This window comes from Bradyrhizobium sp. LM2.9, assembly GCF_054056555.1.
The window spans coordinates 399454-860826 of the sequence record NZ_JBSRYJ010000002.1 but is presented as its reverse complement, the minus strand read 5'-3'; the positions used below and the strand labels follow the sequence as shown (position 1 = coordinate 860826).

At 63.8% G+C, this 461373-nt stretch carries 363 protein-coding genes, 1 tRNA gene, 62 pseudogenes and 1 riboswitch; of the genes and pseudogenes, 207 read left to right on the top strand and 219 right to left on the bottom strand.

The features are described 5' to 3' along the window. Positions 1 to 252 precede the first annotated feature (252 nt). On the top strand, positions 253 to 918 hold the full coding sequence (locus ACVWW3_RS05505; protein WP_456650678.1) for a hypothetical protein: 666 nt from the start codon (positions 253 to 255) through the stop codon (positions 916 to 918). Between the two features lie 145 nt (positions 919 to 1063). Then, entirely contained in the window at positions 1064 to 1843 is a 780-nt protein-coding gene (locus ACVWW3_RS05500; protein ID WP_456650679.1) for an enoyl-CoA hydratase, read from the top strand. A 4-nt stretch (positions 1844 to 1847) separates the two neighbouring features. Here the strand turns inward: ACVWW3_RS05500 and ACVWW3_RS05495 are convergent. Next, positions 1848 to 3708, bottom strand: a pseudogene (locus ACVWW3_RS05495) (acetyl-CoA hydrolase/transferase C-terminal domain-containing protein). A 221-nt stretch (positions 3709 to 3929) separates the two neighbouring features. On the opposite strand from ACVWW3_RS05495, the gene ACVWW3_RS05490 reads away from it, so the two are divergent. The 3 genes from ACVWW3_RS05490 to ACVWW3_RS05480 are packed head-to-tail and all read left to right on the top strand — an operon-like array spanning position 3930 to position 6952. Beyond that, complete coding sequence (locus ACVWW3_RS05490) at positions 3930 to 5360, top strand: TolC family outer membrane protein (protein ID WP_247447794.1); 1431 nt, start codon at positions 3930 to 3932, stop codon at positions 5358 to 5360. 25 nt (positions 5361 to 5385) lie between these two features. Continuing rightward, a complete protein-coding gene (locus ACVWW3_RS05485) occupies positions 5386 to 5943 on the top strand; it encodes a hypothetical protein (protein WP_456650680.1) in 558 nt (185 codons plus the stop codon). 46 nt (positions 5944 to 5989) lie between these two features. Then, the gene (locus ACVWW3_RS05480; RefSeq protein ID WP_456650681.1) at positions 5990 to 6952 is read left to right on the top strand and encodes an amidohydrolase family protein; all 963 of its coding nucleotides are present in this window, start codon (positions 5990 to 5992) and stop codon (positions 6950 to 6952) included. A gap of 72 nt (positions 6953 to 7024) precedes the next feature. Here the strand turns inward: ACVWW3_RS05480 and ACVWW3_RS05475 are convergent, their stop codons facing one another. The 3 genes from ACVWW3_RS05475 to ACVWW3_RS05465 all read right to left on the bottom strand — a co-directional run bounded on the left by ACVWW3_RS05475 (position 7025) and on the right by ACVWW3_RS05465 (position 12984). Beyond that, a complete protein-coding gene (locus ACVWW3_RS05475; protein ID WP_456671896.1) occupies positions 7025 to 10141 on the bottom strand; it encodes an efflux RND transporter permease subunit in 3117 nt (1038 codons plus the stop codon). Positions 10142 to 10170: 29 nt separating this feature from the next. After that, positions 10171 to 11415, bottom strand: a complete 1245-nt coding sequence (locus tag ACVWW3_RS05470) for an efflux RND transporter periplasmic adaptor subunit (RefSeq protein WP_456650682.1) — start codon at positions 11413 to 11415, stop codon at positions 10171 to 10173. A 156-nt stretch (positions 11416 to 11571) separates the two neighbouring features. Then, positions 11572 to 12984, bottom strand: coding sequence for a CoA transferase (locus ACVWW3_RS05465; RefSeq protein ID WP_456650683.1), 1413 nt, complete (start codon positions 12982 to 12984; stop codon positions 11572 to 11574). 51 nt (positions 12985 to 13035) lie between these two features. Here ACVWW3_RS05465 and ACVWW3_RS05460 point away from each other — a divergent pair, with 51 nt between their 5' ends. Further along, on the top strand, positions 13036 to 13323 hold the full coding sequence (locus ACVWW3_RS05460) for a hypothetical protein (protein ID WP_456650684.1): 288 nt from the start codon (positions 13036 to 13038) through the stop codon (positions 13321 to 13323). Between the two features lie 176 nt (positions 13324 to 13499). Beyond that, positions 13500 to 14270, top strand: coding sequence for an SDR family NAD(P)-dependent oxidoreductase (locus tag ACVWW3_RS05455; protein ID WP_456650685.1), 771 nt, complete (start codon positions 13500 to 13502; stop codon positions 14268 to 14270). Positions 14271 to 14399: 129 nt separating this feature from the next. Here the strand turns inward: ACVWW3_RS05455 and ACVWW3_RS05450 are convergent, their stop codons facing one another. From ACVWW3_RS05450 to ACVWW3_RS05440, 3 genes and pseudogenes are all read right to left on the bottom strand, one after another. Continuing rightward, positions 14400 to 17771 carry an error-prone DNA polymerase gene (locus tag ACVWW3_RS05450; RefSeq protein ID WP_456650686.1) on the bottom strand — a complete coding sequence of 1124 codons (3372 nt, stop codon included), beginning with the start codon at positions 17769 to 17771 and terminating at the stop codon, positions 14400 to 14402. Then, positions 17768 to 19361: pseudogene (locus ACVWW3_RS05445) on the bottom strand (Y-family DNA polymerase). The gene ACVWW3_RS05450 and the pseudogene ACVWW3_RS05445 overlap by 4 nt, the downstream one beginning before the upstream one ends. After that, positions 19258 to 20085 (bottom strand): ImuA family protein, encoded by an 828-nt coding sequence (locus tag ACVWW3_RS05440; RefSeq protein ID WP_456650688.1) that lies wholly within the window; start codon positions 20083 to 20085, stop codon positions 19258 to 19260. Before ACVWW3_RS05440 ends, ACVWW3_RS05445 begins: the two are co-directional and overlap by 104 nt. A 232-nt stretch (positions 20086 to 20317) precedes the next feature. Here ACVWW3_RS05440 and ACVWW3_RS05435 point away from each other — a divergent pair. The 3 genes and pseudogenes from ACVWW3_RS05435 (at position 20318) to ACVWW3_RS05425 (ending at position 24721) form a co-directional block, all read left to right on the top strand. Continuing rightward, a pseudogene (locus ACVWW3_RS05435) lies at positions 20318 to 21554 on the top strand (putative DNA modification/repair radical SAM protein). Further along, positions 21554 to 22996 (top strand): UdgX family uracil-DNA binding protein, encoded by a 1443-nt coding sequence (locus ACVWW3_RS05430; RefSeq protein WP_456650689.1) that lies wholly within the window; start codon positions 21554 to 21556, stop codon positions 22994 to 22996. Before ACVWW3_RS05435 ends, ACVWW3_RS05430 begins: the two are co-directional and overlap by 1 nt. A gap of 96 nt (positions 22997 to 23092) precedes the next feature. Beyond that, positions 23093 to 24721 (top strand): inorganic phosphate transporter, encoded by a 1629-nt coding sequence (locus tag ACVWW3_RS05425; RefSeq protein WP_456671895.1) that lies wholly within the window; start codon positions 23093 to 23095, stop codon positions 24719 to 24721. 87 nt (positions 24722 to 24808) lie between these two features. Here ACVWW3_RS05425 and ACVWW3_RS05420 read toward each other — a convergent pair whose 3' ends face one another. Continuing rightward, positions 24809 to 25981, bottom strand: a complete 1173-nt coding sequence (locus tag ACVWW3_RS05420; RefSeq protein ID WP_456650690.1) for a M20 aminoacylase family protein — start codon at positions 25979 to 25981, stop codon at positions 24809 to 24811. Between the two features lie 174 nt (positions 25982 to 26155). On the opposite strand from ACVWW3_RS05420, the gene ACVWW3_RS05415 reads away from it, so the two are divergent. From ACVWW3_RS05415 to ACVWW3_RS05380, 8 genes and pseudogenes are all read left to right on the top strand, one after another. Beyond that, positions 26156 to 27775 (top strand): GMC family oxidoreductase, encoded by a 1620-nt coding sequence (locus tag ACVWW3_RS05415; protein ID WP_456650691.1) that lies wholly within the window; start codon positions 26156 to 26158, stop codon positions 27773 to 27775. A 9-nt stretch (positions 27776 to 27784) separates the two neighbouring features. Continuing rightward, positions 27785 to 28666 carry an alpha/beta fold hydrolase gene (locus ACVWW3_RS05410; protein WP_456650692.1) on the top strand — a complete coding sequence of 294 codons (882 nt, stop codon included), beginning with the start codon at positions 27785 to 27787 and terminating at the stop codon, positions 28664 to 28666. 113 nt (positions 28667 to 28779) lie between these two features. Then, positions 28780 to 29726: pseudogene (locus ACVWW3_RS05405) on the top strand (metallophosphoesterase family protein). A 23-nt stretch (positions 29727 to 29749) separates the two neighbouring features. Next, positions 29750 to 30085, top strand: a complete 336-nt coding sequence (locus ACVWW3_RS05400) for a cupredoxin domain-containing protein (protein WP_247349860.1) — start codon at positions 29750 to 29752, stop codon at positions 30083 to 30085. Between the two features lie 142 nt (positions 30086 to 30227). Next, positions 30228 to 30777: pseudogene (locus ACVWW3_RS05395) on the top strand (sigma-70 family RNA polymerase sigma factor). After that, complete coding sequence (locus tag ACVWW3_RS05390) at positions 30774 to 31541, top strand: anti-sigma factor family protein (protein ID WP_247447271.1); 768 nt, start codon at positions 30774 to 30776, stop codon at positions 31539 to 31541. The pseudogene ACVWW3_RS05395 and the gene ACVWW3_RS05390 overlap by 4 nt, the downstream one beginning before the upstream one ends. Before the next feature lie 67 nt (positions 31542 to 31608). Beyond that, positions 31609 to 31890, top strand: coding sequence for a type II toxin-antitoxin system RelE/ParE family toxin (locus ACVWW3_RS05385; protein ID WP_456650695.1), 282 nt, complete (start codon positions 31609 to 31611; stop codon positions 31888 to 31890). A gap of 12 nt (positions 31891 to 31902) precedes the next feature. After that, positions 31903 to 32208 carry a HigA family addiction module antitoxin gene (locus ACVWW3_RS05380; protein WP_247349855.1) on the top strand — a complete coding sequence of 102 codons (306 nt, stop codon included), beginning with the start codon at positions 31903 to 31905 and terminating at the stop codon, positions 32206 to 32208. Between the two features lie 9 nt (positions 32209 to 32217). Here ACVWW3_RS05380 and hpnO read toward each other — a convergent pair whose 3' ends face one another. Continuing rightward, positions 32218 to 33609: an aminobacteriohopanetriol synthase HpnO gene (gene hpnO / locus ACVWW3_RS05375; protein ID WP_354107204.1), complete on the bottom strand. Its 1392-nt coding sequence runs from the start codon at positions 33607 to 33609 to the stop codon at positions 32218 to 32220. A 141-nt stretch (positions 33610 to 33750) separates the two neighbouring features. On the opposite strand from hpnO, the pseudogene ACVWW3_RS05370 reads away from it, so the two are divergent. Continuing rightward, positions 33751 to 34384, top strand: a pseudogene (locus ACVWW3_RS05370) (DUF2147 domain-containing protein). Here the strand turns inward: ACVWW3_RS05370 and hpnN are convergent. Beyond that, positions 34352 to 36940: a hopanoid transporter HpnN gene (gene hpnN / locus ACVWW3_RS05365; RefSeq protein ID WP_456650697.1), complete on the bottom strand. Its 2589-nt coding sequence runs from the start codon at positions 36938 to 36940 to the stop codon at positions 34352 to 34354. The pseudogene ACVWW3_RS05370 and the gene hpnN overlap by 33 nt on opposite strands. A 544-nt stretch (positions 36941 to 37484) precedes the next feature. Between hpnN and ACVWW3_RS05360 the strand changes: the two are divergent. Both ACVWW3_RS05360 and hpnH read left to right on the top strand, forming a co-directional pair. Further along, positions 37485 to 37892, top strand: a pseudogene (locus ACVWW3_RS05360) (4-hydroxy-3-methylbut-2-enyl diphosphate reductase); the annotation flags it as partial. Positions 37893 to 37927: 35 nt separating this feature from the next. Next, entirely contained in the window at positions 37928 to 39088 is a 1161-nt protein-coding gene (gene hpnH / locus ACVWW3_RS05355) for an adenosyl-hopene transferase HpnH (RefSeq protein WP_247349851.1), read from the top strand. Positions 39089 to 39181: 93 nt separating this feature from the next. On the opposite strand, the gene ACVWW3_RS05350 is transcribed toward hpnH, so the two are convergent. From ACVWW3_RS05350 to ACVWW3_RS05325, 6 genes and pseudogenes are all read right to left on the bottom strand, one after another. After that, positions 39182 to 39931 (bottom strand): phosphorylase, encoded by a 750-nt coding sequence (locus ACVWW3_RS05350; protein ID WP_456650698.1) that lies wholly within the window; start codon positions 39929 to 39931, stop codon positions 39182 to 39184. Beyond that, on the bottom strand, positions 39928 to 41925 hold the full coding sequence (gene shc / locus ACVWW3_RS05345; RefSeq protein WP_456671894.1) for a squalene--hopene cyclase: 1998 nt from the start codon (positions 41923 to 41925) through the stop codon (positions 39928 to 39930). Before shc ends, ACVWW3_RS05350 begins: the two co-directional genes overlap by 4 nt. 75 nt (positions 41926 to 42000) lie before the next feature. After that, positions 42001 to 43258 (bottom strand): annotated as a pseudogene (hpnE, locus tag ACVWW3_RS05340) (hydroxysqualene dehydroxylase HpnE). Beyond that, complete coding sequence (hpnD, locus tag ACVWW3_RS05335; protein WP_456650700.1) at positions 43258 to 44097, bottom strand: presqualene diphosphate synthase HpnD; 840 nt, start codon at positions 44095 to 44097, stop codon at positions 43258 to 43260. The pseudogene hpnE and the gene hpnD overlap by 1 nt, the downstream one beginning before the upstream one ends. Next, positions 44087 to 44971 carry a squalene synthase HpnC gene (hpnC, locus tag ACVWW3_RS05330; RefSeq protein WP_247349846.1) on the bottom strand — a complete coding sequence of 295 codons (885 nt, stop codon included), beginning with the start codon at positions 44969 to 44971 and terminating at the stop codon, positions 44087 to 44089. The genes hpnD and hpnC overlap by 11 nt, the downstream gene beginning before the upstream one ends. A 191-nt stretch (positions 44972 to 45162) precedes the next feature. Beyond that, positions 45163 to 45396 (bottom strand): hypothetical protein, encoded by a 234-nt coding sequence (locus ACVWW3_RS05325; protein WP_247349845.1) that lies wholly within the window; start codon positions 45394 to 45396, stop codon positions 45163 to 45165. 461 nt (positions 45397 to 45857) lie between these two features. Here ACVWW3_RS05325 and ACVWW3_RS05320 point away from each other — a divergent pair, with 461 nt between their 5' ends. After that, entirely contained in the window at positions 45858 to 46355 is a 498-nt protein-coding gene (locus ACVWW3_RS05320) for a hypothetical protein (RefSeq protein ID WP_247447280.1), read from the top strand. Positions 46356 to 46456: 101 nt separating this feature from the next. Here ACVWW3_RS05320 and ACVWW3_RS05315 read toward each other — a convergent pair whose 3' ends face one another. The 4 genes from ACVWW3_RS05315 to ACVWW3_RS05300 all read right to left on the bottom strand — a co-directional run bounded on the left by ACVWW3_RS05315 (position 46457) and on the right by ACVWW3_RS05300 (position 52941). Continuing rightward, the gene (locus tag ACVWW3_RS05315; RefSeq protein ID WP_354107211.1) at positions 46457 to 48823 is read right to left on the bottom strand and encodes an efflux RND transporter permease subunit; all 2367 of its coding nucleotides are present in this window, start codon (positions 48821 to 48823) and stop codon (positions 46457 to 46459) included. 204 nt (positions 48824 to 49027) lie between these two features. Further along, a complete protein-coding gene (eutC, locus tag ACVWW3_RS05310) occupies positions 49028 to 49813 on the bottom strand; it encodes an ethanolamine ammonia-lyase subunit EutC (RefSeq protein WP_354107212.1) in 786 nt (261 codons plus the stop codon). Between the two features lie 6 nt (positions 49814 to 49819). Beyond that, positions 49820 to 51406, bottom strand: coding sequence for a B12-binding domain-containing radical SAM protein (locus tag ACVWW3_RS05305; RefSeq protein ID WP_456650701.1), 1587 nt, complete (start codon positions 51404 to 51406; stop codon positions 49820 to 49822). A gap of 152 nt (positions 51407 to 51558) precedes the next feature. Next, positions 51559 to 52941 (bottom strand): ethanolamine ammonia-lyase subunit EutB, encoded by a 1383-nt coding sequence (locus ACVWW3_RS05300; protein ID WP_247349838.1) that lies wholly within the window; start codon positions 52939 to 52941, stop codon positions 51559 to 51561. Positions 52942 to 53183: 242 nt separating this feature from the next. Here ACVWW3_RS05300 and ACVWW3_RS05295 point away from each other — a divergent pair, with 242 nt between their 5' ends. From ACVWW3_RS05295 to ACVWW3_RS05255, 9 genes and pseudogenes are all read left to right on the top strand, one after another. After that, entirely contained in the window at positions 53184 to 54923 is a 1740-nt protein-coding gene (locus ACVWW3_RS05295; protein WP_456650702.1) for a methyl-accepting chemotaxis protein, read from the top strand. Between the two features lie 344 nt (positions 54924 to 55267). Further along, positions 55268 to 55732, top strand: coding sequence for a hypothetical protein (locus ACVWW3_RS05290; RefSeq protein ID WP_456650703.1), 465 nt, complete (start codon positions 55268 to 55270; stop codon positions 55730 to 55732). Between the two features lie 186 nt (positions 55733 to 55918). After that, positions 55919 to 56380 carry a hypothetical protein gene (locus tag ACVWW3_RS05285; RefSeq protein WP_456671893.1) on the top strand — a complete coding sequence of 154 codons (462 nt, stop codon included), beginning with the start codon at positions 55919 to 55921 and terminating at the stop codon, positions 56378 to 56380. Positions 56381 to 56457: 77 nt separating this feature from the next. Next, positions 56458 to 57392, top strand: a pseudogene (locus tag ACVWW3_RS05280) (formylglycine-generating enzyme family protein). Between the two features lie 26 nt (positions 57393 to 57418). Further along, positions 57419 to 58000 (top strand): annotated as a pseudogene (locus ACVWW3_RS05275) (sulfatase-like hydrolase/transferase); the annotation flags it as partial. A 44-nt stretch (positions 58001 to 58044) separates the two neighbouring features. Then, on the top strand, positions 58045 to 59739 hold the full coding sequence (locus ACVWW3_RS05270) for a sulfatase-like hydrolase/transferase (protein ID WP_456650705.1): 1695 nt from the start codon (positions 58045 to 58047) through the stop codon (positions 59737 to 59739). Positions 59740 to 59779: 40 nt separating this feature from the next. After that, on the top strand, positions 59780 to 60025 hold the full coding sequence (locus ACVWW3_RS05265) for a DUF3302 domain-containing protein (protein ID WP_456650706.1): 246 nt from the start codon (positions 59780 to 59782) through the stop codon (positions 60023 to 60025). Continuing rightward, a complete protein-coding gene (locus tag ACVWW3_RS05260; RefSeq protein WP_456650707.1) occupies positions 60022 to 60963 on the top strand; it encodes an HlyD family secretion protein in 942 nt (313 codons plus the stop codon). Before ACVWW3_RS05265 ends, ACVWW3_RS05260 begins: the two co-directional genes overlap by 4 nt. Positions 60964 to 60979: 16 nt before the next feature. Then, positions 60980 to 61984, top strand: a complete 1005-nt coding sequence (locus ACVWW3_RS05255) for a SphA family protein (RefSeq protein WP_456650708.1) — start codon at positions 60980 to 60982, stop codon at positions 61982 to 61984. Here the strand turns inward: ACVWW3_RS05255 and ACVWW3_RS05250 are convergent. Continuing rightward, positions 61920 to 63197 carry an MFS transporter gene (locus ACVWW3_RS05250; RefSeq protein ID WP_456650709.1) on the bottom strand — a complete coding sequence of 426 codons (1278 nt, stop codon included), beginning with the start codon at positions 63195 to 63197 and terminating at the stop codon, positions 61920 to 61922. The genes ACVWW3_RS05255 and ACVWW3_RS05250 overlap by 65 nt on opposite strands. Positions 63198 to 63327: 130 nt before the next feature. Between ACVWW3_RS05250 and ACVWW3_RS05245 the strand changes: the two genes are divergently transcribed. Beyond that, a complete protein-coding gene (locus ACVWW3_RS05245; RefSeq protein ID WP_456671892.1) occupies positions 63328 to 64236 on the top strand; it encodes a LysR family transcriptional regulator in 909 nt (302 codons plus the stop codon). Here ACVWW3_RS05245 and ACVWW3_RS05240 read toward each other — a convergent pair. The 18 genes and pseudogenes from ACVWW3_RS05240 to hpaR all read right to left on the bottom strand — a co-directional run bounded on the left by ACVWW3_RS05240 (position 64201) and on the right by hpaR (position 88178). Further along, the gene (locus tag ACVWW3_RS05240) at positions 64201 to 64836 is read right to left on the bottom strand and encodes a septal ring lytic transglycosylase RlpA family protein (protein WP_456672399.1); all 636 of its coding nucleotides are present in this window, start codon (positions 64834 to 64836) and stop codon (positions 64201 to 64203) included. The genes ACVWW3_RS05245 and ACVWW3_RS05240 overlap by 36 nt on opposite strands. A gap of 294 nt (positions 64837 to 65130) precedes the next feature. Next, a complete protein-coding gene (locus ACVWW3_RS05235; RefSeq protein ID WP_456650710.1) occupies positions 65131 to 66351 on the bottom strand; it encodes an acyl-CoA dehydrogenase family protein in 1221 nt (406 codons plus the stop codon). A gap of 179 nt (positions 66352 to 66530) precedes the next feature. Then, positions 66531 to 67739: an ABC transporter substrate-binding protein gene (locus tag ACVWW3_RS05230; RefSeq protein WP_456650711.1), complete on the bottom strand. Its 1209-nt coding sequence runs from the start codon at positions 67737 to 67739 to the stop codon at positions 66531 to 66533. A gap of 195 nt (positions 67740 to 67934) precedes the next feature. Beyond that, positions 67935 to 69459 (bottom strand): annotated as a pseudogene (locus ACVWW3_RS05225) (FAD-dependent oxidoreductase). 27 nt (positions 69460 to 69486) lie between these two features. Next, positions 69487 to 70114 (bottom strand): annotated as a pseudogene (folE, locus tag ACVWW3_RS05220) (GTP cyclohydrolase I FolE). 136 nt (positions 70115 to 70250) lie between these two features. Further along, positions 70251 to 71141, bottom strand: a complete 891-nt coding sequence (locus tag ACVWW3_RS05215) for an alpha/beta fold hydrolase (RefSeq protein ID WP_456650713.1) — start codon at positions 71139 to 71141, stop codon at positions 70251 to 70253. A 47-nt stretch (positions 71142 to 71188) separates the two neighbouring features. Beyond that, positions 71189 to 72016 carry a metal-dependent phosphohydrolase gene (locus ACVWW3_RS05210; protein ID WP_247349826.1) on the bottom strand — a complete coding sequence of 276 codons (828 nt, stop codon included), beginning with the start codon at positions 72014 to 72016 and terminating at the stop codon, positions 71189 to 71191. A 218-nt stretch (positions 72017 to 72234) separates the two neighbouring features. Beyond that, positions 72235 to 73113, bottom strand: a complete 879-nt coding sequence (locus tag ACVWW3_RS05205; RefSeq protein WP_247349825.1) for a transglutaminase family protein — start codon at positions 73111 to 73113, stop codon at positions 72235 to 72237. Continuing rightward, positions 73110 to 75635, bottom strand: coding sequence for a circularly permuted type 2 ATP-grasp protein (locus ACVWW3_RS05200; RefSeq protein ID WP_456671891.1), 2526 nt, complete (start codon positions 75633 to 75635; stop codon positions 73110 to 73112). The genes ACVWW3_RS05205 and ACVWW3_RS05200 overlap by 4 nt, the downstream gene beginning before the upstream one ends. Before the next feature lie 27 nt (positions 75636 to 75662). Further along, positions 75663 to 78942 (bottom strand): annotated as a pseudogene (locus ACVWW3_RS05195) (transglutaminase family protein). A gap of 117 nt (positions 78943 to 79059) precedes the next feature. After that, the gene (locus ACVWW3_RS05190; protein WP_456650715.1) at positions 79060 to 80583 is read right to left on the bottom strand and encodes a UxaA family hydrolase; all 1524 of its coding nucleotides are present in this window, start codon (positions 80581 to 80583) and stop codon (positions 79060 to 79062) included. A gap of 161 nt (positions 80584 to 80744) precedes the next feature. Continuing rightward, the gene (locus ACVWW3_RS05185; RefSeq protein ID WP_247447297.1) at positions 80745 to 81521 is read right to left on the bottom strand and encodes an HpcH/HpaI aldolase family protein; all 777 of its coding nucleotides are present in this window, start codon (positions 81519 to 81521) and stop codon (positions 80745 to 80747) included. Between the two features lie 143 nt (positions 81522 to 81664). Then, positions 81665 to 82753 carry a malate/lactate/ureidoglycolate dehydrogenase gene (locus ACVWW3_RS05180; protein ID WP_456671890.1) on the bottom strand — a complete coding sequence of 363 codons (1089 nt, stop codon included), beginning with the start codon at positions 82751 to 82753 and terminating at the stop codon, positions 81665 to 81667. Positions 82754 to 82825: 72 nt separating this feature from the next. Continuing rightward, positions 82826 to 83554, bottom strand: a complete 729-nt coding sequence (locus ACVWW3_RS05175) for an ABC transporter ATP-binding protein (RefSeq protein WP_148774473.1) — start codon at positions 83552 to 83554, stop codon at positions 82826 to 82828. Continuing rightward, on the bottom strand, positions 83554 to 85332 hold the full coding sequence (locus ACVWW3_RS05170; RefSeq protein ID WP_456650717.1) for a branched-chain amino acid ABC transporter ATP-binding protein/permease: 1779 nt from the start codon (positions 85330 to 85332) through the stop codon (positions 83554 to 83556). Before ACVWW3_RS05170 ends, ACVWW3_RS05175 begins: the two co-directional genes overlap by 1 nt. Continuing rightward, positions 85329 to 86201, bottom strand: a complete 873-nt coding sequence (locus ACVWW3_RS05165; protein WP_247349815.1) for a branched-chain amino acid ABC transporter permease — start codon at positions 86199 to 86201, stop codon at positions 85329 to 85331. Before ACVWW3_RS05165 ends, ACVWW3_RS05170 begins: the two co-directional genes overlap by 4 nt. Positions 86202 to 86285: 84 nt before the next feature. After that, positions 86286 to 87429 (bottom strand): annotated as a pseudogene (locus tag ACVWW3_RS05160) (ABC transporter substrate-binding protein). 290 nt (positions 87430 to 87719) lie between these two features. After that, a complete protein-coding gene (gene hpaR / locus ACVWW3_RS05155; protein WP_456652062.1) occupies positions 87720 to 88178 on the bottom strand; it encodes a homoprotocatechuate degradation operon regulator HpaR in 459 nt (152 codons plus the stop codon). A 170-nt stretch (positions 88179 to 88348) separates the two neighbouring features. Between hpaR and hpaH the strand changes: the two are divergent. The 6 genes and pseudogenes from hpaH (at position 88349) to ACVWW3_RS05125 (ending at position 94690) form a co-directional block, all read left to right on the top strand. Continuing rightward, a pseudogene (gene hpaH, locus ACVWW3_RS05150) lies at positions 88349 to 89156 on the top strand (2-oxo-hept-4-ene-1,7-dioate hydratase). 30 nt (positions 89157 to 89186) lie between these two features. Then, positions 89187 to 89585: a 5-carboxymethyl-2-hydroxymuconate Delta-isomerase gene (locus ACVWW3_RS05145; protein WP_247349812.1), complete on the top strand. Its 399-nt coding sequence runs from the start codon at positions 89187 to 89189 to the stop codon at positions 89583 to 89585. Next, a complete protein-coding gene (gene hpaE, locus ACVWW3_RS05140) occupies positions 89578 to 91116 on the top strand; it encodes a 5-carboxymethyl-2-hydroxymuconate semialdehyde dehydrogenase (RefSeq protein WP_456650718.1) in 1539 nt (512 codons plus the stop codon). Before ACVWW3_RS05145 ends, hpaE begins: the two co-directional genes overlap by 8 nt. A 66-nt stretch (positions 91117 to 91182) precedes the next feature. Further along, a complete protein-coding gene (gene hpaD, locus ACVWW3_RS05135; RefSeq protein WP_247447302.1) occupies positions 91183 to 92166 on the top strand; it encodes a 3,4-dihydroxyphenylacetate 2,3-dioxygenase in 984 nt (327 codons plus the stop codon). 3 nt (positions 92167 to 92169) lie between these two features. Next, entirely contained in the window at positions 92170 to 93039 is an 870-nt protein-coding gene (locus ACVWW3_RS05130; RefSeq protein ID WP_456650719.1) for a fumarylacetoacetate hydrolase family protein, read from the top strand. 25 nt (positions 93040 to 93064) lie between these two features. Continuing rightward, positions 93065 to 94690, top strand: a complete 1626-nt coding sequence (locus tag ACVWW3_RS05125) for a thiamine pyrophosphate-dependent enzyme (RefSeq protein ID WP_456650720.1) — start codon at positions 93065 to 93067, stop codon at positions 94688 to 94690. 128 nt (positions 94691 to 94818) lie between these two features. Here ACVWW3_RS05125 and alkB read toward each other — a convergent pair. The 4 genes and pseudogenes from alkB to ACVWW3_RS05105 all read right to left on the bottom strand — a co-directional run bounded on the left by alkB (position 94819) and on the right by ACVWW3_RS05105 (position 98378). Then, positions 94819 to 95473, bottom strand: a pseudogene (gene alkB / locus ACVWW3_RS05120) (DNA oxidative demethylase AlkB). 9 nt (positions 95474 to 95482) lie between these two features. Then, the gene (locus ACVWW3_RS05115; RefSeq protein ID WP_456650722.1) at positions 95483 to 96229 is read right to left on the bottom strand and encodes a 2OG-Fe(II) oxygenase; all 747 of its coding nucleotides are present in this window, start codon (positions 96227 to 96229) and stop codon (positions 95483 to 95485) included. Positions 96230 to 96349: 120 nt separating this feature from the next. Continuing rightward, positions 96350 to 97036, bottom strand: a complete 687-nt coding sequence (locus ACVWW3_RS05110; RefSeq protein ID WP_456650723.1) for a DUF2848 domain-containing protein — start codon at positions 97034 to 97036, stop codon at positions 96350 to 96352. Next, positions 97029 to 98378: an amidase gene (locus tag ACVWW3_RS05105; RefSeq protein WP_456650724.1), complete on the bottom strand. Its 1350-nt coding sequence runs from the start codon at positions 98376 to 98378 to the stop codon at positions 97029 to 97031. The genes ACVWW3_RS05110 and ACVWW3_RS05105 overlap by 8 nt, the downstream gene beginning before the upstream one ends. A 193-nt stretch (positions 98379 to 98571) precedes the next feature. On the opposite strand from ACVWW3_RS05105, the gene ACVWW3_RS05100 reads away from it, so the two are divergent. The 4 genes from ACVWW3_RS05100 (at position 98572) to ACVWW3_RS05085 (ending at position 102338) form a co-directional block, all read left to right on the top strand. Further along, positions 98572 to 98985 carry a Zn-ribbon domain-containing OB-fold protein gene (locus ACVWW3_RS05100; protein WP_027568974.1) on the top strand — a complete coding sequence of 138 codons (414 nt, stop codon included), beginning with the start codon at positions 98572 to 98574 and terminating at the stop codon, positions 98983 to 98985. Between the two features lie 3 nt (positions 98986 to 98988). After that, a complete protein-coding gene (locus ACVWW3_RS05095) occupies positions 98989 to 100128 on the top strand; it encodes a thiolase C-terminal domain-containing protein (protein WP_456650725.1) in 1140 nt (379 codons plus the stop codon). Between the two features lie 5 nt (positions 100129 to 100133). Beyond that, positions 100134 to 101048: an SDR family NAD(P)-dependent oxidoreductase gene (locus tag ACVWW3_RS05090; RefSeq protein WP_456650726.1), complete on the top strand. Its 915-nt coding sequence runs from the start codon at positions 100134 to 100136 to the stop codon at positions 101046 to 101048. 114 nt (positions 101049 to 101162) lie between these two features. Next, positions 101163 to 102338 carry an SMP-30/gluconolactonase/LRE family protein gene (locus tag ACVWW3_RS05085; RefSeq protein ID WP_456652063.1) on the top strand — a complete coding sequence of 392 codons (1176 nt, stop codon included), beginning with the start codon at positions 101163 to 101165 and terminating at the stop codon, positions 102336 to 102338. A 63-nt stretch (positions 102339 to 102401) separates the two neighbouring features. On the opposite strand, the pseudogene ppc reads toward ACVWW3_RS05085, so the two are convergent. After that, positions 102402 to 105192, bottom strand: a pseudogene (gene ppc, locus ACVWW3_RS05080) (phosphoenolpyruvate carboxylase). Positions 105193 to 106120: 928 nt separating this feature from the next. Further along, positions 106121 to 107101, bottom strand: coding sequence for a tripartite tricarboxylate transporter substrate-binding protein (locus ACVWW3_RS05075; RefSeq protein ID WP_456650728.1), 981 nt, complete (start codon positions 107099 to 107101; stop codon positions 106121 to 106123). Positions 107102 to 107262: 161 nt separating this feature from the next. Between ACVWW3_RS05075 and ACVWW3_RS05070 the strand changes: the two genes are divergently transcribed. After that, on the top strand, positions 107263 to 108189 hold the full coding sequence (locus tag ACVWW3_RS05070) for a LysR family transcriptional regulator (protein ID WP_456650729.1): 927 nt from the start codon (positions 107263 to 107265) through the stop codon (positions 108187 to 108189). A 498-nt stretch (positions 108190 to 108687) separates the two neighbouring features. Here the strand turns inward: ACVWW3_RS05070 and ACVWW3_RS05065 are convergent, their stop codons facing one another. The 3 genes from ACVWW3_RS05065 to ACVWW3_RS05055 all read right to left on the bottom strand — a co-directional run bounded on the left by ACVWW3_RS05065 (position 108688) and on the right by ACVWW3_RS05055 (position 111661). After that, on the bottom strand, positions 108688 to 109092 hold the full coding sequence (locus ACVWW3_RS05065; RefSeq protein ID WP_456650730.1) for a YccF domain-containing protein: 405 nt from the start codon (positions 109090 to 109092) through the stop codon (positions 108688 to 108690). Between the two features lie 88 nt (positions 109093 to 109180). Beyond that, on the bottom strand, positions 109181 to 110725 hold the full coding sequence (locus ACVWW3_RS05060) for an acyl-CoA synthetase (RefSeq protein WP_456650731.1): 1545 nt from the start codon (positions 110723 to 110725) through the stop codon (positions 109181 to 109183). Between the two features lie 126 nt (positions 110726 to 110851). After that, positions 110852 to 111661 (bottom strand): crotonase/enoyl-CoA hydratase family protein, encoded by an 810-nt coding sequence (locus ACVWW3_RS05055; RefSeq protein ID WP_247349790.1) that lies wholly within the window; start codon positions 111659 to 111661, stop codon positions 110852 to 110854. A gap of 115 nt (positions 111662 to 111776) precedes the next feature. Here ACVWW3_RS05055 and ACVWW3_RS05050 point away from each other — a divergent pair, with 115 nt between their 5' ends. Both ACVWW3_RS05050 and ACVWW3_RS05045 read left to right on the top strand, forming a co-directional pair. Continuing rightward, complete coding sequence (locus ACVWW3_RS05050; RefSeq protein WP_456650732.1) at positions 111777 to 112649, top strand: SDR family oxidoreductase; 873 nt, start codon at positions 111777 to 111779, stop codon at positions 112647 to 112649. Between the two features lie 233 nt (positions 112650 to 112882). After that, positions 112883 to 114463: a fatty acid--CoA ligase gene (locus ACVWW3_RS05045; RefSeq protein WP_456650733.1), complete on the top strand. Its 1581-nt coding sequence runs from the start codon at positions 112883 to 112885 to the stop codon at positions 114461 to 114463. 60 nt (positions 114464 to 114523) lie between these two features. Here the strand turns inward: ACVWW3_RS05045 and ACVWW3_RS05040 are convergent, their stop codons facing one another. Then, a complete protein-coding gene (locus ACVWW3_RS05040) occupies positions 114524 to 115798 on the bottom strand; it encodes an acyl-CoA dehydrogenase family protein (protein ID WP_456650734.1) in 1275 nt (424 codons plus the stop codon). A gap of 209 nt (positions 115799 to 116007) precedes the next feature. On the opposite strand from ACVWW3_RS05040, the pseudogene ACVWW3_RS05035 reads away from it, so the two are divergent. Next, positions 116008 to 116788, top strand: a pseudogene (locus ACVWW3_RS05035) (enoyl-CoA hydratase-related protein). Positions 116789 to 116901: 113 nt separating this feature from the next. Here the strand turns inward: ACVWW3_RS05035 and ACVWW3_RS05030 are convergent. Genes ACVWW3_RS05030 through ACVWW3_RS05020 form a run of 3 tightly spaced genes read right to left on the bottom strand, consistent with a single transcriptional unit; the run spans position 116902 to position 119056 of the window. After that, positions 116902 to 117282, bottom strand: coding sequence for a DUF6285 domain-containing protein (locus tag ACVWW3_RS05030; RefSeq protein ID WP_456650736.1), 381 nt, complete (start codon positions 117280 to 117282; stop codon positions 116902 to 116904). Between the two features lie 2 nt (positions 117283 to 117284). Further along, the gene (locus tag ACVWW3_RS05025) at positions 117285 to 118271 is read right to left on the bottom strand and encodes a phosphotransferase family protein (RefSeq protein ID WP_247349780.1); all 987 of its coding nucleotides are present in this window, start codon (positions 118269 to 118271) and stop codon (positions 117285 to 117287) included. Beyond that, on the bottom strand, positions 118268 to 119056 hold the full coding sequence (locus ACVWW3_RS05020; protein ID WP_456650737.1) for an enoyl-CoA hydratase/isomerase: 789 nt from the start codon (positions 119054 to 119056) through the stop codon (positions 118268 to 118270). The genes ACVWW3_RS05025 and ACVWW3_RS05020 overlap by 4 nt, the downstream gene beginning before the upstream one ends. A gap of 163 nt (positions 119057 to 119219) precedes the next feature. Between ACVWW3_RS05020 and ACVWW3_RS05015 the strand changes: the two are divergent. Both ACVWW3_RS05015 and ACVWW3_RS05010 read left to right on the top strand, forming a co-directional pair. After that, positions 119220 to 120000, top strand: a pseudogene (locus ACVWW3_RS05015) (SDR family NAD(P)-dependent oxidoreductase). Positions 120001 to 120079: 79 nt separating this feature from the next. Next, positions 120080 to 120457: a VOC family protein gene (locus ACVWW3_RS05010; RefSeq protein WP_247349775.1), complete on the top strand. Its 378-nt coding sequence runs from the start codon at positions 120080 to 120082 to the stop codon at positions 120455 to 120457. An 81-nt stretch (positions 120458 to 120538) separates the two neighbouring features. Here ACVWW3_RS05010 and ACVWW3_RS05005 read toward each other — a convergent pair whose 3' ends face one another. After that, positions 120539 to 121774, bottom strand: a complete 1236-nt coding sequence (locus tag ACVWW3_RS05005) for an ATP-binding protein (protein ID WP_456650739.1) — start codon at positions 121772 to 121774, stop codon at positions 120539 to 120541. Between the two features lie 356 nt (positions 121775 to 122130). On the opposite strand from ACVWW3_RS05005, the gene ACVWW3_RS05000 reads away from it, so the two are divergent. Next, on the top strand, positions 122131 to 123408 hold the full coding sequence (locus ACVWW3_RS05000) for an acyl-CoA dehydrogenase family protein (protein WP_354053043.1): 1278 nt from the start codon (positions 122131 to 122133) through the stop codon (positions 123406 to 123408). A gap of 179 nt (positions 123409 to 123587) precedes the next feature. Here ACVWW3_RS05000 and yghU read toward each other — a convergent pair. Together yghU and ACVWW3_RS04990 are read right to left on the bottom strand one after the other, a co-directional pair. Beyond that, positions 123588 to 124470 (bottom strand): annotated as a pseudogene (yghU, locus tag ACVWW3_RS04995) (glutathione-dependent disulfide-bond oxidoreductase). 90 nt (positions 124471 to 124560) lie between these two features. Continuing rightward, a pseudogene (locus ACVWW3_RS04990) lies at positions 124561 to 126238 on the bottom strand (flavin-containing monooxygenase). A gap of 253 nt (positions 126239 to 126491) precedes the next feature. Between ACVWW3_RS04990 and ACVWW3_RS04985 the strand changes: the two are divergent. Together ACVWW3_RS04985 and ACVWW3_RS04980 are read left to right on the top strand one after the other, a co-directional pair. Continuing rightward, complete coding sequence (locus tag ACVWW3_RS04985; protein WP_456650741.1) at positions 126492 to 127625, top strand: nitronate monooxygenase; 1134 nt, start codon at positions 126492 to 126494, stop codon at positions 127623 to 127625. Between the two features lie 166 nt (positions 127626 to 127791). Then, positions 127792 to 129306, top strand: coding sequence for an acetyl-CoA acetyltransferase (locus tag ACVWW3_RS04980; protein ID WP_456650742.1), 1515 nt, complete (start codon positions 127792 to 127794; stop codon positions 129304 to 129306). A 68-nt stretch (positions 129307 to 129374) separates the two neighbouring features. Here the strand turns inward: ACVWW3_RS04980 and ACVWW3_RS04975 are convergent. From ACVWW3_RS04975 to ltnD, 6 genes and pseudogenes are all read right to left on the bottom strand, one after another. Further along, positions 129375 to 130578 (bottom strand): annotated as a pseudogene (locus ACVWW3_RS04975) (efflux RND transporter periplasmic adaptor subunit). After that, positions 130565 to 133744, bottom strand: a complete 3180-nt coding sequence (locus ACVWW3_RS04970; protein ID WP_456650744.1) for an efflux RND transporter permease subunit — start codon at positions 133742 to 133744, stop codon at positions 130565 to 130567. The pseudogene ACVWW3_RS04975 and the gene ACVWW3_RS04970 overlap by 14 nt, the downstream one beginning before the upstream one ends. A gap of 246 nt (positions 133745 to 133990) precedes the next feature. After that, a pseudogene (locus ACVWW3_RS04965) lies at positions 133991 to 135683 on the bottom strand (methyl-accepting chemotaxis protein). 170 nt (positions 135684 to 135853) lie between these two features. After that, the gene (gene otnK / locus ACVWW3_RS04960; protein WP_456650746.1) at positions 135854 to 137131 is read right to left on the bottom strand and encodes a 3-oxo-tetronate kinase; all 1278 of its coding nucleotides are present in this window, start codon (positions 137129 to 137131) and stop codon (positions 135854 to 135856) included. Continuing rightward, positions 137128 to 137910, bottom strand: a complete 783-nt coding sequence (otnI, locus tag ACVWW3_RS04955; RefSeq protein WP_247349763.1) for a 2-oxo-tetronate isomerase — start codon at positions 137908 to 137910, stop codon at positions 137128 to 137130. Before otnI ends, otnK begins: the two co-directional genes overlap by 4 nt. 14 nt (positions 137911 to 137924) lie before the next feature. Beyond that, on the bottom strand, positions 137925 to 138851 hold the full coding sequence (gene ltnD, locus ACVWW3_RS04950) for an L-threonate dehydrogenase (protein ID WP_456650747.1): 927 nt from the start codon (positions 138849 to 138851) through the stop codon (positions 137925 to 137927). 95 nt (positions 138852 to 138946) lie between these two features. Here ltnD and otnC point away from each other — a divergent pair, with 95 nt between their 5' ends. Next, positions 138947 to 139651, top strand: coding sequence for a 3-oxo-tetronate 4-phosphate decarboxylase (gene otnC / locus ACVWW3_RS04945; RefSeq protein WP_456671889.1), 705 nt, complete (start codon positions 138947 to 138949; stop codon positions 139649 to 139651). Between the two features lie 132 nt (positions 139652 to 139783). Here the strand turns inward: otnC and ACVWW3_RS04940 are convergent, their stop codons facing one another. The 6 genes and pseudogenes from ACVWW3_RS04940 to ACVWW3_RS04915 all read right to left on the bottom strand — a co-directional run bounded on the left by ACVWW3_RS04940 (position 139784) and on the right by ACVWW3_RS04915 (position 145394). Continuing rightward, on the bottom strand, positions 139784 to 140488 hold the full coding sequence (locus ACVWW3_RS04940) for an ABC transporter ATP-binding protein (protein ID WP_456650748.1): 705 nt from the start codon (positions 140486 to 140488) through the stop codon (positions 139784 to 139786). Next, positions 140472 to 141203 (bottom strand): ABC transporter ATP-binding protein, encoded by a 732-nt coding sequence (locus ACVWW3_RS04935; RefSeq protein WP_247349759.1) that lies wholly within the window; start codon positions 141201 to 141203, stop codon positions 140472 to 140474. Before ACVWW3_RS04935 ends, ACVWW3_RS04940 begins: the two co-directional genes overlap by 17 nt. After that, the gene (locus ACVWW3_RS04930) at positions 141200 to 142183 is read right to left on the bottom strand and encodes a branched-chain amino acid ABC transporter permease (protein ID WP_354053033.1); all 984 of its coding nucleotides are present in this window, start codon (positions 142181 to 142183) and stop codon (positions 141200 to 141202) included. The genes ACVWW3_RS04935 and ACVWW3_RS04930 overlap by 4 nt, the downstream gene beginning before the upstream one ends. Then, a pseudogene (locus tag ACVWW3_RS04925) lies at positions 142183 to 143018 on the bottom strand (branched-chain amino acid ABC transporter permease). Before ACVWW3_RS04925 ends, ACVWW3_RS04930 begins: the two are co-directional and overlap by 1 nt. Positions 143019 to 143244: 226 nt before the next feature. Continuing rightward, positions 143245 to 144489, bottom strand: coding sequence for an ABC transporter substrate-binding protein (locus ACVWW3_RS04920; RefSeq protein ID WP_247349757.1), 1245 nt, complete (start codon positions 144487 to 144489; stop codon positions 143245 to 143247). 89 nt (positions 144490 to 144578) lie between these two features. Beyond that, positions 144579 to 145394, bottom strand: coding sequence for a putative hydro-lyase (locus tag ACVWW3_RS04915; RefSeq protein WP_456650749.1), 816 nt, complete (start codon positions 145392 to 145394; stop codon positions 144579 to 144581). 120 nt (positions 145395 to 145514) lie between these two features. Between ACVWW3_RS04915 and ACVWW3_RS04910 the strand changes: the two genes are divergently transcribed. The 4 genes and pseudogenes from ACVWW3_RS04910 to ACVWW3_RS04895 all read left to right on the top strand — a co-directional run bounded on the left by ACVWW3_RS04910 (position 145515) and on the right by ACVWW3_RS04895 (position 149725). Further along, the gene (locus tag ACVWW3_RS04910; protein ID WP_247441466.1) at positions 145515 to 146432 is read left to right on the top strand and encodes a LysR family transcriptional regulator; all 918 of its coding nucleotides are present in this window, start codon (positions 145515 to 145517) and stop codon (positions 146430 to 146432) included. 32 nt (positions 146433 to 146464) lie between these two features. After that, the gene (locus ACVWW3_RS04905) at positions 146465 to 147715 is read left to right on the top strand and encodes an allantoate amidohydrolase (RefSeq protein WP_456650750.1); all 1251 of its coding nucleotides are present in this window, start codon (positions 146465 to 146467) and stop codon (positions 147713 to 147715) included. 12 nt (positions 147716 to 147727) lie between these two features. Further along, a pseudogene (locus ACVWW3_RS04900) lies at positions 147728 to 148640 on the top strand (NAD(P)-dependent oxidoreductase). An 11-nt stretch (positions 148641 to 148651) separates the two neighbouring features. Continuing rightward, complete coding sequence (locus tag ACVWW3_RS04895; protein ID WP_456650752.1) at positions 148652 to 149725, top strand: malate/lactate/ureidoglycolate dehydrogenase; 1074 nt, start codon at positions 148652 to 148654, stop codon at positions 149723 to 149725. A 55-nt stretch (positions 149726 to 149780) separates the two neighbouring features. On the opposite strand, the gene ACVWW3_RS04890 is transcribed toward ACVWW3_RS04895, so the two are convergent. Next, entirely contained in the window at positions 149781 to 150794 is a 1014-nt protein-coding gene (locus ACVWW3_RS04890; RefSeq protein ID WP_456671888.1) for a tartrate dehydrogenase, read from the bottom strand. 217 nt (positions 150795 to 151011) lie between these two features. Here ACVWW3_RS04890 and ACVWW3_RS04885 point away from each other — a divergent pair, with 217 nt between their 5' ends. Continuing rightward, positions 151012 to 151788 (top strand): SDR family oxidoreductase, encoded by a 777-nt coding sequence (locus ACVWW3_RS04885; protein ID WP_247441456.1) that lies wholly within the window; start codon positions 151012 to 151014, stop codon positions 151786 to 151788. A gap of 134 nt (positions 151789 to 151922) precedes the next feature. Further along, positions 151923 to 153341, top strand: coding sequence for an amidase (locus ACVWW3_RS04880; protein WP_247349748.1), 1419 nt, complete (start codon positions 151923 to 151925; stop codon positions 153339 to 153341). A gap of 63 nt (positions 153342 to 153404) precedes the next feature. Here ACVWW3_RS04880 and ACVWW3_RS04875 read toward each other — a convergent pair whose 3' ends face one another. Continuing rightward, positions 153405 to 154511: an amino acid ABC transporter permease gene (locus ACVWW3_RS04875; protein WP_247349747.1), complete on the bottom strand. Its 1107-nt coding sequence runs from the start codon at positions 154509 to 154511 to the stop codon at positions 153405 to 153407. Between the two features lie 2 nt (positions 154512 to 154513). Beyond that, complete coding sequence (locus tag ACVWW3_RS04870) at positions 154514 to 155701, bottom strand: amino acid ABC transporter permease (protein ID WP_456650754.1); 1188 nt, start codon at positions 155699 to 155701, stop codon at positions 154514 to 154516. Positions 155702 to 155788: 87 nt separating this feature from the next. Here ACVWW3_RS04870 and ACVWW3_RS04865 point away from each other — a divergent pair, with 87 nt between their 5' ends. The 4 genes from ACVWW3_RS04865 to ACVWW3_RS04850 all read left to right on the top strand — a co-directional run bounded on the left by ACVWW3_RS04865 (position 155789) and on the right by ACVWW3_RS04850 (position 159839). Then, positions 155789 to 156661 carry a MurR/RpiR family transcriptional regulator gene (locus ACVWW3_RS04865; RefSeq protein WP_456650755.1) on the top strand — a complete coding sequence of 291 codons (873 nt, stop codon included), beginning with the start codon at positions 155789 to 155791 and terminating at the stop codon, positions 156659 to 156661. Positions 156662 to 156664: 3 nt separating this feature from the next. Then, entirely contained in the window at positions 156665 to 158014 is a 1350-nt protein-coding gene (locus tag ACVWW3_RS04860) for an aspartate aminotransferase family protein (protein WP_456650756.1), read from the top strand. Positions 158015 to 158026: 12 nt separating this feature from the next. Next, on the top strand, positions 158027 to 159040 hold the full coding sequence (locus tag ACVWW3_RS04855) for an amino acid ABC transporter substrate-binding protein (protein ID WP_247349742.1): 1014 nt from the start codon (positions 158027 to 158029) through the stop codon (positions 159038 to 159040). Between the two features lie 148 nt (positions 159041 to 159188). Continuing rightward, positions 159189 to 159839: an aspartate/glutamate racemase family protein gene (locus tag ACVWW3_RS04850; protein WP_456650757.1), complete on the top strand. Its 651-nt coding sequence runs from the start codon at positions 159189 to 159191 to the stop codon at positions 159837 to 159839. Here the strand turns inward: ACVWW3_RS04850 and ACVWW3_RS04845 are convergent. Next, a pseudogene (locus ACVWW3_RS04845) lies at positions 159836 to 160484 on the bottom strand (TetR/AcrR family transcriptional regulator). The gene ACVWW3_RS04850 and the pseudogene ACVWW3_RS04845 overlap by 4 nt on opposite strands. Positions 160485 to 160636: 152 nt before the next feature. Between ACVWW3_RS04845 and ACVWW3_RS04840 the strand changes: the two are divergent. The 5 genes from ACVWW3_RS04840 to ACVWW3_RS04820 are packed head-to-tail and all read left to right on the top strand — an operon-like array spanning position 160637 to position 165400. Next, positions 160637 to 160846, top strand: a complete 210-nt coding sequence (locus ACVWW3_RS04840; RefSeq protein WP_247349739.1) for a ferredoxin — start codon at positions 160637 to 160639, stop codon at positions 160844 to 160846. A gap of 59 nt (positions 160847 to 160905) precedes the next feature. Further along, on the top strand, positions 160906 to 162129 hold the full coding sequence (locus tag ACVWW3_RS04835) for a cytochrome P450 (RefSeq protein WP_456650759.1): 1224 nt from the start codon (positions 160906 to 160908) through the stop codon (positions 162127 to 162129). Between the two features lie 33 nt (positions 162130 to 162162). Beyond that, positions 162163 to 163485 (top strand): MFS transporter, encoded by a 1323-nt coding sequence (locus tag ACVWW3_RS04830; protein ID WP_456650760.1) that lies wholly within the window; start codon positions 162163 to 162165, stop codon positions 163483 to 163485. 3 nt (positions 163486 to 163488) lie between these two features. Beyond that, positions 163489 to 164151 (top strand): sulfite oxidase-like oxidoreductase, encoded by a 663-nt coding sequence (locus ACVWW3_RS04825; RefSeq protein ID WP_456650761.1) that lies wholly within the window; start codon positions 163489 to 163491, stop codon positions 164149 to 164151. A 25-nt stretch (positions 164152 to 164176) separates the two neighbouring features. Next, entirely contained in the window at positions 164177 to 165400 is a 1224-nt protein-coding gene (locus ACVWW3_RS04820) for a bifunctional alpha/beta hydrolase/OsmC family protein (protein WP_456650762.1), read from the top strand. A 4-nt stretch (positions 165401 to 165404) separates the two neighbouring features. Here the strand turns inward: ACVWW3_RS04820 and pdxR are convergent, their stop codons facing one another. After that, positions 165405 to 166832, bottom strand: a complete 1428-nt coding sequence (gene pdxR / locus ACVWW3_RS04815; protein WP_456652064.1) for a MocR-like pyridoxine biosynthesis transcription factor PdxR — start codon at positions 166830 to 166832, stop codon at positions 165405 to 165407. Between the two features lie 102 nt (positions 166833 to 166934). Here pdxR and ACVWW3_RS04810 point away from each other — a divergent pair, with 102 nt between their 5' ends. Continuing rightward, positions 166935 to 167849 (top strand): DMT family transporter, encoded by a 915-nt coding sequence (locus ACVWW3_RS04810; protein WP_354051803.1) that lies wholly within the window; start codon positions 166935 to 166937, stop codon positions 167847 to 167849. Here the strand turns inward: ACVWW3_RS04810 and ACVWW3_RS04805 are convergent. From ACVWW3_RS04805 to ACVWW3_RS04730, 16 genes are all read right to left on the bottom strand, one after another. Further along, positions 167828 to 168886 (bottom strand): YeeE/YedE family protein, encoded by a 1059-nt coding sequence (locus ACVWW3_RS04805; RefSeq protein ID WP_456650763.1) that lies wholly within the window; start codon positions 168884 to 168886, stop codon positions 167828 to 167830. The genes ACVWW3_RS04810 and ACVWW3_RS04805 overlap by 22 nt on opposite strands. A gap of 2 nt (positions 168887 to 168888) precedes the next feature. Beyond that, positions 168889 to 169893 carry a quinone oxidoreductase family protein gene (locus ACVWW3_RS04800; protein ID WP_456650764.1) on the bottom strand — a complete coding sequence of 335 codons (1005 nt, stop codon included), beginning with the start codon at positions 169891 to 169893 and terminating at the stop codon, positions 168889 to 168891. Positions 169894 to 169946: 53 nt separating this feature from the next. Further along, positions 169947 to 171278, bottom strand: coding sequence for a phenylacetate--CoA ligase PaaK (gene paaK / locus ACVWW3_RS04795; RefSeq protein WP_456650765.1), 1332 nt, complete (start codon positions 171276 to 171278; stop codon positions 169947 to 169949). A gap of 35 nt (positions 171279 to 171313) precedes the next feature. Next, the gene (paaI, locus tag ACVWW3_RS04790) at positions 171314 to 171763 is read right to left on the bottom strand and encodes a hydroxyphenylacetyl-CoA thioesterase PaaI (protein WP_456650766.1); all 450 of its coding nucleotides are present in this window, start codon (positions 171761 to 171763) and stop codon (positions 171314 to 171316) included. A gap of 55 nt (positions 171764 to 171818) precedes the next feature. Next, positions 171819 to 172901 (bottom strand): 1,2-phenylacetyl-CoA epoxidase subunit PaaE, encoded by a 1083-nt coding sequence (paaE, locus tag ACVWW3_RS04785; protein ID WP_456650767.1) that lies wholly within the window; start codon positions 172899 to 172901, stop codon positions 171819 to 171821. Positions 172902 to 172903: 2 nt separating this feature from the next. After that, complete coding sequence (gene paaD / locus ACVWW3_RS04780) at positions 172904 to 173407, bottom strand: 1,2-phenylacetyl-CoA epoxidase subunit PaaD (RefSeq protein ID WP_247349727.1); 504 nt, start codon at positions 173405 to 173407, stop codon at positions 172904 to 172906. Further along, entirely contained in the window at positions 173401 to 174177 is a 777-nt protein-coding gene (paaC, locus tag ACVWW3_RS04775; RefSeq protein ID WP_456650768.1) for a 1,2-phenylacetyl-CoA epoxidase subunit PaaC, read from the bottom strand. The genes paaD and paaC overlap by 7 nt, the downstream gene beginning before the upstream one ends. Before the next feature lie 131 nt (positions 174178 to 174308). Next, positions 174309 to 174596, bottom strand: a complete 288-nt coding sequence (paaB, locus tag ACVWW3_RS04770; RefSeq protein WP_247349725.1) for a 1,2-phenylacetyl-CoA epoxidase subunit PaaB — start codon at positions 174594 to 174596, stop codon at positions 174309 to 174311. A gap of 10 nt (positions 174597 to 174606) precedes the next feature. Next, a complete protein-coding gene (gene paaA / locus ACVWW3_RS04765; protein ID WP_456650769.1) occupies positions 174607 to 175599 on the bottom strand; it encodes a 1,2-phenylacetyl-CoA epoxidase subunit PaaA in 993 nt (330 codons plus the stop codon). A gap of 76 nt (positions 175600 to 175675) precedes the next feature. Further along, positions 175676 to 176542: a phenylacetic acid degradation operon negative regulatory protein PaaX gene (gene paaX, locus ACVWW3_RS04760; RefSeq protein ID WP_247441420.1), complete on the bottom strand. Its 867-nt coding sequence runs from the start codon at positions 176540 to 176542 to the stop codon at positions 175676 to 175678. Between the two features lie 189 nt (positions 176543 to 176731). Beyond that, positions 176732 to 177502, bottom strand: a complete 771-nt coding sequence (locus ACVWW3_RS04755; RefSeq protein WP_456650770.1) for an esterase/lipase family protein — start codon at positions 177500 to 177502, stop codon at positions 176732 to 176734. 201 nt (positions 177503 to 177703) lie between these two features. Further along, a complete protein-coding gene (locus tag ACVWW3_RS04750) occupies positions 177704 to 178990 on the bottom strand; it encodes a DUF445 domain-containing protein (RefSeq protein WP_456650771.1) in 1287 nt (428 codons plus the stop codon). A 167-nt stretch (positions 178991 to 179157) separates the two neighbouring features. Next, positions 179158 to 179613, bottom strand: coding sequence for a phasin (locus ACVWW3_RS04745; RefSeq protein ID WP_247349717.1), 456 nt, complete (start codon positions 179611 to 179613; stop codon positions 179158 to 179160). A gap of 204 nt (positions 179614 to 179817) precedes the next feature. Beyond that, positions 179818 to 180411: an N-acetyltransferase family protein gene (locus tag ACVWW3_RS04740; protein WP_456650772.1), complete on the bottom strand. Its 594-nt coding sequence runs from the start codon at positions 180409 to 180411 to the stop codon at positions 179818 to 179820. Next, on the bottom strand, positions 180408 to 181490 hold the full coding sequence (locus ACVWW3_RS04735; protein ID WP_456650773.1) for a PHA/PHB synthase family protein: 1083 nt from the start codon (positions 181488 to 181490) through the stop codon (positions 180408 to 180410). The genes ACVWW3_RS04740 and ACVWW3_RS04735 overlap by 4 nt, the downstream gene beginning before the upstream one ends. After that, a complete protein-coding gene (locus ACVWW3_RS04730) occupies positions 181487 to 181870 on the bottom strand; it encodes a metal-sensitive transcriptional regulator (protein ID WP_354106691.1) in 384 nt (127 codons plus the stop codon). Before ACVWW3_RS04730 ends, ACVWW3_RS04735 begins: the two co-directional genes overlap by 4 nt. Before the next feature lie 171 nt (positions 181871 to 182041). On the opposite strand from ACVWW3_RS04730, the gene ACVWW3_RS04725 reads away from it, so the two are divergent. After that, positions 182042 to 182956: an alpha/beta fold hydrolase gene (locus tag ACVWW3_RS04725; protein WP_456650774.1), complete on the top strand. Its 915-nt coding sequence runs from the start codon at positions 182042 to 182044 to the stop codon at positions 182954 to 182956. Positions 182957 to 182984: 28 nt separating this feature from the next. After that, positions 182985 to 183224, top strand: a pseudogene (locus tag ACVWW3_RS04720) (nuclear transport factor 2 family protein); the annotation flags it as partial. Positions 183225 to 183253: 29 nt separating this feature from the next. On the opposite strand, the gene ACVWW3_RS04715 reads toward ACVWW3_RS04720, so the two are convergent. The 6 genes and pseudogenes from ACVWW3_RS04715 to ACVWW3_RS04690 form a co-directional block, all read right to left on the bottom strand. Then, positions 183254 to 183928 (bottom strand): spermidine synthase, encoded by a 675-nt coding sequence (locus ACVWW3_RS04715; protein ID WP_456650775.1) that lies wholly within the window; start codon positions 183926 to 183928, stop codon positions 183254 to 183256. A 30-nt stretch (positions 183929 to 183958) separates the two neighbouring features. Then, the gene (locus ACVWW3_RS04710) at positions 183959 to 187195 is read right to left on the bottom strand and encodes a bifunctional cytochrome P450/NADPH--P450 reductase (RefSeq protein ID WP_456671887.1); all 3237 of its coding nucleotides are present in this window, start codon (positions 187193 to 187195) and stop codon (positions 183959 to 183961) included. Positions 187196 to 187325: 130 nt separating this feature from the next. Then, positions 187326 to 188321, bottom strand: a complete 996-nt coding sequence (locus ACVWW3_RS04705; protein ID WP_456650776.1) for an alpha/beta fold hydrolase — start codon at positions 188319 to 188321, stop codon at positions 187326 to 187328. A gap of 10 nt (positions 188322 to 188331) precedes the next feature. Then, a complete protein-coding gene (locus tag ACVWW3_RS04700; RefSeq protein ID WP_247349710.1) occupies positions 188332 to 189882 on the bottom strand; it encodes a WS/DGAT/MGAT family O-acyltransferase in 1551 nt (516 codons plus the stop codon). A 45-nt stretch (positions 189883 to 189927) separates the two neighbouring features. Next, positions 189928 to 190730, bottom strand: a pseudogene (locus tag ACVWW3_RS04695) (esterase/lipase family protein). Continuing rightward, entirely contained in the window at positions 190730 to 190987 is a 258-nt protein-coding gene (locus tag ACVWW3_RS04690) for a DUF6489 family protein (protein ID WP_247441401.1), read from the bottom strand. The pseudogene ACVWW3_RS04695 and the gene ACVWW3_RS04690 overlap by 1 nt, the downstream one beginning before the upstream one ends. A gap of 294 nt (positions 190988 to 191281) precedes the next feature. Between ACVWW3_RS04690 and ACVWW3_RS04685 the strand changes: the two genes are divergently transcribed. The 12 genes and pseudogenes from ACVWW3_RS04685 (at position 191282) to ACVWW3_RS04630 (ending at position 205071) form a co-directional block, all read left to right on the top strand. Further along, positions 191282 to 192877: an ABC transporter substrate-binding protein gene (locus tag ACVWW3_RS04685; RefSeq protein WP_247349706.1), complete on the top strand. Its 1596-nt coding sequence runs from the start codon at positions 191282 to 191284 to the stop codon at positions 192875 to 192877. 104 nt (positions 192878 to 192981) lie between these two features. Next, the gene (locus tag ACVWW3_RS04680; RefSeq protein ID WP_247349705.1) at positions 192982 to 193962 is read left to right on the top strand and encodes an ABC transporter permease; all 981 of its coding nucleotides are present in this window, start codon (positions 192982 to 192984) and stop codon (positions 193960 to 193962) included. A gap of 10 nt (positions 193963 to 193972) precedes the next feature. Then, positions 193973 to 194945: pseudogene (locus tag ACVWW3_RS04675) on the top strand (ABC transporter permease). A 58-nt stretch (positions 194946 to 195003) separates the two neighbouring features. Further along, positions 195004 to 195990 carry an ABC transporter ATP-binding protein gene (locus tag ACVWW3_RS04670; protein WP_456650778.1) on the top strand — a complete coding sequence of 329 codons (987 nt, stop codon included), beginning with the start codon at positions 195004 to 195006 and terminating at the stop codon, positions 195988 to 195990. Next, a complete protein-coding gene (locus ACVWW3_RS04665; protein ID WP_247349702.1) occupies positions 195987 to 196976 on the top strand; it encodes an ABC transporter ATP-binding protein in 990 nt (329 codons plus the stop codon). The genes ACVWW3_RS04670 and ACVWW3_RS04665 overlap by 4 nt, the downstream gene beginning before the upstream one ends. 81 nt (positions 196977 to 197057) lie before the next feature. After that, a complete protein-coding gene (locus ACVWW3_RS04660; protein ID WP_456650779.1) occupies positions 197058 to 198863 on the top strand; it encodes a gamma-glutamyltransferase family protein in 1806 nt (601 codons plus the stop codon). A gap of 9 nt (positions 198864 to 198872) precedes the next feature. After that, entirely contained in the window at positions 198873 to 199583 is a 711-nt protein-coding gene (locus ACVWW3_RS04655; protein ID WP_456650780.1) for a DUF1028 domain-containing protein, read from the top strand. Further along, positions 199580 to 200569: an ABC transporter ATP-binding protein gene (locus ACVWW3_RS04650; protein WP_456650781.1), complete on the top strand. Its 990-nt coding sequence runs from the start codon at positions 199580 to 199582 to the stop codon at positions 200567 to 200569. Before ACVWW3_RS04655 ends, ACVWW3_RS04650 begins: the two co-directional genes overlap by 4 nt. Then, on the top strand, positions 200569 to 201669 hold the full coding sequence (locus ACVWW3_RS04645; protein WP_456650782.1) for an ABC transporter ATP-binding protein: 1101 nt from the start codon (positions 200569 to 200571) through the stop codon (positions 201667 to 201669). The genes ACVWW3_RS04650 and ACVWW3_RS04645 overlap by 1 nt, the downstream gene beginning before the upstream one ends. Positions 201670 to 201692: 23 nt before the next feature. Further along, positions 201693 to 203206, top strand: a pseudogene (locus ACVWW3_RS04640) (ABC transporter substrate-binding protein). Positions 203207 to 203237: 31 nt separating this feature from the next. Then, positions 203238 to 204180: pseudogene (locus tag ACVWW3_RS04635) on the top strand (ABC transporter permease). A 3-nt stretch (positions 204181 to 204183) separates the two neighbouring features. Further along, complete coding sequence (locus tag ACVWW3_RS04630) at positions 204184 to 205071, top strand: ABC transporter permease (RefSeq protein ID WP_456650784.1); 888 nt, start codon at positions 204184 to 204186, stop codon at positions 205069 to 205071. Here the strand turns inward: ACVWW3_RS04630 and cnbZ are convergent. The 9 genes and pseudogenes from cnbZ to ACVWW3_RS04585 form a co-directional block, all read right to left on the bottom strand. Next, a complete protein-coding gene (gene cnbZ, locus ACVWW3_RS04625) occupies positions 205068 to 205814 on the bottom strand; it encodes a 2-amino-5-chloromuconate deaminase CnbZ (protein WP_247441380.1) in 747 nt (248 codons plus the stop codon). The two genes, ACVWW3_RS04630 and cnbZ, sit on opposite strands and share 4 nt — an antisense overlap. A 9-nt stretch (positions 205815 to 205823) precedes the next feature. Then, positions 205824 to 207074: an adenylate/guanylate cyclase domain-containing protein gene (locus tag ACVWW3_RS04620; protein ID WP_456650785.1), complete on the bottom strand. Its 1251-nt coding sequence runs from the start codon at positions 207072 to 207074 to the stop codon at positions 205824 to 205826. Further along, on the bottom strand, positions 207071 to 207460 hold the full coding sequence (locus tag ACVWW3_RS04615) for a response regulator (RefSeq protein ID WP_247349687.1): 390 nt from the start codon (positions 207458 to 207460) through the stop codon (positions 207071 to 207073). The genes ACVWW3_RS04620 and ACVWW3_RS04615 overlap by 4 nt, the downstream gene beginning before the upstream one ends. Beyond that, positions 207457 to 210054: an ATP-binding protein gene (locus ACVWW3_RS04610; protein WP_456650786.1), complete on the bottom strand. Its 2598-nt coding sequence runs from the start codon at positions 210052 to 210054 to the stop codon at positions 207457 to 207459. The genes ACVWW3_RS04615 and ACVWW3_RS04610 overlap by 4 nt, the downstream gene beginning before the upstream one ends. Positions 210055 to 210194: 140 nt before the next feature. Then, a pseudogene (locus tag ACVWW3_RS04605) lies at positions 210195 to 213291 on the bottom strand (MexW/MexI family multidrug efflux RND transporter permease subunit). Between the two features lie 76 nt (positions 213292 to 213367). Further along, complete coding sequence (locus ACVWW3_RS04600; protein ID WP_456671886.1) at positions 213368 to 214561, bottom strand: efflux RND transporter periplasmic adaptor subunit; 1194 nt, start codon at positions 214559 to 214561, stop codon at positions 213368 to 213370. 1 nt (position 214562) lies between these two features. Next, positions 214563 to 215264 (bottom strand): TetR/AcrR family transcriptional regulator, encoded by a 702-nt coding sequence (locus tag ACVWW3_RS04595; RefSeq protein WP_354051897.1) that lies wholly within the window; start codon positions 215262 to 215264, stop codon positions 214563 to 214565. 135 nt (positions 215265 to 215399) lie between these two features. Continuing rightward, positions 215400 to 215990, bottom strand: coding sequence for a thiamine pyrophosphate-dependent enzyme (locus ACVWW3_RS04590; protein ID WP_354107765.1), 591 nt, complete (start codon positions 215988 to 215990; stop codon positions 215400 to 215402). Further along, complete coding sequence (locus tag ACVWW3_RS04585) at positions 215987 to 216541, bottom strand: phosphonopyruvate decarboxylase (protein ID WP_456650788.1); 555 nt, start codon at positions 216539 to 216541, stop codon at positions 215987 to 215989. The genes ACVWW3_RS04590 and ACVWW3_RS04585 overlap by 4 nt, the downstream gene beginning before the upstream one ends. A gap of 107 nt (positions 216542 to 216648) precedes the next feature. Between ACVWW3_RS04585 and ACVWW3_RS04580 the strand changes: the two genes are divergently transcribed. After that, positions 216649 to 217881 (top strand): cytochrome P450, encoded by a 1233-nt coding sequence (locus ACVWW3_RS04580; protein ID WP_456650789.1) that lies wholly within the window; start codon positions 216649 to 216651, stop codon positions 217879 to 217881. 137 nt (positions 217882 to 218018) lie between these two features. Here ACVWW3_RS04580 and ACVWW3_RS04575 read toward each other — a convergent pair whose 3' ends face one another. The 9 genes from ACVWW3_RS04575 to ACVWW3_RS04535 form a co-directional block, all read right to left on the bottom strand. Continuing rightward, the gene (locus ACVWW3_RS04575; protein ID WP_456650790.1) at positions 218019 to 218882 is read right to left on the bottom strand and encodes a sugar phosphate isomerase/epimerase family protein; all 864 of its coding nucleotides are present in this window, start codon (positions 218880 to 218882) and stop codon (positions 218019 to 218021) included. Continuing rightward, complete coding sequence (locus ACVWW3_RS04570) at positions 218882 to 220087, bottom strand: dihydrodipicolinate synthase family protein (protein ID WP_456650791.1); 1206 nt, start codon at positions 220085 to 220087, stop codon at positions 218882 to 218884. Before ACVWW3_RS04570 ends, ACVWW3_RS04575 begins: the two co-directional genes overlap by 1 nt. Positions 220088 to 220097: 10 nt before the next feature. Next, the gene (locus ACVWW3_RS04565; RefSeq protein ID WP_247288534.1) at positions 220098 to 221249 is read right to left on the bottom strand and encodes a Gfo/Idh/MocA family protein; all 1152 of its coding nucleotides are present in this window, start codon (positions 221247 to 221249) and stop codon (positions 220098 to 220100) included. Further along, positions 221246 to 222643 (bottom strand): hypothetical protein, encoded by a 1398-nt coding sequence (locus tag ACVWW3_RS04560; RefSeq protein WP_456650792.1) that lies wholly within the window; start codon positions 222641 to 222643, stop codon positions 221246 to 221248. Before ACVWW3_RS04560 ends, ACVWW3_RS04565 begins: the two co-directional genes overlap by 4 nt. A gap of 215 nt (positions 222644 to 222858) precedes the next feature. Beyond that, positions 222859 to 223689 carry an ABC transporter ATP-binding protein gene (locus ACVWW3_RS04555; protein ID WP_249804422.1) on the bottom strand — a complete coding sequence of 277 codons (831 nt, stop codon included), beginning with the start codon at positions 223687 to 223689 and terminating at the stop codon, positions 222859 to 222861. A 14-nt stretch (positions 223690 to 223703) separates the two neighbouring features. Continuing rightward, on the bottom strand, positions 223704 to 224696 hold the full coding sequence (locus ACVWW3_RS04550) for an ABC transporter substrate-binding protein (RefSeq protein WP_456650793.1): 993 nt from the start codon (positions 224694 to 224696) through the stop codon (positions 223704 to 223706). Between the two features lie 55 nt (positions 224697 to 224751). After that, positions 224752 to 225561 (bottom strand): ABC transporter permease, encoded by an 810-nt coding sequence (locus ACVWW3_RS04545; RefSeq protein ID WP_456650794.1) that lies wholly within the window; start codon positions 225559 to 225561, stop codon positions 224752 to 224754. A 218-nt stretch (positions 225562 to 225779) separates the two neighbouring features. Next, positions 225780 to 226487: a TetR/AcrR family transcriptional regulator gene (locus tag ACVWW3_RS04540; RefSeq protein ID WP_456650795.1), complete on the bottom strand. Its 708-nt coding sequence runs from the start codon at positions 226485 to 226487 to the stop codon at positions 225780 to 225782. 149 nt (positions 226488 to 226636) lie between these two features. Continuing rightward, entirely contained in the window at positions 226637 to 227485 is an 849-nt protein-coding gene (locus ACVWW3_RS04535; protein ID WP_354051879.1) for a VOC family protein, read from the bottom strand. 212 nt (positions 227486 to 227697) lie between these two features. Between ACVWW3_RS04535 and ACVWW3_RS04530 the strand changes: the two are divergent. Both ACVWW3_RS04530 and rbsK read left to right on the top strand, forming a co-directional pair. Continuing rightward, positions 227698 to 228593, top strand: a pseudogene (locus tag ACVWW3_RS04530) (sugar kinase). A gap of 17 nt (positions 228594 to 228610) precedes the next feature. Next, positions 228611 to 229528 (top strand): ribokinase, encoded by a 918-nt coding sequence (gene rbsK, locus ACVWW3_RS04525; protein ID WP_456650796.1) that lies wholly within the window; start codon positions 228611 to 228613, stop codon positions 229526 to 229528. On the opposite strand, the pseudogene ACVWW3_RS04520 reads toward rbsK, so the two are convergent. After that, positions 229529 to 230750: pseudogene (locus tag ACVWW3_RS04520) on the bottom strand (NAD(P)/FAD-dependent oxidoreductase). Positions 230751 to 230991: 241 nt separating this feature from the next. Here ACVWW3_RS04520 and ACVWW3_RS04515 point away from each other — a divergent pair. Beyond that, positions 230992 to 231786, top strand: a complete 795-nt coding sequence (locus ACVWW3_RS04515) for an enoyl-CoA hydratase/isomerase family protein (protein WP_354051882.1) — start codon at positions 230992 to 230994, stop codon at positions 231784 to 231786. 17 nt (positions 231787 to 231803) lie between these two features. Here ACVWW3_RS04515 and ACVWW3_RS04510 read toward each other — a convergent pair whose 3' ends face one another. The 4 genes from ACVWW3_RS04510 to ACVWW3_RS04495 all read right to left on the bottom strand — a co-directional run bounded on the left by ACVWW3_RS04510 (position 231804) and on the right by ACVWW3_RS04495 (position 236705). Further along, positions 231804 to 233144 carry a TRAP transporter large permease gene (locus ACVWW3_RS04510; RefSeq protein WP_354051885.1) on the bottom strand — a complete coding sequence of 447 codons (1341 nt, stop codon included), beginning with the start codon at positions 233142 to 233144 and terminating at the stop codon, positions 231804 to 231806. Continuing rightward, positions 233141 to 233719: a TRAP transporter small permease gene (locus tag ACVWW3_RS04505; protein WP_456650797.1), complete on the bottom strand. Its 579-nt coding sequence runs from the start codon at positions 233717 to 233719 to the stop codon at positions 233141 to 233143. Before ACVWW3_RS04505 ends, ACVWW3_RS04510 begins: the two co-directional genes overlap by 4 nt. Before the next feature lie 193 nt (positions 233720 to 233912). Next, on the bottom strand, positions 233913 to 234908 hold the full coding sequence (locus ACVWW3_RS04500; protein ID WP_456650798.1) for a TRAP transporter substrate-binding protein: 996 nt from the start codon (positions 234906 to 234908) through the stop codon (positions 233913 to 233915). Between the two features lie 72 nt (positions 234909 to 234980). Continuing rightward, a complete protein-coding gene (locus ACVWW3_RS04495) occupies positions 234981 to 236705 on the bottom strand; it encodes an IlvD/Edd family dehydratase (RefSeq protein ID WP_456650799.1) in 1725 nt (574 codons plus the stop codon). Between the two features lie 174 nt (positions 236706 to 236879). Here ACVWW3_RS04495 and ACVWW3_RS04490 point away from each other — a divergent pair, with 174 nt between their 5' ends. Both ACVWW3_RS04490 and ACVWW3_RS04485 read left to right on the top strand, forming a co-directional pair. Next, on the top strand, positions 236880 to 237581 hold the full coding sequence (locus ACVWW3_RS04490) for a GntR family transcriptional regulator (RefSeq protein WP_456650800.1): 702 nt from the start codon (positions 236880 to 236882) through the stop codon (positions 237579 to 237581). Positions 237582 to 238188: 607 nt separating this feature from the next. Continuing rightward, a complete protein-coding gene (locus ACVWW3_RS04485; protein WP_456650801.1) occupies positions 238189 to 239460 on the top strand; it encodes an MFS transporter in 1272 nt (423 codons plus the stop codon). Positions 239461 to 239498: 38 nt separating this feature from the next. On the opposite strand, the gene ACVWW3_RS04480 is transcribed toward ACVWW3_RS04485, so the two are convergent. Then, the gene (locus ACVWW3_RS04480) at positions 239499 to 240323 is read right to left on the bottom strand and encodes an NAD-dependent epimerase/dehydratase family protein (protein WP_456671885.1); all 825 of its coding nucleotides are present in this window, start codon (positions 240321 to 240323) and stop codon (positions 239499 to 239501) included. 90 nt (positions 240324 to 240413) lie between these two features. On the opposite strand from ACVWW3_RS04480, the gene ACVWW3_RS04475 reads away from it, so the two are divergent. Further along, positions 240414 to 241394 carry an SMP-30/gluconolactonase/LRE family protein gene (locus tag ACVWW3_RS04475; RefSeq protein WP_456650802.1) on the top strand — a complete coding sequence of 327 codons (981 nt, stop codon included), beginning with the start codon at positions 240414 to 240416 and terminating at the stop codon, positions 241392 to 241394. A 188-nt stretch (positions 241395 to 241582) separates the two neighbouring features. Here ACVWW3_RS04475 and ACVWW3_RS04470 read toward each other — a convergent pair. Both ACVWW3_RS04470 and ACVWW3_RS04465 read right to left on the bottom strand, forming a co-directional pair. Further along, positions 241583 to 243014, bottom strand: a pseudogene (locus ACVWW3_RS04470) (aldehyde dehydrogenase family protein). Positions 243015 to 243322: 308 nt separating this feature from the next. Then, positions 243323 to 245687, bottom strand: a pseudogene (locus tag ACVWW3_RS04465) (transketolase). A gap of 135 nt (positions 245688 to 245822) precedes the next feature. Here ACVWW3_RS04465 and ACVWW3_RS04460 point away from each other — a divergent pair. Beyond that, the gene (locus tag ACVWW3_RS04460) at positions 245823 to 246284 is read left to right on the top strand and encodes an Lrp/AsnC family transcriptional regulator (protein ID WP_247342718.1); all 462 of its coding nucleotides are present in this window, start codon (positions 245823 to 245825) and stop codon (positions 246282 to 246284) included. 4 nt (positions 246285 to 246288) lie between these two features. Here the strand turns inward: ACVWW3_RS04460 and ACVWW3_RS04455 are convergent, their stop codons facing one another. The 12 genes and pseudogenes from ACVWW3_RS04455 to ACVWW3_RS04400 all read right to left on the bottom strand — a co-directional run bounded on the left by ACVWW3_RS04455 (position 246289) and on the right by ACVWW3_RS04400 (position 259910). After that, the gene (locus ACVWW3_RS04455) at positions 246289 to 246837 is read right to left on the bottom strand and encodes a zinc-binding dehydrogenase (RefSeq protein WP_456671884.1); all 549 of its coding nucleotides are present in this window, start codon (positions 246835 to 246837) and stop codon (positions 246289 to 246291) included. Continuing rightward, positions 246834 to 247382 (bottom strand): alcohol dehydrogenase catalytic domain-containing protein, encoded by a 549-nt coding sequence (locus ACVWW3_RS04450; protein WP_456671883.1) that lies wholly within the window; start codon positions 247380 to 247382, stop codon positions 246834 to 246836. Before ACVWW3_RS04450 ends, ACVWW3_RS04455 begins: the two co-directional genes overlap by 4 nt. 59 nt (positions 247383 to 247441) lie before the next feature. Continuing rightward, positions 247442 to 248384: pseudogene (locus tag ACVWW3_RS04445) on the bottom strand (DMT family transporter). Positions 248385 to 248570: 186 nt separating this feature from the next. Continuing rightward, positions 248571 to 249411 (bottom strand): annotated as a pseudogene (locus ACVWW3_RS04440) (aldo/keto reductase). 45 nt (positions 249412 to 249456) lie between these two features. Continuing rightward, positions 249457 to 250359 carry an SMP-30/gluconolactonase/LRE family protein gene (locus tag ACVWW3_RS04435; RefSeq protein WP_456652066.1) on the bottom strand — a complete coding sequence of 301 codons (903 nt, stop codon included), beginning with the start codon at positions 250357 to 250359 and terminating at the stop codon, positions 249457 to 249459. Between the two features lie 270 nt (positions 250360 to 250629). Beyond that, a complete protein-coding gene (locus tag ACVWW3_RS04430) occupies positions 250630 to 253335 on the bottom strand; it encodes a nitrate reductase (RefSeq protein ID WP_456650806.1) in 2706 nt (901 codons plus the stop codon). 1 nt (position 253336) lies between these two features. Beyond that, positions 253337 to 254554: an NAD(P)/FAD-dependent oxidoreductase gene (locus ACVWW3_RS04425; protein WP_456650807.1), complete on the bottom strand. Its 1218-nt coding sequence runs from the start codon at positions 254552 to 254554 to the stop codon at positions 253337 to 253339. A gap of 10 nt (positions 254555 to 254564) precedes the next feature. Continuing rightward, positions 254565 to 254993, bottom strand: coding sequence for a globin family protein (locus ACVWW3_RS04420; RefSeq protein WP_456650808.1), 429 nt, complete (start codon positions 254991 to 254993; stop codon positions 254565 to 254567). A 119-nt stretch (positions 254994 to 255112) separates the two neighbouring features. After that, on the bottom strand, positions 255113 to 256492 hold the full coding sequence (locus ACVWW3_RS04415) for an MFS transporter (RefSeq protein ID WP_247342697.1): 1380 nt from the start codon (positions 256490 to 256492) through the stop codon (positions 255113 to 255115). Between the two features lie 338 nt (positions 256493 to 256830). Continuing rightward, positions 256831 to 257625 carry an ABC transporter ATP-binding protein gene (locus ACVWW3_RS04410; protein ID WP_456650809.1) on the bottom strand — a complete coding sequence of 265 codons (795 nt, stop codon included), beginning with the start codon at positions 257623 to 257625 and terminating at the stop codon, positions 256831 to 256833. A gap of 11 nt (positions 257626 to 257636) precedes the next feature. After that, entirely contained in the window at positions 257637 to 258533 is an 897-nt protein-coding gene (gene ntrB / locus ACVWW3_RS04405) for a nitrate ABC transporter permease (RefSeq protein ID WP_247441312.1), read from the bottom strand. A 56-nt stretch (positions 258534 to 258589) separates the two neighbouring features. After that, positions 258590 to 259910: pseudogene (locus ACVWW3_RS04400) on the bottom strand (CmpA/NrtA family ABC transporter substrate-binding protein). Between the two features lie 673 nt (positions 259911 to 260583). Here ACVWW3_RS04400 and ACVWW3_RS04395 point away from each other — a divergent pair. Both ACVWW3_RS04395 and ACVWW3_RS04390 read left to right on the top strand, forming a co-directional pair. Next, complete coding sequence (locus tag ACVWW3_RS04395; RefSeq protein ID WP_247342686.1) at positions 260584 to 261423, top strand: formate/nitrite transporter family protein; 840 nt, start codon at positions 260584 to 260586, stop codon at positions 261421 to 261423. Between the two features lie 60 nt (positions 261424 to 261483). Further along, positions 261484 to 263220 (top strand): protein kinase domain-containing protein, encoded by a 1737-nt coding sequence (locus ACVWW3_RS04390; protein ID WP_456650811.1) that lies wholly within the window; start codon positions 261484 to 261486, stop codon positions 263218 to 263220. A gap of 48 nt (positions 263221 to 263268) precedes the next feature. On the opposite strand, the gene ACVWW3_RS04385 is transcribed toward ACVWW3_RS04390, so the two are convergent. After that, positions 263269 to 264138: an SDR family oxidoreductase gene (locus ACVWW3_RS04385; RefSeq protein ID WP_456650812.1), complete on the bottom strand. Its 870-nt coding sequence runs from the start codon at positions 264136 to 264138 to the stop codon at positions 263269 to 263271. A 102-nt stretch (positions 264139 to 264240) separates the two neighbouring features. Between ACVWW3_RS04385 and ACVWW3_RS04380 the strand changes: the two genes are divergently transcribed. After that, the gene (locus tag ACVWW3_RS04380) at positions 264241 to 265134 is read left to right on the top strand and encodes a LysR family transcriptional regulator (RefSeq protein WP_456650813.1); all 894 of its coding nucleotides are present in this window, start codon (positions 264241 to 264243) and stop codon (positions 265132 to 265134) included. Between the two features lie 32 nt (positions 265135 to 265166). Here the strand turns inward: ACVWW3_RS04380 and ACVWW3_RS04375 are convergent, their stop codons facing one another. Continuing rightward, positions 265167 to 266084 (bottom strand): intradiol ring-cleavage dioxygenase, encoded by a 918-nt coding sequence (locus ACVWW3_RS04375; RefSeq protein ID WP_456650814.1) that lies wholly within the window; start codon positions 266082 to 266084, stop codon positions 265167 to 265169. A 173-nt stretch (positions 266085 to 266257) separates the two neighbouring features. Between ACVWW3_RS04375 and ACVWW3_RS04370 the strand changes: the two genes are divergently transcribed. Then, positions 266258 to 267532: a serine hydrolase domain-containing protein gene (locus tag ACVWW3_RS04370; RefSeq protein ID WP_456650815.1), complete on the top strand. Its 1275-nt coding sequence runs from the start codon at positions 266258 to 266260 to the stop codon at positions 267530 to 267532. 22 nt (positions 267533 to 267554) lie between these two features. Here the strand turns inward: ACVWW3_RS04370 and ACVWW3_RS04365 are convergent, their stop codons facing one another. The 4 genes and pseudogenes from ACVWW3_RS04365 to ACVWW3_RS04350 form a co-directional block, all read right to left on the bottom strand. Continuing rightward, a complete protein-coding gene (locus ACVWW3_RS04365) occupies positions 267555 to 268874 on the bottom strand; it encodes a TRAP transporter large permease (RefSeq protein ID WP_456650816.1) in 1320 nt (439 codons plus the stop codon). Beyond that, positions 268871 to 269387: pseudogene (locus ACVWW3_RS04360) on the bottom strand (TRAP transporter small permease). Before ACVWW3_RS04360 ends, ACVWW3_RS04365 begins: the two are co-directional and overlap by 4 nt. 83 nt (positions 269388 to 269470) lie before the next feature. Beyond that, entirely contained in the window at positions 269471 to 270469 is a 999-nt protein-coding gene (locus ACVWW3_RS04355; RefSeq protein WP_456650817.1) for a TRAP transporter substrate-binding protein, read from the bottom strand. Between the two features lie 310 nt (positions 270470 to 270779). Next, the gene (locus ACVWW3_RS04350) at positions 270780 to 271013 is read right to left on the bottom strand and encodes a hypothetical protein (RefSeq protein ID WP_247441295.1); all 234 of its coding nucleotides are present in this window, start codon (positions 271011 to 271013) and stop codon (positions 270780 to 270782) included. 140 nt (positions 271014 to 271153) lie between these two features. Between ACVWW3_RS04350 and ACVWW3_RS04345 the strand changes: the two genes are divergently transcribed. The 5 genes from ACVWW3_RS04345 (at position 271154) to ACVWW3_RS04325 (ending at position 277018) form a co-directional block, all read left to right on the top strand. After that, the gene (locus ACVWW3_RS04345) at positions 271154 to 271495 is read left to right on the top strand and encodes a DUF1236 domain-containing protein (RefSeq protein WP_354053143.1); all 342 of its coding nucleotides are present in this window, start codon (positions 271154 to 271156) and stop codon (positions 271493 to 271495) included. Between the two features lie 267 nt (positions 271496 to 271762). Further along, on the top strand, positions 271763 to 273220 hold the full coding sequence (locus ACVWW3_RS04340; protein WP_354105144.1) for a sensor histidine kinase: 1458 nt from the start codon (positions 271763 to 271765) through the stop codon (positions 273218 to 273220). Positions 273221 to 273236: 16 nt separating this feature from the next. Continuing rightward, positions 273237 to 274370 (top strand): mandelate racemase/muconate lactonizing enzyme family protein, encoded by a 1134-nt coding sequence (locus ACVWW3_RS04335; protein WP_354104995.1) that lies wholly within the window; start codon positions 273237 to 273239, stop codon positions 274368 to 274370. A 366-nt stretch (positions 274371 to 274736) separates the two neighbouring features. Continuing rightward, entirely contained in the window at positions 274737 to 275147 is a 411-nt protein-coding gene (locus ACVWW3_RS04330; RefSeq protein WP_354053145.1) for a hypothetical protein, read from the top strand. A gap of 209 nt (positions 275148 to 275356) precedes the next feature. After that, positions 275357 to 277018: a peptidoglycan-binding protein gene (locus ACVWW3_RS04325; protein ID WP_456671882.1), complete on the top strand. Its 1662-nt coding sequence runs from the start codon at positions 275357 to 275359 to the stop codon at positions 277016 to 277018. Between the two features lie 282 nt (positions 277019 to 277300). Here ACVWW3_RS04325 and ACVWW3_RS04320 read toward each other — a convergent pair. Together ACVWW3_RS04320 and ACVWW3_RS04315 are read right to left on the bottom strand one after the other, a co-directional pair. Continuing rightward, positions 277301 to 278034, bottom strand: a pseudogene (locus ACVWW3_RS04320) (cytochrome c biogenesis CcdA family protein). A 206-nt stretch (positions 278035 to 278240) separates the two neighbouring features. Beyond that, positions 278241 to 278507 (bottom strand): hypothetical protein, encoded by a 267-nt coding sequence (locus ACVWW3_RS04315; protein WP_456650819.1) that lies wholly within the window; start codon positions 278505 to 278507, stop codon positions 278241 to 278243. Between the two features lie 493 nt (positions 278508 to 279000). On the opposite strand from ACVWW3_RS04315, the gene ACVWW3_RS04310 reads away from it, so the two are divergent. After that, a complete protein-coding gene (locus ACVWW3_RS04310; RefSeq protein ID WP_247342640.1) occupies positions 279001 to 280047 on the top strand; it encodes a LysR family transcriptional regulator in 1047 nt (348 codons plus the stop codon). 29 nt (positions 280048 to 280076) lie between these two features. Further along, positions 280077 to 280448 (top strand): helix-turn-helix domain-containing protein, encoded by a 372-nt coding sequence (locus ACVWW3_RS04305; RefSeq protein ID WP_247317264.1) that lies wholly within the window; start codon positions 280077 to 280079, stop codon positions 280446 to 280448. Positions 280449 to 280743: 295 nt separating this feature from the next. On the opposite strand, the gene ACVWW3_RS04300 is transcribed toward ACVWW3_RS04305, so the two are convergent. Then, entirely contained in the window at positions 280744 to 281013 is a 270-nt protein-coding gene (locus ACVWW3_RS04300; protein ID WP_456650820.1) for a hypothetical protein, read from the bottom strand. A 117-nt stretch (positions 281014 to 281130) separates the two neighbouring features. On the opposite strand from ACVWW3_RS04300, the gene ACVWW3_RS04295 reads away from it, so the two are divergent. Continuing rightward, entirely contained in the window at positions 281131 to 281952 is an 822-nt protein-coding gene (locus ACVWW3_RS04295) for an enoyl-CoA hydratase (RefSeq protein WP_456650821.1), read from the top strand. 4 nt (positions 281953 to 281956) lie between these two features. On the opposite strand, the gene ACVWW3_RS04290 is transcribed toward ACVWW3_RS04295, so the two are convergent. Then, positions 281957 to 282856: a LysR substrate-binding domain-containing protein gene (locus ACVWW3_RS04290; protein ID WP_456650822.1), complete on the bottom strand. Its 900-nt coding sequence runs from the start codon at positions 282854 to 282856 to the stop codon at positions 281957 to 281959. A gap of 82 nt (positions 282857 to 282938) precedes the next feature. On the opposite strand from ACVWW3_RS04290, the gene ACVWW3_RS04285 reads away from it, so the two are divergent. Both ACVWW3_RS04285 and ACVWW3_RS04280 read left to right on the top strand, forming a co-directional pair. After that, complete coding sequence (locus ACVWW3_RS04285) at positions 282939 to 283271, top strand: DUF1330 domain-containing protein (RefSeq protein WP_456650823.1); 333 nt, start codon at positions 282939 to 282941, stop codon at positions 283269 to 283271. Positions 283272 to 283328: 57 nt separating this feature from the next. After that, positions 283329 to 283646 (top strand): antibiotic biosynthesis monooxygenase family protein, encoded by a 318-nt coding sequence (locus ACVWW3_RS04280; protein WP_456650824.1) that lies wholly within the window; start codon positions 283329 to 283331, stop codon positions 283644 to 283646. Between the two features lie 146 nt (positions 283647 to 283792). On the opposite strand, the gene ACVWW3_RS04275 is transcribed toward ACVWW3_RS04280, so the two are convergent. From ACVWW3_RS04275 to ACVWW3_RS04265, 3 genes and pseudogenes are all read right to left on the bottom strand, one after another. Next, the gene (locus ACVWW3_RS04275) at positions 283793 to 284872 is read right to left on the bottom strand and encodes an isocitrate/isopropylmalate dehydrogenase family protein (RefSeq protein WP_247348278.1); all 1080 of its coding nucleotides are present in this window, start codon (positions 284870 to 284872) and stop codon (positions 283793 to 283795) included. Between the two features lie 134 nt (positions 284873 to 285006). Next, positions 285007 to 286074, bottom strand: coding sequence for an alcohol dehydrogenase (locus tag ACVWW3_RS04270; RefSeq protein ID WP_456650825.1), 1068 nt, complete (start codon positions 286072 to 286074; stop codon positions 285007 to 285009). Positions 286075 to 286270: 196 nt separating this feature from the next. Beyond that, a pseudogene (locus ACVWW3_RS04265) lies at positions 286271 to 287468 on the bottom strand (CaiB/BaiF CoA transferase family protein). Between the two features lie 192 nt (positions 287469 to 287660). Here ACVWW3_RS04265 and glgA point away from each other — a divergent pair. Continuing rightward, a complete protein-coding gene (gene glgA, locus ACVWW3_RS04260) occupies positions 287661 to 289076 on the top strand; it encodes a glycogen synthase GlgA (RefSeq protein ID WP_256468284.1) in 1416 nt (471 codons plus the stop codon). 162 nt (positions 289077 to 289238) lie between these two features. Here glgA and ACVWW3_RS04255 read toward each other — a convergent pair. The 5 genes and pseudogenes from ACVWW3_RS04255 to ACVWW3_RS04235 form a co-directional block, all read right to left on the bottom strand. Beyond that, positions 289239 to 290183, bottom strand: a pseudogene (locus tag ACVWW3_RS04255) (oxygenase MpaB family protein). A 114-nt stretch (positions 290184 to 290297) separates the two neighbouring features. Continuing rightward, positions 290298 to 291611 (bottom strand): MFS transporter, encoded by a 1314-nt coding sequence (locus ACVWW3_RS04250; protein ID WP_456650827.1) that lies wholly within the window; start codon positions 291609 to 291611, stop codon positions 290298 to 290300. Between the two features lie 23 nt (positions 291612 to 291634). Further along, positions 291635 to 292156, bottom strand: coding sequence for a PRC-barrel domain-containing protein (locus ACVWW3_RS04245; protein ID WP_247348267.1), 522 nt, complete (start codon positions 292154 to 292156; stop codon positions 291635 to 291637). A gap of 21 nt (positions 292157 to 292177) precedes the next feature. Continuing rightward, positions 292178 to 294382: an amylo-alpha-1,6-glucosidase gene (locus ACVWW3_RS04240; RefSeq protein WP_247441268.1), complete on the bottom strand. Its 2205-nt coding sequence runs from the start codon at positions 294380 to 294382 to the stop codon at positions 292178 to 292180. A gap of 56 nt (positions 294383 to 294438) precedes the next feature. Next, positions 294439 to 296202, bottom strand: coding sequence for an ABC transporter ATP-binding protein (locus tag ACVWW3_RS04235; protein ID WP_456650828.1), 1764 nt, complete (start codon positions 296200 to 296202; stop codon positions 294439 to 294441). A 275-nt stretch (positions 296203 to 296477) separates the two neighbouring features. On the opposite strand from ACVWW3_RS04235, the gene ACVWW3_RS04230 reads away from it, so the two are divergent. Continuing rightward, positions 296478 to 297548, top strand: a complete 1071-nt coding sequence (locus ACVWW3_RS04230) for a glycosyltransferase family 4 protein (protein WP_456650829.1) — start codon at positions 296478 to 296480, stop codon at positions 297546 to 297548. A 76-nt stretch (positions 297549 to 297624) separates the two neighbouring features. On the opposite strand, the gene ACVWW3_RS04225 is transcribed toward ACVWW3_RS04230, so the two are convergent. The 5 genes and pseudogenes from ACVWW3_RS04225 to ACVWW3_RS04205 form a co-directional block, all read right to left on the bottom strand. Further along, positions 297625 to 299556 carry an alkyl/aryl-sulfatase gene (locus tag ACVWW3_RS04225; protein WP_456650830.1) on the bottom strand — a complete coding sequence of 644 codons (1932 nt, stop codon included), beginning with the start codon at positions 299554 to 299556 and terminating at the stop codon, positions 297625 to 297627. A 124-nt stretch (positions 299557 to 299680) separates the two neighbouring features. After that, positions 299681 to 300922, bottom strand: a complete 1242-nt coding sequence (locus tag ACVWW3_RS04220) for a TRAP transporter large permease (RefSeq protein WP_456652067.1) — start codon at positions 300920 to 300922, stop codon at positions 299681 to 299683. 306 nt (positions 300923 to 301228) lie between these two features. Next, positions 301229 to 301459, bottom strand: a pseudogene (locus tag ACVWW3_RS04215) (TRAP transporter small permease); the annotation flags it as partial. Between the two features lie 347 nt (positions 301460 to 301806). Further along, positions 301807 to 302820, bottom strand: a complete 1014-nt coding sequence (locus ACVWW3_RS04210) for a DctP family TRAP transporter solute-binding subunit (RefSeq protein ID WP_247441263.1) — start codon at positions 302818 to 302820, stop codon at positions 301807 to 301809. Positions 302821 to 303030: 210 nt separating this feature from the next. Further along, on the bottom strand, positions 303031 to 303801 hold the full coding sequence (locus ACVWW3_RS04205; RefSeq protein WP_354052323.1) for a methyltransferase domain-containing protein: 771 nt from the start codon (positions 303799 to 303801) through the stop codon (positions 303031 to 303033). Positions 303802 to 303956: 155 nt separating this feature from the next. Here ACVWW3_RS04205 and ACVWW3_RS04200 point away from each other — a divergent pair, with 155 nt between their 5' ends. The 4 genes from ACVWW3_RS04200 to ACVWW3_RS04185 all read left to right on the top strand — a co-directional run bounded on the left by ACVWW3_RS04200 (position 303957) and on the right by ACVWW3_RS04185 (position 306779). Further along, positions 303957 to 304700 (top strand): SDR family NAD(P)-dependent oxidoreductase, encoded by a 744-nt coding sequence (locus tag ACVWW3_RS04200; protein WP_456650831.1) that lies wholly within the window; start codon positions 303957 to 303959, stop codon positions 304698 to 304700. A gap of 522 nt (positions 304701 to 305222) precedes the next feature. Further along, entirely contained in the window at positions 305223 to 305906 is a 684-nt protein-coding gene (locus tag ACVWW3_RS04195) for a hypothetical protein (RefSeq protein ID WP_456671881.1), read from the top strand. 46 nt (positions 305907 to 305952) lie between these two features. Further along, positions 305953 to 306339, top strand: coding sequence for a hypothetical protein (locus ACVWW3_RS04190; RefSeq protein ID WP_456671880.1), 387 nt, complete (start codon positions 305953 to 305955; stop codon positions 306337 to 306339). Positions 306340 to 306422: 83 nt separating this feature from the next. Next, the gene (locus tag ACVWW3_RS04185; RefSeq protein WP_456650833.1) at positions 306423 to 306779 is read left to right on the top strand and encodes a hypothetical protein; all 357 of its coding nucleotides are present in this window, start codon (positions 306423 to 306425) and stop codon (positions 306777 to 306779) included. A gap of 28 nt (positions 306780 to 306807) precedes the next feature. Here the strand turns inward: ACVWW3_RS04185 and ACVWW3_RS04180 are convergent, their stop codons facing one another. Continuing rightward, positions 306808 to 307869, bottom strand: a complete 1062-nt coding sequence (locus ACVWW3_RS04180; RefSeq protein WP_456650834.1) for an isocitrate/isopropylmalate dehydrogenase family protein — start codon at positions 307867 to 307869, stop codon at positions 306808 to 306810. Positions 307870 to 308032: 163 nt separating this feature from the next. Here ACVWW3_RS04180 and ACVWW3_RS04175 point away from each other — a divergent pair, with 163 nt between their 5' ends. Next, complete coding sequence (locus tag ACVWW3_RS04175; RefSeq protein ID WP_456650835.1) at positions 308033 to 309421, top strand: MFS transporter; 1389 nt, start codon at positions 308033 to 308035, stop codon at positions 309419 to 309421. 4 nt (positions 309422 to 309425) lie between these two features. Here the strand turns inward: ACVWW3_RS04175 and ACVWW3_RS04170 are convergent, their stop codons facing one another. After that, entirely contained in the window at positions 309426 to 311045 is a 1620-nt protein-coding gene (locus ACVWW3_RS04170) for a B12-binding domain-containing radical SAM protein (RefSeq protein WP_247348248.1), read from the bottom strand. A 262-nt stretch (positions 311046 to 311307) separates the two neighbouring features. Between ACVWW3_RS04170 and ACVWW3_RS04165 the strand changes: the two genes are divergently transcribed. The 10 genes and pseudogenes from ACVWW3_RS04165 to ACVWW3_RS04120 all read left to right on the top strand — a co-directional run bounded on the left by ACVWW3_RS04165 (position 311308) and on the right by ACVWW3_RS04120 (position 320450). Further along, on the top strand, positions 311308 to 311757 hold the full coding sequence (locus ACVWW3_RS04165; protein ID WP_247348246.1) for a (2Fe-2S)-binding protein: 450 nt from the start codon (positions 311308 to 311310) through the stop codon (positions 311755 to 311757). A gap of 10 nt (positions 311758 to 311767) precedes the next feature. Then, positions 311768 to 313955: pseudogene (locus ACVWW3_RS04160) on the top strand (molybdopterin cofactor-binding domain-containing protein). A gap of 54 nt (positions 313956 to 314009) precedes the next feature. Further along, positions 314010 to 315281, top strand: a complete 1272-nt coding sequence (locus ACVWW3_RS04155; protein WP_456650837.1) for an FCSD flavin-binding domain-containing protein — start codon at positions 314010 to 314012, stop codon at positions 315279 to 315281. Then, positions 315274 to 315726: a sulfur oxidation c-type cytochrome SoxX gene (gene soxX, locus ACVWW3_RS04150; RefSeq protein WP_456650838.1), complete on the top strand. Its 453-nt coding sequence runs from the start codon at positions 315274 to 315276 to the stop codon at positions 315724 to 315726. Before ACVWW3_RS04155 ends, soxX begins: the two co-directional genes overlap by 8 nt. 4 nt (positions 315727 to 315730) lie before the next feature. Continuing rightward, a pseudogene (locus ACVWW3_RS04145) lies at positions 315731 to 316199 on the top strand (SoxY-related AACIE arm protein). After that, complete coding sequence (soxZ, locus tag ACVWW3_RS04140) at positions 316199 to 316516, top strand: thiosulfate oxidation carrier complex protein SoxZ (RefSeq protein ID WP_247441222.1); 318 nt, start codon at positions 316199 to 316201, stop codon at positions 316514 to 316516. The pseudogene ACVWW3_RS04145 and the gene soxZ overlap by 1 nt, the downstream one beginning before the upstream one ends. Next, the gene (gene soxA / locus ACVWW3_RS04135) at positions 316513 to 317292 is read left to right on the top strand and encodes a sulfur oxidation c-type cytochrome SoxA (protein ID WP_456650840.1); all 780 of its coding nucleotides are present in this window, start codon (positions 316513 to 316515) and stop codon (positions 317290 to 317292) included. Before soxZ ends, soxA begins: the two co-directional genes overlap by 4 nt. A gap of 79 nt (positions 317293 to 317371) precedes the next feature. Continuing rightward, positions 317372 to 318694 carry an ABC transporter substrate-binding protein gene (locus ACVWW3_RS04130; protein WP_247348232.1) on the top strand — a complete coding sequence of 441 codons (1323 nt, stop codon included), beginning with the start codon at positions 317372 to 317374 and terminating at the stop codon, positions 318692 to 318694. After that, on the top strand, positions 318691 to 319629 hold the full coding sequence (locus ACVWW3_RS04125) for a carbohydrate ABC transporter permease (RefSeq protein ID WP_456650841.1): 939 nt from the start codon (positions 318691 to 318693) through the stop codon (positions 319627 to 319629). Before ACVWW3_RS04130 ends, ACVWW3_RS04125 begins: the two co-directional genes overlap by 4 nt. After that, positions 319626 to 320450: a carbohydrate ABC transporter permease gene (locus ACVWW3_RS04120; protein WP_456650842.1), complete on the top strand. Its 825-nt coding sequence runs from the start codon at positions 319626 to 319628 to the stop codon at positions 320448 to 320450. The genes ACVWW3_RS04125 and ACVWW3_RS04120 overlap by 4 nt, the downstream gene beginning before the upstream one ends. Here ACVWW3_RS04120 and ACVWW3_RS04115 read toward each other — a convergent pair. The 3 genes and pseudogenes from ACVWW3_RS04115 to ACVWW3_RS04105 all read right to left on the bottom strand — a co-directional run. Next, positions 320451 to 320869, bottom strand: a pseudogene (locus tag ACVWW3_RS04115) (regulator); the annotation flags it as partial. Continuing rightward, a complete protein-coding gene (locus ACVWW3_RS04110; protein ID WP_456650843.1) occupies positions 320830 to 321549 on the bottom strand; it encodes a cysteine hydrolase family protein in 720 nt (239 codons plus the stop codon). The pseudogene ACVWW3_RS04115 and the gene ACVWW3_RS04110, both read right to left, overlap by 40 nt. A gap of 204 nt (positions 321550 to 321753) precedes the next feature. Beyond that, positions 321754 to 322200 (bottom strand): annotated as a pseudogene (locus ACVWW3_RS04105) (hypothetical protein); the annotation flags it as partial. 164 nt (positions 322201 to 322364) lie between these two features. Here ACVWW3_RS04105 and ACVWW3_RS04100 point away from each other — a divergent pair. Further along, positions 322365 to 325841 (top strand): indolepyruvate ferredoxin oxidoreductase family protein, encoded by a 3477-nt coding sequence (locus ACVWW3_RS04100; protein WP_456650844.1) that lies wholly within the window; start codon positions 322365 to 322367, stop codon positions 325839 to 325841. Positions 325842 to 326010: 169 nt separating this feature from the next. On the opposite strand, the gene ACVWW3_RS04095 is transcribed toward ACVWW3_RS04100, so the two are convergent. The 3 genes from ACVWW3_RS04095 to ACVWW3_RS04085 are packed head-to-tail and all read right to left on the bottom strand — an operon-like array spanning position 326011 to position 329145. After that, positions 326011 to 327030: a S1C family serine protease gene (locus ACVWW3_RS04095; protein ID WP_456650845.1), complete on the bottom strand. Its 1020-nt coding sequence runs from the start codon at positions 327028 to 327030 to the stop codon at positions 326011 to 326013. Between the two features lie 59 nt (positions 327031 to 327089). After that, on the bottom strand, positions 327090 to 327539 hold the full coding sequence (locus ACVWW3_RS04090) for a hypothetical protein (RefSeq protein WP_456650846.1): 450 nt from the start codon (positions 327537 to 327539) through the stop codon (positions 327090 to 327092). Between the two features lie 7 nt (positions 327540 to 327546). Beyond that, positions 327547 to 329145 (bottom strand): GMC family oxidoreductase, encoded by a 1599-nt coding sequence (locus ACVWW3_RS04085; RefSeq protein WP_456650847.1) that lies wholly within the window; start codon positions 329143 to 329145, stop codon positions 327547 to 327549. Positions 329146 to 329343: 198 nt separating this feature from the next. On the opposite strand from ACVWW3_RS04085, the gene ACVWW3_RS04080 reads away from it, so the two are divergent. Beyond that, positions 329344 to 330132, top strand: coding sequence for a thermonuclease family protein (locus ACVWW3_RS04080; protein ID WP_456671879.1), 789 nt, complete (start codon positions 329344 to 329346; stop codon positions 330130 to 330132). 219 nt (positions 330133 to 330351) lie between these two features. On the opposite strand, the gene cyoD is transcribed toward ACVWW3_RS04080, so the two are convergent. From cyoD to ACVWW3_RS04060, 4 genes and pseudogenes are all read right to left on the bottom strand, one after another. Beyond that, positions 330352 to 330741 carry a cytochrome o ubiquinol oxidase subunit IV gene (gene cyoD, locus ACVWW3_RS04075; RefSeq protein WP_247348214.1) on the bottom strand — a complete coding sequence of 130 codons (390 nt, stop codon included), beginning with the start codon at positions 330739 to 330741 and terminating at the stop codon, positions 330352 to 330354. Then, a complete protein-coding gene (locus tag ACVWW3_RS04070; protein WP_456650848.1) occupies positions 330738 to 331379 on the bottom strand; it encodes a cytochrome (ubi)quinol oxidase subunit III in 642 nt (213 codons plus the stop codon). The genes cyoD and ACVWW3_RS04070 overlap by 4 nt, the downstream gene beginning before the upstream one ends. After that, positions 331379 to 333381: pseudogene (gene cyoB / locus ACVWW3_RS04065) on the bottom strand (cytochrome o ubiquinol oxidase subunit I). The gene ACVWW3_RS04070 and the pseudogene cyoB overlap by 1 nt, the downstream one beginning before the upstream one ends. Beyond that, on the bottom strand, positions 333371 to 334204 hold the full coding sequence (locus tag ACVWW3_RS04060; RefSeq protein WP_456650850.1) for a cytochrome ubiquinol oxidase subunit II: 834 nt from the start codon (positions 334202 to 334204) through the stop codon (positions 333371 to 333373). The pseudogene cyoB and the gene ACVWW3_RS04060 overlap by 11 nt, the downstream one beginning before the upstream one ends. Before the next feature lie 234 nt (positions 334205 to 334438). Here ACVWW3_RS04060 and ACVWW3_RS04055 point away from each other — a divergent pair, with 234 nt between their 5' ends. Genes ACVWW3_RS04055 through ACVWW3_RS04045 form a run of 3 tightly spaced genes read left to right on the top strand, consistent with a single transcriptional unit; the run spans position 334439 to position 336622 of the window. Then, the gene (locus tag ACVWW3_RS04055) at positions 334439 to 335251 is read left to right on the top strand and encodes an SDR family NAD(P)-dependent oxidoreductase (RefSeq protein ID WP_456650851.1); all 813 of its coding nucleotides are present in this window, start codon (positions 334439 to 334441) and stop codon (positions 335249 to 335251) included. A 14-nt stretch (positions 335252 to 335265) separates the two neighbouring features. Next, a complete protein-coding gene (locus ACVWW3_RS04050; protein ID WP_456650852.1) occupies positions 335266 to 335820 on the top strand; it encodes a carboxymuconolactone decarboxylase family protein in 555 nt (184 codons plus the stop codon). 1 nt (position 335821) lies between these two features. Next, the gene (locus ACVWW3_RS04045) at positions 335822 to 336622 is read left to right on the top strand and encodes an SDR family NAD(P)-dependent oxidoreductase (RefSeq protein ID WP_456650853.1); all 801 of its coding nucleotides are present in this window, start codon (positions 335822 to 335824) and stop codon (positions 336620 to 336622) included. Positions 336623 to 336674: 52 nt separating this feature from the next. On the opposite strand, the pseudogene ACVWW3_RS04040 reads toward ACVWW3_RS04045, so the two are convergent. Next, positions 336675 to 338016 (bottom strand): annotated as a pseudogene (locus tag ACVWW3_RS04040) (PQQ-dependent sugar dehydrogenase). 235 nt (positions 338017 to 338251) lie between these two features. On the opposite strand from ACVWW3_RS04040, the gene ACVWW3_RS04035 reads away from it, so the two are divergent. Continuing rightward, on the top strand, positions 338252 to 339442 hold the full coding sequence (locus ACVWW3_RS04035; protein ID WP_456650854.1) for a urate hydroxylase PuuD: 1191 nt from the start codon (positions 338252 to 338254) through the stop codon (positions 339440 to 339442). 146 nt (positions 339443 to 339588) lie between these two features. Beyond that, the gene (locus ACVWW3_RS04030) at positions 339589 to 340446 is read left to right on the top strand and encodes a VOC family protein (RefSeq protein WP_456650855.1); all 858 of its coding nucleotides are present in this window, start codon (positions 339589 to 339591) and stop codon (positions 340444 to 340446) included. Between the two features lie 179 nt (positions 340447 to 340625). On the opposite strand, the gene ACVWW3_RS04025 is transcribed toward ACVWW3_RS04030, so the two are convergent. Next, positions 340626 to 341660 (bottom strand): L,D-transpeptidase family protein, encoded by a 1035-nt coding sequence (locus ACVWW3_RS04025; RefSeq protein ID WP_456650856.1) that lies wholly within the window; start codon positions 341658 to 341660, stop codon positions 340626 to 340628. Between the two features lie 198 nt (positions 341661 to 341858). Between ACVWW3_RS04025 and ACVWW3_RS04020 the strand changes: the two genes are divergently transcribed. The 5 genes and pseudogenes from ACVWW3_RS04020 to ACVWW3_RS04000 form a co-directional block, all read left to right on the top strand. Beyond that, a complete protein-coding gene (locus tag ACVWW3_RS04020; RefSeq protein WP_456650857.1) occupies positions 341859 to 342818 on the top strand; it encodes a lytic transglycosylase domain-containing protein in 960 nt (319 codons plus the stop codon). Between the two features lie 63 nt (positions 342819 to 342881). Continuing rightward, on the top strand, positions 342882 to 343343 hold the full coding sequence (locus ACVWW3_RS04015) for an NUDIX domain-containing protein (protein WP_354105031.1): 462 nt from the start codon (positions 342882 to 342884) through the stop codon (positions 343341 to 343343). A 477-nt stretch (positions 343344 to 343820) separates the two neighbouring features. Beyond that, positions 343821 to 344459, top strand: a complete 639-nt coding sequence (locus tag ACVWW3_RS04010) for a hypothetical protein (protein WP_456650858.1) — start codon at positions 343821 to 343823, stop codon at positions 344457 to 344459. Further along, the gene (locus ACVWW3_RS04005) at positions 344456 to 344737 is read left to right on the top strand and encodes an HGGxSTG domain-containing protein (RefSeq protein WP_456650859.1); all 282 of its coding nucleotides are present in this window, start codon (positions 344456 to 344458) and stop codon (positions 344735 to 344737) included. The genes ACVWW3_RS04010 and ACVWW3_RS04005 overlap by 4 nt, the downstream gene beginning before the upstream one ends. 114 nt (positions 344738 to 344851) lie before the next feature. Next, positions 344852 to 345211: pseudogene (locus ACVWW3_RS04000) on the top strand (HipA domain-containing protein); the annotation flags it as partial. A gap of 483 nt (positions 345212 to 345694) precedes the next feature. Here ACVWW3_RS04000 and ACVWW3_RS03995 read toward each other — a convergent pair. Beyond that, entirely contained in the window at positions 345695 to 346129 is a 435-nt protein-coding gene (locus ACVWW3_RS03995) for a MerR family transcriptional regulator (protein WP_456650860.1), read from the bottom strand. A 148-nt stretch (positions 346130 to 346277) separates the two neighbouring features. Here ACVWW3_RS03995 and ACVWW3_RS03990 point away from each other — a divergent pair, with 148 nt between their 5' ends. The 4 genes from ACVWW3_RS03990 to ACVWW3_RS03975 are packed head-to-tail and all read left to right on the top strand — an operon-like array spanning position 346278 to position 351466. Then, a complete protein-coding gene (locus ACVWW3_RS03990) occupies positions 346278 to 346889 on the top strand; it encodes a cation transporter (RefSeq protein ID WP_456650861.1) in 612 nt (203 codons plus the stop codon). Then, complete coding sequence (locus ACVWW3_RS03985) at positions 346886 to 347890, top strand: efflux RND transporter periplasmic adaptor subunit (protein WP_456650862.1); 1005 nt, start codon at positions 346886 to 346888, stop codon at positions 347888 to 347890. The genes ACVWW3_RS03990 and ACVWW3_RS03985 overlap by 4 nt, the downstream gene beginning before the upstream one ends. Next, complete coding sequence (locus ACVWW3_RS03980) at positions 347887 to 348141, top strand: hypothetical protein (protein WP_456671878.1); 255 nt, start codon at positions 347887 to 347889, stop codon at positions 348139 to 348141. The genes ACVWW3_RS03985 and ACVWW3_RS03980 overlap by 4 nt, the downstream gene beginning before the upstream one ends. 4 nt (positions 348142 to 348145) lie before the next feature. After that, positions 348146 to 351466, top strand: coding sequence for an efflux RND transporter permease subunit (locus ACVWW3_RS03975; RefSeq protein ID WP_456671877.1), 3321 nt, complete (start codon positions 348146 to 348148; stop codon positions 351464 to 351466). A gap of 17 nt (positions 351467 to 351483) precedes the next feature. On the opposite strand, the gene ACVWW3_RS03970 is transcribed toward ACVWW3_RS03975, so the two are convergent. Continuing rightward, positions 351484 to 352392: a LysR family transcriptional regulator gene (locus ACVWW3_RS03970; RefSeq protein WP_456671876.1), complete on the bottom strand. Its 909-nt coding sequence runs from the start codon at positions 352390 to 352392 to the stop codon at positions 351484 to 351486. A gap of 120 nt (positions 352393 to 352512) precedes the next feature. On the opposite strand from ACVWW3_RS03970, the gene ACVWW3_RS03965 reads away from it, so the two are divergent. The 6 genes and pseudogenes from ACVWW3_RS03965 (at position 352513) to ACVWW3_RS03940 (ending at position 356389) form a co-directional block, all read left to right on the top strand. Continuing rightward, positions 352513 to 353721 (top strand): arabinose transporter, encoded by a 1209-nt coding sequence (locus ACVWW3_RS03965; RefSeq protein ID WP_456650865.1) that lies wholly within the window; start codon positions 352513 to 352515, stop codon positions 353719 to 353721. Further along, positions 353718 to 354498: pseudogene (locus ACVWW3_RS03960) on the top strand (carboxymuconolactone decarboxylase family protein). The gene ACVWW3_RS03965 and the pseudogene ACVWW3_RS03960 overlap by 4 nt, the downstream one beginning before the upstream one ends. Before the next feature lie 116 nt (positions 354499 to 354614). Beyond that, a complete protein-coding gene (locus ACVWW3_RS03955; protein ID WP_456652068.1) occupies positions 354615 to 355010 on the top strand; it encodes a (R)-mandelonitrile lyase in 396 nt (131 codons plus the stop codon). A gap of 8 nt (positions 355011 to 355018) precedes the next feature. Further along, the gene (locus tag ACVWW3_RS03950) at positions 355019 to 355222 is read left to right on the top strand and encodes a DUF2255 family protein (protein ID WP_456650867.1); all 204 of its coding nucleotides are present in this window, start codon (positions 355019 to 355021) and stop codon (positions 355220 to 355222) included. Between the two features lie 32 nt (positions 355223 to 355254). Further along, on the top strand, positions 355255 to 355611 hold the full coding sequence (locus tag ACVWW3_RS03945; RefSeq protein WP_456671875.1) for a putative quinol monooxygenase: 357 nt from the start codon (positions 355255 to 355257) through the stop codon (positions 355609 to 355611). A gap of 10 nt (positions 355612 to 355621) precedes the next feature. Next, positions 355622 to 356389, top strand: a complete 768-nt coding sequence (locus ACVWW3_RS03940) for a glucose 1-dehydrogenase (protein ID WP_456650869.1) — start codon at positions 355622 to 355624, stop codon at positions 356387 to 356389. A gap of 103 nt (positions 356390 to 356492) precedes the next feature. Here ACVWW3_RS03940 and ACVWW3_RS03935 read toward each other — a convergent pair. Further along, positions 356493 to 357408: pseudogene (locus tag ACVWW3_RS03935) on the bottom strand (ABC transporter substrate-binding protein). Here ACVWW3_RS03935 and ACVWW3_RS03930 point away from each other — a divergent pair. After that, a complete protein-coding gene (locus ACVWW3_RS03930) occupies positions 357350 to 357493 on the top strand; it encodes a hypothetical protein (protein WP_456672454.1) in 144 nt (47 codons plus the stop codon). The pseudogene ACVWW3_RS03935 and the gene ACVWW3_RS03930 sit on opposite strands and share 59 nt — an antisense overlap. A gap of 46 nt (positions 357494 to 357539) precedes the next feature. On the opposite strand, the gene ACVWW3_RS03925 is transcribed toward ACVWW3_RS03930, so the two are convergent. The 3 genes and pseudogenes from ACVWW3_RS03925 to xylB all read right to left on the bottom strand — a co-directional run bounded on the left by ACVWW3_RS03925 (position 357540) and on the right by xylB (position 361775). Continuing rightward, positions 357540 to 358595 carry an ABC transporter permease subunit gene (locus ACVWW3_RS03925; RefSeq protein WP_247348171.1) on the bottom strand — a complete coding sequence of 352 codons (1056 nt, stop codon included), beginning with the start codon at positions 358593 to 358595 and terminating at the stop codon, positions 357540 to 357542. Continuing rightward, positions 358588 to 360112, bottom strand: a pseudogene (locus tag ACVWW3_RS03920) (sugar ABC transporter ATP-binding protein). Before ACVWW3_RS03920 ends, ACVWW3_RS03925 begins: the two are co-directional and overlap by 8 nt. 217 nt (positions 360113 to 360329) lie before the next feature. Beyond that, positions 360330 to 361775 carry a xylulokinase gene (gene xylB / locus ACVWW3_RS03915; RefSeq protein ID WP_456650871.1) on the bottom strand — a complete coding sequence of 482 codons (1446 nt, stop codon included), beginning with the start codon at positions 361773 to 361775 and terminating at the stop codon, positions 360330 to 360332. A gap of 173 nt (positions 361776 to 361948) precedes the next feature. Between xylB and ACVWW3_RS03910 the strand changes: the two genes are divergently transcribed. From ACVWW3_RS03910 to ACVWW3_RS03885, 6 genes are all read left to right on the top strand, one after another. Then, positions 361949 to 363193, top strand: a complete 1245-nt coding sequence (locus tag ACVWW3_RS03910; RefSeq protein ID WP_456650872.1) for an MFS transporter — start codon at positions 361949 to 361951, stop codon at positions 363191 to 363193. A gap of 90 nt (positions 363194 to 363283) precedes the next feature. Beyond that, a complete protein-coding gene (locus ACVWW3_RS03905; protein WP_456650873.1) occupies positions 363284 to 363889 on the top strand; it encodes a nucleotidyltransferase domain-containing protein in 606 nt (201 codons plus the stop codon). Then, the gene (locus tag ACVWW3_RS03900; protein WP_456650874.1) at positions 363886 to 364314 is read left to right on the top strand and encodes a hypothetical protein; all 429 of its coding nucleotides are present in this window, start codon (positions 363886 to 363888) and stop codon (positions 364312 to 364314) included. The genes ACVWW3_RS03905 and ACVWW3_RS03900 overlap by 4 nt, the downstream gene beginning before the upstream one ends. A 37-nt stretch (positions 364315 to 364351) precedes the next feature. Beyond that, on the top strand, positions 364352 to 365545 hold the full coding sequence (locus ACVWW3_RS03895; RefSeq protein ID WP_456650875.1) for a M20/M25/M40 family metallo-hydrolase: 1194 nt from the start codon (positions 364352 to 364354) through the stop codon (positions 365543 to 365545). A 74-nt stretch (positions 365546 to 365619) separates the two neighbouring features. Beyond that, positions 365620 to 366708 (top strand): mandelate racemase/muconate lactonizing enzyme family protein, encoded by a 1089-nt coding sequence (locus tag ACVWW3_RS03890; RefSeq protein WP_354105042.1) that lies wholly within the window; start codon positions 365620 to 365622, stop codon positions 366706 to 366708. Between the two features lie 272 nt (positions 366709 to 366980). Next, a complete protein-coding gene (locus ACVWW3_RS03885) occupies positions 366981 to 368150 on the top strand; it encodes an amidohydrolase (protein ID WP_456650876.1) in 1170 nt (389 codons plus the stop codon). 6 nt (positions 368151 to 368156) lie between these two features. Here ACVWW3_RS03885 and ACVWW3_RS03880 read toward each other — a convergent pair whose 3' ends face one another. Then, positions 368157 to 368372, bottom strand: coding sequence for a hypothetical protein (locus ACVWW3_RS03880; protein ID WP_354046086.1), 216 nt, complete (start codon positions 368370 to 368372; stop codon positions 368157 to 368159). A 128-nt stretch (positions 368373 to 368500) separates the two neighbouring features. Between ACVWW3_RS03880 and ACVWW3_RS03875 the strand changes: the two genes are divergently transcribed. Beyond that, positions 368501 to 369223 (top strand): DUF72 domain-containing protein, encoded by a 723-nt coding sequence (locus ACVWW3_RS03875; RefSeq protein ID WP_354046084.1) that lies wholly within the window; start codon positions 368501 to 368503, stop codon positions 369221 to 369223. A 29-nt stretch (positions 369224 to 369252) separates the two neighbouring features. Here the strand turns inward: ACVWW3_RS03875 and ACVWW3_RS03870 are convergent, their stop codons facing one another. Continuing rightward, entirely contained in the window at positions 369253 to 369432 is a 180-nt protein-coding gene (locus ACVWW3_RS03870) for a hypothetical protein (protein WP_247348152.1), read from the bottom strand. After that, entirely contained in the window at positions 369429 to 369653 is a 225-nt protein-coding gene (locus tag ACVWW3_RS03865; protein ID WP_456652069.1) for a hypothetical protein, read from the bottom strand. The genes ACVWW3_RS03870 and ACVWW3_RS03865 overlap by 4 nt, the downstream gene beginning before the upstream one ends. Positions 369654 to 370000: 347 nt before the next feature. Here ACVWW3_RS03865 and ACVWW3_RS03860 point away from each other — a divergent pair, with 347 nt between their 5' ends. After that, a complete protein-coding gene (locus ACVWW3_RS03860; RefSeq protein WP_247448305.1) occupies positions 370001 to 370456 on the top strand; it encodes an Hsp20 family protein in 456 nt (151 codons plus the stop codon). 110 nt (positions 370457 to 370566) lie between these two features. Then, on the top strand, positions 370567 to 370935 hold the full coding sequence (locus tag ACVWW3_RS03855; RefSeq protein WP_456650877.1) for a hypothetical protein: 369 nt from the start codon (positions 370567 to 370569) through the stop codon (positions 370933 to 370935). 120 nt (positions 370936 to 371055) lie between these two features. Here ACVWW3_RS03855 and ACVWW3_RS03850 read toward each other — a convergent pair whose 3' ends face one another. Beyond that, positions 371056 to 372243, bottom strand: coding sequence for a CaiB/BaiF CoA transferase family protein (locus tag ACVWW3_RS03850; RefSeq protein ID WP_456650878.1), 1188 nt, complete (start codon positions 372241 to 372243; stop codon positions 371056 to 371058). A gap of 241 nt (positions 372244 to 372484) precedes the next feature. Between ACVWW3_RS03850 and ACVWW3_RS03845 the strand changes: the two genes are divergently transcribed. Further along, positions 372485 to 373372: a hypothetical protein gene (locus tag ACVWW3_RS03845; RefSeq protein ID WP_456650879.1), complete on the top strand. Its 888-nt coding sequence runs from the start codon at positions 372485 to 372487 to the stop codon at positions 373370 to 373372. 123 nt (positions 373373 to 373495) lie between these two features. Here ACVWW3_RS03845 and ACVWW3_RS03840 read toward each other — a convergent pair whose 3' ends face one another. Continuing rightward, complete coding sequence (locus ACVWW3_RS03840; protein WP_456650880.1) at positions 373496 to 374470, bottom strand: helix-turn-helix transcriptional regulator; 975 nt, start codon at positions 374468 to 374470, stop codon at positions 373496 to 373498. Between the two features lie 160 nt (positions 374471 to 374630). Between ACVWW3_RS03840 and ACVWW3_RS03835 the strand changes: the two genes are divergently transcribed. The 7 genes and pseudogenes from ACVWW3_RS03835 (at position 374631) to ACVWW3_RS03805 (ending at position 381855) form a co-directional block, all read left to right on the top strand. Beyond that, positions 374631 to 374786 carry a hypothetical protein gene (locus ACVWW3_RS03835; RefSeq protein ID WP_456650881.1) on the top strand — a complete coding sequence of 52 codons (156 nt, stop codon included), beginning with the start codon at positions 374631 to 374633 and terminating at the stop codon, positions 374784 to 374786. Positions 374787 to 375096: 310 nt separating this feature from the next. After that, positions 375097 to 377373 carry a sensor histidine kinase gene (locus ACVWW3_RS03830; protein ID WP_456650882.1) on the top strand — a complete coding sequence of 759 codons (2277 nt, stop codon included), beginning with the start codon at positions 375097 to 375099 and terminating at the stop codon, positions 377371 to 377373. Further along, positions 377370 to 377981, top strand: a complete 612-nt coding sequence (locus ACVWW3_RS03825; protein WP_354105050.1) for a response regulator transcription factor — start codon at positions 377370 to 377372, stop codon at positions 377979 to 377981. The genes ACVWW3_RS03830 and ACVWW3_RS03825 overlap by 4 nt, the downstream gene beginning before the upstream one ends. A gap of 107 nt (positions 377982 to 378088) precedes the next feature. Next, the gene (locus ACVWW3_RS03820; protein WP_456671874.1) at positions 378089 to 378436 is read left to right on the top strand and encodes a response regulator; all 348 of its coding nucleotides are present in this window, start codon (positions 378089 to 378091) and stop codon (positions 378434 to 378436) included. A gap of 241 nt (positions 378437 to 378677) precedes the next feature. Next, a complete protein-coding gene (locus tag ACVWW3_RS03815) occupies positions 378678 to 379871 on the top strand; it encodes an FIST signal transduction protein (protein WP_247348135.1) in 1194 nt (397 codons plus the stop codon). Between the two features lie 698 nt (positions 379872 to 380569). Further along, positions 380570 to 381469: pseudogene (locus tag ACVWW3_RS03810) on the top strand (sensor histidine kinase); the annotation flags it as partial. Continuing rightward, a complete protein-coding gene (locus ACVWW3_RS03805; protein ID WP_456650884.1) occupies positions 381466 to 381855 on the top strand; it encodes a response regulator in 390 nt (129 codons plus the stop codon). The pseudogene ACVWW3_RS03810 and the gene ACVWW3_RS03805, both read left to right, overlap by 4 nt. Before the next feature lie 180 nt (positions 381856 to 382035). Here the strand turns inward: ACVWW3_RS03805 and ACVWW3_RS03800 are convergent, their stop codons facing one another. The 11 genes from ACVWW3_RS03800 to ACVWW3_RS03750 all read right to left on the bottom strand — a co-directional run bounded on the left by ACVWW3_RS03800 (position 382036) and on the right by ACVWW3_RS03750 (position 391480). Beyond that, positions 382036 to 383079: a 5-methyltetrahydropteroyltriglutamate--homocysteine methyltransferase gene (locus ACVWW3_RS03800; RefSeq protein ID WP_456650885.1), complete on the bottom strand. Its 1044-nt coding sequence runs from the start codon at positions 383077 to 383079 to the stop codon at positions 382036 to 382038. Positions 383080 to 383114: 35 nt separating this feature from the next. Then, a complete protein-coding gene (locus ACVWW3_RS03795; RefSeq protein WP_456650886.1) occupies positions 383115 to 383984 on the bottom strand; it encodes a fumarylacetoacetate hydrolase family protein in 870 nt (289 codons plus the stop codon). 3 nt (positions 383985 to 383987) lie between these two features. Continuing rightward, a complete protein-coding gene (locus tag ACVWW3_RS03790; protein WP_456650887.1) occupies positions 383988 to 384647 on the bottom strand; it encodes a polysaccharide deacetylase family protein in 660 nt (219 codons plus the stop codon). Between the two features lie 9 nt (positions 384648 to 384656). Further along, entirely contained in the window at positions 384657 to 385466 is an 810-nt protein-coding gene (locus tag ACVWW3_RS03785) for an ABC transporter permease (RefSeq protein ID WP_456650888.1), read from the bottom strand. A 7-nt stretch (positions 385467 to 385473) separates the two neighbouring features. Further along, on the bottom strand, positions 385474 to 386280 hold the full coding sequence (locus ACVWW3_RS03780; protein WP_456650889.1) for an ABC transporter ATP-binding protein: 807 nt from the start codon (positions 386278 to 386280) through the stop codon (positions 385474 to 385476). Further along, on the bottom strand, positions 386259 to 387014 hold the full coding sequence (locus tag ACVWW3_RS03775; protein WP_456650890.1) for an ABC transporter permease: 756 nt from the start codon (positions 387012 to 387014) through the stop codon (positions 386259 to 386261). The genes ACVWW3_RS03780 and ACVWW3_RS03775 overlap by 22 nt, the downstream gene beginning before the upstream one ends. A gap of 2 nt (positions 387015 to 387016) precedes the next feature. Continuing rightward, positions 387017 to 387982, bottom strand: a complete 966-nt coding sequence (locus ACVWW3_RS03770; RefSeq protein ID WP_456662242.1) for an ABC transporter substrate-binding protein — start codon at positions 387980 to 387982, stop codon at positions 387017 to 387019. Positions 387983 to 388034: 52 nt separating this feature from the next. After that, positions 388035 to 388742, bottom strand: a complete 708-nt coding sequence (locus ACVWW3_RS03765; RefSeq protein ID WP_247348117.1) for a GntR family transcriptional regulator — start codon at positions 388740 to 388742, stop codon at positions 388035 to 388037. An 85-nt stretch (positions 388743 to 388827) separates the two neighbouring features. After that, positions 388828 to 389667: an N-acyl homoserine lactonase family protein gene (locus ACVWW3_RS03760; protein ID WP_456650892.1), complete on the bottom strand. Its 840-nt coding sequence runs from the start codon at positions 389665 to 389667 to the stop codon at positions 388828 to 388830. A gap of 21 nt (positions 389668 to 389688) precedes the next feature. Continuing rightward, positions 389689 to 390075, bottom strand: a complete 387-nt coding sequence (locus tag ACVWW3_RS03755; protein WP_247348113.1) for a carboxymuconolactone decarboxylase family protein — start codon at positions 390073 to 390075, stop codon at positions 389689 to 389691. 28 nt (positions 390076 to 390103) lie between these two features. Continuing rightward, entirely contained in the window at positions 390104 to 391480 is a 1377-nt protein-coding gene (locus ACVWW3_RS03750) for an MmgE/PrpD family protein (RefSeq protein WP_456650893.1), read from the bottom strand. A gap of 226 nt (positions 391481 to 391706) precedes the next feature. Between ACVWW3_RS03750 and ACVWW3_RS03745 the strand changes: the two genes are divergently transcribed. The 12 genes and pseudogenes from ACVWW3_RS03745 (at position 391707) to ACVWW3_RS03690 (ending at position 403782) form a co-directional block, all read left to right on the top strand. Further along, positions 391707 to 392600: an NAD(P)-dependent oxidoreductase gene (locus tag ACVWW3_RS03745; RefSeq protein ID WP_247448288.1), complete on the top strand. Its 894-nt coding sequence runs from the start codon at positions 391707 to 391709 to the stop codon at positions 392598 to 392600. A gap of 31 nt (positions 392601 to 392631) precedes the next feature. Then, entirely contained in the window at positions 392632 to 394026 is a 1395-nt protein-coding gene (locus ACVWW3_RS03740; protein WP_456650894.1) for an MmgE/PrpD family protein, read from the top strand. Between the two features lie 112 nt (positions 394027 to 394138). Next, complete coding sequence (locus tag ACVWW3_RS03735) at positions 394139 to 395074, top strand: branched-chain amino acid ABC transporter permease (RefSeq protein ID WP_247348106.1); 936 nt, start codon at positions 394139 to 394141, stop codon at positions 395072 to 395074. A 2-nt stretch (positions 395075 to 395076) separates the two neighbouring features. Continuing rightward, positions 395077 to 396849: a branched-chain amino acid ABC transporter ATP-binding protein/permease gene (locus ACVWW3_RS03730; protein WP_456672398.1), complete on the top strand. Its 1773-nt coding sequence runs from the start codon at positions 395077 to 395079 to the stop codon at positions 396847 to 396849. Continuing rightward, the gene (locus ACVWW3_RS03725; protein ID WP_247348104.1) at positions 396836 to 397543 is read left to right on the top strand and encodes an ABC transporter ATP-binding protein; all 708 of its coding nucleotides are present in this window, start codon (positions 396836 to 396838) and stop codon (positions 397541 to 397543) included. Before ACVWW3_RS03730 ends, ACVWW3_RS03725 begins: the two co-directional genes overlap by 14 nt. Before the next feature lie 35 nt (positions 397544 to 397578). After that, positions 397579 to 398829, top strand: coding sequence for an ABC transporter substrate-binding protein (locus ACVWW3_RS03720; protein WP_247348102.1), 1251 nt, complete (start codon positions 397579 to 397581; stop codon positions 398827 to 398829). Positions 398830 to 398864: 35 nt separating this feature from the next. Beyond that, a pseudogene (locus ACVWW3_RS03715) lies at positions 398865 to 400101 on the top strand (ABC transporter substrate-binding protein). A gap of 14 nt (positions 400102 to 400115) precedes the next feature. Next, positions 400116 to 400496 (top strand): carboxymuconolactone decarboxylase family protein, encoded by a 381-nt coding sequence (locus ACVWW3_RS03710; protein WP_247348098.1) that lies wholly within the window; start codon positions 400116 to 400118, stop codon positions 400494 to 400496. A gap of 15 nt (positions 400497 to 400511) precedes the next feature. Further along, positions 400512 to 401282, top strand: a complete 771-nt coding sequence (locus ACVWW3_RS03705; protein ID WP_456652070.1) for an SDR family oxidoreductase — start codon at positions 400512 to 400514, stop codon at positions 401280 to 401282. A gap of 24 nt (positions 401283 to 401306) precedes the next feature. Next, positions 401307 to 402047 carry an SDR family oxidoreductase gene (locus tag ACVWW3_RS03700; protein WP_456650897.1) on the top strand — a complete coding sequence of 247 codons (741 nt, stop codon included), beginning with the start codon at positions 401307 to 401309 and terminating at the stop codon, positions 402045 to 402047. 21 nt (positions 402048 to 402068) lie between these two features. Then, on the top strand, positions 402069 to 402782 hold the full coding sequence (locus tag ACVWW3_RS03695) for a GntR family transcriptional regulator (RefSeq protein WP_354105059.1): 714 nt from the start codon (positions 402069 to 402071) through the stop codon (positions 402780 to 402782). A 118-nt stretch (positions 402783 to 402900) separates the two neighbouring features. After that, complete coding sequence (locus tag ACVWW3_RS03690) at positions 402901 to 403782, top strand: tripartite tricarboxylate transporter substrate-binding protein (protein WP_456671873.1); 882 nt, start codon at positions 402901 to 402903, stop codon at positions 403780 to 403782. A gap of 334 nt (positions 403783 to 404116) precedes the next feature. Here ACVWW3_RS03690 and ACVWW3_RS03685 read toward each other — a convergent pair whose 3' ends face one another. Beyond that, a complete protein-coding gene (locus tag ACVWW3_RS03685) occupies positions 404117 to 404713 on the bottom strand; it encodes a LysE family translocator (protein WP_456650898.1) in 597 nt (198 codons plus the stop codon). Positions 404714 to 404811: 98 nt separating this feature from the next. Here ACVWW3_RS03685 and ACVWW3_RS03680 point away from each other — a divergent pair, with 98 nt between their 5' ends. After that, positions 404812 to 405678: a LysR family transcriptional regulator gene (locus ACVWW3_RS03680; RefSeq protein WP_456650899.1), complete on the top strand. Its 867-nt coding sequence runs from the start codon at positions 404812 to 404814 to the stop codon at positions 405676 to 405678. A gap of 640 nt (positions 405679 to 406318) precedes the next feature. Here ACVWW3_RS03680 and ACVWW3_RS03675 read toward each other — a convergent pair. Then, positions 406319 to 406394, bottom strand: a tRNA-Gln gene (locus ACVWW3_RS03675). A 276-nt stretch (positions 406395 to 406670) separates the two neighbouring features. On the opposite strand from ACVWW3_RS03675, the gene ACVWW3_RS03670 reads away from it, so the two are divergent. Beyond that, the gene (locus ACVWW3_RS03670; protein WP_354046017.1) at positions 406671 to 408449 is read left to right on the top strand and encodes an acyl-CoA dehydrogenase; all 1779 of its coding nucleotides are present in this window, start codon (positions 406671 to 406673) and stop codon (positions 408447 to 408449) included. 15 nt (positions 408450 to 408464) lie between these two features. On the opposite strand, the pseudogene ACVWW3_RS03665 reads toward ACVWW3_RS03670, so the two are convergent. After that, positions 408465 to 409704 (bottom strand): annotated as a pseudogene (locus ACVWW3_RS03665) (MFS transporter). Between the two features lie 301 nt (positions 409705 to 410005). Here ACVWW3_RS03665 and ACVWW3_RS03660 point away from each other — a divergent pair. The 8 genes and pseudogenes from ACVWW3_RS03660 to ACVWW3_RS03625 all read left to right on the top strand — a co-directional run bounded on the left by ACVWW3_RS03660 (position 410006) and on the right by ACVWW3_RS03625 (position 418977). Further along, on the top strand, positions 410006 to 410764 hold the full coding sequence (locus tag ACVWW3_RS03660) for an enoyl-CoA hydratase-related protein (RefSeq protein WP_456650901.1): 759 nt from the start codon (positions 410006 to 410008) through the stop codon (positions 410762 to 410764). Positions 410765 to 410815: 51 nt separating this feature from the next. Further along, positions 410816 to 412474, top strand: coding sequence for a bifunctional metallophosphatase/5'-nucleotidase (locus tag ACVWW3_RS03655; RefSeq protein WP_456650902.1), 1659 nt, complete (start codon positions 410816 to 410818; stop codon positions 412472 to 412474). 136 nt (positions 412475 to 412610) lie between these two features. After that, entirely contained in the window at positions 412611 to 413540 is a 930-nt protein-coding gene (locus ACVWW3_RS03650; protein ID WP_247441835.1) for a histone deacetylase family protein, read from the top strand. Positions 413541 to 413613: 73 nt separating this feature from the next. Then, positions 413614 to 413866, top strand: a pseudogene (locus tag ACVWW3_RS03645) (exodeoxyribonuclease VII small subunit). 593 nt (positions 413867 to 414459) lie between these two features. Then, positions 414460 to 416389, top strand: a pseudogene (dxs, locus tag ACVWW3_RS03640) (1-deoxy-D-xylulose-5-phosphate synthase). A gap of 33 nt (positions 416390 to 416422) precedes the next feature. Further along, positions 416423 to 416977: a nucleoside 2-deoxyribosyltransferase gene (locus ACVWW3_RS03635; protein ID WP_456650903.1), complete on the top strand. Its 555-nt coding sequence runs from the start codon at positions 416423 to 416425 to the stop codon at positions 416975 to 416977. A 25-nt stretch (positions 416978 to 417002) separates the two neighbouring features. Beyond that, entirely contained in the window at positions 417003 to 417737 is a 735-nt protein-coding gene (locus ACVWW3_RS03630; RefSeq protein ID WP_456650904.1) for a TlyA family RNA methyltransferase, read from the top strand. Then, positions 417730 to 418977, top strand: coding sequence for a class I SAM-dependent RNA methyltransferase (locus ACVWW3_RS03625; protein WP_456650905.1), 1248 nt, complete (start codon positions 417730 to 417732; stop codon positions 418975 to 418977). The genes ACVWW3_RS03630 and ACVWW3_RS03625 overlap by 8 nt, the downstream gene beginning before the upstream one ends. Positions 418978 to 419036: 59 nt before the next feature. Here the strand turns inward: ACVWW3_RS03625 and ACVWW3_RS03620 are convergent, their stop codons facing one another. Beyond that, a complete protein-coding gene (locus tag ACVWW3_RS03620) occupies positions 419037 to 419639 on the bottom strand; it encodes a hypothetical protein (RefSeq protein ID WP_456650906.1) in 603 nt (200 codons plus the stop codon). A 98-nt stretch (positions 419640 to 419737) separates the two neighbouring features. Between ACVWW3_RS03620 and ACVWW3_RS03615 the strand changes: the two genes are divergently transcribed. Next, positions 419738 to 419962, top strand: a complete 225-nt coding sequence (locus ACVWW3_RS03615) for a hypothetical protein (protein WP_456671872.1) — start codon at positions 419738 to 419740, stop codon at positions 419960 to 419962. Positions 419963 to 420025: 63 nt separating this feature from the next. Here the strand turns inward: ACVWW3_RS03615 and ACVWW3_RS03610 are convergent, their stop codons facing one another. Next, on the bottom strand, positions 420026 to 420658 hold the full coding sequence (locus tag ACVWW3_RS03610) for a hypothetical protein (protein ID WP_456650907.1): 633 nt from the start codon (positions 420656 to 420658) through the stop codon (positions 420026 to 420028). Between the two features lie 133 nt (positions 420659 to 420791). Next, on the bottom strand, positions 420792 to 421709 hold the full coding sequence (locus ACVWW3_RS03605; RefSeq protein WP_456671871.1) for a DUF1194 domain-containing protein: 918 nt from the start codon (positions 421707 to 421709) through the stop codon (positions 420792 to 420794). A 274-nt stretch (positions 421710 to 421983) separates the two neighbouring features. After that, positions 421984 to 422061, top strand: a riboswitch (Fluoride riboswitch). 137 nt (positions 422062 to 422198) lie between these two features. Between ACVWW3_RS03605 and ACVWW3_RS03600 the strand changes: the two genes are divergently transcribed. Genes ACVWW3_RS03600 through clpS form a run of 5 tightly spaced genes read left to right on the top strand, consistent with a single transcriptional unit; the run spans position 422199 to position 424944 of the window. Continuing rightward, complete coding sequence (locus tag ACVWW3_RS03600; RefSeq protein ID WP_456650909.1) at positions 422199 to 423407, top strand: MFS transporter; 1209 nt, start codon at positions 422199 to 422201, stop codon at positions 423405 to 423407. 19 nt (positions 423408 to 423426) lie between these two features. Next, positions 423427 to 423816, top strand: a complete 390-nt coding sequence (gene crcB / locus ACVWW3_RS03595) for a fluoride efflux transporter CrcB (protein WP_456650910.1) — start codon at positions 423427 to 423429, stop codon at positions 423814 to 423816. A 6-nt stretch (positions 423817 to 423822) separates the two neighbouring features. Then, entirely contained in the window at positions 423823 to 424251 is a 429-nt protein-coding gene (gene crcB / locus ACVWW3_RS03590) for a fluoride efflux transporter CrcB (protein ID WP_456650911.1), read from the top strand. 2 nt (positions 424252 to 424253) lie between these two features. Next, positions 424254 to 424595, top strand: a complete 342-nt coding sequence (locus ACVWW3_RS03585; protein ID WP_247348056.1) for a DUF190 domain-containing protein — start codon at positions 424254 to 424256, stop codon at positions 424593 to 424595. 43 nt (positions 424596 to 424638) lie between these two features. Next, positions 424639 to 424944 (top strand): ATP-dependent Clp protease adapter ClpS, encoded by a 306-nt coding sequence (gene clpS / locus ACVWW3_RS03580; RefSeq protein WP_247441851.1) that lies wholly within the window; start codon positions 424639 to 424641, stop codon positions 424942 to 424944. 3 nt (positions 424945 to 424947) lie between these two features. On the opposite strand, the gene ACVWW3_RS03575 is transcribed toward clpS, so the two are convergent. The 4 genes from ACVWW3_RS03575 to fabI all read right to left on the bottom strand — a co-directional run bounded on the left by ACVWW3_RS03575 (position 424948) and on the right by fabI (position 428825). Continuing rightward, positions 424948 to 426138: an adenylate/guanylate cyclase domain-containing protein gene (locus tag ACVWW3_RS03575; protein WP_456650912.1), complete on the bottom strand. Its 1191-nt coding sequence runs from the start codon at positions 426136 to 426138 to the stop codon at positions 424948 to 424950. An 80-nt stretch (positions 426139 to 426218) separates the two neighbouring features. Next, the gene (gene aroC, locus ACVWW3_RS03570) at positions 426219 to 427307 is read right to left on the bottom strand and encodes a chorismate synthase (RefSeq protein WP_456650913.1); all 1089 of its coding nucleotides are present in this window, start codon (positions 427305 to 427307) and stop codon (positions 426219 to 426221) included. A gap of 90 nt (positions 427308 to 427397) precedes the next feature. Then, the gene (locus ACVWW3_RS03565; RefSeq protein ID WP_247348047.1) at positions 427398 to 427997 is read right to left on the bottom strand and encodes a histidine phosphatase family protein; all 600 of its coding nucleotides are present in this window, start codon (positions 427995 to 427997) and stop codon (positions 427398 to 427400) included. A 12-nt stretch (positions 427998 to 428009) separates the two neighbouring features. Next, positions 428010 to 428825, bottom strand: a complete 816-nt coding sequence (gene fabI / locus ACVWW3_RS03560) for an enoyl-ACP reductase FabI (protein WP_354105117.1) — start codon at positions 428823 to 428825, stop codon at positions 428010 to 428012. 172 nt (positions 428826 to 428997) lie between these two features. Between fabI and ACVWW3_RS03555 the strand changes: the two genes are divergently transcribed. Together ACVWW3_RS03555 and ACVWW3_RS03550 are read left to right on the top strand one after the other, a co-directional pair. Continuing rightward, positions 428998 to 429486, top strand: a complete 489-nt coding sequence (locus ACVWW3_RS03555) for a sigma-70 family RNA polymerase sigma factor (protein ID WP_456650914.1) — start codon at positions 428998 to 429000, stop codon at positions 429484 to 429486. Positions 429487 to 429592: 106 nt separating this feature from the next. Further along, a complete protein-coding gene (locus ACVWW3_RS03550; protein ID WP_456671870.1) occupies positions 429593 to 430363 on the top strand; it encodes an anti-sigma factor family protein in 771 nt (256 codons plus the stop codon). 326 nt (positions 430364 to 430689) lie between these two features. Here the strand turns inward: ACVWW3_RS03550 and ACVWW3_RS03545 are convergent, their stop codons facing one another. Both ACVWW3_RS03545 and ACVWW3_RS03540 read right to left on the bottom strand, forming a co-directional pair. Then, complete coding sequence (locus ACVWW3_RS03545; protein WP_247441863.1) at positions 430690 to 431658, bottom strand: DnaJ C-terminal domain-containing protein; 969 nt, start codon at positions 431656 to 431658, stop codon at positions 430690 to 430692. A gap of 108 nt (positions 431659 to 431766) precedes the next feature. Next, positions 431767 to 432174, bottom strand: coding sequence for an RT0821/Lpp0805 family surface protein (locus tag ACVWW3_RS03540; RefSeq protein WP_346730968.1), 408 nt, complete (start codon positions 432172 to 432174; stop codon positions 431767 to 431769). Positions 432175 to 432287: 113 nt separating this feature from the next. Between ACVWW3_RS03540 and pdxH the strand changes: the two genes are divergently transcribed. Next, entirely contained in the window at positions 432288 to 432929 is a 642-nt protein-coding gene (gene pdxH, locus ACVWW3_RS03535; RefSeq protein ID WP_456650915.1) for a pyridoxamine 5'-phosphate oxidase, read from the top strand. 76 nt (positions 432930 to 433005) lie between these two features. Beyond that, positions 433006 to 433758, top strand: a complete 753-nt coding sequence (locus ACVWW3_RS03530; RefSeq protein ID WP_247348040.1) for an SDR family NAD(P)-dependent oxidoreductase — start codon at positions 433006 to 433008, stop codon at positions 433756 to 433758. Positions 433759 to 433808: 50 nt separating this feature from the next. Here the strand turns inward: ACVWW3_RS03530 and ACVWW3_RS03525 are convergent, their stop codons facing one another. From ACVWW3_RS03525 to ACVWW3_RS03515, 3 genes are all read right to left on the bottom strand, one after another. Further along, entirely contained in the window at positions 433809 to 434396 is a 588-nt protein-coding gene (locus ACVWW3_RS03525) for a Uma2 family endonuclease (RefSeq protein ID WP_456650916.1), read from the bottom strand. Between the two features lie 235 nt (positions 434397 to 434631). Then, positions 434632 to 434850 (bottom strand): hypothetical protein, encoded by a 219-nt coding sequence (locus ACVWW3_RS03520; protein WP_247348039.1) that lies wholly within the window; start codon positions 434848 to 434850, stop codon positions 434632 to 434634. Positions 434851 to 435094: 244 nt separating this feature from the next. Then, positions 435095 to 436072, bottom strand: coding sequence for a magnesium transporter CorA family protein (locus ACVWW3_RS03515; RefSeq protein WP_247348038.1), 978 nt, complete (start codon positions 436070 to 436072; stop codon positions 435095 to 435097). A gap of 335 nt (positions 436073 to 436407) precedes the next feature. Here ACVWW3_RS03515 and ACVWW3_RS03510 point away from each other — a divergent pair, with 335 nt between their 5' ends. Continuing rightward, positions 436408 to 437094: a L,D-transpeptidase gene (locus ACVWW3_RS03510; RefSeq protein ID WP_247348037.1), complete on the top strand. Its 687-nt coding sequence runs from the start codon at positions 436408 to 436410 to the stop codon at positions 437092 to 437094. A 38-nt stretch (positions 437095 to 437132) separates the two neighbouring features. Here the strand turns inward: ACVWW3_RS03510 and ACVWW3_RS03505 are convergent, their stop codons facing one another. After that, a complete protein-coding gene (locus tag ACVWW3_RS03505) occupies positions 437133 to 438263 on the bottom strand; it encodes an extensin family protein (RefSeq protein WP_456650917.1) in 1131 nt (376 codons plus the stop codon). Positions 438264 to 438328: 65 nt separating this feature from the next. On the opposite strand from ACVWW3_RS03505, the gene ACVWW3_RS03500 reads away from it, so the two are divergent. Then, positions 438329 to 439957, top strand: a complete 1629-nt coding sequence (locus tag ACVWW3_RS03500; protein WP_456650918.1) for a fatty-acid--CoA ligase — start codon at positions 438329 to 438331, stop codon at positions 439955 to 439957. Between the two features lie 174 nt (positions 439958 to 440131). Further along, positions 440132 to 440986, top strand: coding sequence for a DUF1499 domain-containing protein (locus ACVWW3_RS03495; protein ID WP_456650919.1), 855 nt, complete (start codon positions 440132 to 440134; stop codon positions 440984 to 440986). Positions 440987 to 440993: 7 nt separating this feature from the next. On the opposite strand, the gene ACVWW3_RS03490 is transcribed toward ACVWW3_RS03495, so the two are convergent. The 4 genes and pseudogenes from ACVWW3_RS03490 to ACVWW3_RS03475 form a co-directional block, all read right to left on the bottom strand. Continuing rightward, positions 440994 to 441917 carry an MBL fold metallo-hydrolase gene (locus ACVWW3_RS03490; protein WP_456650920.1) on the bottom strand — a complete coding sequence of 308 codons (924 nt, stop codon included), beginning with the start codon at positions 441915 to 441917 and terminating at the stop codon, positions 440994 to 440996. Between the two features lie 158 nt (positions 441918 to 442075). Then, entirely contained in the window at positions 442076 to 443290 is a 1215-nt protein-coding gene (locus tag ACVWW3_RS03485; protein ID WP_247441882.1) for an acyl-CoA dehydrogenase, read from the bottom strand. A 136-nt stretch (positions 443291 to 443426) separates the two neighbouring features. Continuing rightward, positions 443427 to 444503: a 3,4-dihydroxy-2-butanone-4-phosphate synthase gene (gene ribB / locus ACVWW3_RS03480; RefSeq protein WP_456650921.1), complete on the bottom strand. Its 1077-nt coding sequence runs from the start codon at positions 444501 to 444503 to the stop codon at positions 443427 to 443429. Positions 444504 to 444679: 176 nt separating this feature from the next. Continuing rightward, positions 444680 to 446406 (bottom strand): annotated as a pseudogene (locus ACVWW3_RS03475) (cation:proton antiporter domain-containing protein). 67 nt (positions 446407 to 446473) lie between these two features. Between ACVWW3_RS03475 and ACVWW3_RS03470 the strand changes: the two are divergent. The 4 genes and pseudogenes from ACVWW3_RS03470 (at position 446474) to ACVWW3_RS03455 (ending at position 449286) form a co-directional block, all read left to right on the top strand. Then, positions 446474 to 447002: pseudogene (locus tag ACVWW3_RS03470) on the top strand (DUF3124 domain-containing protein). Between the two features lie 64 nt (positions 447003 to 447066). Next, positions 447067 to 448299: an aminotransferase-like domain-containing protein gene (locus ACVWW3_RS03465; protein WP_456650923.1), complete on the top strand. Its 1233-nt coding sequence runs from the start codon at positions 447067 to 447069 to the stop codon at positions 448297 to 448299. A gap of 168 nt (positions 448300 to 448467) precedes the next feature. Next, positions 448468 to 448920 (top strand): hypothetical protein, encoded by a 453-nt coding sequence (locus ACVWW3_RS03460; RefSeq protein ID WP_456650924.1) that lies wholly within the window; start codon positions 448468 to 448470, stop codon positions 448918 to 448920. Positions 448921 to 449061: 141 nt separating this feature from the next. Then, positions 449062 to 449286 carry a hypothetical protein gene (locus ACVWW3_RS03455; protein WP_456650925.1) on the top strand — a complete coding sequence of 75 codons (225 nt, stop codon included), beginning with the start codon at positions 449062 to 449064 and terminating at the stop codon, positions 449284 to 449286. A gap of 69 nt (positions 449287 to 449355) precedes the next feature. On the opposite strand, the gene ACVWW3_RS03450 is transcribed toward ACVWW3_RS03455, so the two are convergent. The 8 genes and pseudogenes from ACVWW3_RS03450 to ACVWW3_RS03415 all read right to left on the bottom strand — a co-directional run bounded on the left by ACVWW3_RS03450 (position 449356) and on the right by ACVWW3_RS03415 (position 456499). Then, complete coding sequence (locus tag ACVWW3_RS03450; RefSeq protein WP_456650926.1) at positions 449356 to 450174, bottom strand: aldo/keto reductase; 819 nt, start codon at positions 450172 to 450174, stop codon at positions 449356 to 449358. A gap of 268 nt (positions 450175 to 450442) precedes the next feature. Continuing rightward, a pseudogene (locus ACVWW3_RS03445) lies at positions 450443 to 451214 on the bottom strand (alkaline phosphatase D family protein); the annotation flags it as partial. Between the two features lie 120 nt (positions 451215 to 451334). Continuing rightward, positions 451335 to 451784, bottom strand: coding sequence for a hypothetical protein (locus tag ACVWW3_RS03440; RefSeq protein WP_456650927.1), 450 nt, complete (start codon positions 451782 to 451784; stop codon positions 451335 to 451337). Positions 451785 to 451894: 110 nt separating this feature from the next. Continuing rightward, positions 451895 to 452896 carry an NAD(P)H-dependent flavin oxidoreductase gene (locus ACVWW3_RS03435; protein ID WP_456671869.1) on the bottom strand — a complete coding sequence of 334 codons (1002 nt, stop codon included), beginning with the start codon at positions 452894 to 452896 and terminating at the stop codon, positions 451895 to 451897. A 93-nt stretch (positions 452897 to 452989) separates the two neighbouring features. Next, positions 452990 to 454609 carry a DHA2 family efflux MFS transporter permease subunit gene (locus ACVWW3_RS03430; protein ID WP_456650928.1) on the bottom strand — a complete coding sequence of 540 codons (1620 nt, stop codon included), beginning with the start codon at positions 454607 to 454609 and terminating at the stop codon, positions 452990 to 452992. Beyond that, positions 454606 to 455760 (bottom strand): HlyD family secretion protein, encoded by a 1155-nt coding sequence (locus tag ACVWW3_RS03425; RefSeq protein ID WP_456650929.1) that lies wholly within the window; start codon positions 455758 to 455760, stop codon positions 454606 to 454608. Before ACVWW3_RS03425 ends, ACVWW3_RS03430 begins: the two co-directional genes overlap by 4 nt. Positions 455761 to 455943: 183 nt before the next feature. Continuing rightward, positions 455944 to 456102, bottom strand: coding sequence for a hypothetical protein (locus tag ACVWW3_RS03420; RefSeq protein ID WP_247348003.1), 159 nt, complete (start codon positions 456100 to 456102; stop codon positions 455944 to 455946). Positions 456103 to 456124: 22 nt separating this feature from the next. After that, a complete protein-coding gene (locus ACVWW3_RS03415; protein ID WP_247348001.1) occupies positions 456125 to 456499 on the bottom strand; it encodes a PRC-barrel domain-containing protein in 375 nt (124 codons plus the stop codon). 155 nt (positions 456500 to 456654) lie between these two features. Here ACVWW3_RS03415 and ACVWW3_RS03410 point away from each other — a divergent pair, with 155 nt between their 5' ends. From ACVWW3_RS03410 to ACVWW3_RS03380, 7 genes are all read left to right on the top strand, one after another. Then, positions 456655 to 458442 (top strand): thiamine pyrophosphate-requiring protein, encoded by a 1788-nt coding sequence (locus tag ACVWW3_RS03410; RefSeq protein ID WP_456650930.1) that lies wholly within the window; start codon positions 456655 to 456657, stop codon positions 458440 to 458442. Positions 458443 to 458450: 8 nt separating this feature from the next. Beyond that, on the top strand, positions 458451 to 458678 hold the full coding sequence (locus ACVWW3_RS03405; protein WP_211397214.1) for a hypothetical protein: 228 nt from the start codon (positions 458451 to 458453) through the stop codon (positions 458676 to 458678). Positions 458679 to 458765: 87 nt separating this feature from the next. Beyond that, positions 458766 to 459317: a DUF4142 domain-containing protein gene (locus tag ACVWW3_RS03400; RefSeq protein WP_456650931.1), complete on the top strand. Its 552-nt coding sequence runs from the start codon at positions 458766 to 458768 to the stop codon at positions 459315 to 459317. A gap of 108 nt (positions 459318 to 459425) precedes the next feature. Continuing rightward, the gene (locus ACVWW3_RS03395; protein WP_456650932.1) at positions 459426 to 460010 is read left to right on the top strand and encodes a phosphatase PAP2 family protein; all 585 of its coding nucleotides are present in this window, start codon (positions 459426 to 459428) and stop codon (positions 460008 to 460010) included. Beyond that, positions 460007 to 460354, top strand: a complete 348-nt coding sequence (locus tag ACVWW3_RS03390) for a DUF3147 family protein (protein ID WP_456650933.1) — start codon at positions 460007 to 460009, stop codon at positions 460352 to 460354. Before ACVWW3_RS03395 ends, ACVWW3_RS03390 begins: the two co-directional genes overlap by 4 nt. Beyond that, positions 460354 to 460842 carry a DUF3147 family protein gene (locus ACVWW3_RS03385; protein ID WP_456650934.1) on the top strand — a complete coding sequence of 163 codons (489 nt, stop codon included), beginning with the start codon at positions 460354 to 460356 and terminating at the stop codon, positions 460840 to 460842. Before ACVWW3_RS03390 ends, ACVWW3_RS03385 begins: the two co-directional genes overlap by 1 nt. Before the next feature lie 164 nt (positions 460843 to 461006). Continuing rightward, complete coding sequence (locus ACVWW3_RS03380; RefSeq protein WP_247347989.1) at positions 461007 to 461255, top strand: hypothetical protein; 249 nt, start codon at positions 461007 to 461009, stop codon at positions 461253 to 461255. Positions 461256 to 461373 lie beyond the last annotated feature (118 nt).

Sequence of the window (461373 nt, the reverse complement as noted above, 5' to 3'; positions counted from 1 at the left end):
ATTTGTTACGGCGGCACCTTTGAGATCACGAACTCGTGATCTGTGCTGGGCCACGCGACCGATATGGCCGTAAAATCTGGGACGGCTCATAACACCGATCGGTGCTGTCCGCACCCGGCCGGTCGCGAGGGGCCTAGTTTGCCCCGCTTTTGCCCCGTGTAGCCCGAAGATTCCCATTTTTTGCCGCGCTGTCGTCACGCCCCGGGGTCTCTGTTCGCTTCCGGGACGGGCGAAATTGGGGAGATCGTCAACATGAAGAAAGCCAGCGGGCGCGCGGCCCTGATTCTCCTGGCCGGGCTTTTCTTGCTGTTCGGGGGCATTGCACAGGCGGCACCGAGTTCAGCCGCAAGCAGCAAACCGGACAGCGCAGGCAACCAGGCGGACGCAGTCAAGCCGAGCAAGCAGCGGCGCCAGACGTCGCGCCATCGCGACACCACCAAGACGGCGCAGAAATCCGGCGACAAGGCCGACAAGAAGGACGCCGCGGCAACGCCCGACGATGCGAAGGCCGACAATAGCAACGTTCCGGCCTCGCGGCAGATGTCGCCGGAAGTCGCCAACGCCAATGCGCAGCTCGCCGCCGCCGATACGCCGACCGCGGCTGCGGCCTCCGCAATGACGGGCCGCGCCAACGACAACGTCCAGGCAGCGGCCGATAATACCGCCGCCCCGAACGCCGAGAGCCAGGTCGTCGCACCCGATCAGCTCAACGACATCGACCGCGCCTTGCAACAGGACAACCCGCCGGCGCAAAAGGCGGTGATTGCCGCAACCGATGCGCAGCCCCGACCGGCGCCGGTGATGGCAAGCAGCCAGCAGAGCTCGGCCTGGGACCAGAGCTCCCTGATCGGCAAGATCTTCATCGGCGTCGGCACACTGCTGACGCTGGCTTCCGCCGCGCGCATGTTCATGGCTTGAATCCAGCCTGATTGCCGGCCCGCGGGACCTCGTCCGGAACGCGCATCTCGGCGTGTTCCGGACGACTTTTCCAACATCTTTGGCCCTTGAAGCCCACCGCGCCAGCGGGCACATTGCCCGCTCAATCAAAAAGCGTGGGTGGAGCATGAGCACGTTCGAACACATCATCGTCGAAAGAAAAGGCGCGGTCGGCATCGTCAAGCTGAACCGGCCGAAGCTGCTCAACGCGCTCTCCTTCGGCGTCTTCCGCGAGATTGCCGCGGCAGTCGACGACCTCGAAACCGATGACGCCATCGGCTGTATCGTCGTGACCGGCAGCGAGAAGGCGTTTGCCGCCGGCGCGGACATCAAAGAGATGCAGCCGAAAGGCTTCATCGACATGTTTTCCGAGGATTTTGCCGCGATCGGCGGCGACCGCCTCGCACGCTGCCGCAAGCCGACGATCGCCGCGGTCGCGGGCTATGCGCTCGGCGGCGGCTGCGAGCTCGCCATGATGTGCGACTTCATCATCGCCGCCGACACCGCGAAATTTGGCCAGCCCGAAATCACGCTCGGCACCATCCCCGGCATCGGCGGAACCCAGCGCCTGACCCGTGCGATCGGCAAGTCCAAGGCGATGGACCTTTGCCTCACCGGCCGCATGATGGATGCAGCCGAAGCCGAGCGCAGCGGCCTCGTCAGCCGCATCGTGCCGCCCGACAAGCTGATGGACGAGGTGATGGCTGCGGCCGAGAAGATCGCCGCGATGTCGCGGCCCGCGGTCGCGATGGCCAAGGAAGCGGTCAACCGCGCCTTCGAGACCACGCTCGCCGAGGGCATGAGCGTGGAGCGCAACCTGTTCCACTCGACCTTCGCGCTGGAGGACCGCTCCGAGGGCATGGCGGCGTTCATCGAGAAGCGCAAGCCGGTGAACAAGAACCGGTAGGCGGCTACGTCTCGCGGCTCTGTGCGAGGGCCGCGCTGACGAGCGCGCGATATCCACGCTCGGCCCAGGTCGCGGGACGATCAAGACCGAGGCGTGCGAGACACGCCTCATCGGCACCGTCGGGCGTTCGTATCAATCCCTGCCACAGCAAGCTCGCCAACGCCTGCGGCGAGCGTTGCGCGCCTTGCAGCATCTCCAACGCCGGGATGAGGCGCTGTTCCACCTCAGTGAAATCACAGCCGAACGGGAACGACGGCAGCAGGCCGGCATCGCGCGCGGGCTCGAGCGCGCTCGTGATCCGTTCTGGATGGTTTTCGCGGTGGGCCGCCGGTATCTCATAGCCGCGCGGCAATTTGCCGGCGTCCTTCGCGACCCGCACCAACTCGCCCTGGAAGCGCGAATCCGCGATCGCCAGCATCCCCGCGATGACGTCGGCATCCGACTTCCCCCTGAGATCGGCAACGCCGTATTCGGTGACGAAGATATCCCGCAGGTGCCGGGGAAATGGTCTCGTGCCCATAGCGCCAGAGAATGTTGGATTTGAGCGAACGGCCCGCCTGGCGCGTCGCCTCGAGCGTCAGGACCGATCGCGCCCCTTCGAGCGCAAAAGCCTGCGCCACAAAATTGTATTGCCCACCGACGCCGCTCACCACCTGCCCGTTGTCGAGGCCGTCGGAGACGGCCGCGCCCAAGAGCGTGGCCATCATCGTGTTGTTGATGAAGCGCGCATCGATCCGCGCCCGGCGCTTCCGTTCCTCCTCGCCGTAGAGTTCGTTGGTGAACGACACCGGCATCATCTGGATGCTCGCGATCTGGTCAGGCGACATCTCGCGCAACGCACGATAGAAAGATTTCGGTCCGAGGAAGAAGGCGCCGTGCAGCACCACCCCGTCAACGGCACGCTTGAGGATGCCGGCATCGATCAAGCCGATGAAGGCTTCGGTCAGCATTTCGCTGACGCCATAAAGCCCTACCTCGAAGGCTCCGGCTTCCTGCGCGACAGACAGTCGTGCGGGTGACAGCCGAGCCACGATTTTTTGAAAGGCTGCGCTGTCGCGATGGCGCAGGATCAGACCCTGCGCCAGTGCATCGCCGATCTGTCCGATGCCGATCTGAAGCGTGCCACCATCGCGTACCAGCGATGCCGCATTCAGTCCGATCGCGTATTTGACGTTGGAGATCGGCTCCGACGGCGGCGCAAAGAGCGGAAAGTCGGTCGCAGCGCTCTCCAGCACGGCGCTGAATTCATCGGCCGGAAGGTCGCCCGCGCCCGGCATGAACGGCAGTTCGGAATTCACCTGTGCGATCAGCTTGAACGATGCACGCCCGGCGCGGCGTTCACGCAGCACGTCGAGCGTCGTGTCAGTGTTGCAAGACAGGCTGTAGCGCGGCACCCCGTCGACGACGCGCTTGGCCACCAGTTGCGTCACCACATTGAGCCCGCGCGCCAGCAGATAGCTTGCCGCATGGGTATAGTTGGCCGAGATGTAATTCTGCTGCGCGGCCGGCACGTGCAGCCAGCGTCCCGCCAGAAAGAAGAATTCAACGACTTCGACGTTGGGCGGCAACCGGCTTTCGCGCAGCGCATCGGCATAGGCAAGATCGGGATAGCCGCCGAACAATCGGTCGATCACGGGCGCGATGAACCGGTGCTCGATCAAGCCCTTCGGTCTCGGCTTTTCCAACGTCAGCGCCGAGAGCAGTGTCAACTTGATGTCAGGATCGGCACAGGCACGCGCATAGAGAGCGTTGACCACATGATTGGCCTTGCCGAGGCCGAGCGGCAGTCCGACCACCAAATCGGTTCCGACAGCGCGAACGATCTCCTCCGCGAGAGCATCGGAATCGGAGAAGAGCTTCGGCATCATCCGAGGGGTCCGGACTACATGACAGGCACCTGACGGATTGGAAGCCGCCAAGCTCCCTATAACGCATCCTGGAGGGGATTGGTGTGTGACGCACCTGCAACAAGCACGGAATACATGGGGGTTTTCCCCGCGGCAGTTTGCCTGCGGGACGTCGGCTGGTTAAACAGTTAAGAGAGCCGCCGTCGGCGGGGGCGGACAGCCGGGATTTGCGGGATTACATGATTGGGCGTGCCGCCAGAGTTGGTCGCGTGATGACGCGGCATCGATCGGGCGTGGCTCCTGTGCTCGCGACATGGACCACGCTGGCGCTCTGTTGCGCCCTGCCCTCCGCCGCATGGGCGGAAGCCCTGCCGGAGGCGCTCGCCAAGGCCTATCAGACCAACCCGCAGCTCAATGCCGAGCGCGCGCGTCAGCGCGCCACCGACGAGAACGTGCCGCAGGCGCTCGCCGGCTATCGGCCGCAGATCGTGGCAAGCCTCAGCGCCGGCCTGCAATCGGTGCGCAATCTGCTGCCCGACAACACCATCCAAACCGCCAATCTGAAGCCGTGGATCATCGGCGTCACTGTGACGCAGACCCTGTTCAACGGTTTCCGCACCGCGAACAACGTGCGCGCCGCAGAACTTCAGGTGCAGTCGGGCCGCGAGGCACTGCGCAATGTCGGCCAGGGCGTGCTGCTCGACGCGGTCACCGCCTACACCAACGTGCTCGCCAACCAGTCGCTGGTCGAGGCGCAGCGCTCCAACGTCTCGTTCCTGCGCGAAACGCTCGCCGTCACCCAGCGCCGCCTCAACGCCGGCGATGTCACGCCGACCGACAGCGCCCAGGCCGAGGCGCGGCTCAACCGCGGGCTTTCCGATCTCAACGCCGCCGAAGTCGCGCTGGCGGTGAGCCAGGCGATCTACGCGCAGGTGATCGGCAATGCACCGTCGCAGCTTCGAGCCGCCGAAGTCGTCGACCGCTATCTGCCGAAGAGCCGCGAAGACTCGCTGATGATGGCGATCCGTCAGCACCCGGCGGTGATGGCGGCGGGCTTCGACGTCGATGTCGCCTCCACCAACATCCGCGTCGCAGAAGGCGCGCTGCTGCCGAGCGCGAGCATCCAGGGCAGCGCCAGCCGGAGCCGCAACAACGACCCGACGCTCGGCACCTTTGCCGAGGACCAGGCCTCGATCGTCGCCAACGTCACTGCGCCGATCTACGACGGCGGCCAGGCTGCCGCGCAGACCCGGCAGGCCAAGGAGATCACGGCGCAGAGCCGGCTCGTGCTCGATCAGGTGCGCAACCAGGCGCGCACCGCGGCGACCAGCGCCTGGGTTGCCAACGAAGGCGCCAAGATCGCGGTGTCCGCTTCCGAGTCCGAGGTGAAGGCGGCAACCGTCGCACTCCAGGGCGTGCAGCGCGAGGCCGCCGGCGGACAGCGCACGACGGTCGACGTGCTGAACTCGCAGGCCGATTTGATCCAGGCCAAGGCCCGCCTGATCGGCGCCAGCCGCGACCGCGTGATCGCCTCCTACACGCTGCTCAGCGCCGTCGGCCATCTCGACGTCAAGACCTTGAGCCTGAACACGCCGGACTATCTGCCCGAGGTGCACTACCAACAGGTCCGCGACGCCTGGCACGGCCTGCGCACGCCGTCTGGGCAATAATTCCAAATCGTCTGGGGTGGTGCCGATGAAGAGCCGCCGCATCCATCTGATGGGAGCTTCAGGCTCCGGCGTGACGACGATCGGCCGCGCGCTCGCCGGCCGGCTTGCGCTACCGCATCACGACAGCGATGATTATTTCTGGCTGCCGACCGCGCCGCCCTACCAGACCACGCGCCCCGCCGCCGAGCGTCTGCGCCTGATGCGCGAAATGTTTCTGCCGCGTCTCGATTGGGTGCTGAGCGGAACCGTCACCGGCTGGGGCGAGGAGCTTGTCCCGCTTTTCGATCTGGTCGTCTTCGTGAGCACGCCGCGCGAAATCCGGCTGACGCGATTGCGCGCCCGCGAAGCCGCCCATTTCGGCGCTGACGCTGTCGTGCCAGGCGGCTGGCGCCATGATGAGACTGAATCTTTTGTCGAATGGGCATCGCACTACGAAGCCGGAGATCGCGAAGGCCGCAGTCTTGCAAAGGATGAAGCGTGGCTCGCGGGCCTGCCCTCCCCGGTGGTGCGCGTTGACGGCTCACGCCCGCTTGCGAGCCTCGTCGAGCAGATATGCAGCGAAGCGGAGCAGCTTCCAGACTGATGTGATAGTGTCACTACCTCCAAATAGCAAAGCGGGGAGAGAAACCATGCTCAGCCGACGTAGCGTCCTGCTTGCCTCCCTTGCCGCCGGAGTTGCCATGTCCAACAAAGCCCACGCCCGTGCGGCACAGCCCGCGACACCGGTCAACTTCGACGTTCCGCTGCGTGCCTGCGACTGCCACACCCATATCCACGGCGATCCCGAAAAGTTTCCGTTCTTCGCTGGACGTGTCTACACGCCCGAACTGGCATCTCCGGAGGAGATGGCCGCGCTGCACAAGTCGCTGCATATAGAACGCGTGGTGATTGTCACCCCAAGTGTCTACGGAACCGACAATTCGTCGACCCTGTTCGGCATGAAAGCACGCGGCGCCAATGCTCGCGGCGTGGCCGTGATCGACGACAAGACGCCGGAGAGCGCGCTGGACGCGATGCATCAGGACGGCTTCCGCGGCGTCCGCCTCAATCTCGCGACCGGCGGCGTCAACGACCCCAATGTCGGCCGACCGCGCTTCACCGCCGCAGTCGAGCGCATGAAGGCGCGCGGCTGGCACGTGCAGCTTTACACCACGCTGCCGATGATCTCGGCGATCAAGGACCTCGTCGAGACGGCGCCGGTGCCTGTCGTGTTCGACCATTTCGGCGGCCTCGAAGCCTCGCGCGGCCTGGAGCAGCCGGGCTTCTCCGATCTCGTCGCGCTGGTGAAGTCGGGCAAGGCCTATGTCAAGATTTCGGGCGCCTATCGCTCGTCAACGCTCGCGCCCGATTACAAGGACATTGTGCCGTTCGCGCAGGCGCTGATCACCGCGAACGCGGACCGCATCGTCTGGGGCACCGACTGGCCGCATCCGGATTCGAGCCGCGTCGAGGGACGCAAGCCAACCGACGTCGCGCCGCTCTACCAGATCGACGACGGGCGTCTCCTCAATCAGCTTCCGGTGTGGGCACCGGACGCGGATGTGCGCAAGAAAATCCTGGTCGACAATCCGGCGCGGCTCTACGGATTTTGATTCGCCACACTGGTTGAGACTTCGCCGCGCGGACATGGCCGCGAAGCGGAACGCGATTCCAGCTCGAACAGGTTAGCGTGCGCGGCGGGAGAAGAAGGAGATCAGCACCGGCAACGTCACCAGGATCACGATCGGCGCCAGCATCATGCCAGTGACGACGACGACCGCGAGCGGCTTCTGCACCTGCGAGCCGATGCCTCCAGACAGCGCAGCCGGCAGCAGACCGACGCCCGCGACCACGCAGGTCATCAGCACGGGTCGGAGCTGCAATTCGCCGGTGCGGATCACCGCGCTCATGCGGTCCATGCCTTCGTCGATCAACTGGTTGAACTGCGACAGGATGATGATGCCGTCCATCACGGCGATGCCGAACAGCGCGATGAAGCCGATGGCCGCGGAGACACTGAAGGCGGTGCCGGTGATCAAGAGACCGAGCACGCCGCCGAAGATCGCCATCGGGATCACGCTCATGGCGAGTAGCGTGTCGGTCATCGAGCCGAAATTGAACCAGAGCAGGACGCCGATCAGCGCGAGCGAGATCGGCACCACGATCGACAATCGCCGGATCGCGTCCTGGAGATTGCCGAATTCGCCGACCCAGTCCATGTGCGCGCCGGGCGGCAGCTGCACCTGATCGGCGATCTTCTGCTGCGCCTCGCGGATCGCGCTGCCGAGGTCGCGCTCACGCACCGAGAACTTGATCGGCAGATAGCGTTCCTGCTGTTCGCGATAAATGTAGGCCGCGCCCGAGACGAGGCTGATGGTGGCGACCTCGCTCAGGGGTATCTGCGCGACGGTGCCGTTCGGCCCGGGGGCGCCGATCCGCAAATTCTGAATCGCTTCGGCGCTCCTGCGGAATTCCGGCGCAAGGCGAACGATGATCGGAAAGTGGCGGTCGCTTCCGGCCTCGTAGATGTCGCCGGCGGTGTCGCCGCCGATCGCGACCTTGATGGTGGCGTTGATGTCGCCCGGTGCAAGGCCATAGCGCGCAGCCTTGGCACGGTTGATGTCGATCTGGATGGTCGGCTGCCCGAGCGAGGTGAACACCGCAAGGTCGGTGATCCCCTGCACGGTGGCCAGCACCGACTTGATCTTGTTGGCGGTGTCGGTCAGCGCCTGGAGATCGCTGCCGAACAGCTTGATCGAGTTCTCGCCCTTCACGCCCGAGACGGCTTCGGAGACGTTGTCCTGGAGATATTGCGAGAAATTGAACTCGACGCCGGGGAAACGATCGTCGAGCTGCTTGAGCAGTTGCGCGGTCAACTCTTCCTTGTCGCGGGTGCCGGGCCATTGGCTGGCCGGCTTGAGCGGCGCGAAGAACTCGGCGTTGAAGAAGCCGGCGGCGTCGGTGCCGTCATCGGGGCGGCCGTGCTGCGACACCACGGATTCCACTTCAGGCCGCGCGCGGATCACCTTGCGCATCTCGTTGACGTAGGAGTTGCCTTCCTGGAGCGAGATGGTCGGCGGCAGCGTCGCACGGATCCAGAGATTGCCCTCCTCCAGCTTCGGAAGGAATTCGAGGCCGAGCAACCGGCTGAGCGCAACCGTCATCAGCACGAGGCCGAGCGCGCCACCGAGCATGATGCCGCGGTTGGCGACCGCCCAATTCAGCAATGGCATGTAGAGCCGGTGCAGGATCCGCATCACCCTGGTCTCGGTCTCCCTGACATGAGCCGGCAGGATGATCGCGGACAGCGCTGGCGTCACCGTGAACGTCGCAAGGAGGCCGCCGGCAAGCGCGTAGGCATAGGTGCGCGCCATCGGCCCGAAGATGTTGCCCTCGACGCCGGAGAGCGTGAACAGCGGCAGGAAGGCCGCGATGATGATCGCCGCCGCAAAGAAGATCGAACGCGAGACGTCGGCCGCCGCGCTGAGGATGGCGTGGCTTTTCATGCCGAACAGCGTCTCGGACGACATCTGCTCGGATTCCGACATCGGTGTCGTCTGCGTCAGGCGCCGGAAGATCGCCTCCACCATGATGACGGTGGCATCGACGATCAGGCCGAAATCGATCGCACCGACCGACAGCAGGTTCGCCGATTCCCCGCGCAGCACCAGGATGATCACGGCAAAGAACAACGCGAACGGAATCGTGGCGCCCACGATCAGCGCACTGCGGAGATCGCCGAGGAAGATCCACTGCAGCAGCACGATCAGCAGAATACCGACCACCATGTTGTGCAGCACGGTGTGGGTGGTGAGCTCAATCAGATCGCCGCGGTCGTAGATGCGCTCGATGCGCACGCCCGGCGGCAGAATGCTGGAGTCGTTGATGGTTTGAACGAGCTGGTGGACGCGCTTGATGGTTGGCGAGCTCTGCTCGCCGCGGCGCATCAGGACGATGCCTTGCACGATGTCGTCGGAATCGTCGAGGCCGGCAATGCCGAGACGAGGCTTCTGGCCGACGGTGACGGTGGCGACGTCCTTGACCAGCACCGGGTTGCCGTTGGTCTGTGCCACCATGGTGTTGGCGAGGTCGTCGATCGAGCGGATCAGGCCGACGCCGCGCACCACGGCCGATTGCTGACCGATATTGACGGTGTTGCCACCGACATTGACGTTGGAATTGCCGACCGCCTGAAGCAATTGCGGCAGCGTCAGGCCGTTGGCGACCAGCTTGTTGAAGTCGACCTGGAGCTCGTAAGTCTTGCTCTTGCCGCCCCAGCCGGTGACGTCAATCACACCAGGCACGGCACGGAAGCGGCGCTGGAGGATCCAGTCCTGGATGGTCTTGAGGTCGAGCACGCTGTAGTTCGGCGGACCGACGAGACGGTAGCGGAAGATTTCGCCAATTGGGCTGAGCGGCGAGATCTGCGGCTGCACGTTGCCGGGTAGTGGCGCGAGCTGCGCCAGGCGGTTCAAGACCTGCTGCAGCGCCTCGTCATAGGTGTAGGCGAAGGAAAATTGCAGTTTGACGTCGGAGAGGCCGTAGAGCGAGATGGTGCGAATGGTCGTCAGGTTCTTCAGACCGGCGACCTGGGTCTCGATCGGAATCGTGATGTAGCGCTCGATCTCCTCCGCCGACAGGCCCGGGCTCTGCGTCACGATGTCGACCATCGGCGGGGTCGGATCGGGGTAGGCCTCGATGTTGAGCTGGTTGAACGCAATGAGGCCACCGAAGAGCACGGCGACGAACATGCCGACCATCAGGAAGCGCCGATTGACGGCAAGGGCGACGAGGCGATCCATTCAGGTCTTCAATTTTCTTGGGTCGTCGATCAGCTGCCGGACGCCGCGCGGTCGATGAACAGGCTGCCTTTGGTGACGACCTGCTCGCCGGGCTTCAGATTGCTGGTGACCTCGACGAGGTTACCATTGATGAGGCCGATCTTGATCTCACGCAGCTCGACCGACTTGTCCTCGCGTGCAACCCAGAGGCGGACCTTGTCGGCTTCATAGATCAAGGCCTGCTTCGGTACCGCCGGCGCGGCGCGGTCGCCGGCCGAATAGATCGTGACGTTGGCGAACATCTCCGGCTTGAGCAGGCCGTCCTTGTTCTCGATGGTGGCGCGGACCAGCAGACGGCGGGTGTTGGCGTCGATCGCAGCGGCGACGTAGTTGATTTTCGCAGTCAGCGGACGACCCGGCAGCGCCATCACGTTGACGGTGATGTCCTGCCCGATGCACACGGCAGCCGCGTCACTCTCGCGCACGAAGGCGGTGAGCCAGACCGTGGAGAGGTCGCCGACGACGAACACCGGATCGCTGGCGCCGGAATTGACGTACTGGCCGGGACCGATCTTACGCTGCACGACCGTGCCCGCGATCGGCGAATAGATCGTGACTTCCGGATTGATGACGCCCTTGTCCTGGAACGCCTTGATGGTCTCGTCGGTGAAGCCGAGGATGCGCAGCTTGTTGCGCGCGGCCTCCAGCGCCGTCGCCGAGGAGCGCATGTCGTTCTGCGCCTGAACCTGGGTCGCTTCAGCCTGCTGATAGTCCTTCAGCGGGATGGCATGCCCCTCGTAGAGGTCCTTGGCGCGCTTGAACTGGATGTCGGCAAGATCGATCGCCGACTTCGCCTTGTTCTGCGAAGTCATCGCCGCGATGAAATCGTTCTGGGCCTGCACAGTGTCGGCGGCCTCGATTGTGAACAGCGGTTGACCTTGCTTCAGCATCTCGCCCGGTTTGGCGAGCAGCTTGGTCACCCGCCCCGCATAGGGCGAGAACACCGGCGTCGAACGGTCCTCGTCGACCGCGACCTTGCCCTCGGTGACATATTCGGCCCGGAAGGTCTTGGCCTTGACCGGCTCGATCGTCAGCGTCGCCCATTCCGACGGCGTCGGTGTGAAGTTCTGCGCATTCCTGCGCGACTGGCTGGAGATCTCGGAGTGGCTCTTGTCCTTGGCTCCCGCATAGAGGAAGCCGTAGGCCCCGGCACCGGCAAGAGCTAGTAAAACTACGGATGTGATCACCCGCTGTTTTGTAAGCACCTGCAATCGCTTGGTATTTCCAACTACCATGGGGCTCGGTCATGTCTGCGATGATACCGGCGGATGCCTGCCTCATCGGTCGCGCTAATAGTGCCGAATTGTGATTTCAAACAACCTAAAAAACGCGGCGCGCCTTTCGGTTTGCGTTAAAACTCTGCAACATGTCAGGTCCAAGTAAGCTCGGTGTCAGTTTCGTGCCGGCCATTGTGCGGGATGACTGCCAAGCGGCATCGCCGGACGGCTCCATTGCACGGGCGTCTTCGACAGCAGTGCTGAATGACGCACCGCCTTCAACGTGCCGAAACCAGATGGCATGCTCTCGATGAATGCAGCATGTACGGCCTCGCCCGTAATATCCGGGGTGTTCAGGCCACCTGCGAGCCGTCCGAGATTCCACAGCCAGCGTCCGGTCTGCGCCAGCGACACGCGCACGTGCCAGCTGCCGCCTTCGCGGGCCTGGCGCGCCCTAGCCATCATCGCGCCGAACGCCATCAGATAACCGGTGGCGTGGTCGAGCATCTGTGCCGGCAATTCCTTCGGCCCGTCGAGGCCGGCGGCCTGTCCCTCGGCATGGTTGAAGCCGGTCGTGGTCTGCACCAGCGAATCGAAGCCGCGCCGCTCCGCCCAGGGACCGGAATGGCCGTAGGCCGACAGCGTCACGGAGACGATGCCGGGATTGATTTTCGCTGCGTCCTCCGGCGTAAAGCCGAGAGCCGCAAGCGCGCGCGGGCGATAGCCTTGCGAGAAGATGTCTGCGTCCTTCAACAGCGCGCGCATCTGCGCCCTGCCCGTCTCGCTCTTCAACTCGATGAAGGTGGTGAGCTTGCCGCGGCCGGTGTCGATGGTGAGCCACGGGATGGCCGGCAGCTCGGGGCCTGATACGAGCAGAACATCCGCGCCGTGCGCGGCGAGCGTGCGGCCGGCCACGGGGCCCGCGATGACGCGGGAGAGATCGAGCACGCGCAGGCCTGCGAGCGGACGATCGCCGTTCGACAATCCTTGCGGCCACGGCTTTGGCGGAGCCTCGCCGATCTTCTCGATCGAGACCAGCGGCAATTCGGCGAGCGCGCGGGCCTGCGGCAGCGCCGACCATTCGTCGTAGGAGCGCATGAGGGCAACGACGCCGCCCGCAGCATAGGCCGCAGCCTCAAAATCCTCGCCCTTCCATTGCATCAACGCGGCCTGCACCTTCTCGCGCTCGGGTTCGCAAGCGAGCACCTTGCAGACGGCATCGCGATGATGCGGGAAATTGGTATGGCAGCGGACGAAGCGGTTGTCGCCGGTCCTGTAGACGCCGGCGATGGCGTCCCAGGCGGGTGGCGGCGGCTTGTCGTCGACGCGTAAATAGCGTTCGGAGCGGCATTCGGCGACAGCGTGGCGCATGTCGATGGAGACATCCTGCACCTCGCCGCTGCGCAATCTCCAGATTTCGGCGGCGGCGAGGCCGGCGGCGGCGATCGTGGTTTGTCCAGCGACGGCGACGCGAAATGAGGACGGGATTTGCGGCTCTTCGCCCGTCAGCCGCACGCGCGCGAGCGCGGCGGCGTCGCCGCCGGCGGAAGTCCAGATATCGCTGAGAATGCCGGCAGGGCTTTGCATGGCCGCTTCTCTCCCTTAGCTTTGCGACCTCCATTAACACAAAGGAACGCAATGGCCGCTATCGATCCCCTCACCGCAGGCGCCGTGTTCATCGCAACGGCGGCCACGGACGCTGTCTATGTCATGTTCACCTCGGCCGTGATCGCGCGCAAGCGCGTGCCGGCGGCGAACTGGAGCGCGGTCTGGTACCTGCTCTCCTCCTATGCGGTGATCAGCTACACGGAAAACGCTTTCTATGTGGCTTTCGCCGCAATCGGCTCCTGGGCCGGCGCCTACGTCTCGTTGACTTTCCTGCACCGCCCGTCCGGCGGCCCGCCGGTGGGGGCGGCACCGGAGTGAGGGCCCGCCTCTCTCCAATTCGTCATTGCGAGGAGCCCTTGCAACGAAGCAATCCAGACTGTTTCCGCGGATGCATCTCTGGATTGCTTCGCTGCGCTCGCAATGACGGATTGGAGAGTTCAGCATATCCTCCGAAACAGCTACAATACCCTGCATCAACAAGAAGGAGCCAAACAATGGATCTCGGTCTCAAAGGCAAGAACGCCGTCGTGCTCGGCGGCACGCGCGGCATCGGGCGGGCAATTGCGGCGACGCTGGCCGGCGAAGGCACCAATGTCGCGGTGTGTGCACGCAACGCCGATCAGGTTGCCGCCACCGTCACGGAGTTGAAGGCCAGCGGGATCCGCGCGACCGGCGGCCCCGTCGACGTCACCGACGGCACGGCACTGAAATCCTGGATCGAGAATGCTGCAAAGGAGCTTGGCGGCATCGACATGCTGTTCTCTAACGCGGGGGCGATGGCGCAAGGCCATGATGCCGCATCGTGGGAGCAGAATTTTCGGCTCGACCTGCTCGGCGCCGTCCATGCGTTCGACGCCGCGCGGCCGTTTCTCGAGGCCGGCGGTGAGAAGAGTGGCGACGCCGCCTTCGTCATCATCTCCTCGATCTCAGCGGCACAGGCCGATCTCGCCAGCTCCTACGGCCCGATCAAGGCGGCACTGATCCACATGGCCAAGGGGCTGGCGCGGCAATACGCAAAGAAGAAGATCCGCGTCAACGTGGTCTCGCCCGGCACCGTCTATTTCAAGGGCGGCGTCTGGAACATGATCGAACAGAACATGCCAAAACGCTACGAAGATGCGATGAGCCGCAATCCGACCGGCCGCATGGCGACCCCGCAGGAAATCGCGAGCGCGGCGGTGTTCTTGGCAAGCCCGGTGTCGGCGTTTACCACAGGCTCCAATCTGGTGGTGGACGGCGCGATTTCGAACCGGGTGAATTTTTAGCAGTTCCTCATCCTGAGGAGCCGCGCTTACGCGGCGTCTCGAAGGATGAAGGCCCCGCTGGTGGCCACGTGCTTCGAGACGGCCGCTGGGCGGCCTCCTCAGCATGAGGGAGATCGATTTTTCACAACCTCAGTGAAAATCCCGCGACGGCGGCAGGATGCGGACGTTACGGGGGTGGCGGATTTTTTGCGCGGGCGCATCCGCATGGGCGCGGGGATCGTCGTTGAGCGGCTCGATCAGGGCGGCGCCTGCCGGCACCGGGCGCTTGCGGCTCAGGGCGTCGTTGGCGAGGCCGACCAGATCGTGCGAACGGTCGATCATGCGCTGGGCGATAAGGTGCGTCACCTTTTCGGGGCTGCTCTGGATGTAGCCCTCGACCAGGATGAGGCGCGCACCCATCACCTCTTTGCGGTACTGCTCCATGATCTTGGGCCATACCACGACATTGGCGATGCCGGTTTCGTCCTCCAGCGTCATGAACACGACGCCGCTGGCGCTGCCCGGCCGCTGCCGTACCAGGACGACGCCGGCACAGCGCACGCGGCGCCGCTCGTTCTCATGATTGATGTCCTTGCAGGCGACGATGCGCTCGCGCGTAAACATCTCGCGCAAGAATTCCATCGGATGGCCTTTGAGCGAAAGGCGAATGGTCTGGTAGTCTGCGACCACCTGTTCGGCGCGCGGCATCACCGGCAACGGCTTGGCGTGCTCGTCCGGCTGCTCGCGTGCGGTGGCCGCTTCGAACAGCGGCAGCGGCACATCGTCGGGCAGGCGCCGCACCTGCCACAGCGCCTCGCGGCGGTCGAGCCCGAGCGAGCGGAACGCGTCGGCATCGGCGAGCAGGATCAGCGCGCGCTTGGGCAGTCCGGTGTCGCGGGCGAAGTCTTCCAGCGAGGTAAAGGGCCGGCGGTTGCGGGCGGCGACGATAAGGTCGGCCCAGTCTTGCTGGCTGACGTATTTCTTGCCCTGCCGCTCTGCCTGTTGTTTTTTGAGTGCGTCCTCATCCGGATCGAGCCAGTGAAAGCCGTCGATCTGGCGGAAACCGAGACGGACAGCACAATACTTGCCCTCTGTATTTTCCAGCGTGTTTTGTGCGGAACTATGAGACACGTCGATGTCGCGCACCTCGACGCCGTTCTTGCGGGCGTCGCTGACGATCTGCGCCGGGGCGTAAAAGCCCATCGGCTGCGAGTTCAGGAGACCGCAGCAGAACGCATCGGGATGATGAAGCTTCAGCCATGAAGAGACGTAGACAAGCTGCGCAAAGCTCGCCGCGTGACTTTCCGGGAAACCATAGGAGCCAAACCCCTTGATCTGCTCGAAGCAGTTTTTTGCAAATTGCGGATCGTAACCTCTGCGAATCATGTTGCCGATCATTTTCTCTTCGAAATTGCCGATGGTACCAACGTTGCGAAACGTCGCCATGGCACGACGCAATCCGTTCGCTTCTTCCGGGGTAAATTCTGCGGCCACGATCGCAATTCGCATGGCCTGCTCCTGGAAAAGAGGAACACCAAGCGTCTTGTACAGAACGTCTCGAAGCTCATCTTTATTGCCACCCTTAGGGTAGGGATATTCGATATCCTCGGGCCGCATTTTCCGCCGCCGCAGATACGGATGCACCATGTCGCCCTGGATCGGTCCCGGCCGCACGATCGCGACTTCGATGACGAGATCGTAGAAGGTCTGTGGCTTCAGGCGTGGCAGCATGTTCATCTGTGCGCGGCTTTCGACCTGGAACACGCCGAGCGATTCTCCGAGGCACAGCATGTCGTAGACTTTGCGGTCGTCCTGCGGGACACTCGCCAAGAGCCAGCGCTTGCCCTTGTGCTGGTCGATCAGATCAAAACACTTGCGGATGCAGGTCAGCATGCCCAGCGCGAGCACGTCGACCTTCATCATGCTGAGCGCGTCGACATCGTCCTTGTCCCATTCGATGAAGGTCCGATCGTCCATCGCGGCGTTGCCGATCGGCACATAGGTGTCGAGCCGGTCTTGCGTGAGCACATAGCCGCCAACATGCTGGGACAGATGACGCGGAAATTCGATCAGCTCGGTCGCGAGCTCGACCGCGAGGTTGATCATGGAGTTTTGCGGATCGAGGCCAGCCTGCCTGACCTGCATGTCGTTGAGGCCCTTGCCCCAGCTGCCCCAGACGGTGTCGGCGAGTGCGGCGGTGACGTCCTCGGTCAGGCCCAGCGCCTTGCCGACGTCGCGGATGGCGCTGCGGGGGCGATAGTGAATGACGGTGGCGATGATCGCGGCGCGGTGGCGGCCGTAACGGCGATAGACATATTGCATCACCTCCTCGCGCCGCGAATGCTCGAAATCGACGTCGATATCGGGCGGCTCCAGCCGCTCCTTGGAGATGAAGCGCTCGAACAGCAGATCGACCTTGGTCGGGTCGACCGAGGTGATGCCGAGCACGTAGCAGACCGCCGAATTCGCCGCCGATCCCCGCCCCTGGCACAAAATGTTCTGGCTGCGCGCGTAATGCACGATGTCGTGGACGGTGAGGAAGTAATGCGCGTATTTCAGCTCGGCGATCAGCGCGAGCTCTTTCTTCAGGGTGGCGCGCAGCTTGTCGTCGATCTCACCATCGAAATATTTGTCGACACCCGCCCAGGTCATATCTTCCAGATGCCCTTGCGCGGACTTCCCCGGCGGCACCGGCTCGTCCGGATACTGGTATTTGAGCTGGTCGAGCGAGAAGGTGATCTTGTCCGCAAAGCGCATGGTCTCCGCGATAGCCTCAGGGAAATCGCGGAACAGCCGCGCCATCTCCCTGGGTGTCTTCAGAAACCGCTCTGCATTGGCTTCCAGCCTCCGGCCGACCGCCTCGATCGTGGTTTTTTCCCGGATGCAGGTCAGCACGTCCTGGAGAGGACGGCGGCCGGCATCGTGATAGAGCACCTCGTTGGTCGCAAGCAGCGGCACTTTTGCTTTTGCGGCGAGATCATCGAGCTGCGCGAGGCGGCGCCGGTCGTCGCCGCGATAGATCAGGCTCGCCGCCAGCCACACGCCCTCGGCGCGGCTCGCCTTCAGCTTGGCGAGAATGTCCTGCGCTTGCGCCGCATCGAAGCGATGCGGCAGCGTCAGGATCAGGAGCTGACCTTCGGAAAATGCAAGCAGATCGGCGAAGGTGAGATGGCACTCGCCCTTCTCGATCCGCGTGATGTCGTCGCCGCGCTTGCCCCGGGTGAGAAGCTGGCACAGCCGGCCATAGGCGGCGCGGTCGCGCGGATAGACCAGAATATCGGGCGTACCGTCGATAAAGACGATGCGCGTGCCGATCAGCAGCTTTGGCTTGTGCAGCACCTTGTCATTGTCGAGCTCCTTGTAGGCGCGCACTACACCGGCCAGCGTGTTGTGATCCGCGATGCCGATCACGGGAATGCCGAGGATGCTGGCCTGGTGCACATAGGCACGCGGGTCCGAGCCGCCGCGCAGGAAGGAGAAATTCGTGGTGATGCCGATCTCGGCATAAGCTGGTGTATTCATGCGAAGAGACCGTGCACATACCAACCGGGAGGAGCGGGCTTGCCGTCGTCATCGAAGCACTCCCCTTCGTAAAGACCGTCGCGAAAGATCCAGAAGCGCAGGCCCTCGGCATCCTCGATACGGAAATAGTCCCGCGTCAGTTGCTTGCCGTCCTGCCGCCACCATTCCATGGCGATGCGTTCGGGCCCTTCGACCCGCACCACCGCATGCTGCGCGCGGCGCCAGGTGAATTGATGCGGCGGGCCGTCGGGCACGGTCGCGAACGGAACCGCGACCGGCTCGGGCTTGTCGAACAGCCGCAAGGGACGCAGCGGCGGCTCACTCTCGGTGCGCGCTGGCCATTCGGCCTGCATGGCCATGGCGAGATGATGCTGCGCGGGTGCGGCCAGCACCGCACATTCGGGGATATGGGTGTCCTGCGGCAGGTGCACGACGACGCGCTTTCCGCCGATGCGCGCGGCGATGCGGTCGATCAGCGCGGCGAGCTCGTCATTGTCGTGGACATGGGCGTCGAGATCGCGCTGCTCCTGCACCACGATCTCGGTGCGGCTCGCCGACAGCCGCACCATGTCAAAGCCGAAGCCGGGATCCAGCGGATCGGCGAGCGCATCGAGGCGCTCGCGGAACAACCGGTCGACGACGGCGCTTCGCGTCACGGGACGTCCGGTCTCGACCATGATCGCGCGCACCGCGCCGTCGGTGCGGAAGAAGGTTGCTTCCAGGCGGCGCGCGCCCTTGCCTTGCTTCTCCATCGCCGCGATCAGCGTGTCGGCGAGCCGCGACAGCGTCATCGCGATCATGGTGTCGGTGGCGATCGGCTCGGCAAAGCGTTTTTCCACGATGTAATCGGGCGGCGGCTTTCGCGGGCTGATCGGCGCATCGCCCTGCCCCAGCGCATGCGCGAGCAGCGTGGAGAACCGCGCACCGAACCGCGCCGTGATTTCATGTGGTTCGCGGGAAGCGACATCGCCGATCGTCTTCAGGCCGGCGCGGCGCAAGCCCGTGGTGATGGCCTCGCCCGCACCAAGCGCGGACACCGGAAACCGGCTGATCGCCGCCGCCTCCCCGGCCATCGGCGACGATGGTGCCCGTGACCTGGCGCGTCAGCGTGCGTGCGCAAACCGAGGTGCCGGCGATCGCCGCGCTGACGGCAAAGCCCTGGCGATCGAGGGCACGGACGAGGGTCTGCAACAACGCAGTCTCACCGCCGAACAGATGCGCACAGCCGGTGATGTCCAGAAACAGCCCGTGCGGCGGATCGAGCGCCACCAGCGGCGTGAAACGATCGCACCAGTCGGCGATGTCGCTGAGCGTCTTCGCATCGGTCACGACATCGGCGTCGAACACCTTTAAATCCGGACACATCGCCCGGGCATTGGCCAAGGGCTGGCCGATATACAGACCGAGGCGCTCGGCGGCCTCGTCCAGCGCATGGATCACCAGCGCGCTGTTGTCCTTGGCAACGACGATGCTGGGCTCGTTATTCTTATGCAGTCCGGCGTTGCCAAAGAACCGCTGGATCCGGTCGATGGGCAGGTGCGGCAGCCACAGGCTGAGGATACGCCGGCGGTTCAGAGAACTGGCACTCATCACATTTCCATTCCATGATCCACCGGCCGCACGGGCCATGACGATTGCGCAGGAGCTCGGCATCGAAGCGCGGCGCGCCCCAGGCACTCCACACCGACCCCGGCGGCGAATGCGCCGCGCGCAGCATCCATCGTGTCTCCGCGGTCGATGGCAAAGGTTGCGCGGCCATCCGCAGCAACAGGCCAGTTACGCCTGAAGATTGCGCGGCCAGCGTCAGCTTGCGGCTCGCCACGAGATCGAACTGCCTGGTTTCGCCCCAGAGCTCGAGCACGACCGCACCCAGCGCATCGCAGGCGAGCCCATCGGCCGAGGTGCGCAGCGCGCTCTCCACATCGGCGGCGCGCACCATCACCATGTGGCGCGGATCGAGACCGATCTCGGCGAGCCCGCTCATCGACAGCGCGCCGGTTTCAATGTCTGAAAAATCCTGCCGCACCCATAGCAGCGGTTTGCGCGCCGTCACGCGCCCCGCAAGTCCCGTGACAAAGCCCGTCGCGGCCGCGCCCTGACGTCCTTCGCAAAACACCTCGTGGATCGCCGCGCGCGCGAGCCCGCCCTTCAACGCGCCGTCGGCCGCGCCGTGACCAAGCGCGACGCGATCGCGCTGATGCACGACCTCCGCCGTCTCGATGCGCTCGATCTGGCCGCGCAAGGTCGCAAGCGCGCTTGTTCGTGCGGTGGCGCATGATCCGCCAAAGTGTGAGCGGTTTGGCGACAAGATCATGCGCCCTCTTAAAAAGAAGAGCGCGATCGGACGCAAAACCGGCGACCACTTTTGCTGATCGCGCTCTGCATGCTCGCCGCTCCTTCAGGGATGATTGCCGGTGCTCTCAAAAGAGAACCAACGGCTGGCTCAATTGTTCATGGTATGTTCTAATATAAAGCTAACGGCGCCCCAGGAGTCAATCGAAATGGGACTCTTCGGGATTCATGAGCAGAATCAAAGGGATTCACACATGGACGTGCAACGCAAACTGGAGATTCTGGCAGACGCCGCCAAGTACGACGCGTCCTGCGCCTCCAGCGGCACCGAAAGGCGGGATTCCAGCGACGGCAAGGGCATGGGCTCGACCGCGCCCGGCATGGGCATCTGCCATTCCTACGCCCCGGACGGCCGCTGCATCTCGCTGCTCAAGGTGCTGCTGACCAACGCTTGCAATTACGATTGCCTCTATTGCGTCAACCGCGCCTCCTCCAACGTGCCGCGCGCCCGCTTCACCGTCGACGAGGTGGTCAAGCTGACGCTCGACTTCTACCGGCGCAATTACATCGAGGGGCTGTTTCTCTCCTCCGGCATCATCCGCAGCCCCGACTACACCATGGAGCAAGTGGTGAGCGTCGCGCGAAAACTGCGCGAGCAGCATCACTTCCGCGGCTACATCCATCTCAAGACAATCCCGGAGGCCGACGATGCATTGATCTCCGAGGCCGGCAAATATGCCGATCGTCTTTCCATCAACATCGAGATGCCGGAAGAGAGCGAGCCTGCAGCAATTCGCGCCCGAGAAAGACGTGCGCGCGATCCGCCGCACCATGGGCCGGCTGCGGCTGAAGCTGGACGAGGCCGAGGAAAACCGTAGCGCGAAAACGAAAGCCAGGCCGCAGCGCTTCGCGCCGGCAGGCCAAAGCACGCAGATGATCGTCGGCGCCGACGCGGCCTCCGACCACACCATTCTCCACACCAGCGCCAATCTCTACGGCTCATACAGGCTGAGGCGCATCTACTATTCCGCGTTCAGCCCGATCCCCGACGCCAGCCGCGCGCTGCCTCTGCGCGCGCCGCCCTTGCTGCGCGAGCACCGACTCTACCAGGCCGACTGGCTGATGCGGTTCTACGGCTTCGATGTCGGCGAGATCGTCGACGACAGCGCGATGCTGCCGCTCGACATCGATCCAAAACTCGCCTGGGCGCTGCGCCACCGCGACCGCTTCCCGCTCGACGTCAACCGCGCCAGCCGCGAGGAATTGTTGCGCGTGCCGGGCTTCGGCACCAAGACGGTCGAGCGCATCATCGCGACGCGGCGCACGACCACCATCCGCGTCTCCGATCTCGCACGGCTGCATGTGCCCCGCAACAAGGCGCTGCCGTTCATCGTCCTCAGCGATCACCGGCCCACGCCGCATCGCCTCGACGAGGCACGGCTGATCGAACGGTTCAAGCCGAAGGCAACGCAACTGGGGTTTGGCTTCTGATGCAGTACATCACCCTCGACACCGAAACCGATTTCGACGGCTGGCGCAAAGCCGCGCGTGCGCTCGTGCTTCATCAGGTGAAGCCGGCCGATATCACCTGGGCCGTGCAGGGCGGCGAAGCGGAGCTGTTCGCGCCGCCCTCGCCGTCTCGGCTGCCGGAGGCCGGCAATGGCACCTTCAACGTGTCAGCAAAATTCGTAGAACTCGCCAAGGCCGCGATCCTCCATCGCGACGGCGAGCGTTTTTCGATCCTCTATCGCCTGCTGTTTCGGCTGAAGGGCAATCACGACCTCATCGAGGTCGCGACCGATGCAGATGTCGCGCAAGTCACGGCCATGGCAAAGGCGGTCTATCGCGACGAGCACAAGATGCACGCCTTCGTGCGCTTTCGTGAGATCGGCCGGGAACGCGAAGCACACTACGTCGCCTGGTTCGAGCCGGAGCATCATATCGTCGAGCTCGTCGCGCCGTTCTTCGCCAAACGTTTTGCCGACATGCCATGGTCGATCCTGACGCCGGATCTCTGCGCACATTGGGACGGCCACGCGCTCTCGTTCACGTCTGGCGTCAGCAAGAGCGAGGCGCTGGGCGAAGATCGGCTGGAGGAAACCTGGCGGCGTTACTACGCCAGCATCTTCAATCCGGCCCGCCTCAAGGTGAAGGCGATGCAGGCCGAGATGCCGAAGAAATACTGGAGGAACCTGCCCGAGGCTTCGATCATTAAGCCTCTGATCGAGGACGCCGAACGCATGACCGGCGCCATGATCGCCAATGCCGCAACCGATCCACACAAGCCTCAGAAGCGACCGGAGGCTCCGATGAAACGTAAGTCCGCCACCGACGATCTCGAAGCGCTCCGCGAGGAGGCTGCGCATTGCCGCGTCTGCCCGCTCTACAAGGACGCGACGCAGACCGTATTCGGCGAAGGCCCGAAGTCCGCCAATATCATGCTGGTCGGCGAGCAACCCGGCGACAAGGAAGATCTCGCCGGCCATCCCTTCGTTGGTCCGGCCGGCCAGATGCTGGACCGGGCACTGGCGGAAGCCGGCGTCGACCGCAAGAAGGTCTATGTCACCAACGCGGTGAAACACTTCAAATTCGTGCCGCGCGGCAAAATCCGCCTGCATCAGAAGCCGAATACGCCGGAGATAAAGGCCTGCCGGCAGTGGTATGAGCGGGAAGTCTCCGTAATCCAGCCCGATCTCATCGTTGCGATGGGCGCCACTGCCGCGCAGAGCGTGTTCGGCAAGATCACCCCGATCGGCAAGACCCGCGGCCGGCTGATCGACCTTCCCGACGGTCACAAGGCGCTGGTGACAGTGCACCCGTCCTATCTGCTGCGGTTGCCCGATCCGGAAGCCAAGGTGCTGGAATATCAGCGCTTTGTCGAAGATCTGAAAATCGCCGCCAGTCTGCAGAAGAAAGCGGCGCGCGCCGCCTAAATACAGGCGGGAAAACGGCTTTCAAGCCCTGGTTGTCATCCAGCCTTCAAATCCATCGGGGACAATAGCCCTTACAGAGCTAAGGGGCGTCCAGACATGACCGATGTTGCATTCGACCACGCGGTAGCCGATCCCGCGCCGATCCAGCCGGCCTCGCGGCCAAATCTCGACAAGGGCTTCAATCCGCTGACGATGATCCTGTTCTTCGGCATCTTGGCCGTGGGCCTGCTCTATGTGGCCTACAGCATCTATTCCGATGTCGATGCGACCGGTACCAGGGTCACGAGCTACCTGCCCTATATCCTGCTTATCGTTGCGCTCCTGATTGCGCTCGGCTTCGAATTCGTCAACGGTTTCCACGACACCGCCAACGCGGTTGCGACCGTGATCTACACCCACTCGCTACCCGCAGAATTCGCAGTAATGTGGTCCGGCCTGTTCAACTTCCTCGGCGTGCTGACGTCGACCGGAGCTGTGGCGTTCGGCATCGTCTCGCTGCTCCCGGTGGAGCTGATCCTGCAGGTCGGCTCGAGCGCCGGTTTCGCGATGGTGTTCGCGCTGCTGATCGCCGCGATCCTCTGGAACCTCGGCACCTGGTATTTCGGCCTGCCGGCCTCCTCCTCGCACACGCTGATCGGCTCGATCATTGGCGTCGGCGTTGCGAACGCACTGATGCGCGGCCGCGACGGCACCTCGGGCGTGGACTGGGGCAAGGCCACGGAGATCGGCTATGCGCTCTTGCTGTCGCCGCTGGTCGGCTTTGTCTGCGCCGCCGGCCTGCTGCTACTCCTCAAGGTGATCATCAAGAACCCGGCGCTCTATGCCGCCCCGGAGGGCAACAAAGCCCCGCCGATCTGGATTCGCGGCCTGCTGATCCTGACCTGCACCGGCGTCAGCTTCGCCCATGGTTCGAACGACGGACAGAAGGGCATGGGCCTGATCATGTTGATCCTGATCGGCACCGTGCCGACCGCCTATGCGCTCAATCGCGCATTGCCGGAGTCGCAGGTCGCCCAGTTCGCGAAGGTCTCGGATGCCGCCTCCAAGGTGGTTGCGGCCAAGGGCGCCGGTCATGCCATCATCGGCGACCCCCGTCCTGTGGTGACGCAGTACGTCACCTCGCATCACATCAGCGAAGGCACCTACCCTTCGCTGTCAGTGCTGGTGAAGGATGTCGGCGATCAGGTTGCGAAATATGGCTCGCTGAACAAGGTGCCGACGGAAGTCGTCGGCAACACCCGCAACGACATGTACCTGACTTCGGAAGCGATCCGCTTCCTGATGAAGGACAAGGAAAACGACCTCAACAAGGACGAGGTCGCGACCTTGAACGCCTACAAGGGCGGCCTCGACAGCGCGACCAAGTTCATCCCGACCTGGGTGAAGGTTGCAGTTGCGATCGCGCTCGGCCTCGGCACCATGATCGGCTGGCAGCGCATCGTCGTCACCGTCGGCGAGAAGATCGGCAAGACCCACCTGACCTACGCGCAGGGCGCCTCTGCCGAGCTGGTCGCCGCCGCCACGATCGGCGCCGCCGACATGTTCGGCCTGCCGGTCTCGACGACCCACGTGCTGTCGTCCGGCGTCGCCGGCAGCATGGCCGCGAACGGTTCGGGTCTCCAGGTCGCCACCATCAGGAACATGCTGATGGCCTGGGTGCTGACCCTGCCCGTCGCCATCCTGTTGTCGGGCACGCTGTACGTGATCTTCTCGCGGATCTTCTGAAGCCGGTCGCGTCACTCAAAGACAAAGGGCCCGTGCGATCCACGGGCCGTTTTCATTTGTGCTTTCGGCTTGACCTCACGCTCGACCTTACGATGCCGCGAGCGATTCCTCGACCAGTTTGACCCAGTACGACGTGCCGTAGACGATTGCCTCGTCGTCGAAATTGTAGGCGGGGTGATGCAGGCCGGCGCTGTCGCCGTTGCCGCAGAAGATGAAGGCGCCGGGGCGCGCTTCCAGCATATAGGCGAAATCCTCGCCGCCCATCAGCGGCGACATCTCGTGCACGTTGGCCTCGCCCGCGACCTGCCCGGCGATGCGACGCGCAATCTCGGTCTCCGCGGCGTGGTTGTTCACCACGGGATAATTGCGCTTGTAGCGCAGATCGATCTTGGCACCGGTGATCTGAGCGACGCCCGCGACCACCTCGTGCACGCGCTTCTCGACCAGCTTGCGCACCTCCGGCGACAGCGTGCGGATGGTGCCCCTCAATGTCGCGGTTTGCGGAATGACGTTGCGGGCGTTGCCGGCGTGAAACTCGCAGATCGAGATCACGGCCGATTCCAGCGGATCGACGCTGCGCGCGACGATCGACTGCAACGCGGTGATCACCTGCGCGCCGACCAGAACGGAATCGACGCATTTATGCGGCCGCGCGGCATGGCCGCCGAGGCCCTCGATCATGATATCGACCTCGTCGGTCGCCGCCATGATGGGACCCGGCCGGATCGCGAACGAGCCGATCGGAATGCCCGGGCCATTGTGCATGCCATAGACCTGCTCGATGCCGAAGCGCTCCATCATTCCGTCCTTGACCATGGCCAGGCCGCCGGCGCCGCCTTCCTCGGCCGGCTGGAAGATCACCACCGCATCACCGACAAAATTGCGGGTCTCGGCGAGATAGCGCGCAGCACCGAGCAGCATCGCGGTATGGCCGTCATGGCCGCAGGCATGCATCTTGCCGGGAGTCTTCGAAGCGTAAGGCAGGTTGGTCTGTTCCTCGACCGGCAGCGCGTCCATGTCGGCACGCAGGCCGATGGTCTTGAGGCCCTCGCCGGCCGGCTTGCTGCCCTTGATCACGCCGACCACGCCGGTCTGTCCGACGCCGGTCACGACCTCATCGCAGCCGAATTCGCGCAGGCGATCCGCGACGAATGCTGCGGTGCGGTGGACGTCATACAGCAGCTCAGGATGCTCGTGGATGTCCCGGCGCCAGGCCTGAATATCGGGTTGAAGGTCGGCGACGCGGTTCACGATGGGCATGGAGGATCTCAAGCTTTGTTGAAAATACAGGACTGTCTACCATGCAAGCACCAGTCCACCCAACTGCCGGGGATCGGGGTCTAGCCTGTCCGCTCGGCATGGCCGGGCTTGTCCCGATCCGCCGTCTCTGCGTATTAGGACGGCACGTTGCATGACCATCCCGGTGGAAGCAGAATGCCAAGGCGGCTCGAAGGTGAGTTTGACTATATTGTCGTTGGGGCCGGCACGGCGGGCTGCATCGTCGCCAACCGGCTGTCGGCCGTGCCAGGCAATCGCGTCCTCATCCTCGAAGCCGGCGGCGACGACAACTGGATCTGGTTCCACATTCCGGTCGGCTATCTCTTCGCGATCGGCAATCCACGCTCGGACTGGATGTTCAAGACCGAGGCCGAGCCCGGCCTGAACGGCCGCGCGCTGGCCTATCCCCGCGGCAAGGTGATCGGCGGCTCTTCGGCGATCAACGCCATGATCTCGATGCGCGGTCAGGCCGCCGATTACGATCACTGGCGCCAGCTCGGCATGACCGGCTGGGGTTATGACGACGTGCTGCCACTGTTCAGGCGGCTCGAGGATCATTTCCTCGGCGCGAGCGAGCACCACGGCGCCGGGGGCGGCTGGCGCATCGAGGCGCCGCGGCTGTCGTGGGACGTTCTCGACGCCGTCGGCGACGCCGCCGAGGAGATGGGCATCAAGCGCATTCCCGATTTCAACACCGGCGACAACGAAGGCACCAGCTATTTCCACGTCAACCAGAAGCGCGGCCGGCGCTGGTCGTCGGCACGCGGCTTCCTCAAGCCGGCGCTGAACCGCCCGAACTTGCGGCTCGAGAAGCACGTGCTGGTCGACCGTCTGATCATCGAGCAGGGCCGCGCCGTCGGCGTGCGCTTCGTCCAGAACGGCGAAATCATCGAGGCGCGTGCAAAACGCGAGGTGATCCTTTCGGCCGGCGCGATCGGCTCGGTGCAGGTGCTGCATCGCTCCGGCATCGGGCCCGCAGACTGGCTGTCCCCGCTCGGCATCGACATCGTGATGGACAAGCCCGGCATCGGTCGCAATCTCCAGGATCATCTCCAGCAGCGCGCGATCTACAAGGTTGAGGGCGTGCGCACGCTGAACGAGACCTACTACAATCTGGTCCGTCGCGGCCTGATGGGCCTCGACTACGCCTTCCGCCGCCGCGGCCCGCTGACCATGGCGCCGTCGCAGCTCGGCATCTTCACACGCTCCGATGCGACGCGCGCACGCGCCAACATCCAGTTCCATGTGCAGCCGCTGTCGCTCGACAAGTTCGGCGATCCGCTGCACCGCTTCCCCGCGATCACGGTGAGCGCCTGCAATCTCCAGCCGACCTCGCGCGGTACCGTACGTCTCCGCGCGGCGGCGCCGGACGAGAAGCCGATCATCGCGCCGAATTATCTTTCAACGGACGACGACCGCCGGGTCGGCGCCGATGCCATCCGCACCACCCGCCGCCTGATGCAGCAGAGGGCGCTGGCAAAATACCGCCCGAGCGAATATCTGCCCGGCCCCTCCGTCGGCGACGACGATGCCTCGCTTGCAAAGGCCGCCGGCGACATCGGCACCACCATCTTCCATCCCGTCGGCACGGCGAAGATGGGCGCGGTGAATGACCCGATGGCGGTGGTGGACGAGCGCCTGCGCTTTTACGGCCTCGAAGGCTTACGCATCGTCGACGCCTCGATCATGCCGACCATCACGTCGGGGAATACCAACACGCCGACCGCGATGATCGCCGAGAAGGGCGCGACGATGATCCTGGAAGATGGCAAGTAGCGCCCTACCATGATTCAAGCGCACCGCTTTTCGATCGGCCCCGCTGATGCGCAGATCGCCATGCTGCGATGGGGCGAGAGCGGAAGAACGCCTGCGCTTCTGCTTCACGGCACCGGCTTCGTCGCCGACGTCTGGGACGAGGTCGCACGCGATCTCGCCGCGACCTACACGGTCTATGCGCTCGACCGCCGTGGCCATGGCGCGAGCCACAAGCCCGGGGCCTATCATTTTCTGGACTATGCCGAAGATGTCTGCCGGGTGATCGATGCGCTCGGACTGCGCAACGTCTACGGGATCGGCCACAGCGCAGGTGCGACCGATGTTCTGCTCGCGGCGAAACTCTTGCCCGGACGTTTCACACGCCTGTTCGTGATGGAGCCAACCGTCATGGATCCGCGCGCGGCGCGCTCCGGAGAATTGAGCGAAGACTCCTTGTCCCGCGTGCAGGGAACACTGCGCCGACGTGCCGAGTTCGACAGTGCCGACGCCGTCTTCGAGCGCTACCGCGCCGCGCCGGCGTTTGCGGACTGGACCGAGACTTCGCTTCGGGCCTATGTGCGCCATGGCTTCGCGCCGCTGGCGAACGGCCGGGTGCAGCTCTGCTGCACGCCCGAGATCGAGTCGGCGATCCTGCGTCCGATCTACCAGGCGATGGAGCAGGTCTACGTCGGCGATGCGCGCGGCAATCCGTTTACTTCGCTCTCCGCGATCGACTGCCCGGTGCGGGTCACGACCGCCGCGAAGTCGGGACCGATCTACAAGGAGATGGCCTCGCGCGCCGTGTCGCTGATTCCGCGCGTCAGCACGCTGACGTTCGACGGTGCAGGGCATTGTGTGGCGCAGGAAGCGCCGGCAGTCGTGGTGAAGGCCGTGCGCGAATTCGCGACATAGCGTCGTGCCTCGATCGAAACCACCTCACGAAATCGTCATCTCATCCGGGAATAAACCCGCCCCTCCCCCCATCACCTCCCCGAAGCCCAATTCCGGGCGAGAGGAGACGCGCGATGAGCGGACACGATCACGGGGACGACGGCTTAAGCCGCCGCAAGGTGCTGGAATGCAAATGACCTGGGCCGGCACCGGGGTGCTCTGGACCATCACGGGCGGCGTGCCGCACTCGCTCGGCATCATTGATTCCGCGCAAGCCGCGACCGTGGCCGCGCCCGGCATGACCTTCCTCCAGATCAGCGACAGCCATGTCGGCTTCGACAAGCCGGCCAATCCCAACGCACTCGGCACGCTGGAGGAAGCCATCAACAAGATCAACGCGATGCCGGTCAAGCCGTCCTTCATGATCCATACCGGCGACATTACTCATTTGTCGAAGGCCGCCGAATTCGACAACGCCGATCGCATCATCTCGCAGAGCAAGCTGGACGTGCACTACGTGCCCGGCGAGCATGACTTCCTCGACGAGGAGGTAAAGTTCTATCGCGAGCGCTACGGCCGCGGCACCAAGGGCGCGGGCTGGTATTCGTTCGACGCCGGCGGCGTGCACTTCATCGGCCTCGTCAACGTCGTCGATCTCAAGGCCGGCGGCCTTGGCAATCTCGGCGCCGAGCAGCTCGCCTGGCTCGAGGACGACCTGCGCGGCAAGTCGAAATCGACACCGATCGTGCTGTTTGCCCACATCCCGCTCTGGACCGTCTATCCGGAATGGGGCTGGGGCACGGAGGACGGCGGCCGCGCGCTGGAATACGTCAAGGGTTTCGGCTCCGTCACCGTGCTGAACGGCCACATCCATCAAGTGATGCAGAAGGTCGAGGGCAACGTCACCTTCCACACCGCGCGCTCGACTGCGTTCCCGCAGCCGGCGCCGGGGGCAGCTCCGTCACCCGGACCGATGAAGGTCGAGAACGCAAAGCTGCGCGCGATGCTCGGCGTTGCCAGCGTCAACTTCAAGCAGAACGAGCAGCGGCTCGCGATCATCGACACGCCGCTCCAGGGTTGAGCAGAGCTGAACGGAAGCTGACAATGAAGACACTCAATCGCCGCGACTTCGCTGTCGACCTCGGTCTCGCTTTGGCCGCGGCTATCCTCTTGCCCGCAACAACCGCCCGTGCCGACGACATGGAAGTGCATATCGACAATTTCGTTTTCCAGCCGGCCGAGCTCAAGATCAAGGTCGGCACCACGGTGACCTGGTCCAACCGGGACGACATCCCCCACACCGTGGTGTCGGCCGGCAAGTTCAGGTCCAAGACCCTGGACACCGACGACAAGTTCTCCTTCACCTTCACCAATGCGGGCGACTACAAATATTTTTGTTCGTTGCACCCGCACATGACGGGGATGATCAAGGTTGAGTAACATCTCGAACCAAGGCATCAACGTCTTGCCCGGCCGGTGGTCCCACGCCGGCCGGGCTCGTGTGCCCTCGGTCACACACGCCGACCAAACGAATGTGGACGAAACGAAGCAACGCGCAGAACAAGAGGCAAAGCGAGGAGCGATGCCCGCCAACGACGATTTGCAGAAGGCGCAGCGCTTCCGCGAGGCAGCGCTGCCTCATCTCGACGACGTCTACACACTCGCACGCTATCTGCTGCGCGACGCCTCCGATGGCCGAGGACGCGGTGCAGGAGTGCTATCTGCGCGCGCTGAAGCATTTCGACAGCTATCGCGGGCCGGCGATGAAGCCCTGGCTGTTTGCGATCCTGCGTAACGTCTGCAACGCCGAATATGGACGGCGCGCGCACAGGCACAGCGCGATCGAGGATACGCCCGGCGCCGCCGAGCAGACGCCGATCTGGCAAGAGACCGAGGCGAGCCCGGAGACGGAAGTGCTGCGCAGACGCGACGCCGGCGCGATCCGCAAGCTGATCGACGCCCTCGCCGAACCGTTCAAGGAAACCTTCGTGCTGCGCGAGATCAGCAACCTGTCCTATCGTGAAATCGCCGAGGCCGTCGGCGCACCCGTCGGCACCGTGATGTCCCGCCTCGCACGGGCCCGCGCCATGCTGCGCGCGGCCTGGATGGCGGAAGAGGAGCACTCGAAATGAACTGCGACGAAGCAAAAATGCTGCTTCACGCGCTGCTCGACAACGAGCTCGATGCGGGCCATGCACGCGAGGTCGAAGCCCATATCGCAAGCTGCCCGGCCTGCGCCGCCGAGCTTGCCTCACAACGGGAAATGCAGCGCGTGCTCGCCGACACCAATTTGCGCTACACCGCGCCGACGAGTTTGCGCATCCGGATCGAGGCTTCGCTGCCGCAGCCGCAGCGCCAACAACCGAGCCGCCGCTCCGTGCTGCGCGGCTTTGCAATGGGTTCGGCGGTCTCCGCGCTCGCCGCCTCCGGTGTCGTCGCCGTGGTGCTGCGCCAGGACGACCAGCAGCGCATCCTGTCGGAGGTCGTCTCCGCGCATCTGCGCTCGCTCCAGGCCGGCCACCTCATCGACGTGGTCTCGACCGACCAGCACACCGTGAAGCCGTGGTTCAACGGCAAGCTCGACGTCGCCCCGCCCGTGATCGACCTCACCGCGCAGGGTTTTACGCTGGTCGGCGGCAGGCTCGATTATATCGACGCACGTGCCATCGGCGCGGTCGTCTACAAGCGCCGGCAGCACGTGGTCAATTTGTTCGTGGCGCAGACCTCAAGCACCGAACATCGTCCGCCGAAGACCCAGACCATGCAGGGTTTCAACTGCCGCCGCTGGGGCGAGCGGGGCCTGAATTTCTGGGCCGTCAGCGATATCGGCGCCGACGAGCTCGCCGAGTTCGTCGACAAGTTCGAGGCGGCGATGAAGGCGAATGTGGAGGGGTAACCCTGGAGTCGTATCAGAAATTGATACAAATCCCTTGCGCATGTATCAACCAATGATACATTGCCGAGTGATCAGGACGTTTCGGGACAAAACGACTGAGGCGGTCTTTAACGGCGAAAGCCCTAAACGCTTTCCGGCCGACCTGGTGAAGGTTGCTCGCCGGAAATTGCGCTATCTTCACGCTGCGGGCGAACTCAGCGACTTGAGGGCACCACCCGGAAACCGCCTTGAGATCCTCACGGGCGATCGCAAGGGACAGCACTCGATCAGGATCAACGACCAGTTCCGAGTGTGCTTCGTGTGGACATCACAAGGTCCCGTTCAGGTCGAGATCGTGGATTATCACTAGGAGAATGCGACGATGGCCAAGAAACTCAAGCCCATGCATCCTGGTGAGGTTCTGCGGGAAGAATTTCTGAGCCCGCTGGACATGTCGGCAGGCGCGCTCGCCAAGACATGCGGCCTGCCGCGTACGCGTATTGAGCGGATTGCGAGTGAGCAGACCGGAATCACCGCTGACACCGCGCTTCGGCTTGCCAAAGCGCTCGGCACGACCGCTGAGCTATGGCTCAATCTCCAGAACGATTACGATATTCAGATCGCCAAACGCGATCTCGGCAAGGCTCTCGACCGCATCGAGACTGTGAACAAGCCCAAGGCGGCCTGAGGGATCAGGTTACGCCGACCGCCTCACAGCGTTGTCCACCAGCGTCTTGCCGAGCGACCAGATCGCGCCGGGGACCTTGTGGCTACCGGCAATGACGTCGTCGAAGGCGCGCTCGATCCAGCCGCAATCTTCCTCGGTGATGGTGAGCGGCGGCAGCAGCTTGATAGTGTGGCTGCCGTGGCCGGCGACCTGGGTCAGGATCTTGTGATCTTTGAAGAGCGGCACGGTGATGAGCTGGCAGAACAGGCCCTTGTTGGCGGCCTCCAGCACGTTCCACGAGGCTCGCAGCCGCAGCGATTTCGGCGGACCGAACTCGATGCCGATCATCAAGCCCTTGCCGCGCACTTCCTTCAACAGCTCGTAGCCGGGCACCATGCGCGTGAGCGCAAGGCGCAGCTCGGCACCGCGCTTGGCGGCGGACTCGATCAGCTTCTCGGACTCCATGACGTCGAGCGTGGCGATGCCGGCTGCCATCGCCAGGTCGTTCTTGGAGAAGGTGGAGCCGTGCACCACCGCGCGGTCCATCTGGTTGAAGATCTTGTCGAAGATGCTCTTGCGCGTCAGCACCGCGCCGACCGGCACGTGGCCGCCGGACAGCGACTTCGACAGCAGCACCATGTCGGGCTCGACGTTCCAGTGCTCGACCGCGAGGAAGCGGCCGGTGCGGCCCATGCCGGTCTGGATCTCGTCGGCGACGAACAGCGTGCCGTATTTCTTGCAGAGCGCAGCCGCACCCGGCAGGAACTCGTCGGTGGGCATGTTGACGCCCTTGCCCTGGATCGGCTCGACGACGAAGGCCGCCACCTCCCGCGAGGCCAGCGCCTTTTCGAGCGCGGCGAGATCGTTGAACGGGATCGAGGTGCAACCCGGCAGCAGCGGCTCGAAGCCGGTGCGGAAGTTCGAATCACCCGTCAATGACAGCGCGCCATAGGTCAGGCCGTGATAGGCATGGGCGCAATAGACGATGCCGGGCCGGCCGGTGGCGCAGCGAGCGAACTTGATCGCGGCTTCGACGCATTCGGCGCCGGAATTGGCGAAGAACGCCTTGTCGAGATAGGGCACGTACTTCAAAAGCCGCTCGGCGAGCACGCCGGCGAGCACCGAGACGTCGAACTGGACGAGGTTGGGCAGGTCGGCATCGAGCACGCTCTTGAGCGCCTCGCGCATGACAGGATGATTGCGCCCGATCGCAAACACGCCAAAGCCGGACAAAAGGTCGAGATAGCGCGCGCCGTCTCGGTCGTAGAGGTACTGCCCCTGCCCCTTCTGGAAGCCGACGTCATAGCCGATGGTCTTGAGCACCCGAACGAACTGCTCGTTCATATGCCGATTATGCAGGGCGCTGCGCTGGGCCTGACGGTCCGCGAATAGCTGAGACATGTCTGGATTTGGGCTGTGCATCCGTTACATACTTCGGTTGAGGGCCGTCTCGTCAACTGAAAACGGACCGTTGCCGAAAACGGTCTGTGCGGCCTTTTGCCCTTTTTCGGACCATCTTCGCAAGCACAGCTTTAGACCATGTTGCACTGCCAAGGAACTATCATGCGTTTAGCCCTTTACACCGGACTAATACTGGCTGGCGGTTTCACCTGCCTGACCCCGGCGCTCGCCGCCGATCCGACCGGCGACTGGCGGGTTGCCGACGCCGTGGCCAACATTCGTGTCGCCCAATGCAATGGCAGCATGTGGGGCGCGGTTTCCTGGGAAAAAGAGCCCGGCGGCCGCGATGAATACAATCCGGACGCGTCGAAAAAGACCAGGCCCACGCTGGGCATGGCGACCCTGATCGACATGAAGAAAAAGCCCGGCGCCGATCAGTGGGAGGGTCAGGTCTACAACGCCAAAGACGGCCAGCTCTACAGCGCGACCATCACGCCGGTTGGCACCGACCAGCTCGAGATCAAGGGCTGCGTGATGGGCTTCCTCTGCGGTGGCGAAACCTGGACCCGCGTTGGCCCGCCTATTCCCTTGAGCACCGCCAATGCCATGGCCAAGGGCGCGCCGAAGTCCACCGGCGCGGTGCCGAAGGCCCCGGGAACGACGGGCGCTACAGCGGCGCAGCCTGCGCCGGCAGCCCCGAAGGCCGCCGGCACTGCCAAACCTGGTCAGAAGGGCGCCGCCGACCCGGTCGGGCGACATCTGCCTACTCCCTGAGATTGCGGGGTTTGCCCATTAGCGCCGGCTGAAACAGCAGCACGGCGGCGAGCGTCGTCACCAGCGACAGCGCGAGCAACTTGCCCATGCTGGACGTTCCCGGATGGCTCGACAGCCACAGGCTGCCGAATGCCGTCGCCGTCGTCATCGCGCTGAAAAAGATCGCACGCGTCAGGCTGGTCTGGAGCAGGTTTGTCCTGCCCGAGCGCCAGGCCACGACATAGTAGATCTTGAAGGCCACGCCGACGCCGAGCAGCAGCGGGAACGCGACGATATTGGCGAAGTTGAGCGGCAAGCCGATCAGCACGCAGATCTCGAGCGTTACCGCGCCGGCAACCAGGAGCGGCACCAAGGTCATCAGCACATCCACGAACCGGCGCAGCGTGATCCACAGCAACAGGCCGATCACCAGCAGTGCGTAAATGCCGGCATGGATAAACGCCTTCACCACGGTGTCGCCGGATTTCAGGATCGAGACCGGGCCGCCGATCGCGGTCGGCTCGGCAACGAGCACGGCCGCCGCAAATTTGCGCAGCGTGTCGTTGTCGTTGGGATCGCCTTTGGGCAGCGCCTCGACGCGGATGATGCCGTCCTTGCTCTTCCAGGCGTTGATGAGGTCGGGTGGCAATGACTTCAGGGTGACCGGCTCGGCCTGCATCGCGTTCCGGAGTTGGTCGAACACGATCTTCATCGGCGCGACGAACACGTCCTGCGCCTTGTTCCGCGTGGCCTCGTCGCCATTGGCGAGCTTTTCCAGCGCGTCCGCAAGCCGGCGCGAGGCGACCGCACCCGGGCCCTTCGCATCGCCTGCGGTCCGGCGCAGATTGTCGACCGAGGATTTCAGCGAATCGACGTTCTCCTTGTCCGTCGGCGCCGCGTCGATCTGGTCAGGATTGAGCGCAGGGTTCAGCACCTTGGCGCCCTGTGCAAGCAGCTTCAGCTTCGGCGGCTGGTCCTCAGGGACGAAGCTGTTGAGGGACATCACCCGCAGCACTTCGGGCACCTTCTCCAGCTTCGCCTCCACCTGCTTTGCCTGCTCCTCCGACGTGGTCATCACGTTGATGGCATTGGCGCCGGTGTTGGGATCCTTGCGCAAATCGAGGAAGGTCGCGATCGATTCGGCCTTCGGATTGCGCAGGTTCATCGGGTTGAAGTCGAACTTCATGAAGTAGAGCAGCGGCAGGCCGGCGACCGCGAGAAAGATCGTACCACCGACGACCAGCACGCGGTGCTTCTCAAGGAAGTGATCGAGCGGCGCCAGGAAGGCGTAGCCGACCGGCTCCTTCTCGCCGGGCGGATTCAACAGCTTCAGCATCGCCGGGAGTACGGTGATGCTGGTGAGGAACGCGACCAGCATGCCGACGCCGGCGATCTGGCCGAGCTCCGAGATGCCCTTGTAGTCGGTCGGCATGAAGCAGAGGAAGCCGGCCGCGGTTGCCATCGCCGCCAGCGACAGCGGTATCGCCGAGCGCTTCGCGGCCAATACCAGCGCACCCGAAAGGTCGTTATGCTTATAGCGCTCGGAGCGATAGCGGACGCTGTACTGAATGCCGAAATCGACGCCGAGCCCGACGAACAGCACGGCGAACGCGATCGACAGCAAATTGAGCGAGCCCACCATCATCAGACCGGCGGCGGTTGTCAGCGCAAGACCGACGAAGAGATTGACGAACACCGCGAAGATGATCTTCGCCGAATGCAGCGCCAGCCACAGAATGAGCAGCACGACCAGAACCGTGCCGATGCCGTTGACGACAGCGCCTTCCTGGACGGTTGCATATTCCTCGTTGGCGATCGGGACCGGACCGGTCAGCCGCACGCGCGCCTGGTATTTGGTTGCAAACTCCAGATCGGCTGCGGCCTTGCGGATCGCGTCGGTGGCGCCCTTGCCGGGCTCCAGCGCGTTGTAGTCGAGGATCGGCTTGAACTCGATGAAGGCGCGCTTGTCCGAATCCGTCAGCGGTTCGTCACTGACGAGCTCTCGCCAGGAGAAGCTCGCACTGCCCTTGTTGAGCACGGTCTCAACCGTTTGTGCGATCTGGTTGAAGGGCCGTTCGGTGTTGTCGAGCTTCACTTGCCCGCGCTTGACGCCGGCAAGACCCGTCTCAAGCGCGCCGGTCAGGCCGCGGATCGAGGGATCGCCCGCCATGATCTCGATCAGGGGCGCGGCGGATTCGAACTGGCCGGTGACCTTGGCGACCTCCTCGGTCGGCAGGAACAACAGGCCGTTCTTCTCGAAGAACTCGCCGGTGCCGAGCTGTTGCATCGACTGGAAGTCGGTTTTGTCGTCCTTCAGCTTGGCATAGAGCGCGTCCGACGCCGCAGTCGCCATCTCCGGCGTTTTGGCTTCGACCACCGCCGTGATCGTCGCATCGCGGTCGAAAGCGCGATCGAATTGCTGGTCGCGTTGGCGCCAGTCAAGATTTTGGGCAATCAGCGAATTGATGTCGGTGTTGATGGCGAAGTGATGGACCGTGTAGTAGCCCGCCCCCACCGCCAGCAGGAGCCCGAGAACGACGACGATGGGGGCAAACCGGGTGCAGGCCCTGACGATGGCAACGACTACGCTTTGCAGCACTTCTTTTCTTTCTGCGTTAACAGCTTCCCGGAAACGCCCGCTGTTTATCGGAGTTCCCGGGCGAAACCTATTGCTGTTTTGAGTGGCTCTTCCCGCCAGAGGGTTCGAGCTGAACGGCGGGAAGCCGTGGCAAAATCATGCGGGGCGGTCGGTATAGCCGAGGAGTTGAGGCGGGAAAGTGACCGAGGGCCGCGCACCAATGTCGCCGTTTTGCCGATCGGAACGTTCTCTACTATAGTACCGCAAATGGATCCTGCAGGGGAACCAAAGTTCATGGGCCCCTTTCCTTGCTGCCGATTTTTTGACACAAAGTATTGCGCCTTCCATGTGTACCCGCGTGGGCGACGGCTGCGTTGCCGAAACCGATGGTGCGGATATTGCAGCTCGTTGGTATCCGGGTGCTCCGGGGACTCAAGATGCGGATCGGTGCAACTTGCGTGATGGACGTCCAATGGAAGTTTATCTGGCGCAATCGCGCGGTTTTTGCGCGGGCGTAGTGGGTGCAATGGGGAGATTGAAGAACAAAGCCGAAACCACGGTGTCCAAGGACATTACCTGGGCACTTCAGGCCCGCTTTACAGATATTCAAGGCCCGGACATCCGGGATATCTGCTATGCGACACAGAACCGCCAATCTGCGGTAAGGAACTGGAGCAAGCTGGTCGATGTGATCTTGGTGGTGGGCGCTGCCAATAGCTCGAACCGGCTCCGCGAAATCGGCACTGAGGCCGGCGTCGCGAGTTATATGATTGCCGACGGCAGCGCGCTCGATCCGGAGTGGTTGAAAGATGCCAGGACCGTCGGCGCCACGGCCGGCGCTTCGGCGTCCGGGGTACTCGTGGATGACGTGATCGAAGCGATGCGGCGGATCGGACCGGGACAGGTCTCGGTGCTGCCGGGCCGCGAGGAGAACATCGAATTCCGGCTTCCGGCCCAACTGGCTGCGAGCTGACCCACCCGAATTTCAAGCCCAGAAAGAAACTCGTAATGGCTATCCCCTTCTTCAAGGAAATGCGTATCGGCGGCTATTTGATCAAGCAGAAGCTGCTTGGCCGCAAGCGCTATCCGCTCGTGCTGATGCTGGAGCCGCTGTTTCGCTGCAACCTCGCCTGCGTCGGCTGCGGCAAGATCGACTATCCGGACGCGATCCTCAACCGCCGCATGAGCGCGCAGGAGTGCTGGGACGCAGCCGACGAATGCGGCGCGCCGATGGTCGCCATTCCCGGCGGCGAGCCGCTGATCCACAAGGAGATCGGCGAGATCGTGCGCGGCCTCGTCGCGCGCAAGAAGTTCGTCTCGCTCTGCACCAACGCGCTGCTGCTCGAGAAGAAGCTCGATCTGTTCGAGCCCTCGCCCTATCTGTTCTTCTCGGTGCATCTCGACGGCCTGAAGGAGCACCACGACAAGGCGGTGTCGCAGAAGGGCGTGTTCGATCGCGCCGTCTCCGCGATCAAGGCGGCCAAGGCCCGCGGCTTCACCGTCAACGTCAACGCCACCATCTTCGACGGCCATCCGGCCGAGGAGATTGCAAAATTCCTCGACCTCACCGTCGAGCTCGGTGTCGGCGTCTCGATGTCGCCGGGCTATGCCTATGAGCGTGCGCCCGACCAGGAGCACTTCCTCAACCGCACCAAGACCAAGAAGCTGTTCCGCGACGTCTTTGCGATGGGCAAGGGCAAGAAGTGGAATTTCATGCATTCCGGCCTGTTCCTCGACTTCCTCGCCGGCAACCAGGAATACGAGTGCACGCCGTGGGGCATGCCCGCGCGCAACATCTTCGGCTGGCAGAAGCCCTGCTATTTGCTCGGTGAAGGCTACGCGAAGACCTTCAAGGAGCTGATGGACACCACCGATTGGGAGACCTACGGCACCGGCAAGTACGAGAAGTGCGCCGACTGTATGGCCCATTGCGGCTACGAGCCGACGGCGGCGACCGCAGCCATCAGCCACCCGCTGAAGGCGATGTGGGTGTCGCTGCGCGGTGTCAGGACCACGGGTCCGATGGCGCCCGAGATCGACATGACCAAGCAGCGCCCGGCGCAGTACATCTTCTCGGCGGAAGTGCAGAAGCGCCTGTCGGAGATTCGCAAGGACGAGGCCGCCGCTGCCCAGGAGAAGGCAGCGCGGAAGGCTTCCACTGCCGCGTAAGCACGCGAGTCGGCCTTGTAGCCCGATCAAAAAACAAAGGCCCGGTCGCCAATGGCGAACCGGGCCTTTTCTTTTGTCGGATCGGAAAAGCGCTCAGGCCGCCTCGGAGACCAGAGCCTCGCTCTCGACGAGCTCGGTGCCGATCAGGAAGTCGCGGCAGCCGCGCAAGCTGCGCAGCGCGCGGTTGAAATCGAGGCCGGTCGAGACCAGTCCATGCAGCGCGGTCGGGTTGCGCGCGATGCCACGCAGCACGGCCAGCACGTCGATCTGGCCATTCGGCTTGATGGCGGCACGGGCGAGCGCCGGCAGCGCGCGATGGGCGGGATCGCTGATGACGCGGACCGCGGCGAACGGCAAGCCGGCTTCGGCGGCGTAGGCGGCCGCGATGTGGCTTTCCATGTCGACGGCGGCCGCTCCCGTCTCCGAATGCAGCGCCGCCTTGCAGGACCGCCCCGTGACCACTTCCTCGGCACCGGCGAGGCTGCCGCGCACCACGCGGCGGCGTCCCGACGTCAGGCGGTCGATGAGGTCGTCGCCGAGCGACAGCCCGGCGGCCCAGCGGGTGTCGCCGGCGAGCACTTCGGTCGCCAGCACGACGTCGCCGGAGCGCAGCGTCGGGTCGAGGCCGCCGGCCACGCCAAAGGAGATCACGCCGCGAATCGTCTCAGGATCCAGCACCGTCAGCAGCGCCCGCAACTGGGTCGGGCTGCTCGACGAACAGATGACCGCCATTCCGGGCCCGGCCGCGATGCGGGCCTCCTGAACCAGTCCGGTCACGATCAATATCGGCCGCGGATCAATGGCATTGCCCGCGGTAAAGTAGTCCCCCGTCCCCAAAGTCACATTCCGACCCCTACCACCCTGCTGTTGGTGTCCCTCAAGTTCCGATACCGGGCCAGCGCCCACAGCGGGAAGAACTTCGGGTAACCATGGTACCGCAGATAGAACACGCGGGGGAAGCCTGTGGCGGTGTACCGCTGCTCGTCCCACAGTCCTTTTTTGTTCTGTGTTGTAATCAGGTACTCCACCCCGCGGGCGACGGCCGGGTGATCGACCTCGCCGGCAGCCATAAGGGCAAGCAAGGCCCATGCCGTTTGCGAGGCGGTCGAGCGGGCTGCCTCCCAGCCGGCGTAGTCCAGGCGGTAGCTGACGGCGTCCTCGCCCCAGCCCCCGTCCTGGTTCTGGATCGAGGCCAGCCAGGCGGCCGCCTTGCGCATCATCGGGTCGTCGTGACGGACGCCAGCCATGTTGAGGGCGCACAGCACCGACCAGGTTCCGTAGATGAAGTTCATGCCCCAGCGGCCATACCAGGACCCTTCCGGGTGCTGGGTCTTGCGGAGGTAGGCGATCCCGTCGGCGACGTGCTTGCTGGTCTTCGCGGTCTCGCCGAGCTGGGTCAGCATCGAGATGCAGCGCGCGGTGACGTCCTCGGTCGGCGGATCGAGCAACGCGCCATGGTCGGAAAACGGGATGTTGTTCAGATAATATTCGAGGTTGTTGACGTCGAAGGCAGCCCAGCCGCCGTCGTCGCTCTGCATGCCCTCAATCCACTCCCGGGCACGGTCGATCGCGGAATCATAACCGGCCGCATTGTGCTCACGGCGCATGCGGTCCATCGACATCACGACCACCGCGGTGTCGTCGAGATCGGGATAATGGGCATTGTTGTACTGAAAGGCCCAGCCGCCCGGACGCACATTGGGTCGCTTCACCGCCCAGTCGCCCTTCACCGCGAGCTCCTGCTTCGGGATCAGCCAGTCGAGGCCCCGCTTAGCGGCAGGCACCGCCTTGTCACCGCCGGCTTCCAGCAGCGCGTGCGCGGTCAGCGTCGTGTCCCACACCGGTGAGACGCAGGGCTGGCAATAAGCCTCGTCGTCCTTGATCACGAGCAGCTTGTCGATACCCCGGCGCGTGATCGCACGCGGCGGAAAATTCTCGTCCTTGCCGAGCGCGTCGTACATCATGACGATGTTGGCCATCGGCGGATAGATCGCGCCCATGCCGTCCTCGCCGTTGAGCCGATCCTCGGTGAAGGCGAGCGCCGCGTCGATGGCACGCTTGCGCAGGCTCTTGGGAAACATCGGCTCGACCACACGCAGGATGTGGTCGAGCGCGCGGAACAGCGCGAACCAGGCCAGGCTCTGGTGCGGCGCCTTGGCAGTCATGCCGATCGAGCGCGGATCCTGGAGGAATAGCTCGTCGATGCCGACAGCCTTCGGATTCCTCGCGCGCGGCTTGAGCGCTGCGAGCACCATCAACGGCACCATGGTGGTGCGGGCCCAGTAGGAGATCTTGTTGAGATGGAACGGCGACCAGAACGGCAGCAGCACGATTTCGATCGGCAGCACCGGCACGGCGCGCCAGGTCACGATGCCGTACATCGCAAGCAAGAAGCGCGTGAAGACATTGCTGTTGATCGCGCCGCCGCGGGCGTGGATTGCCTCGCGCGCACGCACCATGTGCGGGCTGTCAGTGGAATCGCCGATCATCTTCAGCGCAAAATAGGCCTTCACGCTGGCACTCATGTCGAACTCGCCGTCATGCACCAGCGGCCAGCCGCCATGAGCCCCCTGAACGCGGCGAAGATAATTGGCGATCTTGGCCTCGAGCACGGCATCGACCGGCTCGGCAAGATAATGACGAAGCAGGACGTATTCGGCCGGAATGGTGCAATCGGCCTCGAGCTCGAACACCCAATGGCCGTCGGATTGCTGGAAGCCGAGGACGCCTTCGATGGCCGACGCAATGCTCGAGTCCAGGTTCCTGGATTCCAGGTTCCTGGATTCCAGGTTCATAGATTCTCGGGCTTCGCGGTTGGTCGCGTTGACGGACTCCATCTCGCTCGATTGCTCCGTTAGTCGATTGAAATTGACCGAAATTGACCGGGCACAAATGCCCGTCAGGGCCGCCTGTCAGTATCCCTTGGCGGCCAGAACCAGATCGGCGGCGCGATCGCCGGATCGGACCGATCCCTCGATGGTTGCAGGCAATCCCGTAGCAGTCCAATCGCCTGCAAGAAACAGGTTTTTGAACGCAGTGACCGGCCCCGGGCGCAGGGCATTCTGCGCCGGCGTCGCCGCAAATGTGGCACGGCGCTCGCGCACGATCTGCCAGGGGGGCAGCTCGCCGGAAACACCACCGGCCTTGCAGACATCGTTCCAGATCACCTGCGCGAGTTCCTCGCGCGGCATGTCGACCAAGCGGTCGCCGTTGCTGATGGTGACCGAAAGCCGGTTCGGGAACGCAAAACAGCCACTCCACGACGCCGCCGATCACGCCGAGGATCGGAGCTGATCCCGCTGGCGGCTCAACGCGGAAATGCGCATTCACGATGGCGCGGAATTCGGTCGGCGTCTTCAAGCCGGGCAGCAGGTTGGAGGCGGCGCGCGGCGGCACCGCCATCACGACGACGTCGCCAGCGCCGATCTGGATCAGATCCTCGCCGCCGAAATTCAGCGCGCCGACCTTGCCGTCATTGGTCGCGAAGGAACGCAGTTCGTGGCCGAGTTGAACGGAGTGCCCGCGCTCGGTCAGGAATTTCACGGCGGGCTCGATCAGAACGTCACTGAGTCCGTCGCGCGCGATCAGGGGGCGGCAGGCCTGCCCGCCGGCGAGCAGCGTCTCGCGCACGATCGCGCCGGCAAGCCCCGCCGAGCCTTCGGGAGGATCGACGTTGAGCGCTGCGAGCAGCAGCGGCTGCACCAGGCGCTGATAGAGCACGCCCTCGCAGGGAATGGATTTGCCGACCAGCGTCTGTTCCGACGCCCAGATCAGCGGCGCCAGCTTCAGATAATCGGTGAGCCCGGTGTCGGGAACGCGGCGACTCTCGTCGAGCACCCAGGTCGGCAGCCGACCGTCGCCGAGATCGATCTGCCAGCGCTGCCCGGTCGCGATATCGACGAAGGGAAACTGCGCGCGCTCCGGTCCGACCAGGCCCGCCTCGGTGCCGATCGATCGCGCATAGGCGCGCGCATGGCTGTTGCCCGACAGCAGCAGATGATTGCCATTGTCGATGGTGAGATTGGTGGCGCCGTCGAAATACGAACGGCAGCGGCCGCCGGCGTGGTGCGTCGCCTCGTGCACGGCGACCTTGAAGCCGGCATTGGCGAGCCGCACGGCAGCGGAAAGGCCGGAAATTCCGGCGCCGATGATATGAGCTGTTTTTTGCATCAGATGAGAGCGTAACGGAGCAGGATCAAGATGCGCGTGACTTTCGACACACGCACCGGCTCTCGCGGCGCGTCGAAACCGCGCGCGATCAGGAGATCCAGAATGGCATGGTAGTATTTCGACATCATCCGCGGCGCGCGCACCGCGCGGCGGCGGTTGCGGTTCATGATCTCGTCCGACTTTTCGAAATACACCTTGGCGCGCTGCGCCAGCGGCAGGCAGACCTTCGGCAGCGCGCGCTCGAGGATCACGCGGTCCGGATCGTTGGAGGTGATGCCGGCATGCAGCAGCGCCTCGCGCGGCAGATAGAGCCGGCCGAGACCCGCGTCCTCGTCAATGTCGCGCAGGATATTGGTGAGCTGGAGCGCCCGGCCAAGATGATGGGCGAGCTCGACGCCGTCTTCTTCCGGCAGGCCGAACACCCGGACCGACAGCCGCCCCACGGCGCTCGCGACGCGATCGCAATAGAGATCCAGCGTCGCCATGTCGGGCGCGCGGATGTCCTGCGGCACGTCCATCTCCATGCCGTCGATGATGGCGAGGAAATCCTCGCGCTTGAGGCCGAAGGTCTTCACCGAGCCGACGTAGTCCTTCAGCCGCGGCGGCGGGTTGCCCTGGTAGAGCGCATCGATGTCGTTGCGCCACGCCTGAAGTGCGGCGAGCCGCTCGTCGCGCGGGCCATCGGAATCGGCGATGTCGTCGACCTGACGGCAGAAGCTGTAGATCTGGAACATCGCTTCGCGCTGGTCGTGCGGCAGGATGCGCATCGCGGCGTAAAACGAACTGCCGGATGCGGTCGAGCCATAATTGGCGCCGGGCGAGGTCGCCTCAAGCGTCATGTGCAGTCCCCGGTCTGGAAATGGCCTTGCGTCCGATCACGCGGCGGCCGACTTCGCCGATCATGCCGGCGAGGCTGAAGGTGAGGAGTTCGAACTTGTTCAGGTGCACGCGCTCGCGCAGGGGATCGCGCACCTTCAACAGGCGCACGATGCGGTCGGCATAGGCCTGGATCACCGAGACTTCGACGCCGAGGCGGAAGTCCCTGATCTCCGCGCTGAGCGACCTGCCCTCGTTGAGCAGCGCTTCGTTGCGCACGGCAAGCGCCTGAAGGCAGGCCAGCATCGCCGGCGGCGACTGCGTCAGCCCGAGCTGCTCGACCGAGGCGCCGCTTGCGGCCAGCGCATCGCGCGGCAGATAGACGCGATTGAGCTCGCGGAAATCCTTGCCGCAATCCTGAAGGTGGTTGTTGATCTGCAGCGCCGCGCAGAGCGCATCCGACGCGGCCCAGGTCGACGTGCTCTCGCCATGAACGTCGAGCATGAAGCGGCCGACCGGCATTGCCGAGTAGCGGCAATAGTGGATGACCTCGTCCCAGTTCTCGTAGCGTAGCTTGGTCACGTCCATACGGAACGCGATGAGCACGTCGAGTGCGTGGCGCGGCGCCATGCCGCGTTCGGCCAGTGCGCGCCGCAAGCTAACGGCCTCGGCCTGGGTGTCGCCCGTGCCGAGCAATTCCGCCTCGAGCAGGTCGAGATAAGCGAGCTTCTCATCGCCCGGCAGCGTGGCGTGGTCGGCAATGTCGTCGGCGGTGCGGACGAAATTGTAATACGCCAGGATCAAGGCGCGATGACGCGGATGAATGATCCAGGACGCGACGGGAAAATTCTCGTCGCGCTCACCCTTGCCGGATCGCAATTCGCTCGCAGAGGTCATCGAGGGCTGGTCTACAATCGTTTGGACAGGAAGGGCTTTTTCGCTCGCGCGGGCTCATGCCGGCGATGCCGCCGCGGCCCCCATATAGGGGAATACGGCCGCAAAACCAATCCTGTCTCTCGATGGCTGCCCTTCCGGGTCCGGCTCGAAAAGGCGACCCCGGGGCCGCCCTTGTGGGCCAGTGGCCGAGCTTACTGGTTGTGGTTCTTCAGGACCTGGTCGCAGGCCTGCGAAATCTTGGCCCGGTTTTCCTTGAGGCAGGCCAGAATGGTGAAATCGCCCTGATCGATGACCGGCCGGCAGAGCTTCTGCACATCGCGCGAGCAGGCCTTCTGCTCGGAGTCCGTGCCGCGCCCTTGCTGGGCGAACGCTGCGGTCGAGAGGGAGGCCGACAGCAAGGTGAGAGCGACGAGAAGCTTACGCATTGTATTCCTTCATTCTGACGGCAGAATCGCGCCGATCCCGGACCACACAGGGGGACGACCGGAAACGGATTGTTCTGATGGCAAGTTGCCGCGGAAAGTGCGGCCTCGGAGAAGGCACAAGCACTGGTAAATGCGGCCAAATTGGCGCCAGATCCACCAAATCAGGTCTTCCCTGCACCTTCTCTGGCAAATGTAAGAGATTGATACTACGTCATAATTCACGCACGCCGCGTTTTGCTGCGCACCTGTTGCAGAGCTGCATCTCTCGCCCCCGCCTTGGGCGCCAGAAACATGCCGAAACACCGTAAATCGCGAGGTCGGAGCATGGCGCGAGGCGTCATGAACCGCCATCTCTGGCAGTCAGGCATTGAACCTGACACTGGCTCGGAACACTAAACTTTCGATGTGGCGAGACGTTCTTGGTGATAAGCGGACGTCCTTCTAAAACGGGATATTTTGAGATGAAATTCTTTGGGCGATCTGGACAGGCAATCAAGGCGGCTGGCATCGGGGCTGCGCTGCTCTTCTCAGTTTCGGCAAGCCAGGCTCAGTCGTCCGGACCGTTTGCAGGCTTCGAAGGCGCGTGGACCGGCACCGGCACGGTGTCGCTGTCCGACGGCTCCACCGAGCGCATCCGCTGCAAGGCGGACTACAAGGTCGCCGGTACCGGTCTCAGCCTCAAGCAGGCGTTGCACTGTGCGTCCGACAGTTACAAGTTCGACCTCACCAGCGACGTGACGAGCCAGGGCGAGCGCATCTCCGGCAATTGGAGCGAGGCCAACCGCAACATCTTCGGCAATTTGCAGGGCACCGCCGGCGGCGGCCAGATCGAGGTGTTCGTCGAGGCCAACGGCTTCGCCGCCAATTTGTCGCTGCGCACCAATGGCACCAAGCAGACGGTGCAGATCTCCTCCAAGGGCGAGATCCGCGGCGTCAACATCACGATGACGAAGGGCTGATAGCCTTCACGCTTCCCAGACTTCAGATCAAAACAAACCCCTGGCTTTCGCCAGGGGTTTTTCTTTTATCAGAATATGGTCGACCGTTCGTCGCGATCGATTCAGATCGCGCGCTTGTCCGCGCCCTGAAGCTTGGCGTGCAGATTGATCAGCCACATCGCCGTCGGCCGCAGGATGAAGAGATCGGCGACGAGGGCCATGACCATCGAGAAGGCGCTGAGCCAGCCGAACAGCCGCAGCGACGGCAGGTCCGAGAACACGGTGACGACGAGGCCGCAGGCCAGCACCAGCGTCGTCAAGATCAGCGCCGGGCCGACCAGCACGGTCGCGCGCTCCACCGCGAGCGCCGAACCGACGCCCGGCTTGCTCTCGAGCCTGAGGCGGTTGAGGAAGTGGATGGTTGCGCTCAGCCCCAGGCCGAACGAGACGGTCAGCGCCACGACACTGGCGAATTGCAGGCCCTCGTCCATTGCCCACAGCACCGTTCCCGACATCACCACCGGGAAGATGCCCGGCAGGATGCAGGCGAACATCACGACCCAGGAGCGGAAGGCGAGGCCGATGAAGATCGCGACCAGCGCGAATTCGACGGTGAGCCCGCGATTCAGCTTCTCGATCATGCCGGCCGAGTTGCGCGCCGCGATCGCGGCAAGACCCGTCACCGCCACCTCGTAGCCGGGGTGCTTCTTGCGAACGGCGTCGAGCTCGGAATCCAGCTTGTCGACAATCGGCAGGAGCTGGCTGGAATCCTTGTCCGGCACGCGGCCGGCCACCAAGACCGCATCCTGTTGGGCATCGATGAAACGCCGCACCAGATGCTCAGGAATGACGCTGACATATTCCTTCAGCGTCGCGACGTCGGCGGTGCCGGCCTTGTCCGCAAGCCAGCGGCGCAGAGTCTCGACCGACCAGACGTTGCCGACACCAGCCGCCTTCTCCACGGTCGCGTGCACGTCCGCGATTGTTTGCAGCGTCTCCGGCGAATAGAGCGTTTCATCCTTGGGGAACTTGATCAGCACGTTGATCGGGTTGGCGCCGGTGAGCTTGGCATCGAGCCGGTCGCTGGCGGCGACGGCCTGGCGCTTGTCCGGCACCTGGTCGGCGAGCCGGTAGCGCGGCTCCAGATTGGCGTAGATGACGCCGAGGCCGGCGACGAACACCACCGCGATCAGACTGAACAGGCCGGGGCGGCCCACCATGCGCACCGCGATCCAGTAGCAGAAATTGCGCAGCGCCTGCACGCCCGCATCGGCACTCTGGAATTTGGTCGCGAACGTCTGCTCGTTGCGCACCAGCAGTACGCCGAACACCGGCACCAGTGACAGCACCGCGACCAGAGCGATCATGGTTGCGGCGAGACCCGCCTCGCCGAATTTGCGGATCAGGTCGGAGTCGGAGAACTGGAGCGCAATGAACGAAATACCGGCGGTGCCGTGCGTCAGCACGCAGGCCGGCCCCACCACCAGCACCGCGTTCTTGAACGCGGTATACTTGTCCTGACCTGCGATCAGCCGGTCGCGCGCGGCGAAGGTGAGCTGCATCGAATCGGAGAAGCTGATGACCATGATGAGCGGCGTCATCACGTTCAGGAACATGTTGAGATTGAAATTGGCCCAGCCGAGCGCGCCGAGCGCCAGCAGGATCGCGATCATCGGCGGGAACGCCGCCGCCACCATGAACGAAACCTTGCGGAAGAAGATGATGGCGATGACGCAGCCCGCGAGAATGCCCAGGATGTTGTAGGTGAGTCCGTCGCGCTCGACCGCGTTGCGGATCTCGAGCTGCATGACCGGCACGCCGGAGAGCTGCACGTTGAGCCCGGTATCGCTGAGGTCTTCCTTCATCAGTGCGCGGATGTCGGCGACGGTCTTGGTCAGCTTGTTGGAGGCGACCACCTCAGGATCGAGCGAAAGCACGATCAGCGCCAGCGTGCCGTCCTCCGACAACAGCTTGCCGCGAATGATCTCGTTGTTTTTGACGGTCTCGATGAACTTGTCATAGGCCTCGCCCTCGGGCAGGTCGGCCGGGAACAGCGCGGCCGGCAGCTTGCCCGGCGCCGGCGCCTGACGCGCGGAGAACAGCGAGACCAGGCCGCGCGTGCCCTCGACCAATTGCATGTCGGTGACGAAGTCGCGCAGCTTCTCGAGGTTTTTCCGCGCCAGCAGGGTCTTGCCCTCGACCACGACGAGGACGTCGAACTCCTCGGCCGGGAACTTCTTGGTCACCTCTTCATACTGGTGGAATTCGCGGGAATTGGAGCGGAAGAGCTGCGACAGCGAATCGTCGATCTTGATCCGGTGAATGCCGAACACGGCGCCGACGATAAGCACGAGCAGGACGATGCAGGAAACGATCGGTGCCCGGACGGCGATCAGCCCAATGCGCTCAAGCCCGAAGGCGATCGAGGACGCAGGTCCCTGCTCGACCTTCTCGACATGAACCTCATTCTCACGGTGCTTTTCGAGCATGCCTTGTCCAGTTCCTAAATCGGCTCGGTCTGTGAGCTTGTTGCGCCCCGCGAACGGCCTAAAAATGCCATACCAATGGGAGGCTTGCCTTTGAAAATGCGCGGAAAATCGCCGCGAGGGGTTTAGCAGGACAATCACCCCTCTCGCAAGCAGGCGAAGTGTGGCCAAATCGATCAAGATGTGGCGATTTTGCCGTAATGCCCGTCATAAGGGCAAAGCCATGCCAATTCGACGCGGCGCGCGGTCCGCGCTCTCGTCTTTCAGCGCCACGCCGGTGACCTCCCGGGCCAGCCCTTCGCGGACCAGCCAGGCGATCTTGAAAGCAGCCTCGTCATAGCTCAAACCGGCCTTGTGGATGTTCGACACGCAATTGCGCTCGGCATCGGTGCGGCCCGGCTTCGGTGCGAAAGTCAGATAGGCGCCGAGGCTGTCGGGCGCCGACAGGCCCGGCCTCTCGCCGATCAGCGTCAGGACCATGCGCGCACCGAGAATGGCACCGATCTCGTCGCCGAGCGCGACGCGCACGCCTGAGGCGACGACGACATGGCCGATCGCGACATCATCGTCGGCTGCGAGCAGCCGCATCAGACACGTCATCAGCGCGGCCGCATGGGCGTGGACCGCTGCCGCCGACAGGCCGTCGCCGATCACGACCGCGAGTGGGCACGGCCCCGAGGCACTTCGCGTCAGAGCCTCGACTGATCCGGCATCGAGCTGCCTGCCCAGATCGGGACGCCGCAAATAGTCCCTGCGGTCGACCGCCCGGCTCCGTGCCTCGGTGGCGACGAGGCCAAGCGCGCGGAGATCGGCGACCAGTCGCGGCGCGTCGAAAGCGGCATGCACGGCGTCGCGGGCACGGGCATGGTCCAGCGTGAAGTCGAGCAGCGCGCGCGTCGGCACGCTCGCGCCGCTGCGCCCGAGCGCGACGCGCGCAGGCGTGAGCGACCGCAGATCGAGGGTCGGGCGGCGCGGAACGGCCGGGTCAGACATGTTGCGTCATTCGGCGGGAACGGAAGCCTCGCGCAGCCGCAGCGAATAGTTCGACGCATTCGTCTCGCCGCTTGATGCTTCACGCGCAAAGGTGATGAGATGGTGCGCAATCAGGGTGCAGCCGATCAGGCCTTCGAGATCGCCGCGCTTGATGCGCCCCAGCGCGAACTTCCAGAACACGCGCTTGTAGTCGCCGAGCACGCCGACCTTCCAGAAAATATTTCGCAGCATGACGAGGCCGCGCCTGATGTTGGGCCAGGTCTTCATCTCGTCCGGCTTCGGCATCTTCAGGCGGTGCACGTAAACGTGGTCGCATTGATATTGGAAGCGCGCGTAGACCTTCTCGGGCTCGTAGGCGACGGCCATGGCGTGCTTCCAGGATGCGACGACGTCGTCATAGGGCAACAGGAAGTTGACATTGGAATCGCGGCCGTCGTCCTCGACCAGGCGTCCCTCGCGCTCCAGGCGGTCCCACAGCGGCGTCTTCGGCAGCGCCTGAAGCAGATTGATGGTGAGAAGCGGAATCCGGGACTCCTTGACGAAGTCGAGCAGCACCTCGGACGTGTTCGGCTTGTCAGTGTCGAGCCCCATGATGATGCCGGACACGACCTCCATGCCGTAGGAGTTGATGGTCTGCACGCCCTCGAGGATCGGGACCATCATGTTGTGGTCCTTGTGCATCGCCTTCAGCGCATCGGGGTCGGGCGTCTCGATGCCGCAGAAGATGGTGACGAAATAGGCCTCGCGCATCTTCTCGAGGATTTCGGGCCGCTTGGCGATATTGAGCGTCGCCTCGCAGGCGAGCCGCACCACGTAGCCGGTCCTCTTCTGCCATTCGATCAGGTGCGGCAAGAGGTCCAGCGCCGCCTTGCGGTTGCCGATGAAATTGTCGTCGACGAAATAGATCGTGTCGGTCATGCCGCATTCGCGCAGTCGGTCGAGCTCGGCGATGATCTGCTCGGGCGATTTGAGGCGCGGGTTGCGGCCGTAGAGTCCGGGGATGTCGCAGAATTCGCACTGATAGGGACAGCCGCTGGAATACTGGATGCTGCCGAGGAAGTATTTCTTCACGTCGGCGAGCTCGTAGGCCGGGATCGGAAACTCCGTCATCGGCACACGGTCCTTGGTGGTCAGCACCACCTGGGCCTCGGGACGCGAGATGTCGCGCGACAGGATCTCGAACAGCTGGTTGGTGGCGTCGCCGAGTTCGCCGACATGGAGATAGTCGAACGACGGATAATAGTCCGGACAGGCGCTGACCGAGGGACCGCCGAGCGCGACCGGCAGATCGAATTCATGGGCGCGCCGGCAGATATCGTTCATGTGCTGGCGCTGGATGTGCATGCCGCTGACGAAGACCGCCTCCGCCCATTCGAACTCCTCCTTCGTCGTGCGGCGAAGGTTCTCGTCGACGAATTTGACCTGCCATTCCCTGGGTAGATAGGCCGCGAGCAGCAAAAGCCCCTGCGGCGGCATGAAGGCGCGGACGCCATCGGTCAGGGGATAGGAATGCTCGAACGTTCCGAACGACGATGTGTATCGCGGAAACACGCAGAGAATCCGCCGGGAGGTACCGTTACTTTCAGCTCGCATCAAAGCTCCCCCGCCACGCTCGACATAGCTGCGGAAATTGCCAGCCCGACGTATAGCGTAATGCTGTCGCCGGAATTTCTCAATATTGTGGCATGAGCATAATTCCCGGAGGGACCAATGGTTTCCTCAAGCCGCCGGGTGCTTCCGCCGCGTCACGCGATCAGCCGGGAGGCAAAATCGGGCAGCAGGCCAGCATCGCCGGCAAGCCGGAAGTCAGCGCCCACAATGCCCGACTGCGCCAGCCAGTCGTCGAATTCCGGCGCACGACGCAGTCCGAAGACGTCGCGGACGTAGAGCGCGTCGTGAAAAGACGTGGACTGATAGTTCAGCATGACGTCATCGGCGCCGGGGACGCCCATGATGAAGGTGACGCCGGCGGCCGCGAGCAGCGTCAGCAGATTGTCCATGTCGTCCTGGTCCGCCTCGGCATGGTTAGTGTAGCAGATGTCGATCCCCAGCGGCAGGCCGAGCAGCTTGCCGCAAAAGTGATCCTCCAGCCCCGCCCGGATGATTTCCTTGCCGTCGTAGAGATATTCCGGGCCGATGAAGCCGACCACGCTGTTGACCAGGAGGGGCGCAAAGGCGCGGGCGACCGCATAGGCGCGGGCCTCGCAGGTCTGCTGGTCGACGCCGTGATGGGCATTGGCCGACAGCGCCGAGCCCTGCCCGGTCTCGAAATACATCACGTTCTGCCCGACCGTGCCGCGCTTCTGCGACAGCCCGGCGTCCTGCGCCTCCTTCAGCAGCGCGAGGTCGACACCAAAACTGCGGTTGGCAGCTTCGGTGCCGGCGACCGACTGGAAGACGAGGTCGACCGGCACACCCTGCCCGATCAGCGATAGCGTCGTGGTGACATGGGTCAGCACACAAGCCTGGGTCGGGATTTTCAGCCGCGCGATGATCTCGTCGAGCAGCCGCAGCAATTGGCCGATCACAGCCGGGTCGTCGCTCGCCGGGTTGATGCCGATGCAGGCATCGCCGGCGCCGAGCAGGATGCCGTCGAGGATCGAGGCGGTGATGCCCCTGGCGTCGTCAAAGGGATGGTTGGGCTGGAGCCGGGTGCTCATCCGGCCCCTCAGGCCGATGGTGTTGCGGAAAGCGGTGGTGACCTCGCATTTCCGCGCCGCCAGGATCAGATCCTGGTTGCGCATCAGCTTTGAGACCGCGGCCGCCATCTCCGGCGTGATACCGGGCGCCAGCTTGCGCAGGATTTCCGGCGTGGCGGCATCCGACAACAGCCAGTCGCGGAAGGCGCCGACGGTCAACGAGGCCACCGGCGCGAAGGCCCTGGCGTCGTGGCTGTCGATGACGAGGCGGGTGACCTCGTCGGCTTCATAGGGGATGACGGCTTCCTGCAAGAACTGCCCGAGCAGGACGTCGGCGAGCGCCATCCGCGCCGCGATCATCTGCTCGGCGCTGGCGGCGGCAATCCCGGCCAGCCGGTCGCCGGAGCGCGGCGGGGTCGCTTTGGCGAGCAGGTCGCGCAAATCCGGGAACGTGTAGGTCGTGGCGTCGATGGTGTGGCGGTAGACCAAGGGTCTCTCCGGGGGTTCGTCGGCCAGTGACCGAGTCCAGCACGATCCCAAGACTATCACGAACCCAAGACTATACCTTCAGATCAAGACGCTGAAATATCTTACCTTTCTTTCGACCAAGGGCGAAGGGGGGCAAACCCCGCGTTAACGCAGCGTCCATCTTCATTCTGCATAGTTTTGCATCAATTTTGCACGACCGCGCTCTCCCGGCCGCTCCCGGCCATTCAGGGCCCTTGAACATCATGACCATCAACCAATCTGGGAATGCCGCCGGCCTGGCAGGCCGCTTTACGCTTGCCAACAAGCTGTACGCAATCTTCGCGCTGTTCGCGCTGCTGACGGCGGCGATCGCGATGCTGTCCGACTACAACAGCCGCCGCGGCGCCGACCTGACCAGCGCGATCGAGACCGCGAACGCCGCCGCGCTCAACGTCGAGCGGGTCAACTCGCTGGTCTATGCGGTCGTGATGGAATCGCGCGGCGTTTACATGTCGACGGAGCCTGCCGTCGTCAAGAAATACGGCGAGGGCCTGCTCAAGTTCAACGCCCAGATCCTCGACGTCGTGAAACGCTGGCAAACCATCGTCCGGGCTGACGATGCAGAACAGTTCGCCACCTTCAAGAAGCGCATCGAGCAGTTCGTCGAATTCCGCAAGGAGCTGGTGCGGCGCGGCGTCGAGATCAATGCGGCCGCGGGCCGCGAATGGGGCGACAACGACGCCAACCGCGCCGTGCGCTCGGCGCTGAACAAGGATCTCGAGGCGCTGTCCAAGGTCTATGCCGAGCGCGGCAGGCAGATCGCGCATGAGATCGAGACCAATCGCATCCTCTCGCTCGTCCTGACCTGCCTCGGCGGCGTGGCGCTGGCGCTGGTCGTGATCGGCATCGTCATCATCGCCCGCTCGATCGCCCGTCCCCTCTCCGCCATCACCGCGACCATCAAGCAGGTCGCAGACGGCGCCGAGAACGTCGTGGTGCCGCACGCTGACCGCGCCGACGAGATCGGCGCGCTGGCACGCGCGATCCAGATCTTCCAGGACGCGATGGGGCGCAACCGCAACCTCGCCTCGCAGGTCTCGCAGGACTCCGCTGCGCGCGAGGAGCGCGCCCGCCATATCGAGCAATCCGTCGACATTTTTCGCGAGGCGATCGGCGCGATCATGCGCGGCCTCAGCGACAACGCCTCCGTCATGCGCGAGACGGCGCAGACCATCACCCGCGTCACCGCGGATGCGAGCAGCCGCGCCGGCACGGCGGCGAACGCCACCGAACAGGCCTCCCACAACGTCACGGCGGTCGCGGGTGCAGCGGAGGAGCTGTCGGCGTCGGTGGTGGAGATCGGCCGGCAGGTGCGGCAGTCGGCCAGCGCGGTCGAGCAGACCGGCCAGCGCACCGAGAAATCGATCGCCGAGATCGAGAGCCTGGCGGCCGCCACGCAACGCATCGACGGCGTGCTCAGCCTGATCCAGGCGATCGCCGAGCAGACCAATCTGCTCGCGCTCAACGCCACCATCGAAGCCGCTCGCGCGGGCGACGCCGGCCGCGGCTTTGCCGTTGTCGCACACGAAGTGAAGGCGCTTGCCGGCCAGACCGCGAAGGCGACCGCCGATATCAGCGAGAACGTCTCGATGATCCAGTCCTCCACCCGCAACGCGGTCGAGGCCGTGCGCGAGATCGGCGGCGCGGTCCGCGAGATCAACGACGTCACCTCGGCAATCGCCGGCGCCATCGGCCAGCAGGACGCCGCGACGCGCGAGATCTCGTCCAACGCGCAGTCGGCTGCCCAAGGCAACGAAACCCTCGTCGCCAACATCACCTCGCTCCGCGACGCCATCGGCGAGACCGATACGGCGGCATCCTCGGTGCTTACGGCGGCGAGCAGCCTGACCGCAACCGCGGACACACTGTCACGCGAGGTGGAAAAATTTTTCCAGAATTTGCGCTCGGGGTCGGCGGACAGCCGTATCGCAAAGGCGGGATGACGGCGCGTCCACCGCCGGATGAGCCGGCGGTGGGATCGCTTCACCAAAAAACGCGAAAACAACCCCATGCACAGTAGCCGGGGATAGCGATATCAATGGCTTGGCCACCGGCGAGATGCATTGCTGATTTTGCGAATCCATTTGCTCCGTCGGGCAAAACACTGGCATGATGTCATTATGGCGGCAATCCTCCCCGGCACCGCTAAATCCGGTCGGCCAGCGAGAGCATTCCTTACCCGCTCTGCTGTTGCGAGCGGACGTAGCCAGCTCGCCTGGCAAGTCGGCAAGGGTTAAAAGCGGAAATGCCGCGAGTTTCCAAAACCTGAAGGTCGCCGAGCCACTTTGTGGCCAAAGAGTTTCTTTCGGAGTTTCGGCCGGTTGAAGTGAACCTTGCCTCGGAGCAGACTTGTCTCTCGATCGCATCGCCCAGCTCTCGGCCGACCGCATCAATGCGTAATTTTCCGCTGTCCGCGCATACGCATCATTGCCGAGTACGGGCAAGCGAAACGACAACGAGTGGCTTGAAGCGTTCTCGATGGCTCATCTGGACGACGCCGTCGCTCGGCACCATGCCAATGAATAAGGGCAGGACGCTTATCGAGGGCGCGAAAGCTACAATTGACTTGAATTCGCGGCGAATGCCCACACGCGCCTTGGGCAAATACCGTTTGCCAACATCGCAGATCGCTTTTAACATCTGTTGCAACCAAGAGATGATCTACGTTCAAGAACTAGAACAAGCGTCCTTCCCGGCGGTCGAAGATCGCAGAAAAGAAGGTGATCATGCGGGCAACCACCTTACCTGTTGAAGTCGTTATCCGTCCGCGGTCCGGCTTTAGAATGCGCGAAATCAACGCACGGCCGCGTGGCCGACCATCTCTGCTGAGCTCATGGCACGCGGAAAGATACGTTCGCTCCTCTGCCGCATCCGTGCGGGGGAACGAGGGCGCTCGACCAAAAAACAATGCTCACCGCCGAGCAAAAGGGAGAAGGCCATGCGAAACGAAACTTCGAAGCCGCTGCGGCAAATCGTCCTGACCGCCGCTTTCGCGATCACCGCAATCTGCTGCGCGCCTTTGCATTCTGGCGCGGCACCGCTGGCGCCCGTTTCCATCGGTGTCGGCGATTCGGCCGATCAATCGTCGGGTGGTCCCATCCTGCAGGTGCGGGCGGTGGCCAGGCGCACCGCCGTCGGTCCCCGCGGCGGCGTCTATCACAGCAGGACTGTCGTTCGCGGTCCTGTCGCCCGGCCCGGCTATCGCGGCGGCGGCGTCCGCTGGGCGCGCCCACCGCACTACGGGTGGCCTCGAGGCGGCGCCATCGCCGCCGGCGCTGCGATCGGCATGGTGACCGCAGCGACCGCCGCGGCCTGGGCCGGCGCCGCCCCCGCGCCCGGCATGTGCTGGTACTACACCGATCCGTCGCGCACCCAAGGTTTCTGGGACTACTGTCGGTAGTCGCGGCGGCGACGCCGATGTCGGAAGTCAGAATCAAACAGCTCAAGCCGCTGCGGGATGATCTACCGTCTGGAGACATGGTGGTCATTCCCGGCGGCACGTTCCGGATGGGATCGAATGATCATTATCCGGAGGAGGCGCCGGTCCATCGCGTCACGGTCGGCGCCTTCCGGATCGACCGCACCCCCGTGACCAACCGCCAGTTCAAGGAGTTCGTCCGCGCCACCGGCCATGTGACGACGGCGCAGATCCCGCCGGACCCCGCCGACTATCCGGGCGCGCTGCCGCAAATGCTCTATGCGGGCTCCCTAGTGTTCACGCCCCCTCAGCGCGCCATCGATCTCCGCGACTGGAGCCAATGGTGGAGCTTCATGAAGGGCGCCGACTGGCGCCATCCTTATGGGCCGAAGAGCAACATCAACGTGCTCGACAACCACCCGGTCGTGCACGTCTCTCTTTTGCCGACGCGTTGGCTTATGCCAGATGGGCGGGCAAGGATCTGCCGACCGAGGCGGAATGGGAGTTTGCCGCGCGCGGCGGCCTCGACGGCAAAGAATTCGCTTGGGGAGACGAGTTCACGCCAAGCGGCCAGCACATGGCCAACACCTGGCAGGGCGAATTCCCCCGCCAAAATCTCAACGCGGACGGCTATGAGCGCACATCACCGGTGACGGCGTTCCCGCCGAACGGCTACGGCGTCCACGACATGATCGGCAACGTCTGGGAATGGACGTCGGACTGGTATTCACAGAAGCACGACGCCGATTCACCGAAGGCGTGCTGCATTCCCGAGAATCCGCGCGGTGGGCGCGAAGCCGAAAGTTACGATGCGAACCAGGCGAACATCCGGATCCCGCGCAAGGTGATCAAGGGCGGCTCGCACCTGTGCGCGCCCAATTACTGCCGCCGCTACCGGCCAGCGGCGCGCCACGCGGAGCAACTCGACACATCGACCAGCCATCTAGGGTTTCGCTGTGTCGTCCGCGAAAGCAGTCAGCCACGAAATCAATAAGAGCAACAAGAGCAAGGGAGATACCAATGCGACGCCGAGTGACTTCGATATTGGCAGCCAGTGCATTGGTTTCGTCCGCCCTATGGCTGGTGCCGGGGTTTGCCCAGACTGGACTGGATCGCAGCGTCCTACCCATTCGGGAACCGAAGCCGCCGGTCATTACCGAGCTTGACGCCCGCAAGGTCAAGCCGCCAGCCCGCTTCGAGGTGAACGCGCCCAAAGGGGCGCCCAACGTCCTGGTCATCCTGCTGGACGACTATGGCTACGGCGCGTCAAGTACATTCGGCGGACCGATCCCGATGCCGACGGCCGATAGACTGGCTACCCAAGGTTTGCGCTACACTCGGTTCCACACGACAGCCATGTGTGCGCCGACGCGCGCGGCGCTGCTGAGCGGACGCAACTCGCACTCCGTCAACATGGGCACGATCGCCGAGATGGCGACAGCCATGCCCGGCTATACCGCCGAGCGCCCGCAGGATATCGCGCCGCTGGCCGAGACGCTCAAGCAGAACGGCTACAACACCGCGCACTTCGGCAAGACGCATGAGGTCCCCACCTGGGATTACTCGGTCGTTGGCAGTTTCAAAAGCTGGCCGACGCAGTCGGGCATGGAGGTGTTTTACGGATTCTTCGGCGGCGAAGCCGACCAATGGCAACCCTCCAACCTCTACGATGGACAAACGAAGGTCGATCCGCCAACCAAGCCGGGCTGCGGCAGCAGAAGGCGATCGCGCCCGACAAGCCCTTCTTCGTCTACTTCGCTCCCGGCGCCACACACGCGCCGCACCAGGCGCCCAAGGAGTGGATCGCGAAGTTCAAGGGCAAGTTCGACATGGGCTGGGACAAGCTGCGCGAGCAGACCTTGGCACGCCAGATCGAACTTGGCATCGCGCCCGCCGGCACCAAGCTCGCAGCGAAACCCAAGGACATCCAGGACTGGGACACGCTCAGCGCCGATGAGAAGAAGCTGTTTGCCCGGCAGATGGAGGTCTATGCCGGCTATGCAAACTACGCGGATCATGAGATCGGCCGCCTCGTCGATGCGGTCGAAGAACTCGGAGTGCTCGACAATACGCTTGTCTACTACATTCTGGGCGACAACGGCGCCAGCGGCGAAGGTCGCATGCACGGCCTGTTCAACGAGATGGCGATCGCCAACGGCGTGGAAGAGCCGATCGAGATTCAATTGAAGAAGTTGGACGAATTGGGCGGGCCGACGGCGAACAACCACTACGCCGCCGGCTGGGCCGTCGCGACCGACACACCCTACAAGTGGGTCAAGCAGGTTGCGTCAGACTATGGCGGCACGCGCAATGGGCTGGTCGTCTCGTGGCCGAAAGGGATCAAGGCGCGCGGCGAATTGCGCCGCCAGTTCGCCCACGTGATCGACCTGGCGCCCACTGTGCTCGACGTCGCCGGTCTGCCGCAACCGAAGGAGGTGAACGGCTTCACGCAACGGCCGATCGAGGGCCTCAGCATGCGCTACTCTTTCGACGATGCGAATGCCAAAGAGCGGCACACCACGCAGTATTTCGAGATCAACTCCAATCGGGGCGTTTATCACGACGGCTGGTTCGCCGGGGCGACGCGCCTCATTCCGTGGATCCCGACGACGCCTACTACGCCTCTGGAGCAAGACACCTGGGAGCTCTATAACGAGACCGTCGACTTCTCGCTCGCCAACGACCTTGCCGCGTCCAATCCGGGCAAGCTCAAGGAGATGCAGGACGCCTTCATGACGGAAGGGGCGAAGTATCACGTGCTGCCGATTGATCCGCGGTATGTGGAGCGCTTCAACGCCGAGATTGCCGGCCGTCCCGAGTTGCTTGCCGGGCGGACGTCGATGACGCTCTACGAAAGCATGAGCCTTCCCGGTCCCGATGCGCTCATCAGCACCAAGAACAAGTCGTTCACCATCGTGTCCAATATCGAGGTGCCGAATGGCAGGCCGGCTGAGGGTGTGCTGCTCGCCAATGGCGGCCTCACCGGCGGCTGGGTGCTGTACGTCAAGTCCGGCAAGCCGGTATTCGAGTGGAACTACGTTGGGCAGGAGAACTATCCCGTCGCCTCGTCGACCGCACTCACGCCCGGCAAACATGTCGTGAAGTACGACTTCATCTACGAGGGTGGAAAGGAGTTCGGCAAGGGCGGCACCTCGCGGCTGTACATCGACGACGCTTTGGTGGGCGAAGCAAAGGTGCCAAAAACCCCGGCGTTTGCGTATTCGATCGACGGGATGGATGTCGGTCGCGATATAGCGTCGCGGGTGAGCGATGCGTATCCTGAAGGGGAGAGCAATCGATTCAACGGCAGGATCGCCAAGGTGTTTATCGAAACCAAGTGAACACTCCAACGGTGTTGTTACCGAACACAGGTGATGGCCGATGAGCGGTTACGACATCTTCGCCTGGGTCGTGCTGATCATCCTGGTCGGCAGCGCGATCGGCGTGTTCTGCATCGCCGGATGGCTGCCGGGGCACATCGCCAAGACCCGCGGCCATCCACAGGCCCAGGCGGTGACCGTCGCCGGCTGGGTCACCCTGATCTGCGGTTTCGCGCTTTGGCCCGTCGCGCTGATCTGGGCTTATGTCGACCTACCGGCCTCGTCTGCGAAGGAGCCACCGCCATGATGATCGCGATCATGGCCGTCTACCTGGTGCTGCTGTTCGCGTTGGTCCGGTTCGGCATCGTCTCCTTCAACCTGTTCTGGAAGACCTCGCCCTTCATCGTGCTGCTGCTGTTGAACCTGCTGCTGTTCATCCCGATGGGCTGGGGCGCGCCGCAGGGCGCGGCCCTGGTGGTCAGGAACGCCGTCTCGATCGTGCCAAGCGTCGCCGGCGAGGTAACTGAGGTGCCGGTGCAGGCGAACACGCCTCTGAAAGCTGGTGACGTCCTGTTCCGGATCGACCCGGTGCCGTACCAGGCGCAGGTCTCGGCGATCGAGGCACAACTGAAACTGTCCGACATGCGGCTGTCGCAGATGACGACGCTGTTCGAGCGAGATGCCGGCCGGGGCTTCGACGTCCAGCAGCGGCAGTCCGAGGTCGACCAACTGAAGGCGCAGTTGGAAAGCGCGAAATGGAATCTCGACAAGACGATCGTCCGCGCGCCGGCGGACGGCTACGCCACCAACGTCGCGCTGCGGAAAGGCGCCCGCGTCGCCAATCTCCCGCTGTCGCCAGTGATGGCATTTATCGACACGTCGGACACGATTGTTGGCGTCGAGATAACCCAGAATGACGCCCGTTACGTCAAGCCGGGACAGTCGGTCGAAGTCACCTTCAAGTTCGAGCCCGGCGTCGTCCGGACCGGCAGGGTCGAGACGGTCTTCCAAGCCATCTCGACCGGGCAGGCACAGGTTTCCGGCAGCGCGGTAGCGCCCAAGGAGATCCGGTCCGCACCCTTCGTGATCCGCGTGAAGCTCGACGATCAGGACCTCGCGAACCGGTTGCCCGCCGGCAGCACAGGGACCGCGGCGATCTTCACCGATGCGGTCAAGCCGACCCACGTCATCCGGCGGGTCCTGCTGCGGCAGATCGCCATCCTGAACTACGTCAATCCGTTCTGAGAGGAAGGGGACCGTCATGGGACGAGCTGGATATCGGAGCGCGGTCGCCGGCGGCTTATGCGCAACCATTCTCCTGACACCGGTCGCGGCCAAGGCCGACAACGGCGGCCTCAGCTTCTGGCTTCCCGGCACCTTCGGCAGTCTCGCCGCGGCCCCCACCGTTCCGGGGTGGGCCTATACGACGATCTATCTCCATCTCGATCAATCCACCGGCGGAGCCAAGAACTTCAGCCAAGGCGGCTCCGTAGTCCTCGGCCTCAACGCCAAAGCCGACGCCCTCGTCCAGGGCATCTCCTATACCTTCGCGACACCGGTGCTCGGTGGCCAGGCCACGGTCGCCGTCTTCGCCGCCCCCGGCAATGTCGATGTCGGCATCGACGCCAGACTGACAGGTCCGGCGGGGAATGCCATCTCCGGCGGGGTCAATGATAGCAGGGCCACCGTGTCCGACGTGCTCTATCAGGGGGCGCTGAAGTGGAACCAGGGCGTGCACAACGAGATGATCTACGTCACCGGCAACATCCCCAGCGGCACCTACGATCCGAACCGCCTGTCCAACCTCAGCTTCGGTTTCACCGCCGTCGACCTCGGCGCCGGCTACACCTACCTGGATCCGAAATCCGGACATGAGTTCTCGGTCGTCGGCGGCTTCACCTACAGCGGCATGAATAACGCGCTGCAGTACCAGAACGGCATCGACTTCCACCTCGACTGGGGTGCCTCGCAGTTCATCAGCAAAACCGTCCACGTCGGCCTGGCCGGCTATTACTTCCAGCAGGTCACCGGCGACACCGGAGCCGGCGCGACCCTCGGCGCCTTCAAGGGGCGGGTCGTCGGCATCGGCCCCCAGATCGGTTTCATCCTGCCGCTCTCGAAGGACTACCAGGGCTACCTGAACCTGAAGGCGTACAAGGATTTCGCGGCGCAGAACCGGCCCGAAGGCTACACGGCCTGGGTCACGTTCTCGCTTTCGAACGCCGCTCCGGAGCCGGCGGCTGCCAAGCCGCTATATCGGAAGTAGACGCCCGAAGGTGTTCGTATTTTACGAAACGGAATTCGGCTCGACGCAGGGCTCCGACCAAAATGACGGACGATGAGAGAGCAAGGACGACGGCGCTGAACAGAAAGGTGCTTTGATAGCCGCTGTAGTCGAAGAGAACGCCGCCGCCGGCCGCTCCGGTGGCGATGGCCAGTTGCACCACCGCGACCATCAGGCCGCCGCCTGCTTCGGCATCATTGGGCAAAGCCTTGCTGACCCACGTCCACCAAGCCACGGGCGCGGCCGTCCCGATGAAGCCCCACAGGAACATCAGGGCCGCAATTGCGGTCGGTGACGAGCCGAATGCCGTCACTGCGACGGCTATCAGAGCCATCGCGAACGGCATGATAATGAGAGACATGTAGAGATGTTCGCGGATGACGAACCCGATGATCGACGTCCCGATGAGACCCGCAACCCCCATGAGGAGCAGGAGCGCCGAGATCGTCGTGACATCGACGCGCGTCACCGTTTCGAGGAACGGCCGCAAATACGTGAAGAGTGCGAACTGTCCGAGGAAGAACAGCGCGGCTGCGAGCATGCCGTAAGACACTTGCGGGTGGCGCAAGACCTTGAACGCTGCCGCCACGCTGGCCCGCTCCCGGCTCGGCATCGCAGGCAGCGTGAGGAACTGCCAGACAAAAGTTAGCGCGGCGACGGGAACAACACAGAAGAACGCACCGCGCCAGCCGATGTATTGGCCGAGAAAGCTGCCGAGCGGCGCAGCAATCGTGGTCGCGAGCGCATTGCCGCCATTGAGAACCGCAAGAGCGCGCGGCACGTCGGTGGTCGGGACCAGGCGGATCATCGTCGCGGCCGACAGCGACCAGAAACCGCCGATCGTGATCCCGACAAGCGCCCGTCCGGCGACGAAGACTGGATAGTTGGGAGCGAAGGCTACGATGACCCCAGATACCAGCATCAAGCCGGTCAGCCACAGCAAGAGCGAGCGACGATCGAAGCCAGCCGTCGCCGCCGAGATGAACAGACTGGCCAGAACGGCGAACAGCCCGGAAACGGAAATGGCCTGTCCTGCCTGTCCTTCCGTCAGGTGAAGGCCGCTGGCGATCGGCGTAAGCAGGCTGACAGGCATGAACTCGGACGCGACCAGCGTCGAGGCGCAAAGCGACAGCGCGAAAACCGCACTCCATGCGGCCATTGGCTGCGTTGTCTTCTGATCGATTGTGACGTCCATCGGGCATCCATATGTCGAGGGGCGCCCAGCCAGGCGCTGTTCCTGACAACAGATAGAGGCCCGGCCGGCATTCGATTAGACGATATAATTTGCTTGCATTGATCGCTGCGGGCCATGAATAGTCGCAGCCATGGCAAGCCAGGATTTCAACGATCTGCTGGCTTTCGTAGCCGTCGCCCGCGAGCGCAGCTTTACGAAAGCCGCCGCGAAACTGGGCGTCGTGCAGTCGACGCTCAGCCATACGATCAAGCGCCTGGAATCGCAGATGGGCCTGCGGCTTCTCACGCGCACGACCCGCAGCGTCGGCCTGACCGAGGCGGGCGAGCGACTTCAGGCCTCGGTTGCGCCCCGCATCGAAGAGATCGAGCGCGATATCGCGGCGCGGATGTCCCTGCGCGACACGCCGTCGGGGACCGTCCGGATCACGCTCTCCGAACATGCGCTGGAAACGGTCGTCTGGCCAAAGCTGTCGCCGGCCCTGAAAAAATATCCCGACCTCAAAGTCGAGTTCAGTCTCGACACGGCCTTCCGCAACATCGTCGAAGACGGTTTCGATGCAGGCATACGCCTCGGTGAAGATGTCGAGAAAGACATGATCGCGGTGCGCATCGGCCCGGATTGGCGGCTCGTCGCAGTCGCCTCGCCCGGATATCTGAAAGAGCACCCGAAACCAAAGCATCCGCAAGATCTGTTAGATCACGTCTGCATCAAACGTCGCGAAGCGGCGGGCGGTCATTATGTATGGGAGTTCGCCAAGAACGGTTCTGACTTGCGGGTACGCATCGAGGGACAAGTGACCTTCAATGAGTCGCGCGCGATGATCGACGCCGCCGTGAAGGGCTTCGGCATCGCCTATGTCCCCGAAGACATGGTGGCGCAGCACATCCGGTCCGGCGAACTCGTCATCGTGCTCGACGACTGGTCGCCGAAATTCGATGGTTATTATGTCTATTATCCGACCTCGCGGCAGAACTCGGCTGCATTCAAGGTGATCGTCGACGCGCTACGCCATCACGACGCGCGAAGGAAGCGCGGTTAGTATGAAGCTTTTCCGCCATCCCGGAGGCTGTGCTGTGCCTCCTTCGGGTATAGCGTTCAGCCAACAGGCCCAGGAATCCAATCGTCGCCGGACAGTGGCATTGACTGTGACGTCGGGAATGACACCGAGCTCCATGCTCGGATCGAAATGGCGCATCGTCCGCTCATTGAGGTCAATGATGCGGCCGGGCCTGAGCGGCCCCACGTCATTGATCTTGACGATGACCTTCTTGCCGACGGCCTCGACGAGAGCATATTTCGGTCGCGCCCCGAATTGGACCCCACCAAATTTCCGACGCAAGCTCGTCTTGATGGCAGCCGTCCATACCGAGGGATCATAACGCTCGCCGGAGGCTGTGCTCGGGCCGCCTTCCTCCTTACCGGGCTTGAATGGATTATACGTGGATGCTGCGCCAACGATCGCATCCCCAGAGGCTGCATCGACGACAGCGCTTGGCTGAACCTCACTTGTTGCACTTCGAGCAACGGTAACGGAAACGGCAAGCGCAACCAGGGCGCCGCAAATTGCGGCGCTCGAGCGGAACAACATCAGATCTCCTTTGATTTTCCGGATCGTGCGGTTCCCGATGCCGCAGAACATGGTCAAGCGAACGCGGAGGCGTTTCGAACTTGCGCCAATTCTTTGCGGATTCGAGAACCCCGGCTGCGGAACCTTTGTGGGAACCAGATCGGTCCCGCACAGTGTTTTAGTTGTAGCCGTCTAAGACAGGAATTGCGTCAGCAGCATGACTCCGAGAGCCACGGATTTCGACTTCCGGAGTCTTACGTGTTCAGTGGTGGAAGCGGATTGCGGGACTTCCGTGAAAACCGCAACAGGCGAGACTGCAGGAGACGTTGCATATCGTCGCATATCGTCGTTCGGCAGCAGGAGACTCTAGCCTACGCCGATCACCCCGCCGCGCTTGATCAACTCCTTGCCGACCGCGGCCAGATGCACCTGATCCGGTCCGTCGCCGATACGGATGAAGCGGGCGTAGACGTAAGCACGTGCGAGGAACGTATCCTGCGAGACGCCGGCAGCGCCGTGGATCTGGATGGCGCGGTCGATGACGCGGGCGGCCATGCTGGGCACCACGATCTTGGCCGCGGCGATCAGGTCGCGCGCGGCCTTGTTGCCTGCGCGGTCCATCCTGTCGGCGGCTTGCAGCGTGAGCAAGCGCGCCTGCGCGATCTCGCAGAAGGAGTGTGCGATGTCCTCGCGCACCGAGCCCTGCTCCGCGAGCGGCTTGCCGAAGGCTGTGCGGGAGACTGCGCGCTGGCACATCAATTCCAGCGCGCGCTGGGCGCAACCGATCAGTCGCATGCAATGATGGATGCGGCCGGGGCCGAGCCTACCTTGCGCGATTTCGAAGCCGCGGCCTTCGCCGAGCAGGATGTTCTCGGCGGGCACACGGACGTTCTCGTAGACGATCTCGGGGTGGCCGACCGGCGCGTCGTCGTAGCCGTAAGTGAGCATGTCCCGGACGATGCGCACGCCAGGCGTCGCCTTCGGCACCAGGATCATGGATTGCTGGCGATGACGATCGGGATCGTCGGGCGCGGTCTTGCCCATCACGATCAGGATCTCGCAATCCTCGTTCATTGCGCCTGATGTGAACCACTTCCGGCCGTTGACGACGTAGTCGCCGCCGTCGCGCTTGATCTGGCACTGGATGTTGGTGGCGTCGCTGGAGGCGACCTGCGGCTCCGTCATCGAGAAGCCGGAGCGGATGCGTCCTTCCAGCAGCGGCTTCAGCCAGCGCTCCTGCTGCGCGGGCGTTCCGTAATTTGCCAGCACCTCCATGTTGCCGACATCGGGCGCCGAGCAATTGAAGATTTCGGGCGCCCAGAGGATGCGGCCCATGATCTCCTTCACCGGCGCATATTCGAGGTTCGTCAGCCCTGGTCCGTGCTCGCCGGAGAGGAACAGGTTCCAGAGCCCCTGCTCGCGCGCCAGCCGTTTCAGGTCCTGCAACACTTGCGGCGTCTTGTAGCGCGTCGCTTCCGGCTTCACCTGCTCGTAATAGAGCTCCTCGACCGGCTCGACATGCGTCCGCATGAACTGGCGGACGCGCTCCTGCAGTTCCAGCGAACGGTCGGAGTGGTGGAAATCCATTTTGCTCTCCTGTTCGCTGAAGGTGACGCCTCGCCCTTCGAGACGACCGCTCCGCGGTCTCCTCAGGGTCAGGCTAAGCGGCATTCGCGCCTGTTGAACCTCCGCCCTCATCCTGAGGAGCCCGCGAAAGCGGGCGTCTCGAAGGATGCGCCGCCATCAACCGCGATAGCCAGCCCGCCTCACGTGCCGCGCAACAGCTCGCTCGCCACGATCCAGTCGTTGCCGTCGAACTGGAGCATATAGCCGTCCTTGATCGGGCGGAAATCCTGCGGCGTGGTGTTGAGCGTGATGCCGGGCATCAGCAGCGACAGCGGCACGTTCTTCAGGTTCGCCGCCTGCGCCATGATGTTCTCGCGCGTTAGATTGTCCTTGCACTGCTTGAGCAGCACCACCAGCGCCTCGGCGACGGTGTAGCCGTAGAGGCCCGCGACGTTGTTGACGTCGGCATTGGGCAGGCGCTTCTTCATAAAGCCGATATAGGCCGTCATCGCCGGATCGTCCTTCGGCACCTCGACGAACGGCTTGAGCGAGCCGAGCGAGAGCACGCCCTTGCCGGCGTCGAGCCCGGCTGGCACCATCACGGTTGCCTTGTTGGCGCAGCCGGAGGCGAGGAAGCGCGTCGCCTGCCAGCCGACCTCATGCGCCTTGCGGATCGCCTGGGCGCAAGCGCGCGGCGTCACCGAATAGATCATGAAGACGTCGGCCTTGGTGTTGGCGAGCGTCAGCACCTGGGAGTCGATGGTGGGGTCGGCGACCTCGAAGCTCGACGCCATCGCGATCGCCTTGTCTGCATCGGCGCCAAGCGCTTCCTTGACGCCGCGCAGATATTCCTTGCCGGCGTCGTCGTTCTGATAGAGCACCGCGAAGCGCGCATTGGGGTTCTTGGCCCGGGCATAGGCGACGTCGATCGCGGCTTCGCTGGTGTAGTTGGGCGCCCAGGGCAGCGCCATCGACCAGGGCATGTTGGCGGGGTCGTTCCACTTCGAGGCCGAGCTGATCAGAAATAGCTGCGGCACCTTGTTGCTGTTGAGATATTTCGCGATCGCCGAGCTCGGCGCGGTGCCCATGGTCGCGAAGATGAAGGCGACGCCGTCGCCCTCGACCAGCCGCCGCGCCGCTTCCATGGTCTTCGGCGGCGAGAACGCGTCGTCGAGCGACAGCAGATTGAGCTTGCGGCCGTTGACGCCGCCCTTCTCGTTGACCTCGTCAAAATAGGCCGCGATCACCCTGCCGGTGATGCCGAGCGGCGACGCAGGCCCGCTATAGGGCATGGTGTTGCCGATCTTGATCTCGGTGTCGGTGACGCCGGGACCATAGGATTTTTGTGCGGAGACCGGCGCAGACAGGCAGGCAGCCAGCGCTGCGGCCAGGACAAAAGCGGTTTTCATGGTTTCTCCCCGGTGATGGTCATCCGCGCGAGGCAGGCGCGGCGTGCTGCTTCTGTCAGCGCGTCAGATCAGCGGAGTTCCGCGAGGCGGTCTTGCGGTCGAGTTGCTGGTTAGTGGCGCCGCCGGGACGACAGCCAGCACAGCAGCCCTCGCGGGGAGCATACATTGACGCAAACCAAGATCGGAAGCGGCGCCTCAGCCGCGCGTCCGCTCCATCTCCAGCTCGGCCTTGAGGTTGTCGAGATCGCGATAAATTGAAGCAACCGCAAGGACGCGGCCGCCCTTGCGGTACTTCAGCAGGCAGTCTTTGCCGGAAATGCTGCCGTCGATCGCGATGTCGTCGAAGCTCTCGGCGTGGCCGACATAGTTGATCGGCACATCATAGTGCTGCGACCAGAAGAACGGCACGGCGTCGAAGCGCTCGCGCTTTCCGAGCATGTTGCGCGCTGCGGTCTGGCCCTGCCGCTCCGCCACGACCCAGTGCTCGACGCGGATGGTTTGCCGCGAATGCGGATCGGGCCAGCGCGCGATGTCGCCGGCCGCGAAGATGCCGGATACGCTGGTCTCCAGATATTCGCTCACGCTGACGCCCCGGTCGACCGCAAGCCCCGCCTGCTCGGCGAGCGCGAGGCGCGGCCTGACGCCGATTCCGACCACGACCAGTTCGGCCTCGATCACGCCGCCGCTCTTCAACGTGGCGCGCGTGCCGTCCAGCTTTTCCACCGTGTCCTTGAGATGGAAGTTGACGCCATTCTCCTCATGCAGCGCGCGCACGAAGTCGCCCATCTCGGGACCGAGCACCTTCTGCATCGGCCGTTCGTCCGGCGCGACCACGTGCACCTCGATCTTGCGTGCCCGCAAGGAGGCGGCAACTTCGAGGCCGATGAAGCTGGCGCCGATCACCAGCGCACGCTTGGCGCTGCCAGCCGCCTTGATGATGGCGCGGCTGTCGGCGACGGAGCGCAAGGTGTAGACATGAGGCTGGTCCGCACCCGGAATCTGCAATCTGACCGGCTCGGCGCCGGTCGCGAGCAGCAACCGGTCGAACGGCAGCCTGTCGCCGTTGCCCAGCGTCACGCCGCGCGTCTTCGCCTCGATCGCGGAGACTTTCGTGCTGAGTCTGAGGTCGATGCCGGCGTCCTGATAGTAGTCTTCGCCCCGCAGCGGCAGCCAATCCTCCGGAGCGTTGCCCGCGAGGTAATCCTTGGAGAGATTGGGCCGGTCCACCGGCATCGCGCTGTCATTGCTGAGCATCGTGATGGCGCCGGCAAAGCCCTCGCGACGGAGCGTCTGCGCCGCCGCGAAAGCCGCCGCGCCGCCGCCGACGATGACGAATTTTTCCGGCGCTGGCGCTGTACGGTGAGGCACCGAAGCCTTCGGCATCTCGCGCTTGCGCTGAACGATGATCTTGTCCTGATCGCGCAAGACCTCCCACACCGCCAGCGCATTCAGCGCCGGCGGACGGGTCGCCTCGCCTGACCGCAAGGAGAAGCAGGCGTGATGCCAGGGGCAGCGGATGGTGTCGTCAACCACCAGCCCTTCGGCGAGCGGACCGTGATAGTGGCTGCAGGCCGGCTCGATCGCAAAGATCTCGCTGCTCGGCCTGCACCAGCAGGACATCTTCCTCGCCGACATGGCCGAGCAATTTGCCGTCCTTGAACTCGGCGAGCGACACGCCCCTGCACAGGTCGGGCCCGCTTGGCTTCTTGTCCTCGGTCATGGCGTCGCCTCCTTGAGCTGTCGCGGATCAATCGACCGAATTGGCCAGCCCCAGCAGCTCCTGGCGTGTCAACGCATTGTCGCGGAACACGCCGAGCATGCGGCTGGTGACGAGATCGGTCCCCGGCTTGTGCGCGCCGCGCGTGGTCATGCAGTGATGCGTTGCCTTGATGATGACCCCGACGCCTTCGGGCCTCAGCACATCGTTGATCGTGTTGGCGATCTGCGCGGTCATCTTCTCCTGGATCTGAAGCCGTTTGGCGTAGATGTCGACGAGACGCGCGAGCTTGGAGATGCCGACTACGCGCCGTTGCGGGATATATGCGACCCAGGCGCGGCCGACGATCGGTGCCATGTGGTGCTCGCAATGGCTTTCGAAGGCGAACGCCGCGCAGGACGATCATCTCGTCATAGCCTTCGATCTCCTCGAACGTCTTTTGCAGAATTTCGGTCGGATCCTGCGCATAACCGGAGAAATACTCCTCGAAGGCGCGCGTGACCCGGTCCGGCGTGTCGCGTAGACCGTCGCGCGCGGGATCGTCGCCGGCCCAGCGGATCATGGTGCGGATCGCCTGCTCGACCTCGGCCCTCTCAGGCCGTTCGCTCGGCGCCTGCGCGACCGCGACACGTTCCAGCCTGCGCGTTTGTGTCTTCATCGAAAACCTCCCCTGCAACGAACCGCATACAGAAAGCGGCCCCACAGCTTGGACGGCTGCGATTGGAAAAGGTTCCCGGAATCAGGAAAAATCGGAAGCTGGCAGGCGGCGAGACAGTGGGACGAGAGACCCGGCTCTATGACGCCGCTTGCCGCACATCAAGCACGGCCTGCGCCCATTCGGCCGGTCGCTCCTGCGGCAGGTTGTGACCGGCCCCAGTAAACACGCGCCGCTCGAAGAAGCCTTCGAACTTGCGCGCGTGATGCGCCGTGCCGAAATTGACGCCATCGCTGTCGCCGTCGACCGCGATGGTCGGGACACGGATCGGCGGCTGGCCTGCGAGCCTTGCCTCGATCGCGGCGTATGCGGGATCGCCCGCGACCAGCGCGTAACGATGTCGATAGGAATGGATCACGACATCGACGAAATCAGGGTTGTCGAACGAGATTGCGCTGTTCTCGAACGTCGTGTCGTCGAAAGTCCATTTCGGCGACCACATCGCCCAGAGCTGGCGCGCAAAGCCGCGCCGATTGCGCTCCAGCGCGCGGCGGCCGCGCTCGTTGTGGAACAGATATTGATACCAGAGTGCCGCCTCCTCCGGCGGTGAGGCCGGCTCCATGGCGCGGGCGATGTTCTGGATGTTGTAGGAATTTCCGGAGACCAGCCCGATCACGCGCTCGGGATACAGCACCGAGACCACACAGGCCGCGCGGCCGCCCCAGTCATAACCGCCGACCACCGCGCGCTTGATGCCGAGCGCATCCATGAAGGCCAGCAGATCGGCACCAAGCGCCACCTGCTCGCCGGAGCGTAGCGTCTCTGGAAAGCGGAACCGCGTCGGTCCGTAGCCGCGCAGCCAGGGCACCAGCACCCGCGCGCCCGCCTGCGCGATGATCGGCGCGGTCTCGGCATAGGCGTTCACGTCGTAGGGAAAGCCGTGGCCCATGATGCAAGGCCAGCCGTCCGGCGCGCCGTATTCGCGATAGGCGATGTCGAGAATATCCGTGCTGATTGTTTTTTGTTGCATGATTGGCTTGCGGACTCGCTCGAAGACCTAGCCCGACTACCCGGTCGTTACTTCTGCGGGCCGGACAGCGAGATGTCGCGCTCGGCCCGGAATACGTTGCTGTAGAGATTGGCGATCCACTGCCGGCCGATCTCGGTCTTGTTGAGATAGCCGATCTCGGTCTGGATGTGCGGTGCGACGCTGTTCCAGTAAAATTGCGGATAGCGGTTCACGACGTCGGCCGGCGAGTCATAACCGAGCTGACGATTGATGCCGACCTCCTCGAACTCGTAGTAAAGTGCGTTGGCCTTGCGCAGATAATTGGGGTCGCCGAGCTGGCCGATGAAGTCGGCAGCGCGCAGGATCGAGGCCTCGTCGTCATAGTCCTGGCCTTCCTGGGCCGGAAACCGCGTGCCCTCAATGGCGCGAGCAATGCGTTCCGGATCCAGCCCGGGAATATGCCGCAGCCGCCGCGTTACATAAAGCTTGGAACGATCGACGTGATACATCATCAAACTCGCGTCCGATGCACCGCGCGGCAACGAGATCTTGGTGTCGGCCGCATCGATCACGAAGCCGTCGGCGTCATCCTCCTCGAACAGGCCACGCACATAGCCGATGTCGTGGGCGAGGCAGGCGATCAGGACATGGACGTAGTCCGCGGCCGACAGATGCGTATGAAGACTTCGGCCGCTGAGAATGGAATGGCCGACCAGCGTCACCAGCATCGTATGCTCGATATTGTGATAGAGCGCATCGCTGTTGCCGATGCATTCCATCGCGGTGCGGGTCGCGCTCTCGACAATACTTGCGGACGTCTCGTCGTACCGGCGACGCATGAACGTACCGAGCAACTTCTCGAGGGACTCGGCCGCCAGTCTCGGCAACGTCATCATGGATGCAGCCCCGCTTGTCGGTGGTGTCCCACGCCTACTCCCGACGTCTCATTGTTGTCCTCGACGCAACCGTCAGCATAGCCCATCTTGGGCCGCGTGACCAAATGCCGTGACGAAAATACGGAAATATGTTGCGGTTGTGTCCCGCGATATCGCGGTTGCGGTGCCGGCTCGATAAACCCGGTCCTGGGGCGGCGCCGCGACGGCAGGACCCGCAATCATTCCACCAGCAGCACGTCGACGGCGACGTCGAGCTTCTGCTTCGGCGAGCCGACGATGATGCCGTCGACCGGCGAGACGTCGGAAAAGTCGCGGCCGACCGCGAGCACGATATGGTCGCCAGCGACCATAAGATCGTTGGTCGGATCGAAATCGACCCAACCAAGCTCCGCCCCGCACCACAGCGACACCCAGGCATGGGTGGCGTCGGCGCCCTGCAGGCGCGGCTGGCCCGCCGGCGGAATGGTACGCAAATATCCGCTGACATAGGCCGCGGGGAGGCCCAGCCCGCGCAAGCCCGCGATCATCACATGGGCAAAATCCTGACAGACGCCATGGCGCTTGGCGAAGACCTCGTCGAGCGGCGTCGAGATCACCGTCGCCTTGGGGTCGTAGCGAAACTCGGTGCGGATGCGATGCATGAGATCGACCGCTCCTGCGAGGATGCCCGCGCCGGGCGCAAAGCTGGTCGCCGCATAGGCGCTGACCGGCCCCAGCACCGGCACCAGCGGACTCGCAAAGACATAGCCGACCGGCGAGGACGGCCCGAGGCTCGTCGCCTCGAAGGCGATGTCGCGAACGCTCTCCCAGGCCGGGCTCGCAGCGGCGCGCGCCGGCGGCTGGCGCGACACCTTCACGCGCGAGCGCGAATCGATGCGCAGAGTGCGATGCGCGGCCTCGATCACGACGCTCTCGGTCAGGGTGCCGAAGAAATCACGGCGAACATGACGCTCAGCGGGGCGCGGACGGATCTCGACATTATGCGAGATCAGCTCCTGGTCGTTGCCGCCCCTCGGCTCCAGCCGCAGCGTGCAGCGGGCGAAGCTGACCGGATTCTCGTACTCGTAAGTGGTGACGTGACGGATGTCGTAGATCACGCCAGCCCCGTCAGCTTTTCCGGGCGGCTGGCATTGGGGCCGTGCGGGAAATAGTGCTGCCCGACCGCCTCGGCGAGGCTGAGCAGATCCTGCTCCAGCGCGAACAGCGTCTTGACCTCGAGCTTCTCGGCCTCCGCGGTCGCAAGCATTGCCTGCATCGCGACCGCAAGCCGTTGCGGCTTCTCGATCAAGCCGTGCTCCTTCAGGCTCGGCAGCGCGGCGATATGCTCGTTCAGCGCCGTCACCTGGAACGCCACCGAACGTGGATTGTAGTTGTCGAGCACGGCGAGGTCGCGCACCGGTGCCAGGATCGGCGCCAGCAGATAGCGCGAGCGGTAGGTTATCTGGCAATCCACCAGCGTCAGCAGGATATCGAGATCCTCGTCGCCGGCCTCGTCATAGGCGAACTGCCGGGCAAACCGCGTGGTGTTGATGGCGCGCTCGGTGCGGCGGCCGATATCGAGGAAGCGCCAGCCGGCGGCGCGGTTCATGTTCTCATGCGCAAGGCCGGCAAAGCTCGCGAGCTCCTGCAAGGTCAGCTCGGCCGCGCTCAGCACGCCGTCGTCGCCCTCGACCTCCAAGGCCAACCGCTCGGTCATCTCGGTGATGACTTGCCAGGCATCGGGCGATAGTCGCTCGCGCAGGGAGGTCGCCGTGCGCTGGGCCGCGCGGACCAGCGACAATGCCGAGCCGAAACGCTCCGGGCTCTGCAGCGCTTCGGCAACGATGCGGCTGGGCGCCGCGCGGGACGTCTGCGAGATCGCGCCCCAGGCCACAAGCAAGCGCTGAATACGCTCGGCAGATTGCAGCGAGGCCGCGGTGCCCTTGTTGGGCCCGCTCGGCGAGCCCAGCGCCCGCACCAGCCGCAGCGTCGCCTCGGCGCGTTCGAGATAGCGGCCGAGCCAGTACAGATTGTCGGCGGCGCGACTCGGCAGCACGCCGGCGATGCGGCGGATGCGCACCTTGTCGGTCGCAGGCAGCAGCGTCGCGGTCGGGACCTGCTTGTCCGAGACCACCCAGACGTCGGCGGAGCGCGCGCCGTCGCCCATCGACACCGCGCGCGCATCCGACTGCTCGGCGATCCGGCAGAAGCCGCCGGGCATGATGGCCCAACCGTCGGGCGTCGCAGCTGCGAACACGCGCAGCACGAAGGGACGGGGCGTGATCTGCCCCTGGTCCCACACCGGCATGGTCGAGAGCCGCACCACCTCCTGGCCGACATAGTCCATGCCGCGCGCAGCGATGGCGTCGGTCAGGCGCCGGCGTGCGCCGGCTTCGAGCTCGCTCGCGAGCACCGGACCGTTGTTGTCGAAACCGGGAACGCCGCGCCGGTAGGCGCCTCCGACCGCGACCTCGTCGAGCCGCGACAGCACCTCATCGCGCGCCGAGCGCTGGCCGCACCACCAGGTCGCGATGTGCGGCATCTTCAGTTCTTCGCCGAGCAGGCGGCGGCTGAGCGCCGGCAGGAAGCCGAGCATCGCGCGCGCCTCCAGCACACCGGAGCCCGGCATGTTGGCGACGACGACGCCGTCCTTGCGCAGCACGTCGATCAGGCCGGCGACCCCCAGCCGCGAGGAGGCATCGAGCTCGAGCGGATCGAGCGAGTTGGAATCGACCCGGCGCAGCAGCACGTCGAGCCGCTTGAGGCCCGCAACGGTGCGGATGTGGATATGGTCGTCGCTGACGGCGAGATCGTCGCCCTCGACCAGCAGGAAGCCGAGATAGCGCGCCAGCGTCGCGTGCTCGAAATAGGTCTCGCTGAAGCTGCCCGGCGTCAGCACGCCGATCCGCGGCTCGTCGCGATCGGCGCGCGCACGAAGACTATCTCGAAACGCCTCGAAGAACGGCGCGACGCGCGGGACGTTCATCGACTTGTAGAGATCGGAGAAGGCGCGCGAGAGCACCAGGCGGTTCTCCAGCGCATAGCCCGCGCCCGACGGCGCCTGCGTGCGGTCGCCGAGCACCCACCAGCGGCCGTCGGGTCCGCGGCCGACGTCGGCGGCATAGAGCGAGAGATAGCGCCCGCCGGGAGGCTCCACGCCGCAGACGGGACGAAGATATTCGGGACTGCCGGCGATCGCGGCGGCCGGCAACGCGCCTTCGGCGACGAGCCGGCCCTCGCCATAGATGTCGCGCAGCACGAGCTCGAGCAGCTCGGCGCGCTGGGTGATGCCGTCGGACAGCTGCTTCCAATCCGCCTCGTCGATCAGCAGCGGCAGATGGCTGATCGACCACGGCCGGTCGGCGCTCTCGCCGGGCGCTCGATAGGTGACGCCGGCCTCGCGCAGATGTCGGTCGGCCATGCCAAACCGCCGCTCGACCTCGTCGGGCGCGAGCGCGCCGAAGGCGTCGAAGAACCGGCTCCAGACCGCGCGCGGGGCGCCGTCGGGCCCCAGGAATTCGTCGGGGATGCCGGGCAGGCGGCGATAGTCGCGGACCCATTGCGCGAAGCGGCGCTGGCCTTGACGTTGGCCTTGCGCCCTACCCGCCTTGTCGTCCTCTTCCGCTGCGCCCTCGGCCATGCGCCTCTCCCTGCCCCGGCATCATACTCATTGCAGGAGCGGGGTCCGCAAGTCGAGGGTCAGCGGAAACTCACTTGTGCGTTCTTCGGGCGGCGGCTGCATCGGCCCCGGCGTGTGGCCATGGTCCTGGAAGCGCGCCAGCCGCCTCGCCTCGGCCTCATAGGTGTTGACGGGCTTGGTGTCGTAGCTGCGGCCGCCGGGATGGATGGGCGACGTGATAGACGCAGCCACCGAGCGAGCGGCCATTCCAGGTGTCGATGAGGTCGAAGGTCAGAGGCGCGTGCACCGGAATGGTCGGATGCAGGCCGGAGGCCGGCTGCCAGGCCTTGAAGCGGACACCGGCCACGGCTTCCCCGGAGCGACCGGTGGAGGTCATCGGCAGGCGGCGGCCATTGCAGGTCACGATATGGCGACCCTCGACAAAACCCTCGGCCTTCACCTGGAGCCGCTCGACCGATGAGTCGACATAGCGCACGGTGCCGCCGGCCGAGCCCTCCTCGCCGAGCACGTGCCAGGGCTCCAGCGCCTGCCGCAATTCCAGCGTCACGCCGCCATGATGGACGCGGCCGAAGGCGGGAAAGCGGAATTCGAGTTGGGCCAGATACCATTCCGGCTCGAACGGATAACCGAACTGCTTCAGCTCGCTGAGCACTTCGAGGAAATCTTCCCAGATGAAGTGCGGCAGCATGAAGCGATCGTGCAGCGCGGTGCCCCAGCGCACGAACTTGCCGGCCTGCGGCTCGCGCCAGAGTTTTGCGATCAGCGCGCGGATCAGCAGCTGCTGCGCCAGCGACATGCGCGGATCGGGCGGCATTTCGAGCGCGCGAAATTCGACGAGGCCGAGCCGGCCGGTCGGTCCATCCGGCGAATAGAGCTTGTCGATGCAGATCTCGGCGCGATGGGTGTTGCCGGTGATGTCGACGAGGAGATGCCGGAACAGGCGGTCCACCAGCCACAGCGGCGCCTGATAGCCCGGCGGCGGAACGTGGGAGAGCGCGACCTCGAGCTCGTAAATGCTATCGTGGCGGGCTTCGTCGATGCGCGGCGCCTGGCTGGTCGGGCCGATGAACAGGCCGGAAAAGAAATAGGACAGCGACGGATGACGCTGCCAGTACAGCACCAGGCTTTTCAGTAGATCCGGCCGGCGCAGGAACGGCGAGTCCTGCGGTGAGGAGCCGCCGAGCACGACATGATTGCCACCGCCGGTGCCGGTGTGGCGGCCGTCGACGAGGAAGCGATTGGCGCCGAGACGAATCTTGGCGGCATCCTCATAAAGCCCGACGGTGATGTCGACCGCCTCACGCCAGTTCTTTGCCGGTTGGACGTTGACTTCGATCACGCCGGGGTCAGGCGTCACCTTGATGACGTCGATGCGCGGATCGAACGGCGGCGGATAACCTTCGACATGGACCTGGAGCTGCATCTCCTCGGCGGTCGCTTCGAGGGCTGCGATCAGCTCGAGATAATCCTCGATGCGCTCGACCGGCGGCATGAAGGCGCAGAGCACGCCGTCGCGGACTTCGATCGACATCGCGGTGCGGACCGGCTCCGATTTGTCGAGACTTTCCGGCGCGAGTTGCGGCGCCGCAGATTGCGGGCGCGGCATGCGGCCGAACACCGGCAGCTCGGCCCGCGTCTCTATCGGGTCCTGTTCGACGATATAGGGATAGCGATCGGGCGGAACATATTCGAGCGCCTTGAGCGGCAACCGCAGTCCGAGCGGGGAATCGCCGGGCATCAGGAACAGATGGTTGCGACGCAGACTCCAGCGCTCGCTGCGCCAGCGCGGCGCTTCCGCGTTCCAGCGCTGTACCGGCAGCACGAAGCCCTTTGGCGTATCGAGCCCCTCGTCGAATACCCGCGCCATACGCGCGCGCTCTTCCGGATCGGACAGCTTGGAGTCGGAAGGATCGACGTTGACGGGAAGCTCCCCCTCCTTCTGCAACCAGTAGGCGGGATCTTCATAGGCCGGCATGATGTAGCCCGGATTTAGGCCGAGCCGTGCCGCCGTGCCCTCGATAAAGGCCTCGGCGTCCTTGACCTCGGCACGCCGCGGCGTCTCGACCGTGGCGATGAGGTCGGCATTCTTCCAGATCGGCACGCCGTCCTTGCGCCAGTAGAGACCAAAGGCCCAGCGCGGCAGGCTCTCTCCGGGATACCATTTCCCTTCGCCGTAATGCAGCAGGCCGCCCGGCGCAAAGCGGGTGCGGAGGCGGCGGATCAGATCGTCCGCCAGCGCGCGCTTGGTCGGACCGACGGCGTCAATGTTCCATTCGGCCGCTTCGAGGTCATCGACGGAGACGAAGGTCGGCTCGCCGCCCATGGTGAGCCGGACGTCCTGCGCAGCGAGATCTCCGTCGACCCGCTCGCCGAGATCGTTGAGCCGCGTCCAGGATTCGTCGGAGAAAGGCTTTGTGATGCGCGGCGCCTCGCGGATGCGCCGGACGCTCATGTCGAAGGCGAATTCGACCTCGGCGAAGCCGGCGCCGCCGGAGAGCGGCGCCGCCGAGCGGTAGTGCGGCGTGGCGGCAACCGGGATGTGCCCCTCGCCCGCCAGCATGCCCGAGGTCGCGTCGAATCCGATCCAGCCCGCGCCCGGCAGATAGACCTCGGCCCAAGCGTGCAGGTCGGTGAAATCATTCTCGACCTCCGGCGGCCCCTCGATCGGATCGATGTCGGGACGGACCTGGATCAGATAGCCGGAGACGAAACGGGCGGCGAGACCGAGATGACGGAAAGTCTGGATCAGAAGCCAGGCGGAGTCGCGGCACGAGCCAGCGCAGGAGGTGAGCGTCTCTTCGGGCGTCTGCACGCCCGCCTCCATGCGAATGACGTAGCGAATCTTCTCCCGCAGCCGCCTGTTGAGATCGACCAGGAAGTTGACCGTGTTCGGAGCTTCGTGCGGGATGGTATCGAGATATTTCGCGAACAGGCGATCGGGCTTGATCGTCTCGAGATAAGGCGCGAGCTCTGTCTTCAGATCCTGGGTATATTCGAACGGAAAGCTGTCGGCATAGGGCTCGACGAAGAAGTCGAACGGATTGACCACGGTCATCTGCGCCGTGAAATCAACCTCGATCTTCAGCTCCGTCGCCTTCTCTGGGAAGACGTAGCGCGCCAGCCAATTTCCCTGCGGATCCTGCTGCCAATTCACGAAGTGATTGGCGGGGGTGACCTTGAGCGAATAGCTCAGGACCGGCGTGCGTGTGTGCGGCGCCGGCCGCAGGCGAATGGTCTGCGGGCCGAGATCGATCGGGCGATCGTATTTGTAGTGGGTGACGTGGTGCAATGCGACGTAGATCGACACGGGTGCGGTGCTCCAGCAGCTTTTTTGAGCAGAACACCGCTGGTGACCTCGATCAAGCATGAACAACGGGCAGACCGTGCCTATGAAAGTATCCGCCGTAGCCCTACGCGGCGACCGTTACATCGTCGCGCCCAGCACCCATGGGGCGAACTCGGCGCCGCCGAAATCGAAGCTTTCGCTCTTGGTCGGCTGGCCCGACGCCGTCTTGAGGATAAGATCGAAGATGCGCTGACCGCATTGCTGGACGCTCTCCTCGCCTTCGAGGATGGTGCCGCAATTGACGTCCATGTCCTCTTCCATGCGCTTGTACATGGGCGTGTTGGTGGCGAGCTTGATCGAGGGCGCCGGCTTGCAGCCGAACACACTGCCGCGGCCCGTGGTAAAGCAGACCAGATTGGCGCCGCCTGCCACCTGCCCGGTCGCAGCGACCGGATCGTAGCCGGGCGTATCCATGAACACGAAACCCTTTTTGGTGACGGGCTCAGCGTAGCGCAGCACCTCCACGAGATTGGTGGTGCCCGCCTTCGCCATCGCGCCGAGCGACTTCTCCAAAATGGTGGTGAGGCCGCCGGCCTTGTTGCCGGGGCTCGGATTGGCGTTCATCTCGGCGCCTTCGCGCTCGGTATATTCGTCCCACCAGCGCATAAGATCGACCAGCTTCTCGCCGACCTCGCGGCTGACGGCACGGCGCGTGAGCAGATGTTCGGCGCCATAGGTCTCCGGCGTCTCCGACAGGATCACGGTGCCGCCGTGACGCACGATCAGATCGCTGGCCGCACCCAGCGCCGGATTGGCGGACACACCGGAATAGCCGTCCGAGCCGCCGCATTGCAGCGCCACAGTCAATTCGCTCACGGCGACGCTCTCGCGCTTGACCTTGTTGGAATCCGCGAGTGCCTCGCGCACGAAGGCGATGCCGGCTTCCACCGTCTTGCGGGTGCCGCCAACCTCCTGGATGTCCATCGCGCGGAGGCGGCCGGCGAGCTTCTGCTCTTCCATCAGGCCGCCGATCTGGTTCACCTCGCAGCCGAGGCCGAGCACGATCACATGAGAGAAGTTCACATGCCGCGCGTAACCGCCGAGCGTACGGCGGAGCAGCGCCAGCGGCTCGTTCTGCGTCATGCCGCAGCCGGTCTTGTGAGTCAGCGCGACCACGCCGTCGACATTGGGGAAATCGGCCAGCGGATTGTCGCCGGTGAACGGATTCTTCTTGAAGACGTCGGCGACGAGGCTCGCGACATGCGCACTGCAATTCACCGAGGTGAGGATGCCGATATAGTTGCGCGTAGCAACGCGGCCATCCGGGCGGCGGATGCCTTCGAAGGTCGCCGGCAGGTCGAAATTCGGCGTCGGCTTGACGTCGACGCAATAGGCATAGTCCTTGGCGAAGTCGCCCATGCCGCAGTTCTGCACGTGCACATGCTGGCCCGGCGCGATCGGCGTGGTCGCGAAGCCGATGATCTGACCGTAGCGAATGACCGCCTCGCCAACGGCGATCGGCTTGATCGCGACCTTGTGGCCGGAAGGAATCCGCTCGACCGTGGTCACGCCGTCGGCCACCAATGTGCCCGGCGGCAAGCTTGCGCGCGCGATCAGCACGCCATCATCGGGATGCAGGCGAATGACGGGGCTGATGGTCATGGGAAGTCTCCTTGGGTCTTCAAGTATCGTGCCCGGACGCTGCGAAGCGCGAAAGCAATGCGCAGCGTCCGGGGCCAATTTGTCGTGTCTCTCGCAAGCGACTGGGGCCCGGCTCTGCGGAGCGGCACTGCGCGCCGCACCGCGTCCGGGACACAGAGAGCTCACGCCTTGCCGGACGAATCCTTGCGGGTCGCGTTGACCTGCATCTTGGCGTAGGTAGTCATCAGGCCGACCTCGTTCGAGAGCGTCACCAGCTTGAAGCCCATGTTGATGGCGCGCGCGGCGCCCTCGGCGCCGCTGCAATGGATGCCCGGGTTGAGGCCGCGCTTGCCGCACTCCTTGATGATCTTCTCATAGATCGCGAGGATCTCCGGCTCGGTGCGATCGAGCTTGGGCTCGAGGCCGTAGGAGAAGCCGAGATCGGACGGGCCGATATAGACACCATCGATGCCTTCGACGTCGAAGATCGCTTCCATGTTCTCGACCGCGGTCCTGGTCTCCATCATCGGCAGCAGCACGATGTCGTCGTTGGCCGTCTTCTGATAGGAGCCCGCGGTGCCGTACATGCCGGCGCGGATCGGGCCGTTGGAGCGGACGCCCTTCGGCGGATATTTGGCATAGGAAACGAGATTCCTGGCTTCCTGCGGCGTGTTGACCATCGGGCAGATCACGCCATAGGCGCCGCCGTCGAGCACCTTGCCGATGATGCCGGGCTCGTTCCAGGGCACGCGGACCATCGGCGTGACCGGATGCTTGTCCATCGCCTGGAAGCACTGCACCATCGACAGATAATCCTGCACGCCGTGCTGCATGTCGACGGTGACGCTGTCGAAGCCGCATTGCGCGACCATCTCGGCCGAGAAGCCGGAGGGAATCGCCAGCCACGCGTTGACCACGGCCTTGCCCGACTTCCAGATTTCCTTGACCTTGTTCGCCACGTTGCCTTCCTTCTTTGTTGTTTTGACCGTGTTTATTTGGACCGTGTTATTTGGACCTTCGTCACCATGACGAGCGTCGCGACAGCACAATCTGCTGTTACCGCGAACCGGGGCGCCGCGCTACGCTCGCAATGACGCAAGACCTATGCGGTTGCCCGCTGGATGCTGACTTCGCTGACGCCGACCTCGCGGGCGGTGTTCACTATTGCGGCCCAGGTGTCATCCGGCAAGGGGATGCCGTTTCGGGTCCGCTCAGCCCGGGTTTTCCGCTCGGGATCACCGGGAATCAGGACCTGATCGACCCCGGCGACCGGCTTGGTGGCGCGGATGAACTCGGCATAGCGCGACACCTCTGCGTCGAAGACATGGGAGGTATCGACCACTTTCGGATCGACGTAAAACGCCAGCATGCCGTTGGCGAAGCGGCGACCGCCGGAAGTGGCACCGGTTCCGGTCAGCGCGCCGCCGAGCAGCTCGCACATGAAGGCAAGCCCCGAGCCCTTGTGCTCGCCGAAGGCGCGGATCGCCCCGGTACCCTTGGTGTGATCGCGCGGACCTTCCGGCATATAGGGGCCGTAGAGCACGGCGGGGTCCTCGCTGAGGCTGCCGTCGGCATCGACCAGCGCGCCCTTGGGCAGCTTCTTGCCGCCGCGGCTCGCGACCAGCACCTTCCCCTCCGCCACGACCGAGGTCGCAAAATCGAGCACGATCGGGTCCTGGCCCTCGCGCGGGATGCCGACGCAGTAAGGCGCAGTGGAGAGCCGTTTCTCAACGCCGCCGAACGGCGCCACCAGCAGCGAGCCCGCGGCATTGACGAAGAAATGCACCGAGATCAGCCCTTCGGCGGCGGCCATCTCGGCCCAGTCACCAACGCGGCCGATATGGCCGGCATTGCGCAACGCGACCGCGGCGAGCCCCGCCTTCTTGCATTTCTCGATGCCGATCCTGACCGCCTGCGGAGTCACGGTCTGGCCGTAGCCGAACTTGCCGTCGACCACCGCGAGCGAGGGCGTATCGAGCACGATTTCGGCGTTCTGGTTCGGGACCACAAAGCCCGTCTTCTTCCAGCGGATGTAGACGGGCACGCGGATGACGCCATGGCTGTCATGGCCGGTGAGATTGGCCGTGGTCAGATAGGTCGCAATCCGCTTCGCCTCCTCCGGAGAGGAGTCCGCGTGGCCGAATACCTCGCCGACGAAATCGATGAGGTTCTGGACCTGGATCGTGACCATGAATTGACCTCCCGGTTATTGTTTGGGCATGATCTTTTCGGAAAACCGCTGCACACTTTTCCGGATCATGCCCTAAGCACTCACCTTGGCATGGCCGCCGAGATAGGCGGCACGGATGGCTTCGTTGCCCCAGAGCTCGTCGGGTTTGCCGCCGAGCACGATACGGCCGGTCTCGAGAACGTAGCCGTAATCAGCCACCGACAGCCCCATGCGCGCATTCTGTTCGACGAGCAAGACTGTCGTGTTGCGCCGGATCTCGGAAATAATCTTGAACACGGCCTGCACAATGACAGGCGCAAGTCCAAGCGACGGCTCGTCCAGCAGCAGCAGCCGCGGCTTGGCCATCAGTCCGCGCGCGACAGCCACCATCTGCAACTGGCCGCCGGACAGCGTCCAACCCAGCGCATTGGTGAATTTCCGGATGTCCGGAAACAGATCGAACATCGCATCCGCCTCGCGCGATATCTCCGAAGTCGCTGCCCGGCGATTGGACGCACCGAGCATGATGTTCTCTTTCACAGTCAGACCCGGGAACACGCGGCGGCCTTCCGGCACGTGCGAGATACCCATGCGGACGATGGCTTCCGGGCCGAGGCCTGCGATCGATTTGCCATCGTACAGGATGTCGCCCGAAGTTGGTTTCGCGAGCCCCGAGATCGCGCGCAGCGTCGTCGACTTGCCGGCACCATTGGCCCCGAGCAAGGTCACGACCTGCCCCTCCTCCACGGCGCACGTGACGCCGCGCAGCGCTTCGATCTCGCCGTAGCGCACCACCAGATTGCGGATTTCGAGCAACGGCATCATTCGCTCCCGAGATAGGCGGTGACGACGTCGGGATGACGCAGCACGGCCATGGATTCGCCGTCCGCGATGCGGCGTCCGAAGTTGAGCACGGTGATGTGCTGGGCTGCTTCCGAGACCAGCGTCATGTCGTGATCGATGATCAGGATGGTCAGCCCCTGGGCGGCGATGCGCTTGAGCAGCTCGTGCAGCTCGAGCTTCTCGGTCGAGTTCAGCCCGGCCGCGGGTTCGTCGAGCAGCAAGAGCGTCGGGTTCGAGGCCAGTGCGCGTGCGATCTCGATCAGGCGCTGATGGCCATAGGAGAAGCTCGATATCAGCTCGTTGGCGCGGTTGCCGAGGCCGACGAAGGTCAATGCCTCCATCGCGCGCTCGGTGAGGGCGTCATCGCCCTTCCCGACCATGGTGTTGCCGGGCCGCTCCGCGCCGATCTCGACGTTCTCCAGCGCCGTCATCGAACGGAACAGGCGGATGTTCTGGAACGTGCGCCCGAGACCTGACGCCGTGCGCTGATGCGGCGGCATGTTGGTGATGTCGGTGCCGTCGAGCACGATCTTGCCCGCCGTGGCCACATAGAGGCCCGAGAGCACGTTGAGCGTTGTGGTCTTGCCCGAACCGTTCGGCCCGATCAGCGCGTGCACGCCGCCGCGCTTCACGGCGATGTCGACGCCATCGACGGCCTTGAGGCCGCCGAAATATTTCGAGAGACCGGTGACTTCCAGCACGGTATCGCCGCCGGTCATCGCCGGCTTCAACTGCAAGGCACCTGCTACCGGAGGCGCCGCGAGCTTGGCGCGCCAGCGCGCGAAGGCATCCGCGACAAAACCCCAGATGCCGTCGGGCATGAAGCGGATGATCAGGATCACGAACAGGCCGTAGATCGCGAGATAAAGGCCCGGCACGCTCTTGAGGAAGCGCAGCCACTCCGGGATCAGGATGAGCAAACCGGTGCCGATCGCCGAGCCGATCGGCGAGGCCACGCCGCCGAGCAGCGACATGGTCAGGAACACGATCGATTCCGCGAACGAGAACTGATCTGGGCTGACATAGGCGAAGCCGCCGGCGAACAAACCGCCCGCAAGCCCGCCGAGAAGGGCGCAGAGCGCGAACGCGTAGATCTTGGTGCGGAAGACGTCGATGCCGTTGACGCCGGCCGCAAGCTCGTTGTCGCGCACCGCTCGCATGGCGCGCCCGAGCTTGGTGTCGGAGAGATGCCAGACGAGATAGCCGACAATCGCCAGCATCGCGACGCAGAAGGCGAGATAGCTCTGCGACGACTGGAACAGGTCGGGACGCCCGATGTTGGAGACGCCGTCGGGACCATGCGTCAGCCAGATCGCGTTGATCATGACCAGCGTAACGATCTGCTGGAACGAGATCGTCACCATGGCGAGGTAGTGCCCGCCAAGCCGCAAGGTCGACATGCCCAGGAAGGCGCCGGCCAGCAGCGAGATCACGCATCCGCCGACGAGGCAGAGCCAGAAGCTGACATGCAGATCCGTCGTCCCGATGCCGACCGCATAGGCGCCGAGCCCGAAGAACGCGGCCTGCGCCAGATTGATCTGACCGCACAGGCCGAGCACGACCGACAGCCCGAACACCGCGATCGCGAACGTGGTGGCCTGGAGCAGGATGTTGTGAACGTATCCGTCGAAGCGCATGTTGGCCGCGAGCGCGACCAAGATCGCCGCACCGATGAAATATGGCAGGTGCCGGATCAGCAGCGGCTTCGAGTGAATGGCGGGCGCCGGTATCGGCATGTTGTCGCTGGGGGCGCTCATGCCTTCTCCGCCACGCGTTCGCCGAAGATGCCCTGCGGCCGGAAGATCAGGAAGGCGATCAGGACCAGGAAGGCGAAGCCGTCCTTGTAGGGCACCGAGATATAGGCTGCGCCAAACGTCTCGATCACGCCGAGCGCGAGCCCGCCGATGATGGCGCCGGCGACGTCACCGAAGCCGCCGATGATAGTTGCCGCAAACGCCTTCAGCGCGATCGTCGAGCCCATCTGGATCGAGACGAACAGCACGGGCGCGACGAGGATGCCGGCAAGGCCGCCGAGCACCGCCGAATAGATGAAGGTGATCATGATCATGGTGGAGACGGAAATGCCGAGCAGCGAGGCCATTTCCTTGTCCTGCGAGGTCGCCTGCAATTTCTTGCCGAGCAGCGTCTTCTCGAAGAACCAGAAATTGAAGATCACGAGGCAGATGGTGACGCCGATGATCAGGAGATACTGGCTGTCGAGATAGACCGGACCGACCTGGATGCCGGGCGTTTCGAACCAGCCTTCCAGCACCTGCGGCTGCGGGCCGTAGATCGCGAGCACGGAATTGGCGAGCAGGATCGAGGCGCCGATGGTGGCGATGATCACAGGCAGATAGGTACGGTGGCGCAGCGGATAATAGACGCCGAGATTGAAGACGACGCCGACCAGCGCCATTCCGAGGAGCGCGACGATGAAGGCCGCCCAATAGGGCAGACCGGCCTCGACCGCGACGACCATCAGATAGGCCGCGACCATCGAGAATTCGCCCTGGGCAAAATTCACCACATTGGTGGCACGGAAGATCAGCACGAAGCCGAGCGCGACAAGCGCGTAGACGGCGCCGATCCCGATCCCGGTAAAGAGCAGTTGTAGGGCGAGATCCATGACAAGCGTTCTGTTGGAGGTCGGATGCGTTCGCCGAAAAACGTTCCGACCTCCCCGATGATCATCGGGGAGGTCGCGTGAACGTCAGTCGTTGAACTCGATGTGCTTGTCGAAGACGATGGCGCCCTTCTCGTTCTTTCACGATGTTGTAGCCGTGAAGCCCATCGCCGTTCTGGTCGAAATTGTATTCGCCCTCGGCGCCCGGGAACTTCTTGATCCCGAGGATGGCTTCGCGAATCTTGCCGGGATCGGTGGAGCCGGCCTTGTTGATGCCCGCCGACAAGACGTTGATTGCATCGAAAGTCCAGGAGCTCTGGTTGTCAGGCGCGACCTTGACGGAATCGCGGTAGATCTTGCCGAACGCTTTCGAGCCTTCGCTGGAATTTTCCGCGTAGTCGGCAACGCCATAGGTGTTGTGGAGCGCGGGACCTGCGAGCTTCAGAGCAGTGATGTTGACGATCGAGGGGGAGCCGACCCAGGGGATGTTCACGCCGAGCTGACGGAGCTGGCGGGCGAAGATGCCGAGATCGTTCTCGAAGGTGAAGTAGGAGCCGAGAATGTCGGCGCCGGACTGCTTGATCGCGAGCACGACTGGCGTAAAGTCCTGGCTCTGGTTGGCATAGCCCTGATCGAAGGTCGTGCAGCCAAGCTTCTCGAGCGCACCGGTGAGCGCGTTGCCGCCGGCGGTGCCGAACGCGTCGGTCGAATGCAGCACGGCCCATTTCTTCTTGCCCAGCGTGTTGACGCCGAATTCGGCGATGACGCGGCCGGAATAACTGTCATTGGGACGGAAGCGGAACAGCCACTGATTGCCCATATGGGTGAGTTTCGGATCGGTGCCGCCGATCATCACAGGCTTTCCGAGCTTGATGACGTCGGGTGCCATCGCATGGACCTGAGTCGAACGGATCGAACCGAGGAACCCGACGATGTCAGGTTGAGAGGCGAGCTTGGAGAAGGCGAGCACGATGCCGGGATTGGTGGTCTGATCATCCTCGACGATCAATTCGCCCTGCTTGCCCAGGATGCCGCCGGCCTTGTTGACGGCTTCGAGCGCAAGCTTGGCGCCCTTGATGGCGTAACCGCCGGATTCAGCGGCAGGTCCCGTGACTGGCGCGCACATGCCGATCTTGATGGTGGCGCCTTGCGCATTTGCGCTTTTGATGAGGTAGGGCGCGGCAATGCCGGCAGCAATTCCGGTCGCGAAGTCGCGTCTCGTCAGTCTCATTCATTCCTCCCTGGGGCCGGGCATCCTTGTCGGCCCTTCTTGTCTTGGCTCTATCACTGAATACAGAGCCGGATGCTAGTTACGAATTCTGCCGATACGAGTAAATTGATATTGCGCCAACATCGGCTAAGTGCGCAGATCTCTCGTCCCGCGATGACTACCCGCGATGGTTATCTATTCTGAGCGATTTTTACGGGCTTTTTGCGGATTTCGCTTCGCTCGGCCTGCCTAAGGGATAAGCAATAATGGCAGTCATGCGTGAGCAGACAAGTCATCATGCAAATTTGCCGTCACATATTGTCAGTGATCTCGTCACCCGCGTCGCTGGAAGCGAGACACAACTCCAATTGTCCGAGCATCTCCTGCAACTCGGCGAGCTTGCGCGCGCCGAAGCGTCGCGTGATCTCGGCATAGATCGCTTCGGAGGACGGTGCCACCGAGGCCATCAGCTTCACGCCCTTTTCCGAGATCGAGACCATGCTGCGGCGCTGGTCCGCCTTCGCAGTCTTGCGCTCGATCAGATTGCGCGCCTCGAGATCGCGCAGGATGCGCGACAGGCTCGGTCCGAGCAGGAACGCCGTGCGCGCGAGTTCCGTGACCTCAACGGCATCGATCGCCGCGAGCGCGCGCAGGATGCGCCATTGCTGCTCGGTCAGGCCATGCGCACGCAACGAGGGACGGAATTGCCGCATCACCGCCTCGCGTGCCCGCAGCAGCGACATCGGCAGCGAGCGCGAGAAGTCGCGCATCGGCACCTGTCGCGGGGCGGCGGCGCCGTCGTCCGCTGGATCAGCCGGTCTCTTCAAGATGATGCCCTTTCAACCGCAAAATGTTTGCAGTGCAGCAAGCCAAATTGTGTTTGACGCATTCACTTAACATGTTAAGTATCTTCGGGCACCACGATTTGCAAGAATCACAAATGGCGCTTTCCAACGACGATATCCGAGCTTGCGCGAGCCGTCTGCACCAGGCGGAGAGGACCCGTACGCAAATCCGGCAACTCTCGCAGGACTTTCCCGGCATCACCATCGCTGACGCCTACGCGATTCAGAAGGCGTGGATCGAGGTCAAGATCGCCGAGGGCCGCATCGTCAGGGGACACAAGATCGGCCTGACCTCGAAAGCGATGCAAAGCGCGCTTGACATCAACGAGCCGGATTCAGGCGTGCTGCTCGACGACATGTTCTTTGCCGATGGTGGCCTCGTCCCGACGGAGCGCTTCATCGCGACCCGCGTGGAAGCCGAGCTCGCCTTCGTCATGAGCAAGCGCCTCGCGGGGCCCGACTGCACGCTGTTCGACGTGCTCAACGCCACCGACTTCGTCGTGCCGGCGCTGGAGATTCTGGATACGCGGATCGAGCGCGTCGATCCCAAGACCAAGGCGACGCGAAAAATCTTCGACACCATCGCCGGACAATGCAGCGAATGCCGGCATCGTGCTCGGCGGACGGCCGATCCGCCCGCTTGACGCCGATTTGCGTTGGGTCGGCGCGCTCTGTTTCAAGAACGGCCAGCTCGAGGAAACCGGTCTTGCCGCCGGCGTGCTCAATCATCCCGCGACTGCAGTCGCCTGGCTCGCCAACAAGATCGCGCCGCTCGGCCTTGCGCTTGAGCCCGGACAGGTCGTGCTCGCCGGCTCCTTCATCCGTCCGATCGAGACCCGCAAGGGCGACACAATTCAGGCCGATTACGGCGCCTACGGCTCGGTCAGCTGTTACTTCGCTTAGGCGAACAAAAAGACAGGGAGTGAAACCGCGATGCCGCATTTCACGATCGAATATTCGGCCAATCTCGACAGCCGCCTCGACATCGGCGCTGTCTGCGAAATCGTGCGCAAGGCGGCGGTCGAGACCGGCATCTTCCCGCTCGGCGGCATCCGCGTCCGAGCTGTCAGGTGCGAGCATTACGCGATCGCCGATGCCCGACAGGACTACGGCTTTCTCGACATGGTGCTGCGCATCGGCGAAGGCCGCGACCTCAAGACACGCAAGACAGCCGGCGAGCACGTTTTCCAAGCGCTCTCCCGACATCTCGATCCCGTCTTTGCAGCCAGCAAATTCGCTTTGTCGTTCGACATGCAGATCAACGACAAGGACACCAGCTGGAAACGCAACAACATCCACGACGCCCTGAAAGTGGAGGCCTCCCATGGATAAGTTCACGCCGAAAGCCGATGTGTTCCAGGCCAACCGCGACCGCGTCGCGCCGCTGCTGAAGACGCTGCGTGCCGACGGTATCGGTCACATGATCGACGGCAAGATCGTGCCGTCGATATCAGGCGAGACGTTTGAGACCAAGTCGCCGATCGACGGCGCGACGCTCGCAAGCGTCGCCCGCGGCAATGCCGAGGATATCGAACGCGCCGCCACCGCCGCCGCCCTCGCTTTCAAGTCCTGGCGCGACATGGGGCCGGCGATGCGGAAGAAACTGCTGCATCGCGTCGCCGACGCCATCGAGGACAATGCCGACGACATCGCCGTGCTTGAATGCATCGACACCGGCCAGGCCTTTCGCTTCATGGCCAAGGCCGCGATCCGCGCCGCCGAAAATTTCCGCTTCTTTGCCGACAGATGCGGCGAGGCGCGCGACGGCCGGAACACGCCGAGCGACGAGCATTGGAACGTCTCGACGCGCGTGCCGATCGGCCCGGTCGGCGTGATCACGCCGTGGAATACGCCGTTCATGCTCTCGACCTGGAAGATCGCCCCTGCCCTCGCAGCAGGCTGCACCGTCGTGCACAAGCCGGCGGAGTGGTCGCCGGTCACGGCCGCTGTTCTTGCAAAGCTCGTCAAGGAAGCCGGCGTTCCCGACGGCGTGCTCAACACCGTGCACGGTTTTGGCGAAGAGGCCGGCAAGGCGCTGACCGAGCATCCCGCCATCAAGGCGATCGGCTTCGTCGGCGAAAGCGCGACGGGCTCCGCGATCATGATTCAGGGCGCGCCGACCTTGAAGCGCGTGCATTTCGAGCTCGGCGGCAAGAACCCCGTGATCGTGTTCGACGACGCCGATCTCGATCGCGCGCTCGATGCTGTCGTGTTCATGATCTACTCGCTCAACGGCGAGCGCTGCACCTCGTCGAGCCGCTTGCTGATCCAGGCCAGCATTGCCGAAAAATTCATCGAGAAGCTGACCGCGCGCGTAAAAGCCTTGAAGGTCGGTCATCCCCTCGATCCCGCAACCGAGATCGGGCCGCTGATCCATGAGCGGCATTTGGCCAAGGTGTGCTCCTATTTCGACGTCGCACGCCAGGACGGCGCGACGATTGCCGTCGGCGGCAAGACCTATGACGGCCCGGGCGGCGGACATTATGTCGAGCCGACGATGGTGACCGGCGCGCATGGCAAGATGCGAGTGGCGCAGGAAGAGGTGTTCGGCCCCTTCCTGACCGTGCTGCCGTTCAAGGACGAAGCAGACGCGATCGAGATCGCCAACGACATCCGCTATGGCCTGACCGGCTATGTCTGGACCAACGACGTCGGCCGGGCGCTGCGCGTCGCTGATGCACTCGAAGCCGGCATGATCTGGCTCAACTCGGAAAACGTCCGGCATCTGCCGACGCCGTTCGGCGGCATGAAGGCCTCGGGCATCGGCCGCGACGGCGGCGATTACTCGTTCGACTTCTACATGGAAACCAAGCACGTCTCGCTGGCGCGGGGCACACACAAGATTCAAAAGCTGGGAATCTAACGCTCGCGATTCCCAGGCGCGCGGAGCGCGAACGGGGAATGACGGGATCTAGAGAGGGGAAACGCAATGCCCGTGCCGCAACATATCTTCGAGCCGCCGTTCAACATCATCCGTTCGAGTCACGTCGTCCTCGATGTGACCGATCTGAAGCTCAGCAGCGCGTTCTACGAGACCACCGTCGGCCTGCATGTCGAGGACGCCGACGACAAGGTCGTGTATCTGCGCGGTTCGGAAGAGCATCAGCATCACTCGCTGGTGCTGCGCAAGGCGGCAGTGCCCGCCTGCAACCGGCTCGGTTTCAAAGTCGGCAATGACGGGGATCTGGACAAGGCCGCAAAGTTCCTGTCCGAGAACGGTCTTGGCTACGCGTTCGTCGATCAGCCGTTCCAGGGCCGCACGCTGCAATTCACCGATCCCTTCGGCTTCCAGATCGAGCTGTATGCCTCGATGGACCGGCGGCCACATCTGCTCCGCCGCTACGACCTCTACAGGGGATGCCATCCGCAGCGGCTCGACCATTTCAACGTGTTCGCAGCCGAAGTGCAGGACACCGTCGAATTCTATGCCCGGCTCGGCTTCCGCCTGACCGAATACGCCGAGGAAGACGGACCGAACGGGCGCATTGCGGCTGCCTGGATGCATCGCAAGGGCAATGTCCACGATTTTGCGATCACCAACGGCAAGGGCCCGCGGTTGCACCACTTCGCCTACTGGACGCCAACGGCGATGAACATCATCCATCTCTGCGATGTCATGGCCTCGCAAGGCTTCGTGAAGAACATCGAACGCGGTCCCGGCCGCCACGGCATCTCGAATGCGTTCTTCCTCTACGTCCGCGACCCCGATGGACACCGTCTCGAACTCTACACCAGCGACTACTTCACCGGCGATCACGACCACGAGCCGCTGCGCTGGTCGCTGCGCGATCCGCGCCGGCAGACGCTGTGGGGCGCGCCGGCCCCGCGCTCCTGGTTCGAGCAGGGTTCGCCGTTCGCTGGGCAAGCCGTGCGCGAGCCAAAATTCGTGGCCGACGTGCTGGTGGCGGATTAAGCAATGACCCTTCCTCGCCTCGCCACCTATTCCGTCAAGGGTGCTGTCCACTACGGCGCAGTCGTCGACGGCGGCATTGTCGATCTCTCCGCGCGCCACGCAAAAGACTATCCGACGCTGCGCGAGGTGGTCGCCGCAGGAAAGCTCGCGAGCCTCGCCGAAGAAGCCGCGTGCCACACGCCCGATCACGCGCTCGGTGACATCATTTGGCTGCCGCCGGTGCCCGCGCCGGAAAAGATCATCTGCATCGGCGTCAACTATCCCGACCGCAACGCCGAGTACAAGGACGGCCAGGACGCGCCGAAATATCCGAGCATGTTCATGCGCTCGCCGCGCTCGTTCGTGGGCCATGACACGCCGCTGGTGCGCCCGCGCGCCTCAGCGCAGCTCGACTACGAGGGCGAGATCGTGCTGGTGATCGGCAAAGCCGGCCGGCACATCCCCGAAAGTTCCGCGCTCGATCACATCGCCGCGCTCACGCTCTGCAACGAAGGCTCGGTGCGGGACTGGCTACGCCATGCCAAGTTCAACGTCACGCAGGGCAAGAACTTCGATTCCAGCGGCAGCCTCGGCCCGTGGCTGGTGCCCTACACGCAGGAATCGCAGATCGTTGACATCCGCCTCACCACGCATGTCAACGGCGAACTGCGGCAGGATGACCGCACCAGCCGATTGATGTTCCCGTTCCGCTACCTCATCAGCTATATCTCGACCTTCGCAACGCTCGTTCCCGGCGATATCATCGTCACGGGCACGCCGACCGGCGCCGGTGCGCGGTTCGATCCGCCGCGCTATTTGAAGCCCGGCGATGTCGTCGAGGTCGAAGCCGAGGGCATCGGCAGCTTGCGAAATGGCGTCGTCGACGAAGCCTGAACAATAATCGAAATGGAATGGTGCAATGACCACCCTCACCGGCGGCGAAGCGATCGTAAGCGGCCTTGTCGCCCATGGCGTCGACACCGTGTTCGGCCTGCCCGGCGCTCAGGTCTACGGCCTGTTCGACGCCTTCCACCAGGCCCAGCTCAAGGTGATCGGAGCGCGGCACGAACAGGCCTGCGGCTACATGGCGTTCGGCTACGCGCGCTCCAGCGGCAGGCCCGGCGTGTTCAGCGTGGTGCCCGGCCCCGGCGTGCTTAACGCCAGCGCGGCACTGCTCACGGCGTTCGGCTGCAACGAGCCGGTGCTGTGCGTCACCGGCCAGGTCCCTACGCAATTTTTGGGCAAGGGCCGCGGCCATCTGCACGAGATGCCCGACCAGCTCGCGACGCTGCGCACCTATGTGAAATGGGCGGACCGGATCGAATATCCCGGTAACGCGCCGACCACGGTCGCGCGCGCCTTCCAGGAGATGACGTCCGGACGGCGCGGACCCGCCTCAGTCGAAATGCCCTGGGACGTCTTCACCCAACGCGCGGACACTGCCGCGGCACAGGTGCTGAAGCCATTGCCCGCGCCGCAGCCCGACCCTGATATGATCAAGCAGGCTGCCGCACTGATCAAGTCCAGCAAAGCGCCGATGATCTTCGTCGGCAGCGGCGCGATCGAAGCGCGCGAGGAGATCCTCGAACTCGCCGAGATGATCGATGCACCCGTCGTCGCCTTCCGCAGCGGCCGCGGCATCGTCTCCAACGCGCACGAGCTTGGGCTCACCATGGCCGCGGCCTACAAGCTGTGGCCGAACACCGATTTGATGATCGGCATCGGCTCGCGGCTGGAGCTGCCGACCATGTCGCGCTGGCCGTTCCGTCCCGATGGCCTGAAGAGCATCCGCATCGACATCGATCCCGTCGAGATACGGCGCTTCATCCCGGACACGGCCATCGTCGCCGACGCCAAGGCCGCGACCGCCGATCTTGCCGCCGCCGTCAGCAAGACGGGCTACAGCAAGACCGCCGGCCGCCGCGCCGCGATCCGCGAGGCAACTGCGACCGCGCAACAGGAAATCCAGCGCATCCAGCCGCAGATGGCCTATCTCAACATCCTGCGCGAGGTGCTGCCGGCGAACGCGATTGTAACAGATGAACTGTCACAGTTCGGCTTCGCCTCCTGGTACGGCTTTCCAATTTACGAGCCGCGCACCTTCATCACCTCGGGCTACCAGGGTACGCTCGGCTCGGGCTTCCCCACTGCGCTCGGCGCCAAGGTCGCCAATCCCGACAAGCCGGTGGTGGCCATCACCGGCGACGGCGGCTTCATGTTCGGCGTGCAGGAGCTTGCCACCGCCGTGCAGTTCAATATCGGCGTGGTGACGCTGGTGTTCAACAACAACGCTTACGGCAATGTCCGCCGCGACCAGCGCGAACGTTTTGATGGCCGCGTGGTGGCGTCGGATCTGGTCAATCCGGATTTCGTCAAGCTCGCGGAGTCCTTTGGCGTCGCGGCTGCGCGCGTGACCGCGCCGGATCAGTTCAAGGCGGCGATCGAAACGGCGCTCGCCCATAGTGGGCCGTATCTGATCTCGGTGGAAGTGACGCGCGATTCAGAGGTCAGCCCCTGGGCGTTTATCCACCCGCCGAAGCCGTGATGACGATCCTCATGGTGAGGAGGCGCGTGAGCGCCGTCTCGAACCATAGAGGCCCGGGTCTCGCAGCTCGGGCCTCTATCCTTCGAGACGCGCGCGAAGAGGCGCGCTCCTCAGGATGAGGAGATAGATCAGCGCGTCCTGCGGAACGTCAGCATTGATCCGCTGACGCCCGAGCAGCGCGTGCTCGCCGTCGGCCAGCGGCGCCACGCCGTGATAGGCGAGCCTGCTGGGCCCGCCCCAGACCACGACGTCGCCATGCACCAAGCGGAACCGGCGCGGCTTGTCGCTGCGCGCCGTGCCGCCGAACAGGAAGGTCGCGGGCAGCCCGAGCGAGACCGAGACGATCGGCGCCGAATAGTCCAGCTCGTCCTTGTCCTGGTGCAGCGACAGCCGCGTGCCCGGTTCGTAGCGATTGACGAGACAGGCATCGGGCGCGAAGTCATTGAAACTGCCCTGCTCCGCCGCACGGCGGGCGAGATCGCGGAGCACGGGCGGCATCGCGGGCCACTGCGCACCGGTTCGCGGATCGATCGGATCATAACGATAGCCGGTGTGATCGGTGATCCAGCCGCGCTCGCCGCAATTGGTCATGGCCACCGACATCTGATAGCCGCCGGGCGTGGTCATGCGCCGGAACGGCGACTGCGCCACGATCGCGCGTACAGCTGCAATCAGCTCGCTCTGGATCGGCTTGACGAATCCGCGCAGCAAAACGGCGCCATCGGCGATCTCCTCGCTTGACGGCTGCGCCTCGGCGACTGTCTCGAACAGATCACCCGTCAATCGCAGTGCTCATTTGGCATCATGAAAGATCACACCCAGCGTGTGGCGCTGGCCGGAGCGAATCCGGCTGACGCCATGGCGCAGATTAACGCGGTAGGTGCCGCGTGTCCCCTGCACCGGGCGGTGATGCACGGCAAAGGCGACCGCATCGCCCTGCGTCAGCGGCACCACCTCGGCGCGGGACTGCATGCGCGGGCGCTGCTCGGTCAGCACGAACTCGCCTCCGGTAAAGTCGCGTTCCGGCTCCGACAAGAGGATCGCAACCTGGAGCGGGAACACGTGCTCGCCGTAGAGATCCTGATGCAGGCAATTGTAGTCGCCAGCCTCGTATTGCAGCAGCAGCGGCGTCGGCCGCGCCTGTCCCGCCTCGTGGCAGCGTTTCAGGAACTCCACATGCGCGGCGGGGTAGCGAATGTCGATCCCCATCGCCTCATTCCAGCGATTGGCGACGCCCTGGAGATGTGCGTAGAGCGTCGGGCGCAACTGCGCGATCAGATCGGGCAGCGGGTAGGAGAAATATTTGTACTCGCCGCGGCCAAAGCCGTGGCGGCCCATGACGATGCGGCTGCGGAAGTGCGTGTCGTCAGGATAGAGCGCGGCCGTGGCGCGGCATTGCTCCGGCGTCAGTAGACCCTTCAGGACGGCGCAGCCCTGGGCGTCGAGATCGCCGGCGATCTGCGGCCAGTCCAGGGCATCGACGCGGGCGGCGAGGTCGATTGGCGACTGAAGCGTCGATTTGCGTGCTGTTGCTGTCATGGCTACGATCTTCGCAAGCTTGGTCCGCCGGGCGCCACCCGATTCCCGACTATCTCTCCGTCATCGCGAGCGAAGCGAAGCTTCGTCGCAAGGGCTCCTCGCAATGACGGTGGCGATAGCTCAGCCCAGCACCGGCAGCGTCACCACATCATAGCCGTGCTTGATCGTCCGCTTCAGCACGGGGTCTTCCAGCTCGAACTCGAAGCGGTCGGCGGGGCGGATGCCGCCCTTGGCTGCGAACGTGCCGCCGAACATGGCGCAGCCGTCGGGGAATTTCCCACCTTCGAAGCCGCGCGCGACGAGATCGGTGATCGGCAGCATCGCGTCCAGCGTGCCCTCCTGGTAGAGCACGCGCTCGCCCTTGATGAAGGCGTAGGAGCGCAAAATCATCTTGTCCCAATGGCCGATGACGTCCTCGAGCTCCCACAGCGTGGATGCGATCGGCTTGTCGCACATTTGCTTGGACACGGTGACGCTGTAGGCCTCGACCTTGCGGTCGGTGTGGTCGGAGCCGCAGCCGACGAACATGCGGCCCTGCCAGCCGATCAGCACGAATTCGACCTCGCCGCTGGAATCGCCGCCAGTGCATTCGATGCGGTCTTCCATGGTCAGCCGCCGTGCCGAGGCGCGATAATAGATCGGCGTCGAGGCCGGCCGGGCAATGCCCATAGCCTCCAGCTCCGTGATGTGCTTGTCGCGCGCGATCGCGTCGCGGCCCGTCCAGCCGGCGATGACCATCTGGTCGATCGCCAGTGTCAGTGGCGTTGTGATGTCCTGGGCGTCGACGGTGAAAGTCAGGTCAAACACGAATTACGGCCTCCATGCCGGCAGCAAGTTCAAAGATACGGCGGTCCGATCCGCCCGCGCCCGCCAGCATCAGGCCGACCGGGACGTCGCCCTCGCGATGCGCAGGCAGCGAGATGGCGCAGCCGTCGATCATGTTGATCAGGGTGCAATTGCGCAGCGCGCGCAGGTTTTCCCTGGTGAACGCCTTGTCGTCGGCGAGATCGGCGATCTTCGGCGGCGTATTGGCGGTGGTCGGCAGCACCAGCGCGTCATAGGGCGCGATGCGCGCATTGACGCGGGCGATCAGCGAACGGCGCTCGTTGAGGAGATCGATGTAGTCGGCCGCGCTCTGCGCCTCGCCGCGCATGATGCGGACGGAAACGCGGGGATCGTAGACGTCGCCCTTGGACGTGATGAGGTAGCGGTGCCAGGCGAAGCTTTCGGAAGCCGCAAAGCCGCCCTTGGCGTTCATCGGGCCGATGTCGTGGAATTCGGCCATCGCGATGCGCTCGATGATCGCGCCATGATCGGCGAGGCTCTTGAGCGCACGCTCGAACGTCTTGGCTACGTCCGCATCGAGGTCGTCGAGCGCGATCGTGGTCGGCACCGCCAACCGCATGCCCTTCACCGGGCGAGGCTTCAGCGCAACGACCGGCTCGTTCGCGAGCACGGCGTCGAGTATGGCACAGCAACTGACCGATCGTGCCAGCGGCCCGATGCTGTCAAGCGAGAACGACAGCGGCACAGCCCCGTCGAGCGGCACGCGGCGCTGCGTCGGCTTGTAGCCGACGATGCCGTTATAGGCCGCCGGAATGCGGCAGGAGCCGCCGGTATCAGTGCCGAGCGCGCCGTGCGCCATGCCGTCGAGCACGGACACCGCGGCGCCCGAGGACGAGCCACCGGGCACATGGCCCTCGGCCCGGTTCCAGGCGCCCTTCGGCGTGCCGTAATGCGGATTGATGCCGATGCCGGAATAGGCAAATTCGGTCATGTTGGTGCGCCCGATCACGACGAAGCCCGCCTTGCGCAGCCGCGCCACCGTGGGGGCATCCTGCTCGGCCGGCGAGGAATCGTCGAGCGCGCGGGAGCCGGCGCGCGTCACCTGGCCCTTGATGTCGAAAAGATCCTTGATCGAGACCGGGATACCGGCGTAGCGCGAGGGCGCCGCCTTCACCTTGCGCAAACCGTCCATCGCATCCGCCGCCGCGAGCGCCGCGTCCTTGTCGACATGGATGAAGGCACGCTGTCCCTCGCCGGCCGGATCGGCAATTCTGGCGATGCAAGCCTCGACCAGCTTGCGGGAAGTGGTGCGGCCGCTTTCGAGGTCTTCGGCAAGCTTCGCCAGCGTCGGAAAATCGGGCATGTCTGTCTCACGGAATATTTGCGTGCGCAATCTATAGCGCTGCCTCAGTTCGACACAAGCATTGTGCGCATGATGGCATGCATGCGCATTGCTGGACCGTTGACGCGCCATGGTCGATTGTCGCATCAAGATTGAAACAGGCGGGCTTGAGACCCGCCCCCTGACAAAACAAGTTCTGGGAGGATCTTCCGAGATGGCCGAACCGCAGCGCGCGCGACCGAAACCGACGCCGGAGACCCAGCATTTCTGGGACGGCACCAAGGCGGGCGAATTGCGCCTGCAGCGCTGCGACGCCTGCGCGCATGTCTATTTCCCGCCACGCCCGTTCTGCCCGTCCTGCGCCTCGCGCAAGGTCAGCATCTTCAAGGCGAGCGGAAAAGGCTTTCTCTACAGCTACGTGATCAACCACCGTCCCGCCGCGCCCGGCTTCACGCCGCCCTATGCGATCGCCGTGGTCGAGCTCGCCGAGGGGCCGCGGATGATGAGCAACATCATCGACTGTCCGCAGACGCCGGAGGCGCTCGAACTCGATATGAAGCTCGAGGTCGCCTTCGAGGCGCTCGACGACAAGATCACCCTCCCCGTGTTCCGTCCGGCGAAGGGATAGGCCATGCGCAGCAACCACGTTGCCGTCGTCGGCGCCGCCGAGACCACCGAGCTCGGGATCATCCCCAACATGTCGCAGCTCCAGCTTCACGCGGACGCGGCGCTCAATGCCATTGCCGACGCCGGGCTGAAGCTGTCGGACATCGACGGCTTCGCCACCGCGGTCGAGACACCGCAGCAGGTCTGCCACTATCTCGGCATCAAGCCGACCTGGGTGGACGGCACCTCCGTCGGCGGCTGCTCCTTCATGCTGCATGTCCGCCACGCCGCGGCGGCGATCGAGGCCGGCCTGTGCAAGACCGTGCTGATCACCCATGCCGAGAGCGGCAAGTCGATGATCGGCAAGGCGCCGCGCTCGACAGCGCCGGACAGCCTCAACGGCCAGTTCGAACAGCCGTTCGGCGTCTATGGGCCACCAAGCATGTTCCCGATTCCCGTGCTGCGCTTCATGAAGACCTACGGCATCACGCACGAGCAGCTCGCGGCGGTCGCGGTGGTGCAGCGGGAATGGGCGGCAAAGAATCCGCGCGCGATGATGAAGGACCCGATCACGGTCGCAGACGTCCTCAACTCGCGCATGATCGCCTATCCGTTCCGCCTGCTGCAATGCTGCCTCGTCACCGATGGCGGCGGCGCGCTGATCCTGACCTCGGCTGATCGCGCCAAGGACTTTCCGCGCAAGCCCGTCTACATCATGGGCACCGGCGAAAGCGTGGAGACGCCGATGGTCAGCCAGATGGAGACTTTTAATTCCTCGCGCGCGTTCAAGACCGCGGGGCCGCTGGCGTTCAGGGAGGCCGGCATCGCCCACAAGGACGTCGACCATCTCATGATCTACGACGCCTTCGCGCATCTGCCGCTGTTCGGCCTCGGCGATCTCGGCTTCATGCCGCACGAAGAAACCGGCAAGTTCATCGCCGACGGCAACACGCGGCCGGGGGCTAAGCTTCCGCTCAACACCAATGGCGGCGGATTGAGCTACATGCATTCGGGCATGTACGGCATGTACGCGCTCCAGGAGAGCGTACGCCAGATGCGCGGCATCGCGCCGGCGCAGGTGGCCAACGCCAAGATTTCGGTGTGCCATGGCGTCGGCGGCATGTTCGCCGCGTCGGGCACGATCGTGTTTACGAACGAGAGGTAATCCACATGACAAAATCACTACAGGACAAGGTCATCATCGTTACCGGTGCAGGGCGCGGCATCGGGCGCGAGATCGCGCTGCTCTGCGCGGCGGAAGGCGCCAAGGTCGTGGTCAACGATCCCGGTGGCGCCTCCGACGGCGCCGGTTCGAGCGCATCCCCCGCTGAGGAAGTGGTCGAGGAGATCAAGAAGCGCGGCGGCACCGCGGTCGCCAATTTCGAGTCGGTGGCCGAAGCCATCCCCGCCAGCAAGATCGTGAAGACCGCGACCGATCATTTCGGCCGGCTCGACGGCGTCGTCAACAATGCCGGCATCTTGCGCGACATGATCTTCCACAAGATGAGCGTGGAGGCGTTCGAGGCCGTCATCAAGGTTCATTTGATGGGCTCGTTCTACGTCTCGCACGCCGCGGCGCGGCTGTTTCGCGAGCAGGAGTCCGGCTCCTTCGTGCACTTCACCTCCACTTCCGGCCTGATCGGCAACTTTGGACAAGCCAACTACGCCGCCGCCAAGCTCGGCATCGTCGGCCTGTCGAAGTCGATCGCGCTCGACATGAGCCGCTTCAACGTCCGCTCCAACTGCGTCTCGCCGTTCGCATGGACCCGCATGATCGGCACCATCCCGACCGAAACCGATGCCGAGAAGGCGCGCGTCGAGAAGATCAAGCAGATGGGACCGGAGAAAATTGCGCCGATCTGCGCCTATCTGCTCTCCGATGCCGCCAAGGACGTCTCCGGGCAGATCTTTGGCGCGCGCATGAACGAGCTGTTCCTGTTCAGCCAGAACCGTCCGCTGCGCTCGGTGCATCGGAGCGAAGGCTGGACGCCGCAAACCATCGCCGAGCACGGCATGCCGGCGCTGAAGGGATCGTTCTACAAGCTCGATCGTTCCGCCGACATCTTCCCGTGGGATCCCGTGTAAGCGAACTCCACCTGTTGCTGCATTGCGATCTCCGGTTGTCCGGCCGGAGATCGCCCGCTTTACGCCCGATTGCAGGCGGATCGTTCCCTCCCAACACAACTTCGGGAGGAAACCATGACAAGAATACTGACCAACTCCGACGACACGATCGCAACAGAGCGCGATGGCCTCGGCCGTCGTGCCCTCTTGAAGGGCGCAGCGGCGGCAGTCGCCGCGACTGGCTTTACCGCCAACGCAAGCTTGGCAGCCTCCGTCATGCCATTGGGCCAGACGGGCGCTCCAACGAGATCGACGGCGCCGCTGCCGTTGGGACCGCTGCCAGGCAGCCGCTACCCGGACTCCCATTTGGAATCGGCCAAGAAGGGGCCACCATCGTTTGGGCCCTCCGGTTTTCCTGCCTTCGCGGGCACGATGGCTGTTGAGCGCGTAGCAACCGGCTTCCGATGGGCCGAGGGACCAGTCTACTTCCCAGCCGGCCGGTACGTGTTGTTCAGCGATATTCCCAACAACCGCATCATGCGTTTCTCCGAGGATGACGGTCATACGAGCGTCTACCGCCAGCCTTCGATGAACTCCAACGGCAACACCATCGATCGCGAAGGACGCCTGCTCACTTGCGAGCACAGCGGCAGGCGCGTCACCCGGACCGAGCTCGACGGCTCGATCACCATCATTGCCGACAGTTACAACGGCAAGAAGCTCAACTCGCCGAACGATCTGGTCGTCGCTTCCGATGGATCGGTCTGGTTTGTCGATCCCGGCTACGGGATCGGCGGCTATTATGAGGGTATCAAGGCCGAGAAGGAGCAGGCAAAAAACAACGTCTACCGGGTCGATCCAAGATCCGGGGAGATCAAGGTTGTCGTCGACGACTTCGTCGAACCCAACGGGATAACCTTCTCGCCCGACGAGAAGAAACTCTACGTCATCGATACCGGCTTCACTGATGGCCCCGATAATCCCTCCCATATCCGCGTATTCGACGTGGATATTGGGTCCGGAAAGGTCTCGAACAGCAAGGTGTTTGCGGAGATGCCCAAGCCCAGCATTACCGACGGGATGCGAACCGACACGGCCGGGCGCGTTTGGTGCTCCGTGGGCTGGGGCGATCCGAACGAGGACGGCGTGCGCTGCTATACTCCAGAGGGCGAATTGCTCGGCAAGATCCACCTCCCGGAAACGGTCGCCAATCTCTGCTTCGGCGGTCAGCAGCGAAATCGACTGTACATCTGCGGCTCGAGTTCGCTCTATGCTGTCTACACGAGTGCACAGGGTTCGATGAAGCCTTGAGCCAATAAGCGCGTGGCGAGTAGCGAACGGTTCGGACACGCATCTGTTCGCTACTCGCCCTCATCAACCCGTATTTCTCAACCCCGCCGAAATCCCGTTGATCGTCAGCTGAATCCCGCGCAGCACCTGCTCGTCCGGGTTCTGCGCGCGGTGCTCTTTCAGCAGCTCGACCTGCACATGGTTGAGCGGATCGAGATAGGGGAAGCGGTGGCGCACCGAGCGCTCCAGCAGCGGATTGCCCTGGAGCAGACGGTCCTGGCCCATGATGTCCAAGAGGGTCTCGATGCAGGAATGCCATTCGCGGCGGATGCGACCGAAGATCTTTTCGCGCAGTGCTTCATCCGGCACGAGCTCGGCATAGCGCGAGGCGATTGCGATCGAGCTTTTCGCAAGCACCATGTCCATGTTCGACAACAGCATGCGGAAGAACGGCCATTCCCGGTAGAGCTCTTTGAGGAACGGCATGCCCTTGTCGGGATGCTCCGCGATCCACTGCTCGACCGCGCTGCCAAAACCGTACCAGCCCGGCAGCATCAGGCGGCATTGCGCCCAGGAGAACACCCAGGGAATCGCGCGAAGGTCCTCGATCGCCCGGGTCTTCTTGCGCGAGGCCGGGCGGCTGCCGATGTTGAGCGTCGCGATCTCGTTGATGACGGTTGATGCCCAGAAGTAATCGACGAAGCCGTCGGTCTCGTAGACGAGACCGCGATAGGCCTTGAAGGCGAGACTTGAAAGCTCGTCCATCGCGGTCAGATATTCGCGGCGCGGCGCGCTCTGGCGCGGATGCAACAGGCTTGCTTCCAGCGTCGCCGCGGCAAGGATTTCAAGATTGTTGCGGCCAACTTCGGCGTTGGAATACTTTGACGAGATGATCTCGCCCTGCTCGGTGATGCGGATCTGGCCGTTCACCGCGCCGCCGGGCTGGGCGATGATGGCATCATAGCTCGGACCGCCGCCGCGGCCGACCGAGCCGCCGCGACCGTGGAACAGGCGCAGCCGCACGCCGTGGCGCTCGAACACGTCGACGAGGCCGATCTCGGCCTTGTAGAGCTCCCAGCCCGAGGTGACGAAGCCGCCATCCTTGTTCGAGTCGGAATAGCCGAGCATGACCTCCTGCACGCTGCCGCGGCTGTCCACCAGCCGTCGGTAATCGTGCAGCGACAGCATGCGGTCCATGATGCTGGATGACGCCTGCAAATCCTCGATGGTCTCGAACAGCGGCACGACGTTGATCGCGCTGCGCCCGGAGGGATGGACGAGGCCGACCTCCTTGAGCAGCACCGCGACCTCGAGCATGTCGGACATGCCCTTGCACATCGAGATGATGCATTGGGGAATGGCGTCCGAGCCGAACTTCGCATGCGCCTCCGCGGCGGCATGGAACACATTGAGCTCGCCCATCGTCTCGTCGCTGTACTTGACGAACGGCGACACCAGCGAGCGCGTTGAGCGCAGCTCGTTGGTGAGCAGCGAGATGCGCGCCTCCTCGCCGAGCGCGAGGTAGGACATGCCGGGATTGGCGGCGTCCATCAGCTCGGCGATGGTGCGCTCGTGCACCGCCGAGTTCTGGCGGATATCGAGCCGCGCCAGATGGAAGCCAAAACAGTCCACCGCGCGGCGCAGCAGCCGCAGCCGGCCGCGGGCGATGACGCGGGCGTTGTTGGAGATCAGCGAGCGGTGCAGCACGTCGAGATCGGCCTTGAGCTCCCTGACGCTGTCATACGGCGCGCCCTTGCCCACCGGCCGGCGCGTGATTTCGACCTCGAGCTTTTCGGCCGTGGCCGTCAACCGCGCATAGATGCCTGACACCGAGAGGCGATAGGGCTCGCCGCTCCGGTGCGGCGATGTATCGGGCGAGCGCTCGGCCAGCGTGCGCAGCTCCTCGGAGACGTCGGCGAGATGCGCGGCGATCGACAGCTCCGAGCCGAGCACATGCAGCTCTTCGAGATAGAATTGCATGACGCGGCTCGACTGCAGCCGCAGCGTGCCGCGCATCACGTCGGCGGTAACGAAGGGATTGCCGTCGCGGTCGCCGCCGATCCAGCTTCCCATCCGCAGGAACGAGGCGAGCTCGCCGGCTGCCTGCTCGCCGCCCTCCTCCAGCCGGTCCTCCAGCGCGTTGACCAGCCGCGGCACCTCGCGCAGGAAGGTGTAATCGTAGAACGACAAGCCGTTGGCGACCTCGTCGAGCACCGTGAGCTTGGTCCGGCGCAGCAAATTGGTCTGCCACAGCGTCAGCACCTCGCGGCGGAGCTGCTCGTCGCTGGCGGCGGCCTCATCGGCGGTCAGCGCGACGCGCTCGCGGCGGTCGAGCAGGGCTGCGACCTCCATCTCGCGGTCCATGGTGCTCTTGCGGCGGACCTCGGTCGGATGCGCGGTCAGCACCGGGCTGACGAGCGCGCTCTTGAAGAAGTTGCGTAGTGCATCGGCACCGATGCCCGCCGCCCTGGCATGGGCGAGCGTCTCGGCCAGCACGCCGGAGCCGCCACCCTTGCCGGCCGCGCATCTGGCGGATGTTGTTCTGGTCCTCGGCGATGTTGGCGAGGTGGGAGAAATAGCTGAAGGCACGGACGATCCGCACGGTCTCCGAGGTCGACATGCTGTCGAGGATCTGCTCGAGCTCGCGGCGGGCGAGCCGGTCCTCGTCGCGGTGAAACCGGATCGAGGTCTGCCTGATACGCTCGACCAGGTCGAACAATTCGGCCCCCTCCTGGTCGCGCACGGTGTCGCCCAGGATGCGCCCGAGCAGGCGGATGTCGTCGCGCAGCTGCGCATCCGCCTCCAGCGCCTGGACGTCCTCAGGGCGGTTGGGGCGAAGATCGGTGGCGTCGGATGGTACGGTCTGGAGGGACATGGCTGGCTCCGCTTCTAGAGCACCCTGTGGCTCCCCGGTGGCGACGAGTGTGCAAGTTTTTTGCCGCAGCGCAAGATGAAGTTGGGGGCGGCGCGGCAACGTCATCGATCATCGTGCGCGTCGCTGGCGGGCGCGCGCATATCCGCGGCCTCGCGGCGCAGGCGCCCGAGTTTTGCTGTCCGTTTCGCCCTTATCGAGAAGAAAGGGCGCAGGGAAGGCCGGGCGCCGGCTGGCACCCAGGGTCCGCACGCGAAAAACGCACGCGGGGTGACCCACAGGTGATGCCGGGACATCCCGGCCTTCCCTGCGCAATGGTTTTACGGCTTATGGCGCGCTCTCCCCGGGGAGCGATGCACTATTGCCCCCGTCGCCTTGCGGATGATCGATGCGCGCACCCGGTCGGGCCGCACATCACCGCAAGCCTTGACGCACAGACCCCGGGCGTCAGGACCACACGCTTTTGCCGTCCGCGGACGTCCCTCCCCGGACATCCGGAAGCTCGCGCGTGCTCGCCACCGAAGCCGAAAAGAAACGCTGTGACCGTGCCGGGTCGTTCGCGCAGAGCGCGATGGCTCACAGGCGTAGCCCGCCCTGCCACCTCGTCACGCGCCGGCGCTGCCGCGTCCATCGCATCCCGGCTCACGTATCGTGACGATCGCGAAACGCCCTTTTGCGGGCCGGGATGCCTTGCGGTTTACCCGAAGAGATAAATTCGGTCAATCAGAATATTTGGGAGCGCCACCCTTGACCTGCATGCAGCGTGTTTTGCCCGTCGGGCAACGCGGGGAATTGTGTGCGCAGCACCAGCGATGCGCTCTCTGATCGCAGCGCAGAGCGCCGAGGATGGATAGAACGCCAGCGATACCCATCAATCCGTTCGCCGATGACGAAGCATGGGTTTCGCAAGGGCTCTACCCATCTCACGAGCTCAGTCGTTCGGGCTAAACCCGGTTGCTTGCACGATCCCTTTCCATCGTGCCGATTCCGATGCGAGTAGTTGTGCAAAGTTGTCCATTGAGATCGAGTCGATCTCGACTGATAATTTTGCCAGGCTGCGCTCTATGACACTCGTTCGCAGAGCCGCCTGAATAGCTCCATTGAGGCCTTCAATGATATCTGGCGGTGTCTTGGCCGGAACGAAGAACCCAAACCATGTGACGTCCTTGAGCAAGGGATAGCCGGCTTCCACCATCGTCGGCACATCGGGAAGAAACCGGCTACGGGCTGGACCGGTGGTTGCTAAGGCGCGCAGTTCGCCGGCTTGCACGAGACCTAAGGAACTGTCGATTGGCATGATCGCCGATGCGATCTCGCCCTTGAGGAGGTCTTGGATTGCCGCCCTACCTTGATACGGTACGTGAAGAAACTCGAAGCCTGCCCCGCGTCCCAACGCTGCACCGATTAGGTGCATACTGGTTCCAACTCCTGGCGTGCCATAGGTCGCATGCTTTGCGTTAACACGGCACCACGAGACGAAATCGGCAAGCGTCCTCGCCTCCTCTGGCACTCGCGGCCCCACCGTCAAAGCTGCAGCGAACGACGCAACGGTCGACACTGGGGCAAAATCCTGAGGCTCGTATCTCAGCTTCTTGTGGGTATGAGGAAAGAGCGTGAGGAAACCAGTCGGCGCGAACAGAACGACCGATCCATCCGGGGGAGCGGCTTTCACGGCTTCCACGGCGACACGACCACTCGCGCCTGGTCGAGGTTCGACGACGATCGACGTTGCATAGGTCTTCATCTGTTCCGCAAGGAGCCTCGCGACAGAATCAGGCAACCCGGCTGTGAAGCCTGTTAGGATATGCGCCGTTTTCACACGCGGTTCGGCAATGATTTGCGGCACGGGACCAGCGACGGAGAAAGCGACACCGGCCGCCGACGCTATCAAAAAGTCACGACGCGTCCCCATAAGCCGTCTCCCGTGGCTCCCCTATTTCCGCAACGTGTTCTCAGCACAAGGCCAGACATTCGATTTCGGATGCCTCATCAATCAAAGCGTGCATCACGCAGACATTTCTGTCCAATTCTGATATGTGATGGTTCGATAACCGATTTGGCAGGTTCGTGGTCATGTCGTTGGTCGATCGCATTGGGCGCCGCCTGAAGCTGCGCGACCTCCGTATTCTGCTCACGGTCGTGGAGCGCGGAAGCATGGGAAAGGCTGCGGCAGAGCTGGCGATCTCGCAGCCCGCCGTATCGAAGGCAATCACCGACTTGGAACACACGTTCGGACTTCGTTTGCTCGACCGCAGCCGAGGCGGGATCGAGCCGACAGCATACGGCCGCGCACTGGTCGCGCGAGGCCGAGTGATTTTCGACGAACTCAAGCAGGGCGTCGACGAAATCGCATTTCTCGCCGACCCGTCTGTGGGAGAGTTGCACATCGGCAGTACTGAGAGTATTGCGGCCGGTCTCTTGCCGGCAGTCATCGAGCGCTTCACACGTGAGCAGCCCCGAATTCACTTGGACGTCGCGCAAGCTGTCATTAGCAAACTGCATTATCGTGAGTTGCGTGAGCGCAGCATCGATCTCATGCTGGGTCGCATTCCGACGCCATTCAAGGAAACCGATCTAAAGGCGGAAATCGTGTATGACGACCAGGTCGTCGTGGTAGCCGGCCGTCAGAGCAAATGGGCACGGATGCGTAAACTCAAGCTTGCCGATCTAGTCGGCGAGCGTTGGATTCTGCCTCCCGCGGATACCATGCACGGGTCACTCACCGCCGAGTTGTTCCGCGCGAGTAGTACAGAGTTGCCACGTGCGCCCATTACGACGCTCTCAATGCATCTGTGCTGTCGACTGGCTGCCAGTGCACAATTTGTGACGATGCTTCCAACATCGATTCTTCGCTTTGGCAACCATGGCGGCTCTCTCAAGGTACTTCCAATTCGACTTCCCGCGCAGCCGCGGCCTGTCGCAATTGTGACACTCAAGAATCGCGCGCTCAGCCCAGCCGCAAAGCTCTTTATCGAGTGCGTTCGTCGAACTGCGAGATAGGAAGGGTTCAATATCCTGAGTGCAACGCGGGGAATTGTGTGCGGAGGGCAATTGAGCGCACCCGCCTCGCCAGATGGGGCGACGATGCACGGATCATCAGACCGGACCCTAAGCCGGCCGGATAGCCGCTAAATGTTGCGAATCGCGCCTGCCATGATTCCCGCCAGTAGAATGGGCTGAGCCCTTGCGAAAACCCATCATCCTTCGTCATCGGCGGACGGATTGATGGGTTTCGCTCTACCCATTCTACGAGCTATGAGCTGAGCAAGCGCCTCGTCGTTCGAGACGACCGCTTCGCGGTCTCCTCAGGATGAGGCTGAGCTACGTCGGGTTTCGTTGAAACTGCAACCACGTGTTCCCCCCTCATTCTGAGGGCCCGCCAAGGGCGGGCGTCTCGAAGGATGGGCCGCGGGGAAGCGCCTCAAATGCGATAGCCCTACCCAAAGCCGGGCGACTTCCGCTCTGCAGCCGGAGGCCGACATTGACGGGTCCACGCCTCTACGCCGGCACGATCACCTTGCCGATCGGCCAGAGCGCGATGCCCGCCAGCTTCAAATGGGCCCAGGCGAAGGGAATGCCGATGATGGTGATCGCGAGGGCCAGGGCGGTGAGGAGATGGCCGAGCGCCAGCCACCAGCCGGCCAGCAGAAACCAGATGATGTTGCCGATCACCCCGAGCGGGCCGGTGCCGATATCGCTCATGCCGGTGACCTCGTCGCGGCTGACCGCCTTCGAACCGAACGGCAGCAGCGTGTAGACGGCGATGTTGAACGCCGCCCGCGCCCAGGGCAGGCCGATGATGGTGATGGCCATGATAACGGCAGCGATCAGCCAGCCGACCGCCATCCAGGCGCCGCCGATGAGGATCCAGAGCAGGTTGAGCAGGATGGAAACAGGGGCCATGGGATGATCCGGAGGTCGATGATCCCGCTAGTATAGCATGACCCGTGGTCCGTGACGCCACTCAGGTCGTTGGCCATTCTTGTAGCCGCTAGATCTTCCGCCCCGCCTGCTCCCAATAGGGATCGCGCAGGCGGCGCTTGAAGATCTTGCCGGAATCTTCGCGCGGCAGCCCGGCGCGGATCTCGATGTGCTTTGGGACCTTGTAGTCGGCGAGCGACGCCTTTAGGCGCTTACGAATGTCGCCGGCGTCGAGCGTGATGCCCGCCTGCGGCTCGACTACCGCCATCAGCGCTTCGCCGAACTCGGCGTCGGGAATGCCGAACACCGCGCAATCATGCACCCCGGGCACGGCGTGCAGCACCGACTCGATCTCGGCCGGATAGATGTTGACGCCGCCCGAGATCACCATGTCGCGCTTGCGGTCGCAGATGAAGACGTAGCCCTCTTCGTCGATATAGCCGACGTCGCCCGAGGTGATGAAGCCGTCACGGTCGATCTCGGCGCGCTTCTCCGCCTTGTTGTGATAGGTGAAATCGGCCATCCCGGCCATGCGCGAGTAGATCTCGCCGATCTCGCCCACGCCCAGCACGCTTCCGTCATCGCCGATGAAGCGCAGCTCAGCGCCGGGCGAAATCTTGCCGACGGTGCCGGGCTTCCTCAGCGCGTCCTCGGAGGTCGCAAAGGTGACGGCGCTGGATTCGGTCGAGCCGTAGAATTCATAGATCACCGGCCCCCACCACTGGATCATGGCGCGCTTGACATCCGCCGGGCACGGTGCCGCCGCGTGGATGATGTGGCGCAGCGAGGAGACATCGTATTTCTTGCGTGCCTCCTCCGGCAACTTCATCAGGCGGATGAACATGGTCGGCACCATGAAGATGGTGTCGATTTTGTAGCGCTCGATCAGCCCGAGAAATTCTTCGGGCTCGAAGCGCGGCATCAGCACCAGCGCGCCGCCGAGCTTGCCGGCGCGGATGCCGAACGAGTTCGGTGCGGAATGATAGAGCGGGCCCGGCAGGATCGTGCGGGCGCCGGGCTTCAGCCCGTAGATCATCGCGCGCATGCGCTCGCCGGCCGCCGCCTGTTCCGGCGTCGGCGCATTGCGTCGTACGCCCTTGGGATGGCCTGTCGTCCCCGAAGTGTAGATCATGTTCATGGGCTGCGGTACGATCGGGCCGTCATAGGGCTGGTGCTGCGCGACCCAGGATTCGAAATCGATCGCGAAATCCGGCGTCTTCAGATGATCGGGATCGATCTTGTAGTTGGCCAGAATCTCCGGCGGCGTCGGCACGCTGAGCACGGTGACGCCTTTCGGAATGGCGTCGCGCAAGGCATGCAGCATGTCGGCATGCCCGATCAGCACGGACGTGCCGGTATCCTTCAGGATATAGTCGATCTCCTCCGGCTTGAAGTGCCAGTTGATCGGCACGCCATAGGCGCCCAGCCGCATCGCGGCATAGGCGGCCTCGAGGAAGGCAATGTCGTTGCGCATCAGCATGCAGACGCAATCGCCCTGCTTGACGCCGATCATGGCGAGGCCGGCGGCGATGCGATCGGCGCGGTTCGCGACCTCGGCATGGGAGCGGCTGCGCTCGCCGGAGACAATGCCGAGGAAATTTGACGTTTCGCTCATTTGTTTTTCTTTATGTTTGACGTTGTCCCTCATGGTGAGGAGGCGCGCAGCGCTGTCTCTAACCATGAGACCTCGTGGCCCATCCCTCGAGACGCCGCTTCGCGGCTCCTCGGGATGAGGTCTGCCTCAGTCCGCAAACTTCGGCGCGCGCTTCTCCAGATTGGCACGCACCGCTTCGGTCTGGTTCGCGCTGCCGATCAGCTTCTGCTGCTCGACGGACTCGGCGAGCAGCGCGGGGCCCGGATCGACCGAGAGATTGTTGAGCAGGCGTTTTGCGGCGCGGATTGCATCGGGGCTCTTGCCGGCGATCTCGCGCGCGACTTCGAGCGCGGCAGCGCGCGGGTCGTCGCAGATGCGCGTGGCGAGACCATAAGCCATCGCCTCCTGCGCGGAGAAGATGCGGCCGGTGTAGGTGAGATCGCGCAAAATGTCGTCGCGCACGAGCGAAGCCAGGATCGGCGTGCCCGCCATGTCGGGCACCAGACCCCATTTGATTTCCATCACCGACATCCGTGCGTCGGGGGTGAGGAAGCGCATGTCGGCACCGAGCGCGAGCTGGAAGCCGCCGCCGAAGGCAACGCCCTGGATCGCGGCGATCACGGGGACCGGAAGCTGGCGCCAGCCCCACACCGCCTGCTGCGCAAAGTTCGCCTGGCCGTACGTGCGCGCCGTGAGATCGCGATTTTCGCCACCCGGAATTCCGTTGCCGCCCTTTTCCTTCATGGCGGCAAAACGCCCCATATCAAGGCCGGCGCAGAAGGCGCGGCCCTCGCCGGATAACACGACAACGCGTACGCTCTTGTCCTTTGAAAGCCGGTCCGTTGCGGCCACAAGGGCCTCGAACATGGCTTGATCCAGCGCATTCATCTTGTCCGCGCGCACCAGGCGGACGTCGGCGACGCCTTCCGAGATCGAGATCGAGACGCGCTCTTCCATGGATGATTCTCCCCTGGTTCTTGCCTGTTCTTGTTCGGTGCCGCTTTACAGAAAGACGGCGGCCGGATTTAGTCAATCGACCAATTAACTGACAATCCCTACGAGGGAAACAGCCATGTTCAAGGAAAATCTTCTGGCCGGCCGGAGCATTCTCGTGACCGGCGGCGGGACCGGGCTAGGCAAGTCGATGGCAGCGCGCTTCCTTCAGCTCGGCGCCGAAGTGCACATCTGCGGCCGGCGCAAGATCGTCTGCGACGAGACCGCGACCGAGCTGATGGATCAGTATGGCGGCCGCGTCACCAGCCACGGCGTCGACATTCGCAACGCGCTCGCGGTCGAGGAGATGATCGAGAACATCTTTCGCGATAGCCCCCTTACCGATCTTATCAACAACGCGGCCGGCAATTTCATCTCGCGCAGCGAAGAACTTTCGCCGCGCGGCTTCGACGCGGTCGCCAACATCGTCATGCACGGCACGTTCTACGTGACGCATGCTGTCGGCAAGCGCTGGATCGCCTTGAAGCAGCCCGGCAACGTCGTCTCGATCACCGTGACCTGGGTGCGCAACGGCTCGCCTTACGTGGTGCCGTCGGCGATGAGCAAGTCGGCGATCCACGCCATGACGATGTCGCTCGCCACCGAATGGGGCAGATACGGCATCCGCCTCAACACCATCGCGCCGGGCGAAATTCCGACCGAAGGCATGAGCAAGCGCATCAAGCCCGGCGACGAGGCCGGCGCGCGCACCAAGGCGATGAACCCGATGGGCCGCGTCGGCACCATGGAGGAGCTGCAGAATCTCGCAGTGTTTTTGATTTCCGGCGGCTGCGACTGGATCACAGGCGAGACGATTGCCATGGACGGCGCCCAGGCGCTCGCAATGGGCGGCAATTTCTACCAGCTCCGCGACTGGAGCGACGACGACTGGACCAATGCGCGGGACTCGATCAAGGCACAGAACGAGAAGGACCGGGCGAAGAGAGGATGATCTCGTGCCCCGGACGCAGCGCAGCGCGCCGCACTTGCGGCGTGATGCGCTGCTGAGCCGGGGCCTATCTCTCGCAGCATGCTGAATCAGAATGGGTCCCGGCTCAGCGCCGCACCACTTCGTGCTGCGCCGCGTCCGGGACACGAAATCGCGGTTGCCCTCCCGCCATCTTGTCTTCACCCGCAGATGACGCCACACTCCGCGCTATAAAAACAAGACGTCACGGGAGAAACATGTCCACCACACAGCCATTGACTGATCTCGCCGACATGGTGCGCGAGCGCGCGACGAACCGCGGCAACGCCACCGCCTACGAGTTCGAGGGCCGCGTCACCAGCTTTGCCGAATTCGATGTCAAGACCAATCGCGTCGCCAATGCGCTGATCGCGATGGGTGTGAACAAGGGCGAGCGGATCGCCTATCTCGGCAAGAACAGCGATATCTATTTCGAGCTGCTGATGGGCGCGATGAAGGCCGGCGTCGTGATGGCGCCGGTGAACTGGCGGCTCGCAGGCCCCGAGGTCGCCTTCATCGTTAGCGACTGCAAGGCCCCGGTGCTGTTCGTGGGACCGGAGTTCATCGCTCAGGTCAGCCAGATCAAGGACGAGCTGCCGGGTGTGCGCACCGTCATCACCACCGAAGGCGGCGCGCCGGAGTGGCCTGATTATACAGCCTGGCGCGATGCACAGAGCGGCGGCGATCCCGGAGTACCGATCGATACCAGGGATATCGCCATCCAGCTCTATACGTCCGGCACGACGGGCAAGCCGAAGGGCGCGATGCTGTCGCATGCCAACTTCCTCAACCTGGTGCAAACAGGCAATGCCGAGGACAAGCCGGAGTGGAACCGGTGGTCGACCGACGACGTGTCGCTGGTCGCGATGCCGATCTTCCACATCGGCGGCTCCGGCTGGGGCGTGATGGGGCTCTATCACGGCGCCCGCGGCGTGATTGCGCGCGAGTTCGATCCGACCAAAGTGCTGGATTTCTTCGAACAGTCCGGCATCACAAAACTGTTCATGGTGCCGGCGGCGATGCAGTTCGTGGTGCGGCAGCCACGCGCAAAAACGGTCGATTTCTCGCGGCTGAAATACATGCTCTATGGTGCCTCCCCGATTCCGGCGGCGCTGCTGAAGGAGTGCATCGAAATCTTCAAATGCGGCTTTGTGCAAATGTATGGCATGACCGAGACGACCGGCACCATCGTCGCGCTGCCGCCGGAAGACCACGTCGAGGGACTGGAGCGGATGCGCTCGGCCGGCAAGGCACTGCCGGGCATCGAGATCGCGATCCTTGATGGCGACGGCAAGCCGCTGCCGCCGCGCGAAGTCGGCGAGATCGCGACGCGCTCGGGCTCCAACATGGCCGGCTACTGGAATTTGCCGGAAGCGACCGCCGCGACGTTGCGCTCCGACGGCTGGCTGCGCACCGGCGACGCCGGCTACATGGACGAAGACGGCTATCTCTACATCCACGACCGCATCAAGGACATGATCATCTCCGGCGGCGAAAACATCTATCCCGCCGAGGTCGAGAGCGCGCTGTGCGATCATCCCGATGTCGCAGAAGCTGCCGTGATCGGCATACCCGACGACAAATGGGGCGAGGCGGTGAAGGCCGTCGTGGTGATGAAGCCGGGCAAGCAGGCGACCGAAACCGACATCATCAACTTCACCCGCGAGCGCATCGCCGGATTCAAGACGCCGAAGAGCGTCGAGTTTTTGCCGGCGCTGCCGCGCAATCCAAGCGGCAAGATCTTGCGGCGGCAATTGCGCGAGCCGTATTGGGCGGGGAAAGACCGGCGGGTGAATTGATCGGCAGTGCGAGGAGCGAAGCGAGGAAGCTGGATTGCTTCGCTCCGCTCGCAATGACGATCAGTGCTTTCCCGGCCCCATATAGCCGAACAGGAATCCCGCCACCTTCCGCATCTGGATTTCCTCGCTGCCCTCGGTGATGCGGTAGCGGCGGTGGTGGCGGTAGATGTGCTCGAACGGCTTGTGGCGTGAATAGCCCATGCCGCCGTGGACCTGCATGGCGCGGTCGGCGGATTCGCAAGCGAGGCGGTTTGCCCAGTAGTTGCACATCGAGACGCGATCGGAGAGCGTGCGCTCGATCTGCTCCTCGGTGAGCTTGTCCATCTCCCAGGCGGTCTTGCGGATCAACAGGCGCAGCATCTCGGCCTGCGTCGCCAGTTCGACCAGCGGGAACTGGATCGCCTGATTTTCGGCCAGCGCCTTGCCGAACGGTTTTCGCTCGCGCGCATATTTCACGCTCTCGTTGATGCAATAGACGGCGGCTCCGAGCGAACTCGCGGCCTGGCGGATTCGGTTCTGGTGCACGAAGCACTGCGCCAGCGACAAGCCGCGACCGACCTCGCCGAACAGCGCGTCCTCGGGCACGAACACGTCGGTGAAGCTGACGCGGGGATGATCGGTCGGCATGTTGAAGGTCCACATGTACTCTTCGATCTTCACGCCATGGCTCTTGGCCGGCACCAGGAAGCAGGTGATGCCGCGCGCATCGCCGTCATTGCCGCTAGTGCGCACGAATAGCGCGCAGTGCGTGGCGACATGCATACCTGTGGTCCACATCTTCTCGCCGTTGATGATCCAGCCCTTGACGTTGTCACGGGTCGCAGGCACCGCGCGCGTTTCCATGTGGGTGGCGTCGGAGCCATGATTTGGCTCGGTCAGCCCGAAGGTGATGCGGTACTTGCCCTTGATCGAGCCGTCGATCATCGCCTTCTGGTCGTCGCGGCCGTAGCGGTCGAGCATGGTGGCGACAGGAAAATTGCCGACGATGGAATGCTCGTTCTGGAGGTCGTTGTGCAGGCCGAGCCCCTTCGCGGCAAAGTGCTCGCGGATCACGGCCATCCAGAGGTTGGAGCCATCCTTGCCGCCATATTGCTTCGGCACTGGAAAGCGCAGATGACCGGCGGCGTCCGCGAGATCCTTGGCCTTGCGCAGCAGCGCTTCCCATTCGTGGCGCGGCAGGCCGCCATTTTCGAAATCGGTGCGCGCCCATTCGCGGCGATGATCGAAGAAGCGGATGTTGTCGTCGGCCTCCTCCAGCGGCTTGATCTCGCGTTCGATGAATTGGTCAAGCTCTCCGAGATAGGCGACGAGGTCGGCAGGCAATGAGAAATCCACGGTTCTCTCCCGGATGATTTTTTCGTGTTGCGTTAAGGCGCTATGCGCGATTTTCTTGCCCCGATTAAGGTGAGAAGAGTGTGCGCAAGTCAAGCAAGCCGAGGCGTGTGAGAGGCGCAAGGCGCGCTTGCGCAATTCGATGGTGTTGACGCGCCGCCGCGCGCTACACTGCGACGAAATTCTCTGTCACAGAAAATGCGGGAGCGACCATGGAGCTGAAATTTTCCAAAGTGGAACGCAAGGGACCGATCACGATCGTCACGCTGTCGCGGCCCGAGGTCTACAACGCGCTGCACACCGACGCGCATTTCGAGCTCCAAAAGGTGTTCGACGATTTTTCGACCGATTCGGAACAGTGGGTCGCGATCGTCACCGGCGCCGGCGACAAGGCGTTCTGCGCCGGCAACGATCTGAAGTGGCAGGCGGCAGGCGGCAAGCGCGGCTGGGACAAGGGCGGGTTTGCCGGCCTCACCGCGCGCTTCGACTGCGACAAGCCGATCATCGCCGCCGTCAACGGTGTCGCCATGGGCGGTGGTTTTCGAGATCGCGCTCGCCTGCGATCTCATCATCGCCTCCGAGAATGCCACCTTCGCCCTGCCCGAGCCACGCGTCGGCCTTGCCGCCCTCGCCGGCGGCCTGCACCGGCTGCCGCGGCAGATCGGCTTGAAGCGCGCCATGGGCATGATCCTCACCGCGCGCCATGTCAGAGCCAAGGAAGGCCTCGAGCTCGGCTTCGTCAACGAGGTGGTGCCGCAGGGCGAGGCGCTGACGGCCGCGCTGCGCTGGGCCGAGATGATCACCAAGAATTCGCCGATGTCGATCCGAGCGTCGAAGCAGACCATCCAGAAGGGGCTTGGCGTGTCGCTGGAGCAGGCGATCGAGGAGCAGCGGGAGTACCCGGCGGTGAAGGCGATGGCGGCGTCACAGGACTACATCGAGGGCCCGAAGGCGTTTGCGGAGAAGCGGCCGCCGAAATGGGTGGGGAAGTAGACGGTCCCTCCCCGTCATTGCGAGCGCAGCGAAGCAATCCAGAATCTCACCGCTGTGGCAGTCTGGATTGCTTCGTCGCAAGGCCCCTCGCAATGACGAAGGATGGATCGCACCTAACCGCCGCCTCGCGACAGCTCCCGCTTGTAGGATGCGTAATTCGGCTGGTCGACCGCAAGCTTGTCCATCGTCGTCTGCCAGAGGTGTTCGGCCAACCCCGGCGTTGCGAGATCCACCTCGCCTTCCGCGATACGGTCGGCTAGCGCGCGGTTGAGCTCCGTCACCGTGCCGTCCGCGCCGAGCAGCGCGCGCAACCGCTCGACCTCCGCAGCATCGCTCCCCTCCCCCTGCGTCAGCTGCCGTGTCACGAGATCGAGGATGTTGACGGCGACCCGCAGCTTGAAGGCGGGGTGGCCGGAGATCAACGGCGCGATGTCGTTGCGAAGGAAATCGGCGACCGATTTGGTCAGCTCGATCGGGGTCGGTTCGTCCTGCATGGTCAACTCCCCCGCGGCGCGAGCAGCCGCAACAGATCGATTTCGGTCTCGGAGGCGCGGCGGCCGATCATGGCGCGTTCCATCGAATGGTCCGGGCCTTCGCGAAACCGCTGCATCATGCCGCCGCACATGATGCCCCAGCGCAGCGTGCCCATCACTTCCCAGAACTTGACCCGCTCAGGATCGCATTTGCGCCCCGCGGCCTCATAGCCGGCGAACAGCTCTTCGCGCGAGCCAAACCCGCCGACGGGCTTGTCGATCTCGCCGAAACGCCATGAGTTGACGCAGACCCAGCCGAGATCCTCCATGGGATCGCCGAGATGGGCGAGCTCCCAGTCGAGCACCGCGCGCACGCCGTCGGCACCGATGATGAGATTGCCGTTGCGGAAATCACCGTGTACCAGCGTTTCTTCGGCGGACGGACCGGGGTCGTGGTCGCGCAGCCAGCGCAGCGCCAGCTCGAACACGGGCTTGGGCCAGTTCAAGCTGCGATAGTCGCGCTCGAACTCGCCGATCTCCTTCGTGGCGCTCATGTGCCGCAGCTCGGGCAGCTTCGAAAGGGGCAGCTTATGGAGTCCGGCCAGCACCCCGCCGATCTGCCGCGCGACGCGCGGTCGCGCCGCGGCGAATTCATCATCGCGAAGAATCTTGCGCGCGATGGTCTCGCCCTCGACCCGCTGCATGATGAAGCCGGTGCCGAGATCGTCGTCCGGCACCAGCACATGCATGACGCGCGGCGACGGCACGCCGGCCTCGAATGCGAGCTGCATCAGCGTTGCTTCGGCAGCGAGGCCGGCTGCACGCGTCGGTGCAGCACCATAGCCGTTCGGTGCGCGGCGCAGAATCGCGCCGATCGACCCATCCGGATGTACGATATCGAAGCGCCAGGTTTCCTGACTGGCGCCGCCGGACAGCCTTGCTACTCCGGCGACACCCGTCGCGCCCGGGTACCAGCGCTGAACGCTGCGAGAGAGTTCGGCCTCGATCATTTGCCTTTGAACTGCGCCGGGCGCTTCTCCAGGAACGCACCGACGCCTTCACGGAAGTCCTGCGTATCGCCGGCGCGGAGCTGGCACTGGAATTCGAGATTGAGCTGATCCTCAAAGGAATTCTCCGGGCTGTCCCAGTAGAGCTTGCGGATCAGCGACAGCGCGACCGTCGGGCCGCTGGCGAGCTCGCGCGCGAGCTTCATCGCCTCCTCCATCAGCGCGCCGTCATCATAGACGCGGTTGACGAGGCCCCATTCCAGCGCCTTCTCGGCCGGGAGCCGCTCACCCATCAGCGACAATTCGATCGAGCGGGCCTTGCCGATCAGCCGCGGCAGCAGCCAGGTCGAGCCGCAATCCGGCACGAGGCCGATACGGCGGAAGGCTTGCAGGAAATAGGACGAGCGCGCGCACAGGATCATGTCGCCGAGCAGCGCGAAGCTCATGCCGGCGCCGGCCGCCGGACCATTGACCGCGGTGACAACAGGACAATGCAGATTGCGGATGCGGCGCAGGAACGGGTGGAAGCCGGTCTCCAGCGTCAGGCCGGCCTTGGTCTTCTTCGACTGGTTGTTGCGGCCCTGGAGATTCGCGCCGGTGCAGAATGCGCGGCCCGCGCCGGTCAGCACGACGCAACGCACCTCGTCCTTCTTCTCCTCGATCACGTCGAGCGCATCTGCGAGACCGCCCAGCATGTCCACGGAGACCGCGTTCATCACCTCCTGATGGTCGAGCTTGAGGATCGCGACCGAACCATCGAGATCGAGCGTGACGTGTTTGAACTGCATGGTTTCCTCGTACGTTGCGGCCTGTGTCAATTTCGCAGACCGGAATTGCTTGCCGGGGCGCATATTTGATTTTTGGCGCGGTCTTGTCCATGGTGATCAGAGCATAGCCAGCAATCTTGCGCGCAGCGGCTGATGCGCTCATGCCAAAAACAGGAAACGCGCCATGGACCTTTTCGACCTCTCGGGCCGCGTGGCCGTGATCACCGGCGGCAATGGCGGTATCGGACTCGGCATCGCACAGGCGCTCGCCGGCCAGGGCTGCAACGTCTCGATCTGGGGGCCGTAATCCTGACAAGAACAGAAGCGCTGCCGCAAGCCTTGCGGATCTGCCCGGCAAGGTCGACGCGCGGGTCTGCGACGTCACTGACCCGGCCTCGGTCAATGCCGCGATGAAGGCCACGCGCGACATTTTCGGCCGGGTCGACGGCTGCTTCGCCAATGCCGGCATCGGCGGCGGCGGCCGGCGCTCCTTCATCGAGCGCACCGAGGAGGAATGGCGCACGATGTTTGCGACCAATCTCGACGGCGTCTTCCACGCGTTCCAGGCTGCCGCAAGACACATGACCCAGCGCGCCGAGGCCGGCGATCCCTTTGGCCGGCTGGTCGCGACCTCGAGCCTGGCCTCGATCTTCGGCACCGCGCGTAACGAGCATTACGCGGCTACCAAGGCCGCGATCAACGCGCTGGTGCGCGCGCTCGGCGTCGAGCTGGCACGCCACGGCGTCACCGCGAATGCAATCCTGCCCGGCTGGATCAAGAGCGACATGACCGCCGGCATCATGGCCAACGAAAAATTCGTCGCCAACGTGATGCCGCGCATTCCGGTGCGGCGCTTCGGCGAGGCCAGCGATTTCGGCGGCATCGCGGTCTATCTGATGAGCAAGGCCTCGTCCTATCACACCGCGGATACGTTCGTGATCGACGGCGGCTATACAGCGTTTTGAGTTTTTGTCGTGGTGGGCACGCTGCGCTTTGCCAACCTACGATGTCTGATTTCGTAAGCGCAATAAGGGGACAGGGCAAATGTTTTCCCACGTGATGATCGGCACCAACGACCTCGACAAGGCCAAGGCATTCTACGACGATTTGCTGAGCACGCTCGAGGTGCGGCCGGCCAGGGTTGACGGCCATCGCATCTTCTACATCACCAAGACCGGCGTGTTCTCGGTCACGAAGCCGATCAACGGCGAGGCGGCGACGTGCGCGAATGGCGGCACCATCGGCTTCGCCTGCCATTCGCCGGAGCAAGTCGACGCCTGGCATGCCGCCGGTATCGCCGCTGGCGGCATCCCTTGCGAAGATCCACCCGGCGTCCGACAAGGCCCGGGCGTCAACCTCTATATTGCGTATTTGCGCGACCTCGACGGCAACAAGATCTGCGCGATGCATCGGATGGTGTGAGCGGGGGCACTCACTGCGTCACCGTAGCCAGGATAGCCATCCGAAGGACGGCGTCGCTTCCGTTCGCCTGTGTCCGGTGCGCTAGGCATCGCGTGGCACGGGCGCAACTCGCGGCACGATCACGCCAATTCGTGTCCCCTCGTCTGGCTCGCTTTCGAGATTGATACGCCCGCCCAGCCGACTGACGACGATGTTATGAACGATGTGCAGGCCGAGACCGATGCAGCCTTGACTGCGACGCGTCGTGAAAAACGGATTGAACGCCTGCCGGCGCAGATCCGCGCTCATGCCGCAGCCATCATCAGAAACGACAATCTCAATATCATCCCGGCCGCACGCGCAAATCTCGATGTTGATGCTGCCGCTCTTGGCATGCGGAAACGCGTGCACCATCGCGTTCTTAATCAGGTTGGTCACCACCTGTGCGAATTGACCCGGATAACTGTTCATTGCCAGATCGGGCTGGCATTCGACATTGAGCGCCAAAGCGTTCTTCCGCAATTCCCGCTGTAGGCTCACGGCAACCTGTCGCGTCAGCTCGCCCGGATCGAAGCGGCGGCGTTCAAGATAGCCTTGATCGACAGCGACCTGCTTGAATGCCTGGATCAATTCCGCGGCGCGGGCGAGATTGTCGGCCAGATGCAGTGATGCGGTCTGAACAACCGCGACGAACTCATTCAGGCTCGATCGCTTCAGCCCGCCCCGTGCGACTTCCGCCGCAAACTTTGTCGTCTTGCGCTCCAGCGCCGAGGTGACGGTCAGGCTGGTACCGACGGGACTGTTGATCTCGTGTGCCACGCCAGCCACCAACCGTCCGAGAGCTGCGAGCTTCTCCGCCTCGACCAGTGAATCCTGAGCCTCTTTCAGGCGTTGCAGCGCCGCCTCCGCCGCGTCGCGCGCGCCGCGAATCTCTCGCTCGCTGCGCTTGCGTTCGGTGATCTCCTCTGCCGCGACATTGACGCCGACAATGTTACCGTTCGGGCCGCGTTGCGGATGCCAATAGGTGATCCAGCAGCGTTCGTCATTATAGCCGGGACGCTGGCCGTAAACCTCGATCCCGATGACCGGCTCGCCGGTTTCCATGATGGAGCGAACGATGCCCTCGACGGCGGATGCGAGCCCGGGCACGCAATCCCGCACCGTATGCCCGAGATGGCCTTCGACCGAGATACCGCAGATCTCGGTGAGGCGCTGGTTGATCTGCAAATAGCGGCAGTCCGGCGAAAGATATGCAAGCCCGATCGGCGCCGTATCGTAGATCAACTGCAGCGCCGGCTGCTTTGGAAACTGCACTTCGCGTATAACGGAAGAACTCATGTACTCTCTCCCTCAGCGCGAGCCGGAGGTTAGCCGGTTACAGCGGCGTGCAAAAGCCCCAATAGCCAGCGGGAACAGGCGGAATCAGTAGGGAATCCGCTAGCGGGAGCTGCGGCGGCGCGACCCGTTAACCGACCCACATGTTCAGATCGCAAGATGCCTGCTGGATATCTGCGAGCCGACGGGTCATCCGACTGTCGCCGTCGCAATGCCGATCTCGCTCAAACAGTGTTTGAAACGCTATTGCGATATTCCATCGCGTGGCATGGCTCGCGTTGGAAAATGCGCGCTCGCACTTTGGCGACGCTGCGACTATTCTCTGCTCCAGCACGATCTCAGCGAGTCCGGGAGGAACAATGACAAAACACGCCTATATTCCCCGCACCACCAATTACACCCTCAACCCCGGCGACGAGCTCAACGACCTCCGGATGTCGGACCAGGTCCGGCCGCTCTATGATCACGTCAGGAAGTTCATCCGCGAAACCGTCGAGCCGATGTCGATCGAATTCGCCAAGGCCGGCGAAGGCAAAGAGGATCGCTGGAGCTTTACGCCGAAGCAGCTCGAGGTGCTGGAGAAAGCCAAGAACAAGGCCAAGCAGGAAGGCCTCTGGAACTTCTTCCTGCCCGACGACGACACCGGCCAGGGCCTGAAGAATCTCGACTACGCCTATATCGCCTCCGAGCTCGGCAAGAGCCCGCTGGCCTCGGAGAGCATGAACTGCTCGGCGCCGGACACCGGCAACATGGAGGTGCTGGAACGCGTCGGCACCAAGGAGCAGAAGGAGAAGTGGCTGAAGCCGTTGATGAACGGCGAGATCCGCTCGGCCTATGTCATGACCGAGCCGAACGTCGCCTCCTCCGACGCCAAGAACATCTCGACCAACGCAAAGCTCGTCGGCGACGAGTGGGTGATCAACGGCGAGAAGTATTACATCTCCGGTGTCGGCGATCCTCGCTGCAAGATCCTCATCGTGATGGTGAAGACCAATCCGGATGCTGCGCCGAGCAAGCAGCAGTCGCAGATCCTGGTGCCGCGCGACACCCCCGGCGTCGAAGTGCTCGGCCCCATGTACGTGTTCGGCCAGGACCACGCGCCGCGCGGCCACATGCACATGCGCTTCAACAACGTGCGCGTGCCCAAGGAAAACATTCTGCTCGGCGAAGGACGCGGCTTCGAGATCTCGCAGCTTCGGCTCGGCCCGGGCCGCATCCATCACTGCATGCGCACCATCGGCAAGGCCGAGAAGGCGCTCGATTTGATGGTGCAGCGTGGCCTCACCCGCGAAGCCTTCGGCAAGAAGATCGCCCATCTCGGCGGCAACATGCAGATCATCGCGCAGGCGCGCTGCGAGATCGAGGCGATGCGGCTGATGGTCTTGAAGGCCGCCAAGGCCATGGATGTGCTCGGCAACAAGGAAGCCCGCGTCTGGGTCTCCATGGTCAAGGCCATGGTGCCGGAGCGAGCCTGCAAGATCATCGACCAGTCGATCCAGATGCACGGCGCCACCGGCATCTCGCACTGGACCCCGCTCGCCGAGATGTACCAGGACGTGCGGCATCTCCGTTTCGCGGATGGTCCGGACGAGGTGCACTGGATGGTGGTGGGACGCCACGAGCTGAGCATGGCGTGAACTTTCTTCCCCTTCTCCCCGCCTGCGGGGAGAAGGTTGGGATGAGGGGGATTCTCCGCAAGGACGGTGACAGTTGGATTCGCGGAGAGTTCCCCCCCTCACCCGGAATTCAAGCGAGATTGAATTCCGACCTCTCCTCGCTTGCGGCCGCAAGCGGGGCGAGTTGAAGCAAGCACCACCTACGACGCGGCCACCTCGCCGATCTTGTCCTGCGTCTTGGTCTCGAAATCGCCGGCGTCATGCCGCTCGTGGAGCTGGCTGGCGGGATCGCCGGAGACGCGGTTAACCATGCGGCCGCGCTTGACGGCCGGGCGCTTGGCGATCTGGTCGGTCCAGCGCTGCACGTGCTTGTAGTCCTGCACGGACAGGAATTCACCCGCGCCATAGACCAGCCCCTTGGCGAGCGCGCCATACCAGGGCCACACCCGCCATGTCGGCGATGGTGTATTCGCTGCCGGCGAGATATTCATTGTCGGCGAGCCGGCGGTCGAGCACGTCGAGCTGGCGCTTGGTCTCCATCGCAAAACGGTCGATGGCATATTCGATCTTGGTCGGCGCATAGGCGTAGAAATGGCCGAAGCCGCCGCCGAGATAGGGCGCGCTGCCCATCTGCCAGAACAGCCACGACATCGCTTCGGTACGGCTCTTGATGTCCTTCGGCAGGAAGGCGCCGAACTTCTCCGCGAGATAAAGCAGGATCGAGCCGGACTCGAACACCCGGATCGGCTCCGGGCCGGAGCGGTCCATCAGCGCCGGGATTTTGGAATTCGGATTGATGTCGACAAAGCCGCTGCCGAACTGGTCACCATTGCCGATCTTGATCAGCCAGGCGTCGTATTCCGCGCCCTTGTGGCCGAGCGCCAGAAGCTCCTCCAGCATCACGGTGACCTTGACGCCGTTCGGCGTCGCCAGCGAATAGAGCTGGAAGGGGTGGCGGCCGACCGGCAGCTCCTTGTCATGCGTGGGACCGGCGATCGGGCGGTTGATGCTGGCGAACTGCCCGCCATTCTCCTTGTTCCAGGTCCAGACCTTGGGCGGCACGTAGGCGGGGGCGTCAGTCATGCAAAGCTCTCCGGCGGGAAGATGCGTCTGCATTAATTAGCGCGCAAATGGCGAATGACAAGCCTGCCCGGTCTGCGCCCGGCGCGGGCCTCAGGCCGGCGTCATGCAGCCTCCTGTCCCCAGCCTGCGCGGCTGCGCTTCGGCTTCCATCACGAATCCCTCATAGCCCTTCGCCGCGACCTCGTCGCAGATTCGGCGGTAGACGCCGACGCCGCCGATATAGGGCATGAAGATGCGCGGCTTGCCGGGGATGTTGGCGCCCATGTACCAGGAATTGGCCTGCGGATAGAGCGTGCCATGGGCGACCTCGTTGACATGGGCGACCCATTTGTCCTCGGCCTCCCCGTCCGCCTCCATCGTGGCAATGGCCCTGCTTGCGCATATGGACGAGACCGTCGGCGATCCAGTCGACATGCTGCTCGATCGACACGATCATGTTCGAGAGCACCGACGGGCTGCCGGGGCCGGTGATGATGAAGAGGTTCGGAAAACCGGCGCTCATCAGCCCGAGATAGGTCTTGGGGCCTTCCGCCCATTTCCGGTTCAGCGTCTGCCCGCCTGGACCTCGGATGTCGATCTTCGCGACCGATCCGGTCATGGCGTCGAAGCCGGTCGCGAGAACGAGCGCGTCGACCTCGTGGTCCTCGCCTCCGACACGGACGGCATGCGCCGTGATCTCCTGGATCGGGTTGCTCTTGATGTCGACCAGCGAGACGTTCGGCCGGTTGAAGGTCGCGAAATAATCGGTGTCGATGCAGATGCGCTTGGTGCCGATCGGATGGCTGTCCGGCTGCAGCAGCTTTGCCGTCCCGGGATCCGTCACGATCTCGCCGATCTTGCCGCGGACGAAATTCGCGGCGGTGTCGTTCGCCGACCGCGCGAGGCCGAGATTGTTGTAGGCATACATGAAGGTGAGACCACCGCGCTCCCAGCGCGCCGCGTATTTTTCGCGCCTGACATCGTCGCTATCATCGAGCGCGCCGCGGTCGGGCTGCTCGGCGAAAATTCCGTTGCGCGCGACTTCGCGGGCGAAGCGGCGGATCTCGGGATAATTCTTGCGGAACGTGTTGCGCTCCTCGCCGGTCAGCGCGGCATTGCGGGCGGGAATGGAAAAATTCGCAGTGCGCTGAAACACTGTCAGATGTTTTGCCTGTTCGGCGATGACGGGCGCCGACTGAATGCCTGACGATCCCGTTCCGATCAGGCCGACGCGCAAGCCGGTGAAATCAACGTCTTCGTGCGGCCAGTTGCCGGTGTGATAGACGGGACCTTTGAAGTTATCGAGACCCTTGATGTCGGGCTTGCGCGCATTCGAGAGACAGCCGGTCGCGAGCACGACGAATTGCGCCTGAACCGTTGTGCCGTCGGACGTCGTCACCGCCCAGCACCTCGCACGCTCGTCGAACACCGCGCGCTCGACGTTGGTGTTGAACTGGATGTCCCGGCGCAGATCAAACCGGTCAGCGATGTGGTTGGCGTATTTCAAAATCTCCGGCTGCGATGCGTAGCGCTCGCTCCAGTCCCATTCCTGCTGGAGCTCTTCCGAGAACGAATAGGAATATTGCATGCTCTCGACGTCGCAACGCGCACCGGGATAGCGATTCCAGTACCAGGTGCCGCCGACGCCGCCGCCCTGCTCGTAGACTCGCGCCGAGAAACCGAGCCCGCGCAAACGGTGCAGCATGTACATGCCGGCGAAACCCGCGCCGACGACGATCACGTTGTAGGATTCCGTGGTCGGAGACGGATTCGCTTGCGCTGGCGACATCGACTGGCGCTCCCTCGTTGTTTTCTGTTGTTGTGGGCCAGCATTCGCTCGCGCATCCGAAAGCGCAAGGGGCAAATCGGCCGGCTCTGATCTGCTTATTTTGTACAGCGGAATGGCTCGTCTGCCGCGCGACGCCTGCGCGCAAGATGCGCGGCCGAATCCGGCGTGGCATCGCGGACGACGATGGGCTAGCGTCGAGTGGTCTTCGCTGCAGAATGCAACAACAGCAACGCGAGGCCGCCGGGAGGGAACGATGAAATCGCCGATCTGCGATATGCTGGGCATCGAGTTCCCGCTGCTCGCCTTCAGCCATTGCCGCGATGTCGTCGCCGCCGTCAGCCGCGCCGGCGGCTTTGGCGTGTTAGGTGCGACCGTGCACACGCCTGATACCCTCGAACGCGAGCTGAAATGGATCGACGACCACGTTGAGGGCAAGCCTTACGGTGTCGACGTGCTGATCCCGGAAAACATTTCGACCGCGGGTGAGAAGGACGTCACCTGGAAGAGCCTTGAAGCACGCGTGCCGCAGGAGCATCGCAACTACACGCGCGATCTCCTGAAGAAATACGGCATCGAACTCACGACCACTGAGGTGGCTGACGACCAGCCGCAGCCGTTCGATGCCAGGACCGCGTTGGAGCTGCTGGAGGTCTCGTTCAACCACCCGATTCGCCTGATCGCCAATGCCCTGGGCGTGCCGCCGAAGGCCATGATCGAGATGGGCAGGAAGCACGGCGTGCCGGTTGCCGCTCTGGTCGGCGCCAAGGAGCATGCGCTACGGCAGGTCGCGGCCGGCGTCGATATCCTCGTGGTCCAGGGCACCGAAGCGGGCGGCCATTGCGGCGAGGTCTCCACCATGGTGCTGGTGCCGGAGGTGATCAAGGCGATCAAGCCGATCCGCGACGTGCCGGTGCTGGCCGCCGGCGGCATCATGACCGGACGGCAGATGGCGGCCTGCATGGCCATGGGTGCGGCCGGCGCCTGGACCGGCTCGGTGTGGCTTGCCACCGTCGAGGCCGAGACCACGGAGATCTTTCGCGAGAAGATGATCGCGGCATCATCGCGCGATGCGATCCGCTCGAAAGGGCGTACGGGAAAGCCGGCCCGACAACTCCGCTCGGTCTGGACCGACGCCTGGGATCGCGCACCCGAGAGCCCCGGCGCATTGCCGATGCCGCTGCAAAGCATCGTCAGCCGCGACGCCTTCAACTCGATCGACCGCGCCGCGGCGAGCGGCAACGCGAAGGCGCGGGATCTCGTCAGCTATTTCGTCGGCCAGGGCGTCGGCCTCATCGACAGCGTGAAGTCGGCGGGTGCCGTGGTGCAGGAGTTCAAGGAAGAGTTTGCCGAAGCCGTCGAGCACATGAATGCACTGGTGGCGGAGTGATTGCCCGCGGCCCATCCTTCGAGGCTCGCCCGGCCGCGCACGCGCCGCTCGGCTCGCACCTCAGGATGACGCGGTATCTGTAGCCGTCATCCTGAGGTGCCGTAGCGCAGCGAAGGCCTCGAAGGGCGACGGCGTGCCCAAGATCTGAAACGTGAAGCAAACAGAAATGACGAACTCCTCTATCCCCCCAAACCGCATCCCCGTCATCGTCGGCATCGGCGAGATCGTCGATCGCCCCAAGGAGATCACCGACGGCCTCGAGCCGCTTGATCTGCTCGAGCAGGCGTTGCGCCGCGCCGAACAGGACGCCGGCGCCAAGCTGCTCGGCGAGGTGCAATCGCTCGACGTCGTCAACTTCCTGAGCTGGCGTTATCGCGATCCGGAGCAGCTGCTGGCGAAACAACTCGGCATCACGCCGGCGCATTGCTATTACGGCCCGGTCGGCGGCGAGAGCCCGATCCGCTACGTCCACGAGGCAGCAAAGCGCATCGCGCGGGGCGAATGCACCGTGGCAGCGGTTTGTGGCGCGGAAGCGCAGTCGACCGCGACCAAGGCCGAGCGTGCCGGGGCCAAGCTGCCATGGACGCCGTTCGCCCATGACGTCGAGGAGCCGAAGCGCGGCGCGGCGTTCCAGAAGCCGTTGGCCGTGAAGCTCGGTGTGTTCCGCCCCGTCACCGTCTACCCGTTCTATGAGACCGCCTCCTCGGCGCATTGGGGCCAGACGCCGCGCGAAGCCATGGCAGAGTCCGGCACGCTATGGTCGCGCTATTCCGAGGCCGCGGTGCAAAATCCCAACGCCTGGCTCAAGCGGCGCTACGCGCCGGACGAGATCACGACGCCGACGGCGGACAATCGTCTCATCGCGTGGCCCTACAACAAGCTCATGGTTGCCAACCCCAGTGTCAACATGGGCGGTGCGCTGCTGCTCACCAGCCTCGCCAGGGCTCGCGCGGCCGGCATTGCCGAAGACAAGCTCGTCTACCCGCTCGGCGGCGCCTCTGCGGAAGAGCCGCGCGACTATCTCCTGCGCGACCAGTTTTACGAGAGCCATCCGCAGAATGCGGTGCTGAAAGCCGCGATGGACCTCGCCGGCGGCGACGGCAAAGAGTTCGACGCGATCGAACTGTACAGCTGCTTCCCGTGCGTGCCCAAGATGGCGCGGCGGACGCTGGGCTTAGGCCCCGACGTACAGCCGACCGTGACCGGCGGCCTCACCTTCTTCGGCGCGCCGCTCAACACCTACATGACGCATGCAGCCTGCGCGATGGTGCGGCGTGTGCGCGACGGCGCAAAGCTCGGCCTGCTTTACGGCCAGGGCGGCTTCGTCACCAAGCACCATGCGCTGGTGGTGTCGAAGGCGCCGCCGCGTGAGACATTGGCGCAGGAGACCAGCGTGCAAGCGGAGGCAAACAGCAACAAGCGCGCGGTGCCGGAGTTCGTCACGGATATCTCAGGCAGGGGCAAGGTCGAGAGCTTTACGGTGCTCTACGGCCGTGGCGGCGATGTCGAGCACGGCGTGGTGATGCTGCGGACGGAAGATGACAGGCGCACGCTGGCGCGGATTCCGGCGAATAATGCGGCCACGCTGGCGCATCTTCTGAACACGGATAGGACGCCGGTCGGCTCACTCGGCGAGATCACGATGGCCGTCGATGGCGTGCCGGAGTGGCGCGCGGCCTAGACTAGCTCTCGTGTCCCGGACGCGGTGCGGCATGCAATGCCGCTCCGCAGAGCGGGGCACGGGACCCCCTATCCCTTCGGCGCCTGCTTCTCCGACGCCGTCGCCGGCTTGCCCTTGGCGCCGGCGCCGGTCACGCGGACCAGGTCGCCGTCGGACAGGCCATCCGGTGGTGCGGTGATGACGCGGTCATCCGCTGCAATTCCTGAGGCGAGTTCGATCTCGCGGCCGAGGTCGCGGGCGATGGTCACGGGCTTGAACAGGACCTTGTCGTCGACACCGACAGTCGCGACGCGCAGGCCGCTGCTGTTGAAGATCAGCGCGCTGGCGGGAATGCTGAGCGGCGCCGAGTCGCGCTGCAGGCTGAGCTTCACGCTGGCGTAGCCGCCGGGCATCAGCTCGCCCGAGGAATTGTCGAGACCAAGCTGCATGCGCGTCGTGCCCGAGGCGACGTCGACGGCTTGCGAAGAAGCCTCCACGGTGGCCTGGAAGGTCCGGTTCGGATACTCCGGCAGCACGATGCTGGCCTTGGCGCCCATCTTGATCGCAGGCACGTAGTTTTGGGGAACGTTGACGTAGACGCGCAGCTTGGTGATGTCGGAAACCACGAACATCGCCGGCCCCGAGCCGCCGCCCGCGTTGATCAGCGCTCCGACGTCGGTATCGCGCGCGGTGACGACGCCGTCGAATGGCACGGTGATCTTCTTGTAGCCTGCGAGCGCCTCGAGCCGCTCGACGTTGGCCTGCCCCGAATGCACGGCGGCGTTCTTGTTGGAGAGATCGGCGGTGCGCTCGTCGATTTCCTGCGCCGAGACGAAGTTGGAAGCGACCAGCGTCTTGCGGCGGTTGAGCGTCGCCTCCGACAGCCTGGCGCTGGCCTGTTGGCTGGCGAGGTCGGCGCGGGCCTGCAAGAGCTGCTGATCGAGGTCGGGTGCCTCGATCTCGGCGATCACCTGACCGGCCCTGACGCGCGCGCCGATGTCGGCGCTCCAGCTCTTCAGGTAACCCGATACGCGCGCGAAAATCGGTGCCGCGGGAATAGGCTTCCAACCGGCCCGGCAGATCGAGGTTGGCATGGAGGGCCTTGGCGTTGGGTAGCGTCACCGCGACGCTGGGAACGGCCTGTTCGTCGGTCCACTCCTTCAGCTTGGAGCCCTGCTCCTCCCGCGCGCGGATGCCGGTGCCGACCACGAGGCCTGCCGCAATCAGCGCCACCACGCCAAAAATGCCCAGTTTCCGGTGCGATACCGGGGAGCGGGGTTCAGTGGGCGACATGCGGGGTCTCCAGGGAGGCGGCGGCTTTGGCGCCTTGCTTCTTGTGTACCATACTGAACACCACGGGAACAAACATCAGGGTGGCGAAGGTCGCAAAGATCAGGCCGCCGATCACGGCGCGGCCGAGCGGCGCATTCTGCTCGCCGCCCTCGCCCAGCCCCAGGGCCATCGGCGCCATGCCGATGATCATGGCGAGTGCAGTCATCAGCACCGGGCGGAACCGGACGAAGCCGGCTTCGAGCGCGGCTGCGATCGGATCGCCAAGCTCCTCGTAGCGCTCGCGGGCGAAGGAGATCACGAGCACGCTGTTGGCGGTGGCGACGCCCATGCACATGATGGCGCCGGTCAGCGCCGGCACCGACAGCGTCGTTTCGGTCGCGAACAGCATCCAGACGATGCCGGCGAGCGCGGCCGGCAGCGCCGTGATGATCACGAAAGGATCGGACCAGGACTGGAAGTTCACGACGATCAGGAAGTAGATCAGCACGACCGCCCCGAGCAGGCCGAACAAGAGGCCGGTGAAGGCGCTGTTCATGGTCTGCACCTGGCCGAGCAGCACCACGGAAGAGCCTTTCGGCACCTCCTTTGCGGTGTCGGCGATCGCCTGCCGGATGTCGACGGCAACCGCACCGAGATCACGACCCGAGGTCGTGGCGAAGATCTGCACCATCGACTGGATGTCGTATTGCGAGACCACCGCGCTCGACGTCGAACGCTTGATGTCGGCGATGCCGCCCAGGATCGGCGACTGCGAATTGCCGGCGGCCGTGATCGGCAACGTCTGCAGCGCGCTGAGCGAATCCATCTGGTATTGCGGCGTCTGCATCACGATCGAATAGGACACGCCGTTATCCGGATTGAGGTAGTAGGTCGGCGCCACCTGCGAGGAGCCGGCAAGGTTGACCACGAGACTATTGGTGACGTCGCGCTCGGTCAGGCCGACATATTGCGCGCGGGTGCGATCGACGTCGATGTTGAAGGTCGGATTGTTCGGCGACTGCTGGATGCGCGCATCCGCGACGCCGGGAATCCGCCGCACCTTGGCCAGGAGCGTGTTGGCGTAGGCAAAGTTGGCGCCGAGATTGGCGCCGCGGATCTGGAGGTCGATTGGCGCCGGCGCACCGAAGTTCAGAATCTGGCTGACGATGTCGGCGGGCAGGAAGGCGAAGCTGACGCCGGGGAACAGCCGCGGCAGTTGCTCACGCAGCACACGCACATGCTCCTCGGTCGGCTTGTGGCCCTCTTTCAGCTTGATCTGGATGTCGCCGTCCTGCGGGCCAATCACGCCGGTGTTGTTGTAGGTCATGTTGATGCCGGAGATTGGCATGCCGATGTTGTCGGTCAGCGTTTCGATCTCGCTCGGGATCAGCTTGCGGATCGCCTTCTGCACGTCGGCGAGCTGGTTGGCGGTCTCCTCGACGCGGGTGCCGACCTGGGTGCGGACGTGCATCAGGATGTTGCCGGCATCGACCGCAGGGAAGAAATTGCGCCCGAGGAACGGCACCAGCGCGAAGGACGCGCCGACCACGCAGAGGAAGCCGATCACGAACACCGGACGGTGCGCGAGCGCGAGCCCGAGGAAGTTGTGGTAGCCGCCGCGAATGCGTTCGAAGCGAGCCTCGAAGCCGCGCTGCAACCACACCAGCGGATTGCGCGACTTCGGCGGCGCGCCCTCGTGACGCACATGTGGCTGCAACAGATAATTGGCCATGGTCGGCACGAGCGTGCGCGACAGCAGGAACGACCAGATCATCGCGAACATCACCGCTTCCGCCATCGGCACGAACAGGAAGCGCGCCACGCCGGTGAGGAAGAACATCGGCACGAACACGATGCAGATGCAGAGCAGCGAGACGAAGGCCGGCGTCACGATCTGGTTGGCGCCGTCGAGGATCGACTGCTCGACCGGCTTGCCCTGCTCCAGATGGTAGTTGATGTTCTCGATGGTCACGGTGGCGTCGTCGACGAGGATGCCGACCGCGAGCGCCAGGCCGCCGAGCGTCATGATGTTCAGCGTCTCGCCGATCGCCGACAGCATGATGATGGCACCGAGAACGGAGAGCGGGATCGAGACCGCGATGATGACGGTCGAGCGCCAGCTGCCGAGGAACAGCAGGATCATGACGCTGGTGAGCAGCGCCGCGATCACGCCTTCGAACGCGACGCCTTCGATGGCGCCGCGGACGAACACCGATTGATCGCCGATGAAGCCGATCTTGAGCGCGTCCGGCAGCTGATCCTTGACGTCGATCACCTTCTGCTTGATGCCCGCGATGATGTCGAGCGTCGAGGTCGCGCCCGCCTTCAGCACCATCATCAGCACTGAGCGGTTGCCGTCGACATGGACGATGTTGGTCTGCGGCGGATTGCCGTCGCGCACGGTCGCGACGTCGCGCACATAGACCATCGCACCGTTGACGGTCCGGATCGGCAGATTGCCGAGCTCGTCGATTTTCAGCGGCGAGTTGTTGAGCTGGATGATGTACTCGAACTGGCCGATCTTCTGCGTTCCGACCGGCGTGATCAGGTTCTGGGCTGCAAGTGCGTTGGCGACGTCCTGGCCGGAGAGACCGCGAGCCTGGAGCGCGGTCGGGTCGAGGTCGATCTGGACCTGGCGCTGCTTGCCGCCGAACGGATAGGGGATCGCTGCGCCGGGCACTGTGACCAGCGGGGTGCGGAGCTGGTTGATGCCGATATCGGCAAGGTTCTGCTCGGTGAGGCCGTCACCCGACAGCGCCACCTGGATGATCGGCACGGTCGAGGCGGAGTAGTTCAGGATCAAGGGCGGCGTCGCGCCCGGCGGCATCTGCTTGATCAGCGTCTGCGAGATCGCCGTGACCTGCGCATTGGCGGTGCGGATATCGACGTTCGGCTGAAAGAAGATCTTGATGATGCCAAAGCCGTTGTAGGAGTTGGCGGTGATGTGCTCGATGTCGTTGACCGTCGTGGTCAGCGCGCGCTGGAACGGCGTCGTGATGCGGCCTGACATCTGGTCCGGCGGCAGGCCGGTGTATTGCCAGACCACGCCGATCACGGGGATGCGGATGTCCGGAAAGATGTCGGTCGGCGTCCGCAGCGCCGCCAGCGGGCCGATGATCAGAAGCAGGAGCGCGAGCACGACAAACGTGTAGGGCCGGCTCAGGGCAATACGAACCAGAGCAATCATTCGCCAGGCAATTCCAAATCAGGGACAGGAAGCACCGCCCCCGCGGGTTCCACGGCTGATTTACCTGAAGACCGCCCAAATGGCCAACGACGCTGCGTCACGTGCGGTTCAATTCCGCGCTATTGCACTGCGAAATAGCATTCCAGATATGCAGCTCGCGCCCGAAAGGTGACAGAAGCCGCTTTCCTGCGCGTAAAAAAGCGGCGCCCGAAGACGCCGCTTTCAGGAATTCCGTGCCGGCCCGGCCTACGCCGCGCGAACGTTGGTCAGGAACTTGCTGACCTCGGTCTTGAGCCGGCCCGAGTCGTTGGACAGCATCTGCGCTGCCGACAGCACCTGCGAGGACGCCGAGCCGGTTTCGGTCGCGCCGCGCTGCACGTCGGTGATGTTGGACGAAACCTGCTGGGTGCCCTGGGCGGCCTGCTGGACGTTGCGGGCGATTTCCTGGGTCGCAGCGCCCTGCTCTTCCACCGCGGCCGCAATCGCCGAGGAGATCTCCGACAAACGCTCGATGGTCGAGGAGATCTCCTTGATGGCGCCGACCGAGTCGTTGGTCGCCGCCTGGATGCCGGCGATCTGCTGGCCGATCTCGCCGGTCGCCTTCGCGGTCTGTTCTGCGAGCGCCTTCACCTCGGAGGCCACCACGGCGAAGCCGCGGCCGGCTTCGCCGGCACGGGCGGCTTCGATGGTCGCGTTCAGCGCCAGCAGGTTGGTCTGGCCGGCGATGGTGTTGATCAGTTCGACGACGTCGCCAATGCGCGAGGCAGCCTTTGAGAGTTCGCTGACGCGCTCGGTGGTGGCGCGGGCTTGGCCGACGGCATCGCCCGCCATCCGCGCCGATTCCTGCACCTGACGACTGATCTCGCCCACCGATGAAGCCATCTCCTCGGTCGCCGAGGCCACCGACTGCACGTTGGTCGAGGCTTCTTCCGAAGCCGCGGCAACCGTGGTCGCCAGCCGCTGCGAGCGGTCGGCGGTCGAGGTCAGCGTCGAGGCCGAGGCTTCGAGCTGGGTCGAGGCCGACGACACGGTCTGCACGATCTCGCCGATCATGGTTTCGAATTCGCGGGTGACGTTGTCGACGCGGCGGGCCGCGCTCGATCTTGGCTTCGGCATCGGCGGCCGCAGCTTCGTCGGCGGACTTCTTGGCGATCAACGCTTCCTTGAAGATCTGGAGCACGTCGGCCATGGCACCGATTTCCGTCTTCTCGCCGCGATGCGGGACTTCGGCGGAAAGCTCGCCCTTGCCAAGCGCCTGCATCGGCTCGGTGATCGAGTTGATGCCGCTCGATACGTCATGGACGAGATAGAAGCCGACGCCCGTGCCGATGACGACCGCAGCGCCGAGAATGATCGAGACCAGCATGAAAGCGAAGGAATAGCTGTCGGCGGCGTCCTGGGCTGCCTGGTCGCCGCCCTTGGTGTTCAGCTGGATGTCCTTGCGCAAGACCTCATCGGCTTGCAGCCCGATCTTGTTGACGGTCTTGGCGTTCAGCTCATGCGCCTCGTGCGGAACCTTGCCGGCTTCCTTGCGCGATAGCGCCATGACTTCCTGGGTGCCCTTCTTGTACTCGTCCCACAGCTTGGACCACTCGCCGTACATCGCCCGCTCTTCAGGCGAGGTAATCATGGGCTCGTAGACCTGACGGAACTTGGTGTTGGCCTCGATCACCGTCGCCAGCGTCTTCTCCGACGCGAGCTTCTCTTCGAGAGTCTCCGACAGCATGTGCTCGCGGATCACGTTGCGGTAGGTGATCACGCCAGCGCGCAGATCGCCGAGCACCCGCACGCTTGGCAGCCAGCTCGTGGTGATTTCGGTGGTATTGGCATTCATCGACCGCATCTTCATGACGGCGAGCAGACCCATGCCGGCCATCGCGACCAGCAGGAACGCCACGACACTGATGATCTTGGCGCGGATGGAAATGGTGGCGAGCATAGTCGGGTCTCTTTGTGCTGGAGCGGTGGGCGCCCGAAAGTTTTACGAATCAACCAGAGGGAGCAGCACCGACATCCAACACCAGAGCACCTGAGCAGATGTTAACTACGAACTCCGTACGAGTACGGAAGCCCGAAACAAGTGAACATGACGCTAAAAATGCCCTGCGCTCAGCGCATGAGCCCAAGCGCGTCCGTGAAAAACGCCGCGCCGCCGAAATTTCCGGACTTCAAAGCAAGCAACATGTCGCCTTTTTCAGCACCGACCGCGCGCAGCACCGGGACGCCCGCCGCGATCTCTACTCCGACGAGAAATCCAGGAATTTTTAGCCGGTCGACCACGGCGCCCGATGTCTCCCCACCGGCAACGACCAGGCGCTTGACGCCGGCATGCACCAGCCCCTCGGCGATATCGGCCATGGCCTGCTCGATGGCATGACCGGCCGCGTCGCGGCCGTGGCGCGCCTGGAGCGCTGCGACCTGATCCGGCGTCGAGCTCGATGCGATCAGGACCGGACCGTCGGCGAGTCGCGGCTTCGCCCAGGCCAGCGCACGCTGCGCCTCGTCCTCGCCCGTAGTAATACGGTCCGGATCGAGATGTAACACCGGCATGACACGCTCGGCATTCGCGATCTGCTGAAGCGTCGCCTGCGAGCAGCTTCCGGCAAGGCAGGCCGCGGGTCCGCCGACGGCGGCGCCCGCGTCGCTGCTGGCCGCTGCCGATTTGACCTTGCCTGTCGAGACCAGCGCGCGCGCCAGGCCAAGGCCGATGCCGGAGGCACCGACCGACAGCCGGTGTTCGGCAGCGACGAGGCCGATGGCCTCGAGGTCGCGGTCGAAGACGGCGTCGATGATCGCCGCGCCAACGCCCTTGCCGGCGAGCTCGGCCAGCCGCGCCCGCACGGCATCTGCGCCGCGGGTGACCGTGGCGAGATCGACGAGGCCGATCTGCGTCCCGCTCTGACGCGCCAGAACGCGCACCAGGTTGGAATCGTGCATCGGGTTGAGCGGATGGTCCTTGAGCGGGCTCTCGTTCAGCGGCACGGCGCCGACGAACAGATTGCCCTGGTAAACGGTGCGGCCGGTTTCCGGAAACGCCGGCGTCACCAGCACCACCGACTCGCCGCCATCGGCGCGCAGCGCGTCCATCACCGGGCCGATATTGCCGGCATCCGTGGAATCGAAAGTAGAGCAGATCTTGAACAGCACATGGCTCGCGCCGCGGCTGCGCAGCCATGTCTCCGCCGCGCGCGAGCGCGATACGGCAAGACCGGCTTCGATCGAGCGGCTCTTCAAGGACACCACGACGGCGTCCACCTCGGGCAGTGCGAGATCGTCCGCGGGAACGCCGATGGTCTGTACGGTGCGCAGGCCCGCGCGTGTCAGCGTGTTGGCGAGATCGGAGGCGCCGGTGTAGTCGTCGGCGATGCAGCCCAATGCAAGTGTCACGGCTTCACTCCGGCATAGGGCTGGAACCAGGCTAGACCGTCCGTGGTCTTGCCGCGCGGATTATATTCACAGCCGACGAATCCGGTGTAGCCGAGCCGGTCGAGTTCGGTGAACAGGAACGGATAGTTCAGCTCCTCGCCGTCAGGCTCGTTGCGCGAGGGGATGCTGGCGATCTGGACGTGGCCGATGATCGGCATCATCTCGCGCAGCCGCATCGTGACGTCGCCATGGATGATCTGGCAGTGATAGATATCGAACTGGAGCTTCAGGTTCGAAATCCTCAACTCGTCGATCAGGTCGCGCGCGAAACCGAAATCATTGAGGAAATAGCCGGGCACATTGCGCGCATTGATCGGCTCGAGCACGATGTCGATGCCGTGCGGCGCAAAGAACTCGGCGGCCCACGCCACCGATTTGTAGAACGCCTCGATGGCGACGCGCTCGCCACGGTTGGCGATGCCGGCCATCAAATGCAGCCGCTTGACGCCGGTCGCCTTGGCGTAAGGCAGCGCGGTCTCCAGGCTTTGCTTGAGTTCGGCGAAGCGCGAGGGCAGTGCCGCAAAACCCTTCTCGCCGGCATTCCAGTCGCCCGGCGGCAGGTTGAACAGCGCCTGCGTCAGGCCGTTGCGCTTGAGCCGCTCGCCGACCGCTTCGGCCGGATGCTCGTAGGGAAAGAGAAACTCGACGGCGGTGAAGCCGGCTTGGGCTGCGACATCGAAGCGGTCGAGGAACGGCACCTCGGTGAACATCATCGAGAGATTGGCGGCAAAACGGGGCATTGGAGTCCTCTTGTCTACTTGTCGCCGGGGAGCTTGACGCCGGTGACCTGTGCATACATCCGCGCCACCGACGCGTCGTCGTCGCGGCCCATGCCGGCGGCTGACGTCATCAAGAACATCTGGAGCGCGGCAGCGGAGACCGGCACCGGGAATCTGGCACTGCGCGCCATGTCCTGGATGATGCCGAGGTCCTTGACGAAGATCTCGACCGCGCTCTTCGGCGTGTAATCGCCATCCAGCACGTGCGGCATGCGGTTCTCGAACATCCAGGAATTGCCCGCGGACGCCGTGATCACCTCATAGACCTTGCGGATGTCGAGGCCCTGCTTGGCCGCGAACGCGATCGCCTCCGAGGCTGCGGCGATATGCACGCCGGCCAGCAACTGGTTGATCATCTTGAAGGCGGCGCCTTGGCCTGCGGCATCGCCAAGCTCGTAGAGCTTTGCGGCCATGGCATCGAGCGCAGGCCGCGCTTTCTCAAACGCAGCCGGACTGCCGGAGGCGAGAATCGTCAGCTCGCCTTGCGCGGCGCGCTGCGCCCCGCCGGAGATCGGCGCATCCAGATAGTGCCGGCCGGTCGCCTCCAACTGCTTGGCAAGGCGCCGCGCCACGTCGGGATCCATGGTCGCGGACGACAGGAAGACGCTGTCCTTGGGCATGGCTTCGGCGACGCCGTCCTTGCCGAACAGGATGGTCTCGGTCTGCGCGGCATTGACGACGACACTGACGACGATATCGGCGTCCTTGGCAGCTTCGGCCGGCGTCTTGGCGCCTGCGCCACCGTCCGTCACGAAACGCGCCACCGCATCGGCCGAGACGTCGCAGCCGGTGACGATATGACCGGCGCGCTTCAGCGAGGTCGCCATGCCAAACCCCATCGAGCCGAGCCCGACGACGGCGATGCGCTGATTCTGTGACGTGGAGGCGGACATGCAACTCATCCTTGCGAACGTTTCCCGGACGGCCGCCCTTTGCGGCAGCTTGGCAACCGAATAACACGGCTTGGCCGCGCTGCCAAAGCATGAGACAAACAGACATGACGGCCATGAGCAACGAGACACGGCTGCGCGAAGACATTTGCCGCTTCGGACGGTCCCTGTTCGAGCGCGGGCTGACACCCGGCTCCTCCGGCAATATCAGCGTCAGGCTGGACGGCGGCGGCTGGCTGGTGACGCCGACCAACGCCTCGCTCGGCTTTCTCGATCCCGCAAAACTGTCGCGGCTGGACGAGCAGGGCCGGCTGGTTTCGGGCGATGCGCCGACCAAGGAAGTTCCGCTGCACACTGCGCTCTACGCCACGCGCGGGAGCGCAAGGGCAATCGTGCATCTGCATTCTACCCACTCCGTCGCGCTGTCGATGCTCCCCGAGGTCGATCCGCGTGCCGTGCTGCCGCCGATGACGGCCTATTATTTGATGAAATGCGGCGCCACCGCGCTCGTGCCCTATTACCGCCCCGGCGATCCCGCGGTGGCTGACGCGATCAAGGGGCTGGCGGGGAAATATTCATCCGTCCTGCTCGCCAATCACGGCCCGGTGGTATCAGGCGACACGCTGGAGGCCTCGGTGTTCGCGACGGAGGAGCTGGAGGAGACGGCGAAGCTGTATCTGCTGCTGCGCGGGATGAACCCGCGCTATCTGTCGCCGGAGCAGGTGGAGGATCTGGTGAAAGTGTTCGGGGTGAAGCTGCCGGAGCATGGGCACGAGCACGGGCGCTCACCGCATACTCCGCCCTCATCCTGAGGCGCGAGCCTTGCGATGCAATGCATCGCAAGGTGAAGCCTCGAAGGGATGGGCTACAGGCGCGCGCATCCTTCGAGGCGCGCGAAGGGCGCGCACCTCAGGATGACGGTAGAGATTGTGGTGGCAGTCTAGTTACAGCCCCAGATATGCCTTGCGCACATCCGGATTGCCTCTGATCTCGCTTGCTGCGCCCTGCATCAGCACGCGGCCGGTTTGCAGGATGTAGGCGCGGTCGGCGATCTCAAGGCACTCCGCCATGCGCTGCTCGACGATCAAGACGGTCATGCCGGCATCGCGGATGCGCTTCACGGCCTGGAAGATTTCATCGACCAGCTTCGGCATGATGCCCTGTGACGGCTCGTCCAGCATCAACAGCCGCGGGCGTGTCATCAGCGCGCGGCCGATCGCGAGCATCTGCTGCTCGCCGCCGGAGAGGGTTTCGGCCCGCTGATCGAGGCGTTCGGACAGGCGCGGGAACAACTTGAAGACGAGATCGAGCGGGCTCTCACGATCGGCGTCGCCGCGATAGAGATAGCTGCCAAGGCGCAGATTGTCGCGCACGGAGAGGCGCGGAAACAGGCGGCGGTTCTCCGGCACATAGGCGATGCCGGTGGCGGTGATGTGGTGCTGTGCCATGCCGTCGAGGCGCTTGCCGTCGAAGGTCACCGTGCCCGAACGCGGACGCTCGGCGCCGGCGATAGACTTGAGCAGCGTCGACTTGCCCGCGCCGTTGGCGCCGGCCACGCAGACGATCTCGCCCTTCTGGACTTCGATCGAGATCGCGGAGATCGCGACCAGGCCCTGATAGGCGGTCGTGACTTCACGCACCGACAGCATGACGATCTCCCAGATAAGCGCTGATCACCTTGGGATCGCGGACGACCTCGGTGGGCTTGCCCTCGACCAGCACCTTGCCGAGGTCGAGCACGATGGCGCGATCGACCAGCGGCATCACGATCTCCATGACATGCTCGACCATCAGCACGGTGATGCCGGCATCGCGCACCTTGCGCACCAGGGCGACACCGGTCTGCGCCTCGGTCGGCGTGAGGCCGGTGAGGACTTCGTCGAGCAGCAGCAGCTTCGGTTCGGTCGCCAGCGCACGGGCGACTTCGAGACGGCGCTTCTCGGCCGGCACGAGGTCGCTCGCCAGCACGTCGGCACGCGCGGCAAGGCCGGTGAACTCCAGCACCTCATACGCCTTGCGGCGCGCTACTCGCATCACGGTGTTACGCACGAGAGCACCGACGATGACGTTGTCGATGACAGTCATGGTCTCAAAGCTCTTGACCACCTGGAACGTGCGCCCGACGCCACGCTGACAGCGCTCGGCCGCGGGCATCTTGGTGACGTCCTCGCCGTCGAACCAGATCGAGCCTTGAGTCGGCGGCAACACGCCGGCGATCAGATTGAACAGCGTCGACTTGCCGGCACCGTTGGGGCCGATCAGGCCCACGATCTCGCCGCGGCCGACCGAAATCGAGACGTCGCTGTTGGCGACGAGGCCGCCAAAACGTTGCCAGACGCCGCGGGTTTCAAGGAGCGCGGTCATCGTGAGGCTCCCTTCGCTTTAGAACGGGAGAACAGGCTGACCAGCCCCTGCGGCAGAGCCAGCGAGATCGCCACGATCAGCCCGCCATAGACGATCAGATCGACGCCGCGCCCGGAGCCGCCGATATAGGAGCGCGTCAGCTCCGTCATCGGGATCAGAATGGCCGCGCCAAGCACCGGGCCCCAGAGAGTACCGATGCCACCGAGCACGGCCGGCAGCGCCATCAGCAGCGAGAACTGGAAGCCCATGACGCTCTCAGGATCGATATAGGCGAGAAATTGCGCATAGAAGGCGCCGCCGATGGCAACGAGGAAAGCGGAGACGGCAGCCGCGCCCATCTTGGAGTTGAACACGACGACGCCAAGGCTTTCGGCCGCTTCCGGATTGTCCTTCACCGCGCGCCACCAAAAGCCCCATTTGGAGTCTTCCAGCCACCAGGTGACGAACCAGGCGAGGCTGCACAGCACCAGCGCGAAATAGAAGTACGGCAGCTTGCTGCGCATGAACTGGAATTTCAGCCAGCTGTCGCCGCGCACCTGAATGGTGATTCCCATCGCCGCCCCCGCCCATTCCCAGTTCTGGAACAGCAGCAGCCCGATCTCGGCGATGACGATGGTCGCGATCACGAAGTAATGGCCGCGCAGGCGGAAGAAGGGATAGCCGAGCCCCATCGCAATGAGGGCCGCAATCACGCCGCCGGCGAGCATGCCGAACCAGGGCAGCACGCCGAACTTGGTGAACAGGAGCTCGGTGGTGTAGGCGCCGATCCCGAAATAAAGCGCGTGTCCCAGCGAAATCTGCCCGCAATAGCCGGAAAGAATGTTCCAGCTCTGCGACAGCGCCGCATACATCAAGGTCAGGATCAGGATGTTCTGGACGTAGACGTCCTTGATGAACAGCGGGGCGAGCGCTGCGAGCCCGGCCAGCACCGCGGCGATGATGAGGTCGCGGCGGCGCCGCACGGCAAAATTCTTGTCCATCACATCGACCCGAACAGGCCGCGCGGCCGGATGAAGACGACCAGCAAGTAGACTGCGTAGATGCCGACCGACTTCAGCGACGGCGGCAACACAAGGGCTGTGGTCGCTTCGACGAGGCCAACGATGATGCCGCCGGCGAAAGCGCCGAATACGCTGCCGAAGCCGCCGAGCGCCACCGTAACATAGGCAATCAGCGCAAAGGACGCGCCGACGTCGGGATAGATATAGAAGAAGCTTGCCATGATCGCTCCGGCGAGGCCGACCAACGCGGCACCAAGTCCCCAGCCAAGCGCGAACACGCGGTTCTTGTCGATGCCGACGAGGGCCACCGCGCCAGGGTCTTCACGGGTGGCCTCCAGCGCGCGGCCGAAATCGGTCCGATGGATGAAGAAGTAGAGCCCGGCAAAGGCCAGGATCGAGACCAGCGCGCCCATCAGCTGCGGCTCGGGCAGGAAGATGCCGGCGATTGAGATCGTCTTGCCGCCGAGCCAGGAATGCGGAACGCTGCGATAGTCCGGCGTGAAGAAGAACTGCGCGAGGCCGCGCATCACGATGGCGAGGCCAAAGGTCGAGAAGATCTGCACCATGCCGGCATTGGCCTTGGCCCGCATGGCGAAGCGCACGACCAATAGATAGACCACAGCTCCGAACGCACGAACAGCGCGGCAGCCACCAGCGGCGCCGACAGCAGGGGGTCGATCGCGAAGAACGTGAACAGGAAGAAGCTCACATACATCGCGATCATCAGGAACTCGCCATGGGCGAAGTTCACGACGTCCATCAGGCCGAAGATCAGCGCGAGGCCGACGGCGATCAGTCCGTAGAGCAGACCCATGAGAAGGCCGCTCGCGAGACTCTGGATAATGGTTTGGGCTGTCAAAAGTCCGTCCCCCGAATTACGCCCTCATCCTGAGGAGCGCGCTCCTGCGCGCGTCTCGAAGGATGGGCCCGCCCTCGCCCTTCGAGACGCGGGCTGCGCCCGCTCCTCCAGCGACAACGGCTTCGCCGTTGCGCAGGGATGAGGGCGGGAGCTACCGTCTGAGCTCCCGCTTTCCTAAATCTTACTTCATCGGCCAGATCGCTTCAGCGATCGCGGCCTGCGGCGGAAAGATGGTGACGAACTTGCCGCCGACATATTGCAGCAGCACCGGGTCGGCATCGTTGTTCTGGCCCATCTCGTCGAACTTGACGCGCTTCCAGGGCATGATTGTCCGCTCGCCCGGGATATCGGTGGCTGCCAGCGCGTCGCGGATCTTCTCGCCGTCGGTCGACTTGGCGCGGCTGATCGCATCCGCAAGGATGATCAGGCCCATGAACTGACGCGAGGTGAGATCGTTGAAATCCTTGCCCGACCGCGTCTTGAACATCTCGTTGATCTTGCCGACCATCGGGCGCTTCTGCGCCAGGTCGAGCGAGAAGGTGCCGCGCGAGATCACGCCTTCGAGCTTGTCGCCGACGGCATCATAGAGCGCCTTCTCCGAGAAGCCGGCGTCCTGGGCCACGATCGCATTCGGCTTGTAGCCGAGCTCGGCCATGGTCTTGACCAGCAGGATGCCGTCGGTGGTGTAGCTCGACGGCATCAGCACGTCGGCGTTGGCGCTCTTGAGCTGCTGCACCTCGGCCGAGAGCGAGGGCGAGTTGGCGCGATACTTGATGTCGGTGACGATCTTGTAGCCGCGCTCGCCGGCGATCTTGGCCTGGGCGTTGCCGGAATCGGTGCCGAAGATGGTGTCCTCGTGGAACAGCGACAGCGTCTCGATCTTGGTGCCCTTCTTCTTCAAGGCATCGAAGAAGTCGAACATCGCGGCCGAGTACATCTCGTCGTGCGGCGCGGCGCGGAAGTAATATTTCAGGCCACGGCGATGCAGGCTGGGCGAGGAGTTGTCGGCGGAGACGAACGGTATCTGGTAGCGCTCGCAGATCTGGCTGACGGTGACGGCGACCGCGCTCTGATAGGTGCCGATGATGGCGGAGACCTTCTCCTGCGTGATCAGGCGCTCGGCTTCGGCGCGGCCCTTCTGCGGATCGGCCTGGTGATCGGCAAACACGAGGCGGACCTTTGCGCCGCCGAGACCCGGCAGGCCCTCACCCTTCGCCAGCGGCAAGTCGAAATCGGTGTCCTTGTTGATGACCTCGAGCGCGGTCTCATAGGCCTTCTGCGCGTCGACGCCCTGCTGCGCGCTGCCGCCCGAGAACGGATAGATCACGCCGATCACGACCTCGGAAGTCTGCGCGCGCGCTGCCAGCGGCACCAGCGCGGCCGTAGCGGTAGCTCCCAACAATACGTCGCGGCGAGTGATCGTCATGGCAAAGTCCCCTGTTACTGAATTTCGACTGATCGAATGAAACGATTGATGGATGCGGTAAAGCCCGAAGAAGCAGCAAACGCTGCCCACTAAATCACGGCCATGGTCCTGTTCTTGATATCCGTCACCAGCATCAGGCCGGGCGAATGCGTGATCGCGAACGGCACTTTCGCGGCGTTGATGACCGATTGCGGCGTCACGCCGCAGGCCCAGAACACCGGGATCTCATCGTCGGCAACCGGCACCGGATCGCCGTAATCGGGCTTGGCGATGTCCTTGATACCGATCAGATGCGGATGGCCGAGATGCACGGGCGCGCCGTGCACGGCTGGATAGCGCGAGGTGATCTGCACCGCGCGGATCGCGTCCGCCGGCTTGAACGGACGCATCGACACCACCATGGGACCGGCGAAGGGACCGGACTCGCCGCAGGCGATGTTGGTGCGATACATCGGCACCCGCACATTGTGCTCGATGTGGCGGATCGGCATGCCCTCGTCGAGCAGCGCCTCTTCGAACGAGAACGAGCAGCCGAGCACGAAGGTCACGAGATCGTCGCGCCAATGCTTTGTCACATCGGTCGGCTCGTCGACCACCTCGCCGTCGTGCCAGACGCGATAGCGCGGCACGTCGGTGCGGATATCGAGATCGGCTCCGAGCGCCGGGATGTGCGGACTGCCGACCTCGGACATCCCGATGATCGGGCACGGCTTGGGATTGAGCTGGCAGAAGCGGTGAAAGGCGCTGGCATATTCCGCCGGCAGGATCGCCAGATTGCCCTGGACGAAGCCGGGAGCCACGCCGGCGGTGGAGGCGACCAGACCCTCGCGGTAGGCAAGCCGCGCCTTGCGGCTCGGAAGCATGCCGGGCGTTTCAGTTTGCTGCACTGCCACCAAAACAGTCATGTGATCGACCTGCCTAGAAACTCGACAAAGACAAGCCAACACCAAGCGTGCTATAAAGTCTAATCGTCGTTTCTAATCATTCTCGATAAATTTGGTTTATCGATCGGGAAAATCCTTCCAATGCTGGACTTCAGGTCGATCGAGACGTTCCTCTGGGTTGTGAAGCTCGGCAGCTTCCGTGGCGCCGCAGCAAGGCTCAACACGACCCAGCCGGCGATCTCCCAGCGAATCGCTCAGCTCGAGCGCGAGATGGGCGTGAAGCTCCTCAACCGCGATCATCGCGTGGCTTCGCCGACGCCGAGCGGCCGGCAGATGATGGTGTATGCGGAAAAACTGATCGGCCTGCGCGCCCAGATGTTGGCCGAGGTCGGCGACCGCTCGGCGATGCGCGGTGTGATGCGTCTCGGCGTTGCCGAAACCATCGTCCACACCTGGCTGCCCCGCCTCGTGAAGAGCATGAACGAGGTCTATCCGAACCTCTCGCTGGAGATCGAGGTCGACATCACGCCGAACCTCACCGCGCGCCTGCTTGCGCAAGAGATCGAGCTTGCCTTCGTCGTCGGCCCGCTCTCGGCCTCCGGGGTGCACAATCGCGTCCTCGCCGACTATCCGATCGGCTTTCTCGCCAGCCCCTCGCTCGGCCTCGGCCATGGACCGGTAACGCGGGCTGAGCTGGCGCGGTTTCCGATCATTACCTTCCCACGGAAGACGCGGCCTTACGAGGTCGTGCGCGAAGTGTTCGACCGGCCGGAGCTGCCGCCGATCCGGCTGCACGCCTCCGCCTCGCTCGCGACCGTCATCCACATGGCGGTCGAGGGCCTCGGCATCGCCGTGATTCCCGACGCCATCGTCGAGAGCGAGCTTGCAGACGGGCGGCTGCAACTGCTCGACACCGATCTCGAAATCGCGCCACTGACATTCACCGCGAGCTGGCTCGCCTCGCCCGACGTCGTGGCGGTGGAGCGCGTCGCAGAGCTTGCATGTCAGATTGCGCAGAGCAGCCTCGCAGTTGACGCGCCCGCGCCGGCGCGTCATTGAAACAGGCGCCGGACAAAAGAGAGACTGACCGCATGAGCCGAGCCGCCACCAATTTGCAAATCGATTCCGCCCGCCTCTGGGGCTCCATCCACGAGACCGCGCAGTTCGGCGCCACGGCCAAGGGCGGCGTGCGGCGGCTGACGCTGAGCGCAGAAGACAAGCAGGTGCGCGACTGGTTCCGCAAGGCCTGCGAGGACGCCGGCTTAGAGGTGCACACCGATGCGCTCGGCTCGCAGTTCGGCCTGCGCAAGGGCCGCGACATGTCGAAGCTGCCCGTCGGCATCGGCTCGCATCTCGACACCCAGCCCACCGGCGGCAAGTATGACGGCATTCTGGGAACGCTCGGCGCGCTCGAAGTGATCCGTACGCTGAACGACGCCGGCATCGAGACGGAGGCGCCGATCTGTGTCGTCAATTGGACCAATGAAGAAGGCTCGCGCTTCGCCCCCGCGATGATGGCCTCCGCAGCCTATGTCGGCGACTTCACCACTGATGACATCCTGTCGCGCAAGGACGTCGAAGGCGTCACTGTCGGGCAGGCACTCGACGGCATCGGCTATCGCGGCGACAAGCCGGTCGGCTTTCAGAAGCTCGGCTGCTTCGTCGAGTTGCACATCGAGCAGGGTCCGATCCTTGAGGCTGAGAGCAAGACCATCGGCGTGGTCGATTCCGGCCAGGGCGTGCTCTGGTACGACGGCAAGATTACCGGCTTCGAGAGCCATGCCGGATCGACGCCGATGCCGTTGCGGCGCGATGCACTCGCTACGCTCTCCGAGATCGTGCTGGCGATGGAGGCCATCGCCAGCAAGCACGGGCCGAAGGCAGTCGGCACCATCGGCGAGGCCGTGATCGCAAACCCCTCGCGCAATGTCATTCCCGGCGAGATCGCCTTCACCATGGATTGCCGCAGCGCCGATGGCGCGATCATGGACGCGCTCGATCGCGATTTGCGCGCTGCCATCGCCGAGATCGCCACGCGCCGCAAGGTCGAGGTCAAGATCGACCTCGTCTGGCGCAAGCCGCCGACGCATTTCGATCCGAAGCTGATTGCAGCGGTGGAGAACGCAGCGAAGACGCTCGGCTATTCCTCTCGCCGCATCACCTCGGGCGCCGGCCACGACGCCTGCAACCTCAATACCGTCATGCCGGCGGCGATGGTGTTCGTGCCCTGCAAGGACGGCACTAGCCACAACGAGCTGGAGGACGCCACGCAGCCCGACTGCGCGGCCGGCACCAACGTATTGATGCACACCGTGCTGGCGATCGCCGGCGTCGCGTCCTGACCGGAGAAAACCATGCGCGGAGTTTTCGTCGACGCCAATGAAGCTCTCGCCGTGATCATGGAGCGGCTGGAGCAACCGGGCGATCCCAAGGTGCGTATCCACAGGGATCCCGACATCAAGCCCGAGCAATATCCTGAGATCCTCGACGGCGCCGAAATCGCGATCGTCGATCACACCGCGCTACCGACCGAGGTCGCGAAGAAGTGCGCAGGGCTGAAGCACGTGGTGTTCCTCGGCACCGGTGCGCGCAGCTACATGAATCCGGAAGAGCTCGCCGAGCTCGGCATCTCCGTGCACCTGATCAAGGGCTATGGTGACACGGCGGTCGCAGAATCCGCGATCGCGCTGATGTGGGCCTCGGCCCGCGTCATCGCGGTGATGGATCGCGAGATGCGCGGCGGCAACTGGCTGCGCGAGGATGGCATGCAGCTCACCGGCAAGACGCTCGGCCTGATCGGTTTCGGCGGCATCGCCGCCGAGGTCGCACGCATTGCCTCGGGCAGCGGCATGAAGGTGATTGCCTGGAACCGCTCGCCCAAGAGCCATCCGGGCGTCGAATTCACCGATCTCGACAAATTGCTGGCGCGAGCCGATGTCGTGTCGCTGCATCTGCTGCTCAACCGACGAGACCCGCGGCATGATCACCCGCGAGAAGATCGCGAAGATGAAGCCGGGCGTCATCCTCATCAACACCGCCCGCGCCGCCGTCATCGACGAGACCGCCATGATCGACGGGCTGGAGTCGGGCCACATCCGCCATGCCGGCCTCGATGTTTTCAATATCGAACCCCTGCCCGGCGATCATCCGCTGACGAAGATTCCGAATGTGACGCTGTCGGCGCATTCGGCCTTCCGCACGCCGGAAGCAAGTGAGAACCTGATCGAAGCGGCGTGGGTCCACTGCCGCCGGATCGTGAAAGGATAAGAGCAATAACAATGGCCGACTATCGCACCATCAAGGCACAGCCGCTCACCAACGTCGTCCGCGCCATTGTCAAGGCCGGCGGCTCCACGGACCGCGAGGCCGAGCTCGTATCCACGAACCTCGTCGAGGCCAACCTCAGGGGACATGACTCGCACGGCGTCGGCATGATCCCGCGCTACGTCCAGAGCGTCACCACGGGCGGCCTCGCCGTGAACCAGCACGTCAAGATCGTGCTCGACACTGGTCCGCTTCTCACCCTCGACGGCCTCACCGGCTACGGCCAGGTGATCGGCCATGAAGCGATGGAGCTGGCGGCAGAGCGCGCCAAGCGCAACGGCGTGTGTCTCGTCGGCCTGTCGAACTCGCACCACATCGGCCGCATCGGCCACTGGGCCGAGCAGTGCATCGGCCACGGACTGGTATCGATTCACTTCGTCAACGTGATCTCGCGCCCGATCGTGGCGCCCTGGGGCGGCAGCGATGCGCGCCACGGCACCAACCCCTTCTGCGTCGGCATCCCGCGCAGAGGCAAAGAGCCGATCGTGCTCGACTTCGCCACCAGCAGGATCGCGCAGGGCAAGACGCGTGTCGCCCACAACAAGGGCGTCGAGCTCGAACCCGGCACCATCATCGACAATGAAGGCAAGCCCACCGTCAATCCGCGCTACACCGTGATCCCGCCGCACGGCGCCATCCTGCCGTTCGGCGAGCACAAGGGTTCGGGGCTCGCGCTGGTGTGCGAAATCCTCGGCGGCGCGCTCTCCGGCGGGCAGGTGGTCAAGGGCCCGTCCGACGGCAAGCACAACGTCCTCAACGGCATGCTCTCGATCATCATCGACCCGGGCAAGCTCGGCACCGGCGAGAACCTGGCGCGCGAGGTCGAGGGCTTCGTCGCCTGGCATACCGGCTCACCGCCCGCCCCCGGCGTCGACAAGGTGAAGATCGCCGGCGAGCCCGAGCGCGAGACGAAGAAGAAGCGTCTGGCGGAAGGTATTCCGGTTGATCCGACCACCTGGCAGGAGATTCTGGAAGCCGGGAAGAAGTTTGGGCTGGATCAGGCGGCGATCGAAAAGATCGCGGGGTAGCTCTATGTCGTCCCGGCGAAGGCCGGGACGGCCACCCCGCGGTTAGCGGATCAAACTAATCCACCATCTCCGCGACTGCCTTGCCGCAAGCCGTGGTGTCAGCATTGCCGCCCAGGTCCTTGGTGCGGAGCGTGCGCTCGGCCAGCGTGCGCTCGATCGCATCGACGATCGACTTGCCGGCTTCCTTCTCACCGAGATGCTCGAGCATCATCGCGCCCGACCAGATCGCACCGATCGGGTTCGCAATCCCCTGCCCTGCAATATCAGGCGCCGAGCCGTGCACCGGCTCGAACACCGACGGGAAATTGCCCTCGGGGTTGATGTTGCCTGACGGCGCGATGCCGATGGTGCCGGTGCAGGCCGGGCCGAGATCAGAGAGGATGTCGCCGAACAGGTTCGAGCCGACCACGACGTCGAACCAGTCCGGATGCAGCACGAAGTTCGCCGTCAGAATGTCGATGTGGTACTTGTCCCACTTCACGCCCGGAAACTTCTTGGCCATCGCCTCCACGCGCTCGTCCCAATAGGGCATGGTGATGGAGATGCCGTTCGACTTGGTCGCCGAGGTCAGGTGCTTCTTCGGCCGCGACTGCGCGAGCTCGAAGGCGAATTTCAGGATGCGGTCGACGCCGATGCGGGTCATCACTGTCTGCTGCGTCACGAACTCGCGGTCGGTGTCCGGGAACATGCGGCCGCCGACGGACGAATATTCGCCTTCGGTATTCTCGCGCACCACCCAGAAATCGATCTCGCCCGGCTTGCGATTTGCCAGCGGCGACGGCACGCCCGGCATCAGCCGCACCGGACGCAAATTCACATACTGATCGAACTCGCGGCGGAATTTGATCAGTGAACCCCACAGCGAGACGTGATCCGGAATCTTGGCCGGCCAGCCGACCGCACCGAAGTAAATGGCATCGTGCTTGCCGATCTTGTCCTTCCAATCGTCCGGCATCATCTGGCCGTGCTTCTCGTAATACTCCCAGGACGAGAAGTCGAAATGATCGAAATGAAGAGACACCCCGTGCTTCTTCGCTGCGGTCTCCAGAACACGCAGACCCTCCGGCATCACTTCCTTGCCGATGCCGTCACCGGGAATGACCGCGATCCGGATATTGTTTCTTGCTCATCGAGAACGTCCTTGATTGGTCCGGCAGCCGCCGCCTTTTTGACCGCACTGCAATGGACCAAACGCGGCGGCAGTGCAACGCTGCACTGCAATGTTGACCATGGCGCGGCCAACCGCCTACTGATTTCATCCTGTTCTCACCGAGCGAGTAACTTCCATGGATCTGCATCTGCGTGGTAAGCGCGTCCTGATCACGGGTGCGTCCAAGGGCATCGGCGCAGCCGCCGCCGAGGCCTTTGCCGAGGAAGGCTGCCATCTCCTCCTCGCCGCCCGCAATGGCGATCAGCTCAAGGCGCTGGCCGAGCGCCTGCGCTCCGCCCATCAGATCGATGCCGCGACGAGCATTGTCGATCTGCGCAAGACTGAGGATTTGGCGCGGCTAGCGAAGGAGGCCGCCGATATCGACGTGCTCGTCAACAATGCAGGCGACATTCCCGGCGGCTCCATCGACAAGATCGACGAGGCGACCTGGCGGCACGCCTGGGAATTGAAAGTGTTCGGCTACATCAACCTCACGCGCATGATCTATGCGCAGATGAAGGCGAAGGGCGGCGGCGTCATCGTCAACGACATCGGCGCCGCCGGCGAGAAGTTCGACGCCAACTACATTTGCGGCAGCGCCGGCAATGCCGCGCTGATGGCCTTCACCCGCGCGCTCGGAGGCAAGAGCCTCGCCGACAACATCCGCGTGGTCGGCATCAATCCCGGCCCGGTCGGCACCGACCGTCACGTCACCCTGCTGAAGACGCGGGCAAAGCACCAGTTCGGCGACGAGAGCCGCTACAAGGAATTCCAGAAGAGCCTGCCGCTCGGCAGGCCGGCGCATGCCCGCGAAATCGGCGACCTCATGGCGTTCCTGGCGTCGGATCGCGCCGGCTATACATCGGGCGTCATCTATACGGTGGATGGCGGCATCAGCGCGGGATGGGGTTAGTTGACGCCTGTCGCTTCGCGCACCACACACCGTCATTGCGAGCGTAGCGAAGCAATCCAGAATCTTTCCGCGGACAGACTGGATTGCTTCGCTGCGCTCGCAATGACGGTTCAATAAGCACAGGAGTAAAATAATTGTCTCAGGATCTGATCCGCGAAACCGCCTGCGTCGTCGTTGACAAGCTGCGGTCCGGCGAGGTCTCGCCGCTGGAGCTGCTGGATGCGCTGGAGAAGCGCATCGGTGAAGTCGACGGCAAGGTCAATGCGCTGCCGACGCTGTGCTTCGATCGCGCGCGGGATAGCGCCAAGGCGCTGATGCAGAAGCCGGCCGGCGCGCGCGGATTGCTCGCAGGCCTGCCGGTGCCGATCAAGGACCTGACCGATGTTGCAGGCGTGCTAAACACCCAGGGCTCGCCGATCTACAAAAACAATATCCCAGCGAAGTCCGACCTCATGGTCGAGAACCTCGAAGCCAATGGTGCGGTCGTCTACGCCAAGTCCAACACGCCGGAATTCGGCGCCGGCGCCAACACCTTCAACGAGGTATTCGGCGCGACCCTCAACCCCTGGGACATTTCGAAATCCGCCGCCGGCTCCTCCGGCGGCGCGGCGGTGGCGCTCGCGACCGGCATGGCCTGGCTCGCACAGGGCTCGGACATGGGCGGCAGCTTGCGCAGCCCCGCGAGCTTCTGCGGGATCGTCGGCATGCGACCGAGCATCGGCCGCGTCGCGCACACGCCGAAAGCGGGCATCGACCGCAATCTCGGCGTGCAGGGCCCGATGGCACGCAATGTCGAAGACCTCGCGCTGCTCCTGGATGCCATGAGCGGCGATTATGCCGCCGACCCGCTGTCGCTGCCGGCGCCCGCGACCTCGTTCCTGACGGCCGCGCGGTCGGGCAAAAAGCCGAAGCGCATCGCCTACTCCGCTGATCTCGGCATCACCCCGGTCGACCCCGAAGTCAAGGCGCTCACGCGCAAGGCGGCGGAACGCTTTGCCGAAGCCGGTGCCATCGTCGAGGAGGCGCATCCGGATTGGCGCGAGGCGCATGAGTGCTTCCACGTGCTCCGCGCGTTCGACTTCGCGATCAGCAAGGCGCAGCTGCTCCGCACCAAGCGCGACCTGCTCAAGCCCGAGGTGATCTGGAACATCGAGGAAGGTCTCAAGCTCACCGTCGAGCAGCTCGAGCGCGCCGAAGCGCAGCGCGTCGGCATGACCGCCCGTGCGGTCGAGTTCTTCCAGACCTACGATCTGCTGCTGGTACCGACCACGATCGTGCCGCCGTTCCCGATCGAGAACCGCTACGTCGCCGAATGCGCGGGCAAGAGGTTCGACAATTACGTCGAATGGCTCGGCATCGTCTACGCCATCACGCTCGCCTGCTGCCCGGCGTTGTCGCTGCCGTGCGGCTTCACGGCGTCAGGACTTCCCGTTGGTGTGCAGGTGGTCGGCGCGCCCCGGAGCGACGCTGACGTGCTCGCGGGCGCGAAGGTGCTGGAGGATATTCTGGGTCTGCGGGGCACGACGCCGATTGATCCAAAAGTGAAGAAGTAACTTCTCGAGCTCCGGACGAGCGGCAGCGCTGACGCGTTGCACCTCGTCCGGGGCACGAGATATCTAGCCCGCGCGCGTCGCCTCCAAACTCCGGCTATACCGCGACATCGCGAAGCAGAAGACAAAATAGATGGCGGCGACGAAGATGTAGACTTCGACGGAGAATTGCTGCCACGCGGGATCGATGATCGCGGTCTTCGCCGTCGTCAGCAGGTCGAAGATACCGATGATCAGGACGAGGCTGGTGTCCTTGAAGAAGGCGATGAAGGTGTTGACCAGCGGCGGGATGACGTGGCGGATCGCCTGCGGCAGGACGATCAGCCGGTTCTTGCGCCAATAGGACAACCCCAGCGCATCAGCGGCCTCATACTGTCCGCTCGGCACGGCCTGAAGGCCGCCGCGGATGACTTCGGCAAGATAGGCACCTGCGAACAGGATGATCGCGATCTGCGCGCGCAAGAGCTTGTCGATGTTGAATCCGGCAGGCATGAACAGCGGAAACATCACGCTCGCCATGAACAACAGACTGACCAGCGGCACGCCGCGGATCAGCTCGACATAGAGCACGCTGAGCGAGCGGATTGCCGGCAGCTTCGAACGACGGCCGAGGGCAACCAGGATGCCGAGCGGGAAGCCGAACGCGAGACCGAACGTCGCCAGGATCAGCGTCACCGGCAAGCCGCCCCAACGGTCCTGCGAGACGAACGACAAACCGAACACGCCGCCCCACATCAGCACGCTGATCAGCGCCAGCGCTCCAATCCAGAGATAGGCCAGTTCGCGCCGCCATAAGGCGCGGCGGGTGGAGAGATAGAACAGGGCGATGAAGAGCAGCACCGCCAGCGCCGGCCGCCACTGCTGGTCGAACGGATAGGTGCCAAACAGGATGAAGCGGTACTTTTCGGGTATGATCGCCCAGCACGCACCGACGCCGCGCACTGCGCGGCAGGCACTGGAATCGTTCGCCGGCGTCAACCAGACTGCGTTCGCGATTCCCCACAGCACTAAGCTGAAGACACCCTTGGCGAGCACCGCCAGCAGCACGACTGAGAGGATGCCGTTCGGAATCGACGAGAACAAATTGGTGCGCAGCCAGCGCAGCACCGGGTTGCCGATTTGCGGGCGACGGGCGGCGCGCGGTGCTTCCGGAATGTCGGCGATCGCCGTCATGATCAGCGCTCCACCAGCGCGATGCGCGAATTGTACCAGTTCATGAAAAAGCTGATGCCGAGGCTGATGGTGAGGAACACCGCCATGATCAAAGCAATCGCCTCGATCGCCTGGCCCGTCTGGTTCAGCGTGGTGTTGGCGATCGAGACCACGTCCTGATAGCCGATCGCCACCGCGAGCGAAGAGTTCTTGGTCAGGTTGAGGTACTGGCTCGTCATCGGCGGCACGATCACGCGCAACGCCTGCGGCAGGATGATCTGCCGCAGCATGAAGCTGCGGCGGAGACCCAGCGCATTGGCGGCATCCCACTGGCCGCGCGGCACCGACTGGATGCCGCTGCGCACGATCTCGGCGATGAAGGCCGACGTATAAGTGACGAGCGCGATCACGAGCGCAAAATATTCCGGCGCGAGCGTCAGTCCACCGACGAAGTTGAAGCCGCGCAACTCGGGCCATTCGATGATCCAGGATACGCCGAGCAGTGCGGACACGAGCGCCGGCAGCACGACAATGAGGCCAAGCGCGAAAGGCCAGGCCGACCGTGGCTTGCCGTCGCGCATCTGCTGTGAGATCAGCCGTCGCTGGATGACATAGAACACGACAAGCCCCAGCACTGCTGTGCCGAGCACCCAAAGCTGCGGCGTCCCAGTTGGAATCGCCGGCAGGATCAAGCCCCGATTGGAGAGGAACACGCCCTCGATCGGCCGAAACGCCGCGCGTGCGGCCGGCAGTGCCTGCATCAGCACATACCAGAACAAAAGCTGGAGCAGCAGCGGGATGTCGCGGAGCGTTTCCACATAGACGGCGGCAAGCCGCGACACCAACCAGTTCGCGGACAAGCGCGAGATACCGATCAGCGTACCCAAAATGGTTGCGAGCACGATGCCAATTACGGCAACGCGCAAGGTGTTGGCGATGCCGACGACGAACGCCCAGAGATATGAGTCTCTTGGATTGTAGGCGAGCAGGCTGTCGGCGATGGGCATGCCAGCCTCACGGCCGAGGAACGCAAATCCGGTCGTGATGCGGCGCGCGGAGAGATTAGTGACCGTGTTGGACCAGAGGAAGACGATGACCGCGACCGCGATCCCGACCACCAGGACCTGCCAGAACAGGCCTTTCAGCTCGCGTTGCCCGAAAGCGCCGAACAAGCGGCGGCGCGGCGGCGGTCTCGGAGCGTCTGACGTCACAGCACAAAAATCCTTCTCAAGACGGGCGATTTCCGGCGGCGCACGTCAACTGTTGCACCAAACTCTACTTCGTGCAACAAATGTTTCATGGCCGAGCCCGCGAAATCCTCGCCGCTGAGCGAACTGCGCATTGCATTGCCGTCGCTCCCGATGCGGCTGCAGGAGGTCGGGCGTTTCGTCGCCGCCAATGATTACGACGCCACCACCCGTTCGATGCGCGATCTCGCAGCGGTTGCCGGCGCCGATCCGGCCGCGTTCACGCGGCTTGCGAAAGCGATCGGCTATTCGGGCTGGGACGAATTGCGCGCGGCGCTGACGGAGGCGCGGCGGCCCTCGCAGATCGCGCCCTTCTCCGGCCGCGCCAAGAGCCGCCGTCACGGCCCGAACGCCGATGTCGTGCTCGTCACCGACAAGCTCGAGGCCGAGGCCGCTGGCCTCCCGCGCATTCCGGCCCAGCCGATCGCGGAAGCGGCCCGCGCACTTCACGACGCCAAGCGGATCTGGATCACAGGCTACCGGAGCTGCCGCAGCGTCGCGGAGCTGCTGAACTACGAGCTCCGGCTGTTTCGTCCCGAGCAGGTGCAACTCGTCGGCGCGTCGGGCCCCGACGATCTCGACCTCGGCGCGTTCCGGCCCGGCGAAGCCGTCATCGTCATCGGCTTCATGCCCTACACACATGCGAGCGTCCGGGTCGCGCAGGCCGCCTATCGTGCCGGCGCGACCCTGATCGCGATCGCGGATAGCCCATCGGCGCCGATGGCCGAAGGCGCCGACCACGTGCTGCTGTTCGAGGCGGCCTCCTCTCCCGGCTTTTTCCCGAGCCTCACCGGTGCCATTGCGATCGCGCAATCGCTCGCTGCCGTGACATTTTCGCTCGGCGGCGCGGCCGCAAAGAAGCGCCTGGAAAATACCGAGGCGCGACTGGCCGCGGCCTCCACTTACGTTCCAGAGAAAGGTTGACCCATGGCCGCTCGCACCAGCCGCGTGCTGCACCGTTCGTTGCGCGAAACGCCGCCCAAGGCGATCGGCGGCGAAGGCGTCTATCTCCTGGCCGAGGACGGACGCCGCGTGATCGACGCATCCGGCGGTGCGGCGGTGTCCTGCCTGGGCCATCAGCATCCGCGCGTGATCGCAGCGATAGCGAAGCAGGCCTCGACGCTGGCCTATGCGCACACCGCTTTCTTCTCCTCCGAGCCGGCCGAGGCGCTGGCCGAACTGCTGGTCGGCCACGAGCCCGGCGGGCTCGCTTATGCTTATTTCGTCAGTGGCGGATCGGAGGCGATCGAGGCCAGCATCAAGCTCGCGCGGCAATATTTCATCGAGCGTGGCGAGCCGCAGCGTCAGCATTTCATCGCGCGGCGCCAGAGCTATCACGGCAACACGCTGGGCGCGCTGGCCGCCGGCGGCAATGCCTGGCGGCGTGCGCCCTATGCGCCGCTGCTCTCCGACGCTTTCAGCCATGTGACCCCGGCCTTCGCCTATCACGAGAAACACGATGGTGAATCAGATGCGCAGTTTGTGGCGCGCCTCGCCGCCGAACTTGAAGCCGAGTTTCAGCGGCTCGGCCCTGAGACCGTCGCGGCGTTCCTCGCCGAGCCCGTCGTCGGCGCGACCGCCGGTGCCGTGACGGCGCCGGATGGATACTTCAAAGCGGTCCGCGAGATCTGCAATCGACATGGCGCGCTGCTCATCCTTGATGAGGTCATGTCCGGCATGGGCCGCACCGGCACCACGCATGCATGGGAACAGGAAGGCGTCGCGCCCGACATCCAGGCGATCGCGAAGGGCCTCGGCGGCGGCTACCAGCCGATCGGCGCGATGCTTGCCAGCGGAAAGATCATCGACACGATCCGTGCGGGCTCCGGTGCGTTTCAGCACGGCCATACTTATCTCGCGCATCCCCTCGCCTGCGCCGCCGCACTCGAGGTGCAAAACGTGATCCGCGAGGACGGCCTGCTCGAACGCGTCAAGGAGCGCGGCAAGCAGCTCGAGCAGCGGCTGACCGAGCGCTTCGGCAACCACCGCCATGTCGGCGACATCAGGGGTCGCGGGCTGTTCTGGGCGATCGAGCTCGTCGCCGATCGCGCCGGCCGCACCTCGTTCGATCCGGCGCTGAAGCTGAACCAGAAGATCAAGGCGGAGGCCTTTGCCAACGGGCTCGGCTGCTATCCCGGCGGCGGCACCGTGGACGGGGTCCGCGGCGACCACGTACTGCTGGCCCCGCCCTATATAAGTTCGGCTGACGAGATCGACCTGATCGTCGACAAGCTCGGCACCGCCGTCGACCACGTGTTGCGTAGTGTCAATCATTGAGGGGAGAGTAGCATGATGAGGAAAGTGGTTATCGCAGCGAGCGTGCTCGCGGCATCGACGGTGGTCGCATCGGCCGCGACGCTCGACACGGTGAAGAGCCGCGGCACGCTGATATGCGGTGTCAGCGCCGGCTTTGCCGGCTTCTCCGCGCCGGACTCGCAAGGCAATTACAAGGGTCTCGACGTCGATTATTGCCGCGCCCTCGCCGCCGGCGTGCTCGGCGATGCCAGCAAGGTGCGTTACGTCTCGCTGACCGCGCAGAACCGCTTCACCGCGCTCCAGTCCGGCGAGATCGACGTGCTCTACCGCAACTCCACGCAGACCTATCTGCGCGGCGTGACGCTGGGCCTGCGGCAGGGCCCGATCAACTTCTACGACGGCCAGGGCTTTGTCGTGAAGAAAGACCTCGGCGTGAAGGAGATCAAGGATCTCAAGGGCGCCACCGTCTGCGTCGCCCAGGGCACCACGCATGAGGTCACGCTCGGCGACTACGGCCGGGCGAATGGCATCGACTGGAAACCGCTGGTGTTCGACCGCGTCGACACGATGTACCAGACGTTCTTCGGCGGCCGTTGCGATGCCATGACCCAGGACGCTTCCGCGCTCGCAGGTGCCGTGACGACCGCGGCGCCGAACCCCGCTGACTACGTCGTGCTACCGCAGACCATCAGCAAGGAGCCGCTCGGCCCCTTCACCCGCAACGGCGATGAGGTCTGGAGCGACATCATCACCTGGCTGCATTACGGGCTGATCGAGGCCGAAGAGCTTGGCGTCACGCAAGCCAATGTCGACGAGATGGCGAAGTCGCAGACACCGGCGATCCAGCGCCTTCTGGGCGCCTCCGGCGATCTCGGCTCGCGGCTGGGGCTCGACAATAAATGGCTGGTCACGGCAATCAAGGCCACCGGCAATTACGGCGAGATCTACGAGCGCAATGTCGGCAAGGCGAGCCCGCTCAAGCTCGAGCGCGGCCTCAACGGCCTCTGGAGCAAGGGCGGCTTGATGTACGCGGTGCCGTTCAAGTAAAGGCCTCGCGTGTCCCGGACGCGCCGCAGCGTGCAATGCTGCTGCGCTGAGCCGGGACCTCGCCGCCACAATGGGCCCCGGCTCTGCAGCGCAATGCTGCGCATTGCGCTGCGTCCGGGGCACGAAACCTTCTATCGGGTAACGTTCAATGACGACGTCTCCTCGCATCGCCCTGATCCACGCCCTCAAGCATTCTATCGCCCCGATCGAGGCGGCGTTCGCGAAGGCGTGGCCAGAGGCGAGGCTGATGAACCTGCTCGACGACAGCCTGTCGGCTGATCTCGCGCGTGACGGCAAGCTCAACAATGCCATGACCGAGCGCTTCCTTGCGCTCGGCGACTACGCCGCGGCGACCAGCGCGGATGCGATCCTGTTCACCTGCTCGGCCTTCGGTCCCTGCATCGAGACGGTTGCGCGCGCGCATGCGCCGATGCCGGTGCTCAAGCCGAACGAAGCCATGATCGAACGGGCGGTGACGATGGGCCAGCGGATCGGCCTGCTCTCGACCTTCCCGCCCACGCTGGCCTCGATGCCGCCGGAATTTCCGGCCTCCGTCAAGATCGTGCCGAAACTTGCCGAAGGCGCGCTGGCCGCGCTCGACCGCGGCGACCGCGCGACACATGACCGGCTGATCGTGGAAGCCTCACGTGACTTACGCGATTGCGACGTCGTCGCGCTCGCGCAGTTCAGTATCGCGGCGACGGCGCCTCTCGTGGCGGAGGCTACCGGCCGCCCTGTCGTGACCACGCCCGACAGCGCCGTCGAGAAGCTGATGAAGCTGTTGGTGGCGAAGGATTAAGTGCCAGCCTTTTTCCGGCGCCGCGCGGCCTTGATCGCCGCCGCAAGCGCTGCCTTCGTTTCGCTGACAAAATCCTCCACCAGCTCCTCGCGCGTGGCATGCGCCGCCTCACCGGTGAACAGGCCCTGCTCCGCCAGCATCACCACGCCGTGCAGCGCCGCCCAGATCTTGAGCGCGTGCCGCTCGCGCAAATAGCCGACCGCGGGCGCTTCAAGAGCTTCCACCACGAGCGCAAATGTCTCGTGCGTGGCCTCACGCAACTCGCTGCCCTTGGGCGCGCAGGACACAGTGCGCGAAGCGAACATCAACCGGTAGATGCCACTGCGGTGCAGACCGAAATCGAGCGTCGCCTGCGCCAGCCGCGATAATTTCGATTGCTTCGACGGCTTTGCCATCGCGGCCCGCAAAATCGCGCTGAGCTGCCGGAACGCCTGCGCCGTCACCGCCTCAAGCAGTGCCTCGCGATCGGCAAAATGCCGGTAGGGCGCCGGCTGGGAGGACGCCGAGCTGCTTTGCAAGCGCCTTGATGCTGATCGCCTCCGTTCCGCCCCGCTCCGCCTCGCGTAGCGCAGCCTTGATCAGGGCGTCCCGGAGATCGCCATGGTGGTAGGTGTTCTCGGGTTTTCGGGCAAGTTGTGAACGCATGTTGCGCAGAGCCTATAAGTTTGTGCTTGACAGGGGAAGCCTGCCGCGAATGTAATAGGCTATAACTTAGAAGAAGCGGCAATGCCGTGACAAAATTGACAAGAGGAACGCGCACCCTTCGGGTTCACGCGCGCACGACCGAGGAAGCCGCCATGACAGAGCGACTGAGGATTCACGTCGATCCCGACAAATGCCAGGGGCACGCGCGCTGCAAGGCGCTGGCGCCGGAGCTGTTCGAGCTCGACGAATACGGCAACGCCCACGAGGCCGGCGACGGCACGGTCCCCCCCGGCCTCGAAGACAAGGCCTGGCTTGCCAAATCCAATTGTCCGGAAATCGCAATCGACGTGATCGAGGAGTAGCGCACCGCCTGCCGCCCTGCGTGCCTTTCTTGAACACGAGCCCCTAGGGATTCACTGATATGTCCGACGTCAGCCAACCCGCCGCCCATCCGCCCGTGACCGATTGGGTCCATGATTTCGACCACACCGATCCGCAATGGACGGAAGATCCCTTCCCGATCTGGGACGAGCTGCGCGCCGCAGGCCCGGTCGTGCACACCGAACGTTTTCTCGGCTGTTACATGCCGACGACCTATGAGGCCGTACGCGAGATCGCCAACGACAGCGAGCATTTCTCCTCGCGCCGGATCATCGTCCGCGACGTGCGGCCGGAAATCACCAGCAGGAACTCCGCCCCGCCGATCACCTCCGATCCGCCGGTGCACAAGCCCGCCAAGCAATTGCTTCTGCCGCCGTTCACGCCGGACGCGATGAAGAAGCTGGAGCCGCGGATGCGCGCGATCTGCAACGAGTTGATCGACGGCTTCATCGCCGAACGTCGGCTAGACGCGGCGGAGCGCTACACCAAGCACATTCCGGTGCGGGCAATCGCGCACATGCTCGGCATTCCTGAGTCCGACAGCGATCTCTTCATCAAATGGATCCACATGATCCTGGAGCTCGGCATCAAGGACGAGACCATGCTGCTTCAGGCCGTGCACGAGATGAGCGCTTACTTCGGCGCCCACATCGAGGCCCGCAAGAACAAGCCGACCGACGATCTGATCTCCTACCTGATGAATGCCAGGGACAAGGAAGGCAATCCGCTCGAGGATTCGCACGTGCTGGGCTCGCTGCGACTGCTCCTGATAGCCGGCATCGACACCACCTGGAGCGCGATCGGCTCCTCACTCTGGCACCTCGCCCGGACGCCCGCCGATCGCGAGCGCCTGATTGCCGAGCCCGAGCTGATCCCGAACGCGGTGGAGGAGCTGCTGCGCGCCTATTCGCCGGTGACGATGGCGCGCGAAGTGGTCAAGGAGACCACGATCTCGGGCTGCCCGGTCAAGCCGGGCAACATGGTGCTGCTGTCCTTCCCGGCCGCGAACCGCGACCCAAAGATTTTTCCGGATGCTGACAAGGTCGTGATTGACCGCCGCGAGAACCGCCATGCCGCCTTCGGCCTCGGCATCCACCGCTGCGTCGGCTCGAACCTTGCGCGCATGGAGATGCAGGTTGCGCTGGAGGAATGGCTGAAGCGAATTCCGGACTTCGCCCTCGATCCGGCAGGCACGGTGACCTGGTCACAGGGAACCGTCAGAGGCCCCCGCCAGTTGCCATTTTTGCTTGGAAAGGCGATGTAGACCTTTCCAAACAGCGATACGAAGAGGCCGGACGTGACCGAGCAAGCAATCAGACCGGCCTCCGACCACATTGACATCTCCGACGCCAAGCGCCGGATCAAGGCGATCTTCATCGGTTCGATCGGCAATCTCGTCGAGTGGTACGACTTCTACGCCTATACCGCGTTCGCGCTCTATTTCGCTCCCGCTTTCTTTCCCGGCAGCGATCCCGTCGTGCAGCAATTGAATGTCGCCGTGGTATTCGCGGCGACATTCCTGATGCGCCCGCTGGGCGGCTGGTTGTTCGGCTATATCGCCGATCATTACGGGCGGCGCATCTCGCTGACGCTGTCGGTCGTCTTCATGTGCTTCGGCTCGCTGATCATCGCGTTGACGCCGACCTATGCCTCGATCGGCTTTGCCGCGCCGGTGATCCTGGCGCTGGCCCGCATCATCGAGGGCCTGAGCCTCGGCGGCGAGTACGGCGCCAGCGCGACCTATCTCAGCGAGGTCGCTGATCCCAAACATCGCGGGTTCTATTCGAGCTTTCAGTACGTCACACTGATCGGCGGCCAGCTCACGGCGATCATCGTGCTGCTGCTCTTGCAAAAAGTCTTCCTCACGCCGGAGGAGCTGAGGACCTGGGGCTGGCGCATGCCGTTCGCGATCGGCGCCATGCTGGCGATCTTCGCCGCCGTGATGCGGCGCGGCCTGCATGAGACCGAAGCGTTCGAGGAAGCCAGGAAGGTGGTGAAGCCGACCGGCTCGCTTACCAACCTGCTGCGCTATCCCCGCGAGCTGCTGCTGGTGGTCGGCCTGACCGCGGGCGGCACGGCGGCGTTCTACACCTTCACCACCTACATGCAGACGTTCGTGAAGCTTTCAGTCGGGCTGACCGAGGACCAAACCACCTTCGTGATCTTCGGCACGCTGATTTTCGCGACCATCCTGCAGCCGATCTATGGCGCCATTTCCGACAAGATCGGCCGCAAGCCGCTGCTGATCTTCTTCGGCGTCGCCGGCACGCTCGCAACCGTGCCGCTGCTGATGACGCTGAAGGAGACCAAGTCGCCGTTCATCGCGTTCATCCTGATCTGCGCGGCCTGGCTGTTCGTCGCCGGTTACACCTCGATCAACGCGGTGGTCAAGGCCGAGCTGTTCCCGACCAATGTCCGCGCCCTCGGCGTCGGCCTGCCCTATGCGATCACGGTCTCGATCTTCGGCGGCACGGCGCCGGCGATCGCACTCTATTTCAAGAGCATCGGGCATGAGGAGTGGTTCTACTACTATCTCGCCAGCGTCATCTGCCTGTCGCTGATCATCTATTCCACCATGCGCGACACCAAGCACGCCTCCGCGATGCATCGCCACGAGTAGCTCATGGCCGAGGACAACGAGCCGCCCGACAGCAAGCTGACGCGCACTAAGGAAAAATGGGCGCGCGAAGGCCGCTTTTTGACCGGCAAGATCACGCGCCCGGAAGAGCAGCGCCTGCCGCCCGGCCAGCATCTGACAAAGGACTGGCCGGTGCTCGATCTCGGGGTCGTGCCGCCGGTTTCGCGCGAGCGTTGGCGGCTCGACGTCTACGGCGCAATCGAGAACCCGGTGTTCTGGACCTTCGCCGATTTCGTCGCCCAGAAGCAAGCGCAGTTCACTTCCGACATCCATTGCGTGACGACATGGTCGCGGTACGACAATGAATGGGAAGGGCTCGCGACCCGCGAGCTGCTCGCTGCCTGCCAGCCGCGCGACGACGCGCGCTTCGTGGTGCTGCATTCTTCTGACGGCTACACCACCAATCTCGCGCTGGACGACTTTGCCGCCGAGGATGCACTCCTCGCTCATAGCTGGTCCGGCCAGCCATTGTCGGACGAGCATGGCGGACCGGTGCGGCTGGTCGTGCCGCATCTGTATTTCTGGAAGAGCGCCAAATGGCTCCAGGCCATCGAGTTCCTGACCGAGGATGCGCCGGGCTTTTGGGAAGTCCGCGGCTATCATAACCGCGGCGATCCCTGGGCCGAACAGCGCTATTCAGACGATTAGGTTCAAGCAAGAACGAGGAAAGCCCATGCCGACAGAGCGCTTTCAATTCACCGGCGAAGGCGGCCATCAACTTTCGGCCGCGCTGGAGCTACCCGATGGCGAGCCCGCGGCTTTCGCACTGTTCGCGCATTGCTTCACCTGCGGCAAGGACACGCTGGCCGCCAAGCGCATCTCGGTCGCGCTCGCCGCCAAAGGCATCGCCGTGCTGCGCTTCGACTTCACCGGGCTCGGCTCCAGTGAGGGGGATTTCGCCAATTCGACGTTCTCCTCCAACGTCGCCGATCTCGTGCGCGCGGCGGATCATCTGCGTAGCGTCCGCAAGGCACCGTCCATCCTGATCGGTCACAGCCTCGGCGGCGCCGCGATCCTCGCCGCAGCCGGACACATCCCGGAAGCCAAGGCGGTTGCGACCATCGCGGCACCCTCCGATCCCGCCCACGTCACCGGCCTGTTCAAAGAGCATATCGACACCATCCGTGCGCAAGGTGAGGTCGAAGTCTCGCTTGCTGGGCGCCCGTTCCGGATCAAGCGCGAATTCCTCGACGATATCGCCGAGCACGAGCTGATGAGGGACCTCACCGGCCTGCACAAGGCGCTGTTGGTGATGCATTCTCCGGTCGACGATACCGTCGGCATCGACAATGCGACGAAGCTCTTCGTCGCGGCCCGGCATCCCAAGAGCTTTGTCTCGCTCGATCATGCCGATCATCTCCTGTCCAAGCCGGCCGACGCGCTCTACGCAGCCGACGTGATCGCGGCTTGGGCGAGCCGGTACATCGACACAGCCAAACCCGCGAAGGCGATGGACCTCCCTGAGGCACCGCGCCAGGTCGTGGTGCAGGAGACCCGCAAGAGCAAATTCAACCAGACCATCTCCGTCGGTCCGCATCGCCTGATCGCGGACGAGCCGGTCGCCGCCGGCGGCGAGGATGCCGGTCCTGGTCCCTATGATTTCCTGCTTGCCGGTCTCGGTGCCTGCACCTCCATGACCATGCGCCTTTATGCCGACCGCAAGTCGCTGCCGCTCGATCGTGTCACCGTCACACTGAAACATTCCAAGATCTACGCAAAAGACTGCGCGGAGTGCGAGATACGCGATGGCATGCTCGACCAGATCGAGCGCGACATCGCGATGGACGGCGCGCTCGATCCCGAGCAGCGCAAGAAATTGATGGAGATCGCCGACAAGTGTCCGGTGCACCGGACCCTGACCTCGGAAATCCGCATCGTGACGAAGGCTGTGGACTAGCGCGCTAGAAGCACGACACCATCGTCCGCAGCGCCGCGGTGATCTCGCTTTCTCTCCAGGCCGCGAAGCCCAGCAGCAGGCCGTGATCGCAGGGACGGCCGAGCGCAAGGCTGGACAAAGCCCGCGTTTCGACCCCTGCCGCAACCAGCCGCTTTACCGCCGCCTGATCGGCCCGACCGCGCTTGAGGCGCGCGACGAGCTGGATGCCGCCCGGGGGCACTTCGACCGAGAGAACCTCGCCGAGATGACGCTCCAGTCCCTCGACGAGGTGATCGCGGCGGACGTGATAGAGCCGGCGCATCCGGCGCAGATGCGCCAGGAAATGCCCGTCGGCAATGAACTCGGCCAGCGCTTCCTGGATGTGGCTCGCGGCGATCAGCCCGATGTGCCGCTGTGCGATTTCCAGGGTGTTGACCAGTGCCCGGGGAACGACGAGATAGCCGAGCCGGATATCCGAGGTCATCGCCTTCGAGAACGTGCCGACATAGAACACGCGGCCATGGGCATCGAGCCCCTGCAAGGCCGGCACCGGCCGGCTGTCATAGTGGAATTCGCCGTCGTAGTCGTCCTCCACAATCCAGGTCTTGCCGGGCCTGCTCAGGCCAAGAAATTCGGTGCGGCGCGAGAGTGACATCAGGCGGCCGGTCGGGTGCTGGTGCGACGGCGTCATGAAGATCAATTTCGGGGCCGCCAGTCCCGGAATCCGCTGCATGCCCTGTTGGTCCAACCTCATCCCGATCACGCGCGCACCGGATGCGCGGAAGGCCGCAGTGGCGCCGGGATAGCCGGGGTCCTCCACCCAGACGTCGTCGCCGGGGGTGATGACGGCAGCCGCAATCAGGGTCAGCGCAGCCTGCGCGCTCGGCAGAATCAGGATCTGGTCCGCCTTGGCACGAACGCCTCTGCTGGTCGCGAGATAATGCGCCAGCGCCTCGCGCAGGCGCGTCCGGTTGACCGGCCCGAGCTCGCGCTTGGCCGCGCGCACGGCGCTGCGGCGCAGGCAGCGCGCCCAGACCTCGTTCGGAAACTCCCTGAAATCGCCGTGTCCGGGACGCAAGGGTCTTAGTTGCGCCTGATACGACATCGGCCAGTCGGTCTGCGTGAGGCTCGAAGCCCAAGGTGAAAGCCGCGGCTTGCCGGCGCGCACGCGAGATGCAACGGCGTCCGTTTTCTCGATGCGCTCGCCGTCGACCGTGACCATCGGACGGCGCCCATGCGAGGCCTCGAGATATCCCTCGGCGGCAAGCTGCTCGAAGGCATAGGTGACGGTGTTGCGCGAGACGCCGAGATCGTTCGCAAGCCGGCGGCTCGACGGCAGCGTGCGGCCTTTGCCGAGACGGCCGGTCGCGATCAAGCTTCGGAGCTGGCTCGTCAGTTGAGCCACCAGCCCCTCCTCGTCAGCCCGCTTCAGGTCGAGCAGGGCGGAGATCATGCCTTTCCGGAACTGGCACCTTATTCCTCTACAATCTGGCACTTTTTGAGGCTCCAATTGGGATGCTATCCGCTGAACCGGACTGCTTCAAGGACCTCCAAAATGAACTCCCTGTCACCTCGCGCGGCCGTTGGCCTGTTCCTCATCGTCGTGCTGGCCTGGGGCATAAACTGGTCGGTGACCAAGCAACTGGTGCAGTTCGTCCCGCCGCTGTGGAGCGCGGCGATCCGGAGCTGGATCGCGCTGATCGGCCTCGCCGCGATCCTCGGGCTGAGCAACAACCTGGTGATCCCGGACCGGCGTGACATTCCGGTCGTGCTCAGCGTCGCACTGCTACACATGACGTTGTTTTCGGTTCTGGTTGCGTCGGGTCTGCGCTTCCTGCCCGCAAGCAAGGGCGTCGTGCTCGGCTACACCACGCCGCTCTGGGTCGCGCTCGCTGCACCCCTGCTCGGAAAGGACACTCTGACGGCGCCAAAGCTCGCCGGCGCGCTGCTCGGGCTGATCGGCCTTGTCGTCATCCTGAACCCGGCCTCGATCGACTGGACCAATGCAAACGTCGTGCTCGGCGCCGGCATGGTGATCCTGGCCGCGATCTCCTGGGCCGCGAACATCATCTATATCCGCGCGCATCGCTGGATTGCGTCCCCGCTCCAGCTCCTGATCTGGCAGGTGCTCGTGGCGACAATCGTGCTGTCAGTGAGCGCGACAATCGCGGATGGCCTGCCGCATGTGGAGTGGTCGTGGAGGCTCGTGTTGCTGTTCCTGTATTCGGGGCTGATCGGAACGGTGCTGGCCTACTGGGCGATGTCGATGGTGAACAAGAGCATCTCGGCTTTGACGACTTCGCTCGGTACCACCGCAACGCCGCTCGTCGGCATCGCCAGCGCCGCGATCCTGCTGGGTGAGCCGATCGACATGAGTCTTGTGATCGCGGCCGCGCTGATCGTCACCGGCATCGCTCTCGCGACGCTCGGCGATCGCCTGCTGCGCGGTCAGGCCACCGCGAGAGGCTGAACGCGCAGGACTCCGCGCAGGCCCGCCGTGGTGCCGAGCAGGATGCCGGCGACGGCGACGAACGAGCCCAGCGCGAGCGTCGACACGCCAGTGAGCCCTTGCCCGATCGAACAGCCGAAGGCCATCACGCCGCCGATGCCCATTAGGGCGGCGCCGCCCGCCGATCGCAGCATGTGGCGTGGCGAGGAATAGCCTTCGAGATGGAATCGGCCTGTGACAAGCGCGGTGGCGAGACTGCCAGCGAGGACGCCGCCAACTGTCGCAATGCCGAAATTGAGCGTCAGGCCGGTCGAGAGCATGGCGTATTGCAGCGCATCCGCGATCGGCGCGATGAAGGTGAGCGAGGTCACCGGCACCGGGTTGAAGTCATCCGCGCCGAGATAGCCGGTGACGAACCAGCCGCCGGCGACGAGAAGACCGACGATTGCACCGGCTGCGATCTGTCCGTGCGAACGCCGGAAAGGTGGGTGTGCGAAAGCAAACAGGATGAGCACAACGACGATGACAGCAGCAGCAATCGGGCGCGAAACCGCTTCTGCCGGACCGAACGTCGCCAACAGTGACGGCAGCGAATTCAAGTGGACCGTGGTTTGGGAGGCCTGCACCAGCGCGATGCGCGCCGGCGCGATCAGACCCTTGAGCGTCATCTGCGCGGCAATGGCCAGCACGACCACCACGACGAAGGAGCGGAGATTGCCGCGGCCGAGCAGCACCAGCGCCCGCGAGCCGCAACCGTTCGACAGCACCATGCCGTAGCCGAACAGCAGACCGCCGAGCAACAGCACCGGCACCGAAAAGGATTGTTGCAGATAGATCGATTTGCTGAGATCGACCATGCCGTTGCCGGCGAAGAATTGGCTCGCGGCGGTCGCAACCGCGATCGCCAGCGCATAGGTCCGCACCAGCCGCCCGTCCCCTTCCGCCAGCCAGCCGCGCATGCTGCTCATCAGGCAGAAGCCGCTGAGCAGTCCAACGGCGCCGTAAACGAGGCCAATGACGAGGCCGGCGAAGATGACAAGTTGGGTGGATGACTCCATGATCAAGGCTTCAGAATCACGCGATCACGCGACGAGCCGGCAACGGCGACATAGGCCTCCTTTGCGCGTTCGAGCGGATAGACGGCGTTCGCCTTGATCGGGAACGGCTTCAGGTGCCCGCTCGCAAAGCCCGGGCCGAGGTCACGCAGCACAGCGCCTGTCGCGGCCGACGGCAGGCCGAGCGTGTCGATGCCGACATAGGTGTGCTGCCCGCGGTAGAATTCGAGGATGTTGAACTGCACGATGCGGTCGATCGCTGCGATCAGGATCTGGCGGCCGCGAAGTGCGAGCGCCTTGTGCGCCGCCTGGAAATAGGGATCGCCGACCGTGTTGAAGATGATGTCGGCGCCTTTGCCATCGGTCAACTCGCGCACGCGCGTGGCGACATCGGTGGCGGAAGCGTCGATCACCTCGATCGCCGCGTTGGTATGGCCTTCATAAGCTTCCGCCTTGCGCACCACGCCGATGACGCGCGCGCCCTGCCAGGTCGCGATTTGCACCGCCGCTTGACCGACCTTGCCGTTGACGCCGAACACCAGCACCGTTTCACCGGGCTTTGGAATGCCGGCGCGGCGAAAGCCCTCCATGGCCGTGACGAAGGGCACGCCGATGCCGGCCGTCTCCTCCCAGGACAAGGTCTTCGGCTTGGCTACCACCGCGTCAGACTCAACGACGAGATGGCTGGCGTGAGTGCCGTCGCGGCGGATGCCGAGATCACCGGAGGAGCCGAACACCTCGCGGCCGATCGTACCGGACGGCCCGTCGATCACCACGCCGGCGTAGTCGCGGCCGGGCGTGCGCGGGAAGACGGCATAAGGCATCAGCCCGGTCGCGGCCTTGACGTCGGACGGATTGACGGCGGCGGCCTTGACCTCGATCAGGAGATCACTCGGACCGCGCGTGAGCGTATGACGCTCGACGCCAGGGGCAAGCGTGGCGGCGTTCTCGGCCTTGGCATTGAGGCGCACGCAGCGCGCTTCGACGGCTTTGGCATCGGCTATGGACATCGAAAGACCCACGGGACTTCTCGCGGGCCTTGTCGCCTTTGGGGGCGGTCAAGTCAATCCTTCGGCCTCTTGTCGTAGAGGCGCTTGGCCTTGCCGAGCGAGCGCTCCAGCGTGGCCGGCGCAACCACGCTCACCCTGGAGCTGATGCCGATGGTGTTTTTGATTTGGGTCGAGATCCGGCTCGCATGGTCGAGAAGACCCCGGCCGTCCCAACTCTCCGGCCGCGCCTCGGCAATGATGGTCAACTCGTCCATGCGGCCTTCGCGAGTCAGCTCCAGAATGAAATGCCCGCCGCACCAGTCGGTGGCGAGCAGAACCTCCTCGATCTGGGTCGGGAACAGATTGACGCCCCGCAGGATGATCATGTCGTCGGAACGGCCCGTGACCTTCTCCATCCGCCGCATGCCCGGCCGAGCCGTGCCCGGCAGCAGCCGCGTCAGGTCGCGGGTTCGATAGCGGATCACCGGAAATGCTTCCTTGGTGAGCGAGGTGAAGACCAGTTCGCCCTTCTCCCCGTCGGGCAGCACCGCACCAGTTTCCGGATCGATCACTTCAGGATAGAAATGATCCTCCCAGATGTGCAGGCCGTCCTTGGTCTCGATACATTCCTGCGCAACGCCGGGGCCGATCACCTCGGAGAGACCGTATATGTCGGTCGCGTCCATGTCGAAGGCGTCCTCGATCTCGCCGCGCATCGCGTTGGTCCAGGGCTCGGCGCCAAAGATGCCGACCTTGAGCGAGCATTGACGCGGATCGAGCTTCTGACGCTTGAACTCGTCGAGGATCGCCAGCATGTAGCTCGGCGTCACCGTGATGATGTCGGGCCGGAAGTCATTAATCAGCTGCACCTGCCGCTCGGTCATGCCACCGGAGATCGGCACCACGGTGCAGCCGAGCTTCTCCGCGCCATAGTGCACGCCTAGCCCGCCGGTGAAGAGACCGTAGCCATAGGCATTGTGGATGATCATGCCGGTGCGGCCGCCGGCAGCGCGGATCGAGCGCGCCATTACTTCCGACCAGGTGTCGATGTCGGCCTGCGTATAGCCAACGACGATCGGCTTTCCTGTCGTGCCGGAGGAGGCATGCACACGCACCAGTTTTTCACGGGGCACGGCAAACATGTTGAAGGGATAGTTGTCGCGCAGGTCCGTCTTCACAGTGAATGGAAATTTCGCGAGATCCGAGAGCTCGCGAAACTCCGACGGGTGCACGCCGGCCGTGTCGAAGGCCTTGCGATAATGCGCGACGTTGTCGTAGGCGTGCTTCAGCGACCAGGCCAGCCGCTGCGTCTGGAGCGCCATGATCTCGTCACGCGACGCACGCTCATGCGCGTCCATTTCGGCGCGATAGGTGTTGCCACCTTCCTTGAGCCTCGTCAGAGCCATCCTCGTTTCCCCACATCGTTGGTTTGTTCTTTTCTTTATTGATCTTGCGCCGGCAGCCACGTACCGTGAATGACCCGCGAATGCCCGCGGAATTCCGCGATGACGGTATCGCCGGCGGTGACGCGCACGTCGTAAATGCCGGAGCGGCCGCCGCGGCTGACTTCGCACGCTTTTGCGACGAGGCGGTCGCCGAGCTTGCCGGGCTTGATGAAGGTGATCTGGCCCTGCGCGGCCACCACGCGTTCATTGTGCGAATTGCAGGCAAAGGCGAAGGCGGAATCGGCGAGCGTGAAGATGAAGCCGCCATGGGCGATGCGCTGACCGTTGACCATGTCCGGCCGCACATTCATCACCAGCGTCGCAAAACCCGGGCCGATCTCGACGATTTCCATGCCGAGGCCCTTTGAGGCATCGTCCTCCGCCCACATCGCATCGGCGCAGGCGCGGGCAACATCCTCAGGCGACAGGGCGGCTTTGACGTTCACGCGCATCTCCCGGCCAACTGTTTACCCCTAATGCTCTGCTGCTTGGCCATAACTGTCAAACGTGGTCGTAGTCGACCACGACCCGCTCCGACGATGGCTTCGCCTGGCAGGTCAGGACAAAGCCGGCCTTTAGCTCCCAGGGTTCCAGCGAATAGTTGATGTCCATCGGCGCCTCGCCCTCGACCAGTTTTGCACGGCAGGTCGAGCACATGCCGCCCTTGCAGGCGAAGGGCAGATCGACGCCGGCGCGCAGCGCGGCATCGAGGATCGCCTCGTCCTCGGCAACCGGCACGTCGCGACGCTTGCCGTCGATGATCAGCGAAGCCATCGCCTTCGGCGGCGCGTCGGGCGCAACGATCTTCTTCGGCCGCGGCTTGCCGCCGAACTCGGAGACGAAGCGCTCAACGTGGATACGCTCTTCCGCGACGCCAAGGCCGCGGCAGGTCGCCTCGATCTCTTCGCTCATGCCAAGGGGTCCGCAGACGAAGATGTGATCGATGCTCGCGGCCGGGACCAGCGAGCGCAGCAGCACCCTCACCTTGTCGCCGTCGAGCCGGCCATGCAGGACCGGAATGTCCTGTTCCTCGCCTGAGATAACGTGGAAGATCGAGAGGCGGTCGATGAAGCGATCCTTGAGCTCTTCAAGCGCCTCGAGGAACATGATGTTGTCGGTCGCGCGATTGCCGTAGAACAGGAAGAAATGGCTGTCCGGCTCACGCGCAAGCGTGCCCTTGACGATCGACAGGATCGGCGTGATGCCGGAGCCGGCGGCAAAGCCGACATGGATGCGGCCGCTATCTGCCGATGGGACCACGCCGAAGCGGCCGGTCGGCGTCATCACGTCGAGCTCATCGCCGCATTTCAGTTCGTCCGCCGCCCAGCTCGAAAATGCGCCGCCGTCGACCTTCTTGACGGCGATGCGGATCTCGCCGTCGTCAGGGCCGGAGCAGATCGAATAGGAGCGGCGCACCTCCTCGCCATCCAGCATCGTGCGCAGCGTGAGGTATTGGCCGGACGTGAAGGCGTAGTCGGTTGCAAGCTCCGTCGGGATGGCAAATGTCAGCGATACGGCGTCGGACGCCTCGCGGCGGAGGTCGTTGACGGCCAGACGATGGAAGCGCGGTGCGGCTGCTGACATGGTCAATGACACTTGAAATAGTCAAAGGGTTCGCGGCAGGCCTTGCAGCGCCACAGCGCCTTGCAAGAGGTCGACCCGAATTCGGACAGCAGCTCGGTATTCGCCGAGCCGCATTGCGGGCACGCAACGGCCTGCTCGCCGAACAGCGCGCGGCGCGAATTCGAGGCTTGCGGCGGCGCGATGCCGTAGGCGTGAAGCTTGCGGCGGCCCTCCTCGCTCATCCAGTCGGTGGTCCAGGCCGGCGACAGCACAGTGCGGACCTTTGGACCGCGAAAACCAGCCCGCTCCAGCGCGACCTCGATTTCCAGTGCGATCATGTTCATCGCCGGGCAACCCGAATAGGTCGGCGTGATCGCGACCTCGACATCGTCGCCATCTAGAACGACATCGCGGAGCACACCGAGATCAGCGATGGTCAGCACCGGAATTTCGGGATCGACCACGCTGGCCGCGGCGTCCCAGGCGCGTTTGCGCAGTTCGCTGTCGCGCTCCAGCACCGTCACCATGTCTGCCCCGGGAAAGTGCGCTGCATCGACTGCAGCTCGGACAGAAGATGGCCAAGATGCTCGCTGTGCCGGCCGGTACGGCCGCCCTGCTGCATCCAGTCGGTCTGCGGCAGCTCAAGCGTGGCTTCACTGACGACACCCGACAGCGTCGTCAGCCAGCGACCGCGCAAGCTTCTCGGATCGATGGCGATATCGGCGTGGATCAGGGCGCGTTCGCCTTCATCGACGGCGAACATCTCACCGGTAAACGCCCAGAGATGATCGATCGCGGCCTGCGCGCGGGCGTGGCTTTCATCCGTGCCGTCGCCGAGCCGGATGATCCACTCCGAGACATGGCGCAGATGATAGGCGCTCTCCTTCTCCGATTTTGCGGCAATCGCGGCAAGCGTCGTGTCGCGCGAGGTCATCATCACCCGCCAGTAGAGATCGGCGAAAGCGGAATAGAAGAACTGCCGCACCAGGGTCTGTGCAAAATCGCCATTGGGCTGCTCGACCAGCAGCAGATTGCGGTATTGCCTGACGTCGCGCAGGTAGGCGAGTTTGTCCTCGTCGTTGTCCTTGCCTTCGGCTTTGGCGGCGTAGGTATAGAGCTCGCGCGCCTGGCCGAGGAGATCGAGCGCGATATTGGAGAGCGCCATGTCCTCTTCCAGCATCGGCGCATGTCCGCACCATTCCGAGAGGCGATGCCCGAGGATCAGCGCATCGTCGGCGCGGCGCAAGGCATAGAGCACCAGCGGTGTTTCCGAGACCTGGATGTTCGCGACGGGCATCTGTCCTATCCACTTGTTAGAACCTCATCCTGAGGAGGCGCGAAAGCGCCGTCTCGAAGGATGGGCCGCGGGTCACGGGCCTTCATGGTTCGAGACGCCGCTTCGCGGCTCCTCACCATGAGGAGAGAGAGCTACATGTGTCCCACTTCGTCGGGCACCTCGTAGAACGTCGGGTGGCGGTAGATCTTCGATTCCGCAGGCTCGAACATCATGCCCTTCTCGGCGGGATCGCTCGCGGTGATCGCGGTCGACGGCACCACCCAAATCGAAAGACCCTCGCCGCGACGGGTGTAGATATCGCGCGCGGCCTGCAAGGCCATGGTCGTGTCGCTCGCGTGCAGCGAGCCGACATGTTTGTGTGCGAGCCCGTTGCGGCTGCGAATGAAGACTTCCCAGAGCGGCGTGTTCGGCGTGGCCATCGCGATCTCCCTATTCCGCGGCTTGTGCAGTCTGACGGCGCGCGCGCTTTGCGGCGTAGGCGGCTGCCGCCTCGCGCACCCAGGCGCCCTCGTCGTGCGCCTTGCGGCGTGCGGCGAGCCGATCGCGGTTGCAGGGGCCGTTGCCGGCGAGCACCTGCTTGAACTCGGTCCAGTCGATCTCGCTGTAGCGCCAGTGCCCCTCCGCATCCTGAATCATGCCGGGGTCGGGAATGGTGAGGCCGAGATATTGCGCCTGCGGCACGGTGGCATCGACGAATTTCTGGCGCAGCTCGTCATTGGAGAAGCGCTTGATCTTCCATTTCGTCGAGGTGTCGCTGTGCTGGCTCGTGGCATCGGGCGGGCCGAACATCATCAGCACCGGCCACCACCAGCGGTTCAGCGCTTCCTGCGCCATTGCCTGCTGCTCGTCTGAGCCGTGGCACAGCGTCAGCACGATCTCATAACCCTGGCGCTGGTGGAACGACTCCTCCTTGCAGACGCGGATCATCGCGCGCGCGTAGGGGCCGTAGGAGCAACGACACAGCGGGATCTGGTTCATGATCGCGGCACCGTCGACCAGCCAGCCGATGATGCCGATGTCTGCCCAGGTCAGCGTCGGATAGTTGAAGATCGAGGAATATTTTGCCTTGCCCGCGAGCATGGCGTCGACCAGCTCTTCACGCGAAGTGCCCAGCGTCTCGGCGGCGGCATAGAGATAGAGCCCGTGGCCGCACTCGTCCTGCACCTTGGCAAGCAGCGCGGCCTTGCGGCGCAAGGACGGCGCGCGCGTAATCCAGTTGCCCTCGGGCAGCATGCCGACGATTTCGGAATGGGCGTGCTGGGAGATCTGGCGGGTGAGCGTCTTGCGATAGGCCGCCGGCATCCAGTCGTTCGGCTCAATGCGCTCCTCGGCATCGATGCGCGCCTGGAACTGCGCAGCCTTGGCCGCGTCCTCAAGACCGCGATCATCGGTCTCGGTCGTGTTCAGCGCCTGGGTATACATGCGCATCCTCCCGTTTTATTGGGAGGCAATATATATCAAGAATTATCGCATGCAAGATATTTCTGTAACATAAAGATCAAGCCTCAAACCTCCTTTCCAGGAGTTTTCGCGCCGGCGGCAACGGCCCCTTTTCATTGGTTCCATGACCATCAAGCCATTGTTCTGATGCAGCAAGCAGCGCGCGGTAGATCTCGCCGCATAGCGCGCGGGCAGCCTTGCCCGGCCAGTCTGCCGGAAGCAGACTTTCGGGCAGCAGCGGATCGCGCAGCACGACGCGGCGGTAATAGTGGATCAGGAGGATGCGCGCGGTAAACGCGTCGGCCTCGGACAGCTCCGTGCCGCGCGCGATCGAGGCGCGCAGCGGCTCGAACGTCTTCATGAACTTGAGATAGGCGTCCGCGGTGCGGTCCAGCGGCCAGCTCGCACTGAGCAGGCGCCGACCACTGTCATCCTCGGCCGAGACTTCAAGGCGGATCGCGCCGGCGGCTTCGTCCGGCACCGGCACGCCCGACGGCGCGACCCACACGCCCGGCAGCGGACTACCGAAGCCAGCATTGCGGAGCGCCTCGCGCGAGGCGTCGCGATCCCAGCCATTGCCGATCAGCAGCAGTTCGAAACGTCCGGTCCAGTCAGACGGCGGCGGATCGTAGATGTGGCGCGTGGCGGCTTCGAAGATCTGGCGGCCTTTGTCGGCCAAGCGATAAAAACTGTTGCGGCCGACCTTTTCGCGCGTCAGCCAGCCGTCGGCGGCAAGCCGCGACATCGCGGTTCGCACCACGCCGCTGTCGATATCCAGACTTTCGAGGAATTCCAGCAGCGTGCCGAGCCATACCGAGCCGCCACGCGGCACGATGGCGTCACCGAACACGGTGATCACGATGGAGCCGGTGCGCGACGGCTCGCGCTTGAGCTGGTCGATGATGCGGGACAAAGGATACGCCATGCGCGAGGCATAGCGCGTTTGGTGCGGGCGCGACAATGGACGGGTACGACAATGGAAGCGAGAGCCGGGCTCGATCCTTCGAGACGGCGCTGCGCGCCTCCTCAGGATGAGGTCTAATCGCTTCGCTTGCTTTAAATCCTCATGGTGAGGAGCGCGACGAAGCCGCGCGTCTCGAACCATGCAGGCCGCTTACCGATGCGGATCGGGATAGACCAGGCTGCGCCAGCCGCTGCGGTCGAAGGGCCGCCAGTTGCCTTCCTTCTGCGCGAGGCGGTCGCCGACGGCATAGACCGCAGCCGGGTGATGGCCCATGCCGCAATGGCTGCTCTCGATCTCGATGCTCTCGGTCTGGGCGCCCGTCTTCTCCACGCAGCCCTGCCAGGCGCAGACACCGTCGGTGCGGCTGAAGATCGCGGTGGTCGGCACCGGCGGCGCAACGGCGAGATCGCCGCCGAACTGCGGATCGAGCTCGTCGGACTTCCGACCGCTCGCCCATTCATAGACGCGCCAGGCATTGGTCGAACGGGGATCGCCGGCAAAGGGGCTGCCGAGCGTGATCACCTGGCGCACGCGGTCGGGCATCATCTTGGCGAGCTGGCGCGCATAGAGACCGCCGAGGCTCCAGCCGACCAGGCTGATCTTGCGGCCGTGCGCGTCACTGAGCTCCCGGACCAGATCCACCATCGCGTGCTGCACGCCCTCGCGCGGGCCGTAATTGCGGCCTTGGCGCCAACCGCTCACCGCATAGCCCTTGCCCGACAGAAACGTGCGGAGCGCGCGCGTGGACGCGTCGGAGGCCACGAGGCCCGGCAGCACCAGCACCGGATGCCCATCGCCGCGCGGAGCGAGGCTGAGCAGCGGAAGCGCGCCGAGGAATGCGCCGAACTCGTGGATCGCGCGCCCTTCCAGGAACATCAGAGTGCGGGACGGCGGACTCAGCGTCTGGGCAGTAGCGGTCATCAATGGTCCCCTGGGAAGAATTGCTGAAAAGGCTGCCGGTGGCCTGCCGGCAAATGGGTATGGGATTCCAACACGCCGGCTTCTCGATCGTTCCGCAGCGCAACATGAATCAGCTAGGCAGCCGGTTCCCGACATTCAACCGGGAGAGACGCGGGGCCACAATAGGCCCGCGCGTTAATGCTAACGTTCGTGACGCAAAAGTCACAACAATCGAAGCAGGGATTCCACGGAGTAGAGTGCAAGTCCCGCGAGCCCGCCGATCAGCGAGCCGTTGAAGCGGATGTATTGCAGGTCGCGGCCGATGTTGATTTCGATCAGCGAAATCAACTGCGCCATGTCCCACGACTTGACCTGGTCGGAAATGAAGGTCGAAACCCCGCTCTTCTGGTCTGCGACGAAACTGCGCAGCACCGCCACCAGACCCTTGTTGATCTCGCCGCGCAGCTCGGCATCGCCGGCGAGCGCTTCGCCCGCCGCGACACACATGCCGGCAAGATGATGCTGCAACACCTGTGTCTCGCCGCTCGCGCTGCGTTCGATGAAAGAGCGCGTGTTGGCCCACACAGTGCGGGCCAGATCAGCAAGCTCGGGCCGCGCGAGCAGATCGCGCTTCAGGCCGGCGATGCGATCGACATAGGCTTGGTCGGTGCCGAGCCGGTCGACGAAGGTCAGCACCATGCGGTCGAACTCGCCGCGGAACGGGTGCTTGGGATCGGCGCGCACCTCATCGAAGAAGGCGGTAGCGGAAGCCACGATCTTGTTCACCAGAAATTTGTCGGCGCGATAGAGCCTGAGCAAGGTCGGCAATTGCGCGCGCACCTTCTCGCGGATCATCGCCATCGTGTCTTTCTGATTCAGCGTCTCGTACATCACGCGCAGGAGATCGTCGAACAGGATCTGATGGCGTCCCTCCGCAACAAAGCCGCGCAACGTGCCGGCCGCGAGCGGCGCCAGGTCGATTGCCTGGAGCTGCGAGGACATGCGGCGGATGATGAAGGTCATCAGACCGGAGCTCTCGGTCGCGGAGACGGCCTCCGGCAACAGGCGCAGCGCGAAGCGCGCGAGATCGTCGCTTCGCTTACGGTCGCGGAGCCAGTCGGCGACAAAGGAGCCGAAATCGATCTCCTTCAGCTTGGCCTCGACGGGACCAACCTCGAGAAAATGCACCTCGATGAACTCGCCGAGCTTGTCGGCGATGCGGGCCTGGTTGCTCTGGATGATCGCGGTGTGCGGGATCGGCAGGCCCAACGGCCGCTTGAACAGCGCCACCACTGCATACCAGTCCGCGAGCCCGCCGATGGTCGCGGCTTCCGCGAAGGCGGCGATGAATCCGAACACGGGATGCACGGGCAGCAGCCATTTCGCGACGACGAACAGAGCGAGCGTCGACGCCAGCACCAGCGTCGCCAGTGCCTTGATGCGGCGCAGCTCCGCCGCGCGTTCTGCGTCGCCGGGAGTATCAAAAGAAAAGGTGGCGAGTGAGGACATAACTGCATCACAGTACTCGTCATTGCGAACGAAGCGAAGCAATCCAGAATCTTTCCACGGGAAGACTCTGGATTGCTTCGTCGCTTCGCTCCTCGCAATGACGGCAGCGCAAAGAAACAAAGGCCCGCCGAAGCGGGCCTCAAATTCAGTTTCTCGTCTCAGGCAGATCAGGCGGTCTTGTTGTAGACCTTGGCAAAATTGTCCTGAGCGGACTTCGCACCGTTGGCCGCAAGCTTGCCGAGATAGTCGGTGGTCGCCTTGGCACGCGAGACGAACACTTCGCCGCGCGAGCGGAGCAGTCCCGACTGGATCTCGACGGCTTCGCTGAACGACTTGGCGGAGGCGAGCTTGTCGATACCGGCGAAGAACGCCTGGGCGTCGTCATAGATCGCCTGCTGGATATTGCGGCTGATCTTGCCGGCCTCGGTGACGGATTCGGTCACGGCGTTCTCGACGGCGGCGGTCACGCGCTCGGAGCCAGCGAACACCTCGGCAGCACGGTCCTTGGCGGTGTTGGCAGACTTCTTGACGAACTCGCGGGCGGCCTCGGGAACTTCCAGGTTCTGGATGTTCTTGAAAGCGTCCTTGAAGCCCTCGAAAGCGGTGTTGGTTTCGGTGGTCATTGGGGTCTCTCCATCCTCATTTGTTTTGAGCTATGGGCTCACCCCGTCCGCATTGGCCCGGGGCACGGCTTATATGCCATAGCTAATGGTGCGATGCAACATTCATGTTGCATCGCGATATCACGAAACCGTGAATGGCTTTGATAGGAGGCATTATGCGGCCTCCGTAGCCATCCGGTTCCCGGACAGCTGCCCAAGGGCCGCTCAATGCTGGACGGCGCCAGGCAGCCCATAGGCCTCCATCTGGGCCTGGACCTGCGCGATGTTATGACCGAGCACGACAATGTCGTGGGTCTTACCGTCGACGTCCCGGACATGGTCGCGCAACAGCGCCTCGGCCTTGAAGCCGAGGCTCTCGAACAGCGCGATGGCCGCCTGCTGGTCGACGGTCATCTGGACAGACAGCTTTTCGAGGCCGGCGCCGAGCGCGAGCGCAAAAGTCTCCTGCGACAGCGCCTTCCCCACCCCCTTCCCGCGGACGTCGGGCGAGACCACCATGCGGATTTCACCGACATGGGGCGACCAGGAATGCGGGTCGCGCACCAACGTGCCGCAGCCGACGACCGTGCCGCCCCTGACCGCCAGCAAGCTCGTGATCGCACCGCGCTCGATCTCCTTGACCCAGGCCGACAGCACCTTTGGCTCACTGATGTTACGCGGCAGGAAAAGGAGATCGTGAGACGGCAGGCCCTTGCCGAAGGCGAGCACCGCAGCCTCATCCGTCGGCGACATCAGGCGGATCTCGATATCACCGGCATCCGTGTCGACGCGACGCGGATAAGAACGTTGCTCACTCATGTCGATCTCTTCCCCAGCCAGGAATCCAGTTTCGGCCACAGCCGCTTCACCGCATTGGCGCCGGCGACGAGGGAGACATGACCGCCTTTCAGCATCACCTCTTCCTTGTCCTCGGATCCAATCTTGGCGATCAGGTGTTTTGCGGCCTCATACGGCACGATGTGGTCATGCTCGGCGACCGCATGAAGGAACGGGACCTTGATGTCCTCGAGCTTCGCAGCGCGGCCGCCGACCGACATGGTGTCGTTGAACAGCTTGTTGTCCCACATCAGGTCCTTGGTGATGGTGCGGAAATATTCCCCGGCCAGCGGCAGGGTGTCAGTCGCCCAGCGGTCGAACATCCGGTAGGACTTGACGAACTCGTCGTTCCAGATGTTCTCCCAGAGCTGGATCTGGCTCACCGTGCGCGAGGCCGGGCGCAGCATCTCGAACGACGACAGGATCATCTCCGGCGGCACGTTGCCGACGCTGTCGACCAGGCGGTCGACGTCGAAATAGCGCCGGTCGGAGAAATTGGAGAACAGCTTCATCTCGCGGAAATCGATCGGCGTGGTGAAGCAGATCAGATTCTTCATCGGCCCATCCTGGAAGATCGAGCCATAGAGCAGCGACAGCACCCCACCGAAGCAATAGCCAATCACGGAGACGTCCTGCTCGCCGGAATCCGCTTGCACGCGACGGACGCAATCCGGGATGAAATCGAGGACATAGTCCTCCATGCGCAGGCTCTTCTCCTCCGGCCGCGGCGCGCTCCAGTCGAGCATGTAGACGTCGTAGCCGCGCTTCAAGAGAAACTCGATGAAACTCTGGCCGGGCACGAGGTCGAGAATGTAACCGCGATTAGTGGTCGCCATCACGATCAAGATCGGAATTCGGTAGATCTCGTCCGACATCGGCCGATAATGGTAGAGGCTCATCGTGCCGCGCGAATGCAGCACGTCCTTCGGCGTCGAGCCGAGCGTCGGACCGGAGGTCGAGAAATATTCCACACCCTTGATGCTGCGCTGGATCGCGCGCTGCACCTCGGACTGGATACGCTCCGGGATCGATGCGAAATCAAGTCCGGTGGGTGCATTCATGTGTGCTCTCCGCCCTCGGACGGCGGGCGCTTGGTGCGCGGCGGCCGCAACGCTGGATCGAAGCCCTGAGACGCGCCGGAACTTGCCGCCATCTGGCTCAGCATCGACTTGATCTCACCAATCTGTCCTTCGATGGACTGCAGCCGTTCCGCAAGACTCGTGACCTGCTCCCGGCTCGGCAGATTCATGGAGACCAGATATTTCTCCATGAGCTCACCGAGCTGCTTCTGAGCACCTGCAGCAACGCCGCCGGCCCGGTTCATAGCTTGCGAAAACTCGGGCGACGACATGGCCTGGTTGGCGAAGGAGTTGAACCCCTTCTCCATCTCGCCCACCATCTTCTGCCACATGGCAACGGGGTCGTTGGTCTTGTCGGTCATCGGCGTCCTCCTGAAATCGAGAGCTTCGACGCCCTTCCTTTTTTCGCCATACCACACCGTTGCGAGGTGCCGGTCAACCGGCAAGCAGCGGGTGCGGTGTCGCGCACGCGTCTTCATCCCGACGGGAAACCGTGCGATACAGCATTGATCAAAAGCCAGGGGAATGCACCCGTGAACGCCCAACAGCCGTCGCAGACCGTCCGCGCCAACGGCATCGACATTTGTTACGAGATTTTCGGCAACGATAATGCCGAGCCGCTGCTGCTGATCATGGGGTTAGGCGCCCAGATGATCCATTGGGACGATGCGTTCTGCGAGCAGCTCGCTGGGCATGGCTTTCGCGTGATCCGCTTCGACAATCGCGACATCGGCAAGTCGAGCCATCTCACTGGCGGCAAGCGCCTGACGCCGCTCGAGCTGTTGAAGCTCCGCTTCCTCAGGATTCCCGTTGCCGCCACCTACAGGCTGATCGACATGGCCAAGGACACGATCGGGCTGATGGATGCGCTCGGCATCAAGTCGGCGCATCTGGTCGGCGCCTCAATGGGCGGCATGATCGCGCAGGAGGTGACGCTGTCGTTTTCCGAGCGCGTGCGGTCGCTGACGTCGATCATGTCGACGACAGGTAATCCGCGCGTCCCACCACCGACGCGCGAGGCCGCCGCGATGCTGATGGCGCCGCCGCCGCGCAGCAAGGAGGAGTTCATCGTGCGCTACGGCCAGACCTGGAACGTGTTGCGGGCCGGGTCCTTTCCGGAGGAAGAGGCGCTCGATCCCGGTCGTGCCGAACGCGTGTTCGCGCGCGGGCTCAATCCGGCCGGCGTCGGCCGGCAGCTCCGCGCGGTGCTTGCCTCCGGCAGCCGCAAGGAGCGACTGCATGGCGTCAAGACGCCGACACTCGTCATCCATGGCACCGTCGATCCGCTGGTCCGCCCCGAGGGCGGCACGGATACGGCAGAGTCAATTCCTGGCGCAAAGCTGTTGATGATCGAAGGCATGGGCCACGCGCTGCCGATGCGCTTCTGGCCGGAGATCATCGGCGCCATCGACAAGCATGCACATGGCGCGGCGACGCGGGCGGCATAGACCCGACGCATACGGTCTCCTCGCGGTGAGCTTCCGAAAGTTCATCGGCTTCCTGCGCGAGAAATTCCCCAACTCCCACAGCGATATCAAGCGCAGCTTCGTGGATGGCGACTACGTCATTCTGCACGTTCACGCGGTTCGCGAGCCCGGCACCAGGGGCGACGCGATCGTCGACATCATCAAGCTGGAGAACGGCAAGATCGTCGAACACTGGGACGTCGTTCAGGCTATTCCCGAGACTCCCGCGAACAGCAACACGATGTTCTGACGGATCGAGCTGGTAGCTGCGCAGGCGGCCTAATTCTTCTTCGCGATCCAGATCACGTGGCGTGCGCCGCCGCCTCTGCCGGTGGCGCGGATGCTGACCTCGTTGACTTCGAAGCCGGCGCTGCCAAGCCGCTTGGTGAAGGCCGGGTTGGGTCCGGACGACCAGACGGCGAGCACACCTCCCGGTCGCAGCGCGGTCTTGGTCGCCTTCAATCCACCCGCATTGTAGAGCGCATTATTGCCCTTCCGGGTCAGCCCTTCCGGTCCGTTATCGACGTCGAGGAGAATGGCGTCGAAGGCCGACCGCTGTGCCCGGATGATTTCGCCGACGTCGGTTTCCCGGATGCTCACCCTGGGATCATCGAGACTGTCGCCGAACACCTCAGCCATCGGACCGCGTGCCCAGGTGACCACCGCCGGCACGAGCTCGGAGACCACGATCTTCGCCCTAGCTCCGAGCACGGTGAGCGCCGCGCGCAGCGTAAAACCCATCCCCAGTCCGCCGATAAGGACGACCGGCTTTGCCACCGTCTCGATCTGCTTCGCCGCAAGCGTCGCGAGCGCGGCTTCCGAGCCCGACAGGCGGTTGTTCATCAACTCGTTGGTGCCGAGCTTGATGGAGAACTCCTTGCCTCGCCGCATCAGGCGAAGCTCTTCATCGGAGCCGGGGATTTTGGCGGTGTCGATCTTTTCCCAGGGAATCATGCGAGAGCTTTAGCACGATCGGACGAACAATCACCCACCCGCCCAGACGTCGAGCACATAGCGGTTCTTCGCGCCCATGTCGTCGATCCAGCGCGCAGCCGTGGCGGCATCGCTGCCGCTCTTCTCACGATGGATCGCGACCAGCGCCGCTTTCACGTCGGGCTCCATCTTGCCGCCGTCGCCGCAGACATAGACGGTCGCGCCCTGCACGATCAGCGGCCAAACCTTGTCCCTCTGCGCGACGAGGACGTGCTGGACATAGGTCTTCAGTCCATCCGCGCGCGAGAATGCCGTGAACAGCTCGGTGATGCCGCTTGCGGCCAGCGCCTTCAGCTCGTCCGCGTAGAGAAAATCCTGATCGGGATGGCGGCAGCCGAAGAACAGCAGGGACGGGCCGAGGGCGCTGCCCTTCGCCTTGCGCGCGGCGCGCTCCTGGAGGAAGCCGCGGAACGGCGCAAGTCCCGTCCCTGGTCCGATCATGATGATCGGCACCGATGGATCATCCGGGAGCCGGAAGCCGGCCTTGGTCTCACGCACCGTTGCATAGATCGCATCGCCCGCGCGTCGATTGGCGAGATAGTTCGAGCAGATGCCCTTGTAGGTTCCGCGCCCCGAGGCCGCCGGCCCTTCGACCACGCCGATCGTGACGCTGCAACGCGCCGGATCGAACGCCGGCGAAGACGAGATCGAGTAATAGCGCGGCGCCAGCAACGAGAGCATTTCCAGATAGACATGGAACGGCAATTCGCAGGCCGGATGTTCGAGCAGCAGGTCGAACACCGATTTTCGCCTTGCCAAAATCTCGCTGCGATAACGCTCGAGTGGCTCGACCTCCTCGCCAACGAAGGCCAGCAGTTTTGGTTTCGTGACGGGGCAACGCGTGTGCTCCGCCATGATCTGGATCTGCTTCCGTGTCGCCACTTGCTGGAGCTCGACGAACTCGCTGAGCAGGCGGCCGACCGACACGGCATCGCCGACCGGCAATTGCGCGCGACGGCCTTCGGCGACCTGAAGCTTTATCTGGTCCGCCGGCAGGAAGCCGAAGCGACGGGCAACCGAATCCACCAGCGTCGGATCGTTGCGCGGGACCACACTCAGATGATCGCCGACGCGGTACGAAATGTTGGACGGCAGTTCCACCTCGATATGGCGCGTCGAGCGCTCCGAGGGATTGGTCCCGGCCTTGTTCTGAAGCTCGTCATTGACCAGCACCTTCATCGCCACCGCGCCGCCCTGGGCGACGATGGTGTTGACGGCGGTCACCGCGACCGGCTCGATCGCGTAGAGCGGATCGTCCTCCGCGGTGCGGGTGAAATTCCAGTCGACACCGAATTCCTTGGTCGCCACCTGGGCGGCCGCCGGGAACCATTTCTGAAACTGGCCGTCGAGATCGCTGCGCGCATCGCCTTCGCCGCGCGGATAGACCGCGCGCGCGCCATGCGCCGACAATCGCTCGTCGATGAAGCGCGGCACCGATTGATAGGTCGCAGCCCAGTCGCTGTTGCCGCAGCCGAACACGGCGTAGCGCACATTGGCAAACGCATCCTTCGGCAGCTCATCGCCGAGCCATTTGACGAATTGCGTCGCATTGTCAGGCGGCGCGCCGTTATAGGAGGCGCAGATGATCAGCACGCCGCCCTCTTGCGGCAGCTTGCCGACATAGTCGTCGAGAGGCCCGAGATGCACGGCAAAGCCGTTGATCTCGGCAAGGTCGGCCATGCGCGTCGCGAGCTCCTCCGCGGTGCCGAGATTGGAGCCGTAGAGCACCAGCATCGGCGTGTTGTGACCGAGCCGCGCGGTCGGCTGACGCGGTGCCTTCGGTGCCGAAGCGGCCGCGGCGACAGCCCCACCATAAGCGCCGCGCTCGCGATCGGCGCGCGGACGGACCTTGATCTTGAAGCCTTCCGGCTTCATCGTCAGCGTTTCCTTCAGGTGCATCTGGTAGCGCTGGTGGTCGATCAGCTTGAAGCGCTGGAGGATCATGCCGAGCGCGAGCGCGGCCTCGTGCATGGCGAAGCCGCGGCCGATGCACGCCCGCTGGCCGTTGCCGAACGGCTTCCAGGCGTTGATCGGTCGCTTGGCTTCCGCGTCACGGCTGAAATTGCCTGGATCGAAGGCATCCGGGTTCGGACCCCAGACCGAGGGATCGCGATGCAGCGCGGTCACCAGGATGGTGGTGAACGTACCCTTCCGAAGCTTGTACTTGCCGCCGCCGATGGTCTCGTCGTTCAGCGGCGAGATGCCATAGGCCGGCGCCGGCGGCCACAGCCGCAGTGACTCCTTCAAAATCTGCGTGATGTAGGTGAGCTGCGTGACCTGTTGATAGGTCGGACGCACGTCGACATTGGGGCCGAGGACGCGATCGACCTCGTCATAGGCCTTCTTGAGAATATCCGGGTGTTTTAGCAGCGCATAGATCGTGCACGACAACAGGCCGCTGGTGGTCTCGTGGCCAGCGATCAGGAACGTGTTGATCTGGTAACGGATGTTGACGTCGTCGAGCTGCTCGCCGGTCGAGCGGTCGACGCCGGTCATCATCGCAGCCAACATGTCCTTCTTGTCGTCGATCGCATCCGCGTTCTTGCGCCGCTCGGCGATGATCTCGTCGACCATTTTGTTCATGAAGGCGACATCTGCGCCCATGGTCTTGCGCCGCTTCTGCATCCATATTTGCTCGAACGGCAGGCCGCGCGTCATCATGATGGTTTCGAGCGAGCGCACCAGCGACTCGACGAAAGGATGGTAGTCGCCCCGGTAGAAAGAATTGAAGCGGTACTCGAAGCCGCACAGGCCGATCGTGTCCAATGTCAACGCCGTCATGTCGTGGACGACGTCGATCTCGTCGTCGGCGTTGAGCCGCTCCCATTTGCTGACGAGTTGCTCGGCGATGTCGACCATGCTCGGGTGATAGGACTGCATGGCGCGGTTGCCGAACGGCTGGATCAGGATGTTGTGCGCCTTGCTCCAGTTCGGCTCCCTGGTGTCGGCTGTGAAAAGGCCGTCACCACCGACCGCTCGCACGCGCCGCAACGCGCCGCGTACCGCCTTGTCGAAGCGCTTCTCATCGGACAGCTCGTCAACCAGATCGTGGCCGGAGACGACGACGATCGGCGAGCCCATCATGTCGAGCCAGAAGATCGGGCCTAATTCCTTGGCAAGCCGCGTCAGGTGCTGCACCGGAGCCGCCGAATCCAGCGACAGCATGTTGCCGACCACCGGCTTGGTCGGCGGCTGCGGGATCGGGTCCAGACGGTTCTTCGATGACATCGAAATGTAGTCCCCCTGCCTCAATGTCGTCATTGCGAGCGAAGCGAAGCAATCCAGAAATATATCCGCGGAGACAGCCTGGATTGCTTCGTCGCTCCGCTCCTCGCAATGACGAGTTCGCAATGACCAGTTAGCCGAACCGCCTTCTACGCCATTCGATCAATTTGGCGCTGACCTCTTCGGGCTTCTCCTGCTGCGTCCAATGGCCGCTGTCCTTCACCAGATATTTCTCGAGATCACCGATCAGCTTCTCCATGCCGTCCGCCGCCGACGGCGGCAGCACGGCATCGTTCTCCGCCATGATCATCAGTGACGGCACATGTACGTGATGATCGAGCTCCTTCGACCGCTCCCAATTGCGCGTAAAATTGCGATACCAATTGATGCCGCCAGTGAAGCCGGTTCTTGTAAACGTATCGACGAAGATTTTCTTCTCGTCGGCCGACAGGATCGGCGTGCGCGGATCGTGCTTTGCGTCATAGGCCGCGATCATCTGCGGAAAGGCGAGATTGGTCTTTGACGAGGCACCAACGCCCGCGATCGGCGTCTCAGCCGGTTTCGCCTCCGGCCGCGCCAAAGGCTTGCGCATGAAGGCGTCAAAGGTCTGCTCGACGCGGCTGCCAAAGATCTTGTCCGGTTCGCGCGCAGGATCCTGGAATTGGACGATGTACATCTGATCGCCGAACCGCTGGCGGAACAGCGCGATCGGATCGATCGGCGCACGGTCCCAATGCGGCGTGTTGACGCCGACCACACCGGCCACGCGCGACGGATGCCGCAACGGCATCTGCCAGACGACGAAGCCGCCCCAGTCGTGGCCGACGAAGATCGCCTTATCGATGTTCAGATGATCGAGCAGCCCGACGAGATCGCCGGTCAAATGCTCCATGTCGTAGTCTTCGACAGGCTCGGGCCGGTCGCTCGCACCATAGCCGCGCTGGTCCGGCGCGATCACCCGGATGCCGGCCTCGCTTAGCGCCTTGATCTGGTGGCGCCAGGAGAAAGCAAGCTCGGGCCAGCCGTGGCACAGCACGATCGGCGGCTTGTCATCGGCCGGGCCGGCATCGTAATAGCCCATGCGGATTCCGTTCGTCTGCGCGAACTTGAGCGGCGGCATTTCAATCATCGACACATTCCTACTCCGCGGCGCCCTTGATGTCGGCCACCGGGGATGCATAGGCCGCTTCGAGTGCGGCAAACTCCTCCGGCAGCATGTCGCACATCACCTGCACATGCGGAATGATGTTGGCACCGACGATGAAGCCGAAATCGAGCTGGTCGCGATAGCTCTGCACAGTGATGTTGAGAGCCTGTCCATGGGTCGAGATTGACACCGGGAAGATGTGCAACAACTCGGCGCCCGCGGCGTAGAGCGTTTGCCGCGGCCCCGGTACGTTGGACACCGTGATGTTGGCGGCCGGCGGCAACACATCCGAGAGGTTCGAGCGGCTGTAGACCAGTGCCAGAATCTGCATCATCATCGGCGCGCCCAGCATCGAGATGTTGGATATCTGCGGCATCAGCGCCCGCAGCGGATGCGACATCTCCTTGGACTTGGTCGATTGCGCGATAATGGCTTCCAGCCGCGCCTTGGGATCCTCGATGTTGGTCGCGATCGAGCAGATCATGCCGAACACCTGGTTGTTGGCCTCGGTGTTGCCCTCTTCGCGCAAGGAGATCGGCACCGCCGCGGTCAGCGATTTCGCCGGCAGCGTGCTGTGCTCCTTCAGGTAACGCCGGACCACGCCGGAAGCGAGCGCCAGCACCACGTCGTTGAGCTTGCCGCCAGCCTGCTTGGCCAGCGCCTTGGATCGCGACAGCGAGATCGAGACGCCGGCGAAGCTGCGCTCGGACGAGATCGATTTGTTGAGCATGGTCGGCGGCGACACCATGCTGGCGAGACTCTCGCGCGACTTCGGATCGGAAATCTTGCCGAGCACCTCGGAGACGCTCTTGACCATGGTCGGGATGTTGCCGGCGAAGCGCACCGCGCTCTCGATCTGGTACATCGCATTGTCGAACAGGATCGAGCCGATGTCGCTCTTGCCGGTGCGCGGCAGTTGCAAATTCTTCGCGGCCGCCGATGCATCGAGCGGCTGGGTGATGAACTGCTGATAGGAATCGAGCAGGTTCGCGGCGATGTCGCGCGGCTCCGGTCCGGGCTTGGCTCCTGCAGTCGGCGGATCGACCTTCCGGGGGGTCGGCGAGATGTCGTAGATCATGTTGGTGAGCGCCGCACCGGCGCCGCCGTCAATGGCGGCATGATGCATCTTGGAATAAAGCCCGACCTCGTTGTCCTTCATGCCCTCGAACACGTAGAACTCCCAGAGCGGGCGGGCGCGGTTCAAGAGCTTGGCGTGCATCCAGCCGACGATGCGTTCGAGCGTGGCGCGATCGCGCGGCTGCGGCAGGCTGGCCCGGAAGATGTGACGGTCGATGTCGAACTGATCGTCCTCGACCCAGGAAGGATGATCGATGTCGAGCGGCGCCTTCTCCAGCCGCGCCTTGAGGATCGGCGCGATGTGCAGGCGCGAGACGATCATTGCCTTGAAGTCTTCGAAGAAGTCGCCTTTGTAGTCGTCCGGCAGGCGAAAGATGGCCATGCTGCCGACATGCATCGGCATTTCCGGCGTTTCCAGATAAAGAAATGATGCGTCCAGCGACGACAGCTTCTTACCGTCAGCCATAATTCCCTCCCGAGTATTTGACGGGCGCCTTAGCGGCACTTCTCGTCAGGCCGATACTGCCTGTTCCGGCGGGGCATATGCAATGGCAAACGGCCCTGCCCGGTCAAATGGCGAGAACTCCCCCTCCGGTTGCGCAAGACGGTCCGCCACGACCCAAAGCGCTGCGGGATTCACCCCGAGCCCGATATGGCTCGCCAGGTGCACCTCGATGTTCTCGGCGCGGTCGGAGGGACGTAGCAGGCAGGTCCGCCAGTTCACGATGCCGTCGGCACGCGAATAGACCGAGGTTGCCGGCACCGGCAGATCGCCGGTGATCGCCTCGCGCAGCTCGGCGAAATCCTCCACCCGTTCGCCGGACATCATCTCGTAGAGCCGCGTCGCATTGGTCGCTCGTATGTCATTGGCAAAAGGGCTGCCGAGCGTGATGACATTGCGGACCATGTCGGGCGCCTCAGGAGCGCGAGATCGCGCGCATAGACGCCGCCGAGACTCCATCCGACCAGACTGACCTTGCGTCCGCTCGCAGCATGGATTTCAGCGAGACGGGCGCGCAGCAAATCCCGCATCCGTCCCAGCCCGCCGAGGTTGCGCCCCATCCGCCAGGCATGTGCCTCATAGCCGAGCGCACCGAGATAGCGCCGCATCGGCGCCATCGAGAGGTCGCTGGCGAGAAAGCCCGGCAGCGCCAGTACTGGATGGCCATCGCCTTTCGGCGCACGCATCAGAACCGGCGACAACAGCAGGCTGGCATTGAATTCGAATAACCCACGAGCTTCGGCGAGCAGCAGACCAAGGCCCGGCGGATGAAGCCGGCCGGAGGACTGCGGCCCGTCCGGGACGGGCGGCATTATTTCTTCTTGTCGCTGCTGCGCGTGCCGCCGAGACCGGCCATGGTGACGAACATGTCCTGAAACCGCTCCGCGATCTTGGGATCGAAGGTGAACCAGCTCTGGATCAGCGATTCCGGCGAAACCTTATCGATGTTGGACATCATCTGCTGCTGCAACTTGTCCATCACCGCGGCCTGCATCGGCATCACGTCGGGTAGTCCGAAGAACTGACGGGCTTCCAGGGGGGTGCAGTCGATTTCGATATTAACTTTCATATCCCCTCCAGATGAGATTCGAGCGGCTTCATATAGTATCGCCGCGACACGGTGTGCAACGCAAGCGACCTGAGGCAAGCGGCTAGGCGCCGGCTTCCGCGTTCGATGGATATGGTCAATCAAAATCGGCCCCTCGTCCCCCGATTGTCGGTCAGCATTGCTGCACAGCGGTGCAACTTGGCGCGTTCCTTGCTGCAATGGCGCTTGCACGGGTCGAGAACTCTGGGCAACATGGATTGGGACGCCCGCCGAACAATCAAAAATCACGGCGCGGCAGAGTTGAGAGGGTCAAGAATGTCAGTCGGTCGAACTCTGTTTGCGGCGACGCTCGCCGGTATGCTTGCGTTGACGATGTCGCCAGCGTCGAGCCAGACGCTGCGCTATGCCAACCAGGGCGACCTGAAGTCGCTTGATCCCTACTCGCTGAACGAGTCCACCACCCACGCCCATCTCGGTCACGTCTATCAGGGCCTCACCGCGCGCGACAAGGACCTCAAGATCATTCCGGCGCTGGCGGAGAGCTGGGAAACTCCGGAGCCGACCCGGTGGCGCTTCCATTTGCGAAAGGGCGTAAAATTCCACAACGGCGACCCCTTCACCGCCGACGACGTGCTGTTCTCCGCCGATCGTGTCCGAAACAAAAACTCGAACATGCAGACCCGCCTGGCGCCTGACGTCAAGGTCGTCAAAGTCGACGACTACACGGTCGATTTCGTCCTGCCCTCGCCCAATCCCATCCTGCATTCGGCGTGGGACGTCTGGTACATCATGGACAAGAAGTGGGCTGAGGAGAACAAGGCCGTCGAGCCGACCCCGGTGTCCGCGACCTCGCCGAGCTACGCCTCGCTGCACGAGAACGGTACCGGTCCCTTCATCATCGAGAGCCATCAGCCCGGCGTGAAGACCGTGTTCAAGGCCAACCCCAATTACTGGGGCAAGATGGAAGGCAACCTGAAGGAGATCATCTTCACCCCGATCGCCTCCGACGCCACCCGCGTCGCTGCGCTGCTTTCGGGCGAGGTCGACGTCATCGAGCCGGTGCCGATCCAGGACATTGCCCGCGTCGATGCGAGCCCGAATGCCCAGGTGCTGAAGGCGCCGGAGCTTCGCACCATCTTCATCGGATTCGACACGGTTCGCGACGAGCTGCTCTATTCCAACATCAAGGGCAAGAACCCGTTCAAGGACGTCAAGGTCCGGGAGGCGTTCTACAAGGCGATCGATATCGAGCTGATCAAGACGCGCGTGATGCGGGGACTGTCGACACCGTCGGCACTGATGATCGCGCCCGAACTGTTCGCACTGTCCAAGGAGTTCACGCGGCCAAAATTCGATCCTGACGGCGCCAAGAAACTCCTGACCGAGGCCGGCTACCCCGACGGCTTCGAGGTCACGATGGATTGTCCGAACGACCGCTACGTCAACGATGCCGCGATCTGCCAGGCCGTCGTCGGCATGCTTGCCCGCATCGGCGTCAAGATCAATCTGCTGGCACAGCCCAAGGCACAGTACTTCGCCAAGGTGCTGAAGCAGGGTGGTTACCAGACCTCGTTCTTCATGCTGGGCTGGACGCCGAGCACGATGGATTCCCACAATGTGCTGAACGACATCATGGGATGCCGCGACGATGCGAAATCCTCGCGGGGCGAAGCCAATCTTGGTGGCTATTGCAACAAGGAATTCGACGCCATCACCGACAAGGTGCTGGTCGAAACCGACACCACCAAACGCAATCAGCTGATCAAGCAGGCGTATGAGATCAGCATCAAGGACTGGGCCTATATTCCGCTGCACCAGCAGGCGCTGGCCTGGGGCGTATCGAAAAAGGTCAACCTGCCGCAGCGCGCCGACAATCTGGTCATGTTCCACTGGGCGACCAAGAAGGAATAGCGTCAGTCGAACACGAGGTCCCGGCAGCGTCAGGCTACCGGGACCTTTCTTTTTCCGGCCGACAAAGACGTCGGCCAGACGCACACTCAAGGAAAGTGGAAGGCATGCTCGCTTTCACTCTTCGCCGCGCCGTTCAGGCGATCGGCGTCATGTTCGCCGTCGGCATCATCGCGTTCTCGATGTTCCGCTTCGCCGGCGACCCCATCAACCAGATCGTCTCGCTCGATACGCCGGCGGCCGAACGCGCAGCCGTGCGCAAATCGCTGGGCCTCGATGATCCCGTGCCGGTGCAGTTCGTGCGCTATTTCGCCGATGCCGCGCAATTCAAGTTCGGCGTCTCCTATCAGTTCCGCCAGCCGGTCTCGACGCTGTTGATGGAGCGTATGCCCGCCACCCTGGAACTTGCGATCTGCGCGACCGTATTTGCAATGGTATCCGGCATCCTGATGGGCGTCTATTCTGCGCTCAGGCGCGACACCGTGCTCGCCAAATTATTCCAGGCGGTTTCGCTGATCGGCATCTCGCTGCCGACGTTCCTGATCGGCATCCTTCTGATCTATCTGTTCGCGGTGACGTTGGGTTGGTTGCCCTCGTTCGGCCGCGGCGAGGTCGTCAAGCTGGGCTGGTGGACCACGGGCTTGCTCACATTGTCGGGCCTGAAGGCGCTGATCATGCCCTCGATCACGCTCGGCCTGTTCCAGATGACCCTGATCATGCGGCTGGTGCGCGCGGAGATGCTCGAAGTGCTTCGGACCGATTATATTCGTTTTGCCCGCGCCCGCGGGCTGACAACCCGTGCCATTCATTTCGGCCACGCGCTGAAGAACACTCTGATTCCCGTGATCACGGTAGCCGGACTGCAGTTTGGCTCGGTTATTGCATTTTCGATCATCACCGAAACCGTGTTCCAATGGCCCGGCATGGGACTTCTGTTCGTGCAGGCCGTGCAAAACGTCGATATCCCGATTATGGCCGCCTACCTGCTGATGGTCTCGCTGATCTTCGTCACCATCAATCTGGTGGTCGACATCCTCTACACGGTCGTCGATCCGCGCCTGCGCGCGACCGTCGGCCGTGCCACATAAGGCAGTCCGCATGTCCGAAGTGGTCGCCTCCAATCCCGACAAGCCGAGCACGCTGCGGACGCATGCTGCCCGTAGCTGGCTCAGCCGTGCACTCGACAGCGACATCCTCTATTCGTTTCGCCGCTCCAAGCTGACCATGGTGGCGGCGGCCATTACCGTGCTGTTCTTCCTGCTCGCAATCTTTGCCTCCGCGCTCGCGGTGCAGGACCCGTTCGATCCCGCGCAGCTCCAATTGATGAATTCCCGGATCTCACCGCTCTGGACCGCCGACGGCCAGAGCCCGTTCCTGCTCGGCACCGACGAGCAGGGCCGCGACGTGTTCTCCGCCATTCTCTACGGGCTGCGCATCTCGCTCGCCGTCGGCGTGGCCGGCGTAATCTTCGCCGGCGCGCTCGGAATCGCGCTCGGTCTGATCGCCGGCTATTTCGGGGGCGCGGTCGACGGCGTGATCATGCGGATCGCCGACGTACAACTCACTTTCCCCGCCATCCTGATCGCGCTGCTGGTCAACGGCATCGCGAAATCGATCCTCGGCAACCGGCTGGATGCAACCAGCATGCTGGTCGTGCTGGTGATCTCGATCGGCCTGAGTTTCTGGGTCGGGTACGCCCGGACGGTGCGCGGTTCCGTGATGGTCGAGAAGAACAAGGATTACGTGGCTGCCGCGCAATTGATCGGCCTTCCCGCACCAAAGATCATGTTCCGCCATGTGCTGCCGAACACGATGGGTCCGATCCTGGTCATCGCCACGATCAACCTCGCGCTCGCCATCATTACCGAGGCGACACTGTCCTTCCTTGGCGTCGGCCTGCCCGACACAATGCCCTCGCTCGGCACGTTGATTCGCATCGGCAACAACTACCTGTTCGCGGGCCGAATGGTGGATCGTGGCCTTTCCCGGTATCGCGCTCGCTGCCTTGATCCTGTCGATCAACCTGCTCGGCGACTGGCTGCGCGACGCGCTCAACCCGAAGCTCCGATGAGCAAAACTTTGATGAGCAAGATTTGGATGAGCAATACTTGGATGAGAGCGTCTCGCTCATGACCGAACCCATCCTCTCCGTGCGCAATCTTCAGGTGGAGTTCGCCTCCCGCCGCGGCACGCTACGCGCCATCGACGGCGTCTCCTTCGATATCGCCAAGGGCGAGGTGCTGGGCGTGGTCGGCGAATCCGGCGCCGGCAAGTCCGTCACGGGCTTGTCTGTGATCGGCCTGATCGATCCGCCCGGCCGCATCGCCGGCGGCGAGATTCGTCTTGCGGGCCTGCGCATCGACAATCTGCCGCCAGAAGAGCTGCGCCGTATCAGGGGAAAACGGATCGGCATGATCTTCCAGGACCCGCTCACATCGCTCAATCCGCTCTACCGCGTCGGCGACCAGCTCATCGAGACGATCAAAACCCATCTGAACCTGTCCGAGTCCGCCGCACGCCGCCGCGCCATCGACCTGCTCGCCGAAGTCGGAATCCCAGCGCCCGAAAAGCGCATCGACGGCTATCCCCACGAATTCTCCGGCGGCATGCGCCAGCGGGTGGTGATTGCGCTGGCGATTTGCGCCGAGCCGGAGCTGATCATCGCGGACGAGCCGACCACCGCCCTCGACGTCTCCGTGCAGGCGCAGATCATCTCGCTCATCAAGCGCCTCGGACGCGACCACGGCACCGCCGTGATGCTGGTGACCCACGACATGGGCGTCATCGCGGAGGCGTCCGACCGTGTCGCAGTGATGTATGCCGGCCGCGTCGCCGAGATCGGCCCGGTGCAGGACGTCGTGAGAAATCCGCTGCATCCCTATGCCAAGGGCCTGATGGGCGCGATCCCGACGCTTGCCGGCGACGACAAGCGCCTGGTGCAGATCCCCGGCTCCATGCCGCGCCTGTCGGCGATCCCGCGCGGCTGCTCGTTCAATCCACGCTGCGCATTCGCATTCGATCGATGTCGCGTGGAGAGGCCGGAGCCGCTGCCGCGCGGCACGCAATCTGTCGCCTGCCACCTCTATGACAACGTGCCGGCGGAGAGCGCTGCATGAGCACTCCCTTCGTCCAGGCCACGAGTTTGCGGCGCGTCTTCGACGTCTCGAAGCCCTGGCTCAACCGCGTGCTCGAGGGCGGCCATCTCGAATATCTCAAGGCCGTCGACGGCGTCACCTTCGACATCAGGAAGGGCGAGACTTTTGCACTGGTCGGAGAGTCCGGCTCGGGCAAGACCACGGTGGCGCGGATGGTCGTCGGCCTGCTGCCGCCGAGCTCCGGCAACGTCCTGATCGACGGCGTCTCGATGACCGACCCGCGGCAGGCGCCGGCTCGGCGAAAGCTGCGCCGCCGCATCCAGATGATCTTTCAGGATCCCTATGCGAGCCTGAACCCGCGCTTCCGGGTCGACGCCATCATCTCCGAGCCGATCCGCGCTTTCGACCTGATCCAGGGCGAGCGCGACATCCAGGCGCGCGTCGGAGAGCTTCTCAGCCTTGTCGGCCTGCATCCCGACGACAGATTGAAGTTTCCGCACGAATTCTCGGGCGGCCAGCGCCAGCGCATCGCGATCGCGCGGGCACTCGCCTCCGACGCGGAGTTCATCGTCTGCGACGAGCCGACCTCGGCGCTCGACGTCTCCGTGCAGGCGCAGATCCTGAACCTGATGCGCGACCTCCAGGACAAGTTCGGCCTGACCTACATGTTCATCAGCCACAACCTCGCCGTGGTCCGCCACATGGCGAGCCGCGTCGGCGTGATGTATCTCGGACGCATCGTCGAGATCGCAGAGGGGCGCGAGCTGTTCGCCCGTCCACGCATGCCCTACACCAAGATGCTGCTGGGTGCCGTGCCTGATCTCGCCATGAGCGGCCGCCAGCGCATTCCGGTGAAGGGCGAGATCCCGAACCCGATCAACCCGCCCCCCGGCTGCGCCTTCAACCCCCGTTGCCCGCTGGCGTTCGATCTCTGTCGCAAGGAGGCCCCGGAACTGATCGACGGGGTCGCCTGCCACGCCGTCAACACCGCTTCGGTCCCGGCGTGACGCGCGCGTGCCATGCAGCCTGCGCATTTGGCGGCGGCCTGGCCCTGTGATCAATTGCGCGCGCAGCAAATGAGGTAGTCCATGGCCAGCATCGTCAATCCCGATCCCTTCACGACACGCCCCGAGATCGAGGGCACATTCGGGGTCGTCGCGACCACACACTGGATCGCGACCGCCATCGGCATGGCCATCCTGGAAAAAGGCGGCAACGCCTTCGACGCCGGCGTCGCCACCGCTTTCACGCTCCAGGTGCTCGAGCCGCATCTGAACGGTCCCGGCGGCGACGTGCCGATCATCGTGCACGACGTCAAGCGCGGCCGCACCGAGGTGATCTGCGGCCAGGGTCCGGCACCGGCCCGCGCCACCATCGCGCATTACAAGAGCGAAGGCCTCGACATGGTGCCCGGCACCGGCCTGCTCGCGGCCTGCGTCCCCGGCACCTTCGAATCCTGGATGATGCTGCTGCGTGACTATGGGACGATGCGCGTGCGCGACGTGCTGGAGCCTGCGATCTCTTATGCGCGCGACGGCTATCCTCTGGTCGAGCGCGCCTGCGCCACGATCCAGATTGTCGAGCAATTGTTCCGCAAGCACTGGCCGACGTCGGCCGCCGTCTATCTCCCGAACGGCGAAGTGCCAAAACCCGGCACACTCTTCACCAACAAGACACTTGCGGCGACCTACGCACGGATTCTGAGCGAAGCCGAAAGCGGCGGCGGCGACCGCGAAGCGGAGATCGAGCGCGCGCGAAAGGCGTGGTCGCATGGCTTTGTGGCGGAAGCCATCGACAAATTCTGCCGCACCCAGGAGGTGATGGACGTCAGCGGCTCGCCGCATCGCGGCGTGCTATCGGCCGACGACATGGCGCGCTGGCAGCCGACGGTCGAGGCGCCGCTGACCTACGACTACGGCCGCTACACTGTCTGCAAGGCCGGCGTCTGGAGCCAGGGCCCGGTGACGCTGCAGCAACTCGCGCTGCTGAAGGGCTTTGCGCTTGACGGGCTCGATCCGACCGGTCCGGAATTCATCCATCTCCAGATCGAATGCGCCAAGCTCGCCTTTGCCGACCGCGAGAAATTCTACGGCGACCCCAAGTTCAGCGATATCCCGATCGCGACGCTGTTGTCGGACGCCTATAACGACGAACGACGCAAGCTCGTCACCGACAAGGCTTCGCTCGACTTCCTCCCCGGCTCGATCGAGGGCTTTGGCGGCGTGGTCAAGCTGCGCCGTGCCGAGGGGCAGCGCGAGGCGGTCGGCGCGCTCGGCGCCGGCGAGCCGACGGTGGGACGTTTCGGCGAGGTGCGCGGCGACACCGTGCATTTCGACATCATCGACAAGGCTGGCAACATGGTGTCGTCGACGCCGTCGGGCGGCTGGCTGCAATCCTCTCCGATCATTCCGGAACTCGGCTTCTGCCTCGGCAGCCGCGCCCAGATGTTCTGGCTGGAGGAGGATCACCCCGCGGCGCTCGCGCCCGGCAAGCGACCGCGCACCACACTCTCACCCACCATGGCATTGCGTGACGGCGAGCCTTACCTGGCTTGGGGCTCGCCCGGCGGCGACCAGCAGGATCAGTGGATCACGCAGTTTTTCCTGCGGCACGTCCATTGCAACCTCAATCTCCAGGAAGCAATCGATGCGCCGGCCTGGCATTCCGAGCACTTTCCGATCTCGTTCTGGCCGCGCACCGCGCGCCCCGGCGTGCTCGTGGTCGAGAACCGCGTGCCGAAGGCGACGATCGAGAATCTTCGCGAGCGCGGACATATCGTCGAGGTCGGATCGGACTGGTCGGAAGGCCGCCTCACTGCGGCCTCGCGCGTCGGTGTACGACGGCGCGCCGCCGCCAATCCGCGCGGCATGCAGGGCTACGCCGCAGGGCGCTAAAGGCAACATATGACCTGGTCGATCATCGCGCGAGATTCTGCCACCGGCCAGTTCGGCATCGCCGTTGCCACGCGCTTCTTCGCCGTCGGCGCGCGTGTCCCTTATATCGCTGCCGGTCTCGGCGCCATCGCGACGCAGGCCTTCGTCAATCCCTATTACGGCATCGACGGCGTCAAGCTGCTGCGCGAGGGTCTCAACACGCACGACGTGCTGGCCGCCCTGCTCGCGACCGACGATGGCCGCGAGAGCCGCCAGATCCACATCATGGATGCGAGCGGCGAGATCGCGGCGCATACCGGGCGCGACTGCGTCGACTGGCACGGGCACATCGCGGGCAGCGGCTTTTCGATCGCTGGCAACATGCTCACGGGCGCCGACGTGCTCGACGAGACCGCAAGAACCTACATCGCCAATGACAGCCTGCCCTTCCCGCGCCGCTTGCTCGCCGCGATGCGCGCGGGCGAGGCCGCCGGCGGGGACAAACGCGGCAAGCAGTCCGCGGCGCTCCTGATCCATGGCGAGGAGGAATGGCCGGTCCTAGACATACGTGCCGACGATCATCCCGATCCGCTCGGCGAACTCGAACGGCTCGAACAAGTCAGCCAGGAGCTGTGGGTTCACTTTCGCGACTCGATGCCAACGCGGCAGAACCCGGCAGGCAACACCGATCGCAGCGTCATCGACGCCAGCATCGCCGCAGCGCGCGCAAAACGGTCATGAACGCGAGCCCCCTCATCGAGATCAGGGATCTCCGCATCCGTTTTCACGGCGACGACGGCCGCATCACCCACGCGGTCGACAGCGTCGATCTCAGCGTCGCCAATGGCGCGACGCTCGGCCTCGTCGGCGAATCCGGCTGCGGCAAGAGCGTGACCTCGCTGGCGATCATGGGCCTGCTGCCGAAACAGAGCGCGGAGATCTCAGGCGCGATCCGTTTTGACGGCTTCGATCTGTTGCAGGCACCAGACCAGATATTGCGGGACCTCCGCGGCAACCGGCTCGCGATGATCTTTCAGGAGCCGATGACCTCGCTCAATCCGAGCTTCACCATCGGCGACCAGATCATCGAGACGATTCTGCGCCACCGCGGCGGCTCACGCCGCAGCGCGCGCGACCGGACAATCGAACTGCTGCGTCGCGTTCACATTCCCTCGCCCGAGCGGCGGATCGACGAATATCCGCACAAGCTCTCCGGCGGCATGCGCCAACGCGTCATGATCGCGATGGCGCTCGCCTGCGACCCGCGGCTGCTGATCGCGGACGAACCGACCACCGCGCTCGACGTCACCTTGCAGGCGCAGATCCTCGAGTTGATGCGGGAATTGAAGGCGGCGAGCGGCGCCGCGATCATCCTGATCACCCACGATCTCGGCGTCGTCGCCGAAGTCTGCGACGAAGTCGCCGTCATGTATGCCGGCGAGATCGTCGAACGCGCGCCGGTCGACGAATTGTTCTCGGCGCCGCAGCATCCCTACACCGTCGGCCTGCTCGGCTCGATCCCGCGGCTGGACCATCGCGCCGAACAGCTTGCCACGATCGAGGGCATGGTCCCGAACATGATGCACCCCCCCGCGGGCTGTCGTTTCGCCGCGCGCTGCCCTTTCGTGCTGGACGCCTGCACCAAGGCACCGCCGCCGCTCGTCGAAGCGAGCCCCGGCCACCTCTCGCGCTGTATCCGCGCGCCGCTCGAACGCCTGGTGTCCTGATGGCGCTGCTCGAGGTCGAAGGCCTGGTCAAGCATTTCGTCGCCGAGCGCTCGCTGTTCGGCCGGGCGCTGGCGCATGTCAAAGCGGTTGACGGCGTTTCCTTCTCGCTGGAGGCCGGCAAGACGCTGGCGCTGGTCGGCGAATCCGGCTGCGGCAAATCCACCGTCAGCCGCTTGGTGCTGCGGCTGATCGAGCCGGATGCAGGCACAATCCGTTTCGAAGGCCGCGATCTCCTCTCCCTTGACGCCGGCGCGCTGCGCGCCTTCCGCCGCGAGGCGCAGATCATTTTCCAGGATCCCTACGCCTCGCTCAACCCACGCATGACGGTCGGCCAGATCCTGACCGAGCCGCTGGCGCTGCATGATCTCGTGCCGGCGGCACAGCGGCGCGAGCGCGTCGAGGAGATCTTGCGGCTGGTCGGGCTGGAGCCGCGGCTGGCCCGGCGTTACCCGCACGAATTCTCCGGCGGCCAGCGACAGCGCATCGCGATTGCCCGCGCGCTCGCGGTCGAGCCAAAACTGATCATCTGTGATGAGCCGGTCTCGGCGCTCGATGTCTCGATTCGCTCGCAGATCCTCAATCTGCTGCGCGAACTCCAGGACCGGCTCGGCCTCGCCTACATTTTCGTCTCGCATGATCTCGCCGTGGTCAAGCACATCGCCGACCATGTGGCGGTGATGAATCTCGGCCAGATCGTCGAGACGGCGGCGGCGGACGCGCTGTTCGCCGCACCCCGCCATCCCTATAGTCGGGCGCTATTGTCCGCGATCCCCGTGCCTAAACCGCGGGCAAAGCGCAGCCGGATCGTGCTTCAGGGAGAGATCCCCAGCGCGCTGAATCCGCCGCCGGGATGCCGCTTCCACACCCGCTGCCCCTATGTGGTCGAGCGCTGCCGCAGCGAAATGCCTCAGCTGCTGCCGGATGGCATCGGACATGCAACGGCGTGCCACCGAACGTCGGAACTGCCGTCGTCCGAGGCGATCGTCCCGTCCAACGGCGGCTTCTCGCCGGTTCTTGAAAAATTGGTCGCCGCCTTCAGCGGCGGCCCGGAAGCAGCACGCGCCGGCGGGGTTAGTTCATTGAGGACCGACCCGGCCTAGCCGTCAAACAGAGGGTGAGAGCGATGAGTTTCATGCGTTTGGCGATCCTGACGTCGGCATTGCTGACGTCGCTCGTGGGCGGCGCCCAGGGCCAGACCACGCTTCGCATCGGCATCGCCGAGGACCCCGACATTCTCGACCCCAGTGTCGGCCGCACCTATGTCGGCCCCGCATCGTATTCTCCGCCTTCTGCGACAAGTTGTTCGACATCGACGAGAAGCTGAACATCGTGCCGCAGCTCGCGCTGTCACACGAGACCTCGGCCGACGGCAAGGAGATGACGATCAAGCTCCGACCCAACGTCAAGTTTCATGACGGCGAGCCGCTGGACGCGGAGGCCGCAAAGTTCTCGATCGAGCGTCATATGACGCTGCCGACCTCGTTCCGGAAGCCCGAGCTTGCCAGCGTCGACCATGTCGAGGTCGTCGATCCCCTGACCATCAAGCTGGTGCTCAAGACCCCCTACTCGCCGCTGATTGCCCAGCTCACCGACCGCTCCGGCATGATGGTGTCGCCGAAGGCGGCGAAGGAGGCCGGCGACAAGTTCGGCCTGCATCCGGTCTGCGCAGGACCTTACAAATTTGTCGAGCGCGTCCAGCAGGACCGCATGGTGTTCGAAAAATTTGCCGATTACTGGAACAAGGACAACATCCATATCGACCGGGTCGTATTCCTGCCGATCGTCGATGCCACCGTCCGCCTCGCCAATCTGAAGTCCGGCGGACTCGATTTGATCGAGCGCGTGCTCGCCACCGATATCAAGGACGTGCGCGCCGATTCCCGGCTGGTGCTGTCGACGGCGCCCGAGCTCGGCTATCTCGGCCTAACCGTCAACATCGGTAACGACAAGACCAAGGGGCCGCTGAGCCAGTCGGCCAAAGTCCGCCAGGCGCTCGACCTTTCCATCGACCGCGAAGCCCTCAATCAGGTCGTCTTCAACGGCGAGTTCACGCCGGGCAATCAATGGGTCAGCCCGACACATCCCTATTACCAGAAGGCGTTCCCGGTCCACGGCCGTGACATCGCGAAGGCGAAAGCGCTATTGAAGGAAGCCGGGGTCACGCTGCCCGTAACCGTGGATTACATGATCCCCAAGGGCGCGGAGAATGAAGCCGTCGCCCAGGTGGTCCAGTCGATGGCCGCGGAAGCGGGCTTCGACATCAAGATCCGCGCCGTCGAATTCGCGACGACCTTCAAGCAGGCCCAGGCCGGCGAGTTCCAGGTTTTCCAGATCAACTGGAGCGGCCGCATCGATCCCGACGGCAATTCCTACATCTTCATGCGCAGCAAGGCGGCGCAGAATGACGGCGTGTACGCAAACCCGGATGCCGACAAGCTGATGGAAGATGGACGGATGACGTCCAATGTCGAGGAGCGCAAGGCGATCTACCAAAAGCTGGCGAAAATCCTGCTCGACGATCTGCCCATCATCTACATCTATCACCGCACGCTCCTGATCGCGCATACGACCAAGCTGCAGGGCTACAAGCAGATGCCCGACGGGCTGGTGCGGGTGGTCGGGTTGAAGTTCAAGTGATCGAGGCCGCCTCCAGAACGCGATCCGAACCATGCTGAACTTCCTCGCCCACCGCATCGCGCAGATCATCCCGACGCTGTTCTTCGTGTCGGTCCTGATCTTCTCACTCCAGCAGTTGCTACCGGGCGATCCCGCGCTGGTGATGGCCGGCGAGGAGCGAGATCCCGCCGTGATCGAACAGATCCGGCAGCAGTATAAGCTCGATAAGCCGATCCCGGTACAGTACGTCTATTGGCTCAAGGGCGTTCTATCAGGCGATTTCGGCGAGTCCCTGCGCAACAAGATGCCGGTGCGCGAGCTGATCGCGCAGAAGCTGCCGGTGACGCTCCAGCTCGGATCGATGGCGATCCTGATCGCGTTCTTCATCGGCATTCCCGCCGGCATCGTCTCCGCCGTTAAGAAGGGTACCGCCTGGGACTATGGCGCGAATTTGTTCGCGCTATGGGGCATCTCGACGCCGAATTTCTGGCTCGGCATCATGCTGATCTTCCTGTTTTCGATCGAACTTGGCTGGCTGCCGGCGTCGGGTTACGTGCCGCTCACCGAAAATTGGCGCGCGAGTCTGGCTGCCACGATCATGCCCGCCTTCGTACTCGGCAATGCGATTTCCGCGGTTTTGATGCGGCATACCCCGCAGCGCCATGCTCCAGGTGCTGGAAAGCGATTATGTCCGCACCGCGCGCGCGAAGGGACTGTCGGAACGTTCGGTCATCCTCAAGCACGCCATGCGCAATGCGCTGACGCCTATCATCACGCTCGGCGCGCTCGAGCTCGGCACATTGCTGTCAGGCGCCGTGCTGACCGAACAGATTTTCTCCATTCCCGGCTTCGGTAAGCTGATCGTGGACGCGGTGTTCAACCGCGACTATGCGGTGGTGCAGGGTGTGGTGCTGGTCACGGCGACGGTTTACATTACCCTCAACCTCGTTGCCGACGTCGCCTATGTCCTCGTCAATCCGCGGCTAAGGGGCTAGGCGATGACCGACGCTGCGCTATCTGCAAGTCCCACCATCCAGGCCTACGAGCTGGACAGCCCGGCGCGCCGCGCGCGGCGGCGGCTGTTCAAGCGCAAGGCGGCAATATTTGGACTTGTCGTGATCACCTTGTTCATCGGCTTCGCGCTGCTTGCGCCACTCGTCGTACCCTATGATCCCATAGCGACGAGCTGGAGCCTGGTGCGCAAGCCGCCCACTGCGGCGCACTGGTTCGGCACCGACGAGCTCGGCCGCGATATCCTGAGCCGTGTCGTCTACGGCGCGCGCGCATCGCTGCTCGCGGGCCTGATCTCGGTTACGATTGCGCTCGGCATCGGCGTGCCGCTCGGCCTGCTCGCCGGCTATCGTGGCGGTTTTGTCGATGCGCTGATCAGCCGGATCACCGACGCGATGCTGGCCTGCCCGTTCCTGATCCTGGCGATCGCACTCGCCGCGTTCCTCGGTCCGAGCCTCGGCAACGCCATGATCGCGATCGGTATCTCAGCCACCCCGATCTTCATCCGCCTGACCCGCGGGCTGGTGTTGAACGTCAAGGCCGAGGATTATGTCGAGGCGGCTCGCGCGCTCGGCAATCCGCCGTGGCGGATCGCATTTTCGCATATCCTGCCGAACATCCTGCCCCCGCTTCTGGTGCAGGCGACACTGTCGATCGCCGCCGCCATCATCGCCGAAGCAGCGCTGTCCTTCCTCGGCCTCGGCCAGCAGCCACCCGCGCCGTCCTGGGGCAGCATGCTCAATGCGGCACAGCGCTTCCTGACCCAGGCGCCCTGGATGGCGATCTGGCCGGGGCTTGCGATCTTCCTCGTGGTGCTGTCGCTGAACCTGCTCGGCGACGGCCTGCGCGACGCGCTCGATCCGCGCCAGCGCTAGATCACCATCTCCCGCATCACCCGGCGGCAATCCATCTCGTATTCGAGATCGACCACCGGCGGCCGGGCATAGTGCCAGGACAGGCCGGAGCGCAGCGCGCCGCGGCGGACCAGCTCGTCGACCAGCGCGTGGTGGAAGTCGTGCACGGAATAGGCCTGCACGCCGGTCGTGTCCTTCCAGCCGAAGCCGAAGGCCGTCATCCGGTTCTCCATCTGCGAGGTCGTCGTGAAGCGGACCTTCTCGCGAAGGCCCTCCGGGCTGAGGTCGCGGTAGCGCACGGTACGCTCGACATAGGATCCGCTACCCTCGCGCGCTTCGGCGCCGCCGGCGATCACGAAGCTCGGCGTCCTCGAGCTCGTCGGCCGCGTGAAGGAGAACGCATAGAACGACGGCTCGGCCGGCGGATCGATCTCGGGACAGACATTGCTGCGCGCCACCGGATTCGTGGTGCCGTCGAAGATGCCCCATTCGGACAGCGTCTTAACATAATGCAGGTTGAACGCGCGAAAACCGTCCTCGCTGAAGGCCGCCGGTGAGCGCAGCTCACAGGCGCAGAACGCCGTCAGTGGCCGCCCCGCCTCCTGGATGTATTTCGCCGCAAGCGCAAACCCTTCCGCGAGCGGCACCGGGCGGTCGAAGCGGACGCGCTCGATCTCATAGCCGTCATCCGCGGCCGCACCGGCTGAATACTGGAACACGGACGGGATAAAGCGGTAATTGCCGGCGGAGAATTCGCGTGTCATGTCGGACTCCTATTCCAGTTGCATACGAATACCCTTGGCGCCGTTGAGCAGGCGCTTCAGGTGAAAGCCGGCGAGGGAGTCGTCGGCATGCATTCCGACCAGCGCGGCAAAAGCCGGCATGGCGGCGCCGTCACCGGCCTCCATCTTGGCAAAAGCCTCGGAATACAGCGCCGTTTCCGGCGCAGCGAATTGGGCCTGCGCCAGCGGCTCGAACGCGCGCAACGGCTCGCTGCGTCCGCGCAGCAACAGCTCGCCGACGGGACGGCCTTGAAAATTCTCAGCCGCCTTGGCGACGCTGGCACTGACGCAAATCCGTGTGCCCAGATGCTTGTTTGCGGCTTCCAGCCGCGCCGCGATGTTGATGGAGTCGCCGTACGCGGTGTAGTCGAAGAACCGGTTGCCGCCGAAATTGCCGACCAGGGCCGGCCCGGCGTGAACGCCGATACGGGTGGTGCCGAAATTCACGCCTCTCGTCTTCCAGCGTGCGGAAAAATCCTCCGCCCAGGCGTCGAGACCGTGCGCGCAGGCGACTGCGCGTGTCACATAATCGGGCTGATCGCCGGGCGCGTTGAAGAGCACCTGGATCGCATCGCCGATGATCTTGGCAACTGTCCCCTCTTGGGCGAAAACGACCTCGGTCATCCCGCCGACATATTCGTTGAGAAGCGCGCCCAGCGTCTCCGGTGGCGCACTCTCGACCAGCGAGGTGAAGCCGGTAATGTCGGTGAAGATGGTCGCTACATCGCGCCACTGTACTTCGATTCCCTTACCTTCGCTCCCTGCCGCGAGACGCTTGGCGAGCTCGGGCGAGAAATGACGCGACAGCGCGGCGTGGGCGCGCTCCGCCTCCGCCTGGCGGCCTCGCACCTCACGCAGCATTTCGATGTGGCGGATGGTCTTCTGGATCGTCATCTCCAGGTCGGCGAAGTCGATCGGTTTGGTCAGGAAGTCGAACGCACCGCGGTTCATCGCAGTGCGGATATTGCTCATGTCGCCATAGGCCGACACGATGATGGTGGACTTCTTGTCTTCGGCTTCCTGGAGCTTCGCCAGCAGCGACAGCCCGTCCATCCGCGGCATGTTGATGTCGGAGACGACCATGTCGACATGCGGATTCTGCTCGAGCGACTGCAGCGCCTCGAGGCCGTCGCGCGCGAACATGATGGTCACCAGCCCATCGCGAATCTGCCTGCGGAATTTTTGCAGGACCAATGCCTCGAGATCCGGCTCGTCGTCGACGAAGAGGATGGTCGCGGTCATGCGGCTTGCTCGAGCCTCGTGTCGATTTCCTGCCGCAGCAGCGCGAAATCGATCGGCTTGGTGAGAAGTCCGACCGCGCCGCGCTCGATCGCCTTCCGGCGCGTCTCTGCATCGCCATACGCGGTGATCATGATGACGGGAACGTCAGGATGCGCGTCACGCACCTTCGGCAGCATGTCGAGCCCGCTCATGCCGGGCATGTTGATGTCTGACAGGATCAGGATCAACGAGGGATCGCGAACCTCGGCGGCGAGCTTCAGCGCATCGGGCGCGGACGGCGCGAATTCCATCTGGAAGCGGCCGGCGCGCAGGTCGCGCCGGAACTGCTGCCGGAACAGCGTTTCGACGTCGGGCTCGTCATCGACGACCAGGATGTAAACGTTCAAGACTTGCCTCCGGAAGTGTCGCCCGCCGCCATCATGCGCGGCAGGGTGATGATGAACTCGGTGAATACACCGGGCTCGGTGTTCACGTCGATGGTACCGCCGTGCTGATTCACGACGATGTCATGGCTCATGGAAAGGCCGAGCCCGGTGCCCTCTCCGGCCGGCTTGGTGGTAAAGAAGGGATTGAACATCTTCTCCTTCACCTCGGACGGAATCCCGGTGCCATTGTCGCGAATACGTATCTCGAGCTTATCGCCGATATTTTTCGTTTCCGCGCGCAAGGTAGGCTCGAAGGCGTCTGTGGCGCTCTCCTTGCGCTTTGCTGTGGCGTAGAAGCCGTTCGAGATCAGATTGAGGAAGACGCGAGTGATTTCCTGCGGATAAATATCGACCATGCCCGCCGCGGGGTCGAAGCCGCGCTCGATCGTGACGTTGAAGGCGGGTCTTTCGGCACGCGCGCCATGATAAGCGAGATTGAGGCTCTCTTCCACGATCGCGTTGATATCGCTGGGGCGATGCTCGCCGGACCCCTCGCGCGAATGCAGAAGCATGTTCCTGACAATGGAGTCGGCGCGCTTGCCGTGCTGCACCACCTTTTCGAGATTGCTCTTGAGCATGCCGGTCAGCTCTTCGACCTCTTCCTTGGTCTTGCCTTCGAGCGAGGCCGTTTGCAGGGCCTCGTTGAGCTCGTCGATCAACTCCGTCGACACCGACGAGAAATTGTTGACGAAATTGAGCGGATTCTTGATCTCATGCGCGATCCCCGCCGTGAGCTGACCGAGGGACGCCAGCTTCTCGGTTTGGACCAGGCGGTCCTGCGCGGCGCGCAGATCTTCGAGGGATTGCGACAGCTCCGTCGTACGCTTGCGCAACTCGTTCAGCAGTCGCGTGTTCTCGATAGCGATGACGGCTTGCTTCGTGAAATTCTCAACCAATGCGATTTGCTTATCGGTAAACGGCCGGACCTCCTTGCGATAAACTGCGAGCGTTCCGATCAGCTCGTTTTCCCTGATCATGGGCACTATGACGATCGTGCGGGCGCCGGCCACGTCGGAGATTCCACGAATGGTCGGACCTCCAGCAAGATAGGCCGGAGTTTCCTGCACATCATGAACATGGACAACCCGGCGTGTCCTGACGACCACAGCAAGTGCGCTCTCCGGATGAGGACGGATCGGCAGGTCTTTTCGCGAATCCGCGAACGCAGGCGGCACATTGTAATCCGCAACAATCGTGAAACTCTCGCTATTCCACAGATTCATTACGCCGAAACTCGCGCCACAGACGCGTGTGGTATTCTCGAGCATCTTGTGGAACACCGGTGTGAGTTCGCCAGGAGACGAACTGATGACCTGCAACACTTCCGACGTAGCGGTCTGTTGCTCGAGCGACTCGGTCAACTCAGCCGTTCTCACCTCGACCTTTTTTTCCAAATCCGCATAGGATTCCTGCAGGCGCTCGCCCATGTGGTTGAACTGGTCCGCGAGCCCCTCGAGCTCGTCGCCGGTCCTGATCGAGATCCGCTGGGAGAAATCGCCGCCGCCGATGCGCTCGGCGCCGCTCCGCAGCGCCTGGATCGGCCCGACCATGCGACGCGCCAGGAATATCCCGGCGAGCACCGCGAAGATCGACGCCGCGAGCAGCACGAAGGCAAGCCGTTCCAACGCAGCATAGAGCGCCGCATAGGCTTCCTCGACCGGCATCTCGACGAACATGGTCCAGTGCAGCGGCGCGATCGGAGCCGACGCGGTCAGCACTTTCTGTCCTTGGATATTACGCGCTTCGGAAAGCGCATCAAGCGTGGCGCCGCCCCCGGCCAGCGCGGCGCGCACCTGCGCGAGACCAGACATGTCGGTGTTGCGCAGGACCAGGCTGATATCGGGGTGCGCGATCAGGCGTCCCTCCGGACCGACCACGTAGGCGTGTCCGTGCTCGCCGACCTTGATCTGGGACACGACGTCCCAGATCAGCTTGAGATTGACCTCCGCGACGCTAACGCCCGCATCCTTGCGCGACCCGGCCTGCGCCAGCGTCATGTACGGCTCGGACTCCCTGCGGAAATAGACCGGGCCGTAAAAAACCTTGTGCGCGACCGCCTCGGTGAACTTCGGATCGTCCGACAGGTCGATCCCGCTGTCGATCGCGTCCATGGCGAGCCGCGAGACCCGCAACCGCTCCCTGCCGGTCGCATCGATCTGGGCGAGCTCGGTGATGGCGGGCACCTGGCGCAGCAGCCGTAGCGCGTCGAACCGGCGCTGCTCGATCGAGCTCGCCGACCAGGGCAGCTGCGTGGTCCAGCCGAGCTGGCTCTCGATCTCCTTGACGAACTGACCGATCTTGGCCGCAGCCGCCTCGGCCTGTTCATGCTGAACCCGGATCAGCGCGGCCTTGTGCTCGCGATAATAGAAGAAGACCTCGAACAGGCCGTTGGCCAGCAGCGCGATGGCGACGACAGCCACGAACAGCGCGACATATTTGGTGAAGAGCCGGGTCCTGATCCCCTGCCCTGGCGTCGTGCCGGACGCGACGCCAGCCGGCGCCGCAGTCGGCAGCGCCCGTGCTTGCGGGGTATCGGGGTGGAGGGAAAGGCTCATCCCGCCGAACCTAGCAAGAAGACCGGACCTTGTCTCTCGCGAGCGCAGGAAAGCCTGATGGCAATCGGACCCCCCGGGGCAAATAGAAAAGGGCGGCAGCGGAATGCCGCTGCCGCCCTCGGGTTAGCTTACCTGCGTCCTCAGGTTGGCCGCAGCGCCTTGGAGCCGAGGTCGAGATCGTTGACCTGCTTGTTCCGCTCGGAATCGGCGGCCGCGCGATGGTCGGTCGCCAGCACCACGTAAACCGCGGGCAGCACGAACAACGTGAACAGCGTGCCGATCGACATGCCGGCGACGACCACCAGACCGATCGAGAAGCGGCTGGCCGCGCCCGCGCCGGTCGCGGTCAGGAGCGGGATCAGGCCCGTCACCATCGCGGCCGTGGTCATCAGGATCGGCCTGAGACGGATGCGGGCCGACATTTCGATGGCTGAGCGGCGATCGAGCCGCTCGTTGATCTGGAGCTCGTTGGCGAACTCGACCATCAGGATGCCGTGCTTGGTGATCAGGCCCACCAAAGTCAGCAGTCCGACCTGGGTGTAGATGTTCATGGTCGCCACGCCGAAGAACAGCGGGATCAGTGCGCCGACGATCGCCATCGGCACCGAGATCATGATGACCAGCGGATCTCGCAAGCTCTCGAACTGCGCCGCCAGCACCAGGAAGATGATAATCAGCGCGAAGCCGAAGGTGACCGCGAGCTGGTTGCCTTCCTGCACATATTGCCTGCTGTCAGCTAGATAATCATGGCTGAAACCTTGCGGCAGGTTTTTGGCCTCGCTCTGCGAGGAAGTCGACCGCCGCACCGACGGTCACGCCGGGCATCGGCACCGCCGAGAAGGTCGCCGAATTGAGCTGATTGTAATGTGTCAGCGAATTCGGCTCGGTCTTGGTCTCGATCGATACCACCGTCGAGAGCGGAAGCTGCTGGCCGGTGTTGGTTGTCACGTAGTAGCCGGCGAGCGATTCCGGCGAGAGCCGCTGGCCGCGCGGCACCTGCGGGATGACCTGATAGGAACGGCCCTCGAGATTGAAGCGGTTGATGTAGTTGCCGCCGAGCAGCACCGCGAGCGTGCTGCCGAGGTTCTGCATGTTGACGCCGAGATCCTGCGCCTTGGTGCGGTTGATCGTCACCTTCACGTTCGGCTGGTTGTAGGCAAGGTCGCTGTCGGAGACGATGAACATTCCGCTTTTGCGGGCGGCAGCCTTCAACTTCTCCATCTGTTCATAGACAGTCTGGAAACTGGCGGTGGAGTTGATGACCATCTGCACCGGCAGGCCGCCCGGGCCGCCCGGGAGCGGCGGCAGGTTGAACGCGAACGCCTGCACGCCCTCGATCTTGGAAAGCTCGGCCTGCACCAGCGACTTCAGCTGGATCGACGAGCGCTTGCGCTCCTCCCACGGCTTCAGCAGCATGCCGGCGATACCGCCCTGCGGGCCGTTGATGCCGTTCAGCACGAAGCGAAGATCGGTCTCGGGGAACTTCTGGAATTCCTTGTCGAGCTTCTCGCCGTAAAAGTCGACGTAGTCGATGTTGGCGTATTTCGGCGCCTTGGTCACCGCGAACACGATGCCCTGGTCTTCCTCGGGCGCCAGCTCCTTCGACGTGTGCATGTAGAGGAAGCCGACCAGCCCGAGGATGGTCACCGCAAACAGGCCGGTGATGGCCTTGTAGTCGAGCGAGCGATCGAGCCTGCGTCCGTACCACCGCGTCAGCGCGCCAAACACCTTGTTGACCAATTTGGCGAAGCGGCCCTCTTCGGTGTTCTTCAGAAGCACCGAGCACATCATCGGCGACAGCGTCAGCGCGATCACGCCGGACACGATCACCGAGCCCGCAAGCGTGAAGGCGAATTCGCGGAACAGCGAGCCGGTCAGGCCGCCAAGGAAACCGATCGGCGCGTACACGGCCGCGAGCGTGATGGTCATCGAGATGATGGGACCGACGATTTCGCGCGCGCCTTCCAGCGACGCCTGGACCGGCGTTTTCCCCTCCTCCAGATGGCGATGGATGTTCTCCACCACCACGATGGCGTCGTCGACCACGAGGCCAATCGCGAGCACCATCGCAAGCAGCGTCAGCAAATTGAAGCTGAACCCCAGCGCCAGCATCAGCGTGCAGACGCCGATCATCGACAGCGGGATGGTGACGACGGGAATGATGACCGAGCGGAACGAGGCCAGGAACAGGAAGATCACCACGATCACGATGATCACGGCCTCGCCCAGCGTCTTCTCCACCTCGTCGATCGAAGATTGGATGAACTTGGTCGAATCGTAGGCGACCTTCATCTTCATCGACGGCGGCAGATTGCGCTCCAGCTCAGGGAACAGCGCCCGCACGCCCTTGACCAGGGTCAGCGGGTTGCCCTGCGGCGTTGCCTGCACACCGATAAAGATCGCGTGCTCGCCGTTGAAGGCAACGCTCGCGTCTGTGCTTTGGGCCGCAAGCTCGACGGTGGCGATGTCCTCCATCCGCACGAAGCCGCCGTCCTTGGCCTTGACGATCATCTTCTTGAACTGGTTGACGTCGGTCAGACCCGTATTCGTCGATACGTTCGAGACAATCAGATAGCCCTTGGTCTGCCCCGCCGCGGACTGGAAGTTGTTGGCGGTGATCGCGGCCGCGACATCCGCAGGCGACACATTGCGGCCCGCCATCTTCAGGGGATCAAGCCACAGCCGCATCGCAAAGGTCTGACCACCGAGAATGTCGGCAGAGGCCACGCCGTCGACGGTCGACAGCACCGGTTGCACAACGCGCGTCAGATAGTCTGATATCGCCGAGCCCGACAGCTCGTCGGACGAGAATCCGAGATACATCACGGCCGTGGTCTGGCCCGTGGTCTTGGTGACGATCGGATCGTTGGATTCCTTCGGGATCAGGTATTTGACCGAGTTGGTCTTGGCCAGAACCTCGGTCAGCGCCTGGTTCGGATCGAAATTCAGCTTGATGTAGACCTGGATCGTCGAGGTGCCGAGTACCGAGGACGAGGTGATGTAATCGACACCTTCGGCGGAAGCGACCGCCTGCTCGATCGGCGTCGTGATGAAGCCCTGGATCAGGTCCGCGGACGCGCCCGGATAGACGGTCGTGATGTTGATGACCGTGTTCGACAGCTTCGGATATTGCCGGATCGGCAGCGTCGTTGCCGCGCGCAGGCCGATCAGCAGGATCAGCAGGCTGACGACGATCGACAGGACCGGGCGTTTGATGAAAATATCAGTAAAGCGCATCGCGGCGATCTCGATTTCATTGACTTGCAAAGCGCATGACCCGGCCGGGCCGGATCATGCTGCGACGTGTGCGATGTCAGTATCGCGGCGGCTGCGCCGGGATCTGCGGAGCCGGGTCGGTCGAAATCGACACCGCCGCGCCCGATTGCAGCTTGAGCTGGCCGACGGCGACGACCTTGTCGCCCGGCTTCACGCCCTTGACGATTTCGACGCGGCCTTCGACCCGGTTGCCGGTCTGCACGAAAGTGCGCACCGCATTCAGGCTGGTCTTGCCGTCCTCTTCCTTCTTCTCGGTAATCACGAACACCGAGTCGCCGTACAGCGTGTAGTCGACCGCCGTCTCCGGCACGGTGACCACGGCCGGCTTGTCCGGCAGCACCACAGTGGTGGTCACGAACATGCCGGGCTTCAGGATCTTCTCCGGATTGGAGATGGTCGCCTGCACGCGGATGTTGCGGGTGTCGGTCGATATCTGCGGCTCGATCGTGGTGATCTTGGCGTCGAAGGTGCGGCCCGGATAGGCATCGACCTTCAGCCGAACCGGCTGACCGACCTTGAGGTTGCCCGAGTCCTTTTCCGTCACTGTGAAGTTGGCCCACAGCTCCGACAGATCGGTCAGCGAAACGATGGCCGTGCCGGCTGTCAGATACTGGCCGACCTCGACCTTGCGGACGCCGAGATCGCCGGAGAACGGTGCACGCACCAGCTTCTGCGAAATCAATGCCTCGGTCTTGGCAATTCCGGCCATTGCCTGGTCGTAGGCAGCCTGCGCCTGATCAACGGTCGCCTGCGGACCGAACTGGCGCGACGCCAGTTGCTTGGCGCGGTCGAGCGACAGCTGCGCGACGGTTGCCTGCGCCTTGAAGCTCGCGAGATCGCCCTGCTCGGCCGCGTCGAACAATTGCACCAGCGGCGTGCCGGCCTCGACATGCGTGCCCGGCTCGAACTTGATCTCGGTGACGCGGCCGTTGACGTCGGCGCTGACATCGACCTGGTGCACGGCGGCGAGACCACCGACCGCGGTCAACAGGTTCGGTACCACCTCGGACTTCGCCTCGGCGGCGCTGACCGCGACCGGCGGCGGCTTGTTGTTGGCGAAGAACTGCTTGATCATCTGGCCGCGGAAATAATTGAACCAGACGAGGCCACCGACCAGCACGCCCAGAAGCGTTCCGACGATAACGAACCAGAGCACCGGCCGGACCGGACGCTTGGGAGCCTTGGTGTCGATCGGTTCGCCCGAAATCTTGTGTTCGGTTACGATGTTCATGTCATGCGCTTTCTGCAATCGCCGTTTTGCCCGCATCCGCGGCCTGATCGCGGCCCAAATGCGACGCAATTGCGGCGTCGTTAAGTCCGATACCTCTCAGGAGAAACTCGCAGAGCTGCCGCTCGAGGTCATTCGCCTTGCCATAAGCGAGACACGGCGTGGCCGGCAGCCTGGTCAGCGCAGCCGTCATCGCCGTGTGATGCGCAAACCAGAACAGGTTGAGCGGTTCGCCGTTGTATGGCCGCGCGTCTCCGGCGGCAACCGCGCGCTTGAGCGAGGCGACGAAGACCGCTCCGATCAGCGTTTCGATCTTGGCATACAGCAAACGGGCGAATTCGCCGTCATCCAAATGACTCGTGGCCATCAGTCGCAGGCGCTGGGCTTCTTCGCGGTCGGGCCCGTCAGCGATCTGAAGGAAATGTCCGACCATGCCGCGGATCACTTCGACCAGGGTGACGGTCGAGGGCTCCCGTTCGAGCAGATCCATGAGCGCCGGGTCAGCCTCGCATTCGTCGCTGAGAATTTCGGCGTACAGCGCGGCCTTGGACGGGAAATGCTTGAACAGCAGCGCTTCGGAAATGGCAGCGGCGGCCGCCACGCTCTTGGTCGTGGTGCCGGTGTAGCCGTGTCGGGCAAAGCAACGCTTTGCGGCGCCGAGGATCAATTGACGCCTCAGGTCGCTCGTCATACGCAATGAGCTCATGCTAGTGAGTAAGCACTCACCCATGTAAAAGTCAAGCACTATGCTGCAACGCAACCTAAATGCGTTGTAATTTCAGTGGAAATTGATCTTGCCTGCATGGCCCCCGTGCAGGACGGGGCCGCTGGGGAAGCCAGCCTAGATCGGCTGAAAGCCGAGGTCGCCCCGGATCCGGTTGAGAATGTAAGTCCCATCCCGACTTGGCAAGATTCGCTCCAGATTGGCGCTGTCGATTTTCACGTTGGCGAATCGTGGTCCGGCCGAGACGTCGTGGACGGCTTTGGCGAAGGCCTCGACCTCGGCCATGGTTGTCACAGACCGGCTATCCCCGATGCCGCAGGCCCTGGCGACGCCGACGAGGTCGGCGGCAGCCGAGGTGTGGCTGGTCTGGCCGCCGGTCTCGCCATAGGCCTCGTTGTCGAGCACTGCGATCGAGAGGTTGGACGGCTTCTGCAGGCCGATGGTGGCGAGGCTGCCCAGCCCCATCAGCATCTCGCCGTCACCGGTGATGACGAGCACCGGCAGTTTTGGCTGCGCCAGCGCGAGCCCGAGGCCGATCATCGCCGCGCCACCCATGCCGCCCCAGAGATAGAAGTTGCGCGCGTGGTCGCCGGCCGCGCACATGTCGTTGGTGGAAGCTCCGAGGCCGCCGATCGCAACCACGTCCTTGCGGTTCGCAAGCAGCGCGGACACCACCTGACGGCGGTCGAGGAGATTGGCCTTGCTCATTTGGTGAAGACCTTGGCGCCGATCAGGCGCTGCGACAGCAGGACAGCGGTGGGCGTAAGGGCGTTATAGGCCTGTCCAGCCGCCGCCTCCAATACGGCCGGCACCTCGGCCGCGTTCGAGGCACGCAGCACCTTGACGCCTGATAGTTCGAATATGCCCTGCGTGGTCGATCCCATCGGCACCTGCCACGGATTGAACTCGCCCCACTCGCCGCGCATGGTCACCAGCGTGAGGAACGGAAAGCGCAGGATCGGGATCAGCGACAGCATGTTGATGCAATTGCCGACGCCGCTCGACTGCATCAGCAACACACCGCGCTGTCCGCCGGTCCAGGCGCCGGCCAGCAGCGCCACGCCCTCCTCCTCCGTCGTCAGCGGAATGCCGCGCATCATGGACGAGGCCAGCACGCGCTCGATCAGCCTCGAATGGCCAGCGTCGGGCACGTAGGGCACCTGCCGGACGCCGAAGCGTTGCAAGGTCGCGAAAATATCGTCGGGCCAATGAGTGCTAGACTCGGCGGCCGTGTCGGCAGCGTCAGCGCGGGCGTGCATTTTCCTGTCCGGTCGGCTTGCAAATCATGGCACGACTGTAGACGGTGACCCGCGTCGCTCGAAAGAGCGAAAACAGCATATCGGACTCAACCGGCGAGTATGGCGGCATGAACGCAAGTGCGAATGAACTGGCGGCCAAGTTCGATCTGGAGAAGCTGACGTCCGACTTCTACGCCGATCCCTACCCGACCTATCGTGCACTGCGGGAGAACGAACCGGTCAAGCGCCTGCCCAACGGCACCGTGTTCCTGACCCGCTATGACGATCTCGTCACGACCTACAAGAACACAATATCGTTCAGCTCGGACAAGAAGCGTGAGTTCGCGCCGAAATACGGCGACACCCCGCTCTACGAGCACCACACCACCAGTCTCGTCTTCAACGATCCGCCGGCGCATACGCGCGTACGGCGCCTGATCATGGGCGCGCTGTCACCGCGTGCGATCGCGGGGATGGAGCCTGATATCATCAAGCTGGTTGACGGCCTGCTCGACGCCATCGCCGCCAAAGGTGATTGCGAACTGATCGAGGACTTCGCCGCATCGATCCCCATCGAGGTGATCGGCAATCTGCTCGACGTTCCCCATGACGAGCGCGAGCCGCTGCGCGACTGGTCGTTGGCGATCCTCGGTGCGCTCGAACCGGTGGTGTCGCCTGAAGTGGCTGCGCGCGGCAATAAAGCCGTGACGGACTTTCTCGCCTATCTCTCGACACTGGTCGTGCGCCGTCGCGAGAGGCCGGGCAATCCCGAGCGCGACGTGCTGACGCGACTGATCCAGGGAGAAGGTAATGGCGAGGAGAACGGCAAGCGGCTGACCGAGAAGGAGCTGCTGCACAATTGCATCTTCCTGCTCAATGCCGGCCACGAGACCACCACCAACCTGATTGGCAACGGCCTCGTGACGCTCGACCGGAATCCGGATCAGAAACAGCGCTTGATCGGCCATCCGGATTTGATCAAACCTGCGGTCGAAGAGATGCTGCGCTACGAAAGCTCTAACCAACTCGGCAACCGCATGACCACGGAGCGGGTCGAGCTCGGCGGCGTCATGCTTGATGCCGGCACGTCGATCACGCTGTGTATCGGTGCAGCCAACCGCGATCCGGCACAGTTTCCGGACCCCGAGAGATTCGACGTCGCGCGCACGCCGAACCGGCATCTCGCCTTCGCCACCGGCGCGCATCAATGCGCCGGCATGGCGCTGGCGCGGCTGGAAGGCGCCATCGCGGTCTCGCGCTTTTTGGCGCGCTTCCCGAACTACGCCGTGAGCGGACAGCCGGTGCGAGGCGGACGGGTGCGGTTCCGCGGATTTTTGAGCGTGCCCTGCGAGATCGGCTGAGGCCTCAAAACAAAAAACTCGAAAACAACCCCATGCACAGTAGAAGGTTACCGGCGCGGGATGCCCCGGTGATTCCGCGCAACCCTTTGACATCGCAGACCATCAGCGCTGCCGCGCGCAATGGATTCCGGAAAGGCCTAAACCACCGTCTTGTGCCGCGCGATGCAGGTTTGCAGCACCTCGTCGATCGGTTTGTCCCACCAGCCGTTGGAGAAGATTTCGATCTCCGAATAGCCGGCAAAGCCCTGCGCTTCGACCGCTTCGCGCACCGATTTGATGTCGATGACGCCGTCGCCCATCATGCCGCGATCGTTGAGGATGTCCCTGGTCGGTACCAGCCAGTCGCAGACATGAAAGGCCAGCAGGCGATCCTTGCCGGCGCGCGCGATCTGGTTCATCAGCTCCGGGTCCCACCAGATGTGATAGACGTCGAGCGCGACACCCAGCATGCCGCTGCGATCAGGATCGAGCCGGTCGCAGATGTCGAGCGCCTGCTTCGTCGTGTTGACGCAGGCGCGGTCCGCCGCATAGGCCGGATGCAGCGGCTCGATCGCCAGCGGCAGCTTTGCCTGTTTGGCGTAATCGAACATATCAGCGAGCGCTTCCTCGACCTGCGTCCGCGCGCCGGCGATGTCCTTCGACGCCTTGCTGCCTGGCCGCGAATATTGCGGCAGGCCACCGACGACGAGAACGATGCAGGGTGCTCCCAGCGCCTTGGCTTCGTCGACGCAGCGCCGGTTGTCGTCGCGCACCTCGTCTCGGCGCGCAGCGTCGGATGTGAACATGCCGCCCCGGCAATAGCCGGATAGGTCGAGACCGGCATCACGCACCGCACGCGCGGCACGATCGAGGCCGACGGCCGCGACCTGGTCGCGCCAGGGATCGATGGCGCGGATGCCGTGCCTTGCACTGGCGTCGATGATCTCGACGAGGTCACCCTGCTTGCGGACCGTCGCCGTGTTGAGCGACAGCCAGCGATGGTCGGACGAGAAATCGCGCATCAGGATTCGATTCCGTGCGAGGCCAGCACGGTCTTCATCCGTCGCGTCGCAAGTTCAGGATTGGCAAGCAGACCGGCCTGATCGGCAAGGCGGAACAGCTCGGCCAGATGCAGCATCGAGCGCGTGCTCTCCTGCCCGCCGACCATGGTGAAATGGTCCTGGTGGCCGTTGAGATAAGCCATGAAGACAACGCCGGTCTTGTAGAAGCGCGTCGGCGCCTTGAAGATGTGGCGCGACAGCGGCACCGTCGGTCCCAGCACATCGTGGAAGCCGGCCTCGTCGCCGGCGGCCAACCGCGATAGCGCATAGGACGCCGCCGGCGCGATCGCATCGAAGATGCCGAGCAGCGCGTGCGAAAAGCCTTCGCCGTCGCCGGCGATCAGCTCCGCATAGTTGAAGTCGTCGCCGGTGTACATCTTGATACGCTTGTCGAGACGCCTGCGCATGTCGATCTCGCGCTGCTTGTCGAGCAGCGAAACTTTGACGCCGTCGATCTTGGTCGCGTTGCCGTTGATGATGGCAACCGCCGTGTCCATCGCCCTATCGAGATCGTTGGTGCCCCAATATCCCGTCAGCGCAGGATCGAACATATCGCCGAGCCAGTGGATGATCACGGGCTCGCGAACCTGCGACAGCACACGGTCATAAACCTTCGCATAGTCGTCAGCATTGCGACCCAGCTTGGCCAGCGCGCGCGACGCCATTAAAATGATGCGACCACCGACCTTTTCGACCGCCGATATCTGCTCCTCATAGGCGCGGATCACGTCGACGAGATTCTTGGCGTCCTCGACCGCGAGATGGTCGGTGCCGGCTCCCGAGAACACCAGCGCGTTGCGGCGCTTGGCAGCAGACACCGAACGCGTGATCAGCTCCAGCGAAGTCGGCCAATCCAGCCCCATACCGCGCTGCGCGGTGTCCATGGCTTCGGCGACGCCGAGCCCGAGGTCCCAGACATGCTCACGGAAAGCGATGGTCTTGTCCCAGTCGACGGCAACCGAAAGCCAGGGGTCGTTGTCGGCGAAAGGGTCAACCACCGTGTGCACCGCAGAAAATGCGATGCGATTCAGCGGTCCCTCGAGCTTTGCGGGAAACGTTCGCGACGCCGCGAGCCGGTAGGTTTCGATCGAACGATCGGCTTTCGGCAGCTTGAGCAACAGGGACGACGTTGAAGGGACGGGCTTGGGCAGGTCGGGCTTATTCATTGCTCCCTCCTCAGACCTTGATCGGGGCGACGTCGATCCAGCGCCGCTCCTTCCAGCTCTTCAGCGCGCATTCGGCGAGCTGCACACCCTTGACGCCTTCGAGCAGCGTGAACTTGTAGGGCGCATCCTCGTAGACGTGGCGGATGAACATCTCCCACTGCTCCTTGAAGCCGTTGTCGTAGGTGACATTATCCGGCAGTTTCTGCCAATCGCCGTAAAAGTCATGCAGCCGCTTCTCGTCGGGATTCCACACCGGTCGCGGTGTTGCCTGCCGCGCCTGGATCATGCAGTCCGAAAGGCCGGCGACTGCCGAGCCGAGCGTGCCGTCGACCTGGAAGGTGACGAGATCGTCGCGATAGACGCGCGTCACCCAGGACATGTTGATGTGGGCGATGGCGCCGCCCTTGAGCTGGAACGTCGCATAGGCGGAGTCGTCGGCGGTCGCTTTGTACTTCTTGCCCTGCTCGTCGAAACGCTCGGGAATGTCGGTGTTGCCGATGCAGCTCACGCTCTCGACCTCGCCGAAGAGATTGTCGAGCACGTAGCGCCAATGGCAGACCATATCGAGGATGATGCCGCCGCCGTCCTCGTCGCGGTAATTCCATGACGGCCGCTGCGCCTCCTGCCAACCACCTTCGAACACCCAATAGCCGAACTCGCCGCGTACCGAGAGGATGCGGCCGAAGAAGCCGGAGTCACGCAGGAAGGCAATCTTTTTCAGGCCGGGCAGGAACAGCTTGTCCTGCACCGTGCCGTGCTTCACGCCCTTGGAATTGGCGAGCTTGACGACCTCGAGCGCTGCCTCGAAATTCGTCGCGATCGGCTTCTCGCAATAGACATGCTTCCCGGCATTGATGGCCTGAGTGAGCAGACCGGGGCGCGCCTGCGTGGTCGCAGCGTCGAAAAACATGGTGTCGTTCTTGTCGGCGAGCGCCGCGTCGAGGTCGGTGGTCCAGCGCGTGATGTTGTAGCGCTTGGCCAGCCCCTCGACCTTCTCGGCGCTGCGGCCGACCAGGATCGGATCAGGCATCACGCGATCGCCGTTCTTCAAACGGACGCCGCCCTGCTCGCGGATCGCGACGATCGAGCGAATCAGATGCTGGTTCAGGCCCATGCGGCCGGTGACGCCGTTCATGATAAGGCCGAGGCGTTGGGTGGTCATACCGATTGCTCCCTAGGTGATTTTGGCTGTTCGAGCGGGCGCAGTGCCGACCAGTCCGGATGGACTGACGTCGCAAAACCCGCTCGGTTGAGCGATCCCGTCGGGAGATCGCCGTTGTGAATGGAGAGCCGGATGCCCTGCCAGGCATCGGCGTAGAGATCGGGATGTGCTGCCGCGAAGGCCTCGGCTTCTGCGGCGGGCGCCTCGCCAAAGCCGCCGACATAGTGATGGCCGTTGCGCTCGGCGTGCGTGATGCCAAGGAAGGCGCCGAGCGCGAGATCCTGCTGTACGGCGAGGCCCGCCTGGCAGGTGAGGTCCTCACCGGTCACGAAGAATCTTTCGCCGCCCGCGCTCCATTTCGCCGCGCGCGTCGCGTTGACGATGGACTTGTAGAGCCCCTTGCAGGACTTCGAGGAGATGCCGCAATAGCCGAGCGCCCGGGCCGCAGGAAACGCGTCGTAGGAATCGTCGGCTTCGTCGATGATGAAGCCGCGCGCGGCCAGCGAACCCAGCGGTGATTGCCGGGTGATATCGCGCGGCATCGGCTGCTCGACGTAGAGCAAGCGCGACGCGATCGGCCGCAATGTGGGATCACGATCAAGCCGGTCCATCAGCGCCTGCAACGCCGCGAGATCCGCGTATTGCTCGTTGGCATCGAGCGTCGCCTTGTAGTCACGTCCAAGCGTATCGAGCTCCTTGCCGATCCGCGCCAGCCGCGCTGCGTCGGCCACGGGATCGCCCGACAGCTTCAGCTTGAAGTATCTTGCACCGGAGTTCTCGCGGGCATCGGCAACCCCGCCCTCACCTTCAACGGTATCGTCGAGGCCGACGGTATGCCTGATGGCAACACGCGACAGCGGCTTCCGGCCGGACAGGAACGTCGTGAGGTCCGTTTCCTTCAGGTCAGGCGACAGCCGCGCATCGATGCCGGCGATGTTGCCGGCCATGCCGTCGAAAAAACTGGTCTCGGCCGCGCGCAGGAGCGCGTCGAGGATCGCCTTGTCGATTTCCGCGGGGCCGTAAGCCGCCGCAAGCGCCGGAATATTCTTTTTCGCACAGGTCGCGACCTGGGCACCGATGCACGAGGCATGCAGATCGAATGCCGTCAGAAATCCAGTTCGCGCAAGATAAAGCCGCCGCGCGATCTCCAGCGAGCGGCGCAGATCATCGACGGTCTGTGCCGGCGACAGCTCCGGCCGCTTGTCGAACCATTTTGGTACCAGCAGCTCGGCGCTGGCGCCGACCGCGGTCCCCTTGCCTTCGACCTCGATCTCGACCCGCACGAACAGCTGCGGCGTCGCGTTGATCGTGATCGCGCCAAAGCGGAACGGCCGCGCGAAATGCACGGGACGTTCGAAGAACGCGATGTCTCGCAGCTTCAGGCGCGGTGGCATGGTGCTTCCGCATGTGAGCTTGTTGGAAACCGGTCTGGCCGCTCGGACGGTGCACCTCGCCCGCTTGCGGGAGAGGTCGGCGCGCAGCGCCGGGTGAGGGTTCTTTCCGCGACCGGACAATCCTGATGCGGAGATACCCTCTCCCCAGTCCTCCCCCGCACGCGGGGGAGGGAGCGCACCGTGCATGTGGTCGGGCTGGAGAACACCATCGCTAACTAATCCAACGCCCCTTGCGAGAAGAAATGCTTGCGGATGCGTTGCACGAGTTCGGTGAAGACAGGATCAGCCATCACGTCGAGCGAACGTGGACGCGGCAGTGGCACGTCGTAGATCGCGGCGATCGCGCCGGGCCGCTCGGTCATGACCAGCACGCGATCGGCGAGGAACACCGCCTCGGGGATCGAATGCGTGATCAGCAGCACCGTCTTTTTCGTTTCGCGCTGGATCCGCATCAACTCGACGTTCATGCGCTCGCGCGTCAGCGCATCGAGCGCGCCGAACGGCTCGTCCATCAGCATGATCTTGGGATCGTGCACCAGCGCGCGGCAGATCGAGGCGCGCTGCTGCATGCCGCCGGAGAGTTGCCACGGCAGCTTCTTCTCGAAGCCTTCGAGCCCAACCATCTTCAACAGCGCCTTGGCGCGGTCGAGATATGTCTGCCGCGGCAGCCGCTTCATGTCGATCGGCAGCATCACGTTGGCCAGGATGTTGCGCCATGGCAGCAGCAGCGCGTTCTGGAACACGATGCCGACATTGCCGTGCGGCGTCGTCACCTTCTCGCCCTCGACCAGGATCTCGCCTGATGTCGGCGGCAGCAATCCCGAGATCAGCTTGAGCAGCGTGGACTTGCCGCAGCCGGACGGGCCGACCACGACAAAGAACTCGCCGTCGTTGATGTGGAAATCGAGCGGCCGCAACGACGGCACATCGCCGTCGCGCGTCCGATAGGTCTTCGACACGCCGGACAGCTTGATGCCCGACGCATCGCCGGCAGCACGGTCGCTCACCAATCTCAGATGTGCGGCCGGCTGCGCGATTTCACTCATAACTGTCGCAGGTTTCACGAGCCGCTCTTCGGCAGATAGTCGTTGGTGTAGAACGCCTTCGGGTTATCCTTGGCCTTGGCATCGAGCCCGCCATATTCGACCATCAGATTGACTGAGTCGGTCATGTTCTGGTCGGTGACCTGGAACGGCCGCTTGCTCTTGGTCTCCGCAGTCCGGTAGAGCGGAATGGTCAACTCAAAACCCTGCGTCAGCGTATCGATCTTGCCGCCCTTCGGGTTGGCGTCGAGGATCGACTGCGCTGCAGCCTTCGGCTCCTTCTCGGCAGCCTCGACCGCCTTGGTCGTCGCCGACATGAAGCGGCGCACGAGGTCGGCATTGGCCTTCACATAATCGGTGTTGGCGATGATGCCCGAGGAGACCATGTTGATGCCGTAGTCCGCGAATTTGATCGGATAGACGTCCTTGCCGGTGGCGTCCTTGATCTTCATCGACTGGTCCATGACGTAGCCGAGCAGGAGGTCAGCCTGGCCGTTGATGACCGCATTGAGCTTGGTCTGGCCGTCGCCGGCGACGGTCTGGAAGTCGCTCTCCTTCAGGCCGGTCTTCTTCAGGAACAGCGGCCAGATCTGCGTCATGGAATCGGCAGGCGTGATCGCAACCGTCTTGCCCTTGATGTCCTCAGGTTTCTTGATGTTCTTGTCGACGAAACCCATGGCGGACATCGGGCTGGTCTGGAGCAGCACGCCGGTCGCAACCACCGGCGCGCCCTTGATCGCGGCGCGCATCATGGTGGGCACGTCGACATAGCCGAAGTCGGCGGTCTTGGCGGCCACCGCCTGGGTGGTCGCCGCCGAGCCGCGGCCTTCCTGGATTTCGAGGTCGATGCCCTCGGCTGCGTAAATGCCCTTGGCCTTACCGTAATAGAACGGCGCGTGCTCGCCATAGACGTACCAGTTGAGCATCAGCACGACCTTGTCGGCCGCCTGCGCCGGCATCGCCGCGAACACCATCAGCGCCGCAGAGACTGCTCCTATCCACCGCTTCATCGTCCACTCTCCCTTGCCGTTTGCTTCGGCCGTTGGTGGCCATTCGTTGCTTTAGCTAAGATGCGAAAATCACGTCCTCACGCTGGCTGACATGCCACGGAATGACCAGCTTTTCGATGCGGTCCACGACCCAGAACAGGATCACGCCGAGCAGCGCGAGGATCACGAGGGCTGCGAACATCGTCGGCAGGTCGAACGTGCCGATCGAGCGCTGCATCACGTAGCCGATGCCGGAATTGGAACCCACGAACTCACCGACGACGGCGCCGACCACCGCCAGCGTCACCGACACTTTGAGGCCGGAGAAGATCGCGGGCAGCGCATGCGGCAGGTTCACGGCACAAAACACCTGGAAGCGGCTGCCCTGCATGGCGCGGGCGAGATCCACCATGTCGGGATCGACCGATTTGAAGCCCTGCACGGCGGAGACCACCACCGGGAAGAAGCCGAGCAGGAAGGCCGAAATCACTTTCGGAATGATGCCGAAACCGAACCACACCACGAACAGCGGCGCGATCGCGATCTTCGGCACGGATTGCGAGAACACCAGCAGCGGATAGACGTAGCTCTCCACCGTCTTCGACCCCGCGATCAGCATGGCGACGGGAATGCCGAACAGCGCCGACAGCAGGAAGCCGCAGACAGTGGCATAGGTCGTCGGCCAGGACTGGCGAAGCAATTCCGGCCAGTCGGTGCGTAGCACTGCAAGGACATCGCCAGGTGACGGGATTTGATAGGCGGGAATCTTGAACAGCCGGATCGCGAGATCCCAGGCGACGACGATGAAGACAAGGAACAGGAACGGCCGAATCCAGGCCGCATTCAGCATCTTGGACACCGCACTCTGCGGCTTCAGCTCCGCCACGTTCTCACTCCCGGTCGTCTTGTTCGTTGAGGGAGAAATTAACCGATTGGGTAAATACTGTCCAGAGGTTTCCCTGTGACGTTTTGTGCCTGTTCCCCCGCTGGTCGTGCCCGGGCTTGTCCCGGGCATCCACGCCTCTCCTCACGCGGAGACGCGCGTGGACGGCCGGGACAAGCCAGGACAAACCCGGCCATGACGGATCCGGCGAGAGCTTGAGATTAAACCGTCTGCGCCACCGCGGCGCGCGACTTCGGCGCCTTGACGATCTTCAGCAGCTCCGCCGAGCGCCCCGTCAGCGCTGCCAGCACGAGGCCGACCATGTGGGCCAGCCGCTCGTCCTTGGCGTCCTTGGCCAGCAAATCGCGGCCGAAGATCACGCTGAGCGTCGCCGAGTTCGAGAGATAGAAGAAGCAAAGCCCCGCGATCGAGATGTAGAGCTGCACCGGATCGACCGCGACCTGGAAGTCGCCGCTCTCGACACCGCGCCGCACCACGGTGCGGATCATCTCGACGAAGGGCGAGTGCATCGACTTGACCTTGGTGGAGCGCTTCAAATGCTTTGCGCGCGCGAGGTTCTCGGTCTGGAGCAGCGACAGGAATTCGGGATTGCGCAGAAAGTAATTCCAGGTGAACTCGATCAGGCGCCTGATGGCCTCGGGCGGGTCGAGGTGCTCGAGATCGAGCCCACGCTCCTCGCTGCGGATCTTTTCATAGGCGCCTTCGAGCACCGCGAGATAGAGCTCGTCCTTGTTGCCGACGTGATAGTACAGCATCCGCTTGTTGGCGCCGGCCTGTTCAGCAATGCGATCGACACGTGCGCCGGCAAGACCGTGGGCCGAGAATTCCTGCTTGGCGGCTTCGAGAATGCGCAGCCGCATCCCCTCGGGATCGCGCTGCCATTTCGGAGTTCGCTTTGCCTTCGCCAAACCGGTTGCTCGCTGGGTGGTCTCAGGATGGATGTAACACGCGCTCGCCGTCATTGCGAGGCGCCCTTGCGACGAAGCAATCCAGACTGTCTCCGTGGAGGGATTCTGGATTGCTTCGCTGCACTCGCAATGACGGGGAAAGGCTTAACCTACTCCACCGGCTTCGGCGAGCGCTCCAGCAGCACCGTCTGGATGCTGCAAGTGCCGGTCCTGACCGTCATCACCCGCGTGCCCGGCTTGCGGCCGTTGCGGACCTCGGTGACGTCGAGGCCGCCAGCGATCAGGCGGGCGCGCGTGGCGTCGATGTCGGTCACCCGCCAACTCAGGCCCCAGAGGCGGTCATGCAGGGAGTCGCCGCCCGCGACGGGGCGGCGCACCACCTCGACGACGAGATCGCCGCAGCGGAAGAACATCAGCTGGCCCCAATCCTGGTGCGAGCGGTCGAGCGCCAGATCAAGTCGGAGCCGCGCGCCGTAGAGCGCGGCGGCGCGCTCGGAGTCCTCGGTGGTGATCACGACGTGGTCGAGCGCGTCGATCGGCGCGATATCGGTCGCAGGCGAAAGCGGACGCTCATCAGCCAGTTCGAGGAAGAACATGCGCACCCCGCGCGTGAGCTCCGTGGCGGCGCGCGTCCGCTTCCAGTGGAGGACCGCACCGCTCTGCGCGTCGCTGCTTTCGACCTCGGCAACACCATCCGGCTTGAGCGCCACCCGCTCCAGCCGCCGGTGCATTTTACCCATGTCTGCGACACGAAAGCACAGGCTGGCGAGCACACCCTCTTGATCGCCGAGCAGCGCGCGCATGCGGTCGGCGGTCACGCTGAATCCGTTCGGCGCCATCAACTCGATCGTCATGTTCGCGAGGGTGAACAGCACCCGGTCAGCGCCCTCGCCCGAGTTCTGCCACGCCGGCGCACGCCCGAGCAGCGTCTGATAGGCCGCCTTGGCCGTACCGATATCCCTGACCAGAGCGACGATGTGATCGAGGCCGGTGATCATGTTTTCCCCCTGTTGGATCGGCCCGGAACCGTGGACCGAGAGACGGCATTTGCCCGGGCTTGGCATTGCCCGGTGATGGTCGTATTCCGGCACTATGCCGACCTCAAGCGCTTCGGGCGGCAGTTTTGCGAATAATTTCAGCGGTCCCTCAGCGGGACCGGTGCTACAGTAAGCGCGCCGGCCGGGACCACAAAGCGCATCACGGACAATCAATGCAGGCTCTCTTTATCGGACAGACCTATATCGACGTCGTCTTCATTACCGACCACATGCCGACCGGCGACGAGAAGCACGTGGCCTCCGACTACGCGGTTTCCTTCGGCGGCAACGCGGTGACAGCGGCGTTCTCTGCTGCGCCAAGCTCGGCATCGTGCCCGATCTGATCGCCACCGCGGCCAATGACTGGCTCGGTCGCATGTTCATGGACATGTGCGCGAAATACGCGATCTCGCTGCACGGGCGGAAGGTCAACCAGTCCTCGCTGTCCTTCATCATGCCGAAGGACGGCAAGCGCGCCATCGTCCGCTGCCGCGACGACGACCACATCCATCCGTTCCCGATGCTAAATCTCGGCGGCTGCCGCGCGCTGCATGTCGACGGTCACCAGCCCGATGCCGCGATCCACTACGCGAAAGTCTGCCGCGAGGCCGGCATCCTGACCTCGCTCGACGGCGGCGGCCTGCGCACCAACACGCATGAGCTATTGGAATTCATCGACGTCGCGATCGTTGCCGAGCGCCTGTGCGAACAGATGGACCTGACGCCGGAGAAGATGCTGGACTATCTCAAGAGCCGCGGCTGCAAGATCGGCGGCATCACCATGGGTGAGAAGGGCCTGCTCTGGTACAACGAAACAGGCGCGGTCGAGATCATGCCGGCGATGCCGATCCCGCGCGAGCGCGTGATCGATACCAACGGCGCCGGCGATGTCTTCCACGGCGCCTATGTCTATTCCTATCTCGCCCATCCCGGCAAAAGCTGGCGCGAGCACTTTGATTTTGCCCGCGCCGCCTCGACCTTCAAGATCCAGCGTCTAGGCAACGAAGCCGGCCTGCCGACGCTTGTCGACATCGCCAAGGTCAGGCACGAGTTCGAGGCCAGGGTCTAGCGTTCGCAGGAGTCATGATGGGACGCGTCTTCGTCGCCGGCAGCATCAACATGGATGTAGTGGCGACAGCCGATCGCCATCCCCGGGTCGGCGAGACCGTCGCCGGCAAGCAGGTACTGTATTTCCCGGGCGGCAAGGGCGCGAACCAGGCGGTCGCGGCATCGCGGCTTGGCGCGAGGACCACGCTGATCGGACGGCTCGGCAAGGATTCGTTTGGAGGTGAGCTGAAGGCTTTCCTTGTCGATCAGGGCATCGATCTCGGCTACCTCCAGGAGACGACTGAGGCCCACACCGGCACCGCGATTATCACCGTGGCGGACGCCGACAACACCATCATCGTCATTCCCGGCGCCAATGCGCTGGTCGGCGCTGATGATGTCAGCGTTGTACCGATGTTGAAAGGCGATGTCGCGGTCAGCCAATTCGAAATCCCGCTGCCGACGATTGCCGCGTTCTTCCGGCGCGCCCGTGCGGCCGGGGCCACGACGCTGCTCAATCCGGCCCCGGCGCAAAACATGTCCGGCGAATTGCTCGCGCTCGTCGACATCCTCGTGCTGAACGAGACCGAACTCGGCTTCCTCGCCGGCGTGGAGTTGTCTGATAGTGACGAGGCTGCGCGGATCATCGATGTCGCGCGAAAACTTCAGGCGCGCGAGGACCAGACCATCTGCGTGACGCTCGGCAAGCGCGGCGTGCTCGCTCTCGCCGGACGCGAGGAGTTGTCGGTGGCCGGTCGCGCGGTGAAGGCGATCGACACCACAGGCGCGGGCGATTGTTTTGTGGGAGCGCTCGCGGCGCGATTGTCGGAGGGCGCGGCGTTGCGCACGGCGCTCACCTTCGCCAATGCCGCCGCCTCGATCTCCGTGCAGCGCATGGGCGCGGGGCCGTCGATGCCGACGGCGGCGGAAGTCGCCGCCGTCCTCAACGCCGGCTGATCACGCCAGCGCGCCCTTCAGGTCAAAACTTTCATCGGCGGCCTGCTCTGGCGTGATCGAGCGATCCAGGCCGAACAGGCGGCGGCCGAACATGTGATCGCCGGCGCGGTTGATCGATTCGATGCCGAGCAGCTTCTCGCCCTTGTAGCAGAACGCCGAGAACGCCTTCCGGGTGGGATCGCCGCGGAGCACGACACTGTCGTAGCCGGTGGTGAGGCCCGCGATCTGCAGCTTGTCCTCGCCTTGGTCGCTCCAGAACCAGGGACGGCTGTCATAGGCCTTCCGGTCGCCGGTCAGCCGCGCCGCGGAGGCAGCGGGCGTGATCGGTGGCGTTCTGCACCGATTCCACGCGCAGCGAACCGCCGAAGCGCGGGCTTTCGAACAACGCGCAATCGCCGATCGCCGAGATATCAGGATCAGCGGTCGAGAGATATTCGTCGACGATGATGCCGGCAGCAACCGGCAGCCCCGCCTCCGCCGCAAGCTCGATGTTCGGCAGCACCCCGACGCCGACCACGACGAGATCGGCGGGCAGATGCCTTCCGTCGCTCAAGGAGACGCCGGTGACCTTGCCGCCCTCAGCCTCGATCGCGGTTGCCTGTACGCCGAGGTGAATGCGGATGCCGGCCTCGCGATGCCGCGCCTGAAAATACTCCGAGACCTCCGCCGTCACTGCGCGCGCCATTACACGCGGGGCGAGTTCGAGCACGTCGACCTCTAGCCCCTTGATGCGCGCAGTGGCCGCGAATTCCAGTCCTATGAAGCCGGCACCGATGACCACCACGCGCGTCTTCGACGGGATGATCTTTCGCAGCGCCTCGCTCTCGTCGAGGATGCGCAGATACTTTACGTCAGGGAGATTGGCGTTGGGCAGATCGAGCAAACGGTTGCGCGCGCCGGTCGCCAGCACGAGATGGCCGTAAGGCAGCGTCTTTCCCGACGCGAGCAGTACCTTGCGCCCCGCGCGGTCGATCGACACCACGCGGCCCGCGATCAGTTCGATGGTCTGGTCCTGGTAGAACTTCTCCGGCCGGAACATCAGGCTCTCCGGCCCGGCCGAGCCCTTGATATAGGCCTTCGACAGCGGCGGCCGTTGATAGGGCAGATGGGCCTCGTCATTGACCAGGCAGATGGGAGCGGAAAATCCCGCCTGGCGCAGGGATGCCGCGACCTGGTAGCCGCCATGACCGGCACCGACAATGATCACTGGACCATCCGTCATCGGAACAGCCCATTTCCGGAGACACGAGCGTAACCCATGTCGTCTCCTCTCTCGCTGGTTTTGATTTTCTGGCCCAGGAGGAGCCGGCGCTCGTGTCCGTCCCTCGGCAAAGGCAGGTACATTTGAGCCTATCGTTCCGGCTTGCGCAAGAGCACCGGGCGGGGCACTGGCGGCCGGGGATTGTCACCCCTCGCCTTCTGCGATCTAGTTGCAGCAGCGACCTCATGCCGGGAATTTTCCGATGCCAGCTCCAATCTCCCAACCCGACGACCCCGCTTTGCTGCGGATCGACGGCCCGATTGCGACCATCACGCTCAACCGCCCCGCCGCGTTCAACTCGATCAATCTGGCGATTGCGCAAAAGCTCGAGCAGCTCGCGGCCTATATCGAGAGCGCTGACGACATCAAAATTGTGGTGATCGAAGGCGAGGGCCGCGCCTTTTCAGCAGGCGGCGATCTGCAGACGATTGGTGCGGCGGCCGAGACCAACACGGTGACGCCTGTCCTCGGCGAGCTATTGAAGCACTATCATGCCTTCATCGAGATCATCAGGCGCATGCCGAAGATCTCGCTCTCCAGCGTGCACGGCTCAGCCGCCGGCGCCGGCATGGGCCTCGCCTTTGTCACCGATCTCTGCATCGCCGCAGACGACGCCAAATTCACGCCGGCCTACGCCAAGATCGGGGTCTCACCGGATGGCGGATCTACGGTCGGGATCGTGAACACGGTCGGCCCGCGTCGCGCGCTCCAGATTTTCCTGTCCGAGGACAATTTTACCGCGCAGCAGGCCCATGAATGGGGCCTGGTCGCGAAGGTCGTTCCCGCGACGGAGTTGAAGGCGGCGACGCGACAACTCGCCGAGCGTTTGGCGCAGAACCCGGCGGCGGCAATTGCCGGCACCAAATCGCTGGTCTACCAGGCCGCCACAACGCCGGTGAAGCAGCAGCTCGACGCCGAGGAGCACAAGATCATCATGGCGATGAACACGGAGGAGTTCCGCGCCGCGGTCAAGAAATTCACCAGCAAGAGCAAGTAGCGTTCACTCAAGCAGGCTTACTTGGGACAGATATAGCCCGTGCCCGCCGGCGACTTGAAGCATCCGACCGATTCCGGCAGCACTTTCTGCGGCAGCCACAGCACCACGCTCGGGAAGTAGATCGCGAACGCAATCGTCCCAAGGAACACGAGGTAGATCGGCAACGCGGCGCGTAGCGCTTTTGCAAAACTGACGCCCACGAATTTCGACGCCATCAGCAGCACCAGGCCGTAGGGCGGCGTGATGAGACCGAAGGCCAGCGTTGCGATCAGCACCACGCCCATATGCACGGCGTTGATGTCGCCGGCTTCCGTCAATGTGTTGACCAGCGGCATGAAGATGATGATGGTCGGCACCGGCTCGATGAAATCACCGACCACCGTGAAGAGCAGGACCATCAACAGCATGATCAGATGCGGGTCGTTGCCGGCCATCGAGGTGATGACATCGGCGATGTAGCTTGCACCGCGCAGATAAGCGAGCATCCAGCCGAACGCATTGGCGGCGCCGATGGTGATCAGCGGCAGCGAGAAGATCAGGCCCGCAAGACAGAAATCGTACGGGATCTTCCTGATGTGCCCGCGGTTGAGCGCGGGGATCACGACGACGACAATCCAGACGACGGCCACGACGCCCGCTTCCGTCGGCGTGAACCAGCCGGTGAGAATGCCACCGAGCAGGATGACAGGGATCATCAACGGCAGCGCCGCATCGCCCGCCGCGAACACCACCTGCCGCAGCGGCGCGCGCGGCTTGCGCAGGCCGGAGGGCCCGAAGAAATAGCAGTAGATCATCAGCCCGAAGCCGATCATCAGCCCCGGCACGACGCCCGCCATGAACAGACCGGCGATCGAGACGTTGCCGACGGCACCATAGACCACAGCGGTGATGCTCGGCGGCACCAGCGCTGCGATGGTCGAGGCGGAGGCGATGATCGCGGCGATGAAGGCGGGCTCGTAGCCCTCGCGCTTCATCGGGCCGCCCAGCGCGCGGCTCATCACCGCGACGTCGGCCGTGGTCGAGCCTGACATCTCCGAGAAGAACATGCTGAAGACGACCACGACCTGCGACAGCCCGCCCCTGATATGTCCGACCAGCGACACCGAGAGATTGGCTATTCGTACCACCACATTGGCCGAGCTCATGAGCTCGCCGACCAGCAGGAAGAACGGGATCGCCAGCAGCGCCTCGGAATCGACGCCGTCGAAGATCTTCTGGATGATGGCGGCGAGCGACACGTCGGAGAGAAGCGCGCCGATGAAGACGCCGGCCATCAGCGAGAACGGCACGGGCACGCCGAGATAGCCGAACGACAGGAAGCAGATCGTCATCAATGCCAGGACAATGGGTGCGCTCACGGCTGCGCCCTCATCTGTGCGTCGGTGATGATAGGCGCTCCGTCCTCCTCGGGCGGCTCGGGGTGGTCAAAACCGTTGCGCAAACCGTTGACGAGCTGCTCGATGGTAAACAGGCCGATCAGCACGCCCGACAGCGGGATGATCGCGTAGAGCGAAGCGATCGGCGTCCCGGACGGCAGGCGGAAACTGCCGAAGCCGCGGAGATAATTCTGGTAGCCGTACCAGATCAGGCCGAAGGCGACGCCGAGCACGACAAGGCGGATGATCACCTCGACGATCAGCCGCGACGTGCCGTGCATCGCCTCGGAGATGGCGGTGAGATAAAGGTGGTCGTTGCGCCGGGTCGCAGCCGCGGTGCCGACGAAGATCGCATAGATGAACAGCGTCGAGGTGACTTCCTGAAGCCACAGCCAGGGATGGCCGATGGTGCGGGTGACGATGTCGGCGGTCACCGACAGCGAGAAGCCGAAGCAGAGCACGCCGCAGAGGATCATCAGCGCAAGCTCGAGCCAGTCGAGCCCGCGCCATTTCAGATGACGTTGCCGTTGCACCAGCAGTTTGTCGGCGATGGCCATTCAACTTTCCCGTCGTCCCGGAGCTATCGCGGGCGACAGCTCGGAAGCTGCCGAACGTGCTCGGCCCGCATGGTTCGAGATGCCCGCTGCGGCGGCTCCTCACCATGAGGGTCTAAAATCTCGCCTGAAAACGTGACCTCAGCCTCAGGGCCCGCCGTAGGTGGGCGTCTCGAAGGATGGCCACAGGGGCGGCTTAATTGACCGACCGGATCAAATCCTTGATCTTCACGGCATGCGGGCCGAGCTCCTTGGCCAGCTTGTCAAGATAGGGGTCGGCGATCGCCGCAAAGCTCTTCTTGTCGACGTTGTCGATGATCTTCACGCCCATTTTCTTCAGCTTCTCGGCCGCGCTGCGCTCGAGATCGAAGGCCTTTGCCGGCTCCTTCGTGCTGATCTCGTTGCCCGCCGCTTGCACCCAGCCTTTCTGCTCGGCCGAGAGGCTCTGCCAGAGCTTGTCGGAGATGAACACCAGCGCGTTGTTGGCCTCGTGCTCGGTGATGTTGAGCACCGGCGCAACCTCGTAGTGCTTGTTGACGAGGTAGACATTGATGCTGTTCTCGGCGACGTCCATGACGCCGGTCTGCAACGAGGTGTAGACGCTGCCGAACGGCATGTGCACGGTCTGGGCGCCGTAGGCGGGGAACATGGTGTCCTCGGTCGCAGTCGCCTGCACGCGGATCTTCAGGCCCTTGATGTCGCCGACGTTGTGGATTTCCTTCTTCGAGTACATGTGGCGCACGCCCTGCGATCCCGTCGCGATGACGTGCAGGCCCTGCGTGGTCTCGTCGATCAGGGTCTTGAGGGCTTCGAACACTTTCGGATCGGCCAGTCCCTTGACCACGTGGTTCTCGTCGCGGAACAAATAGTGCAACGACATCACGCCGGCCTGCGGCGAGATGGTCGCGGTGTTGGCTGAGGAGACGATCGAGAATTCGACGTCACCGGCCTTCACGAGCTGGAGCACTTGCGGCTCCTGCCCGAGCTGCGCGCCCGGATATTGATCGATGATCATGGTGCCTTTGCTCAATTCCTTGAGCTTGTCGGCAAAGAGGTCGCCCGCAATGGAATAGCCGGTGTTGCGCGGCTGGTCATAGGCGAAGCGATAATGCTTCACCTCCTGCGCCGATGCGCCCGTGACGAAGAGAACAGCGGCCGTTGCCGCCAGCCCAAGCATGGATCGTGCAATCATCGTTTCCCCCTGTTTTTATCGCCCGCCGCTTTAGCGGTCTGAGCGTTCGTGCGGGTGATTGGTCACCCTCTCTTAGTCTTTCTGCTCAGTCTTCTTCCCAGTCCTCTGCATAAAATCGAAGTCGCAGCCCTCGTCGGCCTGCATGATGGTTTCGTTGAACAGCCAGGCGTAGCCGCGCCGCGCCTCGTCGGGAGCGGCTGCCGGCTTCAAGGCGGCATGGCGCCGTTCCAGCTCGGCCGCATCGACCAGCAGCTCGATGCTGCGCTTGGCAACGTCCAACTGGATCATGTCGCCGTTCCGCACCAGCGCCAGCGGTCCGCCGACGGCGGATTCCGGTGTGATGTGGAGAACGATGGTGCCGAACGCGGTGCCGCTCATGCGCGCGTCGGAAATGCGCACCATGTCCTTGGTGCCGCCGCGCGCGAGCTTCTTCGGGATCGGCAGATAGCCCGCCTCGGGCATGCCGGGCGCGCCCTTCGGCCCGGCATTGCGCAGCACCAGCACGTCGTCGGAGTTCACGTCGAGATCGGGATCGTCAACCCGCAAGGTCATGTCCTCGACGGATTCGAACACCACCGCGCGCCCGGTATGCTGCAACAGTTTCGGGCTTGCAGCCGACTGCTTGATGACCGCACCGCGCGGCGCGAGATTGCCATGCAGGACGGCAAGGCCGCCTTCCCTCTTGATCGGATTGTCGCGCGGACGGATCGCGTCCTGGCCGGGCACGTCTTCCGCATTCGCGACGATATCGCGCAGGCTCTCGCCCGTGATCGTCTTCGCGTCGAGATCGACGAGATCGCCAAGCTGCGCCAGCAGTTTCGGCACACCACCGGCGTGGTGGAAATGCTCCATATAGTGCTCGCCGGACGGCTTGAGATCGACCAGCACCGGTACCTCGCGGCCGATCTGGTCGAACACCCCGAGATCGAGCCGGTGCGGCGAGCGATGCGCCATCGCGGTGAGATGGATCAGGCCGTTGGTCGAGCCGCCGATCGCCTGGAGCACGACCTGCGCGTTCTTGAACGACGCCGGCGTCAGAAACTCGCTCGGCTTCGGCCCCTTGGTCTTGGCCATTTCCGCGGCAACCCTGCCGCTCGCCTCGGCCAGGCGAAACCGCTCGGCATGCGGTGCCGGGATCGTCGCGCTCATCGGCAGCGACAGGCCCATGGCTTCGATCATGCAGGCCATGGTCGAAGCCGTGCCCATCACCATGCAGGTGCCGACCGACGGCGCGAGACGGCCATTCACCGCCTCGATCTCGGCATCGTCGATCTCGCCGGCGCGATACTTGCCCCACAGCCGACGGCAATCGGTGCAGGCCCCTAACACCTCACCCTTGTGGTGGCCCACCACCATCGGGCCGACGGGGATGACCACTGTCGGCAGGTCGGCGCTGATCGCCGCCATCACCTGCGCAGGCAAGGTCTTGTCGCAGCCGCCGATCACGATCACCGAATCCATCGGCTGGGCCCGGATCATCTCCTCGGTATCCATCGCCATCAGGTTGCGCAGATACATCGAGGTTGGATGCGCAAAGCTCTCGGCAATCGAGATCGTGGGGAACACGAACGGCATCGCGCCCGACAGCATCACCCCCCGCTTGGCCGCCTCGATGATCTGGGGGACGTTTCCGTGACAGGGATTGTAGTCGCTATAGGTGTTGGTGATGCCGACAATCGGGCGCTCGAGCGCGTCGTCGGAATAACCCATGGCCTTGATGAACGCCTTGCGCAGGAACAGCGAGAAGCCGGCATCACCATAGCTCGTCAGCCCTTTGCGCAACCCACTCGTCATCATGCCACTCCGATCACCGGGTCATTGTCGTACAGCCTGCCCCTTGATTGTCAATAAGGCAGAGGTCAAACCCGCCATTTTCTGGGATCAACATGCTGGTGGACGGCCAAATTATTGACAATCCTGATCTACCCTGCTCCACAGAGAGAACCGGCCAAGCGCCGGGAGGCCGAGGGCATGTCCGACATCCGCACCGCAGACGCCACGACGATCCGGCGCGACGATCCGGACGATGTCGTCGCGCGGCTCGAGGAGGACATCATCTTCGGCCGCCTCGCGCCGGGCGCACGCCTCACCGAGGACGCGCTCATGTCGGCTTACGGCACCTCGCGCCACTTTGTGCGTCAGGCCCTGGTGGACGCGGAGCGCCGCGGCATCGTTCGCCGCGAGAAGAATGTCGGCGCCACGGTGCGGTTCTATTCAGCCGAAGAGGTCCGACAGATCTACGAGGTCCGGGAGATGCTGACGCGGCAGGCCGCGCTGATGATCCCCCTGCCCGCGCCGCAAGACCTGATCGATGAGCTCGGCGAGCTGCAAAGGCGATATTGCGCCAAGGCCGAATTGCACGACCTGCGCGGCATCCACGAGACCAATGATGCCTTTCACCTCGCGCTGTTCTCAGCCTGCGGCAATCCCTACCTGGTACGCTCGCTCCAAGACTACATGAACCTGACCTTGCCGATGCGCGCCAAGAATCTCGCCGACCGTGACGGGCTGGCGCAGTCACGGCGCCAGCACGAGCTCATGATCGAACTGCTTAGGGGCCGCGACAGCTGGGCGCTGGCCCAGCTTTGCGTCGATCACATGCAGTTCAGCAAGAAGGACTATCTGGCGCGGATTGCGGGGGAGGCGACTGGACGAGAGGGCGCGCAGTCATGAAACAGGAGTCCGCTTGCAATAGTGAAGCAGACTTGTGCGGCAGCTTTGGTGTTTCGTTTTTCACCCATAGCGAATTCGATCAGAGAGAAGGCGCCCTTCACTTTGTGAAATGCGTCCGCACCACCTCACCCGTCTCCGGATTGAGCCAAACCGCATGACAACTCCAGCTATTGGCCCGGATTAAATCTCCTTCAAGGACTACGGCGACGAAGCAATCGCCTGCGTCGCTCGTTGGAAGCTTTGCCTTCCACCTCACGCGCCCGTCAGGTTCAAAGCATACCAAATTTTCGTCGGGCTTAGAATCCTCCCCTCCCTCAAAGAGGACCAACCGACCCACGTGGTTCGGAAGATCAATCGATGTATAGATTTTTCTCATACCGAACGTGCCTGTCTGTTCGCGAGATGTCGGCTTTTTGATCCGCAGTCGATTTCTCCGCAGGGCATCTGGCGATAGTACTCGTCGCAGCCCGGCCCACGCAACGAGTCGACGCACCCCTCAAATCTGTTTGTCAAGCCATCGAAATTTCGCAGGGTCGGAAATAAATAGGGGGCCGCGCTCCGGCGCCTCGTCGCACGTCCTCATCCATCCCCTCCCGAACGAAATGGCATGACCGAACAAACCCTGACCGAGCCGATCGCCGAGCGGCAAGCGCCATCCCGCGGCTTTTCGCGCTACCAGGCAATCCTGGTTGCGCTGCTGGCGCTGGTCCAGTTCACGATCATCATCGATTTCATGATCATGTCGCCGCTCGGCGCCATCATGATGCCGGCGCTCGATATTTCGGCCGCACAGTTCGGGGTGGCGGTCTCGGCCTATGCATTCAGCGCGGGAATTTCCGGCATCATGGCGGCTGGCTTTGCCGATCGGTTCGATCGCAAGCGGCTGCTGCTGTTTTTCTATGCCGGCTTTACCCTTGGCACGGCGCTTTGCGCGATCGCGCCCAACTATCATCTGTTGCTGCTGGGGCGGATCGTGACCGGCCTGTTCGGCGGCGTGATCGGCTCGGTCGTGCTCGCCATCGTGACCGATCTGTTTGCGCTGCAATTGCGCGGCCGCGTCATGGGTTTCGTGCAAACCGCCTTCGCTGCAAGCCAGGTGCTGGGCATCCCGGCCGGTCTTTTCCTCGCCAACCAGTGGAACTGGCACGTCGCGTTCGGCGCACTGGTCGGCCTTTCGGTGATAGGGATGGCCGCCGTGCTGTTCCTGATGAAGCCGGTGAACGGCCATCTCGCGCTGAAGCAGGATAGAAACCCGTTCCGGCACCTGGTCGCAACGGTCTCGCAGCCACGATATTGGATGGCGTTTTCAGTGACCACCCTGCTGGCGACCGGCGGCTACATGCTGATGCCGTTCGGCAGCGCCTACACCGTGCACAATCTTGGCATCGATATCGTGCATCTGCCGACGATCTATCTCGTCTCCGGCCTGTTCAGCATCTTCATCGGCCCATTGGTCGGACGCGCGAGCGATGCTTTCGGCAAATACCCGACCTTTGCCTTCGGCAGCGCCATATCGATCGTCATGGTGTTGATCTACACGCATCTCGGCGAGGTGAGCCTGACGGTCGCGATCCTGGTCAACGTCCTGATGTTCGTCGGCATCTTCTCACGCATGATTCCGTCGCAGGCGCTGATTTCCGCGATCCCCGAGCCGGCGCAACGCGGCTCCTTCAGCGCGGTCGGCGCGTCGCTGCAACAACTCTCCGGCGGGCTCGGCTCAGTGCTCGCCGCCGCGCTGATCGCGCAGGACGCCGACGGTACGCTCCGGCATTTCGACCGGCTGGGATACGTCGTCGTGACGACGGCGGTGATTTCCCTGATCCTGATGTATTTTGTGCAAAGGCCCATCGCGGCCCAGGCCGGCAAACGCGTTGTCTAGGGCGTCGATTCCGACGCCCTAGATCTGCGAATGCGCTCCTACCGTTTGGTCCAGTCGATGATCCGGCTTGTGTCGCCGTCGAACTCATTGCTGCAGAACGCGCCGCCCTGATAGTGATCGCCGATCGGATCGGGCTTCATCTTGGCCTGCTCGGCCATCGCATGCGGCACGTGGTCCTCGGAGCGCCCCGTGGGGCGGTAGCCGAACTCGTAGGCGCGGTGGTTGTCCCACCAGGCGCGCTCGTTCAGGGACACGCCGTAGAAAACCTCGAAACGAATGTCGGGATGCTCGAGCCCGATCTGGCAGAGCTGCACCAGATCTTCCGGCTTAAGCCAGATCGAGATCCGGCGAAGGTCCAGCGGCACGTCGCCGAAATTGCCAATGCGAAGGCAGGTCACCTTCAGGCCATGCTTGTCGGCGTAGAGGGCGCCGACCGCTTCGCCGAACACCTTGCTGACGCCATAGCGGCCGTCGGGGCGCGGGGTAACGTCGGTGCCGATCTTGTGGTGGCGCGGATAGAATCCGACGGCATGGTTCGAGGAGGCGAACACCACGCGCTTGACGCCCTTGCGATACGCCGCCTCGAACAGATTGTAGCCGCCGATGATGTTGGCCTGGAGGATGTCATTCCAGGGACCTTCGACCGAATAGCCGCCGAAGTGGATGATGCCGTCGACGCCCTCGCAGATCGCTTCGCACTGCGCAAGGTCGGACAGATCCGCCGCCTTGAATTGCTCGTTCGGGCCGAGATCGGCCGGCGGGCGGATGTCGCTGAGCAGCAGGTCTGGATAGATCGGCGGCAGCAGTTTTCGCAGGCGCGTTCCAATCCCGCCCGAAGCTCCCGTCATCAAGATGCGCGGCATGTCTTTCCTCGTATGTGCGACCGATTTGCGGCCGTAGATATCTGATGCTAGCAGACTTGGACAGAGGGAACGCAACAACGAGAATTGCACATGAACGATGCATCGTCCCATAACCAGGAACGGCCTCAAGGCTGGCGGCCGGCGACGTATTACCCCGATCCGGCGATCAGCGCACTCGATCCCCGGTTCGAAAAATACTGGCTGAAGCTCTCGGCGGTGGAACGGCTGACCACCGGCCTGCGCTGGGCCGAGGGACCGGTCTGGGTCGGCGATGGACGCTATCTGTTGTGCAGCGACATCCCCAACCAGCGCATCGTCAAATGGGAAGAGGAGACCGGTGCGGTCTCGGTGTTCCGCAAGCCCTCCAATTTCGCCAACGGCAACACCAGGGATCGCCAAGGCCGGCTCGTCACCTGCGAGCATGGCGGGCGACGCGTCACCCGCACCGAATATGACGGCAGCATCACCGTGCTGATGGACTCGTTCGGCGGCAAGAAGCTCAACTCGCCGAACGACGTCGTGGTGAAGTCCGACGGCGCGGTCTGGTTCACTGATCCCACCTTCGGCCTGCTCGGCAATTACGAAGGATACAAGGCCGAGCCCGAGATCGAGCCGAACGTCTACAGGTTCGATCCCACGACCGGCAAGGCGACTATCGTTGCCGAAGGCGTGCTGGGGCCGAATGGCCTGTGTTTCTCGCCGGACGAGAAGATTCTTTATGTCGTGGAATCACGCGGCGTGCCGAACCGCAAGATTCTCGCCTATGACGTCTCGCCAGACGGCACGACGATCTCCAACAAGCGCGTCCACATAGATGCGGGTCCGGGCACGCCGGACGGCATGCGCTGTGACATCGACGGCAATCTTTGGTGCGGCTGGGGCATGGGCGATCCCGAGCTCGACGGCGTCGTGGTGTTCGCGCCCGACGGCGTCATGATCGGCCGCATCGCACTGCCCGAACGCTGCGCCAATCTCTGCTTCGGCGGCGTCAAGCGCAACCGCCTGTTCATGGCCGCGAGCCAATCGATCTACGCGTTGTACGTGAATACGCAGGGCGCGGTGGGGGGATAGGCCCTACGCCGGTCGTACAGCGTTCTCCTCGTCATTGCGAGGAGCGCTTGCGACGAAGCAATCCAGACTGTCTCCGCGGAAAGATTTCTGGATTGCTTCGCTTCGCCGCTTCGCTCGCAATGACGAACAAACAAAAACGCCGGAGTGGCTTTCCACTCCGGCGTCATGTTGGTTTCAAACGATAAAGCTTACGCCGCGTTGAAGCCGGCGACGGCCTTCACTTCGAGGAAGTCCTCGAGGCCGTACTTGCCCCATTCGCGGCCGTTGCCGGACTGCTTGTAGCCGCCGAACGGCGCGGTGCGGTCGTTGGGCACGCCTTGGAGGTTGACGTTGCCGGCGCGGATCTGGCGGCCGACCCGCTTGGCGTCCTCGACGGAAGCGCCCGTGACGTAGCCGGCCAGGCCATAGGGCGTGTCGTTGGCGATATGCACGGCCTCGGCTTCGTCCTTGGCGCCGATGATGGTCAGCACCGGTCCGAAGATTTCTTCGCGCGCGATCGTCATGTCAGGGGTGACGTCGGCGAAGATGGTCGGGCGGACATAGAAGCCCTTATTGACGCCCTCGGGCAGGCCCGGGCCGCCGGACACGAGCGTTGCGCCCTCGTCGATGCCCTTCTTGATCAGCCCCTGGATCTTGTCCCACTGGCCGCGGTTGACGACCGGACCGATGGTGGTACCCTCAGCGCGCGGATCGCCCGCCTTGGTCTTGTCGGCGACAGCCTTCGCGATCGCGGCCACTTCCTTCATCTTCGACAGCGGCACGATCATGCGCGAGGGCGCGTTGCAGGACTGGCCGGAGTTGTTGAACATGTGCATCACGCCGCCGGTCACCGCCTTCGTGAGGTCGGCGCCTTCGAGGATGACGTTCGGCGACTTGCCGCCGAGCTCCTGGCTGACGCGCTTCACGGTCGGCGCCGCACGCTTGGCCACATCGATGCCGGCGCGGGTCGAGCCGGTGAACGAGATCATGTCGATATCGGGGTGCTCGCTCATGGCGGCGCCGACCTCGGGGCCGAGACCGTTGACGAGGTTGAACACGCCCTTCGGCACGCCGGCTTCATGGAGGATTTCCGCGAAGATCAGCGCCGAGGTCGGGGTGAACTCCGACGGCTTCAGGATCATGGTGCAGCCGGCGGCGAGCGCGGGCGCGACCTTGCAGGCGATCTGGTTGAGCGGCCAGTTCCAGGGCGTGATCATGCCGACCACGCCGACCGGCTCGCGCAGCACCATGGCGGTGCCGACCGGTTCCTCGAAATGATAGTTCTTGAGCACGTCGAGCGTGGTCATGAGATGGCCGAGGCCGGCGCCGGCCTGGAGCTTTTCGGCCATCGGCAGCGGCGCGCCCATCTCGTCGGAGACGGCAGCGCCGATCTCCTTGAGGCGCCCCTTGTAGATCTCGATGACCTTGGTGAGCAGCGCGACGCGCTCGTCACGGCTGGTCTTGGGAGAATGTCACGAACGCGCGCTTGGCGGCGGCGACGGCCTTGTCGACGTCGGCCTTGGAGCCCAGCGCAATCTCGTACATCGCCTCTTCCGTCGCCGGATTGACGACCGGGGTGGACTTCTTGACGGCGGGATCGACCCAGGCGCCGTCGATGTAGAATTGCATGCGATTGACCATCGTGAACCTCTTCTTGGGTATGGAGGGGGCGTTTCGGCAGGCATCCTTGCACGAAAGCGCCGGCAATTGAACCCGCCATATGCGGGGCCAGCGTTGCGGCGGACGGAGGCTATATGAGCCGATGGCGGAGGGGTGGCAAGGTGGCTGGGACGTAAGAACTTGGGTCCCGGCTCAGCGTCGCGTCATTTCATGCCGCGCCGCGTCCGGGACGCGAAACTGCAGCTCGTCGAAGCGGCTCTCGTGCCCCGCAGCGCAGCGCCCTTCAGCGGTGCGCTGCTGAGCCGGGGCCCATGCGCCGGTCATTCCCACTACACCGCCATCTTCCGATGCAGCACCGGCGCACCGGTGGTGAGGCTTTCGGCCGCATCGATGATGGCATTGGCGTCGATGCCATGGTGGCGGTAGAGGTCGGCAATCGTGCCGGTCTGGCCGAACTGCTCGACGCCGAGCGCCTCGACGCGATGGCCGCGGACGCTACCGAGCCAGCCGAGCGTCGCCGGATGGCCGTCGATCACGGTGACGATGCCGCAGTCGCGCGGCAGCGGCGCGAGCAGTTTTTCGATGTGGCTGAGATGCTGCACGCCTCTCCGATCACGGCGCAATTTCCGTGCGGCGGTCCAACCCGCATGCAGACGATCTGCGGAAGTGATCGCGAGCAGGCCGATGTCGCGCCGGCTCTCGCCGATGAAGCCGGTCGCCTCGATCGCTTCGGGCGCGACCGCGCCGGTATAGGCGATCACGAGTTCGGCATTCGGGCCAGGCTTGCGCAGCCAGTAGGCCCCGTCGGTGATGCCCTGCTCCAGTTCGGGCGTCATGATCCGTTGCGCCTGCTCGATACTGCGCGTCGAGAGCCGCAGATAGATCGAGCCGCCCTCGCCCGGATCGCGCTGCATGTGGTTGAATCCCCAGCCCATGATCACGGCGAGTTCGTCGACGAAGGCCGGCTCGAACGAGGCAAGGCCATCCTGCGCCATGCCGATCAACGGCGTTGCGATCGACTGGTGCGCGCCGCCTTCGGGCGCGAGCGTGACGCCTGATGGGGTCGCCGCCACCATGAAGCGCGCATCCTGGTAACAGGCATAGTTCAGCGCATCGAGACCGCGCTCGATGAAGGGATCGTAGAGCGTGCCGACCGGCAAGAGCCGCTCGCCGTTGATCTGGTGCGACAGGCCGAGCGCCGAGAGCATGATGAACAGGTTCATCTCGGCAATGCCGAGTTCGAGATGCTGGCCTTTCGGCGAAAAGTCCCAATTGAATGTGGAAGGAATTTTCTCGCTGCGGAATAAGTCGGCCTTCTCGCCGCGCGCAAACAGGCCGCGCCTGTTCACCCACGGACCGAGATTCGTCGAGACGGTGACATCAGGCGATGTCGTGACGATGCGCTTGGCAAGCTCGCTGTCGCCGCGCGCGATCTCGTTCAGCACCAGCCCAAAACCCTGCTGGGTCGACGTCTGCGGCGACGGCTTGAAGGCGAGCTGCGCGGGCACCTCGATAGCAGGCGCGGTAAGCCGGCGGCCGTCCTGGTTGAACGGCACGCGCGCGAGGAAGGCATCGAGCTCGGCGGCGTCTTGCGCGAGACCCTCGTATCTGTCCCATTCGTGTCCGGGTCGGATGTTCTGGCTGTCGCGATATTTCTCCATCTGCGCGACCGTCATCAGGCCGGCGTGGTTGTCCTTGTGGCCCTGGAACGGCAGGCCGACGCCTTTGATGGTGTAGGCGATGAAGCAGACCGGGCGGTCGTGATCGATGGATTCGAACGCCTCCAGCATGCTCGCCATATCGTGGCCACCGAGGTTCGACATCAGCGCCAGCAGCTCGTCGTCGCTGCGCTTGTCGATCAGTTTTGTGATAGGTCCCTGATCGCCGATCTCGTCATGCAGGTGCTTGCGGAAGGCGGTGCCGCCCTGGAAGCACAACGCCGCGTAGAGCGCGTTCGGGCAATTGTCGATCCAGCGCTTCAACGCCTCGCCGCCGGGCTCGGCAAAGGCCTCGCGCATCAGGCGGCCGTATTTCACGATCACCACGTCCCAGCCGAAATTGCGGAACATGGTCTCGAACTTTTCCCAAAGGCCTTCGCGGACGACGGCGTCCAGCGACTGCCTGTTGTAGTCGACCACCCACCAGGTGTTGCGCAGGCCGTGCTTCCAGCCTTCCGCGAGCGCCTCGAAAATGTTGCCCTCGTCCATCTCGGCATCGCCGACCAGCGCGATCATCCGCCCTTCGCGGCGATCCTTCATCCAACCATGCGCCTTGACATAGTCCTGCACCAGCGAGGCGAACAGCGTCTGCGCGACGCCGAGGCCGACCGAGCCGGTCGAGAAAATCGACGTCGTCGACATCCTTGGTGCGCGAGGGATAGGACTGCGCGCCCTTGAAGCCGCGGAAGTTTTCCAGCTTCTCGCGGCTCTGCCGGCCGAACAGATACTGGATGGCGTGGAACACCGGGCTCGCATGCGGCTTCACCGCGACGCGATCCTCAGGGCGCAACACATGGAAATACAGCGCCGACATGATGGTCGCGAGCGAGGCCGACGAGGCCTGATGTCCCCCGACCTTCAGGCCATCCGAGCTGGTGCGGACGTGGTTGGCGTGATGGATGGTCCAGGACGACAGCCACAGCGCCTTGCGGGCCAGCGCGGTCAATGTGTCGAGACGGGCGGTATCAACGGGCATGGCAACGCTCCCGGAAAACAGGTGCCACGATGATACGCCTGCGGGCTGGGCCAAATTTCTCAATTTCTCGCGCGATACCTGCTAATATTGGAACGCCATACCAAAAACTACCTGGAAACCACAGGTTCTATCCCAATGCCTGCGCTAGACGCCATCGATCGAAAAATCCTCGCCCTGCTCCAGAATGACAGCCGGCTGACCATGCAGGAACTCGCCGACAAGGTCGGACTCTCGGTCTCGCCCTGCCATCGCCGGGTCAAGCTGCTGGAGGAGCGCGGCGTCATCTCGCGCTACATCGCGACGGTCGACCAGAAGGCACTGGGGCTGCATGTCAGCGTCTTCATCTCGATCAAGCTGGCGCGGCAGAAGGAGGAGGATCTCAACCGCTTCGCACGCGCAATCTCGAAATGGGACGAGGTGCTGGAGTGCTATCTGATGACCGGCAACCGCGACTATCTGCTGCGCGTGGTCGCGGCCGACCTCGCATCCTATGAGACTTTCCTGAAAACCAAGCTCACCCGGCTCGACGGCATCGCCTCGATCGAGTCCAGCTTTGCGCTCAGCCAGGTGAAATATTCGATCGCGCTGCCGGTGTAAGGCATCACCGCGACGGCTGCACGATGATCTTGGTGTGGACTTCAGGATTGGCGAGGTCGGCGAAGGCTTTCGCAACACCGTCGATGCCGATCTCGGCCGTCACCATCGCAGCCGCATCCACCTGCCCTTCCGCGATCAGGCGCAACGACGCTGCGAATTCGTCCGGCGTGTAGCCGAGCACGTATTGAACGTTGAGCTCCTTCATGATGCCGAGCATCGGCTCGCTCCTGTCGATCTCCATGCAGACGCCGACCACGACAATCCTCGCATCGCGCGGCGCGCCCTCGAACACCTGCTGCAACAGACCGGGCACGCCGACGCATTCGAAGATGATCGCGGGCTTCAGCGCGGGCAGCATGGCCTGCAACGGTGGCCGCGCCGCCTTCTCCGCGTCCGACATCTGCGCGTGCTCGGCCCAGGTCGCATAGGGCTGCGACTTCAGGGGATCGACGACGATGTCGGCGCCGAGCTTGGCCGCGAGCGCGCGTCGCGCCGGCGAATAGTCGGCGGCGACGATCGGATGCAGGCCCCTGATCCTGAGCGCGGCGATCACCCCGCGCTCCCCCCCGCAAGCCCGACCGGCCCGCAGCCGATCACGAGCGGCACCTCGCCGCCTTGGATATTGGCCTTGGCCACGGCGTGAACGCCGACCGCGAGCGGTTCGGTGAGTGCAGCATGCTCCGGCGCGAGACCGTTGGGCACTTCGAGCAGCAGCGCTTCGCTCAGCAGCATCGCCTCGGCATAGCCGCCAACATTCTCGTTGGAATAACCGATGCCCTCGATGCCCTGCAGCGTCACCAGGGCCGGCAGTGAGCACACGCGCGTACCCGACTTGAGCTTGCGCGTGGTGCCGGGCCCGTAATCGACGATTTCGCAGCAGAACTCATGGCCGAACACGACGTCGCGGGTGAGGTCCATTGGCTTGCGCCCGGTCTTCCGCGCCATCTCCACCATGCGGTGCGCGTGTTGGCGTGCGTGAAGGTCTGAGCCGCAGATGCCGCAGGCGAGCGTCTTGACCAGCACTTGCCCGTTGCCCGGCTTCGGCTCAGCCATCCGGTCGACGACGATCTCACCGTTCCTGAAAATCGCAGCGCGCATCCGGCTCCTCCCTTGTTGTTGGAGCCGTTGATAGCACAAAGCGGACGCGCGAACTTGCGTCAGGGATTCGGGGAACGCTCTTCCATTATCAGGAGCTGGGCGCGGCGGATGCGCTCGCGGTGGGCGATGTAGAGGCCGCTGGCGACGATGAAGGCCGCGCCGGTGACGGTCCAGATATCAGGCACTTCTCCGAACAGAAAGAAGCCCAAAATGCTGACCCACAGCAATTGCGTATACGAGAACGGCGCCAGCACCGAGGCATCGCCGTAGCGATAGGCCAGCACGATGATCCACTGGCCGACGGTGGACGCAACACCGATCACGATGCCAAGTCCGATCGCGGTCCAGCTCGGCGTGACCCAGACGAACGGCACCATCAGCGAGAGGATCGCAACGCCCGTCAGCGCCGAATAAGCCATCGTGGTGAGGACGGCTTCGCGGCCGCTTATCATGCGCGTCAGGATCAGCGCGGCGGCCCAACAGAACGCCGAGACGATCGGGAAGAACGCGGCGGCGTGAAACGCGCTGGAGCCCGGACGCAGGATGATCATCACGCCGGTCAGGCCGATCGCGGTGGCGATCCAGCGGCGCATGCCCACCTTCTCGCTCAGGAAGATGATCGAGAGTGCGGTGACGAACAGCGGCGAGACGAAGCCGGTGGCGGAGGCTTCCGCGATCGGCAGGAAGCTCAGGCCGGTGATGAAGAACAGCGAAGAGCCGAGCAGTGCCGCGCCGCGCATCAGTTGCAGGCCGAGGCGCTCGGTGCGCATCGCATGGAACGGCGAGCCCGGCAGCATCACCGGCGTGAACATCAGCGCGAACGTCACGAAGCGGATCCAGGTGATCTCGATCGATGGCAGGCTCGACGACAGATATTTCGCGGTGACATCGGAGCAACCGAGAAAGATCGTCGACAGCAGCACCAGCGCGATACCCTTGAAGGGATGATCGACGCGCGCAGGCGCGCGGGCGCACCTGCTGCTTCTTTTCCGGCATGGGCATGGGAATACTGTCGAGCCTTGCGGCTACGGCGGGCGGCGGTGTCACGGCAGGAACCTAGGAAATGCGAATCGGGAATGATCCTTAAAAACGATAATTGCGCCGCTTTCACAACTTCCGAAAACAGGATGCCGATATGCGCTCACGCCCGCGCGCGTCAATACTCCATTAATAATAGGCTTTTGTGCACTACAGCATGGGCAGGCTGCGCGGCTTTGCACCGCGCGGAAACGCCGCATCGAGCGCAGCAATCTCGTCTTTCGTCAGCACGAGATCACCGGCCGCTGCATTTTCGCCGGCATGTTCCGCAGAGGACGCCTTCGGGATCGCGAACACCGTAGTCTCACGGGTGAGGAAGCTCAGCGCGACCTGGCGCGGCGTCGCGCGACGCGCCTCCGCTATGCCCGCCAACACGGCGCCGCCCTTGCTGTTGCTCGTAGGGAAATCGTCGTGGCCGAACGGCGAATAGGCGACCACAGCGACGCCATGCCGTTCGCACCACGGGATCACCGCGTGCTCGATCGCGCGTTCCTTCAGATGATAGAGCACCTGATTGCAGGCGATCTTGCCTTCGCCGGCAATTTCGAGGATCTCGTCGAGATCGTCGGCGTCGAAATTGGAGACGCCCCAGGATTTGATCTTGCCGGTCTTCACCAGTTCCTCGAACGCGGCGACGGTGTCCTCCAGCGGATACGAGCCACGCCAGTGCAGGAGATAGCAATCGAGCCGATCAGTCTTCAGCCGCTTCAGCGAGCGCTCACAGGCGGTGATGGTTCCGCCGCGCGAAGCGTTGCTTGGCAGCACCTTTGAGACCAGGAACACGTCGTCGCGCCGGCCCGTGATCGCATCGGCAATGACGAGTTCGGCATCACCATACATCTCGGCGGTGTCGATGTGAGTCATGCCGAGATCGAGCCCGCGCTGAAGCGCCGTGATCGCGCGCTTACGATCGCCATGATCGAGATACCAGGGTGCCCTGCCCGATCACGGAGACGGCGGCGCCGGTTTTGCCGAAAGGTTTTGTGTTCATGTCTGCTCCGATACCGCTCTTTCGCTCAGGCAACCGCCGTCATGCTCAAGAGTTCAATCCGCTGATATCAGCGACCAGCACGCTGCCGGTCCCGGACTCCGTGATATAGAGCCGATCTTTCTTTGCGCCACCGATTGCGACGTTGGTGCAATTCGGCCCCGCGCACGATTTGATCCGCGCGATCAATTCGCCGTTCGGCGCGAACACGAAGACATGGCCAAGCGAAGCGTGCCCGACGAACAGGCGGCCCTTGGCATCCATGGTCATGCCGTCGGGGCCGCTGGTGCCGAACAGCGAGCAGAAGCGGCCGACCTTGGACACGCTGCCGTCCTCCATGAACGGCAACCGCCACACCGCGTTGTCGCGCGTCATCGCGACGAACAGCACCGTTTCGGTCGGATCGAGCACCAGGCCATTCGGGCTGATGCCGGTATCGATCAGGCAATCGAGCCGGCCGCTTTGTGTCAGGCGATAGACGCGGCCGCTGGGGTCATGCAGGCCGGTCTGGCCCTGGTCGGTGAAATAGATGTCGCCGTTGGAGGCGAGATGCAGATCGTTGCAGCCGCGAAACGATTCCGAATTGCGTGCAGTCAGGACAGGCTTGATGCGGTCGGCCTTGGCCTCGAACTCCATGATGCCGTGCCTGTAGTCGGCGACCATGATGCGGCCGTCGGCCGCGATCTTCAATCCGTTCGGCCAGCCCTCATATTCGATCGCGACCGACCATTCGCCATCGGGCGCGATGCGGAAGATGCGGCCGAAGGGAATGTCGACGATGTAGAGATTGCCATCCTTGTCGAACGACGGTCCTTCGATGAAGGAGTCCGTCGGCACACCCGGCCGGTTGGCATCGGCCCAATCCGTCCGCTCGCCTTTGCGGCGGAACCTGTCGGGCATTGCGGAGAATAGCTTGGTTTCGATCAGGCGCGGCGGCGTTTCCAGGTACATCATTGTTATTTTTGTCGTTGTTGATGGGAGAGCGCGGCAACATAGGGCACAATCGAGGGCGCGTCGATTGGGCGGAGGGCATGGCGGCGTACCTAGCCATACCGCTCTCGTGTCCCGGACGCGCTGCAACGCCCCCTGCGTTGCTGCGCAGAGCCGGGACCCAGAAAGGCCCACACAAACCTCCGCGCGATGGGCCCCGGCTCTGCAGCGCATCACTTCGTGCTGCGCAGCGTCCGGGGCACGAGACCGTCTCTTGGTCTGGAGAGACCCCTACCCCGCCGCGCCCGCGAGCTTCACTGGCTTCGCCGGCGCGACCTCGGTCGTCGCGATCAGGCGCTTCAGCTCGGGGATGCAGGAGCCGCAATTGGTGCCGGCCTTGAGCTTTGCGCCGATCTCGGCGGCCGTGCGCGCGCCGGCAGCGATGCTGTCGCAGATGGTGCCGCGGCCGATGCCGAAGCAGGCGCAGACGACAGGGCCGGTCGAGGCGGCGCCTTCGCTGGACTTGCCCGATAGCAGCATGCGGCGCTGGTCGTCGGTGACGTGGTCGGCCACGAACAGGCTCTTCACCACCTCCCAGTCCCCGGCGTCATGCGCGGGGCCAACGAACAGGCAGGTTTCGATGCGGTCGCCCGCAAACGACGCCGCGCGATAGACGCCGCCGCCGAAGTCGCGATAGTCGGCGACGTCTTCGCCGGCGACGCTCTCGAGCCAGGCCGGCCAGCGCGACAGATCCGCATTGTCGGCGAAGAGATAGCCGAAGCCGCCGGTAACAGTGACGCGGGTCCACATCACGTTCGGCGGCAGATCGAGCTGCTTGCGCGACAACGCAAAGCCGCGGAAGACGTATTCATAGGGCGCGATCGCGGCCGGCGTTGCCTTCGATTCCGGCTGCCCCGAGAACGGATCGGTGAACGGTGCGACCAGCGCACCGACGCGACCGTGGGAGGCGTTCATCGCGCTCCAGTGGATCGGCGCGAACAGCGTGCCGCGCTGCTGCCGATCGCTGACGACGACCTTCAGGATGCACTGGCCGTAGTCCGTGGTGATGCGGGCATAGCCGTCGTGGACGATGCCGTATTTGCTGGCATCGTCAGGATGGATCTCGACGAACGGCTCCGGCAGATGCGCGCCGAGCCGCTGGCTGAGACCCGTACGCGTCATGGTGTGCCACTGATCGCGAATGCGTCCGGTGTTGAGTCGCAGCGGCCGCGACGGCCCGGTCTCGCCACGCAGCGCCGGCACCTCCGGCGCGACGAAGCGGCCCTTGCCGTCATTGGTGAAGAAGCCACCCTTGGCGAAGAAGCGTTCCCCGGGCGCCTCGCCTTCGCGCGCGGGCCACTGCACCGGCTTCAAGGCGCCAAAGGCCTCGTCCGACAGCGACGTCAGCGCGCCGATGTCGAAATCGCGGCTGCCGTCGTTCTCGAACGTCGAGAGCGCGGCGTGCTCGCGGAAGATATCGGCCGCCGATTTGTAGTTGAAGCTGTCGCCGAAGCCGAGTCGCCTTGCGGTCTCGCTCAGGATCCACCAGTCCGGTCGCGCCTCACCCGGGGCCGGCAGGAACGAGCGCTGGCGCGAGATGCGGCGCTCGGAATTGGTCACGGTGCCCGACTTCTCGCCCCAGGCGAGCGCCGGCAGCAGCACATGCGGGCCGGCATCGACCGTGTCGTTGGAGAGCACGTTCTCGGAAACCACGAACAATTCGAGCTTCTTCAGCGCCTCGCGCACGAAGTCCGCGTCGGGCAGCGACACCGCCGGGTTGGTGCCCATCACCCACAACGCCTTGACCTCGCCGCGGTTGATGGCCTCGAACAGCTGAACCGCCTTCAACCCCTCATGGGTGGCGATGCGCGGCGCCTTCCAGAACCGCCGCACGCGGTCGATATCCGGCGGCGTGAAGTTCATATGCGCGGCGAGCTGGTTGGCGAGGCCGCCGACCTCGCGGCCGCCCATCGCGTTGGGCTGGCCGGTGAGCGAGAACGGCGAAGTGCCGGGCTTGCCGATGCGTCCCGTGGCGAGATGGCAATTCAGGATCGCGTTGACCTTGTCGGTGCCCTGCGCCGACTGGTTGACACCCTGCGAATAGAGCGTGACGACCCGCTCGGTGTCGCGGAACATCTTGAAGAAGGCAGCCACGTCTTGCTCGGTGAGACCGGTGGCAAGCGCGGTCGCCGTGACACTGCCGGCGATGCTGCGCGCACGCGCCAGTGCGTCGTCAAAGCCCGACGTGTTTTGCGCGATGTAGTCCTGATCGAGCGCACCATTATCGGCGAGATGAACGAACAGTCCGGAGAACAGCGCCGTGTCGGTGCCGGGCTTGAGGCCGAGAAACAGATCGACGTCGGTCGCGGTATCGGTGCGGCGCGGATCGATCACGATCATGCGGGCGCCGCGCTCCTGCCTGTTCTTCAGCATGCGCTGGAACAGCACCGGATGGCACCAGGCGGCATTCGAACCGACCAACACCAGCAGATCGGCCTGATCGAGATCCTCGTAGCAGCCGGGCACGGTGTCGGCACCGAAGGCGCGGCGGTGACCGGCGACCGAGGACGACATGCAGAGCCGCGAATTGGTATCGACATTGGCGGTGCCGACAAAGCCCTTCATCAGCTTGTTGGCGACGTAATAGTCCTCGGTCAGCAGCTGGCCGGAGAGATAGAACGCGACCGCGTCGGCGCCGTCGCGCGCGACGATGTGCTGCATGCGGTGGGCGACGTGGTCGAGCGCATCGCTCCAGGCGACGCGTTCCAGCGCGCCCTTGCAGCGGATCATCGGATAGAGCAGCCGGCTTTCCAGCCCGACGGTCTCGCCGAGTGCCGAGCCCTTGGAGCACAGCCGGCCGAAATTGGCGGGGTGGTCAGGATCGCCCGCGATCGCTGCGCCGCCCCCGCCGTCTGGCGTCGCCAGCACGCCGCAGCCGACGCCGCAATAGGGGCAGGTCGTCTTGGTGGCGCGGAGCGTGGGATCGATCGCCGTCATCTCAGGCTGCTTTCGAGGGACGCGCGAGCGGCCGGCCGAACATCATATCCGTGCGGATCGCCGCCACCTTTTCGCTGTTGCGGATCAGTTCGAGATACCAGAGCGCATCGACGGTATCGCCGATCAGCACGGCGCCGGTGAGCCGGCCGTCGGCGATGACGAGCTTCTTGTAGGTGCCGCGCCTGCGATCGGTGAGCACGAGGCTCTCGCTGCCCTCCCCGCCCATGAAGTCGCCGGCTGAGAACACGCTGACGCCTGAAACCTTCAGATTGGTCGAGACCACGCTGCCCTGATAGGCCGCAGACCGGCCGGCGAGATGTCGCGCCAGCACGCGCGCCTGCTCGTAGGCAGGCTCGACGAGGCCGTAACAGGTGCCGCGATGCTCGGCGCATTCGCCGAGCGCGTAGATTTCGGGTGACGCCGTCTGCATCTCGTCGTTGACGACGATGCCGCGGTTGACGGCGATGCCGGCGTCCTTGGCGAGCGCAGTATTGGGCCTGATGCCGGCGGCGAAGATCACGGCATCGGCCTCGATGCGGCTGCCGTCGGCAAGCTCGACCCCTTCGACCTGGCTCTCGCCATGGATGCGGACCGTGGAGGCATTGAGCAGGATGCGAATGCCCTTGCGCTCGACCAGCGTCTTGAGCAGGTCCGCAGCGGGCGCATCGAGCTGGCGCTCCATCAGCCGGTCCATCAGATGCAGCAGCGTCACAGGCGCTCCGGCCTTGGCGAGGCCGTAGGCCGCTTCGAGTCCGAGCAGACCGCCGCCGACCACGACGACGCGCTTCCTGGCGGCAGCGAGCGTCAGCAGCAGGTCGACGTCGCGGGTGTCGCGGAAGGTGTGCACGCCCGCGAGATCGGCGCCCGGCACGTTGAGCCGCAGCGGCGTCGAGCCGATGGCAAGCACGAGCTTGGAATATTCCATGCTCTCTTCGCCTTCGATCTTGAGCTCGCGTCGGCCGGTGTCGATCTCGGTGACGCGATAGCCGTAACGCACCGTGACGCCGCGATTGCGCCACCAATCGGCCGGCCGGAGCTCGATCTCGTGTGAGCCGGTCTCGCCCGCCAGCACGGAGGAAAGCAGAACGCGGTTGTAGGCGAGCCGTGGTTCATCGCCGATAACGGCAACCGCGTAGCGGCCGAGTGCGGTCTTGGCGAGCTCGTCGACCAGACGCGCGGCCGCCATACCGTTACCGACGATGACGAGTGGCTCACTCACAAGGCGTCTCCTATTCGGCGGCCTGCGCCTGGGCGCCATAGGCCTCGGAAATCATGTAGCCGGACAGCACGCCATAGGCGTCGGTCCAGGCGCTGGCGAGTTCGGGCGTCCAGGCTTCGCCGAGCCCCTTCTCCAGGGTCCACAGCAAGGTCGCGCCGACTACGGGATAGTGCTCGGCCTGGGCGCCGTAAGCGACGTGCCGCTTCGCCAGCGCCGAGGCCGCGGGAAGAATCGAGTCCAGGTTCGACAAGCCGCCGACGACGGCGGCGAGCATGCCCATCAGCTTCTTGCGCTGCTCGGTCATGTCCTCGGGAAACATTGCGCGCACGGATGGCGCCACCTCGAACAGGCGATCGTAGAACAGCACCGCGGCCTGCGCGGAAATCGGCGCGACTTTGGCAAAGCTCTGCTGGACGAGGGCGATCTGTTCTGGCGTCATGATGTTCTCCTGCCTGTTGGGTTTGCCTTGGTGCGCGCCGTTGCGAACCAGGTTCATGATCAAACTGTCGGGCAATGCTTCTCCCCGCGTACGGAGAGAAGCGAAATTCGTACCAAGTGTTACACGCGCGCCCCGGCAAGGCTTGACACGCCTTCACCCTGCGGGCTGCGACGCAGATAGAACCACCAGGTCAGCGCGAGGCAGGAGGCGTAGAAACCGAGATAGATCGCGAGCGCGAGCTGCGGTCCTCCCGTCAGCGCGATCGACTTGCCGAAGCCGGTCGGGATCAGATAGCCGCCGACGGCGCCGACCGCGCCGATGAAGCCGACCGCCGCACCGCTCTCGATGCTCGCCGTCTTCAAGGCGACCGCGCGCTCCGCATCGCCCTTGCCGCGCACCCTGAACAGATTCTGCTCGCGGAAGATCGAGGGGATCATGCGGTAGGTCGAACCGTTGCCGATGCCCGTCGTCACGAACAGGACCAGGAACATCGACAGGAAGCCGATAAAGTCCTTCTGCCCGACGAAGTAGAGCACGCCGACCGTGGCGCCTGCCATCACGATGAAATTCCAGAACGTGATGACCGACCCACCGATCTTGTCGGCAAGCCAGCCGCCGAGCGGCCGCGACAGCGAGCCGACCAGCGGCCCCAGGAATGCGATCGCAATCGTGACTTGCGGAAATTGCGTCTTGATCAGCAGCGGAAACGCAGCCGAGTAACCGATGAAGGAGCCGAACGTGCCGATATAGAGATACGCCATGATCCAGGTGTGCTTGCGCTTGACCACCGCGAGCTGGTTCCTGATCGACGACTTGGCCGTGGTCAGGTTGTTCATGAAGAACACCGCACCGAACACCGCGATCGCGATCGGCAGCACCCACATCAGGCCGGCGTTTTGCAGGAAGACACCGTCGACGGGTGTTGCCTGGAACAGGTTGATGACGGCGAGCGTCATCAGGATCGGGGTCAACAGCTGCACGCTGGAGACGCCAATATTGCCGCCGGCCGCATTCAGGCCCAGCGCCCATCCCTTCATCCGGTCGGGAAAGAAGAAGGAGATGTTGGTCATGCTGGACGCGAAATTGCCGCCGCCGAGGCCGGCGGTCGAGGCAATCAGCAGCATCAGCCAGAACGGCGTGTCGGGCTGGCTCACAAAGTAGGCGAGCGAGAGCGTCGGAATGAACAGGATCGCGGCACTGAAGATGGTCCAGTTGCGGCCGCCGAAGGTCGTCACCGCGAAGGTGTAGGGAAAGCGCATCAACGCGCCGATCAGCCCGGGCACTGCGACGAGCTGGAACAGCTGGTCGGTGGTGTAGTGGAAGCCCGCCTGCGGCAGCTTGGTGGTGACGATGCTCCAGATCAGCCAGACCGAGAAGCCGATATGCTCGGCCACGATCGACCAGACCAGGTTGCGTCGCGCGATAGTCTTGCCAGTCGCATTCCAGAACGCCTCATCTTCGGGGCGCCATTCGGAAATCCACGTCGGATCCTTCGTCATTACATTATCCCTTCCAGGCTCACCGCTGCGTCGTTGCAGGCTCTGCCCCCGGCCACGGAGGCGCGCTCCGAGGCTTCACCCCGGTGGCGAGTTGCGATGCTGATTGATGATGTTGAGGGACGGCGTCGTTGGCGTCGCGGTTGGTGTTTCAATTTCCGTGCCAACTGCGCGCATTCCGGAAACGCAGGAAATTCAGAAGCTTGTTCGTATTGCTTCAAATTTTTGCATGACTATTTCGCACGCAAATTTTGCGATTCGCTCAATCCCTGTGCGGCGCACAAGGATTGAGCTTGATGATTCAAAGTTAGGCGCTGCGTTAGCACCTGTTGGTGACGCGTTTACGCGGCTTCGACGAAGCGATGACGCTCATAGAGGAATTCGAGCACGCGCTGCCGGGACTTCAGATAAGCGGCGTTGGTCGCGAGCTCGAGCCGCTTGCGTGGACGCGCCAGCGGCACCTCCAGCACCTCGCCGATGCGCGCGCTCGGCCCGTTCGTCATCATGACGATGCGGTCGGACAACAGCACGGCCTCGTCGACGTCGTGGGTGATCATCAAGATGGTGTTGCCGAGCTTCTGATGCAGCGCCATCACGGAGTCCTGCAAATGCGCGCGGGTCAGCGCGTCGAGCGCGCCGAACGGCTCGTCGAGCAGCAGCACCTTGGGCTCCATCGCAAGCGCGCGGGCAATGCCGACGCGCTGCTTCATGCCGCCGGAGATTTCCGAGGGCCGCTTGTCCTTGGCGTGGGCCATCTGCACGAGGTTGAGATTGTGCATGACCCATGCGTCGCGTTCGGCGCGCTTCTTGGTCTTGGCGAAGACCTTGTCGACGCCGAGCCTGACGTTCTCGTACACCGTCAGCCACGGCAGCAGGCTGTGGTTCTGGAACACCACTGCGCGATCCGGACCCGGCGAGTTCACCTCGCGGTTCTCCAGCAGTACGCCGCCGGTGGTGGCGGTGGTCAATCCTGCGATGATGTTGAGCAGGGTCGACTTGCCGCAACCGGAATGGCCGATGATCGAGACGTATTCGCCCTTCTCGATCGTCAGGTTGATTTCCTTCAACACCTCGGTCGTGGCCGCGCCGCGGGTGAAGACCTTGTCGATGTGGTCGAGCTTCAAATAGGTGGTCATGTGCTTTCCCTTCAGTTCGGCGCGGTGCCGCGGGTGACGATCTTGCCGACGCCCGCGATCAGACGGTCGAGCACGAAGCCGATGATGCCGACATAGAACAGCGCCAGGATGATCTCGCTGATATGCGAGGAATTCCACGCGTCCCAGATGAAGAAGCCGATGCCGACGCCGCCGATCAGCATTTCCGCGGCCACGATCGCGAGCCAGGACAAGCCGATGCCGATGCGAAGCCCCGTGAAGATGTAGGGCGCGGCGGCCGGGATCATGATCTTGGCGAAGAACTCGAGCGGATTGAGCTGCACCACCGCGGCGACGTTGCGGTAGTCCTGCGGGATGTTGCGGACGCCGACCGCGGTGTTGATGATGATCGGCCAGATCGAGGTGATGAAAATGACGAAGATCGCGGAGGGCTGGCCGTCGCGGAACGCCGCGAGCGACAGCGGCAACCAGGCCAGCGGCGGAATCGTGCGCAAGACCTGAAACAACGGATCGAGCCCGCGCATGGCCCAGACCGACTGGCCGACCAGGACGCCGAGCGCAATGCCGGCGATGGCGGAGAGCGAATAGCCGAGCGCGACGCGCTGGAGACTGGCGGAGAGATGCCAGAACAGACCCTTGTCGATGCCGCCGTGGTCGAAGAACGGATCGAGGATCAGTTCCTTGGTGTCCTTGAAGACTTTCGACGGCGGCGGCAGCGCCGAGCCGGCGCGGCGGCAGACCAGCTCCCACACCAGCATCAGCAGTGCGACCACGACGAGCGGCGGGATCACACGCACGGCGGTCTCCCGCGCCATCCGCGCGTAGGTCTCGCCGCGCGGCGGCCGCTTCGGTGTCATCGCGACGACCGGCGCGGCGGTACCCGTCGGGGTCGCGGTCTCAATGTCCATCTTCGTGGCAGGCATGTTCATCGCTATCTCTCCGGCTCAAGGACGATGCGGCCGCCTCACGGCAGCCGCAGGCTCCATCAGACTTCGACGCGCTTGATCGCGAGCGACTTCAGATAGGCGGCCGGATTTTCGGGGTCGAACACCTTGCCGTCGAAGAAGGTTTCCTTGCCGCGCGAGGTGGAGGCCGGGACATCGGCAGTAGCGACGCCCAGCGTCTTGGCCGCATCGCGCCACATGTCCTCGCGGTTGACTTTGGCAATGAGCGCCTTGGTGTCGAAATTCGCCTCGTACTTGCCCCAGCGGATGTCTTCGGTGAGGAACCAGAGATCATGGCTCTGGAACGGATAGGAGGCCTGGTCCTTCCAGAAGCGCATCTGCTGCGGCGAATTGTCGACGATGCGACCGGTGCCGTAGTCGAACTTGCCTTTCATGCGATCGGTGATGTCCTCAACCGGGCAGTTGATCCACTGGCGCTTGGCGCAGATCACAGCGGCTTCCTCTCGGTTCTCAACCTTCTCCGACCATTGCTGGGCTTCCATCACGGCCATCAGCAGCGCCTTCGCCGCCTTCGGGTATTTGTCGACCCAGGCCGCGCGCATGCCGAACGACTTTTCGGGATGCTTGTCCCATAGCTCGCCGGTGGTGATCGCGGTGTAGCCGATCTCCTGGTGGATGAGCTGGAGGTTCCAGGGCTCACAGACGCAGAAGCAGTCCATGGTGCCGACCTTCATATTGGCCACCATCTGAGGCGGCGGCACCACGATGGTCTCGATGTCCTTGTCGGGATCGATCCCGCCGGCAGCGAGCCAGTAGCGGATCCAGAGATCATGGGTGCCGCCGAGGAAAGGTCATCGCGGCCTTCACGGACTTTCCCGAGGTCTTCTTCTTCTCCAGCGCGGTCTTGAAGGGCGCGGTATCGATGCCGACCTTGAGGTCCGCATATTCCTTGGCGACCGAGATGCACTGACCGTTCAGGTTCAGGCGCGCCAGAATGTACATCGGCGTGGGCTGGTTGTTCTGCGTCACCTTGCCGGCCGAGATCAGATACGGCATCGGGGTCAAGATGTGCGCGCCGTCGATGCCATTGCCTTCGGAGCCGAGCACGAGATTGTCACGCGTGGTGCCCCAGGAGGCCTGCTTTTGGACCTCGACATCGGGCATGCCGTATTTGGCGAAGATGCCCTTCTCCTTCGCGACGAACAGCGGGGTCGCGTCGGTGAGGGCGATGAAGCCGAGCTTGGCGCCCCTGACCTCGGGGCCGGCGTCCTGCGCGAAAGCGCCGGCGGGGAAATTCAGCTTGGCAGCGGCGAGGAGTGCGGCGGTCGAGCCGGCAGCCTTCATCAATTGACGGCGGTTCAGGCCGATCGTTTCCGAGGGCCGGCGGGTGCGCTTGGTCATTGGCGGTGTCGTCCTTTGCGTCGTTGCAGAATGATTGCGTCAGTGCACGCGAGCAGCCCGTCCATCCGTGACCCCAAAAAAGGCCCATGCGAACGCGCGACGGGGGAAACCCCCGTCTGGTGGCGTCACAAATCGGATGAGAAGTCTCGCGGGACGGCTTCAATGGCGTCGGCTGGGAACTATTCAAGCTTCGTGCCAAGCCCAAAACAGCGAAAAGCGACGCCAGTTCATAATGTTATGGGCGCTGCGCCAGTCTGTCGCAGGCTTAGTCCGCACGTGAAATTTGCGACCTGCTCAATCCTTGTGCGGCGCACAAATACTATGCAGCGGCTCAAGCATAAGGCCATGGAGTGCATCGAAATCTGAACCTTGGCAATGGTATCTAATTGATATCGCTAACTCTTTTCAAGCTGCAGGCCCCGGCACGCAATTTGCTTCTTCCATCATGTCAACGAAGACTGCGGCTTTGCCGCATGGTTGCAGCCTCTGGCGGCCGCAACGAGGAAGTTCAACTGCTTCGCGGCCCTTCCCGGCTCGGTCGTCGTGACGCGATTCCCAAGGCTTCCGAAACCATTCCAAGCCCTCGTGCGCGGCAGGCAGCCCGCACGGCCAATGACGTTCAATCGCTCTCGCAGGAGGGCGTGATCTCTCTTACAAAGCAAAGGAACCATTGATGTCGTATCTCGCGCCTTCGGAATTCGTCACCAAGATGGTGGATGCGGGCGAGTCCAAGATCTTCATGTCCACCCGGGATACCATCATCCGCGCTTATATGGCCGGCGCCATCCTCACGCTCGGCGCATGGTTCGCCATCACGATCAACGTCAACACCGGCCAGCCGCTGGTCGGCGCGATGCTGTTTCCGGTCGGCTTCATCATGCTGTACCTGCTCGGCTTCGATCTGCTCACCGGCGTGTTCGTGCTCTCACCGCTCGCCCTGATCGACAAGCGTCCCGGCGTCACGCTTGGCGGCGTGCTGCGCAACTGGGGCCTCGTCTTCGTCGGCAACTTCGGCGGCGCCCTCACCGTCGCCTTCATGATGGCCTTCGTGACGACGTTCGGTTTCACGCAAGAGCCCGACAAGGTCGGCGCGGCCATCGGAAATATCGGCGAAGGCCGAACGCTCGGCTACGCCGCGCATGGTGCCGCCGGCATGGCGACCCTGTTCATGCGCGGCATGCTCTGCAACTGGATGGTCTCGACCGGCGTCGTCGGCGCCATGATCTCGACCTCGGTCCCCGGCAAGGTCATCGCGATGTGGATGCCCATCATGCTGTTCTTCTACATGGTGTTCGAGCATTCCGTCGTGAACATGTTCCTGTTTCCTTCGGGCCTGATGCTGCACGCGAAGTTCTCGATCATGGACTATCTGATCTGGAACGAGATCCCGACCGTGCTCGGCAATCTCGTCGGCGGCCTCGCCTTCACCGGCATGACCCTCTACACCACGCACGTCATGACCAAACCGAAGCGGCAGGCCGGCAAGGCCGCGCCGACCCGCGTTGCGGCCTGATCGAAAACGTCTCGACAGGGGAGCCTCGTCCGACCAGGGTGAGGCTCCCCTTTGCCGGTGATGACAATGACCCGCGGACTTCAGATCTCGGTCGGCCAGCATTCCGACAAGGGTCGCAAGCCCATCAACCAGGATTTTCACGGCGTCCTCGTTCCGGACGAGCCGATGCTCAGCCTGAAGGGCATTGCGGCCGTCCTCGCCGACGGCATCTCCAGCAGCACGGTGAGCCAGATCGCCAGCGAGTCGGCGGTCAAGAGCTTCCTGATGGACTATTACTGCACGTCGGAATCCTGGACGGTGAAGACCTCCGCCCGCCGCGTGCTGGATGCCACCAATTCCTGGCTGCACGCGCAGACGCGCAAGAGCCAATATGCCTATGACCGCGACAAGGGCTATGTCTGCACCCTGAGCGCCATGGTCATCAAGGCGACCACCGCTCACATCTTCCACGTTGGCGACTGTCGCGTCTATCGCGTCGCCGGCAAGGCGCTCGAGCAGCTGACCGACGATCACCGGATCATCGTGTCGTCGGAGCAAACCTATCTCGGCCGCGCGCTCGGCATCAATCCGCAGCTCGAGATCGACTACCAGAGTTTCGAAATCGAGACTGGCGACACTTTCCTGCTGGCGACCGACGGCGCCTATGAATTCGTCGACGCGCGTTTCATCACGAGCGCGCTCAGCGAGCATGCAGCCGGGCTCGACGAGGCGGCGAAAGCGATCGTCGAGGAAGCCTACCGGCGCGGCAGCGACGACAACATCACGGTCCAGATCCTCCGCATCGATGCGGTGCCGCACCGCGAGCCAGCCGGCATCTTCAACCAGACCTCCCAACTGCCGCTTCCCCCGCTGCCGGAGCCACGGGCAATCTTCGACGGCTACAGGATCGTCCGCGAAATCCACGGCAGCAGCCGCAGTCACATCTACCTTGCCGTCGACGCAGTAACCGAAGAGCCGGTCGCGCTGAAGCTTCCGTCGATCGATTTGCGCGACAATGCCGCCTATTTGAAGCGCTTCCTGATGGAGGAGTGGATCGCGCGCCGGATCGACAGCCCGCACGTGCTGAAGCCGCTGTCGCAGTCGAAACGGCGCAGCTATCTGTACGTTGCCACCGAATTCGTCGAAGGTCAGACCTTGCGGCAATGGATGACGGACAATCCACGCCCCGATCTCGAAACCGTCCGCGGACTGGTCGAGCAAATCGCCGCGGGCCTGCGCGCCTTCCACCGCATGGAAATGCTGCATCAGGACCTCAGGCCCGACAACATCCTGATCGACAAGACCGGGACCGCGAAGATCATCGACTTTGGATCAGTCAGGGTGGCAGGCGTCGCGGAGGCCGCGCCGCAGGACGAGGCCGACGAAATTCTGGGAACGGTCCAGTACACGGCGCCGGAATATTTTCTTGGGCAAGGCGGCTCGCCGCGCTCCGACATGTTTTCGCTGGCCGTGATCTGCTACCAGATGCTGACGGGAAAGCTTCCCTATGGCACCCAAATCGCCAGTATCCGGCGCAAGGCGGACGTGCGGAGGCTCAAATATCGCCCGGCCAACGACGACAGCAACGTGCCTGCTTGGGTCGACGGCGCGCTCAGACGTGCGCTCCATCCGGATCCCTACAAGCGGCACGAGGATCTGTCCGAATTCGTCTTCGAGCTTCGCTCGCCCAATCCGGCCTATCTCGACACGCGGATCACGCCCTTGCTGGAGCGCAGCCCGCTGATGTTCTGGAAATTGACCACGGCGGCGCTCGCCTGCGTCGTCGTGGTCCTGCTTGCGATGTTGCACGCGCGCTGATCAAGGGTGTAGCCACGCACGTTGTCGCGATGAGACGCGCCCGTGCCGTCAGGCAAAGGCCGCGATCTCGGAGACAAGGTCGCGATAGGAGCGCAGGGGACGCCCCAACAGCGCGGTCAGCCGCTCGACGTCGCCAGCCTCTGGGACCATTCCCTCGGTGAGGAAACGCTCGCTCATCAGCCGCATGTCGTAGGCCATCCAGCTCGGCATGAACTGCCGGAGATTCTTCTCGAAGCCGGCGGTATCGTCACCGGGATAGGCGATCGTGCGACCCAGCACCTCCGACCAGACGGCGGCGGCTTTCGCGCCGGTCAGCGTTTCGGGACCGACCAGATTGATGCGGTCGAGCGCAAGCGGCGCTGCGGCTCGCTCACGACGGATGAGCTCAACGGCCGCGATCTCGCCGATGTCGCGCGCATCGATCATGGCGAGCCCCCTGCTCCCGATCGGCATCGGATAGATGCCGTATCCGGTCACCACGTCCTTGATCGTGAGATCGTTGTTCATGAAGTAAGCGGGGCGCAGGATGGTGGCGTTGAAGCCCATCTGCTCGATCATCCGCTCGACGCCGAACTTGCCGGCAAAGTGCGGGACGTTCACGTAGCGATCGCTGTGGATCACCGAGAGGTAGACCACGCGCTCGACGCCGGCCTCGCGGGCCACGTTGAGTGCGATCAGCGCCTGCGTGAATTCATCGGCGACCACAGCGTTGAGCAAGAACAGGGTCGAGACGCCATTGAACGCGCTGCGCAGCGAGTCGACGTCGAGCAGGTCGCCCTGCACGACTGTGACGCCCGCCGGCAAGTTTGCCTTTGCGGGATCGCGAGCGAGCGCGCGGACATCGGCGCCGCGCTTGACGAGCTGTTCGACGACATTGCGGCCGATGGTGCCGGTTGCGCCGGTAACGAGGATGGTCATGGGGATCACTCCGGGTTGGGTCAGAAGACACAGGGGAAATTAGTGATCCACATTCAAACCGATATACGATATATCTAGACAGACCGTCTCACTGGTGGAACGATGGACCTGCTCGCACTCGCCGATTTCAATCTCGTCGCCCGGCACGGCGGGTTCGGACGCGCCGCACGGGCCGCCGGGCGCCCGAAAGCCACCCTCTCCCGCCGGGTCGCGGAGCTGGAAGCCGCGCTCGGCCTGCGCCTGTTCGAGCGCGGCGCGCGCGCCGTGAAACTCACCCAGGAAGGACGCGCCCTTTACGAGCGGACGGGGGCATTGCTCACCGAGCTAGACGAGACGGCGGCAGCGATCGCTTCGGGCGGGGACAGCCCGCGAGGCAGGATGCGGATCAGCGCGCCTTTGCTGTTCTCGCAAACTGCAATGGGAAACCTCGCGGCCGGGTTCGCGCTCAGATACCCGGAGGTCCGTCTCGAGGTCACGACGGAAGATCGCTCCGTCGACATGGTGGAGGAAGGGTATGACCTCGTCATTCGGGTCAATCCCGATCCAGATGACAGCCTTGTCGGACGAATCTTTCTGCGCGATCGGCTGGTGGTCGTGGCGAGCCCGGACCTGAAACGACCGAGGGACGGCATCGCTGTGCCGGCTGTCATGCGCGGACCGGGCGACCAGCTGACAACCTGGGAAGTGACGGTGCCAAGCGGAAGATCGCGCATCGCGGTTGATCCAGTCCTTCGGCTGTCATCGCTCGTCATGGTCCGCGATGCAGTCCGGGCGGGCGTCGGCGCCGCACGCCTTCCGGTGTCACTGGTCAGTCACGATCTGGCTGGCGGCACGCTGGTGCATTGGGGCGACATCGACGGACCAGAGATCGCGTTGTGGACGCTCTATCCATCGCGTCGGCTCCTAAGCGCGCGCGTATCCGCCTTCCTCGACTTTATGAAGGAAGCCTTCCCCATGGGGACGCCTGACGAGCTGGCGGCCTTTATCGGGAGATGAGGGGGCGGGCGCGCGCGGCTCGCGCCTGACCGTCAGGCCGGCTCCTCCGCCTTCGTCCCCAGCGGCTTCGGCGCCATGCCGCCGCCCGGCTTGAGGTGGAATTCGTAGCTCATCAAGTGCCACTGCCCGCTTGCCTTGGTGCCGTCGGGCATCGCCGGATCGTTGCGCGGCTCGACTTTGGCGACGAGATCGTCCTTGACCCCGAACACCACGTCGGAATCCAGATATTTGTCGCCGTCCATGAAGACATGGGTGATCAGCGGCTCGTAGCCTTTCGCATTGACCAGGAAGTGCACGTGCGCGGGCCGCATCGGATGACGCTTGGTCTGCACGATCATCTCGCCGACCGGGCCATCGGTCGGGATCGGGTAGCTGCACGGCAAGATGGTGCGGAAGAAGAAGCGGCCGTCGCCATCCGTGATGAAGCGGGCCCGCGCGGAGGCGCCGACCTCGTCATAGTTCGGCTTCTGTGAGTCGTAGAAGCCGTCATCATCGGCATGCCAGACGTCGACGGGGACATTCGCGAGCGGCTTGCCATTGAGATCGGTGACGCGGCTCTGCACGAACATCCGTTCGCCGGTTTGATTGTTCGGAGAGATGTCGGTGCCGTGCGCCGTCACCTTGTGCTCGCCGACATAGAACGGCCCGAGCACTGTGGTCTGGGTGGCGCCCTCGCGCTCGCGGTGGTTGACTGCGTCGACCAGCATGGAGACGCCGAGCACGTCGGACAGGAGGATGAATTCCTGGCGGGTATCCGTGCATTTCTGGCCGGTGCGGGTCAGGAAATCGATGGCGTATTCCCATTCCTCGAAGGTGAGGCCGGTCTTGCTCACGTAATCGTGCAGCGACTTCACCAGTTCCTGGAGCAGGAATTTCGCGCGCGGGTCGGGTGTCTGGTCAAAGCTCCGGACGACGGCTTCGGTGAGTTCAGTCTCGTTGAACTGGGTCATGGTGCGTTTGCCTGCGATTTTCTCGTGGGCCCATGGGGATCTTTGCGGCTCCCTGGAGGCGTTGCAAGGTCGAGACTACACCAGTCGGCCGGGCGGCGTTAGGTGCAACGCGCTTGGAATGGGGCTGCCATTTCGGCTATCAACCTTCCGAGAAAAGCTGCCCGGAGGAACTGATGCTCGCCCCTACCCCCGCCTCGCCCGAATCCGTCGGTATGTCCAAGGTCGCGCTCGACCGCGTCGATGCGCATCTGAAGAGCCGCTACATCGATGCCGGCCGCTTCCCGGGCACCCATCTCCTGGTCTATCGGCGCGGCAAGGTTGCGCATAGTTCGGTTCAGGGTTTTGCCGACGTCGAGCGCAAGCTGCCGGTCAAGGACGACACCATCTACCGCATCTATTCCATGACCAAGCCGCTCACCAGCGTCGCCTTCATGATGCTGGTTGAGCAGGGCCTCGTTGCGATCGACGAGCCCGTCGCCAAGTACATTCCGGAGTGGAAGGATCTCGGCGTGTTCGTCGCCGGCAACGCGCCCGCCTTCCTGACCCGGCCGCCGTCGCGGCCGATGCTGATCGTCGACCTCCTGCGCCACACCGCCGGCCTCACCTACGGCTTCCAGCAGCGCTCCAACGTGGACGCCGCCTACCGCACTGAAAAGATCGGCGAGGTCGAGAAATCAGGCACGCTCCAGACCATGATCGAGAGCCTCGCTAAAATCCCGCTGGAGTTCTCGCCGGGCGAGGCCTGGAACTACTCGGTCGCGACCGACGTGCTCGGCTACCTCGTCGGCAAGATCTCCGGGATTCCCTTCGAGCAGTTCCTGAAACAACGCATCCTCGATCCACTCGGCATGACCGACACTGATTTCCACGTGCCGGCTTCCAAGGCCCACCGGTTCGCCGCCTGTTACTCGGCCGACCCGGGTGGCGGCATGACCTTTCATGCCGGTCAGCGGCGCGAGGGCCTGACGCTCCAGGACGATCCGGCGACGAGCTCGTTCCTCGTCCCGCCCTCCTTCATCTCCGGCGGCGGCGGCCTCTGCTCGACAGTTGCCGACTATCTCACCTTCTGCTGCGCGCTGCTCAATGGCGGCGAGCTCGGCGGCGTCAGGCTGATCGGGCCGAAGACGCTGGCGTTGATGACGAGCAATCACATTCCGGGCGGCCGTTCGCTGCCCGAAGTGTCGCGCTCCCTGTTCTCCGAAGCTGCCTATAACGGCATCGGCTTCGGCCTCGGCTTCGCCGTGACCATGCGGCCGGCCGAGACGCTGATCGCCGGCAGCCCCGGCGAGTACAATTGGGGCGGCGCGGCCACCACCTCGTTCTGGATCGACCCGTCCGAGGAGCTGATTGCGATCTTCATGACGCAAGTGCTGCCGTCGAGCGCCTATCCGCTCCGGCGCGAGCTGCGCAGCATGGTCTACGCCGCGATCACCGAGAGCAATCTCTAGGCCAACAGGGATCACGCCCCGCTCATTTCAACATCTCCGGCACGATCAGACGCGGCAGGAACAGCGACACGCTTGGCCAGACGATGACTGCCGCCAGGACGAGCAGCATCGGAATCAGCATGATCACCGTGTCCTTCAGCGCATAACGCAGCCGCACGCCGGCGATCGAACAGGCGATCATCAGACATAAACCATAGGGTGGCGTCACCAGCCCGAAGGCGAGCGATATAATGGAAATAATCGCGAACTGGACCGGATGGAGGTCTACGGACCTGGCGAGCGGCTCCAGCACAGTACCGACGATGATGATCGCCGGAATGGCGTCGAGAAAACAGCCCACCACCAGAAAGCAGAACGCGATGAAGAAGCCGGCCCCGATCGCACCCATGCCCCAGGTCGAGACGTTGGCCAGCAGTTCCTGCGGGATCCTGTAATAAGCCAACAGCCAGCCGAACGCGCTCGCGGTGCCCACGCAGAAGAGCGCGACGCCGGCCAGGCGCCCGGTGTCGAGCAACGCCCTGTAGAGTTCGCGCGCGCCGGTTTCACGGTAAAAGAATGTCGACAGCGCTACGGAATAAAGCACCGCGACGCAGGCGGATTCGGTCGCGGTGAACCACCCCAGCAGGATGCCGCCGACAATGATGAACGGCGTCATCAGCGCCGGTATCGAGCGCCAGATGGCGCAGCACATCTCCCTCCAGGTGTCCTTCGGATAAGTCGGATAGCCGCGGCGCACGGCATAGACATGCACTGTCGCCATCTGCGCGCCGGCGATCAGCAATCCCGGCACGATCCCCGCCAGGTACATCGCGGCGATCGAGGTTGAGATCAGCCCGCCCCACACGATCATCAGGATCGAGGGCGGGATGATGACGGCGAGCACGGCCGAGACCGCGGTGATGGCGATGGAGAACGAGAGGTCGTAACCCTCCTTGGTCTGGGCATCGATGAAGATCTTGGACTGGCTCGCCGCGTCCGCGGTGGAGGAGCCGGAGATGCCGGCAAAGAACACCGACAGCACGACGTTGATCTGCGCCAGCGACCCCGGCCAGTGTCCGACCATCGAGCGCGACAGCGCGACCAGCCGGTCGGTGATGCCGCCGATGCTCATCAGATTGGCGGTGAGCAGGAAGAACGGCACCGCCAGCAGGATGAACGAATTGTAGGCGTTGAAGGTTTCCTGCGCGAGCGTCATCAGCGACAGATGCGGCTCGATCAGCAGGATCGGCACGCAGGCAAGCCCAAGCGCGAAGGCGACCGGCACGCGTATGATGAGCAGGCCAACGAAAGCACCGAACAGGATCATTGCGGCCTGTCCGGCAGAAAGAACATTGCCGCTCATCGATTTGCCCCAACCAGAATCCGCATCTCGTCGACAATCTGTTCACCGGCGAACACGATCCAGGTCACGCCGGCAATCGGCCAGGCGACGTGGATCAGCCAAAGCGGCAGATCGGCCAGCTCCGAAGTTCTGTTCCAGGCAAAGCGGGTGAACTCGATGCCGGCGGATACGAACACCAGCGCCAGCGCCAGCACGCCGAGCCGCGCGAGAATCCGCACCATGGCTTCGCTTCGGCGTGACAGATCAGGCCAGACATCGACTTCAAAATGCTGCGACTCTCTTATGCCGACCATGGCGCCGATCATGATCGTCCAGATGAACATGAACCGCGCCATCTCCTCAGTCCAGATGTAGGACGGAATCAAAGGCGTGTAGCGCGAGATGATCTGCAACGTGACCGGAATGACCAGAATGCCGACCGAGGCGGCGAGCAGGATTTCCAGCAATTTTGCATAGGCCGCCGTCGCTCGGCGCCATAGACGACGGGTTCGGTGGCATCGATATTTCAGTCATCAAGACTCCGGGGATCACAATCACGCAACGGGGCAAGTCGTCTGGCTTGCCCCGACGTCCTGTCGCGTGGGCGGCGACAGTTCTCAGACGACGTTGATCTTCTCGAAAATGCCTTCCGCGCCGATTTCCTTGGCGTAGGTGGCCATCACGGGGTCGGCGAGCTTCTTCATGGCGTCCCGCTCTTCGAAGGGAACGCGCTTGAGCTTGCCTGCCTTCTCCAGCGCGTCGAGCTTGACGACCTCTTCGCTCGACTCCACCTGACGGCCGTAATCGCCGGCCTCCTTGCCGGCCTTCATGATCGCGTCCTGCAAGTCCTTGGGCAAGGTCTTCAGCGTCTTTACCGAGAAGCAGATCGGCCGGATCGACACGGCGTGCTGGGTCAGGTTGAGATGCGGGGCCACTTCGTAGAACTTCATCGCCTCGACGCCGGCCGCTTCGTTCTCGCCGGCCGATATCACGCCGTTCTGGATCGCGTTGTAGATTTCGTTATAGGCGATCACCGTCGGGCTCATGCCCACGGCCGCAAAGGTCTTCGACCAGATCGGCGCGCCTTGTACGCGCACCTTCAGGCTCTTGAGGTCGGCGAGAGTCTTGAGCGGCTTGTTGGCGAAAATGTTGCGGATGCCACCGCCGGAATAACCGATCAGAACGACCTCGGCCTTGGCCGCGACTTCGTCGGCGATCGGCGCCAGGATATTGGCTTCGACGACCTTGTTCATGTGCTCGATGCCCTTGAACACGAAGGGCGCGTCGATGAACGGGGCCGCCTTGGCGAAGGTCGACATGTGAGCCGGCGAGACGATGCCGTAATCGACGGCTTTGCCCTGCGACATGTACTCGAAATACTGTTTTTCGAGACCGAGCGAGGAATTCCTGTGCAGCGTGAAGTTGACGGGCTTGCCGTAGTACTTCTTGACCAGCTCTTCGAACCGGAGCAGTGCCCGGTTGAAGGCGTGGTCGTCGTTGAACTGGACCGCGCCGTTCAGCGTGATCGGCGACTGTGCCCTGATGATCGACGGCATGCCCATCGCAGCCGCCGCAGTGGTCGCGCCGAGCCCAGCGAGAAATGATCTTCGCTTCATCGTCTCCCCTCCCTTTGATACTCCGGCCCTGTCGCCGGGCCGTGAGCGCAGCCGGTATACGGCTTGCGAGAGGGAAGCGTATGGAAAACGTCGGCGGGACGGAAGTCATTTCGCGTGCGCGGGAGGTCCTCTTCGTCGCAGGGCCACCCCTTGCGCGAGCTGTTGCACTGCAACTTGCGCTCCTGCCGACGTGTGGCGGGCTGAGGGGAGCCCTTCTCCTTCTCGTATCAGACAGACGGCTTGCGGACCTGTGCGCACCAGCACGGCCGGCACGGCCCACAGAATCAGAACGGGCATTGTGTCATCCTCCTCAGTTGGACGTGCAGACCTTGACGGTCTTCATGCCGCTTTCAGCCTCGGTGCGCGACTTGTAGATGGTGCCCGACGGGCTGACGACGGTCATCGACGTGTCCGTCGGCTTCTTGTCGACGATGGTGCACTTCTTGGTCTTGACGTCCTGCACGACGTAGAACTCGTTGGCCGCGAACGCCGGCAGGGAGAATGCGGCAATCATCAATGCCGCAGTCGCAAGCTTCGTGTTCATGATCTTCCTCCTCCAGCTGCCGGGCATTTCGGTCCGGTCGATCCGAACAACGGGAAAAAATGGCACTTTGTTCCTGACTTCGGGGAACGGTGCCTGCGGTGGAATGTTGGTGCGGCGCTTGGTCTTACGTGGAGGACAATATGAAGAAGCTGTTTTTGCTATCCGCCGCGGCCATCCTGATGACGACCGGCGCTTTCGCGCAATCCGCCGTGGTGACCACCGGAACCGGGCACGCGACAGCGGTTCAGATCGAGCCGCAATACCGAACCAGGATCCAATCCTACGTCACCGAGCACCGCGTTCGCCCGGTTACGACGAAGGAAAAAATCATTGTCGGCGCGACGGTGCCGAGCGAGGTCGAGCTCGAGCCGGTTCCGACGGATTGGGGTCCCTCCCTCACCAAGTATCGCTATGTCTATACCGGCGATCGCGTGATGCTGGTGGATCCCGCTTCGCGCACGGTCGTTCAGGAAATCGACTGATCAAGGCGTGACGCAAGGCGGCCGCCTACGCCATGTGTCTGCTGCTGACCGCGATCAACATGAGCTGATGCGCAGGCGTCCCCGGCTGCGCTGCAATAACTCATCTTTCAACGGCCCGCCGAACGCGAAAATCGTGGCGCAGCGCAAGTCCCACCCGTATGGTCCCCCCAAAATCATAATCCGGCGCCGCTGCGCCGGAACCGGGACGCCCGCGTTTTGTCAAAGCTCACCCTGCCGGTCCGGCTCGCTCTTCTGGTCACGGGAACGATGTTGCCGCTGATCATCTTTGCGGTCGGTATTGCCGTCTACAATTACAAGCAGGACCGGAACGACGCGACCCGCCGCGTGCTGGAGAACGTACGCAGCATGCGCCTCGTGCTGGACTCCGAGGTGCAGCGGATGACCGGCGGCTTGCAGGTCCTTGCGCTGACGAATTCGCTGCGCAACGACGACTTCCAGAACTTCCGCCGCATCGCGCTCGGCTTCGTCGACCAATACGGCAAGGGCGGCCTCGTGCTGATCTCCGATCGCAACGGCCGGCTGCTGTTCTCCTCGGCAACGGAGGACACTGCAAGCCTGCCGCCACGCGGTCATATCGAGATCATCGAGAAGGTATTTGCGACCAGGTCGCGGCAATATTCCGACCTGTTCACCGGCGCGATCAATGGGCGACAGGTGCTCACCGTCGAGGTCCCAGTGTTTCGCAACGGCGAGGTGATCTACGACCTCTGTTTCAGCCCGCCGATCAGCATCTTCCAGGATCTGGTGGAGAAGCAGCAGCCCGACAAGCTTTGGACGGTGTCGCTGCTCGACAACAAGGGGATCGTATTCGCGCGCGCGCCGAACCCCAGCGAAACCGTCGGCAAGCGCGCTTCGCCCTCGCTCTACGCCGAGATGTTCCGCAGCAGCGAGGCATCGCTTCCGGCAGTGTCGCTCGACGGCGTCGCCCTGGCCGGAGCCTACACGCGGTCGCAGCTGACCGGATGGACGGTCGCCGCCGGCGTCGCCGAGAGCTCGCTGATCGCTCCGCTCTGGCGCAACATCGCGATCACCAGCCTGATCGGCGGCATCCTGCTGCTGACCGGCCTGACCTTTGCGGTCAGGATGGCGACCACGATCGCGCGCGGCGAGATGCTGCACGATCTTCTGATCGATGAGCTTAACCACCGCGTCAAGAACACGCTGGCCTTGATGCAGGCGATCGCGGTGCAGACATTCCGAAGTTCAAGCCGGGACGAGCGGACGAAGTTCGAGGGCCGGCTTGGCGCGCTGGCCGAAGCGCATAATTTGCTGAGCCAGGAGAAATGGGCGGGGTCCGAGCTGCGGCACGTGATCGCCCGCGCGCTACAGCCGTTCCTGCTGAACAATCCCGAACGCATCCGCATGGCCGGACCCGCGGTGCCGCTGTCGCCACGGCTCGCCGTGGTGCTGTCGATGATCGTGCACGAGATCGCCACCAATGCCGCAAAGTACGGCGCGCTATCCAACGAGACCGGCCGGGTGACGCTGGAATGGGAAGTCATCGCCGATGCGCCGAAGCCGCGGCTGCGCCTGATCTGGACCGAGATCGGCGGACCGCCGGTGACGGCGCCGGTGCAGCGCGGCTTCGGCTCGCGCCTGATCGAGCGCAGTGCGCGCGACCAGCTCGGCGGCGAGGCGACCATCGACTTCCTGCCGCGCGGTGTCGTCTGCACGGTGATTTGCACGCTGGACGAAACGCGGTGAACGGGAGACAGCGCCGATGAAAATCACCAATGTGCGCACGCACATTCTCGAGGCAAAGCTCTCGCAGCCCTTCGCTTACTCGCGCGCCTGGTACGACACGCGTACCGCGATGCTGGTCGAGATCGAGACCGATGACGGACTTGTCGGCTGGGGTGAATGCTACGGCCCGGCACGGATCACGGCGGCGGTGGTTCAGAATGTCGCGCCGTGGCTGATCGGCGAGGATCCGCTGCGGACCGACGTGCTATGGCAGACTGTGTACGCTCGCTTGCGCGATCACGGCCAGAAGGGGGTCGTGATTCAGGGGTTGAGCGGCATCGACATCGCGTTATGGGACATCAAGGGCAAGCATTTTGGCGTGCCCGCGCACCAGCTTCTCGGCGGCGCCGCGCGCAAGGAGGTGCCGGCCTATGCGACCGGCCTGTACCGGTGCAAATCGGGCGATCCGCGCAAATATTTGCCGGAAGAAGCGGCCGGCTATGCCGCCGAGGGATTCCGCGCCGTGAAGCTGAAGGTCGGCTTCGGGATCGCGGAGGATACCGCGGTCACCTGCGCGGTGCGCGAGGCGATCGGTCCTGATGTTGCGCTGATGGTCGATGCGAACCACGCCTATGACGCGGTCGCTGCGATCCGGCTCGGCCGCATGATCGAGCGCTATGATATCGGATGGTTCGAGGAGCCGGTGCCGCCCGAGGACGTCGCGGGCTATCGCGCGGTGAAATCCGCACTTACCATTCCGATCGCCGGCGGCGAGTGCGAATTCACGCGCTTCGGTTTTCGCGACCTGTTCGCCGCCCATGCGCTCGATATCGCCCAACCCGACACCTGCGCGGCCGGCGGCCTCACCGAATGCAAGAAGATCGCCGACATGAGCGAGGCCTTCGGCATCCGCTACAATCCGCATGTCTGGGGCACCGGCATCGCGATCGCCGCCTCGCTTCAGCTCCTCGCCGTGCTGCCCTCGCACACGCCGACTTCGCTGTCACCGCTCGAGCCGATGCTCGAATTCGACCGGACCGAACATCCGATCCGGCAGGCGATTTTGAAAGAGCCGATCGAGCACGAGAAAGGCATCGTGCGTGTCCCGGACGGCCCGGGCCTTGGGATCGAGATCGATCGCAAGGCGCTTGCGCACTTTGCAGCGAATTAAGCGCGTATTGAAATCGCCGCGCTCGATGCGGAAATGGGACATGACTACGCGTTCCCTTTCGCCAAAGTAGACACGCGACTGCATCGCCGTTCCATTGAGGGCCGCGAGTGCGCCAAACCGTCGCATCCCGAGGAGAGCACTTGCGCTGGGTGATGCGTTCCAGGCGCAGCCGCGGAACAGAGCGGGGTATTGATCTTCGATCAGCGCGACCAGTCATGAGGCGGCCGTCATCGGCGCGCGCAGGTTCATCGAGATGAACGCTCGTTTATCTTCATGATTCCTGTCGCTCGCGGGCTCGCGCTTGCAACTTTTGCCTTTCGTTGATGTTGGGCCGACATCGAAACACTAACGAAGGAGCCCACGCAGATGACAAAGACTGCGCTTGTTCTGGCAACCGTCGGCGCCCTCGGCGCGAGCGCCGTAGCAGCGCCGACGCCGGCGGAAGCCCGCTGGGGCGGCGGTTTCGGTCCGGCGCTGGCGGGCGGATTGATCGCAGGTGCCGTGTTCGGTGGCCTCGCCTCGTCGGCCTACGCCTATGGCCCTGGCTATGGCTACTACGGATACCCTGGCTATTATGGTGGCTACGCACCGGCATATTACGGCGGCTACGCACCATATCGCTGGGGCGGCTACACCACGACCTACTACGGAAGCGGGTACGCTCCGGCCTATTACGGCTACCGGTATCGCCGAGTCGTGCGCCCAGCCTATGCGTACTATGGCGGACCGTTCCCACGGCGGCACTTCTATCACCATCGCTGGTATCATCACTGGTGACGTGAGGGCCGCAGCAAGGCCAGCGTGGAGCGCCGGGCCATCGAGACCGGAGGTCGACGCCTTCCGCTCGATCTGAAGGGTCCAACGCGCGCGATCGCGACGGATCATCCAGCTGGCGTTCGAATGTACACGCGTCGGGAAATGCGGCGAAGCAAACCAAGGAGGTTCAGATGAACACGAGGAAGAACAAGCTCCTGCTGACAACAGCAGTGCTGTTCGCCGGCGTCAGCCTGGCGTCGGCGCAAGGGATACGCGAAGGTACCGGCGGCGGAATGAGCGCTGGCGGAGGCGGAAGCGGAACGAGCGCCGGTGGCGCAGCCAGCGAAGGTGCTGCGGAACACGGCCGGTCCGCCGGTTCGATGTCGCAGGGCGCAGGTGGCGCATCCCATGGCGAAGGAATGACGCAGAACCGGGCAGGCGGTCGGGCCGAGGGTCCTTCTGCGGCGCGCGATAGCAGCCGAGCCGGCAACAGCGAGCGGCAGACGGTCGGTCAAGGCGGCGACCGCGACAAAGCACGTGCGTCCCAATCCAAATACGAGAAGCATGGCAGGGACCAGACGGTCGGTCAGAGCGGTAGCGCTGGTGACAATGCGCGTCAGTCGAAGTCCGCTAACGACAAGAGCGGACTGAAGGACCAGACCGTCGGACAGAGCCGTAGCGAGCGCGATAGCACGCGCCAGTCACAAGGCGCGGAACGCAACAAGAGCACGACCACAGGCGCCAATACCAAGGACAATGCCCAAGGCAAGAATGCGCAGGGTCAGAACACCACAACCACCGGCGCGAACACCAAGAGCAGCGCCCAAGGCAAGAACGAACAGGATCAGGGCACCACGACCACAGGCGTCAACGCCAACAGCAACGCCCAAGGCCGGAGTGCACAGCAGGGTCAGGGCACGACGACCGGCGCCAACACGCAAGGACAGGCCAACGCTCAGGCGCAGCCCGACGCCGGGAACACCCAGAGCATGTCCGGCCGCGTGCAGCTGAACGCACAGCAGCAAACAAGGCTGCAGCAGTCGGTGCTGAGCTCACGTAATGTGGAACGCGTGCGGGTCAACGAAAATTCCATCAATTTCCGGGTCAATGCCGGCGTGGTCGTACCACGCAACATCTCCGTGGTCTCGATCTCGGATTACCCCGCGCTGATCGACGTCTATCCGGACTATCGCGACGACAGCTTTTTCGTCGTGAACGACGAGATCGTCGTCACCGACCGTGGCCGCAGGATTGTCGACGTTATTCCCGCCGGCCCGCGGACGCACTATGCGCAGCATGGCAGGTCGAGCGGTGGCGGTGGCAGCGTTGCTGCGCTGGATCTCAGCCCCGACGAGATCCGCGTTGTTCAGCAGGTTCTGATCGAACGAGGCCTGTTGTCTGGCAAAGCAGACGGCATCCTGGGATCCGATACGCGTAGCGCACTGATGACTTTCCAGAGACAGGAAGGTTTCCAGACCACTGGCTCGATCGATTCCCGCACGGTCGCTGCGCTTGGCGTGTCGAACAAGATCAGCGCCACGCAGGGCCAATCGACGTCGGTGGGTCAGGGTCAGACTGGCCAGTCGACGCCTCAGAACACGACCGGGCAAAGCAACAGCCAGACCAACGCGCCGGCGCAGCAAAACCAGACCACGGGACAGGCTTCGCAGAACCAGCCATCCACAACCGGCCAGGCTCAACAGAACCAACCGACGACATCGGGCCAGGCAGGCACACGACAGCCTTCGGGCGAGACGACCGGCCAGGCTCCGGCCCAGGGCAACGATCAGTCCACCAATCAGCCCAGCACCAACCAGAATACGCAGTCTGGGCAAACCAACCAGAACAATGCGCCGTCGCCTTCGACGTCGGGCCAGCCATCTCAGAAATAAACTGGCCGCCAAGACGCCCAAGAGCCCTGCCTCTGGCGGGGCTCTTTTTGCATCATATGCGGAGCCAAAGATGGGCCGGCCGTGCGGGACGGTTCGACAAGGTCAAGTTCAGTGCACGGCCACCGTCGGTGTCAACCTATGGACATCTCGCCCGTTACGCCGATGTGATCTCACTCCCGCGAATGGAGCGACATCGCCACAAGCCTTTTCGATGCATCAGGATGCGAACAAACCACGCGGCTTTGCTTTATTCCAGAAGCCACCGCCATGAACACGCTCGATCTACCCGATCGTCTGCAGAGCCGGAAATGTCTCCAGCAGCCAGATGCTGACATTCGAGACCGTGCCGGTGAGAAAGCCGATGCCGGTGATCACCATCAAGACGCCCATGGCGCGCTCGACATTGGCGAGCTGGCCCTTCATGCGCGCGAACAGTTTTGAGAACTGCTCGATCATCAACGCGGCGATCAGGAAGGGAATGCCGAGGCCGGCCGAATAGACCGCGAGCAGGCCCGCGCCCTTGGTCACCGTCGCTTCCGCCGCGGCGACCGAGAGGATCGCAGCGAGGATCGGGCCGATGCAGGGCGTCCAGCCGAATGCGAAGGCGAGCCCCATCACATAGGCGCCCCAGAGGCCGACGGGCTTGGGCGCAGTCAAGCGTCCCTCGCGCATCAACAGGCCGATGCGCGTCAGGCCCAGGAAGTGCAGGCCCATGACGATGATGACGATGCCGGCCAGGATCGAGAGCTCGGCCGACCAGGCGCGGATCAGGCCCCCGATCAGCGAGGCACTGGCGCCGAGCGCCACGAACACCGTCGAGAAACCGAGCACGAAAAAAGCAGCGCCGCCATCATGATCGCGCGCTTGGAGGCCGATGCCGGCTCGTCGCTCTCGACGTGCTCGATCGTGGCGCCCGTCAGATAGATCAGATAGGGCGGAACCAGCGGCAGGACGCAAGGGGATAGGAAGCTGACGAGGCCGGCAATCAGCGCCGCCGGGATCGAAACATTTTGCATGGTGCAGTCGGAGCCATCTCAGGCGCCGGCGCGGCGCGCGGGGAATGCGCGCGGCCCGGAGCCGAACCGGCTCTGGTGTAGCCGATGCCAGCGAATGCGCAACAGAGGCGCACAAAACCAGGGCTCCTCCCGATGCCGTCTGCAATCACAGATGCGGCATCGGGACGCGCACAAATCTCGCCAAAAAGCGAGATTCGGCGGCGCGGCTACTTCACCACGCGGAGCAGCGGACGCCGGGGCTGGTCCTGCGTCTGCTTGGAGGGGGGCAGCGGTTCGCCTGCAGCGCTCCGCAGCATTTCGTCGCACAGCGCCTTGAGATCGGCGCTGTCAATTCCTTTGAGTTTCATCCGCACGTCCAGAATGACAATGGACAGCAGCTCGGCTGACTCACGGTTGTTGCTCTCGTTGAGCACCCTGCGGCACGCTTCGAGTGCTTCCAGCACCGACTGCAACTGTTCGTCTGAATGCGACACCGGCGTTCTTTCCGTTAATTCGGCCCGTGAGACGTAATGACGACGATTCCCGCGGCCCCCATGGAGTACCGACGATAACACGAGGCCATTGCGCCTCCGAATAGGATTTCAGTGTGTTTTGGCGTTGAAACCGCGGTTCCGGCGAACATCGCGCCGGTGTGCCGGCTGTCGTCAAAATGCTCAGGCTTAAAACGCCTGGCGTGCTGCGATTGATCCATCGCAGAAGGCGGCATCGGCTCTCGCGCAAGGACATCCATTGCGGACAACGCCGACAATCCCGCAGCCATGTCGCGGCTCGCAACGGAACTCACGTCACACCCCTCATACGGGCGATAGTCCGCCCGATTCCCGGCCCTTGTTCGCTGCCCCTTGGCAGCACTCAAATACCACCCGCGACACAGTAAGGATGACGTTCAAAACTCGTCGTTCCCCAACCCGCCGTGGTTGTGGTTTGCCCCATATTCTGCCAGTTTAGCGACCTGAAGGGACTTGTATGCACTCCTTGGCGGAAAGGGGCGTTCCACTGGAGGAACGCCCAAAGATAAACATCAGCGGCCTCTCGGACTGGGATGCGGCGCGCATTTTCCTGGAAGTCGTGCGATGCGGGAGTTTCCGCTCGGCGGCCGAGCGCCTGTCGCTGTCGATCAACGCCGTCCGCCGCCGGATCGATGATTTCGAACGCCAGACCGGCACCACCTTGTTCACCCGCGACGTCCACGGCACTCATCTGACCGACGAAGGCGCGCTGGTGGTCTCTGCCGTCGAGCGGATGGAGGCGGCTGCGTTTGACGTGCTGCGCACCAGCGATTCGACGGCGAATGCCCTGTCCGGCGAGGTCCGCGTCGCCGTGACCGAGGGACTCGGCACGTTCTGGCTCGCGCCGCGGCTGGTCGAATTCCAGCAGGCCTATCCGAAGATCCTGGTCGATCTGCATTGCGCGATGCGCTCGGCCGACGTCTCCCGCCACGAGGCCGACGTCGCCATCCACCTGTCGCGACCTTCGGCGCTCGACGTCAAGATGGTGCGGCTCGGGCGCATGCATCTGATGTTCTGGGCCTCCGAGAAATACATTGCAAAACATGGCGCGCCGCGCTCGGCGATGGAGTTGATCAAGCACCGCCTGGTGCTGCAATTCGCCGACCAGCTTGCCGCCAAGGAAACTTTCGAGAGCTTCTTCCCCGGCGTTCCGGAACGTGACCTTCTGGTCATGAAGACCAACGTCTCAAGCGCCAACTACTGGGCGGTCGCGAATGGCGCCGGAATCGGCGTGTTTCCGAGCTACGCCATTGCGCTTGGCGGGAAGTTGATTCCACTGGAGGTCGAGCTGAACAGACCGCTGGATATCTGGTTGTCCTACCATCCCGGTAGCGGTCGGATACCGAGAGTGCGGCACATGATTGACTGGCTGATCGAAGCCTTCAATCCGGCGCGTTTCCCGTGGTTTAAGGAAGAGTTCGTGCACCCGCATGAATTCAAGGACGAGTATATGGGCGAACCCCTGACCCAGCTCTTCGGGGGGTTTTCAACCGAAGACCGATGAGAAAAAAGATGAAGACAGCGGCGAAGAGAATGAAGCAGCGCAGTGCCGGCAAGCCGGACATTGAGCTGGGCAAACGGATCCGTCTGCGGCGCGTCGAGATGAAGATCTCGCAGGCTGAGCTCGGCGACAAGCTCGGCGTGAGCTTCCAGCAGGTCCAAAAATACGAGAAGGGCGTCAATCGCGTCGGCGCGGCTCGGCTTCAGCAGATCGCCACCTCGCTCGACGTGCCCGTGACCTTCTTCTACGACGGCGACAACAAGGCGCGCGAAGTCGAGAGCCTGCTGTTCCTGGACTCGGCCTTCAGCCTCCGCCTGCTGCGCGCCTACAGCAAGATCAAGGACCAGACGGTGCAGCGTCAGCTTGTCTCGCTGATGGAATCGATCGCAGCGAACGAAGCCTGAGCCGATCGGCGTTCGCGCCTTTCCGGCCGATGTTCAATCCGCCGCGTCACGGGGGCGCGGCCGGATTGGACGAGACCCGGCGCGCTCGTGCGCGGTCTTTTTCGGGGCGGCATGACCGCCCCTTTTTGTTGACGTTTGTGTCGCCCCCGCCCGCGGTTATCGCGAATCCATTCCGACCTGTCGCGACCCAATCCAGAGACCGCGCGTCCGACGCGCGGGGCTCGCGATGCGCCGTGCTTAAGGGGCCGCAACCGGGAGGCGCTAGCCTGCCGCCGATTTCTCGAATCAGCACGACCTATTCGTCGCGCATGCACATGGAGGTGCTCGACGCCCACGACAATCCGATCGATTGGTCGGGCACGCACACGCCGAATTTCACCGTGCGCCAGCAGAACGGCACTTCCGCAACGACGTCCATAACCAGGACGAGCAGCTCCTGGAGGCGATCGCCGAAGAGGCGGCGTTCTTCAGCAATGCCGGCAGCCATCCGCTCACCGCGCACATGGTGCGCTAGGGGCATGCCCCCGAAAAGCGCGCAGCGGTTCTCCGAAAAGATCACGCTCAATAAATAACGCCATGCAATCGCGGGACAGGCGGATGCAAAGCCGCATCCCCTGCCGCGGTTGACCCGGGCCCTGCCCCGGCCGCACATTGCGCCCGGCCTACGACAAGCGAGCACGCGATGCCTGATATTTCCAGCACGACCGAAACACCTTACGCCAGCGGCAAGATCCTCAAGCACACAGCCAGTGGCGTCGGCGTGATTACCTTCAACAATCCCGACAAGCGCAACGCGATGTCGCTGGAGATGTGGGAGGGATTTGGCGAGGCGCTGGCGAGCCTGCGCGACGACGATGCCGTGCGCGTCGTGATCCTGCGCGGCGCCGGCGGCAAGGCGTTCGTGTCGGGCGCCGATATCAGCCAGTTCGAGAAGACGCGCCATAACGCCGCCGCGTCCGAGGAATATGCAAAACGCAGCGCCGCCCAGCGCGCGCTGCTCGCCGACTATCCCAAGCCGACGATCGCGAGCATCCAGGGTTTTTGCCTCGGCGGCGGCATGCAGGTCGCGATGCTCGCCGACATCCGCATCGCCTCCCATGGCAGCCAGTTCGGCATTCCCGCGGCGAAACTCGGCATCGCCTACGGCTATGATGGATTGAAGCACCTGGTGTCGCTGGTCGGACCGTCCTGGGCGCGGCTCCTGATGTACACGGGCATGCGCATCGATTCCACCGAAGCGCTGCGCATCGGGTTGGTCGAGCGCGTGTTCCCCATCGATGAGCTCTGGGGTGAGACGATGACAATCGCGCAGACGATCTCCGAGAACGCCCCGCTCGCGATCAAGGCGGCCAAGACTACCATCGCGCAAGTGCTGAAGGACGAAAGCGCGCGCGACATGGACGCGATCAAGGCAGTCGGCAGGGCCTGTATGGACAGTGCTGATTTTCGCGAGGGCCGGCAGGCTTTCATGGAGAAGCGCAAGCCGCAGTTTTCGGGGAAGTAGCGCCTCATACGGCCGTGGCTGTCTTCACTGTCCTCTGACTCACCAACCTGGAGCTCTGCAACATCTCCTTCAAGGCCTGAACGTTCGCGGAGCCCGCTCCCCTGCGCCAGATGAGCACAGTCCACGCCCGATTCTCCGTTCGTCCCAACGGGTGGACGCTCAACAGCCTTCTGTCCGGAAAAGTGGTCAGAACGCTTTTGGGGATCAGCGCGACGCCCATGCCCGCAACGACACAGCCCAGCATTGCGTGATACGACGCCAGCTCGATCATGCGCACCGGCATTTCGTTTCGCCTTGCGTACCAGTCTTCAAGCCGCTTGCGATGCGGGCATCCGTGTTCGAAGACGATGATGGTACGTGGCAGGCTGCTGCCTTTCTTGACGATCGGCGGATGATTGGCAGCCGCAATAATCACCAACTCCTCCTCGAAGGCGAGCACCTTCTCAAAGGGCTCATCGGCGATGGGTTCGGCAACAAGGGCTGCATCGAGATCGCCGGCGAGAATGGCGCTCGCGAGAACCTGCGGATTGCCGGTGCGAAGCTCCAGAACGACCCCTGGTTGCCGTCTGTGGTATTCGCTGAGCAGTCCCGGCAGCCTGACAGCGGCCGTGCTTTCCATCGCGCCGAGGCGGAACGTTCCGCGGGGTTTTGCGTCTTGCAGGGCATCGCGTGTTTCATCCGCAAGCGCGAGCAAGCGATTGGCGTAGCCAAGCAGCACTTGCCCCTGGGGCGCCAGATGAAGACGCTTACCCTCTCGAATGAAGAGGGCCACGCCGAGATCCTCTTCCAACTGCCGGATACGGGTCGTCACATTGGACTGAACGCGATGCAGCCGCTCGGCCGCGCGGGTCACGCCGCCTTCGCGCACGACAGCGATGAATATCCGCAGATCCGACAGATCCATACATCTCTCAGTGTGATCAATTAGATCATAATTATTCATTATATGTGATTACGCGCCTCAGGTAAAGATCACGGCACGGACGATGGCTTCTGCCATCCGGGAAACAACAACGGAGAATGACGTGCCGAAGGCTTATTGGATTGTACGCGTCTCGGTTCGCGATGAGCAAAACTACCCCGAGTACCTTGCTGCGGCTAACCTGGCGTTCAAGAAATTCGGCGCAAAATTCATCGTGCGTGGCGGGGCGTACGAAAAAATGGAGGGAGAGGCCCGCGAGCGGAACGTCGTGGTCGAATTCAAGGACCGTTCCACGGCCGCTGCCTGCTACGCAAGTCCGGAATATCAGAGTGCGCGGATTATTCGTCAAAAGTATGCGGACGCCGACTTCATTATCATTGACGGCATTGCCGACTAGGGCGACTGCCGCCGCAAAGGCCGTGAACCGAGTTCGTCCCACACAGGAGCCTATCTGATGATCGTCACTGTATTTCGCACTCGAATGAATCCCGGCGCTCAGGATGAGTATGGGCCGATGGCAAAACGCATGAGCGAACTCGCGCGAACAATACCGGGTTACATTTCACACAAGGGCTTCGTTGCGGACGATGGAGAGCGAGTGACGATCGTCGAGTTCGAGACCGAGGAAGCACTTCACCGTTGGCGGATCGATCCGGAGCACGCCAAGGCGAAACGGCGTGGGGTCGAAGCCTTCTTCAGCGAATTCAAATTCCAGATTTGCAGCGTCATGCGGGAGCGGACGTGGACTGCGAGGGCAATTCGCGGCGCTTGAACTGGCTATCGATCGGCGGACAGCCAAGTCGCTCGGAGTAGAAGCCTAAGGAACCGGCGCGCAGGTCTGGGGCGGAGGCGTTCTGGCGCTATGTACGCTGATGGGTATATCGGTTGCTTGCCCATCGCGTCGAAATCGGCGCGAGCCTACAGCGCCGCGAGCACCGCCTTCGTGATGTCGGCGGTGCCGTTGCGGCCACCAAATTCCATCGGCTTGATGCCGTCGGCATAAACCTTGTCCACCGCACGCTCGATTTTCTCACCGGCTTCCGCCGCGCCCTCGACGCCGTGCTTGTCGGCGAGCCAGTCCAGCATCATCGCGGCCGACAGGATCATGCCGGTGGGATTGGCCTTGCCCTGCCCCATGATATCAGGCGCGGTGCCGTGGCAGGGCTGGAACACGGCATATTTGTCGCCGATGTCGGCCGACGGCGCCATGCCGAGCCCGCCGATCAGGCTCGCGGTGATGTCGGAGACGATGTCGCCGAACATGTTCTCCATCACCATCACGTCGAAATCCCAGGGGCGCTTCACCAGCATCGCCGAGCAGGCATCGACATAGAGCCTATCGGTCTTCACCTCGGGATGACGCTTCTCGATCTCGTCGAAAATGCCGCGGAAGAAGGCAAAGGCCTTGAACACGTTCGCCTTGTCGACGCAGGTCAGCATCCCGGGCTTGCCGCGCGCCTTGCGCCGCTCGGCGAGGCGAAACGAGAACTCGAACAGGCGCTCGGACGTCCTGCGCGTGATCACCATGGTCTCGCGGGCGTCCTCATGGGTGACGACGCCCTTGCCCATCGAGGCGAACAGGCCCTCGGTGGACTCCCTGATCACGACGAGATCGATGCCGCGCTGGTCGGCGCCGACGATCGGGCTCGACACGCCCGGAATGAGCCGCGCCGGACGCACGCCGGCATAGAGATCGAAGATGAAGCGCAGCTCGATCTGCGGCGCGATCTCGGTGTTGTCGGGATAGCGCACCGACGGCAGGCCGCAGGCCCCAAGCAGGATCGCGTCCGCCTCCTCGCACAGCTTGATCGTGGTGTCGGGCATCGACTTGCCGGTGGCGAGGTAATGATTGGCGCCCGCCGGCGCTTCGGTGAAGCGGAAGCTCAAGCCGGATTTCGTCTCGATCTTGCGCAGGACTTCGATGGCCGGCGCCATCACTTCGGGACCGATGCCGTCACCGGCGAGCACGGCAATGTGGAAGGCGTTGTTTGCGGACATCGGATTTCCTGCGCGAAAATTAAGTGAGGTCGTCATTGCGAGGAGCTTTGGCGACGAAGCAATCCAGAAATGCATCCGTGGAGGCAGTCTGGATTGCTTCGCTTCGCTCGCAATGACGGAGGATAGAGCCTTCGCTACGGCGTCAGCACCGTGCGCCCGACGACCGCGCCCTGCTGCAACTGCACCAGCGCGTCGTTGGCTTTGTTGAGCGGCTGCCGCGTCACCGGGATCGGCGCTACGTTCTTCGTTCGCACCAGGTCGAGCAGCTCCTGCGTCTCGCGCAGGTTTCCGACATAGCTGCCCTGGATCGTCACCGCCTTGATCGGAATCAGCGGCAGCGCCCAGGTCGCGCCGCCGCCGAACAGGCCGACGATGACGAGCTTGCCGCCCTTGGTCAGGCAGTCGAAGCCCAGCTGCGTGGTGGCGGCGTTGCCGACGAGATCGAGCACGGCGCGGATCGGACCACCGGCTTTCTTGGCAAGCTGCTCCAGCGCGTCCGGCGCCTTGGGATCGACGGTCGCGAGCGCACCGGCCTTCTCTGCGGCTTCGCGCTTCTTCGCATCGATGTCCACCATGATCGCGCCCTTGCCGCCCATCGCCTTCAAGAGCGACAGCGCCATCAGGCCAAGCCCGCCTGCACCGAACATCACGATCGGCGTGTCAAAGTGCTGCTCGATCTTCTTCAGCGCGCTGTAGGTCGTGACACCCGAGCAGGCATAGGGTGCAGCCGACGCGGGATCGAGCCCTCTGAGATTGAGCAAATAGCGTGGATGCGGCACCAGCATGTGATCGGAATAACCACCGTCGCAATAAACGCCGAGCGAGCGCGGCGTCAGGCACATGTTCTCGTCACCGCCGAGGCACGTGGCGCATTTGCCGCAGCCGATCCAGGGATAGACCAAGCCGATGTCGCCAAGCGTGAGATCGCCCTGATCCGTCGGCTTCACGTCCGGGCCGAACGCCAGGATTTCACCGACCGTCTCGTGCCCCATGGTCAGCGGCAAATTGATGCCGCGATCCTTCAGCGACAGCGGCTTGCGGCCGTGGCCGAGATCGTAGCCGCCTTCCCAGATGTGGAGGTCGCTATGGCAGACGCCGGCGGCCTTCACCTTGATCAGAACCTGCGTGCCGGACGGCTGCGGCGTCGCCTCGTCGAACTCCTGCAGCGGCGCCTTGAAATCGGCAACCTTGAAACTCTTCATCGGCGTCCTCCCGGATACTTTTCTTGTCGTCGCCACCATGGCATGGGCGGCAGGACGAGACAAACTCGGACCTGTCTAGTTTAGGCTGGCGGATGATGGCAAGCCGACCACGCGCAACGCCGCATTGCTTGCCGCACGATGCTATCCGTCAGACTTGCCGTCAGACTTGCCGTCGGCTTTGCCGTCAGACTTGCCGTCAGACTTGCGCGGCTGTTTTGCCTGACGGAATTGGTCCACTGTCGGTGAGCCCGATCTCCGCCCGCAGCGGGTCCGTGTGCTCGCCAAGCACGGCCATTGTCTTGCCCGGTGTCGTGTCGGCACCGGTCATCCGGAACGGCAGATTGAGGACCTGGAACGAGCCACCTTCGTCCTCCACCGACGAGAGCGCCTCACGATGCGCGATCTGCGGATCGGCCAGTGCTTCGGACACGGTGCGGTAGGCCGAGGCCGGCACGCCGGCCGCACCTAGCGCGACAAGACAGACATCGGTCGAGAGCTGCCGCGACCAGGCCTCGACACCATCCATCAAGTCGGCCCAATTGTCGCGACGCGCGGCGTAGGTGGCGAAGCGCGGATCGGAGATCCATTCGGGGCGGCCGATCACCCCCATCAGCCCCTGAAACGTCTTCTCGCTGGCAACCGTGATCATGACATACCCGCTCGCCGTCTCGGTCGGCCCGAACATCGGGCGCGGCGGCGGCTTCACGGCGAACTGCGAGTTCTGCAACTCGATCACCGTCAGCGTCAGCATCGATTCCAGCATGGAGACGTCGATGTGCCTGGCCGAGCCCAGTTACCGTGCGCTGGTAGAGCGCCGACGCAATCGCGCCAAAACCGTAGGTGCCGGTGACGACGTCGGCGTGGTAGATGCCGCAATAATCCGGGCGGCTGCGGCCGGGCTGGTAGGCCAGATGGGCCATGTCGTAGCCGGAGGCCGCATGGATCACCGGTGCGTAGGCCGGCAGCTCGGCCGACGGGCCGCTCTGGCCGTAGCCTGAGATCGAGCAGTAGATCAGCTTCGGATTGACGGCGCGTATTCTGTCATAGTCGAGCCGCAGCCGGTGCATCACGCCGGGACGAAAGTTCTCGACCAGGATGTCGGCCGTCGCGGCCAGCCGGCGCACCGCCTCCTTGCCGTCCTCGGACTTGAGGTCCAGCACAACGCTCTTCTTGCCGACATTGAGCTGGCCGAACACGGTGCTGCAGCCCTTGCGCAGCGGCGGGCGGGTCCGCATCGTCTCGCCGCCGTCGGTCTCGATCTTGATGACCTCGGCGCCCATGTCGGCGAGCATCCGCGCACAATGGGGACCGGCGATGGTGGTCGAAAAATCCAGGACCCTGAGGCCGGCGAAGGCCCTTGTCGTCGTCCCCTCATGCTTCTCTGATAGCTGCATGCCTGCTTGCGTCCTCGGGTCACTTAGGAACTATCGAAGTTCTCTGTTGTTGGTGCGCCGACCCTAGAGGGCGACGGCTGAGTAGGAAAGTCTTTACCGAACCGATGCGCCGCGCGGGCGGGCCTGGGAATTCCAGGGCAACTGGACCCGTTCTTGCATAGCAGCAACGGGATCGGATAAGGGCAGCTGTTCTTGAGGGTCTTGTTCGTTACGACAGAGATGGACGACTTCGTCCGCGTCGGCGGACTTGGAGCCGTTTCCGCCGCTCTTCCAAGAGCGTTGCGTCCTTTCGCCGATATCCGGGTCATGCTGCCAGGCTATCGCGACATCATCGAACAACTCACGCATATTCAGATCGTTGGCCGCTGTCCGGCATTCGCGGAGATGCCGGCCTGCTCGCTCGGCCGGGCCGCGACCAAGGACGGCCTTCCTGTCTATGTGCTGTTGTGCTCACAACTCTACGACCGGCCCGGCAATCCCTACGGTGACGAGTCCGGGCGCGACTGGCCGGACAACGACATCCGCTTCGCGCGCTTGGCCTCGGCCGCCGCTGAGCTTGCCATGGGCAAGCTGGACAAGAATTGGGCAGCAGACCTGATCCATGCCAATGACTGGCAGGCCTCGCTCGTGCCAGCCTACCTGGCCTGGCGCGGCGCCAAGCTGCCGTCGATCCTGACCATCCACAACCTCGCCTATCAGGGGCTTTTCCCCAAAGACTCGCTGCGGCGAATCGGCGTCCCCGAAAGCTCCTTCCATATCGACGGCGTCGAGTTCTACGACCAGCTCTCCTTCCTCAAGGCGGGACTGGTCTATGCTTCGCACCTCACCACCGTCAGCGGCACCTACGCCCGGGAAATTACCACGGACGAATTCGGCTGCGGCCTGGAAGGCCTGCTGCGGCTGCGCTCCGACGCGTCCGAGCTCACGGGCATCCTCAACGGCATCGACGAGAGCTGGGACCCGCGCTCCTGCGCGCAGCTCGCCCAGCAGTTCGGCGCCGGCGACTGGGTCGGCAAGAAAGCCAATGCGGATTACGTGCGCAAGCAGTTCGGGCTCGCGGTGTCGCGCGGGCCTATGTTCGGCATCGTCGCGCGGCTCGTGCACCAGAAGGGCATCGACCTTGTGCTGGCGGCGGCCGACGAGATCGTCGATGCCGGCGGGCAGATCGTGGTCACCGGCTCCGGCGAGCCGGCGCTCGAGCAGGCATTGATCGACGCCCATCGCCGGCGGCCCGACGCGATCGGGGTCGTGATCGGCTTCAACGACGCCCAGGCGCGCCGCATCTTCGCCGGCAGCGATTTCACATTGATGCCGTCGCGCTTCGAGCCGTGCGGGCTCAGCCAGATGTACGCCCAGCGCTTCGGCTCGCTGCCGATCGGCCACCAGACCGGCGGCCTCGCCGAGACCATCACCGACGGCGAAACCGGCTTCCTGTTCTCAAAACCCTCGCACCAATCCTTTCTCGGCGGCGTCCGCCGTGCCTTCCAGGCTTTCATGGCGCACGACCAGCTCGACACCATGCGCCGCAGCGCGATGGGACGGTCGTTCTCCTGGAGCATCTCGGCCGGCAGCTACAACGCGCTGTACCGGAAGCTGGCGGCGGTGTGAGGCCTGCGCTCTCTCGTGCCCCGGACGCGGCGCAGCGTCTCTTCGACGGTGCGCTGCAGAGCCGGGGCCCATGTCGCGCAGCAGTTCGCGGCCCCTGGGTCCCGGCTCTGCGCGGCAACGCTCACGCGTCGCAGCTTGTCCGGGACATGCGGGAGGCGCTTCTTAGCGGCGCTGATCCATCTGCGAGCGGCCGATCCAGGCTCTGTTGAGGCACCGGGTCAACCAGTCGGGCTGCGGCTAGCCGTTTAGCCGCGCTTGCGCTTCCTGGTAAGGACCGACATAGCGCAACCGGTCCGGCAATTTCGGGTAGACCCGCCGGATCCATTTCAGTGCGTTGTCGGCCGACCTGGTGTTGCGCTCGTCGAGCCCAAACCCAAAGCCCGCGCGCAATGGCTCCGGCAGCAAGCTCGCCGTGAGCGCGCGATACCATCGCGGCGGCCGCAACCACGGACGCGCGCCGCAAAAGATCTGCCTCACAATCTCACGCGCGGCCGGACTGACGGTCAGCGTGTCCGACTGCGCCATCGCATTGGTGTAGGCCGCAAAGCCTGACCAGTCCGCGGGCAGGTCGTCCCCCGTCAATCCGAACAAGGCGCCGAACGTCCGGCTCTCGGTCCAGTAGCATTCGCGCTCCTCCGCCGAGAGCGGCGGCAAAACCAGATCGTGCGCCATCAGCGCCGTCTCGACCAGCGTGGCATGAACCCAGCACAGCGACGGGATGTCGTTGGCACAGTAGCGCGAGCCGGCCACGAACGGACCGACGGTCTCGGGCATCTCGCCGACGATCATGCTGTGGCGCCGGTGCAATTGCCGCGACGACAACAGCGCGCGGTCGAGCGAGCCGAACACCATGGCAAAGACGATGTCGAAGGTGCGGTGAAATCGCCCGATCGGATCGGCGAAGGTTTTGGAATGCTCGGCGATGGCAGCGGCGACCCAGGGGTGGGCCAACTGCAGCATCAGCGCACGACCGGCGCCGAGAAAGATGACGGCCTCGCGGTCGATCCGCCAGGTCACCGAGGACGGGCCGAACACGCCGGGGACCTGCTCCGGGGCGTTGGCGCGGACTTGATCGAGGGCAAATTCCAGATCGTTCGCGGACACCACTTGCAGGGCCTTTCGATTGCGAGCGAGGACCGACGATCCGCAAGGCCTGTGGCAATTCGATGAACGGCGATGTTCTCACCCGGCCCGATCCTACGACGCCCCGGCTGAATTGGTTCAGCCGGCTATTTCTTTTGGCGCAATCATGCCCTTGCGCCGGGTCTCCGGCATCACCATCAGGATCAGCAGAAATCCCGTCGCAGCAATGCTTGCCAGCCCGAGGAAGGCGGTGGCATTGCCAAATTTGTCGCTGACGTAGCCGCCGAGCGCGGTGCTCAGCGATGCACCGATGCCCGTTGCCGTGCCGACGATGCCCTGCGCAAGATTGAAATGGCCGCTGCCGAAGGCGACGTCAGCCACGATCAGCGGGATCATGACTGCGAATACCGCGGCGGTGAAGCCGTCGAACACCTGCACCAGCACCAGCAAATAGGGATCGCGCACGGTGGCGAACAGCAGGCCGCGGATCGCCAGCGCGCCGAACCCGATCAGCAGCAGCGGCCGGCGGCCCCACGCTTGCGCCTTGCGTCCGACCGTCGGCGACAGCAACGCCACGATCGCCTGCGGCACGACGATGCAAAAGGCGACCAGCACCGTCGCCCACTGGGCCGATCGCGCCGTCACCGCGCTCGCCATCAGCGGCATCATCGAGGCGTTCGCCAGTTGCAACAGCAAGACGCTCAGCGCGAAGACGATGAGCGGACGCTGTCGGATCAGGTGCCAGATATTGGTGTCGCCGCGATCCTTCGCCTCGCGCGGCATTTCGCCGTGGCAGCGCGCGATGTCGACTTCATGCTCGCAGATGCGCGACAGCGCGATCAGAGTGGGGATCGCGAGCAGGAAGGAGACCAGGAACACCGAGCGGCTCGACAGCAGATAGCCGGCCGTGCCCATTACGGCAGCCGCAACACCGTTGCCAAGCGAGGCAAAGCGGGCGTTGCGGCCGAGCCGCTCGCCGATCGCGAACGGTCCGACCAGGCCGAGGCTGATCGCCGCGATCGCCGGCCCGAGCACGCAGCTCGCTGCCGCGTGCAAGGTGGCCGCAGCCACCACCACGGGGAAGATCGGCATCGCCGCATAGGCGAGCGCGCAGCAGCCGATGGTGGCGATGGCCAGACCTGCGACCAGCCGTTCGGATTTTGCGGCATCGATGATGGCGCCGCCCGGCATCTGTCCGATCAGAGCAACGATGCCGCCGATCGACAGCACCAGGCCGATCTCGACCTGGGTCCATTTTTGCGTTGTGAGGTAAACCGCGATGAAGGGACCAAATCCGGTTTGTACATCGGCGAGGAAGAAGATGAACCAGTCGAGACCGCGCAGGCTCTGGCGCGACGGCGCCGGAATGCCGGGAGGCAATGGCGCGGCATCGTTGTCGTGCTTAACGCGGCCCTCGCGATCTGCATGGTTCGGCTTTCTCGACAACAGCACAGGCGGCCATCCCTCCCCGCGCCTCACTGAACCGCTTGCAGCGGTTGCAGGCTGCCGGACGCGCCGAGCACGACCATCGGCGCGTCTTCCTTGTATTCCGGCGCGGCGGCGACCTGCGCCTTGGTCAATTCCAGCGTGATGCTGTCCTTCTTGCTGGCGATCTTGCCGAACCGCAAAGCGTTCCAGTCAACCACGATCTTGCGGCTGCCGACACCGAGGAAGCCGCCGAAATCGATAACTGCAGCGCGGACATGGCCACTGCGATCGACGATGACGTCGACAATGCGACCCATGCCCTCGTTCGCCGCGCTGAGCACGTCACGGCCAAGCACACCATGCGCATCGCTGGCGCCGATGATCGTGACCGACGGCGGTGGCGCGGCATCCTTTGGCGTGACGGGGACCGATGACGCCGGCGGCTGCAGCGTCGGCGGCGCATTCGCTTCAGTTGAAGGCGCGGGCAACTCCTCTGCAGCTCGTGATACGGCGACCGTCAATCCCGCGACGATCACCACGCTCAGGATCAACCATCCGGCGGTACGCATGCACCCTCCTCCCGCGCGCCGCTAGCGCGCCAACACGATCGAGACCTGGATCTGGCCACGCGTGCGCAACACCTCCAGCGCGACGTCCTCGCCATGGCGGCTGACGCGCAGATCCACGCTGGACTCGCCCAGGCGCAGATCGCGCAAAATCACCTCGTGCAGGAACGCCGGCAGACGCGGATTGCGCAGCCGGATCTCTCCGCGCGCCACATCGAACTCGATGCCCAGCGTCGCCTCCAGCAACGTGAACGCGGTTGCGCTGGCCCAGGCCTGCGGCGCGCAGGCGACCGGATAGAGCGTCGGGCCGCGCCGCTTCTCGCGCCGGAAACCGCAGAACAATTCGGGCAACCGGCGCAGGTCCATGTAGGTTGCAGCGTCGAACAGTCCCTTGAAGACGTGCGCGACCGAATGCTTCAGCCCGTAGCGCGCGAGCCCGAGCGCGATCAGTGCGTTGTCGTGCGGCCAGATCGACCCGTCATGATAGGACATCGGGTTGTAACGCACCTCGCCGACAGCGACGGTGCGGATGCCCCAGCCCGAGTAGAAGTGCGGCCCCATCAGATCGGCGGCGACGAGACGGGCGCGATCTTCACGGATCATGCCGCTGAACAGCACCTGCCCGGCGTTTGAGGTCCGTACCTTGCAGGGCCGCTTCTTGCCGTCGAGCGCGAGCGCATAGGTGCCGAGCTCTTCGCACCAGAACGCGGCCTCGAAGCGCTCGGCCAGCGCCTTGGCCTCGGCCTCGAGCTTTTTGGCGAGATCGGGCTTGCCCAGCCGGAGCGCACAGCGCGCGGCGAGCCGCTTGGCGGCAAAGACGTAACCTTGCACCTCGGCCAGCGCGAGATTGCCTTCCGCAAGCTGGCCATCGGCATGGAAGATCGCGTCGTAGGAATCCTTCCAGCCCTGATTGGCGAGGCCCTTTTCCGTGGCTCGCTGGTATTCGACGAAGCCGTCCTTGTCGGGGTCCCCGGGGCCGTCGATCCAGGCCAACCCCGCCTCGATGGCCGGCCACAACTCGGTCAACGTCTTCTCGTCGCCGGTGCGCTCGAAATAGCTTCCGGCGAGCAGCACGAACAAAGCGGTCGAATCCACGCTGCCGTAATACTGAGCGAACGGCACCTCGCGCAGCGCCGCCATCTCGCCGCCGCGCATCTCATGCAGAATCTTTCCGGGCGCCGCATCGTTCAGCGGATCGACCGCCTTGGCCTGGAAATGCGCGAGCCGCCGCAACACGCCCTTGGCGATGCGCGGGTCGACCCACAGCATTTGCAGAGCCGTAATCAGGCCGTCGCGGCCGAACGTCGTCGAGTACCAGGGAATCCCTGCATACGGATAGCGGCCCTGCGGCGTCTCCGTCATCAGCATGTTGAGGTCGGCCATGGACTGGCACAGCACCTCGTTGAAGATGTTGTTGGATGTCTCGATGCTGGCGGTCCCCATCGTCGATTGCCGCATCTCGCGGCGGTGGGCGAGCAGCCCCCTGAAAAAGCGCGCCGGCTTCTCCGTGATCGGCCGATTGCAGGACACGGCCACGAACAGCGATTTCGACTCATGCGGATCAAGTTCGAGTTGCCAGGTTGCGGCATTCACCGACAACTTCGTCGGGCGCGGGTCGAAATGCAGGCATGTGGTGCGCTCGGCGTCATCAAGACCGCGGTAGTCGAACAGCACGTCGGTCGGGCCCAACAGCCGGCTCGAGCCAATGCCGCGACGCGGACGCCGCTCGCCGCGAACCTCGAACAGATCGGCGAAATCATTGTCGAACAGCAGGGTCAGCCCGAAATTGGCCGGGCGGTCGCCGTGGTTCTGCACGCCGATGCGCTGATAGGCGGTGCCGCGCCACAGGAAGATCGTGCGCACGATGTGGAGCAGGTCCTTTTGCAGCACGAGGCTGCCCTCCCGGTAGATATCCGGATTGGTGAGATCGACCGTCAGCGCCGAGTTGTCGTCGCGCAGGTTGGATCCCAGCAACAACGGCTGGAGATCGTCGAGCACGAGCTCAAGCCTCGCAAGGTAGCGCGTGTCGTGATGGAACAGGCCGTCGGGCCCGCCGGCCGAGGCGCCGATGTCGCCATGGCTGTCAAGCACGATAAAGGTATCGTCGTGCTTGAGCGAACGCCGCGGCCGCGCCGACGGTCCCGTCATCGGAATATAGAAAGGCTGCTCCGCGACCTGGTCCATGGTTCGCGTCACGGAGATGAATTGAGTAACGGCTTCAGCCGACATCAGCAGCTCCCCTGCGCTTGTTTCGACACGCAACCGACTCGAACGCGACTGTTGGTTTACGCGGCGGCCTGCGCGAGCCGGCTCATTTCCTGCGTGACCAGCTCACGATAGGGCCCGTGGCCTTGCATCAGACGTTCGGGTGACCCGTCCTCGATGATCTTACCACCCTTCAACACGATCACGCGGTCGAAATTGCGCAACGTCGCGAGGCGATGCGCGATCGCGATGACGGTGCGGCCGCGCATCAGCCGCGACAGCGCCTCGCGGATCGCTTCCTCGGATTCGCTGTCGAGCGCGGCGGTCGCTTCGTCCAGCAGCAGGATCGGCGCGTCCTTCAGGAAGGCACGCGCTATCGCGATGCGTTGGCGCTGGCCGCCGGACATCTTGACGCCGCGGTCGCCAACCATGGTGTCGAGACCACCAGGCAGACTCTCGACGAAATCGCAGCGCGCCGCAATCGCCGCACGCAGCACCTCGTCGTCGGTGGCGTTCGGGCGGCCATAGCGGATGTTCTCGCGGATCGAGCGGTGGAACAGGGAGATGTCCTGCGGCACGACGGAGATCGCCGCGCGCAGACTCTGCTGCGTCACCTTGGAAATGTCCTGGCCGTCGATGGTGATGCTGCCTTCGTCGGCATCGTAGAAGCGCTGGAGCAGCGCGAACAGCGTCGACTTGCCGCCGCCGGACTGGCCGACCAAGCCGACGCGCTGGCCGGGCTGCAGGCGCAGGCTGAACCGCTCAAAGATCTTCTCACCCCCGGAATAGCCGAAGGTGACGTTGTTGTACGCGATCGCGGCGCCCCTCTTTACCAGCGGCTCGGCGTCGGGGTGGTCGCGCAATTCATGCGGCACCAGCAGCGTGGCGATCGCCTCGGTCAACCGCGCAACGTGCTGGGTGACGTCGACCAGCGCCACCGCGAGATCGCGGGTCGCATTGAGAATGGAGAGACCGAGGGTGCAGACCAGCACGACGTCGCCGGTGGTCGCCGCGCCATCCTGCCAGAGCATGATGGCCCAGGCCATGAGGGTGATTGTGAGCACGACGGTGATGCCGGCATGGATAAGCCGCAGCTTCTCCAGATAGCGCAGGCTGCGACCGCGCGCCGTGAGCTCCCGGTTCACCGTCGCGTCGAAACGCTCATGCTCGTGCCCGATGCCGCAAAAGGCGCGCACCAGCGGCATGTTGCTGATGACGTCGATCATCTCGCCGTCGACAACGGCGGCCTTATCGGCGAAGTCGTCGTGCAGCGGCTTGCCCGCAGCCGCCAGACGGAACATCGCCAGCACCATGCCGCCAGCGATCACAATCAAGCCGAGTGCCATATAGGGACTGACGGTTCCAATCAGAGCGATTGCCGCAACTGTGGCGATGCAGGGCGGCAGCACATTCCAGACGAACATGTTCTCGACGGTAAACACCGCGTTCGAGGTCGCTGTGATGCGGCTCGTCAGCATGCCGGGCATGCGGTCGGAGAAGTAACTCGGCGCGTGGCCGGTCAGATGACGAAATATGTCACGGCGTAAATCACCCGTGACACGCACGAAGGTGAAGCTCGCCGTCCAGCTGGCGATCCGCCAAAGGAAATTGTCGGCGGCGATCAGCGACATGAGTAAAATGAATGCCAGCCATACGCTGCCACCATGTGAAGTTCCGGCCGTCAGGCTGTCGACGAGAGATTTGACGCCGTACTGCGTGCCTACGGAGCAGGCAACGGCCGCAACGACAGCGGTCAGGATCACGAGATGCGACGCCAGACGACGCCGGAGATAGCGCAAAACAAAGGCGAATGGCCGGCGCGCGTATCCAGAAAGATGATCCATGTGACTATCGACCCCGTCGTGATGTTTTCAATTTTTCTGTTAGTCGACTGAACATCGACCACTTCGCCTCGGTTCCCGGGCAAACCCATCACGACATGCGGATGCGGACGATCTGCGGAGATGTGATGGCAGCACCGCGACGAGCACCCGACGTGTCCAATAAGTAACCTCTGAGGGAAGGAACTTCGCAAGTGCGGGAACGTTCCCCTGACTGGCATTGCCGGTGCCGCAAAGACTGGGGGTTTCACGTTCATGATCGCAGAGGAGATGGCGAGATGCGCATCGCGCAGGTAGCTCCGTTGACGGAGGCTGTTCCACCCAAGCTGTATGGCGGCACCGAGCGGGTGGTGCATTGGTTGACGGAAGAGCTGGTGGCCCTTGGACACGACGTGACGCTGTTCGCCAGCGGCGATTCGCAGACCTCGGCGAAGCTGGATGCGCTATGGCCGCGGGCGCTCCGCCTCGACGGTTCCGTGCGCGATCCCAATGCGCTGCACATGGTGATGCTGGAGCGGGTGCGGCAGAAATGTGACGACGAGGAGTTCGACTTCCTCCACTTCCATCTCGATTATTATCCGTGGTCGCTGTTCTACCGGCAGCCGACGCCGTTCCTAACCACGCTGCACGGCCGGCTCGACCTCCCGGAGCATCAGCCGGTCTTCAACACCTTTTCGAAGGTCCCCGTCATCTCCATCTCGAACGCGCAGCGGCGGCCGGTGCCGCAGGCGAACTGGGTAAGGACGATCCACCACGGTCTGCCGGAGAACCTGTTGACGCCGAAGCCGGCGAGGCAGGAATATCTCGCCGTGCTCGGCCGCATCGCGCCGGAAAAGGGCGTCGACCGCGCCATTAAGATCGCGACCCATTGCGGGATTCCGCTGAAGATCGCGGCCAAGGTCGACCGTACCGACCAGGATTACTATGACGAGCTGATCCGGCCGATGATCGAAAACAATCCGCTGGTGGAATTCATCGGCGAGATCAGCGATCACGAGAAGTCGGACTTTTTGAGCGGCGCACTCGGCCTGTTGCTGCCGATCGACTGGCCGGAACCGTTTGGCCTCGTCATGATCGAAGCCATGGCCTGCGGAACGCCGGTCGTCGCCTTCAACCGCGGCTCGGTGCCGGAGATCATCGACGAGGGCCTCACCGGCTTCGTCGTCGAGGACGTCCTCAGCGCGGCAGGCGTCGTCGGCCGCCTGCAGCAACTCGACCGCTCTGCCATCCGCAAGCAGTTCGAGACGCGCTTCACGGCGCGGCGGATGGCGCTGGACTATCTCGCGGCCTATCGCAGCCTGGACGAGGAGAAGGCGCCGCGGATCAAGCTGGTGAGCAGCGCGGAGTAGCTTGCTGACCACTCTCGTGTCCCGGACGCGCTGCAACGCCTTTTGCGTTGCAGCGCAGAGCCGGGGCGCGAGAAGCTTATCTCACCTCCGCCCGCTTCGGCTCCACGATCTCGAACATGCGCGGGAAGTCGTCCATCAGGCCCATCAGCTCGGCGAGCCGCATCGGGCTGCCCGATAGCTTGACCTTGCCGGCGGCCACGGCTTCCGGGAAGCTCGTCAGCTTCGCGATCACCTCGTCAAAAGTCGAGCGCGCGAGCGTGAAGCTGGCATCCGCGCCTTCCGCCTGCACGCCCTCGGTATAGGTGAGCGCGGAATTCTCCAGATTGAGCACGAACATCTCGCCGGTGTCGGAAAAGCTCCAGTTCAGCACGATGTGCTTACCTTCCGCCTTCGGCCCGTTGAGGCGGATACCGAGCACGTCCCAGAGCTGTGAAGTACGCAGCGCCGCCAGCGTCTCGCGCGGCATCGGCGGGCGCGCCGGCACCTTCGGCATGCCCTGGCGCAATTCCTGCGCGCCAAACAGATAGGCGTTGCGCCAGGTCGCGCTTTCCGCGGCATAACCGAGCTGCTCCAGCGTGTCCGCCAGCAACGCGCGCGCCGCCGCATGATCCGGCTCGGCAAAGACGAGATGGCCGAGCGCCTGCGCCACGAAGCGGAATTCGCCCTTGTCAAAATCGACACGCGCCCGCGCGAGAATGGCGTCGGCACCACCCATATATTCGACGTACTTCTTGCCGGATTCCACCGGCGGCAACGGATCGAGGTTGACCGGATTGGCGTCATACCAGCCGAGATATTTCTGGTAGATCGCCTTCACATTGTGCCGGATATGGCCGTAATAGCCGCGGCCATGCCAGGCGCCTTCGAGACTCTTCGGCAGTTGGATGGTTTCGGCGATCTCGGCGGCGGTGAGGCCGTGGTTCATCAGGCGGATGGTCTGGTCATGCGCGAATTTGTAGAGGTCGCGCTGCTGCCGGATCATGGTGCCGATGCGGTCGCGTCCCCACACCGGCCAGTGGTGCTGGCCGCACATCGCCTCCGCCTTGCCGTCCCAGAGCTGCAAGGCCTCGCCCAGATATTTCGACCAGGCCAGCGCGTCGCGCACGTCGGCGCCGCGGAACGGCAGCAGATTGTGGAGATTGTGGGTGCAGTTCTCGGCGAGGTTCAACAGCTTGTAGCGCGGGATGAAGAAATGCATCTCCGCCGGAGCTTCGCTGTTCGGCGCCATCTGGAATTCGAATTCGACGCCGTCGATCACGCGCCTGTCGCCGGTCGCCATGATCAAATCGGTCGGCCGCAGCAGCGCCACTGAACCTGCCGCCATCGACTTGCCGAGGCCGCAATCGACCTGCCCGCGCACGCCCTTGGCGAGAAGCGGCCCGAACTGGTACTGCGCCCGGCGCAGCATCGCCGGTCCCGCGATGATGTTCTCTGAGACGGCATGCTCCATGAACAAATTGGGCGCGATGATCGGCACGCGCCCGGTGGCGAGCGCATCCTCCTCCAGCACGCCGCGCGCGCCGCCCCAATGGTCGGTGTGGGTGTGGGTAAAGATCACGGCCGCGACCGGCCGCTGGCCGCGATGCTTGTAGTAGAGATCGAGCGCCGCGCGCGCGCCCTCGATCGAGGTCAAGGTGTCCACGACGATGACGCCGCTATCGCCCTCGATCAGCGTCATGTTGGCGATGTCGAGCCCACGCACCTGGTAAACGCCAGGCACGACCTCGAACAGCCCGTGCTGCATGTTGAGCCGCGACTGCCGCCACAGGCTGGGATTGACGGTCGGCGGCGCCTGCTCGGTCGACAGGAAGCCGTAGGGTTCGAGGCTCCAGACTGTCCGTCCTTGCGGGTTTGTAATCTTCGCGTTGTCGATCGTGCCGAGAAAGCCGCGCGCGGCATCGTCGAAATCCCGCGTGTCGGAAAACGGCAGCGAGTTCAGCATCGCCGTCTGCTGCGCAATGACGGACGCCGTTGCGTCCTTCGGTTCGCTGCTGGACGTGTCTGTCATCTTGATCTCCTCCCGGCCTGTTGCGCGGCATCTAACCGCATCTCGCGGTCGATTGCCATGGCGGGAGGAAGGCGCGATGCGTAGCCCCGCGCCCACAGGCGGAGAGGATGCAGCGTGTTCGCGGCTACATGCCCAACAGCCTGGGCAGCCACAACGACAGGCCCGGCCAATAGGTCACGACCGCGAGGAACGCCAGCATGGTCAGGAGCCATGGCCACACCGCGACCGTGAGCTCGGTGATACCCATCTTGGCGATGCCCGAGGCGACGTAGAGATTGAGGCCGACCGGCGGATGGCACAGCCCGACCTCCATGTTGACCGTCATCAGGATGCCGAAATGGATCGGATCGATGCCGAGCTTGATCGCAACCGGAAACAGGATCGGCGCCATGATCAGGATGATCGAGGACGGCTCCATCACGTTGCCCGCCACCAGCAGCAGGAGATTGACGACGAGGAGGAAGCCGATCCAGCCAAGGCCCTGGTCGATCATCCATTGCGCGAGCGCTTGCGGCACGTTCTCGTAAGTCATCAGGAACGAGAACAAGACGGCGTTGGTGATGATGTAGAGCAGCATCGCCGACAGATTTGCCGACGACAGCAGCACGCGCGGCACGTCTCGCAGCTTCAGATCCTTGTAGATGAACACTGCGACGATAAAGGCATACACCGCGCTGACGGCGGCAGCTTCGGTCGGTGTGAACAGGCCGCTGTAGATGCCGCCGATCACGATCACGATCAGCAGGATACCCCAGATCGACTTGCGGAACGCATCGAAGCGCTCGAAGAGGGTTGCTTTCGGCATCCTCGGATAGTCGTTACGCCAGGCCCGATAGAACGTCGTGGCGCCGAGCAGCATGGCGAGCACGAGCCCCGGCACGATCCCGGCGATGAACAGCTTGCCGACGGAGGTGTTGGTGGAGACGGCAAAAAGGACCATCGGAATCGAGGGTGGAATGAGAATCCCGAGCGAGCCGGAGGTCGTGATCACGCCCGCCCCGAACCGCTTCGGAAACCCCTGCGCGACCATCGCAGGCAGGATCACCGATCCGATCGCCACCACCGTGGCCGGCGATGAGCCGGAGATCGCGGCGAACAGCGCGCAGGCGACCACGCCCGAGAGCGCAAGGCCGCCGTACCAATGGCCGACCAGCGCGGTCGCAAAGGCGATCATCCGGCGTGCCACGCCGCCATGGGTCAGGAAGTTGCCGGCAAGGATGAAGAACGGGATCGCCATGATCTCGAAGCTCTCGATGCCTGTAAACAGCTTCAGCGCCACCGATTCCGTTCGCACGTCGGTCAGCGTGAACATGAAGCTGAGCACGGTCAGACCGAGCGCGATCGAAATCGGCATGCCCGTGAGCATCAACGACAGCAGAAGGCCGAAGACAACGGCGACACGCAGGCCCTGCGGCAGCGTGATCACGTGCGCCGAATGCGCGAAGCACACGGCGACGATCAGGACCGGCAACAGCATCAGGACCCAGCCGAGCGGGCTGCGTTCGTCGCGGGCGACCTGACTGCGCGTGACCGGGGCCGGATGAACCGGGTCTGCCTCGACGCCCTCGACGCCGGCCATGTCGTGATGCGGCAGCTCGCCGGTGCGATAGAACGACCAGGCGACTTGCAGGAAGCGGAAGCACATCAGCCCGGAGCCGAGCGGGATGGTGAGATACACCAGCCACATCGGCGCTTCGAGATCGTTGGATTGTTGGCCGGTCTGCCACATCTGGCCGACAAACGCGGCCCCGAAATAGCACACGATGGCGGTGAAAAGGGCGCCGCACATCAGGCCGAAAGTGATGACGCGGCGGCGCGATCCGCCGGGAAGGATGTTGACCAGGACGTCGACGCCGACATGGATGCCGGTGCGTACCCCGTAGGCCGCACCGAATTTCGCCATCCAGATGAACATGTAGATGCAGAGTTCCTGCGCCCAGGACAGGTCGAGAGCGGCAAGCCAGACGAACGCGGCTCGCGCGGGAACGGCCAGCAAGGCCAGGTTGCGCGCCTCCGCCCATTTGGCGATGTCGATCGACAGCCCGGCGCCATAACGGTGCAGCACGGCAACGAAGATGAGCAATGTCGCAGCCGCGATCAACGTCGCGATCAGCCATTCCTCGAGATGATTGAGCACACGATTCAGTACACGCAGCAACTTAGTCCCCCAGCTTGGCTCATCATCAAGAGCAACGGCCGGGAGTGCGATCACCCCCGACCGTTATGGTTGTTCTTATAACGGCGCCGGCGTCAGTTCATCTTGACGTCGAGTTCCTTGGCGAGGAGATCGAGCACCTCCTGCCCGACCCGCCCCTTCGCCCATTTGTAGGTCGGCTGCATCGCCTCCTGCCATGCCTTGCGATCGGCGTCAGTCAGATAATGCAACGTGGTCTTGCCCGTCTTCTTGATCTCGGCCAGCGCATCTTCGTTCTCCTGGCGCGCGATCGAGTTGGTGTAGTCGGTCGCCTCGTTCATCGCCTTTTCGAGCTGGGCGCGGATATCAGGCGGCAGGCCCGACCAGAATTTCGAGTTGACGATGACTGCGTATTGCAGATGCGCGTGATAGGACACGGTGATGTCCTTCTGCACCTCGTAGAACTTCTGCGTCAGGTAGTTCGACGCGGTGTTCTCGCAGCCGTCGACCACGCCCGTCTGCAAAGCCTGGTAGACTTCGGAAAACGCCATGATCTGAGGGATCGAGCCCATGATCCGGAGATATTGGTCGGCGACCTTCGATCCGGAGATGCGGAATTTGAGACCCTGGAAATCGGTCGGCTTCATCAGGGCACGGTTAGCGGAGAGCATGTGGAAGCCGTTGTCCCAATAGGCGAGCCCGGTGATGCCCTTGGTCTCGAGCTTCTGGAACAGCCATTTGCCGATGGTGCCCTTCATCGCGTTGGAATAGGTCGCGTCGTCCTTGAACAGCCAGGGCAGGTCGAGCGCCTCGAACTCCTTGATACCGAGCGGTGCGAACTTCGCGGTCGAGGGCGCGAGCATCTGCACCGAGCCGAGCTGAAGCGCTTCGATCTCCTCCTTGTCCTTATAGAGGGTGGAGTTCGGATAAATTTCGATCTTGACCTTGCCGTCGGTGTACTTCTCGGCAAGCTCCTTGAACTTCAGCGCGCCCTTGCCCTTCGGGGTGTCATTGGCGACGACGTGGCTGAACTTGATGACGATCGGGCTCTGGGCCTGGGCCGAGACGGGAGACAAGGCAGGAGCCAAGAGAACAGACGCGGCGGCGACCGCAAGAAGCAGCTTGCGCATGAAGTAACCTCCCAACAACCTCTAAAAGCGGGTCTTTTTTGCTTTGCAGCCCAGTTTGCGGTCCAGTAGTGGCAGCAATCCGCCACCCGAACAACTAGACCTAAGCCCAATTTGCCGCAGCCAAGCTATCTTGGCGGCGGCTGAATGCGCAACCCGGCACCCGCTCCCATCCCCGAGAGCGAGCGCTTATGTCGCAATGCGGCAGTGCAATCAGCCCTTGCGCTGGGCGACCATGAACAGACGCCGGAACGGGAATAGCGTCTGCCCGGCGGCATTCTTCGGGTAGGCCTTCGCGACCCGCTCGCCATAGGCCGCCTCGAACGCGGCCTTCTCGTCGCCCTGCAAGATGTCGAGATAGCGCGTCAACCAGGTCCCCTTGGTCCACTCCTTGACGGGATTCTCGCCCTCGAGCACCTGCAGATATTCGGTCTCCCAGATGTCGATATTGGCCGACATCGGAGCAAGCAGACCGTGATAGTAGGCCGGCCCTTCGACCGGCGGCGGCGTGACGAGATGCTCGACCTTGGACCGCCAGGGACCGTTGAGCGCGGTCTCGCCGATCAGCACATGCGAGGGGGCCAGAAAGTTGCGCGGCATCTGCACCGCAAGCATGCCGCCGGGCGTCACCTTCTCCATGACCGAAGGAAACAGTGCCGCATGATTGGGCAGCCAGTGCAGTGCGGCATTGGAATAGACGACGTCATACTGCTTCGTCGGGCGCCAGTGGCCGAGGTCTTCATGGGACCATTCCACGTCCGGTGCTGCCTTGCGGCCGGCGGCAACCATCTCGGCCGAGCCCTCGACACCCGTCACCGTCGCGTCGGGCCAGCGCTCCTTGATGAGCTTGGTGACATTGCCGGCGCCGGCGCCGAGATCGGCAATCGCACGCGGACCAGAATCCGGAATTCGCATCAACAGGTCGACGGCGGGCCGGAGCCGGTGGCCGGAGAATTTCAGATATTGCTGCGGATCCCAGACCATCGCTCAGCGCCTTTTCTTTTTTCGTGTTTCCTTCAACGCGGCTCTTGGTTACCACTGCTCGTCCCGGTCGGGCAAATCACCCTGACGTGGACAGGGCAGGAAACGAACAACAAACCAACAGCAACAAGCAAAAGCAAACAAGAGAGCGTGTGATCATGGACCTCGGGCTCAAATCAAAAACCGCTGTGGTCACAGGCGCGAGCGTCGGCATCGGCCGCGCCATCGCCAAGGGCCTAGCTGCCGAAGGCGTACGCGTGGTCGGCGTGGCACGGCGCGCCGATCTGCTCGTCGAGCTGGTGAAGGAAGTCGGCTCCGGCCTGATCACGCCGTTCGAGCAGGACGTGATGGAAAAGGACGCGGCGGAGAAGATTTCGGCCTTCGCGCTAAAAGAGCTCGGCCATGTCGACATCCTCATCAACAATGCCGGCGGCAGCCGCCCCCTCCCCGTCGATGCGCCCGACAGCAAATGGGACGAAGCGATCGCGCTGAATTTCACCAGCTACCGCCGCATCGCGCATGCCCTGCTGCCGCAGATGATCGAACGCAAATGGGGCCGCATCGTCAACATCACCGGCAAGTCCGAGCCGGAAGGCCTCAACGCCGCGTTCGCGGCGAAAGCCGCCGTCCACGCCTGGGCCAAGGGCCTGTCGCGCGAGATCGGCGAGCACGGCATCACCATCAACTGCATCCCGCCCGGCCGCATCATGAGCGAACAGATCCGCCGCAACTACGCACCGGACTATCGCGAGCGCTTTGCGGAGGAAGAGATCCCGGTCGGCTATTGGGGCGAGCCGGAAGATCTGGCGGCGTTGGCGGTGTTTCTGGCCTCGCCCGTGGCTCGGTACATCACGGGGACGGTGATCCCGGTGGATGGGGGACTGAGGAGGTATCAGTTCTAAAGCCGTTCAACCTCTCCAGCTTGCGGGAGAGGTTGGCGCAAAGCGCCGGGTGAGGGTTCTCTCCACACAGGGGTTCTCGTTTGCGGAGACACCCCCGCCCTTTCCCCGCAAGCGCAGGGTTATCGCATACGATAGCTGCGAGGTTGCCGGACGTGCTCGGCCTGCACGGTCGAGACGCCCGCTTCGGCGGGCTCCTCACCATGAGGGTCTGATATCTCGCCGCGAATGCGACCTCATCCTGAGGGCCCGCCTTAGGCGGGCGTCTCGAAGGATGGCCGCAGCCGAGCTTCCAGCCACGCGTGTCTTCAATGCGACAGCCCTGCGCGCGACTAGCATGTCGATCAAGGCCAAAGAGTCCTAGCCTCAATTCCTGCCGACCGATGCGGCCTTAACGTGGCCGATCTCGACTAGTCATCCCCGTTTCGAGACAACAGAGACTAGGCAGCTTGATTGCAATCTCAACGCGTGCAAAAGTTCCGTCGTATATTTTAAGTCTTTTAAAGCAGGCGGGGGAACAAGCAAATGTCGGACGGAATCGAAGCTCAATCCATCGAACCTTTGTCGGCCGATTTCCTGAAGTCGATCGAAAACTACGTCAGGGTCGAAAACGGCCTGCAGATCTATGTCGACCCTATTACCACTAGCATCCTCGTGCTGAACGCCGCCGGCGCCCTGATCTCGATCATACGAAGCTTTTCGAAGGTCCAGCTTTCCGGCAACCTGCTCGAGAACCTTTCTGCGATCATCCGCAGCGTTGATACCATTCTGAAGGAAATCGAGGCGCTCCGCGCCTACATTCCGGTCGCACTCGACGACGCATTTCGCAAACGGCTCACCATCGACATTCAGACGCAGATCGACCGCTTCAGCATCGAGATCGCCGAACTCTCGGATGCCGACATCAACAAGCTGAACAAGACATCCCCGCACTTTCACAAAATCGAGGAGATCGCCGAGGCTCAGCTCCAGAACGCGCTCAATCTGAGAGGCTACGGCTATCCGGGGTATTTCGCGGTCGCAACCGCCGCGATCTCGTATCTTTCGATGGCTGCGGCGCTCAAGATCTCCAAGGCCAAAGCGAAGGCGATCAACACGCAGATCGGGACTTGGTTCGCACAATGTATCGACCCCAATGTCGCCGGCTCGGCCCGCCGACGTCCGCAACCGGCTCACGAACGACGCCAACAACTGCAAGAATATCGTTGATAGCCAGCCCAGGTCAGTCTGGCTGGGCTACTATACCAGGGCGGAAATGGTGATTGCCCGCGGCGGCGAACTTGGTCCACCTGATCGACCGGAACGACGCATAATTCGCTTCGTTAACTGGTACGCAACCCAATCTGGCAGTTTTGATGGGGGATTGAAGTGGGATCCCCAGCCTGAAGTCAGCGATCGTCCCAACCCACGCGGGTGGCCACTGATCCCGACCGAAAGCGACACCAATCTCCACAACGGCGACAATTCAGCGTACGCGCGATGCGTCAACAACATCGAAGGCATCAATGGCGCTGGCGGCTTTCGCCGCTATGTCGACCAGGGAAAGGACCTGTTCGAGAAAGCCAAGCAAACGGATGCGACGATCGAGACCATCAAGGCGCTTGCCCTTCGCGTCGACACGGCCACATCATCATTCAAGTAAAACAACAAATTCGAGAACGAAACTTCGCGAGCCGACCCCTCGCGGGGTCTCGGACGGGAAGGGGGCGTGGGGACACGACAGTCATGATTGATGCCATCCGACGGCATCAGGAAAAGTCAAAAGTGCCAATGAGTTTTCAGGCCGAGCTTCATGAAGAAGCGGTGCGTTTGCTTCCCCTCAAAGGCGCACATTCACGAAATGCCGGAGCTGTCCGCGCATATCTGCTTCACCACAGAGAGCGGACATCGCTCCTTCACGAGGAGCACACAGTGTCTTTTGCCGACCAGTGCAATCCTGGCATCCTGCCAGTGTTTTGCCCGACGGGTCAACATCGTGGCAGCCGCGAATGTCGTCGTGACGCCGTTCGAAAATCCCTTATCGATCAAGGGGCCTTCTACTGTGCATGGGGTTGTTTTCGCGTTTTTTGTTTTGGCCTCTAAGAAAAAACGCAAGGCTCCGCAGGACCACTCACCCCGCCTGCAGGATCTCCGCGATCGCAGCCCCCGCCGCGATCGTGCCGAGCTTGCCGCCGACGTCGCGCGTCGCCCTGCCCTCGCCGATCGCCGTCGCCACCGCCGCCTCGATCGCTCGCGCGGCTTCCTCGTAACGAACCGCGCCGCTGTTCTCGCCGTGCCATCCGAGCAGCAGCGCCGTCGACAGGATCAGCGACACCGGATTGGCGACGTCTTGGCCTGCAATGTCAGGCGCCGAGCCGTGCGCCGCCTGCGCCATGGCGAAGCGGTCACCGACATTGAGCGAGCCGCCGAGGCCGAGGCTTCCGGAGAGCTCCGCCGTGAGATCGGACAGGATATCGCCGAACATGTTGGTGGCGACGATGACGTCGAAACGATCGGGGTTGCGCACCACATGCGCCATCATGGCGTCGACCAGGATGTCGTCGACCGCGAGGCCGGGATAGCCTTTCGCCGCCTCGCGGCAGATATCCAGAAACATGCCGTCGCCGATCTTTAGCACATTGGCCTTGTGCACGATGGTGAGATGCTTGTGCCGCTTCATCGCGAGACGGCAGGCGGCGTGCGCGATGCGCTCGCAGCACAGGCGCGTGATCCGGCGCAGCGAGATCACGACGTCTGGCGTAACCAGCATCTCGCCATTGCCCTGCTCCATGTTGCGGTCGGCGTAAAATCCTTCGGTGTTTTCGCGCACCACGACGAGGTCGAGATCGCCGGCCCGGCCGGCCCGGCCCGCATAAGTGCGCGCGGGCCTGACATTGGCATACAGGTCGAGGTTCTTGCGGAAATGCCGAGACGGATTGATCTCGCCATGCGCCTCGTCCTTGAAATCGAACGTCGCGGTCGGCCCCAGGATCAGGCCGTCGGCGGCGCGGACGATGTCGAGCAGCTCGGGACGCACGGTCGTGCCGAACTGCTTGAGGCTCGCATGCCCGATCGCGTGCTCCTCCAGCCGCAAATTGAGCTGAAAGCGCTCGGAGGCCGCGCGCAGCACGCCTGATGTCGCGGTCGTGATCTCTGGTCCGATGCCGTCACCGGGCAGAACGACGATGTGCATGGCGATCCCCTGAAATTGCAGCAGCGATCATACGCCGGCGCGCAGGCTCATCGCCCAGCCTTCGCGCATACACAGCATGCAAGCATATGCCTGTGGCAGGCGGCCCGGCCGTAGTACATGCCGAGTCCTTATCAGCCACGCCGCCGGAGCAACGCGCAAGGCAATGACAATCACGTTACCTGCCGCCGCGCGCGAGCCCGACCACACCATTTCCGACGGCCTGCCGGCCGCGCGGCGGCGCTGGGCGATCGCCGCGATCTTCACCGCGCTGGCGATGGCCTCGCTCGACACCGCGATCGCCAACATCGCGCTGCCCGCCATTGCCGCCGATCTGCATGTCACACCGGAGCAGTCGGTCTGGGTGGTCAACGTCTATCAGATCGCGCTGGTGGCGACGCTGCTGCCGCTCGGGGCGCTCGGCGAGATCGTCGGGCACCAGCGCATCTATCTCGGCGGCCTGATCCTGTTCACCATCGCCTCGCTGTTCTGCGCGGTGGCGTGGTCGCTGGACAGCCTCTTGGTTGCGCGCACGCTGCAAGGGCTCGGCGCCAGCGGCATCATGAGCGTCAACACGGCGCTGGTGCGCTTCGTCTATCCCAGCCGGATGCTTGGCCGTGGCTTCGGCCACAACGCGCTGGTGGTCGCGACCGCCTTCACCTTCGGGCCGTCGATTGCCTCCGCCATCCTGGCGGTCGGCCCATGGCCGTGGCTGTTCGCCGTCAACATCCCGTTCGGCCTTGTCGCGATCGGCATCGGCTTTGCGATGCTGCCGAAGACGCCGCGCGCCGATCACGGCTTTGACTTTCTCGGCGCGATCCTGGCGTCGGCCTGCCTCGGCCTGTTCATCACGGGCATCGGCAGCGCCGCGCATAATCTCTCGCCTGTGGTCGTGGGCATCGAGCTGGTCACGGCGCTCGTGCTCGGCTTCGTCCTGACGCGCCGCCATGCCGACCATCCGGCGCCGATGCTGCCGATCGACCTGTTCAGCCGGCCGATGTTCGCATTGTCGGCGGCGACGGCCGTGTGCTCCTTTGCGGTGCAGGGCCTCGCCTTCGTCTCGCTGCCGTTCTATTTCGAGGACGTGCTGGGCCGCTCGCAGGTCGAGACCGGATTTTTCATGACGCCGTGGCCGCTGGTGGTCGGCATCATGGCGCCGATCGCGGGGCGTCTCTCCGACCGGCATGCGGTCGGATTGTTGGGCGGCATCGGCCTCGTGCTGCTCGGCATCGGCATGGCGCTGCTCGCGATGCTTCCGGCCAATCCTGCTATCCCCGACATCATCTGGCGGATGGTGATCTGCGGCATGGGGTTCGGGTTCTTCCAGGCGCCGAACATGAAGGCGGTGATGTCGAGCGCGCCGCCTCACCGCAGCGGCAGCGCCTCGGGCATCGTCGCAACCGCGCGCCTGACCGGGCAAACCACCGGAGCGGCACTTGCCGCCCTCTGCTTCGCGCTGGCCGGTCGCGATGGCGCCATCGTCGCATTGGCACTTGGCGCCGGTTTCGCCGCGCTCGGCAGCGTGATGAGCTTCTTGCGGCTGGCGGTGAAGTAGCCCCTCAAGCCAGATGTCGAGCCGCCGTCGCGTCGATCGTCGCCACCGGAATGACCGTCTCCTCGTCGAGCGCAGCGAGGCGTGCGTCGATGGCATCGATGACCTTGCGCGAGAACGGTCCGAGATGCGCATAGGCGGCGATCATCTGCACGGCGATCCGCGCCGATGACGTGTCGCGCTTGGCGCAGTTCATGAAGGTCTGCCAGAGCGGCCCACGCGCCTCGGGAAGGGCTGTGACCACCTTGTGCACCGTTTCCATCGCGCCGATCCGGGCGCGGATATCGCCTTCCGCGAGCTCCTGGCGCTGGCGAGAGCGGTCGAGCAGCGTCATCAGACGGTCGATGCGCCTCGCATAGGCCGTCGGGCTGTAGATGTGCTCCAGCACGCGCTTATAGTCCATCAGGATGTCGCGCAACGGGCGCACCGGATCGAAGTTGATCCCGGCGGTACACTGATCGGCGCCGATGGTCGGCGCCAGGTCGTGGCCCGGGTGCAGCCGGCCTTCGCGCTCCAGGCGGCGCGTGAGCTGCGTGTTCGGCAAGGCATAGAGCAGGCCGACCATGCTGACGGGGATCGCCGCCTCTTCGATGAAGTCGATCATGGCATCCGCCATCGAGAGCTTCTCATTGTCGAAGCCGACGATAAAACCCGCGGTGACGAGCATGCCAGCGGCGTAGATTTTGTGGATGCTCTCGGCGATGTTGCGTCGCGTGTTCTGCTTCTTCCGCATCGCGACCAGCGTCGCCGGATCAGGACTTTCGATGCCGACGAAGATGGCGAAGAAGTTCGCCGCACCCATCAGGTCCAATAGCTCGGGATCGTCGGCCAGATTGACCGAGGCTTCAGTCGACAATTCGAAGGGATAGCCGTGAGCGCGTTGCCATTCGGCGAGCTGGGGCAGGAACAGCCGGAGCGACTTCTTGTTGCCGATGAAATTGTCGTCGACGAAGTCGAGATGGCCGCGGTAACCCATTGCGTAGAGCGTATCGAGCTCGATCAGGATCTGCGCGTTTGTCTTGGTCCGCGGCACGCGTCCATAGAGCTCGATGATGTCGCAGAACTCGCAGGTAAACGGACAGCCGCGCGAATACTGCACACCGAGATAAAGGTAGTCCTCGAACTTCAGCAGGTCGAAGCGCGGCACCGGCGTCTTGGTGACGTCGGCCTGGAATTTCGGTGCGATGAAGACGCCGGACCGTGCGCCACTGTCCCAGGCCGCGATGAATTCGTCGATGACGCTCTCGGCCTCGCCGAGCACCTGGAAGTCGGCCCTCTTATAGATGTGGGGGCTCGAGGTGGGATCGGGACCGCCGACCACCACCGGCTTGCCCGCAGCACGGCACGTTTCGATCAGGCGCAGCGTGTCGGCCTGCTGCGGCATCATTCCGCCGGTGAAGACGACGTCGGCCCAGGACAGATCCTCGTCGCCGAAGGATTGCGTGTTGCAATCGATCAGCCGGACCGTCCAGCTCTCGGGCAACATCGCGGCAACAGTGATCAGGCCCAAGGGGGCGGCGGGGCGCTTCACGCCCAACACTTTGCAGGATTCGCCAAAGCTCCAGAAGGATTCTGCCGAGAACAGCGGATAGAGCATCAGGACGTTGCAAGGCTGCGGTGCGTTCATGGAACCCCTTTTGGCTTGATCCCACTGTAGCAGAGCATTGTCGACTTGCACCCCGGCAAAACGGACAAACTGTCGCTCTCGGTTCCAAGGGTGTCTGCACGCGGACGCCGGCATACGTCGCCCCAAGCCGTGCCGCGGGCGTCCAAGGAGGGTCCAGCCAGGTCCAGCCACCCCTCAGACTGTTGATTTGAAGGTTTCCAATTTGCCGGACACATTGCGCCCCTGAGTCCTATCGGTGGATTGGACCAATCAGGGGACTGCGATGGCAAACCTTACAATCAACGAAAAAGCCTTCACGCTCGACGTCGAGCCGGATACGCCGCTGCTGTGGGCAATCCGCGAGAATGCCGGTCTGACCGGCACCAAATATGGCTGCGGCATTGCACAATGCGGCGCCTGCACCGTTCACATCGACGGCGTCGCCACCCGCTCCTGCGGGGTTTCGGTCAGCGAGGCCGTGGGCAAGAAGATCACGACCATCGAAGGGCTCGCCTCCGGCAAGTCGCTGCACAAGGTGCAGGAAGCCTGGATCGCCCAAGACGTGCCGCAATGCGGCTATTGCCAGAGCGGCATGATCATGGCGGTGGCGGCGCTCCTCAACGAGAAGCCCAAGCCGACCGACGCTGACATCGACGAGGCTATCACCAATATCTGCCGCTGCGGCACCTTCCAGCAGGTGCGCGAAGCGATCCACACGATCGCAAGCGCGTAAGGATCCCATCATGAATCAGCATGTTTCACCGCGGCTCAACCGCCGCGCCTTCGTCATCGGCACGGCCGCGGTCGGCGCCGGCCTCGCAATCCGGCCTCGACATCCCCTTCGGCGGCCCCGCCGTGGTCCGCGCGGCCGACGGCTCGCCCGAGATCGGCGCCTGGGTCGTGGTCCGGCCCGACGACACCGTCGTCATCCGCATCGCCCGCTCCGAGATGGGCCAGGGCTCGCTCACCGGCCTCGCCCAGCTCGTCGCCGAGGAGCTCGAATGCGACTGGTCGAAAGTCTCGACCGAATATCCGACGCCCGGCCAAAGCGTCGCCCGCAAGCGCGTCTGGGGCGATTTCTCGACCGGCGGCAGCCGCGGCATCCGCTCTTCGCAAGACTACGTCCGCAAGGGCGGCGCCACCGCGCGCGTGATGCTGATCCAGGCCGCCGCCGAGACGTGGAAAGTGCCGGCATCCGAATGCACGGCCGCCAACAGCGTCATCACCCATACGCCCTCGGGCAAGACCACGACCTACGGCAAGGTCGCCGAGGCCGCGGCCAAGCTGACGCCACCGGCCGACGTCAAGCTGAAGGACCCCAAGGACTGGAAGCTGATCGGCAAGGGCGTGAAGCGGCTCGACACCGCCGAGAAGACCACCGGCACCATGATCTACGGCATCGACGTCAAGCTGCCGGGCATGCTGAACGCCGCGATCAAGGACTGCCCGGTGTTCGGCGGCAAGGTGAAGAGCTTTGACGAAGCCAAGATCGCCGGGATGAAGGGCGTCAAGAAGATCGTCAAGGTCGGCGATACCGCGGTCGCGGTCGTTGCCGACACCTGGTGGCACGCCAAGACCGCGCTGGAGGCGCTGCCGATCGTCTGGGACGAGGGCGACAACGCCAAGGTCTCGAGCGAATCGATTGCAAAGTGGCTGGCCGAGGGCCTCGACAACGCGCAGCCGGCCTATGTCGGCAACAAGAACGGCGACGCGAAGGCGGCGATTGCAACTGCCGCCAAGAAGGTCGAGGCCGTCTACAGCTATCCCTACCAGAACCACGCCACCATGGAGCCGATGAACGCCACGGCGCTCTACACGGCGGACAAATGCGAGGTCTGGTGTGGCACACAGAACGGAGAAGCTGTCTTCGCGGCGGTGCTGGAAGCCTCCGGCCTGCCGGCGGAGAAGTGCGACGTGTACAAGGTGATGCCCGGCGGCGGTTTCGGCCGGCGCGGCCAGACCGACTATGTTCGCCAGGCCGTCATCATCGCCAAGGAGATGCCGGGCACGCCGATCAAGCTGTTGTGGTCTCGCGAAGAGGACATGGCGCACGGCAAGTATCACCCGATCACCCAGTGCAAGATGACCGGCGCGTTCGATGCCGACAACAATCTGGTCGCGCTGCACTACCGTCTGTCCGGGCAGTCGATCCTGTTCTCGCTGCGTCCCGAAGCGCTGCAGAACGGCATGGATCCGGCCGCATTCCAGGGCGTCGCCCAGACCGGCGAGGCCGCGTTCGGCTATTCGGTGCCGAACCTGCTGGTCGAGCACGCGATGCGCAACCCGCACGTTCCGCCCGGCTTCTGGCGTGGCGTCAACGTCAATCACAACGCGATTTACATGGAATGCTTCATGGACGAGCTGGCCCAGGCCGCAGGCCAGGACCCGCTCGAATTCCGCCGCAAGCTGATGGGCAATCACCCCAAGCATCTCGCGGTGCTCAATGCCGTGGCCGAGAAGATCGGCTGGAGCACGCCGGCGCCGCAGGGCGTCTATCGCGGCATCGCGCAGGTGATGGGCTATGGCAGCTATGTCGCCGGCGCTGCCGAAATCTCGGTGACCGACGGCAACAAGATCAAGGTGCTTCGTATCGTCGCCTCCACCGATCCCGGCTACGTCGTCAATCCGGCACAAGTGGAGCGGCAGATCGCGGGCTCCTTCGTCTATGGCCTTAGCGCGTTGTTCTACGGCGGCTGCACCGTCAAGGACGGCAAGATCGAGCAAACCAACTTCGACACCTACAATTCGATGCGCATCAATGAGATGCCGAAGGTCGAATCGGTGATGGTGCCGAGCGGCGGGTTCTGGGGCGGTGTCGGCGAGCCGACCATCGGCGTCGCGGCGCCGGCGGTGCTCAATGCGTACTTCGCGGCGACGGGCAAACGCATCCGCTCGGTGCCGCTGCGCGACCAGAACATCACCTTCGCCTGAGACGACAGCTGCGGCGGCCACCATGGCCGCCGCAGCATTTTTCGGATGAGGCCCATGAAAGCGCCGATGACACGGCGGAATGCCGTCCTCGGCATCACCGTCGCGGCAACATCGCTCGCCGTACCTTCCATCCTGCGCGCGCAATCAGCGGGCCGCGTCGTCGTGATCGGCGGCGGCTTTGGCGGCGCTGCGTGCGCCCGCGCGCTGAAGCGCGCGCAGGCAAACTTGCAAGTCATCCTGATCGAACCCAATGCGATCTTCACCTCCTGCCCCTTCAGCAACGCGGTGATTGCCGGCCTGCGCGAGATCGACGCGCAGCAGTTTGGCTATGACAGGCTCCGCGCCGAGGGCGTCACCGTGATCGGCCAGGCCGTGACCACGATCGAGCCGCAGCTGCGCAGCGTCATCACGGCCGATGGCGTTGCGCTGCCCTATGATCGTCTCGTACTCTCCCCCGGCATCGACTTCCATTTCGAAGCGTTGCCCGGCTACGACGACGCGGCATCAGAAAAAATGCCGCACGCCTGGAAGGCAGGCGCGCAGACGCTGCTGCTGCGCCGGCAGTTGGAGGCAATGCCGGACGGCGGCACTGTCGCCATTGCGATCCCCGCCAATCCCTCGCGCTGTCCCCCGGCGCCTTACGAGCGCGCCAGCCTGATCGCGCATTATTTGAAGACGAGGAAGCCGCGCTCGAAGGTTCTGATCCTCGATGCCAAGGACAATTTCTCGCAGCAGCGGCTGTTCGAGAAGGCGTGGAAGGAGCTGTACGGCGACATGATCGAACGCATCGAACTGTCGCAAGGCGGCCGCGTGACCTCGGTCGATGCCGCGACCAGGACCATCGTCACCGAGTTCGGCAACTACGCGCCTGATGTCGCCAATGTCATTCCGCCGCAGCGCGCCGGGCGTATTGCCGAGATCGCGGGCGCTACGGATGCAACCGGCTGGTGCCCGATCAATCCTGTTACCTTTGAGTCAAAACTCGTCCGGAACATCCACGTCATTGGCGATGCCTGCCTCGGCGGCGGCATTCCCAAATCGGCGTCCGCTGCAGGTGCACAAGGCAAGGCCTGTGCTGCCGCCATCGTGAATCTCCTCGCCGGTCGGGCGCCGGAAACGCCGCGATTGACAGGCATCTGCTACAACATTGTCGCGCCCGGTTACGGCTTTTCACTCGCCGGCAATTACCAGCCCAAGGGCGACATCTTCGCCGAGGTCGAGGGCGGCGCGACCAGCCCGGTCGATGCTCCGCGCGAGCTGCGCGCCCGGGAAGCGACTGACGCCGAGCGCTGGTTTCAAACCATCACGGCAGACACCTTTGGCTAGATCATCGATCCATATCGCAGCGCTGATCGCCGCCAGTTTCGCCTTCGCCTGCCATGCAGGGGCAGAGGAACTCCTGCCCTACAACATCGCCGGCGACGGCATTGCGGAATCGCTCACCGGCGCGCCCGGCGATGCCGCGCGCGGCCGCGCGCTTGTGCTCGCGCGCACCACCACCTGCATCCTCTGCCATTCCGGCCCCTTCCCCGAAACGCGGTTCCAGGGCGACCTCGCGCCTGATCTCACAGGTGCGGGGAACCGCTGGACCACGAGCCAGTTGCGGCTTCGACTGGTCGATGCGGCGCGTTTCAACCCGGAGACCATCATGCCGTCCTACTATCGCAACGACCATCTCATGCGCGTCGGGCGCAATTTCGCCGGCAGGCCGATATTGTCGGCCCCGGAGATCGAGGACATCGTGGCCTTTCTTGCAGCGCTTCGGGACTAGGTTCATGCAAACCACGCGACGACATTTCCTGAGTATCGCCGGAGGCGTCGCGGCCGCCGGGACGATCCCGATCGTCACCCTGCGGCCGCTGCAAGCGACGCCCGCGATGCTCACCACCAGCGATCCGCAACGTCGTCGGCGAAGCACCTGTGCGCACCGGCAGGGTGAAGCTCGACATTCCGCCGCTGGTCGAGAACGGCAACACGGTGCCGATGACCGTGAGCGTCGCAAGCCCGATGACGGCGGACGACTACGTCAAGAGCATCCACGTCTTCAACGAGAAGAACCCGCAGCCGAACATCGGCAATTTCTATCTCGGCCCCTCCTCCGGCCGCGCTCAAATCTCGACCCGGATCCGGCTCGCCGATACCCAGAAGGTGGTGGCGATCGCGCGTCTTTCCGACGACTCGTTCTGGCAGATCACGACTGAAATCGTCGTGACGCTGGCCGCCTGCACCGAGGAGATGAACTGATGGCCGCGCTGATCAACGTTCCGGCAAAGGCCCGGCGCGGCGATGTCGTCGAGATCCGCACTTTGACCTCGCACATCATGGAAACCGGCTTCCGGCACACCGCGGACGGCGCGCCGGTGCCGCGCGACATCATCACGAGTTTTACGTGCCGCTACAACGGCGCCGAGATTTTTCGTGCTGACCTGTTTCCGGCGATCGCGGCCAACCCTTATCTGTCGTTCTTCACGGTCGCGAAGGAGAGCGGCAAGTTCGAGTTCGAGTGGACCGGCGACAACGGCTATTCGTCGAGCGCATCGGCATCGATCACCGTCGAATGAATTTTTGGCGCGCGATAGCGGCGGCGGCGCTCCTCGCCACCACCCCTGCCCTGCTCGCCGGCGAGATTCCGCCGGACGCACGCCGCTCCGGCTATTCGTTCATGGGGCCCGACACGCGCACGATGCAGGATGACGACACCTCAAATCCCGGCATGCTGTTCGTGCTCGACGGTGAGGCGTTGTGGACGAAGAAGACCGGCAGCGCCGACAAAGCCTGTGCGGATTGCCACGGCGATGCGCGCAGCAGCATGAAGGGCGTCGCAGCGCGCTATCCGGCCTTCGACAAGGCGCTGACGCGCCCCGTCACGCTCGACCAGCGTATCAATCTTTGCCGCAGCAATCATCAGCAGGCAACGCCGCTGCCGTACGAGAGCCGCGACCTGCTGGCCCTGTCCGCCTTCGTCGCCCACCAATCGCGCGGCGCGGCGATCACGGCTGGCGACGATCCGCAGCTGAAGCCGTTTGTCGAACAGGGCCGCGACCTCTTCATGCAGCGTGAGGGCCAGCTCAACCTTGCCTGCACCAATTGCCACGACGACAACTACAACAAGCGTCTTGCCGGCGCGCCGATCACGCAAGGGCAGCCGACCGGCTATCCGCTTTATCGCCTGGAATGGCAGACGCTGGGCTCGCTGGAGCGGCGGCTGCGCAGCTGCATGACCGGCGTTCGCGCCCAGGCCTATGATTACGGTTCGCCCGAGCTCGTTGCGCTCGAACTCTATCTGATGTCGCGGGCGCGCGGCCTGAGTGTGGAAACGCCGGCCGTGCGGCCCTGAATTCCGCAGATTAGGACTAGGCAGACGCAGAACGGCCGCTAGTATCCGCCCAAAATTGAGTCACAGGGAGGGACCTAAAGTGGTCAACCACAAAATCTCGCGTCGTACGCTTTTAACGGGCACTGCTGCGGCTGGCGCGCTCAGCCTGACGGGATTGCCGGCACGCGCCGAGGTGAACTGGAAGAAATACGCGGGGACCAAACTTGAGGTGATCCTCGCCAAGGGGCCCCGCGGCGACAATCTGCAAAAATACGTCAAGGAGTTCACCGAGCTCACCGGCATTCAGGTCGAATCCGAGCAGATTCCCGAGCAGCAGCAGCGCCAGAAGGTGGTGATCGAGCTGACCTCGGGACGGCCGAGCTTCGACGTCGTCCATCTCAGCTATCACGTGCAGAAGCGGCAGTTCGAGAGGGGCGGCTGGCTCGCCGACATGACGCCCTTCATGAAGGACCCGACGCTGACCGCCCCTGATCTCGTGGAGAGCGATTTCTCGGCCGCGGGCCTGCAATACGCCAAGAACGACAAGGGCCAGATGCTGTCGCTGCCATGGTCGGTCGATTATTTCATCCTCTACTATAACAAGGAGCTGTTCGAGAAGAAGGGCGTCGCCGTGCCCAAGACACTCGACGAGATGGCCGCGGCGGCCGAGAAGCTCACCGATGCCAAGGAAGGCATCTACGGTTTTGTCGGGCGCGGCTTGCGCAACGCCAACATGGCGATGTGGAGCAACTTCTTCCTCGATTATGGCGGGGAATTCCTCGACGCCAAGGGCAACATCCTGACCGACGGTCCGGAAGCCATTGCCGCGACCAAGCTGTATCAGACACTCCTGACGAAATCGGCGCCGCCAGGCGTCGCCGGCTTCAACTGGATGGAGTCGATGGCCTCGTTCACGCAAGGCCGGTCCGCGATGTGGATCGACGGCGTCGGCTGGGCGCCGCCGCTGGAAGATCCGGCCGCTTCGCGCGTTGTCGGCAAGGTCGGCTACACCGTCGTACCCGCCGGCCCCAAGGGACAATATTCCTCGACCTATGGCGACGGCATCGGCATTGCCGCGGCGAGCAAGAACAAGGAAGCCGCCTATCTGCTCTGCCAATGGGTGGTCTCGAAGACCCAGGGCGCGCGGCTGCTGCAGGCCGGTGGCGGCGTGCCGTTCCGCAACTCGATCCTCGGCGATCCCGAGGTCCAGAAGGGCGTGAAGACCAAGGAGTGGCTGCAATCGGTGATCGATTCCGGCAAGATCAGCAAGCTGGGCCTGCCCGTCGTGATCCCGGTCGCCGAATTCCGCGACATCGTCGGCGCCGCGGTCACCGCGACCCTGTCCGGCGCCGATCCTGCCGCCGAGCTGAAGAAGGCCAACGATCAGTACCGGCCGATCCTGGAGCGTAGCGAGAAGACGTGAGTGCGTTGACACAATCGACTCCGGGCGCGGCAAAGTCTGATGCCGCGCCGGAGAAAGAGTTGCGGCCGCCGTCCTACTGGCCGTTCGTGGTGCCGGCGCTGGTCGTCGTGCTCGCGATCATCATCTTCCCGTGGGTCTTCACGATCTGGATGAGCCTGAACGAGTGGAAGGTCGGCTCGGCGACCACCTTCGCTGGATTCTCCAATTATCTGCGGCTGACGAGCGATCCCCGCTTCATCGAGGCCATCGGGCATACGCTGTTCTACACCGTACTGTCCGTGCTGCTGCCGCTCGTGCTCGGCACGTTTGCGGCCGTGGTGTTTCACCAGAAATTCCCCGGCCGCGGCTTCCTGCGCGGCGTCTTCATCATGCCGATGATGGCGACGCCGGTGGCGATCGCGCTGGTCTGGACCATGATGTTCCACCCGCAGCTCGGCGTGCTGAACTATTTGCTGTCACTGGTCGGGATCCCTGCGCAGCTCTGGGTGTTCCATCCCGCGACCGTCATTCCTTCGCTGGTGCTGGTTGAGACCTGGCAATGGACGCCGCTGGTCATGCTGATCGTGCTCGGCGGCCTCGCCGCGATTCCGACCGAGCCTTATGAAAGTGCACAGATCGACGGCGCCAATATCTGGCAGGTCTTCCGCTTCATCACCCTGCCGCTGATCATGCCGTTCCTGTTCATCGCCGGCATGATCCGCATGATCGACGCCGTGAAAAGTTTCGACATCATCTTCGCAATCACGCAGGGCGGACCGGGATCGGCGTCGGAGACCATCAACATCTATCTCTACAGCGTGGCCTTCTCCTATTACGACCTCGGCTACGGCTCGGCGATCGCGGTGGTGTTCTTCCTGCTGATCGTCGCGCTTGCGGCCGTGATGCTCTATGCCCGACAGCGCATGCTGTGGACAGAGATATCGAGCGACGCATGACACCCCGTCCGATCATCGGCAAAATCGGCCTGTGGCTTTCGGTGTTCGTCATCGTATCGCCGGCAATCCTGTTCTTTCTCTGGATGCTGTCGCTGTCGCTCAAATTCGAGATCGACAACGCCGCCTACCCGCCGGTGTTCTTCCCCGAGCATATCGCCTGGAAGAACTACGCGGACGTGCTCGCCTCCAACCGCTTCCTGACCTATTTCATCAACAGTCTGATCGTGACAGGCGGCGCGACGTTGCTCGCGCTGATCGTCGGTGTCCCCGCCGGTTACGGCATCGCACGCATGGCCGCGCACAAATCCGCGATCGTGATCCTGATCGCCCGGATCACGCCCGGCCTGTCCTATTTGATCCCGCTGTTCCTGCTGTTCCAATGGCTGGGACTGCTCGGCACGCTGGTGCCGCAGATCATCATCCATCTGGTGGTGACGGTGCCGATCGTGATCTGGATCATGATCGGCTATTTCGAGACGACGCCGATGGAGCTGGAAGAAGCCGCCCTCATCGACGGCGCCACACGCTGGCAGGTCTTCCGCCATGTCGCGCTGCCGATCGCCAAGCCCGGCATCGCCGTTGCCTTCATTCTGGCCGTGATCTTCTCCTGGAACAATTTTGTGTTCGGCATCGTGCTGGCGGGACGTGAGACACGCACCCTGCCGGTCGCTGTCTACAACATGATTTCGTTCGACCAGCTGAGCTGGGGCCCGCTGGCCGCCGCCGCGCTGATCGTGACGTTCCCGGTACTGCTGCTGACGGTGTTTGCCCAGCGACAGATCGTCGCCGGGCTCACCGCGGGGGCCGTCAAGGGCGGATAGCTACTCCGCCGGCGCGGCCGTCATCTCCGCATGCGGCATGTAGTTCTCGCTGGTGCGCCGGCTGAGAGCGTACAGCCCGGCTGCCATCACGGCGTAGGCGAAAGCGACGGACGGCGTGACGCCGAACCCACCGCCGATGCCCACGGCCTCGCCGTGCATGAAGCCGAAATAGGTGAGCACGGCGCCAACCAAGGCGAACGCCGAGGCCTTCTCGAAATCACGCTCGATGATGAAGACGCCGATCGCACCCAGGATGAGGCCGCCGAGAATGGAGCCGCCACCCATCACTTCGAGTCCGTGATAGAATACGCCTTGCTGCGGAAGTGCTGCGATCGCGGCAGCCTTGACCGCGTCATTCCGCCGACGGTCGCCGCCGCATTCATGGTCGAGCCCAGCATGGTGTCGATCTGGAGCTTGGCAGCGCCTCCAGTACCGCGGCTGAGCTTGCGACCCAGCCGAAGATGCCGCCCTGGGCCTTGATCATCTTGAGGCCCATCTCGTGAAATTCAGGGAAGTAGGATGCGCAGCCGTCCGAAATCACGACGCAGCGATAGCCGCGGTCATTGGCCTCGCGCACGGTGGTGTTGACGCACACTTCGGTGGTGACGCCGCACACCAGCAGATTTTCGATGCCGTATTTCTCCAGCACGTCGGTGAGCTCGGTGGCGTAGAATGCGCCCTTGCCGGGCTTGTCGATCACGATCTCGCTGTCGAGCGGATAGAGCTCCGGGATGATGTCGTGGCCGGCCTCACCGCGAATGAGAATGCGGCCCATCGGGCCGGGGTCACCGATGCGCAAGGATGGCGCGCCGCGCTCGACTTTCGCCGGCGGCGCGTCGGAGAGATCGGGCAGATGGCCTTCGCGCGTGTGGATCACCAGCATGCCGGTGTCGCGCGCCGCCTTCAGCACCGCACCGATCGGCTTCACCGCGCGCGCGAGCTGGCTGACGTCGTTGCCGAGCGTCTCGCCGAAGCCGCCGGGCTCCATGAAATCGCGCTGCATGTCGATGATCACGAGCGCGGTAGCCGACCAGTCGAGCTCGATCGGCTCGGGTTCGGCGCTGATGACGCCCAGTGTCGGCTTGCTTGAGTTCAACATGACGCCCGCCCCTCGCGAGAACTCTCTGTGCCAGGAGTTCTGCAAGCGCCGTGCCATTGTGTACAATGACGATCGGGAAGACGAAGCGCGCAAATTCGCTGCGCTATCAGCGCGTTATCGAGAGTGCTCGCGGCTGCTTATTCGCTGTGCGACGGCTTTGCAACGGGCATTTGCCTGGAGGATGAGCGACAACGAAGCTCGCTTTTAGCGGGCAGTCTCTCCGTACCGCCGCCGGTATTCTTGCTCATACGGTGCGTAGGAATCCTTCCGCGTCGCCATGTTCAGCAGCATGGTCGCGACCGCCGAATTCGTCTTGTCGAACACGCGCGTCTTGACCCACGCACTCTCGGTGCGGCGGCTGCCGGAGAGCGCGACCACCTCGCGCTCGACTTCGTACTCCTCGACGAAGAGCGGGCCCTTCACCAACCTGATCTCCTGATCGGCGAACAGGCCGACGGCTGGTCCCTTCGCCGGCAACGGATCGCTCTTCGAGCGGTACTGGAACAGCACGCTCAGCATCTCTATCGGAATGATCGCCCCGCCCCAGGGATTCGAAGGATCGTCGGCGCCTGAGCAATACGGCGAGTTCTCGGTGATGACGGCGAGCTTTTGCTGCAGCGAGAACGGATAGAGGTCGCCCATGGTGTTCTCCACTGGAAGCCATGACTAGCAGGAGCGCCACGGATGCGGCCAGCGATATTGACTTCGCTGGCCTATGCCTTTGACTGTCACAATTCGCGTCGCGCAGCCGCAATCCCTCCCGCAGCGCAAACCCCAAGTCGAATAAAGTCGAACGAGAGACAAGGACTTCTGAAATGACGCTGATGCAGGTCGAGCTGGACGACAAATACCGGCTCGAATCGAAGCGGATCTTCCTGTCCGGCACGCAGGCGCTGGTCCGGTTGCCCATGTTGCAGCGCGAACGCGATCGGCTTCAGGGCCTCAACACCGGCGGCTTCATCTCGGGCTATCGCGGTTCCCCGCTCGGCATGTACGACCACGCGCTGTGGCGTGCCAAGTCGTACCTCCAGCAGCACGACATCGCCTTCGTCCCCGGCCTCAACGAGGACCTCGCGGCGACCGCCGTCTGGGGCAGCCAGCAGGTCGGCCTGTTTCCCGGCGCCAAGGTCGATGGCGTGTTCGGCATCTGGTACGGCAAGGGCCCCGGCGTCGACCGCTCGGTCGATGCGCTCAAGCACGCCAATGCGGCCGGAACCTCGCTCAATGGCGGCGTGCTTGCGCTTGCCGGCGACGACCACGGCTGCCAGTCCTCGACCCTGGCGCATCAGAGCGAGCAGGTGTTCGCAGCGGCGCTGATCCCCGTGATCAATCCGGCGACGCTGCAGGATTATCTCGATCTCGGCCTCTATGGTTTTGCGCTGTCGCGCTTCTCCGGCTGCTGGGTCGGCTTCAAGGCGATCAGCGAGACCGTGGAGAGTTCGGCCTCGATCTATAGCGATCCCGAACGCATCCAGATCAAGCTCCCCGACGATTTCGAGATGCCGCCCGGCGGCCTCAACATCCGCTGGCCCGATCCGCCGCTGGACGCGGAGAGGCGCCTGTTCGGCCCCAAGATGGCAGCGGTACAGGCTTTCGCCCGCGCCAACCAGCTCGACCGAATCGTGCTCGACTCCAAGCCAGCACGTCTCGGCATCGTCGCGACCGGCAAAGCCTATCTCGATCTGCGGCAGGCCCTCGCCGATTTGGGCATTACCGACAAGGACGCGCAGGACCTCGGCCTGCGCATCTACAAGGTCGCGATGACCTGGCCGCTGGAAGAAAGCGGCGCCAAGCGTTTTGCCGAAGGGCTTCAAGACGTCCTGGTGATCGAGGAGAAACGCGGCTTCATCGAAGACCAGCTGATGCGCATCCTCTACAATATCGATGCGTCCCGGCGCCCGACCGTCACGGGCAAGCGCGACGAGCGGGGCGCACCGCTACTGCCGAGCGAGGGCGAACTGACGCCGACGATGGTCGCGGCCGCGCTGGTGGCGCGGTTGCGCAAGCTCGGACATCACAGCCCGGTGCTGGAGCAGCGGCTCGCGCGGCTCGAGGCCTTCGACAACCCCGTCACCACCAGCACGCAGATCAAGCTCGCGCGCACGCCGTTCTTCTGCTCGGGCTGCCCGCACAACACCTCGACGCGCGTGCCCGAAGGAAGCCGCGCCATGGCCGGCATCGGCTGTCACGGCATGGCTCTGAGCATGCCGACGCGCCGCACCGATCTGATCTCGCACATGGGCGCCGAAGGCGTGAACTGGATTGGACAAGCGCCCTTCACCACCGAGCAGCACATCTTCCAGAACCTCGGCGACGGCACCTATACCCATTCCGGGCTTCTCGCCCTTCGCGCGGCATCGGCCGCCGGCATCAGCATCACCTACAAGATCCTCTACAATGACGCCGTCGCGATGACCGGCGGCCAGCCGGCCGAGGGCGGCTTCAACGTCGCGCAGATCGCGCACCAGGTCTGGGCCGAAGGCGTCAAGCGGCTCGCGATCGTCTCGGACGATCCCACCAAATACCCCGAAGGCAATTACTTCCCGCAGGGCGCGACCATTCATCACCGCCGCGAGCTCGATGCCGTTCAGCGCGAGCTGCGCGACATCAAGGGCCTCACGGTCATCATCTATGACCAGACCTGCGCGGCGGAAAAGCGCCGCCGCCGCAAGCGTGGACTCTATCCCGATCCCGCCAAGCGCGCCTTCATCAACGAGCTGGTCTGCGAAGGCTGCGGCGACTGCTCGCAGGCGTCGAACTGCGTCTCGGTGCAGCCGCTCGAGACCGAATTCGGCCGCAAGCGCCAGATCGATCAGTCGAACTGCAACAAGGACTTTTCCTGCGTCGAAGGTTTTTGCCCGAGTTTTGTCACCGTGCATGGCGGCAGCCTGAAGCGCATGAAGACCTCGGCAGTAGACTCAGGCCAGTTGTTCGCTGACCTTCCGCTGCCGCCTGCGCGCGAGCTGGAGGCGCCCTACAACATCCTCGTCACCGGCATCGGCGGCACCGGCGTCATCACCATCGGCGCGCTGCTCGGCATGGCCGCCCATGTCGACGGCCGCGGCTGCTCGGCGCTGGATTTCACCGGCCTGTCGCAGAAGAACGGCGCGGTGATGAGCCATGTACGCATCGCCGCGAAGCCGGAAGACATCTCCGCGGTCCGGATCACCACGGGCGGCGCGGACGTCATCCTCGGCTGCGACATGATCGTCTCGGCCGGTCCCTCCGCGCTCAGCCGTGCCGAGCGCGGCGTGACCAAGGCCTATGTCAACGCCGACCTGCAGCCCACCGCGAGCTTCGTGCAAAACCCCGATCTCGATTTCGAGATGGGCACGATGCAGACCGTGCTGCGCGACGCCGTCGGCGACAAGAACCTCGACATCATCGATGCCACCGGCATTGCCTCGGCGCTGATGGGCGATTCGATTGCGACAAATCCCTTCATGCTCGGCTTCGCCTTCCAGAAGGGCGCCATCCCGCTGTCGCTGGAAGCGCTGCTCCGCGCCATCGAGATCAACGGCGCCGCCATCGAGATGAACAAGCTTGCCTTCACCTGGGGACGCCTCGCCGCCCACGACATGTCGCGGGTGCGCAGCGTGCTCCAGTTCAGGAGCCGGGCGTCCGCGCCGGCGAAGTCGCTCGACGACATCATCGCGACCCGCGCGGAGTTTCTGAGTGGCTACCAGGACAAGGCCTACGCCGACCGCTACCTCGCGGCCGTCGCCAAGGTGCGCAAGGCGGAAGCAGCTGCCTCGCCCGCGTCCGTGGAGCTGACCGAGGCTGTCGCCAAGAATCTATTCAAGCTCATGTCCTACAAGGACGAGTACGAGGTCGCACGCCTCTATACCGACGGCAGCTTCTCCAAGAAGGTCTCGGAGAAATTCGACGGCGACTTCAAGCTGAAGTTCTATCTGGCCCCGCCGATCTTCGCACAGCGCGACAAGACCACCGGACATCTCCAGAAGAAGGAATTCGGCGGCTGGATGATCCACGCCTTCCGCGTTCTGGCCAAGCTGAAATTCCTGCGCGGCGGCGCGTTCGATCCGTTCGGCCGCACTGAGGAGCGCCGGACCGAGCGGAAGCTGGTCGCGGATTATCTCGGCATGATCGATCAGCGGATCGCCGGGCTGAAGGCGGAGCAGATCCCGCTGCTGGCAAAGCTTGCGCGACTGCCGGAGACGATCCGCGGCTTCGGCCACGTCAAGGAGGCCAACATCAAGCTTGCCGCGGCCGAGAAGGCGCGGCTGGAAGCGGAGCTGGAGAACAGCCGCTTTGCGGTGGCTGCAGAGTAGCGGTTAGGCCCGAACTCTCTCCTGGTCATTGCGAGGAGCCCTTGCGACGAAGCAATCCAGAGTCTTTCCCCGGAGACAGTCTGGATTGCTTCGCGGAGCCCGTCATCGGGCCGCGCTTCGCGCAGACCCGTTGGCTCGCAATGATGGACAACCTCCTGAAAGACCACAGCTAGCGGGCCGGCTTGCGCTCGACCGGGTCGATGTCGATCGCCCGCAGGCGGCCGAGCCGCAGCACGTCCATGGCCAGCCGCCGGCCGATCCGGTCGCGGTCGAGCACGCGGATCAGGTCGTCGACCCCGTTGATCCCGACGCCATCGAGGCTTATCACGACATCGCCGGACAACAGGCCTGCCTTCGCCGCCGGCCCGTCCGGCTCGATCTGCGCCAGCAGCGCGCCCATCTTGTTCTCGACGCCGGCCAGCACCGCGTGCCGCCGCGGGATCGGCGCGGTCTGCCCCGCGACGCCGATATAGGCTCGGCGGACATAGCCGTGGCGGATGATCTCCGACAGCACGAATTGCGCGGTGTTGCTGGCGACCGCGAAGCAGATGCCTTGCGCGCCATTTATGATGGCGGTGTTGATGCCGATCACCTCGGCATTCGACGACACCAGCGGCCCGCCGGAATTGCCGGGATTGAGCGCGGCATCGGTCTGGATCACGTCCTCGATGGTGCGGCCGCTGACCGAGCGGATCGAGCGCCCCAGCGCGGAGACCACGCCGGCGGTGACGGTCGACTCGAAACCGAGCGGATTGCCGATCGCGATCACGAGTTGGCCGCGCTTCAGGTTCTGGGAGTTGCCGAGCGCGGCATAGGGCAAGTCACGCACGCCGTTGGCGCGCAGCAGCGCGAGGTCGGTATCGGGATCGACACCGAGCACGCGGGCCTCGCCGACATTACCCTCGACGTCCCGCAGCCGGATCTCCTTCGACGAGCCGACCACATGGCTATTGGTGAGCACGAGCCCGTCCGGCGAGATCACGATGCCGGAGCCGAGCCCGCCGCGCTCGCGGCCGTTCGGCACTTTCGGCCCGGTTTCGACGCGCACCACCGCAGGGCCGACGCGATCGGTCACGTCGATCACCGCATTGGAATAGGCGTCCAGCAGGACCCGGTCATTGTCCGGGGCAGCCGCTGTCGTTCGCGATGACGGTGCGTCATCGACGATGTCTGAGGTAAAATCCAACATGGCAAGAGTCCTTGAGGGTCACACAGATGGTGGCCTGTTCCCTCCAGCGCAAGTGGCGCTTAGGGCTCCCGCCGCAGCGCGCCCGCCCTTGCCTTGACCGGGTCGAGCAGGGACCAGTCGCCATCCGGGAGCACGTAGCCCTTGGGGAACGGCGCGCGCAGCTCCAGCCCGAGCGAGCGCAGCACGCGATCGTCGCGGTAGTAGCATTGCAGCACCACGCGGACGAGGGTTGCGGCAGCCCCGCCGCCGGAACTGCGAAACTCCTGCGCCACCACATCGCGCTTTGCCGCATCGAGCTCGGCGAACGGTTGGCCCGCAAGCCGCGCCAGATGGTCGAGCGCCGCCGCCACCAATTTGGCGTCACGCCCCAGCGTCGCCAGCATGTCGGCCTGGATCGCGGGATCATCGGCGCCGGGCACCTTGTACGCGTCGCTGGCGGGAACGATCATCGCGGCGATGGTGCGAAGGTCGTCGCGTTGGGCGCGTGTCAGTTGATTTTCTGCGGACATATCAGTCTCAATCGAACAAATTGGCGAGGCGCTGCTTCATCTGGTCGGCGACGTAGAGCGCGATGGCCTGGATGGTGGAGGTCGGGTTGACGCCGCCCGAGGTGACGAAGACGCTGCCATCGACGATGAAGAGGTTCTTCACGTCGTGCGAGCGGCCCCATTCGTTGACGACGGAGCGTTCGGGATCGGTGCCCATGCGTGCCGTGCCGAGCAGGTGCCAGCCGCCCCACGGGATCGGCGAGTTGACGCAGATGTCGCTCGCCCCCGCCGTTTCGAGAATCTCCCGGCCGCGCGCCAGCGCATGCTCCATCATTTTCCGGCTGTTCTCGCTGATCGTGTAGTCGATCTTCGGCGCGGGAATGCCGTGGCTGTCCTTCAAGACCGGATCGAGCGTGACCTGGTTATGCTCCTCCGGCAGGTCCTCGCAAATCGCGGAAAACCCGAGGCGGTGGCCGTTGAGCTTGCGGAAGATGCGGTGATGATCGGCGCCCCACGGCAAGATGCCCTTCTGCTCGCTGACGACAGCCTCGAACACCGGCCCCGCGCCGCGCACGAACTGGACGCCATAGCCGCGCACGAAACCGCGCGCCAGGTCCGTGTCATACCACTCCTTGCTCCACAGGCAGGTCGGCGGCGCGCGGTTGCTGTCGGTCGGCTCCTTCACGTAGCCGTAGATCTGCGCATAGGGATGGAACATCAGGTTCTTGCCGACCAAGCCGGACGAATTGGCAAGACCGTTCGGAAAGCGGCTCGATGCCGAGTTCAGCAGCAGCCGCGGCGTGCCGACGCCGTTACAGGCGATGATGACGACATGCGCCGGCTGGAACTGCTCGACGCCATCCTTGTCGTAGTAGACCACGCCCGTGGCCATGCCGTTCTCGTCGGTGGTGATCTCGCGCACCCGGCAATGGGTGCGCAGCTCGACACCGGCGCGGACCGCGTGCGGCCAATAGGTGATGTCGGTCGAGGATTTTGCGCCTTGCGCGCAGGCCGGCGTGCAATGGCCGAGATTGATGCAGCGCGCGCGGCCCTCATAGTCCATGGTCGCGACCGTCGTGTCCGACGGCCACCAGTGCCAGCCGCGCTCGTTCATGGCCTTGCCGATGATGGCGCCGGACAAGCCGAGCGGCTGTTGCGGCATCGGCGGATGCGTCAGCGGCGAGAGCGGATCGCCCGACAGGCCTGACGCCCCCATCATCCGGTCATTCTCTTCGAAGAACGGGGTCAACGCGTCGTAGTCGATCGGCCAGTCGTCGGCGACGCCGTCGAGCGTCTTGACCTTGAAATCGGAGGGATGCAGCCGCGGCCAATGCGCGGTGTACATCACCGTCGAACCGCCGACCGCATTGTAATTGACGACCTTGATCGGCGAATTGTCGTCGTTGATCGGATAGTCCTCGGGCCGGCCGCGGATGTTGGGGCTCGACGACCACTCGCCGTAGAACTTGGCCTCCCAGTCCCGGCCCGTGCTGGGATATTCCGCCGGGTTCATCCAGCCACCCTGCTCCAGGCAGAGAATGTGCATTTTGGTCTCGGCCAGCGACCACGCCACCGCCGCGCCTGAAGCGCCGGCACCGATGATCAGGACGTCCACGGGGTCTTTCATCGCAACCTTTTCCCTCCCTCGCCGCTTCACGGGCGATTCGGCCTCCGCGGTCCGCGAGGCCGGGCAACGATAGGATCAGAGCTACGGCTGAGTAAAGCCGCGGCGCCGGAATGTCGCACTTCGCAGGGCGCAGACCATTGGTATCGCCACATCCGGATGCTAGGAACAAGGCGAAAGACCAATCGATAGCGAGACCGTATGTCCTTCGAGAATTCATTTTCCGCCGCGCGCGCTTTCGCGCTGGTTTTCTTTCTCGCTCTGTCCGGATTTCTGGGCACCTCCGGCCCCGCCTCTGCGCTGACCGCCGCCGCGACGGTCCGCGACGGCAACGCCATCCAGCTCGGCGACGTCACCTACCGCCTCGACGGCGTCGACGCGCCCGAGCTGGATCAGGTCTGCATCGACGATCACGCCGATCCCTGGACCTGCGGCATCGAGGCCCGCGACCAGCTCGCGAAGCTGGTCGGCAAGCGATCCGTGCGTTGCGACGATGTCGGCCCCGAAAAGAGCTTCGGCAAGCGGCACCGCGCGATCTGCACGGCCGAGGGCGACAAGACCAGCTTGAACGAGCAGTTGGTCAAGCTCGGCTATGCCGTCGCGCGCGAGCCGATCAAGGCGAACGTCAAGTCGGCCGCAGCCGACGCGAAATCGGCCTCGGCCGGGATCTGGAAGGGCTGCTTTGTTGCACCGCAAGAATTCCGCGTCGGCAAGAAGGACGGCGCGCTCCTGGGTGCCGCCTGCCGCGCCGACCGCGACAAGGAGATTCGCACGGCGTTGTTTCCCGAGGATCTGAACATGCCGCCGAGCTGTAGCATCAAGGGCAAGCTCGCCGTGCGCGCGCGCGTCACCGGCAATATCGGCATCTACCATCTACGGGGTTGCCCGAGTTACCCCGCGACCACCAAGCCGGATCGCTGGTTCTGCTCGGAGGACGACGCCCAGGCCGCGGGCTTCCGCAAGGCCTATAATTGCCGCCGGCCGAAATGAGGAAGCCCTTCACGCAGCCGTGAGCGGTAGCCGGAGACAGTATTCATCCGGAATTGAACTCTATCGGGAGTTGCTGCATTTAAATGTGTACGCAAGCGCTTTGCGCGAGCGTTTCCTTGGCGGCAATCCGGTTCCGGCCCGATTGCTTTGCTCGGGCGTTTCCTCCCTAGACTTGGGCCGCTTGTCACAACAAGCGGCTCTTCTTTTTTGCACAATGCGCTAACGGCGCATCGGCATGATCTGATCCATCGGCGGCATGTTCGCATTCAGATGCGCCATGATCCAGACGGTGCCACCGACCACCAGGAAGACCACCAGCAATCCGAAGGCCAGCGCCAGTACGTTGTTGGTGTTGTCGGGGCCAGTGGTGATGTGCAGGAAGAACACGAGGTGCACGCCCATCTGCGCGATCGCCAGCACGATCAGCGCAACGGGAATGGAAGGCTGCCAGACCAGATCGGTGCCGGCGATGAAGAACGACGTCGCCGTCAGCAGCAGCGCAAGCACAAGGCCGACCACGTAACCAAGGATGCGTGCGCCGACACTGTGTTGCTCTTCCTCGCCCGGCGCGAGGTCGCGTTCGGTCCGCACATGCGCCTGATCGCTCATACGCCACTCCCAAGCAAGTAGACCACGGAGAACACCCCGACCCAGACGATGTCGAGCGCATGCCAGAACAGCGCAAAGCACATCATCCGGCGCAGGACGTCTGCGCGAAAGCCCTTGGCGAAGACCTGGGCCATCATGGTCAGCAGCCACAGTACGCCGGCCGAGACGTGCAGACCGTGGCATCCCACCAGCGAGAAGAATGCTGTGAGGAAGGCGCTTCGCGACGGCCCATAACCGCGGGAGACGAGATCGGCGAATTCGCGGAACTCAATGGCGAGGAACACCACTCCGAGCCCGCAAGTCACGGCCATGCCGAGGTAGAACCAGAACCGGTTGCGCACATCGGCCGCGATACTGGCCATGCCGCACGTAAAACTCGACAGCAGCAGGCAGACAGTCTCGATCGCCACATTCCGCTGGTCGAATATCTCCGAACCTTTCGGGCCGCCGGCGGTCTGGCCGACCAGCACCGCATAGGCCGCAAAGAAGCAGGAGAACATCACGATGTCGGACAGCAGGAAGACCCAGAAGCCATAGGCGGTCACGATGCGCTTTGACGCCGGGCCGGGATGCTCGATGACGAGCCCGATGTGATGGGGATCGGCGTGCGCACGGCCGGCGGTCGCGGTCATTGACATCAGACTGTCCCCGCCATGCTGACGAGGCTGCGCCGCTCCTCGAGATTGACGCGGTCTATAGCAGCGACTTCGTCGGCCGGAATGACGTATTCGTCATGGTCGCGCCAGGCAAACACGACGAAGGTCGCGAACGCGCCGATGCCGCCCAAAATCACCATCCACCAGATGTGCCAGATCAGCGCAAAGCCCATGATGGTGGCGAAGAACGCGCAGACGAAGCCGGTCGGAGAATTCCGGGGCATCTCGATGTCATGATATTCCGGCACCTCATGCTCGAGCGATTGCTGCTGGGCGCGGCTCTTGATGTCCCAGTAGGCATCCTCGCCGCGCACATCGGGATTGAAGGCGAAGTTGAAAACCGGCGGCGGCGACGAGGTCGCCCATTCCAGCGAACGCCCGTCCCAGGGATCGCCGGTGCGATCGCGCAAAGCCTCGCGGTTGCGGATGCTGACCACGATCTGCACGATCTGGCAGATCACCCCGATTGTCAGCACGGCCATGCCGGCGGCCGCCACGAACATCCACGGCCGCCATGCCGCGACATCATAGTGCTGCATCCGCCGCGTCATGCCGAGCATGCCGGCGATATAGAGCGGGACGAAGGTGACGTAGAAGCCGAGGAACGTGAACCAGAACGCCAGCTTGCCCCAGCGCTCGTCAAGGCGGAAGCCGAACGCCTTTGGAAACCAGTATTCGAAGCCGGCGAAGGCACCGAACAGCACGCCGCCGATGATGACGTTGTGGAAGTGCGCAACCAGAAACATGCTGTTGTGGAGCATGAAATCGGCCGGCGGCACCGCGACCAGCACGCCGGTCAGTCCGCCGATGATGAAGGTGACCATGAAGCCTATCGACCACAGCATCGGCGTCTCAAAGCGGATGCGGCCGCCATACATCGTGAACAGCCAATTGTAGATCTTCACCCCGGTCGGTATCGCGATGATCATGCTGGCGATGCCGAAGATGGCGTTGACGTCGGGACCCGCGCCCATCGTGAAGAAGTGATGCAGCCAGACCATGAAGGAAATGATGCAGATCGCCATGGTCGCCAGCACCATCGAGCGATAGCCGAATAGCGCCTTGCCGGAGAAGGTCGAGACCACCTCGGAGAAGATGCCGAACGCCGGGAGCACCAGGATGTAGACCTCCGGATGACCCCAGGCCCAGATCAGGTTCATGAACATCATGACGTTGCCGCCGGCTTCGTTGGTGAAGAAGTGGAAGCCGAGATAGCGGTCGAGCAGCAGCATCGCCAGCGTCGCGGTGAGGATCGGGAAGGCCGCGACGATGAGGAGATTCGAGGCCAGCGTGGTCCAGCAGAACATCGGCATGCGCAGATAGTTCATGCCCTTGGTGCGCAGCTTCAGCACCGTCGTGACGAGGTTGATGCCCGCCACCAGCGTACCGACGCCGGAGATCTGCAGCGACCAGGCGTAGTAATCGACGCCGACGCCCGGCGAGTAGGACAATTCCGATAGCGGCGGAAACGCGAGCCAGCCGGTGCGGGCGAATTCGCCGATCACGAGCGAGAGATTGACCAGCAGCGCACCGGTCGCGGTGAGCCAGAAGCCGACCGAATTGAGCGTCGGGAAAGCGACGTCGCGCACGCCAAGCTGCAGCGGCACGATCAGGTTCATCAGCCCGATCACGAACGGCATCGCCACGAAGAAGATCATGATGGTGCCGTGCGCCGAAAATATCTGGTTGTAATGCTCCGGCGGCAGATAGCCCTGCGACTGAAAGGCGACCGCCTGCTGGATCCGCATCATGATGGCGTCGCTGCCGCCGCGCAGCAGCATCACCGAGGCCAGCAGGATGTACATGACGCCGATGCGCTTGTGGTCGACGCTGGTGATCCATTCGTGCCAGAGATATGGCAGATGGCCCTTTACCACGACCCAGATCAGCACCGCGAGAATCCCGAACAGCACCACTGCGCCCGCGATCAGCGGAATGGGTTGGTCGAGAACGGAATCGCCGACCAGTCGAGCTTACCGAGCATCATGGCCTCCACTGTGCGGACGGCCGGCCTCGGAGATCAGCTCCGGCCCCGGCCCTGGCGGAATGTGCTGGTTCGCGATCAGGTCGAACAGCCTGGGATCGTCGAGCCGGTAAGTCGGCTTGCCCTTCTCGATGCCCTGCTGCATCAACTTCTTGTAGCTCTCTTCGTTGAGCACGGCATCGCTCTTCGCCGTCGCCGCCACCCAGTCCGGAAAGGCGAGCGGCGAGATCACGTTGACGTCGAACATCATGTCCGGAAAACCATCGCCTGAGAAATGCGCCGACAGGCCCTGCAGCTTGCCTTCGTTGTCGGCGCGCAGGTTCAGCTTCGTCACCATGCCGTTCATGGTGTAGATCATGCTGCCGAGCTGCGGGATGAAGAACGTGTTCATCACGCTCGACGACGTCAGCTGAAAGTTCAGCTCGGCGCCGGCCGGCACCGTCAGCGTGTTGACGGTGGCGATGCGCTGGTCGGGATAAATGAACAGCCATTTCCAGTCGAGCGAGACGGCCTGAATGCGGACCGGGCTGCCAGTGCCGGGCACGGGTGCTGCGGGATCGAGCTGGTGCGAGCCGATCCAGGCGACGCCGCCGAGCAGGATCACGGTGAGCGCGGGGATCGCCCACACCACCATCTCGACGCGCCCGGAATAGACGAAGTCCGGCTGAAAGTGCGCCTTTGGATTGGAGGCGCGAAACCAGAACGCAAAGCCGAGGATCGCGATGATGGTCGGCACCACGATCGCGAGCATGATGAAGACGGAATCGACCAGGATCGTGCTGTTGGCCGCAGCCACAGGCCCTTGTGGATCGAGCAGATTCATCGGCAAGCCACTGGCGGTTGGGAAGCCCCGGGACAGAGCCTAGCGCGGGAAAGGCTCCGGCAGCAAACGCAGTCGCGGGAAAACGGTTCCTCAGCCGCAAGGACCAGCCCTGCGCAATGCGCCGGCCGCGACATGCAATTCCATGCGATGTCAATGACATGAATGCAGGAGGAGCGCCCTTCTCTCCGGCGGGGACGATTGCTAATCTGCACGAAAATAATTGGGAAGAACGACATGCGGGGCCCCGAGGACGATGCCGGTTTCGGCGGCAAGGTAGCGATGGTCAGCGGAGGCGGCGCTGCGGGCGACGGTATCGGCAATGGCCGTGCTGCCGCAATCCTGCTGGCACGCGCGGGCGCCAAGGTGCTGGTGGCGGACCGCAACCTCAAGCTCGCCGAGCGCACCGTGGAGATGATCTCAGCCGAGGGCGGCACTGCCGCAGCCCATGGCGGCGATGTCACCAGCGAGGGCGATTGCAAGGCACTGGTCGAAGCGGCGCTCGATCGCTGGGGCCGGCTCGATTTTCTCGACAACAATGTCGGCATCGGCAGCCGGGGCAGCGTGGTCGACGAGACGCCCGAGCAATATCGCCGCGTCATGCAGGTCAATGTCGAGAGCATGTTCCTGCTCTCGAAGCATGCGATCCCCGCCATGATCAAGACCGCCAAAGGCGGCGCGATCGTCAACATCTCCTCGATCTCGGCGCTGCGGCCGCGCGGGCTGACGACCTACACGACATCAAAGGCCGCGATCATCGGGCTGACCCGCGCGATGGCGGTCGATCACGGCCGCGACAACATCCGCGTCAACTGCATTTGCCCGGGACCGATGTACACGCCGATGGTCTATGCCCGCGGCATGAGCGAGCAGGCGCGCGCGCAGCGCGCCATGGCCTCACTGCTGAAGACCGAAGGCACCGGCTGGGACGTCGGCCATGCCGTCAAGTTCCTGCTCAGCAATTTCGCGCGCTACATCACCGGCCAGGTGCTGGTGGTCGACGGCGGCGTGACGCTCCAAGCCCCCGAACGTGAATCACAAGAGCACTGAAAGGAACACCAGGGATGGCCCGCCTGCCCTATCTCGAAGCTGACCAGGTCGCGCCTGAATATCGCGACATGCTCAAGCGCAACACCAATCTGCACAAGCTGTTGGTCAACTCGCCGGAGATGGCGCGCGCCTTCAACGGCATCGGCGGCTACATCCGCTTCAAGAGCAAGCTCGACCCGCGCCTGCGGGAGCTTGCGATCCTCCAGGTCGGCTGGATGGAGAAGTCGGAATACGAATTCACCCATCACGTGAAGATCGGCAAGGAATTCGGCGTCACCGAAGAGGACATCGCCGGCCTGATGGCCGAGACCAACGGAAAGCCCTCGAAGCTCGAGCCGCTCGCCAAGGCGATCCTGAAAGGCGCCCGCGAGATGGTACGCGAGCTCGCGATGTCGGATGCGACCTTTGCCGAGATCAAGCAGCATCTCTCGGACGAACACATGGTCGACCTCGTGCTGACCATCGCTTTCTATTGCGGCGTCGTGCGCGTGCTCGCCACCATGAAGATCGACAACGAGCCTTATTACAAAGAGGTACTCCAGCAGTACCCGATCCCCGGAGTGAACTGACATGCGCTTGAAGGACAAGATTGCGATCGTGGTCGGGGCCGGGCAAAGCCCCGGCGAGGGAATGGGCAACGGCCGCGCCACCGCGCTCATCTTCGCACGTGAGGGTGCGAAAGTGCTTTGCGTCGATCATCATCTGGAATCGGCGCAGGAAACCGCTGCCCTGATCGCCGCGCAGCAAGGCACCGCCGCAGCCTTCAAGGCCGACGTGACCAAGTCCGCCGACATCAAGGCGATGGTGGCGGACGCGCATTCGCGCTGGGGCCGCATCGACGTGCTGCACAACAATGTCGGCGTCAGCCTGTCCGGCGGCGATGCCGAGTTGCTGCAAATCACCGAGGAGGCATTCGACCGCGTTGTCGCCATCAATCTGAAGAGCTGCATTCTGGCGGCGAAAGAGGTGATCCCGATCATGCGCGCGCAGAACAGCGGCGCGATCATCAACATCTCCTCGATGGCGGCGATCACGACCTATCCGTACGTCGCCTACAAGGCGACGAAGTCGGCAATGATCGCCTTCACCGAACAGCTCGCCTACCAGAACGCCGAATACGGCATCCGCGCCAACGTCATCCTGCCCGGCCTGATGAACACGCCGATGGCCGTCGACACCCGCGCCCGCGAATGGCACAAGACCCGCGCCGAAGTCGAAGCCGAGCGCGACAGCAAGGTGCCGCTCCGCCGGAAGATGGGCACGGGATGGGACGTCGCCAATGCCGCGCTGTTCTTGGCATCAGACGAGGCGAACTTCATTACGGGCGTGACGCTGCCGGTGGATGGCGGCGCGAGTGTGCGCAGGGGGTAGACATCCCAAGCACGCTGCTGTCCCTTCTTCCCTTGTGGGGGAGGGTACACCTTCATCGCGGCGTGCTTGTCACCCGCCAGATCGTGCCATTGCCGTCCTCCGACACCAGCAGCGATCCATCCTTCGCCACGGCGACACCGACCGGCCGCCCCCACACGTCGGTGTCATTCACCACGAACCCCGTGACGAAATCCTCGTACTCGCCCGTCGGCTTGCCGTCCTTCATCCGGATGCGGATCACCTTGTAGCCGGTGCGCTTCGACCGGTTCCAGGAGCCGTGCTCGGCGGCGAAGGCATCGCCTTGGTACTCGGATGGAAACTGCGTGCCCTGATAGAAGGTCATGCCGAGCGAGGCCGAGTGCGGCTGCACCAGCACATCAGGCACGGTAACCTTGTCCTTGAGGTCCGGCCGCGCGCCGGCATGGCGCGGGTCTTGATTGCCGCCGACATAGAACCACGGCCAGCCATAGAAGGCGCCTTCCTTCACGCTGGTGACGTAGTCAGGAACGAGATCGTCGCCGAGCCCGTCGCGCTCGTTGGTCGAGCACCAGGGCAGCCCGGTCTGCGGCTGGACCGCCAGGCCGACGCAGTTGCGGATGCCGGTGGCGTAGATCTTCCGCTCCTTACCATCGGGATTGAAGGCGAGCACGGTGGCGCGGTCGGTCTCGCTCGCCCACGCGGCGCCGAGCGGCTGCGTTTTCGACCACGCTTCCAATCCGCGCGGCCGGCGTACCCATGCCTTCGGCGACGTTGCTGAGAGAGCCGACCGAGACCAGCATGCGCTTGTTGTCAGGCGTGAAGACGATGTCGCGGGTGGAATGGCCGCCGTCATGCGGCAGGCTCGCCACGATCGTCTCCGCCTTGCCGCGCGCCTTGAGGTCACCGGCTTGATAGGGAATGCGAACGACGCTGTCAGTGTTGGCGACATAGACCCATTGCGGATTGTCGCCGCCCGGGAAAAAGGCGATGCCGAACGGCTGCCGCAGTCCGCTCGCGAACACCTCGTTGGTCGCGACCTTGCCGCCCTCACCGGCGCGCAACACGCGGATGTTGCCGGCGCGCGTCTCCGCGACGAAGACGTCGCCGTTCGGCGCAACCCTGATGATGCGCGGGGCGCGCAGGCCCCCGGCGAACAGCTCGATCTTGAATCCGGCCGGCACCTGAAGCGCAGCCTCCGGCGGCCGGGGCACCACGCGCGAGAAGCTCGCAACCGACGGCGTGGCCCGGGGCTTTGCAAGGTCCTGCGGCCGGATCAACCTGACCGTGCCGGGCTTGTCGGCCTGCCAATCGCCGTAGGCGTCCCTGCCCTGCAGCACCGGCTCGGCCTGTGCGGAGGTCGCGATCGCGACCAGCCACCCCGCGGATATCGCCACCAACGAAATCCTGTTCTTCACGTCGTTTCCTCCCGGCCTTCACGTGTGGGGCGTCAACGCCGATCGACCCGCAAACGTTCTGCGACAGGTCAAACGCCTGCCGAATTCCACGTCAGCTCATGCCCGCACGATGTGCATCAGCAGCAATCCATCGTACTGGAAAATGCCGCTGATCGGTGCGACACATTGTAAGGGCGGGGCCGCCGGTTGCGGTCATCAAAGCTGCGGCATTGGTGCCGCAATTGATGGGGTGATCATGTGGGGATCCATCATATCGGAATGGGCGAACCTGCTGCTCCGCGGGCTGCACGTGGTGGCGGCGATCGCGTGGATCGGCAGTTCCTTCTATTTCATCGCCCTCGACCTCAGCCTCAAGCCCAACAGCGATCTGCCGGACGGCGTGCAGGGCGAGGCCTGGCAGGTCCATGGCGGCGGCTTCTACCGGATCATGAAATATCTGGTTGCACCCGCCCAGATGCCGGACGAGCTGACCTGGTTCAAATGGGAGGCCTACACCACCTGGCTGTCCGGCTTCGCGCTGATGGTGGTGGTGTATTATCTCGAAGCCGATCTGTTCCTGGTCGACAAGTCGATCCTCGACCTCACGCCATTCCAGGCCGGGCTGTTCAGCTTTTGCAGCCTCGCGCTGGCATGGCTGCTGTATGAAGCCGCCTGCCGCACCGGGCTTGCGCAGCGCGAGCTCCCGTTCGCCATCGGCGGCTATCTGTTCCTGGTCGCGTTGACCTATGCCTTCACCCACGTGCTGAGCGGCCGCGGCGCCTTCAACCAGATCGGCGCGATCATCGGCACCATCATGGTCGCCAACGTCTTCGCGTTGATCATCCCGAACCAGGAGAAGATCGTGGCCGCCCTGATCGCGGGGCAAGCACCCGATCCGAAACTCGGCAAGACCAGCAAGGAGCGCTCGGTCCACAACAATTATCTGACGCTGCCTGTCGTCGTGCTGATGATCAGCAACCACTATCCCCTGCTCTACGCCACGCGCTTCAACTGGATCATCGTCGCGATCATCCTGGCGCTCGGCCCGGTGATCCGCCACTTCTTCAACGAGGGTCATGCCGGTCGCAAATCGCCATGGTGGGTGTGGGGCGTCGCAGCGGTCGGCGTGATCGCGATCCTCTTCCTCTCCGCGGCCGGGCCGCGCGAGGCCAGGACAAGCGCGCTGCAGGTGCAACCGACGCTCGCCAATGTCGAGGAGATCGTGATGTCCCGCTGCAGCATGTGCCACGCGACCAAGCCTGTCTGGGACGGCATCGCGACCGCGCCGAAAGGCATATTGCTCGATGCGCCCGAGCATATCCATCGCAACATCCGCCTGATCGGTCGCGTCGCGGCCTGGTCCAATGCGATGCCGCCGGGTAACATCACCGAAATGACCAGCGAGGAGCGCGCCATCCTCGCCGCCTATATCGAGCAGGCTCGCTGACGCCATCGCGCGTCAAGAGAGCATTTCGCGGAATGAAATTTCCGCCTTTGCCGCCGATTTGAAAATGACTTGACCGCCTATCCGGCGTAGACAGGACCAGTGGCCGCCGCCGCGGTCTGAAGTCAGTTTGCATTCGGGGAAGAACAGTGGCCCTCAAGAACGTCATCGGTATCGACCACGCCGTGGTCATGGTTCAGGACCTCGACAAGGCCGCCGAGAATTACAAGCAGCTCGGCTTCACCCTCTCGCCGCGCGGCACCCACAGTGCGCATATGGGAACCGGCAACTACACCATCATGTTCGACCCGGACTATATGGAGCTGCTCGGCGTGCTCGCCGCGACCGAGCACAACGCGCCCGCGCGCGCCTTCCTCGACAAGCGGGGTGAGGGCATCGAGCGCATCGCCTTCACCGCGGTCGATTCCGCCGCCGGCGCGGAGGAGATCCGCGCACGCGGCCTGGAGCCGATCGGCCCGACCGATTTCGAACGGCCCGTGACGCTGCCTGATGGCACGGTCTCGGCGGCGAAATTCCGCACCTTCATGTGGCCGACCGCGGAGGCGCCCGGCGGCGTGCGCATCTTCGCCTGCCAGCACAAGACCCACGACACGGTGTGGATCCCCGAGTTGATGAAGCACGCCAATGCAGCGAAGCGGATCAAGCAGACGCTGATCGCGACGCCCGAGCCCGCGAAGGAAGCCGCGCATTTGGGACGGCTGATCGACCGCGCGCCGAAGACCGGGGACGACGGTGCAGTGACCGTGCCCTCCGGCGGCGACCGTGCCGATTTCGTCTATCTGACGCTGGACCAACTCGGCAAGCGCTATCCCGGTGTGCCGCTCGCGGGACTTTCCGGACGCGGCGGCGCGGCCCTGGTGCTTGTGAGCGGCGATCTCGCGGCCACCGAGAAGGCGCTCGGTTCGGCAGCTGTGCGCAGCGGACCTGCGATCTGCGTACCGCCGGCCAAGGCCAACGGCACCCTGCTCGCCTTCGTTGCCGGCTGATTTGAACGGCACGCTCGCCGACTGCGTTCGCGAGCTCATGGGCAAGCCCATCAAGGGGCATCTCGCTCTACGACATCATGACGAGACCGCAAACAGCGTTCGACCCGACGGTGCTGTCGCCCGGCGATGCCGCCGAGATCGCGCTGCGTCAGGACTTTCCCAAGAACTAGTTTCAAGGATCAGTTCGAGGCGCGCCTGCCGCCGGACTTCCCCCGCTGCTTGGACGCCGACTCCGTCGGCGCATCCAGGAAGACCACCGGTGTGCCACGCTTGACGTGGTCACCGAGCGCGCGCACGTCCCAATTGGTCAGCCTGACGCAGCCGTGCGACGCCGACTTGCTGACCTTGTCGGGCTCCGCCGTGCCGTGGATGCCGTAACCCTGCGCCGACAAGCCGATCCAATATACCCCCACCGGATTGTTCGGGCCCGGTTGGACATCGAACGGCTGTTTCGATTTGACGCTGCTGAACTTGTAGTCAGGATTGTAGTGATAGGTCGGCTTCTCGTCGGTGCTGGTGACCTTGAGCGTACCCTGCGGCGTCGGACGGTCCGGACTGCCGATTGTCGCGGGATAGAATGCGAGCAGGCGGCCGGCCCCGTCGAACGCCCTCAGCGTGCCGTTCCTCTTGTCGATCTCGATCCGCGCAACGGGTGGAAGCTCTCTTCGTGCAGGGACATTTGCGACAGTGATCGTCTCGCCGGCCTTGTCGAACGACTTGCCGGAATTGAGCGTCCGAAGCAGGTCGCCGCTCATGTGGAATTTTTCGGCGAGCCCCTCGAGCGGGCTGGTGTAGCTCAGCGCCTTCAGCGCCTTCATGTCCTCGAGCTTGCCTGGCAGCTCTTTCAGGAACGGCCCCTTCACATCGGCGTCGGTGATCTTGTAGTCGACAATCATCGGACCTTCGCTCGCCGCGCTCAGCCTGTCCCAAAGCTCCGGCGCGATCGTCTTGTCGGATGCGATACCGCTCTGCTCGGAAAATGCCTTCAACGCCTTCTGCGCGTTCTCGCCGAACTTGCCGTCGATTTCGCCGGGCGAGAACTGCGCACGGTCCAGCATGATTTGAAGCTTCACAACGGACGCGTTGATCTTGTCGGTAGCCGGCTGTTTCGCAGGACGCACAGCATCGTTCACCGCCGCTGCATCGAGATGCCCTGCAAGCGCCGGACAGATCACCGACAGCGAAATCGCCGCGCCAATAATCCACCGCATCATGTCGCTCGTCCCAATATGTCCCGCAAAACGGCGGAGAGTTTCCCGGCGGGAACACCGTAGTAGCACCGGCGGAACCGAAGAGACCGCAGCTTTGCCGCAATCACACGGTTAAGAACTCCTTATCGTCTAAGAACTCCTTATCGCCTTATCGTCGGCGCGCCGCCGGCCGTTCACCCACAGTTCGAGGTTGTCCACGCAATGCGATTTGTCGTCGCGGCTTGCGCCGCGTTTATGATTCTGATGTGTGACCTCGATCCGTCGGCGTCCCGCCAGACATCGGCTTTCGAACACGCTGTTCTTGAAAACACGCAAGCCTCGCCACTCGTTCCGGTGGTCGAACTGTTCCTCGCAAGCGTGCAAGCTCTCGAGTTCGCCAATGCACGCGCGGCCCATGAGGAGACACCCGAGCCGCTTGCGAACGAGCCTGTCACGCAGGCGCCGGTTTCGCGGACAGAACGATTCTGCCACGCGCTTCGTGGAGCAGCCGAGGCCAGCGGCATTCCGGTGCCGTTCTTCGCCCGCCTGATCTGGCAGGAGAGCCGCTTCAGGTCCGACGAGGTCAGCCAGGCCGGCGCACAGGGCGTCGCGCAGTTCATGCCGGAGACGGCCGCGGAGGTCGGGTTAGATGATCCCTTCGATCCGATGAAGGCGCTGCCGGCATCCGCAAAATTCCTGCGCAAGCTGCGCGACGATTTCGGCAATCTCGGCCTGGCCGCGGCCGCCTACAACGCGGGTCCCGGCCGGATCCAGAAATGGCTCGCCAAGGAGAGCGAGCTGCCGCGCGAGACGCGCGACTATGTCCGCATCATCACGGGCACCAAGGCCGAGGACTGGACCGAACGCACGGAGGCCCTCGCGATCCGGATCGACCTGCCACGCGAAGCTCCCTGCGAGGGCATCGGCAGCCTGTCCAAGACGAAAGACGTCGCCTGGGTTCCGGTCAACCTGACGCCCTCGGCCGCCACCATCATTCGCAAGGCCGAGGAACTGGCCGCCCGGTTGAATACCAGCCGTGCACGCAAGCGGATCGCAACCCTGCTCCGGAAGAACGCCTCGACTCACGCCAAGAGGCGCAGCATGATTGAAGCGCGCGCGGCCGGAAAGAGCGCGAAAACCCGAGCCATCCGTCTCGCCGCCCGCGAACGATCTGCCGGCTGATGCACAAGTCCGCAAGCCGCTCGATGGAGCGGCTTCCGTTGGTTCGCCTGCAGGGAATCAGCCATGCCGTCGACCAGTGCCGGGATCCTCGCATATCGAAAGCGGCGGGAAGTCGAGGTTCTCCTTGTTCATCCCGGAGGGCCGTTCTGGCGCAACAAGGACTTCGGTGCATGGTCCATCCCGAAGGGTGAGCATACGGACAGGGAAGATCCGGAAGCTGCAGCGCGGCGGGAGTTTGCCGAAGAGCTCGGCTTCGCATTGTCCATGCCGCTGACCTCGCTTGGGCAGGTCAAGCAGCGCGGCGGCAAGGTCGTCACCGCGTTCGCTGCCGAATTCGACATCGACGTGCGCAGCATTCGCAGCAACATGTTCGAGATGGAATGGCCGCCACGTAGCGGCAAGCGACAGACCTTCCCCGAGGTCGACCGTGCCGAATGGTTCACGCTCGAAGCAGCGCACAAGAAGATCAACGCGGGACAGCGGCCGCTGCTCGAGCGGTTAGCTCAGATGGCCGGCATCGGATAGGGATCGGCCACTCCGGCATTTCGCGCAAACTGCGCACCCGACGGTCGGCACGTCAGGCAGCGTCGGCAGCCGCTCGGCTGATGACACCGCGAGCGCGCGCAGCCTGCCGGCCTTCACCAACGGCAGGCGATCATGCCGTTGGCGCCGGCGCGGCGGCACGTCAGGGCAGCATCGAAACAAAAACCGCGAAAACAACCCCATGCACAGTAGCCGGTCCCTGTCAGAACAAGGACTTGCACGGACAAGAACTTGCAGTGACAGGGATTGCGCAGCAAGCAAAGCCGTTTGACTCGTCGGGCAAAACACCGGCATGATGGCATCATCGCAACAATCGCCAGCGTCACACCGCCCGACCACGGGGCGCCTAGCGGCGATTGCGCGTAAGCCCTTCATCGACATCTCGAAAATCGCCCAAGCGCGCAGCAAGCGAGCGATTGATTTCGCGCGCCATGAGCCCGCGCCGGCAAAGGACAACACATGACGACATCAGCGAAACGCCACGGCACGCTGCCGGTTGCGGCAAACGATCTCAGCGGCCTTGCCGCCAACCCGCGGATCAAACTCTACAAGCGGCGGATTGTGATCCACCATACCGACCCGCAAGCCGGCGAACGCCTGCTCGCCGAGGCGCTCGGCGCCGCCGACCGCGACGCGCTACATGGTCTGCTGAGGCAATTGGTGAAGGCCAGCGCGATCGGACGAGAGCCCGATGAAGCCAATCTCGCCTTCATGATCTCGATGGTGAAGAGCATCGCACCGAAGGATTCGATCGAAGCCATGCTCGCAGTGCAGATGGTGTCCGTTCACACGGCGGCGATGCGCTCAGCCTGCCGCCTCGCCTGCAGCGGCGACGTCCAGCAGCAGGAAAGCATCACACGCGCATTGACCCGGCTGACCCGCACCTTCGCAAGCCAGATCGAGGCACTCAGCCGCCACCGCAACAACGGCGAGCGCGCGATCACGGTCCGGAATTTGTCGGTGCAGGACGGCGGCAGAGCGATCGTGGGCAACGTTACCCAACACGCGAGCATGATCGTCGCGGAGCCGGGCGCTGCGACAGATGCAGGACCGGTCCCGCCGCGCGAGGCCGAATCCGGACAATGCGCCAGCGCATGAGCTGCAATCACATCCGCAACACGAGCGCGATGACGACGAGCCCGCGCTGTGGCGCCGAGACGCGCAGCGGCACCACCTGCCGCGCACCGGCAGTGCAAGGCAAGGCCCGCTGCCGCATGCACGGCGGCGCACGGAGGTCAGGCGCGCCGAAAGGAAATCAGAATGCGCGGACGCACGGCGCATTCACGCAGGACGGGATTGCGGAACGACGGGCGATCCGGGCGTTGCTGGGCGAGACGCAGAAGCTGCTGGTCGAGATGAAGTCGGTGCCTGACTGAACAATCAGTCGGCTGAGGCCAAATCTCGGGCATCCATGGTCCATTAATGGACCATATAGGCCCAAATGATCCATTTATGGATCATTGCGTTGACGCGAAGACAACACGGACGATCACGCCCGGAACCACGCGGCGTTCTGGAATGGAAAAGAACTCTCGCTGACGCCCGCTTACGACATCTGCCCGCAGGTCAGGACCGGCGGAGAGGCCAGCCAGGCGATGTTCATCACCGGCGAGCGACGCACGAGCCAGATCACCGTGTGCCTTCAGGCCGCACCGCTCTTCCTTCTCGGACTCGATGAGGCGACCAAGCTCATCGCGGGACAGATCAAGGCGATCAAGAGGTTCTGGAAAGAAATATGCGACACGGCAGCGCTCTCGGAAGTCGACCGCAATTTCCTGTGGCGGCGGCAATTCCTCAACCCGTTCGCGTTCGCCGATGCTCCGGAGGCGCTGGTTGAACTCCTTGAATGAAGGCCGGCAGGCGTCGCCGCCGTTGTGACTCCCTGCCACTGGCCTCACTAAGCGTATCGCAGCACGTCCTTGGCCGGCGCACGAATTGCGGTGACCGCGGCACGAAATCGACCGTCCAACGCTGTCACAGGCTAACTCCAGCTGAATGAAGGCAGGTCCGGGCCGTGCTGAATGATGCGCGGAAGCTAGCTGGGGAGCTGTCGTGAGCTGCCGAAGAGACCTCGAAGGCGAGCCAGCGTAGATCGCAATCGTTGTTGACGAACGCGGTTGCGGGGACCTGCAACAAGCAGCCCCCTGGACTTCCGCCACTCGTTATTTTCGTTACATCCTAATTAATTGAGCGAGTCTGGCCTGCTTACTCCGATCGCGGATATTAGCGGCTCGGGAGCCCAGGCCCGTCCGTAGCCGGACTTTTGAAGGGCCGTGGCCAGGTCGCATTCAGTAGCTTGACAGCCCGAACAACTCAATTGAAGCCGGGCAGTGTCACGATGCGAAACTCTTGAGTTTGGCTGGGGCTTCGCAGTTGGAAATTGATTCGATGACGCGGCACTCGGCCACACGACCTCCTCTGCAGCACGCTAACATGTGCTGAAGCTCGCCACGAAGCGCGACGAGCCGCTGAATTTTGCTGTCAACGGCCTCAAGGTGCTCGCCGACAAGCGCATCGATCTCTCGGCAGGAGCCCTCGGGCTGGTCCTGCAATTCGAGCAAGGTGCGGATGGCCTCGACCTCGAAACCCAACTCGCGCGCGTGGCGGACGAAGACGAGGCGCCGGATGTCGCTGTCACGATAACAGCGACGGTTGCCATCGGATCGCGGCAAAGGTGGCAGGAGGCCGATCTGCTCATAATAGCGGATCGTCGGAACCTTGAGGCCGGTGCGTCTGGCAACCTCGCCGATGGGACATTCGTCACCCATTTTGGAGACCTTTCTCTTGCTCCTCTAGTCACTAGAGGATGCAAGATCTGAGTTCAAGTATCGAGGATGAAGCATGGCGGGCTGCTGCAATGACGAATCGTGTTCCCCTGGCGGCCCAGCGCCCAGCAACCCCGCGTGGCGCCGCGTCTTGTGGATTGCGCTCGGCGTCAACGGGGTCATGTTCCTGGCCGAGATCGGAAGCGGCATCGCGGCTGGTTCGGCTTCCTTGCAGGCCGATGCGCTGGACTTCCTCGGGGATACGGCGAATTACGCAATCAGCCTCGGGGTCGCCGGCATGGTTCTGGTGTGGCGAGCCCGCGCGGCGCTTTTGAAGGGCATCACTTTGCTGGTGCTCGCCTTGTGGGTGATCGGGATCACGGCCTTTCAGGCGTGGTCCGGCACTCTTCCGAAAGCAGAGGTGATGGGCGTCGTTGGCATACTGGCGCTCGTCAGCAATGCTGCGGTAGCCGTCTTGCTTTTTCGCTACCGGGCCGGGGACGCCAATATGCGCTCGGTCTGGATATGTTCGCGAAACGACGTGATCGGTAATCTGGCCGTGCTGTTGGCGGCGGCGGGCGTGTTCGGAACCGGCACGGGTTGGCCGGATATCATCGTTGCAGCGATCATGGCCGCGCTGGGGATTTCCGGCGGCGTCCAGATCATCCGTCATGCGATGTCCGAACTTCACCCTTCGGCGCCAACAACGCGGCCGATTTCATCAGGGCAAGTCAGCAGCGCAACTATTAGATTCCGAAAATGATCGAACGCGTGAGAGTGGCGCGGTTGGCGTTTACGGGCCTCGGGTTTGCAGCCGGGATCGCGGTTGCAAGCCTTGCATCCGGCGTGCCGGAAACTGTGCGCAAGTTCGCGGGATTGGCTTTTGCGCCTGGCACCGTGCAATCGCCCGACTCTGCTGGGCAGCCGCGCGGCGAAGGCAGCAAGGCGTCGGACGACAAGCAAGCGGTCGTCAGCCTGACAGACGAGCAACTGACGGAAGCGCACATCGATCTGGCACAGATCGAAAGCGGCATCCTCGCCCGCCGCATCATCGTTCCCGGAACAATTATCCCAGTCGCCGACCGGATCGCGAGAGTCGCCGTGAAACTCTCTGGCACTGTGGCGGAGCTGCGAAAGAATATCGGCGATCCAGTGATCAAAGGCGAAGTGCTCGCCATCCTTGAAAGCCGTGAAGTCGCGGACGCCAAAAGCGAATACCTCGCCGCCCGCCTCACCAATGAGTTGCAGCAGACATTATTTCAGCGCGACAAAATGCTATGGGAAGGTCGCGCATCCACCGAACAACAGTTTCTCAGGTCCCGAAACCTGACTGCGCAGACTGAAATGAAATCCAATATTGCCCGCCAGAAGTTGTTCGCGCTTGGTCTCAGCGAAAGCGAAATCGCGGCTCTGCCAAACGAGCCGGAAGCCCTGCTGCGTCGGCAGGAGGTTCGAGCGCCGATGGCAGGCCGCGTGGTCGAGCGCAAGGTCGATCTCGGCATGGCGGTCGGACGGGATAATCTAGAGACCGAACTGTTCGTGATTGTCGATCTCGATCGTGTCTGGGTCGAACTCGCAGTGAGTCCGACCGACCTCCCCGCGATCAAGGAGGGGCAGCCCGTGTCGATTGCGGCCCGTGGAATCACGGAAAAGGCCGACGGCAAGGTCATGTTCATCACTCCGCTTGTCGACAAGGACTCGCGCGCGGCGCGGTTGCGGAAGTTGCCAATGAGAGCGGCGCATGGCGGCCGGGTTCGTTTGTGACCGCTGCGGTCGCGACCGGCGAACAAGCGGTTTCCATTGCCGTGCCAACCAACGCCATCCAGACGATCGGCGCTGGAAAAGCTGTGTTCATCCGTACGACGGAAGGTTTCGAAAAGCGCGCGGTGGTGACCGGCCGGAGCGATGATCGCTTAGCCGAGGTGCTGACGGGTTTGAAAGCCGGCGAGACCATCGCCGTTACCAACACCTTTCTGCTCAAGGCAGAGTTCCTGAAGTCGTCTGCCGAGGACTGAGGTGATGATTGAATACATCCTCGCCGCATCAGTGCGTCGCCGGTGGCTGGTGCTGCTCGTGACGCTTGCTGCCGCTCTGTCCGGCGCGTGGTCTCTCACCAAGCTGCCAATCGATGCCGTCCCCGATGTGACCAACGTCCAGGTCCAGGTCAATGCCCTCGCGCCCGCGCTCTCGCCTATCGAGATCGAGAAACAGGTCACCTTTCCAATCGAAACGGCGCTCGCCGGCACGCCCGGTCTGGAATTGACCCGTTCGTTTTCGCGCAACGGTTTTGCCCAGGTCACCGCCGTCTTTACCGACAGGACAGACATCTACTTCGCGCGCCAGCAGGTGGCGGAGCGTCTTACCGAAGCAAAGGCGAGCCTGCCGCCCGGCGTCGACGTCCGGACGGGTCCGATCTCGACCGGGCTCGGCGAAGTCTATTGGTGGTCGGTGGAGTATCTGCCCGCCGGAGAGACCAGTTCGGTCCGCGACGGTAAGCCGGGATGGCAGAGCGACGGTTCGTATCTCACCCCCGAAGGCGAGCGCCTCTCCGACGAATTTCAGCGCACCGTCTATTTGCGGACCGTGCAGGACTGGATCATCCGTCCTCAGATGAAGACCGTGCCGGGCGTCGCGGGCGCTGACGCGATCGGCGGATACGTGAAGCAGTACCTTGTGCAACCGGATCCGGCGCGCCTGATCGCCTACGGGCTGTCTTTCGGGCAAATCGTGCATGCTATCGACGCCAACAATGTCAGCCGTGGCGCGAACATTATCGAGCGTAACGGCGAAGGCTATGTGGTACGCACCAGCGGGCGCGTGGAAAACCTCGGTGATATCGAAGAAATCGTCGTCGCGACGCGTCACGCCGTTCCTGTGCGGATCAGGGATGTGGCGGAGGTAGCGCTTGGCCGCGAACTGAGAACCGGCAGTGCAAGCGTGAACGGGCGCGAGGTGGTGCTCGGGACGGCCCTGATGTTGGTCGGCGGCAACAGCCGGACCGTCGCGGCCGCGGCTGCGAGCAAACTTGACCAGATTAACCGCACCCTGCCGCCCGGCATTCGCGCACGCACGATGCTCAATCGCACCCAACTTGTCGATGCCACGATCCGCACCGTGGCAACGAACCTCGCCGAAGGGGCGCTGCTGGTGGTACTGGTGCTGTTCCTGCTGTTGGGCAATTTCCGCGCGGCAATGGTGACAGCCATCGTCATTCCCGTCACGATGCTGATCACCGCGACCGGCATGCTGCAAGGCAGGATCAGTGCGAACCTGATGAGCCTCGGAGCGTTGGACTTCGGGTTGATCGTGGATGGCGCGATCATTATCGCCGAGAATTGCCTTCGCCACATGGCGGAGCGCCAGCGCGAACTTGGCCGGAGCATGTCGCTGAGCGAGCGTCTGGACACTGTGACGATGTCCGCGACCGAGATGATCAGACCGACGGTGTACGGGCAAGCCATCATTATTCTCGTCTACGTGCCGCTTCTGACCTTCACCGGCGTGGAGGGCAAGACGTTCGAACCTATGGCCATGACGGTCATCATCGCCCTGATCACGGCTTTCGTGCTTTCGTTGACCTTCGTGCCGGCGATGATCGCAATCTTCGTCAGCGCACGCGTGCAAGAGACCGAGAGTTTCATCGTCCGCGGCTTGAAGACGCTGTATCAACCTGCGCTTGGCGCGGCGACACGATCACCCATCGCGGTGATCACCGCCGCGATTTTGCTGTGCGTCGGGGCCACCCTGCTGTTCGCACGGCTTGGCCAGGTGTTCACGCCAACGCTCGACGAGAAGAATATCGTGATGGAAGTCAGGCGGATTCCCAGCACGTCGCTTGCACAATCGCAAACAATGCAGCTCAGTATCGAGAAGGCCGTCAGCCAACTGCCGCAGGTTGCGTTTGTGTTTTCCCGGGTCGGCACGCCGGACCTGGCGGCCGACCCGATGCCGCCGAATGCGGCGGACACTTACGTCATCATGAAGCCGCGGGACGAATGGCCCGATCCGCGGATACCCAAGGACGAATTGATCCGGCAGCTCGAAGCTGAGGCATCCAAATCCCCCGGCAACAAAGTTGAGTTTTCCCAGCCCATCCAGATGCGCTTCAATGAGCTGATTGCCGGTGTGCGCGCGGACCTGGCAGTGAAGGTCTTCGGCGACGATTTTTCCTCCATGCTGCGCGCGGCCAACCAGATTGCCGCCATTCTCAAGGAAATCGAGGGTGCGGCCGACGTCAAGGTGGAGGAGGTGCAGGGCCTGCCGGTTGTGGAGATCAGAATCGACAAGGCGGAGATCGCCCGTCGCGGCCTGAACCTTGCGGACGTGCAGGATGTTGTCGGTGTCGCCATCGGTGGCAGCCCGGCCGGACTCGTGTTTGAGGGCGATCGCCGTTTCCAGATTGTTGTCAGACTTGCCGATTCGCAACGCAGCGAAGTCCTGACGCTGGAAAATCTGCCGGTCACCCTGCCACAAAGCGGGTCGGGTACCGGGGCGGTTACCGTTCCCTTGCGCCAGCTTGCGAGTTTCCATGTGGGCGAAGGCCCCAATCAGGTCAGCCGGGAAAACGGCAAGCGGCGCGTGGTGGTGACAGCCAACGTGCGCGGTCGCGACATCGGCTCGCTTGTCGATGAGGCACAAGCGAAGATCGCGGAGCAGGTCGCGCTGCCTGCCGGGTATTGGTTGGCTTGGGGCGGCCAGTTCGAGAATTTGAGCGCCGCGCGGCAACGGCTCATGATTGTTGTGCCGCTCTGCTTTGGGCTGATATTCCTGCTCCTCTTGGGCGCGCTGGGTTCCGCCCGCGACGCGCTGATCGTGTTCAGCGCCGTTCCCCTGGCGCTCACTGGAGGAGTGGTGGCGTTGTGGCTGCGCGATATGCCCTTTTCGATTTCGGCGGCGGTCGGCTTCATCGCGCTGTCGGGCGTCGCCGTTCTCAATGGACTCGTGATGTTAAGCTTTATCAGGCAGCTCATCCATGACGGGGTATCGAAGCAGGAGGCCATTGTCGTTGGCGCGCTTACCCGTCTGCGCCCTGTCGTCATGACCGCGCTGGTCGCCTCTTTGGGTTTCGTGCCGATGGCCATTGCAACCGGGACCGGAGCCGAGGTGCAGAAACCCTTGGCCACCGTGGTGATCGGTGGTCTGATCAGTGCGACCTTGCTGACGCTCGTTGTTCTGCCCGCGCTGTATGCGCGATTTTCGAGCGGACCGCGCAATATTGACGGGTTGATCGCCCGAGCGCGCTACCTGGTTCTAGAATCTGAGGTTATTTTAGGGGACCCGCAACGGACGCCGCCCAAGACTCCCATCGCTTGTAATTTCGTTGGACCTGTAATGGCTTAGGCTGCTGCGGCATAACTTCACTGCCGTAGTGCTCTGCCTCGGTATCGAAGTGCGTCGACCAGCAGCGTGAATGCCGGCGACGGCTGCCGTCGGCTCGGATAGTACAGGTGATACCCGGAAAACGGAGGGCACCAGTCCGCCAACACCCGGACCAGGGTGCCGCTCGAAAGGTAGGGTTCAACCTGACTCTCGGTCAGATAAGCCAAGCCGAGACCCTGCAACGCGGCCTGCAGCAGGGCGCCTGAACTATTGAAGACCAGTTGCCCGTCCACGCGCACGTTGACGTCGCGTCCGTTCCGCTCGAACTCCCACGCGTAAAGGCTCCCACCGTGCGTCGGGAGGTGAAGATTGACGCAGTTGTGCTGCGTCAGATCCTGAGGCGTGCGCGGTTTTTTCCGCAACGTGAAGTAGGATGGCGAGCCTACGACGGCCATCCGCAGGTCCGGACCAACTCGGACCGCGATCATGTCCTTCGCGACTAGTTCGCCCGGCCGGATTCCCGCGTCGTACTGCGCCTCCACGATGTTGGTGAGGCCAACGTCGATCATGACTTCGACCTTGATGTCTGGATAGGGCGCGATCTTGGCCATGGCCGGCATGATGATGGCTTGCGCCGCGTACTCGGTCGAGGTGAGCCGGATCGTTCCCGCCGGCGTCTCCCGCAGCTCGCTAAGGGCTCGCAGTTCGACATCGATCTCGTCGAACTTGGGTCCGATCTTTTGAAGCAGCCGCTCGCCCGCTTGGGTCGGCGTGACGCTACGGGTCGTGCGGTTCAGAAGCCTCACACCCAACCGTTCCTCCAGAGCCTGGACGATCTGGCTCAGGGTCGGCTGGCTGATCGCGAGCCGCGCCGCCGCACGGGTAAAACTGCGTTCTCTCGCTACCGCCAAGAAGGCAAGTAGGTCGCTCGCGTCGGCACGTTCCATTTATAGGTCACTCCAATCAATCCAATTGGGTTTTATCGCCTTATCCGCATGACCCCAAGAGCCTATTTTGAGGCTCACAGATGGCAGCCGAGGGCTGCGAAGCTAACCGCAGGAACGGCAATGTCCGTCGTAGCCATGCCAGGTACCGCCGCCCCGCGTCCGTTCGCGGTGTCGCTGTTGCCGATTATGGGCGCAGTCTTCGTCGCCTTTCTCGTCATCGGCGTGGCGATGCCGGTGCTCCCGCTCTACGTCCATGACGGATTGGGGTTCGGCACTTTCGTGGTCGGCCTCGTCGCCGGCAGCCAGTTCGCTGCATCGCTGATCTCGAGACCCTGGGCGGGCCACTATTCTGACGGCCGTGGCGCGAAGCGCGCGGTTGTCGCAGGTCTGCTGGCGGCCTCGGCGTCCGGATTGATCTACTTGTGTTCGCTGCTGTTCCAAGGCGCGCCCGGAGCATCGGTCGCCGTGTTGCTGCTGGGGCGGGGCGTGCTTGGAGGAGCGGAGAGCTTCATCATCACCGCCGCCGTCAGTTGGGGGCTCGCGATCGTCGACGCCCGCAATACCGGAAAGGTCATCGCATGGGTCGGGTCCGCAATGTTTGCGGCCTTCGCGATCGGAGCCCCGGTCGGCTCCGCGCTCTACGCCAGCTACGGCTTCGCCGCCATCGCGGCCGTCACGGCACTGGCTCCTCTCGTCACATTGCTGCTGATCGCACCGCTTCCAGCCATCGTGCCGGTGCCCCGCGCCCGCTTATCGTTTGCAAAAGTGTTCGGATCGGTGCGGATCCCCGGTTTCGGCTCGGCGTTGGGCAGTGTGGGATTCGGGGCCGTGACCACGTTCGCCGCGCTGCTGTTCGCCGATCGTGGCTGGACGCAAGGCTGGCTCGCCTACACCGCCTACGCCGTCGCGTTCATCCTTGCGCGCGTCTTCTTCGGCCACGCATCCGACAAGTTCGGCGGCGCCAAGGTCGCGCTGTTCTGCGTGCTCATCGAAACTGCCGGCCAGGCGCTGATGTGGCTGGCCGTACGTCCCGAATTGGCGCTGGTCGGAGCCGCACTCACGGGTTTCGGATTCTCGCTGGTCTATCCCGGCTTCGGCGTCGAAGCAGTCCGGCGGGTGCCGGCACAAAGTCGCGGTCTTGCAATGGGAGCCTACACCGCCTTCCTCGACCTGGCTCAAGGGGTCGCAAGCCCCGCGCTCGGATTGGTCGCGAAGGGAGCCGGCCTGAATGTCGTGTTTCTCGTCAGCGCCGTCACCGTACTCTGCGCCGCGTTCGTCGCGTCCTGGCTGATGGTGAACCCGCCAACAATCGGAGGACAGCAGCAATGAAGCTTCTCGCAGCGACCGTACTTTCGCTTTCGATCGTCGCCGGCGCGGCCAACGGTCAACAAACCATCGAAGGAGTAAAAGCCATGCCCACGACCGAAGACATTCGCGCCGTCGCGCCCGCCCCTCGAAAGATATGCGAAGGATGTCGTGCTCGGCGATCTCTGGAAGCGGCCGGGTCTGCCGGCGCGCGACCGGAGCATTGTTACGGTCGCCGCACTCATCGCGCGCGATCAGACGGTCGAATTGCCGTACTATCTCAACTTCGCGCTCGACAACGGTGTGAAGCCGGCCGAACTGTCGGAAATTATCACGCACCTGGCGTTCTACACCGGGTGGGCAAACGCGATGGATGCCGTCGCCGCGGCCAAGGACGTGTTCAAGAGCCGCAACATCGGCGCCGACCAACTTCCGCCCGCAGCCGGTCCCCAGCTTCCCCTCGACGAGGCGGCGGAGGCGCAGCGGGCGACGCGTGTCGGCGAGCAGTTCGGCAAGATCACGCCCAGCCTCGTCCAGTACACGGCGGACGTGCTGTTCCGCGATCTCTGGCTTAGGCCGGGGCTGGCGTCGCGCGACCGCAGTCTCGTCACGGTCAGCGCCCTTGTCGCGACGGGCCAGGTCGCGCAGATCACCTATCATCTGAACCGGGCGATGGATAACGGGTTGACCAAGGAGGAAGCCGGCGAGGTCGTCGGCCATCTCGCATTCTACGCGGGTTGGCCCAACGCGTTCTCGGCGGCGCCGGTGGTCAAGGACGTCATCGAGAAGCGGTCCCGGTAGCGATGTCGTCGTACTCGCGTCGACAAGCCATCGCCTTGGTCGCCGGCTTAGCGGCATCGGCGGCGCCGGACGCGCGCGCCGAAGATTCGAACATGCGACGGAACGCAGTCATGGACATCGATATCAAGCGAAACGGTTCCCGCCCCTCGACGAAGGGCAATTCCGACTGGTTCACCGGATCGGTCTGGGTGGACCTTCTCTTCCAGGCTCCGGACCCGGGCCGGGTGAGCGGCGGTCAGGTCACCTTCGAACCCGGTGCCCGGACCGCCTGGCACACGCACCCGCTCGGGCAGACGCTGGTCGTCACTGCCGGCCTCGGATGGGTGCAGCGCGAGGGCGGATCGATCGAGGAGATTCGCGCCGGCGACGTCGTCTGGTTTCCGCCGGGTCTGAAGCATTGGCACGGTGCTTCGCCCACAACGGCCATGACGCACATCGCCATCCAGGAATCGCTCGACGGAAAGAACGTCGATTGGATGGAGAAGGTGGCCGACGACCAGTACCGAAAGTGAGGTCCACGATGCACGGCTGGAACAGCGATGAACTTCGCGCCGCCGGCCTCATCAAGGAGGTGGCGTTCGAACCGGTCGACGGACCGGTTCTGGATTCGATCGACGAGGCGTACCGCGCGAAGTATTGCGGCAACCGCTATCTCGAACCCATGATCGGTGCGCGTGCGCGGTCCGCGACCCTACGGATCCTGCCGAGGGCCACGGAAGCATGAGCATGAAGCAGCTTCTGGTCTACGGCGCATCGATGCTCGCCGTCGCGCTGGGCGGCGGCGCCGTCGCCCAGGAGCCGGACGGACAATATGTCCAGGTGGCGGAGATCGAGGTCGATCCCGCTCAAGTGGGCGCCTACAGGGCCGCAATCGAGGAGCAAATCGGCGCGGCGATCCGAAAAGAGCCGGGCGTCCTTGTGCTTTACGCCGTGGCTGAAAAAGACGACCCGACCCGCGTCAAGGTCTTGGAGATCTATCGCGACAGGAAGGCTTACGAAGCCCACCTTGGATCGGATCATTTCAAGAAATACAAGGCGACAGTGGAGAAGATGGTGAAGTCGCTCAAGCTTGTGCAGGCAACGCCCATCGCGCTTGGAGCGAAAACGAAGTGAGGTGGTTTTGATGAATCCGACCTATGATTTCAGCGGCCAGGTCGCTTTGGTGACCGGAGCGAGTTCGGGCATGGGACTGGCGACGGTAGAAGCTTTCGCAGCCTCCGGAGCGGCCGTCGTTCTTGCAGACATCAACGAGAAGGCTCTGCAGGTCGCCACGGAAAAACTCACGTCGGCCGGACGAAAGGTCCTGTCCGTGGTTTGCGATGTCTCGAACGAGGCGCAGGTCGCAAACACGATCGAGCGGGCCGTGGCGCATTTCGGCAGGCTCGATATGGCTTTCAACAACGCGGGCATCCAGGTGCCGCCGAGCGATGCCGCTGATGAGACCGCGGAGAACTTCGATCGGGTGAACGGAATAAACCTTCGCGGTGTCTGGGCCTGCATGAAGCACGAATTGCAACAGATGCGGACACAGGGAAGCGGAGCCATCGTGAATTGCTCGTCGCTCGGAGGTCTGGTCGGATTGCCCAGCCGCGCCGCCTACCACGCCTCCAAGCACGGCGTCATCGGACTGACGAGGAGTGCGGCGATGGAGTACGCGCCACGCGGTATCCGGATCAACGCGATCTGCCCCGGCACAATCAATACGCCGATGGTGTCGGACATGCTGGCGAAGCAGGCGGACGCCATGAAGGAAATCATGCGCGACCAACCGATCGGGCGGCTTGGCGAATCCGATGAGATCGCGGCCGCCGTGCTTTGGCTCTGCAGTCCGGGCGCCAGCTTCGTCCTCGGCGTCGCGCTACCGGTGGACGGCGGGTTTACCGCCCATTGAACGCATCGTCTGTTCGCGGAGGGGCGCACATGGCATGCCTGGCCAACATGGCACCACGTGAGCCCGGCCAGCGCCACATCCGGCGCCGGCCGTTTCCCGCCCGCTACTGCGTCCGGTCCGAGGTCCAGCCTTTGTACTCGCCGACATTGTCGCGCGTCACGAGTTTCGACGGCAGCAGTTCGACTGTGGACGCCGGCTTCTGGCCGTTGAGGATGCTGACGCCGACCTGCACGGCGCGGCGGGCCATGAAGAACGGGTCCTGCGAGGCGGAGGCCTGGATCTGCGCCGCCTGCGGGTCCTTGAGCGCCGCTTCGATGTCGGGCGCGCCGTCGACCGCGGTGATGACGATGCCGGTGCGGTGCTGCTGGCGCGCCGCGAGGTCGGTGCCGATCGCCTGCGGATCGTTGATGGCGAAAATGGCGTCGATCTTGGCGAAGCGGGTCAGATAACCCTGCGCCACCGTGAGGCCGCCTTCGCGCGAGCCCTTGCCGTCCTGGTCGTTGGACAGGACCTTGATGCCGGGGTTCTTGCCGAGCACGTTCTTGCAGCCGACGACGCGATCGATCACCGCGGAAACCTGCGGGCCGTTCTCGATGATCACGTCGCCTTTGCCCCCGAGCTTGTCGACGATGTACTGGCAGGAGATCTCGCCGGCCTGGACGTTGTTGGTGGTCACCGTGGCGTCGGCGCCCTCGGCTGCGGTGTCGACGGCAACGACGACGATGCCGGCGGCCTGCGCTTTCTTGATCGCCGGGCCGACCGCCTTGGGATCGCCGGGATTGAGCAGGATCAGGTCGACGCCGGCGGCGATGAAATTGTCGATCTGGGTGACCTGCTTGCCGAGATCATACTCGAAGCCGACGGTGGTGATCTTGACGTTGGGATTGGTCTTTTTGGCCTCGAACTCGGCGCCCTTCGACAACGCGACGAAGAACGGATTGCCGAGTGAGCCCCAGCGAAATGCCGACCGATTTGAGTTCCTTGGCGAAGGACGGAGCAGAGCTCAGGACGAGCGCCATCGCGGCGCCGGCAAGCGAGATCGTCTTCAACATTGGCTTCCTCCCTGGTCTGTTGAATCTCCGGCACGGCGACCAGTTGCCGTGACGGAATGAACATGAGGGCGCAGCGCCCGCTGCATCTCTCCCCGCGCTCAAGTGCGGGCCGAGCCCTGCAGCCGATAGCGGTCCAGCGCCACCGCGCCGATGATCACCAGGCCCTTGATCACATATTGCCAGACGTCGGACACGCCGATCAGGATCAGGCCGTTCGACAACACGGCAATGATCAGCGCGCCGACCAGCGTTCCCCAGATCGAGCCGATGCCGCCGACAAAGGAGGTGCCGCCCAGAATCACGGCGGTGATGGCGTCGAGCTCGTAGGACTGGCCGAGCTGCAGGCCGTTGGCGGCGTAGAGGCGCGCCGCCTGCATCGCGCCGCCGAGGCCCGCGAGCAGGCCGGACACGGCATAGACGAAGATCAGCACGGCCCAGACCTTGATGCCGGCGAGCCGCGCGGCGCTCTCGTTGCCGCCGACCGCGTAGATGTGCACCCCGAGCACGGTGCGCTTGAGCACCAGCCACGACACCAGGATGACCAGCAACGCGATCACCCAGAGCCAGGGTATCGACACGACGCCGGGAATGAGAGTCACGGCGCCGTTGCCGATGAAGGCATAGGGAATCGACGGATTGAACACCGTGGTGTCGGCGCCGAGCAGGCGCGCCGCACCGCGGACGGCGGTCAACGATCCCAGCGTGACGATGAAGGGCGGCAGGCGCAACAGCGCGATCAAGGCGCCATTGAGGATGCCGAAAACGGCGCCGGTGAGCACCGCGGCCGGCAACCACAGCGCCCCGAGATCGGGGAATTTGGAGACGATCAACCCGGCCATCGCCGACGCCGCCAGGATGGAGCCGACCGAGAGGTCGATGCCGCCGGTGAGGATGACGAAGGTCATGCCCGCGGCCAGCACGGTGTTGACCGCGGATTGCTGCACCACGATGCCGATGTTCTGGCCGGTGAAGAAGCGGCCGTCCGACAGGACATGAAAGCCGATGCACAGCAACAGCAGCACCGGCAGCATGCCGACCGCGCGAATGATCATCCGCGTACGCTGCCGCTTCGTCTCCTGCGCGGCGGCAACACCGGACCCGGCTGGGGCGGCCTTTGCAGGTACGGTGTTGGAGGAAGCGCCGTTCTCAGGCATCGAGCTGCTCCGTTCCGGTGGCGAGTGCCATGATCTCCTCCTGATTGAGCGGCGATTTCGCGTCCCGCCGGATCTGCCCGGCGATCCGCCCCGCGCGCATCACGACGACGCGGTCGCAGATGCCGATGATCTCGGGCAGGTCGGACGAGATGACGAGAACCGCGGCGCCCGATTTCGCGAGATTGTCGATGATCGAATAGATCTCGGACTTGGCGCCGACGTCGACGCCGCGCGTCGGCTCGTCGAGGATCAGGATTTTCGGACCGATCGCGAGCAACCGCGACAACAGCACCTTCTGCTGGTTGCCGCCGGAGAGCCCGCCGGCGGGGACGCCGACATTGGCAGCGCGGATTCCGAGCGCCGCGAACGCGCGTTTGGCGCAGTCACGGGCCTTGTCGCGGTCGAGGATGCCGCCGAATTTCGCATCGCGTCCCAGCACCGCGAGATTGATGTTGTCGAGGCAGGACATGTCGAGAAACAGGCCGAGCGCCTTCCTGTCCTCGGTGAGATAGGCAATGCCCGCGTCCAGCGCCTCGCCGGGCGTGCGGATGCGGACCGCGCGGCCCTCGATCTCGACATGGCCCGAGATCATGGGCGCGGCGCCGATGATCAGATGCGCAAGCTCGGTGCGGCCGGCGCCGACCAGGCCGGCGAGACCGACGACCTCGCCCGCATGCACCGTCAGCGAACATCCCTTGACGCGCCTGTTGTCCGCGACGTCGACGGCCGCAAGCACGGGAGCTCCCGGGCCGCGCCTTGAGATCATGCTCCTTCTTGTAGAAGGACGAGACGTCGCGTCCCACCATCATCCGGACGATGGCGTCGGCGCGGATGTCCGGCTTGTCGAGCGAACCGACCAGCGTGCCGTCACGCAGCACGGTGACGCGGTCGCCGAGCGCATAGACCTCGTCCATGCGATGCGAGATGTAGATGATGGCGAGACCTTCGGCGCGCAGCTGGCGAATCAGCGCGAACAGCCTTTCGCTCTCGCCGGCCGACAGCGCGGTGGTCGGCTCGTCCATGATCAGGATTCTGGAGCGGGCATGCAGCGCGCGCGCGATCTCGACCAGTTGACGCTGGCCCATCGAGAGATTGGCCACCAGCGTCTGTGGCGTGAAATCCGCGCCGAGCCGCGCAAGGATCGGACCGACGCCGGCCTGCATCGCCTCGCGCGCCAGCAAGCCGCCGCGGGAGACCTCGCGACCGAGATAGATATTCTCCGCAACGCTCAGATTGGGGGCGAGCGAGAGTTCCTGATAGATGATCGCGATGCCGGCCGCGCGGCCGCCGTGCGGGCCGCTGATCTGCACCGGCTGGCCGTCGATGCGGATTTCGCTGCCCGGGTCTGGCCGGTAGGCGCCCGACAGTATCTTCATCAGGGTGGATTTGCCGGCGCCGTTCTCGCCCATCAAGGCGTGGATTTCGCCAGCGTAGACGGTGAGGTCGACGTCGCGCAGCGCCTTGATGCTGAAGAACGATTTGGAGACCCGGCGCATCTCGAGGATGGGCTCGCTCATCACACCTCCCCGGCGCGCCGACGGCGGCATCGTAATCTCACCCGCGTCTCGTTCGGTCCCTGGCGCGTGGCGCATTAAACAAAAGGCCGCGGCGCAGGGCAATAGCTCCCGCATGCCGACGAACGGTCCGGCGGCGCATTTATCTTTTCCGGGCGGAACCGATCTCGAACGCAATGCCTTTTCTTCGCCACATCGTCGCGCACCATCTGGTGCGCGATCAGCGCCGCGGCCGGTACAGGCGGCGCCATTCCGGGAGCCGCTCGGCATAGGCCTGCGCAAGCGCGCGGTCGGGCTCGAACGTCTCGACACGCCGTGGCGCGGTGCAGACGGTATCGATCGCCTCCCCGGTGACCGCCAGGCGGCCGAGCCGCGCCGCACCAAACGCCGCGCCGGTCTCGCCGTCGGCAAAGCGATGCACGGGGACGTTCAGGACATTGGCCAGCACCGACAGCCAGAACCGCGACCGCGAGCCACCGCCGATGACATCGGCCTCAGCGATCACCAATCCGGTCTCGGCAAGCACGTCCCGGCAATCCGCGAGCGCGAAAGCAACGCCTTCGAGCACGCCTTGCACGATGGCGTCACGATCGGTGGCGTGACTGAGCCCGTCGAGCATGCCGCGCACATCCGGGTCATCATGCGGGGTGCGTTCGCCGGAGAGGTACGGCAGGAAGCTGACGGACGACGGCGCGTTTGGGCGCAACCCGAGCGGCGCCAGCAGATCGGCCTCGGAGGTCCCCAACAGCCGCGCGATCCAGGCCAGGCACGATGCCGCCGAGAGGATCGCGCCGGCTTGAATCCATCTGTCGGGGACGGCGTGACAGAAGGTGTGCACGACCCGCTCCGGGTTGGCCGCGATCGTGTCGGTCGGCACCAGCAATGCGCCGGAGGTTCCGAGCGAAATGAAGGCCGCGCCGGGATTGATGGCGCCGATGCCGACGGCTCCCGCAGGATTGTCGCCGGCCCCGCCGGCGATCATCGGCCGCCCGGTCATGCCCCAGCGTTGCGCCATCTCGCTCCGCAGCCGTGCCGACGGCGCGCAGCCCTCGACCAGACGCGGCATCTGCCGGCGCGACAGAGCGGTCGCGGCGAGCCCCTCATCCGACCAATCGCGGCTGATAACATCGAGCCACAGCGAACCCGAGGCGTCCGAGACATCCTCGATCGCTTCGCCCGTCAGCACCAGGCGCAGATAGGCCTTTGGTTGCAGCACGAGCCTGGTGGCGGCGAAAATCTCCGGTTCGTGTCTGGCGACCCATAGCAGTTTTGGCGCGGTGAATCCCGGCATCGCCTTGTTGCCTGTCGTCGTCCGCAAGGCGGGCCAGCGCCGCTCCAGTTCGGCGCATTCCGCGACAGACCGTCCGTCATTCCAGAGAATGCAGGGGCGCAACGGCACGAGGCCGGCGTCGAGCAGCGTTGCGCCGTGCATCTGGCCCGACAGGCCGATACCCTCGACGCCGGCCAATTCGCGCGCGTGATCCGCCTTCAGCGCATCCAGCGTCTCGAAAATGGCCTCGATCCACTGCGCCGGGTCCTGCTCGCTATGGCCGGGATGTGGCGAGCTGACCGTCAGCGACCGGCTGCGGCTCGCCACCACGCGCTGCGCGTCGTCGACCAGAACGATTTTGATGGCAGAGGTGCCGAGATCGATCCCGAGATACATGATGCCGCTTGCCTTGCGCGTTTGCCTTGCGCGTCCAGGATCTTGCGTGTCCAGGATCTTGCACTTCCAGGATATGGCACTTCCATGACATTGCGGGCATGGCGTTCCCGATGTTGGCATGCACCCGCCAATCATGTAACCCCCACCCGAAACCTTCTCGGGACGCAATGCCCATGACCATCGCCGCCACCGACGACGCGGGAGCCACCCGCGCGCTGATCCTTGCATTGCTCGCGCTGGCCTGCGGGCACATGCTCTCGACCTTGCTGCGCACCATTCCGGCGGTCAGCCTCGACCTGATGGCAGCGGATTTCGGCATCGAACCACAGGCGCTGGCGAGCCTCACCTCGGTCTACCCGTTCGCGTTTGCGGCGGCGCAGATCCCGGTCGGCGCGGCGATGGACCGCTTTGGCGTCCGGCCGGTGTCGCTGAGCCTGCTCGCCGGAACCGTGGTCGGCGCCATCGCGTCGGGGTTCGCGACCGGACCCGAAAGCTTCGCGGTCGGACAAGTGCTGCTGGGCATCGCCACCTCGGGCATGCTGATGTGCCCGATGACGCTGGCCGCCAAGCATTTGTCGGCAGCGCGGTTCGGGCTGTGGTCGGGCGCGATCCTCTCGATCGGCAATATCGGCATGCTGTTGTCGTCGAGCCCGCTCGCCTTCGTGGTCGACACCTACGGCTGGCGCGCCGGGTTCTGGATCTCGGCAATCGGCGGCGTCGTGGTCGCGTTTGCCGTGTTCATGCTGGTGCCGAGCCAGCCGGCCGAGCACAAGGATGAATCCTCGCCGCTGTCGCAGATGATCGAGGTGCTCAGGCTCGGATTGTCGCGGCCCTTGCGCGGCCTGATCGCGCTGGCGCTGGTGTCGCTTGCGACCTCGCTGGTGCTGCGCGGCCTGTGGGGCGGGCCGTGGCTGATGCAGGTCAAGGGATTGTCGCGGGTCGAGGCCGGCAACCAGCTCGGCGCGTTCACGCTGGCGATGATTGCTGGCCCGCTTCTCATCGGCATGATCGACCGCAAGCTCAGTCGCCGCCGCGAGCTGGTGGCGGGAACGCACCTGGCCGGTGCCTTGCTGCTGACGCTGATGGCGTTAGGGGCGCCGCACTACGCAGTCTCCGTGCTGTGTGGTGTGCCCGTGATGCCGCCGCAATACGACCTCGTGCTGTTCGTGCTCATCGGGCTCGCCACCTCCGCGCAGCCGCTGCTGTTCGGCATGTCGCGTCAGCTGGTCGACGCCCAAGTTGCAGGCAAGGCGCTTGCGGCGATCAACCTCGCCTTCTTCCTCGGCGCGGCGCTGATGCAGTCGATCACCGGCGCGGTCGCGGCCTTCGCGGGGCTGCCGGCCGTGCTGCTGTTCATGGCTGCCATGCTCGGCATCGGCGCGCTGATCTTTTTGGCTTATACATCGTCGCGTTCGTAGAGGGACCGCCTCGTCGAGAAACCCTCCCCACGAGGTCAACCATCAGCAGCGTCGCTTGATATTCCCAATTTGGGTACTATAATCCCCAATATGGGTACGAATGCAGAAACTATAAACCTGTCAAATGCACTGTTCTCCAAGGTGCAGCAGCGCGTGCTTGGTCTCATTTTCGCGCATCCCGACCGCAGCTTCTACACGTCGGAGATCATCCGAACCGTTGCCTCCGGCACGGGGGCGGTCGAACGCGAGCTATCGCGCCTACGACGTAGCGGCCTCGTCTCGGTCGAGCACATCGGCAATCAAAAGCACTATCGCGCCAACCGGCATTCGCCGATTTTCGAAGAGCTGCAGGGCCTCGTCCTCAAGACCGTGGCGCTGAGCGAGTTCTTGAAGAAAGCCCTTGAACCCTTCGCGAGTAAGATAAAGACTGCTTTCATCTTTGGCTCGGTCGCCAAGGGAACGGACACCGCGCAAAGCGATATCGATGTCATGGTGATCGGAGACGACTTGGACTACTCGGACCTCTACACCGCCTTCCAACACGCCGAGGATCGCCTGCTGCGCAAGATCAGCCCGGCTTTTCTCACATCGGAAGAGTGGCGGCAGCGGTCTTCGCGGGCCGGCTCCTTCGCCAGGAAGCTGGCTCTTGGCCCGAAGACGTTCATTCTTGGCACTCAACGCGATTTGCGTGCATGAGCAAGACCGAGCTCGACAATCTCGTGAGAATCAAGCGGCTCAAGACCGAGCCGCCCACACGCAGCGAGTATCTTGGCATGGTTGCGGCCGCGGGCAGCCGGTTGAAAGATGCTCAGAATGAAGACCTGGATCCCGATAGCCGTTTTGACCTGGCCTATGGCGCAGCACACCGGCTTGCGCTGACGGCACTCCGGCGTGAGGGCTATCGTTCGGAAGACCGGATCACGGTATTTCAGACGCTGGTGCATACGATCGGAACGAGTGCGGCGGAGATACAGGTCTTCCTCAAGGCCCACAGCGAACGAAATCTTGCCGAATATCAGGGCCGGATGGAGATCGACGAAAAGCTTCTCGCCGACCTGGTTCGGTGTACGAAGACAATCGAAGCGGCGGTCGCCAAGCTTGATCCGCCAGCGAAGAACTAGCCCCCAGCATCGCTGGCGATGACGTAAGGAATGGTCCATGTCTGTCGACGCCAAAGCCGCCACCGACCGCCTCATGCGCTTCCTCGCCGTCGAAGGCGTCACCGGGCAGGAGGCGGCGATCGGGCGGGAGCTCACGGCCGCGCTGAAGGAGAGCGGCGTGCCGGCGAAGGCGATCCGGCTCGACGACGCCAATACGCGCATTCCCGTGCCGACCGAGACCGGCAACCTCATCGTCGACCTGCCCGGCCGCGGCGCGCTGCACAACCAGCCGCGCATCATGTTCATGACCCACATGGACACCGTGCCGCTGTGCGCCGGCGCTAAGCCGAAGCTCGCGAAGCGCAAGATCGTCAATGAGGCCAAGACCGCGCTCGGCGGCGACAACCGCTGCGGCTGCGGCGTGCTGGTGACGCTGGCTGCCGAGCTCGAAAAGCAGCAGCTCGATCATCCGCCGATCACGCTTCTGTTCTGCGTGCGCGAGGAGAGCGGGCTCTATGGCGCGCGCCACGTCAAGCTCGACGAGCTCGGCTCGCCGGTGATGGCGTTCAACTATGACGGCGGCTCGGCCTCCAACGTCGTCATCGGCGCCGTGGGTGCCGATCGCTGGACCGTGGAGATCTTCGGCCGCGCCTCGCACGCCGGCGTCGCGCCGGAGCGCGGCATCTCCTCGACCATGATCCTCGCGCTGGCGCTGGCTGATGTGAAGGCCGGCGGCTGGTTCGGCAAGGTGGTCAAGCGCAAGCAGCAAGGCACCAGCAATGTCGGCCCCGTCACCGGCGGCGAGGGGCGGCCTGCGGGCGATGCCACCAACGTCGTCACCGACTACGTGCACGTGCGCGGCGAAAGCCGCAGCCATGACGGAAAGTTCTTCAAGGAGATCACCAAGGCCTACAAGGCCGCGTTCGAGAAGGCGGCCAAGCGCGTCACCAACGCGCAAGGAAAAGCCGGCAAGGTCAAGTTCAAGGCCGAAACCGACTATTATCCGTTCCGCATGAAGGAGAACCTGCCGGTGGTGGAACGCGCGATCGAGGCGGTGTCTGCGGTGGGCGGAACTCCGAACGTGCGCGCCGCCAATGGCGGCCTGGACGCCAACTGGATGGTCCGCCACGGCGTTCCGACGGTGACCTTTGGCGCCGGGCAGAACGAGGCGCACACGATCGACGAATGGATCAATCTCGACGAATACGACCGCGCCTGCGCGCTGGCGTTGCAGCTCGCAACGATGCGGTGAGCTGCCTTGCACGGCGCGCGCTTGCCGGGCCGTGCATGCCAGCCTAGCCTGCAAAGAAAACGCAGGGACAAATCATGCCGCGCATTTCGACCATCGAGACCGGGTTCTACCGGATCCCCCTTCCCGTCACGCTCTCCGACTCGACCCATGGCGAGATCGCGGCGTTCGAGCTGATCACCTGCCGCATCCGCGATGCCGATGGCGCCGAGGGCGTCGGCTACACCTACACAGTCGGGCGCAATGGCGGCGCGGTCGCCGACATTCTCAAGCGCGAGATCCCGCCACTCGTCGAGGGGCGCGAGGCCGATGATACCGAAGCGATCTGGCATCAGGTCTGGTGGGGCCTGCATTATGGCGGGCGCGGCGGGCCGGCGGTGCTGGCACTCTCCGCGCTCGACATCGCGCTGTGGGACTTGAAGGCGCGGCGCGCGAAATTGCCGCTGTTCCGCCTGCTTGGCGGTTTTGATGCGCGTGTGCCGTGTTACGCAGGGGGCATCGACCTCGATCTCTCCGTCGAGGCGCTGCTGAAGCAGACCGACGGCAATCTCGCCAAGGGCTTTCGCGCCATCAAGATGAAGGTCGGCCGGCCTGATCTCAAAACCGACGTCGCGAAGGTCTCCGCGATGCGACAGCATCTCGGCGACGGCTTTCCGCTGATGGCGGACGCCAACATGAAATGGACGGTCGAGGAAGCGATCCGCGCCGCCCGTGCGTTTGTTCCCCATGACCTCACCTGGCTCGAGGAGCCGATCATCCCCGACGATGTCGCGGGACATGCGCGGATCATGCAGGCCGGCGGCGTGCCGATCGCGGCCGGCGAGAATTTGCGCTCGCTGTGGGAGTTCAAGAACTACATCGTCGCAGGCGCGGTGTCCTATCCCGAGCCTGACGTCACCAATTGCGGCGGCGTGAGTGCGTTTATGAAGATCGCGCGGCTGGCGGAAGCGTTCAACCTGCCCGTCACCAGCCACGGCGCGCACGACATCACCGTGCACCTGCTCGCGGCCTGCCCGAACCGATCGTATCTAGAGGCGCACGGCTTTGGGCTCGACAAATATATCGAGCATCCGCTGGTGCTTCAGGATGGGCTTGCGCTCGCGCCGGACCGTATGGGCCACGGCATCAGCTTCGACTGGAGCGGGCTGGCGAAGCTGTTGGCGTAGCGCGGATCCGCGGCCGCCGGTGCGCCCCCTCTCCCGCTTGCGGGAGAGGGTTGGGGAGAGGGTGTGTCTCCGCAGAGAGATCCCCAATGACGATCGAGCCCCCTCCCGGCCTCTCCCGCAAGCGGAAGAGGTGAAGTGGAGCGCGCAGCGCGGTCGGTCTGCCCCAGCAATCACCAACGTGTTGCTGCACGCGAGGCATTCCAAGGTGCTGGATGCAGGGCGCGGATAATCCGCTATGGTGGCAAGCCGCCACCTTGCGAGAGATGCCTGTCTTGACACCCGAACTGCACCAGAAACTGACCGCGTGGCGCCAGCATTTGCATGCGCATCCCGAACTGTCCCTCCAGGAGAAGGCCACCGCCGCCTTTGTGCAGGACAAGCTCACCGAGCTCGGCATTCCCTTCGTGTCAGGCATCGGCGGCCACGGCATCGTCGCGACCTTGACGCGTGGCCACACGCAGAGCCGCGTCGGCCTGCGCGCCGACATGGATGCGCTGCCGATCACCGAAGACACGGGCCTGCCCTACGGCTCGAAAAATCCCGGCGTGATGCATGCCTGCGGCCATGACGGGCATACCGCTTCGCTGCTCGGCGCCGCCGCGCTGCTCGCCGCCGACACCAGCTGGAGCGGCACGGTCGACTTCATCTTCCAGCCGGCGGAAGAAGGTTTTGGCGGCTCGCGCGCGATGGTCGCGGCCGGGCTGTTCGACCGCTTTCCGATGGAACGGGTGTTCGGCTTTCACAACTGGCCGGGCCTTGCCGCCGGCACCATCGCGGTCCATGACGGCGTCGTCATGGCCTCCGGCGGCCGCGTCAGCATCACGATCGACGGCCATGCCGGACATGCCGGCATGCCGCATCTGACACGGGACCCGGTGATGGCGGCGGGCCATTTGATCGTGGCGCTGCAATCGATCGTATCGCGCAGCGTCGATCCGCTCGACACCGCCGTGCTCTCGCTGTGCACGATCGAAGGCGGCACCGCGCGCAATCAGATCGCGGGGCGCGTCATGATCGGCGGAACGCTGCGCTATCATCGCGACGCGGTGAAAGACACCATCGTGGCGCGGATCGAAGCGATCTGCGCCGGCATCGCGACGAGTTTTGGCGTCAAGGTGACGCCCGAGATCGTCATGGGTGTCGGCGTCGTGATCAACACGCCGACGGAGGCGGGCCTCGCGCGCCTCGCCGCGGAGAAGGTGCAGGCCGAGCTGCGGCGCGATCTCGCACCCAGCATGGCCGGCGAGGATTTCGCCTTCTACCTCCGGCATCGGCCCGGCGCCTTCGTCTGGATCGGCAACGGGGCTTTACGCGACGGCGCCGAGCTGCACGGCCCGCGCTATGATTTCAACGACGCGATCCTGCCGGTGGCATCGAGCTGGATGGCGGAAGTCGCCAAGTCGGCGCTGGCCTCGGACAAGTCGGCGCTGGCGTCAAACTAGGCCCGCTCAAGAGATATCGCGCGGCAGCTTCCAGCCCGGCTTCGGCTCGAACGTCTCCTCGATGCGCGCGACGTGATAACCGGCAGGCAGAAGCCTGCCGCCCTCCTCGTCCGCGACGGGAACGTCGGTCACCAGCCCTTCGATCAATGCGGCTTCCCACACCTCCTTCTCGGAGGGGAATGGGTCGCCGATCTGCTTGCTACCTTCGAACAGTGCGTACATCGGTTCCGGTCCTGCGTTGGTCAAGCTCACGAGCAACGTATCGGCCGCACGGGCGTTCCCTTTCGGCCGGCGCGGCTCCGGCCAATCGAGCGTGCCGCGTCCGAGGTTGGCAAACGGATGGCAGGGAAATGGCGCGCGTTCTGATCGGAACTTCCGGCTGGCATTACGCCTCCTGGCGTGGGCCGTTCTTTCCGGAGGGCGTGACGTTGAAGGAGCAGCTACGCTATTACGCCGGACAGTTCGACACCACCGAGCTGAACGGGGTGTTCTACCGCACCCCGACGCCGGAAGCCGTCGAGGCTTGGCGGGCGCAGACCGGGCGCGATTTCGTGTTCGCCTGGAAGGCGTCGAAATTCATCACCCACTGGAAGCGCCTGTCGGGCCGCTCCGTCAACAGCCTCGAGCTGCTGGAGGATCGTATCTCGCGGCTCGGCGGCAAGGCCGGCCCGATCCTGTTCCAGCTCCCGCCGCAATTCGAGGTCGACGCGGACCGCCTCGCCGCCTTCTTCAAGCTGTTGTCGAGAAAGCGGCGGTACAGCTTCGAATTCCGTCATCCGAGCTGGTATCAGCCGCGCATTCTCAGGATGCTGGCCGACGAGAACATCTCGCTATGTTTGTCCGACCATCACGACGCGCCGGCACCATGGAAGCGCACGGCGGATTTCGTCTATGTGCGCGGACACGGACCAAGCGGGCGCTATCACGGGCACTATACGAAAACCACGCTGGCGCAATGGGCGCGGCGCATCAAGTCCTGGAAGCGGCAGGGCTGCGACGTCTTTGTCTACTTCGACAACGACCAGAAGAGCGCGGCGCCGGCCGATGCACAGGCACTGAAGCAATTGCTGTAACCCACGGACAAGGCTCGGCGAAGCCGCGGTCATGCCGCCGATCGATCCGGCAACCCGCCCTGCAGCTCGTCGAGCAGGCGCTGCTCGCGCTGGATTCTGCTACGGTAGAACTCGCGTTCGCTCTCGGTTCTGGCGCCGGCCAGCAGCAGCCGATAGTGCCGGATCACCTTCTCGCTGCCGCGGATGAGGAGGTCGCGGACGTCGCTCATCGTTCCGCTCCCCGCGCGGCGGAAGCCGGCGGCTGGTTCGGAAGGGTCAATGCAATGGGGAATACATCGGCGGCAAGGGCCTCGAGCGCGGTCTGCTCCTCGACGAGGCGTCGTTCGACAAACCGGCGTTCGATGTCCGACAGCTTGGTCTTCAGCAAGCGCCGGTAGCGGGAGAGATTGTTTCGGTGCGCACGGAGGCGGGCCAGATCTTGATCGAGCATCGTCGTCACTCCAGACGGTCGTTCACGGTCCTTATCGATTTAGCGGTGTCGGAAGAGCAATCTTCCTGGTGAAAAAATATTCAGGCTGCTTTCCTTGTCAAGGCGATTCCTCGCCGCTTGCCGGCGCTTTTGGAGGGATCGGCCGGCCGCCGGCGATGTGAGTCGAAAAAAAATTTTGCTCACCTCTTGCAACGTCCTTGCGCCGCTCTATTTCGTTTTTCGCCGCGAGAGCGGTGTGCCGGATGCCCGATCGGGTCCGGCGCGGGCGCCGGTCGGGGTGTTCGGACCTGGTCCGATTCCCTGTCTTGCGCTCCTTCGTATCCATCTTGCTCTTTGGAGGACTTGGTATGAGGACCACCTTTGACTTCGCGCCCCTGTGGCGCTCCACCATTGGCTTCGACCACTTGGCCGACCTCGTCGACAGCACGCTGCGCCAGGCGAGCGAGGACAACTATCCCCCCTACAATATTGAGCGGTCCGGCGAAGACCACTACCGCATCACGCTGGCGGTGGCGGGCTTCAGCGTCAACGACATCACGGTGACCGCCGAACAGAACGCCCTTACCATCGAGGGCAGGAAGCCCGACAGCGCTGCACGCGAATACCTCTACCAGGGTATCGCGGCACGCCCGTTCCGCCGCGTGTTCAATCTCGCCGACTACGTCCAGGTCAAGCAGGCTGCCTTTGAGGACGGCCTGTTGATCATCGACCTGGTGCGCGAGATTCCGGACGCGATGAAGCCACGCCGGATCCAGATCGCGGGCGCTTCGTCACCGCAGATCGAGCAGAGGAAGGCGGCTTAGCCTCGTCCCGCTCGTTCGGCACTGCCGCGACCAGCATGGCGGATGGCGACCGGGTCGCCGTCCGCCGATCGAGAACCATCCCTTCGGAAGGAGTGTAGAGGGAGACAACCATGACCAATGCCAATGCGACCACCGACGGTCTCAACCCGCTGTTTCACCCCGCCGCACATTATGCATCTCCGAGCGCCGTCCTCGACGACCGCGGCCTCTCGACCCCGGAGAAGCGGATCATCCTGTCGTCGTGGGCGTCCGACATGTACGCGGTCGAATCCCATCCCGCGTTGCGCGAGATTCCCGGCCTGGACCAGACCATCCGGCTCGCGGACATCCTCGCCGCGCTGCGCAGGCTGGATGACGACGACGACCCGCCGCCCCCCGGCGGCGCCTCGATGCGGCTGCGGCGTCCCGCATCTGATGCGGAAGCCGACGGTGACGGCCGACCACCTGATGGTCGCGCTGCCATCGATCTCTGCGCGTAGCGCCTCCGGCGTCCGCCGACGTTTCCTCCAAACAACCCGTTGACCACACCGCAGCCAAGCTCCCGGCAATCGCACAGGGCCGATGAGCGATTGCCGGATGTGCTCGGCCAGCCTCCCTCGCTAGACGATGCCGCCTTGCCGGAGTGCCGCGATCGCGGCCTTGTCGTAGCCGAGCTCGGTCAGGATAAGATCGGTATGCTCGCCGAGCGTCGGCGCGCGCGTTGCGATTTCACCGGGCGTTTCCGACAGGCGGACGGCGGCGCGTGTCACCGGTGCGGGCTTCGGCAGACCGGGATAATCGACGTCCTGCATAAAGCCGGCGGCGCGGATGTGCGGATGATCCAGCGCCTGTTGCGGGCTCAGCACTGGGCCGGTCGGAATCATCGCCTTGCCCAGGGTGTCGACGGCCTCCCGCGTGGTGCGCTCGGCGCACCAGCGCGCCATCCGCTCGCTGATGACGGGGCCGTTGTTGCCGCGGCTGATGTCGTCGGCAAAGCGCGGATCGTTCAGCCACAACTCCTCCTCGCCCATCAGCCTGGCCCAGCGTTTGAACAGCGGATGCCCCGTGACCTGGCACAACACCCAGCCGTCGCTGGTGCGATAGATGTCGGCTGGCGCTGCGGTCTGGCCGAGATTGCCTGTCGGCACGCGATTGACGTTGATAACGGCCTGCTCGATCAGCGTGGCATTGGTGAAGGACAAAGCGGTTGCAAGCAGCGCGCCCTCGACGATCTGCCCGCGCCCGGATTTGCCACGCTCGATCAGCGCAGCGAGCGTCCCGAACGCGCAATGCAGCGCCGTTCCGAAATCGACCCAGTTGACCGCGGCCCGGTAAGGCGGATCACCGGCGCCCGTCATGTACACCGAACCCGACATGACTTGCCCGACACCGTCGAAGCCGACGCGGTCGGACCAGGGCCCCGGCCCGCCGAACGCGGTTGCCGTCGTCAGGATGATGTCCGGCTTGATCGCCTTGAGCGAGCCGTAGTCGAGCTTCATCGCGCGCAGGGTCTGCGGCGGCAGATTGGCGACGACCACGTCCGCGGTCGCCACCAGGCGGCGCATCACCTCCTGCCCTTCCGGCTTCATCGGATCGAGCGTGAGGCACTTCTTGTTGCGATTGACCTGAAGAAACAGCGCGCCTTCGCCACCCTCTCCCACCGGCGCCACGAAGCGATCCTCGCTGCCGTCGCGCTTCTCCACGCGAATGACCTCGGCGCCGAATTCGGCCAGCAAGGTCGCGCAATAAGGCCCTGCGATATAGCGTCCGAAATCGAGAACGCGTACGCCCGCCAAAACTCCCCGCATTCGTTCCTTCCCGGTGTTCTTGCCTCAGGTTTTGGTCAGATTACAGGGACTGGCCGCCACGGCAAGGTCGCAACGGACGTCATGCCCAGCCCTCAAGATGTCATCGGTTCGCCGTTTCGGCTGGCGGAAATTGTGCGCTCTAGATTCTCATTTTGACGCGTTTTCTTTGCGCGAACCGGTGTCCACTTCGCTTGAAAACGCTTTAGTATGACCCGTCCGTCCCCCAGCGAGAGCCCCATCCATGCCGCAACAATTCGATCGATCCGCAGAAGATCTCGGCAACGCGATCCATCTCGAGCACGTCAACATCCAGGTCCCGGATCAAGGGCTCGCCAACCTGTTCTACGTCACGGGCCTCGGGCTCACCCGCGATCCCTACCTGATGGTGTCCGACACCAACATGTGGATCAACGCCGGGCGGAGCCAATTCCACTTGCCGAGCGGGAGGCCGCAGGTGCTGCGCGGTCATGTCGGACTGGTGATCGCGGGCCGCGAGGCGCTGCTGGCGCGATTGGCGTCGGTCGCCAAAAAGCTCGAGGGCACGGCGTTCGCCTTCGCCGAGCGCAACGACCATGTCGAAGCGATTTGTCCGTGGGGCAACCGCCTGCGCTGTTACGAGCCCGACGCCGCGCGCTTCGGCCGCATCGCGCTCGGCATTCCCTATGTCGAGTTCGACGTGCCGGTGGGTTCGGCAGCGCGTATCTGCGCCTTCTACCCTGAAATCATGGGCATGCCTTCCGCCTTGTGGAACGGCGACGGCACGGTCGCCGCCGTGAAGACGGGCCGCGACCAGCATCTGTTGTTCCGCGAGACCGATCGGCCGCAAGGCGACTACGACGGCCACCATGTGCAGATGTACATCACCGACTTCTCCGGCCCTTACCGCAGGCTGTTGGCGCGCAATTTGATCTCGCGCGAGGACAATCAATATCAGTACCGGTTCTGCGACATCGTCGATCTCGACGGCGGCAAGCCCCTGTTCACGGTCGAGCACGAGGTGCGCAGCGCCACTCACCCGATGTTCATGCGGCCGATGGTCAATCGCAATCCGGCGCTGAACAATCGCAATTACGCATCCGGTCACGATCAATCGCTCTGGGCGATGGGGCCGGACCAATACGAGGGATAGGCGGGCGCTGGTTGGGGTGGAAGCGGCTGAAGGGTCCGTTCAGGGCCAGACCGGAAGTGGACCGACGGCGTAGCTAGAGCGCTAAGTCTGGTGGATTTGGCCGGCTTCAACTCGGCGCTCGCGCTACATCAGGCCATCCGCAGGTCGGTCGTGCGGCGGTCGGAACAATGTAGCCGAAGGCGTTTCCCCAAACATCGCGCGGTAACTCCCTGAGAAGCGCCCCAGCTCCCAGAACCCGTGCTCCATGGCAATTCTCGTCACGGTTGTGGTGGAAGAATCGGCTTGCGAGAGCGCCCGGCGAACAAGGTGCATTCTCCTCAGCGCAAGATAGCGGATAGGACCCATGCCGAGATGTGTTTCGCAGGCGGCGCGAAGGCTGCGTTCCGCCGCTCCGATCGCTCCGCATATGTCTTCCAAATAAAGCGGCACGTTCGGGTTAGCTTCAAGATATTCATGGAATTTTGCGATTATCCGAGCCTGCCGCAGGCCGCAGTTAATGGATCGACTAGATGCGCGCTCCGTCAGACACCTGACCAGTAGATGGATGAACTGGTTCTCCAAGGAGCGCGCTGCCTCGTTCACGACAAGAATCTCAGGCGCGTTTGCTGCGATTTGGCCCACTACCTCATGCAGGTTCAACAGCCGCGACATCATAGCAGCATCCGGCCGAATAAGCTGCTTCTGCGCTGAGTTCGAAAAAAACTCGCAACCGGCTATGGCTTGGCAAGCGGCATCGAGTTGGGCGATCGCGAGAGATATCGATCCCAGACGAAACTCGGCCTCGGTCTGCTGGTGTATCTCGTCGCCGTCATTGGCGATGATGTCTCCAGACAAAACGTCCATTCCGCAGTGCCGCATACTAGCTGGCGACGATGACGTCAGGAACGTAAATACGCTGCGTCCGGGCTTGATAACGCCGGTGTTGAGCGTGGGTAGATTATGGAAGAAGCGTTGCAGCAATAGCTCACCCAAGCGGACCTTGGTCAATTCCGCCTTGAACGAACAGCCTGACGTCGGTAGCACCTCAAGATCCGCAGTGGTGATCGCCGCCTGGTAGCAAAGTGGGTCTTCAAAGCTGAGCGTCGCACTCCGATCCATCTTCTCCTCCGCAGTTTTCGGCACACGTGTTGTGTGTTTCCATCGGACGGTTGGCGGTTGGGGCTCGGCGGCGGGCTCCGAATTAAGTGAATCCGGCCGGGGGCGACGAATAGATTTGCCAGCCCCTGTCGCTTAAGGTCCGAAGGTTCGAGGATGATCGATGGGCACCGAGCCAGAGCAGCCGATCAACATGACAGCGGACGAGTGCGACGAACTCGCCGACGCACTGACCGAAGCGGCTGTCGCTCTGCCGGCCGGACAAAAACGACTTGAGATAACACACTTGGCGCATTGCTATCGCAGGCTCGCAGGATGAAGCGTTTGGTCGCGCGGAACGTGAATTGATGGGGCTGAGAGTGGGGTTCTGATCTTCGCCCCCGCTCCAGAACGGCTCTGCAGCCGCGCCGCAGCGAAGGTATCCAGCTGAGGAAGGTATTCGGCGAAACCGCCCCGCTAAATTGGACCAAGGTCCCACGTGGCCGTGCGGCGGAGGACGTGGGCGCGCATGAAAACCGATCTGTGGTCCGATGCGGCTTAGTCCCACCACCGCCCAAAGCCGAGTTCACCACTCGACAGCTCCCGAATGAATGCTCTATTCTCGTCCGGGTTTCGAATGGACGAGCTTCGTGAAAGCCTGCGATCGTGTTGGTTGGCCGGCTGCTAGGTACGCGCGTCTTTTGCGTGGTGCATTTCTGCTGATTCTTTTCACGCCTTGGGTTTTCATCGCTCAATCTCACGCTGAAGATGCGTCGCGACGGGTTTTAGTTCTCCACGCATACAATTATACGTTCCCGGCTACCGCACTGGTTTCGGATGCGGTTCGAAAGCGCTGGCTGGAACGATCTCCCGAGGGGCTTGAAATCGACGCCGAATATCTGGATTTGGCCCGACGTCCGGATGAGGCGCACGCCTCACGAATGGCCAATTTCCTTCGCGAGAAATACGCCGGCGTCCAATTCGACCTTCTGTTCGTAATCGGCGTCTCGGCGATACCTTTTATCCTCAAGTATCGTGACGTAATCGGCCCGGGTGTTCCCGTCGTATTTTCCGATGTCACCCGGTCGACCTACGAAGCGCTGCAGTTGCCGCCGGACATCACCGGCGTGATCAATAACTCCTACCCTGAAAAGACACTCGAGCTTGCAGAACGGCTTCAGCCCAACGCACGCCGCTTGGTTGTGATTAGCGGGACCGATGTCGTCGATCTCCGCTGGCGTGAAATCGCACGCACTGCGATTGAAAGCCAGAATGCCGGGCTTGAGGTGGTCTACTGGTCTAACCTCACTCATGCGGAATTGCTGCGCGACGTTTCACGGCTGCCAAGTGACAGCATTGTCATGATGCTTACCTTTTTTGCAGATCGCGAAGGCAAACGCTTCATCCCAAGAGACGTGGCTGCGGCGGTGGCGAAAGCTTCCGCCGCCCCAGTCTATGGGATCTTCGATACTTATATCGGCGCCGGCATCGTTGGAGGATACACAGACACATTTGAGTCTCTGGGCATAACTGCCGCTGACATGGCCCTTGAGATACTTTCAGGTACCGAGGTCACGAAGGTTCCTCCCAAATCCAATCCGAAGCCCGCATTCCGGACTGATGCGCGGGCTATGACGCAGTGGGGCCTCAAAGAAAGTGACCTTCCGCTTGGCAGCGTTGTACTCTTCAAGCAGCCGACGCTCTGGAGTGAGCATCGCTACCTCGTACTGAGCACGATCTTGATTGTCGGACTGCAGGCATCCTTCGTCACCGCATTGCTGTTCCAGCGGCGCCGGCGCTATCAAGCGGAGATATCGCTCAAGGAAAGCGAGGAGCGAATGAGCTTCACCGCGGCTTCGGTAAATGTCGGTCTATGGCAGTTTGACCGAACAACGAACGGAATGTGGGCCACGGAGCATTGCCGAGCAATGTTTGGGCTCGCGGGTGACCGGCCGCTTACCCGCGATACGTTTTTGGAAATCATACACCCTGACGACCGCGATGTCGCACTCGCCGCGATCCGGCAAATCAGGAATGCCGGCGAACCTGCCGTAACGCAAGTTCGGATACTAATGGAAGGTCAGGTGCGCTGGATCAGCATCCGGACGCGTGTGCGCCCCGACGATCACGGAGCTCCGAACCGATTTAGCGGAATCTTCGTTGATGTCACCGAACAGAAGGCCGTCGAGTCCGAAGCGGAGTTGCAGCGACAGGAAGTTACGCATTTGATGAGGGTTTCCGTTCTCGGTGAGCTCTCCGGTGCGATCGCCCACGAAGTCAACCAGCCACTCACTGCGATCTTGTCGAACGCGCAGGCTGCGCTCTATCTGCTGGCTGACAATCCCCCCAACATCGCGGAGGTTCGAGACGCGCTGCAGGATATTGTGCAAGATGTTAACCGGGCTGGCGAAGTCATTCATCGCCTGCGCAGCCTGCTGAAAAAAGGCGAGACCGTGCTGGAGTCTGTCAGTATGAACGCACTGATCGATCAGACGGTCGCGTTGCTTCGGAGCGAAATGATCGACCGCCGCATCATGGTCAACACGGATCTTGCGGCAGCTTTGCCGCAGCTCTTCGGCGATGCCGTCCAATTGCAACAGGTTCTGCTAAACCTCCTCGTGAACGCGATGGACGCGATGGCTTCGACCGCGGGGACGCGGACGATCACGATCTCCAGCCGAGCAACGCAGGGATGCATTGAGGTTTTTGTCAGAGATCGAGGACCAGGGATCGAGGTTGCCCAGGCAGACCGATTGTTCGAACCGTTCTTCACGACCAAGACCCATGGCCTTGGACTTGGACTGACGATCTGCTCCACCATCATTGAAGCGCATGGAGGCAAGATTGCCGTGGCTAACGACCGTACTGGTGGCGTCGTCGCGACTATATTGTTGCCGACGCAAGAAGTCCTTGCGGAGGCCCAATGAAAGATCCGACGTTCACAATTTTCGTTGTTGATGATGACACGAGGGTGCTGAATGCGTTGTCGCGGCTGTTACGGGCGCGAAACTTCGACGTCAAGGCATTCACGTCTGCGCCGATGTTTCTAGCCGAACACGATGGATCGGTGCCTGGTTGTGCCATACTCGATGTGTCGATGCCGGGGTTGAATGGGCTAGAGTTGCAGCAGACCTTGACTGCAGCAGGTTCGCAAAGGCCAATCATCTTCCTGACCGGAAAGGGCGACATCCCGACCAGCGTCCGCGCCATGCGTGCCGGTGCGATCGACTTCCTGACCAAGCCTGTCAAGGAAACAGAACTGTTGGCCGCGATTGCACGAGCCGGGAAAGAGGATGCGGCGACCCGCGTCGCTATTGCTGAGATCGGCGAGATCAAGGTACGGCTCGCGATGCTGACACCGCGGGAGCGCGAAGTTCTGACCCAGGTGGTCGCCGGCCGCCTCAACAAGCAGATCGCGGGGAACCTGGGTACTGCGGAGAAGACGATCAAGGTGCACCGCGGGCGGGTGATGATGAAACTCGGGGTGCGCTCGGTAGCGGACCTCGTAAGGTTGACGGAAAAAGCGCGGATCTAGTGCCGAGTGGAATTCCAGGCAATGTTGGTCCAAGGGCCAACTCGACAGGTCACAACCCTGACGCCGATAGTGTCACCATGGGAGACAACTCGGGCTGCATCGCGATTGTGGATGACGACCCCTTCGTGCTGAGGGCTCTCGAGCGCTTGTTGAGGGCACGCGCGCTCGAGGTCAGGACATACACCTCGGCCCGGGGCTTTCTGGCCGGGCTGCCGCTCGGACTGCCAGCGTGCCTGATCGTTGACCTGCAGATGCCCGAAATGAGCGGCCTCGAGCTTCAGCACCAACTCACTCGCTCAGGGATCCGGATTCCCACCATCGTCATCACGGCTCACAACGAGACCAGCGCCCGTGAACGCTGCGAAGCCGCCGGCTGCGCGGCTTTCCTTGCCAAGCCGCTGCAACCTGCATCGCTGCTGGTCGCCATCGAAACTGCGACGAACACCAAGAGGTAAGCTTCTGTCCAGAGCCGGTCGGCGTCCATGGCAACAAAAGGTGTACGGTGCTACGTTCTCAAAATAAGGCAAGGCGTGCGTTTTGCCGGATTAGCATAGGCAGCCGTTGGTTCCCCGACTAGCCTGAGGATGCCGTGCTCATCGTTCTTTGCCGCTGTTGTCGTCGCCCTATCGGCAATCTCTCATAGAGCTAAGCAAATCTGCTGGGGACAGGCGTCCGGTTCGCTCGCGATGAAAGGTCATGCCGATGGGTACGAATGCCGGTGTTGGGATGAGTCATCATCGAAATCCGAAGGTGGCCGGGCGCGAGGCCGCCGAGAGAGCATTGACGGCGGCCGGGATCGACCGGCCCGACTTCGTCTTTATGTTTGCTTCCGTCGGATATGAACAGCGCGCACTCCTGGACGCCGTTCGCGTAGCCACCGGTGGTGCTCCGCTCGCCGGCGGGTCTGGCGGGGGAGTCATCGCAGGTATCGAAGCCGACGAGTCGAACTTCTCGGTGGCCGTGATGACCATCAGCTCCGATGAATTGAAATTCAAGAACGCAATCGCCTCCGGCCTCAAGGCGGATTCGGAAGCCGCGGGAAGGACCATCGCTCAGAGCCTGGCTTGCGAGATGCAGCCTGACACGCTTGGGTTGATCATGCTTGGCGACGGGCTGACCCTGAATTTCGACCGATTCGCCGCAGGCCTCAAGAGTGAATTGCAGCTTGATCGTCACCTGCCCCTGTTTGGGGGTACGTCGGCCGACAACATGGAATTCAAACAAACCTATCAATATTGCGACGATCAAATCACATCCGATGGCATCGCCTGCATTCTGCTGTCCGGATCAGCTCGGCTTGCCTGGGCGGTTAACCACGGCTGCCTTCCGATCGGCGGCGAACGCAAGGTGACCCGCTGCTCCGGCAACGTCATTTACGAGATCGACGGCATGCCAGTCCTCGATGTGCTCAAGGAATATCTGGTCGGTGACGAAATCGACAATTGGAGCAAGGCGGTCCTCAGTCTCTGCATGGCGTTCAAGGCGCCCGAACAGATCAAGGGTTACGACGACTATTTGATCCGCTTCATGCCGACAAAAGATGACAAGGCGGGGTCAATCACAATTCCGACCGAGGTCGAAGAAGGTACGAGCATCTGGATGAGCCGGCGCGACCACGAGAAGATATCGGCCGGCGTCGACCGCATTGGCGAAGAAATCAAATCAACATTAGGCAATAACGCACCGAAGATGGTGTTTCAGTTCGACTGCATAGGCCGCGGCAAAGCCGTTTTCCGCGACCAGCAAAAAGGCCAAATACTGGAAAAGCTTCAGCAAAAAATTGGGCCCACGGTGCCATGGATAGGCCTCTACACCTATGGAGAAATTGGGCCGATAGGAGGGCGCGACTATTTCCACAACTACACCGCCGTAGTATTAGCAGTTTACTGAGTTAGCCAATGTCAGCACCGCTATACTCCGCGTCCTGTGGAAAGATCGGTAGCATGAGCGAGATCGACCGCCTTCGCGTTGAAAACCAGCGCCTCTCGGATGAGGTCAAGCGCCTGGTGACGACTGAGAGTCAGCTCTACGAAGTCCAAGAGCATCTCGACGGCCAGATGAGCGCGTATCGTCAGCTCTACGAGCTTGGTAAGAAATTCAATACAACCGTCGACCTCGCCACGATCCTGCAGCTTGCCTCCGAATTCGCTTTATACGAACTCAATTTCGAGCGCTGCCTCATTCTTTTTAAGCAGCCCGGCGCGAACGTGTTCTCCATCGAGACGATGGATGGATACTATGACGATGCCGAGAGTCCCAGCATTGCCAGGCTGGCTCTCCCCGCCGCCTCGCTGGCGCTCGCACCACTTTATGACGGTGTGGAGCGGGTACTGTGTTTGCCCGATTGTCGTCGCAGCGAGCTGACGTCGCTGCGGCGTCTCTTCGGTATGGACGAGTACATCGTCTCGCCTTTGGGCGGGGAACCGAACAACCCCATCCGCTTGCTAGTCGCGGGAAATACAGTGGCGCAGGCGCATTACCAGCGCCGGGTCGTCCAAGACGGCGAGGTCCTGCTCGAGCTGGCCAACTTAGTTAGTCAGACCTCTACCGCGATCAACAACGCGAGCTTCTACCAGGCGCTTGATCGGGAGCGGCAGTCTCTCGAAGAAAAGGTCCGTGAACGAACGCGGGAGCTGTCGCACTCGCTGGACGAACTGCGCGCTGCGCAGGATCGGCTAATCCAAACCGAAAAGCTCGCTTCGCTAGGCCAACTCACCGCCGGCATCGCCCACGAAATCAAGAACCCGCTCAATTTTATCAATAATTTTTCCGCACTCTCGCAGGGGTTGGTCGACGAGCTAGGCGAGGTCCTTAAACCAGCGCCATTGAACGATAGCATGCGCCAGGAAACGGATGAAATCGCAAGGCTTCTTAAAAGTAACCTTGAAAAGGTGGTGCGGCACGGCAAGCGCGCAGACTCGATCGTCAAGAATATGCTGATGCACTCGCGCGATGATTCAGGTGAGCGGCGCGCTGTTGATATCAATGCGCTGGTTCAGGAGAGTCTCAACCTTGCCTATCACGGCGCCCGGGCCGAGGAGCAGGGGTTTTATATCAGGCTCGACCAGAAATTCGATCCCGGCGCAGGAGAGGCCGAGCTGGTACCCCAGGAGATCACCCGCGTGCTACTGAACCTGATCAATAACGGATTTTATGCTGCGAGGAAACGTAAGGCAGACGATGGCCGCGATGATTATGAACCTCAGCTTACTGCAGCAACCAGAAATCTGGGGAACCGCGTCGAAATTCGAATTCGCGACAATGGCTCGGGCATTCCGTCCGAAGTGATGGAGAAGATGTTCAACCCATTCTTCACGACCAAGCCGCCCGGAGAAGGCACCGGTCTCGGGCTTTCGCTAAGCTACGATATCGTTGTCAAGCAACACGCCGGCTCGATTGAGGTCGACACTCAAGCCGGCCAGTTCACTGAATTTCGAGTCGTCCTTCCACGCTCCACCCATGCCAGCAACACTGAGAGTCATTCGTGACTTGTCTTATACTCGTGGTCGATGATGAACCCGACGTCGAAGACCTGTTTCGCCAGCAATTCAGGCGCGACATCCGTTCCGGCCGCTTTAAAATGGAATTCGCCAATTCGGGAGATAGCGCGCTTCAGAAAATCAGTGATGCCAATACCGTGCCTTTGATCCTGATTTTGTCGGACGTCAATATGCCGGGAATGAGCGGCCTTGAACTTCTACCCAAAGCGAAAGCGTCAAGGCCGGATGTCCCGGTGATCATGATCACTGCCTACGGTGATGGCGACACCCGACGAAGAGCCATGGCAGCGGGTGCAGAGGCCTTGTTGACGAAACCAATTGATTTTTCTGCGCTCCGCAGCGAAATAGATTGCCGTTTGACCTCTGGGCGCTAGTTTGATTTCGCTCGGTCGCACTTGCTCCGCCGGTTGGTGGATCAATTGAGTCCGCCCCTTGGCTCGAAAGAGGCGCGAACTGAAGTGCCCTTGACGACGCATTCCAACATTCACATCGTTCTGCCGATTTTTCATAGTCGCTGCGGTTTGGCGCGTTACCTAACTCTGACGCGCGCCCTTTCAGCCTAGCTCTCGCCTGACCATCCCTGCCGCATCGCACATGGCCTTGAGCTTCCCGAACGCAGTTGCGCGCGGCATGTATTTCATGCCGCAATCGGGCGCAGGAACCAGGCGATCCGGCGATACGTATTTCAGGCCGTTGCGAATGCGATCGGCCACGGTATCGACGCTCTCGATCGCGGGATCGGCGAGGTCGAGTACGCCGAGCATGATCTTCTTCGACGAGAGGTCCTTGAGCACACCGAGGTCGAGCTTCGGCTGCGCGGCTTCGATCGAGATCTGGTCGGCGGTCGTGTCGTCAAGCTCGGCGAGGAAGGAATAGCCGGCCGGCTTGTTCGAGCCGGGCACGACCGCGGCATAGCCGAAGCAGAGATGCACGACGGTCGGCACCGTGATGCCCTTCAGCGCCAGGTTGATCGCCTTGACCGCGTAGCGTTTGGCGAGATCTGGATTGTTGCGCACCCAGGGCTCGTCGAGCTGGATCACGTCAGCGCCTGCTCTTTGCAGATCCAGCGCCTCGGCATTGACGGCCTCGGCCAAGGCCATCGCGAGCTCTTCCTCGTCCTTGTAAAACTCGTTCTTGGCCTGCTGGCTCATGGTGAACGGACCCGGCAGGGTGATCTTCGCTGCACGATCAGTATTCCTGCGCAGGAACTGCATGTCGTGCAGCTCAACCGGTCCCTTGCGTTTCACCGGCCCGACGACGCGCGGCACCGGGGTCTGAGTGTTGCCAGTGCGTGCCGTGATCATCGCGGGATTATCCCCGTCGATACCGTCGAGCGCCGTGGCGAAGCGGTTGGAGTAGCTCTCGCGGCGGATTTCGCCATCGGTCACGATGTCGATGCCGGCGCGCTCCATGTCGCGGATCGCGACGATGGTCGCATCGTCCTGCGCCTCCTCCAGATGTTCCGCCGGTAGCCGCCACATGTCGTGCAGGCGAGTGCGCGGCACCACCTTCGACAGCATGGCGCGGTTCACCAGCCATTCCGGCTGCGGATAGCTGCCGACCACAGTGGTCGGCAGGATGTGCGTTGGCAAGGGCATGGGATTCTCCTTCTTATTGTTGTCGAGCGCGGCTTTCAGGCCGCGCGCGTCGCCGTGGCCGGCACCTCGTCCTTGACGGGATTGCGCAAGATGCCGATGCCGGAAATCTCGATCTCCACGATGTCGCCGCCCTTCATCCACAGCGGCGGGGTGCGATAGGCGCCGACGCCGCCGGTCGTGCCTGTCACGATCACGTCGCCCGGCGCGAGCTCAGTGAAGGTCGAGCAGTAGGCGATCAGGGCCTGCACGTCGAAGACGAGATCGGAGACCGGGGCCTTCTGCACCTCGACGCCGTTGAGCCGCGTGATCAGCGTCTGCTTGCTAACGTCGGTCAATTCGTCGGTCGTGACCATCCAGGGCCCAAAGCCGCCGGTGCCGGCGAAATTCTTGCCGGGCGCAAATTGCGATGTGTGGCGCTGCCAGTCGCGGATGCTGCCGTCATTGTAGCAGGCATAGCCGGCGACATGGCCAAGCGCGGCTTCGCGCGAGATGCGGCGACCGGCCTTGCCGATGACGACCGCCATCTCGCCTTCATAATCAAAACGCTCGGATTCCAGCGGCCGGATCATCGGCTGGCCATGCCCGACCTGGCTGTTGGCGAAGCGGGTGAAGATCATCGGGTGTGGCGGGGTGGGATGGCCGCTCTCGGCCAGATGGGTGGCGTAGTTGACGCCGATGCAGAAGATCTTGTCGGGATCGGGCACGGTCGGAAGCAGTGCGACATCCTTCAGCGCGTAGTCGGGCGTCTCGCCGGCAAGCTTTTTCAGTTCGCCGAGCGAGCCCTTCGCAAGCAGCGTCTTCAGCGTCGCAAATGCCGTCAGCCGCCTGGCGGCATCGATGACGCCCTTGTCGGTGACAATGCCGTAGCTGGCGGTGCCGGCGATCGTGAAACTTGCGACTTTCATGGGTCAAACACTCTCTTCGATGGAGGAAACATAATCGTTGATCGGAAGTGCAATCTCGCCGCTGCGGATCGGAACGCATTGCGGCGGGAAATCCTGGCGGAAGCGACCGCCGGCCGCTTCGGCGCGGTCAAGAAAGCGCTCGAGATGGTCCATCGCGCCGGTCGGCAGATCGTGCAGCACCATTAGCGTCCAGGGCTGCCGGTTGCATTGGTCAAGTGCGCGCTCGGTCCAACCGTCGGGATCGTCCCAGTCGCGCGGGATCGCATTCCACAGCACGCAGCTGTGCTTGTTGCGGGTGAGATAATCGACGACGGACGGCTTCAAAAGCCGCGTGTCCAGATTGCCGCCGCCACCGAAAGGCCGGAACCAGCGCTGCGGATGCGCGAGATCGCCGATCGCTCCTTGCGTGCGGCCGATTTCGTTCTCCCCAGTGTCCCGGTCCGGCTGCTCACCGAGCGGAATGGTGTGCGTAAACGTGTGATTGCCGATCCAGTGCCCCTCCCCGTGTGCTCGCACCGCAAGGCCGTGCCGCGCGGGGTCGGCGAGTTTCTCACCGATGACGAAGAAGGTGGTCTTGATCCCGCGCTCGCCGAGAATGTCGAGCACGCGCGGCGTCACGTCGGGATCGGGGCCGTTGTCGAATGTCAGGGTCAGATCGTACACGCTAAAACCTCAGGTCGCCGGCTGCATCGCGCCCGACGCGATCTCGTCATTGGCCTGACCTGCGCGCGTGCCGGTCTGCCAGATCGCCGCCTTGCGCTCGATCCACCGGATCGCGGCGTTGAAGGCGATCGCCATGAACAGCACGAGCAGCACACCCGCGAACACGTGCGGACTGTCGAGGATCGTGCGGTAGCGCGAGATCAGATAGCCGATGCCGGCCGAGGAGATCAGCATCTCCGAGACCACGACGCCGACGATCACAAGCGCACCGCCGACGCGCAAGCCCGACAGCACGGTCGGGATTGCCGCAGGGATGATGACGCGAACCAGCCGCTGTGTCAGCGTCGCGCCCATGCTGCGCGCCGCGAGCAGGAGCTGCGGATCGATGGTCTGGATGCCGGCCGCGGTCGCGAGCATCGTCGGCAGGAAACCGTAGATCGAGGCGAACGCGATCTTTGACTCCGAGCCGATGCCGAGCCACACGGTGAAGACGGGATAGAGGATCACGAGCGGCACCGCGTAGAGGCTCGACACCATCGGCATGATCAGGACGCGGGGGCGCGGCAGGCTGCCGACGACGGCGCCGAGCAGGATGCCGCCGCCACAGGCGAACGCCATGGAGACCACGACTTCGTAGAGCGTCACCGCTAGCGCATGACCGTATTCGGCAGCGTCGCTCCATCCAGCGATCAGCGTTGACGACAGGGACGGCAGGAACAGCTCGGGAATAAGACCGGTGCGCGGCAGCAGCTCCCATAGTGCAATCAGGCCGATCACGATCAGATATCGCAGCGTCTTCGCGCTGATTCTGGCGCTCATCTTCGCCTCACGCCGATTTGCGGATGTGCCGCCAGATGCGGTCGCGCAGCGCTCCGAAAGCGTCGCCGCTCAGCATCTCGTAGGTGCGGGGCCGCGGCAGCTGGACCTGGAGATGGTCGACGATGCGGCCGGGCCGCGCCGACATCACGATCACCTCGTCGGCGAGATAGACGGCTTCGGTGAGGCTGTGCGTGACGAACACGACTGTCTTTCCGGTCGCCGCCCAGATACGCAGCAACTCGTCGCCCATGGTCATGCGCGTCTGCTCGTCGAGCGCGGCGAACGGCTCGTCCATCAGCAGCACCGGCGGGTCCTGCACCAGCCCGCGCGCGATCGAGACGCGCTGCTTCATGCCGCCCGAGAGCTCATGCGGATGGCGCTTTCCGAAGCCGTCGAGGCCGACCAGCTTGAGCGCATCCTGCGCCTTGGCCCGCCGTTCCGCCTTGGGCACGCCGCGCAGTGCCAACGGAAACTCGACATTGTCCTCTGCCGTCAGCCAGGGAAACAGGCTCGCCTCCTGGAACACCACGCCGACCCTGTCGGGGTCCGGCTCCGGGATCGGCGCGCCGCTGATGGTGATCGTGCCCGAGGTCTGCTGGCGCAGCCCAGCCATCATCATCAGAAGGGTGGACTTGCCGCAGCCGCTCGGACCGACCAATACGACGAAGCGGCCGGGCTTCACCTCCAGCGAGACGTCCTCCAGCGCGACGACGTCCTGCGACCTGGTCTTGAACACCTGGCCGACATTCTTCACCTCGATCGCGCCGGCGCGCGCGGGAGGCTTCAATGGGGTCACGTTCGCCAATGGCTGCATCGCGTTTCCACCAATCTGACTAGTTCGTTGAAGGTCATGGCGATCGCGGCGACCATCACGACGCCGGCGAGAAGCTGCTTCATCTGGAAATTCTCACCCCAGGTCGCGATCTGATGGCCGATGCCGTCGCGCGAGGCGTACATCTCGGCCAACATCACGCCGGTCAGGTTGAAGATCATGGAGATCCGCAAGGCCTCCAGCAGCACCGGCAGCATGCTCGGCAGATAGACCCGGAACGCGGTCTGCATCGGCGTGGCGCCATAGGAGCGCGCCACCGTGAGATGCTCGACCTTGACCGACTCCACCGCCGTCGTGGTCGACATGATCACGATGAAGATCGTGGAGAAAAAGCCGAAACCGACCTTCTGCGCGAAGCCGACGCCGAACACCAGGATGAACATCGGCAGGAAGATCGACTTCGGAATGCTGAACGCGAAGAACAGCAGCGGCTTGGCCACGTCGGCGAAATAGCGGTTCTCCGCGACCAGGAAGCCGATCACTGCGCCGAAGGGCACGGCGAGCGCGAACGCGGCCAGCACCTCGGTCGCGGTCACCATCAGATCCTTCTGCACGGCCGCGCGCTGCAGGAGATCGCCGAGCGTCGCGAACGTATCGGACGCCGACGGCAGCAGGCGCGGATTGACGATGCCGGTGCGCGGCAGCACCTCCCACAGCGCCAGGATCGCGATGATGATCGCGATCCGCACCAGGTTGATGGCGAGCGTGCTCTGCATCGCTATTGCTTGGTCGGGATCGGCTTGAACTTGGTCGAGATCACGTCCTCGACCGGCACGATATCCTTGAGCCCGCCGAGCTTGGCGAGATCCAGCGACAGCTGCACGGCCGCGTTCACATTGACCGCGCCCATGTCGCCGCTGGTCTCGAGCTTCATGATCGTGTTGTCGTACTCGAGGCTCGCGATCTCCGGCGGCATTTCATAGAGCTCGGCGATCAGCTTGACCGTGACATCGCGATTGGCCCGCATGAACGCGACCGCGCCGTAAAGGGCGTTCACCGCCTTCTGCACCAGCTGCGGCTTTGCGTCGGCGAGCTTGTCGAGCACGATCCAGCCGGCGGTCAGGTTCGGCGGTACGGCGGTCGCATAGTCGAGGATGGCCCTGGCCTCGCCGGATTTCGAGATCTGGAAGCTGAGCGGCGAATAGACCACGGCAGCCTCGACGTTGCCCGCGAGGAGGTTCGGCACGAGGCCGCCGCCGCCGACGGGAACGCGGGTGAAATCGATCTTCTTGTCCTGGATGGTCCACAGCGCGAGCAAATCGGAGCCCGATCCGGCCGCGGTGATCGCCACCTTCTTGCCGTTAAGGTCCTTGACGTCGATGGTCGACTTGGTCGGGACCATCAATTGCCAGCCGAAATTGCCCATCGCGGCATTGGCCACGATCCGTGACATCACGCCCTTCTTGCGCCCAGCGGAAACCAGCGAGGGCGGATCGAGGATGATGTCGGCTGCGCCCGCAGCCATCCCTTCGAACGTCTCCGCACCGCTGCGGTAGATGGTCAGCTCGGCCTGGATGCCTTCCTTCTCGAACAGCTTCTGCCGCACAGCGGTCTCGGCGATCGTCGTCGGCCAGTAGGTTTTCGTCGGCAGGCCAACACGAATGGTGTCGGCGGCGCTCGCAGGGCCGGCAAGAATTGCGGCGGCGACGAGCGACATAAGCGCGTGACGGCGATTGATCTTCATTGTTGGTTTCCTCCCGGTCTCTGTTTTTGTTTGCCGGATTTTCTCCGGATCGTCAGGTCGCGCGGCTTACCTCCGCAATGCGCGAGGCAGCGAGCTCGACAAAATCTTTGGTGGTGCCGAAGTGCTTTGACAATGCGCGAACTGCCGCATCTGCATCGCGCTTCACCACGGCAGCGACAATCGTCTTGTGTTCGGCTTCGACGTTGCGCGGTTTGCCACCGACCTCCCTGCGAATCGAAAGCCGACGATAGCGCTCGCTCTGCTCATGCAGCACGTCGCGGAAGCCGAGCAGCCATGGCGAGCCGCACGCATTGACCAGCGCGCGATGGAAGATCCGATGACGGATTACCCATTCCTCGTAGTGCACCGTCGGATCGTCGGGATAGTGATAAGGGACGGCCTTCAGATCCGCCCACGCCGATTTCACCGAGGCGAGCCAGGCCTCATCGCCGCGCTCGATCGAGCGGCGGAGCGCAAGCCCCTCAATATCGATCCGGGTCTGCGTCACGTCGGCGAGATCGGCAAGCGACACCGGACTCACGCGGAAGCCACGCTGGTCGGACGCCTGCACGAGCCCGTCGGCGACCAGACGCGACAGCGCCTCGCGCACGGCGGCGAGGCTCACGAAAAACTGCTTGGCGAGCCCGGCGATATGCAGCTTCTGCCCCGGCAGCAGCCGCGTCGCCAGAATATCGGCGCGCAAGCGCTCATGCAGCGCCGACGTCAGACTGCGCGGACCATCCCCGGGGCTTCCGGACATATGGAACTGAAGCGGACCCATATTGGGATGATTGCAAGGCGGCGCGCGGGGGTCAATAGAAAATCGAAAATCGATTTTTTCTAGCCTAGGTTACGCCGCCGCCTCGCTGAACGCCCTGGGACAGAATGGCCTGGGGTGGCGCCACATCGAGACGGACCGCAACGCCATCCAGATCCGGGCTTGGCGCGGGATAGAGCTTCATCACGAGCGGATCATGACCGGGAATGATGTGGGCCGCGTCGGACGCAGCGACCCGCAGCTTGTCAAAACCCACCAGCATGTCGCCGACGTGAAAAGCCGTCGTGAACGGACGCTCGCTCGTCATGTTCTCGTAGAAATGGCTGACGTCGGAGGCGAGCACGACAGGGCCGCGGCGTGTGTTGACGCGGACGAACTGGAGACCGGCGGAATGCCCGCCGGCCGCATGAACCGTCAGTCCGGGCGCAATCTCGGCGTCGCCATCGTAGAACAGCACCCGGCGCGCATAGTTCAGCCGCACGATCCCGCAGACATCCTCGACCTCGAAGGAATGCGACAGCCTCGGATATTGCATATAGCGCCCGGTGGCGTAGGCGAGTTCGCGCTCCTGAAGATGAAACCGCGCGTTCGGAAACCGATCGAAATTGCCGGCGTGGTCGTAGTGCAGATGCGTGAGGATCACGTCCTTGACGTCGGCGACGTCGACATCGAACGCGCGAAGCGTCTCTACCGGGCAGCGCAGGAATGTTCGCCCGCGCTGCCTCGCAATTTCAGCGTTGAACCCGGTGTCGATGACAAAGGTGCGATCGCCTCCCCTCGCCAACCACATGAAATAGTCCATCGGCATCGGCCCGTCATGCGGGTCGCCGCCGATGAAGTGCTCGCTCCGTTGCGCATCGCGCGTTGCATAGCGGATGGCGAAGAGCTCGTATTCCGGATCAGCCATGACAACTCACATAGTCCGTGCTCAGGGCTTTGCATCGACCTCGTTGAAGGCCTCGCGCGCATTGCGGAAGGCGTCGATGCCGGCGGGAACACCGCAATAGACGGCGACCTGCAGCAGGATCTCCTTGATCTCCTCCTTGGTCAGCCCGTTCTTCAGGGCGCCCTTCACATGCAGCTTCAGCTCGTGCGGGCGGTTCAGCGCGCCAAGCATTGCCAGATTGACGATCGAGCGCGTGCGCCGGTCGACGCCGGGCCGCGTCCACAACGCGCCCCAGCAGAACTCGGTCGACCATTCCGCCATCGTGCGCGTGAACTCGTCGGCCCCGGCAATCGACTTGTTGACGTAGTCCTCGCCGAGCACTTCCTTGCGAACTTTGAGGCCTTTTTCGAACAGTTCGGTCTTGCTCATGATCGTCCCTTTCAGGTCTTGAGAGATTCTAGTTGGAAGTTGTCTGGCGCGACGCCGACGGCGGTCGCAGCGATTGCAGGAGATTGCCGACGTTATCCGCCTTATCGAGCAGCCAGACTGCGTCGATAACGCGGTCCGCATCCCAGTCGCTCCGACCAGTGCGCACGCCTTCGCGCAGCTTTTCTTCAATGTCGCTATCTGCAAGCGGCGCGGCCTGGCTGCCGCGCGGCGTGATGACAGTCTCGGTGAGGACCTCGCCGGATGACAGACGCAAGATGACCCGCGCCGCGCCATCGGGCATCTCGCCGTCGAGCTCCGCCCTCACCTTTTGTCGCAGCTGCGCGATATCGGGCCGGGCCACAGTTTCAGGTGCAAATTCGACAACGCCGGCCGTGCCGAGCAGTAATCCGCAGGCAACGCAATGATGGATACTGACGCGCGCATCACGCTCGTTGTTGACAGGGCGGTCGCCCCGCGCAAGCAGCAGCGCCGAGCCCTGCACCGTTACCGACTCGATCTGGTCGATCCGTCGGCCGATTTTCCCGCGCATAAGGAGGCATGCATCGATCACCGAATGGAACACGATGCCGGCCGGATAGGGCTTGTAGGTATTCTTCGCGATCTCCCAGGTCTTGCCGAGACCCTCGAGCAGGCGGGCGAGATCGGGCTCATCTCCCATGGTGCGCGCCCAGCCGAGCGGACCTTCGATCGCGCGCGGCGCGGCCTCATAACCCTGCTGCGCAAGCAATGCGGCGAACAATCCGTTGCGTGCCGCGTTGCCGACGCTGACGTTCTTGGCGGCGCTCGGCAGGTTCTCGACATTGCCGGCCGACTGGCTCGCCGCGAGTCCGATGGCGTTCGCAATCCCTTCCGCCGGCAGCCCCAATAGCTTCGCGCAAGCGGCGGCCGCGCCAAAAATCCCGCAGGTTGAGGTGATGTGCCAGCCGCGCGCGTAGTGGCGCGGCGACACCGAATTGCCGATGCGGCACTCGACATCCACGCCGAGGATGAAGGCCGTCAACACCTCCTGGCCCGACACCTTGCGCGTCTCCGCGAGCGCGAGCACGGGAGCGGCAACCGGCGCGGCCGGATGAATGATCGTCTCGGGATGCGTGTCGTCGAAGTCGAGCAGATTGGCCGAGACGGCATTGAGAAACGAGGCGCACAGCGCGTCCATCGGCTCCGAGTGACCGATGATTGTTGATGTGGCGACGCCGCTGAACGGCGACAACGTGCGCATCGCGGCCATGACGACGGGATCGCGTGCGGAGCCGAGCGTGGTCGCAAAGAAATTGAGGATCGATCGCCGCGCTTCGTGGCTTTGCGCCTCGACGTCCGCCCATGAAGAGGACGCGACGAAATCGGCGAGCGTCTTGCTCACACTCGAAGTTGGGACTTGCGGCACGCGGGGCGTCTTCCTCGTTTTGCCGGACCTTATGCCGATCCTCGGCAAACTGTCGACCCCAAATGTTATGCTTGACAGCTTGTCTGACAAACATAACAATCCGGCCCGCTGGCGCGGGATCCCGCTGCCACGACGACGGCGGCAGAAAAGGCCGACCGGCGAAAACGTTTGACCAGAATATCAAGAAGGCGCGCCCGTCACGGGATCGCGCGACAGGGAGTAGACGATGGCGGGAGAGATTCTCGGCGTGATCGGCACGGGCCGCATGGGCGGCCCCATGGCCGGGCGATTGATGGACGCGGGCTATTCGCTCGTCATCTACGACACGCAAGTCGAGGCGACCCAGCCGCTGGTCAAGCGCGGCGCGCTACTCGCAAAGTCGCCAGCCGACGTCGCCTCGCGCGCCGACATCGTGCTCGCCAGTCTGCCGACACCCGACATCGTCAAGGCCGTCACACTCGGACAGGACGGCATCAGCAGCGGCAATCGTGCGAAGATCGTGATTGATCTCTCGACCTCCGGTCCCGGCACGGCGAAGTTCGTCGCTGAAGGCCTCAAGGCCAAAGGAATGCAACTCGTCGATGCGCCCGTGAGCGGTGGCATCAAGGGCGCCGTCAACGGCACGCTGGCCGTGATGGTGTCGTGCCCGCAGGCAACCTACGAGACCGTGCAGCCAATCCTGAAGAATTTCGGCAAGCTGTTCTACACCGGCGACAAGCCCGGCGTGGCGCAGACGGCCAAGCTCGCCAACAATCTGATGGCGGCCGCGGCGCTGGTGATCACGTCGGAAGCAGTCGCGATGGGTGTCAAAGGCGGCGTCAACGCAAAGGTGCTGATCGACATCATCAATGCCAGCAGCGGCCGCAACAGCGCCTCCGAAGACAAATTCCCCCGCGCGGTGCTGCCCGGCACCTTCGATTTCGGCTTCACCACCGGCCTTTCCTACAAGGATGTCCGGTTGTGCGTGGACGAAGCCGAGGCCATGGGTGTGCCGATGGTCTGCGGCGCGGTGGTGCGGCAGATGCTCGCGATCACCAACGCCAAATACGGCGCGTCGTCCGATTTCACCTCGATCGCCAAGGTGCTCGAGGAGTGGGCCGGCGTCGAGATGCGTGGCTGATCGCGCAAAACCCTCGGGGAGAGCGACTGCGATGACGATCGGCCCGACCGTATCAGGCAAGATATCGCTCGCGCGCCAGATGGCGCGGCGCGTGATTGCGCTCGACCTCGGAGATTTCGGGTCCGAAGTCGTCGCCAAGGCGAAGATTTGCCTGCTCGACTTCTTGTCCTGCGCCTTCGAGGCGGGCCATCATCCCTGGAGCCGTCAGGCTGTTTCAATCGCGAATGCCGGTGGCAGCGCGACGATCGTCGGACGACCGCAACCCTCCTCGCCGGCCGACGCAGCCTTCGCCAATGCCGTGATGGGACATGGTCTCGTCCGTGAAGACATGCATGCGGCCAGCATCGCGCACCACGGCGTCGTGATCTGGCCGACCCTTCTCGCGCTGTCGGAACAGACGCCGCTGCACGGGGGCCGACTGCTGACAGCTGCCATCATCGGGTACGAGACCGGTGCGCGGATCGGCCGCGCGCTCGTCAGCTCAGATCTCGCGCGCTTGTATCGGCCGACCGGGCTGGTTGCACCGATCGGCGCGGCGCTGGCGGGAAGTTTCGCGCTTGGCCTTTCCGAGGACGCCGCGACCAGCGCCATCGCGATCGCGGCCAATACGTCGAGCGGGCTGAACGAGTGGCCGCATGCCGGCAGCTCGGACATGTATTTTCATCCGGGCTTCGCCGCCAGCAACGCAATTAAGGCGATTGGCCTTGCCGCAGCGGGCGCTTTCGGCTCGGAAACGATTCTCGAAGGTGAAGCCGGCTTGTTCGCCGCATATCGCCGCCAGGCCGCGCCCGACAACGTCGCGCTATTCCCGAATGGCGAGAGCGAGATCATGGCCGTCTACAACAAGCCGGTCCCGGCCTGCAATTTCGCGCAGACCGCCGCACAGGCGGCGCTTCGCGTGTCGCGCGAGCTCGCCGGCGCCGACGAGATCGACCGCGTCGTCATTCGCGCGCCCGATGCCGCCGTTCGCTATCCCGGCTGCGACTCCACAGGGCCCTACCGCAACGCGCTTCAGGCCAAGATGAGCATTCCGTTCAGCGTCGCCGCGACGCTGGCGCGGGGCGAGATCGCGGAAGAGAATTATGCCGGGCTCGACGATGCCGACATCATCCGCCTGGTTTCGGTCACGGACCTCAAGGCCGATGCCGGCTTCACCGCTGCCTTCCCCGGCAAGCAGGGTGCGGATGTGACCGTGCATCTGCGCGGCGGCCGGACGATCCGGCACGCGTTGCCCGATGTCATTGCCGCCACACCCTCAGATATTCGCGCGCGTTTTCGCGCCGCCGCCAGCCGCGCCCTCGGCGAGGACCGCGCACACCGGCTGGAGCAACTCATCGACGACTGCGAACAGCTCGGCAATGCCAGTGCCATCGCAGCACAGTGCCGTCTGGACGCACCGGAACGGGTTTTACGATCGGCATCATAAGAAGTGCCGGAGAGTACGGGGGAAACATGGTCGACTTGGAGACCAGTCTATTAGCACCATCGACGCATGATCGTCAGCAGGCCGGCGCAGGCGCCGCGCGGAGGCCGGGTTGATGGAGGGATTCTTTCAAGCGCTCGCCGCAGGCCTTCTGATCGGTGCCGTCTACGGCCTGATGTGCGTCGGGCTCGGCCTGATCTTCGGCGTCATGCGCGTCATCAACTTCGCCCACGGCGATTTCATGATGCTCGGCATGTATGTCGCCTTCTATCTCTTCACCGCCGCCGGGATCCAGACGCTGTTCGGCAACACCGTCGGGCCGTTCGTCGCGATCCTGCTCGCCGGGCCCGTGCTTGCCGTATTCGGCTATTTCGTCCATCTGGCCCTGATCTCGCACGTCTCAGGCACGCGCACCGCCTCGCTCGAGGGCGAAGGCCATTACGCCCAGCTCATCCTCACGCTCGGCATCGCGCTGATCCTGCAGAACGGCGGCCTCATCGTGTTCGGATCCGTGCTGGCCTCGATCCGCACGCCGCTGTCGAGCACGGCCTGGGAGCTCGGCCCCTACTTCGATATGAGCATCTTCCTCAACAAGGCGCGCAGCATCGACGCGATCGTTTCGCTGGCGATCATGACGCTGCTCTCGCTATTGATCGCGCGGACGCGGATCGGCAAGTCACTCCGTGCCGCCGCCGACAATCCGACCGCCGCGACCTATATGGGCATCGACGTCGACCGCGCCCATCGCACCGCCTTTGCACTGGGCTGCGGCATCACGGCGATCGCCGGCGGCCTGCTCGCAACCAACTATCCGTTCCACCCCTTCGTCGGCCTCGAATACGTCATCGTCATGTATGCCGGTGTCGTGCTCGGCGGCATGGGCAGCATCATCGGCGCCTTCTGGGGCGGGATGACGATCGGCCTCGTGCAGCAGATGTCGACGTTGATCCTGCCGACGCAATTGCAGAACGCAGCGATCTTCGCCGTCTTTCTCCTTATCATCTTCTTTCGCCCGCAAGGCTTCTTCGGGCGCATGGTCGAGAGGACGTGACCATGCTCCGGATGCGCTCCTTCCTTCCTCCCCTGCTGTTCACGATCGCCTATGCCGTGGTCTCGCTCGGCGTCACGAACTCCTATTACCAGCTCATCCTGACCCTGGTGCCGGTGTGGGCGGTATTCGGGCTGTCCTGGAACCTGCTCAGCGGCTACACCGGATTGATCTCGTTCGGCCACGCCGCCTTCTTCGGGATCGGCGCCTATGCCACCGCGCTCGGGCAGATCTATTTCGATATTTCGCCGTGGCTGCTGATTCCGGTCGCCGCCATGCTCGGCGGCATCGCCGGGCTCCTGATCGGATTTCCGACCTTCCGCCTGCAGGGCCACTACTTCGCCCTGGCGATGCTCGCCTACCCGCTCGCCATTCTTTACGTGTTCGAGTGGCTCGGATTCCAGGAGGTGACGCTCCCGATCAAGCGTGACGCTCCGATCGCCTATATGCAGTTCGCCGATCCTCACCTCTACACGTTGCTGGGGCTCGCGATCATGCTTGCCACGATCGTGCTGACGCAGGTGATCGAGCGCTCGCGCTTCGGCATGGCGCTGCTCGCGATCAAGCAGAACGAGGCTGCGGCCGAAGCGGCCGGAATCGATACGCTGGCCTGGAAGCTCCGCGCGATCACGCTCAGCGGCGCAATCGCGGCTGCCATCGGCGGGTTCTACGCGCAGGTTCTGCTGGTCGTGACCCCGGCCTCGGTGTTCGGCATGCTGGTGTCCGCGCAGGCGCTCACGGTCGTGATGTTCGGCGGCGTCGGCACGGTCTGGGGTCCGGTCATCGGGGCGGTCATTCTGATCCCGCTCGCCGAAATCCTGCACGCGGAGGCCGGTGCGCGCATCCCCGGCATCCAGGGCGTCATCTTCGGCCTTGCCATTGTCTGCGTGATCCTGCTGGCACCGGAAGGCCTCTTTTGGAAACTGCGCGATCTCTTGCGCAAACGGGATGCGTCCAAAGCAACGGTCAACGACGCTCCGCGAGCGACCGCCGCCAACGTGACGACACTGAAGCCCGGCTCGCAACAGCGCGCCGCGACCGGCGAGGTCGTGCTTGAGGTTCGCAACCTCTCGCGCTCTTTCGGTGGCCTCAAGGCCGTGCAGGATGTCAGCTTCAAGCTGCACAAGAACGAGATCCTCGGCATCATCGGCCCCAACGGTGCCGGCAAGACCACGCTGTTCAATCTCCTCAACGGCTTCCTGAAGCCGAACCAGGGCGAGGTTCTGATCGACGGCCGCAACATGTCCGGCCAGCGGCCGCACACAATCTGCGAGGCCGGCGTCGGCCGCACCTTCCAGGTCATGCGGCCGTTCCTGCGCATGTCGATCCTCGACAATGTCGTGGTGGGCGCCTATGTGCGTGCGCGCTCCGACGGGGAGGCACGCAAGCTTGCCGCCGACGCGGTTGCCCGCGTGGGGCTTTCTGCGGTGGCCGGTCGTGTCGCCGGTGAACTTTCGACCAAGGAGCTGCGGCTGATGGAGCTTGCGCGCGCGATTGCCGGCCAGCCACGCATCCTGCTGCTCGACGAGACGCTGGCCGGCCTCGGTCATGGCGAGGCGGACGAGGTCGTCGCCGTGATCCAGCAACTTGCACGCGACGGCATGACCATCGCCATCATCGAGCACACCATGCAGGCCATGGTCCGGCTGGTCGACAGATTTCTCGTGCTCGACCACGGCGCCGTCATCACCGAGGGCCTGCCGGAGGTGGTGACGCGCGATAGCCGCGTGATCGAAGCCTATCTCGGCAAAAAGTGGGCGGCCCATGCTGCGAATTGAGGGATTGAGCGCGGGCTACTCCGCAAAACCCGTCCTGAACGACGTGTCGATCAATGTCGGTGCAGGTCAATTCGTTGCGATCGTCGGGCCCAACGGCGCCGGCAAGACCACGCTGTTCAAGACAATTTCCGGTATCGTGAAGCCGAGCGGCGGGGCTATCTCATTCGACGGCGTCGATCTGCTCGCGGTGCCGCCGCCGCAGCGCGCCCATCTCGGCATCGCCCATGTTCCCGAGGGCCGCCAGGTCTTCCCATCGCTGACCGTGATGGAGAATCTGGAAATGGGCGCGATGACAGAGAGCGGCCGGCGCGACTGGCAGGCCAATATCGAGCGCATCTTCGAATGGCTGCCGGTGCTGAAGGAACGCCGCAATCAGTTTGCGGGCACGATGTCCGGCGGCCAGCAGCAGATGCTTGCGATCGGCCGCGGTCTCGCCTCCTCGCCAAAACTCCTGATGCTGGACGAGCCATCAATGGGGCTCGCGCCGTCGACTGCGGACTTCATCTTCGAGCGCCTGATCGAGATCCGGCGTCAGTCCGGGCTGACCATGCTGCTGGTGGAGCAGCGCGTCGCGGAAGCGCTGGAGTCAGCAGATCACGGCTACGTCCTCGAAGCCGGACACGTCGTGCTCGAAGGCAACAACGACACGCTGCGCGCCGACGACCGCGTACGCAAAGCCTATCTCGGTATGTGACGAACAAAAAAACAAAGACCAGGGAGAGAACCAAAATGAACAAGACTTCGAAAGGCAAGACATCGAAGGGATTGACGCGCCGGACCGTACTGTCGGGCGCCGCCGCCGTCGGCCTCGCCGGCGTGGCACGCGCGCAGACGCCGGCAGAGGTCAAGGTCGGACTGATCGTGCCGCTGTCGGGCATCTACACCCGCCCCGGCCAGGTGATGAAGATGGGCGCCGAGATGGGCATCGAGCACATCAACGCGCAGGGCGGCATCAAGGCGCTCGGCGGTGCCAAGCTGAAGCTTGTCGTGATCGATTGCGGCGACACCACCGAGAAGGCCAAGAACGCGGCGCAGCGCATGGTGGCGCAGGAGCCCGATCTCGTCGCCGCCACCGGCGCTTATCTCTCGTCCTTCACGCTCGCCGTGACCGAGGTGACCGAGCGCGCCGAACTGCCGGTGCTGACGCTGTCCTATTCGGACCTGCTGACCGACCGCGGCTTCAAATACATCTTCCAGACCGCCGCGACCGCAAGCCGCCAGTCCGAGCTCGGCCTGCCGACGCTGATCAAGCTTGCCGAGAATGCATCGGGCAAGAAGCCGAAGACTGTGGCGATGCTGATGGACAACACCGCGACCTCCGTCGCCACCGCCAAAGCGCTGAAGGAAAAGCTGTTCGCGCAGGAAGGTCTCCAGCTCGTCGTCGAGGAAGTCTGGACGCCGCCATTGTCGGATGCGACCCCGCTGATCCAGAAAGTTCGCTCTGCAAAGCCGGACCTGCTGCTGTTCATGCCGAACGCGGTCTCCGACGCCAAGCTCGGTCTGGAGAAGATCAGCGAGTTCGGCCTCGGCCAGGGCAAAATTCCGACGGTGTCGTTCAGTATCACCATTGCCGAGCCCGACATGCTCCAGAGCGTGAGTCCGGAGACCGTGCAAGGCATCATGACCATCGTCGCCAACTGGGGATCGAAGGGTCACGAGGCGCTGATCGCGGAGCTCAAGGCCAAGTACAAGGAGCCCTGGATGACGCAGAACGTCATCTCGACCTATGGCGACATGTGGCTGATGAAGGAGGCGCTGGAGAAAGCCGGCAAGGCCGACCGCAACTCGGTCGCGCAGGCCTTCCGCACCCTGGATGCCGGTCCCTCGAAATACTATCCAGGCGGTCAACTCAAATTCGACGAGAAGGGCCGTCGCGTCGGCGCCGGCGTCGTCATCGTGCAATGGCAATCGGGCGTGCCTGTCACCGTTTATCCGCCCGAACTCGCGCAGTCGCAGCCGTTCTGGCCGAAGAAATCCTAACAGCGTCGCGCGTTTTTTCAGGGAGGAGAATTGTCATGACCACGAAGAGCAAGATCACGATCACGCGGCGAACGCTGCTGGCGGGCGCATCCGGTACGCTGATCGCATCCCGCGCCTGGGCGCAACAACCTGCGGAAGTGAAGGTCGGCCTGCTGGTGCCGATCTCCGGGCTTTATGCCCGGCCGGGAACGGTGATGCGTGAAGGCGCCGAGATGGCGGTCGATCACATCAACGCGCAAGGCGGCGTCAAGGCACTCGGCGGCGCCAAGCTGAAGCTCGTCGTGCTCGATTCCGGCGACACCACGGAAAAGGCCAAGAACGCCGCCCAGCGCATGGTTGCGCAGGAGACCGATCTGGTCGCGGCCAGCGGCGCGTATTTGTCCTCGTTCACGCTCGCGGTCACGGAGGTGACCGAGCGCGCCAGCCTGCCCGTCCTCACCCTCTCCTACTCCGACCTCATCACCGAGCGCGGATTCAAATACGTATTCCAGACCGCAGCCACCGCAGGTTCGCAGGCGCGGCAAGCGTTGCCCCAGATCATCAAGCTGGCGGAGACGGCCTCCGGCAAGCGTCCGAAGACGGTCGCGATCCTGACCGACAACACGGGGGCCTCGATCGCCTCCGCAAAGGCGATGCGCGAAGGCCTTCTGGCGGAGAACCAGTTGCAGCTGATCGTCGACGAGACGTTCACGCCGCCGCTGGCGGATGCGACGTCGCTGGTGCAGAAGATCCGTTCGGCGAAACCCGATCTGCTGTTCTTCCTGCCGACGGTGATCTCGGACGCGAAGCTGCTGCTCGAGAAGATGAACGAGTTCGGTCTCGGCCAGGGCAAGGTTCCGACCATCTCGTTCGGCATCGCGATCGCCGAGCCGGACATGCTGCAAACCGTCAGCCCCGAACTGCTTCAGGGCGTACTGACCTGCGTCGCAAGCTGGGGCGCCAAGGGCCACGAGGCACTGATCGCCGAACTGAAGACCCGCTACAAGGAGCCGTGGATGACGCCAGAACGCGATCTCCACCTACGGCGACATGTGGGTGATCAAGGACGCGCTCGAGAAAGCCGGTAAGGCCGATCGCGTCGCCGTCGGCGAGGCATTGCGCACCATGGATGCCGGCCCCTCGAAATACTATCCGCTGGGCGAGATCAAGTTCGACGAGAAGGGCCGCCGCGTCGGCGCCGGCATGACCATCGTGCAGTGGCAGGCAGGCGTGCCGGTGACGGTGTTCCCTCCAGCGCTCGCACTGGCACAGCCGTTCTGGCCGAAAAACTGACAACGGAGAACAACATGGACAAGGCGACTTACGACCGCGGCCTCGAAATCCGCAAGAGCGTGCTCGGCAACGAGTTCGTCGACAAGGCTATCGCTTCCGCGGACGATTTCAACCGCCCGATGCAGGATCTCACCACCGAATATTGCTGGGGCTATGTCTGGGGGCGCGAAGGGCTGGAGCGGAAGACCCGCAGCTTTCTCAATCTCGCAATGCTGTGCGCGCTCAACCGGCCGCATGAGCTGAAGACTCACGTGCGCGGTGCGCTCGCCAACGGCGCAACGCGCGAGGAAATCCGCGAGGTCTTCATGCAGGTTGCGATCTATTGCGGCGTGCCGGCCGGCGTGGATGCATTCCGAAACGCGAAGGACGTCTTCGCCGAACTCGACAACAAATAGCGCAGCGTGGCTACGATGAAGGGCAAATGGGCACTCGTGACTGGTGCGACTGCGGGCCTCGGACTGGCCGTCGCGGAAGGCCTGGCCGGCGCGGGTGCCAACATTGTCCTTCACGATCTCGTCGCGCCGAAGCAGGCCGCGGATGACCTTCGCGCCCGCTTCGGTGTCGAAATCATCGCGGCCGGCGTCGATCTCTCCCAACGCGAGGCGATCGAGGCCATGATGGCGGACCTGCTCGACCGCTGCGGCGCCATCGATATCCTCGTCAACAACGCCGTTATCAGGCATTTCTCCGCAATCGAGCAGTTTCCGCCCGATCGATGGGAGCAGGCGCTGGCCGTGAATCTGTCTGCGCCGTTCCATCTGATCCGCCTGGCGCTGCCGGCGATGAAGCAGCGCGGCTGGGGCCGCATCATCAACATGGGCTCGATCTATTCGAGCCGCGCAGTCGAGGACCGCATCGACTACGTCACCACCAAGACGGCGATTTTGGGCATGACCCGCGCCGTCGCCATTGAGACAGCCCGCAGCGGCATCACCTGCAACACGCTCTGCCCCGGCACGCTGCCGACGCCCGCGATCCTGAACAAGATCGCGGCGATTGCATCGGACAGTGACCGACCGGTAGACGACGTGACCCGTGAGTATCTCGGCGAGCGCCAGCCCACGCAGCGCTTCGTCGAAATGGATGCGGTCGCCGCTATGGTCGTCTTTCTCTGTGGAACCGCCGCAAACGACATTACCGGAGCCAGCCTGCCGATCGACGGCGGCTGGTCGGTCGCATGAGAGCATTGGAATGGGAGTGTTGTTATGACGGAACATTCGGGCCAGACCGTCGTGCTGACAGGCGCCGCCGGCGGCATCGGACGCGCTATCACCAAGGCGCTCTTGGAAAGCGGCCGCCGCGTCGTGCTGGTCGATCGCGACGCCAAGGCGCTTCAGGAGTTGGCGGCGACGGCCGGCAATGCGGTGTTTCCGATCCAGCTCGACATCAGCGACGCAAAGGCGGTGGATGGCCTGCCCGATGCCATTCCCGGTCATTTCAATTCGGTCGATGTCCTCATCAACAACGCCGGCCACGATATCGGCGGACGGACACGCTTCGACATTGGTTCCGCAGACGACTGGTCCAACATCATCCAAACCAACCTGATCGGCCTGATGCGCGTCACGCGCGCGATCCTCCCCGGCATGGTCCAGCGCAATGCCGGCCATGTCGTCAATATCAGCTCGATCAACGCGGTCCGGATCGTGCCTGACATGGCCGCCTACAGCACCAGCAAGGCGGGCGTGCACATGTTCACCGAGACCCTCCGGGGCGAGCTGGCGGAAACTGCGATCAGGGTCACCGAGCTCCAGCCCGGCCTGACCCGGACCAACATCATCCTGACCCGCTACCGCGGCGATCAGCAGAAGGAAAAGGACTATTTCGACCAGTTCAGGATGGCGCTCGAGCCGGCCGACATCGCCCGTTCCATCGTCTTTGCCCTCGACCAGCCCCCGCACGTTCAAATTGCCGAAATGATGATTCTGCCTGTAAACCGGTTTTGAGCCCTCAAACCAAGGCCAGTCATGGACAGACGCACGGAACTGCAGTCGCTTCGCATCGAGGACGTCCCGACCGTCCGGGCGATGGTCGCGCAAAAGCTGCGCGGGGCGATCATGTCCGGAACGCTCAAGCCGGGCCAGCGGCTGGTCGAGCGCGAGCTCTGCGAGATGATGGGCGTCAGCCGTCCCTCGATCCGCGAAGCGCTGCGCGCCCTCGAGGCCGACGGGCTCGTCAATACCGTCCCGCATCGCGGCCCCGTGGTCTCGACGATCAGCCTGGAGGAGGCCCGGCAGCTCTACACGGCACGCGCGGTCCTCGAAGGCTTCGCCGGCCGCGAATGCGCCAGGCTTCACGATCCCGAAGTGGCGCGCCGGATCGGGGACGCCCTCACGCGGCTGAAGGCCGCCGCCGCCAAGCAGGATCTGGTCGGGTGCCTCGAAGCCAAGACCGACTTCTACGGCGCGCTGATCGGCGGCTGCCGCAATGCCTTCATCGAGCGCATGCTCAAGCCGCTCCACGACCGCATTCAACTGCTGCGGATCACGTCGATGTCGCAACCGAAACGGATCAACAAGAGCCTGCGCGAGGTGACAGCGATCTGGCGTGCCATCCAGAACGGCGATGCAGACCTCGCCGAACGTTGCTGCGTCGATCACATCAACGCGGCCGCGGTGGCCGCGCTCGACATGATCGAAAAATCGTCGGCGGCCAAGGAGGCGGCGCCTTCCGACGACTAAAAAAATGCCGCCAGGGAGTGTTCGATGACGTATCTCGTACGATCGCTGATTCCTGTTTTTCCTGCTCTGCCCGTGTGGCGCGGCGATCGCAGACGACTACCCCACCCGCCCGGTCACGATGATCGTGCCCTTCTCCGCCGGCGGCCCCGGCGACGTCATCGCGCGGATCCTCGGCAACGCCATGAGCGCGACGCTGAAGCAGTCGATGGTCATCGAGAATGTCGTCGGCGCCGGCGGCACGCTCGGCACCAACCGCGTCGCCAAGGCCGCGCCTGACGGCTACACGCTGCTGTTGATGCATGTCGGCCAGGCCACGGCACCCTCCCTCTATGCCAAGCTGCCGTTCGACCCCGTCGGCGACTTCGCCACGATCGGGCTTGTCACCGACGTGCCGATGATCCTGGTGGCCCGGCCGAATTTTCCGGCCAAGGATCTCGGCGAGATGATCGCGCGCATCCGCAGCGAAGGCGACAAGATGACTTTCGGCAATGTCGGTCTCGGCTCGGCCTCGCAGCTCTGCGGCCTGATGTTCATGAACACCACCGACACAAAGCTTACGCCGATCTACTACAAAGGCGGCGGACCGGCGCTGAACGACGTCATCGCTGGCCACATCGACGTCTATTGCGATCCCGCGACCGGGCCGACGCCGTATATCCAGTCGAACACGATCAAGGGCTACGCGATCACAAGCAAGAAACGCGTCGGGACGCTGCCTGACGTGCCGACCTCGGCCGAAGCCGGCGTTCCCGAGTTCGACGTCACGACCTGGTACGGCCTCTACGCGCCGCGCGGCACGCCGAAGCCGGTGATCGACCATCTCGTGAGCGCGCTGCAGACAGCCCTGAAGGATCCTGCCCTGATCAGCCGCTTTGCCGAACTCAGCATGGCTCCGGTCGAGCCCGAGCGCGCGACGCCGGAGGCGCTCGAGGCTTTCCTGAAGGCCGAGATCGGCAAATGGGGACGGATCATCAAGGCCGCGGGAATCGAGCCACAGTAGATCCCACCATCAAGGACTCGAAGCGGGCCTTCAGGTAACACTCGACTGGCGATGATCCGCGTCGCGTACCGTCCGGATCGACCACTCTCTTGGGATCAAGAGGCAGTACCTCTTGGATGAACAAGGGGTACAACGACTGCATGAATTGCGGGTCCGTGTTGTCCTTGGCGCATCCGAACCGCAGTTTCTGACGCGGGTTGGGATGATAAGTGAAACCGCCCGTGGCGTTCGAGATCACGTGCGTCTGAACGAACTGTTCCGGGGTCTTCGCGTTTCCGGATACGCGGATCCGTCTAAAGCGGGGGGAATGGTGCTCTTATTGCCTCCCCAATCATTAGAGCCACATCGGAACGATCGAAATGACGAGCAAAACCCCTAAAAGGACATTGAGGACGCGCCACTGCATCTCCGTTTCGAGCAGGCGAGCGAGCAGCAATCCGGCGGCGCACCAGAGCGAGAGAGACAGGATTGCGGCGATACCAAATGCGCACCCGAGCAGCGCACCGAGTTGAAACGGGTTGCCCGCAAGCGCAGCAAAGGAAGCTGCGGCCCCCAGCGTCATCGCCCAGCCTTTCGGGTTGTGCCATAGCAACCACACCCCGCCGAGGAAGCTGGTCGGTTTCGCGAGATTAGCTTGGAGATGGGGAGGTCCGCTGCGACCGATCTTCCAGGCAAGCCACAAGAGATAGAGCGAGCCGATCGCCTTCATAGCGAGTTGCAAGGACGGTAGCGCCAGCAAAACGCTCGCCAAGCCCGCAGCGGCCGAGGCCGCCATTGAAGCAAGGCCCACCGCGATGCCGGCCATGAGCGGTATGGAGCGACGATAACCGAAATGAGCGCCCGAGGCTGTGGCTAGGGTCGTTGCGCCTCCTGGCGTGATCGTCGAAACGATAACGAAGAGAATAAGCGGTAAGAACTCGGTGGAAGTCACTCTCTGCCCCTGTTTATTGAAGCGAGAATTTACCGCGCCGCAGTCCATTATGGAAACGCATGCTGTGCATGGAATGCATTACGATCCATAATACAAGGATGAGTCGTAATCTCGATATGGGGCTTCTGCGGACCTTCGTAGCCGTCGCCGATCATGCCAGCATGACGGCGGCCGGAAATGCGCTGCACCTGTCTCAAAGCGCCGTCAGTCAGCAGATCGCCCGATTAGAGGATTTGTCTGGCGCTCTCTTTACGCGTGATCGCCGACGCATTCGGCTCACCGCCACAGGAGAGCGGTTGCTGGGGAAAGCCCGTCGTCTGCTGGTCCTGAATGACGAGCTTTGGTCAGACATGACTACCGAGGCGATGAGCGGGCAAGTTCGCCTGGGCGCTCCCTACGATCTCGCCGGCACGTGGCTCGCTCCAATCTTGAAAACCTACACTGAGAACCATCCGTTGGTGGACATCATGCTCGTTTGCGCCGCGTCTCCTGATCTTCTGGCGAGCACCCTGGATGGGACGATTGATGTTGCCCTTATCGAAGAACCGCTCGGGCCGTCCCGTGGCGAGTGCCTGATCGTCGATCGCTTGGTGTGGGTTGGTGCAAAGTCCGGCTCGGCACATTTGAAAACGCCGTTTCCTGTTTCGATGGTCGCCGAAACATGCGGATTCCGGCCTGCGGTCCTTCAAGCGCTAAGTGAGCACGGCGTGGCATGGCGCACTGTGTTTGAGAGCGGGAGCATCGATGCCAGCACGGCTACCGTTCGCTCAGACTTGGCGATCACGGCTTTGCTCACCTCGACCGTGCCGGCCGACCTCGAGATCGTACCTACAGAAGCGGGCCTGCCTGAGTTGCCTCCGTTTGCGATCAACCTGCATATGCCTAACGGCCACGCGCCGCCAGCCGCCACCGAACTTGCGCGGCACATCCGTGAAAGCTTGATGCGACATCTGCCGGGAACGTAAGCGCCGTCTTCAGCCTCGTTTTATCATGGGATAGGACGGGATGAGGATCATTATAGTATGGCTGGCAACGCTCGGCTTGAGCTGCGGCGACAATAGGCTGCATCTCGCATCAGTACCGGTTGCGACCAAATTGGAAGCTGCCGTTCGTTAAGGAAAGCCTCGGGCTGTTGGAAGACAGTCTGGTCCATAGAAGCAAAAGCAAAATGATGCGAGTTATCTGGCTTCCGGATCATGCAATTGTGGTGCGACCGCGCGCACCAACTCGGCGACAAGTATCACTGCTGGGTCCATGTCGGTGCGATGGTGCCGGACAAGATGGAGCGAGACTAGCGTCCGATCTCAAAGTTAGACCTCGCGTTTGGTTGAACAGTGCTTAGGCGGCGGGACTCTGCAGCTGTCGATCCCGCACGCGACATCAACGCGAGCGGTCGGAAGCTTGCAACGCGGACAGCGTTCATAGGCTCAATTCGTATCTTGATAAGTCGAACGAACGTTCAACGCGCGAGCACTTTCATCTGCCTTCGACCAAAAACGAAACCAGCACAGAATTTCCAAATGCGAGGTAAGCGGAATTTCCAAATGCGCCGGAAAATCCTCCTTCAGCAAGGCCATTCCTCTAACAAAATCAGCATGTTGGATCTGGCTGGGGCGGGAGGGGATCGAACCTCCGAATGGCGGAATCAAAATCCGCTGCCTTACCACTTGGCTACGCCCCAACAGGATGACCAACGGAACGGGGCGGAAGAACTGGCTACCGCAGATTCCCGTTGGTCGCAGCCGGTCTATAGGGAGCGAAGCGGCATTTCAACCGCCTGGAGGGGCAAAATACCACAGCCGCCGGCTGCGGACCTGCCACACCTTATTATAGGCCTTGTTATTATAGGCCCTGACAACGGCCCGTTCCGGCCCAGCGCGTTCCCTGGATCCCGACAGTTGAGACCTCCCCCGTTTCATGGGAATACGGCGGCAAGACCTGTCCACGGGAGTGAGCCATGACCTACCGCGCGCCGATCTCTGACATGCTGCTGTCGCTCAACCACGGCGCCGGCCTGAAGGCTGCCGTGGAGGCCGGCCATTACGGCGATTTCGACGGCGACATCGTGAGCGCCGTGCTGGAGGAAGCCGGCAAATTCGCAACCGACGTGCTGGCGCCGCTCAACAGGGTCGGCGACGAGCACGGCATCAAGCTCGATGCCGGCAAGGTCACGACCGCGCCGGGCTGGCCGGATGCCTACAAGCGCTGGACCGAGGGGGGCTGGAACGCAGTCTCCGGCCCCGAGGATTTTGGCGGCCAGGGCCTGCCGATCGCGATCAACGCGGCCTGCACCGAGATCTGGAGCGCCTCGAACGTCGCCTTCGGCCTCTGTCCGCTGCTGACGGCGTCGGCGATGGAGGCGCTGGACGCGCATGGCAGCGACGAGCTGAAAAAAATCTATCTCGAAAAGCTCGTCTCCGGCGAATGGACCGGCACGATGCAGCTGACCGAGCCGCAGGCCGGCTCCGACGTCGGTGCGCTGCGCACCCGCGCCGAGAAGACGGCCGACGGCACCTATCGCATCAAGGGGACGAAGATCTTCATCACCTATGGCGAACACGACATGACCGACAACATCGTGCATTTCGTGCTGGCGCGTCTCCCGGACGCGCCAGCCGGCACCAAGGGGATCTCGCTGTTCCTCGTGCCGAAGTTCATGGTCAACGAAGACGGCTCGCTGGGGCAGCGCAACGACATTTTTGCCTCAGGCGTCGAGCACAAGCTCGGCATGCATGCCTCCCCGACCTGCACTATGACCATGGGCGATCATGGCGGCGCGATCGGCTTCCTGGTCGGCGAAGAGAACCAGGGCATGCGCTGCATGTTCACGATGATGAACCAGGCCCGCCTCGGCGTCGGCCTCGAAGGCGTCGGTGTTGCCGACCGCGCCTACCAGCAGGCCCTCGCCTACGCACAGGAACGCAAGCAGGGCCGCGCCCTCGGCAAAAAGGGTGACGGCTCCGATGCGATCTTCGTGCATCCGGACGTCAAGCGCATGTTGATGCGGATGCGGGCGCAGACCGCGGCGGCACGCACCATCTGCTATGCGACCGCCGTCGCGATCGACGTCTCGACGCGCGCCAGGGATCCGAGGGTCCGCGCGGATGCTGCCGCGCGTGCGGCGCTTCTGACGCCGATGGCCAAGGGCTATTCGACCGATGTCGGCAACGAGGTCGCCTATCTCGGCGTGCAGGTGCATGGCGGCATGGGCTTCATCGAGGAGACCGGCGCGGCCCAGCACTATCGCGATGCCCGCATCACCGCGATTTACGAGGGCACCAACGGCATCCAGGCCATCGACCTCGTCACGCGAAAGCTCGCAGCCAACGGCGGCGCGTCGGTGTGGGCGCTGCTCGACGAGCTCTCCGCAACCGTGAAGCAGGTCGAAGCCTCCAACGATCCTGCCTTCGGCACCACGGGCGTGAAACTGCGCGAGGCACTGGAGGCGCTGACGCGCACCAGCAAATGGCTCCTGGAGCGCGTCGGGTCCGCGCCGAACGAGGCGCTGGCGGGCGCGACACCGTATCTGCAGCAATTCGGCGCCACGCTCGGGGGATGCATGCTCGCCTCCGAAGCGCTCGCCGCGAAAGCCGACGGCAACACGGACGCCGCGCGCTACGTCTCGCTGGCGCGCTTCTTCGCCGAGAACATCACCGTGCAGGCCGGCGCGCTCGAGCGCACGGTGACGGAGAGCGCGGAGTCGGTCGCGGCGGCGGATGCGGTGCTGCTGGGGTAGCTGGGACGCGTAGGGCTACGAGGCTGCGAGCTTTGCGCGCCTCCCCGGCCGCCACAGCACAATCCCCGCCGCCACAAGGTCCAGCACGACGCACATCGCAAACGCCGTCGTGTAATCGCCGGTTACGCTGCGCACGAGACCGACGATGCCGGGGCCGAAGGCGCTGACGATGCCGCTGATCGACGTGCCCAGTCCCATCGCGGCGGCGAAGGCGCTGGCGCCGATCTCGCGCTGGATGATCAGGGGCGGGAACGTGATCATGTTGCCGATCGAGAAGCCGTAGACGGCGCAGCACACGAGCAGCACGGTCGGGCTCGTGCTCTGCACCAGAACGAACAGTGCCGCCGCCTGGCTCGTCATCGAGGCCGCGCAGGCGAGCCGCGGATCGAGCTGGTCCACGAACAGACCGAGCGACAGGCGCCCGACCACCGCCATCGCCGCCATGAGGGTGACGGCAAGGCCCGCACTGGCCCGGCCGATCAGCGGTTCGAGAAACGTCACCTGGTGGATAATGAATCCCATCTGCGCCAGCAGCGCGATCGCGATCGGCAGCACCATGGTCCAGAACGCCGCGTTGGCGAGCAGCGCCTTGCGGGACTGCGTCGGCGCGGCCGTGCCACCACCAGACGCAGTTCCACCCGATGCCCGCGATGTCCGGTCGGGCCAGCCGATGAAGATCACGACCACCGGCAGCACCAGCACCACCATCGCGATCGTGGCCGCCAGCATGGCGGAACGGAAGCCGATACTGCCGCTTAGCGTCAGCAGCAGCGGAACGAGGACGATGCCGCCGCAGGTCGCGCCGTTGTAGGCGAGACTGAGCGCCAGCCCGCGGCGCCGTTCGAACCAGGAGTTCAGCACGGTCGCGATCACCACGGTGCCCATGGCCGGTCCAGCCGACCGACATCAACGCATAGGCGAGATAGAGCTGCCAGGGCGTCTGCAGCAGCGCCAGCAGCACCGTCGACGCGCCGAGCGCCGACAGGCCGCACAGGATCAGCGACCGCAGCCCGATACGGGCGAGCAGATCGTCGGTGAAGATGACGAGGACGGAGGTCAGGAGAAAGGAGAAGGTGCTGGCCGCGGAGACCAGTGTACCCGGCCAGCCATGGGCGCGTTGGAGCTCAGCGAGATAGACGCCCTGGCCGTACAGGCCGAAGCCGAACATGAAGAAGGCCATCAGGAAGCAGGCCAGCACGACGCGCCAGCCGCGGTAGTGGAACGAGGATTCGTCAACACCAGTGGCGGCAGTCATCAATCGAGCAATCGGCCAAATGGAACGCGACGGACCATCGTGCCGCACAACCACCGGTTTTTCAAATGAAACATTGTAGCTAATTGTTGCAACGCGCAACGGTGGATAAAGCGTAAAACGGCGCATGTGATTCGATGTGATGCGGTGCCACGCAGGGAACGCGAGCCAAGGCTGGACGCCAGGCATCCCGGCACAGGGGGATCGTCGAAAAGCTGGCACGAGCGGATTGGCACGCCTGCGAGATGATGTAGGCTGAAGACTACAAGACTCGTCAGCGTCGCGGCGACCGCAGGGGCCCCTTATGCCGAATGGCAATATCGTCGTCACCGAAGAGCGTGGAACGCGCGTGATCACCCTGCGCCGGCCGAGCAAGAAGAACGCCATCACGCAGGACATGTATCGCGAGATGAGCCGCGCCATCGACACGGCGCAGAACGATCCCGACATTCGCTGCATGATCATCACCGGCGGCTCCGGCGTGTTCACCGCGGGCGACGATATCGACGATTTCATGCACGCCGACACGTCTCGCCCCGAGACGCTGACGGACGGAGCGAGATTCCTCTATTCACTCGCCCTGAACGTCAAGCCAATCATCGCTGCCGTGGATGGCGCGTCGATCGGCATTGGCACGGTGATGTTGTTTCACTGCGACTACGTGCTCGCATCCACGGCAGCTACTTTTTCCGCACCTTACATCCGTCTTGGGCTGGTCCCGGTCGGGGCTTCCAGCCTGCTGATGCCGAACACGATGGGGTACCAGCGCGCTTTTGCGATGTTGGTGATGGGGCGGACTTTCACCGCCGCGGAGGCCCATACCGCAGGCTTCGTCAACGCGGTGGTGTCATCGGGACACACCGAGGTCGAGGCCCGCAAAGTGGCGCGCGAGATTTGCAAGCTTCCGGCCGAGGCGGTCGCGATCTCGCGCAAATTGTTGCGCGCCGCGCCGGAAGAGCTCACCCGCCGTATCGACCAGGAAGCCCATCTGTTCGGCGAGCGGCTGAAGTCGGAAGAAGCCACCGCCGCGTTCAACACGTTTGCGGACAGGAAGAAAAAATAGGGTACCGAGAACTTTGGTGAAATCTTCGTGCGCAACGACTAGTCTGGTTCCATGCGACACGTTCTCCGCCTGACCGCCTTCTCGCTCACGCTCGCCACCCTGCCCGCGTCCGCGCAAACTGCCCCACCCGTTGAGCTGCGCATTCTCGCCCTCAACGATTTCCACGGCAATCTGCGCCCGCCGCCGGGCGGCATCCGGATCAGTGATCCCGAGGATAGGTCCAGGAAGGTGATGGTGGCGGCCGGCGGTGCCGAATACATGGCGACGCTGGTGAAGCAGCTGCGCGAGGGACACAAGAACACGATCTTCGTCGCCGCCGGCGATCTGATCGGCGCGAGCCCGTTCCTGTCGGCGATGTTCCACGACGAGCCTTCGATCGAGGCGCTCTCGATGATGGGGCTCGCGATCACTTCGGTCGGCAATCACGAATTCGACGAGGGCAAGACCGAGCTGTTGCGGATGCAGAACGGCGGTTGTCATCCAGTCGACGGCTGTCAGGGGCCGCATCCCTTCCTCGGCGCCAAATTCCACTATCTCGCGGCGTCCACCATCGAGACGGCGACCGGCAAGAGCGTGCTGCCGCCTTACGAGATCAGGGAGTTCGAGGGCATCCCCGTCGCCTTCATCGGACTGACCTTGAAAGAGACCGCGGGCATCGTCTCGCCATCAGGCATCACCGGCCTTGAATTCCGCGACGAGGCCGAGACGGTGAATGCGCAGGTCGCGCAGCTGAAGGCGCGTGGGGTCGAGGCGATCGTGGTGCTGATCCACCAGGGCGGCGAGCCGGCCGGCGACTACAATGAATGCCCTGCTATTACGGGACCGATCGTCGACATCGTCAAAAAATTCGATCGCGCCGTCGATGTCGTCGTCAGCGGCCACACTCATCGAGCTTATGTTTGCCAGGTCGACGGGCGGCTCGTCACCAGCGGCGACAAATACGGCACGCTGGTCACTGCGATCGACCTCAAGCTCGATCCGGCAACGCGCGACGTCGTCAGCGCCAGGGCCGAGAACGTCATTGTTGCCAATGCCTCGCTGCCAAAGGATCCCGAGCAGACCGCGTTGATCGACGCATACGACAGGCTTTCGGCGCCGATCGCCAACCGGCCGGCCGGATCGGTGACGCAGACGCTGTCACGGATTCCGAACGAGGCGGGCGAAAGCGCGCTCGGCGACGTCATCGCGGACGCGCAGCTCGCCGCGACCAGGGACGCCAAGGACGGCGGCGCTGTCGTCGCGCTCACCAATCCCGGCGGCATCCGCACCGACATCGTGCCAAAGGAGAACGGCGCGATATCCTTCGGCGACGTTTTCGCGAGCCAGCCGTTCCGCAACCGGCTCGTCACCATGACGCTCACGGGCAGCCAGCTCAAGGACATGCTGGAGCAGCAATGGCTCGACCCGAAGCGGCCGCGGATTCTCCAGGTCTCGAACGGATTCAACTATGCCTGGGATGCGGCGAAGCCGTTCGGCGAGCGCGTCCTCGCCGACAAGATGACGCTCAATGGAAGGCTGATCGAAGCTGGAAGCGGCTACCGCGTCACTCTCAACGATTACCTCGCAGTCGGTGGCGACGGCTTTACAACCGCCAAACTGGGCACGGAGCCGCAATATGGCGGCTACGACGCTGACGCGCTGTTCGCGTTCTTCAGGGCGTACGGACCGATCGGGCCGTTGCCGCTGAGCCGCATACTGCGCGTGAATTGATCCGGATTAAACGGATCGGTCCAGGACCACCCTTTGCCATTCCCGGGGGAACGCATAGATTGGGTTTTGCATTTGCGTTTTGGCGCCGGATGCGCCAAGCGACGTCGAGAGCCCGCATTTCCATGAGGCCGACCTGATGAGTACGCTTCTCCTCTCCCACAAGGCCTGCCTCGACCACGTCACGCCGCCGGGACACCCTGAAAGGCCGGACCGCCTGCGCGCCGTGGAGGAAGCGCTGTCGCATGAGCGCTTCCAGTTCCTGGTGCGCGACCAGGCGCCGGAGGGCGATCTCGATCTCGTTACGCTCTGTCACAACGAGGACTACGTCACGGAGCTGCGCCACATCGCGCCGACCAGCGGCCAAGTCTATATCGACGGCGACACCTCGATGTCGCCGGGCACGTGGGAAGCGGTAATGCGCGGCGTCGGCGGCGCGGTCGCGGCGACCGATGCGGTGATGGCGGGCGAGCATCGCAACGCCTTCGTCGCGGTACGCCCGCCCGGCCACCACGCCGAGATCGGCAAGCCGATGGGCTTTTGCTTCTTCGACAACGTCGCAATCGCCGCGCGCCACGCGCAGCGCAAATACGGCATCAAGCGCGCGGCCATCGTCGATTTCGACGTGCATCACGGCAACGGCACGCAGGACATTTTCTGGTCGGACCCGACCGTGATGTACTGCTCGACGCACCAGATGCCGCTGTTTCCGGGCACCGGCGCGAAAGGCGAGCGCGGCGACCACGACACCATCGTCAACGCGCCGCTCGCCTCCGAGGATGGCGGGCCGGAATTCCGCATTGCGTTCGAGAATTTGATCCTGCCGCAGCTCGAAAAATTCAGCCCGGAGTTGCTCGTCATCTCCGCCGGCTTCGACGCGCATTATCGCGATCCATTGGCGTCGCTGAATTTGCGCGCCGAGGATTATGCATGGGTGACACGCAAGCTGATGGACCTCGCCGACAAGAGCGCCGGGGGCCGCGTTGTTTCTGTGCTCGAAGGCGGCTACGATCTGCAAGGATTGAAAGAATCTGTTACGGCGCATGTCGGCGCCCTGATGGGCGCCTGACGCACCCGCCACATTACGCCCGCAAAACCCTGCTTTTTCTGATCTGAAGCGAATCGGGCAATCGGAAACTTATATGGCCGAAAATACCCAAATCGACATTTCCAGGCTGACCTTCGAACGCGCCATCGAGGAGCTCGAAACGATCGTGAAGCGGCTCGAGGACGGCAAGGTGCCGCTCGAGGAATCCGTGACGATCTACGAGCGCGGCGAGGCCCTGAAGCGCCGCTGCGAGGAGTTGCTGCGCCAGGCCGAGGCGCGCGTCGACAAGATCACCACCGATGCGAGCGGCCAGGCCCACCGGCACCGCGCCGCTCGACGTCCAGTAAGGGCGCCGCACTTCAAAGCCGACCGTCTCAAGCATCCGCCGCCCCGCAATTTTTCACGATCGCACGCCGATCTCCCGATCATGAGGCCCGGCAGCCAGGCGGGAACCCCACGAATTTGCCTGCGCGGAAGCGCTCCGGCTCCGCAAATCCGGTCGAAACGACCTCCCTCTCGGCTGAAATCCTGCCGAAGAACCGGGCAAAACTGGAACTCTTCCGCTCCCGCCACGATTAACCACTCTGGCCCGCCAGTTGCACCGGCATGCCCCGTAAGCCGGCCAGCGGGTTGGCTTTGGCCCAAGCTTTGGTGTAAAGCTGCGCGCAGTGTGGCTTTTTGTAAGCCTTGTGTGGGCACCGATTACCGACAACAAGAGCTTCAAACTGCTGATGAAATTGGTTGGGACGGACGAAGCCGACCTACGTGACATGGATCACAGAGACTGAACCGGAGCGCACTTAGGCTCACCTAAGCTTGAAGACGGGGCGTTGCCCCATGCAGGTGGCTCCGACGGTTTAAGGACTCGCGCTGCGCCGATATTGTGCAAACCCATCGCGCGCCGGAACGATCTTCCGGCGCTGACAAATTGGAAATCGCCGTGAACGCATACAGTAAGACGCCGCTTCTCGACACCATCCGGACGCCGGATGATTTGCGCAAGCTCAAGATCGAGCAGGTTCGTCAGGTCGCCGACGAGCTGCGGCAGGAGACCATCGATGCTGTTTCGGTCACCGGCGGTCACTTCGGCGCGGGCCTCGGCGTGGTCGAACTCACCACCGCGATCCATTACGTCTTCGACACGCCGCGCGACCGGCTGATCTGGGACGTCGGCCACCAGGCCTATCCGCACAAGATCCTCACCGGCCGGCGTGACCGCATCCGCACGCTGCGCACCGGTGGCGGCCTGTCCGGCTTCACCAAGCGCAGCGAGAGCGACTACGATCCGTTCGGCGCGGCGCATTCCTCGACCTCGATCTCTGCCGGCCTTGGCATGGCGGTCGCGCGCGACCTCTCCGGTGGCACGAACAACGTTATCGCCGTGATCGGTGACGGCGCGATGTCAGCCGGCATGGCTTACGAGGCCATGAACAATGCGGGCGCGATGAATTCGCGCCTGATCGTCATCCTCAACGACAACGACATGTCGATCGCGCCGCCGGTCGGCGCGATGAGTGCCTATCTGTCGCGGCTCTACTCGGGCAAGACTTATCGCACGTTGCGCGATGCGGCCAAGCAGATCAACAAGCGCCTGCCGAAGATCCTTGCCAACCGCGCCAACCGCGTCGAGGAATACTCCCGCGGCTTCATGATGGACGGCGGCACTCTGTTCGAGGAGCTCGGTTTCTATTACGTCGGCCCGATCGACGGCCATAACCTCGACCATCTCCTGCCCGTGCTGAAGAACGTCCGCGACATGGAGACCGGCCCGATCCTGGTCCACGTCGTGACCCAGAAGGGCAAGGGCTACGGTCCGGGCGGAAGCTTCCGCCGACAAGTACCACGCCGTCGTCAAGTTCGACGTCGCGACCGGCACCCAGGCCAAGTCCAAGCCGAATGCGCCGGCTTATCAGAACGTATTCGGCGCGAGCCTCGTCAAGGAAGCCGAAAAGGACGACAAGATCGTCGCCATCACCGCGGCGATGCCGTCCGGCACCGGCGTCGACATCTTCAACAAGGCGTTTCCCGACCGCACCTTCGACGTTGGTATCGCCGAGCAGCACGCGGTGACCTTCGCCGCAGGTCTTGCGACCGAAGGCTACAAGCCGTTCTGCGCGATCTACTCGACCTTCCTGCAGCGCGGCTACGACCAGATCGTGCATGACGTCGCGATCCAGAACCTGCCCGTCCGCTTCGCCATCGACCGCGCCGGCCTCGTCGGCGCCGACGGCGCGACGCATGCCGGCTCGTTCGACAACGCCTATCTCGGCTGTCTGCCGAACATGGTCATCATGGCACCGTCCGACGAAGCCGAAATGGTCCACATGGTCGCAACCCAGGTCGCGATTAACGACCACCCGAGCGCGCTGCGCTATCCGCGCGGCGAAGGCCGCGGCGTCGAAATGCCCGACGTCGGCGTTCCCCTCGAGATCGGCAAGGGCCGTGTGGTCCGCGAGGGCAGCAAGATCGCCCTGCTCTCCTTCGGCACGCGCCTCGCCGAATGCGAGAAGGCGGCCGACGAGCTCGCCGCTCACGGCCTCTCCACCACGATCGCCGACGCGCGCTTCATGAAGCCGCTCGACACCGAGCTGGTGCTCAAGCTCGCCCGCGACCACGAGATCCTGATCACGATCGAGGAAGGCTCGGTCGGCGGTTTCGGTTCGCATGTCGCCCAATTCCTGACCGATCAGGGCGCGCTCGACAGTGGCATGGTGCGGTTCCGCTCCCTGGTGCTGCCCGACGTGTTCCAGGACCACGATACGCCGGCCGCGATGTATGGCCGTGCCGGTCTCGATGCCAAGGGCATCGTCGCCAAGGTGTTCGAGGCGCTCGGCAAGGACGTCAAGGCCGAGACGGTCAAGCTCGCCTAACAGCGAGCTTCGACCTTCTGGGAAGCAGCTCTCATGAAAATCTATCTGGCGGGCCCCGACGTGTTCCTGCCAGATGCGGTCGAGATCGGCCGGCAGAAAGCCGCGATCTGCGCCGCTCACGGCCTCACCGGCCTCTGTCCCCTCGACAACGAGATCGACCTCGCCGTGCCTGATGCGTCGCGGCAGATCTTTTGCGGCAACGAGGCGATGATGGACGCGGCCGATGCCATCATCGCAAACCTCACGCCGTTCCGCGGCGCCGGCGCCGATCCCGGCACCGTCTACGAGCTCGGCTACATGGCCGGCCGCCGCAAGTTCTGCCTCGCCTATTCCAACGACGGCGCTGCCTATGCCGACCGCGTCGGGCGCTTCGTGGATGTGACGTCCGAAGAGGGGCGGCTGGTCGACGCGCAGGGGCTGACGGTCGAAGACTTTGGACTCGTCGACAATCTCATGATGATCCACGCGTTGGAGCTGCATGGCTGCCCGCTGGTGACGCCGGCGCAGATGCCGATCGACGTCTGGCACGATCTTGCCGCCTTCGAGGCTTGCGTCCGGATGGCAGCCGCGCGATTGATCGCTATATAAGCGCAAATTCTCTTTCGGAGAACCGATGTCCCCTGCCCGCAAGCGCGCGGATGTATTGCTGGTCGAGCGTGGCCTGTTCGAGAGCCGGGCGCGGGCGCGCGCGGCGATCGAGGCTGGGCTCGTCACTGCCGATGACAAGCAGGTCGCAAAACCGTCGGAGACCATCGCCGAGGATGCGGTGATCCGGGCCGAGCCCGCACACCCCTATGTCTCCCGCGGCGGCGTCAAGCTCGCCGGCGCGCTTGAGCGCTACAGAATCGAGATCGAGGACCATGTCTGCCTCGACGTCGGCGCTTCCACTGGCGGATTCACCGAGGTGCTGCTGGCGAACGGCGCGAGCCTCGTCTTTGCCGTCGATGTCGGCACCAACCAGTTGCATCCCTCGCTGCGCGGTCACTCCAAAATCGTGTCGATGGAAGAGACCGACATCCGCGCCTATGATGGCAAGCGCTTGCCGGCGCGGCCCGATGTCGTCGTTATCGACGTCAGCTTCATCTCGCTCAAGACGGTGCTGCCCGTGGCGCTATCCCTGGCGGCCGCACCGATGAGCCTGCTGGCGCTGATCAAGCCGCAATTCGAGGCGGACCGGAAGCACAACAAGAAGGGCATCATCCGGGACGCCGCCGTGCGTCAGGAGATCTGCAACGACATCGCCGCCTTTGCCGCCTCGCTCGGCTGTACCGATATCGAAGTGTTCCCGTCGGCAATCACCGGCGGCGACGGCAATATCGAATTCTTCCTGGGCGCGCGACGTGGTTGAGCGCGTGAAGATTGATCACGTCGGCCATCGTGGCGACGGCGTCTCGCGGGCTGCGGGTGATGCGGTCTATGTACCCTACACGCTCGGCGGCGAGACCGTCGAGGTCGGCCGCGTCGCCGGCAACCATCCTGACCGCCGCATGCTGCTGGCGGTGGATGTCGCAAGCCCGGAGCGCATCACACCGTTCTGTCCGCATTTCGGCGTCTGTGGCGGCTGCGCGATCCAGCATTGGGCGACTGAACCGTATCAGGTCTGGAAGCGCGGCATCGTGGTCGAGACGCTGGCGCAAGCCGGCATCGACTGCGAGGTGGCGCCACTGGTCGACGCCCACGGCGCGGGCCGCAGGCGCGTCACGCTGCACGGACGGTTCGGCACGCATGACATCCTCAAGGTGGGTTTTTCTGCTGCTAGCTCACACGATGTCATCCCGATCCATCGCTGCCCGATCCTCGATCCCGGGCTCGAGGGTGCGCTCGATGCGGGTTGGGCACTCTCCGAGCTGCTGACGTCGAAGATGTCGGTGACAAAGCCGCTGGACATCCAGGTCACTGCCACCGCCAACGGTCTCGATGTCGATTTGCGCGGCTCCGGCCCATTGCCAACGCCACTTGTGACGGCGCTGTCGCGCGTCGCCGAGCAGCACCGCCTGGCGCGGCTAACGCGGCATGGCGAGCTGGTGCTGCAACGCCTGGCGCCGACCCTGCAGATGGGTCGCGCCGAGGTGACGCTGCCGCCGGGCTCGTTCCTGCAAGCAACCGTTGCGGGCGAAGAAACGCTGGCGTCTCTCGTCGCGGAGCGCATCGGCAAGGCCAAGAACGTACTAGACCTCTTCTGCGGCGTCGGCCCGTTTGCATTGCGGCTCGCCGAAAAGGCCCGCGTCACCGCCCATGACAACGACGCCGGCGCCATTGCAGCGCTCGAAAAAGCCGCGCGCACGCCGGGGCTCAAGCCGATCAAGGCCGAGCCGCGCGACCTGTTCCGCCGCCCTCTGGTGCCGCCGGAGCTGCGCGACTTCGATGCCGTGGTGTTCGACCCGCCGCGCCAGGGCGCGCAGGCCCAGGCGTTGAAGCTCGCCGCGAGCAAGGTGCCCGTGGTGGTCGCGGTCTCCTGCAACGTCGCGACCTTTGCCCGCGACGCACGGCTCTTGATCGATGGCGGCTACAGGATCGACGGCGTCGTGCCGGTGGACCAGTTCCGGCATACGCCGCATGTCGAGCTGGTGGCGCGCTTTACGCGCTAGTTCTTATGTTTGAGGGTGCACTTTTCGGGAAACCGCGGCACACCTTCCGGGGTCATGCTCTACCGCCGAAGGACGCCCAATGCCGGCGACTCGCCGGGCAGTATCGACGAGTTGATGTCGCTGTCCATGTTTCCCGATTGCTGCTGAATGAAACCGGCGCCGAACGACAGACTGAGGTTGGAGGTCGGCTTGAACTCGACACCTGCAAATGCGCCGTAGCCGGGCGAGGCGCTGGAGGTGAGCGGCGCAAGCGAGCTGCCAATGCCGCCACTGTATTTCAGCGTGTCGAAACCGGCAAAGAACGTGACGGGCATGCCGCCCACGGCCTTGGTGTTGTAACCAAACTGCGTGCCGTCATAAGAGAGCGCGCTGAAATTGCCGACGGAGGCGCTCTGGCTGAGACCGTTCAAACCGAGACTGCCGCGTTCGCTCCCGACAAAGAACCCGGGACGAAAATCGTAGCTTCCGTCTGCATCGGCGGCCTTGAAGCTTGGAAAATTACCGTAGGCAGCGGCGCTTTGGCTGCTAGTTCCGCCAAAGCCGAAAGCACCGCCCGGTATCCAATACCTCAGAGGCGCCACTTGTGCATGAGCCGTTGCTCCGCCGAGGCAAAGCACGGCGAAGACAGTTGCGAGGGCGCGTGGAGCTGCGAGACTGAGCATTCAGGTGACCGTCAAGGAAGTGCGGAAATTATACGCGACGGTTGCCGCGAATGCCAGTGGAGCTGACACGCCCGGGCGTCGTTCCATTCAACTCCCGCATGCGTTCCCGAGCTCTTGCACGGTTCGCACCGCGCCAAGAAGGGCTCCGACGAATCTACCGCGCGGCGCAACAGAAATTCGACGAGCGCGGCATCATCACCCCACCTCCGGATATCATCGGCCTGATTGGCTATTGCGACCTGGTCTCGATGACGCTGATCACCATGCAGACGGAAGCGCCGAACAACAGCGTGCTGCCACTGCGACCGCTCGCCGCCAAGTAGCCGGGGCGTTCGATTGCAGTACCGCGGCGCTGACATCATGCCGCAGCAAACGACGGTGAGACGTTAAGCGGTCTTGTCCACTGAGGACGATGTATCCGCCGGTGGATATTTCGTCACCGGCACCATGAACGACTTGTTGCCGACCTGGTAGATGATCTTGCCGTTCTGCCCGTCATCGGTCGCAATCTGCGCCTGCCCGAACATGATGACATTCTTGTAGACGGTGCCGGTGCCCTGCCGGGTGACGCCGTCCGTGGTGACGCTGACCTGGGCCTCGTTGCCGTTGACCCCGAGCACACGGAAGCTCGCGCTCTTGCCATTGTCACTGGAATAGCCGCCCCAGCTTCCCATCAGACGGCTGTCCGAGGCCGGCGGCGCCTGCTTATCCAGCGTCGCGGTCTGCTTGCCAGCGCCCGCGGAGGACAAGAGCACCAAACTCTTGCCGTCCTTGGTGCCGACCGTGATGTTACCGAAGGTGAGAAGCGCGCCACTGACCTCGCCAAAGCCGCGCTCGGTGTGTCCGTTATGGGTGTACTCGACCTGCGCCCGGGCACCGCGGATGTTCACGACCTTGAAGCCGACGGGCTGGTTGTTGCCCGCCCAATTGCCCTTCCAGTCACCGAGCAGGGCGCTCTGGTGATAAACCCGCTCGTTGGCGGGCGAAATCTGGCTGGTGCTCGACGTGACGATGGCCATTTGATTGCTCGGCGGATTTGTCTGACAGGTCCGCTTCGTTCGCGCCCCGACAACAAGGTCAGAACTTTATCCGGAAACAATTGAAAACAGCCAATTAGGGCCACGCGACGGTTAACGCATGGTTAAAATTCTATCAGAAGCAAATAGGGCAAAACGTCTCATTCGGCGGTAGCGCGTTTAGCGCCCCCACCCAGCGGTCCGACCAGATCTTTTCGCCGATCATGCAGTTCACACGCGGCTCCTTGTCCTTGCCCGCAACGCGCATCACCGGACGCTCCGGCATACGGCCCGCAACCTCCATCAAGAGCTTTGTACGGATGGCTTCCTTGAACTTGTCGCGGTCCTTGATCGTAATCACGAAGGAACCGGGGCCGCCGATGACGCAGTCCTCATAGTAGAAGTCGAGATTGTCAATATCCATGGTCGAATAGGACGGCTCCTTGACCATGATCGGCAGGCCGTTGATGACGATGCCCTTCTCGATCGCTGCATCGCGCGCCACCGTGACCGGAGTGCCATTGTTGTTGGGACCGTCGCCGGAAATGTCGATCACGCGCCGCAAGCCCCGATAGGGATCTTCATCGAACAGCGGCATCGCGAAAGTGATCGCGCCGGAGATCGAGGTGCGCGAGGCACGACGGATCGGCGTCTTCAGGATTTCGGCGGCGACGGCATCGGCGGTCTCCGGTCCGTCGATCAGCCGCCAGGGAATGATGATCTTCTGGTCGGTCGAGGCGGCCCACTCGAAATAGGTCACGGCGATCCGGCCGTTCGGACCCAGCTTCAGCGCCTGCAAGAATTCCTTCGACTGGATCGCCTGGGCATAGCCTTCGCGCTGGATCGCGAGTTCGTCCATGTCCATGGAGTAGGATACGTCGACCGCGAGGATCAGCTCGACATCGACCGTCTGCACGTCCTTGTCGGCTGCTTGCCGCTGCGGCTGATTTTTAGGCGACTCGAATTTGGGTCCTGGTGCCGCGATGCCAGCGACGTCCCCTCCGGCAAACATGCCGGTCACCAGCACAACCCCGATCGAGAACAGCAAGCGCATCGCAGCCTCCCGTCGTATGACGCGATGGTGACATGCAAACGCCTTGCCGCAAAGTCCGAAGATCGCTTGCGCTTCACATTCCAGTTAGGGATTTGCGAGTTGGGATTTGCGTCGCTTTACGCAAAGCTGCCGCCATGTTGCCGCGCTCGCGCCGCTGGAACTGCGCGATCGCCGGCGCCGTCATGCCGTCGCTCGCGGTGCGCTCCCGGAATGACGGGCCACTGGACAGAGCGCCCCGCCCATTTGTCCGGCGTGATTTCCATGCTAGGCTGGCCGCACAGATGGGGATGGAGTCCCCCGATAACCGCCCGGCGGCCTGTGACCGTAGTGGGCTAATGACTCCTGCTTGAGGAGGGGCAACATGAAGCCTCTGCCTTTGGCGGGAGCATGGACAAACCCGCCGCTGGCGGGTTTTTTGTTGCCTGGACGCGAAGGCCAAGGAGCAGGCCCAAGGGGAGGCCAAGGAGAAGGCAAGGAGAAGTCTTGGACGTGACGACGACGACACCGATTGCTGCGCGTGCGGGGCTGCCCAGGGGAATCTGGGTGCTCGGCTTCGTGTCGATGCTGATGGACGTCTCCTCCGAGATGATCCACGCGCTGCTGCCGGTCTATCTCGTCACCGTGCTCGGCGCCTCCACGCTCACGGTCGGCTTCGTCGAGGGCATTGCGGAGGCGACCGCCTCGATCACGAAAATCTTCTCCGGCGCATTGTCCGACTGGCTCGGCCGGCGCAAGCTCCTTGCAGCGCTCGGCTACGGGCTAGCAGCGCTGACAAAACCGCTATTCCCGCTTGCCCCCAGCGTCGGATGGCTGGTTGCCGCGCGCTTCATCGACCGCGTCGGCAAGGGCATTCGCGGCGCGCCGCGCGATGCGCTGATCGCCGATATCGCACCCATCGGCCTGCGCGGCGCGAGCTTCGGCCTGCGGCAGTCGCTCGACACCGTCGGCGCGTTCGTCGGGCCGCTCGTGGCGATCGCCCTGATGTGGTGGACGGCGGACAATTTTACGGCGGTGTTCTGGGTGGCGGTGCTGCCGGCTTTCCTGTCGTTCGGACTGATCGCGTTCGCGGTGAGTGAACCGGAGCCAGATCCGAGCCGGGAGCTTGCAAAAAACCCGCTCAATCGCGCCGCGATGCGGCAGCTCGGATCCACGTACTGGCGCGTTGTGGCGGTCGGCGTGGTCTTCACGCTCGCGCGTTTCAGCGAGGCCTTTTTGATCCTGCGCGCACAGCACATTGGGCTGAATGTGATGTGGGTGCCGGCCGTGCTGGTGCTGATGAACATCGCCTATGCGTTGTCGGCCTATCCGGCCGGCGTGCTCTCGGACCGGATCAACCGCACCGGCTTGCTCGCGCTCGGCCTCGTCTTGCTCGCCGGCGCCGATCTCGCGCTCGCGCTGTTACCAAGCCTTGGGGGCCTCGCACTCGGCGTCGTGCTATGGGGGCTGCATATGGGATTGACGCAAGGCCTGCTCTCGGCCCTCGTCGCCGACGCCGCGCCACCGAGCTTGCGCGGCACCGCGTTCGGCTATTTCAACCTGTTCACCGGCCTTGCCTTGCTGGCCGCAAGCGTGATCGCCGGCGCGCTGTGGGATACTTATGGTCCGGCCGGCACGTTCCTGGCCGGGCTCGGCTTCGCGCTGGTCGCGCTTATGGGGCTGTTCGCCGTCGGCAACGGGCTGGCAACGGAGCAAAAATGATGACGGGGGGCTGTTTGTCGTGCTGAGCGGAGTGCTTGCGATCATCATCGGCAGCGTGCTGGGCGGCTGTGCGCGCTATTTCGTCTCCGGCGCGATCGCGCGACGGATGGGCGAGACGTTTCCATGGGGCACCATGACCATCAACGTCACCGGCGCCTTCCTGATCGGGATTTTTGGCGCACTGGCGACCCATCCCGGCTCGGCCTTCGCCACGCCCAATCCATGGCTGTTCGCGGTGACCGGCTTTCTCGGCTGCTACACCACGGTGTCCTCGTTCAGCCTGCAAACGCTGACGCTGGCGCGGAACGGCGAGCCGATGCACGCGTTTGGCAATGTCGTGTGCTCGGTCGGGCTGTGCCTTGCGGCCGTCAGTTGCGGCTTCCTCCTCGCGGACACTCTGGGAGTCTAGAGGCAGATGAAGTCCCCCTCCTCCGCCGATCGCCGGCGCACCGCGATGCTCTATGCCTGGGTTGCCGCCGGCAGCATCGTCGGCGGGCTCACGCGCTACCTCGTCGGGCTCGCGCTCGACACCGGCCCCGGCTTCCCCGTCGCGACGCTGTTCATCAACGCCACCGGCTCGCTGATCATCGGCTTCTACGCGACGCTGACCGGGCCCGACGGCCGCGTGCTGGCGCGGCCCGAGCACCGGCAGTTCGTCATGACCGGGTTCTGCGGCGGCTACACGACCTTTTCGACCTTCAGCCTTGAGACCTTCCGCCTGTTCCACGACGGCATGAAATATACGGCGCTCGCCTATATCGCGGCGTCCGTCATCTGCTGGCTGGTATCGGTATGGGCAGGCCATATGATGGCCAGCCGCACCAACCGCTTGACAAGGAGCTGACCATGCAAATTCCCAATCAGGCAGTTTCGCTCCGGATCTTCATTGGCGAGAACGACCATTTCGACGGCAAGCCGCTCTATGAAGCGATCGTGATGACGGCGCGCGAGCGGCATCTGGCCGGCGCCACCGTGCTGCGCGGTCCGATGGGCTTCGGAAAGTCGAGCCGGCTGCACACTTCGAAAATCCTGCGGCTGTCGGAAGACCTGCCGCTGCTGATCGAGATCGTCGACAGCGAGGACAACATCAACGCATTCCTGCCCTTCCTGGATGGCATGATGTCGAGCGGCCTGATCACCTTGGAGAAGGTGCACGTCCTGCAATATGGTGAGAAGGCCGCGCGCTGAGCGCGCCGGCAGGAACCCGAGCCCGCCGTATCCGGGAGGCGGAATGAACGACACCGTCATCAAGCCGAAAACCAGGACGAAGACCAAGGTCGAGCGGCCGAAGCTGCACAAGGTCATCCTGATCAACGACGACTTTACGCCGCGCGAATTCGTCACCATGATCCTCAAGGCCGAATTCCGGATGACCGAGGATCAGGCCTACAAGGTGATGATCACCGCCCACAAGCTCGGCGCTTGCGTGGTCGCGGTGTTCACCAGGGACGTCGCCGAGACCAAGGCCACCCGCGCAACGGATGCCGCCCGCACCAAGGGCTATCCGCTGCTGTTCACGACGGAGCCGGAGGAATAGCACTCAGTCGACCAGCGCCGGCGCTTCATCCGCGAGCCCGTACACGCGCTGCGCCTTGGAAAATCCCGCGATCGGGAATTCTCCGAGCTCGTGCCAGTCGTGTTGGCAGACATTGGCAAAGCCTTCCGAGGCCACGATGGTCCGCCCTAGCCGACCCGTGATCTTCTCGAGCCTGGCGGCAAGGTTGACGGCGGGGCCGATGCAGGTGAAGTCGAGGCGGTTGCCGCCGCCAATATTGCCGTAGAGGATGTTGCCGACATGGAGCGCGACGCCGAAGCGGAAGCGCTCGATGACGTCGCCGACCGGAAAGGCGAGCGCCTCGACGCTGGCGCGGGATTCGCGCGCCGCCTCCAGCACGCGCGAGCAGACATGGGCGGCATCGCCGACATATTCGTCGATCGGAAACACCGCGAGCAAGCCGTCGCCCATGAATTTCAGGACCTCGCCGCCATGGCCGCGGATCGCGGTGACCTGGCAGTCGAAATAATGGTTGAGGATCTCGACCACGGTCTCGGCCGGCAGCCGGTCCGACAGCGCGGTGAAGCCGCGCAGATCCGAGAGCCAGATCGCAGCCTGCATGGTATCGTTGTGGCCGCGGCGGATCTGGCCGCCGAGGATACGCGCGCCGGCGCGATTGCCAACATAGGTATCGAGCAGCATCTCGGCGGTACGGCGCAGGCTGATGATCTCGCTGACGCGCGCAAGCGGTGCCATGAGGGTGCGGATCGCCGCGATGTCGTCATCGCTGAAGCCGCCGGGATCCCGCGTGACCCAGCTCGTTGCGTGGATAGAGCCATCGAGATACGGCATCGGCACCGCGATATAGTCGGTCACCCCTTCGGCGCGCATGTCATCGAGGAACGGAAAGCGCTTGCTGTCGGGGTCGTCCATGCGGCCCCTGACCTCGATCCCCTCTTCGAACACGATACGAAGCGGGCTCCTGGCGAATTCGGGCGTGTCCAGGATATCGAAATCGACGGTCCCGATCTCGACCTTCTGACCTTCCCGCCAGATGAAATTGCGGCCGAAGATTTCCGGATGCAGCGTACGAATGAAGATGCCGAACCGCCACAGCGGCAAGCCGGCTGCGACCAGATGTTCGCAGACGTCGGCGATCATCTCCGACGGGGTCCCCGATGACCTGGCGCCGTCGATCAACCAGTTGGTGATGCGCTGGAGTTGGGCGTTTTGCATGTCCGCATTTGCGGACGAAGTTGTGGGATCGTCAAGCTGCGCGGTGGGCTGGTGGCGCGACACTAGCGACCCACCCAGCGCTAGCGTCCCACCTGCCCGCGGTCGCGCAGGAAATGATCGGCCAGGACGCAGGCCATCATGGCTTCGCCGACGGGGACGGCGCGGATGCCAACGCAGGGGTCGTGGCGGCCCTTGGTGAATATCTCGGTGTCGGTGCCGTTGCGATCGACGGTCAAACGCGGCTGCAGGATCGACGAGGTCGGCTTCACCGCAAAGCGCACCACCACCGGCTGTCCCGTGGAGATGCCGCCCAGCACGCCGCCGGCGTGGTTGGACAGAAAGCGCGTGCCGTCATTGCCGGTACGCATCTCGTCGGCGTTCTCTTCGCCGGTCAATTCCGCCGCGCCAAAGCCGGCGCCGATCTCGACGCCCTTCACCGCGTTGATGGTCATCATCGCGGCTGCCAACTCGGAATCGAGCTTCGCATAGATCGGCGCACCAAGGCCGGCCGGCACGCCTTCGGCGACGACCTCGATCACCGCGCCGATCGAGGAGCCGCTCTTGCGGATGCCGTCGAGATAGGTCTCGAAGAACGCGGCCTTGTCCTTGTCGGGACAGAAGAACGGGTTTTTCGCAATCTCGTCCCAGTCCCACTTGTCGCGGTCGATCTTGTGCGGACCGATCTGCACCAGCGCGCCGCGCACCCTGACGTCGGGAAGCACTTTTCGTGCGATCGCACCGGCAGCAACGCGCGTCGCCGTCTCGCGCGCCGAAGAACGGCCGCCACCGCGGTAATCGCGCAGGCCGTATTTGGCCTCGTAGGTGAAGTCGGCATGACCCGGGCGAAACTTGTCCTTGATCTCGGAATAATCCTTCGAGCGCTGGTCGGTGTTCTCGATCAGCAGCCCGATCGGCGTGCCCGTCGTCACCTGTACGCCGGTCTCCGGATGCGCCATCACGCCGGAGAGGATCTTCACCTGATCCGGCTCCTGGCGCTGGGTCGTGAAGCGCGACTGGCCGGGCCGGCGGCGATCGAGATCGCCCTGGATGTCTGCCTCGACGAGCGGGATCATGGGCGGGCAGCCGTCGACCACGCAGCCGATCGCCACCCCATGGCTCTCACCGAAGGTGGTGACGCGGAACATGTGGCCGAAGGTGTTGAAGGACATCGCGGCTCGCTGGCTTGGTTCCCGCGTGTGGTAACGCGCGGGGGGGCCGGGGGTCAAACCCGCAGCCGCCACGGGAGACGGCGAACCGGCTTAACTAAACTTCTCCAGCCGCCCGTCGCGGAACACGTAGACTGCGCCCTGCTCGATATAGAGCTCGGCGGCGCTCGCCGGCGTCTCCAGGCCGAGTGAAACCATCAGGGCCCGGCAGGTCCCGCCATGGGCAACCGCGACGGTGTCGGTCCGGAGCTGGTCGTACCAGGCGCGCACGCGGACCTGTACTTCGGCGTAGGTCTCCCCGTCCGCGGGGCCCACCGTCCATTTGTCAGCGAGACGCCGGGCGTAGACATCGGGATCGGAGGCCTCGCTCTCGGCCAGCGTCAGTCCCTCCCAGGTGCCGTAGCCGATCTCGCGCAGGCGATCGTCGAGCGTGTAGTCCGCAGGCGGCAGTTCGAGCTTGCCCCGCGCCAGTTCCATGGTCTGCCGCGCGCGGCCAAGCGGGCTCGACACGTAGGGAAATGCAGCCTTGTCGCGGCCGTCGCGCTTGAACAGATCGGCGAGAATGCCCCCGGCCTGCACAGCCTGACCGCGGCCGCGCGCGTTCAGCGGAATGTCCTTGGTGCCCTGAAGCCTGCCGAGCGCATTCCACTCGGTCTCGCCGTGGCGAAGATAATAGATCGTGGGCACGGGCATTCCAGGTAAAGGTTAGTCCTTGCTACCGAACGAAATGTCAGGCGCGTCGGGGCGCTTCATGCCGAGCACGTGGTAGCCGGAATCGACGTGGTGCACCTCGCCGGTGACGCCTCGCGACAGGTCGGAGAGGAAATACAGCGCGCTGCCGCCGACATCTTCAGTGGTCACGTTGCGCCGCATCGGTGCGTTGGCCTCGTTCCACTTCAGGATATAGCGGAAATCGCCGATGCCGGACGCCGCGAGCGTCTTGATCGGACCCGCCGAGATCGCGTTGACGCGGATGTTCTTCTCGCCGAGATCGGCCGCGAGATAGCGCACGCTCGCTTCGAGCGCCGCCTTCGCCACGCCCATCACGTTGTAATGCGGCATCCACTTCTCGGCGCCGTAATAGCTGAGCGTGATCAGCGAGCCGCCGTCGGTCATCAGCTTCTCGGCGCGCTGCGCCACGGCCGTGAACGAATAGCAGGAGATCAGCATGGACTTCGAAAAATTCTCCTGCGTGGTATCGACGTAGCGACCATCCAGCTGCTCGCCATAGGCGATCGCGTGCACCAGGAAATCGATCTTGCCCCACTTCTCCTTCAGCACCGCGAAGGCCGCGTCGATGGTCGCGGCATCGGTGACGTCGCAATGGCCGAGCACGAGCCCGCCGATCTCGGCGGCGAGCGGCTCCACGCGCTTCTTCAGCGCATCGCCCTGATAGGTGAAGGCGAGCTCGGCGCCGGCCGCGTGGCATGCCTTGGCGATGCCCCAGGCGATCGAACGGTTGTTGGCAACACCGAGGATGACCCCGCGCTTGCCCTGCATCAGACCTGAATTCTGCGCCATTTGCTAACGTCCCGTCGAGCTCTCGGTGAGGTCTGGAGGTACACCAGCCCTCCTTTGCGGTACAGTCCTAATACGCGGCGTTAACGCTGTTTCGAGCGCCGGAATAGCTGTTCCGCTCGGGTGTTATGATCGTTGTGGCACTCGCGCCGGGCACCAGGACGTCAAGACCGCAATGAGTGCGTTTCGACAAAGTGTGGAAGCAATGATCCCGGCGTTGCGCCGCTACGCCCGCGCGCTCACGCGCGAGGCGGATGCGGCCGACGATCTGGTGCAGGATACATTGGTGCGGGCGCTGCGTTCAGAGCGCCTGTTCCTCGGGGGCGACGTCAGGAGCTGGCTCTACACGATCCTGACCAACCTCAACAAGAACCGGCGGCGCTCGCTGGCAAGGCGCCCGCAATTCATGCAGCTGACGGAGAACAACCCGGATGCCAGCGGGACCGAAGCCGAAGGGCGCGATATCGAGAAGGCACTGGCGACGCTCGTCGAGGAGCAACGCTCGGTGCTGCTCCTGGTGATGCTGGAGGACATGAGCTATCGCGAGGTCGCCGACATCCAGGGCGTGCCGATCGGCACCGTGATGTCGCGCCTGGCCCGCGCCCGTGCCCACGTTAAAGCCTCGCTGGAGGGTGAGCGCCCGGCGCTCAAGCGGGTGAAGTAATGGCAGGGTGGATGCATTGCGCATGTCGCTTCCCCTGCGTGGAGTGGGAAGCAGCGCAGTTGAACCGCGTAAGATATTTTGGGCCGCAGAGCCAGAGACGACCGATATGAACGACCGCAATATTCCCATCACAGAAGACGAAGTGCACGCCTATGTCGACGGCGAGCTGCCGGCCGAGCGCAGCACCGACGTCGAGGCCTGGCTAGTCGCCCACCCTGACGATGCCGAGCGCGTGCAGTCCTGGCGCGCCATGGCCGAGATGCTGCACGCCCGCTACGATTCCGTCGCCCAGGAGCAGGTGCCGGCGCGGCTGGAGCTCGAGCGGCTGGAGCGCCGGCCCCGCCAGTGGCTCTATGGCGCCGCCGCGGCGGTGCTTGTTGCCTTCGTCGCCGGCGGCACCGCCGGCTGGGTCGCGCATGGCGCCGCCAATGCCCCCTCGACCTTCCAGAACTTTACGACCGACGCGCTCGACGCACACCGCCTCTACGTCGTCGAGGTTCGCCACCCCGTCGAGGTCGGTGGCAACGAGCGCGACCACCTCCAGGCCTGGCTGACCCGGCGCTGCGGCTGGACCGTGTTTGCACCGAACCTGGAGGCGAGCGGGCTGAAGCTCGTCGGCGGCCGGCTCCTGCCTGGGCCGAACGGTCCGGCGTCGTTCCTGATGTACGAGGGCGCCTCGGGCGAGCGGTACACGATCTACACCGCCAAGACCGAGAACGGCGCGACGCAGATGCGCTACGCCAGAATGGAAAAGGACGGGGCGCTGTTCTGGGCCGAGCGCGGCGTCGGCTACGTCGTCAGCGGTGGCGGCGACCGGGACCGGCTGACCAAAGTGGCGCAGGCGGTCTACGACCAGGCAGAGAAAAAAGGCACCTAGACAACCACGCAAACGCGGTGCCTCGATTCCGACATTGAAAATTTGGAATCAAGACATCGGCGCGTCTCATTATCGCACCGGATGATCACGCGAAAATGAGCAGCGTTCGATCCGCCGATCGACGCGGGCGGCCTCGATTGGGGTTTTTGGTACCGCGCTGGTCCCCCTCTCGAGGCCGCACCTTTTTATCGGCTGCCCCGCCGGGCGGCCGACACGTCGAGCACGTGAGCCAACAGGGGCTACCACGCCTCGGCATATGATGAGCATCATCTCCATGGACGACGCTCTCAGTCTTTAGGAGAACCCCTTCAGCTGCCGATCTCGCCCTAACCGAGCCCGCTACGTGGATTGTAGGGGTGTTGGTCCCGCCACTTTTCCATCAATGCTTCAAGCTCGGCGTCGTTCCCGTCCGGTAGCATAATCCTGATGGTGACGAAGAGATCCCCGGTTCCGCCCGCTTTTGGCAATCCTTTGCCCTTAAGGCGGAAGGTCCGGCCGCTGGACGTGTTTTTCGGGACCGACAGCTCCACTGCATTGCCGAGTGTGGGCACGCGGACCTTACCGCCAAGCACCGCCTCATAGAGCGTGACCGGTAGGTCGATCCTGAGGTCGGCACCCTCAACCTTGAAAAACGAATGCGGTGCGATGGTAATCGTGATCAGGAGATCGCCCGGCGGGTGGCCCTGCGCGGTCTCGCCCTGCCCCTTCAGCCGGATCTGCTGGCCGCTGACCACGCCGACCGGAATTTTGACGTTGAGTTCCTTGCCCGTCGGCAGCCGGACGCGCTTCTCCCCGCCCTGCACCGACTCCTCCAGCGAAACGGTCATGGCGACGTTCAGGTCGAGATCGACCCCGATCCCGCCGGTGTCGAATTCGAACTGCCCGGGCCCGCCGGCCCCGGGCCGCGCCCCGCGCACCCCGCCCCCGAACATGCTGTTGAGGATGTCCTCGAACGCGCCGCCGCCCTGACCAGGGCCCGCGCCGCCACTGCGGAACGTGTAGCTTTCGAACCCGCCGGGACCGGCGCGACCGCGCGGCCCGCCGCTGCCGCCGGGAAAGCCTTGGAACCGCGGCTTGCCGTCGGCGCCGATCTCGCCACGATCAAACTGCTTGCGCTTATCCTCGTCGCCGAGGATCTCGTTGGCCGTGTTGATCTCGGCGAAGTGCTCGGCGGCCCGCGGATCGTTCTGGTTGTTGTCGGGATGGTGCTTCTTGGCAAGTTTGCGATAGGCGCTCTTGATCGCGGCAGCGTTGGCGCTCCGCGGCACCCCCAAGACCTCGTAGGGGTCGCGCATCCGTCACGTCTCCTTCAGGAAATCGATATGTTCAAAGGGCTCCCCGCCCCACCTGGGCTTGATGTGGGGGCGAGTGGCATTTTTGCAACTAGCTCGCGGAGCCGATTTCTAACTCCGCCACGGCTTTAGCGTATGAATCTCCCAACGGCCACGGCTGCTTTGGCAGCCGGCGCCCTGGAGCCAGCTTTCGGTGGTGCCGTTGACATAGCTCGCGAGGAAGTCGCGGCACTTGCGGCCGTCCTCGGCGGCATAGGATTGCGCGATCGGCGTCACCGAACCGCGGGCGCCGGTCTCGGGATTCTCCCAGTGTTGGCTGGAATCCTTGTCGCCCTTGCTCAGGATGTCTGAGGCCGCATTGCGGGCGAAGGCGAGATCGGTCTCGGTCGGAGCCGCCTCCTTCGCCGACATCGTGATCGAGCCGGTGAGATCGCTGTCGTCGGCCTTGGCGTAGGCACTCTTGTCATTGCGGGAAAAGCTGCAACCGCCGGTGCCGAGCCCGATCAGAATGATCGTCATGACGACGCCGGACGGCCGGATCGCCGATAGGCCAACGCGTCCCCATGCCCTATATAGGGCGGTAGCGGACAACAACGCGTTTTGGGCCGCAGGACGCAACTCGGACTCCAGACATGACCGACACGACCCCGATGAAACACCAGACACCCTTAACATCCGGTGATTTCACCGCCGCCGACGAGCCTTTTGCGCTGTTCGAGGCTTGGCTGAACGAAGCCATCAAGAGCGAGCCGAACGATCCGAACGCCATGGCGCTCGCAACCGTCGATCCTGACGGCCTGCCGGACGTGCGCATGGTGCTGATGAAGGGCTTCGATACCGAGGGTTTCGTCTTCTACAGCCACATCGCCAGCCAGAAGGGCCGCGAACTCGCCGCAAATCCTAAGGCCGCGTTACTTTTTCACTGGAAGTCGCTACGCCGGCAGGTTCGCATCCGCGGCAACGTGACGCCGGTAAGCGAGGCCGAAGCCGACGCCTATTTCGCCACCCGTCCGAAGCAGGCGCAGATCGGCGCCTGGGCGAGCAAGCAGTCGCAAGAGCTAGAGAGCCGCTTCGCCTTCGAGCAGGCGATCGCCAAGGTCGCCGCCAAGCACATGATCGGCGAGGTGCCGCGACCGCCGGGCTGGAGCGGCTGGCGCATCACGCCGTCGCGTATCGAGTTCTGGCACGATCGCCCATTCCGCCTGCACGACCGCATCGAATTTCGTCGTGACGCGGCCGGCCAACCATGGTCCAAGACGCGGATGTATCCTTAGTATTTTGTTTGAGCATGATCTTTTCGGAAAACCGCTGCACAATTTTCCGGATCATGCTCCAACCTGAAAGAGCTTCATGTCGCAGTCTTCCAACGCGCCACGCCGTACGCTGCTCCTGACCGGAGCCAGCCGCGGCATCGGCCACGCGACCGTAATCCGATTTTCCTCGGCCGGCTGGCGCGTCATCACCTGTTCGCGGCATCCGTTCCCGGAGGATTGTCCCTGGGATGCGGGCCCTGAGGACCATATCCAGGTCGACCTCGCCACCCCCACCGATACCACGCGCGCGATCTCCGACATCCGCGACCGCCTCGAAGGCGGCATGCTGCATGCGCTGGTCAACAACGCCGCGATCTCGCCAAAGGGTGTCGGCGGCTCCAGGCTCGGCTCGGTCGACACTGACCTCGAGACCTGGACGCACGTGTTCAACGTCAACTTCTTCGCTCCGATCATGATGGCGCGGGGGCTGATCGAGGAGTTGAAGGCGGCCAGGGGATCGGTGGTCAACGTCACTTCGATCGCCGGCTCGCGCGTACATCCCTTCGCGGGCGCCGCCTACGCAACCTCGAAGGCCGCGCTCGCATCCCTGACGCGCGAGATGGCCTCCGACTTCGGCCGCGTCGGCGTTCGCGTCAACGCGATCGCGCCGGGCGAGATCGACACCTCGATCCTGTCGCCGGGCACCGAGAAGATCGTCGACCAGCAGATCCCGATGCACCGCCTCGGCACGCCCGACGAGGTCGCCAAGATCATCTACGTGCTGTGCACGGACACCTCGTCCTACGTCAACGGCGCCGAGATCCACATCAACGGCGGTCAGCACGTGTAATCTCTCGTCGTCATTGAATGAAGGTCAGTTGCGGCGAGTCTGACAGCCCTTCAAGCAGGGCGCTTCCGGCGACGGGGCTGCAACGGCGTCCCCTCATAGAGATCAGCGACGGCGCATTGCAGTCCGAATGCAGGCAGCTTTAATTCCTCGGACCCGCCGAGTGTTTGCGAGTTCCAACCACTCGGCGTTCTGGCGTCGAGACGGACCTCCATTCGGTCCTGCTGGATGATGAGCACCGCTTCGCAGGCCGCATGCGCGAGGTAGATGGTTCGTTTGACGTCGATCCACCTCTTCTCGGTGGCGGGCACCCGCGTGTCGTCAGTGGCGGAGACGATCTCTGCCAACAGATAGGCTCGCTCGACGAACCTCTGGTCCGGCTCGTACTCGGCGTCGATGACGGCAACATCCGGCTCAGGGCGGAATTCGCCCGACCCGAGTTCGATGCCGGGACGCTGCATTGCGATGCGACTCTGATCGTGACTCGCCAGCGCGTCATAGAGCAGACGCTCAAGATTTCCCGCGATGCGGTTGTGCGCAATCGTTGGCGGCGTCATCATCATCGGGACACCTCCGACAAGCTCCCAGCGCTCATGGTCCGGCCGACCTTCCTGGAACAGGCGGAAGCGCTCGCCGGACATCCGCCCGGCCGTGGTGGGTTCTTCGATTCCAACACCCATCGGCGTCTCCGACGTCACCGGGCGCGAGCCTAATCGGCTCCGCCGTGAACGCCAATAGAGATAAGAAGGGCTGGCAGGGGACGCCACCGTCCCCGTCAGACGCTGCGAGCCAAATGTGGGGAAGAGCTACGGGAACGGAAGCAAGGCGATCCAGACAACGCCGCCGCAAGACCTGGATCGCCCTTACCTTCCGTTGTCAATCGGCGCGAAACCGACGCGGCTGTTCGCGCAGCCGGGGAGCTGCGGAAGTGATTGCAGTCGAGCAGTCGTCGTCGTTCTCGCCGTCGAGCAGCGGAGCACCACAGTGCCGGCACATGCGTGCCGACATCGACGACGCCTTGCCGCTCGCCAGGACCTGACGATAATTCGCCAGATCGATGACGTTGCGGGGCGACGTTATGTGTTTTTCAACCATGGCTGTTCCTCGCGGCTAACATGCTGCTTATCGCAGACAAGTTTCGCGCAAACGTTCAGCCCACCGCTCAAATTTTACCGGAGGAATTGGGGCGCTGCGCACACATCACCGCACGGCCTCAATCCCGATCTATTCTGCAACACCCAACGCCATCTCTCTGTGACCGGCGTAAGGTCTCGGTAGGTATCTTTGCTTGAGCATGATCTTTTCGGAAAACCGCTGCACACTTTTCCGGATCATGCTCCTACAGCCACTTCTTCCACTTGAAGATCCAGTAAGGAACGATCGCCGCGATCAGCATTAGAACCAGCGCGTACGGATAGCCGTGCGCCCAATCGAGTTCCGGCATCGACTTGAAGTTCATGCCGTAGATCGAGGCGATCAGCGTCGGCGGCATCAGGACAACGGCCATGACCGAAAACAGCTTGATGATGTTGTTCTGCTCGAGATTGACGACGCCGAGCATGGCGTCGAGCACGAAGGTGATCTTGCTGGAGAGATAGGAGGCGTGGTCGGTCAGCGAGGAGACGTCGCGCTGCATGGTCTTGAGTTGCTCGCGCATGTCCTTCGACCATTTCACGCCTTCGACGATCGCCGAGAGGAAGGTGACGACGCGGCCGATCGACACCAGGCTCTCGCGGACCTTGGAGGTCAGGTCGCCCTTGCGGCCGATCGAGATCAGGATTTGCGAGTATTGCTTGGCGTGGCCGTGACGCTCGCTCTCCGGCTCGAAGATGTCATGGGAGACCTGGTCAATGTCGGCGCCGCAGCGTTCCAGAATGTCGGCGCAGCGGTCGATCACCGCGTCCAGCAGTTCCATCAGCACCATCTCGCCGGTGATCGCAGGCGTGCAGGACCGGGCAAGCTTGGCTTCCACCAGCGCAAAGGGCTTCGGCTGGTCGTAGCGCACTGTCACCAGGCGATGGTCGCCGAGAATGAAGGTGACGGCCGTGGTCCGGGGCATGTCGGTATCGGATTGGCACATCAGCGTCGCCGTCATGTAGCGCGCGCCGTTCTCGATATAGAGGCGGCTGGAGATCTCGATCTCCTGCATGTCCTCCCGGGTGGGGATCGCGATCCCCGACAGCTTCTCCACGGCCTTGTCCTCGGCCGCGGTCGGGTTGACCAGGTCGATCCAGACCGCATGCTCCGGTACTGCCGCCAGATCCTCAACGATGGCCTTCTTGAGGGAGGACTCGGAGGGAACAAATACCGAAAACATGAACAACTCCAGAGAACCTGCGACAGAACGACAGCGTTTAGCGCGATTCTGACAAGTTCATGATGACAAGCACATTAACGGAGCGTTTGCATTTGTGGCGGCGCCGTGGCTCAACTGTGGCACGAAAACACACATGCGCGCGCGTTGCCCAGAAACCGTCGCTGGACCGCAAAACTTGCGGCAGAAAAGCCACAGTTAAGGTCTTGCAGCGCGGGAAAAGCTTCGAAACGCTGGAATTGTGGCAGATTTCAACGATAATGGGGCCAACGGAGTCGTGGTCTTTGGGCTTGGTCCAAGCTCCACGCAAGTTTGTTGTTGTCGATTGGAACCAAATCATGTCGTCGCTGAAAGTTATGCTGGGTATTTTGGCCGCTGGCCTGATGCTGTCGGGCTGCATGCAGGCCACACATTTTGAGGCGACCGACACCAAGGCCTTCAAGCCGAAGGACAAGGAACTGCTTGCCAAGGTTCGGTACGAGAACACCCCGGTCGCAGAGCCATTCCGCCGCGCCATCGTCGACTATCACCGCAAGGAATCACCGGGTTCGATCGTGGTCGATTCCGACAACCACTACCTTTACTGGGTGATGGATGGCGGAAAGGCGATCCGCTACGGCATCACGGTCGGCGAAGAGGCCATGGCCTGGTCGGGCATCGCCAAGGTCGGCAGCATGACCGAGTGGCCGGCATGGCATCCGACCCCGGGCGAGATTTCACGTCTGGGCGTACCGACCTTCGTTGCGCCCGGTCCGGACAATCCGATGGGCTCGCGCGCGATGTATCTCTATTCGGGCGGCAAGGACACGCTGTTCCGCATCCACGGTACCAACCAGCCCGAATATATCGGTGCCTCGATTTCGTCGGGCTGTATCCGCATGACCAACGAGGACGCGATCGACCTCTATACCCGCGTCAAGGTCGGTACGATTGTGGTCGTGCTCGAACCCAAGCATGGCGACTCGCCCTATAATTCGCGGCTGGCGCTCGGCGCCGGCGGAACTGGCCAGGCGGGCAGCTACTGATCCCGTCCTGATCTTTCCGAGCTTCAAAAGCGCCGGTTTCACCGGCGCTTTTTTGTTGCCGGCTTGTGCGGCTGGGCCTTGCTGCCGTCGACCGCCGGCTTGTCCGCAGGCGAAGGGGATTTCTGCGCCGCCTCGTCATCAGCTCCCTGCTTTGGCTCGGGCTTGGCCGCGACCTCGCGCGGCGGCGCCTCCTCGGGCCGTTCCGCCGGCAGGAGGGGGGCAACCTGCGGCAGGGGATCCCAGACGTTCCATTGGCAGATCCGGTAGTCATTGCGCCGCTGCGCCAGATCGAGATGGATATGGTCCTCGTGGTACCAGTCCGAGCCCGGCCCAAGTACGGTGGAAAAGCGCGAACAGACCGAATGCAGCACGCGCTCGCGGACCTCGCGCGGCATGGTGCGGTCTGTCAGGCCGATCGACTGCCCGTTGACCAGCTTGATGGCGCGGACATCGAGCGCGTTGGCCTTGCCGTGCTCGGACAGCGTGGCGCCGACAACGCGATTGCGGCCGCGGCACTCGAAACTGTCGAAATTGTCGAGATCGCTGATGGTCGAGCCGAGGCTCGCGGCCAGCGGCACCATGTCCTTGCGCACCCAATCGGCCATCGCTGACGCCATGGTGCAGCGGAGGATCGCCGCCGGCTTGACCGCTACCTTGCGCTTGTCCGGTAGCACGATGGCTTCGAGCCGAACCAGATCCTCACCGCCGCAAGCGCCCGGACCGCGGATATCCGGAATGGACGGCGCGATAGCGATCTCCTCGGTCAGCGCGAGGCGGCAGGAAGAGGCCTGCTTCTCGGGCGGCGGCGCGGCCTCGGCGGGCTTGCTGGCGCCAGGTTCGTCCGCGGAAGGCTTGTCGGGCGAAGGCTTTTCCGGGGAAGGCTTTTCCGCAGAAGGCTTGCCGGCGCTCTCCGGAGCAGCATCGTCCGATGCTTTGGGGGCCTCCTCGGGGCGGGGTCTCGGGAGCGGGATATTGCCAGGGACCTTGGCAGAATGCCACGTCGCGCGCGGCCGTGGTGCAGCAATGCCGAAGATATCCAGCGGGGAGGCATATTTTCGCGCCTCTGCCCGATCCGCGAGCACGAGCGCGACGGTAACCATTGCCGCGCCGGCGGACATATAGCCGCGACAAGACCATTTGCGGCGAAGGGCCGGCAGGCTAAAACTCATGACAATTCTTTGGCCCAACGCTGAGAGCGACAATCCGCCCAGCGGCTTCTCGGAGGAACGACGGAATGCTTGGTTTGATGCAAGACTGGCCCCTGCTCTGCCACCGGATCATCGAACACGCCGCCAGGATTCATGGCAAGCAGGAGGTCGTCACGCGCTCGGTCGAAGGACCGATCCATCGCACAAATTATGCCGAGATCCACAAGCGCGCGCTCAAGGTCTCGCAGATGCTGGAGCGCGGCGGCATCAAGCTCGGCGACCGTGTCGCAACGATCGCCTGGAACACCTGGCGCCATCTCGAGGTCTGGTACGGCATCATGGGGATCGGCGCCATCTGCCATACCGTCAATCCCCGGCTTTTCCCCGAGCAGATCGCCTGGATCATCAACCATGCGCAGGACCGCATCGTGATGACCGACATCACTTTCGTTCCGGTCCTGGAGAAGATCGCCGACAAGCTGACAAGCGTGGAACGCTACGTCGTGCTCACCGACAAGGCGCACATGCCACAGACGACGCTGAAGAATGTGGTCGCCTACGAGGACTGGATTGCGGAGGCCGACGGCGAATTTAAATGGAAGGACTTTGACGAGAACACGGCGGCCGCGATGTGCTACACGTCAGGCACCACCGGCGACCCCAAAGGCGTGCTGTATTCGCATCGCTCCAACGTGCTGCATGCGCTGATGGCGAACAATGTCGACGCGCTCGGCACCAGCGCCTCCGAGACCATGCTCCCCGTGGTGCCGCTCTTCCACGCCAACAGCTGGGGCATCGCCTTCTCCGCGCCCTCGCAGGGCACCAAGCTGGTCATGCCCGGCGCCAAGCTTGACGGCGCCTCGGTCTACGAGCTGCTCTCGACCGAGAGAGTGACGCATACCGCCGGCGTGCCCACGGTGTGGCTGATGCTGCTCCAGCACATGGCCGCCAACAATCTCAAGCTGCCGGATCTGAAGATGGTGATCTGCGGCGGCTCGGCGATGCCGCGCTCGATGATCAAGGCCTTCCTCGACATGGGCTCGAACGTCCGCCACGCCTGGGGCATGACCGAGATGAGCCCGATCGGCAGCGTCGCGGCACTGAAGCCTCCGTTCCAGAATGCGACGGGCGATGCGCGGCTCGACGTGCTCCAGATGCAGGGCTACGCGCCGTTCGCCGTCGAGATGAAGATCACCGACGATGCCGGCAAGGAACTGCCATGGGACGGCACGACCTTCGGCCGTTTGAAAGTCTCCGGCCCCGCCGTCGCCAAAGCCTATTTCCGCATCGACGCCAACATCCTCGACGAGGACGGCTTCTTCGACACCGGCGACGTCGCGACCATCGACGAGGCCGGCTACATGCGGATCACCGACCGCTCCAAGGACGTGATCAAGTCCGGCGGCGAGTGGATCTCCTCGATCGACCTGGAAAACCTCGCAATCGGCCATCCTGCGGTGGCGGAAGCCGCCGTGATCGGCGTGTTCCATCCCAAATGGGACGAGCGTCCGCTGCTGATCGTGCAGCTCAAGCAGGGCCAGCAGGCCAGCCGCGAAGACATCCTGAAGTTCATGGACGGCAAGATCGCCAAATGGTGGATGCCCGACGACGTCGCTTTCGTCGACGGCATCCCGCACACGGCGACGGGCAAGATCCTGAAGACCGCGCTGCGCGACCAGTTCAAGGACTATCGCTTCCCGAACGCGGCGGCGTAGACGGCCGAACCAAACACTGTCATTCCGGGGCGATGCCAACGGCATCGAATCCGGAATGACAGGGCCGTAACATCCCGGGAACCCTTGAATTTGCCTCCGGCCCGTGATCTCAACGGCCCATAGTCGCGCCAAATCGGCCGACACCGCCCCAAGACCCCCGGCAGAGCTCACCCGATGGCCCGCAGGTTTTCCGCTCCCTATCAGTCGGAGCCCGTGTCCAGCCTCGCGAGCTGGGCGCGCAATTTGGCCGTGTTCGCAGTGGTGGCGGTGGTGGTCTCGATCATCATCCTCCGGTTCGGCTTCCTGGAGATGAAGCCGGCACTCGCGACCTTCTTCGGCGGGCTCGGGATCGCCGCGCTCTCGATCCTGTTCGGGCTCGCAGGCTTTGCCGCGATCTGGCAGAACGGCTCGCGCGGCATGGCGCGCATCCTGCTTGCCTTCCTGATCGCCGGCGCGATCCTCGCCTATCCCGCTTATCTCGGCCTGCAATACCGCAAGCTGCCGGCGATCCACGACATCACCACCGACCCGATCGATCCGCCGCGCTTCGACGCACTGGCCCGCCTGCGCACCGGCGATGGCACCAATACCGCTGTTTATGCCGGCCTCTACTCGGCCGAGCAGCAGCGTCAGTTCTATCCCGATATCGAGCCGATCGAGCTTGAGATTTCGGTCGACCGCGCCTATGCGATCGCGCTTCAGCTCGTCAACAAGCGCAAATGGCTGGTCATCGACGAGCGCGCCCCGCAGCCGCCGCGCCGCATCGGCCGTATCGAGGCTGTGGCGCGTTCGCCCATCATGGGATTCCGCGAGGACATCGCCATCCGCGTCGTGCCCGACGGCGACGATTCCCGCGTCGATATCCGGTCCGCCTCGCGCTATTTCGAGAGCGACCTCGGCAGCAACGCCGCGCGCGTGAAAAAATTCATCGACGACCTCAACACCGCCGCCGATGCCGACGCACTCAAGCCGGTGAAGAAGACCCCGGTGATACCGCCGAAGGCGCCGGCGAAGACGGTGAAGAAGTGACGGAACGCTAAGCGTTCGCCATCCGATACGTCCCGCCAATCACGGGATCGCCGTCAGTCGCCACCACGCCGCGGGCGACCAGATCTTCCAGATGCGCCAGCACGGAATAGCCGGCAGCTGTCGTCAGCCTGGGATCGATGCCGATATAGATCGCGCGGACCATGGTCGGGATGTCGGTCTCGCCCTTGGCAAGGCGATGCAGGATCGAGGACTCGCGCGCCTTGCGGTGACGGATCAGGAAGCGCACGAAACGCGGGCCGTCCGGTATCTCGGGACCGTGACCGGAGAAATACAGATCCTCCTCGCGTGCGGCCAGTCGGTCGAGTGACTCCATGTAGTCGATCATCGAGCCGTCGGGCGGCGCTACGATCGAGGTCGACCAGCCCATCACGTGATCGCCGACGAAGTTGAATTTTCGCTCGGGCCAGGCGAACGCGAGATGATTGGCGGTGTGGCCGGGCGTCGCCACGGCCTCGAGCCGCCAGCCGTCGCCTTCGACGACGTCGCCATGGGCGATCCTGATATCGGGCGCGAAGTCGCGGTCGGCGCCGGATTCCGGATTGTGCTTCTCGCTCTCGAAACGCGGGCGCGAGGCGCGGTGCGGGCCTTCGGCATAGACCGGCGCGCCGGTCGCCTGCTTGATCCGCGCGGTGTTCGGTGAATGGTCGCGGTGGGTGTGGGTGACGAAGATATGGCTCACCGTCTCGCTGCTGACAGCATCGAGCAGCGCCGCCGCATGCGCCTCGTCGTCCGGACCGGGATCGATGATCGCGACGTTGCCTTGGCCGACGATGTAACTGACCGTGCCGGTGAAAGTGAACGGGCTCGGATTGCTACAAAGCACGCGCCGCACACCGGGGCGGACTTCCTCGACGACGCCGGGCTTCAGCGGAAAGTTGCGGTTGAACGGGACGTCGTCGTTGTCGGACATGGCTTGCTCATACCTTGCTGACTTCGTCTTGCCCGGGCTTGTGCCGGGCATCCACGTTCTTCGTGCGGCCTAGAACGTGGATGGCCGGGACGTCTAGCGCGAAGACGCGCTTCGCGCTTCTGCCCGGCCATGACGCAATTCCACGCCGAGACGTCTGCTCAGAAAAACGCCTGAATGCCCGTGATCGCGCGGCCCAGGATCAGGGCGTGGACGTCGTGGGTGCCCTCGTAGGTGTTGACCGTCTCGAGGTTATGGACATGACGCATCACGTGGTACTCGGCCGAGATGCCGTTGCCGCCGTGCATGTCGCGCGCGACGCGGGCGATGTCGAGCGCCTTGCCGCAATTGTTGCGCTTCATGATCGAGATCATCTCGGGGGCGAACTTGCCCTCGTCCATCAGACGGCCGACGCGAAGCGAGCCCTGGAGGCCCAGCGCGATCTCGGTCTCCATGTCGGCGAGCTTCTTCTGCACGAGCTGGGTCGCGGCGAGCGGCTTGCCGAACTGCTTGCGGTCGAGCGTGTACTGGCGGGCGCGGTGCATGCAATCCTCGGCCGCGCCGAGCGCGCCCCAGGAAATGCCGTAGCGGGCGCGGTTGAGGCAGCCGAACGGGCCCTTCAGGCCGGAGACGTTGGGCAGCAGCGCGTCTTCCGGCACCACGACGCCATCCATCACGACCTCGCCGGTGATGGAGGCGCGAAGCGACAGCTTGCCGCCGATTTTCGGTGCGGAGAGGCCTTTCATGCCCTTCTCCAGCACGAAGCCGCGGATCTGGTTGTCGTGCGCGGCCGACTTGGCCCAGACCACGAACACGTCGGCGATCGGCGCGTTCGAGATCCACATCTTGCTGCCGGTGAGGCGATAGCCGTCCGAGACCTTCTCCGCCCGGGTCTTCATGCCGGCCGGATCGGAGCCGGCGTCGGGCTCGGTCAGGCCGAAGCAGCCGACCCACTCGCCGCTGGCGAGCTTCGGCAGGTATTTCTTGCGCTGGTTCTCGTCGCCATAGGCGTAGATCGGGTACATCACCAGCGAGGACTGCACCGAGTTCATCGAGCGGTAGCCGGAATCGACCCGCTCGATCTCGCGGGCGACGAGGCCGTAGGCGACATAGCCTGCATTGGCGCAGCCATATTCCTCCGGCAGCGTGATGCCGATCAGGCCGAGCTCGCCCATCTCGTTGAAGATCTCGCGGTCGGTCGTCTCTTCGAGATAGGCTTTGGTGACACGCGGCAGCAGCTTGTCCTGGGCGTAGGCGCGCGCGGTGTCGCGCACCATGCGCTCGTCTTCGGTAAGCTGCTCGTCGAGCAGGAACGGATCGTCCCACTGGAAAGAAGCCGAGATCGGCTTGTCCTTGGCCTGAGGGCGCGCAGTCATGAAACGTCCTTTCGTCTGGTTCCGTCAAAATTTGCCCGACAAAGTAAAGCGCCGCGGCAACAAGTGCAATTGCGTTGCAGATGTATGGGTCTGCGTGGATCCCGGGGACGCGCGTCGCGCGCCCGGAATGACAGCCCTAGCTTTCGAGCTGTTCGTTGGCGACGATCTCGATACCGAAGCCCGACAGGCCCTTGTAGTCGTGCACCGAAGAGGTGAGATGCCGGATCGAGGTGACGCCGAGATCGCGCAGGATCTGCGCGCCGACGCCGACTTCGCGCCACTGGCGGTTGCGGTCAGCCTCGGTCGCGCTCTCATCGGGCAGCGGCGCCACGGGGACACCGGCCGCGCCGTCGCGCAGATAGACTAGCACGCCACGGCCGGATTTCTTGAAGTGCTCGAGCACCACCGCCATGCGTTTGTGTCCGGTGAAGATGTCCTTGACGATGTTCGGCTTGTGGAAGCGCGTCAGGACGTTCTTGCCGTCGCCGACGCCGTTGTAGACGAAGGCGACGTGGGCGATGGAATCGAACGGCGAGCGGTAGGCATAGCCCTGAAGCGGCCCGATCGGGCTCTCGGTGACGAAGGTCGAGACCCGCTCGATCAGCTTCTCGCGCACCTGGCGGTAGGCGATCATGTCGGCGATGGTGACGTGCTTGAGCTTGTGCTCGGCGGCAAAGCGGGCGACCTGCTCGCCCTTCATCACACTGCCGTTGTCGTTCATCAACTCGCTGATGACGCCGACCGGCGGCAGGCCGGAGAGCTTGCACAGATCGACTGCGGCCTCGGTATGGCCGGAGCGCAGGAGCACGCCGCCATCCTTGGCAATCAGCGGGAAGATGTGGCCGGGACGGGCGAAATCGTTGGCGCCGGCGTTGGGATTGGACAGCGCGCGGCAGCACGAGGCGCGCTCTTCGGCCGAGATGCCGGTGCCGCCGTCGGGCTTGTAGTCGATCGAGACCGTGAATGCGGTGGTGTGCGCGGAATCGTTGTGGGCCACCATCGGATCGAGCCGCAGGCGGCGCGCATCTTCGGTGGTGATCGGCGCGCAAACGATGCCGGAGGTGTGGCGGATGATGAACGCCATCTTCTCGGAGGTGCAGAGCGAGGCGGCGACGATCAGATCGCCCTCGCCCTCGCGGTCATCGTCGTCGGTGACGACCACGAGCTCACCGCGGGCAAAGGCCTGCAAGACTTCCTGAACGTTATCGGGCATTTCCCAATCTCTATCGGTTATAGCCCGGAGGCTTAGCCGGACTTGGGCCGGGGCGCTAGTGTCCTGGACGCAACCGCATATTCCGGGTGGCGGGCCGATCAAAGGGTTTCAGGCTTGCACCGAAGATACCGGGAATGTAGCAAGAAATGGTCCAGGAAGAAGGCCGCCAGGCACTGTCAGGGCAGCACTTCGCGCCGCTCGCCGAGGCGCTGATCGAGCTCGGCACGTTTGTCGGCCAGAAGCCCGGCCTGGGCGGCCTCGATCACGGTGAACAGTTCGTGGGCATCGCTGAGCCGGGTCACGGTGACGTAGCTGGCGCCGGCCTCGTAGAGCTCGCCGACATCGGCCAGCAGATCGGCGCTCGCCACGATCAGGGCGGTCGGGTTGAGCGCACGGACGTGGCGAACCAGCTTCTCGTTGGTAGCGCCCTTGAGCAGCGAATCCGGCACGCTGAGGATGATCATCTCGGACTTGCCGATCCCGGCATGGAGCAGCGTATCGGCGCTGCTGATGTCGCCATAGATCACGTGCAGGCCGCGCGAAAGCAGGGTCTGGTACACATTGGGGTTGAAGTCGACCACGGTGATCTGCTCCAGCAGCACCGGCGTCTGCCGCTCGATCTCGGCCAGCAGCGCGCTCGCCGCACGGAAAAAGCCGAGGATCACGATGCGGCGGGCCTCGCCATGGCCGCCCTCGTGGCCCTCCTCGCCGTTGCCATGGTCGAGGTCGCGCAGGCCGATCCGCTTCAGGGGCCCGATGGCCCAGCGGGTGATCTCGTCGCTGCGGGTCATCGCGAAGGTCGAGACCACAGCCAGCACCACGAAGGCGAAAGAGGCCGCATTCGCCGTCTCGGCTGCGATGTGGTGGTCGGCGACGCCGGTCTGGATCACCACCAGCGAGAACTCGGAGATTTGCGCGAGGTTCAGGGCCGGCAATAGGCTGGCGCGCAAGCCCTGCTTCATCAGATAGAGCGGGGCGAATGTGGTGACGAGGCGGCTCGCCACCGTGAACACCGCGATCAGCAAGGCAAGGCCGATCACGGAGAGGCCGGGCACGGGAATGGTCATGCCGAGAGCGACGAAGAACAGCGTGATGAAGAAGTCCCGCAGCGTGGTGACCTTGGCCGTGACGTCGAGCGCATAAGGAAAGGTCGAGAGCGAGACGCCGGCGATCAGGGCGCCCATTTCGCGCGACAGCGACAGCCGCTCGGCGGTCTCGGCGACCAGGAAGCACCAGGCGAGCGCGCCGAGCAGGATCAACTCGGGGCGGCGGGCGATCTGGTGAAACAGGCGCGGCAGCACGTAGCGGCTGACCAGCAGCGCAGCGGCGACCAGCACCGCGACGCGGCCGATCGAGAGCAGGATGACGCTGACTTCCAGATTGGCAAGGCTCGGCTGCACCGCCAAGAACAGGATGGCGAAGATGTCCTGGAGCACCAGCACGCCGAGCGTGATGCGGCCGGGCAGCGTGTCGAGCTCGCGCTTCTCGTAGAGCACCTTGACGATGATGACGGTGCTCGACAGCGCGCAGGCGACGCAGAGATAAACCGCATCGAACTGCCCCCCGCCGAGCGACAGGCCGATGCCGGCGAAGAACAGCACCCCGAGCAGGCAGCCGCCGATGAGCTGGCCGCCCGCCGCGAACAGGATCACCTTTCCCGCCCGCACGATCTTCTTCAGGTCGATCTCCAGGCCGATCATGAACAGCATGAAGATCAGGCCGAGCTCGGAGATGACGCTGATCGATTCCTGCGACTTGACCCAGCCGGCGCCGAATGGACCTATGCAGAAGCCGGCGATAAGGTAGGCCAGGATCAGCGGCTGCCTGGAGAAGTGGGCAAGCAGGCCCCCAGCATCCAGGCAAACAGGATACAGAGAGTAATGTCGCGAATGAGCTCGTGCATGCCAGATTGGTCCGTTCTGCCGCACCCTAATGATCGAGTGCGGCGCGGCAAGCGAGCAATTCGTCACATGCGGATGAGGCTCGCGGTTGCAATGCTGTTATGTCCGCTCGCGTTCGCCCTGCCCGCGCTTGCCCAGCCCAAAGTCAATATCGAGCAGAGTTCTGCCGATTCGCTCACCGCCACGCCGAAGGAGGAGCCCGCCGTCTCCGGCGGCTTCTACGTGCCGGCCTATTCCAGCGTGGCAATGAGCCAGGGCAAGCTGCGCGTTGATTTTTCGGTGACGCTGAGCATCCACAACGCCTCGGAGACCCAGGCGCTGGTGGTCAAGCGCATTGCCTATTTCGACACCGCAGGCAAGCAGGTCGAGAGCTATCTGAAGGCCCCGGTCGCGCTCAAACCGCTCGCCACCGTCTCGATCTTCGTTCCGACCGACGACGTGCGCGGCGGGGACCGGAGCCAATTTCCTCGTCGACTGGGCCGCAACAAGCGAGATCGCCGAGCCTGTTGTCGAGGCCTTGATGGTTGGCGGCGTCGCCAATGCGCATTACGCCTTCATTAGCCAGGGCCGTCCAACCCGGACCGTCGGCAAGAAGTAAGCAAGAAACACGACTGACCGGCGCAAAGCCGGCAGCCTGACAAGAATAGAACGAGGAATGCCCCATGACATCCAGCTTCGATTTCGCGCCCCTGTTTCCCGCAGGGCTGCCGGCCCCTTCCGCGCGCTGGACGGGCCTTGCCAAATATAGCTTCGTCGGCGGCAACAACGATTCCGAGCAGGTGCCGCTCGACGATTTGGTCGAGGCTGCCAACACTGTACTTCGGAGCGAGGGCCGATCCCTTTCCACTTATGGCCTGGCGCATGGCCCGCAGGGTTATTTGCCCCTGCGCGAATTTCTCGTTGCAAAACTCAAGCGCGATGCCGGCATCATCTGTACGGTCGACGATCTCATGATCGTCTCCGGCTCGCTGCAGGCGCTCGACCTCGTCAACGCGACCCTGCTGACGCGCGGCGACACCGTGATCTTTGAGCAGGACAGCTATCAGGGCTCGCTGACCCGCCTGGCACGGCTCGGGGTCAACGTAACAGGCATCCCCCTCGACAAGGACGGCATGCGCATGGACGTGCTGGCCACGACGCTGGCAGACCTCAAGAGCCGCGGCATCCGGCCAAAATACATCTACACCATTCCGACGGTACAGAATCCGACCGGCAGCATCATGCCGGAAGGCCGCCGCGCGGAGTTGTTGCGGCTATCGGCAGAATACGGCGTGCCTGTATTCGAGGACGATTGCTACGCCGATCTGGTCTGGTCAGGACAGCGGCCGCCGGCGATCTATGCGATGAGCCAGAACGGCGGCGTGATCCATATCGGCTCGTTCTCGAAGTCGATTGCGCCGGCGCTGCGCGTCGGCTTCATCGTTGCGCCATGGGATGTGATGTCGCGGATGCTGGCGCTGAAGACGGACGCCGGCTCCGGCGCACTGGAGCAGATGGTGCTCGCCGCCTACTGCAAGCCGCATTTTTCGACCCACGTCCCGGCGTTGACAAAGGCGCTGCGCACCAAGCTCGACACGCTGATGGAAGCCCTCAACGAGCAATTCGGGACGACAGCCGAATTCGAGGAGCCGAAGGGCGGCATCTTCCTGTGGGTGAAGCTGCCCGATCAGGTCGATACGCTAAAACTGTATCAGGCCGCGCTCGCGGCCGGCGTATCGATCAATCCAGGGCCGGAATGGTCGACCGACAAAAGCCATTCCAGCTCGCGGCTGCGGCTGTGCTTCGCGAGCCCTTCGCATCAGCAGATCCGCGAAGGCGTCGCCGTGCTGGCCGAAGTGTGCCGCAAGGAGTTCGGCGTGCCGGCCCGCAGCGCCAATGTGGAGAAGCGGCCCTAAGCCACCTGGGGCTGGCTGCCGTGGATCGCGGAGACCGCGCCATCCTACCCCGGAAAGCAGCCGGCCTCATCGACGCGGATCAAATTCGCGCGCGAATGGCGGCTGCCGTGGACCGATGCGAGCAGGATGCTACACTTTGGCATTATTGGAAGTGGGGCTTTTCAGGACATGACGCGTTGTCCGAGCCGCTGGATCACGGCGGCGCTGCTGTGGCTTGCATTCACGCCAGCGGCCGGCGCCGAGACGCTTGCGGCGACGGTCGAGCAATGGGGCCTGCTCGGCTCCTGGGCGGTCGATTGCGCGGCTCGCCCTGACCGCGACAAGGGCGCGGCGCTGACTTACGAGATCCGGAAGGACGGAAGGGTGATGTACCGGCGCAATTTCGGCGAAGCCAAGGACGAGAACGAAGTGGTGTCCGCCACGGTCGGCGCCGAGGGCCTGCTCAATGTGATGGTGTACTTCCCCTCGCTGCATCAGACGCGCGAGTTCGGTCTGCTACTCTCAAAGCAAGATAGCTTGCGCGCGATCTACAATCGCAGTGAGCACGGCGAGTACACGATCAGGGACGGCAAATACGTCGCAACAGGCGCGCCAACACCGGCACAGCAACGCTGCGATTGACTATTACCCTTGAGCTTGACCTCTCGAAAAACTGCTCCACACTTTTCTGCCTGAACAGCTGTTCAGAATTCTCTTGTGATTCCTCCGGAACGTTCATCCGAATGCGCCGTTTAGATTTGCATTCTATTGGAGGAGGACATCATGAAGAAACTTGGTTATGTGATTGCTGCTATCGGCGCGCTCGCGCTTGCATTGCCGACGCTCGCCAGCGCGGAGACGGTGGTGATCAAGCGCGGTCATCATCACGGCCCGTACGGCGCCCGCGCCGAATACGGCATGCATCGCGATCACGGCTGGCATCGCGGCTGGCACCATCGCGACAAGGTCGTCGTGATCAAGCGTGGCGGTCATCGCCACTGGGACTAATGCACAACGCAATACGGAAATGGCCCCTCACGGGGCCATTTCTTTGCGTGTTCGAAACGTCCGGCGAGGTTAGTCCCACGCCGGCGCGAAGCCGGGATTGACGCAGCGGCTGTCTTTCGGCAGCGCCGCGATCTTGTTGCGGTCGGCATCGTCGAGCGTGATCTTCAGCGCGTCGAGATTGGCCTGTTGGCTCTCGAGGCGTGAGGCCTTCGGAATCGCGGCGACGCCATCCTGGTCGAGCAGCCATTTCAGCGCGACCTGCGCGGCGGTCGCGTCGTGCCTCGCGCCGATCTCGGCCAGCACCGGATCGGATGCGACGCGCCCCTGCGCCAACGGGCAATACGCAACCAGCGGGATCGACTTGGCGTTGAGATAGGCCAGCACCTTCGATTGATCGAGCATCGCGTGATATTCGATCTGATTGCAGGCGATCGGCGCCTTGATGTCCTCGACCGCGATCTTGAGCAGCGCGGTGGTGAAGTTGGCGACGCCAATCGCTCGCGTGCGCCCCTCCTCCTTCAGCTTCATCAAGGTCTCGAACACAGCACGCCAGTTCGCGGCCTTGGACGGCCAGTGCACGAGATAGAGGTCGACGTGGTCGAGCCGGAGTTTTTTCAGGCTGGCGTCGAAGGCGCGGCGGATCGCTTCGGGTGCGAGGTTCTCGTGCCAGACCTTGGTCGTGATATGCAGCTCGCCACGCTGCACGCCGGCCGCTGCGAGCGCCACGCCGATCGGCTCTTCGTTGCCGTACATCTCGGCGGTGTCGATATGGCGATAGCCGATCGACAGCGCGCTCTCGACCGCCGCGCGGCAGGCATCGCCCTGCATGCGGAAGGTGCCGAGGCCGAGCTTGGGCATGCTGATGCCCTGTGTCTTCAGATTGTCCATGAAAAGGCTCCTAAGATATTTCAACCCACCGGATGCGCGCGGCGATGCCGCGTGAGCAGACTCTTCGGTGATGGAAAAGAGGTGGCGGGAAGGTACAGCATAGTGTGGGAGCCGCAGGAGCGCCAATCAAGATCGGGTTAGCGACCTACGAATGCTGCGCCACCACGGCCGGGCGCGCCTGCGGCTGCGGCACGATGTCGACCGACCAGAGGTCCCGGTTGTCGACGTCCTTCAGCGTCACGGTCATGACGCCGCTTCCAGCCGCGATAAAGGCCCGGCGAGCGCGTGCGACCAGCCGTGGGGTGCCGTCAGCATCGGCACCTCGGCGTGGAAGGCAAGAAAATTTTCGTCGAGATGGTTGTATTTGTAATTGCCGCGGAACTGCGCCAGCGTGTGCGCGATCTCGGATTTCTCCTCGGTCACGGCATTCCGCCAGGTCTCGCCGTTCGGCAGCTTCTGCTCCGAGGGAATCGTGCAGTCGGCGTAAATGTGATCGCCGGAATGGATGAAGAAGTCCGGGCGATTGTCGAGCATGGTGCGATAGCTGCGATAGCCGCCGCGCGATGTGTCGATACCCCAGCCCTGCCCCGCGTGTCGCCGGACCACAGGAACGAGATCGACCGGCCGGCGGCCGGCGCGGTGCGGAAATGGCCGATGCGGCTTTCGCCGGCGATGCCGGTCGCGATGTCGTCGAAGCGCACACGATAGAAGATGTCCTGTCCGAGGGGCAGATCGTTCAGCAGCAGCTTTGAGGTGAAGTCGGTATCCGGCAATGCATCGCTCGAAGCTGACGCAATAATGGTCTTGAAGCTCTCGACGGTCGAGCACTCCACCTGCATCCGCGCCGGCCGGTCGGCGCGCGCCCAGATCACGGCGGAGCCATCCGAGGCGTCGCCGGACTGGATGCCGCCTGCGATCTGCGGACGGTCGGCGGCGCGGCTGAGATGTGGCTTTGCGAGCGTGGCGGCGGCGAGGCTGGAGGTGGAGCGGACCAGGAATTGCCGCCGGGTCCAGGCGCGCGAGGCGCGGAGCGATGCCATTCAGGAAAACCTTCGTCGAATCGCGACCGAAGGTGCCTGCGTCGTTTGACTCCCGGCTTACGGTTTCTTGACCCCGGGCCTACGGTTTTGCGACGTACGGATGACGGCTCGGAACTGACCTTAGCGCTGCCAGTTGCAGATGCCGCCGGAGCGGCAGGGCCAGGTCTGGATGCGGGTATCCCTCGCCTGCGCGTCGAGCGGATTGCCGTGGCGATGCGCGAGCTTGGCGCGCGCCGCGCCGCGTGGCTGCACGGACTTGGCGCGCGCAACCTTGGATCGCGCTACTTTGGCGTGCGCGACCTTCGGCTCCGACACATGCACGCGTTCGGCCGCGACTTTCTTCGGCACGCCGAACGGCTCGGAGCGCGCCTGCGCCTCGTTGCCGCCGCGCGCCTCCAGCGCGAGCGGCGCGAATTGGGTTTCGGGCCCGAGCCGCTTCGGCGACAACACGGCCTTCGAAAGATCGAGGCCTAGATACTCACTCGGCTTGTACTCGTCAGCGCGCGCGATGCCGCCCCATGCGAGCACGAGGGCAACGGCAACTGCAAAATGAACGCTCTTCAGGACCACGGACGCCTCCTGAAATTGATTGTTAAGAGGTAATTTACCTCTATTTATTTAGGAGGCGTCGCGCGCAATTCCAGCGGTCAACTGCCGCCGTGGTTAAGAAATTGGCGGTGTCAGGCGACCCTTTGCGGTGCACCGGTCCCTTCAAGGAACCCCATCAGACGGTTGCGAATGATGGTTTCCGCCTCAGCCATGATCCTGTCGACGAGTTCCTTGCAGGTGGGGATGTCGTGGATGAGCCCTGCGACCATGCCGCAGCTCCAGGCGCCTGCATCCATCTTCCCGTCCAGCATGATCCTGGGATAGACGCCCGCGACCTGATCGTGGATGTCGTCGATCTTGAGCTTGTCGCCCTTCTCGCGTTCGATCTCGAGCAGGCGGTCGACATTGGCGTTCTTCAGCACGCGCTCGGTGTTGCGCAGGCTCCGCATGATCAGGCGGGTGTCGAGTTCGGTCGCCGCGACCAGCGCGTTCTTCACGTTCTGATGCACCGGCGCTTCCTTGGTGGCGATGAAGCGCGTGCCCATGTTCATGCCGGCCGCACCCAGCGACAGCGCCGCGACCAGGCTGCGTCCGTCGGCCATGCCGCCGGAAGCGACGAACGGGATCTTCAATTCCTCCGCCGCGCGCGGCAGCAGGATCATGTTGGGAATGTCGTCCTCGCCGGGATGGCCGCCGCACTCAAAACCGTCAACGCTGACGGCGTCGCAGCCGATGCGCTCCGCCTTCAGGGAGTGGCGCACCGAAGTGCATTTGTGGATGACCTTGATGCCGGCCGCCTTCAGCGCCGGCATGTAGGCTTCCGGGCTGCGGCCCGCGGTCTCCACGGATTTGACCCCGCCCTCGACGATCGCGGCGATATATTCAGGATAAGGCGGCGCGGCGAAGGCCGGCAGGAAGGTGAGGTTCACGCCGAACGGCTTGTCGGTCATGTCGCGGCAGCGCGCGATCTCTTTTGCCAGCAGCTCCGGCGTCTTCTGAGTGAGACCGGTGATGATGCCGAGCCCGCCCGCATTGGAGACGGCGGCCGCCAGCTCGGCAAAGCCGACGAAATGCATGCCGCCCTGGATGATGGGGTGCTCGATGCCGAACAGTTCGGTGATCGCGGTCTTCACTTAAATTACCTCCCGGACTTTTGCTTGGTGTTCGGACCAGTCTAGCCGGACTTTTGCGCCGCGGTCACCATTTCTCTCCGAACGACCGTTGGCTCAATGCCCCCGCGCAGGGGCGCCCAGCTTGATCGGGCGCAGCACTGCGGCGGTCGGGATCATCAGCAACGCGATGATCGCGAGCGTCCAGAACACATCGATGTAGGCCAGCAAATCGACCTGCTGCTGCAAGGTGCGGCCGACCCAGGCGACCGCCTGCGAGGCCGCATCGCTCGCGTTCGAGCCCTGGGCCTGGAAGAAGCGGGTCATCGTCTCGATGGTTTGCTGGTAGCCGAGATCGGATGGCGCGGCGTGCTCGATCAGGCGGCTCTGATGGAATTGCTGGCGTTGCGCCAGAATAGTCTGCGCCAGTGCGACACCCATGGAGCCACCGATGTTGCGGGCGACGTTGATCAGCGCTGAAGCCTGGTTGGTCTTGTCGGGCGGCACGCCGTCATAGGACGCGGTCGTGACCGGCAGGAACAGGAAAGGCAGACCGATGGCGAGGAAGATGCGCGACATCGCGGCATAGCCGTAGGTGATGTCGCCGGTGAGCCCGGTGAGATGCCACATCGAGAAGGCGACGATGGCAGCGCCGAACATGATGAGGTATTTCGGCTGCACGCTACTGACGAGACGGCCCACCACCGGCATCAGCACCAGGGTCGCGATTCCGCCCGGTGACAGCGCGAGACCGGCCAGCATGGCTGTGTAGTTCAGCTCGGTCTGGAGCAGTTGCGGCAGGAGTTGCGTCGTGGATATCAACACCGCGCCGGTGCCGAGCATGACCAGAAAGCAGGCGGCGAACTGGCGGCGGCCGAGCAGGCGGAGATCGACGATGGGATCCTCGCGTGTCAGCTCCCAGGGGATCAGCGCAAGCAGTGACACGGCCGAAAGCAAGGCGAAGAACACGATCATGTTCGAACCGAACCAGTCGCTGCGCTGGCCTTCGTCGAGCACGTATTCGAGCGAGCCGAGCCCGATCGCGACCAGCAGGAAGCCGACATAGTCGACCCGCAGCCCCTTGCTCAGCAGCTTCTCCCTCTCCTCCTCCGCGCCCGACGGCTCCTTGACCAGCGTGCCGACCAGGAACAGCGACAGCACCCCCATGGGGACGTTGATCAGGAACACCCAGTGCCAGGTGTAGGTGTCGGTGATCCAGCCGCCGAGCGTCGGTCCTATCACCGGCGCCACCACGACGGCGATGCCATAGATCGCAAAGGCCTGGCCCCGCTTGTGCGGCGGGAAGGAGTCGGCGAGGATCGCCTGCTCACTGGTCGCCATGCCGCCGCCACCAAGGCCCTGAAGGATGCGGAACAGCACCAGCGCCTGCAAATTCCATGCAAAGCCACACAAAAGCGAAGAGACCGTGAAGGTCGCAACGCAGATCATGTAGAAGCGTTTGCGGCCGATCACGGTCGACAGCCAGCCCGAGATCGACAGCACGATGGCGTTGGCGACGAGATAGCTGGTGATGACGTAGGTGCTCTCGTCGATACCGACCGCGAGGCTGCCCGCGATGTGTCGCAGCGCGACATTGGCGATGGTGGTGTCGAGCACCTCCATGAAGGTCGCGATCGAGACGACGAAGGCGATGAGATAAGGATTATGACCGCCCGCCGCCGAGCGCTCCGGCGACCAACCTGCAGCGGACGCGCCTCCCGGCGCTGTGTCCGTCATCGCACCCTGGTCCACGGCACGACCGACATGCCGGGGCCAACGGGCAAATCGGCCGGCCAGCTGTCGACCACGATCTTCACCGGCACGCGCTGCACCACCTTGACGTAATTGCCGGTGGCGTTCTCCGCCGGCAGCAGGCTGAACGCGGTGCCGGAGCCCGGCTGCACGGACTCGACATGGCCGGTCAGCTTACGGCCGGGATAGGCGTCGATGCCGATCTCGACCGGCTGGCCCGGCCGCATGTCGTTGAGCTGCGTCTCCCTGTAGTTGGCGACGATCCAGACCTCGTCGGGCACGAACATCATCAGGCTTTGTCCCGCAGTGACGAAAGTACCCTTGGCACCACTGAGCTTGACGACGCGGCCAGACTGCGCCGCAACGACGCTGGTATATTGCAGGTTCAACTTGGCCTGATCGAGCTGCGCCTGCGACTGCGCGAGCTGCGCGCGGGCGCCCTCGAGCTGCGCTTGCAGTGTGTTGATGCCGACTTGCGCGGCGGTCACCGCGGTCTTCGCACGTTCAGTGTTGGCCTGCTGCGCCTGAAGATCGGAGCGGGTCTGTTGCTGGCGCTGCACGGTGCCGGCGCCCTTCTCGACGAGATCTTCCGCGCGCTTGAACTCCTCCTGCGAGAACTGGAGCTGCGCCTGCGCTTGTTCGAGCTGCGCCTGGGCCTGCTTGATCTGTTCCTGTTGCGAAACGATCTGGGCCTCGACGTTGGCGATGTTCGCCGTTGAGACCGCAACTTGAGCCGCGGCCTGGTCTATGGCGATGCGATAGTCGCGCTCGTCGATCTTGGCAAGGAGATCGCCGGCGTTGACATGCTGGTTGTCCGTGACCGGAATATCGGTCACATAGCCGCCGACCTTCGCGGCGACCGAAAAGCTGCGCGCGGCGACGAAGGCATCGTCGGTGGATTCATAGTGACGCACCTGGAGCCAGTAGAGCAGGCCAGCGATCAGGGCCGCGAGCAACACAATGGCACCGACGGTGGCGAGCAGCCAATGCTCACGCATCCGATCTCGCAGCGATGGCGTCTTCGCCGGCTTCTGATCTTTGGCGTCGCGGGCCTGATCAGGAGATGTCTCCGGAGCTTCCTTCGCCCTCTGCGGCTGCTCCGCGGACGGCCCATGCTCCCGGGTTTGAGCATCCACGGTGAACACCTCTGTCGGTACTAAGCCGCCTCAGTCCGGCTCGCACCGGAGGCCTAACCGCAGTGCGAAGGCATGGTTCCGGCCTGCGCAAGCGACGGTGTCATACGTCAATGTGACTGCTCAAAGAACAAGCACGGCATCGTGCACGCCGCGCTTGCTGCGAATTCATTATTAACACCTTGCTCAGTGCGTATTGGTCTCATGCCATTTTTCGAGATCGGGTTTCACCTCGCCCGATCCCTGCTCCTTTTCCGGATTGCCTTTCCAGGGCTTGTCCGTTTGCTTGTGCGAACCCCAGTCGCTCTGCTGCCGGGGATCGTCGTTCGGCCGTTCCTTGCTCATCGAACTCCCTTTCCGTGAATCCCTAAGCGAAGGGGACGCCATAGTAGGAGTTGATACCGCGAACTGCGGCGTCATCACCCCAGTTCCAATCACTCCGTTCGCCGTATTTCGGCGCGCCTTCCAGCTCCTTGGTGGTAATGCCGGTGACGTAGCCGCCAAGCTCCGTGTCGTATTTCAGCGACTGCCACGGCAGCGGATAGTGGTCGTTGCCGAGGCCCAGGAAACCGCCGAAGCCGAGCACGGCGTAGGACACCTTGCCGCTGACCTTGTCGATCATCACGCGTTCGATCGAGCCGATCTTGTTGCGATCGGCGCCATAGACCGATGTTCCCTCAACCTTGTCGCTGCCGATCAAACGGCCCACCTCGTTTTGGTGCAGTTCGCCTTGATTCAACATCTCAATTCTCCACTCAGCCAGTATCGAGACAACCCGAATGAGTGAGCGATCGTTCCAGCTTGTTCCGCGTGAGTTGAGGAACATCGTCTGAAACAGGCGGTTCTCTCGACTTCAAGTCCCCGAATCAAAGTTCCTGGAGCGAAGAGCCGCCCACGATGTCCCAGACCGTCTCCGACTTCATCGTTCAGCGTCTGCATCAATGGGGAGTGCGCCACCTCTTTGGCTATCCCGGCGACGGAATCAACGGCGTGTTCGGTGCCCTTCAGCGTGCTGAGGGCAAGATCGGCTTTGTCCAAGCCCGGCATGAGGAGATGGCCGCCTTCATGGCGACCGCGTATGCGAAGTTCTCCGACCAGCTCGGCGTCTGCATCGCAACTTCGGGCCCCGGCGCCTCGCATTTGATTACCGGTCTCTACGATGCCCTGCTCGATCACCAGCCGGTGCTTGCGATCGTCGGTCAGCAGGCACGCAATGCGCTGGGTGGACATTATCAGCAGGAACTTGATCTCGTCTCGATGTTCAAGGATGTGGCTGGCGCCTACGTCATGCAGGCATCCTCGCCGGCGCAGATTCGGCATCTGATTGATCGATCGATCCGGATCGCGCTGGCCCGGCGGACGCCAACCGTGATCATCTTGCCCAACGATATCCAGGAGGAGCCGTACGAGGATCCGCCGCGCGCTCACGGCACCCTGCATTCTGGCATCGGCTATAACGCTCCAAGCATCAAGCCTCGTGACGCTGATCTCGACCGTGCCGCCGAAGTGCTCAACGCCGGCAAGAAGGTCGCGATGCTCGTCGGCGCCGGCGCGCTGCATGCCACCGAGGAGGTGATCGCGGTCGCCGACCGGCTGTCGGCCGGCTGTGCCAAAGCGCTGCTCGGCAAGGCTGTGCTGCCCGACGACCTGACCTGGGTCACCGGCTCGATCGGCCTGCTCGGCACCGAGCCCAGCTACAACATGATGATGGAATGCGACACGCTGCTGATGGTCGGCTCCGCCTTTCCCTATGCCGAATTCCTGCCGAAGGAAGGCGCGGCGCGCGGCGTGCAGATCGACATCGACGCCAGCATGATGTCGATTCGCTTTCCCATGGAGGTCGGTCTCATCGGCGACGCCGCCGAGACGCTGCGCGCACTGCTGCCGCGACTGAAACCCAAGAGCGACGGCGCCTGGCGCCAGGGTATCGAAGCCGACGTCGCGAAATGGTGGAAGACGCTGGATGACCGCGCACATCAGCCAGCAGCACCGGTCAATCCGCAGCTCGTCGCCTGGGAATTGTCGCCGCGCCTGCCGGACCGGGCCATCATCACCAGTGATTCCGGCTCCTGCGCCAACTGGTTCGCGCGCGACCTGAAGATGCGCCGCGGCATGACGGCCTCGCTCTCCGGCGGCCTCGCCTCCATGGGTGCCGCGGTGCCCTATGCGCTCGCCGCGAAATACGCCCATCCCGACCGCCCCGTGATTGCACTCGTCGGCGACGGCGCGATGCAGATGAACAACATGGCCGAGCTGATCACCGCCGCGAAATATTGGCGCGACTGGAAGGATCCGCGCTTCATCGTCTGTGTGTTTAATAACGAAGATCTCAACCAGGTGACCTGGGAGCAGCGCATCATCAACGGCGATCCAAAATTCGAGGCATCGCAGCGCATCCCAAACGTGTCCTATTCGCGCTTTGCCGAGTTGATCGGCCTCTCCGGCATCTACGTCGACAGCCCGCAGCTGCTGGGCTCGGCCTGGGAGCAGGCGCTGGCGAGCGAGATGCCGGTGGTGCTGGAGGTGAAGACCGACCCCGAAGTGCCGCCGCTGCCGCCGCACGTCACCTTGCAGCAGGCGAAGAATTTCTCGCTCGCTCTGATGAAGGGCGATCCCAACGAGAGCGGAGTGATCAAGGGGGCGGCGCGGCAGATATTGGAAAAGATCCTGCCTGGAAAGGAATGAGGTGAAGCATGAGCGATTTCCGCGATATCCAGCACGGCGTCAACGATCCCGTCGACGGCCTCGACGTGAAGCGGCAGATCAACGACAACCGGACGCCGCATGAACGGGCACAACGCCATGCAGACGTACGTGCCGAGGCCACCGCCACGCCGACCGAGCCGTTTCTGCCCGAACGGCTTCGGCGCAAGCCGACCGATCCCATCAATCCGCGCACCGGGCGGCATCCCACGGATTAGCCGTTAGGAACCTCGGCCCCTGCGGCGTGTTGGTCGGCGCCACGTCGCGCGGCGAGAGGCTGCGCGCTCAATCGGAGGGACCGGACCATGAAACGTACTGTCATCGCCTTTGCTTGCGTGCTTCTCGCAGGCCCCGCGCTCGCCCAGTCGCTCGGTGAGAAGACCGGCGTCAATTCGGCGCTCGGCGTCCCGCCTGCTACCGCCGACTTCGTCAAGGAGGTCGCCATCAGCGACATGTTCGAGATCGAATCGAGCAAGCTCGCCGAGCAGAAGGGCAACGCGCAGGAGAAGAGTTTTGCGCAACAGATGGTGACCGACCACACCAAAACCAGCGGTGAACTGAAGGGCCTCGTCAGCGGCGGCAAGGTGCAGGCAACCCTGCCGACGGCGCTCGACAGCTCGCACCAGAGCAAGCTCGACAAGCTCAAGAGCGCGAATGGCAAGGACTTCAGCTCGGATTACAATTCGTACCAGGTCAGCGCCCATGAGGACGCGGTCTCGCTGTTCGAGCGTTACGCCAAAGGCGGGGACAATTCCGACCTGAAGGATTGGGCCGGCAAGACGCTGCCGGCGCTCAAGCACCACCTCGACATGGCCAAGGAGCTCGGCAAGGCACCGAGCGTCGGCCAGTCCAAGTAACGAGTTTCCGAGGACGCCGGCTTGCATATGCCACGAGGCAGAGCTCAGGAACCTTCTTTGTCTCCGGGCTTTGCAAGACCGTCATGGAGACATCACGCTTGCAGACCGATGGCCTTAGTCAACGTCAAACCTAACCGGATCGACGTCGCGATCGCGAACGAGATCGCTGATCACACCAATTCAGGCGTCGAGCACACCGCGCAGACATTAACCTGGGCCGCCGACGAGCACGTGCTGCTCGCGCTGGCCGCAGCGGGGTGGCTCTATGCTCATATTTGGCAGCCGCAACAGCGGCCCGTGGCAAATCACGTTCTGGCTGTGTCGCTAGCGACGGCCGTTCTGCCTCATGTCCTGAAATCCGTGTTCGATCAGATCAGGCCTGACCGGCTGACCATACGCGGACACCGACATGGAGTACCCGTCTCAGGACAGGCGCGCGACGCCTTCCCGTCCGGTCACGCGGTCCATATGGGCGCACTTGCCTCGGCGGCGGGCTTGCTGCCCGAAGCGCCGCGTCGATTGGTGCGCACGGTTGCGGTCGCGCTTTCGCTGACACGAATCGCGGTGCTCGCGCATTGGGCAAGCGACGTGGTCGCAGGATTTGCGCTTGGCGCGGCCGTAGAGAGACTCTTGCGGCCATGGACACTGACGCGATCGTTCCGCGAGCAGGTCAATCGGCGGGAACGGCCGTGACCGAATATGTCCTGCGATTCGTTGCCGGTGGCGTCATCGTCTCCGCCTTTGCGATCTTCGGCGATATGCTCAAACCCAAAAGCTTTGCGGGGCTGCTCGGCGCAGCACCGTCAGTCGCACTGGCGACGCTCGGCATCGCCGTCGTCCAGCACGGCCCGCAATATGCTGCGGCCGAAAGCTGGACGATGATCTATGGCGCGGTCGCGCTTGGTTGCTACAGCGTTGTCGTCTGCCATCTGCTGATCGGATACCGTGTGTCCGCGCTGCCCGCGACCGTCTTCGCTATTGTCGTGTGGCTTGCGGTCGCCTTCGGCCTGCTCGCCGGCTTCGGAGGTGCGGCCTGATGCCGGTCAAGCTGTCACTCTCCGCGCTAAAGCAGACACGCTGGTACGAGTACTGCATTCGTTTCCTGCTCGGTGGCCTGGCCACCGTGCTCACGGGGATACTGGGAGCGCGCTTCGGTGTGTCAGTCGGCGGACTATTCCTTGCGCTTCCCGCCATCTTCTGCGCGAGCGCCACGCTGGTCGAAAGCCATGAGCGCCGCACCAAGGAGAAGGCCGGCCTCAGCGGCACGCGCCGCGGGCAAGCGGCCGCCGCGCTCGACGCGGCTGGCGCCGCCTGGGGAAGCATCGGTCTCCTGGCATTCGCCGCCATCTTTCATTTCACCGTGGCCGCGAGCGTTCCGGGCGCTTTCACTGCCGCGTTGATCGTCTGGGCCGTCGTTTCGGTATTGGCCTGGTGGCTCAGGCGCAAGCTTCGCATCGTCTCCCGGAAGCCGCACCGATCAGCCCATTCGCGATCGGCAAAGAGCTCTCCCCTCGCGAAGCGTTAGCTCGCTTTCGCTTGCGTCGAAGGCTGCAATCTCGGCGGTTGAAGGCCCGGGCTGTTGGCCCAGCGCCTGCTCGATGACCATCTGGTGGCTCGGATTTTGTGGAACCCTCGTGGAATGAGTTTGTTGAGTGGATTACTCAACATACTCATTTTGGGTGATTGACCATGAACGACCTTCGCGCCGAGCGGCTCCAGGTCATGCTGTCACCAGAAGAACTGGCCGCGGTGGACGACTTCCGGTTCAAACATCGCATGCCGACGCGAGCCGCGGCGGTGCGCGAGCTCCTCAAGCTCGGACTGGCCGCCGCCGGGGTCGATGCAGGGGCTAATGTCAAATCGAGCAGGTTCGGGGTTTTCGGGCGCGGCCCGGACGGCCACACGCACCCGCATCCGCAGCGCGAGTCGGAAGATTAGCCCGGCCTGATGCTCAAGCAAACGGCCCCGGCACGGGGGTGCCAGGGCCGTCCTTGGAGATTGCTTCCGGATCACCGGGGGCATGACAACCGGAAGCAATCCCTCGACTCTTCGCGCA

What these genes read in the sequence shown, in the direction of transcription:
- ACVWW3_RS05505 (WP_456650678.1), top strand. Translation starts at nt 253, where the DNA reads ATGAAGAAAGCCAGCGGGCGCGCGGCCCTGATTCTCCTGGCCGGGCTT.
- ACVWW3_RS05500 (WP_456650679.1), top strand. Translation starts at nt 1,064, where the DNA reads ATGAGCACGTTCGAACACATCATCGTCGAAAGAAAAGGCGCGGTCGGC.
- ACVWW3_RS05490 (WP_247447794.1), top strand. Translation starts at nt 3,930, where the DNA reads ATGATTGGGCGTGCCGCCAGAGTTGGTCGCGTGATGACGCGGCATCGA.
- ACVWW3_RS05485 (WP_456650680.1), top strand. Translation starts at nt 5,386, where the DNA reads ATGAAGAGCCGCCGCATCCATCTGATGGGAGCTTCAGGCTCCGGCGTG.
- ACVWW3_RS05480 (WP_456650681.1), top strand. Translation starts at nt 5,990, where the DNA reads ATGCTCAGCCGACGTAGCGTCCTGCTTGCCTCCCTTGCCGCCGGAGTT.
- ACVWW3_RS05475 (WP_456671896.1), bottom strand. Translation starts at nt 10,141, where the DNA reads ATGGATCGCCTCGTCGCCCTTGCCGTCAATCGGCGCTTCCTGATGGTC.
- ACVWW3_RS05470 (WP_456650682.1), bottom strand. Translation starts at nt 11,415, where the DNA reads ATGGTAGTTGGAAATACCAAGCGATTGCAGGTGCTTACAAAACAGCGG.
- ACVWW3_RS05465 (WP_456650683.1), bottom strand. Translation starts at nt 12,984, where the DNA reads ATGCAAAGCCCTGCCGGCATTCTCAGCGATATCTGGACTTCCGCCGGC.
- ACVWW3_RS05460 (WP_456650684.1), top strand. Translation starts at nt 13,036, where the DNA reads ATGGCCGCTATCGATCCCCTCACCGCAGGCGCCGTGTTCATCGCAACG.
- ACVWW3_RS05455 (WP_456650685.1), top strand. Translation starts at nt 13,500, where the DNA reads ATGGATCTCGGTCTCAAAGGCAAGAACGCCGTCGTGCTCGGCGGCACG.
- ACVWW3_RS05450 (WP_456650686.1), bottom strand. Translation starts at nt 17,771, where the DNA reads ATGAATACACCAGCTTATGCCGAGATCGGCATCACCACGAATTTCTCC.
- ACVWW3_RS05440 (WP_456650688.1), bottom strand. Translation starts at nt 20,085, where the DNA reads ATGATCTTGTCGCCAAACCGCTCACACTTTGGCGGATCATGCGCCACC.
- ACVWW3_RS05430 (WP_456650689.1), top strand. Translation starts at nt 21,554, where the DNA reads ATGCAGTACATCACCCTCGACACCGAAACCGATTTCGACGGCTGGCGC.
- ACVWW3_RS05425 (WP_456671895.1), top strand. Translation starts at nt 23,093, where the DNA reads ATGACCGATGTTGCATTCGACCACGCGGTAGCCGATCCCGCGCCGATC.
- ACVWW3_RS05420 (WP_456650690.1), bottom strand. Translation starts at nt 25,981, where the DNA reads ATGCCCATCGTGAACCGCGTCGCCGACCTTCAACCCGATATTCAGGCC.
- ACVWW3_RS05415 (WP_456650691.1), top strand. Translation starts at nt 26,156, where the DNA reads ATGCCAAGGCGGCTCGAAGGTGAGTTTGACTATATTGTCGTTGGGGCC.
- ACVWW3_RS05410 (WP_456650692.1), top strand. Translation starts at nt 27,785, where the DNA reads ATGATTCAAGCGCACCGCTTTTCGATCGGCCCCGCTGATGCGCAGATC.
- ACVWW3_RS05400 (WP_247349860.1), top strand. Translation starts at nt 29,750, where the DNA reads ATGAAGACACTCAATCGCCGCGACTTCGCTGTCGACCTCGGTCTCGCT.
- ACVWW3_RS05390 (WP_247447271.1), top strand. Translation starts at nt 30,774, where the DNA reads ATGAACTGCGACGAAGCAAAAATGCTGCTTCACGCGCTGCTCGACAAC.
- ACVWW3_RS05380 (WP_247349855.1), top strand. Translation starts at nt 31,903, where the DNA reads ATGGCCAAGAAACTCAAGCCCATGCATCCTGGTGAGGTTCTGCGGGAA.
- hpnO (WP_354107204.1), bottom strand. Translation starts at nt 33,609, where the DNA reads ATGCACAGCCCAAATCCAGACATGTCTCAGCTATTCGCGGACCGTCAG.
- hpnH (WP_247349851.1), top strand. Translation starts at nt 37,928, where the DNA reads ATGGCTATCCCCTTCTTCAAGGAAATGCGTATCGGCGGCTATTTGATC.
- shc (WP_456671894.1), bottom strand. Translation starts at nt 41,925, where the DNA reads ATGGAGTCCGTCAACGCGACCAACCGCGAAGCCCGAGAATCTATGAAC.
- hpnD (WP_456650700.1), bottom strand. Translation starts at nt 44,097, where the DNA reads ATGACGCTTGAGGCGACCTCGCCCGGCGCCAATTATGGCTCGACCGCA.
- hpnC (WP_247349846.1), bottom strand. Translation starts at nt 44,971, where the DNA reads ATGACCTCTGCGAGCGAATTGCGATCCGGCAAGGGTGAGCGCGACGAG.
- ACVWW3_RS05325 (WP_247349845.1), bottom strand. Translation starts at nt 45,396, where the DNA reads ATGCGTAAGCTTCTCGTCGCTCTCACCTTGCTGTCGGCCTCCCTCTCG.
- ACVWW3_RS05320 (WP_247447280.1), top strand. Translation starts at nt 45,858, where the DNA reads ATGAAATTCTTTGGGCGATCTGGACAGGCAATCAAGGCGGCTGGCATC.
- ACVWW3_RS05315 (WP_354107211.1), bottom strand. Translation starts at nt 48,823, where the DNA reads ATGCTCGAAAAGCACCGTGAGAATGAGGTTCATGTCGAGAAGGTCGAG.
- eutC (WP_354107212.1), bottom strand. Translation starts at nt 49,813, where the DNA reads ATGTCTGACCCGGCCGTTCCGCGCCGCCCGACCCTCGATCTGCGGTCG.
- ACVWW3_RS05305 (WP_456650701.1), bottom strand. Translation starts at nt 51,406, where the DNA reads ATGCGAGCTGAAAGTAACGGTACCTCCCGGCGGATTCTCTGCGTGTTT.
- ACVWW3_RS05295 (WP_456650702.1), top strand. Translation starts at nt 53,184, where the DNA reads ATGACCATCAACCAATCTGGGAATGCCGCCGGCCTGGCAGGCCGCTTT.
- ACVWW3_RS05285 (WP_456671893.1), top strand. Translation starts at nt 55,919, where the DNA reads ATGCGAAACGAAACTTCGAAGCCGCTGCGGCAAATCGTCCTGACCGCC.
- ACVWW3_RS05270 (WP_456650705.1), top strand. Translation starts at nt 58,045, where the DNA reads ATGGCAACCCTCCAACCTCTACGATGGACAAACGAAGGTCGATCCGCC.
- ACVWW3_RS05265 (WP_456650706.1), top strand. Translation starts at nt 59,780, where the DNA reads ATGAGCGGTTACGACATCTTCGCCTGGGTCGTGCTGATCATCCTGGTC.
- ACVWW3_RS05260 (WP_456650707.1), top strand. Translation starts at nt 60,022, where the DNA reads ATGATGATCGCGATCATGGCCGTCTACCTGGTGCTGCTGTTCGCGTTG.
- ACVWW3_RS05255 (WP_456650708.1), top strand. Translation starts at nt 60,980, where the DNA reads ATGGGACGAGCTGGATATCGGAGCGCGGTCGCCGGCGGCTTATGCGCA.
- ACVWW3_RS05250 (WP_456650709.1), bottom strand. Translation starts at nt 63,197, where the DNA reads ATGGACGTCACAATCGATCAGAAGACAACGCAGCCAATGGCCGCATGG.
- ACVWW3_RS05245 (WP_456671892.1), top strand. Translation starts at nt 63,328, where the DNA reads ATGGCAAGCCAGGATTTCAACGATCTGCTGGCTTTCGTAGCCGTCGCC.
- ACVWW3_RS05240 (WP_456672399.1), bottom strand. Translation starts at nt 64,836, where the DNA reads ATGTTCTGCGGCATCGGGAACCGCACGATCCGGAAAATCAAAGGAGAT.
- ACVWW3_RS05235 (WP_456650710.1), bottom strand. Translation starts at nt 66,351, where the DNA reads ATGGATTTCCACCACTCCGACCGTTCGCTGGAACTGCAGGAGCGCGTC.
- ACVWW3_RS05230 (WP_456650711.1), bottom strand. Translation starts at nt 67,739, where the DNA reads ATGAAAACCGCTTTTGTCCTGGCCGCAGCGCTGGCTGCCTGCCTGTCT.
- ACVWW3_RS05215 (WP_456650713.1), bottom strand. Translation starts at nt 71,141, where the DNA reads ATGCAACAAAAAACAATCAGCACGGATATTCTCGACATCGCCTATCGC.
- ACVWW3_RS05210 (WP_247349826.1), bottom strand. Translation starts at nt 72,016, where the DNA reads ATGATGACGTTGCCGAGACTGGCGGCCGAGTCCCTCGAGAAGTTGCTC.
- ACVWW3_RS05200 (WP_456671891.1), bottom strand. Translation starts at nt 75,635, where the DNA reads ATGGCCGAGGGCGCAGCGGAAGAGGACGACAAGGCGGGTAGGGCGCAA.
- ACVWW3_RS05190 (WP_456650715.1), bottom strand. Translation starts at nt 80,583, where the DNA reads ATGACCATCAGCCCCGTCATTCGCCTGCATCCCGATGATGGCGTGCTG.
- ACVWW3_RS05180 (WP_456671890.1), bottom strand. Translation starts at nt 82,753, where the DNA reads ATGGTCACGATCCAGGTCCAGAACCTCATCGATTTCGTCGGCGAGGTA.
- ACVWW3_RS05175 (WP_148774473.1), bottom strand. Translation starts at nt 83,554, where the DNA reads ATGCCGTTGCTCGAAATCCGCAATCTGGTGGTGCGCTACGGCGAGATC.
- ACVWW3_RS05170 (WP_456650717.1), bottom strand. Translation starts at nt 85,332, where the DNA reads ATGAGCGCCCCCAGCGACAACATGCCGATACCGGCGCCCGCCATTCAC.
- ACVWW3_RS05165 (WP_247349815.1), bottom strand. Translation starts at nt 86,201, where the DNA reads ATGGATCTCGCCCTACAACTGCTCTTTACCGGGATCGGGATCGGCGCC.
- hpaR (WP_456652062.1), bottom strand. Translation starts at nt 88,178, where the DNA reads ATGCGCGACTTCTCGCGCTCGCTGCCGATGTCGCTGCTGCGGGCACGC.
- ACVWW3_RS05145 (WP_247349812.1), top strand. Translation starts at nt 89,187, where the DNA reads ATGCCGCATTTCACGATCGAATATTCGGCCAATCTCGACAGCCGCCTC.
- hpaE (WP_456650718.1), top strand. Translation starts at nt 89,578, where the DNA reads ATGGATAAGTTCACGCCGAAAGCCGATGTGTTCCAGGCCAACCGCGAC.
- hpaD (WP_247447302.1), top strand. Translation starts at nt 91,183, where the DNA reads ATGCCCGTGCCGCAACATATCTTCGAGCCGCCGTTCAACATCATCCGT.
- ACVWW3_RS05130 (WP_456650719.1), top strand. Translation starts at nt 92,170, where the DNA reads ATGACCCTTCCTCGCCTCGCCACCTATTCCGTCAAGGGTGCTGTCCAC.
- ACVWW3_RS05125 (WP_456650720.1), top strand. Translation starts at nt 93,065, where the DNA reads ATGACCACCCTCACCGGCGGCGAAGCGATCGTAAGCGGCCTTGTCGCC.
- ACVWW3_RS05115 (WP_456650722.1), bottom strand. Translation starts at nt 96,229, where the DNA reads ATGACAGCAACAGCACGCAAATCGACGCTTCAGTCGCCAATCGACCTC.
- ACVWW3_RS05105 (WP_456650724.1), bottom strand. Translation starts at nt 98,378, where the DNA reads ATGCCCGATTTTCCGACGCTGGCGAAGCTTGCCGAAGACCTCGAAAGC.
- ACVWW3_RS05100 (WP_027568974.1), top strand. Translation starts at nt 98,572, where the DNA reads ATGGCCGAACCGCAGCGCGCGCGACCGAAACCGACGCCGGAGACCCAG.
- ACVWW3_RS05095 (WP_456650725.1), top strand. Translation starts at nt 98,989, where the DNA reads ATGCGCAGCAACCACGTTGCCGTCGTCGGCGCCGCCGAGACCACCGAG.
- ACVWW3_RS05090 (WP_456650726.1), top strand. Translation starts at nt 100,134, where the DNA reads ATGACAAAATCACTACAGGACAAGGTCATCATCGTTACCGGTGCAGGG.
- ACVWW3_RS05085 (WP_456652063.1), top strand. Translation starts at nt 101,163, where the DNA reads ATGACAAGAATACTGACCAACTCCGACGACACGATCGCAACAGAGCGC.
- ACVWW3_RS05075 (WP_456650728.1), bottom strand. Translation starts at nt 107,101, where the DNA reads ATGGGGACGCGTCGTGACTTTTTGATAGCGTCGGCGGCCGGTGTCGCT.
- ACVWW3_RS05070 (WP_456650729.1), top strand. Translation starts at nt 107,263, where the DNA reads ATGTCGTTGGTCGATCGCATTGGGCGCCGCCTGAAGCTGCGCGACCTC.
- ACVWW3_RS05065 (WP_456650730.1), bottom strand. Translation starts at nt 109,092, where the DNA reads ATGGCCCCTGTTTCCATCCTGCTCAACCTGCTCTGGATCCTCATCGGC.
- ACVWW3_RS05060 (WP_456650731.1), bottom strand. Translation starts at nt 110,725, where the DNA reads ATGAGCGAAACGTCAAATTTCCTCGGCATTGTCTCCGGCGAGCGCAGC.
- ACVWW3_RS05055 (WP_247349790.1), bottom strand. Translation starts at nt 111,661, where the DNA reads ATGGAAGAGCGCGTCTCGATCTCGATCTCGGAAGGCGTCGCCGACGTC.
- ACVWW3_RS05050 (WP_456650732.1), top strand. Translation starts at nt 111,777, where the DNA reads ATGTTCAAGGAAAATCTTCTGGCCGGCCGGAGCATTCTCGTGACCGGC.
- ACVWW3_RS05045 (WP_456650733.1), top strand. Translation starts at nt 112,883, where the DNA reads ATGTCCACCACACAGCCATTGACTGATCTCGCCGACATGGTGCGCGAG.
- ACVWW3_RS05030 (WP_456650736.1), bottom strand. Translation starts at nt 117,282, where the DNA reads ATGCAGGACGAACCGACCCCGATCGAGCTGACCAAATCGGTCGCCGAT.
- ACVWW3_RS05025 (WP_247349780.1), bottom strand. Translation starts at nt 118,271, where the DNA reads ATGATCGAGGCCGAACTCTCTCGCAGCGTTCAGCGCTGGTACCCGGGC.
- ACVWW3_RS05020 (WP_456650737.1), bottom strand. Translation starts at nt 119,056, where the DNA reads ATGCAGTTCAAACACGTCACGCTCGATCTCGATGGTTCGGTCGCGATC.
- ACVWW3_RS05010 (WP_247349775.1), top strand. Translation starts at nt 120,080, where the DNA reads ATGTTTTCCCACGTGATGATCGGCACCAACGACCTCGACAAGGCCAAG.
- ACVWW3_RS05005 (WP_456650739.1), bottom strand. Translation starts at nt 121,774, where the DNA reads ATGAGTTCTTCCGTTATACGCGAAGTGCAGTTTCCAAAGCAGCCGGCG.
- ACVWW3_RS05000 (WP_354053043.1), top strand. Translation starts at nt 122,131, where the DNA reads ATGACAAAACACGCCTATATTCCCCGCACCACCAATTACACCCTCAAC.
- ACVWW3_RS04985 (WP_456650741.1), top strand. Translation starts at nt 126,492, where the DNA reads ATGAAATCGCCGATCTGCGATATGCTGGGCATCGAGTTCCCGCTGCTC.
- ACVWW3_RS04980 (WP_456650742.1), top strand. Translation starts at nt 127,792, where the DNA reads ATGACGAACTCCTCTATCCCCCCAAACCGCATCCCCGTCATCGTCGGC.
- ACVWW3_RS04970 (WP_456650744.1), bottom strand. Translation starts at nt 133,744, where the DNA reads ATGATTGCTCTGGTTCGTATTGCCCTGAGCCGGCCCTACACGTTTGTC.
- otnI (WP_247349763.1), bottom strand. Translation starts at nt 137,910, where the DNA reads ATGCCCCGTTTTGCCGCCAATCTCTCGATGATGTTCACCGAGGTGCCG.
- ltnD (WP_456650747.1), bottom strand. Translation starts at nt 138,851, where the DNA reads ATGAGTTGCATGTCCGCCTCCACGTCACAGAATCAGCGCATCGCCGTC.
- otnC (WP_456671889.1), top strand. Translation starts at nt 138,947, where the DNA reads ATGACGGCCATGAGCAACGAGACACGGCTGCGCGAAGACATTTGCCGC.
- ACVWW3_RS04940 (WP_456650748.1), bottom strand. Translation starts at nt 140,488, where the DNA reads ATGCTGTCGGTGCGTGAAGTCACGACCGCCTATCAGGGCCTGGTCGCG.
- ACVWW3_RS04935 (WP_247349759.1), bottom strand. Translation starts at nt 141,203, where the DNA reads ATGACCGCGCTCCTTGAAACCCGCGGCGTCTGGCAACGTTTTGGCGGC.
- ACVWW3_RS04930 (WP_354053033.1), bottom strand. Translation starts at nt 142,183, where the DNA reads ATGGACAAGAATTTTGCCGTGCGGCGCCGCCGCGACCTCATCATCGCC.
- ACVWW3_RS04920 (WP_247349757.1), bottom strand. Translation starts at nt 144,489, where the DNA reads ATGACGATCACTCGCCGCGACGTATTGTTGGGAGCTACCGCTACGGCC.
- ACVWW3_RS04915 (WP_456650749.1), bottom strand. Translation starts at nt 145,394, where the DNA reads ATGACTGTTTTGGTGGCAGTGCAGCAAACTGAAACGCCCGGCATGCTT.
- ACVWW3_RS04910 (WP_247441466.1), top strand. Translation starts at nt 145,515, where the DNA reads ATGCTGGACTTCAGGTCGATCGAGACGTTCCTCTGGGTTGTGAAGCTC.
- ACVWW3_RS04905 (WP_456650750.1), top strand. Translation starts at nt 146,465, where the DNA reads ATGAGCCGAGCCGCCACCAATTTGCAAATCGATTCCGCCCGCCTCTGG.
- ACVWW3_RS04895 (WP_456650752.1), top strand. Translation starts at nt 148,652, where the DNA reads ATGGCCGACTATCGCACCATCAAGGCACAGCCGCTCACCAACGTCGTC.
- ACVWW3_RS04890 (WP_456671888.1), bottom strand. Translation starts at nt 150,794, where the DNA reads ATGCCGGAGGGTCTGCGTGTTCTGGAGACCGCAGCGAAGAAGCACGGG.
- ACVWW3_RS04885 (WP_247441456.1), top strand. Translation starts at nt 151,012, where the DNA reads ATGGATCTGCATCTGCGTGGTAAGCGCGTCCTGATCACGGGTGCGTCC.
- ACVWW3_RS04875 (WP_247349747.1), bottom strand. Translation starts at nt 154,511, where the DNA reads ATGACGGCGATCGCCGACATTCCGGAAGCACCGCGCGCCGCCCGTCGC.
- ACVWW3_RS04865 (WP_456650755.1), top strand. Translation starts at nt 155,789, where the DNA reads ATGGCCGAGCCCGCGAAATCCTCGCCGCTGAGCGAACTGCGCATTGCA.
- ACVWW3_RS04860 (WP_456650756.1), top strand. Translation starts at nt 156,665, where the DNA reads ATGGCCGCTCGCACCAGCCGCGTGCTGCACCGTTCGTTGCGCGAAACG.
- ACVWW3_RS04855 (WP_247349742.1), top strand. Translation starts at nt 158,027, where the DNA reads ATGATGAGGAAAGTGGTTATCGCAGCGAGCGTGCTCGCGGCATCGACG.
- ACVWW3_RS04850 (WP_456650757.1), top strand. Translation starts at nt 159,189, where the DNA reads ATGACGACGTCTCCTCGCATCGCCCTGATCCACGCCCTCAAGCATTCT.
- ACVWW3_RS04840 (WP_247349739.1), top strand. Translation starts at nt 160,637, where the DNA reads ATGACAGAGCGACTGAGGATTCACGTCGATCCCGACAAATGCCAGGGG.
- ACVWW3_RS04835 (WP_456650759.1), top strand. Translation starts at nt 160,906, where the DNA reads ATGTCCGACGTCAGCCAACCCGCCGCCCATCCGCCCGTGACCGATTGG.
- ACVWW3_RS04825 (WP_456650761.1), top strand. Translation starts at nt 163,489, where the DNA reads ATGGCCGAGGACAACGAGCCGCCCGACAGCAAGCTGACGCGCACTAAG.
- ACVWW3_RS04820 (WP_456650762.1), top strand. Translation starts at nt 164,177, where the DNA reads ATGCCGACAGAGCGCTTTCAATTCACCGGCGAAGGCGGCCATCAACTT.
- pdxR (WP_456652064.1), bottom strand. Translation starts at nt 166,832, where the DNA reads ATGATCTCCGCCCTGCTCGACCTGAAGCGGGCTGACGAGGAGGGGCTG.
- ACVWW3_RS04810 (WP_354051803.1), top strand. Translation starts at nt 166,935, where the DNA reads ATGAACTCCCTGTCACCTCGCGCGGCCGTTGGCCTGTTCCTCATCGTC.
- ACVWW3_RS04805 (WP_456650763.1), bottom strand. Translation starts at nt 168,886, where the DNA reads ATGGAGTCATCCACCCAACTTGTCATCTTCGCCGGCCTCGTCATTGGC.
- ACVWW3_RS04800 (WP_456650764.1), bottom strand. Translation starts at nt 169,893, where the DNA reads ATGTCCATAGCCGATGCCAAAGCCGTCGAAGCGCGCTGCGTGCGCCTC.
- paaK (WP_456650765.1), bottom strand. Translation starts at nt 171,278, where the DNA reads ATGGCTCTGACGAGGCTCAAGGAAGGTGGCAACACCTATCGCGCCGAA.
- paaE (WP_456650767.1), bottom strand. Translation starts at nt 172,901, where the DNA reads ATGTCAGCAGCCGCACCGCGCTTCCATCGTCTGGCCGTCAACGACCTC.
- paaD (WP_247349727.1), bottom strand. Translation starts at nt 173,407, where the DNA reads ATGGTGACGGTGCTGGAGCGCGACAGCGAACTGCGCAAACGCGCCTGG.
- paaC (WP_456650768.1), bottom strand. Translation starts at nt 174,177, where the DNA reads ATGCCCGTCGCGAACATCCAGGTCTCGGAAACACCGCTGGTGCTCTAT.
- paaB (WP_247349725.1), bottom strand. Translation starts at nt 174,596, where the DNA reads ATGGCCACGCCGAACACGCCGCTCTGGGAAGTCTTCATTCGCAGCCGC.
- paaA (WP_456650769.1), bottom strand. Translation starts at nt 175,599, where the DNA reads ATGTATACCCAGGCGCTGAACACGACCGAGACCGATGATCGCGGTCTT.
- paaX (WP_247441420.1), bottom strand. Translation starts at nt 176,542, where the DNA reads ATGGCGTATCCTTTGTCCCGCATCATCGACCAGCTCAAGCGCGAGCCG.
- ACVWW3_RS04755 (WP_456650770.1), bottom strand. Translation starts at nt 177,502, where the DNA reads ATGACCGCTACTGCCCAGACGCTGAGTCCGCCGTCCCGCACTCTGATG.
- ACVWW3_RS04750 (WP_456650771.1), bottom strand. Translation starts at nt 178,990, where the DNA reads ATGTCCTCACTCGCCACCTTTTCTTTTGATACTCCCGGCGACGCAGAA.
- ACVWW3_RS04745 (WP_247349717.1), bottom strand. Translation starts at nt 179,613, where the DNA reads ATGACCACCGAAACCAACACCGCTTTCGAGGGCTTCAAGGACGCTTTC.
- ACVWW3_RS04740 (WP_456650772.1), bottom strand. Translation starts at nt 180,411, where the DNA reads ATGAGTGAGCAACGTTCTTATCCGCGTCGCGTCGACACGGATGCCGGT.
- ACVWW3_RS04735 (WP_456650773.1), bottom strand. Translation starts at nt 181,490, where the DNA reads ATGAATGCACCCACCGGACTTGATTTCGCATCGATCCCGGAGCGTATC.
- ACVWW3_RS04730 (WP_354106691.1), bottom strand. Translation starts at nt 181,870, where the DNA reads ATGACCGACAAGACCAACGACCCCGTTGCCATGTGGCAGAAGATGGTG.
- ACVWW3_RS04715 (WP_456650775.1), bottom strand. Translation starts at nt 183,928, where the DNA reads ATGATTCCCTGGGAAAAGATCGACACCGCCAAAATCCCCGGCTCCGAT.
- ACVWW3_RS04710 (WP_456671887.1), bottom strand. Translation starts at nt 187,195, where the DNA reads ATGTCATCGAAGAACCGTCTGGACCCGATCCCGCAGCCGCCGACCAAG.
- ACVWW3_RS04705 (WP_456650776.1), bottom strand. Translation starts at nt 188,321, where the DNA reads ATGATTGAAATGCCGCCGCTCAAGTTCGCGCAGACGAACGGAATCCGC.
- ACVWW3_RS04700 (WP_247349710.1), bottom strand. Translation starts at nt 189,882, where the DNA reads ATGGCTGACGGTAAGAAGCTGTCGTCGCTGGACGCATCATTTCTTTAT.
- ACVWW3_RS04690 (WP_247441401.1), bottom strand. Translation starts at nt 190,987, where the DNA reads ATGAAAGTTAATATCGAAATCGACTGCACCCCCCTGGAAGCCCGTCAG.
- ACVWW3_RS04685 (WP_247349706.1), top strand. Translation starts at nt 191,282, where the DNA reads ATGTCAGTCGGTCGAACTCTGTTTGCGGCGACGCTCGCCGGTATGCTT.
- ACVWW3_RS04680 (WP_247349705.1), top strand. Translation starts at nt 192,982, where the DNA reads ATGCTCGCTTTCACTCTTCGCCGCGCCGTTCAGGCGATCGGCGTCATG.
- ACVWW3_RS04670 (WP_456650778.1), top strand. Translation starts at nt 195,004, where the DNA reads ATGACCGAACCCATCCTCTCCGTGCGCAATCTTCAGGTGGAGTTCGCC.
- ACVWW3_RS04665 (WP_247349702.1), top strand. Translation starts at nt 195,987, where the DNA reads ATGAGCACTCCCTTCGTCCAGGCCACGAGTTTGCGGCGCGTCTTCGAC.
- ACVWW3_RS04660 (WP_456650779.1), top strand. Translation starts at nt 197,058, where the DNA reads ATGGCCAGCATCGTCAATCCCGATCCCTTCACGACACGCCCCGAGATC.
- ACVWW3_RS04655 (WP_456650780.1), top strand. Translation starts at nt 198,873, where the DNA reads ATGACCTGGTCGATCATCGCGCGAGATTCTGCCACCGGCCAGTTCGGC.
- ACVWW3_RS04650 (WP_456650781.1), top strand. Translation starts at nt 199,580, where the DNA reads ATGAACGCGAGCCCCCTCATCGAGATCAGGGATCTCCGCATCCGTTTT.
- ACVWW3_RS04645 (WP_456650782.1), top strand. Translation starts at nt 200,569, where the DNA reads ATGGCGCTGCTCGAGGTCGAAGGCCTGGTCAAGCATTTCGTCGCCGAG.
- ACVWW3_RS04630 (WP_456650784.1), top strand. Translation starts at nt 204,184, where the DNA reads ATGACCGACGCTGCGCTATCTGCAAGTCCCACCATCCAGGCCTACGAG.
- cnbZ (WP_247441380.1), bottom strand. Translation starts at nt 205,814, where the DNA reads ATGACACGCGAATTCTCCGCCGGCAATTACCGCTTTATCCCGTCCGTG.
- ACVWW3_RS04620 (WP_456650785.1), bottom strand. Translation starts at nt 207,074, where the DNA reads ATGACCGCGACCATCCTCTTCGTCGACGACGAGCCGGATCTCGAGGCA.
- ACVWW3_RS04610 (WP_456650786.1), bottom strand. Translation starts at nt 210,054, where the DNA reads ATGAGCCTTTCCCTCCACCCCGATACCCCGCAAGCACGGGCGCTGCCG.
- ACVWW3_RS04600 (WP_456671886.1), bottom strand. Translation starts at nt 214,561, where the DNA reads ATGAACATCGTAACCGAACACAAGATTTCGGGCGAACCGATCGACACC.
- ACVWW3_RS04595 (WP_354051897.1), bottom strand. Translation starts at nt 215,264, where the DNA reads ATGAGCTCATTGCGTATGACGAGCGACCTGAGGCGTCAATTGATCCTC.
- ACVWW3_RS04590 (WP_354107765.1), bottom strand. Translation starts at nt 215,990, where the DNA reads ATGAGCAAGGCCAATCTCCTCGACCGCCGTCAGGTGGTGTCCGCGCTG.
- ACVWW3_RS04585 (WP_456650788.1), bottom strand. Translation starts at nt 216,541, where the DNA reads ATGCACGCCCGCGCTGACGCTGCCGACACGGCCGCCGAGTCTAGCACT.
- ACVWW3_RS04580 (WP_456650789.1), top strand. Translation starts at nt 216,649, where the DNA reads ATGAACGCAAGTGCGAATGAACTGGCGGCCAAGTTCGATCTGGAGAAG.
- ACVWW3_RS04575 (WP_456650790.1), bottom strand. Translation starts at nt 218,882, where the DNA reads ATGCGCGATTTCTCGTCCGACCATCGCTGGCTGTCGCTCAACACGGCG.
- ACVWW3_RS04570 (WP_456650791.1), bottom strand. Translation starts at nt 220,087, where the DNA reads ATGAATAAGCCCGACCTGCCCAAGCCCGTCCCTTCAACGTCGTCCCTG.
- ACVWW3_RS04565 (WP_247288534.1), bottom strand. Translation starts at nt 221,249, where the DNA reads ATGACCACCCAACGCCTCGGCCTTATCATGAACGGCGTCACCGGCCGC.
- ACVWW3_RS04560 (WP_456650792.1), bottom strand. Translation starts at nt 222,643, where the DNA reads ATGCCACCGCGCCTGAAGCTGCGAGACATCGCGTTCTTCGAACGTCCC.
- ACVWW3_RS04555 (WP_249804422.1), bottom strand. Translation starts at nt 223,689, where the DNA reads ATGAGTGAAATCGCGCAGCCGGCCGCACATCTGAGATTGGTGAGCGAC.
- ACVWW3_RS04550 (WP_456650793.1), bottom strand. Translation starts at nt 224,696, where the DNA reads ATGAAGCGGTGGATAGGAGCAGTCTCTGCGGCGCTGATGGTGTTCGCG.
- ACVWW3_RS04535 (WP_354051879.1), bottom strand. Translation starts at nt 227,485, where the DNA reads ATGATCACCGGCCTCGATCACATCGTCGCTCTGGTCAGGGATATCGGT.
- rbsK (WP_456650796.1), top strand. Translation starts at nt 228,611, where the DNA reads ATGGGACGCGTCTTCGTCGCCGGCAGCATCAACATGGATGTAGTGGCG.
- ACVWW3_RS04515 (WP_354051882.1), top strand. Translation starts at nt 230,992, where the DNA reads ATGCCAGCTCCAATCTCCCAACCCGACGACCCCGCTTTGCTGCGGATC.
- ACVWW3_RS04505 (WP_456650797.1), bottom strand. Translation starts at nt 233,719, where the DNA reads ATGGCCATCGCCGACAAACTGCTGGTGCAACGGCAACGTCATCTGAAA.
- ACVWW3_RS04500 (WP_456650798.1), bottom strand. Translation starts at nt 234,908, where the DNA reads ATGATTGCACGATCCATGCTTGGGCTGGCGGCAACGGCCGCTGTTCTC.
- ACVWW3_RS04495 (WP_456650799.1), bottom strand. Translation starts at nt 236,705, where the DNA reads ATGATGACGAGTGGGTTGCGCAAAGGGCTGACGAGCTATGGTGATGCC.
- ACVWW3_RS04490 (WP_456650800.1), top strand. Translation starts at nt 236,880, where the DNA reads ATGTCCGACATCCGCACCGCAGACGCCACGACGATCCGGCGCGACGAT.
- ACVWW3_RS04485 (WP_456650801.1), top strand. Translation starts at nt 238,189, where the DNA reads ATGACCGAACAAACCCTGACCGAGCCGATCGCCGAGCGGCAAGCGCCA.
- ACVWW3_RS04480 (WP_456671885.1), bottom strand. Translation starts at nt 240,323, where the DNA reads ATGCCGCGCATCTTGATGACGGGAGCTTCGGGCGGGATTGGAACGCGC.
- ACVWW3_RS04475 (WP_456650802.1), top strand. Translation starts at nt 240,414, where the DNA reads ATGAACGATGCATCGTCCCATAACCAGGAACGGCCTCAAGGCTGGCGG.
- ACVWW3_RS04460 (WP_247342718.1), top strand. Translation starts at nt 245,823, where the DNA reads ATGCCTGCGCTAGACGCCATCGATCGAAAAATCCTCGCCCTGCTCCAG.
- ACVWW3_RS04450 (WP_456671883.1), bottom strand. Translation starts at nt 247,382, where the DNA reads ATGCGCGCTGCGATTTTCAGGAACGGTGAGATCGTCGTCGACCGGATG.
- ACVWW3_RS04435 (WP_456652066.1), bottom strand. Translation starts at nt 250,359, where the DNA reads ATGTACCTGGAAACGCCGCCGCGCCTGATCGAAACCAAGCTATTCTCC.
- ACVWW3_RS04430 (WP_456650806.1), bottom strand. Translation starts at nt 253,335, where the DNA reads ATGACGGCGATCGATCCCACGCTCCGCGCCACCAAGACGACCTGCCCC.
- ACVWW3_RS04420 (WP_456650808.1), bottom strand. Translation starts at nt 254,993, where the DNA reads ATGACGCCAGAACAGATCGCCCTCGTCCAGCAGAGCTTTGCCAAAGTC.
- ACVWW3_RS04415 (WP_247342697.1), bottom strand. Translation starts at nt 256,492, where the DNA reads ATGACGAAGGATCCGACGTGGATTTCCGAATGGCGCCCCGAAGATGAG.
- ACVWW3_RS04410 (WP_456650809.1), bottom strand. Translation starts at nt 257,625, where the DNA reads ATGACCACCTATTTGAAGCTCGACCACATCGACAAGGTCTTCACCCGC.
- ntrB (WP_247441312.1), bottom strand. Translation starts at nt 258,533, where the DNA reads ATGAACATGCCTGCCACGAAGATGGACATTGAGACCGCGACCCCGACG.
- ACVWW3_RS04395 (WP_247342686.1), top strand. Translation starts at nt 260,584, where the DNA reads ATGTCGTATCTCGCGCCTTCGGAATTCGTCACCAAGATGGTGGATGCG.
- ACVWW3_RS04390 (WP_456650811.1), top strand. Translation starts at nt 261,484, where the DNA reads ATGACAATGACCCGCGGACTTCAGATCTCGGTCGGCCAGCATTCCGAC.
- ACVWW3_RS04385 (WP_456650812.1), bottom strand. Translation starts at nt 264,138, where the DNA reads ATGACCATCCTCGTTACCGGCGCAACCGGCACCATCGGCCGCAATGTC.
- ACVWW3_RS04380 (WP_456650813.1), top strand. Translation starts at nt 264,241, where the DNA reads ATGGACCTGCTCGCACTCGCCGATTTCAATCTCGTCGCCCGGCACGGC.
- ACVWW3_RS04375 (WP_456650814.1), bottom strand. Translation starts at nt 266,084, where the DNA reads ATGACCCAGTTCAACGAGACTGAACTCACCGAAGCCGTCGTCCGGAGC.
- ACVWW3_RS04370 (WP_456650815.1), top strand. Translation starts at nt 266,258, where the DNA reads ATGCTCGCCCCTACCCCCGCCTCGCCCGAATCCGTCGGTATGTCCAAG.
- ACVWW3_RS04365 (WP_456650816.1), bottom strand. Translation starts at nt 268,874, where the DNA reads ATGAGCGGCAATGTTCTTTCTGCCGGACAGGCCGCAATGATCCTGTTC.
- ACVWW3_RS04355 (WP_456650817.1), bottom strand. Translation starts at nt 270,469, where the DNA reads ATGAAGCGAAGATCATTTCTCGCTGGGCTCGGCGCGACCACTGCGGCG.
- ACVWW3_RS04350 (WP_247441295.1), bottom strand. Translation starts at nt 271,013, where the DNA reads ATGAACACGAAGCTTGCGACTGCGGCATTGATGATTGCCGCATTCTCC.
- ACVWW3_RS04345 (WP_354053143.1), top strand. Translation starts at nt 271,154, where the DNA reads ATGAAGAAGCTGTTTTTGCTATCCGCCGCGGCCATCCTGATGACGACC.
- ACVWW3_RS04340 (WP_354105144.1), top strand. Translation starts at nt 271,763, where the DNA reads ATGTTGCCGCTGATCATCTTTGCGGTCGGTATTGCCGTCTACAATTAC.
- ACVWW3_RS04335 (WP_354104995.1), top strand. Translation starts at nt 273,237, where the DNA reads ATGAAAATCACCAATGTGCGCACGCACATTCTCGAGGCAAAGCTCTCG.
- ACVWW3_RS04330 (WP_354053145.1), top strand. Translation starts at nt 274,737, where the DNA reads ATGACAAAGACTGCGCTTGTTCTGGCAACCGTCGGCGCCCTCGGCGCG.
- ACVWW3_RS04310 (WP_247342640.1), top strand. Translation starts at nt 279,001, where the DNA reads ATGCACTCCTTGGCGGAAAGGGGCGTTCCACTGGAGGAACGCCCAAAG.
- ACVWW3_RS04305 (WP_247317264.1), top strand. Translation starts at nt 280,077, where the DNA reads ATGAAGCAGCGCAGTGCCGGCAAGCCGGACATTGAGCTGGGCAAACGG.
- ACVWW3_RS04295 (WP_456650821.1), top strand. Translation starts at nt 281,131, where the DNA reads ATGCCTGATATTTCCAGCACGACCGAAACACCTTACGCCAGCGGCAAG.
- ACVWW3_RS04290 (WP_456650822.1), bottom strand. Translation starts at nt 282,856, where the DNA reads ATGGATCTGTCGGATCTGCGGATATTCATCGCTGTCGTGCGCGAAGGC.
- ACVWW3_RS04285 (WP_456650823.1), top strand. Translation starts at nt 282,939, where the DNA reads ATGGCTTCTGCCATCCGGGAAACAACAACGGAGAATGACGTGCCGAAG.
- ACVWW3_RS04280 (WP_456650824.1), top strand. Translation starts at nt 283,329, where the DNA reads ATGATCGTCACTGTATTTCGCACTCGAATGAATCCCGGCGCTCAGGAT.
- ACVWW3_RS04275 (WP_247348278.1), bottom strand. Translation starts at nt 284,872, where the DNA reads ATGTCCGCAAACAACGCCTTCCACATTGCCGTGCTCGCCGGTGACGGC.
- ACVWW3_RS04270 (WP_456650825.1), bottom strand. Translation starts at nt 286,074, where the DNA reads ATGAAGAGTTTCAAGGTTGCCGATTTCAAGGCGCCGCTGCAGGAGTTC.
- ACVWW3_RS04245 (WP_247348267.1), bottom strand. Translation starts at nt 292,156, where the DNA reads ATGCGTACCGCCGGATGGTTGATCCTGAGCGTGGTGATCGTCGCGGGA.
- ACVWW3_RS04240 (WP_247441268.1), bottom strand. Translation starts at nt 294,382, where the DNA reads ATGTCGGCTGAAGCCGTTACTCAATTCATCTCCGTGACGCGAACCATG.
- ACVWW3_RS04235 (WP_456650828.1), bottom strand. Translation starts at nt 296,202, where the DNA reads ATGGATCATCTTTCTGGATACGCGCGCCGGCCATTCGCCTTTGTTTTG.
- ACVWW3_RS04230 (WP_456650829.1), top strand. Translation starts at nt 296,478, where the DNA reads ATGCGCATCGCGCAGGTAGCTCCGTTGACGGAGGCTGTTCCACCCAAG.
- ACVWW3_RS04225 (WP_456650830.1), bottom strand. Translation starts at nt 299,556, where the DNA reads ATGACAGACACGTCCAGCAGCGAACCGAAGGACGCAACGGCGTCCGTC.
- ACVWW3_RS04220 (WP_456652067.1), bottom strand. Translation starts at nt 300,922, where the DNA reads ATGCTCACGGGCATGCCGATTTCGATCGCGCTCGGTCTGACCGTGCTC.
- ACVWW3_RS04210 (WP_247441263.1), bottom strand. Translation starts at nt 302,820, where the DNA reads ATGCGCAAGCTGCTTCTTGCGGTCGCCGCCGCGTCTGTTCTCTTGGCT.
- ACVWW3_RS04205 (WP_354052323.1), bottom strand. Translation starts at nt 303,801, where the DNA reads ATGGTCTGGGATCCGCAGCAATATCTGAAATTCTCCGGCCACCGGCTC.
- ACVWW3_RS04200 (WP_456650831.1), top strand. Translation starts at nt 303,957, where the DNA reads ATGGACCTCGGGCTCAAATCAAAAACCGCTGTGGTCACAGGCGCGAGC.
- ACVWW3_RS04195 (WP_456671881.1), top strand. Translation starts at nt 305,223, where the DNA reads ATGTCGGACGGAATCGAAGCTCAATCCATCGAACCTTTGTCGGCCGAT.
- ACVWW3_RS04190 (WP_456671880.1), top strand. Translation starts at nt 305,953, where the DNA reads ATGGTGATTGCCCGCGGCGGCGAACTTGGTCCACCTGATCGACCGGAA.
- ACVWW3_RS04185 (WP_456650833.1), top strand. Translation starts at nt 306,423, where the DNA reads ATGATTGATGCCATCCGACGGCATCAGGAAAAGTCAAAAGTGCCAATG.
- ACVWW3_RS04180 (WP_456650834.1), bottom strand. Translation starts at nt 307,869, where the DNA reads ATGCACATCGTCGTTCTGCCCGGTGACGGCATCGGACCAGAGATCACG.
- ACVWW3_RS04175 (WP_456650835.1), top strand. Translation starts at nt 308,033, where the DNA reads ATGACAATCACGTTACCTGCCGCCGCGCGCGAGCCCGACCACACCATT.
- ACVWW3_RS04170 (WP_247348248.1), bottom strand. Translation starts at nt 311,045, where the DNA reads ATGAACGCACCGCAGCCTTGCAACGTCCTGATGCTCTATCCGCTGTTC.
- ACVWW3_RS04165 (WP_247348246.1), top strand. Translation starts at nt 311,308, where the DNA reads ATGGCAAACCTTACAATCAACGAAAAAGCCTTCACGCTCGACGTCGAG.
- ACVWW3_RS04155 (WP_456650837.1), top strand. Translation starts at nt 314,010, where the DNA reads ATGAAAGCGCCGATGACACGGCGGAATGCCGTCCTCGGCATCACCGTC.
- soxZ (WP_247441222.1), top strand. Translation starts at nt 316,199, where the DNA reads ATGGCCGCGCTGATCAACGTTCCGGCAAAGGCCCGGCGCGGCGATGTC.
- soxA (WP_456650840.1), top strand. Translation starts at nt 316,513, where the DNA reads ATGAATTTTTGGCGCGCGATAGCGGCGGCGGCGCTCCTCGCCACCACC.
- ACVWW3_RS04120 (WP_456650842.1), top strand. Translation starts at nt 319,626, where the DNA reads ATGACACCCCGTCCGATCATCGGCAAAATCGGCCTGTGGCTTTCGGTG.
- ACVWW3_RS04110 (WP_456650843.1), bottom strand. Translation starts at nt 321,549, where the DNA reads ATGTTGAACTCAAGCAAGCCGACACTGGGCGTCATCAGCGCCGAACCC.
- ACVWW3_RS04100 (WP_456650844.1), top strand. Translation starts at nt 322,365, where the DNA reads ATGACGCTGATGCAGGTCGAGCTGGACGACAAATACCGGCTCGAATCG.
- ACVWW3_RS04095 (WP_456650845.1), bottom strand. Translation starts at nt 327,030, where the DNA reads ATGTTGGATTTTACCTCAGACATCGTCGATGACGCACCGTCATCGCGA.
- ACVWW3_RS04090 (WP_456650846.1), bottom strand. Translation starts at nt 327,539, where the DNA reads ATGTCCGCAGAAAATCAACTGACACGCGCCCAACGCGACGACCTTCGC.
- ACVWW3_RS04085 (WP_456650847.1), bottom strand. Translation starts at nt 329,145, where the DNA reads ATGAAAGACCCCGTGGACGTCCTGATCATCGGTGCCGGCGCTTCAGGC.
- ACVWW3_RS04080 (WP_456671879.1), top strand. Translation starts at nt 329,344, where the DNA reads ATGTCCTTCGAGAATTCATTTTCCGCCGCGCGCGCTTTCGCGCTGGTT.
- cyoD (WP_247348214.1), bottom strand. Translation starts at nt 330,741, where the DNA reads ATGAGCGATCAGGCGCATGTGCGGACCGAACGCGACCTCGCGCCGGGC.
- ACVWW3_RS04070 (WP_456650848.1), bottom strand. Translation starts at nt 331,379, where the DNA reads ATGTCAATGACCGCGACCGCCGGCCGTGCGCACGCCGATCCCCATCAC.
- ACVWW3_RS04060 (WP_456650850.1), bottom strand. Translation starts at nt 334,204, where the DNA reads ATGAATCTGCTCGATCCACAAGGGCCTGTGGCTGCGGCCAACAGCACG.
- ACVWW3_RS04055 (WP_456650851.1), top strand. Translation starts at nt 334,439, where the DNA reads ATGCGGGGCCCCGAGGACGATGCCGGTTTCGGCGGCAAGGTAGCGATG.
- ACVWW3_RS04050 (WP_456650852.1), top strand. Translation starts at nt 335,266, where the DNA reads ATGGCCCGCCTGCCCTATCTCGAAGCTGACCAGGTCGCGCCTGAATAT.
- ACVWW3_RS04045 (WP_456650853.1), top strand. Translation starts at nt 335,822, where the DNA reads ATGCGCTTGAAGGACAAGATTGCGATCGTGGTCGGGGCCGGGCAAAGC.
- ACVWW3_RS04035 (WP_456650854.1), top strand. Translation starts at nt 338,252, where the DNA reads ATGTGGGGATCCATCATATCGGAATGGGCGAACCTGCTGCTCCGCGGG.
- ACVWW3_RS04025 (WP_456650856.1), bottom strand. Translation starts at nt 341,660, where the DNA reads ATGATGCGGTGGATTATTGGCGCGGCGATTTCGCTGTCGGTGATCTGT.
- ACVWW3_RS04020 (WP_456650857.1), top strand. Translation starts at nt 341,859, where the DNA reads ATGCGATTTGTCGTCGCGGCTTGCGCCGCGTTTATGATTCTGATGTGT.
- ACVWW3_RS04015 (WP_354105031.1), top strand. Translation starts at nt 342,882, where the DNA reads ATGCCGTCGACCAGTGCCGGGATCCTCGCATATCGAAAGCGGCGGGAA.
- ACVWW3_RS04010 (WP_456650858.1), top strand. Translation starts at nt 343,821, where the DNA reads ATGACGACATCAGCGAAACGCCACGGCACGCTGCCGGTTGCGGCAAAC.
- ACVWW3_RS04005 (WP_456650859.1), top strand. Translation starts at nt 344,456, where the DNA reads ATGAGCTGCAATCACATCCGCAACACGAGCGCGATGACGACGAGCCCG.
- ACVWW3_RS03995 (WP_456650860.1), bottom strand. Translation starts at nt 346,129, where the DNA reads ATGGGTGACGAATGTCCCATCGGCGAGGTTGCCAGACGCACCGGCCTC.
- ACVWW3_RS03985 (WP_456650862.1), top strand. Translation starts at nt 346,886, where the DNA reads ATGATCGAACGCGTGAGAGTGGCGCGGTTGGCGTTTACGGGCCTCGGG.
- ACVWW3_RS03975 (WP_456671877.1), top strand. Translation starts at nt 348,146, where the DNA reads ATGATTGAATACATCCTCGCCGCATCAGTGCGTCGCCGGTGGCTGGTG.
- ACVWW3_RS03970 (WP_456671876.1), bottom strand. Translation starts at nt 352,392, where the DNA reads ATGGAACGTGCCGACGCGAGCGACCTACTTGCCTTCTTGGCGGTAGCG.
- ACVWW3_RS03965 (WP_456650865.1), top strand. Translation starts at nt 352,513, where the DNA reads ATGTCCGTCGTAGCCATGCCAGGTACCGCCGCCCCGCGTCCGTTCGCG.
- ACVWW3_RS03950 (WP_456650867.1), top strand. Translation starts at nt 355,019, where the DNA reads ATGCACGGCTGGAACAGCGATGAACTTCGCGCCGCCGGCCTCATCAAG.
- ACVWW3_RS03945 (WP_456671875.1), top strand. Translation starts at nt 355,255, where the DNA reads ATGCTCGCCGTCGCGCTGGGCGGCGGCGCCGTCGCCCAGGAGCCGGAC.
- ACVWW3_RS03940 (WP_456650869.1), top strand. Translation starts at nt 355,622, where the DNA reads ATGAATCCGACCTATGATTTCAGCGGCCAGGTCGCTTTGGTGACCGGA.
- ACVWW3_RS03930 (WP_456672454.1), top strand. Translation starts at nt 357,350, where the DNA reads ATGCCGACCGATTTGAGTTCCTTGGCGAAGGACGGAGCAGAGCTCAGG.
- ACVWW3_RS03925 (WP_247348171.1), bottom strand. Translation starts at nt 358,595, where the DNA reads ATGCCTGAGAACGGCGCTTCCTCCAACACCGTACCTGCAAAGGCCGCC.
- xylB (WP_456650871.1), bottom strand. Translation starts at nt 361,775, where the DNA reads ATGTATCTCGGGATCGATCTCGGCACCTCTGCCATCAAAATCGTTCTG.
- ACVWW3_RS03910 (WP_456650872.1), top strand. Translation starts at nt 361,949, where the DNA reads ATGACCATCGCCGCCACCGACGACGCGGGAGCCACCCGCGCGCTGATC.
- ACVWW3_RS03905 (WP_456650873.1), top strand. Translation starts at nt 363,284, where the DNA reads ATGGGTACGAATGCAGAAACTATAAACCTGTCAAATGCACTGTTCTCC.
- ACVWW3_RS03900 (WP_456650874.1), top strand. Translation starts at nt 363,886, where the DNA reads ATGAGCAAGACCGAGCTCGACAATCTCGTGAGAATCAAGCGGCTCAAG.
- ACVWW3_RS03895 (WP_456650875.1), top strand. Translation starts at nt 364,352, where the DNA reads ATGTCTGTCGACGCCAAAGCCGCCACCGACCGCCTCATGCGCTTCCTC.
- ACVWW3_RS03890 (WP_354105042.1), top strand. Translation starts at nt 365,620, where the DNA reads ATGCCGCGCATTTCGACCATCGAGACCGGGTTCTACCGGATCCCCCTT.
- ACVWW3_RS03880 (WP_354046086.1), bottom strand. Translation starts at nt 368,372, where the DNA reads ATGTACGCACTGTTCGAAGGTAGCAAGCAGATCGGCGACCCATTCCCC.
- ACVWW3_RS03875 (WP_354046084.1), top strand. Translation starts at nt 368,501, where the DNA reads ATGGCGCGCGTTCTGATCGGAACTTCCGGCTGGCATTACGCCTCCTGG.
- ACVWW3_RS03870 (WP_247348152.1), bottom strand. Translation starts at nt 369,432, where the DNA reads ATGAGCGACGTCCGCGACCTCCTCATCCGCGGCAGCGAGAAGGTGATC.
- ACVWW3_RS03865 (WP_456652069.1), bottom strand. Translation starts at nt 369,653, where the DNA reads ATGCTCGATCAAGATCTGGCCCGCCTCCGTGCGCACCGAAACAATCTC.
- ACVWW3_RS03860 (WP_247448305.1), top strand. Translation starts at nt 370,001, where the DNA reads ATGAGGACCACCTTTGACTTCGCGCCCCTGTGGCGCTCCACCATTGGC.
- ACVWW3_RS03855 (WP_456650877.1), top strand. Translation starts at nt 370,567, where the DNA reads ATGACCAATGCCAATGCGACCACCGACGGTCTCAACCCGCTGTTTCAC.
- ACVWW3_RS03850 (WP_456650878.1), bottom strand. Translation starts at nt 372,243, where the DNA reads ATGCGGGGAGTTTTGGCGGGCGTACGCGTTCTCGATTTCGGACGCTAT.
- ACVWW3_RS03845 (WP_456650879.1), top strand. Translation starts at nt 372,485, where the DNA reads ATGCCGCAACAATTCGATCGATCCGCAGAAGATCTCGGCAACGCGATC.
- ACVWW3_RS03840 (WP_456650880.1), bottom strand. Translation starts at nt 374,470, where the DNA reads ATGGATCGGAGTGCGACGCTCAGCTTTGAAGACCCACTTTGCTACCAG.
- ACVWW3_RS03835 (WP_456650881.1), top strand. Translation starts at nt 374,631, where the DNA reads ATGGGCACCGAGCCAGAGCAGCCGATCAACATGACAGCGGACGAGTGC.
- ACVWW3_RS03825 (WP_354105050.1), top strand. Translation starts at nt 377,370, where the DNA reads ATGAAAGATCCGACGTTCACAATTTTCGTTGTTGATGATGACACGAGG.
- ACVWW3_RS03815 (WP_247348135.1), top strand. Translation starts at nt 378,678, where the DNA reads ATGCCGATGGGTACGAATGCCGGTGTTGGGATGAGTCATCATCGAAAT.
- ACVWW3_RS03800 (WP_456650885.1), bottom strand. Translation starts at nt 383,079, where the DNA reads ATGCCCTTGCCAACGCACATCCTGCCGACCACTGTGGTCGGCAGCTAT.
- ACVWW3_RS03795 (WP_456650886.1), bottom strand. Translation starts at nt 383,984, where the DNA reads ATGAAAGTCGCAAGTTTCACGATCGCCGGCACCGCCAGCTACGGCATT.
- ACVWW3_RS03785 (WP_456650888.1), bottom strand. Translation starts at nt 385,466, where the DNA reads ATGAGCGCCAGAATCAGCGCGAAGACGCTGCGATATCTGATCGTGATC.
- ACVWW3_RS03780 (WP_456650889.1), bottom strand. Translation starts at nt 386,280, where the DNA reads ATGCAGCCATTGGCGAACGTGACCCCATTGAAGCCTCCCGCGCGCGCC.
- ACVWW3_RS03775 (WP_456650890.1), bottom strand. Translation starts at nt 387,014, where the DNA reads ATGCAGAGCACGCTCGCCATCAACCTGGTGCGGATCGCGATCATCATC.
- ACVWW3_RS03770 (WP_456662242.1), bottom strand. Translation starts at nt 387,982, where the DNA reads ATGAAGATCAATCGCCGTCACGCGCTTATGTCGCTCGTCGCCGCCGCA.
- ACVWW3_RS03765 (WP_247348117.1), bottom strand. Translation starts at nt 388,742, where the DNA reads ATGTCCGGAAGCCCCGGGGATGGTCCGCGCAGTCTGACGTCGGCGCTG.
- ACVWW3_RS03760 (WP_456650892.1), bottom strand. Translation starts at nt 389,667, where the DNA reads ATGGCTGATCCGGAATACGAGCTCTTCGCCATCCGCTATGCAACGCGC.
- ACVWW3_RS03755 (WP_247348113.1), bottom strand. Translation starts at nt 390,075, where the DNA reads ATGAGCAAGACCGAACTGTTCGAAAAAGGCCTCAAAGTTCGCAAGGAA.
- ACVWW3_RS03745 (WP_247448288.1), top strand. Translation starts at nt 391,707, where the DNA reads ATGGCGGGAGAGATTCTCGGCGTGATCGGCACGGGCCGCATGGGCGGC.
- ACVWW3_RS03740 (WP_456650894.1), top strand. Translation starts at nt 392,632, where the DNA reads ATGACGATCGGCCCGACCGTATCAGGCAAGATATCGCTCGCGCGCCAG.
- ACVWW3_RS03735 (WP_247348106.1), top strand. Translation starts at nt 394,139, where the DNA reads ATGGAGGGATTCTTTCAAGCGCTCGCCGCAGGCCTTCTGATCGGTGCC.
- ACVWW3_RS03730 (WP_456672398.1), top strand. Translation starts at nt 395,077, where the DNA reads ATGCTCCGGATGCGCTCCTTCCTTCCTCCCCTGCTGTTCACGATCGCC.
- ACVWW3_RS03725 (WP_247348104.1), top strand. Translation starts at nt 396,836, where the DNA reads ATGCTGCGAATTGAGGGATTGAGCGCGGGCTACTCCGCAAAACCCGTC.
- ACVWW3_RS03720 (WP_247348102.1), top strand. Translation starts at nt 397,579, where the DNA reads ATGAACAAGACTTCGAAAGGCAAGACATCGAAGGGATTGACGCGCCGG.
- ACVWW3_RS03710 (WP_247348098.1), top strand. Translation starts at nt 400,116, where the DNA reads ATGGACAAGGCGACTTACGACCGCGGCCTCGAAATCCGCAAGAGCGTG.
- ACVWW3_RS03705 (WP_456652070.1), top strand. Translation starts at nt 400,512, where the DNA reads ATGAAGGGCAAATGGGCACTCGTGACTGGTGCGACTGCGGGCCTCGGA.
- ACVWW3_RS03700 (WP_456650897.1), top strand. Translation starts at nt 401,307, where the DNA reads ATGACGGAACATTCGGGCCAGACCGTCGTGCTGACAGGCGCCGCCGGC.
- ACVWW3_RS03695 (WP_354105059.1), top strand. Translation starts at nt 402,069, where the DNA reads ATGGACAGACGCACGGAACTGCAGTCGCTTCGCATCGAGGACGTCCCG.
- ACVWW3_RS03690 (WP_456671873.1), top strand. Translation starts at nt 402,901, where the DNA reads ATGATCGTGCCCTTCTCCGCCGGCGGCCCCGGCGACGTCATCGCGCGG.
- ACVWW3_RS03680 (WP_456650899.1), top strand. Translation starts at nt 404,812, where the DNA reads ATGAGTCGTAATCTCGATATGGGGCTTCTGCGGACCTTCGTAGCCGTC.
- ACVWW3_RS03670 (WP_354046017.1), top strand. Translation starts at nt 406,671, where the DNA reads ATGACCTACCGCGCGCCGATCTCTGACATGCTGCTGTCGCTCAACCAC.
- ACVWW3_RS03660 (WP_456650901.1), top strand. Translation starts at nt 410,006, where the DNA reads ATGCCGAATGGCAATATCGTCGTCACCGAAGAGCGTGGAACGCGCGTG.
- ACVWW3_RS03655 (WP_456650902.1), top strand. Translation starts at nt 410,816, where the DNA reads ATGCGACACGTTCTCCGCCTGACCGCCTTCTCGCTCACGCTCGCCACC.
- ACVWW3_RS03650 (WP_247441835.1), top strand. Translation starts at nt 412,611, where the DNA reads ATGAGTACGCTTCTCCTCTCCCACAAGGCCTGCCTCGACCACGTCACG.
- ACVWW3_RS03635 (WP_456650903.1), top strand. Translation starts at nt 416,423, where the DNA reads ATGAAAATCTATCTGGCGGGCCCCGACGTGTTCCTGCCAGATGCGGTC.
- ACVWW3_RS03630 (WP_456650904.1), top strand. Translation starts at nt 417,003, where the DNA reads ATGTCCCCTGCCCGCAAGCGCGCGGATGTATTGCTGGTCGAGCGTGGC.
- ACVWW3_RS03620 (WP_456650906.1), bottom strand. Translation starts at nt 419,639, where the DNA reads ATGCTCAGTCTCGCAGCTCCACGCGCCCTCGCAACTGTCTTCGCCGTG.
- ACVWW3_RS03615 (WP_456671872.1), top strand. Translation starts at nt 419,738, where the DNA reads ATGCGTTCCCGAGCTCTTGCACGGTTCGCACCGCGCCAAGAAGGGCTC.
- ACVWW3_RS03610 (WP_456650907.1), bottom strand. Translation starts at nt 420,658, where the DNA reads ATGGCCATCGTCACGTCGAGCACCAGCCAGATTTCGCCCGCCAACGAG.
- ACVWW3_RS03605 (WP_456671871.1), bottom strand. Translation starts at nt 421,709, where the DNA reads ATGCGCTTGCTGTTCTCGATCGGGGTTGTGCTGGTGACCGGCATGTTT.
- crcB (WP_456650911.1), top strand. Translation starts at nt 423,823, where the DNA reads ATGAAGTCCCCCTCCTCCGCCGATCGCCGGCGCACCGCGATGCTCTAT.
- ACVWW3_RS03585 (WP_247348056.1), top strand. Translation starts at nt 424,254, where the DNA reads ATGCAAATTCCCAATCAGGCAGTTTCGCTCCGGATCTTCATTGGCGAG.
- clpS (WP_247441851.1), top strand. Translation starts at nt 424,639, where the DNA reads ATGAACGACACCGTCATCAAGCCGAAAACCAGGACGAAGACCAAGGTC.
- ACVWW3_RS03575 (WP_456650912.1), bottom strand. Translation starts at nt 426,138, where the DNA reads ATGCAAAACGCCCAACTCCAGCGCATCACCAACTGGTTGATCGACGGC.
- aroC (WP_456650913.1), bottom strand. Translation starts at nt 427,307, where the DNA reads ATGTCCTTCAACACCTTCGGCCACATGTTCCGCGTCACCACCTTCGGT.
- ACVWW3_RS03565 (WP_247348047.1), bottom strand. Translation starts at nt 427,997, where the DNA reads ATGCCCGTGCCCACGATCTATTATCTTCGCCACGGCGAGACCGAGTGG.
- fabI (WP_354105117.1), bottom strand. Translation starts at nt 428,825, where the DNA reads ATGGCGCAGAATTCAGGTCTGATGCAGGGCAAGCGCGGGGTCATCCTC.
- ACVWW3_RS03555 (WP_456650914.1), top strand. Translation starts at nt 428,998, where the DNA reads ATGAGTGCGTTTCGACAAAGTGTGGAAGCAATGATCCCGGCGTTGCGC.
- ACVWW3_RS03550 (WP_456671870.1), top strand. Translation starts at nt 429,593, where the DNA reads ATGAACGACCGCAATATTCCCATCACAGAAGACGAAGTGCACGCCTAT.
- ACVWW3_RS03545 (WP_247441863.1), bottom strand. Translation starts at nt 431,658, where the DNA reads ATGCGCGACCCCTACGAGGTCTTGGGGGTGCCGCGGAGCGCCAACGCT.
- ACVWW3_RS03540 (WP_346730968.1), bottom strand. Translation starts at nt 432,174, where the DNA reads ATGACGATCATTCTGATCGGGCTCGGCACCGGCGGTTGCAGCTTTTCC.
- pdxH (WP_456650915.1), top strand. Translation starts at nt 432,288, where the DNA reads ATGACCGACACGACCCCGATGAAACACCAGACACCCTTAACATCCGGT.
- ACVWW3_RS03530 (WP_247348040.1), top strand. Translation starts at nt 433,006, where the DNA reads ATGTCGCAGTCTTCCAACGCGCCACGCCGTACGCTGCTCCTGACCGGA.
- ACVWW3_RS03525 (WP_456650916.1), bottom strand. Translation starts at nt 434,396, where the DNA reads ATGTCCGGCGAGCGCTTCCGCCTGTTCCAGGAAGGTCGGCCGGACCAT.
- ACVWW3_RS03520 (WP_247348039.1), bottom strand. Translation starts at nt 434,850, where the DNA reads ATGGTTGAAAAACACATAACGTCGCCCCGCAACGTCATCGATCTGGCG.
- ACVWW3_RS03515 (WP_247348038.1), bottom strand. Translation starts at nt 436,072, where the DNA reads ATGTTTTCGGTATTTGTTCCCTCCGAGTCCTCCCTCAAGAAGGCCATC.
- ACVWW3_RS03510 (WP_247348037.1), top strand. Translation starts at nt 436,408, where the DNA reads ATGTCGTCGCTGAAAGTTATGCTGGGTATTTTGGCCGCTGGCCTGATG.
- ACVWW3_RS03505 (WP_456650917.1), bottom strand. Translation starts at nt 438,263, where the DNA reads ATGAGTTTTAGCCTGCCGGCCCTTCGCCGCAAATGGTCTTGTCGCGGC.
- ACVWW3_RS03500 (WP_456650918.1), top strand. Translation starts at nt 438,329, where the DNA reads ATGCTTGGTTTGATGCAAGACTGGCCCCTGCTCTGCCACCGGATCATC.
- ACVWW3_RS03495 (WP_456650919.1), top strand. Translation starts at nt 440,132, where the DNA reads ATGGCCCGCAGGTTTTCCGCTCCCTATCAGTCGGAGCCCGTGTCCAGC.
- ACVWW3_RS03490 (WP_456650920.1), bottom strand. Translation starts at nt 441,917, where the DNA reads ATGTCCGACAACGACGACGTCCCGTTCAACCGCAACTTTCCGCTGAAG.
- ACVWW3_RS03485 (WP_247441882.1), bottom strand. Translation starts at nt 443,290, where the DNA reads ATGACTGCGCGCCCTCAGGCCAAGGACAAGCCGATCTCGGCTTCTTTC.
- ribB (WP_456650921.1), bottom strand. Translation starts at nt 444,503, where the DNA reads ATGCCCGATAACGTTCAGGAAGTCTTGCAGGCCTTTGCCCGCGGTGAG.
- ACVWW3_RS03465 (WP_456650923.1), top strand. Translation starts at nt 447,067, where the DNA reads ATGACATCCAGCTTCGATTTCGCGCCCCTGTTTCCCGCAGGGCTGCCG.
- ACVWW3_RS03460 (WP_456650924.1), top strand. Translation starts at nt 448,468, where the DNA reads ATGACGCGTTGTCCGAGCCGCTGGATCACGGCGGCGCTGCTGTGGCTT.
- ACVWW3_RS03455 (WP_456650925.1), top strand. Translation starts at nt 449,062, where the DNA reads ATGAAGAAACTTGGTTATGTGATTGCTGCTATCGGCGCGCTCGCGCTT.
- ACVWW3_RS03450 (WP_456650926.1), bottom strand. Translation starts at nt 450,174, where the DNA reads ATGGACAATCTGAAGACACAGGGCATCAGCATGCCCAAGCTCGGCCTC.
- ACVWW3_RS03430 (WP_456650928.1), bottom strand. Translation starts at nt 454,609, where the DNA reads ATGACGGACACAGCGCCGGGAGGCGCGTCCGCTGCAGGTTGGTCGCCG.
- ACVWW3_RS03420 (WP_247348003.1), bottom strand. Translation starts at nt 456,102, where the DNA reads ATGAGCAAGGAACGGCCGAACGACGATCCCCGGCAGCAGAGCGACTGG.
- ACVWW3_RS03415 (WP_247348001.1), bottom strand. Translation starts at nt 456,499, where the DNA reads ATGTTGAATCAAGGCGAACTGCACCAAAACGAGGTGGGCCGTTTGATC.
- ACVWW3_RS03410 (WP_456650930.1), top strand. Translation starts at nt 456,655, where the DNA reads ATGTCCCAGACCGTCTCCGACTTCATCGTTCAGCGTCTGCATCAATGG.
- ACVWW3_RS03405 (WP_211397214.1), top strand. Translation starts at nt 458,451, where the DNA reads ATGAGCGATTTCCGCGATATCCAGCACGGCGTCAACGATCCCGTCGAC.
- ACVWW3_RS03400 (WP_456650931.1), top strand. Translation starts at nt 458,766, where the DNA reads ATGAAACGTACTGTCATCGCCTTTGCTTGCGTGCTTCTCGCAGGCCCC.
- ACVWW3_RS03395 (WP_456650932.1), top strand. Translation starts at nt 459,426, where the DNA reads ATGGCCTTAGTCAACGTCAAACCTAACCGGATCGACGTCGCGATCGCG.
- ACVWW3_RS03385 (WP_456650934.1), top strand. Translation starts at nt 460,354, where the DNA reads ATGCCGGTCAAGCTGTCACTCTCCGCGCTAAAGCAGACACGCTGGTAC.
- ACVWW3_RS03380 (WP_247347989.1), top strand. Translation starts at nt 461,007, where the DNA reads ATGAACGACCTTCGCGCCGAGCGGCTCCAGGTCATGCTGTCACCAGAA.